Origin of the sequence: Pragia fontium (assembly GCF_900638655.1) — a bacterium.
In the GTDB taxonomy this organism is placed as follows: Bacteria; Pseudomonadota; Gammaproteobacteria; order Enterobacterales; family Enterobacteriaceae; genus Pragia; species Pragia fontium.
Map to the genome: position 1 here is coordinate 1,499,459 of NZ_LR134531.1, position 461,373 is coordinate 1,960,831.

The 461,373-nt window shown below is 44.8% G+C and carries 388 protein-coding genes, 6 tRNA genes, 3 other RNA genes, 4 pseudogenes, 1 CRISPR repeat array, 1 riboswitch and 3 other annotated features (2 of these 406 only partly in view); of the genes and pseudogenes, 259 read left to right on the forward strand and 142 right to left on the reverse strand.

Annotated features, from left to right (window positions below):
* From cydB to EL341_RS06610, 15 genes are all read left to right on the forward strand, one after another.
* Positions 1-846 carry the 3' portion of a cytochrome d ubiquinol oxidase subunit II gene (gene cydB / locus EL341_RS06540; protein ID WP_126467384.1) on the forward strand. Its footprint begins 294 nt before the window's first position, so the window shows 846 of its 1,140 coding nt (coding positions 295-1,140); its start codon lies off the left edge, out of view; its stop codon occupies positions 844-846.
* A gap of 20 nt (positions 847-866) precedes the next feature.
* Complete coding sequence (cydX, locus tag EL341_RS06545; RefSeq protein ID WP_053007558.1) at positions 867-971, forward strand: cytochrome bd-I oxidase subunit CydX; 105 nt, start codon at positions 867-869, stop codon at positions 969-971.
* A complete protein-coding gene (gene ybgE, locus EL341_RS06550) occupies positions 971-1,264 on the forward strand; it encodes a cyd operon protein YbgE (protein WP_047780662.1) in 294 nt (97 codons plus the stop codon). The genes cydX and ybgE overlap by 1 nt, the downstream gene beginning before the upstream one ends.
* Before the next feature lie 143 nt (positions 1,265-1,407).
* On the forward strand, positions 1,408-1,812 hold the full coding sequence (gene ybgC / locus EL341_RS06555) for a tol-pal system-associated acyl-CoA thioesterase (protein ID WP_047780663.1): 405 nt from the start codon (positions 1,408-1,410) through the stop codon (positions 1,810-1,812).
* A complete protein-coding gene (tolQ, locus tag EL341_RS06560) occupies positions 1,809-2,492 on the forward strand; it encodes a Tol-Pal system protein TolQ (protein WP_047780664.1) in 684 nt (227 codons plus the stop codon). The genes ybgC and tolQ overlap by 4 nt, the downstream gene beginning before the upstream one ends.
* Before the next feature lie 14 nt (positions 2,493-2,506).
* The gene (gene tolR / locus EL341_RS06565) at positions 2,507-2,941 is read left to right on the forward strand and encodes a colicin uptake protein TolR (protein WP_047780665.1); all 435 of its coding nucleotides are present in this window, start codon (positions 2,507-2,509) and stop codon (positions 2,939-2,941) included.
* Between the two features lie 65 nt (positions 2,942-3,006).
* Positions 3,007-4,074 (forward strand): cell envelope integrity protein TolA, encoded by a 1,068-nt coding sequence (gene tolA / locus EL341_RS06570; RefSeq protein WP_126467386.1) that lies wholly within the window; start codon positions 3,007-3,009, stop codon positions 4,072-4,074.
* 140 nt (positions 4,075-4,214) lie between these two features.
* Positions 4,215-5,507 carry a Tol-Pal system beta propeller repeat protein TolB gene (tolB, locus tag EL341_RS06575; protein WP_126467388.1) on the forward strand — a complete coding sequence of 431 codons (1,293 nt, stop codon included), beginning with the start codon at positions 4,215-4,217 and terminating at the stop codon, positions 5,505-5,507.
* 47 nt (positions 5,508-5,554) lie between these two features.
* A complete protein-coding gene (pal, locus tag EL341_RS06580; protein WP_074821015.1) occupies positions 5,555-6,064 on the forward strand; it encodes a peptidoglycan-associated lipoprotein Pal in 510 nt (169 codons plus the stop codon).
* A gap of 9 nt (positions 6,065-6,073) precedes the next feature.
* The gene (gene cpoB, locus EL341_RS06585) at positions 6,074-6,823 is read left to right on the forward strand and encodes a cell division protein CpoB (RefSeq protein WP_047780669.1); all 750 of its coding nucleotides are present in this window, start codon (positions 6,074-6,076) and stop codon (positions 6,821-6,823) included.
* Between the two features lie 171 nt (positions 6,824-6,994).
* Positions 6,995-7,070: transfer RNA gene (locus EL341_RS06590), tRNA-Lys, on the forward strand.
* A 92-nt stretch (positions 7,071-7,162) separates the two neighbouring features.
* A tRNA-Lys gene (locus EL341_RS06595) sits at positions 7,163-7,238 on the forward strand.
* 29 nt (positions 7,239-7,267) lie between these two features.
* Positions 7,268-7,390: non-coding RNA, RtT sRNA (locus tag EL341_RS06600), on the forward strand.
* A gap of 30 nt (positions 7,391-7,420) precedes the next feature.
* Positions 7,421-7,543: non-coding RNA, RtT sRNA (locus EL341_RS06605), on the forward strand.
* Positions 7,544-7,572: 29 nt separating this feature from the next.
* Positions 7,573-7,695: non-coding RNA, RtT sRNA (locus EL341_RS06610), on the forward strand.
* 300 nt (positions 7,696-7,995) lie between these two features.
* On the opposite strand, the gene EL341_RS06620 is transcribed toward EL341_RS06610, so the two are convergent.
* Entirely contained in the window at positions 7,996-8,388 is a 393-nt protein-coding gene (locus EL341_RS06620) for a RidA family protein (RefSeq protein ID WP_047780671.1), read from the reverse strand.
* 463 nt (positions 8,389-8,851) lie between these two features.
* Between EL341_RS06620 and aroG the strand changes: the two genes are divergently transcribed.
* Entirely contained in the window at positions 8,852-9,904 is a 1,053-nt protein-coding gene (gene aroG, locus EL341_RS06625; protein WP_047780672.1) for a 3-deoxy-7-phosphoheptulonate synthase AroG, read from the forward strand.
* 76 nt (positions 9,905-9,980) lie between these two features.
* Here aroG and gpmA read toward each other — a convergent pair whose 3' ends face one another.
* The 8 genes from gpmA to EL341_RS06665 all read right to left on the reverse strand — a co-directional run bounded on the left by gpmA (position 9,981) and on the right by EL341_RS06665 (position 19,032).
* On the reverse strand, positions 9,981-10,733 hold the full coding sequence (gene gpmA, locus EL341_RS06630) for a 2,3-diphosphoglycerate-dependent phosphoglycerate mutase (RefSeq protein WP_047780673.1): 753 nt from the start codon (positions 10,731-10,733) through the stop codon (positions 9,981-9,983).
* A gap of 296 nt (positions 10,734-11,029) precedes the next feature.
* Entirely contained in the window at positions 11,030-12,100 is a 1,071-nt protein-coding gene (galT, locus tag EL341_RS06635) for a galactose-1-phosphate uridylyltransferase (protein ID WP_126467391.1), read from the reverse strand.
* Complete coding sequence (gene galE / locus EL341_RS06640) at positions 12,081-13,112, reverse strand: UDP-glucose 4-epimerase GalE (protein WP_074821020.1); 1,032 nt, start codon at positions 13,110-13,112, stop codon at positions 12,081-12,083. The genes galT and galE overlap by 20 nt, the downstream gene beginning before the upstream one ends.
* A gap of 192 nt (positions 13,113-13,304) precedes the next feature.
* Positions 13,305-13,787: a hypothetical protein gene (locus tag EL341_RS06645; RefSeq protein WP_047780676.1), complete on the reverse strand. Its 483-nt coding sequence runs from the start codon at positions 13,785-13,787 to the stop codon at positions 13,305-13,307.
* A gap of 186 nt (positions 13,788-13,973) precedes the next feature.
* Entirely contained in the window at positions 13,974-14,543 is a 570-nt protein-coding gene (locus tag EL341_RS06650; RefSeq protein ID WP_047780677.1) for a cysteine hydrolase family protein, read from the reverse strand.
* Between the two features lie 45 nt (positions 14,544-14,588).
* Complete coding sequence (modF, locus tag EL341_RS06655) at positions 14,589-16,058, reverse strand: molybdate ABC transporter ATP-binding protein ModF (protein ID WP_126467393.1); 1,470 nt, start codon at positions 16,056-16,058, stop codon at positions 14,589-14,591.
* Positions 16,059-16,275: 217 nt separating this feature from the next.
* Complete coding sequence (locus EL341_RS06660) at positions 16,276-17,040, reverse strand: nucleoside-specific channel-forming Tsx family protein (RefSeq protein ID WP_126467395.1); 765 nt, start codon at positions 17,038-17,040, stop codon at positions 16,276-16,278.
* A 765-nt stretch (positions 17,041-17,805) separates the two neighbouring features.
* Positions 17,806-19,032, reverse strand: coding sequence for a phosphopentomutase (locus tag EL341_RS06665; RefSeq protein ID WP_074821032.1), 1,227 nt, complete (start codon positions 19,030-19,032; stop codon positions 17,806-17,808).
* Positions 19,033-19,247: 215 nt separating this feature from the next.
* Here EL341_RS06665 and xapA point away from each other — a divergent pair, with 215 nt between their 5' ends.
* The 5 genes from xapA (at position 19,248) to EL341_RS06690 (ending at position 23,490) form a co-directional block, all read left to right on the forward strand.
* Positions 19,248-20,081, forward strand: a complete 834-nt coding sequence (gene xapA / locus EL341_RS06670; RefSeq protein ID WP_047780682.1) for a xanthosine phosphorylase — start codon at positions 19,248-19,250, stop codon at positions 20,079-20,081.
* 98 nt (positions 20,082-20,179) lie between these two features.
* Positions 20,180-21,436: a nucleoside permease gene (locus EL341_RS06675; protein WP_126467397.1), complete on the forward strand. Its 1,257-nt coding sequence runs from the start codon at positions 20,180-20,182 to the stop codon at positions 21,434-21,436.
* A gap of 107 nt (positions 21,437-21,543) precedes the next feature.
* Positions 21,544-21,702, forward strand: a complete 159-nt coding sequence (locus tag EL341_RS06680; protein WP_126467399.1) for a XapX domain-containing protein — start codon at positions 21,544-21,546, stop codon at positions 21,700-21,702.
* 20 nt (positions 21,703-21,722) lie between these two features.
* Positions 21,723-22,493, forward strand: coding sequence for a deoxyribose-phosphate aldolase (gene deoC / locus EL341_RS06685; RefSeq protein WP_126467401.1), 771 nt, complete (start codon positions 21,723-21,725; stop codon positions 22,491-22,493).
* 88 nt (positions 22,494-22,581) lie between these two features.
* Complete coding sequence (locus EL341_RS06690; protein WP_126467403.1) at positions 22,582-23,490, forward strand: LysR family transcriptional regulator; 909 nt, start codon at positions 22,582-22,584, stop codon at positions 23,488-23,490.
* Positions 23,491-23,537: 47 nt separating this feature from the next.
* Here EL341_RS06690 and modE read toward each other — a convergent pair whose 3' ends face one another.
* Positions 23,538-24,323 carry a molybdenum-dependent transcriptional regulator gene (gene modE, locus EL341_RS06695; RefSeq protein ID WP_047780687.1) on the reverse strand — a complete coding sequence of 262 codons (786 nt, stop codon included), beginning with the start codon at positions 24,321-24,323 and terminating at the stop codon, positions 23,538-23,540.
* 201 nt (positions 24,324-24,524) lie between these two features.
* Here modE and EL341_RS06700 point away from each other — a divergent pair, with 201 nt between their 5' ends.
* The 4 genes from EL341_RS06700 to modC all read left to right on the forward strand — a co-directional run bounded on the left by EL341_RS06700 (position 24,525) and on the right by modC (position 27,412).
* Complete coding sequence (locus EL341_RS06700) at positions 24,525-24,680, forward strand: AcrZ family multidrug efflux pump-associated protein (protein WP_126468249.1); 156 nt, start codon at positions 24,525-24,527, stop codon at positions 24,678-24,680.
* A gap of 202 nt (positions 24,681-24,882) precedes the next feature.
* Positions 24,883-25,659, forward strand: coding sequence for a molybdate ABC transporter substrate-binding protein (gene modA / locus EL341_RS06705; protein WP_074821046.1), 777 nt, complete (start codon positions 24,883-24,885; stop codon positions 25,657-25,659).
* The gene (gene modB / locus EL341_RS06710) at positions 25,656-26,345 is read left to right on the forward strand and encodes a molybdate ABC transporter permease subunit (RefSeq protein ID WP_071845449.1); all 690 of its coding nucleotides are present in this window, start codon (positions 25,656-25,658) and stop codon (positions 26,343-26,345) included. The genes modA and modB overlap by 4 nt, the downstream gene beginning before the upstream one ends.
* A complete protein-coding gene (gene modC / locus EL341_RS06715) occupies positions 26,345-27,412 on the forward strand; it encodes a molybdenum ABC transporter ATP-binding protein ModC (protein ID WP_126468250.1) in 1,068 nt (355 codons plus the stop codon). The genes modB and modC overlap by 1 nt, the downstream gene beginning before the upstream one ends.
* Before the next feature lie 45 nt (positions 27,413-27,457).
* On the opposite strand, the gene EL341_RS06720 is transcribed toward modC, so the two are convergent.
* A complete protein-coding gene (locus EL341_RS06720) occupies positions 27,458-28,276 on the reverse strand; it encodes a pyridoxal phosphatase (protein ID WP_047780690.1) in 819 nt (272 codons plus the stop codon).
* Between the two features lie 895 nt (positions 28,277-29,171).
* Here EL341_RS06720 and uvrB point away from each other — a divergent pair.
* Positions 29,172-31,193, forward strand: coding sequence for an excinuclease ABC subunit UvrB (gene uvrB / locus EL341_RS06725; protein WP_047780691.1), 2,022 nt, complete (start codon positions 29,172-29,174; stop codon positions 31,191-31,193).
* A gap of 57 nt (positions 31,194-31,250) precedes the next feature.
* On the opposite strand, the gene EL341_RS06730 is transcribed toward uvrB, so the two are convergent.
* Entirely contained in the window at positions 31,251-32,222 is a 972-nt protein-coding gene (locus EL341_RS06730) for a hypothetical protein (protein ID WP_126467405.1), read from the reverse strand.
* A 242-nt stretch (positions 32,223-32,464) separates the two neighbouring features.
* On the opposite strand from EL341_RS06730, the gene EL341_RS06735 reads away from it, so the two are divergent.
* The 7 genes from EL341_RS06735 to EL341_RS06765 all read left to right on the forward strand — a co-directional run bounded on the left by EL341_RS06735 (position 32,465) and on the right by EL341_RS06765 (position 41,445).
* Positions 32,465-32,737 (forward strand): VF530 family protein, encoded by a 273-nt coding sequence (locus tag EL341_RS06735; RefSeq protein ID WP_047780693.1) that lies wholly within the window; start codon positions 32,465-32,467, stop codon positions 32,735-32,737.
* Between the two features lie 73 nt (positions 32,738-32,810).
* Positions 32,811-35,966: a type I-F CRISPR-associated helicase Cas3f gene (cas3f, locus tag EL341_RS06740; protein WP_126467407.1), complete on the forward strand. Its 3,156-nt coding sequence runs from the start codon at positions 32,811-32,813 to the stop codon at positions 35,964-35,966.
* 331 nt (positions 35,967-36,297) lie between these two features.
* The gene (gene csy1, locus EL341_RS06745) at positions 36,298-37,599 is read left to right on the forward strand and encodes a type I-F CRISPR-associated protein Csy1 (protein ID WP_126467409.1); all 1,302 of its coding nucleotides are present in this window, start codon (positions 36,298-36,300) and stop codon (positions 37,597-37,599) included.
* Positions 37,596-38,567, forward strand: coding sequence for a type I-F CRISPR-associated protein Csy2 (gene csy2, locus EL341_RS06750; RefSeq protein WP_126467411.1), 972 nt, complete (start codon positions 37,596-37,598; stop codon positions 38,565-38,567). Before csy1 ends, csy2 begins: the two co-directional genes overlap by 4 nt.
* A gap of 38 nt (positions 38,568-38,605) precedes the next feature.
* Entirely contained in the window at positions 38,606-39,601 is a 996-nt protein-coding gene (gene csy3 / locus EL341_RS06755) for a type I-F CRISPR-associated protein Csy3 (protein ID WP_126467413.1), read from the forward strand.
* Positions 39,602-39,604: 3 nt separating this feature from the next.
* On the forward strand, positions 39,605-40,219 hold the full coding sequence (gene cas6f, locus EL341_RS06760) for a type I-F CRISPR-associated endoribonuclease Cas6/Csy4 (RefSeq protein ID WP_126467415.1): 615 nt from the start codon (positions 39,605-39,607) through the stop codon (positions 40,217-40,219).
* Positions 40,220-40,406: 187 nt separating this feature from the next.
* Positions 40,407-40,674: a CRISPR direct-repeat array (repeat unit 28 nt; unit sequence CTGAACCGCCGTATAGGCGGCTTAGAAA).
* A 303-nt stretch (positions 40,675-40,977) separates the two neighbouring features.
* On the forward strand, positions 40,978-41,445 hold the full coding sequence (locus EL341_RS06765; protein ID WP_074821076.1) for an outer membrane lipoprotein: 468 nt from the start codon (positions 40,978-40,980) through the stop codon (positions 41,443-41,445).
* 58 nt (positions 41,446-41,503) lie between these two features.
* On the opposite strand, the gene EL341_RS06770 is transcribed toward EL341_RS06765, so the two are convergent.
* Positions 41,504-42,415, reverse strand: coding sequence for a gluconeogenesis factor YvcK family protein (locus tag EL341_RS06770; RefSeq protein ID WP_047780698.1), 912 nt, complete (start codon positions 42,413-42,415; stop codon positions 41,504-41,506).
* Between the two features lie 274 nt (positions 42,416-42,689).
* Positions 42,690-42,826: riboswitch (molybdenum cofactor riboswitch) on the forward strand.
* Between EL341_RS06770 and moaA the strand changes: the two genes are divergently transcribed.
* From moaA to EL341_RS06805, 7 genes are all read left to right on the forward strand, one after another.
* Positions 42,815-43,798, forward strand: a complete 984-nt coding sequence (gene moaA, locus EL341_RS06775; RefSeq protein WP_074821083.1) for a GTP 3',8-cyclase MoaA — start codon at positions 42,815-42,817, stop codon at positions 43,796-43,798. Its footprint overlaps the riboswitch before it by 12 nt.
* 50 nt (positions 43,799-43,848) lie before the next feature.
* On the forward strand, positions 43,849-44,364 hold the full coding sequence (gene moaB / locus EL341_RS06780; protein ID WP_047780700.1) for a molybdenum cofactor biosynthesis protein B: 516 nt from the start codon (positions 43,849-43,851) through the stop codon (positions 44,362-44,364).
* Between the two features lie 14 nt (positions 44,365-44,378).
* Positions 44,379-44,858 (forward strand): cyclic pyranopterin monophosphate synthase MoaC, encoded by a 480-nt coding sequence (gene moaC / locus EL341_RS06785; RefSeq protein ID WP_047780701.1) that lies wholly within the window; start codon positions 44,379-44,381, stop codon positions 44,856-44,858.
* On the forward strand, positions 44,858-45,103 hold the full coding sequence (gene moaD / locus EL341_RS06790) for a molybdopterin synthase sulfur carrier subunit (RefSeq protein ID WP_047780702.1): 246 nt from the start codon (positions 44,858-44,860) through the stop codon (positions 45,101-45,103). Before moaC ends, moaD begins: the two co-directional genes overlap by 1 nt.
* A 1-nt stretch (position 45,104) precedes the next feature.
* Entirely contained in the window at positions 45,105-45,566 is a 462-nt protein-coding gene (moaE, locus tag EL341_RS06795) for a molybdopterin synthase catalytic subunit MoaE (protein WP_047780703.1), read from the forward strand.
* Positions 45,567-45,774: 208 nt separating this feature from the next.
* Positions 45,775-46,350 carry a flavodoxin family protein gene (locus tag EL341_RS06800; RefSeq protein ID WP_074821095.1) on the forward strand — a complete coding sequence of 192 codons (576 nt, stop codon included), beginning with the start codon at positions 45,775-45,777 and terminating at the stop codon, positions 46,348-46,350.
* A 167-nt stretch (positions 46,351-46,517) separates the two neighbouring features.
* Positions 46,518-47,219, forward strand: coding sequence for a Bax inhibitor-1/YccA family protein (locus EL341_RS06805; RefSeq protein ID WP_074821097.1), 702 nt, complete (start codon positions 46,518-46,520; stop codon positions 47,217-47,219).
* Between the two features lie 140 nt (positions 47,220-47,359).
* Here the strand turns inward: EL341_RS06805 and EL341_RS06810 are convergent, their stop codons facing one another.
* Entirely contained in the window at positions 47,360-48,751 is a 1,392-nt protein-coding gene (locus EL341_RS06810) for an NAD-dependent succinate-semialdehyde dehydrogenase (protein WP_126467417.1), read from the reverse strand.
* A gap of 557 nt (positions 48,752-49,308) precedes the next feature.
* On the opposite strand from EL341_RS06810, the gene rhlE reads away from it, so the two are divergent.
* Positions 49,309-50,712 carry an ATP-dependent RNA helicase RhlE gene (rhlE, locus tag EL341_RS06815; RefSeq protein WP_047780707.1) on the forward strand — a complete coding sequence of 468 codons (1,404 nt, stop codon included), beginning with the start codon at positions 49,309-49,311 and terminating at the stop codon, positions 50,710-50,712.
* A 162-nt stretch (positions 50,713-50,874) separates the two neighbouring features.
* Here rhlE and EL341_RS06820 read toward each other — a convergent pair whose 3' ends face one another.
* Entirely contained in the window at positions 50,875-52,473 is a 1,599-nt protein-coding gene (locus tag EL341_RS06820) for an ABC-F family ATPase (protein WP_126467419.1), read from the reverse strand.
* Between the two features lie 269 nt (positions 52,474-52,742).
* Here EL341_RS06820 and EL341_RS06825 point away from each other — a divergent pair, with 269 nt between their 5' ends.
* A complete protein-coding gene (locus EL341_RS06825) occupies positions 52,743-53,483 on the forward strand; it encodes a hypothetical protein (protein ID WP_197723519.1) in 741 nt (246 codons plus the stop codon).
* Positions 53,484-53,591: 108 nt separating this feature from the next.
* Here EL341_RS06825 and putA read toward each other — a convergent pair whose 3' ends face one another.
* Positions 53,592-57,566 (reverse strand): trifunctional transcriptional regulator/proline dehydrogenase/L-glutamate gamma-semialdehyde dehydrogenase, encoded by a 3,975-nt coding sequence (putA, locus tag EL341_RS06830; protein ID WP_074821101.1) that lies wholly within the window; start codon positions 57,564-57,566, stop codon positions 53,592-53,594.
* A gap of 618 nt (positions 57,567-58,184) precedes the next feature.
* Between putA and putP the strand changes: the two genes are divergently transcribed.
* Positions 58,185-59,675, forward strand: a complete 1,491-nt coding sequence (putP, locus tag EL341_RS06835) for a sodium/proline symporter PutP (protein WP_074821105.1) — start codon at positions 58,185-58,187, stop codon at positions 59,673-59,675.
* Positions 59,676-60,077: 402 nt separating this feature from the next.
* Here the strand turns inward: putP and EL341_RS06840 are convergent, their stop codons facing one another.
* From EL341_RS06840 to glgB, 8 genes are all read right to left on the reverse strand, one after another.
* On the reverse strand, positions 60,078-60,956 hold the full coding sequence (locus EL341_RS06840; protein ID WP_047780711.1) for an AraC family transcriptional regulator: 879 nt from the start codon (positions 60,954-60,956) through the stop codon (positions 60,078-60,080).
* A 194-nt stretch (positions 60,957-61,150) separates the two neighbouring features.
* Positions 61,151-61,627, reverse strand: a complete 477-nt coding sequence (locus tag EL341_RS06845; RefSeq protein ID WP_074821109.1) for an AraC family transcriptional regulator — start codon at positions 61,625-61,627, stop codon at positions 61,151-61,153.
* Between the two features lie 41 nt (positions 61,628-61,668).
* The gene (gene malQ, locus EL341_RS06850; RefSeq protein ID WP_126467421.1) at positions 61,669-63,792 is read right to left on the reverse strand and encodes a 4-alpha-glucanotransferase; all 2,124 of its coding nucleotides are present in this window, start codon (positions 63,790-63,792) and stop codon (positions 61,669-61,671) included.
* Positions 63,793-63,868: 76 nt separating this feature from the next.
* Positions 63,869-66,316 (reverse strand): glycogen phosphorylase, encoded by a 2,448-nt coding sequence (glgP, locus tag EL341_RS06855; protein ID WP_047780714.1) that lies wholly within the window; start codon positions 66,314-66,316, stop codon positions 63,869-63,871.
* Positions 66,317-66,498: 182 nt separating this feature from the next.
* Positions 66,499-67,932, reverse strand: a complete 1,434-nt coding sequence (glgA, locus tag EL341_RS06860) for a glycogen synthase GlgA (RefSeq protein WP_074821117.1) — start codon at positions 67,930-67,932, stop codon at positions 66,499-66,501.
* A gap of 126 nt (positions 67,933-68,058) precedes the next feature.
* Positions 68,059-69,336 (reverse strand): glucose-1-phosphate adenylyltransferase, encoded by a 1,278-nt coding sequence (gene glgC / locus EL341_RS06865; RefSeq protein WP_047782577.1) that lies wholly within the window; start codon positions 69,334-69,336, stop codon positions 68,059-68,061.
* Between the two features lie 65 nt (positions 69,337-69,401).
* Positions 69,402-71,429, reverse strand: coding sequence for a glycogen debranching protein GlgX (glgX, locus tag EL341_RS06870; protein WP_074821120.1), 2,028 nt, complete (start codon positions 71,427-71,429; stop codon positions 69,402-69,404).
* Complete coding sequence (gene glgB, locus EL341_RS06875) at positions 71,429-73,615, reverse strand: 1,4-alpha-glucan branching protein GlgB (RefSeq protein ID WP_074821123.1); 2,187 nt, start codon at positions 73,613-73,615, stop codon at positions 71,429-71,431. Before glgB ends, glgX begins: the two co-directional genes overlap by 1 nt.
* A gap of 822 nt (positions 73,616-74,437) precedes the next feature.
* Here glgB and EL341_RS06880 point away from each other — a divergent pair.
* Genes EL341_RS06880 through EL341_RS06895 form a run of 4 tightly spaced genes read left to right on the forward strand, consistent with a single transcriptional unit; the run spans position 74,438 to position 78,404 of the window.
* On the forward strand, positions 74,438-75,394 hold the full coding sequence (locus EL341_RS06880) for a 2-keto-3-deoxygluconate permease 1 (protein ID WP_047782578.1): 957 nt from the start codon (positions 74,438-74,440) through the stop codon (positions 75,392-75,394).
* 1 nt (position 75,395) lies between these two features.
* Positions 75,396-76,655, forward strand: a complete 1,260-nt coding sequence (dtnK, locus tag EL341_RS06885; RefSeq protein ID WP_074821126.1) for a D-threonate kinase — start codon at positions 75,396-75,398, stop codon at positions 76,653-76,655.
* Positions 76,648-77,631 (forward strand): D-threonate 4-phosphate dehydrogenase, encoded by a 984-nt coding sequence (locus EL341_RS06890; RefSeq protein ID WP_074821130.1) that lies wholly within the window; start codon positions 76,648-76,650, stop codon positions 77,629-77,631. Before dtnK ends, EL341_RS06890 begins: the two co-directional genes overlap by 8 nt.
* Before the next feature lie 14 nt (positions 77,632-77,645).
* Complete coding sequence (locus EL341_RS06895; protein WP_074821133.1) at positions 77,646-78,404, forward strand: DeoR/GlpR family DNA-binding transcription regulator; 759 nt, start codon at positions 77,646-77,648, stop codon at positions 78,402-78,404.
* 24 nt (positions 78,405-78,428) lie between these two features.
* Here EL341_RS06895 and EL341_RS06900 read toward each other — a convergent pair whose 3' ends face one another.
* From EL341_RS06900 to pbpG (EL341_RS06925), 6 genes are all read right to left on the reverse strand, one after another.
* Positions 78,429-78,701: a GNAT family N-acetyltransferase gene (locus EL341_RS06900; protein WP_047782579.1), complete on the reverse strand. Its 273-nt coding sequence runs from the start codon at positions 78,699-78,701 to the stop codon at positions 78,429-78,431.
* A gap of 7 nt (positions 78,702-78,708) precedes the next feature.
* A complete protein-coding gene (locus EL341_RS06905; RefSeq protein WP_047780721.1) occupies positions 78,709-78,939 on the reverse strand; it encodes a (4Fe-4S)-binding protein in 231 nt (76 codons plus the stop codon).
* Positions 78,940-79,101: 162 nt separating this feature from the next.
* Positions 79,102-79,692 (reverse strand): Yip1 family protein, encoded by a 591-nt coding sequence (locus EL341_RS06910; protein WP_047782580.1) that lies wholly within the window; start codon positions 79,690-79,692, stop codon positions 79,102-79,104.
* Positions 79,693-79,873: 181 nt separating this feature from the next.
* Entirely contained in the window at positions 79,874-80,818 is a 945-nt protein-coding gene (locus tag EL341_RS06915) for a DUF808 domain-containing protein (RefSeq protein ID WP_047780722.1), read from the reverse strand.
* A gap of 141 nt (positions 80,819-80,959) precedes the next feature.
* Entirely contained in the window at positions 80,960-81,886 is a 927-nt protein-coding gene (gene pbpG, locus EL341_RS06920) for a D-alanyl-D-alanine endopeptidase (protein ID WP_074821135.1), read from the reverse strand.
* Positions 81,887-82,099: 213 nt separating this feature from the next.
* Positions 82,100-83,029 (reverse strand): D-alanyl-D-alanine endopeptidase, encoded by a 930-nt coding sequence (gene pbpG, locus EL341_RS06925; RefSeq protein ID WP_074821138.1) that lies wholly within the window; start codon positions 83,027-83,029, stop codon positions 82,100-82,102.
* Positions 83,030-83,304: 275 nt separating this feature from the next.
* Between pbpG (EL341_RS06925) and EL341_RS06930 the strand changes: the two genes are divergently transcribed.
* Complete coding sequence (locus tag EL341_RS06930; RefSeq protein ID WP_074821141.1) at positions 83,305-84,009, forward strand: Dph6-related ATP pyrophosphatase; 705 nt, start codon at positions 83,305-83,307, stop codon at positions 84,007-84,009.
* 16 nt (positions 84,010-84,025) lie between these two features.
* Here the strand turns inward: EL341_RS06930 and EL341_RS06935 are convergent, their stop codons facing one another.
* Positions 84,026-85,012, reverse strand: coding sequence for a glycosyltransferase family 9 protein (locus EL341_RS06935; protein WP_074821144.1), 987 nt, complete (start codon positions 85,010-85,012; stop codon positions 84,026-84,028).
* Positions 85,013-85,975: 963 nt separating this feature from the next.
* Between EL341_RS06935 and EL341_RS06940 the strand changes: the two genes are divergently transcribed.
* The 3 genes from EL341_RS06940 (at position 85,976) to EL341_RS06950 (ending at position 91,103) form a co-directional block, all read left to right on the forward strand.
* Entirely contained in the window at positions 85,976-88,342 is a 2,367-nt protein-coding gene (locus tag EL341_RS06940) for an autotransporter outer membrane beta-barrel domain-containing protein (RefSeq protein ID WP_114986506.1), read from the forward strand.
* A 461-nt stretch (positions 88,343-88,803) separates the two neighbouring features.
* The gene (locus EL341_RS06945; RefSeq protein WP_126467423.1) at positions 88,804-90,180 is read left to right on the forward strand and encodes an AAA family ATPase; all 1,377 of its coding nucleotides are present in this window, start codon (positions 88,804-88,806) and stop codon (positions 90,178-90,180) included.
* A 2-nt stretch (positions 90,181-90,182) separates the two neighbouring features.
* A complete protein-coding gene (locus tag EL341_RS06950; protein ID WP_126467425.1) occupies positions 90,183-91,103 on the forward strand; it encodes a DUF4435 domain-containing protein in 921 nt (306 codons plus the stop codon).
* 61 nt (positions 91,104-91,164) lie between these two features.
* On the opposite strand, the gene dusC is transcribed toward EL341_RS06950, so the two are convergent.
* Both dusC and EL341_RS06960 read right to left on the reverse strand, forming a co-directional pair.
* Positions 91,165-92,112 (reverse strand): tRNA dihydrouridine(16) synthase DusC, encoded by a 948-nt coding sequence (gene dusC / locus EL341_RS06955; protein ID WP_126467427.1) that lies wholly within the window; start codon positions 92,110-92,112, stop codon positions 91,165-91,167.
* A 123-nt stretch (positions 92,113-92,235) separates the two neighbouring features.
* Positions 92,236-92,526 (reverse strand): annotated as a pseudogene (locus EL341_RS06960) (tRNA-dihydrouridine synthase); the annotation flags it as partial.
* A 761-nt stretch (positions 92,527-93,287) separates the two neighbouring features.
* Between EL341_RS06960 and EL341_RS06965 the strand changes: the two are divergent.
* Positions 93,288-95,666 carry an autotransporter outer membrane beta-barrel domain-containing protein gene (locus EL341_RS06965; protein WP_126467431.1) on the forward strand — a complete coding sequence of 793 codons (2,379 nt, stop codon included), beginning with the start codon at positions 93,288-93,290 and terminating at the stop codon, positions 95,664-95,666.
* A 244-nt stretch (positions 95,667-95,910) separates the two neighbouring features.
* Here EL341_RS06965 and EL341_RS06970 read toward each other — a convergent pair.
* A pseudogene (locus EL341_RS06970) lies at positions 95,911-96,204 on the reverse strand (tRNA-dihydrouridine synthase); the annotation flags it as partial.
* A 662-nt stretch (positions 96,205-96,866) separates the two neighbouring features.
* On the opposite strand from EL341_RS06970, the gene EL341_RS06975 reads away from it, so the two are divergent.
* Both EL341_RS06975 and EL341_RS06980 read left to right on the forward strand, forming a co-directional pair.
* Positions 96,867-99,239, forward strand: a complete 2,373-nt coding sequence (locus EL341_RS06975) for an autotransporter outer membrane beta-barrel domain-containing protein (protein ID WP_126467433.1) — start codon at positions 96,867-96,869, stop codon at positions 99,237-99,239.
* 317 nt (positions 99,240-99,556) lie between these two features.
* Positions 99,557-100,117, forward strand: a complete 561-nt coding sequence (locus EL341_RS06980) for a hypothetical protein (protein WP_074821154.1) — start codon at positions 99,557-99,559, stop codon at positions 100,115-100,117.
* A 61-nt stretch (positions 100,118-100,178) separates the two neighbouring features.
* Here the strand turns inward: EL341_RS06980 and moeB are convergent, their stop codons facing one another.
* On the reverse strand, positions 100,179-100,937 hold the full coding sequence (gene moeB, locus EL341_RS06985; RefSeq protein ID WP_074821157.1) for a molybdopterin-synthase adenylyltransferase MoeB: 759 nt from the start codon (positions 100,935-100,937) through the stop codon (positions 100,179-100,181).
* Positions 100,938-100,939: 2 nt separating this feature from the next.
* Positions 100,940-102,181, reverse strand: coding sequence for a molybdopterin molybdotransferase MoeA (gene moeA, locus EL341_RS06990; RefSeq protein ID WP_074821160.1), 1,242 nt, complete (start codon positions 102,179-102,181; stop codon positions 100,940-100,942).
* Between the two features lie 297 nt (positions 102,182-102,478).
* On the opposite strand from moeA, the gene EL341_RS06995 reads away from it, so the two are divergent.
* Positions 102,479-102,886, forward strand: a complete 408-nt coding sequence (locus EL341_RS06995; RefSeq protein ID WP_074821166.1) for a membrane lipoprotein lipid attachment site-containing protein — start codon at positions 102,479-102,481, stop codon at positions 102,884-102,886.
* Between the two features lie 120 nt (positions 102,887-103,006).
* Here the strand turns inward: EL341_RS06995 and EL341_RS07000 are convergent.
* Positions 103,007-103,094: transfer RNA gene (locus EL341_RS07000), tRNA-Ser, on the reverse strand.
* Positions 103,095-103,309: 215 nt separating this feature from the next.
* Here EL341_RS07000 and tusE point away from each other — a divergent pair.
* The 3 genes from tusE (at position 103,310) to EL341_RS07015 (ending at position 106,190) form a co-directional block, all read left to right on the forward strand.
* Positions 103,310-103,639, forward strand: coding sequence for a sulfurtransferase TusE (gene tusE, locus EL341_RS07005; RefSeq protein WP_074821170.1), 330 nt, complete (start codon positions 103,310-103,312; stop codon positions 103,637-103,639).
* Between the two features lie 119 nt (positions 103,640-103,758).
* Entirely contained in the window at positions 103,759-104,076 is a 318-nt protein-coding gene (gene hspQ / locus EL341_RS07010; protein WP_047780737.1) for a heat shock protein HspQ, read from the forward strand.
* 1,451 nt (positions 104,077-105,527) lie between these two features.
* A complete protein-coding gene (locus EL341_RS07015; RefSeq protein WP_074821172.1) occupies positions 105,528-106,190 on the forward strand; it encodes a phage N-6-adenine-methyltransferase in 663 nt (220 codons plus the stop codon).
* 46 nt (positions 106,191-106,236) lie between these two features.
* On the opposite strand, the gene EL341_RS07020 is transcribed toward EL341_RS07015, so the two are convergent.
* The gene (locus EL341_RS07020; RefSeq protein ID WP_047780739.1) at positions 106,237-106,545 is read right to left on the reverse strand and encodes a monooxygenase; all 309 of its coding nucleotides are present in this window, start codon (positions 106,543-106,545) and stop codon (positions 106,237-106,239) included.
* A gap of 882 nt (positions 106,546-107,427) precedes the next feature.
* On the opposite strand from EL341_RS07020, the gene uvrY reads away from it, so the two are divergent.
* From uvrY to EL341_RS07050, 6 genes are all read left to right on the forward strand, one after another.
* A complete protein-coding gene (gene uvrY, locus EL341_RS07025) occupies positions 107,428-108,084 on the forward strand; it encodes a UvrY/SirA/GacA family response regulator transcription factor (protein WP_047780740.1) in 657 nt (218 codons plus the stop codon).
* On the forward strand, positions 108,077-109,909 hold the full coding sequence (uvrC, locus tag EL341_RS07030; RefSeq protein ID WP_126467435.1) for an excinuclease ABC subunit UvrC: 1,833 nt from the start codon (positions 108,077-108,079) through the stop codon (positions 109,907-109,909). Before uvrY ends, uvrC begins: the two co-directional genes overlap by 8 nt.
* 62 nt (positions 109,910-109,971) lie before the next feature.
* Positions 109,972-110,520, forward strand: a complete 549-nt coding sequence (gene pgsA, locus EL341_RS07035) for a CDP-diacylglycerol--glycerol-3-phosphate 3-phosphatidyltransferase (RefSeq protein WP_047780742.1) — start codon at positions 109,972-109,974, stop codon at positions 110,518-110,520.
* Positions 110,521-110,688: 168 nt separating this feature from the next.
* Positions 110,689-110,764: transfer RNA gene (locus EL341_RS07040), tRNA-Gly, on the forward strand.
* A 34-nt stretch (positions 110,765-110,798) separates the two neighbouring features.
* Positions 110,799-110,872 (forward strand) — tRNA-Cys (locus EL341_RS07045).
* Positions 110,873-110,884: 12 nt separating this feature from the next.
* A tRNA-Leu gene (locus EL341_RS07050) sits at positions 110,885-110,971 on the forward strand.
* 215 nt (positions 110,972-111,186) lie between these two features.
* Here EL341_RS07050 and EL341_RS07055 read toward each other — a convergent pair.
* The 7 genes from EL341_RS07055 to EL341_RS07085 form a co-directional block, all read right to left on the reverse strand.
* Positions 111,187-112,173 (reverse strand): hypothetical protein, encoded by a 987-nt coding sequence (locus EL341_RS07055; RefSeq protein WP_047780743.1) that lies wholly within the window; start codon positions 112,171-112,173, stop codon positions 111,187-111,189.
* 184 nt (positions 112,174-112,357) lie between these two features.
* Complete coding sequence (locus EL341_RS07060; protein ID WP_047780744.1) at positions 112,358-113,032, reverse strand: fimbrial biogenesis chaperone; 675 nt, start codon at positions 113,030-113,032, stop codon at positions 112,358-112,360.
* A complete protein-coding gene (locus EL341_RS07065; protein ID WP_074821180.1) occupies positions 113,029-113,592 on the reverse strand; it encodes a hypothetical protein in 564 nt (187 codons plus the stop codon). The genes EL341_RS07060 and EL341_RS07065 overlap by 4 nt, the downstream gene beginning before the upstream one ends.
* The gene (locus EL341_RS07070; protein WP_047780746.1) at positions 113,589-114,062 is read right to left on the reverse strand and encodes a hypothetical protein; all 474 of its coding nucleotides are present in this window, start codon (positions 114,060-114,062) and stop codon (positions 113,589-113,591) included. The genes EL341_RS07065 and EL341_RS07070 overlap by 4 nt, the downstream gene beginning before the upstream one ends.
* A complete protein-coding gene (locus EL341_RS07075; protein ID WP_047780747.1) occupies positions 114,053-114,739 on the reverse strand; it encodes a hypothetical protein in 687 nt (228 codons plus the stop codon). The genes EL341_RS07070 and EL341_RS07075 overlap by 10 nt, the downstream gene beginning before the upstream one ends.
* A gap of 28 nt (positions 114,740-114,767) precedes the next feature.
* Positions 114,768-117,062 (reverse strand): TcfC E-set like domain-containing protein, encoded by a 2,295-nt coding sequence (locus EL341_RS07080; RefSeq protein WP_197723520.1) that lies wholly within the window; start codon positions 117,060-117,062, stop codon positions 114,768-114,770.
* A gap of 82 nt (positions 117,063-117,144) precedes the next feature.
* Positions 117,145-117,672, reverse strand: a complete 528-nt coding sequence (locus EL341_RS07085; RefSeq protein WP_047780748.1) for a CS1 type fimbrial major subunit — start codon at positions 117,670-117,672, stop codon at positions 117,145-117,147.
* Positions 117,673-118,241: 569 nt separating this feature from the next.
* Between EL341_RS07085 and EL341_RS07090 the strand changes: the two genes are divergently transcribed.
* Positions 118,242-119,093 (forward strand): winged helix-turn-helix domain-containing protein, encoded by an 852-nt coding sequence (locus EL341_RS07090; protein ID WP_126467437.1) that lies wholly within the window; start codon positions 118,242-118,244, stop codon positions 119,091-119,093.
* A 173-nt stretch (positions 119,094-119,266) separates the two neighbouring features.
* On the forward strand, positions 119,267-119,587 hold the full coding sequence (locus EL341_RS17600; RefSeq protein WP_164720445.1) for a FidL-like protein: 321 nt from the start codon (positions 119,267-119,269) through the stop codon (positions 119,585-119,587).
* A gap of 129 nt (positions 119,588-119,716) precedes the next feature.
* Here the strand turns inward: EL341_RS17600 and EL341_RS07100 are convergent, their stop codons facing one another.
* Positions 119,717-119,932, reverse strand: a complete 216-nt coding sequence (locus EL341_RS07100) for a hypothetical protein (RefSeq protein WP_047780751.1) — start codon at positions 119,930-119,932, stop codon at positions 119,717-119,719.
* 156 nt (positions 119,933-120,088) lie between these two features.
* Between EL341_RS07100 and EL341_RS07105 the strand changes: the two genes are divergently transcribed.
* A complete protein-coding gene (locus EL341_RS07105; protein ID WP_126467441.1) occupies positions 120,089-120,301 on the forward strand; it encodes a hypothetical protein in 213 nt (70 codons plus the stop codon).
* A gap of 137 nt (positions 120,302-120,438) precedes the next feature.
* Here the strand turns inward: EL341_RS07105 and EL341_RS07110 are convergent, their stop codons facing one another.
* Positions 120,439-121,098: a DedA family protein gene (locus tag EL341_RS07110; RefSeq protein WP_047780753.1), complete on the reverse strand. Its 660-nt coding sequence runs from the start codon at positions 121,096-121,098 to the stop codon at positions 120,439-120,441.
* Positions 121,099-121,525: 427 nt separating this feature from the next.
* Between EL341_RS07110 and pepT (EL341_RS07115) the strand changes: the two genes are divergently transcribed.
* Together pepT (EL341_RS07115) and dcuC (EL341_RS07120) are read left to right on the forward strand one after the other, a co-directional pair.
* Entirely contained in the window at positions 121,526-122,779 is a 1,254-nt protein-coding gene (gene pepT, locus EL341_RS07115) for a peptidase T (RefSeq protein ID WP_114986510.1), read from the forward strand.
* The gene (gene dcuC, locus EL341_RS07120) at positions 122,776-124,164 is read left to right on the forward strand and encodes a C4-dicarboxylate transporter DcuC (RefSeq protein ID WP_126467443.1); all 1,389 of its coding nucleotides are present in this window, start codon (positions 122,776-122,778) and stop codon (positions 124,162-124,164) included. Before pepT (EL341_RS07115) ends, dcuC (EL341_RS07120) begins: the two co-directional genes overlap by 4 nt.
* A gap of 316 nt (positions 124,165-124,480) precedes the next feature.
* Here the strand turns inward: dcuC (EL341_RS07120) and purB are convergent, their stop codons facing one another.
* From purB to rluE, 5 genes are all read right to left on the reverse strand, one after another.
* Positions 124,481-125,851 (reverse strand): adenylosuccinate lyase, encoded by a 1,371-nt coding sequence (gene purB, locus EL341_RS07125; RefSeq protein WP_047780756.1) that lies wholly within the window; start codon positions 125,849-125,851, stop codon positions 124,481-124,483.
* Between the two features lie 27 nt (positions 125,852-125,878).
* Positions 125,879-126,502 (reverse strand): high frequency lysogenization protein HflD, encoded by a 624-nt coding sequence (gene hflD, locus EL341_RS07130; protein WP_047780757.1) that lies wholly within the window; start codon positions 126,500-126,502, stop codon positions 125,879-125,881.
* Between the two features lie 3 nt (positions 126,503-126,505).
* Positions 126,506-127,609 (reverse strand): tRNA 2-thiouridine(34) synthase MnmA, encoded by a 1,104-nt coding sequence (mnmA, locus tag EL341_RS07135; protein ID WP_074821214.1) that lies wholly within the window; start codon positions 127,607-127,609, stop codon positions 126,506-126,508.
* Positions 127,610-127,706: 97 nt separating this feature from the next.
* A complete protein-coding gene (locus EL341_RS07140) occupies positions 127,707-128,177 on the reverse strand; it encodes an NUDIX hydrolase (protein ID WP_126467444.1) in 471 nt (156 codons plus the stop codon).
* Positions 128,170-128,790 carry a 23S rRNA pseudouridine(2457) synthase RluE gene (gene rluE, locus EL341_RS07145; protein ID WP_126467446.1) on the reverse strand — a complete coding sequence of 207 codons (621 nt, stop codon included), beginning with the start codon at positions 128,788-128,790 and terminating at the stop codon, positions 128,170-128,172. The genes EL341_RS07140 and rluE overlap by 8 nt, the downstream gene beginning before the upstream one ends.
* A 131-nt stretch (positions 128,791-128,921) precedes the next feature.
* Here rluE and icd point away from each other — a divergent pair, with 131 nt between their 5' ends.
* From icd to EL341_RS07160, 3 genes are all read left to right on the forward strand, one after another.
* Positions 128,922-130,175 (forward strand): NADP-dependent isocitrate dehydrogenase, encoded by a 1,254-nt coding sequence (gene icd / locus EL341_RS07150; protein ID WP_047780761.1) that lies wholly within the window; start codon positions 128,922-128,924, stop codon positions 130,173-130,175.
* A 220-nt stretch (positions 130,176-130,395) separates the two neighbouring features.
* On the forward strand, positions 130,396-131,202 hold the full coding sequence (locus tag EL341_RS07155) for a sulfite exporter TauE/SafE family protein (RefSeq protein ID WP_074821223.1): 807 nt from the start codon (positions 130,396-130,398) through the stop codon (positions 131,200-131,202).
* Positions 131,203-132,870: 1,668 nt separating this feature from the next.
* Positions 132,871-133,299: a universal stress protein gene (locus tag EL341_RS07160; protein WP_074821227.1), complete on the forward strand. Its 429-nt coding sequence runs from the start codon at positions 132,871-132,873 to the stop codon at positions 133,297-133,299.
* A 116-nt stretch (positions 133,300-133,415) separates the two neighbouring features.
* Here the strand turns inward: EL341_RS07160 and uriT are convergent, their stop codons facing one another.
* From uriT to EL341_RS07175, 3 genes are all read right to left on the reverse strand, one after another.
* Positions 133,416-134,828: a uridine transporter UriT gene (uriT, locus tag EL341_RS07165; protein WP_074821230.1), complete on the reverse strand. Its 1,413-nt coding sequence runs from the start codon at positions 134,826-134,828 to the stop codon at positions 133,416-133,418.
* Positions 134,825-135,772: a uridine-preferring nucleoside hydrolase UriH gene (gene uriH / locus EL341_RS07170; RefSeq protein ID WP_047780766.1), complete on the reverse strand. Its 948-nt coding sequence runs from the start codon at positions 135,770-135,772 to the stop codon at positions 134,825-134,827. Before uriH ends, uriT begins: the two co-directional genes overlap by 4 nt.
* A gap of 349 nt (positions 135,773-136,121) precedes the next feature.
* A complete protein-coding gene (locus EL341_RS07175) occupies positions 136,122-136,352 on the reverse strand; it encodes a DNA polymerase III subunit theta (RefSeq protein WP_074821232.1) in 231 nt (76 codons plus the stop codon).
* 989 nt (positions 136,353-137,341) lie between these two features.
* On the opposite strand from EL341_RS07175, the gene EL341_RS07180 reads away from it, so the two are divergent.
* The 8 genes from EL341_RS07180 to EL341_RS07210 all read left to right on the forward strand — a co-directional run bounded on the left by EL341_RS07180 (position 137,342) and on the right by EL341_RS07210 (position 145,878).
* Entirely contained in the window at positions 137,342-140,071 is a 2,730-nt protein-coding gene (locus EL341_RS07180) for an autotransporter family protein (RefSeq protein WP_164720446.1), read from the forward strand.
* 164 nt (positions 140,072-140,235) lie between these two features.
* On the forward strand, positions 140,236-140,382 hold the full coding sequence (locus EL341_RS17605) for a hypothetical protein (RefSeq protein ID WP_158487428.1): 147 nt from the start codon (positions 140,236-140,238) through the stop codon (positions 140,380-140,382).
* Positions 140,383-140,506: 124 nt separating this feature from the next.
* Positions 140,507-140,857 (forward strand): purine nucleoside phosphoramidase, encoded by a 351-nt coding sequence (gene hinT / locus EL341_RS07185; protein ID WP_074821237.1) that lies wholly within the window; start codon positions 140,507-140,509, stop codon positions 140,855-140,857.
* Positions 140,858-140,910: 53 nt separating this feature from the next.
* A complete protein-coding gene (lpoB, locus tag EL341_RS07190; protein WP_074821240.1) occupies positions 140,911-141,492 on the forward strand; it encodes a penicillin-binding protein activator LpoB in 582 nt (193 codons plus the stop codon).
* Positions 141,479-142,330, forward strand: coding sequence for a phosphotransferase (locus EL341_RS07195; protein ID WP_074821243.1), 852 nt, complete (start codon positions 141,479-141,481; stop codon positions 142,328-142,330). The genes lpoB and EL341_RS07195 overlap by 14 nt, the downstream gene beginning before the upstream one ends.
* Before the next feature lie 139 nt (positions 142,331-142,469).
* Positions 142,470-143,507, forward strand: a complete 1,038-nt coding sequence (gene nagZ, locus EL341_RS07200) for a beta-N-acetylhexosaminidase (RefSeq protein WP_175474931.1) — start codon at positions 142,470-142,472, stop codon at positions 143,505-143,507.
* Positions 143,508-143,596: 89 nt separating this feature from the next.
* Entirely contained in the window at positions 143,597-144,136 is a 540-nt protein-coding gene (gene ycfP, locus EL341_RS07205) for an alpha/beta hydrolase YcfP (RefSeq protein WP_074821250.1), read from the forward strand.
* 437 nt (positions 144,137-144,573) lie between these two features.
* Positions 144,574-145,878, forward strand: coding sequence for an NAD(P)/FAD-dependent oxidoreductase (locus tag EL341_RS07210; protein ID WP_047780773.1), 1,305 nt, complete (start codon positions 144,574-144,576; stop codon positions 145,876-145,878).
* A 164-nt stretch (positions 145,879-146,042) separates the two neighbouring features.
* Here EL341_RS07210 and mfd read toward each other — a convergent pair whose 3' ends face one another.
* Entirely contained in the window at positions 146,043-149,492 is a 3,450-nt protein-coding gene (gene mfd / locus EL341_RS07215) for a transcription-repair coupling factor (RefSeq protein WP_126467451.1), read from the reverse strand.
* 444 nt (positions 149,493-149,936) lie between these two features.
* Here mfd and lolC point away from each other — a divergent pair, with 444 nt between their 5' ends.
* The 11 genes from lolC (at position 149,937) to EL341_RS07270 (ending at position 163,509) form a co-directional block, all read left to right on the forward strand.
* A complete protein-coding gene (lolC, locus tag EL341_RS07220) occupies positions 149,937-151,139 on the forward strand; it encodes a lipoprotein-releasing ABC transporter permease subunit LolC (RefSeq protein WP_047780775.1) in 1,203 nt (400 codons plus the stop codon).
* Positions 151,132-151,836: a lipoprotein-releasing ABC transporter ATP-binding protein LolD gene (lolD, locus tag EL341_RS07225; RefSeq protein WP_126467453.1), complete on the forward strand. Its 705-nt coding sequence runs from the start codon at positions 151,132-151,134 to the stop codon at positions 151,834-151,836. The genes lolC and lolD overlap by 8 nt, the downstream gene beginning before the upstream one ends.
* The gene (gene lolE / locus EL341_RS07230) at positions 151,836-153,089 is read left to right on the forward strand and encodes a lipoprotein-releasing ABC transporter permease subunit LolE (RefSeq protein WP_047780777.1); all 1,254 of its coding nucleotides are present in this window, start codon (positions 151,836-151,838) and stop codon (positions 153,087-153,089) included. Before lolD ends, lolE begins: the two co-directional genes overlap by 1 nt.
* Positions 153,090-153,136: 47 nt before the next feature.
* Positions 153,137-154,048, forward strand: coding sequence for an N-acetylglucosamine kinase (gene nagK / locus EL341_RS07235; protein WP_074821258.1), 912 nt, complete (start codon positions 153,137-153,139; stop codon positions 154,046-154,048).
* 29 nt (positions 154,049-154,077) lie between these two features.
* Complete coding sequence (gene cobB, locus EL341_RS07240) at positions 154,078-154,929, forward strand: Sir2 family NAD+-dependent deacetylase (protein ID WP_047780779.1); 852 nt, start codon at positions 154,078-154,080, stop codon at positions 154,927-154,929.
* 255 nt (positions 154,930-155,184) lie between these two features.
* Positions 155,185-158,205 (forward strand): autotransporter outer membrane beta-barrel domain-containing protein, encoded by a 3,021-nt coding sequence (locus EL341_RS07245; protein ID WP_083399635.1) that lies wholly within the window; start codon positions 155,185-155,187, stop codon positions 158,203-158,205.
* A 424-nt stretch (positions 158,206-158,629) separates the two neighbouring features.
* Positions 158,630-161,659 carry an autotransporter outer membrane beta-barrel domain-containing protein gene (locus EL341_RS07250; RefSeq protein ID WP_083399636.1) on the forward strand — a complete coding sequence of 1,010 codons (3,030 nt, stop codon included), beginning with the start codon at positions 158,630-158,632 and terminating at the stop codon, positions 161,657-161,659.
* A gap of 242 nt (positions 161,660-161,901) precedes the next feature.
* Complete coding sequence (locus EL341_RS07255) at positions 161,902-162,336, forward strand: GNAT family N-acetyltransferase (RefSeq protein WP_373994788.1); 435 nt, start codon at positions 161,902-161,904, stop codon at positions 162,334-162,336.
* Between the two features lie 23 nt (positions 162,337-162,359).
* Positions 162,360-162,758, forward strand: coding sequence for a hypothetical protein (locus EL341_RS07260; protein WP_126467456.1), 399 nt, complete (start codon positions 162,360-162,362; stop codon positions 162,756-162,758).
* The gene (locus tag EL341_RS17800) at positions 162,701-162,934 is read left to right on the forward strand and encodes a transglycosylase domain-containing protein (protein ID WP_074821262.1); all 234 of its coding nucleotides are present in this window, start codon (positions 162,701-162,703) and stop codon (positions 162,932-162,934) included. The genes EL341_RS07260 and EL341_RS17800 overlap by 58 nt, the downstream gene beginning before the upstream one ends.
* Before the next feature lie 347 nt (positions 162,935-163,281).
* On the forward strand, positions 163,282-163,509 hold the full coding sequence (locus EL341_RS07270) for a hypothetical protein (RefSeq protein WP_074821265.1): 228 nt from the start codon (positions 163,282-163,284) through the stop codon (positions 163,507-163,509).
* Between the two features lie 162 nt (positions 163,510-163,671).
* Here EL341_RS07270 and EL341_RS07275 read toward each other — a convergent pair whose 3' ends face one another.
* The 5 genes from EL341_RS07275 to potA all read right to left on the reverse strand — a co-directional run bounded on the left by EL341_RS07275 (position 163,672) and on the right by potA (position 169,318).
* Positions 163,672-164,913 (reverse strand): Zn-dependent hydrolase, encoded by a 1,242-nt coding sequence (locus EL341_RS07275; RefSeq protein WP_047780784.1) that lies wholly within the window; start codon positions 164,911-164,913, stop codon positions 163,672-163,674.
* Between the two features lie 546 nt (positions 164,914-165,459).
* A complete protein-coding gene (potD, locus tag EL341_RS07280) occupies positions 165,460-166,500 on the reverse strand; it encodes a spermidine/putrescine ABC transporter substrate-binding protein PotD (RefSeq protein WP_074821267.1) in 1,041 nt (346 codons plus the stop codon).
* Between the two features lie 70 nt (positions 166,501-166,570).
* On the reverse strand, positions 166,571-167,347 hold the full coding sequence (gene potC, locus EL341_RS07285) for a spermidine/putrescine ABC transporter permease PotC (RefSeq protein ID WP_047780786.1): 777 nt from the start codon (positions 167,345-167,347) through the stop codon (positions 166,571-166,573).
* Positions 167,344-168,219 carry a spermidine/putrescine ABC transporter permease PotB gene (gene potB / locus EL341_RS07290; protein WP_047780787.1) on the reverse strand — a complete coding sequence of 292 codons (876 nt, stop codon included), beginning with the start codon at positions 168,217-168,219 and terminating at the stop codon, positions 167,344-167,346. The genes potC and potB overlap by 4 nt, the downstream gene beginning before the upstream one ends.
* On the reverse strand, positions 168,203-169,318 hold the full coding sequence (potA, locus tag EL341_RS07295; RefSeq protein WP_047780788.1) for a spermidine/putrescine ABC transporter ATP-binding protein PotA: 1,116 nt from the start codon (positions 169,316-169,318) through the stop codon (positions 168,203-168,205). The genes potB and potA overlap by 17 nt, the downstream gene beginning before the upstream one ends.
* Before the next feature lie 394 nt (positions 169,319-169,712).
* Here potA and pepT (EL341_RS07300) point away from each other — a divergent pair, with 394 nt between their 5' ends.
* The 6 genes from pepT (EL341_RS07300) (at position 169,713) to dppF (ending at position 177,090) form a co-directional block, all read left to right on the forward strand.
* On the forward strand, positions 169,713-170,954 hold the full coding sequence (gene pepT, locus EL341_RS07300) for a peptidase T (RefSeq protein ID WP_074821274.1): 1,242 nt from the start codon (positions 169,713-169,715) through the stop codon (positions 170,952-170,954).
* Between the two features lie 424 nt (positions 170,955-171,378).
* Positions 171,379-172,971, forward strand: coding sequence for a dipeptide ABC transporter periplasmic-binding protein DppA (gene dppA, locus EL341_RS07305; protein ID WP_074821278.1), 1,593 nt, complete (start codon positions 171,379-171,381; stop codon positions 172,969-172,971).
* Between the two features lie 196 nt (positions 172,972-173,167).
* Positions 173,168-174,187: a dipeptide ABC transporter permease DppB gene (dppB, locus tag EL341_RS07310; RefSeq protein ID WP_047780791.1), complete on the forward strand. Its 1,020-nt coding sequence runs from the start codon at positions 173,168-173,170 to the stop codon at positions 174,185-174,187.
* Positions 174,188-174,197: 10 nt separating this feature from the next.
* Positions 174,198-175,088 (forward strand): dipeptide ABC transporter permease DppC, encoded by an 891-nt coding sequence (gene dppC, locus EL341_RS07315; RefSeq protein ID WP_047780792.1) that lies wholly within the window; start codon positions 174,198-174,200, stop codon positions 175,086-175,088.
* A gap of 11 nt (positions 175,089-175,099) precedes the next feature.
* Positions 175,100-176,080 (forward strand): dipeptide ABC transporter ATP-binding protein, encoded by a 981-nt coding sequence (gene dppD / locus EL341_RS07320; RefSeq protein ID WP_047780793.1) that lies wholly within the window; start codon positions 175,100-175,102, stop codon positions 176,078-176,080.
* A complete protein-coding gene (gene dppF / locus EL341_RS07325; protein WP_074821281.1) occupies positions 176,077-177,090 on the forward strand; it encodes a dipeptide ABC transporter ATP-binding subunit DppF in 1,014 nt (337 codons plus the stop codon). The genes dppD and dppF overlap by 4 nt, the downstream gene beginning before the upstream one ends.
* A 123-nt stretch (positions 177,091-177,213) precedes the next feature.
* Here dppF and EL341_RS07330 read toward each other — a convergent pair whose 3' ends face one another.
* A complete protein-coding gene (locus tag EL341_RS07330) occupies positions 177,214-178,335 on the reverse strand; it encodes a ribosomal protein uL16 3-hydroxylase (RefSeq protein ID WP_047780795.1) in 1,122 nt (373 codons plus the stop codon).
* Positions 178,336-178,657: 322 nt separating this feature from the next.
* Here EL341_RS07330 and rnm point away from each other — a divergent pair, with 322 nt between their 5' ends.
* From rnm to EL341_RS07400, 14 genes are all read left to right on the forward strand, one after another.
* Positions 178,658-179,593, forward strand: a complete 936-nt coding sequence (gene rnm, locus EL341_RS07335; protein WP_083399637.1) for an RNase RNM — start codon at positions 178,658-178,660, stop codon at positions 179,591-179,593.
* A gap of 103 nt (positions 179,594-179,696) precedes the next feature.
* Positions 179,697-180,317, forward strand: a complete 621-nt coding sequence (locus EL341_RS07340; protein ID WP_074821283.1) for an L-threonylcarbamoyladenylate synthase — start codon at positions 179,697-179,699, stop codon at positions 180,315-180,317.
* A 105-nt stretch (positions 180,318-180,422) separates the two neighbouring features.
* Positions 180,423-181,307, forward strand: coding sequence for a 23S rRNA pseudouridine(2605) synthase RluB (gene rluB / locus EL341_RS07345; RefSeq protein WP_047780797.1), 885 nt, complete (start codon positions 180,423-180,425; stop codon positions 181,305-181,307).
* Positions 181,308-181,819: 512 nt separating this feature from the next.
* On the forward strand, positions 181,820-182,083 hold the full coding sequence (locus EL341_RS07350) for a hypothetical protein (protein ID WP_232036609.1): 264 nt from the start codon (positions 181,820-181,822) through the stop codon (positions 182,081-182,083).
* 20 nt (positions 182,084-182,103) lie between these two features.
* Positions 182,104-182,469, forward strand: coding sequence for an SFCGS family glycine-rich protein (locus tag EL341_RS07355; RefSeq protein ID WP_126467458.1), 366 nt, complete (start codon positions 182,104-182,106; stop codon positions 182,467-182,469).
* Positions 182,469-182,765, forward strand: coding sequence for a DUF4312 family protein (locus EL341_RS07360; protein ID WP_074821289.1), 297 nt, complete (start codon positions 182,469-182,471; stop codon positions 182,763-182,765). The genes EL341_RS07355 and EL341_RS07360 overlap by 1 nt, the downstream gene beginning before the upstream one ends.
* 33 nt (positions 182,766-182,798) lie before the next feature.
* On the forward strand, positions 182,799-183,596 hold the full coding sequence (locus EL341_RS07365; RefSeq protein WP_126467460.1) for a DUF4311 domain-containing protein: 798 nt from the start codon (positions 182,799-182,801) through the stop codon (positions 183,594-183,596).
* A gap of 99 nt (positions 183,597-183,695) precedes the next feature.
* Positions 183,696-184,343, forward strand: coding sequence for a DUF4310 family protein (locus EL341_RS07370; protein WP_047780802.1), 648 nt, complete (start codon positions 183,696-183,698; stop codon positions 184,341-184,343).
* 35 nt (positions 184,344-184,378) lie between these two features.
* Entirely contained in the window at positions 184,379-185,518 is a 1,140-nt protein-coding gene (locus tag EL341_RS07375) for an amidohydrolase/deacetylase family metallohydrolase (protein WP_074821292.1), read from the forward strand.
* Positions 185,502-186,614 (forward strand): DgaE family pyridoxal phosphate-dependent ammonia lyase, encoded by a 1,113-nt coding sequence (locus EL341_RS07380; RefSeq protein ID WP_126467462.1) that lies wholly within the window; start codon positions 185,502-185,504, stop codon positions 186,612-186,614. The genes EL341_RS07375 and EL341_RS07380 overlap by 17 nt, the downstream gene beginning before the upstream one ends.
* Positions 186,615-186,617: 3 nt before the next feature.
* On the forward strand, positions 186,618-187,358 hold the full coding sequence (gene dagF / locus EL341_RS07385) for a 2-dehydro-3-deoxy-phosphogluconate aldolase (protein ID WP_047780805.1): 741 nt from the start codon (positions 186,618-186,620) through the stop codon (positions 187,356-187,358).
* 273 nt (positions 187,359-187,631) lie between these two features.
* Positions 187,632-189,563, forward strand: a complete 1,932-nt coding sequence (locus tag EL341_RS07390) for a BglG family transcription antiterminator (RefSeq protein ID WP_126467464.1) — start codon at positions 187,632-187,634, stop codon at positions 189,561-189,563.
* Positions 189,564-190,208: 645 nt separating this feature from the next.
* Entirely contained in the window at positions 190,209-191,513 is a 1,305-nt protein-coding gene (dcuC, locus tag EL341_RS07395) for a C4-dicarboxylate transporter DcuC (RefSeq protein WP_047780807.1), read from the forward strand.
* Between the two features lie 22 nt (positions 191,514-191,535).
* Positions 191,536-192,807 carry an amidohydrolase gene (locus EL341_RS07400; RefSeq protein WP_074821299.1) on the forward strand — a complete coding sequence of 424 codons (1,272 nt, stop codon included), beginning with the start codon at positions 191,536-191,538 and terminating at the stop codon, positions 192,805-192,807.
* A 66-nt stretch (positions 192,808-192,873) separates the two neighbouring features.
* Here the strand turns inward: EL341_RS07400 and EL341_RS07405 are convergent, their stop codons facing one another.
* Positions 192,874-193,635, reverse strand: a complete 762-nt coding sequence (locus EL341_RS07405; RefSeq protein ID WP_126467466.1) for a YciK family oxidoreductase — start codon at positions 193,633-193,635, stop codon at positions 192,874-192,876.
* Positions 193,636-193,815: 180 nt separating this feature from the next.
* On the opposite strand from EL341_RS07405, the gene sohB reads away from it, so the two are divergent.
* On the forward strand, positions 193,816-194,862 hold the full coding sequence (gene sohB / locus EL341_RS07410; RefSeq protein WP_074821302.1) for a protease SohB: 1,047 nt from the start codon (positions 193,816-193,818) through the stop codon (positions 194,860-194,862).
* 181 nt (positions 194,863-195,043) lie between these two features.
* Here sohB and EL341_RS07415 read toward each other — a convergent pair whose 3' ends face one another.
* Positions 195,044-196,177, reverse strand: a complete 1,134-nt coding sequence (locus tag EL341_RS07415; protein ID WP_126466704.1) for an IS481 family transposase — start codon at positions 196,175-196,177, stop codon at positions 195,044-195,046.
* A gap of 430 nt (positions 196,178-196,607) precedes the next feature.
* Positions 196,608-196,859, reverse strand: coding sequence for a YciN family protein (locus tag EL341_RS07420; protein ID WP_126467468.1), 252 nt, complete (start codon positions 196,857-196,859; stop codon positions 196,608-196,610).
* Between the two features lie 380 nt (positions 196,860-197,239).
* On the opposite strand from EL341_RS07420, the gene topA reads away from it, so the two are divergent.
* Both topA and cysB read left to right on the forward strand, forming a co-directional pair.
* Entirely contained in the window at positions 197,240-199,822 is a 2,583-nt protein-coding gene (gene topA / locus EL341_RS07425) for a type I DNA topoisomerase (RefSeq protein WP_074821306.1), read from the forward strand.
* Positions 199,823-200,070: 248 nt separating this feature from the next.
* On the forward strand, positions 200,071-201,045 hold the full coding sequence (cysB, locus tag EL341_RS07430; protein ID WP_047780813.1) for an HTH-type transcriptional regulator CysB: 975 nt from the start codon (positions 200,071-200,073) through the stop codon (positions 201,043-201,045).
* Positions 201,046-201,110: 65 nt separating this feature from the next.
* On the opposite strand, the gene ribA is transcribed toward cysB, so the two are convergent.
* The gene (gene ribA / locus EL341_RS07435; protein WP_047780814.1) at positions 201,111-201,701 is read right to left on the reverse strand and encodes a GTP cyclohydrolase II; all 591 of its coding nucleotides are present in this window, start codon (positions 201,699-201,701) and stop codon (positions 201,111-201,113) included.
* Between the two features lie 254 nt (positions 201,702-201,955).
* Between ribA and pgpB the strand changes: the two genes are divergently transcribed.
* From pgpB to htpX, 9 genes are all read left to right on the forward strand, one after another.
* Positions 201,956-202,714: a phosphatidylglycerophosphatase B gene (gene pgpB, locus EL341_RS07440; protein ID WP_047780815.1), complete on the forward strand. Its 759-nt coding sequence runs from the start codon at positions 201,956-201,958 to the stop codon at positions 202,712-202,714.
* Positions 202,715-202,898: 184 nt separating this feature from the next.
* A complete protein-coding gene (locus EL341_RS07445) occupies positions 202,899-203,216 on the forward strand; it encodes a LapA family protein (RefSeq protein ID WP_074821309.1) in 318 nt (105 codons plus the stop codon).
* 6 nt (positions 203,217-203,222) lie between these two features.
* On the forward strand, positions 203,223-204,392 hold the full coding sequence (gene lapB / locus EL341_RS07450; RefSeq protein WP_047780817.1) for a lipopolysaccharide assembly protein LapB: 1,170 nt from the start codon (positions 203,223-203,225) through the stop codon (positions 204,390-204,392).
* Between the two features lie 67 nt (positions 204,393-204,459).
* Positions 204,460-205,155 (forward strand): orotidine-5'-phosphate decarboxylase, encoded by a 696-nt coding sequence (gene pyrF, locus EL341_RS07455; protein WP_047780818.1) that lies wholly within the window; start codon positions 204,460-204,462, stop codon positions 205,153-205,155.
* Positions 205,156-205,160: 5 nt separating this feature from the next.
* Entirely contained in the window at positions 205,161-205,487 is a 327-nt protein-coding gene (gene yciH, locus EL341_RS07460; RefSeq protein ID WP_047780819.1) for a stress response translation initiation inhibitor YciH, read from the forward strand.
* A gap of 79 nt (positions 205,488-205,566) precedes the next feature.
* On the forward strand, positions 205,567-206,031 hold the full coding sequence (locus tag EL341_RS07465; RefSeq protein WP_047780820.1) for a GAF domain-containing protein: 465 nt from the start codon (positions 205,567-205,569) through the stop codon (positions 206,029-206,031).
* A 128-nt stretch (positions 206,032-206,159) separates the two neighbouring features.
* Positions 206,160-206,858, forward strand: coding sequence for an RNA chaperone ProQ (proQ, locus tag EL341_RS07470; RefSeq protein WP_047780821.1), 699 nt, complete (start codon positions 206,160-206,162; stop codon positions 206,856-206,858).
* A 19-nt stretch (positions 206,859-206,877) separates the two neighbouring features.
* On the forward strand, positions 206,878-208,917 hold the full coding sequence (gene prc / locus EL341_RS07475; RefSeq protein ID WP_126467470.1) for a carboxy terminal-processing peptidase: 2,040 nt from the start codon (positions 206,878-206,880) through the stop codon (positions 208,915-208,917).
* A 230-nt stretch (positions 208,918-209,147) separates the two neighbouring features.
* On the forward strand, positions 209,148-210,020 hold the full coding sequence (gene htpX, locus EL341_RS07480) for a protease HtpX (protein ID WP_047780823.1): 873 nt from the start codon (positions 209,148-209,150) through the stop codon (positions 210,018-210,020).
* Positions 210,021-210,100: 80 nt separating this feature from the next.
* Here the strand turns inward: htpX and EL341_RS07485 are convergent, their stop codons facing one another.
* Both EL341_RS07485 and purR read right to left on the reverse strand, forming a co-directional pair.
* Entirely contained in the window at positions 210,101-210,586 is a 486-nt protein-coding gene (locus EL341_RS07485) for a hypothetical protein (protein ID WP_074821323.1), read from the reverse strand.
* A 259-nt stretch (positions 210,587-210,845) separates the two neighbouring features.
* Complete coding sequence (purR, locus tag EL341_RS07490) at positions 210,846-211,862, reverse strand: HTH-type transcriptional repressor PurR (protein ID WP_074821325.1); 1,017 nt, start codon at positions 211,860-211,862, stop codon at positions 210,846-210,848.
* A gap of 299 nt (positions 211,863-212,161) precedes the next feature.
* On the opposite strand from purR, the gene cydH reads away from it, so the two are divergent.
* The 46 genes from cydH to EL341_RS07715 all read left to right on the forward strand — a co-directional run bounded on the left by cydH (position 212,162) and on the right by EL341_RS07715 (position 270,657).
* Positions 212,162-212,251, forward strand: coding sequence for a cytochrome bd-I oxidase subunit CydH (gene cydH, locus EL341_RS17805; protein ID WP_114986525.1), 90 nt, complete (start codon positions 212,162-212,164; stop codon positions 212,249-212,251).
* A gap of 175 nt (positions 212,252-212,426) precedes the next feature.
* Positions 212,427-212,972, forward strand: a complete 546-nt coding sequence (locus EL341_RS07500; RefSeq protein WP_047780826.1) for a YniB family protein — start codon at positions 212,427-212,429, stop codon at positions 212,970-212,972.
* Between the two features lie 204 nt (positions 212,973-213,176).
* Complete coding sequence (locus tag EL341_RS07505) at positions 213,177-214,049, forward strand: fructosamine kinase family protein (RefSeq protein WP_047780827.1); 873 nt, start codon at positions 213,177-213,179, stop codon at positions 214,047-214,049.
* Between the two features lie 73 nt (positions 214,050-214,122).
* A complete protein-coding gene (locus tag EL341_RS07510) occupies positions 214,123-214,911 on the forward strand; it encodes a DUF2071 domain-containing protein (protein WP_074821329.1) in 789 nt (262 codons plus the stop codon).
* A 262-nt stretch (positions 214,912-215,173) separates the two neighbouring features.
* Positions 215,174-217,102, forward strand: coding sequence for a threonine--tRNA ligase (gene thrS / locus EL341_RS07515; RefSeq protein ID WP_074821332.1), 1,929 nt, complete (start codon positions 215,174-215,176; stop codon positions 217,100-217,102).
* 3 nt (positions 217,103-217,105) lie between these two features.
* On the forward strand, positions 217,106-217,648 hold the full coding sequence (infC, locus tag EL341_RS07520; RefSeq protein WP_071845455.1) for a translation initiation factor IF-3: 543 nt from the start codon (positions 217,106-217,108) through the stop codon (positions 217,646-217,648).
* Between the two features lie 96 nt (positions 217,649-217,744).
* Entirely contained in the window at positions 217,745-217,942 is a 198-nt protein-coding gene (gene rpmI / locus EL341_RS07525; RefSeq protein WP_029095034.1) for a 50S ribosomal protein L35, read from the forward strand.
* A gap of 36 nt (positions 217,943-217,978) precedes the next feature.
* Positions 217,979-218,335, forward strand: coding sequence for a 50S ribosomal protein L20 (rplT, locus tag EL341_RS07530; protein WP_027273088.1), 357 nt, complete (start codon positions 217,979-217,981; stop codon positions 218,333-218,335).
* Between the two features lie 150 nt (positions 218,336-218,485).
* Positions 218,486-218,607: a sequence feature (Phe leader region), on the forward strand.
* A complete protein-coding gene (pheM, locus tag EL341_RS17810) occupies positions 218,491-218,535 on the forward strand; it encodes a pheST operon leader peptide PheM (protein WP_373876065.1) in 45 nt (14 codons plus the stop codon). Its footprint overlaps the feature before it by 45 nt.
* 97 nt (positions 218,608-218,704) lie before the next feature.
* Positions 218,705-219,688 (forward strand): phenylalanine--tRNA ligase subunit alpha, encoded by a 984-nt coding sequence (gene pheS, locus EL341_RS07535; protein WP_047780831.1) that lies wholly within the window; start codon positions 218,705-218,707, stop codon positions 219,686-219,688.
* Between the two features lie 16 nt (positions 219,689-219,704).
* Positions 219,705-222,092, forward strand: a complete 2,388-nt coding sequence (gene pheT, locus EL341_RS07540; protein ID WP_074821336.1) for a phenylalanine--tRNA ligase subunit beta — start codon at positions 219,705-219,707, stop codon at positions 222,090-222,092.
* A 4-nt stretch (positions 222,093-222,096) separates the two neighbouring features.
* Positions 222,097-222,393 (forward strand): integration host factor subunit alpha, encoded by a 297-nt coding sequence (gene ihfA, locus EL341_RS07545; RefSeq protein ID WP_029095030.1) that lies wholly within the window; start codon positions 222,097-222,099, stop codon positions 222,391-222,393.
* A gap of 93 nt (positions 222,394-222,486) precedes the next feature.
* On the forward strand, positions 222,487-223,488 hold the full coding sequence (gene btuC, locus EL341_RS07550) for a vitamin B12 ABC transporter permease BtuC (RefSeq protein ID WP_074821459.1): 1,002 nt from the start codon (positions 222,487-222,489) through the stop codon (positions 223,486-223,488).
* Positions 223,472-224,239 (forward strand): vitamin B12 ABC transporter ATP-binding protein BtuD, encoded by a 768-nt coding sequence (gene btuD, locus EL341_RS07555; protein ID WP_074821462.1) that lies wholly within the window; start codon positions 223,472-223,474, stop codon positions 224,237-224,239. Before btuC ends, btuD begins: the two co-directional genes overlap by 17 nt.
* Positions 224,240-224,851: 612 nt before the next feature.
* On the forward strand, positions 224,852-225,364 hold the full coding sequence (tssB, locus tag EL341_RS07560) for a type VI secretion system contractile sheath small subunit (RefSeq protein ID WP_047780835.1): 513 nt from the start codon (positions 224,852-224,854) through the stop codon (positions 225,362-225,364).
* 39 nt (positions 225,365-225,403) lie between these two features.
* Entirely contained in the window at positions 225,404-226,939 is a 1,536-nt protein-coding gene (gene tssC, locus EL341_RS07565; RefSeq protein ID WP_047780836.1) for a type VI secretion system contractile sheath large subunit, read from the forward strand.
* Positions 226,940-226,960: 21 nt separating this feature from the next.
* Positions 226,961-228,313: a type VI secretion system baseplate subunit TssK gene (gene tssK / locus EL341_RS07570; protein ID WP_114986526.1), complete on the forward strand. Its 1,353-nt coding sequence runs from the start codon at positions 226,961-226,963 to the stop codon at positions 228,311-228,313.
* Positions 228,310-228,957: a type VI secretion system protein TssL, short form gene (gene tssL, locus EL341_RS07575; protein ID WP_047781918.1), complete on the forward strand. Its 648-nt coding sequence runs from the start codon at positions 228,310-228,312 to the stop codon at positions 228,955-228,957. Before tssK ends, tssL begins: the two co-directional genes overlap by 4 nt.
* A 253-nt stretch (positions 228,958-229,210) precedes the next feature.
* Positions 229,211-230,926 carry an OmpA family protein gene (locus tag EL341_RS07580; protein ID WP_126467472.1) on the forward strand — a complete coding sequence of 572 codons (1,716 nt, stop codon included), beginning with the start codon at positions 229,211-229,213 and terminating at the stop codon, positions 230,924-230,926.
* A gap of 10 nt (positions 230,927-230,936) precedes the next feature.
* On the forward strand, positions 230,937-231,425 hold the full coding sequence (locus EL341_RS07585; protein ID WP_047780839.1) for an Hcp family type VI secretion system effector: 489 nt from the start codon (positions 230,937-230,939) through the stop codon (positions 231,423-231,425).
* 161 nt (positions 231,426-231,586) lie between these two features.
* Entirely contained in the window at positions 231,587-234,370 is a 2,784-nt protein-coding gene (gene tssH / locus EL341_RS07590; protein ID WP_114986528.1) for a type VI secretion system ATPase TssH, read from the forward strand.
* Positions 234,371-234,374: 4 nt separating this feature from the next.
* Entirely contained in the window at positions 234,375-237,476 is a 3,102-nt protein-coding gene (locus EL341_RS07595; protein WP_126467474.1) for a DUF2345 domain-containing protein, read from the forward strand.
* Between the two features lie 30 nt (positions 237,477-237,506).
* Positions 237,507-238,514: a DUF4123 domain-containing protein gene (locus EL341_RS07600; protein ID WP_083399715.1), complete on the forward strand. Its 1,008-nt coding sequence runs from the start codon at positions 237,507-237,509 to the stop codon at positions 238,512-238,514.
* A 16-nt stretch (positions 238,515-238,530) separates the two neighbouring features.
* The gene (locus EL341_RS07605; RefSeq protein WP_126467476.1) at positions 238,531-241,533 is read left to right on the forward strand and encodes a T6SS effector BTH_I2691 family protein; all 3,003 of its coding nucleotides are present in this window, start codon (positions 238,531-238,533) and stop codon (positions 241,531-241,533) included.
* Between the two features lie 31 nt (positions 241,534-241,564).
* Positions 241,565-242,395, forward strand: a complete 831-nt coding sequence (locus tag EL341_RS07610) for a putative type VI secretion system effector (protein ID WP_126467478.1) — start codon at positions 241,565-241,567, stop codon at positions 242,393-242,395.
* 78 nt (positions 242,396-242,473) lie between these two features.
* Complete coding sequence (locus tag EL341_RS07615) at positions 242,474-243,283, forward strand: putative type VI secretion system effector (protein ID WP_126467480.1); 810 nt, start codon at positions 242,474-242,476, stop codon at positions 243,281-243,283.
* A gap of 78 nt (positions 243,284-243,361) precedes the next feature.
* The gene (locus EL341_RS07620) at positions 243,362-244,177 is read left to right on the forward strand and encodes a putative type VI secretion system effector (RefSeq protein WP_126467482.1); all 816 of its coding nucleotides are present in this window, start codon (positions 243,362-243,364) and stop codon (positions 244,175-244,177) included.
* 78 nt (positions 244,178-244,255) lie between these two features.
* The gene (locus EL341_RS07625) at positions 244,256-245,071 is read left to right on the forward strand and encodes a putative type VI secretion system effector (RefSeq protein ID WP_126467484.1); all 816 of its coding nucleotides are present in this window, start codon (positions 244,256-244,258) and stop codon (positions 245,069-245,071) included.
* A 77-nt stretch (positions 245,072-245,148) separates the two neighbouring features.
* Complete coding sequence (locus EL341_RS07630) at positions 245,149-245,970, forward strand: putative type VI secretion system effector (protein WP_114986534.1); 822 nt, start codon at positions 245,149-245,151, stop codon at positions 245,968-245,970.
* A gap of 78 nt (positions 245,971-246,048) precedes the next feature.
* Complete coding sequence (locus tag EL341_RS07635; protein WP_126467485.1) at positions 246,049-246,870, forward strand: putative type VI secretion system effector; 822 nt, start codon at positions 246,049-246,051, stop codon at positions 246,868-246,870.
* 78 nt (positions 246,871-246,948) lie between these two features.
* Entirely contained in the window at positions 246,949-247,782 is an 834-nt protein-coding gene (locus tag EL341_RS07640) for a putative type VI secretion system effector (protein WP_126467487.1), read from the forward strand.
* A 154-nt stretch (positions 247,783-247,936) separates the two neighbouring features.
* Complete coding sequence (locus EL341_RS07645; protein WP_047780843.1) at positions 247,937-248,203, forward strand: PAAR domain-containing protein; 267 nt, start codon at positions 247,937-247,939, stop codon at positions 248,201-248,203.
* An 8-nt stretch (positions 248,204-248,211) separates the two neighbouring features.
* A complete protein-coding gene (locus EL341_RS07650) occupies positions 248,212-249,411 on the forward strand; it encodes a hypothetical protein (protein WP_047780844.1) in 1,200 nt (399 codons plus the stop codon).
* Positions 249,408-253,016 (forward strand): ImcF-related family protein, encoded by a 3,609-nt coding sequence (locus EL341_RS07655; protein ID WP_126467489.1) that lies wholly within the window; start codon positions 249,408-249,410, stop codon positions 253,014-253,016. Before EL341_RS07650 ends, EL341_RS07655 begins: the two co-directional genes overlap by 4 nt.
* The gene (gene tssA / locus EL341_RS07660; RefSeq protein WP_126467491.1) at positions 253,006-254,586 is read left to right on the forward strand and encodes a type VI secretion system protein TssA; all 1,581 of its coding nucleotides are present in this window, start codon (positions 253,006-253,008) and stop codon (positions 254,584-254,586) included. The genes EL341_RS07655 and tssA overlap by 11 nt, the downstream gene beginning before the upstream one ends.
* 392 nt (positions 254,587-254,978) lie before the next feature.
* Entirely contained in the window at positions 254,979-256,745 is a 1,767-nt protein-coding gene (tssF, locus tag EL341_RS07665; protein ID WP_114986538.1) for a type VI secretion system baseplate subunit TssF, read from the forward strand.
* Entirely contained in the window at positions 256,709-257,749 is a 1,041-nt protein-coding gene (tssG, locus tag EL341_RS07670) for a type VI secretion system baseplate subunit TssG (protein WP_047780847.1), read from the forward strand. Before tssF ends, tssG begins: the two co-directional genes overlap by 37 nt.
* Before the next feature lie 12 nt (positions 257,750-257,761).
* A complete protein-coding gene (gene tssJ / locus EL341_RS07675; protein WP_053007570.1) occupies positions 257,762-258,304 on the forward strand; it encodes a type VI secretion system lipoprotein TssJ in 543 nt (180 codons plus the stop codon).
* Between the two features lie 11 nt (positions 258,305-258,315).
* Positions 258,316-258,729, forward strand: a complete 414-nt coding sequence (gene tssE / locus EL341_RS07680; protein WP_047780848.1) for a type VI secretion system baseplate subunit TssE — start codon at positions 258,316-258,318, stop codon at positions 258,727-258,729.
* 41 nt (positions 258,730-258,770) lie between these two features.
* Entirely contained in the window at positions 258,771-261,884 is a 3,114-nt protein-coding gene (locus tag EL341_RS07685) for a type VI secretion system Vgr family protein (RefSeq protein ID WP_126467493.1), read from the forward strand.
* A 3-nt stretch (positions 261,885-261,887) separates the two neighbouring features.
* Positions 261,888-262,763, forward strand: a complete 876-nt coding sequence (locus EL341_RS07690; RefSeq protein ID WP_114986542.1) for a DUF4123 domain-containing protein — start codon at positions 261,888-261,890, stop codon at positions 262,761-262,763.
* A gap of 12 nt (positions 262,764-262,775) precedes the next feature.
* Positions 262,776-265,586 carry a T6SS effector BTH_I2691 family protein gene (locus EL341_RS07695; RefSeq protein ID WP_126467495.1) on the forward strand — a complete coding sequence of 937 codons (2,811 nt, stop codon included), beginning with the start codon at positions 262,776-262,778 and terminating at the stop codon, positions 265,584-265,586.
* Positions 265,587-266,714, forward strand: a complete 1,128-nt coding sequence (locus tag EL341_RS07700) for a DUF6708 domain-containing protein (RefSeq protein WP_126467497.1) — start codon at positions 265,587-265,589, stop codon at positions 266,712-266,714. It begins immediately after the preceding gene.
* A gap of 193 nt (positions 266,715-266,907) precedes the next feature.
* Positions 266,908-268,035, forward strand: a complete 1,128-nt coding sequence (locus tag EL341_RS07705) for a DUF6708 domain-containing protein (protein ID WP_126467500.1) — start codon at positions 266,908-266,910, stop codon at positions 268,033-268,035.
* A gap of 241 nt (positions 268,036-268,276) precedes the next feature.
* Complete coding sequence (locus tag EL341_RS07710; RefSeq protein ID WP_126467502.1) at positions 268,277-269,413, forward strand: DUF6708 domain-containing protein; 1,137 nt, start codon at positions 268,277-268,279, stop codon at positions 269,411-269,413.
* Between the two features lie 110 nt (positions 269,414-269,523).
* The gene (locus EL341_RS07715; RefSeq protein ID WP_126467504.1) at positions 269,524-270,657 is read left to right on the forward strand and encodes a DUF6708 domain-containing protein; all 1,134 of its coding nucleotides are present in this window, start codon (positions 269,524-269,526) and stop codon (positions 270,655-270,657) included.
* Positions 270,658-270,814: 157 nt separating this feature from the next.
* Here the strand turns inward: EL341_RS07715 and ltaE are convergent, their stop codons facing one another.
* The gene (ltaE, locus tag EL341_RS07720; protein ID WP_126467506.1) at positions 270,815-271,870 is read right to left on the reverse strand and encodes a low-specificity L-threonine aldolase; all 1,056 of its coding nucleotides are present in this window, start codon (positions 271,868-271,870) and stop codon (positions 270,815-270,817) included.
* A 319-nt stretch (positions 271,871-272,189) separates the two neighbouring features.
* Between ltaE and EL341_RS07725 the strand changes: the two genes are divergently transcribed.
* From EL341_RS07725 to lplA, 4 genes are all read left to right on the forward strand, one after another.
* The gene (locus tag EL341_RS07725; RefSeq protein ID WP_047780855.1) at positions 272,190-272,654 is read left to right on the forward strand and encodes a C40 family peptidase; all 465 of its coding nucleotides are present in this window, start codon (positions 272,190-272,192) and stop codon (positions 272,652-272,654) included.
* 29 nt (positions 272,655-272,683) lie between these two features.
* Positions 272,684-273,373 carry a helix-turn-helix transcriptional regulator gene (locus EL341_RS07730; RefSeq protein ID WP_074823133.1) on the forward strand — a complete coding sequence of 230 codons (690 nt, stop codon included), beginning with the start codon at positions 272,684-272,686 and terminating at the stop codon, positions 273,371-273,373.
* A gap of 108 nt (positions 273,374-273,481) precedes the next feature.
* Positions 273,482-273,847 carry a VOC family protein gene (locus tag EL341_RS07735; protein WP_047780857.1) on the forward strand — a complete coding sequence of 122 codons (366 nt, stop codon included), beginning with the start codon at positions 273,482-273,484 and terminating at the stop codon, positions 273,845-273,847.
* 214 nt (positions 273,848-274,061) lie between these two features.
* Positions 274,062-275,078 (forward strand): lipoate--protein ligase LplA, encoded by a 1,017-nt coding sequence (gene lplA / locus EL341_RS07740; protein WP_126467508.1) that lies wholly within the window; start codon positions 274,062-274,064, stop codon positions 275,076-275,078.
* Positions 275,079-275,161: 83 nt separating this feature from the next.
* Here lplA and EL341_RS07745 read toward each other — a convergent pair whose 3' ends face one another.
* The gene (locus tag EL341_RS07745; RefSeq protein WP_047780859.1) at positions 275,162-276,208 is read right to left on the reverse strand and encodes a 3-deoxy-7-phosphoheptulonate synthase; all 1,047 of its coding nucleotides are present in this window, start codon (positions 276,206-276,208) and stop codon (positions 275,162-275,164) included.
* Positions 276,209-276,579: 371 nt separating this feature from the next.
* The gene (ppsR, locus tag EL341_RS07750) at positions 276,580-277,401 is read right to left on the reverse strand and encodes a posphoenolpyruvate synthetase regulatory kinase/phosphorylase PpsR (protein WP_074823119.1); all 822 of its coding nucleotides are present in this window, start codon (positions 277,399-277,401) and stop codon (positions 276,580-276,582) included.
* Positions 277,402-277,694: 293 nt separating this feature from the next.
* Between ppsR and ppsA the strand changes: the two genes are divergently transcribed.
* A complete protein-coding gene (ppsA, locus tag EL341_RS07755; RefSeq protein WP_126467510.1) occupies positions 277,695-280,085 on the forward strand; it encodes a phosphoenolpyruvate synthase in 2,391 nt (796 codons plus the stop codon).
* 79 nt (positions 280,086-280,164) lie between these two features.
* Here the strand turns inward: ppsA and ydiK are convergent, their stop codons facing one another.
* Positions 280,165-281,265, reverse strand: coding sequence for an AI-2E family transporter YdiK (gene ydiK / locus EL341_RS07760; protein ID WP_126467512.1), 1,101 nt, complete (start codon positions 281,263-281,265; stop codon positions 280,165-280,167).
* A gap of 324 nt (positions 281,266-281,589) precedes the next feature.
* Between ydiK and ydiJ the strand changes: the two genes are divergently transcribed.
* Genes ydiJ through zntB form a run of 3 tightly spaced genes read left to right on the forward strand, consistent with a single transcriptional unit; the run spans position 281,590 to position 286,143 of the window.
* Positions 281,590-284,643, forward strand: coding sequence for a D-2-hydroxyglutarate dehydrogenase YdiJ (gene ydiJ, locus EL341_RS07765; protein ID WP_126467514.1), 3,054 nt, complete (start codon positions 281,590-281,592; stop codon positions 284,641-284,643).
* 34 nt (positions 284,644-284,677) lie between these two features.
* Positions 284,678-285,100 (forward strand): hotdog fold thioesterase, encoded by a 423-nt coding sequence (locus EL341_RS07770; protein WP_126467516.1) that lies wholly within the window; start codon positions 284,678-284,680, stop codon positions 285,098-285,100.
* 59 nt (positions 285,101-285,159) lie between these two features.
* The gene (gene zntB / locus EL341_RS07775) at positions 285,160-286,143 is read left to right on the forward strand and encodes a zinc transporter ZntB (protein WP_047780865.1); all 984 of its coding nucleotides are present in this window, start codon (positions 285,160-285,162) and stop codon (positions 286,141-286,143) included.
* Positions 286,144-286,192: 49 nt separating this feature from the next.
* Here the strand turns inward: zntB and ttcA are convergent, their stop codons facing one another.
* Positions 286,193-287,116 (reverse strand): tRNA 2-thiocytidine(32) synthetase TtcA, encoded by a 924-nt coding sequence (gene ttcA / locus EL341_RS07780; protein ID WP_047780866.1) that lies wholly within the window; start codon positions 287,114-287,116, stop codon positions 286,193-286,195.
* A gap of 539 nt (positions 287,117-287,655) precedes the next feature.
* Between ttcA and EL341_RS07785 the strand changes: the two genes are divergently transcribed.
* Entirely contained in the window at positions 287,656-287,931 is a 276-nt protein-coding gene (locus tag EL341_RS07785) for an IS1-like element transposase (protein WP_047780867.1), read from the forward strand.
* Between the two features lie 189 nt (positions 287,932-288,120).
* Here the strand turns inward: EL341_RS07785 and nifJ are convergent, their stop codons facing one another.
* Complete coding sequence (nifJ, locus tag EL341_RS07790) at positions 288,121-291,660, reverse strand: pyruvate:ferredoxin (flavodoxin) oxidoreductase (protein ID WP_126467518.1); 3,540 nt, start codon at positions 291,658-291,660, stop codon at positions 288,121-288,123.
* Between the two features lie 424 nt (positions 291,661-292,084).
* Here nifJ and EL341_RS07795 point away from each other — a divergent pair, with 424 nt between their 5' ends.
* Positions 292,085-292,333 carry a DUF333 domain-containing protein gene (locus EL341_RS07795; RefSeq protein ID WP_047780869.1) on the forward strand — a complete coding sequence of 83 codons (249 nt, stop codon included), beginning with the start codon at positions 292,085-292,087 and terminating at the stop codon, positions 292,331-292,333.
* 183 nt (positions 292,334-292,516) lie between these two features.
* On the opposite strand, the gene hslJ is transcribed toward EL341_RS07795, so the two are convergent.
* Together hslJ and EL341_RS07805 are read right to left on the reverse strand one after the other, a co-directional pair.
* The gene (gene hslJ / locus EL341_RS07800; RefSeq protein ID WP_126467520.1) at positions 292,517-292,948 is read right to left on the reverse strand and encodes a heat shock protein HslJ; all 432 of its coding nucleotides are present in this window, start codon (positions 292,946-292,948) and stop codon (positions 292,517-292,519) included.
* 182 nt (positions 292,949-293,130) lie between these two features.
* Positions 293,131-294,117, reverse strand: a complete 987-nt coding sequence (locus tag EL341_RS07805) for a 2-hydroxyacid dehydrogenase (protein WP_074823101.1) — start codon at positions 294,115-294,117, stop codon at positions 293,131-293,133.
* 208 nt (positions 294,118-294,325) lie between these two features.
* On the opposite strand from EL341_RS07805, the gene EL341_RS07810 reads away from it, so the two are divergent.
* From EL341_RS07810 to EL341_RS07820, 3 genes are read left to right on the forward strand one after another with little or no spacing between them, the layout of a single operon-like run.
* On the forward strand, positions 294,326-296,899 hold the full coding sequence (locus EL341_RS07810; protein WP_126468252.1) for a YdbH family protein: 2,574 nt from the start codon (positions 294,326-294,328) through the stop codon (positions 296,897-296,899).
* A 23-nt stretch (positions 296,900-296,922) separates the two neighbouring features.
* A complete protein-coding gene (locus tag EL341_RS07815) occupies positions 296,923-297,084 on the forward strand; it encodes a YnbE family lipoprotein (protein ID WP_047782597.1) in 162 nt (53 codons plus the stop codon).
* 9 nt (positions 297,085-297,093) lie between these two features.
* A complete protein-coding gene (locus tag EL341_RS07820; RefSeq protein WP_047780872.1) occupies positions 297,094-297,417 on the forward strand; it encodes a YdbL family protein in 324 nt (107 codons plus the stop codon).
* Positions 297,418-297,891: 474 nt separating this feature from the next.
* Here the strand turns inward: EL341_RS07820 and EL341_RS07825 are convergent, their stop codons facing one another.
* Complete coding sequence (locus EL341_RS07825; RefSeq protein ID WP_074823098.1) at positions 297,892-298,497, reverse strand: FMN-dependent NADH-azoreductase; 606 nt, start codon at positions 298,495-298,497, stop codon at positions 297,892-297,894.
* A gap of 217 nt (positions 298,498-298,714) precedes the next feature.
* Between EL341_RS07825 and hrpA the strand changes: the two genes are divergently transcribed.
* Together hrpA and EL341_RS07835 are read left to right on the forward strand one after the other, a co-directional pair.
* Positions 298,715-302,602 carry an ATP-dependent RNA helicase HrpA gene (gene hrpA, locus EL341_RS07830; protein ID WP_074823095.1) on the forward strand — a complete coding sequence of 1,296 codons (3,888 nt, stop codon included), beginning with the start codon at positions 298,715-298,717 and terminating at the stop codon, positions 302,600-302,602.
* 65 nt (positions 302,603-302,667) lie between these two features.
* Positions 302,668-303,312 (forward strand): Qnr family pentapeptide repeat protein, encoded by a 645-nt coding sequence (locus EL341_RS07835; protein ID WP_126467522.1) that lies wholly within the window; start codon positions 302,668-302,670, stop codon positions 303,310-303,312.
* Positions 303,313-303,340: 28 nt separating this feature from the next.
* On the opposite strand, the gene EL341_RS07840 is transcribed toward EL341_RS07835, so the two are convergent.
* Together EL341_RS07840 and ydgH are read right to left on the reverse strand one after the other, a co-directional pair.
* Positions 303,341-304,735 carry an amino acid permease gene (locus EL341_RS07840; RefSeq protein WP_126467524.1) on the reverse strand — a complete coding sequence of 465 codons (1,395 nt, stop codon included), beginning with the start codon at positions 304,733-304,735 and terminating at the stop codon, positions 303,341-303,343.
* 323 nt (positions 304,736-305,058) lie between these two features.
* A complete protein-coding gene (ydgH, locus tag EL341_RS07845) occupies positions 305,059-306,015 on the reverse strand; it encodes a DUF1471 family protein YdgH (RefSeq protein WP_126467526.1) in 957 nt (318 codons plus the stop codon).
* Between the two features lie 358 nt (positions 306,016-306,373).
* On the opposite strand from ydgH, the gene pntA reads away from it, so the two are divergent.
* Together pntA and pntB are read left to right on the forward strand one after the other, a co-directional pair.
* On the forward strand, positions 306,374-307,906 hold the full coding sequence (gene pntA, locus EL341_RS07850; RefSeq protein ID WP_047780878.1) for a Re/Si-specific NAD(P)(+) transhydrogenase subunit alpha: 1,533 nt from the start codon (positions 306,374-306,376) through the stop codon (positions 307,904-307,906).
* Between the two features lie 9 nt (positions 307,907-307,915).
* A complete protein-coding gene (gene pntB, locus EL341_RS07855; protein ID WP_074823085.1) occupies positions 307,916-309,322 on the forward strand; it encodes a Re/Si-specific NAD(P)(+) transhydrogenase subunit beta in 1,407 nt (468 codons plus the stop codon).
* A gap of 80 nt (positions 309,323-309,402) precedes the next feature.
* On the opposite strand, the gene uspE is transcribed toward pntB, so the two are convergent.
* Positions 309,403-310,347: a universal stress protein UspE gene (gene uspE / locus EL341_RS07860; RefSeq protein WP_126467528.1), complete on the reverse strand. Its 945-nt coding sequence runs from the start codon at positions 310,345-310,347 to the stop codon at positions 309,403-309,405.
* A 120-nt stretch (positions 310,348-310,467) separates the two neighbouring features.
* On the reverse strand, positions 310,468-311,217 hold the full coding sequence (locus tag EL341_RS07865; protein WP_047780881.1) for an FNR family transcription factor: 750 nt from the start codon (positions 311,215-311,217) through the stop codon (positions 310,468-310,470).
* A gap of 615 nt (positions 311,218-311,832) precedes the next feature.
* On the opposite strand from EL341_RS07865, the gene EL341_RS07870 reads away from it, so the two are divergent.
* From EL341_RS07870 to EL341_RS07910, 9 genes are all read left to right on the forward strand, one after another.
* Positions 311,833-312,123 (forward strand): putative periplasmic lipoprotein, encoded by a 291-nt coding sequence (locus EL341_RS07870; protein WP_074823079.1) that lies wholly within the window; start codon positions 311,833-311,835, stop codon positions 312,121-312,123.
* Positions 312,124-312,382: 259 nt separating this feature from the next.
* Positions 312,383-314,320, forward strand: a complete 1,938-nt coding sequence (locus tag EL341_RS07875; RefSeq protein WP_126467530.1) for an FTR1 family iron permease — start codon at positions 312,383-312,385, stop codon at positions 314,318-314,320.
* Positions 314,321-314,380: 60 nt separating this feature from the next.
* Positions 314,381-314,908, forward strand: a complete 528-nt coding sequence (locus EL341_RS07880) for an iron transporter (RefSeq protein WP_047780883.1) — start codon at positions 314,381-314,383, stop codon at positions 314,906-314,908.
* Between the two features lie 176 nt (positions 314,909-315,084).
* Entirely contained in the window at positions 315,085-316,455 is a 1,371-nt protein-coding gene (locus EL341_RS07885; RefSeq protein ID WP_126468253.1) for a Fe-S-containing protein, read from the forward strand.
* Between the two features lie 2 nt (positions 316,456-316,457).
* Complete coding sequence (locus EL341_RS07890) at positions 316,458-317,738, forward strand: ABC transporter permease (protein ID WP_074823077.1); 1,281 nt, start codon at positions 316,458-316,460, stop codon at positions 317,736-317,738.
* A 13-nt stretch (positions 317,739-317,751) separates the two neighbouring features.
* The gene (locus EL341_RS07895; protein WP_164720480.1) at positions 317,752-318,864 is read left to right on the forward strand and encodes an ABC transporter permease; all 1,113 of its coding nucleotides are present in this window, start codon (positions 317,752-317,754) and stop codon (positions 318,862-318,864) included.
* 6 nt (positions 318,865-318,870) lie between these two features.
* A complete protein-coding gene (locus EL341_RS07900) occupies positions 318,871-319,587 on the forward strand; it encodes an ABC transporter ATP-binding protein (RefSeq protein ID WP_047780886.1) in 717 nt (238 codons plus the stop codon).
* Positions 319,577-320,074, forward strand: coding sequence for a TlpA family protein disulfide reductase (locus tag EL341_RS07905; RefSeq protein ID WP_047780887.1), 498 nt, complete (start codon positions 319,577-319,579; stop codon positions 320,072-320,074). The genes EL341_RS07900 and EL341_RS07905 overlap by 11 nt, the downstream gene beginning before the upstream one ends.
* A 4-nt stretch (positions 320,075-320,078) precedes the next feature.
* Entirely contained in the window at positions 320,079-320,396 is a 318-nt protein-coding gene (locus EL341_RS07910) for a c-type cytochrome (protein ID WP_158487430.1), read from the forward strand.
* Between the two features lie 65 nt (positions 320,397-320,461).
* Here the strand turns inward: EL341_RS07910 and EL341_RS07915 are convergent, their stop codons facing one another.
* From EL341_RS07915 to EL341_RS07945, 7 genes are all read right to left on the reverse strand, one after another.
* Positions 320,462-320,725, reverse strand: a complete 264-nt coding sequence (locus EL341_RS07915) for a DUF3811 domain-containing protein (RefSeq protein ID WP_047780889.1) — start codon at positions 320,723-320,725, stop codon at positions 320,462-320,464.
* Positions 320,726-320,818: 93 nt separating this feature from the next.
* Positions 320,819-321,712, reverse strand: coding sequence for a manganese-dependent inorganic pyrophosphatase (locus EL341_RS07920; protein ID WP_074823070.1), 894 nt, complete (start codon positions 321,710-321,712; stop codon positions 320,819-320,821).
* 949 nt (positions 321,713-322,661) lie between these two features.
* Positions 322,662-323,267 carry a response regulator transcription factor gene (locus EL341_RS07925; RefSeq protein WP_053007575.1) on the reverse strand — a complete coding sequence of 202 codons (606 nt, stop codon included), beginning with the start codon at positions 323,265-323,267 and terminating at the stop codon, positions 322,662-322,664.
* 837 nt (positions 323,268-324,104) lie between these two features.
* Positions 324,105-325,736, reverse strand: a complete 1,632-nt coding sequence (locus tag EL341_RS07930; protein ID WP_082118956.1) for a TolC family outer membrane protein — start codon at positions 325,734-325,736, stop codon at positions 324,105-324,107.
* On the reverse strand, positions 325,737-326,927 hold the full coding sequence (locus tag EL341_RS07935) for an HlyD family type I secretion periplasmic adaptor subunit (RefSeq protein ID WP_373994789.1): 1,191 nt from the start codon (positions 326,925-326,927) through the stop codon (positions 325,737-325,739).
* A gap of 64 nt (positions 326,928-326,991) precedes the next feature.
* A complete protein-coding gene (locus tag EL341_RS07940; protein WP_053007576.1) occupies positions 326,992-329,085 on the reverse strand; it encodes a type I secretion system permease/ATPase in 2,094 nt (697 codons plus the stop codon).
* A gap of 112 nt (positions 329,086-329,197) precedes the next feature.
* On the reverse strand, positions 329,198-332,839 hold the full coding sequence (locus EL341_RS07945; protein WP_047780894.1) for a hypothetical protein: 3,642 nt from the start codon (positions 332,837-332,839) through the stop codon (positions 329,198-329,200).
* Positions 332,840-333,875: 1,036 nt separating this feature from the next.
* On the opposite strand from EL341_RS07945, the gene EL341_RS07950 reads away from it, so the two are divergent.
* The 10 genes from EL341_RS07950 (at position 333,876) to EL341_RS07990 (ending at position 348,226) form a co-directional block, all read left to right on the forward strand.
* On the forward strand, positions 333,876-335,129 hold the full coding sequence (locus EL341_RS07950; protein WP_047780895.1) for an HlyD family secretion protein: 1,254 nt from the start codon (positions 333,876-333,878) through the stop codon (positions 335,127-335,129).
* 25 nt (positions 335,130-335,154) lie between these two features.
* A complete protein-coding gene (locus tag EL341_RS07955) occupies positions 335,155-337,314 on the forward strand; it encodes a peptidase domain-containing ABC transporter (protein WP_047780896.1) in 2,160 nt (719 codons plus the stop codon).
* A complete protein-coding gene (locus EL341_RS07960) occupies positions 337,315-339,015 on the forward strand; it encodes a TolC family protein (protein ID WP_047780897.1) in 1,701 nt (566 codons plus the stop codon).
* A gap of 195 nt (positions 339,016-339,210) precedes the next feature.
* Complete coding sequence (locus EL341_RS17840; protein WP_428480394.1) at positions 339,211-339,495, forward strand: transposase; 285 nt, start codon at positions 339,211-339,213, stop codon at positions 339,493-339,495.
* Between the two features lie 417 nt (positions 339,496-339,912).
* Entirely contained in the window at positions 339,913-341,868 is a 1,956-nt protein-coding gene (locus EL341_RS07965; protein ID WP_126467536.1) for a peptidase U32 family protein, read from the forward strand.
* A gap of 51 nt (positions 341,869-341,919) precedes the next feature.
* Positions 341,920-344,385 (forward strand): DUF3772 domain-containing protein, encoded by a 2,466-nt coding sequence (locus EL341_RS07970; RefSeq protein ID WP_074823057.1) that lies wholly within the window; start codon positions 341,920-341,922, stop codon positions 344,383-344,385.
* Positions 344,386-344,928: 543 nt separating this feature from the next.
* Positions 344,929-345,705 (forward strand): SDR family NAD(P)-dependent oxidoreductase, encoded by a 777-nt coding sequence (locus EL341_RS07975; RefSeq protein WP_074823052.1) that lies wholly within the window; start codon positions 344,929-344,931, stop codon positions 345,703-345,705.
* Positions 345,706-345,781: 76 nt separating this feature from the next.
* Entirely contained in the window at positions 345,782-347,182 is a 1,401-nt protein-coding gene (locus EL341_RS07980; RefSeq protein WP_074823050.1) for a GntP family permease, read from the forward strand.
* A gap of 10 nt (positions 347,183-347,192) precedes the next feature.
* Positions 347,193-347,780 (forward strand): cupin domain-containing protein, encoded by a 588-nt coding sequence (locus EL341_RS07985; RefSeq protein WP_083399680.1) that lies wholly within the window; start codon positions 347,193-347,195, stop codon positions 347,778-347,780.
* Positions 347,781-347,908: 128 nt separating this feature from the next.
* The gene (locus EL341_RS07990; RefSeq protein ID WP_074823046.1) at positions 347,909-348,226 is read left to right on the forward strand and encodes a DUF1330 domain-containing protein; all 318 of its coding nucleotides are present in this window, start codon (positions 347,909-347,911) and stop codon (positions 348,224-348,226) included.
* A gap of 44 nt (positions 348,227-348,270) precedes the next feature.
* On the opposite strand, the gene EL341_RS07995 is transcribed toward EL341_RS07990, so the two are convergent.
* Positions 348,271-348,885, reverse strand: coding sequence for a PAS and helix-turn-helix domain-containing protein (locus EL341_RS07995; protein WP_083399679.1), 615 nt, complete (start codon positions 348,883-348,885; stop codon positions 348,271-348,273).
* A gap of 582 nt (positions 348,886-349,467) precedes the next feature.
* Here EL341_RS07995 and EL341_RS08000 point away from each other — a divergent pair.
* A complete protein-coding gene (locus tag EL341_RS08000; RefSeq protein ID WP_047780902.1) occupies positions 349,468-349,857 on the forward strand; it encodes a RidA family protein in 390 nt (129 codons plus the stop codon).
* A 246-nt stretch (positions 349,858-350,103) separates the two neighbouring features.
* Here the strand turns inward: EL341_RS08000 and minE are convergent, their stop codons facing one another.
* The 3 genes from minE to minC are packed head-to-tail and all read right to left on the reverse strand — an operon-like array spanning position 350,104 to position 351,902.
* Complete coding sequence (minE, locus tag EL341_RS08005) at positions 350,104-350,376, reverse strand: cell division topological specificity factor MinE (RefSeq protein ID WP_074823043.1); 273 nt, start codon at positions 350,374-350,376, stop codon at positions 350,104-350,106.
* 6 nt (positions 350,377-350,382) lie between these two features.
* The gene (gene minD / locus EL341_RS08010; protein WP_047780904.1) at positions 350,383-351,195 is read right to left on the reverse strand and encodes a septum site-determining protein MinD; all 813 of its coding nucleotides are present in this window, start codon (positions 351,193-351,195) and stop codon (positions 350,383-350,385) included.
* 23 nt (positions 351,196-351,218) lie between these two features.
* Entirely contained in the window at positions 351,219-351,902 is a 684-nt protein-coding gene (minC, locus tag EL341_RS08015) for a septum site-determining protein MinC (RefSeq protein ID WP_047780905.1), read from the reverse strand.
* Positions 351,903-352,049: 147 nt separating this feature from the next.
* Here minC and EL341_RS08020 point away from each other — a divergent pair, with 147 nt between their 5' ends.
* From EL341_RS08020 to EL341_RS08040, 5 genes are all read left to right on the forward strand, one after another.
* Positions 352,050-352,331, forward strand: coding sequence for a YcgL domain-containing protein (locus EL341_RS08020; protein ID WP_074823040.1), 282 nt, complete (start codon positions 352,050-352,052; stop codon positions 352,329-352,331).
* Positions 352,332-352,397: 66 nt separating this feature from the next.
* Entirely contained in the window at positions 352,398-353,435 is a 1,038-nt protein-coding gene (locus tag EL341_RS08025) for a lytic murein transglycosylase (protein ID WP_074823037.1), read from the forward strand.
* Positions 353,436-353,591: 156 nt separating this feature from the next.
* Positions 353,592-354,248 carry a fumarylacetoacetate hydrolase family protein gene (locus tag EL341_RS08030; protein WP_047780907.1) on the forward strand — a complete coding sequence of 219 codons (657 nt, stop codon included), beginning with the start codon at positions 353,592-353,594 and terminating at the stop codon, positions 354,246-354,248.
* A 103-nt stretch (positions 354,249-354,351) separates the two neighbouring features.
* Positions 354,352-354,798 (forward strand): YcgN family cysteine cluster protein, encoded by a 447-nt coding sequence (locus tag EL341_RS08035; protein ID WP_047780908.1) that lies wholly within the window; start codon positions 354,352-354,354, stop codon positions 354,796-354,798.
* A 197-nt stretch (positions 354,799-354,995) separates the two neighbouring features.
* On the forward strand, positions 354,996-355,442 hold the full coding sequence (locus tag EL341_RS08040; protein WP_074823031.1) for a hypothetical protein: 447 nt from the start codon (positions 354,996-354,998) through the stop codon (positions 355,440-355,442).
* Positions 355,443-355,808: 366 nt separating this feature from the next.
* On the opposite strand, the gene EL341_RS08045 is transcribed toward EL341_RS08040, so the two are convergent.
* Together EL341_RS08045 and dsbB are read right to left on the reverse strand one after the other, a co-directional pair.
* Positions 355,809-356,546, reverse strand: coding sequence for an ankyrin repeat domain-containing protein (locus EL341_RS08045; RefSeq protein WP_074823148.1), 738 nt, complete (start codon positions 356,544-356,546; stop codon positions 355,809-355,811).
* Between the two features lie 551 nt (positions 356,547-357,097).
* Positions 357,098-357,625, reverse strand: coding sequence for a disulfide bond formation protein DsbB (gene dsbB / locus EL341_RS08050; RefSeq protein WP_074823027.1), 528 nt, complete (start codon positions 357,623-357,625; stop codon positions 357,098-357,100).
* 304 nt (positions 357,626-357,929) lie between these two features.
* On the opposite strand from dsbB, the gene fadR reads away from it, so the two are divergent.
* Positions 357,930-358,646, forward strand: a complete 717-nt coding sequence (gene fadR / locus EL341_RS08055) for a fatty acid metabolism transcriptional regulator FadR (protein WP_047780910.1) — start codon at positions 357,930-357,932, stop codon at positions 358,644-358,646.
* A 56-nt stretch (positions 358,647-358,702) separates the two neighbouring features.
* Here fadR and EL341_RS08060 read toward each other — a convergent pair whose 3' ends face one another.
* Together EL341_RS08060 and EL341_RS08065 are read right to left on the reverse strand one after the other, a co-directional pair.
* Positions 358,703-360,031 carry an NCS2 family permease gene (locus EL341_RS08060; protein ID WP_047780911.1) on the reverse strand — a complete coding sequence of 443 codons (1,329 nt, stop codon included), beginning with the start codon at positions 360,029-360,031 and terminating at the stop codon, positions 358,703-358,705.
* Between the two features lie 72 nt (positions 360,032-360,103).
* Entirely contained in the window at positions 360,104-361,900 is a 1,797-nt protein-coding gene (locus EL341_RS08065) for an adenine deaminase (protein ID WP_074823024.1), read from the reverse strand.
* Between the two features lie 165 nt (positions 361,901-362,065).
* Between EL341_RS08065 and EL341_RS08070 the strand changes: the two genes are divergently transcribed.
* Positions 362,066-362,995 (forward strand): LysR family transcriptional regulator, encoded by a 930-nt coding sequence (locus EL341_RS08070; protein WP_074823019.1) that lies wholly within the window; start codon positions 362,066-362,068, stop codon positions 362,993-362,995.
* A 2-nt stretch (positions 362,996-362,997) separates the two neighbouring features.
* Here the strand turns inward: EL341_RS08070 and yegS are convergent, their stop codons facing one another.
* Complete coding sequence (gene yegS, locus EL341_RS08075) at positions 362,998-363,900, reverse strand: lipid kinase YegS (protein ID WP_047780914.1); 903 nt, start codon at positions 363,898-363,900, stop codon at positions 362,998-363,000.
* Between the two features lie 253 nt (positions 363,901-364,153).
* Between yegS and EL341_RS08080 the strand changes: the two genes are divergently transcribed.
* The 4 genes from EL341_RS08080 to EL341_RS08095 all read left to right on the forward strand — a co-directional run bounded on the left by EL341_RS08080 (position 364,154) and on the right by EL341_RS08095 (position 367,244).
* Complete coding sequence (locus tag EL341_RS08080) at positions 364,154-365,467, forward strand: sensor histidine kinase (protein WP_126467538.1); 1,314 nt, start codon at positions 364,154-364,156, stop codon at positions 365,465-365,467.
* 3 nt (positions 365,468-365,470) lie between these two features.
* On the forward strand, positions 365,471-366,094 hold the full coding sequence (locus tag EL341_RS08085) for a response regulator transcription factor (RefSeq protein ID WP_126467540.1): 624 nt from the start codon (positions 365,471-365,473) through the stop codon (positions 366,092-366,094).
* A 108-nt stretch (positions 366,095-366,202) separates the two neighbouring features.
* A complete protein-coding gene (locus tag EL341_RS08090) occupies positions 366,203-366,703 on the forward strand; it encodes a GlcG/HbpS family heme-binding protein (RefSeq protein ID WP_126467542.1) in 501 nt (166 codons plus the stop codon).
* 196 nt (positions 366,704-366,899) lie between these two features.
* Positions 366,900-367,244, forward strand: a complete 345-nt coding sequence (locus EL341_RS08095) for an antibiotic biosynthesis monooxygenase family protein (RefSeq protein ID WP_126467544.1) — start codon at positions 366,900-366,902, stop codon at positions 367,242-367,244.
* A 289-nt stretch (positions 367,245-367,533) separates the two neighbouring features.
* On the opposite strand, the gene trhP is transcribed toward EL341_RS08095, so the two are convergent.
* The 13 genes from trhP to sbcD all read right to left on the reverse strand — a co-directional run bounded on the left by trhP (position 367,534) and on the right by sbcD (position 388,632).
* Positions 367,534-368,898 carry a prephenate-dependent tRNA uridine(34) hydroxylase TrhP gene (gene trhP / locus EL341_RS08100; protein WP_047780919.1) on the reverse strand — a complete coding sequence of 455 codons (1,365 nt, stop codon included), beginning with the start codon at positions 368,896-368,898 and terminating at the stop codon, positions 367,534-367,536.
* A 159-nt stretch (positions 368,899-369,057) separates the two neighbouring features.
* The gene (locus tag EL341_RS08105) at positions 369,058-369,894 is read right to left on the reverse strand and encodes a hypothetical protein (protein WP_126467545.1); all 837 of its coding nucleotides are present in this window, start codon (positions 369,892-369,894) and stop codon (positions 369,058-369,060) included.
* A gap of 56 nt (positions 369,895-369,950) precedes the next feature.
* Entirely contained in the window at positions 369,951-370,658 is a 708-nt protein-coding gene (gene baeR / locus EL341_RS08110) for an envelope stress response regulator BaeR (RefSeq protein WP_408634892.1), read from the reverse strand.
* A 2-nt stretch (positions 370,659-370,660) separates the two neighbouring features.
* Positions 370,661-372,064, reverse strand: coding sequence for an envelope stress sensor histidine kinase BaeS (baeS, locus tag EL341_RS08115; RefSeq protein WP_126467549.1), 1,404 nt, complete (start codon positions 372,062-372,064; stop codon positions 370,661-370,663).
* A gap of 21 nt (positions 372,065-372,085) precedes the next feature.
* On the reverse strand, positions 372,086-373,507 hold the full coding sequence (mdtD, locus tag EL341_RS08120; RefSeq protein WP_126467551.1) for a multidrug transporter subunit MdtD: 1,422 nt from the start codon (positions 373,505-373,507) through the stop codon (positions 372,086-372,088).
* 54 nt (positions 373,508-373,561) lie between these two features.
* Positions 373,562-376,657: a multidrug efflux RND transporter permease subunit MdtC gene (gene mdtC / locus EL341_RS08125; RefSeq protein ID WP_126467553.1), complete on the reverse strand. Its 3,096-nt coding sequence runs from the start codon at positions 376,655-376,657 to the stop codon at positions 373,562-373,564.
* A 1-nt stretch (position 376,658) separates the two neighbouring features.
* Complete coding sequence (locus tag EL341_RS08130) at positions 376,659-379,793, reverse strand: MdtB/MuxB family multidrug efflux RND transporter permease subunit (protein WP_114986583.1); 3,135 nt, start codon at positions 379,791-379,793, stop codon at positions 376,659-376,661.
* On the reverse strand, positions 379,790-381,007 hold the full coding sequence (locus EL341_RS08135; protein ID WP_114986584.1) for an MdtA/MuxA family multidrug efflux RND transporter periplasmic adaptor subunit: 1,218 nt from the start codon (positions 381,005-381,007) through the stop codon (positions 379,790-379,792). The genes EL341_RS08130 and EL341_RS08135 overlap by 4 nt, the downstream gene beginning before the upstream one ends.
* Positions 381,008-381,208: 201 nt before the next feature.
* Positions 381,209-381,691: a FidL-like protein gene (locus tag EL341_RS08140; RefSeq protein WP_114986585.1), complete on the reverse strand. Its 483-nt coding sequence runs from the start codon at positions 381,689-381,691 to the stop codon at positions 381,209-381,211.
* On the reverse strand, positions 381,688-382,485 hold the full coding sequence (locus EL341_RS08145; RefSeq protein ID WP_114986586.1) for a hypothetical protein: 798 nt from the start codon (positions 382,483-382,485) through the stop codon (positions 381,688-381,690). Before EL341_RS08145 ends, EL341_RS08140 begins: the two co-directional genes overlap by 4 nt.
* Before the next feature lie 185 nt (positions 382,486-382,670).
* Complete coding sequence (rdgC, locus tag EL341_RS08150; protein WP_047780929.1) at positions 382,671-383,582, reverse strand: recombination-associated protein RdgC; 912 nt, start codon at positions 383,580-383,582, stop codon at positions 382,671-382,673.
* A 119-nt stretch (positions 383,583-383,701) separates the two neighbouring features.
* Positions 383,702-387,382: an AAA family ATPase gene (locus EL341_RS08155; RefSeq protein WP_114986587.1), complete on the reverse strand. Its 3,681-nt coding sequence runs from the start codon at positions 387,380-387,382 to the stop codon at positions 383,702-383,704.
* Complete coding sequence (gene sbcD, locus EL341_RS08160; RefSeq protein WP_047780931.1) at positions 387,379-388,632, reverse strand: exonuclease subunit SbcD; 1,254 nt, start codon at positions 388,630-388,632, stop codon at positions 387,379-387,381. Before sbcD ends, EL341_RS08155 begins: the two co-directional genes overlap by 4 nt.
* Positions 388,633-388,826: 194 nt before the next feature.
* Here sbcD and phoB point away from each other — a divergent pair, with 194 nt between their 5' ends.
* The 3 genes from phoB (at position 388,827) to EL341_RS08175 (ending at position 391,538) form a co-directional block, all read left to right on the forward strand.
* Positions 388,827-389,516: a phosphate regulon transcriptional regulator PhoB gene (phoB, locus tag EL341_RS08165; protein WP_047780932.1), complete on the forward strand. Its 690-nt coding sequence runs from the start codon at positions 388,827-388,829 to the stop codon at positions 389,514-389,516.
* Between the two features lie 23 nt (positions 389,517-389,539).
* Positions 389,540-390,826, forward strand: a complete 1,287-nt coding sequence (phoR, locus tag EL341_RS08170; RefSeq protein ID WP_047780933.1) for a phosphate regulon sensor histidine kinase PhoR — start codon at positions 389,540-389,542, stop codon at positions 390,824-390,826.
* A 136-nt stretch (positions 390,827-390,962) separates the two neighbouring features.
* On the forward strand, positions 390,963-391,538 hold the full coding sequence (locus tag EL341_RS08175; protein WP_114986588.1) for a type 1 glutamine amidotransferase family protein: 576 nt from the start codon (positions 390,963-390,965) through the stop codon (positions 391,536-391,538).
* Positions 391,539-391,544: 6 nt separating this feature from the next.
* Here the strand turns inward: EL341_RS08175 and EL341_RS08180 are convergent, their stop codons facing one another.
* From EL341_RS08180 to EL341_RS08210, 7 genes and pseudogenes are all read right to left on the reverse strand, one after another.
* On the reverse strand, positions 391,545-392,465 hold the full coding sequence (locus tag EL341_RS08180) for an alpha/beta hydrolase family protein (protein WP_197723521.1): 921 nt from the start codon (positions 392,463-392,465) through the stop codon (positions 391,545-391,547).
* Between the two features lie 196 nt (positions 392,466-392,661).
* Positions 392,662-393,471, reverse strand: coding sequence for a tryptophan synthase subunit alpha (gene trpA / locus EL341_RS08185; RefSeq protein WP_114986590.1), 810 nt, complete (start codon positions 393,469-393,471; stop codon positions 392,662-392,664).
* Entirely contained in the window at positions 393,471-394,661 is a 1,191-nt protein-coding gene (gene trpB / locus EL341_RS08190; protein WP_047780936.1) for a tryptophan synthase subunit beta, read from the reverse strand. Before trpB ends, trpA begins: the two co-directional genes overlap by 1 nt.
* A 32-nt stretch (positions 394,662-394,693) precedes the next feature.
* A complete protein-coding gene (trpCF, locus tag EL341_RS08195) occupies positions 394,694-396,055 on the reverse strand; it encodes a bifunctional indole-3-glycerol-phosphate synthase TrpC/phosphoribosylanthranilate isomerase TrpF (RefSeq protein WP_114986591.1) in 1,362 nt (453 codons plus the stop codon).
* Positions 396,056-396,058: 3 nt separating this feature from the next.
* Positions 396,059-397,063, reverse strand: a pseudogene (trpD, locus tag EL341_RS08200) (anthranilate phosphoribosyltransferase); the annotation flags it as partial.
* A gap of 65 nt (positions 397,064-397,128) precedes the next feature.
* Positions 397,129-397,231 (reverse strand) — a sequence feature (Trp leader region).
* A gap of 161 nt (positions 397,232-397,392) precedes the next feature.
* A pseudogene (locus tag EL341_RS08205) lies at positions 397,393-397,962 on the reverse strand (glutamine amidotransferase-related protein); the annotation flags it as partial.
* Positions 397,962-399,524: an anthranilate synthase component 1 gene (locus tag EL341_RS08210; protein ID WP_047780939.1), complete on the reverse strand. Its 1,563-nt coding sequence runs from the start codon at positions 399,522-399,524 to the stop codon at positions 397,962-397,964. The gene EL341_RS08210 and the pseudogene EL341_RS08205, both read right to left, overlap by 1 nt.
* A gap of 55 nt (positions 399,525-399,579) precedes the next feature.
* Positions 399,580-399,682: a sequence feature (Trp leader region), on the reverse strand.
* Positions 399,683-399,929: 247 nt separating this feature from the next.
* Between EL341_RS08210 and dbpA the strand changes: the two genes are divergently transcribed.
* Positions 399,930-401,315: an ATP-dependent RNA helicase DbpA gene (gene dbpA / locus EL341_RS08215; RefSeq protein ID WP_074822964.1), complete on the forward strand. Its 1,386-nt coding sequence runs from the start codon at positions 399,930-399,932 to the stop codon at positions 401,313-401,315.
* Positions 401,316-401,358: 43 nt separating this feature from the next.
* Positions 401,359-401,649 (forward strand): putative quinol monooxygenase, encoded by a 291-nt coding sequence (locus tag EL341_RS08220; protein WP_047780941.1) that lies wholly within the window; start codon positions 401,359-401,361, stop codon positions 401,647-401,649.
* Positions 401,650-401,718: 69 nt separating this feature from the next.
* Here the strand turns inward: EL341_RS08220 and rne are convergent, their stop codons facing one another.
* Positions 401,719-405,006 carry a ribonuclease E gene (rne, locus tag EL341_RS08225; protein WP_074822961.1) on the reverse strand — a complete coding sequence of 1,096 codons (3,288 nt, stop codon included), beginning with the start codon at positions 405,004-405,006 and terminating at the stop codon, positions 401,719-401,721.
* Positions 405,007-405,610: 604 nt separating this feature from the next.
* On the opposite strand from rne, the gene rluC reads away from it, so the two are divergent.
* A complete protein-coding gene (rluC, locus tag EL341_RS08230) occupies positions 405,611-406,567 on the forward strand; it encodes a 23S rRNA pseudouridine(955/2504/2580) synthase RluC (RefSeq protein ID WP_074823145.1) in 957 nt (318 codons plus the stop codon).
* 73 nt (positions 406,568-406,640) lie between these two features.
* Here rluC and EL341_RS08235 read toward each other — a convergent pair whose 3' ends face one another.
* Entirely contained in the window at positions 406,641-407,228 is a 588-nt protein-coding gene (locus EL341_RS08235; protein WP_074822958.1) for a Maf family protein, read from the reverse strand.
* 32 nt (positions 407,229-407,260) lie between these two features.
* Complete coding sequence (locus tag EL341_RS08240) at positions 407,261-408,031, reverse strand: hypothetical protein (RefSeq protein WP_074822953.1); 771 nt, start codon at positions 408,029-408,031, stop codon at positions 407,261-407,263.
* Positions 408,032-408,275: 244 nt separating this feature from the next.
* On the opposite strand from EL341_RS08240, the gene yceD reads away from it, so the two are divergent.
* The 19 genes from yceD to nagK (EL341_RS08335) all read left to right on the forward strand — a co-directional run bounded on the left by yceD (position 408,276) and on the right by nagK (EL341_RS08335) (position 427,608).
* A complete protein-coding gene (gene yceD, locus EL341_RS08245) occupies positions 408,276-408,797 on the forward strand; it encodes a 23S rRNA accumulation protein YceD (RefSeq protein WP_047780944.1) in 522 nt (173 codons plus the stop codon).
* Between the two features lie 16 nt (positions 408,798-408,813).
* Complete coding sequence (gene rpmF / locus EL341_RS08250) at positions 408,814-408,984, forward strand: 50S ribosomal protein L32 (protein WP_029095369.1); 171 nt, start codon at positions 408,814-408,816, stop codon at positions 408,982-408,984.
* Between the two features lie 14 nt (positions 408,985-408,998).
* Positions 408,999-410,027 carry a phosphate acyltransferase PlsX gene (plsX, locus tag EL341_RS08255; RefSeq protein WP_114986596.1) on the forward strand — a complete coding sequence of 343 codons (1,029 nt, stop codon included), beginning with the start codon at positions 408,999-409,001 and terminating at the stop codon, positions 410,025-410,027.
* Between the two features lie 6 nt (positions 410,028-410,033).
* Positions 410,034-410,987 (forward strand): beta-ketoacyl-ACP synthase III, encoded by a 954-nt coding sequence (locus tag EL341_RS08260; RefSeq protein WP_047780946.1) that lies wholly within the window; start codon positions 410,034-410,036, stop codon positions 410,985-410,987.
* A gap of 21 nt (positions 410,988-411,008) precedes the next feature.
* Positions 411,009-411,938, forward strand: coding sequence for an ACP S-malonyltransferase (gene fabD / locus EL341_RS08265; RefSeq protein ID WP_047780947.1), 930 nt, complete (start codon positions 411,009-411,011; stop codon positions 411,936-411,938).
* Between the two features lie 33 nt (positions 411,939-411,971).
* Positions 411,972-412,706: a 3-oxoacyl-ACP reductase FabG gene (gene fabG / locus EL341_RS08270; RefSeq protein ID WP_047780948.1), complete on the forward strand. Its 735-nt coding sequence runs from the start codon at positions 411,972-411,974 to the stop codon at positions 412,704-412,706.
* A 152-nt stretch (positions 412,707-412,858) separates the two neighbouring features.
* Complete coding sequence (gene acpP / locus EL341_RS08275) at positions 412,859-413,092, forward strand: acyl carrier protein (RefSeq protein ID WP_047780949.1); 234 nt, start codon at positions 412,859-412,861, stop codon at positions 413,090-413,092.
* Positions 413,093-413,173: 81 nt separating this feature from the next.
* Entirely contained in the window at positions 413,174-414,415 is a 1,242-nt protein-coding gene (fabF, locus tag EL341_RS08280; protein ID WP_074822947.1) for a beta-ketoacyl-ACP synthase II, read from the forward strand.
* A 127-nt stretch (positions 414,416-414,542) separates the two neighbouring features.
* Positions 414,543-415,562 carry an endolytic transglycosylase MltG gene (gene mltG / locus EL341_RS08285; RefSeq protein WP_047782610.1) on the forward strand — a complete coding sequence of 340 codons (1,020 nt, stop codon included), beginning with the start codon at positions 414,543-414,545 and terminating at the stop codon, positions 415,560-415,562.
* A gap of 2 nt (positions 415,563-415,564) precedes the next feature.
* Complete coding sequence (gene tmk, locus EL341_RS08290; RefSeq protein WP_047780951.1) at positions 415,565-416,203, forward strand: dTMP kinase; 639 nt, start codon at positions 415,565-415,567, stop codon at positions 416,201-416,203.
* Positions 416,200-417,177 (forward strand): DNA polymerase III subunit delta', encoded by a 978-nt coding sequence (holB, locus tag EL341_RS08295; protein ID WP_074822943.1) that lies wholly within the window; start codon positions 416,200-416,202, stop codon positions 417,175-417,177. The genes tmk and holB overlap by 4 nt, the downstream gene beginning before the upstream one ends.
* A gap of 28 nt (positions 417,178-417,205) precedes the next feature.
* Positions 417,206-417,982, forward strand: coding sequence for a metal-dependent hydrolase (locus EL341_RS08300; RefSeq protein ID WP_047780953.1), 777 nt, complete (start codon positions 417,206-417,208; stop codon positions 417,980-417,982).
* 294 nt (positions 417,983-418,276) lie between these two features.
* Entirely contained in the window at positions 418,277-418,996 is a 720-nt protein-coding gene (locus tag EL341_RS08305) for an RNA ligase family protein (RefSeq protein WP_074822940.1), read from the forward strand.
* Positions 418,980-420,092 (forward strand): AAA family ATPase, encoded by a 1,113-nt coding sequence (locus EL341_RS08310; protein WP_074822937.1) that lies wholly within the window; start codon positions 418,980-418,982, stop codon positions 420,090-420,092. Before EL341_RS08305 ends, EL341_RS08310 begins: the two co-directional genes overlap by 17 nt.
* A gap of 331 nt (positions 420,093-420,423) precedes the next feature.
* Positions 420,424-421,560, forward strand: coding sequence for a tyrosine-protein phosphatase (locus EL341_RS08315; protein WP_074822934.1), 1,137 nt, complete (start codon positions 420,424-420,426; stop codon positions 421,558-421,560).
* A gap of 234 nt (positions 421,561-421,794) precedes the next feature.
* Positions 421,795-423,159: an MFS transporter gene (locus EL341_RS08320; RefSeq protein ID WP_047780957.1), complete on the forward strand. Its 1,365-nt coding sequence runs from the start codon at positions 421,795-421,797 to the stop codon at positions 423,157-423,159.
* A 17-nt stretch (positions 423,160-423,176) separates the two neighbouring features.
* Positions 423,177-425,534, forward strand: a complete 2,358-nt coding sequence (locus EL341_RS08325) for a glycoside hydrolase family 3 C-terminal domain-containing protein (protein ID WP_126467555.1) — start codon at positions 423,177-423,179, stop codon at positions 425,532-425,534.
* 81 nt (positions 425,535-425,615) lie between these two features.
* Entirely contained in the window at positions 425,616-426,587 is a 972-nt protein-coding gene (locus EL341_RS08330) for an AraC family transcriptional regulator (RefSeq protein ID WP_074822925.1), read from the forward strand.
* A 109-nt stretch (positions 426,588-426,696) separates the two neighbouring features.
* Positions 426,697-427,608 carry an N-acetylglucosamine kinase gene (nagK, locus tag EL341_RS08335; RefSeq protein ID WP_047780960.1) on the forward strand — a complete coding sequence of 304 codons (912 nt, stop codon included), beginning with the start codon at positions 426,697-426,699 and terminating at the stop codon, positions 427,606-427,608.
* Positions 427,609-427,677: 69 nt separating this feature from the next.
* Here nagK (EL341_RS08335) and sodB read toward each other — a convergent pair whose 3' ends face one another.
* Positions 427,678-428,256: a superoxide dismutase [Fe] gene (gene sodB, locus EL341_RS08340; protein ID WP_047780961.1), complete on the reverse strand. Its 579-nt coding sequence runs from the start codon at positions 428,254-428,256 to the stop codon at positions 427,678-427,680.
* Between the two features lie 412 nt (positions 428,257-428,668).
* Here sodB and EL341_RS08345 point away from each other — a divergent pair, with 412 nt between their 5' ends.
* The gene (locus EL341_RS08345) at positions 428,669-429,001 is read left to right on the forward strand and encodes a Grx4 family monothiol glutaredoxin (RefSeq protein ID WP_047780962.1); all 333 of its coding nucleotides are present in this window, start codon (positions 428,669-428,671) and stop codon (positions 428,999-429,001) included.
* A gap of 53 nt (positions 429,002-429,054) precedes the next feature.
* On the opposite strand, the gene rnt is transcribed toward EL341_RS08345, so the two are convergent.
* Positions 429,055-429,708 (reverse strand): ribonuclease T, encoded by a 654-nt coding sequence (rnt, locus tag EL341_RS08350; RefSeq protein WP_074822922.1) that lies wholly within the window; start codon positions 429,706-429,708, stop codon positions 429,055-429,057.
* 154 nt (positions 429,709-429,862) lie between these two features.
* Complete coding sequence (gene gloA, locus EL341_RS08355; protein ID WP_074822919.1) at positions 429,863-430,270, reverse strand: lactoylglutathione lyase; 408 nt, start codon at positions 430,268-430,270, stop codon at positions 429,863-429,865.
* A gap of 221 nt (positions 430,271-430,491) precedes the next feature.
* Between gloA and EL341_RS08360 the strand changes: the two genes are divergently transcribed.
* The 8 genes from EL341_RS08360 to pdxY all read left to right on the forward strand — a co-directional run bounded on the left by EL341_RS08360 (position 430,492) and on the right by pdxY (position 437,025).
* Entirely contained in the window at positions 430,492-430,731 is a 240-nt protein-coding gene (locus EL341_RS08360) for a DUF1289 domain-containing protein (protein WP_047780965.1), read from the forward strand.
* A 166-nt stretch (positions 430,732-430,897) separates the two neighbouring features.
* A complete protein-coding gene (gene sodC / locus EL341_RS08365; protein WP_047780966.1) occupies positions 430,898-431,419 on the forward strand; it encodes a superoxide dismutase family protein in 522 nt (173 codons plus the stop codon).
* A gap of 363 nt (positions 431,420-431,782) precedes the next feature.
* Positions 431,783-432,214 (forward strand): transcriptional regulator SlyA, encoded by a 432-nt coding sequence (gene slyA, locus EL341_RS08370; protein WP_047782611.1) that lies wholly within the window; start codon positions 431,783-431,785, stop codon positions 432,212-432,214.
* A 197-nt stretch (positions 432,215-432,411) separates the two neighbouring features.
* Complete coding sequence (anmK, locus tag EL341_RS08375) at positions 432,412-433,515, forward strand: anhydro-N-acetylmuramic acid kinase (protein ID WP_047782612.1); 1,104 nt, start codon at positions 432,412-432,414, stop codon at positions 433,513-433,515.
* A gap of 68 nt (positions 433,516-433,583) precedes the next feature.
* Positions 433,584-433,898, forward strand: a complete 315-nt coding sequence (locus EL341_RS08380) for an MliC family protein (RefSeq protein WP_047780967.1) — start codon at positions 433,584-433,586, stop codon at positions 433,896-433,898.
* Between the two features lie 97 nt (positions 433,899-433,995).
* Positions 433,996-434,646, forward strand: a complete 651-nt coding sequence (gene pdxH / locus EL341_RS08385) for a pyridoxamine 5'-phosphate oxidase (RefSeq protein WP_074822917.1) — start codon at positions 433,996-433,998, stop codon at positions 434,644-434,646.
* Between the two features lie 115 nt (positions 434,647-434,761).
* A complete protein-coding gene (gene tyrS / locus EL341_RS08390; protein ID WP_047780969.1) occupies positions 434,762-436,033 on the forward strand; it encodes a tyrosine--tRNA ligase in 1,272 nt (423 codons plus the stop codon).
* 131 nt (positions 436,034-436,164) lie between these two features.
* On the forward strand, positions 436,165-437,025 hold the full coding sequence (pdxY, locus tag EL341_RS08395) for a pyridoxal kinase PdxY (RefSeq protein WP_047780970.1): 861 nt from the start codon (positions 436,165-436,167) through the stop codon (positions 437,023-437,025).
* 74 nt (positions 437,026-437,099) lie between these two features.
* Here the strand turns inward: pdxY and gstA are convergent, their stop codons facing one another.
* The 9 genes from gstA to EL341_RS08440 form a co-directional block, all read right to left on the reverse strand.
* The gene (gene gstA, locus EL341_RS08400) at positions 437,100-437,705 is read right to left on the reverse strand and encodes a glutathione transferase GstA (protein ID WP_047780972.1); all 606 of its coding nucleotides are present in this window, start codon (positions 437,703-437,705) and stop codon (positions 437,100-437,102) included.
* A 105-nt stretch (positions 437,706-437,810) separates the two neighbouring features.
* Positions 437,811-438,446: an endonuclease III gene (gene nth, locus EL341_RS08405; protein WP_074822914.1), complete on the reverse strand. Its 636-nt coding sequence runs from the start codon at positions 438,444-438,446 to the stop codon at positions 437,811-437,813.
* Positions 438,443-439,162, reverse strand: coding sequence for an electron transport complex subunit E (locus tag EL341_RS08410; protein ID WP_047780974.1), 720 nt, complete (start codon positions 439,160-439,162; stop codon positions 438,443-438,445). Before EL341_RS08410 ends, nth begins: the two co-directional genes overlap by 4 nt.
* A complete protein-coding gene (gene rsxG / locus EL341_RS08415) occupies positions 439,163-439,789 on the reverse strand; it encodes an electron transport complex subunit RsxG (RefSeq protein ID WP_074822910.1) in 627 nt (208 codons plus the stop codon).
* A 9-nt stretch (positions 439,790-439,798) separates the two neighbouring features.
* A complete protein-coding gene (rsxD, locus tag EL341_RS08420) occupies positions 439,799-440,848 on the reverse strand; it encodes an electron transport complex subunit RsxD (protein ID WP_047780976.1) in 1,050 nt (349 codons plus the stop codon).
* A complete protein-coding gene (gene rsxC, locus EL341_RS08425) occupies positions 440,849-443,005 on the reverse strand; it encodes an electron transport complex subunit RsxC (protein WP_074822908.1) in 2,157 nt (718 codons plus the stop codon).
* On the reverse strand, positions 442,998-443,576 hold the full coding sequence (gene rsxB / locus EL341_RS08430) for an electron transport complex subunit RsxB (protein WP_047780978.1): 579 nt from the start codon (positions 443,574-443,576) through the stop codon (positions 442,998-443,000). The genes rsxC and rsxB overlap by 8 nt, the downstream gene beginning before the upstream one ends.
* Positions 443,576-444,157: an electron transport complex subunit RsxA gene (gene rsxA, locus EL341_RS08435; protein WP_047782613.1), complete on the reverse strand. Its 582-nt coding sequence runs from the start codon at positions 444,155-444,157 to the stop codon at positions 443,576-443,578. The genes rsxB and rsxA overlap by 1 nt, the downstream gene beginning before the upstream one ends.
* 112 nt (positions 444,158-444,269) lie before the next feature.
* The gene (locus EL341_RS08440) at positions 444,270-445,973 is read right to left on the reverse strand and encodes a formate--tetrahydrofolate ligase (protein WP_074822905.1); all 1,704 of its coding nucleotides are present in this window, start codon (positions 445,971-445,973) and stop codon (positions 444,270-444,272) included.
* Positions 445,974-446,258: 285 nt separating this feature from the next.
* Here EL341_RS08440 and EL341_RS08445 point away from each other — a divergent pair, with 285 nt between their 5' ends.
* The 5 genes from EL341_RS08445 to rlmA all read left to right on the forward strand — a co-directional run bounded on the left by EL341_RS08445 (position 446,259) and on the right by rlmA (position 449,543).
* Positions 446,259-446,435: a bile acid:sodium symporter gene (locus tag EL341_RS08445; protein WP_408634894.1), complete on the forward strand. Its 177-nt coding sequence runs from the start codon at positions 446,259-446,261 to the stop codon at positions 446,433-446,435.
* A 280-nt stretch (positions 446,436-446,715) separates the two neighbouring features.
* Entirely contained in the window at positions 446,716-447,642 is a 927-nt protein-coding gene (locus EL341_RS08450) for a Kdo(2)-lipid IV(A) acyltransferase (RefSeq protein WP_047780980.1), read from the forward strand.
* 291 nt (positions 447,643-447,933) lie between these two features.
* Positions 447,934-448,143: a transcription antiterminator/RNA stability regulator CspE gene (gene cspE / locus EL341_RS08455; protein ID WP_047780981.1), complete on the forward strand. Its 210-nt coding sequence runs from the start codon at positions 447,934-447,936 to the stop codon at positions 448,141-448,143.
* 201 nt (positions 448,144-448,344) lie between these two features.
* Positions 448,345-448,551 carry a cold-shock protein gene (locus tag EL341_RS08460; RefSeq protein WP_047780982.1) on the forward strand — a complete coding sequence of 69 codons (207 nt, stop codon included), beginning with the start codon at positions 448,345-448,347 and terminating at the stop codon, positions 448,549-448,551.
* Between the two features lie 173 nt (positions 448,552-448,724).
* Positions 448,725-449,543 (forward strand): 23S rRNA (guanine(745)-N(1))-methyltransferase, encoded by an 819-nt coding sequence (gene rlmA, locus EL341_RS08465; RefSeq protein ID WP_047780983.1) that lies wholly within the window; start codon positions 448,725-448,727, stop codon positions 449,541-449,543.
* Between the two features lie 58 nt (positions 449,544-449,601).
* Here rlmA and EL341_RS08470 read toward each other — a convergent pair whose 3' ends face one another.
* From EL341_RS08470 to EL341_RS08480, 3 genes are all read right to left on the reverse strand, one after another.
* Positions 449,602-450,849, reverse strand: coding sequence for a mechanosensitive ion channel family protein (locus EL341_RS08470; protein ID WP_047780984.1), 1,248 nt, complete (start codon positions 450,847-450,849; stop codon positions 449,602-449,604).
* Positions 450,850-451,067: 218 nt separating this feature from the next.
* Complete coding sequence (locus tag EL341_RS08475; RefSeq protein WP_126467557.1) at positions 451,068-452,435, reverse strand: L-serine ammonia-lyase; 1,368 nt, start codon at positions 452,433-452,435, stop codon at positions 451,068-451,070.
* A 286-nt stretch (positions 452,436-452,721) separates the two neighbouring features.
* Entirely contained in the window at positions 452,722-453,252 is a 531-nt protein-coding gene (locus tag EL341_RS08480) for a CoA pyrophosphatase (protein ID WP_232036593.1), read from the reverse strand.
* A gap of 214 nt (positions 453,253-453,466) precedes the next feature.
* On the opposite strand from EL341_RS08480, the gene EL341_RS08485 reads away from it, so the two are divergent.
* Positions 453,467-453,649: a YoaH family protein gene (locus EL341_RS08485; protein WP_047780987.1), complete on the forward strand. Its 183-nt coding sequence runs from the start codon at positions 453,467-453,469 to the stop codon at positions 453,647-453,649.
* Positions 453,650-453,657: 8 nt separating this feature from the next.
* Here the strand turns inward: EL341_RS08485 and EL341_RS08490 are convergent, their stop codons facing one another.
* The gene (locus EL341_RS08490; RefSeq protein WP_114986608.1) at positions 453,658-454,167 is read right to left on the reverse strand and encodes a M48 metallopeptidase family protein; all 510 of its coding nucleotides are present in this window, start codon (positions 454,165-454,167) and stop codon (positions 453,658-453,660) included.
* 464 nt (positions 454,168-454,631) lie between these two features.
* Between EL341_RS08490 and cspE (EL341_RS08495) the strand changes: the two genes are divergently transcribed.
* Positions 454,632-454,841, forward strand: coding sequence for a transcription antiterminator/RNA stability regulator CspE (gene cspE / locus EL341_RS08495; RefSeq protein ID WP_047780989.1), 210 nt, complete (start codon positions 454,632-454,634; stop codon positions 454,839-454,841).
* A 277-nt stretch (positions 454,842-455,118) separates the two neighbouring features.
* Here cspE (EL341_RS08495) and EL341_RS08500 read toward each other — a convergent pair whose 3' ends face one another.
* Positions 455,119-455,370, reverse strand: coding sequence for an Arc family DNA-binding protein (locus EL341_RS08500; RefSeq protein WP_047780990.1), 252 nt, complete (start codon positions 455,368-455,370; stop codon positions 455,119-455,121).
* Between the two features lie 134 nt (positions 455,371-455,504).
* A complete protein-coding gene (locus tag EL341_RS08505; protein ID WP_126467559.1) occupies positions 455,505-457,448 on the reverse strand; it encodes an exoribonuclease II in 1,944 nt (647 codons plus the stop codon).
* Positions 457,449-457,695: 247 nt separating this feature from the next.
* Between EL341_RS08505 and ppnP the strand changes: the two genes are divergently transcribed.
* Positions 457,696-457,980: a pyrimidine/purine nucleoside phosphorylase gene (ppnP, locus tag EL341_RS08510; RefSeq protein ID WP_047780992.1), complete on the forward strand. Its 285-nt coding sequence runs from the start codon at positions 457,696-457,698 to the stop codon at positions 457,978-457,980.
* 67 nt (positions 457,981-458,047) lie between these two features.
* Here ppnP and fabI read toward each other — a convergent pair whose 3' ends face one another.
* The 4 genes from fabI to sapC all read right to left on the reverse strand — a co-directional run.
* Positions 458,048-458,836, reverse strand: a complete 789-nt coding sequence (fabI, locus tag EL341_RS08515; RefSeq protein ID WP_047780993.1) for an enoyl-ACP reductase FabI — start codon at positions 458,834-458,836, stop codon at positions 458,048-458,050.
* A gap of 191 nt (positions 458,837-459,027) precedes the next feature.
* The gene (sapF, locus tag EL341_RS08520) at positions 459,028-459,843 is read right to left on the reverse strand and encodes a putrescine export ABC transporter ATP-binding protein SapF (protein WP_126467561.1); all 816 of its coding nucleotides are present in this window, start codon (positions 459,841-459,843) and stop codon (positions 459,028-459,030) included.
* On the reverse strand, positions 459,840-460,835 hold the full coding sequence (sapD, locus tag EL341_RS08525; protein ID WP_074822890.1) for a putrescine export ABC transporter ATP-binding protein SapD: 996 nt from the start codon (positions 460,833-460,835) through the stop codon (positions 459,840-459,842). The genes sapF and sapD overlap by 4 nt, the downstream gene beginning before the upstream one ends.
* A protein-coding gene (sapC, locus tag EL341_RS08530) for a putrescine export ABC transporter permease SapC (protein ID WP_047780996.1) crosses the window boundary here: on the reverse strand, positions 460,835-461,373 show its 3' portion. 352 nt of this gene lie beyond the right edge of the window; the window shows 539 of its 891 coding nt (coding positions 353-891); its start codon lies off the right edge, out of view; its stop codon occupies positions 460,835-460,837. The genes sapD and sapC overlap by 1 nt, the downstream gene beginning before the upstream one ends.

The window sequence follows — 461,373 nt, forward strand, 5'->3', positions numbered from 1 at the left end:
TTCCGTCCGGTGGGCTTTGACTATCGCGGAAAAATCGAAGACCAACGCTGGCGTAGCATGTGGGATGCAGGCATCTTTATTGGTAGCTTCGTTCCAGCATTAGTCTTCGGTGTTGCATTTGGTAACCTGTTGCAGGGTGTACCTTTCACCGTTGATAACTTACTGCGTCTGAGCTATACCGGCGGTTTCTTTGAGCTGTTGAATCCGTTTGCGCTGATTGCGGGTGTTGTTAGCCTGATGATGTTAGTGACTCAGGGTGCAGCATGGTTACAGATGAAGACCACGGCTGAACTACGTCTGCGTGCTCGTGCAGCAACGCAAATCTGTGCATTAATTGTATTGATTGCTTTCGCTGCTGCAGGTGTGTGGGTGGTGTACTATATGGATGGTTATCTTGTTACCTCCGTTATGGATTACACTGGGCCGTCAAGTCCGCTGCATAAAGAAGTGGCTCATCAGGCCGGAGCATGGTTGGTTAACTACAACAACTATCCAATTTTGTGGGCGGTGCCTGCATTAGGTGTTGCATTACCATTACTGACCATCATTGCCTCTCGCTGTAATAGCGGTGGTCTGTCGTTCCTGTTTTCATCATTAACGATTGTATGTGTCATCTTTACTGCGGGTATCACCATGTTCCCGTTCCTGATGCCATCAAGCATTAATCCGAACGTAAGTCTGACAATGTGGGATGCGACGTCAAGTCATCTGACATTAACCGTGATGACATTTGTTGCGTTGATTTTCGTTCCACTGATGCTGATTTATACAATTTGGTGTTACGTGAAAATGTTTGGTCGTCTTGATAAGAAACATATCGAAGACAACCACGCTTCACTGTACTGATAAACATAAGGAGCGAAATCATGTGGTATTTTGCCTGGAGTCTTGGAACATTACTGGCTTGCGCCTGCGGCATAATTGGTGCAGTCTGGTATGAGACCAATAACGGGAATAAAGACGAACAATAATGGGTACTGTGTTTAATAAACTGTACGCTATTATGGATAAGGGCCCGTTTCGGGCCCTTTCTTTAATATTAGCGTTATCGCTGGCGTTCTGCGTGTTCTGGGATCCTGCGCGTTTTGCAGCTAAAACCAGCACTGTTGTGGTATGGCAGAGCTTTTTAGTCATGTGGGCTATTTGTACCGGAATGGTTCATGGGGTTGGATTTCGACCGCATAAAACGCGATGGAAAGCCTTTTTTACGCCACTTCCTGCAATGGCAATTATGATTGCCGGCTTGGCCTATTTTTTAGCATAAGCGCATTTCATTCATGGCAAAAATAATCGTCAGTTTTCTTAACTGAGAATTATTTTTGCTCTCACCCATTCTCCCCATTCCCAAGTGGTTTTCTCTTGCGTATAGTATCAGTCGGTTAGTTATCAGTTTGGCTGGAAATATTTGTGAGTAACTTGCTGTTCAAATGGCCCGTTCGGGTCTACTTTGAAGACACTGATGCGGGTGGTGTGGTTTACCATGCCCGCTATGTGGCCTTTTATGAAAGAGCGCGCACGGAGATGTTGCGCCAATACAATTATAATCAGCAACAATTGCTGAGTGAGCATGTCGCTTTCGCTGTCCGTCGCATGGCCGTTGAGTATATTTTTCCCGCTCGTCTTGATGACCTGCTGGAGATTGAAACTGAAATTGTGGCTATGGGTGGGGCATCCCTTACGTTTGCACAACGCATTTTTGATCAGCATGGTAAATTATTGAGCCAGGCAGATGTGTTAGTAGCATGTGTTGATTCACACTTGATGAAGCCAATGAAGCTTCCCAAGTCTATTGTCGCGGAGTTAAAGAAGTGACTGACATGAATATCATGAGCCTGTTTCTTGAGGCTAGTTTACTCGTAAAATTTGTCATGCTGATTTTGGTCGGATTCTCGATCGCATCATGGGCAATCATTATTCAGCGTACCCGTATTTTAAGTACGGCAAGACGTGAAGCTGAAGCATTTGAAGATAAATTTTGGTCTGGAATCGATTTGTCTCGCTTGTACCAAGAAAGCAACGCACGTCGTGACGAATTAGTCGGTTCAGAGCAAATCTTCTATTCCGGCTTTAAAGAGTTTGCCAGACTGCATCGTGCTAATAATCATGCCCCGGAAGCGGCGATTGAAGGTGCGACTCGCGCTATGCGTATTTCGATGAATCGCGAACTTGAGAATTTGGAGAATCATATTCCATTCCTCGGGGTAGTCGGTTCAATTAGTCCTTATATCGGTCTGTTTGGTACCGTATGGGGCATCATGCACTCATTTATTGCCTTGGGTGCGGTAAAGCAGGCAACGCTACAGATGGTTGCTCCGGGAATCGCTGAAGCCTTGATCGCGACTGCGATAGGTCTATTTGCCGCGATTCCAGCCGTTATGGCGCATAACCGCCTTAGCCTGCGGGTATTTAAGCTCGAGCAGAATTACGACAACTTTATGGAAGAATTTACCACTATTCTCCATCGTCAGGCATTCTCCACAGAGACTAAATAAGTAAGGGGGCTAGCGTGGCGTATAAGCGTACTTCTCGGCGTAGTAGTACCGGTAAAACAGCCGAAATCAACATTGTTCCACTTTTAGACGTCTTATTAGTGTTGTTGTTGATTTTTATGGCAACGGCACCCATTATCAGTCAAAGCGTTAATGTGGATTTACCGGAAGCGTCTGATTCTAAAGCAGTCTCTACCGATAATAAGCCACCGGTGATTGTTGAGGTATCCGGCATTGGTCAATATGCTCTGAAGGTTGGGGATGAAACCATTGAACAAATTCCTGAACAACAGGTCATAGCTGAGGCACAGGCTCGGTTAAAAGAAGACCCTAAAACGGTATTTTTAATCGGCGGAGCAAAAGATGTGCCATATGATGAAGTTATCAAAGCGTTAAATATGCTTCATCGCGCTGGTGTGACTTCGGTTGGATTAATGACTCAGCCTATTTAGTGGTTGAGCGATCATCCCGCAAATCATATGGTCTTGTTAGTTAATTGTTTTTTTGGAAGCTGCGCGTGGGAAAGGCTACAGAGCACGAAGATAAGTTAAACCGTTCCGTAATGGTTTCGATTATTTTGCATATATTGGTGATTGGCTTGTTGGCGATCGGTGCCTTTATGCAAAAAGATGTCCTAACCGGCGGTGGAGGCGGTGGTGCTGTTATTGATGCTGTTATGGTTGACCCTAATGCAATGGCGCAGCAGGCTGAACGCCAGCAGCAGCAAAAATCTGACGCCAAACGCGCTGAAAAACTCAGGCAGCAAGAGTCTGACCGCCAAGCTGAAGAACTTAAACAGCAACAGGCTGCAGAGCAACAGCGTTTAAAACAGATAGAGAAAGATCGTTTACAGGCGCAGGAAGTGACGAAAAAGCAGGCTGAGCAGCAAAAACAAGCTGAACAGGCGGCGAAGAAAGCGCAGGAAGCCCAGAAGCAGGCCGAGGCTGAAGCAGCTAAAGCGAAAGCCGATGCGGAAGTTCAGAAGCAAGCGGCTGCCGCAGCTGAGCAAACTAAAAAACAGGCTGAGGCCGATGCGAAGAAAGCTGCTGCTGAAGCCAAGAAACAGGCGGAAGCGGTAACTAAACAGCAGGCCGCTGACGAGGCTAAGAAGAAAGCGGATGCTGAGTCTAAAAAGGCCGCGGATGACGCTAAGAAGAAAGCTGACGCAGACGCTAAAAAGGCGGCAGATGCCAAGAAAAAAGCCGATGCGGAAGCGGCTAAGCAGGTTGATGATTTGTTCGGTGGTTTAGCTTCAGATAAGAATGCACCATCAGCAAATGGCGCATCCGGTGGTGGTAATAAAGCAGGGGCAAGTGGCCCTGAAATTGATGGTTATAAATCGCAAATTCAGTCTGCGATTATGCGAAATTTCTATGATGCGCAGCTGTATAAGGGGAAAACCTGTACGCTGCGTATTAAATTGGCACCGGACGGTACACTATTTAGCGTTCAGGCCGAAGGTGGCGATCCGGCACTTTGTCAGGTAGCTCTGGTTGCTGCCCGTCAGGCAAAAATACCGAAACCGCCATCAACAGCTGTGTATGAGAAGTTTAAGAACTCATTACTCGATTTCAAACCCGAGTAATTGGACGATAAATAAAGAGAATTAGCGTTTAAACTTGATTTACGGTTAGTAATGACCAATATTTGTTGGGTTTAAAGGTTATCGCTTTGTTACAAATGAGCAATTTATCGCAGCCATAAGGCTTAGATAAGGGAGAAAACATGAAGCATGCATTTCGATTAGCAATGGGGCTGCTGATTTTATGGGCATCCGTATTACACGCTGAAGTTAGAATCGAGATTACCCAAGGTGTCGATTCTGCACGTCCTATCGGCGTTGTGCCGTTTAAGTGGACTGGCACTGGCGCAGCACCTGAAAATATTAGTGATATTATTGCTGCCGACCTGAGAAACAGCGGTAAATTTAATCCTCTTGCGGCATCGCGTAACCCACAATCACCGACCACGGTTTCTGAAGTGACACCAGCGGCTTGGACTGCTTTAGGCATTGATGCGGTAGTGGTTGGTCAGATTCAGCCAAGTGCAGACGGTGGTTTCATGGTGTCGTATCAATTAGTTGATACTTCATCTGGTTCACCAACGGTTTTATCTCAGAATCAATACAAAGTAACCAAACAGTGGTTACGCTATGCGGCGCATACCGCAAGTGATGAAACCTTTGAAAAACTGACCGGCATTAAAGGTGCTTTCCGTACCCGTATTGCCTACGTTGTACGTAAAGCGGGTGGTCAATATCCTCATGAGCTGCGCGTTGCCGACTACGATGGTTTTAACCAGTTTGTGGTGCATCGCTCTCCTGAGCCTCTGATGTCACCAGCATGGTCACCAGACGGTAGTAAAATTGCCTATGTGACCTTTGAAAGCGGTCGCTCTGAGTTAGTGATCCAAACGCTGGCTAACGGCGCAATTAAACGTGTGGCTTCTTTCCCACGGCATAACGGCGCTCCAGCATTTTCACCGGATGGTTCAAAATTAGCTTTTGCCTTATCTAAAGATGGCAGCTTGAATTTGTACGTCATGAATCTGGCGACTAGCCAAATTACTCAAATAACCCGTAGCCGCAGTAATGATACTGAGCCATCGTGGTATCCTGACAATCAAACTTTGGCCTATACTTCAGACCAAGGTGGCAGACCTCAAATTTATAAAGTCAATATTAACGGCGGTACGCCGGTTCGCGTTTCCTGGGAAGGTGCTCAAAATCAAGATACGGACGTTTCACCGGATGGCAAGTTTATGGCCATGGTGAGTTCAGCGAGCGGTAAACAGCATATCGCCAAATTGGATCTGGATACAGGAGCGGTGCAAGTATTGACCGATACCTTCCTGGATGAAACGCCTAGCATCGCACCTAACGGTACTATGATTATCTACAGCGCCACAGAAGGGCTGGGTAGCGTATTACGTTTAGTTTCGACCGACGGGCGTTTTAAAGCGCGTCTTCCGGCAACTGAAGGTCAGGTTAAATTCCCTGCCTGGTCGCCGTACCTGTGATGCATGTTAAGTATGTATGGTAATTTTATTATTAAAGGATCGACAAAATGCAATTGAATAAAGTGCTGAAAGGGTTATTGATCGCTTTACCTATTATGGCTCTGGCCGCATGTAGTAGCAGTGATAAAGACTCTAATGGCAGTGGTTCTGGTCTGGGCGGTAACGGCAGCAATGGTAACGGTGGTTATTCATCTGCTGATGAACAAGCTCGTCTGACTATGCAACAGCTGCAAAGCAATAACATCGTATACTTTGATTACGACCGTTATGACGTGCGTTCTGACTTCGCTCAAATGCTGGATGCACATGCTGCATTCCTGCGTTCAAACCCATCTTATAAAGTGACTGTTGAAGGTCATGCGGATGAGCGTGGTACGCCAGAATACAACATCGCATTGGGCGAACGTCGTGCTAGTGCAGTGAAAATGTATCTGCAAGGTAAAGGTGTATCTGGTGAGCAAATCGCTATCGTATCTTACGGTAAAGAGAAGCCTGCCGTGTTAGGCCATGACGAAGCTGCTTATTCTAAAAACCGTCGTGCCGTACTAGTTTACTAAGAGAAACTCATGAACCGTAATTTCAGATATCATGTATTAAGTCTGTCGTTACTGGTTGGCATAGCAGCCCCCGTGGCTGCTATTGCTGCTTCAACTGACGATCGTATTACTCAGCTTGAACGCATTTCTGACGCACATGGACAGTTGCTAACGCAATTGCAGCAGCAATTGTCCGATTCGCAGAGAGATATTGATACTCTGCGTGGTCAAATCCAAACCAATCAGTATCAGTTAGATCAGATCGTCGAACGACAAAAAATTATTTTGCAGCAGATTGATGAACTGGGAAGTAAAGGTTCTTCTGCCGCAACGCCAGCTAACAATACCTCTGCAAGTGCAACAACCTCTCCGGCAGGTACAACAGCAACCGCTGCCGCCTCGACCGGAAATGAGAAGCAAGATTACGACAATGCCGTGACGTTGGCACTTGAGAAAAAACAATATGATAATGCGATAACTGCTTTCCAAAGTTTTGTGAAACAGTATCCAAAGTCTAGTTATCAGCCGAATGCCAATTACTGGCTGGGGCAACTGTATTACAACAAAAACAAAAAAGATGATGCATCTTATTATTTTGCTTCTGTGGTAAAAGATTATCCAAAATCGCCGAAGGCTGCTGAATCAATGTTGAAAGTTGGCATTATCATGCAGGAGAAAGGCGAAAAAGATAAAGCTAAGGCAGTTTATCAACGTATTATTTCTCTGTATGCCAATAGCGCAAGTGCAAAACAGGCAGAGAAACGTTTAGCCGGTTTATAGTGCCTCTGTGACTATAAACAGCCTGTTCTTTACCCAGAATGGCTATTTTATTAGGCAATATGGGTAAAGAACAGGCAGTTAGACACTAAATATAAAAATTTTTGTTGCACAGTTTTGAGAAGTCAGTAATATAAGCCGCCGTTGCCGGGGATAACTGGAAACAGCAAAAATGGGTCGTTAGCTCAGTCGGTAGAGCAGTTGACTTTTAATCAATTGGTCGCAGGTTCGAATCCTGCACGACCCACCATTTAAAGCGTGATTTAGAGTAATGAATCATGTTGGTGAGAGCCTAAAGATTTTGTTGTTAAGTTAGATTTTCGGTAAGTAAATATCAGAGATGGGTCGTTAGCTCAGTCGGTAGAGCAGTTGACTTTTAATCAATTGGTCGCAGGTTCGAATCCTGCACGACCCACCATTCTGAACAAGCGCCTAAGGCGCTTTTTTTATGTCTGAAAATCGTGGGGATGAAGAACCCACGGTTCGAGTCGAACGAAGAGAGACAACGTTGCCAGCGGCAACGGCCCGAAGGGCGAGGCCAAAGGCCGAGTCATCCTGCACGACCCACCATTCTGAACAAGCGCCTAAGGCGCTTTTTTTTATGTCTGCAAATCGTGGGGATGAAGAACCCAAGGTTCGAGTCGAACGCAGAGAGACAACGTTGCCAGCGGCAACGGCCCGAAGGGCGAGGCCAAAGGCCGAGTCATCCTGCACGACCCACTATTCTGAATAAGCGCCTAAGGCGCTTTTTTTATGTCTGAAAATCGTGGGGATGAAGAACCCAAGGTTCGAGTCGAACGCTGAGAGACAACGTTGCCAGCGGCAACGGCCCGAAGGGCGAGGCCAAAAGCCGAGTCATCCTGCACGACCCACCATTCTGAATAAGCGCCTAAGGCGCTTTTTTTATGTCTGAAAATCGTGGGGATGAAGAACCCAAGGTTCGAGTCGAACGCAGAGAGACAACGTTGCCAGCGGCAACGGCCCGGAGGGCAATCACTCCTGTCATTTGACGTATAGATACCGTTATTAAGGGCGATGCTGATCAGTTAAGTATTTTTCATTCCATTCACCCTGTCATTCCGGCGAAAGCCGGAATCTAGGTTTTAGCTTAATGACAATGTTTGACCTAAAAGCGAAGTCTCTGCTTTTAACAATGTCAGGAGACTAATGTTTAATTAAACGCGTTCAGCGTTATAGCAGGTAATATCTACCTCGACTTTGCAATCAACAACTAAGTCCGCAACAGCACAAATTCGTGCCGGTGGGTGTTCGGCGAAGAATTCACTGAAGACTTTATTAAATGACTGAAAATAACGAGCATCGGTTAATATCACTTTGACGTGCACAACGTCTTTCAGCTGATATCCGGCATTGGTCATAATATCCAGACAGTTTTGAATGGCGAGTCGCGATTGTTCAATAATACCGCCTTCGACAATTTCACCCTCTTTCATTGGTGTTTGTCCTGAAACATAAAGCCAACCGCCAGCCTCTACTGCTTTAGCGAAGGGAAGGTGCTGTCCACCGGTTCCGGTACTACCGCTAACACCATAACGTTTAATTGACATGATTTTCTCCTGTAGATTAACGAGTCAGAAAACGTCTCGCTCTAGGTTTATTGACTGTTTTGTCCTGATAGCTGGAAGGTTGATATATCGGTCATGTGATCGATGGCAACCTTTCTCTATAACGGAATCAGGGAGCATGGGGTATCGCATCCCGTTCATCATATTATAATAAATCGCTACAACGAGCATTAGGTAAGCCGAATGGCTAAGGCAATCACGGCCGCTTTTTGCAGACCGTTCTTTCTCCTCCTGTGCTAAATTGGATTATTAATGATTATATAATCCTCTATTGTTAGTACATTTGTCCGCGTGTTCCGGAGTTTCTTGAACATATGCTTAATATGGGCGGTATTTACCACGTAAAGCACTGTAATTAACAATGTTTGGTTACCCGGTTGTTTGATGGTAGGGGATTGTTGTAGGCTGTAGGCTTATATATTGGGCAAGACACCGGACGGATAAAATGAATTACCAAAATGATGATATAAGAATAAAAGAGATTAATGAGCTATTACCTCCGGTCGCACTGCTGGAAAAATTTCCTGCGACAGAAAAGGCGGCGGTCACCGTGGCCAGTTCTCGTGAATCTATTCACAATATTCTTGCAGGTGAAGATGACCGTTTGTTAGTGGTGATTGGACCATGTTCCATTCATGATACTGAAGCGGCTCTGGAATATGCTCGTCGCCTGAGTGATATACGTAAGCGTCTGGATAAAGATCTGGAAATCGTGATGCGAGTTTATTTTGAAAAGCCGCGCACCACCGTAGGCTGGAAAGGGCTGATTAACGATCCTCACTTAAACCACAGTTATCAAATTAATGATGGTTTACGTATTGCTCGTAAACTGCTGCTGGATATTAACGACAGTGGTTTACCAACCGCCGGTGAGTTTCTGGATATGATTACGCCACAGTATCTGGCTGACTTGATGAGCTGGGGGGCTATTGGCGCTCGAACTACCGAGTCTCAGGTTCATCGTGAGCTGGCTTCAGGTTTATCATGTCCGGTTGGCTTTAAAAATGGTACTGACGGTACCATTAAGGTTGCGATTGATGCGATCAACGCTGCTGGAGCACCGCACTGCTTTTTGTCCGTAACCAAATATGGACATTCTGCGATAGTGAATACTCGTGGTAACCACGACTGTCATATTATTTTACGCGGTGGGAAAGAACCAAATTACAGCGCTGAGCATGTTCAGGCCGTAAAAGAGGGTCTGAATAAGGCTAAGCTACCGCTTAACGTGATGATTGATTTCAGCCACGCTAATAGCAGCAAGCAGTATAAGAAACAGATGGAAGTTTGTGATGATGTCTGTCAGCAGATTTCTGGCGGCGATACAGCGATTACCGGTGTAATGGTGGAAAGCCACTTGGTTGAAGGGGCTCAAAATCTGGAAAGTGGCGATCCGTTAATTTACGGTCAAAGCGTTACCGATGCTTGTATTGGTTGGGATGATACTGAACTGCTGCTGCAAAACTTGGCGTACGCTGTGCGGGCGCGTCGTGGTTAGTTGATGATGGTTTCGTGTTATTAAGAACGGGCCATTATTGGCCCGTTTTATTTTTGATTTGTGGGTAGTTGAGAAATTACTTTGCTTTACCCTGATTGGCTACCGCCGCCGCTTTGGCCGCAATTTCATCCGCATTACCTAAGTAGTAGTGTTTTATCGGATTCATATTTTCATCAAATTCGTAAACTAACGGTACGCCGGTAGGAATATTGAGTTCAAGAACCTCATCTTCATCCATATTGTCCAGATATTTGACCAGTGCCCGAATCGAGTTACCGTGTGCGGCAATAATGACTCGCTCGCCGCTGGCAATACGCGGTTTGATGATATCGCTCCAGTAAGGGATAACCCGCTCGATGGTGGTTGCCAGGCTTTCGGTTACCGGTAGTTCTGATGGTTTCAGATTGGCATAGCGGCGATCATGTCCAGGATAGCGTTCATCTTCTTTTGTTAGTTCTGGGGGCGTAATAGCAAAACCGCGTCGCCAGAGTTTAACCTGCTCATCACCATATTTTTTTGCTGTTTCAGCTTTGTTCAAGCCCTGCAAGGCACCATAGTGGCGCTCATTCAGTTTCCATGATTTTTCTACCGGTAACCACTGACAATCCATGGTATCCAGAATATTCCAAAGGGTATGAATAGCGCGTTTTAAAACGGAGGTATAGGCAAAGTCAAAGACAAAACCTTCGGCTTTTAACAACTCCCCGGCCTGCGCAGCTTCAGCTCTGCCTTTATCGGAAAGTTCAACGTCAGTCCAACCGGTAAAACGGTTTTCTTTATTCCATTCACTTTCACCGTGTCTAACGAGAACTAATTTTGTTATAGCCATTGTTTTCTCCTTACAGCAGGAATGATTTAATGATAACGATTCTTATTATACTCTCATTATTAAGAATTCAAAGATAAGACTAATACTTAATAATAGGTGAAAATGTGAAGGTCAGCGCCATTGTCAGAAAAATAACAAAATCTCTTTAGTATCAGTTTGTTGATAGGTAAAAGGGATGGGGTATCGGGGCGATAGCGGGGATAATCCAGCGAGCCGTAAGCAGAGTGGATTAGGCGATAACCATTATTGGAGTCGCCATAAAATAGGGAGTCACTTAACTCAATTGCCGATCAATCTTATTCCGTGATGCTTTCTGATTGGCTGTAGTGGATGTCACTCACCGCGCGCAGGCGCTCGGCGGCCTGTTCAGCAGTAAGATCGCGTTGGGCTTCCGCTAACATCTCATAACCAACCATAAATTTACGGACGGTGGCAGAACGCAACAGGGGAGGATAGAAGTGAGCATGTAGCTGCCAGTGTGCATTCTCCCGTTGATTAAACGGCGCACCGTGCCAGCCCATAGAGTAAGGAAAGGCGCATTGAAACAGGTTGTCATAGCGGCTGGTCAGCTTTTTTAGCGCGAGTGCCAGATCGGCCCGTTGTTCAATATTCAGTTCGGTTAATTGGCGAATAGGGGTTTTGGGTAACAGTAGCGTTTCAAACGGCCACGATGCCCAGTAAGGAACAACAGCCAGCCAGTGCTTTGTTTCAACGACGGTACGCTGACCATCAGCCAGTTCGCGCTGCACATAATCCACTAACATTGGTGAATGATATTGGTCAAAATAGGCTTTTTGTCGTTGGTCTTCTTGCTCAGCTTCATTAGGGAGAAAGCTGTTAGCCCAAATTTGACCGTGGGGATGAGGATTGGAGCACCCCATGACTGCACCTTTGTTTTCAAATATCTGAACCCAAGGATAGTGCTCTCCCAGCTCTCGCATTTGTTGCTGCCAGGTAGTGATAATCTGTTCCAGAGCAGCAAGGGGAAGCTCTGGTAATGTTTTGCCGTGGTCAGGAGAGAAGCAAACAACCCGGCTGGTACCACGAGCACTCTGACAACGCATTAATGGATCGGTCGATATTTCTGCATTGGGGGTATCGGGCATCAGAGCGGCGAAGTCATTGGTGAATACATAGCAGCCTTGGTAGTCTGGATTGATATCACCGGTTATGCGGGTATTGCCCGCGCAGAGAAAACAGTCGGGATCGTGCGCTGGGCGTTTATCCTGCGCGATGGATTCCTGCTGGCCCAACCACGGGCGTTTAGCCCGATGAGGGGAAACTAAAATCCATTCGCCGGACAGTGGATTAAGCCGGCGATGGGGATGATCGATGGGGTTGAAATCTTCAGTGGTTGGATGATTCATCGGGATACCCTTGCGGATTTGCCTGTTGCCAGCGCCAAGTATCGGCACACATATCATCCAGGTTCAGTTTTACTCGCCAGTTTAATTCATTGGCGGCTTTATTTGGATCGGCCCAGTAACTGGCTAAATCACCATCACGTCTTGGTGCAAATTGGTAAGTAACCGGTTTACCACAGGCTTTACTAAAAGAATTAACCACGTCCAGTACGCTATAGCCAAAACCCGCACCGAGATTGTAGATATGGATACCGGCATGGTGGGTTAATTTATTCAGGGCAGCAATATGGCCATCGGCTACATCGACAACGTGAATATAGTCACGCACGCAGGTACCGTCAGGTGTCGGGTAGTCATTGCCAAAGATGGACAGATGATCGCGACGACCTACGGCGACCTGAGCGATAAACGGCATGAGATTATTCGGAATTCCCTGAGGATCTTCACCCATTAAGCCAGAAGGATGCGCGCCAACCGGATTGAAGTAGCGTAGCAGGGAGATACTCCATTCCGGCTCCGCTTTTTGTAGATCCTGTAAGCACTGTTCAATCATCAGCTTACTATTGCCATAGGGGCTGGAAGGGCGACCAGTTGGCATAGTTTCAGCATAAGGTGTAATCGGTTGTTCGCCGTACACGGTGGCGGAGGAGCTAAAAATAAAGTTTTTAACGCCCGCACGACGCATGGCCTCCACCAGAACCAGAGAACCATGGATATTATTATCATAATATTCCAGGGGCTTATTGACGGATTCACCAACGGCTTTAAGCGCTGCAAAATGGATCACTGCATCTATTTTGTGTTGATTAAAAATCTTATCCAGCAAGGCAGCATCGCGAACATCTCCCGAATAAAATACCGGTTGGTGTCCGGTGATCTGTTCAATTCGCTTTAATACACTCGCCTTGCTGTTGCATAGATTATCAATAATAACGGGAGTATGTCCGGCTTCAATTAACTGTACACAGGTATGACTGCCAATGTAACCGGTACCGCCTGTGATAAGTACGTTCATTGATGCTTCTTCCTTAAGATATATTTTAGATAGGTTAACACAGCCCATTAATTCAAAAGCTGATAGCGATCGAATTATGAAAACGTTTACATCTGAGGGGCTTTCTAAAGCGAGAGAATAGGGGAATTGATAATAAAAAGGAAATACTTATAGCATGCCCCGCACTGATAATTGCAGGGCATGTTTGGATGATTAACGGTGTAACCAACCTTTAGTGGCAGATTTGCTCTTAATTTTGATGCTGTTTGGTGGGGTAACAAACAGATAATCAATCGCGTTATCCAACCCTATAGACTTATAACCGCCTAGCTCAAATTCGTATGGATTTTCGTTGGCATTACCATAGATAACGGTTTCAAATTTTAATGGGCGAGTCCCATTATTGATTAACCAAGATTTATCCATTTTAGTCTCTGGCACTAAACGCACAGTGGTGCCGTTAACCAGATCAAAATCGCTGGTTTTAATCAGAGCATATTCCGTAACCTGATTATCATCAGTCACAATATAAACATGGTTCACAAAGAAGAAATAGACGCCAGCAATAGCAAACAGGGCGAGTGCGGGTACGCCTTTTTTCAGTTTGTCGTGTTTACGAAATACAATGAACAACGCGAGCGCAATGATTGCCGCAGTAACACCAAAAATGATGTATATAGTATTGATTGGAAACATGAAGTGTTAATCCTTAAACATAGCCAATGTGTAATTTATATTTATTTTGAACGGCTGGTATCAACCTATTTTATGCACAAAGCGTGGTCTTCCCTAACCAGTTCATGGTGGAGTCTAGCACTATAGCTAACAGTATCCAATAATTGACGAGTTTAAAAACACGCTTTAGATGTTTGGTTTGATGGTTCAGGCTTGCCAGGATTCACTGGTGATAACCTGAGCAAGGGGGATAAGGGCATTCATGCTTTGCTGATGAAGTTCTAACGTTGCTGCGGCACAAAGATCCTCCAGAATAGTAACTCGAAAACCTAAATCATGAGCCTGACGAGCGGTGCTCTGAATCGCCATGATGGAGCTGACGCCTGCCAACAGCAGATGTTGGTAACCCCGACCGGTTAACCAATCAGACAGATGATTACCGGCAAAAGCAGACACCGCTTTTTTCACCACCACTTCATCTTCGGGCTGAACATCCAATCCTTTTACCCAGTGACATCCAGCATCGCTCAAGCGTAGAGCTCCATTTTGTTTTGCCGTATTAAACAGCGGTGAATAAGGGGGAATGTCGTGATAATCATCGGCAAATCCCACTTTTACCCAAATGACAGGAATATGTTTGATGCGAGCATAAGCAACGGCCTGATTGGTTCGAGAGACGATTTGACGCAGCTGAACCTGTTGATAGCTGCCGTTAGATTTTCCGTGTTCACCAACAATGTCTTCGATTAAATCAATAATAATGAGTGCGCTGGACATACAATGGCCCCTATTTATTTATCCATATTCCCTTGTCATTCCGTCTCAGGATGACAGCTGTTCAATACCATAAGCATAGCTGCTTGCCATCGGAATAAAGCTCAGGCGGTGAGTGATACATTCTGGTGCATCTTCCGCATGATGAGAAACAAACAATAGCTGGCTTTTTCCTTCCTTGATCAGCACGTCTATCCAACGTTTGACCAATTGACGGTTTAATGGGTCCAGCCCCTGAAGGGGTTCATCAAGAATAAGCAAGGCCGGATGTTTAACCAGCGCTCGGGCGATCAGGGTTAAACGCTGTTGTCCCCAGGATAAAGCCTGAAATGGCGTATTAGCGAGATCGGCCAGACCTAATAAATCCAGCCACTGTTGGGTCAGGCTATCTTGGGTATCGGATGTTGCCTGATAAATACCAATAGAATCTAAATAACCAGAGAGAATCACATTACGCACGCTGACGCTTACTCGGTAATCCTGATGCAGACTGCTGCTGACGTAACCGATGTGTTTTTTGATATCCCAGATTGTCTCTCCGCTGCCACGACGACGGCCAAACAGCGTCAGGTCATTGCTATAACCTTGAGGATGGTCACCGGTAATTAAACTTAATAGGGTGGATTTACCTGCGCCGTTAGGCCCGATAATTTGCCAGTGCTCGTTGGGCTTTACTTGCCAGTTGAGCCCATCAATGATTGGACGATCGTTATACGAGATATAGCAATGGTTTAAGGTGATCAGGGGCAAATCTGCCGGCAGCGGCGTATCAATTGTGAATTCAGGTGGAGGTAATGACATGCCTGATATGCGTTCGGTTTGAGCCAGTTGAGCGATCAACACTTCAGACATAATCTCTTGGCGTAAACCGGTGCGGGAGAGATGGCAGTCTGCCAGAATGCCGGTGTGGCTAATAAAATCCGGTATTTCATCAAAGCGATTTAATACCAATACCAGCGTTAACCCTTTATTTGACAACTCGGCCAACAGAATCGCCAGTTGTTCTCGTGAAGCGATATCAAGACCGTCAAAAGGTTCATCCAAAATCAGTAAATCAGGTGAGGAGAGTAAGGCCTGACACAGCAGCGTTTTACGCGTTTCACCGGTGGACAGGTATTTAAAACGACGGCTTAATAAATGAGATATACCGAACATGTTAGCCAAACGCAGACATTTTGCTTCATCGTGATGGTTCATCTGGATAATTTCAGCGGTTGTTCGGCCGGTATCATTTTCCCCTTCACTATGCAGGTCGGTATTATTACGCAGCCACTCTTCCTCTATGAGTTTTTGTAATTGTTCGAAAGAGAGCCTGACAATATGCTGAAAATGGTTTTCACGTTTACCGCTTAACAGGATTAATTCATCTGAGAGTGCGCGGGCAAGGGCTGACTTACCACTACCGTTGGCACCGACGAATGCCCAACTTTCTCCTTCATTCAGGCATAAGTCCGGCAGAGAGAGAGTTTTAGTATCGCTCAGGCGAAAGCAACCCTCTGAAATAGTTAACTGTTTCATATCCTAACCCCTTCACTTGCCATATTGGTAAATTATTATTTATTTTTTATAGTGTTTGCGGTTTAGCATGACAAAATAAATATTAAAAGACAGCAACATAATGTGCGGGTTTTAAAAAGTTATGCTGAATATGTATTGAATAGGATGAGCCGTGGCGAAAATCGACAGCCCAATGACTTGGGCTGTAAGCGGCATATTTATCAGGGCATGATGATGACTAAAAATTATATTTTACTGAATAGATAATTCCGTCCTGTAAGAAGCTTTCACCGAGCTTATTATCCGCATAGCGATATTGGATACCGGTAGTGATTTTGCTATTGGGTTTCCACCAGAGAGCTTGAGCACCATTAATACCATCGCGCCCACCATTGCCTTTAGCGTACTTATCAGCCCGATCAAATTCATATTCGGACCAGTTGGTTAGTGCGAATTTCTCTCCCCATAGCGTAAAGTCATATCCGGCAACCCAGCCAAAGACATAACCATTATTGCCACTGTAATAGGTTTGATCGGTGTAGCGCTTGGCAATAAACGGTTTATACCAGAAGTTATCGAGTTTGAAGTTATAGCCGATACCGTATAGTCCCATCACATCATGAAAATTGCGTCCATTGGGTGAACCGTAAGTCCCATAGAGATGGGTATATAAGTTAAAACCGCTGTCCCATAAATAGATGCGGTTAGTATTTTTAAAGGTATATCGCTGTTCGCTGCCGGGCTTATCGTGTCGGTTATTGAATGGGTTTTCCCAATCGAAGAAACCGTATAGTTCACCCCAGCTAAAACCAGCACCACCTTCTAGTTCCAGATAGGCAAAGTCATCTTTATGGGATTGTTTCGACGTTCGATGGGTGGTGTGTGAAGTCCAGTCAAGATAATGCAGCCCGATATCGGCAAAACTCCATAAATATTCAGCTTGAGCGGTAGGGGGAACGGTGAGAGAGGTCATCACAATCAGAGCGGAAAGATGTTTTTTCATTGATGTTATATCCTTTATGTCAGAAGTCTATTCAGAGAAAAATTCTCTGATAAAGTGAAATATTATTGTTATGGGATGCCGATAAAGAATGGCGCTTTATTATTAGATAGTGAGTGGAGGTAATACCAATACTCTATTTTTAATTATCGATATAAATTTAATATTAATCTTCTGGTGTTTTTTAATGGCCATTTAAAGGGTAATAACAACAATTCGTTATTTATATTTTGTGATGTAACGCATAAATAAATGCTTATTATTTTTTGGAATAGATAATCTTAAGGAATGAAAAGAGAGCTGTCGCGAAATAATAAATTTATTTGAAGTTTAATCCGAAAAGTTGATTTAGGCCTTAGCGGTTATTGTAGGCGTAAATGGTTGATAGAGCATAGTGTTGGTCAATTAAGAAAATGTGAGGCGTTTATTCTTTGGTTTTTTCTATTGAGCGCTGGAATTCAGCCGACAACTGAGAGAGGGAGCACGGCCAGCATGGAAGCTGGGCGAGGCGCTGCTTTGCCGGGAGCAAATCAGCGCCGGTGCGTTAACCCGAATGAAGGCGGAGGGGAGTCGCGAAGCGACCTGAATTCGGGGGCGAAGGCGCGGGGTGCAGGGGCGTTCGCCATAACGCCCTCTGCTCGGCCACGTATACTGATGTTGATTTATTCTCTGTACTGATAGTGGACGAAACTTTCGCTGTTATTAAGCTTAATTAACAAACATTACCAATAAGGCATGTTTTTCTCACAACAACACCTGACTCAACACTCATGACTTAACCTTGGTTAAAAAACTTTTTCCTTCACTAAACGACGGTAAATTAAACCAACTCGCCAGGCTTTGGCCAATATCAATAAAGGTTTCTCTGACGCCCAGATTTTCAGCCGGGATTTGTTTGCCATAGACCAGTACCGGAATATGTTCTCGAGTATGATCGGTACCGGGCCAACTGGGATCACAACCGTGATCGGCGGTAATAATCACGACATCATCGTCGCGCAGTCGTGAATACAGTTCCGGCAGTCGGCGATCGAACAGTTCCAGTGCGGCGGCGTAGCCAGCAATGTCACGGCGATGGCCGTAGTTTTGGTCGAAATCAACAAAGTTGGTCATAATAATGCTGAAATCGTTATCTTCAGATGTCGCTTTTAACGTGGCGTCCCATAAGTTATCCAGCCCATTAGCCTTTATTTTTTGCGTAATGCCAACGCCGGCATAGATATCGGAAATTTTACCGATGGCGATAACGTTACCGCCAGCATCAGCCAGCTTTTTCAATACGGTATCCGCCGGTGGTGGTACTGCCAAATCCTGACGATTACCAGTTCGATTAAAGCCGCTGGTGGCATCACCGACAAAGGGACGGGCGATGACCCGACAGATATTATAGGCATCAACCTCTTCACGCGCGATTTCACACAGCTGATACAGTTTCTCCAGACCGAAGGTTTGCTCATGACAGGCAATTTGAAACACTGAATCGGCAGAGGTGTAAAAGATGGGTTTGCCGGTTCTCATATGTTCCTCGCCATACTGTTCCAGAATAACGGTGCCGGATGAATGGCAGTTTCCCAGATAGCCGGGCAAATTGGCTCGCTTGACTAGATTATCCAGCAGAGATTGAGGAAACGAATTAATGGGTTGACTGAAATATCCCCAGTCAAAGCGTACTGGCACCCCAGCCAGCTCCCAGTGACCAGACGGCGTATCTTTACCGGAAGACGCCTCTTTGGCTGCACCATAAGAACCTATCAGCGAAGGGTTGGCTGAAAAACCCGCCGGCAGGCTACCACTAGCCATTTGTCCCGCTAGCCCTAACCCCAGACGTTCCAGATTAGGCAGGTGTAATGTGCTGTGAGCATCGGATTTAGTGCGTTTGGTCGCACAATATTCAGCAATATGCCCCAAGGTATTTGAACCGACATCGCCAAAACGATCGGCGTCGGGAGTGGCTCCGAGACCAAAAGAATCCATAATTAAAATAATTGCGCGCATCTTATTTCCCAATAATTAAACGTCAGTCAATTGAACACATCTTTTATATATAACAGGAATTCCACTTCGATAGGTAAATTTAATCGATATTAAATTCATATCGATCCTGTGGCTAAACAATATTGGTAAAGCTCTTTTATATATCGGTATAAATAAAAAGGATTAAAAAAGAATGGCTCAATATGTTGATTAACATTTTTAATAAGGGATGCATTATGTCAAAAATAGAATTATCTCAGAATCCATTTTACGCGGCCGATATTATTCGTGCATACAAACCTGACTTTACTCCCCGCGTTGCCTTTATTTTAGGTTCGGGCTTGGGGGCTTTAGCGGAACAAATAGAAGATGCCGTTGCTATTTCCTACCAGAAGTTGCCGGGATTTCCGGTCAGCACGGTACACGGCCATGCCGGCGAACTGGTATTAGGAACGCTGGCGGGAGTGCCAGTTGCCTGTATGAAAGGGCGAGGTCACTTCTACGAAGGGCGAGGTATGTCGGTGCTAACGGATGCCATCCGCACCTTTAAGCTCTTGGGCTGCGAACTGCTGTTTTCAACCAATGCAGCGGGTTCACTGCGTCCGGAAGTAGAACCGGGCAGTCTGGTTGCTCTGTATGACCACATCAACACCATGCCGGGCACACCGATGGTGGGGCCAAATGATGACCGCTTTGGTGAACGCTTCTTCACGCTGGCTAATGCCTATGATGCGGATTACCGGGCACAGTTACAACAGGTGGCTAAAGCGTCCGGATTCCCGCTTTCCGAAGGGGTATTTGTTTCTTATCCCGGGCCGAATTTTGAAACCGCCGCTGAGATCCGCATGATGCAGATGATCGGAGGAGACGTGGTCGGCATGTCGGTGGTGCCTGAAGTGATTTCCGCCCGTCACTGTGGGTTGAAAGTGGTCGCGGTGTCGGCAATTACTAACCTGGCAGAAGGTCTGGGGAACGTGAAGCTCTCCCATGAACAGACCCTCGCGGCAGCTAAATTATCCAGTGCCAACTTCATTACGCTGATTTGTGGTTTCTTACGCCAGTTGGCTTGAGACAGAAAACAACGTTGAGGAGACAGCGATGTCAGCATTGATGGGGTTATCTGTTAATTCGAACGCAGTATGGATAAATAACGCGAAGGGAAAACAGCATGGGCATTAAAAGTCGATTAAAAATCATGTCGTTTTTACAGTATTTCATCTGGGGAAGCTGGCTGGTCACGCTGGGTTCTTACATGATGAATACGCTTCATTTTAACGGCTCATCCGTCGGCATGGTCTATAGCACCAAAGGGCTGGCTGCGGTGCTGATGCCGAGTCTGGTTGGTATTATTGCCGATAAATGGATGTCTGCGAACCGGGTTTATACCTTGTGCCACTTCCTCTGTGCTGGCGCGCTGTTCTATTCGGCAACGGTTAACGACCCTAACCTGATGTTTTGGGTGATGCTGGTGAATGCGATGGCATTTATGCCGACTATCGCTTTGTCTAATACCATCTCTTATAGCTGTCTGGAAAAAGAGGGGTTGGATACGGTAGTGAACTTTCCCCCGATTCGAGTATTTGGCACGCTTGGTTTTATCGTGGCGATGTGGGCCATCAGCCTGATGCGCCTTGAGCTGAGTAATATACAGCTCTATATCGCTTCTGGTGCTTCTCTGCTGCTGGCCCTGTACTCATTAACCTTACCGGCTATACCCACTGCCGGGAAAAAGCGCAATCAGGGTTGGGTCAGTTCGCTGGGTTTAGATGCCTTTGTCCTGTTTAAAAAGCCCAGAATGGCGGTGTTCTTTCTCTTCGCCATGTTATTAGGAGCGGTTCTGCAAATCACCAATACTTTTGGTAGCCCATTCTTGCATGACTTTGCTTTAAATCCTGAGTTTAAAGACAGTTTTGTGGTGCAGTATCCGTCTATTCTGCTGTCCGTTTCACAGATGGCGGAAGTGCTGTTTATCTTAGCTATTCCGTTTTTCCTGAAACGTTTTGGCATTAAAACCGTGATGTTATTAAGCATGGTGGCATGGACGCTACGTTTCGGACTATTCGCTTATGGTGATCCCTCCGCCAGTGGTTTTGTGCTGTTAATGCTATCGATGATTGTTTATGGCTGCGCCTTTGACTTCTTCAATATCTCTGGTTCGGTTTTTGTTGAGCAGGAGGTCAGTTCTGATATTCGCGCCAGTGCACAAGGGCTGTTTATGACCATGGTTAACGGCGTTGGCGCCTATGTCGGTGCGATTCTGAGTGGTCGAGTTGTTGACTATTTTTCAGTGGATGGCATCAAGGATTGGCACACCATCTGGTTGGTTTTTGCTGCTTATGCTCTGATTCTGGCGGTGATATTCCATTTCACTTTTCAATATCAGCATCGGCCAGAGAAGTTAGCAAAAGCCAGTGTTGCTCAATAGTTGAACTGAGGGGCCCATTCAGGCTCCTCAATAACGCAATCTTTAAGAAAGCATGACGTAGCAACAGATATTGCTGCGTTGATTACCGTATTTTAATGGAGTAATGAATGAAAGAAATCTTTATGTCTTCCGGGGTTGGTTTTGCCGTCGGTGCGCTGTGTACTTTTCTCAGATTGCCGATTCCTGCCCCTAATGTGTTATCTGGGGTATTGACGATAGTTTTTATGTACTTCGGTTATCTGACGATTAAATGGTTCATACAGTAATAATGAAAGGAAAAGACAGCATGCACAACTTGAAAGCAACGGCACAACAGGCTTTGAATTTGATGGATTTGACGTCGTTAAACGCTAACGATACCCGCACGGTGATTAATCAACTTTGTCACAACGCTAACACGGCTTATGGTCATCCGGCGGCAGTTTGCGTTTACCCGGCGTTTATTGCTGACGCCCGACAGGCTTTGGCACAGCAGGGGATATCGGCGGTTAAGATTGCCACGGTAACTAACTTCCCTCATGGGGCAGATAATATTGAACTTGCCGAGCAAGAAACCAGAGCCGCGATTGCGGCGGGTGCCGATGAAGTCGATGTGGTATTTCCGTGGCGTGCATTACAGACCGGCAATGGGCAGATCGGTTACGATTTGGTGGTTGCATGTAAGGCGGTTTGCGGCGATAAACTGCTGAAAGTCATTATTGAAAGTGGTGAGCTGAAAACCCCTGAATTGATTCGTCAGGCTTCGGAGATTGCCATTGATGCCGGAGCGGATTTTATTAAAACCTCTACTGGTAAAGTGACAGTGAATGCAACGCCGCAGGCCGCGCAAATTATGCTGAGCGTTATTGCTGAAAAAGGCGGTCGCTGTGGCTTTAAAGCGGCTGGTGGGGTGCGTTCTGCCGAAGAAGCTCGGGTTTATCTCTCTATCGCCGCTGATTTACTGGGGGAGGCATGGATTACGCCGGCGCATTTCCGCTTCGGTGCCTCCAGTTTGTTAACTAGCCTGCTGGCAACATTGGATGGTCAGCGATCTACGGTTTCAACGGCGGCTTATTGATTAAACCTGCAATCTTGCTTACCGAGTGAAGTTCTGACCAACGACTTTTTATAATAAAAAGATAGGCATTGCCTAAACAGGAGTCTTTGTGAATCAGACTGAGCGGGTATATCGCACTGACCTGAAATTATTACGTTATTTTCTGGCCGTTGCGGAAGAACTCCACTTTGGTAAGGCGGCAGCTCGGTTGAATATGTCACAACCACCGCTGAGCATTCATATTAAGGAGCTGGAATCTCAACTGGGTACCGTGCTGTTTTTACGTCACTCCCGCAGCGTAGCCTTGACCCATGCCGGGAAGGTATTGATGGAAGAAACTCGTAATCTGTTGTCTACCGCGAATCAGGCATTGGCTCGGGTGGAGCAAATTGGTCGTGGCGAGCGGGGTAGAATTGAACTGGGCATTGTGGGTACTGCGCTGTGGGGATCATTAAGGCCAGCGCTGTATCGTTTTATCAAGGATAATCCTACCGTAGATATTATCTTCCGCGAGAAATCTCCCGGTGTGCAAATGACATTGCTGGAGCGACATGAGATTGATGCTGGTATTTGGCGCATGGCGGATACACCGCCCCTTGGTTTAAACAGTCTGCGTTTGCAGCAGGCCTCTTTTTTAGTCGCGTTACCCACTGAACATCGTTTAACTCGATATTCATCCATTCCATTACATGAGTTGAGAAACGAACCGTTTGTCGCTTTACCCGCGGTACATTCTGACTGGTCTTTTTTACAAAAGGTATGTTTTCGAGCCGGTTTTTCGCCCCATATTGTTCGGGAAGCGATTGAACCACAAACCGTATTGGCGCTGATCAGTATGGGGCTGGGGATTACCTTCATGGCGGATAGCTATGCGCAGATGAACTGGCCCGGTGTGGTATTCCGTCCTTTGGACGAGCGTATCCCCGCAGATTTATATGTGGTTTACGATGAACTACAGGTGACTTCAACTACACTGCGGCTGATTGAAGAGATGAAACAGATTTCTGAGGTGGTATAAATCTATTTACCGTTATCTGTGGGGGCAGATAACGGTACGTTATGGATTTAGCAAAGCGTAGCGATAATCACACTTTCAGCGCTAAAGGTCGCCCAAAGTTGCTGTCCAGCTACCGGAGATATACGGTCGGCTTGCTGATTACTGATGGTGGAACACAGGGTTTCTCCATCGTCCAGTTTAAGCAGAATCTCACTGCGATGTTCACTGCGCGTGACTGAAATGACCACACCTGACAGGCAGTTATCGCTTTCAACGACCGGTTTGGTATGCAGGTCAATCAGCGGTGCTTTGATCAGCGCCAATATCTCTTTGCCATCCGTTAGTTGCAGCCGCTCAATACTTTGTTGGGTGAGGGAAGCGTTAATTCGCGTTTTACCATCAGCCATCAATAGCGTAATGCACTCAGGCAGCGTCGTTTTATGTTGAGTATCGATGGTGCCGAAAAACTGATTACGGGCGCTGGTTTGTAGTGAAAAGCGAGCAATAGCCCCCAACAGGCTATCAAGCGGCATGGTGTCATCTTGTAGAACGTCGAAGGCTTTTTGCTGTATTTTTTCCAATAGATCGTAAAGCTGAATCAGACGCTGACCGTAAGTGGTCAAATGTGCACCGCCGCCGCCTTTACCGCCGGTAGCTCGCTCAACTAATAGATGCTCGGTTAGCTGATTCATTTCATTAACGGCATCCCAAGCGCTTTTGTAGCTGATACCCGCGAGTTTGGCGCCTTGACTGATTGAACCCGTATGGGCTATCTGTTTTAATAGTGCGATACGACGCGGATCGGCAAACAGATTTCCCTGTAGTTTTAGGGTAAGCAGAATTTCAGCATTCATGGCGAATAGGTCCGTTTAATCAAGGCGTGATACATTGTCACTCATTTTAGACATTCTGCCAAACGGGCACGCCGCACATTTAGCTGAAATTTAGCGGCAGATTGCTGTTAGACTCTGTGCTAATATTTATCTATCCGTCAGATATTGAACAACAGGAAGTGCTGAAGCGCTTTGTACTGAATTGAGGAACTTATGTCTGAGTTGTTTTCACTATTAAAAAGTTTGCTTTTTGCGGCCTGCATGGTTCCCGTGGTAATGGCACTGATTCTGGGAGCTATTTACGGATTGGGTGAAGTCTTTAATATGATTTCCAGATTCGGTCGTAACGATCACCGTCAAACTGAACATAAAAACTGATTTTTATCAGCTAATGATTTTAAATACCGGCCCTGTTTATCAGGGCCGGTATTTTTTTGCCTCAGGATACCTCCCTCGGCTTATTCTGGCATAAAGCCAATTTGAAGCGGTGACAAGCCAATAACAAAGCGTTATATTATTCTCTATATATCGATAGGTGTATTGATCGTCCTGACAATAGAATAATAATGAGGCTAGATAGATGAAGACAAAATTGCAGTTTACCGCCGTTGTGGCGTTATTAGCCGCCAGCCTGTTTCAAACGGCGGCCGCGGCTGAGAAAGTTACCGTATTTGCAGCGGCTTCGTTAACCAATGCATTGGGTGAGATTGCTACGGAATATCAGAAAAAAACCGGCGTAGAAATCAAATCTTCTTTTGCTTCATCTTCAACTCTGGCTCGTCAGATTGAGCAGGGCGCTCCGGCAGATCTGTTTATTTCTGCTGATCAGCAGTGGATGGACTATGTGATAGACAAAAAACTGATGGATGATAAAACCCGCGTTACGCTATTAGGCAATGATCTGGTGCTGGTTGCCCCGCTGAATAGCCCGCTTAAGCATGTTAATGTGAATAAAGTGACTGACTGGTCATCGCTGTTAAAAGACAGTCGTTTGGCGGTTGGCGATCCCGATCATGTACCGGCAGGTATTTACACCAAGCAGGCTCTGACCTATTTAGGCACATGGGATCAGTTGGCACCAAAAATGGCTCGTGCGAATAACGTTCGTGCTGCATTGGCATTGGTTGAACGAGAGGAAGCGCCGTTGGGCATTGTATATGGTTCCGATGCGGTGGCCAGCAAGAAGGTGAAAGTAGTGGGTATCTTCCCGGAAGAGAGCCACTTACCGGTAGAGTATCCAATGGCCACCGTGAAAGATCATTCAACGCCGGTGGTTGAGGCATTCTTCAAATATCTGGCAACGCCTGAAGCGTCTGCGGTATTTGAGCGTTATGGTTTTAGCCCACGTCATCAATGATGTTATCTCAATATGAATTAGAAGCCCTGCTACTCAGCCTGAAAGTAGCCGGAGTGGCAGTGGCCTTTAGCCTGCCAATAGGGATTTTTGTTGCATGGATTCTGGCACGCTGCAACTTTCCCGGTAAAGCGCTGGTTGATAGCGTCATTCATCTACCGCTGGTATTGCCGCCGGTGGTTATCGGCTATTTGCTGCTGATTGGGATGGGGCGTAAGGGAATTATTGGTGAATGGTTGTATAACTGGTTTGGTTTTAGTTTTACCTTTAGTTGGCGAGGGGCGGCACTGGCCTCGGCAATTATTGCTTTTCCGCTGATGGTGAGAGCGATTCGCTTGGCATTAGAGGCGGTCGATACCAAACTGGAGCAGGCTGCCCGAACCTTAGGGGCGGGTTTCTGGCGGGTACTGTTTACCGTGACGTTACCGTTATCGTTTCCCGGGCTGCTGGCTGGCGTGGTGCTGGCTTTTGCTCGTTCACTGGGGGAGTTTGGTGCCACTATTACCTTCGTGTCCAACATTCCCGGTGAAACTCGCACCATTCCATTAGCCATGTATACGCTGATTGAAACCCCCGGCGCGGAAGGGGATGCCGCCAGACTGTGCATTATTGCTATTTTATTGTCGCTGCTATCGCTACTGATGTCGGAATGGCTATCGCGTTGGAGCCAACGGAGGTTGAAAGGCTAATGCTAACCTTGAACTTTAAACAGCGTTTGGGTGACTTAGGGCTGGATGTGTCCGTTCAGGTGCCCGGCAACGGTATTACCGCCGTTTTTGGTTTATCCGGAGCGGGTAAAACTTCGCTGATTAATGCCGTTAGTGGATTAACGCATCCTGACAGCGGGGAAATCATCTTAAACCAGCGAGTTTTGGTTGATTGCGCCAAAGGTTATTTTTTACCCCCTGAAAAGCGACATATTGGCTATGTGTTTCAAGAAGCCCGTCTGTTTCCCCATTACAGTACCAAAGGCAATCTACAGTATGGAATGAAGCCCAGTATGGCTGCTCAATTCGATACCATTGTTGAGCTGTTGGGTATTGGTCATTTACTTAAGCGCTTTCCGATGACCTTATCCGGTGGTGAAAAACAGCGGGTAGCAATAGGCAGAGCTTTGCTGACTGCACCAGAGCTACTACTGATGGATGAGCCTCTGGCCTCGCTGGATGTACCGCGCAAACGGGAATTGATCCCTTATTTGGAGCGTTTGGCGCACGATGTGAATATTCCTATTCTGTACGTGACTCACAGTCTGGAAGAGATTTTACGCTTGGCTAAACAGGTTATCATTCTGGATGCGGGGAAAGTCAGGGCCTCTGGAGAACTGGAAACCGTTTGGGCTAGTGAAGCGATGAGCCCATGGTTACATCAGGAAGAGCGCAGCAGCATTCTTAATCTAACGCTACTTAAACAGCATGATAACTATCCAATGACTGGTTTGGCGTTAGGGGATGATTGCTTATGGGTCAGTAAGGTTGATGCTCGAGCCGGGGAAAAACTACGCGTGCGTATTAACGCTGCGGATGTATCTTTGGTATTAGCGCTGCCGCAACAAAGCAGCATTCGTAATATTCTGGCCGCTGAGGTCGTAGACGTGTATACATCGGAAGATAAGGTAGACGTCAAGTTATCCGTTGGTCAGCACTACCTCTGGGCTCGGATCACGCCATGGGCTCGAGATGAGTTGAATATTGTCGTAGGGCAGCGGCTGTACGCTCAAATTAAGAGTGTATCGATGAGTCGTGAAGCCTGGTAAAACAGCCGGTTATTCAGGGGAACCTGAATAACCAGTTTGGTTCAGCTACAGCACATATTGCCGAATAGTATTGGCAATTGCAGGTGTTTCATTCTCGCCAATAACCATATCGGCGTGGACTTTGACATCTTGGTTACTATTCCCCATCGCGACGCCTAATCCTACCTGCGTGAGCATACTCACATCGTTGAGGTTATCACCAAAGGCGATAACCTTATCCATACTGATACCCTGAGATTCAACCCATTCACGTAGCCGGTTACCTTTGCTGTTACCCTGTTGAGCAAGATCGATCTGGTTATGCCAGGATCGCTCACAGGAAAGCCCCAGTTCATCTTCTATCAGTGCGCTGAAGTGGTTTAAGGCATCGGTATCTTCGCTGGACGTGGCAAACTTCCACACGTTCTCTGCATTGTTAATGGCTGTTTCAAACGTATCGACATGCAGTATGTTTGGCCGTTGGTTCTCGGGCAGACGCTCTGACCAGGCATACCAGCGGGTAATATTGTCATCACGCTGTTCAAAGGTCATGGCATTATCAATATACATCAGGCTCTGAATAGGGTAATCACGTAACAGTTGTGCTACGCGTATTGCCTGTGTCTTGGTTAGCGGTGTTCCCGAGAGGACCTGCTGTTTTTGATAATCGTAGCTATAGGTGCCATTACAGCAGATGGCAGGGGTATCAAGTTGCAAGGCCTGATAAAAAGGGTGAATGGCCACATGGTGACGACCGGTCACAATGATCACCTTCACGCCTTGCTTACGCGCCTGAGTGAGCGCTTCGAGCGACTCTGGCAAGATCTGTTTCTGTGAGTTAAGCAAGGTTCCGTCTAGATCAAGTGCAATAATTTGATATTTCATAACCTGTATGTCATCTGTTTTTTATGAGTGGAAGAAGAATATCGGCATTAATTCGAGCATAAAACCCCCCGATTATCAAAGTTTAATTGTCAGCCTGAGCGGATAAGCATGATTAGTAACATATCTGTAATATTGCTGGAATATTCTATGCAAACGAATAACGCGGCTTACTGTATTTCTTGTGTGGTAAGTAAAGGCTTATTGACGGGTAAGTTATACATGTTATTGGAAATCAGGCGGATAAGCGTATTTATTCTATTGATGGGATAAAGCCTGTGTAATGTAGCGTTGTTAGAATGTCATAAAGATTTTTTTCAGACTTTTTTAAGCATAAATCTCTAGTAAACCAGTGTAAAAAAAATTTCTTAAAGCAGAATTTCGACACGAATTGAAGTTACCCGCCTTACGCAATGTAGCAGTATTAGTAGGAATTTTTTACTTATCCACTATTCCTGTGGATAACCTTGTGCATTAACGTTAGAAAAGCGGTTTTGGCCTAGGTATCATGCGGCTTGTTCGGATTTTGCCTGCATTCTCGACGATGATTAAAAATCATTTATTATCATGCAGTTAATTAAAATCAAGAGGCCTAAAACCAACGCATTTCCGTTTAGTATTATTCACCTATAGAATAAGTCGAAATATAAAATGTCAACTTTTTTCTGGGGATAAATTACATTTCTATAGCTTGACTATTCACCTTTATGGTTATACCTAGCAACTGACATTTTTGTTGTTTTAAAATTAAGCAGTTAGCTAAAGTTATTTTATACTGGATTAATATACAGTATAATGCAAGTAGCAAAAACCTGTCTAGCTCCACATAATAGATTTTGCGATCTTCACCGAACTTTGTTTTTAGGTCACTGGTTTTTCAATTCAGGTAGCATGAGCGATGAGTAAAACATTCAAATTAAATTCAGCCTTTCAACCCGCAGGGGATCAACCTGAGGCCATCAGACGGTTGAGTGAAGGATTAGAAGATGGATTAGCCCATCAAACGCTGCTTGGCGTAACGGGCTCCGGTAAGACCTTTACCATTGCCAATGTCATTGCTCAACTTGATCGACCAACAATGATACTTGCACCAAACAAAACGTTGGCGGCACAGTTGTACGGTGAAATGAAGGCTTTCTTTCCTGAGAATGCGGTAGAGTATTTCGTTTCTTACTATGACTACTATCAACCCGAAGCGTATGTACCCAGCTCTGATACGTTTATCGAGAAAGATGCCTCTATTAACGAACATATAGAGCAAATGCGCTTGTCTGCGACTAAAGCGTTATTGGAACGCCGCGATGTGGTGTTGGTTGCGTCGGTGTCTGCCATCTATGGTCTGGGCGATCCTGATGCCTATTTAAAAATGATGCTGCATTTGACCCGCGGCATGATTATCGATCAGCGTTCCATTCTTAAGCGGCTATCGGAATTGCAATATACCCGCAACGATCAGGTTTTTCAGCGCAGTACTTTCCGGGTACGTGGCGAAGTGATTGACGTTTTCCCGGCGGAATCCGATGAGTATGCACTGCGTATTGAACTATTTGATGATGAGGTTGAGCGGTTATCGGTATTTGATCCGTTAACCGGTCAGGTTCAACAAGTGGTACCACGTTTTACCATCTACCCTAAAACCCACTATGTCACGCCGCGCGAACGTATTCTGGAAGCGATTGAAGGCATTAAAGTGGAGTTGGCGGATCGCCGTAGAGTGTTGCTGGCAAATGATAAGCTGGTAGAAGAACAACGTCTGACCCAACGTACTCAGTTTGACATTGAGATGATGAATGAGCTGGGTTACTGCTCAGGAATAGAAAACTATTCGCGCTACCTGTCCGGACGTGGTGAGGGCTATCCGCCGCCAACCCTGTTTGACTATCTGCCGGCAGACGGTTTATTGGTGATTGATGAGTCCCACGTCACTGTGCCACAGATTGGGGGGATGTATCGCGGCGACCGTTCCCGTAAAGAGACGCTGGTAGAGTACGGTTTCCGCTTGCCTTCGGCACTGGATAACCGACCGCTGCGCTTTGAAGAGTTTGAACAACTGGCACCACAGACCATTTATGTCTCCGCTACGCCGGGCAATTACGAGCTGGAAAAATCAGGCGGAGAGATCATCGAGCAGGTGGTGCGTCCGACAGGGCTTCTGGATCCGGAGATTGAAGTCAGGCCGGTGGGCACTCAGGTTGACGACCTGTTATCCGAAATTCGTATTCGGGTAGAGAAGAATGAACGGGTACTGGTTACCACGCTAACCAAACGTATGGCGGAAGATCTGACGGAATATCTGGAAGAGCACGGCGAGCGAGTACGCTATTTGCACTCAGATATTGATACCGTTGAACGGGTGGAGATTATCCGCGATTTGCGCCTAGGCGAGTTCGACGTTCTGGTAGGAATCAACCTCTTGCGAGAAGGTCTGGATATGCCGGAAGTGTCGCTGGTTGCCATTTTGGATGCCGATAAAGAAGGCTTCCTGCGTTCAGAACGCTCGCTGATTCAGACCATTGGTCGCGCGGCGCGAAATCTGAACGGTAAAGCGATTCTCTACGGTGATAGAGTGACTAACTCGATGGCCAAGGCGATAGGGGAAACAGAACGGCGTAGAGCGCGGCAAATAGCGTATAACGCCGAGAATGGCATTGTGCCGCAGGGACTGAATAAGTCCGTTGAGGATATTCTGGAGTTAGGCCAGGGTCTGGGTACGCTGAAAAATAATAAAGGTCGCGGCAAGAAGAAAGCCGCAGAGCCAGCGGCAGACTACACTGCACTCACACCGCAGGCGTTGGATAAGAAAATCCGCGAGCTGGAAGGCAAGATGTATGAACATGCGCAAAATCTGGAGTTTGAAGAGGCTGCTCATCTCAGGGATCAATTACAGAAACTGAGGGAACAGTTTATTGCCCTGTCATAACCCTCGTTAAAATATTAGCGACTGCGGCCAGCTTGTTAAATACATGACTGGCCGTTTTTATTGGCGATGATTGCGGATTAACCGATCTTGCTCCACGCCGGAATTCGCGGTTGGCTCGATGTTTTTGAGTTGACCGTTTGACTGTATCAACTGCCAGCCCTGACTTTTATCATAGTAATAAACGTTGCCGTCTTTACCTGCGTAGACACGTTGTGCTGGAAGAACTGAATTGCTGTCGATGCTTTGGGGAGGGGGTGCATTACGGTAAACGCCAGAATCCAGGTCATTTTGAGCATGGCTGCTGCTGTAGCTAACTGTTCCCCGCTGTTTATTTCCGGTGATTTTATGATAGCCACTGCTGCCGATATGGTCATGATTGATGGCCGAGTCCGACCAGACTATTCGGGTGGTCTGATCCAAGGTGTTTCCCTGACCCGTATCAAGATTGTTAAGCATCACAACAGGGCCATTGCCCCAGAGATTGCCAAAAGGTCGGTACCAGATGGAAACGTCGCTTTGGTTGGAAATCAACTGATGTACGCCTTCTGGCATAGTATTGGCAAACTGATTGAGATTTGCCATTAGCGTTTTCTGCTGAAGGGCGGTATTGATCTGTGCTAAATAGTTAGCTCGATCGGATGCGCTGCCGGGAAGGTTGGTTTGTTGAATAATCATGTCGTATAGCCGGGTGGTACCAGCCAGCATATTGCTTTCAATCAAGGCCGAGAACCAGATAACGCCATATAACCTCTGGCTTGCGCTATTTTCATGCTTATTTGTCGCCATGCCTCGATTAAATGAAACGGCCAAACGTCCGGTAACTTGATGACCTTGCAGACTATCTAGCTGGGGTGGATAAAAGGTTACCGGAGCGCGGCTAATTACCGTGTAATGACGAGATGGCTGAGTATGTTCTGAATAGGTAATTTGACCCGAAGATGAAATGGTTTTAGCTGCCAGTACCGGTTGGGTAGAGGTAAGGACGAGACTTAGCAATGCTATAGACAGGGGCACAGCTTTATTTAACATGGCAATGTTTCTCCGGTATAGACCGCTAATATTGAATAATATAGGATTTGCAACTCAGTCATCTTTAAATGCAAAAGCGACATAAATCGGTCTTATCTTTAATGATACGTTAGACGATCAAGACGTTGTCAGTTGCAAAAGATTATCTTCCAACCCGGTAAATTGGTGAGTGTAGGGCCGTGACCAGACAGCGGCATCTTGCTATACTTTACCCTCTTTATAACAGTATAAGTGGTTATTTAATGCAACATCAGTCAAAAGATCCCCTTCACGGCATTACGCTGGAACGTTTATTAACGACGTTAGTAGAAAAATACGGTTGGGAGTCGCTGGCTCGTGAAGTAAGTATCAACTGTTTCAAAAATGACCCCAGCATTAAATCCAGCCTGAAATTTCTGCGCCGTACTCCATGGGCCCGTAAACAGGTAGAAGATCTGTATATCCATAGCCTCAACGATAATCTTGATAATAAACGTGATGAAGTTAACAATCCGTGGGGAAAGTGGGTTAAGTAACTAATTGATGGTTAAATGAATTTTTCTATTATGCTATGTTATTCATACCCTTATGTTTGCATAGCGATAGGTTATGGATGACTTTTCTCCCTCCGATCTCAAAATCATTCTACATTCCCAAAAAGCTAATCTTTACGGCCTTGAATACCTTTTAAGGAAAACTGGCGAAGACAGTTGGCAGTTCGCCCAAAGTTTGCAAATTTTGACGGTTTTGGCTGCGTTATTTCATGATGTAGGTAAGTCGTCCGTTGGTTTTCAAAACAAACTTAAAGGTATCGATAGCGGACTGAAAGGTGATCCATTTCGCCATGAATGGGTCTCTATGCGAATTTTTCAGGCGATTGTTGGTAAGGCTGAAACCGATGAGCAATGGTTAACTTTCCTGAAAGATTTTAACCAGTTTGAACAGGATTATCCCCAGTGGCAGCAGGATATTTTTAAAGATGGCATTGATAATGACGATAAACAAGATGCCAGATATTACGCCTGGCAATTGTTGCCTCCACTGGCCCGTGCCGTTGGTTGGCTAATTACCTCCCATCATCGGATGCCGTTTTATGCTGATGGGGAAGAAAATAGCGAACGTTCAATTGATGAGGCATTTTTCAAACATCTGAGTCCGGTTAATGGCTGGGTACAGAATCGATATGAGCCTGTGGCCAAGAAATATATTCAGCCGTTCTGGACGTTTGAGAGCATGGTTACCGAGAGTCACTCATGGCAGAAAAGTATCGCTCGTTGGGCAGATAAAGCCCTGAGTGACAGATATTTAGCCCAGCAGAACAATTTTAGCTTTTTTGACCCGCTCTTGATGCACTTATCCCGCATGAGCCTGATGGTGGGGGATCACACTTATTCCGGCTTACCTCGCCATCGTCAGTACGGCGATAAAGATTTTTCTCTATATGCCAATACCGAGAAAAGGGATGAAAAAGCATCTCAGGTCAAGATGCGTCAGCGATTGGATGAACACCTGTTAGGCGTTGCCCGTCAGTCTGAAAAGTTTAGTCAACTGCTGCCAAAGATTGCCGATAATCTGCCATCCATTGCCGATCATAAAGCGTTCAAGAAACACACTGCCGAGCCACGTTTTAGTTGGCAAAATCAGGCTTATGAGTTGGCCTGTCGGTTAAGAACTAAAAGTGAACGTGGTGGGTTCTTTGGCATCAATATCGCCTCTACCGGATGTGGTAAGACTCTGGGTAACGGCCGGATTATGTACGGATTAAGCGATCCGGATAAAGGTGCGCGTTTTACCATGGCGCTGGGCTTACGCGTGCTGACGTTACAAACCGGTCGGGAATACCGACAGCGCATGAGCTTAACCAAAGAGGATTTAGCTATTCTGGTTGGTGGGCAGGCGGTTATCGATGTGTTTAACCTGCGTCATGATGATAAAGAGAAGCGGATGGTGCTCAATGATGAAACGGAGTCTCATCAAGCCCAGATAAATCATTATGGGATTGGTAGTGAGTCAGCGCAGGATTTTCAAGATGATTACGTTCACTTTGACAGTCCGATAGAAGATCACCATTTAGGTTCGGTTCTGCGCGACGAGAAAGCTAAAAAGTTACTGTATGCGCCCATTGTCACCTGCACCATTGATCACTTGGTTGGAGCGACAGAAATCGCCAGAGGCGGTAAGTTTATCGTGCCTATGCTGCGGCTGTTGTCATCGGATTTGATTCTGGATGAACCGGATGATTTTAATCTGGAAGACTTACCGGCCCTGACACGATTGGTGAATATGGCTGGGATGCTCGGTAGCCGAATATTACTCTCTTCAGCAACCTTGCCACCGGATATGCTGGCTGGACTATTTGAGGCCTATCAGGCCGGGCGGATGATTTGGAATCGTCATCATGCTATTCAGGCATCGCCGGTTGTCTGCGCCTGGTTTGACGAAACCGAGGTGAAATCGGTGGATTGCGTCGATAAGGCGCAGTTTACTCAGGAAAATACTCAGTTTGTTGCTAATCGCGTTATCAGGCTGAATCAATCTCCAATACTGCGGCAGGGGGCTATCTTGCCTTTGTCGGTTAAGCCAAAGAAAAGCCTTCAATTTAATCAGTTGGCGCAGGATCTGTTGCAGGGTATTCAACGGTTACATAGCGATCATCAGCAAACCTGCCTGCAAACCGGTAAGCGAGTGAGCTTTGGCTTAATTCGATTAAGTAACATTAGTCCATTGGTTGAACTGGCTCAGGCCCTTTATCAAAGCGATGGTTTGGCCGATGCTGACATCCGGTTATGCGTTTATCATGCCAGACAACTTTTTGCCCTGCGTTCTGATTTAGAAAATCAGTTGGATCAGATTCTTCATCGTAAAGAACAACAGAATATATTTCGCCATCCGGCGGTGGCGTCTGTATTAGCTGAATCGGCGTCACCGAATGTGATATTTATCGTACTGGCTACACCGGTGGCGGAAGTTGGGCGCGATCATGATTATGATTGGGCGATTGTTGAGCCTTCCAGTATGCGTTCGATTATTCAATTAGCCGGGCGGATACGGCGGCATCGGCAGGAGCCGGTCTCGACGCCGAATATGCTGATGATGAGTACGAATATTCGGGCGTTGCAGCAGGGGAAAGACTTGGGAGCGGGTCATACACCGGTGTTTTGTCTGCCGGGGTTTGAATCTACCTCGAATAAACTAAGCGGGCCAGAACTCATATTACGTTCACATAACTCGGCGGATATCTTACTGACTGCGTTAGACAATATTAATTCAGTTTCGCGTATCAGTAAGCCTAAACCGCAGATTCCATTAATTGCTTTGGAACATGCGGCGATTGCCCGAGTCATGAATAAGCCTGATGGAAAGCTGAATTTAGTGAATGCATGGTGGCGTCCTTCGCCCAATTCGGCGGTTCAATCAGCGAATCCTTATTTATTTCATTTACAAAAGCAAACACCATTTAGGAAAAGTGTTCGGCAGACGCATTATATTTGTTTAATTAACGATGAGGAAAAGTTTGAATTCAGGGATATGAAGTATATCACTCAGACGGAACAAGCTAAATTTGAGGTGGATATCAATATTGTGCATAACCATAAGGTAACTCCATGGTTGAATCAGCAGTATAAAACAGTATTGGAAGGGCTGGCGGATGACATTGGGGAAAAAGACTTAAATAAGCTGGGGATTAAATTTGGCTTTGTTGATTTAGATGAACGTCAATTATCATGGAAATTTCATCCATTGCTGGGTTTTTGGCCTAAATAAAATAGGAAAAGTTTTATGTTGCCTTTGGTTTGTCAACTTTTTTATTTAAATGACCCGTCTATAAACGCTAATATTTTGCAAGATTTAGGTTTTAAATAGTCACCAATATATAGATAAATGAGAAAGGGATGTTTATTTGTTGTACTACTGAATAGTTTTTTTAATATTAATGTTGATATTAATCATCTTAATATACGGTTGACTGCTACGATGATGTTTTTTATGCGTAACATCTAATATTTCAATATTCATTATTGAATTGGTTTTCTCTAAAATTAATTATAACTCATCGACTTTATTCATATTTGTATTGTATTGAAAGGAGATAGGCATGCCGGTTCAACGGGCAGTTCATGCTTTTATCAATGAGCGCTTGCAGGCTAAACTTGATAAAGCAAAGTCGCCGCAGGAGATTAATGACTTAAAGTTAAAATATCACCCTCACGAATGGATCGCGGATGCTGCACGAAGAGCATCACAAATACAGTTCGCGACTCATACGGTTAAAGGTATTCATCCTGATAGTAAAGGGACGAATATAAATGCTCAGTTAATTAAAATAACTGATGGATTAGTGAGTTCAGCAGATTTAAATACACACGCTTTAGATATTGTTGGTAATGCTGCCGCACTTGATGTTTATAAATTCTTAAGCGTTAGCGTTGATGAAAATAGCACCATATTAGATTTAGTATTAAAGGAAGATTCCCAACTGTTATCGGTTTTTTCCGAGAGTCCACAGCAGGCAAAACAATATTTAGCGGCATTTAAAAGCATTACTCAAAGCTCAATGGAAAATGCGAAAGTCTATGAGCTAATGAAACAGCTCTTATGGCCCGTTAATATTGATGCCCAACAGCAAGATAATTATCTTAATATTGTTCCTTTATATCCCACCAGTTTTGTTCATCAGGTGTATCAAAACCTGCAAGAAATTCGATTTAGCGATGAAGTTAAATTAGCCAAAGACGCGCGCAAAAATGAAAAAGGTCATGAGGTCGGATATACCATTGTGCCTGATATTGCCTATGTAAAATTAGGGGGAACCAAGCCACAAAATATCTCTCAGCTTAATTCAGAACGCGGCGGGCGTAATTATCTCCTGCCATCTCTCCCGCCGACTAATCAACCAGAAGATACCTCTGCATGGCGGGTTAAACCTCCGGTATTGGAAAGTTCAATTTTTGACCGGGTATTCAATTATTTTGCCAAAAAACATATCAAGCGTTTCTGCCAGAACGTTATTGATGAATCTCGCAACAATGCATCCGTTCGTGAAAAGCGGCAATTGATTATTAAAGATATTCTTGAAGTTTTGATGAGGTATGGTGAACAAGTCCGTGGTTTTGACGGTGGTTGGTCTAAACATGGTGGCTTAAAGGCTTCTCAGGCGTTTTGGTTAGATCCTAAACGTGCGGATATTGATGCCGAATGGGCTGAACTAAGGGAGACAAGCGATTGGAAAATGGAGCTGGCTCATGATTTTGGCGTATGGCTTAACCACCGCTTAAATGATGCCTACCGGGATAATAAATACATACATCTGGCGGATACTGAGCAGAAAGAATGGAAATACGACATGGCGGATCTGATCAAACAAAGTATCCGGGAAGGATGGGGAATATTTGAATGAAATACTATTTAGTGATTCCTCATATTAAAATTCAGAATGCCAACTGCATTTCCAGCCCGTTGACCTATGGTTTTCCAGCAATCACTGCGTTTACCGGTGCTGTACATGCGCTGAGTCGCAAGTTAACTGAAACATTTGATGTCAAATTAGAGGGGGTTGCCATTGCCGCCCATCGTTGTGACGTTCAACGTTCCAGACCTAATAATTACGCTTCAGACTGGAGCTTTATTCAGTCACGCCATCCGATTAAAAAAGATGGCAATTCACCTTCAATTATTGAGGAAGGGTATGCACATCTGGATGTAAGTTTAGTGATTGAAGTTATTGGCGACATTGATTGGAATCCGCAAGAGAAACAGCTTTTTTGTGACGCGGTATATCTGCAATTAATGCAACAACGTTTGGCGGGTGGAAGCGTTTTAAGTATCGGAACGGTTCTGCGTCGAATTCACCTACATAACGATCCTAAAGGCGATAACGAGGCCATTAAAGCGATCAAAATTCAAATTAGTCCATCGTTTCTATTGATGGATAGCCAACAGGCTTTGATTAAACATACCAAGAAGCTACAGGCTAAACATCCTGATAAAACAGCGCTGGATGCCTTAATTGACCTGTGTAGTATCCATGTGCATCCAGAGAGCGTTGGTGATGCCAGAGATGATATTAGCAAGGGGAACGTCACCTGGACGATGTCATCAGAGAAAAATGGCTGGTTAGTTCCCATCCCCGTTGGCTATAAAGGGATTGCGCCTGAATTGGGCGCTAATCAGGTAGCAGATATTCGAGCACCTCAATATCCGACTCACTTTGTTGAAACGGTCTATTCAGTCGGCGAATGGCGTTTTACCTATAAGGTTAACGATTTCAATACCATTTTCTGGCGCCATCACACCGATCTCGATAATCAATTATTTCTTGTCAGTCAGTCCTCAGCGAATGATGAAAACTTACAAACTTTATTTTAATTAAATAGTTAATCAGAATTTTTTCAAGGAGAGTCTCCATGTCTAAAACCACATTAAAAACAGCCTCGGTATTAGCTTTTGAACGTAATTTTGATGTATCTGACGGGGTGTTTTTTCAGACCAACTGGCAACAGCGTGATGGTTTTAACAAAGTTAAAATTAGTGAAAAGTCAGTACGCGGCACTATTTCAAATCGGTTAAAAAATGCGATTGCCAGCGATCCAACCAAACTAGATTCAGAGATCCAGAAAGCCAATTTGCAAACCGTTGATATGGCAGCCCTGAGTCAGGAAAACGACACTCTGGTCGTGAAATGGAGCCTGAAAGTATTACCGTTTACCGGCAAGCCCTGCGTTTGTAATGACGCCAACTACCAAAACAAACTGGAGCAAACGTTAAAAACTTATATTGATAAGGTCGGTTTTGATGAACTGGCTAAACGCTATGCCAGCAATATTGCTAATGGGCGTTTCTTATGGCGTAACCGTATGGGTGCTGAGTTTATTGATGTGGTGGTTAAGGCGGAAGGGGAGAAGCCGATGACGTTTAAAGCCAAAGATTACTCGCTGATGAGCTTTGATAAACCCGATGGTGAATTGGAGAAATTGGCAAATTGGATCAAGCAGGGCTTAAGCGGTGAAAAATTTGTTCTGTTGCATATTGAAGCTTATGCCAAAGTCGGCAGCGGGCAAGAGGTTTATCCTTCTCAGGAACTGATTCTGGATAAGGGGAGAAAGAGCAAAACGCTGTATCAGATTGATGAAGCCGCAGCGATGCATTCACAAAAAATCAGTAATGCGTTGAGAACCATTGATACATGGTATCCGGATGCTCAATTCCCTATAGCGGTTGAGCCTTATGGCTCAGTAACGTCAATGGGTACCGCTTTTCGTCAGCCAAAAGCGAAGGCAGATTTTTATACGCTGTTTGATGCATGGGTATTAAAAGATCAGGAATTGACGTTGGAGCAGCGGCACTATGTGGCGGCTATTCTGATTCGTGGTGGCGTATTTGGTGAAAGCGGTAAGGAGTAACTGATGGATAGTTATATTGATATCCAGATTTTGCACAATCCTGAAATTGCGTCGGCGTTGGTGATGAATCAACTTTTTTACCAACTGCACCTAACGCTGGTGGAGAATGAGAGTCCAGTAGCCGTTAGTTTTCCTGATTATCACGTGGATGCCGATAATCACCGGAATAATACGCTGGGGAATCGGTTAAGGCTGCATGGTTCGGCGACGGCTTTGAATTCACTGAATATTCAGCAATATCTTGTCGACATATCGAATTATGCTTTGCTGGGAGAAATTAAACCGGTTCCAGACGTGGTGCAAGGGTATGCGGCATTTGTGCGTAAACATAGCAAAAGCCCCAGAGATATTGATAGAAAACGTCAATATTTGCTTAAAAAAGCCGGTGGTGAATGGAATGATATGGCCGAGAAAAGCCTGAGTCGTTTTATTGAGAAGTTACGCTGTCAATTGCCGTTTATCCATCTGGTTAGCCATAGTTCTAAACCGGCAGAAGACGGGGGAAAAAATTATTTCCACCTGTTTATCAACAAAGAGACTGGCGAAGTGCAGCAAGGAAAGTTGACGAAATATGGGTTAAGCGATGTGCAACATCGGACAACGGTTCCTATTTTTTGACCGAATAAATTGATGTTCTTTAAAAAAATAGCGTTAACTTAAATAACCCCTTTTTTTAGCGATGTATTTTCGTCTTATATAAAACAATAAGTTACGATGACCGCTGAAAAAAGGGTATTTTGGCTTAATTTCGGATAGATGTCTGATATTATCAGGGTTGTAGAGGGATTTATTGGTGAAATTTCTACTGAACCGCCGTATAGGCGGCTTAGAAAGCAAATAGCTCAAATCGGCGAGGATGGGGAAGCTGAACCGCCGTATAGGCGGCTTAGAAAAACAAGTCGCTCAAATATTCCGATGTGACCAGCTGAACCGCCGTATAGGCGGCTTAGAAAAAGCCCAGCCCGCTTAACTGCGTTCCTCCATCCTGAACCGCCGTATAGGCGGCTTAGAAATCTTAATTTTGAATATAAAAATCCCTGCCAATCTGAACCGCCGTATAGGCGGCTTAGAAATCAGCTACTCGTCACTGGCAACATTATCGATACTGAACCGCCGCATAGGCAGCCCAACCCATAGTCATAAAACCAGCAACTCTTTTTATCTTTTCTTTATGTAAATCACTGGGTTTTTCGCTACATTGACGACGGCTTTTGGCTTTAATCCCTTATTTATCGTCACCTCAGCATCAGATCGCACCTTGATCCACCGCATTTATTTTTCGTGCTGTTATACTTAATTCATTCACCTGACAGGAAAGTCAGTGTCGGTGTATCAGGATAGATATCAGACTATTTGATTTATTGAGGGAGAGAAAAATGAAGTCGTTCATTCTTAAAAGTATTGGTGCCGCCTGCATTGCGTTAAGTATGGCAGGATGTGCCTCTAATATTTCTTCAGATTCTTATTCTGATCAGCAGGTTGGCCAGGCTAGTCGTACCTTTGCCGGAACTATTGTTAGTTCCCGAGTGGTTAACGTGGAAGGTAACAACGAGGTTGGTGGGCTGGTGGGGTCTGTTGCTGGTGGTGTTGCCGGTTCTGCCATTGGTGGTGGTTTCCGAGCGAATGCGCTAGGGGCCATTGGTGGAGCATTACTTGGTGGTGTGTTGGGTTCTTCTGTTGAAAAGGGTGTGTCCCAACAGAAGGCGATTGAGTATGTGATTCAGACTGAACGTGACGGACTGATTACCGTTGCTCAGGGTATAGACAATCCTTTGGGTAACGGTCAGAAGGTATTAGTGATTCAAGGGAAAACAACCCGAGTCATAGCGGATACCCGCCCATAGTCAGGCGTTCGATAATAAAAAAGCGCGTTAAGTACGCGCTTTTTTATTGACTGAAATATTATTCGCCAAACTTCCGTAGTGCACATTCCAGCGCTTTATGTAGCATATCGCGATCGTGGCGATAGGGAATATCCTCCGCTTCCAGCGGCTGCTGGACAATCACCTTATCTTGAATGCCTTCAATGCTGGTATGCGGGCCAATAATAATGCCATCAATTTTTCGCCCGCCAATGGCTTGCTCAATGATGCCCATTTTAATCTGTAGAGTGAGTGATGCTGCTGCGGGGCTAAGCTCTTTAGCCAAATTACCAATATAGATAATACGTGCTTTGCTGCGCTGCATCGCCTCAGCGATTTCTTTTAACAGCAGCGGTGGCATCAGACTGGTCATAAAGCTACCGGGACCGACCAGAATCAGTTCAGCTCGATCAATTGCTTCAACCGCTTCATAGGTCGCAGCCACGTGAGGCTCCAGCATCAATTGCTGCGGCATCTGTTTCAGGCTATCAACGTTAACTTCACCGTGTATTAGATTTCCCTCAACGTCAATCGCCGCCAGATCGACCGGATGTTCCGACATGGGAATTAAATAGGCTCGTACTTTTAGCATATTGCGAATAAGATTAATCGCGTCTAATGGGCGAACGCTCAGATTATCCAGCGCTTTTAACATTAAATTGCCCAAATTATGACCGGCCAGTTCACCATTGCCACTAAAGCGGTATTCAAACATGGTGGAGGCAATGCTAGGCTCAGTGATTAATTGATTCAGGCAGTTGCGCAGATCGCCCCAGGCTATTCCGCCTTCAGATTGACGAATACGCCCGGTTGAACCGCCGTTGTCGGTGGTGGTAACAATACCCGTAAGGCGAGAATCAAGAGAGGAAAGTGCTGACATAACGCGGCCTAAACCGTGTCCTCCGCCGAGGGCCACCACGTGTTCCAAATCACTTAACGTGCGATTACGCATGCGATTCCTTCATATAGGGATTGATTTTGCGGCATAAGTTACCCGATTTTGTTACAAAAGGCGAAGGTTGCGTTATTTAACATGACATTTATTAATATTGACTTATATCAAGCTGGCCGCTGCGTTTTTTCAGTATGGTCACAGCCACTAAAATAAAGAACAAACGTTATGTAATTATTTACATAGCGATTATTAATGCTGGTAGTCGTCGTTATTAAACATTAATATCTATATATTGCACGGTCAACTGCCCAATTACGGGTAGTAAAACCGGCAAACAATGAAACTCTGAGCTGCTTCAACCTAAGTCAGTGAATGATATGGTGCTGCAGCCGTGACATTAAGTCACCAGGGTGTAAGGTAGAAATGCCTGCACCTCCCGAATTGGAAAGGTGTTTTATGGTATCGCAATTAACCGATGCTTTTGATCGCAAGTTTTATTATTTGCGCCTATCGATTACAGACGTCTGCAACTTTCGTTGCAACTACTGTCTTCCTGATGGTTATAAACCAAACGCCAATAAGCGTTTTTTAACGCTGGATGAAATTAAGCGCGTGGGTAGAGGCTTTGCTGAACTGGGTACAGAGAAAGTGCGTCTGACCGGGGGAGAGCCTACACTACGTCGTGATTTCGTCGATATTGTGGCGGCTATCCGTGAGAACTCAGCGATTAGAACGTTGGCGGTAACTACCAACGGCTATCGCATGGCGCGAGATGTCCAGAGTTGGAAAGATGCCGGTTTAACCTCAATTAACGTCAGCGTAGATAGCCTAGACGCGCGTCAGTTTCATACTATTACCGGTCAGGATAAATTCCGTCAGGTGATGGACGGGATTGATGCTGGCTTTGCCGCTGGCTTCAACACGATTAAAGTGAATACCGTGCTGATGCGCGACGTTAACGATCGCAGTCTGGCCACCTTCCTCAACTGGATTAAAGATCGCCCCATCCAATTGCGCTTCATTGAACTGATGGAAACCGGAGAGGGTACCGATCTATTCCGTAAGCATCACGTATCTGGTGACGTCATTCGCCGCCAACTGCTGGAGCAGGGATGGCAGCAAAGGGTTAGAGATCGCAGCGACGGTCCAGCGCAGGTGTTTACCCATCCTGATTATCAGGGCCAAATTGGCCTGATTATGCCTTATGAAAAAGATTTTTGCCTGAGCTGTAACCGCCTGCGGGTTTCCGCCGTGGGTAACCTTCATCTGTGTTTGTTTGGTGAGCAAGGTATTTCTCTACGGGATCTACTCACCGACGACAATCAGTTAGAAGCATTGAAAGCACGCATTCAGGATAAGCTGTTGACGAAAAAGCAGACGCACTTTCTGCATCAGGGCAACAGCGGTATTACGCAAAATCTGTCATTTATTGGCGGCTGATATCCGCTCAAGTGGATATCGCCGTACATCATGATGTTAAGGAGCTAAGCATGGGACATGCAGCCAGTGAATTTATTCCCGTTTCTCTTGCGGTATTAACCGTTTCTGATTCTCGCGGTGAAGCGGAAGATACCTCAGGTCATTATCTGGTTGAAGCGGCGGCAGCGGTTGGCCATCAGGTCGTCGATAAACGCATTATTAAAGACAATATTTATCAAATTCGAGCGGTGGTGTCGGGCTGGATTGCCGATCCATCGGTGCAGGCGATAGTGATTACCGGCGGTACCGGTTTTACTGCCCGTGATAATACACCGGAAGCGATACAACCGTTATTTGACCGTCAGGTAGAAGGCTTTGGTGAGCTGTTCCGCATGTTGTCTTATGAGGATATCGGCACCTCGACCATTCAGTCTCGTGCTCTTGCCGGTATAGCTAACCAGACCATTATTTTTGCCGTGCCGGGTTCAACCAATGCCTGCAAAATGGCTTGGGAACGCATTATCGTTGAGCAACTGGATGCCCGTCATCGTCCGTGTAACTTTCTTCCTCATTTGAGCAAAAAATAGAGATAGATTTAACCATGTCACAGTTAACCCATATTAATGCTTCCGGTGAAGCACACATGGTCGATGTTTCTGCTAAAAGCGAAACCGTGCGCGAAGCGCGTGCCGAAGCCTACGTTGAAATGAGTGAGCAAACGCTAGCTATGATTATGCAGGGTAGCCATCATAAAGGTGATGTGTTTGCTACCGCGCGCATTGCCGGTATTCAGGCGGCAAAACGTACTTGGGAACTGATCCCTCTCTGTCATCCGCTACTGTTAAGCAAGGTCGAAGTTTCTCTTGAGGCGCAGCCAGAGAATAATCGAGTGCGCATTGAGTCCTGCTGTCGATTAACCGGTAAAACCGGCGTAGAGATGGAAGCGCTGACTGCCGCATCCGTGGCGGCGCTGACCATTTATGATATGTGTAAAGCGGTGCAGAAGGATATGGTGATCGGCCCGGTGAGACTATTAACCAAGAGCGGCGGTAAATCCGGTGATTTTCAGGCGGAGGCATAATGATTAAGGTGATCTTTTTTGCTCAGGTCAGAGAACTGGTGGGTACCGACCAACTGGCGTTACCGGCAGAGTATCCGACGGTAGAGGCATTACGTCAGGCATTGTGTAGCCGCGGTAACAAATGGCCTTTGGCACTGGAGCCGGGCAAGTTGCTGATGGCGGTAAACCAGACGCTGGTGACTGCCGAGCACCCGATCGCAGATGGTGATGAAGTGGCATTTTTCCCACCGGTCACAGGGGGTTAAGATGTCTGAAGATAAGAATACGCGTATAACTGTCAGTCCGGCGGCGTTTAATGTCGGTGATGAATATCAATGGCTGTCCCAATGTGATGATGATGGTGCGGTAGTGACCTTTACCGGCAAGGTGCGCAATCATAATCTGGGGGATAGCGTAAGCGCTTTGACGCTGGAACACTATCCAGGCATGACCGAGAAGTCTTTGGCCGAGATTATTATCGCCGCTCGCCAACGCTGGCCTTTACAGCGGGTGAACGTTATTCACCGCATCGGTGAACTGTTCCCCGGTGATGAAATCGTGTTTGTCGGTGTGACCAGCGCCCATCGTAGTTCAGCCTTTGAAGCGGCTGAATTTATTATGGATTACCTGAAAACCAAAGCCCCATTCTGGAAACGCGAAGCGACTCAGGAAGGGGACCGCTGGGTGGATTCTCGGGAGAGTGATAAGCAGGCGGCAGAGCGCTGGTAAAGGTTATTTTGTTATAAAGAGCGGTAGCCTTTACCGCTCCTTAACCTATTTTTTATCATGAAACTTAAGCTAATCCATTAAGTTATAGGTTAATCATTCCAGTATAAAATCACGTCATTTTCCAACAGTTACTCAAGAAATGATATAATCCCCCAGTTCCAGAGCCTGTTTTGCGGGCTTTCTTTTTTTCAGTTTCACAGAGGCTTTAATGACACGCGTTGCAATTGTATATCACAGCGGATATGGACATACGGCAAAAGTCGCAGAGGCGGTAGCGAAAGGATTGATGGAAGTCAGTGATACACTGGTTGATATGGTGCCTATTGATGCGGAAGGTAATTTACCCGAGCAGGCATGGGATGCGTTAGCCGTTGCAGATGGAATTATTTTTGGTAGTCCTACCTATATGAGCGGTCCATCGTGGCAGTTTAAGAAATTCGCTGATGGGTCATCGGCTCCTTGGGTGGCTCAGCAGTGGAAGGATAAGTTGTTTGCTGGGTTTACCAACTCGGCCAGTATGAACGGCGATAAGCTCAGCACCTTGGATTATATGTTTCATTTGTCCCAGCAACACGGCGGCATTTGGGTAGGAATGGGAATGCTGCCTTCCAATACCAAAGCGGCAACCCGCAATGATGTTAACTATATTGCCGGTGTTTCTGGTTTGATGACCGTATCACCGGCAGATGCCTCAGTTGAGGAAGCACCGCTGCCGGGTGAGTTAGAAACGGCACGTTTATTTGGTCAGAGAATTGCACAGTTAACCTGTCGCTGGGTCAGATAATTCTTTAACCAGAAGTGAGATGGTTATCGCGCGATTTGTCACGTTTCTTTACCAGACATGACGAAATTATTTTTACCATCAGATGTCATAATATGTGGTAACCTTAATCTAAGTTCGTTCGTTTTTATAACACTATGTTTGACTCTTAAGATAGAAGGACAAATTTAATGGATCCACGTCACAACGGTACTATCGTAGAACACGCCAATACCGGTCTTCAGGCGTTTATGGCTCAGGTCTACGGATGGATGACCTGTGGTCTGTTATTGACCGCATTTACTGCCTGGTTTGTTACCGGAACAGCGTTGCAGAGCTTCATTTTCTCCAGCAACATTACCTTTTTCGGGCTGATTATCGTACAGCTTGGTGTGGTGTTTTTCCTATCCGGCATGCTGAACCGCATTAGTGGTTCCTTAGCCACAACGTTGTTTATGCTTTACTCCGTGCTGACTGGCTTGACCATGTCCAGCATCTTTGTGGCTTATACCAGCAGTTCTATTGCCAGCACGTTCTTTGTTACGGCAGGAACTTTCGGTGCCATGAGCCTGTATGGTTATACCACCAAGCGTGATTTAAGCGGTTTGGGCAGCATGATGATTATGGGCCTGATCGGTATTCTTCTGGCTTCTCTGGTGAATATCTTCCTGAAGAGCCCGGCGCTAACTTGGGCGATCACCTATATCGGTGTGATTGTGTTTGTGGGCTTAACCGCTTATGACACCCAAAAGCTGAAGCAAATTGGTGAGCAGGTGTCTCTTGATGACCGCGAAGGTTATCGCAAGTCTTCTATTATGGGCGCGTTAACCCTGTATTTAGACTTCATCAACCTGTTCTTAATGCTGCTGCGTATTTTAGGCGATCGTCGCTAATATCGGCATCTGATTGAATGTAAAAGGGCGCGATATATTCGCGCCCTTTGTTTATTTAACGCCTACCATATCATTTCTTCTGTGGTTTCCGGACATAAAAAAGGCCCTCAATGAGGGCCTTTTACGATCAACGATAAAAATCAGAACGGTGCATTAATATCAACGATATCGATCAGTTTATGGTTAGCAAACTCTTTAAGTCCTAAACCAATCAGTTCACGGCCAAAGCCTGAACGACGCACGCCACCGAATGGTAAGTCAGCTTTTACCATGGTTGGGTGGTTAACGAAGATCATACCGGTAGAAATGCGCTTAGCAACTTCAGCACCGTGTTCCGGACGAGCGGTAAAGACTGAACCACCTAGTCCAAAAGGCGTATCGTTGGCGATACGTACTGCATCATCTTCGTCTTTGGCTTTAAACAACATAGAAACTGGACCAAAGAATTCCCAGTAATAGGCTGGGTTATCAGGTGTCACATTGGTGAGGATAGTTGGCTGTACAAAAGCACCTTGAGAAGGAACTTTAGGGCCAACTTCGATTGCTGTCGCACCGTGAGCCACCGCCTGACGAACTTTATCCTTCACTTCATCCGCAGCTTGCTGGGAAGAGAGTGGTGCCAGCGTGGTTGTTTCATCAAACGGGTCGCCTGCTTTTAATGCAGCAACGCCTTCCTGATATTGGCTAAGGAAGTCATCATAGATTTTTGCATCGATAATCATACGCTTAGATGATACGCAGACTTGACCACCATTCCAGTGACGGCCAAATACCGCCCAGCGTACGGTTTCTTTCAATGGCGCATCGGCTAAAACCACAAAGGCATCAGCGCCACCTAATTCCATAGTACATTTTTTCAGAGCTTTACCAGCCTGAGAGGCGATAACTGAACCCGCGCCTTCAGAGCCGGTTAATGCCACACCGTGTACACGAGGATCGTTGATAATGGTTTCTACCTGATTGCGGGTGGCATACAGGTTTTGCAGTAAGCCTTCCGGCAAGCCTGCTTCAAGAACAACGCGCTCAAATGCCGCGGCGCTTTGTGGTACGTTGGACGCATGTTTCAGCAGCAGGGTATTACCTACCGCCAATTGAGGTGCCAGGATGCGTGCAATTTGGTAATAAGGGAAGTTCCATGGCTCAATCGCCAATAAGACACCCAGCGGATCGCAGACCAGAATTGCCTGACCTTCCGCCGGATCGGCTACTGGCAGCTTCTCTGGCTTCAGCAGTTCTTCCGCATTTTTAACATAGTATTCAAATATTTGAGCGGATAGCTCTACTTCTCCCTGAGCTTCGCTGTAGAGTTTGCCCATTTCAATGGTCAGTAATTTGGCAATCTCTTTCTTTTCCTTGCGCAGGCCATCGGCAACGCGCTGTAGCAGAGCAAGACGCTCGGCAATTGGTTTTTCTTTCCAACTCAGAAAAGCATTGTGTGCTTTATCAATGGCGCCGGCCACTTCAGCATCGGTTGCATCAGGGAAAGTTTTAAGGGTTTCACCGGTGTAGGGGTTTACGGTTTTGTAACTCATAGTGGGTATCCTTATTATTGTTGACGTCGCACACGCAGAGACGTGTGGTGATATCTAACAGATGGGGAAGCATGATCCTTATTGTGTCAGAGGTATCTGACGACTGGACGGTATAATGACTCATCCAGAAAAGAAATTATAAACTAGTTACATATTTGTAGCATGTCTATTATCTGATTGATGCTATAAACAAAATCTATGATAGGCGTTAATTTGTGCTAACTCTTCGTATTAGAAGGTTTATCTGATCTATTAATGAACAGAGTGGCTTGGTATTTTATTCAATTACCTGTAACAAAAAATATACAATGTAACGGATAGCATTTAAGTTTGTTAAGGTTGGCAACTGGCATGGTTAGCGTTATATTTTGAATTGTTGCACTAAGTCTGGGAAGTTCTGCTATACTTACTCTAATCGGCGTACTTTCGGTCTACGCCATATTCCTCGCGGTCATGTCACAATGTCATACCTCGTATTAATAATCTCGTCAGGACCGTAGCAAATAGTTATTCCTGCTTAGGATAATTTGCCGGGCGAGTCTGGAGTTTTTCCTTTTATGTCTTTTGATTCTCTCGGCTTAAATGCCGAAATTTTGCGCGCGGTTGAAGAACAAGGCTACCGTGAGCCAACCCCTATTCAGCAACAGGCTATTCCGGTGGTGTTATCCGGCCGTGATTTAATGGCCTGTGCTCAAACCGGGACGGGTAAAACCGCCGGTTTCACGCTGCCACTATTACAGCTGTTAACGGCAAACAATGACTCGCCTCGCGGCCGTCGTCCAGTACGTGCCTTGATTCTGACGCCGACCCGTGAGCTGGCTGCGCAGGTTGGTGAGAATGTGCAGGAATATAGCCGTCATTTAAATATTCGTTCGCTGGTGGTGTTTGGCGGCGTTAGCATTAATCCACAGATGATGAAACTGCGTGGTGGTGTTGATGTACTGGTAGCGACTCCTGGTCGTTTACTGGATCTGGAACATCAGAATGCGGTAGACCTTTCTAAGGTTGAAATTTTAGTCCTGGATGAAGCGGATCGCATGTTGGATATGGGCTTTATCCATGATATCCGTCGGGTTCTGGCTAAACTGCCGGTGAAGCGTCAGAACTTGCTGTTCTCAGCGACGTTCTCTGATGAAATTAAAGGCTTGGCATCGAAGCTGCTGCATAATCCGGCTTCAGTCGAAGTCGCCAAGCGTAATACCCCATCAGAACTGGTAGATCAGAAAGTCCACTTGGTTGATAAAAAACGCAAGCGTGAACTGCTATCTCAGATGATTGGTCAGGGCCAGTGGCAACAGGTGTTGGTCTTTACCCGCACCAAGCACGGCGCTAACCATTTGGCGGAGCAGCTTAATAAAGATGGTATTACTGCTTCGGCTATCCACGGTAATAAAAGTCAGGGTGCCCGTACCCGAGCGCTGGATGAGTTTAAGAATGGTAAAATCCGCGTTCTGGTAGCAACAGATATCGCCGCTCGCGGTTTGGATATCGACCATCTGCCGCACGTGGTGAACTATGAGCTACCAAACGTACCGGAAGATTACGTTCACCGTATCGGTCGTACTGGCCGTGCTGAATGTACCGGTGAAGCGGTTTCTCTGGTTTGTGTCGATGAGCATAAGCTATTGCGTGATATTGAGCGCCTGTTGAAGTTAGAGATTCCACGTATCGCTTTTGAAGGTTACGATCCTGATCCAACTATCAAAGCTGAGCCGATTATCAATGGGCGTCAGGGAAGAGGTCAGGGACAAGGACCTCGTCAAAATTCAGGTCGCGGACGTTCTTCCTCTCAGGGGAATGGTCATAAAGATGGCGGCCCATGGGGTAACAGAAATGGTCAGGCGGCTGAAGGCCGTGCTGATAGTAAGCCTCGTAGCCAGAAGCCGCGCTCAGATAAGCCAGCGCAGCAGAAACGTGCATCGTTCTCTGGCGCACGTCGTTCAGGTTCTGGCGGCGAATAAGCGGTAGCTAACGATTTTTAAATTAAAAAGCCTTCCTTGATGGAAGGCTTTTTTTTGCTATTTGGTTTGATTCTGAAAGGTGTTGTACATGAAGGACGGGCGACGGGTAATAAAAAGCCCGCTAAAATATATAGCGGGCTTGTTGCCATCTCTAGATAAGCTTTAGTTAGCGATACCCTGACTGCGCAGGTAATCATCATAGTTGCCGCTGAAGTCTGTGACTTTCTCTGGCGTAATTTCGATGATGCGTGTTGCCAATGAGTTAACGAACTCTCGGTCATGGGAAACGAAAATCAAGGTGCCCTGATAGAGTTCCAGCGCCATATTCAGTGATTCGATAGATTCCATATCCAAGTGGTTGGTTGGTTCATCCATAATCAGAATATTTGGGCGGGTCATCATCAGTTTGCCGAACAGCATGCGTCCTTTTTCACCACCGGACAGCACTTTAATGGATTTCTTGATGTCATCCTGAGAGAACAGCAGTCGACCCAGCACGCTGCGTACAGACTGTTCGTCATCGTTTGGCTGCATCCATAGGCTCATCCAGTCAAATACGGTCATATCCACTTCAAAATCGGTGGCATGATCCTGAGCATAATAGCCAATGCTGGCATTTTCAGACCACTTCAGACGACCAGCATCCGGGGTTAATTCTTCGATCAGGGTTTTCAGCAGGGTAGTTTTACCCACGCCGTTTGTACCCAGAACCGCCACTTTTTCGCCGACTTCCAGCATTAGATTCAGGTTTTTAAACAGCGGTGGATTGCCATCATAACCTTTGGACAGGTTTTCCACTTCCAGTGCATTACGGAACAGTTTCTTATCTTGTTCAAAACGGATAAATGGATTCTGACGGCTGGAGGCTTTCACTTCTTCCAGTTGGATTTTATCAATCTGACGGGCGCGAGATGTTGCCTGACGAGATTTAGAGGCATTGGCGCTAAAGCGGCTAACGAAAGATTGCAGTTCGTTGATCTGCGCTTTTTTCTTGGCATTGTCCGATAATAGACGCTCGCGAGCCTGAGTCGAGGCAGTCATATAATCATCATAGTTACCCGGATAAACCCGTAGCTCACCGTAATCCAGATCGGCCATATGGGTACAGACCATATTCAGGAAGTGACGGTCATGGGAAATGATGATCATGGTACTGTTACGATCGTTCAGGGTTTGTTCCAACCAACGGATAGTATCGATATCCAGGTTGTTGGTTGGTTCGTCCAGCAGCAGAATATCTGGATCGGCAAACAGTGCCTGAGCCAGCAATACCCGAAGTTTCCAGCCGGGTGCAACTTCGCTCATTGGGCCATAGTGCTGTTCGACCGGGATACCGACGCCCAGCAGCAGTTCGCCCGCGCGGGACTCCGCAGTGTAACCGTCCATTTCGCCGTACAGCACTTCAAGATCGGCCACTTTTAGCCCATCTTCTTCGCTCATTTCCGGCAGGTTATAGATGCGGTCGCGTTCTTCTTTGACTTCCCACAGCTCACCGTGACCCATAATTACGGTATCCAGTACGCTGAACTCTTCATAGGCAAACTGATCCTGCTTTAGTTTACCCAGACGTTCGTTAGGATCGAGGAATACGTTACCGCCACTCGGCGCAAGATCGCCGCCGAGGATTTTCATAAAGGTTGATTTACCGCTACCGTTGGCACCGATTAAACCGTAGCGGTTTCCACCGCCAAATTTGACAGAGATGTTCTCAAACAGCGGCTTGGAGCCAAACTGCATAGTAATATTATTGCTGATTAACAAGGCGCATACTCATAGGTTGAAAATGTGATATTAGGCACATTATGCCACAGTTTTATAGCATTTAGGCAGTGATGTCAGCGGATAGTTTGTAAATCGGTTACCGATGGAAGATGGGCGATTAAATTCTGAAGAATGAGGAGAGAACATTAAATAATTTCATATTTTTTTTATTGCCATCTTTATACGCTTAAATCGTTGTAAGAGTGTTATCTCGCCACTAGTATAGCCGTGTTGATATTTATTCTATTTTTTAGCAAGGAGTGCTAAACGTGCCGGTTATCTTAGTTGTTCTTATTCAAATTATGTGCGGCGTGCACGTGGTGAAAACCGGTCAGGAGCGCTATTGGCTCTATCTGATTATTGGTTTACCGGGTATCGGTTGTGCAGTTTATGCATTAGCCATTTTAGTGCCGGATTTATTGGGTAGCCGTGATGGTAAACGCCTGATTCGCCAAGCTCATGACAAGATGGATCCTGAACGTCATGTACGCATGCTGCGTGATGAATTGGTGATCTCCGAAACCAGCCAAAACCATGTGCGTTTGGCCGATGAGTTAGCGCGAATCGGCCAGATGGAAGAGGCGGTGGTTCATTATCAGAAAGCCTTAACCGGTATTTTTACCCACGATCCCGATATTATGGTTAAGCTGGCTAAGGCTCAATTTGATAGCCATGATGTCGTTTCCTGCAAGAAAACCCTGGAAACCTTGATTCAGATGAATCCTGATTATCAGTCTCAGGACGGTCATTTACTGTATGCCCGAACGCTACAGGAATTGGGTGATCTGCATAAAGCCGACGAAGAGTTTCGGGTGTTGGTTGAGTACTATACCGGTCCGGAAGCGCGCTTTCGCTATTACCTGATGCTGCGTGAAAAAGGTGAGCTGATTGGGGCAAAACATCAGCTAGAGACGATTACCGTTATGGCGCGTCGGGCGAAGCCACACTACCGTAAACTGCATAAAGAATGGCTGGTCAAAGCGAATCAGGAATTGAAGACATTTGCTTAATTTGTGTTTGAGTGTGATAAAAATAAAATGGCCGACAGAATTCTGCGGCCATTTTTTATTGAACAGTGGAATAATGCTGTCAGTGATATTTATCCCACTTCGGATACGTTAGCCAATTGTCATCAAGCTGGCGTTTCCTCCTGCGGCGGCAGTATTGATACTTAATGCCCGTTCCAGTAACAATCTCTCCAGCAGAATGTTGGTGTCACCGCTGGCAAAACCTTGTACAGACACGATTGGACCGTTACGCTGGGCAATCTGCTTGCTAACCTGTTGTAATTTATCGCTGTCGCCATGATAAATCACTGCGTCAAACAAGACATCGGTTTTGCTCCAGTCGGCAACCAAGCCAATTTGTTGACGAACTTCATCCGGAAGCGATTGGCACAGTTCCTGTCCTAAAGCGTTGTCCACTAATAGGGCTTTACAACCGCTGGCCAGAACGGCCGCCAATTGGTTCAGCGCATCGATATCGTTGTTATTCAGACAAAGTACCCGATGGCGTGGTAGCAGGGCGTAGCTGTTGCGTTCACCGGTTGGGCCGTTTAGCAGACGAACGGTTCCAGCCTGTGAATAGTCAGCATAGTTGTCACAGAGTGCGGCCAACTGGTTTTTGCCCTGTGACTGCGCCCATTGTTTAAATTGCTGTAGTGGTTGAAGCAATATTTCTTTAGTCTGGCTATCGACTTGCCGCAGCTTATCACTGCGTAATAAAGCGGTGGACAGGGCATCTTCCGGGCGCTGTGATAGCAGGCGATAGAGATACAGCGGACCACCGGCTTTAGGTCCTGTGCCGGACAGACCTTCACCACCAAACGGTTGCACGCCGACGATCGCACCGACAACGTTGCGGTTTACGTAGAGGTTACCCACCGCTGCACGCTCGGTAATTTGCGTGATGGTTTCGTCAATGCGCGTATGGATACCCATGGTTAAGCCATAACCGGCGGCATTAATTTGTTCAACAAGTTGACCAAGGTTTTCCCGACGATAGCGAATAACGTGTAGCACCGGGCCGAATACTTCTTTGGTTAGTTCATCGAAACTTTTTAGCTCAATTAAGGTTGGTTTAACAAAAGTTCCTTTTGACCAGAGCGTCTGATCGGCATCGTTGCCAAAAGCAGCCTGATAAACCGGGCGTCCTTTAGCGCGCATGGTTTCTATATGTTTTTCAATATTGGTTTTGGCCTGTTCATCGATAACTGGCCCAATATCGGTAGACAGACAGTCTGGATTAGCCATGCGACATTCACTCATAGCGCCTTTCAACATGGTGATAGTACGATCGGCGATATCTTCCTGTAGACACAGCATACGCAGGGCGGAACAGCGTTGGCCTGCGCTGTCGAAGGCAGAGGCAACCACATCGGTCACCACTTGTTCGGTTAAGGCCGAGGAGTCGACAATCATGGCGTTTAGTCCGCCAGTTTCTGCAATCAACGGTGTGGTATGACCAAAAGCGTCTAATCGTCCGGCTATGTTACGTTGTAACGTCATCGCAACTTCAGTGGAACCGGTGAACATCACGCCGCGGATACGACTGTCATTGACCAGTTTGGCTCCGATGGTTTCGCCTTTACCTGGCAGCAGTTGCACAGCGCCAAGTGGGATTCCAGCCTGATGCATCAGTTGAATAGCCTGAATCGCAATCAACGGTGTTTGCTCCGCGGGTTTAGCCAATACGGTATTACCGGCAGCGAGGGCTGCGGCGACCTGACCGGTAAATATTGCCAGCGGGAAGTTCCATGGACTGATACAGACCACCGGGCCTAATGGGCGGTGAGTATCATTACTGAAGTCATGCTGTACCAGTTCAGCGTAATAGCGTAAGAAGTCGATGGCTTCCCGAACTTCCGATATCGCATTACTGAAGGTTTTACCGGCTTCTCTCACCAGTAGGCCAATTAATGGCTGTAGCTGGTTTTCCATCAGTGAAGCGGTGCGGTTAAGCAATTCTGCGCGTTGTTCCGGTGGAGTAGCAAACCAGATAGGGGCAAAATTGACCGCGCTATTTATCGCTTGTTCTGTTTCTTGCTCGGTTGCTTCTCTAACCTCACCAACGCAGTCACGACGATCGGCAGGGTTATAGACCTTAATCGGGCTAACGTCAGCGGAGAGTTCACCGTCAATTAACGGTTGAGCCATACAAACGTTGGATACCCCCGACAGCAGCGCCGAAGAGAGTGAGGCCAGCCGATGTTCATTAGAGAGATCGAGGCCGTTAGCATTGAGGCGTACGCTGCCGTACAGGTTTCTCGGTAATGGAATTTTCGAGTGCGGCTTGCCCATTCCTCCTTCAGACAGGGATTGAGATTCAATCACTTTGACCGGATCGGCCACCAGTTCTTCCAGAGAGATGGTACTGTCAGCGATGCGGTTAACGAATGAGGTGTTTGCGCCATTTTCCAGTAAGCGACGAACCAGATAGGCCAGTAAGGTTTCATGGGTGCCTACTGGTGCGTAGATACGGCAAGGACGCTGTAGCTTACCATCTGTGTGTTTTCCCACTACGTGGTAATACAGTGGTTCACCCATACCGTGCAGGCACTGGAATTCATACTGCCCTGGGTAGTAGTTCTGACCCGCCAGATAATAGATAGCGGCCAGAGTATGGGCATTATGGGTGGCGAACTGTGGATAGATAGCTTCCGGCACCGCCAGTAATTTACGGGCGCAAGCCAGATAGGAAACATCGGTGTAAACTTTACGGGTATAGACCGGATAACCTTCCAGCCCATCAACCTGAGCGCGTTTGATTTCGCTATCCCAGTAAGCGCCTTTAACCAGACGGATCATCAAGCGGTGCTGGCTGCGGTGAGCCAGATCGATCAAATAGTCAATCACGTATGGGCAGCGTTTCTGATAGGCCTGAACCACAAAGCCAATACCGTTCCAGTTAGCCAGTTTGGGTTCAAAGCAGAGTTTTTCCAGCAGATCTAACGATATTTCTAAACGGTCGGCTTCTTCCGCATCAATATTCAAACCAATATCGTATTGGCGAGCCAGTAGGGTTAGTTCTAACAGGCGAGGATACAGCTCATTCATGACCCGGTCATATTGTGCTCGGCTATAGCGCGGGTGTAGCGCTGATAGCTTGATGGAGATACCGGGACCTTCATAAATACCGCGCCCGTTGGCGGCTTTACCAATTGCGTGGATGGCTTGCTGATAGGAGAACAGATAACGTTGAGCGTCGTCTTCGGTTAATGCCGCCTCTCCCAACATATCGTAAGAGTAGCGGAAGCCTTTATCTTCTTGCTTATGGGCATTAGCCAGTGCTTCAGAAATGGTTTCGCCGGTAACAAACTGTTCGCCCATCAGACGCATGGCCATATCAACCCCTTTACGAATCAGGGGTTCGCCACTTTTACCAATGATTCGGTTAAGGGAGGATGATAGCTGAGATTCATTATGGGTAGAGACCAGCTTACCGGTGAGTAACAGACCCCAAGTCGCGGCATTAACAAACATCGAAGGGCTTTGACCGAGATGGGCGTTCCAATTGCCGCTGCTAATTTTGTCTCGAATTAACGCATCGCGGGTGGCTTTATCAGGAATACGCAATAAGGCCTCAGCTAAGCACATTAACGCGACGCCTTCAGAGGAGGACAGGGAGAATTCCTGTAAGAGCCCCTGAACCATACCGGCTCGACCGATGCCCGTTTTCTGATTCCGCAATTTTTCTGCCAGCTTATAAGCCAATTGATGTGCGGATTCACTTTGCTCCGGTGTCAGGCGAGCCTGTTCCAGCAGGCGAGGGATCACTTCTGTTTCAGGCGGACGATAGGCGGCGGTAATCGCCGCCCGGTTAACCGATTGTGGTTGCACATTTTCGGCAAACTCGAGGAATGGTTGGTACGCCTGTTCAGGCATAACCTCCAGTGAGGCGTCATTATCCTGTGGATTGCCTCTCTCGTTGGCTGAAAGTTCAAGAGGAATATTGCCATTTTCCAACTGTTCCAAATAGTTGAAAATAGATTGTTTAATTAGCCAGTGGGGAGTGCGATCCAATGATTGGGCCGCTTTTTTTATTCTATCGCGCGTTGCTTCATCCAGCTTCACGCCCATCGTGGTCATTCCCATTCTGCTTCCTCTACGCCTGTTGTATTAAACAGGTGGTTATTATTTGTGGTTCACTCTCTTTGCTATCGATTCATGGTAAGGCGGGCAAAAGAGAGACAGAGAAAAATTGAAAATCCAATAAATGGTTATGCTGATATCAATGCATATTGCCCATTGAGAATAGGCGGTAACACCTTAATGTTGCAACTTTGTTTTAATATGGTTGCACCTGTTATGTGATCTTGATCCATATCGGTGAATAATTCTATAGAAAAGGCTTTTTTTGGAACATCTATCGTAAACTTGTAATCTATTGATAAGATATGGATAATTCCAAGCTTTTGTTCAGCGTAGTCTTAGGCAGTAATTTTTTGGTCTCGGGATAATAATGCCAAAATTGTGATCCAGTGTAATATTTTTGTAATTAGTTTGTTAAATATGTTGTTGGTTTTTTGTTTTGTTGTCTAGGATGAATGGGACCGACCAGTAGAAAGGTAGCACCTGAAGCAAGGATGAAGTGATCCATCTTCAATGGATGAAGTAATACTGAGTTAACCCAAATTTACAGAAGTGCTACCCGTAGCAGCGATATAAAAACGTTAACTTAATAATAGAAAATACGTGAATGTGGAGAGCTGCATGAACGCAAGCATACCGATGTTAGTGACCTTTGTGGTCTATATAGTGGGAATGATCGTGATTGGATTGGCTGCTTATCGGGCAACCAACAATTTTGGCGATTATATTTTAGGTGGCCGTCGTTTAGGCAGTTTTGTTACCGCATTATCAGCTGGCGCATCGGATATGAGCGGTTGGCTGCTGATGGGGCTACCCGGCGCAATATTCCTGTCGGGCATTTCGGAAAGCTGGATTGCCATCGGTTTAACCATCGGGGCTTATTTAAACTGGCGTATTGTTGCCGGTCGTCTGCGAGTACATACCGAAGTTAACCATAATGCTTTAACGTTACCGGATTATTTTACCACCCGTTTTGAAGATAAAAGCCGCGTTCTGCGTATTTTCTCTGCCGTCGTTATCCTTATTTTCTTCACCATTTATTGTGCGTCTGGCGTAGTAGCCGGTGCGCGTTTGTTTGAAAGTACCTTTGGTATGGATTACAGCACCGCCCTGTGGGTTGGCGCTGCGGCAACTATTGCCTATACCTTTATCGGTGGTTTCCTGGCGGTAAGCTGGACGGATACGGTTCAGGCTTCCCTGATGATTTTTGCCCTGATTTTAACGCCGGTGATGGTGATCATTGCCGTTGGTGGTATTGATAGCTCAATGCTGGTGATTGCGGCGAAGAATCCGGAATATCTGGATATGTTTAAAGGCTTAAACTTTGTGGCGATCATTTCGTTAATGGGTTGGGGCTTGGGCTACTTTGGTCAGCCACATATTCTGGCACGTTTTATGGCGGCAGACTCTCACCATGTGATTCATAATGCGCGTCGCATTAGTATGACCTGGATGATTTTCTGTTTGGCTGGTGCAGTGGCGGTGGGTTTCTTCGGCATTGCATTCTTCTCTAATAATCCATCGTTAGCCGGTAACGTTAGCCAAAACGGTGAGCGGGTGTTTATCGAACTGGCGAAAATTCTGTTTAATCCATGGATTGCCGGTATTTTACTGTCGGCTATTCTGGCTGCGGTAATGAGTACCCTAAGTTGTCAGTTATTGGTTTGTTCAAGTGCTTTAACCGAAGACTTTTACAAAGCATTCCTGCGTAAGAATGCCAGCCAGCGTGAGTTGGTATGGGTTGGTCGATTGATGGTGCTGTTAGTGGCGGTAATTGCCATTGTGTTGGCGTCTAATCCTGAAAACCGCGTATTGGGTCTGGTAGCTTATGCTTGGGCCGGTTTTGGGGCTGCTTTTGGTCCGGTTATTCTATTGTCGGTGATGTGGTCTGGTATGTCCCGTAATGGAGCGTTGGCAGGGATGGTTGTCGGTGCAGCAACAGTGCTTATCTGGAAACAATATGGTTGGTTTAATCTGTATGAGATTATCCCTGGCTTTATTTTCGCCGCCATTGCGATTGTTGTTTTTAGCAAGATAGGTAAAGGCCCGTCAGAGAATATGTTGAACCGTTTTAATGAAGCTGAAAAAGAGTTTCAGAGCGTAAAAGAGTAATTTATTGCGGTTGTCTTATGGCGCCGAATGGCGCCATTCTTGTTAGTTAAGTTTTATAATAGCGAAAGTTTCGTCCACTATTAGTACAGAGAATAAATAAAAATAGGAGCACGTGGCCGAGCAAAGGCGCTAAGGCGAGCGCCTCTGCACTCCGCGCCTTCGCCCCCGAATTCAGGTCGCTGTGCGACTTCCCTCCGCCCTCATTTGGGTTAACGCACCGGGGCTGATTCGTTCCAGACGAAGCAGCCCCTCGTCCCGCATCCTTGCTGGACGTGCTCCCTCATTCAGTTGTCGGCTGAATTCCAGCGCTCAATAAAAAAGACAAAAGATAAAATTCACTTATGGCACTTTTTTAACTGATTTTTATTATGTCCAATGGCGTCATTTTTACTAATATTTCATTTACCCTTTAATCGGCAAATAGATATCGGTTATCAGCTCGGCCTCTGGCGTGTCGTGAGGGTTATTCATATAGATTTCAAACGCGGGGTGGTCGGCACACTCGTAGCCGCTGGTTGGTAGCCATTGGCCATAAAAAGTTTGGTAGGCCTGATGTAGCGTGGAGTAGGGGCCAATATGACGATATTTGGCATAGCGACCGGCAGCCAGCTTTATCGGTTGAATCTGTTTGTCCGATGGTTCGCTTTCTAGCGGTTGGTTGAACTGGATACAAGCGTCGGAGCGGCATTTTTCCGGCGCGGTACCTAAAGGGTCATCATAATAGATACCCAGTCCATAACGTACTTGAGGGGCTAGCCCGCTGGCGATAGTCCAGTCCCAAAGCTGGTTAAAGGCCTGATAAATTTCCATGTAGGGGCCGTTATGTCGGATGCCATAAACCGTTTCTTCCTGACGAGTTTCAATGGTGATGTTCACGTTAATAATCTCCGTATGTATTGGTGGATAGATAAAATTAGGGCGAGAGTCGTCCGCGTTGTTACCGGCCTTGCGATACTGTGCCGGTGACAGGGAAAACTGGGTTTTGAAGGCTTTGGAAAATGACTGCGGGGTTTCATATCCTGCCTCCATAGCGATATGGGTAATCGGCAGTGAACCTCGTGCAATATGAGCCGCCGCGCGGTCTAACCGTAAGCGACGGTGGGTGTCGGCGACGGTTTCTCCAGTGAGCGCCGTATAAATACGGTGAAAATGGTAGAGTGAAAAAGCAGACTCTTTGGCCAGAAAACCAATATCTAACGGATTATCCAGATTACGGGCAATAAATGCATAGGCATGACGGATACGTTTTTGATAATCCTGTTCGGTTTTGGGCTTTTTCATTATGCTCTATTCCATTTTAAGCTTTTATTGATGATTGCGGTTTAGTGGGAATTATAGCGGCACTTTGCCACGATACTTATCCGTGGTTGCGGAAAATGCGATAGGCCGTAGTGAATAGCAAAATCAAACGCGCATCCGGCTGATAGCGGGATGCGCGTTGGCAATCTAACAATAGTCAGGGATAAAAGGCGGAATTATTTTTCGGTAATTGGAAAGTAGATATCGGTGAGCAATTGGTCTTCTGGTGTGTTCATCGGGTTATTCAAATACACCTCAAATGAGGGTTGGTCTGTTTTTTTATAATTACTTTGGGGCAGCCACTGATTATAAAATTGGTCATAGACCGTTTCCAGTGCGGCATAAGAGCCAGTATGGTGATACTTGGCATAGCAGCCACCGGTAATCTCTACCGGACGGACAATTTCAGACAACTGCTCATCTTGTAACGGTTGGTCAAGCTGCATGCAGGCATCGGAGCGGCATTGTTCTGGTGCTTTGGTTTTGGGGTTATCAAGAAAAATGGCAACCCCGTATTTAATATGGGTGGTAATTCCTTCAGCCTGAGCCCAATCCCATATTGCCTGAAAGGCTCTGTGAATTTGTGGATAGGGGCCACAATGCCTTATGCCATACACAGTAATGGTTTCGCGGGTTTCAATGGTGATATTCATGTTAGATCTCTCCATATTATTGGTGTTAGGTCACTATGGGTTTAAGCGATCTCCCGGCCTGAATGAACGGCTTTCAGTAATTCATTAACTTCCGGATGTTCAAACATCTCTTGCAGTTCACAAGAAAGCTTCCTGCGCCAGTTTGGATATTGATCGGTGGTGCCCGGAACATTAACTGGCATCACGATACCTAGCCAATCCTCCGGTTGTAACCCCACCAACAGACTGGCGGATAAAGCGATAAACTGATGAATCGCATAGCTTAACTCAGCGGTCATCATTGACATATCTTGGGGTTTTTCTGTCAATAAACCGCATTCTATTAGTGTTGCTATCAGCGCCCGTTTATTTTCTTCCCGGCTTAGCCTTAAGGCGTTATAAGTGGCTTTATCCGGGTATAAGCCAAGAGATTCTCCCAGTTCCAAATCGCCAGCGTGCCAATAGCTACGCAGGGTTGGCAGGTCGTGAGTGGTAATGGTGGCCATCGATTGAGCTGGATAGTCTTGCGGTAGCTTAAAGTGGTTAATGCCGGCCTGTTCAAAATAGAGGACTTTATAAGAGTATACACCGTACTGTTGCAGCTTATGGACGATCTCCGGTGGCACGATGCCTAAGTCTTCACCAATCACCATACATTTTTGCCGCTGACTCTCCAAGGCTAAAATAGCCAATAGGTCATCAACCGGATAAGTCACATAACCGCCCATATCTGCGGTTTCACCATAAGGTATCCACCATAAGCGTAGCAGAGACATCACATGATCGATGCGCAGCGCACCGCAATGAGTCATATTATCCCGCAGCAGATCGATAAAGGGCTGGTAGGCTCGTTGTTGGAGAATCAAAGGGTCCATTGGTGGTAATCCCCAATTTTGCCCTAAAGGCCCCAACGGGTCCGGTGGTGCACCGATGCTGGCTTTCATACGATAAAGGGTTTTATCACACCAGGTATCGGAACCGCCTTCGGCTACTCCGACCGCTAAATCTCGGTAAAGGCCAATGGCCATTCCTTGACGTTGACTCAGCGCAAAGCATTCTCCTAGCTGAGTATGTGCCAACCACTGGAGCCAAGCGTAAAAGCGAACCTCATCCGGATGTCGCTGAACAAACTGCCGCACAGCTGGATTAGCGGCGTCATGATACTCCACAGGCCAAGCCGGCCAGCCCCACATCTGCTTATTCTCTGCCGTTAGCCAGCCATGTAGGGCATCGAACTCGGCCTGTTGTTGTAGCGCTTGAGCGCAATTCTGCTGAAAATAGGCGAAGGCCTGTACCCGTTCATGGCGTTCATCTAACAGTTTAAACTGTTGGTAGGCAAGGTCTAATCCTTCCAGCTTTAACGCCATTACCTGAGGATAGTCAACCAATACGGTTTCGCGTGCTTCCCGCAGGCGTTGCTGGATGGGCTCGTTATGCAACCAATGCTGTGCCGCTTCATTTTGCTGAAACTCGGGCACCGCCATCACATCAATATAGATAATGTTCAGCCAATTGCGGGAGGAAGGGCTATAAGGACTGGCGCTTTGTGGGTTAGCCGGATATAACGCATGGATTGGGTTCAGACCGATAAAAGCCCCACCGCGTTGGGCTATTTCCCGTAGAGCGTGTTTTAAATCGCTAAAATCACCAATTCCCCAGTTAGTTTCTGAACGCAGGCTATACAGTTGAATACAGCTTCCCCATAACCGCTCGCCGTTGAGTAGGGAAGAGGGTTCAAAGCAGCGCTCAGGTGTAATAATCACTTTGCACTGCCAGTTACCTGTGGGGGAATTGAGGATTAATTGATGGTAGCCCAGCGGTAGAGATGATGGCAGGGTGATGGCGATATCGGTACTCTGAGTTTCACCGTGATAGGGCTGTTCATAAGGTAGCGCGACGAGTGATAAATCCTCTAATTGCAGATGCCATTGATATTCACCGGGCTGATTGAGGATCAGTTGATATTCACTACCATAGCAAAAAACCTTAACCGGACTAATCACGCTGTGATCAACCTGCGTCTCTGATGCCGCCATGGCAGAAAATAGCCGTTCCCGAATATCGGGATGGATAACTTCATGTTGCCCTTTGGCGTTAATATAGCTGGTGGCAATACCGGCAAGATCGAGCTTTCGGTTAGTTGCTGGAATATCACTCACTATCGGGCTGGGAGGAAGCTTGTCCATGAATCTACCTATAATGACGTCCCCTGCTGGTTTGAGCAGGGGACGTTAAGCGTTGGGGTATTCAATAATCAACCGACTACAGTCTGGTTGGTTCAATTTCCCAAATCTCTTCTGCATACTCTAAAATAGTGCGGTCAGAGGAGAAATAGCCCATATTGGCGATGTTGAGCGCTGCTTTACGTGCCCATAGGTCAGGTTTTCGGTAAAGCTTATCTACTTCATCCTGAGTGTTCACATAAGAACGATAGTCCGCCAGCAGTTGGTAATAGTCACCAAAGTTAACCAATGAGTCATACAACGCACCGTAGCGATGTGGTTCTTCAGGATTAAACACCCCGGTGGCGATTTGACTTAATACTTGATTAAGTTCGACGTCTTTTTCATAAATTTTACGCGGGTCATAGCCGTTCGCTCGTAGCGCTTCAACCTGTTCCGCGGTATTGCCGAAAATAAAGATATTGTCATCACCAACGTGCTCTTTGATTTCGATATTGGCACCGTCTAGCGTACCAATCGTCAGTGCGCCGTTCATGGCAAACTTCATGTTGCTGGTGCCTGATGCCTCGGTACCCGCCAGCGAAATTTGTTCGGACAGATCGGCAGCCGGAATAATCAACTGTGCCAAGCTAACGCTGTAGTTAGGGATAAACACCACTTTAAGTTTGTTTTTGATCCTTTCATCGTTGTTAATGACTTTGGCAACGTCATTAATTAGTTGAATAATCAGCTTGGCATTCACGTAAGAAGAGGCGGCTTTACCGGCAAAAATCACTGCCCGTGGTACCCAGTCTTCATCTGGTGCTTGCAGAATACGATTATAGCGGGCGATGACCTGTAGCAGATTAAGCAGTTGACGTTTATATTCATGAATCCGTTTAACCTGAACATCAAACAAGGCATTCGGATTAAGAATCACGTTGAGGTTTTCGGCTACATAGGTAGCCAGCTCTTTTTTATTCTGTAGTTTGACTCGTTTGATTTGATCGATAAACGCAGGGTAATCCACCATCTCATTCAAATAAGAGAGCTTACTTAAGTCGGTGCGCCAGGTTTTATCAATGGACTCATCCAGTAGGGCTGATAAGGGGCGATTAGCCAGCCCCAACCAGCGTCTGGGTGTAACGCCGTTAGTTTTATTACAGAAGTGATGAGGGAAGACTTTGGCAAAATCGGCAAATAGCGATTGAACCATTAATTCAGAATGTAGCGCTGACACGCCATTCACTTTATGACTGCCAACCACCGCTAACCAAGCCATTCGTACCCGACGACCGTTACTTTCATCGATCAGTGAAACACGGCTAAGGAGCTCCGGATCGCCAGGATAGTTTTCCTGCACGACCCGCAGGAAGTAATCATTAATTTCGAAAATAATCTGTAAATGGCGCGGCAGGATTTTACCCATCATATCCACCGGCCAGGTTTCCAGCGCTTCGCTCATCAATGTATGGTTGGTATAAGAGAAGATACGAATGGTCATTTCCCAGGCATCTTCCCAGTTAAAATTATGATGATCGATTAATAAACGCATCAATTCAGGAATAGCCAACACCGGATGGGTGTCATTTAAATGAATGGCAACTTTGTCTGCCAAATTGTCATAGGTTTCATACAGGAGCCAATGGCTGCGTAGAATATCCTGTAGTGTGGCGGAAACCAGAAAGTATTCCTGACACAGACGTAGTTCGCGGCCTGAGGAAGTTGAATCATTAGGATAGAGAACGCGGGAAACGTTTTCAGAGTTGTTTTTATTTTTTACTGCGGCAAAGTAATCGCCCTGATTAAACTTACCCAGATTAATTTCGTCACTGGCCCGTGCCGACCACAGGCGTAAGGTGTTGGTGGCGTCGGTATCATAACCGGGAATGATTTGGTCATAGGCACAGGCCAGAATTTCCTCGGTTTCAACCCAGTGGGAAATTTTTCCCTCAGTCTGAACTCGACCACCGAAGAACACCCGATAGCGTATGTCATGGCGTGGAAATTCCCAGGCATTACCGTATTCCAGCCAGTTATCCGGTGATTCTGCCTGTTGTCCGTTAACGATATTTTGTTTGAACATGCCGTATTCGTAACGGATACCATACCCGCGTGCCGGTAGACCCAGCGTAGCCAAAGAATCAAGGAAGCAGGCGGCTAAACGCCCCAAACCACCGTTACCCAGACCGGGGTCGTTTTCTTCATTGATTAATTGCTCCAGATTGAACCCCATACTATCGAGGGCCTGAGCTAAGTCATCATAAATGCCCAAATTCAATAAAGAGTTGGAGAGGGTTCTGCCGATTAAAAACTCCATGGATAAGTAGGACACCCGACGACCTGACTGTGAAAAGTGCGCGCGGGTTGAACGTAGCCAGCGCTCAACCATCAGGTCGCGTACCGAAAAAGAGATGGCGTTTAGCCAGTCGTGTTCTGTGGCTAGGGCAGGTTCTTTACCAATAACAAACTTCAATTTTTCCTGAATGCTATTTTTCAGATTTCTGATGCGTTCTTCTGGTGTTTCAAAGTTAAATTGTGAAGACATGTTTTTTATCCATATTTAATGTAGTTAGTGTTAAGGGTAAATCCATGATTTGCCTCGGAGGCCTACCGTTGTTTTTTCCAGCGGTAGGCTTGATTCCCGATGCCCTTATCCTTGTCGATAACAACAGGTCATGTCAGTTCATCGTTAAGTTACTGTTCAATGTTTCAACACAATAAGAAAAATTAACCTAATTGTTGGTACATGGCTAAATATTGTTGCGCGGCAATGTGCCAGCTAAAGTCTTTCTCCATGCCCTGACGCTGCACCCGGCGCCACTTCACCGGTTCTGACCACAGGGCAAATACCCGACGGATGGCATCGTGTAATTCATCAACTTGACTGTCGCGGAAGACAAAACCGGTGGCGGTTTTATCCGCCAGATTTTCCAGAGAGCAGTCAACAACCGTGTCGGCTAATCCGCCGGTGTGTCGCACCAAAGGAAGGGTGCCGTATTTCAAACCATAAAGTTGCGTCAGGCCGCAGGGTTCGAAACGGCTGGGGACCAAAATGACATCGGCGGCGGCAATAATTTGGTGGGCGAAGGATTCGTCATAGCCAATTTTAACCGCAACCTGTTTCGGGTACTGTTTAGCCAGCTTCTGATAAGCGTTCTGTAAATCAGCATCGCCGCTGCCCAGCAACATCAACTGACCACCAAACTCCAGTAGTTTAGGTAGCGCAGCCAGCAGTAAGTCCAGACCTTTCTGACCGCTGAGCCGACTAATGACGGCAAATAGGGGAAATTCTGACGTGATGGTTAAGCCTGCCTGAGTTTGCAGTGTGGCTTTGCATTCAGCTTTACCGGCCATTTTTCTGGGGCTGTAGTCAGCGGGTAGCAGTTGGTCTTTTTGTGGGCTCCAGATGTTGTAGTCAACGCCATTGAGGATTCCCATCAGCTTGCCATGTTGTTTACGCTGGTTAAGCAGGTTTTCCATACCAAAGCCAAATTCCGGGCGTGTGATCTCTTGCGCGTAGGTAGGACTAACGGCGGTAATCATATCAGCGTAATACAGACCCGCTTTTAGATAGGAGATTTGGCCATAAAACTCCAACCCTTCCGGCTGCATAAAGTGGGATGGTAATTCAAGCTCATGTAGATGACGGGCAGAGAAATTGCCCTGATAGGCCAGATTATGCACGGTAAATACCGAGCGAGCCGGGTAACCTCGGGCGGCAAGATAGGCACCGGCGAGTCCGGCGTGCCAGTCGTGGGCATGTACCACATCCGGTTGCCAATAGAAATCGATACCGCAGGCCAGTTCACAGGCGACCCAACCAAGCAGAGCAAAGCGTTTATAGTTATCGGCATATTCGAGTTGATCGCCGTCGTGATAAGGGCTACCTGGGCGTTGGTAAAGGTCGGGGGCATCGATGAGATAGATGCCAACGTGATTATAAACCCCGTAGCGTAGGGTTATTTTGCCAGCAAAAGTATTTTGCTCACTGACTATCGAGGTTTTGCCAATTCCTTGCAACAGTGCTGGAAAGCCGGGCATCAGCAGCCGAACTTCGGCACCTGCGGCTATCTGCGCGTTGGGGAGGGCGCCAAGCACATCGGCCAAACCTCCGGTTTTCAATAAGGGAAATAGTTCGGAACATGCGTGTAAAACTCGCATCATAACTCCTGTTTGAATATGTCTTCATAACCCTGATTGATGCTCTGTTGTTGATTAAAGCATAGCTGATAAACGTTAATGATTATCAGAGGTTGGGGGCATCAACCCAACCTCGGTTTTATTTAACTATAGCCTTGACAGCATATCTTTAGTAATCAGCACAATACCGCCTTCTGAGCGGCAGAAACGGCGCTCATCTTCTTCCACATTTTCTCCCACCACTAATCCTTCAGGCAAAATGCAGCCGCGGTCGATAATACAGCGGCGTATCCGGCAGGAGCGGCCAATGTACACGTCCGGTAGCAATACGGCGGAATCAACGGTACAGAATGAATTCACCCGAACTCGGGGAAACAGCACCGAGTTGACAATCACTGAGCCAGACACGATGCAGCCGGCACCAATCAGTGAGTTCATGGTCATACCGTGGCTACCAGAACGATCCTGCACAAATTTCGCCGGTGGTAAGGGTTCCATATAGGTACGGATTGGCCAGGTTTTATTGTACATATCCAGCTCAGGTGTGATGGAGGCCAGATCGAGGTTGGCGCTCCAGTAGGCGTCAATGGTTCCGACATCACGCCAGTAAGGTTCCGCATTGACGTCTGATGTGACGCAAGAGAGATTAAATGGATGAGCCCAAGCCACGCCCTGAGATACCGCCTTAGGAATCAGATCCTTACCAAAATCATGGTGGGTTTCCATGTTAAGGCTCTCTTCTTCCAACAGCTTATACAGATATTGAACGTTGAAAACATAGATCCCCATACTGGCTAATGACATGTCGGGATTATCGGGCATAGCGGGTGGGTCAGCCGGTTTTTCCAGAAAATTGAGGATACGCTCATCTTCGGTGATCGCCATGATGCCGAATTCGGAGGCGACAGTGCGGGGAACGGCGATACAGGCCACGGTACACTGGCTGCCTTTCTCCACGTGGTCTAGCAGCATGCGCGAGTAGTCCATCTTATAGATGTGATCGCCGGCCAGAATAACAATATATTCCGCTTTGTAGCGGCGGATAATATCCAGATTTTGATAAATTGCGTCGGCGGTGCCCCGATACCATCCGTCATGGTCTTCACGCTGTTGAGCGGGGAGTAAATCCACAAATTCATTCATCTCTTCATTTAGAAATGACCAGCCCCGTTGAATATGCTGTACCAGAGAATGGGAGTGGTATTGGGTCAGTACACCAATACGACGGATACCCGAGTTCATACAGTTGGATAAGGCGAAATCAATAATGCGGAATTTACCGCCAAAATGTACCGCTGGCTTTGCTCGTTTGGAGGTTAAATCTCTGAGTCGTGAACCGCGCCCTCCGGCCAGAATTAATGCCACGGACTGCTTAGGTAGCTGCCTTGCCAACATCAATTGATGATTTGTATCAGGTTTAACCATTTTTCCTCCAGACATCTTCACTTCCTATACGATAAATTGAGCCAATAAGCCGCCAAACGGCGTGATTAAATGTGTTTCTTATCTTGATGTAATACGCTGATGCTACGGGGTTCAGCAGTACACTGGTTTTCTGTAACAGATACTTCTCGCAGTGAGAACGGCGCTGTTACGCGCCAGTTTACTGATGGTAACGTCAGGGTTTGTTGACTGTCGCAGTGGTTAACTATCACCAGCCACTCACCGGACAACAAAATTTGTAGCGGTTGGTGTTCTCCACGCTGCCACTCTTCCGGCGACATGGGGGCACCTTGCTGATTAAGCCAATCGACGTCTTTACTTTGGGTTTCTGCTGTAACTTCGCCAGACCACCAGCTTTCAGTAGTTAACGCAGGAATTTTTTTCCGCAGGGCGATCAGGCCAGCGGTGAATGCGATGAGTTCTTCATCGGCCTGAATCCAGTTAAGCCAACTGAGCGGGGAGTTCTGACAGTAGGCATTGTTATTACCTTGCTGACTATTTCCTTGTTCATCGCCGGCCAACAACATGGGCGTTCCTTGAGAAAGCAACAATGTGCTGAGCAGAGCCCGTGCGCTGGTGGAGCGACGTGACAGGGTTGACTCATCAGCGTGCAAGCCTTCAATACCGTGGTTGTTACTGTAGTTACTGTTACTACCATCCCGGTTATCTTCCCCATTGGCTTCATTGTGCTTATGGTTAAAGCTGACCAGATCCCGCAGGGTGAAGCCATCATGAGAGGTGATTTTATTCACCGAGGCGGAGGGCAAACGTTCGCTATGGTGAAAGATATCGCTGGAAGCCGCATAGCGGCAGGCAAATGTACCCAGCGACATTGAGCCTTCCAGCCAGAAACGACGCATATCATCGCGGAAGCGATCGTTCCATTCAGCAAAGGGTTGTGGAAAGTGACCAAGCTGGTAGCCACCGATGCCAATATCCCAGGGTTCAGCAATCAACTTTAGTTTAGATAAGATTGGGTCTTGAACGATTTTAGTCAGCAATGGTGAGCCAGAGGAAAACGCCGGGGTTCGTCCTAATACGCTGGCTAAATCAAAGCGGAAACCGTCAATATGGCATTCACTGGCCCAAAAATGCAGACAGTCCAGCACCCATTGCATGGCGGCAGGGTGAGTCAGACGAGTGGTATTGCCGCATCCGGTCCAGTTATGATAATCGCCATCTTCTTTCTGCCAGTAATAGCTACTGTTATCAATTCCCCGTAACGATAGCGTTGGGCCAGAAAGATCAAGTTCCGCGGTGTGGTTAAACACCACGTCGAGAATCACTTCAATACCGGCCTGATGCAGGGTTTTAACCATATCGCGAAATTCGGACAGTGGCGTGCTACCTGCGCGCTCAGACCAATAGTCCGGCTCAATCGCAAAAGGTGCCAGGACGTTATAGCCCCAGTAGTTAGTTAACCGGTGCTTTTGCAGTCGCGGTTCATCGAGATGCATTTGAACCGGCAGCAGTTCCAGCGTGGTAACCCCCAGTTTCTGCAAGTACTGAATCATCACCGGATGCGCTATTGCGGCGTAAGTGCCGCGCAAAATAGCCGGAATATCCGGGTGGGTTTTGGTCAGTCCGCGGACGTGGGCTTCATATAGCACGGTTTTTGCCCAAGGAATGTCAGGCAGGGTATCGTTCTGCCAGTCATAGGGTTCATGAGTCACAATGCTCTTTGGGGCAATCTCGGCGCTGTCCTGCGGGTCAGGCTCTGCGCCACCGTCACTTAACCACGGGCTATCAATAGCTTTACTGCTTAACGCCAAGCTATAGGGATCAATCAGTAGCTTTTGCGGATTGAAGCGCCAGCCCTGCTGTGGATCCCATGGCCCATAAACCCGATAGCCATAGTGCAAACCGGGTTGCCGTCCGGGCAGATAACCGTGCCAAACGTGATGAGTGCATTCGGGCAGCAGGAGTCTTAACTCTTCGCCTTTATCATCAAACAAACAGAGCTCGACCCGTTCTGCGTGCTCAGAATAGAGAGCAAAATTAACCCCTTTACCATCAAAGTGACTACCGAGAGGATAAGGGACGCCAGCGAGTATTTGAGTATGACTCTGCTCCATTAGCCCTCCCGCTGTAGGTAGAGGGTGGCAAGAGGGGGAAGAACCAAATTCAGCGAATGTTCTTTATGATGCGATGGCAGCGGCTCGCTGTGAACGCCACCCAGATTGCCGGCATTACTGCCGCGATAAAATGCAGAATCGGTATTCAGTATCTCTTGGTAGTGCCCCGGCTGGTTGATGCCGATGCGGTAGTTTTCTCGCAGTACCGGTGTGAAATTGCTGATGACGATGATTTCATTGCCTGCGGCATCACGGCGTACAAAGGCAAAAACTGAGTTTTCATGGTCATTTACCACCAACCACTCAAAGCCTTCTGGCGCGTAGTCCAACTGATATAGCGCAGGCTGTTGCTGATAGCAGTGATTAAGGTCGCGTACTAAATCTTGTATGCCGTTATGCCAACCGCCTTGAATGGGGTCAAGCAGGTGCCAGTCAAGGCTGGCATCATGGTTCCATTCCCGTCCCTGAGCAAATTCATTACCCATAAACAGCAGCTTTTTGCCGGGATGACCCCACATAAAGCCATAATAGGCGCGCAGATTGGCAAACTGTTGCCAGGTATCTCCCGGCATTTTGCCTAGCAGAGAACGTTTACCGTGCACGACTTCATCATGGGATAGCGGCAGAATAAAGTTTTCGGTATGGGCATAGAACATACCGAAGGTCATAAGATTATGGTGGTATTGGCGATACACCGGATCCAGCGACATATAGTCCAGCGTGTCGTGCATCCAGCCCAGATCCCACTTGTAATGAAAGCCGAGGCCGTCTGCTTCTGGTGGTAGCGTCACGCCGGGATAATCGGTTGATTCTTCCGCAATAGTGATGGCCCCAGGGCACTCGGTACCAATAATTTTATTGGTGTGGCGTAGAAACTCGATGGCTTCAAGGTTTTCTTTACCACCGTACTGATTGGGAATCCACTCCCCGTCGGCGCGGCTATAGTTGCGGTAAATCATGGATGCGACGGCATCAACTCGTAGTCCATCAAGGCCAAAGCGTTCAATCCAGTAAAGGGCATTACCGGCCAGATAGTTACAAACCTCATGACGGCTGTAGTTATAAATCAGGGTGTTCCAGTCTTGATGAAAGCCTTCACGCGGATCCGCATATTCGAACAGAGCGGTACCGTCAAATTGAACTAATCCATGGGCATCATCGGGGAAGTGGGCGGTAACCCAGTCAAGCAATACGTTAATACCGGCTTTATGGGCGGTAGTAATCAAATAGCGAAAATCTTCCAGAGTGCCAAATCGGCGGGTTGGGGCATACATACCAATTGGTTGATATCCCCATGACCCATCAAACGGATGTTCGTTAATCGGTAATAGTTCAATATGGGTAAATCCCATATATTTAACGTAAGGGATGAGCTGGTCGGCCAATTCCCGATAGCTAAGCCAGCTATTATCATCAGTATGGCGTCGCCAGGAACCGAGGTGTACTTCGTAGATGGAGATGGGCGATGAGAAATCATTAGCCTTGCGACGTTGGTCCGACATCACGACGCGCGTTGGCAATTGAGCGATGCGTGATGCGGTATCCGGGCGCATTTCTGCGGCAAAAGCATAGGGATCGGCTTTCAGTATGGTCTGGCCGTGACAGTCAATGATTTCATACTTATACAGCTGTCCAACTTGCACATGAGGGAGAAACAGTTCCCAAATACCGTTCTCTTTACGCAGACGCATCGGATGGCGGCGACCATCCCAGAAGTTAAATTCACCAACCACCGATACTCGCCGGGCATTAGGTGCCCATACGGTAAAAGTGACACCGTCGACATTATCCATTCGGGTTGGGTGTGCGCCAAGTCGTTCATAAGGGCGCAGGTGGGTACCTTCAGCCAGCAACCAAGTGTCGAGTTCTTGAAGTAGAGGGCCAAAACGGTAGGGATCTTCTATGACTTGTTGGGTTTCTCCCCAATCAATTAAGAGTTGATAGCGATAGGGGGTATTCCGCGGAGATAGGGTGGCGGAAAAGAAACCCGTTTGCTCCGTTTGCTCCAATACCGCGAGTATTGTTTGACTCTCTTTATCTAATACCTTGATCTGCTGGGCATTAGGGGCAAAGGCTCGGATAGCAAATCCATGGTGGGTTTTATGGATACCCAATATGGAAAAAGGGTCGGCATAATGGCCTGAAGTTAGCTGTTGGATAACAGCCCTGTCGATAAGATCTGACATCCATATTCCCCAAATTTATTTTTAGCTGGCGGTAAATTTAAATAGCCTAAAAAATATAATATCGTTAAATAATAGTACGATATTAATAAATTACTCATTTAACCTTACTTAACTACCAGATTAAAACTGTGAGTTAGTTCTGGTATTTATATAATAGACGCTATATAGCTCAACATGCTAAAAAATTGATATTTTTATTACGGGAAAGGATAAAAAAACAGAGTTGGAAAATATGGGTGATTAAATAAAAACATGGGAGATGAGTCTCATAATTTGATTTGTAAAGCCAGTGTTTATCAGTACGTTAGTTGAAAAGGTAATCGTTGGGTTAGTGTGGTTAATTGCGACTTCTATCTTATTTTTTAATATTTTATAGCTGTGTCATTGTATCATATTTCATGCGCCCATTAGTGTGATGCCGGTGGGGTGGTATATTATTATTTAAAGTTATTTCTTGGTTATTTATATTGCTCTTTTACGTCATTACAGAGAGGTTGTTGATGTGAATATTATTTAATATTTTTTATTGTTATATAGCACAACAACATACGAACAAAGAGAGACGGAAATACCGTTTAGTTTATTGTTTTGTCATTCCTGGTGATGTTCCTTCCTTAAGAGAATTCCGCGGTGAGTCGTTTATTAAAGCTATGGTCAATCCATTGTGGAGGACTGGGCTGTCTTACGGTATGTGTGATTTTTATTAATCATTCTGATTTTAAATAATCAAAAATATGTAAAGTGCAGTAGAGATCACAGTTTAATGTCAATGATTAAATATAATCATTTATGAATAATAAAAATCATTTTGCTGAGGGTACTATGAATATTAAAAAAACGATTGAGAAGATCCCTGGCGGTATGATGGTGGTTCCACTGGTACTGGGAGCCATGATCAATACGTTTGCGCCGGAAGCGCTCAATATTGGTGGCTTTACCACTGCGTTGTTTAAAGGTGGTGCAGCGCCGTTAATCGGGGCATTTCTATTGTGTATGGGGGCGGGTATCAGCGTTAAAGCGGCACCTCACGCCATATTGCAGGGCGGTACCATTACCTTGACCAAGCTGTTGGTAGCGGTGGTGATTGGACTCGCAGTTGAACGTTTTTTTGGCGCTGATGGTCTGTTTGGCTTAACCGGTTTGGCGATTATCGCCGCGATGAGTAACTCCAATGGTGGATTATACGCCGCGCTGGTAGGTGAATTTGGCAATGAGCGTGATGTCGGCGCAATCTCGATTCTTTCCCTGAATGATGGTCCATTCTTTACCATGATTGCCCTAGGGGCCGCGGGTATGGCAAACATTCCTATTATGGCATTGGTGGCGGTACTGGTGCCTTTAGTTGTGGGCATGATTCTCGGTAACTTGGATCCACAGATGCGTGATTTCCTGACCAAAGGTGGCCCTCTGTTGATCCCATTCTTTGCTTTTGCCCTGGGGGCCGGTATTGACCTGCATATGCTGGTGAAAGGTGGACTGGCGGGTATCGCGTTGGGTGTGTTAACCACATTGGTTGGTGGCTTCTTTAATATTAAAGCGGATCGCTTAGTGGGTGGCACCGGGGTCGCTGGTGCGGCAGCATCAAGTACTGCTGGTAATGCGGTTGCAACGCCGTTAGCCATCGCAACTGCCGATCCGTCACTTGCCGAAGTCGCCAATGCTGCTGCGCCATTGATTGCCGCTTCGGTGATTACGACGGCCATTTTGGTACCGATATTGACTTCCTGGGTAGTGAAACGCAATGCCCTACGTGAAGCAAAACTGGCCGGAGAAAACTAAGATGAGAATGCTGGTGATTGCCGATGATTTTACTGGCGCCAATGATACCGGTGTTCAGTTGGCCAAAAAAGGTGCCCGAACCGATGTCCTGCTAGAGGAAAAACCGTTACGTCACCATAAGTCGGATGTATTGGTGATCAACACCGAAAGTCGAGCTGATACAGCTCATCAGGCTGCCGAAAAGGTCACTCGGGCGATAAATACCCAAGGTTCATCACTACAGGTCTATAAGAAGATTGACTCGACTTTCCGCGGCAATGTAGGCGCGGAAATTGAGGCGGCGATGAAAGCCTGTGGGGCGAAGATTGCGTTGGTCGCTGCCGCTATCCCGGCTGCGGGACGCGTCACCCTCGGTGGAATGTGTCTGGTTAATCGGATTCCGCTCGTAGAGACTGAGTTTGCCAGCGATCCGAAAACACCGATTAACTCATCACGCATCAAAGATATTATCGGCCAGCAAAGTTGCTTACCGATTCATGAAGTTTTTATGTCTCAGGTTCGTTCCCCTGCGCTGGTGGATACACTTATTCGTTTAGCTGAAGGGCCGGAAAGCATTGTGGTACTGGATGCTGAAGTAGAAAGCGATCTTTCTGCAATAGCGGATACGTTGGTGCATCTTCCCCAGCCTTATTTGCTGGTGGGAGCCGCAGGACTTGCTGGCGCTTTACCTTCCTCTCTGTATCTGGAAGACCGGCAGAAGCTGCCGGTGCTGGTTGTCGCTGGCTCAATGAGTGAGGCGACCCGTAAACAGATTCTCTACGCTCAGCGAGAAAAAGCACTGGGTATCATTGATGTTGATGTCGAACAACTGCTGCAAGCGGATAACCGCAGCGTAATGAAGCAGATTATTGAACAAGCGGCAGAAGTATTACATGAACGCAGACATTGTGTATTGCGTACCTGCCGGGATGAAGCCGCTCGCCAAATGATCGACCAACTGTGTGAGCGCTATCAGCTTAATCGACAACAATTGGGCGACAAGATCAGCGCAACGCTGGGTTCGATTACTCTGGAATTACTGGCGTTATCGCAAATTGGTGGCCTGTTTTTGACCGGTGGCGATATTGCCATTGCCGTGGCCCGTTCACTGAATGCCGAAGGATATCGAATTTCCGGTGAAGTCTCTCCCTGTATTCCTTGTGGCGCATTTGTTAACAGCGACATTGATGACCTGCCGGTCATTACTAAGGCCGGGGGATTTGGTGCAGACAGCGCACTGAGCGACGCTATTTATTATATTGAGGAGATGTACCATGGGTAGTAAAACAATTGCCGTTACAATGGGTGATCCTGCCGGTATCAGTCCGGAAATCATTATTAAAGCCATGGCAGAAGGTTCGTTGTCTGGTGCACCGGCGGTGGTAATTGGCTGTCTGTATACGCTACGTCGGGTACAGGCTTTGGGTATTGTGCCGAAGGTTGAACTCAGAGAAATTCAACGCGTGTCAGAGGCGAAATTTACGCCGGGGGTGATTCACGTTCTGGATGAGCCGTTAGCTAATCCGCAAGAGTTAGTGCCGGGTAAGGTTCAGGCACAGGCGGGGGATCTGGCTTATCGTTGCGTTAAACGTGCGACAGAACTGGCGTTGGCAGGGGAAGTTCAGGCGATTGCTACAGCACCATTAAATAAAGAGGCGTTGCATTCTGCCGGACATCTATACCCGGGACATACAGAGTTGTTAGCGAAGCTGACCGATACCCGTGATTATGCCATGGTGCTGTATACCGATACCTTAAAGGTGATTCATGTCACCACGCATATTTCGTTGCGTAAATTCCTTGATACATTGAACCGAAATCGGGTTGAAACGGTGATTGGCATGGCGGATACCTTCCTGAAGCGCGTGGGCTTCCCGAATCCGCGTATTGCCGTCGCCGGAGTAAACCCTCATGCTGGAGAGAATGGCCTGTTTGGTGATGAAGAAATTAACATACTCACGCCATCCATTGACGCCATGAAGGCCAAAGGAATAGACGTTTATGGGCCGTGTGCGCCGGATACGGTATTCCTGCAAGCCAATGAAGGGCGTTATGACATGGTGGTGGCGATGTATCACGATCAGGGGCATATTCCACTAAAACTACTGGGTTTCCATGACGGCGTAAATATTACAGCCGGATTACCGTTCATCCGTACCTCGGCGGATCACGGTACCGCCTTTGATATTGCATGGACAGGCAAAGCCAAATCTGAGAGCATGGCGATATCTATGGAGCTAGCTCTGAAACTTGCCTGATTTATACGAGTGCTATGAAAGGACAAAGTCGCCTTGACCAGATTATGGACTTCCTGAAAAGCCATAATCTGGTTACCGTTGAACAGTTAGTTGCTGCTATTGATGCCTCTCCGGCGACGATTCGCCGCGATTTAATTAAGTTGGATAAACAGGGTGTGATTATTCGCAGTCATGGCGGCGTCACACTCGATCGTTTTATTTCCAACCAGCCCACTACCAATGAAAAAATTCACCGTAGCCAACATGAAAAGCAGGCTATTGCCCAACATGCGGCCAGCATGGTAAAAGCCGGTGATTCTGTGGTGTTGGATGCCGGCACCACCATGATGGAATTGGCACGTAATTTAACTCATTTACCGCTAAGGGTGATTACCGCAGATTTACATATTGCCCTGTTTCTGTCGGGGTTTAAGCAAATCGAAGTCACCATCATCGGTGGGCGGATTGATGATAGCAGTCAGTCCTGCATTGGCGATCACGGTCGTCGTTTATTACGTCATATCTATCCTGATATTGCTTTTATTAGCTGTAACTCCTGGAGTTTGGAGCGGGGGATTACCACACCAACGGAAGAGAAAGCCGGATTGAAGCAGGACTTAGCCGCCAACGCGCGTAAGCGCGTGTTGTTGGCTGACAGCAGTAAATATGGTGCTTACTCACTGTTTTGCGTGACACCGCTGAATACATTGACGAATATTGTTACCGACAAAGGATTGTCGGCAGAGGTTCAGAGTCAGCTTAAACAGCAGCCGTTTATCTTGAAGTTGGTGTAATGCTGGCCTGATAAATCGCCGGTATCAGGCTCTGATATCCTGATATTCCGGCGTGACATCAAATTCGTGCTTGGCAAACGGGCAGAGTGGAATAATTTTTCGTTGTTCATTACGCATTTTCTCCACCACTTTTAACACCAGATTTTTGCCTACCCCCTGACCTTTAAGGCGCGCATCTACATAGGTGTGGTCAATAATAGCCAGCTTTTCTCCGGTGGGGACAAAAGCGATTTCTGCCAGCATATTACCGTCTGGATCATTCACATAAAAACGGTTTTCACCCTCAAGAATATTGATACTCATTTTATTTCTCCTGGTATTGTAGTGCGCCGCTGGGACAGGTATCGATTACCCGTTTTACTTCTTCAAGGGTCGCGTTATCAGGCACAATCCAGGGTTTACGTGACAGGTTAAAAATGGCGTGATTACCGCGTACGCAGTTGCCAGAATGCTGACAAATGTTGGTGTTAAAATAAACATCTATTTTATTCCCGACGTAGCGACGATAACCTTTTTCGATTAATTCATTATTCATCGACAGGGCTCTCTGTGAGGATGGTGTGGTTAAATCATTGGCTTTAAGTATAGATAACCACAAAAAAACGGGCTGACGAGTGGCAGATAATTAATCGATATGGGAAAGATAAAAGGGCACAGTCGTTGAAGATTGCGCCCTTTTAGCGATTAAGAAATGGTATTACCAGAAATGAGCCCCGTAGCCCCAAAGCAATACGGTAATGGCTAACAGCGCTTCCAGAACTAACACACCGATGGCCAACGTTGAACTGGAGAAGATAAATCCTTCACTGCGGTCAATATTCATAAACGTTGGAATACCAGAATAGAGCAGATAGGCGCAATAACATAGACCGATAATGCCGGCCAATAGGCACAGCCAAACCAACGGATATAGCGCGACCAGACCGCTTAAAAACATGGGGGTAGCGGTATAACCAGCAAAAATAATACAACGTTCAAGGCTAGGGCGTTGTTCATAACGTCGGGCTAGCCGATAGATCACTTGACCCACCAGAACGACTGCCGCCAGTAACATGGCATAAAAAATAATGGCGATATAGCCTGCGGTAAACATCGATACTTTCATTGGCGGTATATCGTTGAGCATCCAACCAAATTGAGTGGTACCGATAAATGAGCTGACAACGGGAATCGCCGCCAGAACTAACAGATTGCGGGTATAGAGATGGGAAAGCGTCTCTTTTTCCTGACTGATTTGTTGGAATTCCCGGCCCGGATGAGTCAGAAGTCCCCATACATGATTAAACATCATAAGACACCCCATGTTTGCCAATGGCCGCACCGGGAAAAAACTAAACCTGTAGATCAGGCCTATTTTGCGGTCTCAGATCCAGTATAGATAACGGGGGATGCTTTGTTGTAAAGGGGAGCGGAAATGTATTTCAAAACGTGTAAGCCTGTCGATAATTAGCGACAGGCTTCAGAGAGAATTAGTTTGATTTATTTGCTGATTTTTTAGGTATGACCTTGCTGATAACAGACACACCAAGTAACACCATAGCACCGGCAATAACACCAAATAGCATGTTGAGCAAAGTCGGTGACAACGCTTGTAACAGGCTACCGATGGCAGGAACTGAAGCGGTGGCGGCAGACCAGTTAGTAATGAGCTGGCTGATGGGGGCGAGCCCATGAGTCAAAATGCCGCCACCTACCATAAACATGGCGGCGGTACCGACAACTGATAAGGTACGCATCAGATAAGGCGTTGTGTTTACCAGCCCGTTACCCACGGCTTTCGCCAAACGGGCTTTTTTATCACGCAGGTAAAAACCAACATCATCCAACCTAACGATGCCGGCTACCAGACCATAAACACCTATGGTCATTGTAATCGCAATACCCGACATCACCAGCACCTGCTGGAGAAAGCCGGTGTGGGCGACGGTACCTAGGGTAATCGCGATAATCTCCGCTGATAAAATAAAGTCAGTGCGGATAGCACCTTTGACTTTTTGTTTTTCATAAGCGGCGATTTCTTCTTGAGATAAGGCGGGCGTATTAGCTTGTGGATCATTATCGTTGTGGGGCGCTTTAGGGTGCAGATATTTATGCGCCAGCTTTTCAAACCCTTCATAGCAAAGGAATGCGCCGCCGAGCATCAGTAATGGTGTGACCGCCCAGGGAATAAATGCGCTGATCGCTAATGCCAGCGGTACCAAAATCAGCTTATTGATAAACGAGCCTTTCGCAACGGCCCAGACCACCGGAAGTTCCCGATCGGCTCTGACCCCGCTGACCTGTTGAGCGTTAAGCGCCAGATCGTCACCTAATACCCCCGAAGTTTTTTTAGCGGCAACTTTGGTCATTAGGGCGACATCGTCAAGGACGGCGGCAATATCATCAAGTAATGCGAGTAAACTGCTTCCTGCCAATTTGGTAGGCTCCTAAAATTAAAAATAGTTAAGGGAGACGGAATGTTAACAGAGGAAATAGTATATTAAGGCTGATTCATCTGCTATAGAAATATAGCAGATGAATAGAGGGTTCATACCACAGAGCTCATCTCAGAATTGCTAATTAAGCGTGGTTTGTAACGCTTTTTGCTTGCGGTAATTTTTAGCCGCTTGAGGCACGGGTGGCGCTTCTCCGGTTTCCATCCATTTCCGTAGGCGGTTGGCATCGGCAAAGTGGGTGTATTTGCCGAAGGCGTCGAGTACCACTAACGTCACTTCGCGATGATTTATGGTGGTGCGCATGGCTAGGCAATGGCCGGCCTGATTGGTGAAACCGGTTTTGGTTAACTGAATATTCCAGTCGTCTTTTTTAACCAGATAGTTGGTATTGCGGAATTCTAAAGTGTAGTTAGGCTTCTGGAAGCTGATAGTTTTTTCCTGAGTGGTACTTAATTGACTGAGCAGAGGGTATTGTTTACTGGCAAACAGCAGACGGGTTAAATCGTTGGCCGTTGATACGTTCTGCTCGGACAGACCAGTAGGCTCGACATAGTGCGTGTGAGTCATGCCCAGCGCTTTGGCTTTATCATTCATTGCCTTAATAAAGGCGTTATAGCCACCGGGATAGCTATGGGCCAGCGCCGCCGCGGCTCGGTTTTCTGATGACATTAGCGCCAGCAACATAATATCTCCCCGAGAAACCTCACTGCCCACTTTAACGCGAGAATATACCCCTTCCAGTTCTTTGGTTTGATTGATGGTTACCGGGATGATTTCAGTCAGCGATAGCTTTTTATCCAGCACCACCATAGCGGTCATTAATTTAGTAATAGAGGCAATCGGTACCACTTTATCCGGATTGGTAGAGTAAATAACCTTGTTATTTTTCATATCAATGACCAGCGCACTGCCGGAAGCAATCTCTGGCTGTGCTGCGGACTTGGAGGCTATTGTTGGCGCTCCGGTGGCCTGAACAGTGGAAACAGAAAAGGTACCGGCAGAGAGAATGAACAGACTTAGCAGAGAGTAACGAATTTTTGTGCGCATAGTGACTAACTTTTGGCTTCTTTTGGTAGTGAAAGGGGGTGTTAATTGGCAAGAAGTATAAGTGAGAATGCGGATTTTCGCCTATGGCAGGATTTGTAATTAATTGTGTTATTGAGATTAGCAAATCGTTATCGGGGATGAAGTGGGAGTCGTCTTCAAGATCAGACCCCGGTTTTCACCGGGGTGACGAAGGGCAGATACCGCGTGTAGACATTATCCTTGGCGTAAGGATTTAGCTTTCTGTTTCTTAGTATTTTTATTACTGACTTCGGCAATTGATAGACTTTGACCGGATTCCATCCAATTACGTAAGCGATTCGCATCGGCAAAATGGGTGTACTTACCATAAGCATCAAGCATGACCAGCGCGACTTCTCGGTTGCCAATGGTGGTACGCATGGTTAAACAACGGCCAGCTTCATCGGTGTAGCCCGTTTTAGTCAGTTGAATTTTCCAATCATGATTGCGGATGAGGTGATTGGTATTGTGAAATTCAAGGGTATATCGTGGATTCTCAAACGAAACGGTTTTCCCCTCAGTGGTACTGAGCTGGCTGAGCATGGGATATTTCTTGGTTGCGATGACCAAGCGACTTAAGTCTCTGGCCGTGGAGACATTCTTCTCTGATAAGCCGGTAGGCTCAACATAGCGAGTATTCTTCATACCAAGAGATTTAGCTTTGGCATTCATCGCCTTAATAAAAGCGCGATAGCCACCGGGGTAGTTGTGAGCCAGACTAGCTGCCGCTCGGTTTTCTGAAGACATTAAAGCTAACAGCAGCATTTCCTTACGGGTTATTTCACTACCCACTTTTACGCGGGAGAAAACCCCTCTTAATTCTTTGGTTTCATTAATTTTTACCGGAATGACCTGGGTTAATGGTTGCTTGGCGTCCAGTACCACCATCGCAGTCATCAGTTTAGTTAGGGAAGCGATAGGAACCACTTTATCCGGATTACTGGAATAGAGCACCTTGCGGCTTTGTATATCCACCACTAACGCACTTTTTGACGAAAGCTCAGGCTTAGCCGGTGAGCTTTGGGAAACCCCGTGCGTATTCTTAGCCGATACTGTGGTAGCCGCCAGAAATCCCGAAGTGAAAATCGCCAGACTTAATAAAGTAAAACGAATTTGTGTGCGCATATGATGATGACTTCAATAAATTATTAATGAATGAACAGAATGTTCGACCAGTGAAATTATAATTTATGCTTTAACTCTACGAACAGTAAAACAACGACTTATTCAGCTTAATATGGGGTGATTATTTGTAAGTAATTGTATTTTTCTGCTGATTTATAGATAGTTATAGTTCTAGCTAAGGAATTAAGCCATTTTTTGATATGATTTTTTATTCAGTTAATCATTAAGATCCCACTACATGGATTTACTTAGCATAATAATCAGGTGAGTTTCAGGTGAAAAACGTCCGTCTTCAACCGCAAAAACAGCCGGTAATGGTCGCCACTTCCGGTGGTAAAGATGCCACTCTGGCGCTGCATCGTCTGCGCCATGATGCAAGGTTTGCTGAATATCAGCCGATTGGTTTAATGACAATGTTTGATGCGAATACCGGTCGATCAACCGCCCACCATATCCGCCAGAACGTTTTACAGGCTCAGGCTGATGCCTTGGGGCTTGAGCTGCATATATTAACGCTGGAAGATAAACGCGGTCATGCCTATGCGGATTACGATGATAAGGTTGGGCAGTTTTATCAGGAGCTTGTTCAGCAGGGAATTAATCATGTGATGTACGGCGATATTCATCTGGAGGATGTTAAAGCCTATCGGGATAACCTCAACCAACGCCACGGTGTGCAGGGAGTTTATCCGTTATGGGGGGCAACGACGCAACAGGTGACGGACGAGTTTCTGGATTTGGGCTATAAAACCACTATTGTTGCCGTTGATGGCACTCGACTGAGTTCAGACTATCTGGGACAAATAATTGATACGCAACTATTGGATAATTTGCCGGAAGGGATCGATCGCTGTGCGGAATATGGTGAATATCATACTTTTTGCCTTGATGGCCCGATGTTTACTAAGGCTGTAGAAATCCGCCAAGGTGAACTGTGGACGGATGGACGCAATAACTATGTTGATTTGCTGTTGAGATGAATGTTTGTGAGCTTCTTTAAGGTAAAACAGCCTTGTTTGAAGGGGATGAGATAAGAAAGGTTTCAACGGCCTTTTTAATTTCAATTTCAGGAATGTTATTAACATTGTTGGTATCAAAGAGACAGATTGCCTGTTCCGATAGCGGCCCCCATTTCTCTAATGATGTTCCCGCGTACAGAGCTACCAGATTCTTGTTCATGCAAGCAGCAAAGTGACATATCCCGCCATCACCAACCAGAACGATATCGGCCAGATTGAGTACTGATAAGAAGCTGTTTAAATCAGGGGTAATAAATATCTGTGATGGCATATTGAGGGCATGTTGTAGTTCCTTTGCTTGCTTTTTATCTTTCTTATGGCAGGAAATGATCAAGCTAATATCATGTTTTTTATAAATATCATTGGCGATACTTGCTAATGATGTTGATGAGAGTGTACTGCTGATTCGGTTATTGGATACTGAAACTAACAGATAGGGGGAAGGTAATGATACAGAGAGCGGAGTCAGTCTATTGAGACTAATTTTGGGGTAAAGATCAGAAGAAATATGTTGGATCGCCGGATCAAAAATTCGCAGACATTGTAGTGCCTGATGGCCTATTTTATACAAATCTGCGTTTCGTGGATGATTGATAAATTTTGAATGCCAGCTTTTCTCATCAACAATCGCCAGATTATGTTTACCGCCAAGAACAGCCAGAAATAGGTTATTTAACTTCATGGGTGATGATTTCACCGAAATCACCAGATCAAATTTTTCAGCACGGTATGTTAAACCAGCTCTTAGTAACGAAAGATATTTGTTTCCGGCAGGGATAACGACCGTTTTAAGATGAGTAAAAAAGTAGGGGACGATGCTGTGATTACGTTCATCAACGAATAACGTAATCACAGCATCTGGATAGGTTTTCTCCAGATGCATGATGAGTGGAACTGCGCAGATAAAATCTCCAAATCCATTTCGGCGAACGATGGCAATTTTTCTAATATCCTGTTGGTACATGTTCTTGTTCGTTCCCTCAAATCATTGGCTAAATTGATACGATCTTTTCTATTAATTGATGCTTACTTATTGATCGTTCTGGATAGACTCCATCGTTTGTGAAAACGATAATATATTAAATTGATCTGTTTTGACTATCAATAAGTTAATTGTAATCGGTTTTAACGATTAAATCTATTGATAATGGATTATCGATCGTTAGTATCGATCGATTGAGTGGGATAAGGATGGTTTAGTATTTAGGGGTAATTAATCTACTATTCGTTTCAACATTACACGCTTCAGATTCACTGGACAGATAGAATTGATAAAAAGCATCGGTATCTTGCATAGAAAAGATATATTCGTCACTCTGAATATAATCGGCAATATTGACTTAATGGGGTAAGAATGTGCGAATGGTTATACTTTATATAAAAAAACCATATAAATTCAATATAACAATCTGCAATCCTTATCATGTGTGAGTTTTAGTTTTGCTGTTTTTTGCTTATTTTGTTTTTTATATTAATTTAAAATGAAGCTCTTTTGTTTTTGTTTTTCAATTTTTTTATTCTTTTTTATTACTTTTTATTTTTTTAACTATTTCATTCGGTTTTTTATATTTCTATTTTAAATCAATTGGTTGTTTGTTTTTCTTTCATTTTATAGCATGATTTTTATTGAGAGATAAGCTGTGGCTGAGATTGGGCTCTCTATTTTAGGTGGTTATTCTTCGTGGTATGATTTAAATGGTTGGCTTATGCCAGTTTATTAATTTAATTTGTTTTTATTTGTAATTTCAATTACAGATTTATTATTCTGATTCATTAACTAAATAACTCATGTATATCTGTTGTATATAATATAAATACTCATGTGATTTTTTGGCATTCTAAATTTAAATAAGTTTAGTTTAGGCCACGATTTAGTATTTTTTATAAAAGTGCACGGTAAATAACAAGGAAAGAAGGAACTATCGTTATGGAATATGGTTTACGTAAAACGTATTTAAGCTTGGTTATTTCATCTATTTTCACTGCATCTCTATCCGTGTCCGCTTATGCCGCCCCTTGTGGTGGATATAGTGTTAAAAACGTTTGCGAGCAAGATAAATTTGGACCAGATGAGTTCTATAGTATTAGCCCCGGAGATGGTGTTTCCATCGGTAGTGAAGATCATCATTTTATTCTGAACGGTGATGGTTATGAACTTTATAATCCACAGGCTCATTTTCGCGCGCAGATAACTTCAGGTACCGTTAAATATACTGAAATGAATAATAGCCGGCTGAATGTTAGCTTGACCAGTTTTAGCGGTAATTCAACGAGTTATTATGGCCGGGCAGAAAATACCACATTAAATGATAGTTTAATGTGGGTAACAACGACGGCAGATCAAACGGTAGCCAAAGGAAAATCAAAGATTGTCGTATCTACTCAGTTTAGCAACAGAGGGGAGGCTTTTGTTAGTGTCGATAATGATGGTTTAATTTCGTATGCGCCGTTAGTAACGAATAGCCGTTATTATGACACTTCAGGTGAGATGCTTTGGGGTATAAGGGATGAGTCAAAAAATTGGGATACTCAAGCGACAACACAAAATTCGGTTTTTTTTGATCACAGCGAGCAAGTTATTGAGTCAAGTGGCCACAGTATTGATGCCGAGTTTAACGATAGCTCGAATCAATGGGTGAAGGTCGAAGGAGTATCTAGCGGAGCGCGCTTTTATGGTTCTGCAATGCAGTTAATATCCGCAGGCGGTGAGGCGAAAGATACTTCATTAAATGACCATGCTTCCTCCCGAGTAGGGATGGGGGGCTTGCTGAGTGGAACCACGCAGCTAAATGATGCTGCGACCCTTTATATGGATACCGCCGGTCGCGATGGTGCCGTGGCGGACAAGGTGGTACTCAACGGCGAAAATAGCGCCTTGGTGGTCAATTATAGTGATGAAAATGATGCTTTTGCTACGGTGAATGACCTGAATATGATCGGTGGTACGGTAAGTTTTGAGAACGGTGGTGCTGATAACTACGTTAATCTGCATTTAGGCTCGCTTTCTGGCTCCGGCGTATTTAGCTTCAATACCACGATTAATCAGGGCAAGGGAAATACGTTGTTTGTTGATAATGCCAGCGGAAGCCATAAAGTGATGATTACCGATTCGGGGGAAGAGATAACTTCCGCCGAGAATCTGACGCTGAATATCATTAATGATAAAAGTAGCGGCGCTGATTTTTCTTTAGCCTCTATTTCCGGTGAGAATATTGCCGGTGTTGACGGTGGTACATACATGTATAGCCTTAAACAGCAAAGTGGCAAAGATGGTTTAGCCGGTAGCGTGTGGTATTTAGGAGCCGACTGGCAACCCGCTCAAGAAATAGAACCAGAAATAATGTCTCCGCTAACCCCGCCAAACGGCTCTAAAAAAACCACACCATCAACCGATGCAGTGCTCAGTTTAGCCTCAGCCAGCCAGTTTATTTTTGATGGTGAATTACAAACTCTACGTCAGAGAAAGGGAGATTTAAAGACTGGTGTTGGTCATGATTATGGGACATGGGGGCGTTATTTAACCAATAACACTCGGGTTGAAACTTCATCGGGTGCGGCCTATAAGCTACAGCAGAATGGCGTTGAGATTGGTGTAGATAAGGCAATAAGCTTAGACTCAGGAAAAGTGCTGATTGGCGGATTAACCGCCTACAGTAACAATAAGTTGAAACATGCGCGCGGCGGTAACAGTGAGATAGATAGCTATAGCCTGGGTATTTATGCCACTTATTTGGATAACCTTGGTTATTATCTTGACGGTGTCATAAAAGCCAACCGCTTTAATCATTCTCTCAATGCCCGGATGACCAGCGGTAATACCGTCAAGAGCGATTATCATCAGAACGCTATCGGGGCGGCGATTGAAACGGGTTATAACTATCAGGCCGGTTTGGGGATGTCTATTGAACCTTACTTGCGAGCCAGCTACTTTAGTGCTGAAAGCAAAAGTATCACCTTGAATAATGGTATGAAGGCTGATATTGATCAAAATCATTCAGCGAAAGGGGAAGTGGGTATCACCGTTGGCAAAGCATTTGACTTAAACAATGGCACCAAGCTTAGCCCTTATGTGCGAGCGGCGATTGAACATGAGTTTATCCGTTCGAACAAAGTACGAATAAACCAACGCTATGATTTCAATAACGATTTTTCAGGTGATATTGGCAAATATGGTGTGGGTCTGAGTGCTCAAATTACCGCTCAAACCTCACTATATATGGAGATGGATTACCGTAAAGGCAGTCAGGTTGAAACGCCGATTGAAGGAAATCTGGGCTTCCGGTTTAATTTTTAATTAATCGTAGCTTCAGAAGGTGGTTTCTGTGCATTCTTCATAGTGGCCGGAAATTGCATAGCGTAACTAAATGAACAGTAGACTAACGAAAGCAGAATTAAACATTTTTTTAACATGGTAAATCCTCTAGGTTGTGTTGGTACGATTTTTGACTAATTGGCACTTACTCATTGATCGTTATGGATAGATGCCATGATTTAGGAAAAGATCATATACCATTTTGATCCGTTATAACTATCAATAAATGAATTAAGATCGATTTTAACGATTAAACCTATCAATAGAAGATTACCGATCGTTTCTAACGATCGATCATCAACTATTAATAAATGTTGATTTGGAAACAGTGACATAGATAGATATGATGTTGTTTTTGAGTTAATCTGTTTTTAGATGGTCTAAAGATAATTTTTAGTACTTTATGAATTTATATAAATTCTGTGTTAGCAAAGGAGATTTTTATGAGTGATATTTTTTTGAAGAAAATAATTTTAGAAAAAATTCATAATAGATATAATTTGTCAATAGAATTTAATGAAACGCTCAATATACTGCATGGAAGAAATGGAGCAGGGAAATCGACATTAATTCATGTAATTGCTAATGTCGTGAATTGCGATTTTGTGAGGTTTGCATTTCTCAACTTTGAAAAAATTGAGATTTATTATAATAACGGAAAAAAGATAATTATAAGTCAGTCAAAGGATGAAAAGGGAAGGCATATAACGATAACATTAGGAAGCGAAGAGTTTTTTACTTTCAGTGTGGCGGATGCATATTCTGCTGTTAAAGAAGTAAAAGACGAAAAATATCATATTAATGAACCACCACCTTTTTTACTAAGAAGAATAAGTGAATTTTCTAAAAAACATGAATTAAAAATGACAAATTCATCATACTTCCCTGCATTCAGAACGATGTTAGAGGCTTGGGGAGCTTATCCAGAATCATCTTATGAAAGGCGATATTATAAAAACGGAGTATCTAGTAAGAGATTTAATTCATTTGCAAGAGAATTATTCGGTCAGTTCATGCCAGATATAAATTATCCAGCTCCCGTTGATATAGAGGACGGTGTGAAGGAGGAAATTAGACGAGCACAGATGGGAATTGCTCGTTTTGAAAGTAGAATATTTTCTGACTCTTTTGTTAAGGTGTTCTCTGCGTTAATTAGAGGTAATTCTAAAGAAGAAATAGTACCTGATACGATACTTCAAGATATTGAGAAGTTGACAATATCACAAGAAAATACTGTGAAAATAAATTATTATGAAGAGTATTCTAAAATTTATTCTGAGATTAGAACATTAATTAATAATAACATTAACAATGGAATAGAAACATCAGTGTCGGGCGCTTTGGCGGTATATCGGGATGCATTAAAAGAAAGGTTAGAGTATCAAGAACGGGCTTATTCGGAAATAGATAGTTATTTTAATTCTGTAAACTCATTTCTAGATGAAAAAGAAATAGCTTATGAGTTCGACATTGAGAAAAGAAATCCAAAGGTGGGGTTAAAATTTCCTGATAATACTTGGAGCAGTATTAAGGTGATGTCTTCAGGTGAGCGGCAATTGCTTACAATGCTTTATGCTGCTTCGAGAATGAGTAAAGATGCTATAGTGCTAATCGATGAACCTGAAATATCACTACATATAGATTGGCAAGAGGAACTTTTAGAAAATATGCTATCACAGCTTAGTGGTCGCCAAATCATTATTTGTACCCATTCACCGTCAATTGCAACTGGATATGAAGATAAAATGATACCTATTTCTCCTCAATTCGTTTCATCACTTAATGGCAAAGTTAGTAGTGAATTTGAAGAGGAAGAATAATTTTGAATAATTTATCATATGATGTGAATAGTTATATAACCATGCTTCAAATGAGTTCTAAACAGAGAGTTTTAGTTGAGGGTAGAAGCGACCGAATACACTTAAAAAATTTGCTTTCACATTTTAAAATGTCAAGAAAAACACAAATAGATACAGCTCAAGATATTCGTGGAAACTCTGATAAAAATAAAAAATGTAATCGTCAGAAAATTGAAGATATACACGCACTATGTCATGAAATAAAAAGCACTTACTTCTTGTGTGATAGGGAATTTCGTGAGTTTAACATAACGGATAAGATTGATGATAATTTGAAAACGCATTTTCAAAGAAATCAATTATTTTGGACTTTAGGACATTCATTAGAAAATTATTTTTTTGAAATTGATATATTATCCGATGCATATTCATATCTATCTTTTTCTGAATACAAATCTGAAGCAATAAGTAAGTTTGAGCAGATATTACCTTCTGCATTTTTAATTATTGCTGCAATATCATTGTCAGCTATGGAGTGTAAGTCTGCGAGTTATCCGATGGGCATCATAAAATGGAATAATTTTATTTTAAAGGAAAATACAGTAAGCTTGGATGAAAAAATTATTTATGATAATGATATAAATAGAAGTTTTATATCTTCATTAAATAAATTTTTACCTATAATGATAAAATCTAATCCTATTGATTGCTCTAGATTGTGTCGAGGACATACTGGTATTATTATGCTTCAACGATTATTTAGTGCTTGTCTTTATGAAACCGCTAGAGAACATAACGAAGACATTGCTTTAGAATATGCAACTAGATTTAATAATCTTTCTGAGGAAAATGTATCATGTGCCCTGTCAGAAAGTTGGTCAAGACAAGTTAAAGCCCAACAAGCTCAATACCCTGAACCATTAATAAACCGCCTTATTAGTTAATGGGTATCAAAATTCAGCCTAATCAATGTAAGTGAATTGGGCTGAATTGATAGAGTTAATTCTATTTATAGTTTATAAAACTTTTATTTATTAATTTATGGAGACTTTTCCTGTCATTAGTCGATCTAACGATGGAAAATAGCTCATGAGCTTCGCTATATTCTTTTTTCAAGTATCCTAACCATTGTTTAGTTCTAGCTATATTGTAATACCCAGTATCATACGGATTTTCGGTCTGCACGTATATTTGAAGTAGTGCCAGCACGCGTTCCCAAGGCATTTTATCCTGCTGATGCTTAACTACTGCCCCAAGATTCGGTACATTCAACGCGCCTCGACCAATCATTATCCCATCACAGCCAGTAATATCTAAACAGCGTTGACCATCTTCATAGTTCCAGATCTCACCATTAGCAATCACTGGAATAGATAACCGCTGGCGTATTTCACCAATGGCCTGCCAGTTAATTTTATCTGCTTTATAGCCATCTTCTTTGGTTCGGCCATGAATGGTAATTTCACTAGCTCCGCCTTGCTGAACAGCATCGGCAATTTCAAAGCGATGGTCGATTGAGTCCCAACCTAAACGGATTTTAACCGATACGTTTTGTTCGGATGAAACTGCATTACGGATAGCTTTAGTTACCTGATAAATAGTTTCTGGACTACGTAATAAGCTGGCACCACCATCACCGCCTGTAACTCTTTTAGCCGGACAACCACAATTCACATCAATTCCATGTGAACCCATTTCAGTTGCTCTAAAGGCATTTTCAGCCATCCACTCAGGAGAGTTGCCTAATAGTTGAACTCGAATTGGCGTGCCAGATTTAGTTCTTCCACCATTATGCAGTTCAGGGCAAAGACGGTAGAAAGATTTTTGTGGAAGTAGGGTATTAACCACACGGACGAACTCAGTGACGCAAAGATCGTAATCATTAACTTCTGTGAGAAGTTCACGAACAAAGGCATCCAATACACCTTCCATTGGAGCAAGCATTACACGCATGGGATCACCGAGTAGATAGAATTAATAGAAATACCGAGCTATTTTCGCATGATAAAGCAATGTACACCATCTTAGGAACTGTATAGAGTCTCTTATCTGTATACATTCAGTAAAGTTTGCTCAACCGCAGTTGAGATCGATACCATGTGAACCCATCTCAACCGCTCTGGCGGCGTTTTCTGCCATCCACTGCGGTGAGTTACCCAGTAATTGCACGCGAACCGGTGTACCGGACTTGGTACGTCCACCGTTATGTAGCTCAGGGCAGAGGCGATAGAAGGCCTTCGTTGATAGCAGGGTATGCACCACGCGTACAAACTCCGTTACGCAGAGATCGTAGTCGTTAATTTCCGTGAGTAATTCACGAACATAAGCATCCAATACGCCTTCCATTGGCGCCAACATTACACGCATCAGGTTCACCGAGTAGATAAAATTGTTCAAAAGCGGCGGCATTCTCGCATGGAAAAGAGAGATCTGCCATCTTGAGATAGTTGGCAAGATTGATTTGATGGGTAAGTGTGGGTAACTGGTTCTATTTTATATAAAATAAATAGAATTCATGTATTAAGGTGTTATTTTTGTGGGTGTTTTGTTTTCTTGGTTTTGATTTTTTATTGGAGTGCCCTGTTTTTTATATGTTTTTTTGTTTTTTATTTTAGTTTTGTTTTTTATTTGTTTTTTTTGTTATTTTGTTTTTTTCATTTTTAATTAAATTTTATGCATATTATTTTTGTTTTTTTTCAATGTTGTTTTTTTATCGTTATTACTTTTGTTTTAACTCACGCATTTAAAATATATGATTTTGTATTTTTCATTTAAAATCATATGGTTGAGTTTATTTTTTTATTTTAAGTATTTATTTAAATAAATAAAGTACGTATTTGTCTTTGTTATTTTTATTAATTTTTTTGTTTTTGATGATTATTTTATATGTTAGGATATAAAAATCAGGTCTGTAATTTTGTTATTGTAATAGGTTCTGATTGCTATATTGATTTTTAGACTTAACATTTCAATTGATTAAATTTAAAGTGCATTATGCTTTTGTTTTTCATGGCAAAAATATGCTCTATAACTTTTTCATTCTAAATTTAAATAAATTTAGTTTAGGCCGAAATTTGGTTTTTTATAAACATGTACGGCGAACGACAAGGAAACAAGGAACTGTCATTATGGAATATGGTTTACGTAAAACGTATTTAAGCTTGGTTATTTCATCTATTTTCACGGCATCTCTATCCGTGTCCGCTTATGCTGCCCCTTGTGGTGATGATAGCATTACGCAAATTTGCGAACAGGATAAGTTTGCAGCGGGAGAGTTCTATACCATTTCACCTGGTGATGGTGTTTCCATTGGTAGTGAAGATAATCATTTTGTCCTGAACGGTGATGGATATGAGAGGTATGATCCATTAGCTCACTTTTACGCTGAGATAGTTTCTGGCACCGTTAAATATACTGAAATGAATAACAGTCGGTTGATTGTTAGCGGAATGACTGCGGATGATGCGACTTCGACGCGTTATGATGGCCGGGCAGAAAATACCACATTAAATGATAGTTTAATGTGGGTAACAACGACGGCAGATCAAACGGTAGCCAAAGGAAAATCAGAGGTTATTGTATCTACCCAGTTTGCGAAGGAGGGAAGTACCTGGGTTCAGTGGAATGATGATGGTTCAGTTTTTTGGTCTGCGCCGTTAGTGACAAATAGCCGCTATTATGACACTTCAGGTGAGAGGATTCGGGGTATAAAGCGTGAGGATAAAAATTGGGATACTCTGGCGGTATCACAAAACTCGGTTTTCTTTGATAGCAGCCATCAAACTGTTTTGTTAAATGGCCATAGTATTGATGCCGAGTTTAACGATAATTCAGCTCAGCAGGTTGAAGAACAGGGATTATCGAGTGGCGCGCGCTTTTATGGTTCAGCCAGTCAACTGATATCTGAATATGGAGAGGCAAAGGACACCTCATTAAATGACCATGCATACTCCCGAGTGAATGTTAGGGGGTTGCTGAGTGGAACCACACAGGTTAATGACGCAGCGATCCTTTATATGGATACTGCCGGTCGCGATGGTGCCGTGGCGGATAAGGTGGTGCTCAACGGCGAAAATAGTGCCTTGGTGGTCAATTATAGTGATGAAAATGATGCTTTTGCTACGGTGAATGAGCTGAATATGATCGGTGGTACGGTGAGCTTTGAGAACGGTGGTGCTGATAACTACGTTAATCTGCATTTGGGATCGCTCTCTGGCTCCGGCGTGTTTAACTTTAATACCACGCTTAATCAGGGCAAGGGAAATACGTTGTTTGTTGATAATGCCAGTGGAAGCCATAAGGTAATGATTACCGATTCAGGTGAAGAGATAACTTCCGCTGAAAATCTGACGCTGAATATCATTAATGATAAAAGTAGCGGCGCTGATTTTTCTTTAGCCTCTATTTCCGGGGAGAATATTGCTGCTGTTGATGGTGGTACATATATGTATAGCCTTAAACAACAAAGTGGCAAAGATGGTTTAGCCGGTAACGTGTGGTATTTAGGGGCTGACTGGCAAGCCGATCAAGAACCAGAACCAGAACCAGAAATAACAACTCCGCTGACCCCGCCAATCGTGTCTAAAAAAACTACGCCGTCAACTGATGCGGTACTCAACATGGCGTCAGCCAGCCAGTTTATTTTTGATGGCGAATTACAAACGCTACGTCAGAGAAAGGGAGATTTAAAGACTGGTGTTGGTCATGATTATGGGACATGGGGGCGTTATTTAACCAATAACACTCGTGTTGAAACTTCATCCGGTGCGGCCTATAAGTTACAGCAGGATGGCCTTGAGATTGGTGTAGATAAGGCCATAAGTTTAGCTGCCGGAAAGTTAGTACTCGGTGGTTTCACTGCCTACAGTAATAATAAATTGAAAAATGCGCGCGGTGGTAACAGTGATATAGATAGCTATAGTCTGGGTGTTTATGCCACTTATTTGGATAACCTTGGTTATTACCTTGATGGTGTCATAAAAGCCAACCGTTTTAATCATTCTCTTAATGCCCGGATGACCAGCGGTAATACCGCCAAGAGCGAGTATCATCAGAACGCTATCGGGGCGGCGATTGAAACGGGTTATAACTACCAGGCTGGTTGGGGAATGTTTATTGAGCCTTACTTGCGTGCCAGCTACTTTAGCGCTGAAAGCAAAAGTATCACCTTGAATAATGGTATGAAGGCCGATATTGATCAAAGTCGTTCTGCGAAAGGGGAAGCGGGTGTCACCGTTGGTAAAGCGTTTGACCTAAACAATGGTGCCAAGCTGAGCCCTTATGTGCGAGCGGCGATTGAACGTGAGTTTATTCGTTCGAATAAAGTGCGAATTAACCAACGCAATGACTTCAATAACGATTTTTCAGGTGATATTGGCAAATATGGTGTGGGTCTGAGTGCTCAAATTACCGCTCAAACCTCACTATATATGGAGATGGATTACCGTAAAGGCAGTCAGGTTGAAACGCCGATTGAAGGTAATCTGGGCTTCCGCATTAATTTTTAATTAATAACGCAATTTGCCTATTATGAACCGAAGAGGTGTGAATCTCTTCGGTTTTCGTGTATTTAATGATACTGAAGGGTAATGGGGTGCTTTCTTTTTTGTCTTAAGCTGTTTTAACTAAGCTAACCTCGGCTGTAAATGCCTGAATTTGCCAAGCCAGATATTTAGCATTATTACTTGCTCGAATAACAGTCAATAGCTCTGAAGCTTGTTGGTATTCCTTCTTTTAATACCCCAGTCACTGCTTAGTCGGGCAACCGCCGTTGAGAACGATACCATGGGAACCCATCTCAACCGTTCTGGCGGCGTTTTCTACCATCCACTGCGGTGAGTTACCCAGTAATTGCACGCGAACCGGTGTACTTGATTTGGTGCGTCCTCCATTATGTAGCTCAGGACAGAGGCGATAGAAGGCCTTCGGTAATAGGAGGGTATACAGCACACGTACAAACTCCGTTACGCAGAGATCGTAGATGAGTAGTCGTTCACGAATATAAGCATCCAATACGCCTTCCATTGGCGCCAGCATTACACGCATCAGGTTCACCGAATAGATAGAATTGATAAAAGCAGCGGCATTCTCGCGTGGAAAAGAGAGATTCGCTATTTTGAGTAGGGGGTGAGGTGTAGCGGGTAAGAACTATTTAGTGGGTAATAATTTAAATAATGATTATTTTTATATGGATCAAATATAAAAATGTTATTTAAATATGGTTTTATCTTTATCTATATGATTTTGGTTTGAGTTGTTTTATTTTTATTTTTAATTTTATTTAAAACTCTTTTATTTTTTAATTTTTCAATATTGTTGCTTTATTTTTAAAATATTTTCATTAAAAGTGGTTTTTATTTTTTCCTTTAAAAACAATTGATTGCCATTTAATCCCTTACGAGTAGTATTGTCATGACGATCGATTTATTGCTTTTAATAGTTACCACCTATCAAATGATTTGTATCGAACGTTTATATCAATTTGTTAATAAAGCTGGGTTTAATTATTATTTTAGAGGTTGAATGTTCGATTTTGAATCTTATAGAATCGGATTTAAAACTCATTTGCATTTTAATTTTTATAGAAGTTAACATACTTTTGTAATTTCCTGGCCAAAGATAAATTTAAATAAATTTAGTTTTGGCCACGATTTAGTGTTTTTTATAAAAGAGCATGATAAACAACAAGGAAACAAGGAACTGTCGTTATGGAATATAGTTTACGTAAAACGTATTTAAGCTTGGTTATTTCATCTATTTTCACTGCATCTCTATCTGTATCCGCGTATGCCGCACCTTGTGGTGGGTATGTCGTTACGGATGTTTGTGAACAGGATAAATTTGGACCAGATGAGTTCTATAGTATTAGAGCTGGAGATGGTGTTTCCATCGGTAGTGAAGCTAATCATTTTGTCCTGAATGGTGATGGCTATGAGCTGTATGATCCACAGGCTCATTTTCGCGTGCAGATAGCTTCAGGCACCGCTAAATATACTGAAATGAATAATAGTCGGCTGATTGTTAGTGGAACCAGTTTCAATGGTGATCAAGGGAGTTATTACGGCCGAGCAGAAAATACCACATTAAATGATAGTTTAATGTGGGTTCTAACGACGGCTGATCAAACGGTAGCCAAAGGTGAATCAGTGGTTTTCGTATCTACTCAGTTTGCTGACAATGGGGATGTCGCTGTTCAAATCAGTAGCGATGGCTCAATTTGGTACGCGCCGTTAGTAACAAATAGTCGCTATTATGACAATTCAATTGAGATGCTTTGGGGCATGAAGGATAAGTCGAAAAATTGGGATACGCAGGCAACATCAAAAGACGCTGTTTTCTTTGATGCCAGCAAACAGATTGTTGAGTCAAATGGTCACAGTATTGATGCTCAGTTTAACGATAATTCAATTCAATGGGTGAAGGCTCAGGGACTATCTAGCGGATCACTCTTTTATGGTTCTACCAGACAGTTGATATCCGCTGGCGGTGAAGCGAAAGATACCTCATTAAATGACCATGCTTATTCTCAAGTGAAGGCTGGGGGCATGCTCAGTGGAACCACACAGGTCAATGACGCTGCGATCCTTTATATGGATACGGCCGGTAGTAATGGCTCTGTGGCGGATAAGGTGATTCTGAACGGTGAAAGCAGCGCGTTGGTGGTCAATTACAGTGATGAAAGTAATGCTTTTGCTACGGTGAAGGATCTGAATATGCTCGGTGGCACGGTAAGCTTTGAGAACGGTGGTGCTGATAACTACGTTAATCTGCATTTGGGATCGCTCTCTGGCTCCGGCGTGTTTAACTTTAATACCACGCTTAATCAGGGCAAGGGAAATACGTTGTTTGTTGATAATGCCAGTGGAAGCCATAAGGTAATGATTACCGATTCAGGTGAAGAGATAACTTCCGCTGAAAATCTGACGCTGAATATCATTAATGATAAAAGTAGCGGCGCTGATTTTTCTTTAGCCTCTATTTCCGGGGAGAATATTGCTGCTGTTGATGGTGGTACATATATGTATAGCCTTAAACAACAAAGTGGCAAAGATGGTTTAGCCGGTAACGTGTGGTATTTAGGGGCTGACTGGCAAGCCGATCAAGAACCAGAACCAGAACCAGAAATAACAACTCCGCTGACCCCGCCAATCGTATCTAAAAAAACTACACCGTCAACTGATGCGGTACTCAACATGGCGTCAGCCAGCCAGTTTATTTTTGATGGCGAATTACAAACGCTACGTCAGAGGAAGGGAGATTTAAAGACTAGTGTTGGTCATGATTATGGGACATGGGGGCGTTATTTAACCAATAATACTCGTGTTGAAACTTCATCGGGTGCGGCCTATAAGTTACAGCAGGATGGCCTTGAGATTGGTGTAGATAAGGCCATAAGTTTAGCTGCCGGAAAGTTAGTACTCGGTGGTTTCACTGCCTACAGTAATAATAAATTGAAAAATGCGCGCGGTGGTAACAGTGATATAGATAGCTATAGCCTGGGTGTTTATGCAACTTACTTTGATAATCTTGGTTATTACCTTGATGGTGTCATAAAAGCTAACCGCTTTAGTCATTCTTTGAATGCCCGGATGACCAGCGGTAATACCGCCAAGAGCGATTATCATCAGAATGCTATCGGTGCTGCAATTGAAACGGGTTATAACTACCAGGCCGGTTTGGGAATGTTTATTGAGCCTTATCTGCGCGCCAGTTATTTTAGTGCTGAAAGTAAAAATATCACTTTGAATAATGGTATGAAGGCCGATATTGATCAAAATCGTTCAGCGAAAGGGGAAGTGGGTGTCACCGTTGGCAAAGCATTTGACTTAAACAATGGCACCAAGCTGAGCCCTTATGTGCGAGCGGCGATTGAACGTGAGTTTATTCGTTCGAATAAAGTGCGAATTAACCAACGCAATGACTTCAATAACGATTTTTCAGGTGATATTGGCAAATATGGTGTGGGTCTGAGTGCTCAAATTACCGCTCAAACCTCACTATATATGGAGATGGATTACCGTAAAGGTAGTCAGATTGAAACGCCGATTGAAGGAAATTTGGGCTTCCGTTTTAATTTTTAATTAATAACGCAATTTGCTTATCATGAACCGAAGAGGTGTGAATCTCTTCGGTTTTTTGTATATGGGGGATGACAAGATATTAAACAACATAATGATATTGAAGGGCGATGGGGCATCTTATCCAGATGACAAAATTGCTTAGGCAGAAACACCGGTTGGCTTCCAGAACAGCAAGTGATTTGAAAATTTAATCAATTGCGCAGTCATTTAGCCTGCTTATTTAAGGGTATTATCATCCAAACTATCAACTTTGCTGACTTCGCCAGATACCAGCTATAGTTATTATTATCATCCTGAGATCACAGAGGAAATACTCAGTGGCTAAAAAGCATAGCAGTTCAAATAGATCTATTTATCGTGATATACAACGGCTGTTATGGATAGGGATCGTCAGTCTGGTATTTGTTGGCTATGCCAATGCTGCAACGGATGAAATATCGTTTGCCGGGAAATATCAGGCAGTAAACCCGGAGAGTGGTGATGTATCTGAACCGTTATTGCTGGTCGTACCGTATGAGAAAGGCATGGAAGATCAAAAGAATCTTACGGAAAAGCAGCTAAGCATGAGAGCCTGGGTGGTTGAAAACTTAAAGACGAAAGAAAAGTTTTTTCTCGATCGTCTGGGCGAGCAGGATAACGAATTATCACAGAGGTTAGCTGCGAATGGTTGGTCTTGCGCGGCCTCTTCCCGTTTGATGTTGTGCGGTGGTGAATCTGGCGTTCAACCGTTTGATGGCGAAGATTTTACCAGTCAAACTGGGTGGTTATTGATTATTTTGCATCAGGGTCCAATAGAATTAGTGAAGTGTGAATCAGACGATTGTCAGGCTGAACCTGAAGATCAGAATGTGCAGAGTAATGACGATAATACGTTGTAATCGTGGGATGAATGCCGATACGGTTATCAAGCCGTATCGGTTATCGCAGTCGTGATTGGCATTAATCCTGATGCCTGCATACCGGGCAGGCGGGATCGCGCAGTAGCTTCATTTCCCTAAACTGCATGGTCATGGCATCAATCATTAGTAATCGACCGGTTAGTGGGGAGCCAAATCCAGTAAGTACTTTAATGGCTTCCATAGCCTGCATCGAACCTATCATGCCAACTAATGGCGACATTACCCCAGCTTCTACACAGGTAAGTGCTTCGCTGCCAAACAGGCGACTCAGGCAGCGGTAGCAGGGCTCATTATTCTGATAGGTAAATACGCTGACTTGACCTTCCATACGAATGGCTGCACCGGATATTAGCGGTTTAGTTAAGCTAAAGCAGTGCTGGTTGAGTCGATTACGAATTTCTACGTTATCCGTGCAGTCTAATACCACATCAACCTGTTGAATTAGTTTGAGCAGTTCCGGATCGTCGAGATTAGCATCAACCGTATGCAGAGCAACATGGGGGTTGATTTCTGATAGTGTCATCCGAGCAGACTCAACTTTCGGCATGCCGATACGATCGTCTCGATGCAGGATTTGACGCTGTAGATTAGATAAAGAAACCGTATCAAAATCCAATAGCGTCAGTGAACCGATGCCAGCCGCGGCAAGATATTGTGCAGCCGGGCTTCCAAGTCCACCTAAACCAACTATCAGCGCCGAAGACGCTTTTAACTTCTCTTGTCCATCAAAGTCAAAACCGCGCAGAATAATTTGGCGGTTATAGCGCAGGGCTTCGCTATCGCTTAATTCCGGTAGCATGCTTAACTCTCCAGTAATCCATTGAAGGGTTCAACGGTTACCCATTCTCCGGCGGCGACAGAACCACGCTCTTGCTCTAAGACGATAAAGCAGTTGGCCTGACTAAAGGAGCTAAATACATGAGATCCCTGATGGCCGGTCGTTTGGACTTCTAACTCGCCCTGAGCATTGCTGGATAAAATCCCACGTTGGAAATCCATACGTCCCGGCGTTTTTTTCAGAGGTGTGGTGGTTTTAACTTTAATCTGGCGGGGCTTCTGCCATTGGCTGTAGCCATTAAGCTTCATCAGTAAAGGTTGCACCAACTGATAGAAGGTCAGTGCGGCAGAAACAGGATTACCCGGTAAGCCACAGAATAGTGAATGGCTTAGTTTGCCGAAGGCAAATGGTTTACCCGGTTTGATAGCCAGCTTCCAAAAGCTGATTTGCCCCAGCTCATCTAAAATTTGTTTGGTATAGTCGGCTTCACCCACGGAAACGCCACCGCTGCTGATCACCACATCAGCCAGACTATCGGCTCTAGCAAAAGCGTCACGAATCGCGCTTTCATCATCACGGATAATACCCAGATCGATAACTTCGCAATCCATCTGTTCTAACATCAGGCGAACCGCAAAACGGTTAGTATCGTAAATTTGCCCGTCCTGTAACGGTTGGCCGATGGTTTGTAGCTCATCACCGGTGGAGAACAGGGCAACTTTCAATCGGCGATACACATTGACCTCAGCTACGCCTAATGAGGCCAGTAAAGGTAATTCAGCCACACCCAGTTTTGCTCCAGCGGGTAAAACTTCCGCCCCTTGGCGAATATCTTCACCGGCTAAGCGAATATTTTGACCGGCTTTAGGCATAGTGCTGAAACGAATACCATTTTCCAGTACTTCAGCCTGCTCTTGCATGATGACCGCTTCGGCTCCCGAGGGTACCGGTGCACCGGTCATAATGCGAAGACAGGTGCCAACCGGCCATTCACCATGAAATGGCTGACCAGCAAACGCTTTGCCTGCAATGGGTAGAATGGCAGATGCAGTCACATCACTCAGACGCACCGCATATCCATCCATCGCTGAATTAGCGAAAGGGGGAACGTTAATCGGTGAAGTGATGGCCTGAGCGGTAATACGTCTGGCAGCCTGAGTGAGGGCTATTTGTTCCGTTTGGCAAACGGTAACGGCCTGAGACAGTAATTTTTCTAACGCTTGATTAAGGGTTAGAAGGGATGAAGAAGTAGAACAACAGTCCATCTGACGGCTCCATTACAAACCATAGCGATCTGGGGTGATGAAAATCATAAGGCTATTATGCCTGAACTGTTGTTTGGCCTCAAAACTCGTTTGGGGTATTTGTTTGGGGGAAGGGGCAGTGTGATGAAGGGAAAGATTATAGTGGTTAAGAAACACTGGTCTGTTCTTTTTCTGTTTATTATAGAAAATAAGTTTGTAGGGATTTTTCTCGTACAGAGATGTGCTGTTAGCTTCATTGTATAATCTTCTTAGATCGTGATAATGAGGTAATTACTAATTTAACGTCTGAGAAGCGACATGAAAAAAATAATTTTAGCGGTAGCTGTTTTGATTCTCGCAGGATGCGCACGACCTTATGGGCCAGCTGAAATAGTATTAAATCAGCAATTAGTCACTCCAAATCCTACAGAACAACAAACTAAGATAACGGTGACGCGTTTAAAGCAGTTTAGTGGCAATACATCGGGGGGGAATTGTAAGTTTCTCATAAACATTGATAAAACTGACGTTGCCTTACTTCGACAGAATCAGTTTATTACCGTCTATCTAAAAAATGGGCCTCATAAATTGAGAGTCAGTAATGAGTGCAGTACTTTCGATTTAGGAATGAGAAAAACGTTAGATATCAGTGCCGACGGAACTCCGCAGGAATATGTCACAGAGGTTGGCGTCTGGAGACAATATAGGATGTGGCGAACGAAATAGTTCTATTTGTTTAAATAACTAAACCTCCTTCAGGAGGTTTTTTGTTGCATTAATATACTAACAATATACTAATTCACCAAAACGAAAACGGGCTAGCCTAAGCTAACCCGTTGAATTTGATGGCGGAGGAGGAGAGATTCGAACTCTCGGATGGTTGCCCATCGGCGGTTTTCAAGACCGCTGCCTTCAGCCACTCGGCCACCCCTCCGCAATGGCGTGCAATATAGAACAGCTTGAGGGACCTTGTAAAGAGGATAATTCATTTAATTCAATCGTTCGGCTGAAAAAACATCAAAAACGCTATTTTTTGACTGAATTTCCATCATCCATGCCTTTTATCGACTGTTTGATTTTATTACAGGGGAACCTCTGAGGAATTTTTTCGGTTACAATAAGCCAAATTATTTCTAGTACTGAGGTTGTATGTTCGAGTTTGAAGGGCGTCCTATAGAAACCGATGCTCAAGGGTATCTGATGAATAGCAATGACTGGTGTGAGCCGATGGCGGTTATTTTGGCTCAGCAGGAAGGTATCGAGTTGACGGAGGAACACTGGCAGGTTATTCGTTTTGTTCGTGAGTTTTATCAGGAGTTCAACACCTCTCCGGCGATACGTATGCTGGTAAAGGCCATGACGCAAAAATATGGTGAGGAAAAGGGGAACAGCCGCTATTTGTATCGTCTTTTTGTTAAGGGGCCAGCAAAGCAGGCAACAAAGATTGCAGGCTTACCTAAGCCGGTAAAATGCATTTAAAGTGTAAAGTTAAGTCAGATTGAGTAATAAACCGCACGAATAGCACAATTTGTCTTGAAAAATAGCGAGTCCCCCTCATATTTAAGGAGAAGGCAGAGCCTGAATATGAGGAGGATATGATGATTACCAGTAAATTTACTATTGGTCAGCAAGTTAGACATAGGTTATTGGGTAATTTAGGCGTGATTATTGATATTGATGCTGAATATTCCCTTGATCAACCAGTTTCTGATGAGATGGCTGCTGACGATACCCTAAAAAATGCGCCCTGGTATCATGTTGTAATGGAAGATGCCGAGGGTCAGCCTGTTCACACTTATTTAGCTGAGATACAGTTGGCTCAGGAAGAAGATGATACTCATCCTGAACAGCCATCCCTTGATGAGCTTGCCGCTTCAATCAGGCATCAATTGCAAGCGCCCAGACTTAGAAATTGATCTCATTGACAGGCCATTTTTGTTTAAGGTGGCCTGCCTAATTTTTTAAATAATTTGTTGCGTATTGAGTAATTCAGAAATACCGATAGGTAGTTTGGCTGTAAAAAGGCAAAAAAATAGCCGTGAAACCCAAATATGTGTGGAGTCGGTTTCACGGCAAACCAAAAACAATTAAGTTATAACTGATAAAACGCTTAGGTAATTATCACCGAGATTTGTCACCTAAAACAAGCTGGTAATATCACTAGTTTTTTATAGGGGATTTCGTACAGAAATAAACCAGAATCCAGATGGTTTCTGTACGAAATCGATCTGTTATTTTTTGTTTTCACTTATTATACAATGTGTTATCCATTCTCAAGAAACTTCCCTTTAAAATAACAGAACGACTGTTTATTTTTTTACTATCTTTCCATAAGAGAGTTGTTCTGTAATTTTACCCTCTAGTTATTTGTGTTGGTATTGTTCTTATATAACTTATCTTCTAAGTCAATCTTGTTTAAGAGACTCTGATGTTTTTATTTGGCGATCACCGATAGCTTATGAATTTAAGGCTATGGTCTAAAACCTATTCGACTAAAACCAGCTGTTTTTATGTCGATATAGATTGGAATATACGCAATCCATAAGCTTACATGATAATGATAGCTACCAGGAGTGGGAGTTATCGTTACCTATCTATGAAAGTAATATCAAATTCTCATATTAAACGCTTTTTCTGTTATTTAGCTAATAGTGGGGGAGGGGTTTTATTAACGTTTTTCTTTAAGAGAATTGACCTTGCTAGATGCAGAACTATCTATTTCTATGGCGTGTTTTTTGAATTTTTTAATTCATAAATCCAAAAATAGGCAGAATAACATCATGCAAATTATTATAATTACATTATTAATTTTGTTAATTATGCTGCGATTTAGCTTTTTTTTAACAATAAACATATGTTTTGTATCTATATGATTCTAAGTAATTAAAGTCTGAACGGCATAAGTATCTTTACAAAAAAAACTTTAAAAAAATATTAATCAATTGATTTTTAAAGTGTTTTTTTGTTAAGAAACTGGTTGTTAATGATGTAATTCTAACTTATTGATATATTTAATTAATATCTTTGCTTTTGTAAAATCAAGCAAAATTAAATCCATCTTATTACATGTAATTAATATTTAATGAATTATTTATCATTTGATTGTGTGTTTTTTTTATTCTTTTTAGGTGAAAATATGTCTGCAAACTTATATTGTTCATTTTAGATTTAAAATTCAATTTAATATCTTTTAACGGAGTTGGGACGATATATCTATATTATTAATAGGAGTGGCTAGTTCTATATTGACCGAATATATCTATTTACGAAGGTGTGTTTTATTAAGCATTCCGCCGTATGTGGTTAGGCGATAACTTTCAATCGGTCTGATATTAGCGTCTGGTACTCAATAGTTTAGAGAATTACCATGATTGATTTTTCAAACACAGAATATTTACAGCAGATAAATGTTCTGCGTTCAAAACCTAAACATTTTTTAAAAGATATTGGTGATCAGTGGCGTACACCTGATGCGCTGTTTTGGGGGATTAACGAGCTATATGGCCCGTTGGTTCTTGACTTGTTTAGCGATGGCGAAAACAGCAAGTGCCCGAATTTTTACACGGCAGCAGAAAATGCATTAACCAAAAGCTGGTCTGAGCGGCTATCGGAACTTAAAGGGGCGGCATTTGCTAATCCTCCTTATTCCAGAGCTAAAAAACATAACGGTCATTATCTTACTGGTATGGCGCATATTATGCGTCATACTATCGCGCAACGAGAGTTGGGAGGGCGTTATGTTTATTTGGTTAAGGTTGCTACCGCTGAAGAATGGTGGCCAGAAGAGAATGCGGATCACATTGCGTTTATTCGCGGCCGGATCCCTTTTCATGTTCCTAAATGGTTTGTCGCTGCCAATAAACAGCAGGAAGTCACAACGGCCTCTTTTGGCGTTGCAATTTTGATTTTTGACAAAACATGGAAAGGTTCACAGATTAGTTATATTGGTCGCGATGAATTATTAAATCTGGGGAATCGGGTAATGGATAGGATGAAGACTGGCGCTAAAAATATCATCATTGCAGCCTGAAAGCGGGATGACATAACTGAGTAATATATTATGTCATCCTGGCGGGCTAGCTGATGTGTCCGCGGGTAATTTTAGTTAATGGCAGATTGATATCAAAGATTTTACCGTTTGCATTTTTAACACCAAATGACGCTATACGTTTTTGATGCATTTCCCAGTAACGTTCAGCCGATGCGCGATCGGTAAACAGATAAATACCACCGGCTTCTTCTGTTTGTAGATTTTCGGTCCAGATTTTTGAAATAAAACCGGGTTCTTGAGTAATGCTTTCAGCAAGACCGATTGCACTTTTGGATAAGTTTTCACCTAGCATTTCAGCGGGCATACTGAAATCGACCTGAAGTAAAACAGCCATGAATATCTCCTGATTATTTAGTAGGTAGTTAAATATTAGTAGATATATAAAGTTGTTATGAATCAATAAGATTTTCCCTATCTATAAAATAGTTAAATATTTTCAATTAGTTGGGTTTATTTGGTCGATGCTGGTCTGAGAAGTAGCAAATCAATTGAAACCAGCAAAGCTAGTGTCCTTAATGCGTTGACTTATCATTTGTGGATTAAGAGGGGGATCAGAGTGAACGCGATAAAATCATCAGGGATGATTTTTACCTGAGTACTTTGCCGTTAACTTTGATTCGATGGTTTTTTAAATCTGTTCACAGATTGGCAGTGGGTATTTTTTTATGATTGATGGTTTATTGATCGCTTTTTAAATAATAATTAATAAATCAATATGATATGGTGTAGGTGATAAAACGTAGTATTTAAACATTTGGTCGGTGCTCTCTTTTCTAAAATGTGAATATTTATTTCATTAACAGGCTATTTATTTCCCTGCTAATTAATAAGACGTCAATGTTATTTTTTTGGGGATTTTAGAGGTGCGAATAAGATTTTAAACCGGCAATGGAACCACCTGATATCATAGAGTATTAGTTTGATTAATTTAGATATTACACAATCATTACAGACGGATAATTGTATTTTTGATATTATCAGGAAGGTAATAACTGGGTACGACATCTTTTCATTGAGTTTAAAAGAAAGATATGTAAACCTAAGCCGCATTGCGTACATTTGAATTATGTTTAAAGGATGATTTGTTGCCAAAAAAATCCTTAAAGTATAAGAGTATTTTTTTGATTATTGTCAATGAGTTAAACTTTTTTTATGATGGATCGAACTACGATTAAAAGTATCGCGATCAAATTCTTTTTTGTTTGGAGACTTTCTGTTGATAAGCGTTCTTCTTGTTGATGACCACGAATTGGTGCGCGCAGGGATTCGACGCATTTTGGAAGATATTAAAGGAATAAAAGTTGTTGGTGAGGCCCAAACGGGTGAGGATGCCGTAAAGTGGTGCCGTTCTAATAGTGTTGATATCGTGTTAATGGATATGAATATGCCAGGTATCGGTGGTCTGGAAGCGACACGTAAAATTTTACGTTATTCTCCAGATATTAAAGTGATTATCCTGACCATTCATACCGAAAACCCTTTGCCGGCAAAGGTTATGCAAGCAGGGGCATCAGGTTATCTGAGTAAAGGTGCAACACCTCAGGAAGTGATTAGTGCGATCCGTGCTATTGCTTCTGGTCAACGTTATATTGGCGCTGAGATTGCTCGCCAAATGGCGCTTAGCCAATTAGAACCAGAGGCAGATACGCCATTATCCAGCTTATCTGAGCGTGAGCTTCAGATTATGATGATGATTACTAAAGGCTTAAAGGTTAATGAAATTGCGGAGACGCTGAATCTTAGCCCGAAAACGGTGAATAGCTATCGCTATAGGATGTTTAGCAAATTGAATATTAGTGGAGATGTTGAACTGACGCATCTTGCTATACGTCATGGTATTGTGACTTCAGAGAAATTGTTAAATAGTGACTGACGGTTTTGATAGTAAAGCTTTTTTAAAATATGTAACTAATGAGCCAGGGGTTTATCGTATGTACGATATCTCTGGCGTTGTTATTTATGTAGGGAAGGCAAAAGATCTCAAAAAAAGATTATCCAGCTACTTCCGCATAAACGTAAGCAGCCGCAAAACGGAAGCGTTGGTTAAAAGTATTGCCAACATTGATGTCACCGTTACCCATACCGAAACAGAAGCTTTATTGCTTGAGCATAACTACATCAAACTGTATCAGCCTCGATACAACGTTCTGTTACGTGATGACAAATCTTACCCACTCATCTTTCTTAGTTCTGATAAACATCCGCGATTGAAAATACACCGGGGAGCAAAGCACGCGAAAGGGGAGTATTTTGGGCCATTTCCTAATTCAGGTGCCGTTCGTGAAACGTTAGCACTGCTACAAAAACTTTTCCCTATCCGCCAATGTGAAGATAGCGTCTACCGCAATCGCTCACGTCCTTGTTTGCAATATCAAATTGGACGTTGTTTAGGCCCTTGTGTTGCCGGACTGGTGAGTGACGAAGAGTATCAAAAGCAGGTTAACTACGTTCGCTTATTCCTTGAAGGTAAAGATCAGCAGGTACTTAACCAATTAATTACCAGTATGGAACAAGCCAGCCAATCCCTTAACTTTGAAGAGGCGGCTCGCATTCGCGATCAGATTCAGGCTATTCGACGCGTGACTGAAAAGCAGTTTGTCTCAGGGGACAGTGATGATTTAGATGTTATCGGTGTTTCTTATGAGTCGGGTATGGCTTGCATGCACGTGCTGTTTCTCCGTCAAGGAAAGGTGTTGGGCAGCCGTAGTTATTATCCAAAAATTCCTAAAGGTACTGAACTGGATGAACTGGTCCAAACCTTTGTTGGACAGTTTTATTTACAGGGTAGTCAGTCAAGGTCATTACCCGGAGAAATTTTGCTCGACTTTTCTTTACCGGATAAAAGCGCACTTGAAGACACGCTATCTGAAGTTGCCGGGCGTAGAATCCAAATACAAAGTAAACCTCGAGGGGATCGTGCTCGCTACTTGAAACTGGCACGTACCAATGCCCAGATTGCGTTGAAAACCAAAATTTCACAACAGTCCACGATTCATCAGCGTATGGCATCGTTGGCCGAAGTGTTAGGTTTGCCGCAGATCAATCGCATGGAATGCTTTGATATTAGCCATACCATGGGGGAAGAGACCGTTGCTTCTTGTGTGGTGTTCGATAGCAACGGCCCTCTGCGTTCTGAGTACCGCCGCTATAATATTACCGGTATTACCCCCGGCGATGACTATGCCGCCATGGCACAGGTGTTGAAACGTCGTTACGGTAAGGCATTGTCGGATGAAAAAATTCCCGACATCATTTTTATTGACGGTGGTAAAGGGCAGTTAGGTCAGGCATTTGATGTTTTTGAGCAACTTGACGTGAGTTGGGATAAAACAAAACCATTGCTGATTGGTATTGCCAAGGGCAGCGATCGAAAAGCTGGCTTGGAAACGCTGTTTTTTGTGGCGGAAGGCGAGGGGACCTCTTTGCCTCCTGACTCACCTGCATTACACGTGATTCAGCATATTCGTGATGATTCACATAATCATGCGATATCAGGCCACCGTCAGCGTCGAGCAAAAGTAAGAAATACCAGTGCCTTGGAACATATTGAAGGCGTTGGCCCTAAACGTCGTCAGATGTTGCTAAAATATATGGGCGGATTACAACCATTATTGAATGCGACTGTCGATGAGATCGCAAAAATACCGGGAATTTCACAATCTTTAGCAGAAAAGATACACAATGCATTGAAACACTGAGGACTATGTAGCAACATATACATAAGCCACCCTTTATTTGAGCAATAGAGCACCCGAGTACTATGCAATTTAACATACCCACTCTGCTTACGCTTTTCCGTATTATTTTGATTCCATTCTTTGTTGTGGCTTTCTATCTACCCTATCAATGGGCTCCGATGGTTTGCGCGGCTATTTTTGTGATTGCAGCGGTAACCGACTGGTTTGATGGTTTTCTGGCCAGACGATGGAAGCAAACTACCCGCTTTGGGGCTTTTTTAGACCCAGTAGCTGATAAGGTCATGGTAGCGACGGCGCTAGTGCTGGTTTCCGAGTATTATCACGTTTGGTGGATCTCTCTACCGGCCGCGACCATGATAGCGCGTGAAATCATTATCTCTGCCCTGAGAGAATGGATGGCGGAAATTGGTAAGAGAAGTAGCGTTGCCGTTTCCTGGATAGGTAAAGTCAAAACGTCGGCTCAAATGCTTTCGTTGGTGGGTTTACTTTGGCATCCCAATGCGATTATTGAGATCCTGGGCTTTGTTTTACTTTATATTGCGGCGATATTAACCTTCTGGTCGATGTTCCAGTATTTGAAGGCTTCGCGCAATGATTTGCTGGAACCATAGACGATACGTCGGAAAAAGCAGCAAACGAACCAAATGTTGTAATAATTCTATTGACTCACCTCGTCAGGTAAGTAGAATGCTCAGCATCTGATGACGGACAGACTAGTCAAAAGATAATACAGTTAAATCAGCAGGTTCTAAAATGAGCCATGATATGATTGTTTAGGCGCGGGAATAGCTCAGTTGGTAGAGCACGACCTTGCCAAGGTCGGGGTCGCGAGTTCGAGTCTCGTTTCCCGCTCCAATTTAATGTTCTGATTGAATGTTAATGTTAGTTAGGCGCGTTGGCAGAGTGGCCATGCTGCGGATTGCAAATCCGCCTACCTCGGTTCGACTCCGGGACGCGCCTCCAGTTATTTGTTATGCCCGGGTGGTGGAATCGGTAGACACAAGGGATTTAAAATCCCTCGGCGGCAACGCCGTGCGAGTTCAAGTCTCGCCCCGGGCACCATTATTATCTTTAGCTGTTTAAGTAATTCATGACTGCCAAAAGGCAGTTTTTTTTCGTCTAAAATTCGGCTGTTGCGGTAAATGGTCTCGATATCCATATGACCAAACAGCGCTGGCCCACAGGGTTAGCAGGCCAGTTTTAAACGTTGTTATTTATGTCTGGTGAACGGCTTTCTTTTCTATAGTCACCTTGCCTGAGCCGTGAAGAAGGGGAAATTAACTCTTCGTCACGATCTCGTAATTGATCACATCGCTATAGTCACCTAATTCCTGATCCTCATTCCCATACAAATCAAAAGTAGGGGTAAAGCAGGTTTGATTGCCGCTGTCTTCAAATCTTATGCTGGAATTGTTGATGTTCGGTAACAGAATCTGTTTGCCCATATTATCCAGCGTTAAAGTATAAGGAAGTAGGCTAGTGGGGTTCAGATTGTGTTTGAGGACAAAGCGATTGTTAACAATTCCATTAGCATTGGTTGCAGTCACAATAAAATCCTTACCGGCACTTTCTGTAGACAGATAGCTGATACAGAGACGATCGGCGGCATTGGTCATCACTTTTTGTTGTTTCCCTGCGGCAATTTCACCTAAGTCCCAGTCAGGGGCATTCATCGTAAGGTTAACGATTGCCGGTGGCTTATTAGGGTTATCCATCAGTTGACAAGTTTGTGTTGCTTGTGAAGCAGCAAAATATACCGCGCCAACCTGATCGTAGATGATGCCACTGGAATAGACGTTAGTGGGATACAGAGCCACTATCGCGACGTTAGCATCCTTTACGTTAATAACAACGTCAGCCGTATAGGGATCATAGATGTTCCATTCAGGAGAGTAATTGTATCCATAGGTTAAATACCCATTGCCGTTGGTGTAAGTACCATAGTTACTCCCTATGGGGGCATGACCATTCATTTTGATATTATCAGGAGGAAAATAAGCCTTAATGGGGGTACCATTTTTGTCATATTGGAAAATCAAAAAGCCTCGTCCGGTACGGACACCCCAATCGCGATCCGGTGGAATACTACCCATAAGCGCCCAGTTTGCTGTAAAGCTGGCTTGCCAAGTATCGCTGCCGGTGTTGGTCATTAGGCAATTACTGACACCAGAAATGACGTTGTGAGGCATGCCCGCAAGTTGAATGCTATAAGCTGAGTTGGGGCTAATCAGTAATAAGGCGAAAAAAGAATAAAGGTACTTCATGATGCTCCCTTTCAGATTAGATAAATTAAAACTATCGTTTTAAGCGGCGAATAAAATTTGATGTCACGATAAAAATATTTTTTATGTCACTCGTTATGATTGCAGCGATGAAGCTGCTTATCAGGTCATGGCCGAGGAGAGATATGCTGCGGCTGGTGATGATTGAGAATAATGATATTCATAATTATTTTTCCATACGTTGACCGGCGAGACAGCCGCCATAGCCGGGTAGCGAAATATGTTTACCCGATAAGCGTTGAGGGGTTCCTGGGTAGATATTGATATCTTCAGGGGTGCTGCCATCGGTCTGGATTCCTTTTAGAGCAACGTGGACATTTCCCGTTGCCGTAAGGAGAACGCCTTTTTGTTCGCATTGGACATCAAGCTGTACTTTCTCTCTTTCTGGTCGCTGGCGTATTATCGCGCTGAAACTTAGGTTCACAGCGATACTGGCTGTTGCTCGGTCTGCCGATGTGCCATGAAGTTGTACTATTGGGCGAACATTGAGGCGATAGACCGTTTCTTTATCCACACTTTTTAATGGCCGCAGTGTGATCAGTTTATGCTGTCGTGGATTGAGCTGTAGTTTAAACGGCGAGGCATAGAGCGTAGGCTGGTAGATCAACCCCATAGGAATTCGTTGTTCTTTGGAAAAGTGAACGCCGGGATTGGTGACTAACGACGTTGAGATCGTGACATATTCAATTCTATCGCCATTATTACTCACCTTGATAGTTTGAGGTGTGTTACCCCTCAATTCAATACGCTTTGGCGAAATGTCGATTGCCGCTTTTACGGTACCAATGGAAAGATATATGCTGCTCAGGCAAGTGAGCCACAGTAAAAAATGGCTCTTCATGGCACGGCCTTAGCAACAGGTTCAAAAGTGAGTCTTAATTCTCCCTGATAAATACCGGCATTGGTTTTGAAATCCCCTTCAGGCGGTAGAGCGCTAATGGCGAGGCTATAATCCCCAATGGTATCCTGTAAGGGGTCTGCTGACGGGGTATTATAGAATACTGTCGGTGCTCCTACGGATAATATTTTTGCTGCGCTGTCTACATTTGCCATGCTGACTTCGGCCACCTGAAATTGCAGGGTAGGCGTTTGTGCATGGCGGAGTATTAATGCCTGATCCAAGCTGACCTGAAAGATACCTGTGCTGGAGGTAATGCGGAGTGGTAACTCAATTTGATAGGGAGAATTTGCACCACCTTGCTGGAACATCTCCATTTCCTGCGTATACCAGCCACCGTTTATGTCATTAACAAAGAGGCGATTGGGCTTAATGATGGTAGCACTAACACGGCTCGACGTTTTTCCTTTTACCATGATGATAGCGGCATTGGCTACCGAGGCAAAGGTGGATGCTACTAACGCCAATAGTAATATGTAGGTTGCTGAGCAAGTTATTTTCATGATTGGCTCCCTATTTGATAAATCACCACGCCATAGCCAATACTGATAAATAAAGGCGTTCGGATCGGGGTTGTCCCTGTCGTGATAACATTCAGATTTTGCTGGGGGCGAAATGTAATACGCCATACCTGAGTTTTTTCTGGCTGTGAAAGCACGCGTAGCTGCATCGTTCTTTTTTGACCGGGGCCAAGAGCCAGCCTTGATGGTGTGACCAACAAGGATGGAGACTCGACATGACCAACGCCAATTAACGTCTCCGGCTGAAGGCCTGGATTTGTTAGCAGTTGCTGCTGGATATCCAGATACAGCGTGGCATCACCACTATTTTCCACCACCAATTCTGGCAAATGACCCTGCTGTGGGATCGTCAACTCAGCCTGAGAGAGGGTCAACAAACCACCGGCATAGCTATGTTGTGCTAACAGGAGGGCGGCTAATACGCCAAAACAACGTGAAAAGATCAGGGACATACTATTTCAATCCGTTTACCGTCCAAGTCGGCACTCAATTTTCTTGTTTTCAGGGTTTGTGGCGTACCCGGAAATAGTGCTATGACGTCGGTAGCGTTACTGTTGGCAGAAGCCATTTTTACCTGTTCAAGAAGCAGACGAACATTGCCATTGTTAAGCAGGGTAATCTTATTGGCTTCACAACGATGACCTAACTTAGGACGCTGATTAGCCGGGGCAGGGAGATGACGTATTAATACGCCATACCCTACGGATAGCGTCATCGGGGCAGTAATCTTATCGTCAGGCGCTCCGCTGACCTCAAAGGATTTAACCGGGACAACATAAAGCCGATACACTGTTTCATTCGCTGGTTCTTTCAACGAGGTAAGTAAAATATCCCGCGATTGGTTTGGTCCAAGCGTCAATTTATTTGGCGTGGCCATAAGTTCCGGATGAGGTAACTGTTGAATTGGCGTCTTATGTTCCTGTGCATCACCAGGGTTATCCACTTTTGCCAGAGAGATAGTGAGGTAAAGTGGGGCATCGCCGGTATTCCGCACAGAGATGCGCTGTTCATGCTGGTTAAAAACTTTAATGCTGATTGGTGTCACCATCAACTGTGGTCCGGCATTGACGTTAAGCGGGAAACCGTTGAGGCTGGCTAGTAGGATAAGCAGTGAAAGTGTTTTTTTCATAATGACTCCGATTAGGCCCTGCTCGGTACTACAGTGCCGAGCAGGTGTAAAAGTTGTTATGGGATTGGCTCAGATCGCAGCGGAAGCGCCGGTTTTTATTTTCGACATCGATAGTCGGTAACAGCTGTTTGCTGGCGATGGAAAATAAGCCGTTGGGGTAGGCGACATCACCAGTTTCCCGGATGGTGCCACTGACCGGATTTCCCTGAGTATCTTGCAGAAATCCGTTATAAAGGAGGTTGATATCCACGCTGGCTTTAGCGGCGTAAACTTGACCAGGATGCGCCCGAGGGATATTGGCCGGTACTTCGACGTTGATATCTTGATCGTTATCCTGACTATTGACGCGGGCAAAAGTGATATCGTTGTAACTCTTGATGGGAATAGCATAAACACTATTGCTACCAACGGGTGCTCCTTCAACTTCAAAACCGTAGTCAATACCTTGCAACATGGGAGTAGAAAGCAGCATGGCTGAACCGCTGCTACTGTAGCGACCCAGAGCGACACCTTGAGTATTGGCGGCAATCATGCCACGGTAATTCAAGTCGGCATTATTGCTGTTCGCACTACGGCCCAGATTAAGTGACACATCGCCACGGCTACCTTCTCGAGTGGCATACAAGTTAACGTTATTCAGGCCATTAATACGGCTGACGGTGGTACCCAATGTGGTGGTGCCAAATGTATCAGTGCTAATATGCCGATAGTTACCGCTAAGTTGAGTTTGTCCCCCTGAACGGGCGGCAGAAAAACTGCCCTGTATGCGATCAAGCGTCCAGGTGGTATTGAAAAAAATACCGTAGTTGTTACCTGACTGCTGGAAGCCACCTTTTTGTACCCCCAACGAGAATGTTGACCATAGTCCATTAGGACGATAGTTCCAACGCAATTCGATTTGATGTGATTCGCTGCTGGAAAATTGACTGTAGTTATAGGAAATAAGCGAGTTTCCCAGTCCACGGCTGTAAGATAAAGCGCTGCTTGATGTACCGTAGCTATAATAGGACACATCACTATGCTGATAGCGGCTGTAGGAAAGGTTACCCAGTTCGCTACCATATAATGACAGGTTGAGATAACCGCCGTTGCCTTTTTCACCGCTCATCACACCCAGGGTTGGTGCGACTTGAATCCCCCCCAATGTACTGGGGCGGCTGATATTTCCTTCGGTAGCCCATTTACCTTCGGAGCCACTAATAGCGGTACCATTGAAGAAAAACCATAATAAATCTCGGCTCAGTCCGCCTTCTAATAAATTGCCATCATTGCTGATATCTTTTCCTGCCGTCAGATGCCAGGCCATATAGCCGGGATAACCGCTATAATTAACATTACTGATGGCATGGTTTTCACGGCTAATGGTATTGCCGTTACGGTCAACCAGACGAACCTCGGTTGAGTAGTAACCGCCGGGTAAATCGTTAAAACTGATGGTATTCCGTCCCAGTACTGCGGGGCGTTTTAGAATCATTCGACCATCGCGATAAAACTCGTAGTTACCTTCAGCGGTGGAGAACAAAACCAATTCTCCTTTACCGTCGCCAATTCGAAGGTTTGATTGACTCCCAATGGTAACAAATTGGTCAAAACTGGGAGATAGCGTGGTACTGATGCTATCAGAGGCAAAGTCGATACTGTTCTGTCGGCCTGCGCGTAAATAGGTCGACGAGAAGTTTTTTTGTATATAGTAGGTTGAAATGCCTTGATTGTGCGTATTCTTTTCACCCATGCTGGCGTAGTTGCTATACCAGTTAAGATAGCCAAAACTTTGCCATGGCATACCCAGCCAGGCATTGCTGTTGAGGTTAATGGCACGATAATTCTCGCTGGAAGCTCGGATATCTACGTTTTGGTTGTGTACTAATCCCAGAGAGGTTTCAGGCAAAATGTAGTCGTTTTCACTGCTACGTAATGTAATAGCGCGTCGTGTTTTATCCACGGTCACGTGCTTTCCCTCAATAGTGAGATCGCAGCCGTTCAAACACTGTTTATAATCTAGTTGATCGAATATTTTTTGCAGGTTGGCAATGATTTTTGGATCAACTGCGTTACGGCGATATTTTTCCCGATCAAAATCCAATTTATTCAGCTGTGGTGAATAACTGATAAAATCCGGTAAGGTAATACCATCAATGGTCGCAACATATTTAGCCGTATCATCTATTTCAGATTCACTAAAACCGTCGGGTACGCCATAGACGAATGTGATCCGATCATCAGCTTGAGCCTGAATAGTCAGCATAAACGTCAGGAGTGTCGACTGAAATAGTGTCAGGTAGACACTTTCTTTTACAGAAAGCCTTTTTTCCTTGATGATCATTAATTATGCATTCCCTGCGAATTGAATGTAAAACAGGTCATAAAGGCCACTTCATTAATATAAAGTGGCCTGAGGGGATTATTTATTTTGCTGTTACAACGGGTTCAAATACCATGACCAGGTCGCCGTTATAGCTGCCATTGGTACTCAGACCATTTACAGCAACAGGTGCGTCAAGTTTAACGTTCAGGTTATAAACTTGATCAAACTCAGTACCAGATTTTTCAGTTTGTTTGATTTCCACTGTTGTGCCTGTAGCTAATGGCTTAGAACCGGCACTTGTATCCATTGTGATGCTGGCATTTGACATTTCATAATTACCGTTACTCATTTTCAACGGCTGTGCCAAAGTCACCTTAAAGGATTCATTTTTACTCCATACGCGAATTGGCAACGTTGTAGAAAACTTCTGCTGTTTATAATCCAGCGCTCTAACTTCTTCTACGTCATACCAACTTGAACCATCAGGCTTAGATACAAATAACGCATCGTTAATTTGCGCCGTAAGGTGAATGGTCTTAGGGAGCTGATTGCTTGGTTCGGCATTAGCAACACCGGCGCCAAAAAACATGCTCATACCTAAAATCAGTGCGTATTGATTAAATTTCATTATATTTCTCCATGTGGAAGTCACTCATCCATAACGATGATATCGCGCTATATTTCCGATCGAGGGAGATGACATAAGATAGCTATAGATGAATAAATATTATTTTCTGTAACTAACTTATAACGTTATCTCACCAAGATTGGATTTAATACGCAGTCATTTTTTTATCCAGTTAGTCCACATTTCTAGACTTTCCAGATGGGGGGCATTTTAGTCGTGTTAATGTTTTTTTGGAATATAAGATCATTTAACTTGCCAAATACAAAATTTAATATCGATTTGCATTATTTTGAAGATTTACGTATCGATATGTTAGGTGGTGCAAATTAAACAGCGGTAAATCAAGTTAAGTAGTATATAGTTTACATTAATTGTTTATTTTGAAGTTTTGATTATTGGTACATTTTTAACAACTCATTAATATTAATAAATTGCAACTTATTTAAATATGTGTAATAAGCTCGGGCTAGAATTTCATTGCGATGAATTTTCAGGATGGTTCGGCAGCATAAGTAATATTTTATTTGAGGTGAAGCTAGGCGTAATAATAGAGCCTATTGTAAAAAATTATGGAATATATCTTTAATGACAGCGTAATCTTCAATGAGTCTGGGGGATTACGTTTTAAGCATAAAACTCAGCCTGCTATCTCTATGACTGTAATACAGGCAGGCATATTGATAGAGCTTATTAAGGCACAAAGTAAACCAGTACATCGTAATGATTTGCTTGATAAAGTGTGGGAAGATAATGGATATCCTGCTTCCAATAATAGTCTAAACCATAATATTGGATTTTTACGTAAGACATTAAAAGATTACGGAATTAATGATGCCATTATTACCGTACACCGCGTTGGTTTTAAATTAAATAAAGCGGTTGATGTGAATGTCTATCATTCCGATGCAACATTATTCGTAGCAGAAGGCGGTAATGAGCATGGTGTACTTTCTTCTATTGATGATGCGACCGAGATCGAGAGTAAAGCACGCACTTTATTACGGCCTAAGCGGTGGTTGGGGCTAGGTTTATGGCAAACGGGGCAACAAAAAAAATGGGGCCTCTTGATCGCTATGCTATTACCGTTACTTTTATTCGTTATGGTTATCTTTTATCAGGCTAAACCGGTTACGAAAACCCAACATTACTTAGCAACAATTATGGGGTGTAAAACCTACACGGTTGAGCCCGTTGATGAGAGCCAGCAAGATAAATATCGTTTTTATAGTGAGTACTTTTTGAAGTCGCAAAATAAGCATTGCGGACCTAATGATATTTTATTGGCATATGTCCAAGATGCCCATGATTTTCAGAAGTCTCTTAGAAGTAATGATAGGACGTTCTTTGCTATATGTAACTTCGACCAAAAAAAGACCGATTCTTGTGACAGCTTTTATTCTTATTCTATGGTGCCTCAATGAAAATACGCTGGGTTGTAGTAGGTCTGCTGTGTGGTGTCGCCGCTATAACGACGACGTGGTATTGGAAGAATAAGATGAAGGAACCAACAATATCATTGAATTGCCAATCCCAAGGGAAATTTATTTTTAATGAGAGGCCTGATTCACCGATTTTCCAGGGTACTTACACATTGATGTTTGATAATAATGGTTCTGGTACCATCAGTTTAGCGGGGATGTTGACGATGGGGACATCTCATTATCGAGTATTGCGTACCGCCATTATGCAGTATCAAACTATTGATGTAGAGAATGGTTTGTTTAATCTGAGTCACACTGGTGATGCCATTCAGGACTATGATAATGCACCAAAAGATGTGATTGATACCTACCTGTTAAGAGGGACGGACGGGAAAACTAAGCGTGTCTTTCGCGCTATGCCATTAAATGACCATGCATATTTGGTTGGCAATGCATATTCCCCGGTTATGGTCTGTTCTAAGGTGAACGGCTAAGAATAGCTTATCGCCAGCAATCTGATTTATCGTGCCAATTTTAAGATGGCCCATCTTTTGGAGTCGGCCATCTTAAATGGTATTGGTGTTTATAAAAATCGGTGATGGATACGGGAGAGATAAACTGGCTTAGTTAAACTTGCCATTAGTGGTAATAAACATATTGATTGCCTCCTGAATTTCCCGCTGTTTCTTGGTATCATCCGTTTCGTTAATTAAATCTTCTAAAGTACTAATAATGGCCTCACGGGAGATATTAGCCCCTTGAGTGTTCAACCGACATACGGCTTTACCAATAAGGCGACGGATTTCATCCTGCATAAACTGCAGTGTTTCAATGCTCATGATATTCATTTTTCCTGATGTTGGCATAATTGGGTTGAGATGTTTTCAATAATATCATTATGTTAATTACGAGATGTTACCGTTTGAGGGATATCTGCGATTGTTAGCTTCAGCGATTAACCCTATTCATTCATGACTGCTTTGCATAGAGACTTTATGGAAATTAGCGATTTTATTTTTGGTGCTCAGCAGGTAAAACCTGATGCTTTGGTGACATTGCAAATAGATCCTGTGAAAAGTTCATTACTGGTTCAGTGGTGCTGGGGAAGCGATAAAGATTTTAGCCGCTCTATTTTGCTTAAGGAGCTTAATTATGATGAAGCCATTAACGTTTTCTTTGCACATTGTAAAGCAGCGATGACGAGGTAGGTTGTTACTTAGTCACGGTATATCGCACCACTTCCCCAAGGTTTGCTAATAAAGGAAAATGGATGGACAGGGCAGAGAGGCTGATGGTTCATTTGATACCAGAAAGTGATGATCTGATATCAAATGATTTAGCGTTGCTATTTCTTATCTGATTTCTTTTTGAGCACCACGATTAAAGACCCCGCTAATCCGATGACCAGCAAGGCGACGGGTAAAATCATTAATCCATTCATTACCGCGGTTTGATTGTGTTTAAAGAATGGGGTCAGACTGATCAGGTATCCCAGACCGGTGACCACACTGACCCATAACACGGCACTTAACCAGTTGAATATTTGAAAGCGTTTGGCATCGAGTGCTGATAACCCGGCAATGGTTGGCAATAGCGTTCTGACAAAGGCCAGAAAGCGGCCGATCAATAAGGCAAAGAAACCATGCCGATAAAACAGCTGATGGGCTCGTTGATGATAATGGGCAGGGATCTTGGCCATCCAACCTTGTACTATTTTGGTTTTTCCCAACCATCGACCTTGAAGGTAACTAAACCAGCAGCCTAATGCCGCGGCAACGGAAAGGACGACTACCGTTAAGGCAAAATGTAGTGAACCTTGCGCAACCAGTGCACCAGCCAGCAGCAGCAGGCTATCTCCTGGGAGAAATGCTGCGGGTAACAAACCATTTTCAAGAAATATGATGATAAACAGAATGCCGTAAATCGACCAAAGAAACTCAGGATTTGCTAATGTCTTAAAGTCCTGATGGATCAGGGCCTGAAATAAATCTGTTATCGAACCCATTTTCTTTCCTGTGCATAACATTAATGAGGTATCTGTTTTGAGATAGCGTTAATGCAATAGAAGGTGAGATGAAAGTCAAAGAGTGACCGCTATGAGCTAGTTTAACACTATAAGAATTAACTATACAGGTTGAGCGGTTTTATCATTGAAAAATTGCTCTGATATATCAAGGTATTCAATTCACGACTAAATACAAAGGATAAGTACTTTATTGCGCCTATCCGAAAGTCTGCTTTATATCTTGTCAATAGCCTTAAGCCGCTGTTTATATACTTTAATATCATATTAATTCGATGAAATATAAATAAAAACAATTAATAAAGTTAATTGTAGACTTCCATCTCAATAAGAAATAAAACCGGTTCACCCGATAATCGCCCTATGATACCGTAAATCAAAATAGGTCAATTCATTAAAGGTAAATATCATGGATATTGTTGAGCGTTTTATCTCTTATACCAAAATTAATACCACAACAGACCGAGATAAAGGGGCCGCAGGCATTATGCCGTCATCCGAAGGTCAACGAGTGTTGGCCAATAAAGTGGCTGATGAGCTCCGGGCATTGGGATTGCAGGATGTTCAGGTGAGCGAACGATCAATTTTGACGGCAACGTTACCGTCTAATGTTGATTATCCTTTACCGACGGTAGCATTCTTTGGTCATCTGGATACCAGTGCTGAACAAACAACAGATACACACGCTCAGATATTACCTTATCAGGGGGGAGATTTATGCCTTAATCAAGAGCAGCAAATTTTCTTACGCCAAAGCGAATTCCCCGAGCTTAGTGAATATATTGGTGATGATATTATTGCCACCGATGGAACCAGCCTGTTAGGGGCAGATGATAAAGCGGCCATCGCCTCTATCGTGAATATGATTCAATATTTACAACAGCATCCTGAGATTAAACATGGTGCCGTTAAGGTGGGGTTGGTACCGGATGAAGAACAGGGTTTGCGCGGCGCAAAAGTCTTTGATGTGAAGAGCTTCGGCGCTGATTTTGCCTATACCCTCGACTGTTGCGGTATTGGTGAACTGGTGTATGAAAACTGGAATGCCGGTGATGCTGAAATTATTTTTACCGGCCAGTCGGCTCACCCTATGTCAGCAAAGGGCAAACTGAAAAACTCATTGCTGATGGCCCATAAGTTTATTGCCATGTTACCGGGTGGTGAAGCACCGGAATATACCGATGGTAGGGAAGGTTATTACTGGGTCAAGCAAATGCAGGGTAACAGTGCTAAAACGGTGCTGAAAATGGACGTTCGTGACTTTACCGAACAGGGTTATCAGCATCGAATGGCATTTCTGGCTAAGCTGGCTGAAAACTGCGCCAGTCTATGGGGAACTGAAAGCGTAAAATGTCATCTGGCGGATCGCTATGCTAACGTATTTAATAGTTTGCAGGGGGAGTCAGCTTACCCGATCGATATTGCTGAGCAGGCTTATCGTAATCGTGGTATTGAACCTAAAGTCATTCCTATGCGCGGTGGATATGATGGTGCGGCGCTGTCGCAAAATGGCCTACCTTGTCCGAATATCTTTACCGGAGCGCATAATTTCCACTCGATTTACGAATATCTGCCGGTTAAATCTCTCAGAGCTGCCAGTGATGTATTAGTTGAGGTGGTAAAACTCACTCACGATCGTTTCAGGGATGGTACTAAAGCATGATTCAGGTCATCATCGCACTGGTGATCATTGTGATTGTCGCCCGCTTAATTCTAAGGGGCTACAAAGCTGAACCAGTGCTGTTTGCCGCAGGTTTGATTTTGATGATCTGCACTATGGCATTTGATTGGGGGAGCGTTTTACCCAAGGGGCTCCAGTCGACGGGGATTTCGTTTTTTGATCCTTTTGAAGTAATGCGTAATTTATTCAGCACTCGCGCTGCCGATCTTGGCTTAATGATTATGGCTTTAATGGGATTTGCCCATTATATGGATCATATCGGTGCCAATAAGGCGGTAGTACGCGTAGCGACCCGACCGCTGAAAAAGCTACGTTCCCCTTATATCTTACTTTTTTTCTCTTTCTTATTAGCTAGCATATTACAACTGGCGATTCCATCCGCTACCGGTCTTGCGGTTCTGTTAATGGGAACCATGTTTCCAATTATGATCGGACTGGGGCTTTCTCCTGCTTCGGCTGCTGGTGTTATCGCAACATCATTGGGCGTCGCCTATACGCCGATGGCGGTAGACGCTATTCGGGCAACAGATGCGGTCGGAATGGGCAAGGATGTGGTTGGTTACGTTATCGGTTATCAAGGGCCGGCGGCAGTAGCAACGGTATTGGTAGTGGGTATTGCGCATATATTTTGGCAGCGGCACTGTGATCGAAAGATCGGTTTTGTCGCGGAAATAGCGACTGAAGAAGCCGTGGGAGATGAAAAGGGGATTCCCGGTTTCTATGCCTTGTTACCCATGTTGCCGATAGTGATGGCGATCGTTTTCTCTAAGTTATTTGTCAAAGATATTAATCTGGATGTGGTCACCATTGTTCTGATTTGTATGTTTGTTTGTATGGTGATTGAGACATTACGTTTGCGTAACTTTAAGCAGGTTTGTGAAGGGTTCAGTCAGTTTCTAAAGGGAATGGGAAGCGCTTTTACTGGTGTGGTAGGCCTGTTAGTTGCTGCTGGTGTATTTGCTCACGGTATTAAAGTGATTGGTGCTATCGACCAGCTGATTATTATGGCTGAACACGTTGGGTTACCACCATTCGCCATGGCGATTGTATTTGCGATTGTCACTTTGGCAGCGGCGGTGATTATGGGATCGGGTAATGCACCATTTCTGGCCTTCGTTGAGCTTATCCCTCAGATTGCCCATAGTATGGGGGTCAATCCGACGGGGATGATTTTGCCAATGCAGCAGGCATCTCATATGGGACGGGCAATGTCACCGGTATCTGGTGTGGTTATCGCCGTTTCAAGCGGGGCAAAACTATCGCCTTTTGATGTGGTGAAGAGAACGTCGATTCCACTCTTGATTGGTTTGGTATTCCATACGCTGATTATCGGTATGTTTTATATGAGTATACCGGCATTTGGGTGAGGGTTGTTTTGGCATTAGATGAAATAAAAAACGCGCCTTGGCGCGTTTGAGACTGTTGATAACTCTTTTTTAAATTGGGTACGGTGGATATTCCGGCTGTAAAAGATTTACCACAATATTACCTAAGTAGCACAGCCGGGAGAGTAGTAAATTTCAGCGGCGGAGTGCGTCGGGCCTAGCTGGGCTAGAGGCACTTCGTTGGCTTACGCCAAGTCGACCCCCACGCCCATCTCTCCCTCTAATTGGCTGTGAGGGTACTATGTCATCAATAAAAAAACGCGCCTTGGCGCGTTTTTTTATTGATTCACGGATGAGCTTATTTTAATTTACTCACCATCTGAACGGCGTAACCAATATAGTTGGCCGGGGTCATGGTTTTCAGGCGCTGTTTTTCTGCTTCTGGTAGTTCAAGTCCATCAATAAAGACTTTCATATCTTCCGCGGTAACGCGCTTGCCACGAGTGAGTTCTTTCAGTTTCTCATAAGGTTTTTCGATGCCATAACGGCGCATAACCGTTTGGATCGGTTCGGCCAGCACTTCCCAGTTATGGTCTAACTCATTAAGCAGATTGCTTTCGTTCACTTCCAGCTTGTTGATGCCTTTCATGGTGGATTGATAAGCGATCAGAGCATAACCAATGCCCACACCCAAATTACGCAGTACGGTAGAGTCGGTTAGATCGCGCTGCCAGCGGGACACCGGAAGCTTGGCGGCTAAATGATTTAAGAGCGCATTGGACAGACCCAGATTGCCTTCGGAGTTTTCGAAATCGATAGGGTTAACTTTATGCGGCATGGTTGAGGAGCCAATTTCACCGGCAATGGTTTTTTGCTTAAAGTGATTGAGAGAAATATAACCCCAAACGTCACGGTCAAAATCCAGCAAAATGGTATTGAAACGCGCTACGCAATCAAACAGCTCAGCAATATAGTCATGCGGCTCGATTTGGGTGGTGTACGGATTCCAGGTAATGCCTAAGGAGCTAACAAAGCTTTCGCTGAACTGATGCCAGTCTACTTCCGGATAAGCCACAATATGGGCGTTATAGTTACCTACTGCACCGTTGATTTTACCCAGAATTTCAACTTGGGTTAGTTGCTTATATTGACGTTCCATACGATAAGCGACGTTGGCAAATTCTTTACCTACCGTGCTTGGCGTAGCGGGTTGACCATGAGTGCGCGACAGCAGAGGGATGTCACGATATTGCGCAGCCAGCGCCTTAATGGCATCAATCATATTACGCCATTCAGGTAACAACACTTCAGTACGAGCGGTGGATAACATCAGGGCATGGGACAGATTATTGATATCTTCTGAAGTACAGGCGAAGTGAATAAACTCTGAAATAGCATGCAATTCGGGAATCGCTGCGACTTTTTCTTTTAGAAAATACTCAACCGCTTTGACATCATGGTTGGTTGTTCTTTCAATTGTTTTAATGCGTTGAGCATCGGTTTCGTTAAATTCAGCGACAATTTTATTGAGGAAATCGTTTGCTTCTTGGCTAAAAGCAGGAACTTCTTTAATTTGTGCACAATCGGCCAATTTCTGTAACCAACGAACTTCCACAGTAACGCGGAACTTCAGCAAACCAAATTCGCTGAAAATAGCGCGTAGGGCGCTGACTTTATCGCCGTAACGTCCATCAATAGGGGAGACGGCGGTCAGTGAAGATAATTCCATCAGTAAGACTCCTGAAGTCTGAAAAATTTAACGATTAGCAAGAATTTCTCTCACCTGGTTTAACAGGCGATTACGTGAAAACATAAATTGCAGTCGGCTACCACCAACCTGTTGCCAGAGTACCGCTGCGCGGATACCGGCCAGTAACGCGGCTCTAACTTTCGCTTGAACCAAGGGTTTTTGCAGCGCATCCGGAGAGCCGGTTACCTGAATCCGCGGACCAAGAGGGCTGACAATATCCACATAGAGACTGGCCAGCGAGCTGTAAATAGTTTCGGATTCAATATCAAAATGAGCTAACTGGCGCTCAACCTGACTAATGCGTGTAGCAAGCTCATTCAATGCTTGATGATTAGCGGATAGCTTACGTTCCAGCACCATAATACTCAACACGTAGCGAGTGAGTTCTGCACTGAGCTCTTGACGATTATTGGTCAACACGCTGGGCAGGGTTTCCAGACCCATGGTTAAATCCTTCTCCAGTCCAAAGACGGCCAGCGTAGAAGGGGAGTCGGTCACCATAATACTTTTTAATGAAACCGATAGCGCATCGGTGTCACATTGACCATTGTGGGCCAACTGTTGAACCAAGCGGGCTGACTGAGCGATGCCCGCCAGCGCAAGGGTAATGTCGTAATAATTTTTGGCCACGGGTTAATCCTGTAAACGTTCTTCAATAACACCGCCACCAAGGCAAACGTCACCCTGATAGAAAACGGCTGATTGTCCGGGCGTGACTGCCGCGACCGGTTCATCAAAACGAACTTCGATACGATCTGCACCGTGAGGAATCACAGTACAAGGGATATCCTGTTGGCGATAACGGGTTTTTACCGTACAGCGGAAGGTTTCCGTTACCGTGTTGCGATCAACCCAATGCAGTTGTTGAGCTATCAGGCCATTGGAGAACAGGCTTGGGTGATCGTGGCCCTGAGCAACAATAAGACGATTATTGACCAGATCTTTATCTACGACGTACCACGGATCTTCGCCGCCATCTTTCAGGCCTCCGATGCCTAATCCTTTACGCTGTCCCAAGGTGTGATACATCAGCCCCTGATGCTGACCAATGGTTTCACCATCAACAGTGACGATATGGCCTGGTTGAGCCGGTAAATAACGGGCTAAAAAATCTTTGAATTTACGTTCGCCAATAAAGCAGATACCCGTAGAGTCTTTTTTCTTGGCGGTAACTAAATCTAACTGTTCAGCAATACGGCGTACTTCGGGCTTTTCCAGTTCACCAACCGGAAACAGGCTTTGAGCGACCTGTTCGTGGCTTAAGGTATACAGAAAATAGCTTTGGTCTTTATTATTATCGACGCCCCGTAGCAGACGGCTTTTACCATCAACATCCTGACGGCGGACATAGTGACCAGTCGCGATATAGTCTGCCCCCAGATCTTCTGCGGCAAACTCAAGAAACGCTTTAAACTTAATTTCTTTATTGCACAGAATATCCGGGTTTGGCGTGCGTCCTGCTTTATATTCAGCCAAGAAATGCTCAAAGACATTGTCCCAGTATTCAGCAGAAAAGTTGATGGTATGCAGTTCGATACCCAACTTATCACAAACGGCTTGAGCATCGGCGAGATCCGTGGCAGCGGAACAGTACTCGTCTGAATCATCCTCTTCCCAGTTCTTCATAAATAAGCCGGCCACCTGATAGCCTTGCTGCTGAAGCAAATAGGCTGAAACGGAGGAATCGACACCACCGGACATTCCGACAATGACTTTTTTCTGACTGTTATCTGACATGGGGCTCTCGCGTACTTGTTGTGACTTAAAATTGATATAAAGTGTGCTGTAATTCTTAACGCAGGATTTTAGCACGTTGGTGCGGTTGGTGCATCGCCTAAGACAAACGCTTTTTCGTCCAGTTATAGCTTTCTATAATGGATAGCGGATAGCGTTCTGGTTGCTGATAGCGCAACAAGCTTTCTCTCACCAATGGGGAACGTAGATTAGCAGCATTGAGAATCTCTTCAGCGCTGAGCCAGTGACAGCATTCGATATCGCTATCATGCGGGTGCGTTGCCAGCATTTCAGGCAAATCAATGGCAAAAGTAAAACGAATAAACGGTGTACCATCACGCGCAATCCATTGATAGATTTGTAGCAGCGATTGAGGGGCGGCCTGAATGCCGGTTTCTTCCCACAGTTCTCGCTGTGCGCCCTCGAATAGTGTCTCGTCGGCTTCTAAATGACCGGCTGGTTGATTTAATGTCGGTGATCCGTTTATCAGTTCTTCAACCATTAAAAATTTATTTTCGGCTTGCACAACGCAGGCCAACGTGACGTGTGGTTTAAATTGGCTGTCAGACATCGTTAATTTCTCTCCATTCACCGGGTTGCAGATTATCGAGGTTCCAATGATGTAAACTGTAGCGGATTAAGCGCAAAGTAGGAAAACCAACGTGGGCGGTCATTCTGCGAACCTGTCGGTTTCTCCCTTCATATAAGGTGATTTTTAGCCAGCTGGTTGGAATGGCTTTTCGTTCACGAATGGGCGGATTTCTCGGCCATAGCCACTCTGGCTCGGGTACAATTTCTGCGCCGGCGGGAAGAGTAGGGCCATCGTTTAATATTATCCCCTGACGCAATTTTTCTAACGCCTCGGTGTCAGGAATTCCTTCCACTTGCACCAAATAGATTTTCCCTGTTTTATGTTGCGGCTGTGTTAATTCAGCCTGTAATTTACCGTCATTTGTTAGAACAAGTAGTCCTTCACTGTCGCGATCTAATCTTCCGGCAGCATAAACATCGGTTAAGGGAATGAAGTCTTTTAAGGTTGTTCTACCCGCCTGATCGGTAAATTGCGGTAACACATCATAGGGTTTATTAAATAGAATAACGCGCCGCGGACCTTTTGGACCACGGGGTTTGCTTTTTTGCCGATGACGATTGGCAGGATTTCTTTTAGTTGCTAGTTTAAACATGATATTTCGCGTGGTGAATCGTTAAATCATTATACTTGAAAAAGTTTTTGATTGGCGGACAGAAAGTTATCAAGTAGTATCAGAGTGCATCTTACAAAAAATTAACAAACATGTCCTTAGAGGAGAGTTTGATGGAAAGCAAAGTAGTTGTTCCTGCCACGGGTAAAAAAATTACGGTTGACGCTAAAGGCAAACTCGCGGTTCCGCACGATCCTATTATTCCCTACATTGAGGGTGATGGCATTGGTGTTGATGTTACACCAGTAATGATTGATGTTGTTGATGCTGCAGTACAGAAAGCTTACGGCGGCGAACGCAAAATCTCCTGGATGGAGATTTATACTGGCGAAAAATCAACTCATGTCTATGGAAAAGATGTCTGGTTACCAGATGAAACATTAGACCTGATTCGTGAATATAAAGTGGCGATCAAAGGCCCACTTACTACACCGGTCGGCGGTGGTATTCGTTCTTTGAACGTTGCGTTACGCCAACAGTTAGATCTGTATATCTGCTTACGCCCTGTGCGTTACTATGAAGGTACGCCAAGCCCGGTTAAACGCCCAGATTTGACCGATATGGTTATTTTCCGCGAAAACGCAGAAGATATTTATGCTGGTGTCGAGTGGAAGGCGGGAACGCCGGAAGCGGATAAAGTGATTAAGTTCCTGCGTGAAGAGATGGGCGTAACTAAAATTCGCTTCCCTGAACAGTGCGGTATCGGCGTTAAGCCGTGTTCAGAGCAGGGCACTAAGCGTTTAATTCGTGCTGCAATTGAATATGCGATTGATAACGATCGTGATTCCGTTACGCTGGTGCACAAAGGTAACATCATGAAGTTTACTGAAGGCGCTTTCAAAGACTGGGGCTACCAGTTGGCAAAAGAAGAATTCGGTGGCGAACTGCTTGATGGCGGCCCATGGTTGAAGGTGAAAAATCCGAAGACTGGCAAAGACATTATTATCAATGATGTTATCGCGGATGCATTCCTGCAACAAATTCTGCTGCGTCCGGAAGAGTATGACGTAATTGCCACCATGAACCTGAACGGTGACTATATTTCTGATGCGCTGGCGGCACAGGTTGGCGGTATCGGTATCGCACCGGGTGCCAACATTGGTGACGATTGTGCACTGTTTGAAGCCACGCACGGTACTGCTCCGAAGTATGCAGGTCAGAATAAAGTGAATCCAGGTTCAGTTATTTTGTCTGCTGAAATGATGTTGCGTCATATGGGCTGGTTCGAAGCTGCTGACCTGATTGTCAAAGGTGTAGCAGGGGCGATTAAAAATAAAACTGTTACCTATGACTTCGCTCGTATGATGGATGACGCTAAAGAGCGCTCCTGTAGCGAGTTTGGTCAAGATGTAATATCTAATATGTAATTGTCTAAATGACTTAAAATTATTCGGGGGCTTTGGCCTCCGATTTTTTAATTGCAAAGCTTGAAATCTCTTTGTGGCCATCTTTAATTACTCCTGCTGTTTGATAACCAATATATTTCCTATCGTTAACCTATTTCATAAATCATCACCGAACTATCGATCATCTTAACGCAGCCTGATAATCTACTCCTCCCCATAGACAATTTTAATAAGGTATTCAGTGAGTATTGAATGGATTATCGCCTACTTGATGTTAGGTGCTGTGGTTGGTTTTATGGCAGGGCTATTAGGCATTGGTGGCGGTGGTATTATGGTGCCTATTTTAACCACATTGTTTGCTGCACAAGGTATTGGACAAGAGCATTTAGTGCATATGGCTCTGGGAACGTCGATGGCCTCGATTGTTATTACTGCGTTTTCCAGTGTACGGGCTCATCATCGTTATCAGGCGGTATTATGGCCGGTAGTCAGAAAAATAACGCCCGCTATATTGATTGGTACTTTATCGGCAACCTGGTTGGCAGCCATATTACCTGCGAAAGCGTTAGCTATCTTTTTCTCCTGTTTCATGGGGTACGTGGCTTTACAGATGATATTAAATATTAAGCCAAAGCCCAGCCGTCAGTTGCCCGGTACGTTAGGGATCTCTTTGGCAGGATTATCTATTGGTGGAATATCTGCACTGGTCGCGATTGGGGGCGGTTCGTTAACGGTAGCTTTTCTGACGTGGTGTAACGTTCGTATTCAGAATGCTATTGGTACGTCGGCTGCGGTTGGCATGCCAATTGCCTTAGCCGGTACCGTTGGTTATATGATCAACGGTTGGCATGCTTCAAATACCCCTGATTATAGCGTTGGCTATGTTTACCTGCCTGCAGTAGTCCTTATTTCTATTGTCAGCTATTTTACTGCACCAATAGGCGCTAGGTTAGCGCATAAGCTGCCAGTTGCGCTGCTTAAAAAGATATTTGCCGGATTATTAGTACTGCTAAGTCTTAAAATGCTACAGACGATTTTTAGTGGTTAGTGGGAAGCATAAAGACACAGATTAATCTGTGTCTTTATTACATCCTAGCGGTAGGAATTAGTGGTATTTTGTCAGGTATAAAGAGTGTGTTATCTATTTAACCGATCTTGGCAGGCACGGTTGTTGAGAACTATCAATTTTTCTGATGAAATAATCATCAGATGAGAGGCGTTTGTTATTTTTATTTTCAGCATTTGGCGATACATACGGTAGGGCTGGTGAGTGATAGCATTCCTGCAGATTATAATCTTTTGATGATTTTAAAAATTGGGGCGCCAGCCATCCCATTACTCCAGCAATGACCACAATGAAACCAATAACCGTACAATCGAGACACTTTATTCTCATCTGATGTTCTTCATGTCATGAAATGAAATCAATTAATTTCTAATTATTTCAAATAGTAATAATAACCTATCACAATGCCCATAAGGTTTTACCTATAGCTGAAATAGGTAAGGTCTATCAATTTTCCATTGGCCGTATTGCCTAACCATCTGATTAATTAACTTTTAATTTCAATTAGTTAAGTGATATGGGTAAGTGACAATTTTTAATAAATTAACCGCAAATTTCATTCTTAAATCTGTCAGATAATAAATAGAGTGTACAAAGAGACAGGTTAACGAGTCATTGGCCACACAATGAAGAAAAATAAACTACCATTTGATTACCCACTGTTTAAATCAGGTAAATCAACCGTATATGAATACAAAATGTAAAGTATGTGATTCAGTCTATTTTGAGCTTAAGATTTCAACGGAAATGAATGGATTCGGACATATTATTTACACTATTCAATGTACCCGCTGTGGGTTCATTATGGCGACAATCAACAAAACACGGATTGTTGAAGGGATCGCGAAAACAGTAGGTATTAACTTATCTGATGAGAGTATGCTTTAACGGTGCTCTGTAATAGTCAGAATGTTTTGATGTGATAGGCGGTAGCGTATTATTTTATAGGTTATCGCCTGTTTTTGTATTGGACATAGAGGGTTAACCAATCTCCTTGGTTTTCAGTTAGTGTAATTTTGTGTGCGTGGGGTAATAAGATGATATTACTCAATATAGAGTAATTGGGATAGCATGATTATTTCTATATGGGATAGAGGGTTATTTTGGTTAAATTTTTTACTTCTTATTATGTTACTTGGAATAACACCTCTATAGATAGATAAAATGTAGGGGAATTAAAAAATTATTTAATAATACACTCTTTAATCGTAAAAAAAGTCCGTTCTTTTGATATCTCAGATACCATCCATCCAGTGAGCCCCGCCGTTATTGTTATACAAAGAACAAGAGTGAGTTCAATAAATGATATTTTCATTTGATGAATAACCTTTTGGACAATAGATAAGTAACAAGACTTGTTAACAAAACCCTGTCAATCTACCATGTAAGACCAAGGCCGTCACTCGCTTTTTGTGCTGCGAATGAAAATTAATCTGAATGAGTTGATATTAATCAGGACCTAATATTGAATTATATTGGTCTTATTATATTCAACTATAATAAGTAATATCTTTTTAACATCAATTTAATATTTTCATTTTTAATATATTATTTTGATCTTAATGGGTTAGGTAACTTAAAAAATCATATAGTTAAATATAATGATAGGTGGCGATTCTTTTCAGTAGCTGAAATATAGGAGAGGTGCATATGTACAAATCCATTTTAGTCCCTGTGGATATTTTGGAAGAAGAACTCACCCGTAATGCGTTAAAGCATGCGGTATATTTGGCCAAACTGGCTGATGCGAAAGTGTACTTGCTTCATGTACTACCCATTTCATCTGCAATTATTAACTCTTATGCCCTTGGATATCCTGAGCTAAAAGATCGCGCTTCGATTAAAGCGGAGGAGGATTTAAAGACGCTGGTTGATTCATTGGATCTTCCAAAAGAACGCGTTTCCTATTCAATCGCTTTTGGTTCCCCAAGGGATGAGATCGCTATTAGTGCCGAAAGTATTGAGGCCGATCTGATTGTCATTGGTTCCAGACGCCCTGGTATTACTACCCATTTATTAGGTTCTAATGCATCAGGTATTGTCCGGTATGCCAACACATCAGTTTTAGTGGTGAGATAATAATCTATAAATATAATTTCACCAGCTATCGCTGATATGAAAAACGCCACAAGTCAGTGGCGTTTTTGTTCTTTTAGCTAAAGAAAAATGTGCCCATAATTATTTTGTGCGACTACCTATTGTCTGACTTCTGCATCTACTGGCCGTGGAATAAAAAATGACACCAACAATGCCAAAACGGTAATGGCTAATCCCATCATGATACCGTTGAAATACCCCTCAGTAGAGTAAGTCCCCGCAGGAGTTGAAATTATTTGGACGGCTGGTAAGAGGGCAAAACTCAACCCAGCGCCAAGATTAAAGGCTCCGGCATTCATTCCTGGGAGAAAACCGGGATTGTCTTTGGGGGATAAGACAATGCCTAAACCATTAAGGATGATATTGGTGATACCGGCATAGGTCACGCCAATCAGCAATATAGCCGTGATAAGCATAGGTAGTGAGTTTAGCCCAACAAATAACATCATTAGAATAGCGATGATGCTACCTAACAGCCCAATACGTAGCACATTGGTATAGCCTAGTGTCGGTGCCAGCCGTCCGGAAAACGGACCAACCAGCCAGCCTATCAGAGCATAAGGAGTTAAGAAGGCGAGAGCAGCCTTATCGGCACTCATGGCGAAACCGACGGTATGATTTTGGGCAAATGACATGACTAGCCCATTCACGATGGCAAAAATACCCGTCATTGTCAGCGTTGTGGTGAGTAATAAGGCCCAGGTACTTCGCTGTTTTAGGTAGAATGTGGTGACTAGTGGGTGCTGGCTGTTTTTTTCTACCAGCCAGAAGGCAATAAACATCAGGATAGAAAAGATAGCCAGAGCAATAACGAGCGGCCAGTTAGCGGCCGAAAGGTTGCTGGCTTGACCTAAAGCGATAAGCATTGCGGCCAGAGAAATAACCAGCAGGGTTACACCTATCCAGTCCATACGAATACCGGAAGAGGGTTTAGATTCTGGCGCATATTTAATCAGCAGTAATGTCGAGACGGCGGCAACGGCGGTAATGACCCAGAATACCGAGCGGAATCCAAAGTGAGTAGCCAATAAACCACCGGCAATGGCATCTATTCCTGCGATACCACCATTTACTGCGGTGACTACCCCCATCAACGTGCAATACAGTTTCTTATCCGCTATTTCATGATGCAGCATCAGTAAGCATAGCGGAACGACGGGGCCTGAGACGCCTTGAATAATTCGTGCAACATAAAGTACGCCAATATTGGGTGCCAGTGCAGCAAGCACGGTACCTGCGGTCATGATAGCGAGCATCCAGGTCAATACTTTTTTGCGTCCTTTAATATCGCTAAGGCGCGGAAGGAACAGCGAAAATAGAGCAGCGGCAGTAAAGAAAGCAGTTTGTGATAGTGAAACAGCTGCTTCATCGGTATGTAATTCTTGCGCGATAGTCACCAGAACAGGGCCTAACATGCTGGCATTTAACTGAAATGCTATGCAGGCTGCCAGTAACGTGAAGAGCAATGTGCCAACGTTACTCCGGGTATTTTGTAAAGGCGAATCGGTCATATATGTACCTCACCGATCCGTTTTAAGGCATCAACGATGAGATCCCAAAAGTATGGGTGATTGAGTTTAACGCCTACCTGAGTGTGACAGTCTGCTGGCGGCGGCGCTCGGAAATCGGCAACGGTCATGCCTAGGGTAAGTGTACCTGTTAGCTCAATATCGATTGGCACTTTTTGTACGCTCATGACTGCTGGATCGATAACGTAGGCTACGGCACAGGGGTCGTGCACCGGAGGGGCGTCAAAACCCTGTGCGCTTTTGTACATGGTGCCGAAAAACTCCAGCATTTCCAGAACAAATGTGGCTGGTTTGGTACCCACAGCACGTATTTGTTCAATCACATCTGGTGTCGCGAGTGCCTGATGAGTCAAATCTAACCCCACCATGGTAATGGGCCATTTTTCATTGAATACAATATGGGCAGCTTCTGGATCAATTTTGATATTAAATTCAGCGACCGGGCTCCAGTTACCGACGTGATAGCCTCCTCCCATTAAGACCACTTCTTTAACGCGTTCTACAATACGTGGCTCCAGTCGAGCAGCAAGGGCGATATTGGTTAATCCTGCCGTAGGAACCAAGGTGATGGTTTTTGGTGGGTGAGACATAATGGTTTCGATAATTAAGTCGACGGCATGACGAGAATCAACACTGATTGTCGGCTCGGGTAAAACCGGGCCATCAAGGCCGGAATCCCCGTGAATATCTGGAGCGGTTTCCACCTGACGAATTAGTGGGCGAGCCGCTCCGGCAGCAAAAGGAATACCGGTGATATTCGCAATGCGTGCAACGGCGAGTGCATTACGGGTCACTTTTTCTAACGTTTGATTACCAACAACGGTAGTGACCGCCAGCAATTCAATATCAGGATTACCATGAGCCAATAGAATAGCAATAGCATCATCATGGCCAGGATCGCAGTCGAGAATTATTTTTTTTGCCATATCTTATCTGTTCCTTAAAGTGAATTTTTCGTTGATATTCATTGCTAAGTATTGGGTTTGCAGTCAGTCGTATCGCAGTCGGATAGATAGATATACCCCATGTGAAGGTGAGAATAGTCAATTAATCAAGGATAAAGAGTGACACGGGTCATAGGATTGGGGTATTGATTAAAAACAACAGCGCGCGTAAGCAAAAAATATTTTCCAATAACTTATGGATTACAGCAGGTTAGAAATGGTCTTTATAGGATAGTTGAATATTTTGAAAACAGAAGTACAGGTAGCACTAAGAGGCTACCTGTATGAATTGGTCATTGGCGTAGGATGGTAGAAGGTATTAAGAGAACGATTATTTTTCTTTGGCCACGTAAGGCATTTTACCTAAGTGGTAGGGATTACCGCGAAAAAACTCCACGCGCTGTTTAAAGTAATCTTGAAGGCCCGCTGGGATCAATACTTCTATATCACGGTAGTTAAAGGGCATGCCATAACGCTCTTTATAGGCAATACCGGACGCATGCAAGTCAACATCGACTTTTTCACGCTCTTCTTTTGGAAGGTCAGCCAGATTGTAACTCATCGTATACTCCTCTTGTTCCGCCGTGATTATACAGGGTTATTCTGGTGATTCCATTGTGTTGTATGTAAAGCGTATAGATCGCCCACTTGGCATCATGAATTTATCCTTGGGGAGAGGGGGACAGACAGTAAGCATAGTATGAAGAGATACTCTGTTGACCAAATTTGGTATTGGATGGGAGCGATTGCCTGCCATTTAGGATAAAAAATGAGCAGGGGATAACTATTTGAAAATAAATAATGCGGTAAGCCAAAAAACGCAATAAGTAGGTAACATGAACGCTGGCTAATTTTTTATCATATTATTTTAATATATTATTCTAAAAATAATTTAAATGACGATCTTTATCTCTAATACAATCTGATTATTTATATTTTTTATATATGAATGCTGTGTTTTATATTGATTTTTACTTCTCTTTAAATACAACTCTTTTTGTTTTTTATGCAGGGTTCTTTCATTTTTTTTGTTATGTTTGAACTTTTGCCTATAAATTTTTCAATTGTTTTTCTTCATTTTTTTTATATAAATTACATAAGATTAATATGTGATTTTTGTTTTTTAATTTTATTTTTATTCTTCTTATTTTATTGAATTTATTAACTTTGTTTGTATTTTTTGATTTTATCAATTTGTTGCTTTTTGTTTTTGTTGTTCGTGGTTTTTCATTGTGATACTTAATGTTTTTAATTCTTAAGTCTTAAAATGAAATAACTTTTTAACTTTATTTTTTTATAAGAGAAGCTATAGTTCAATTGGGTTGTTTATAGATGATTTTTTTACCTTAATTATCCTAAGGTGTTATTTATTTTTGCTATGATACATGGTTGTTTTTATCTTATTAATTAAAGGTTTTAATTTATTTCATTCTGAGTATTAACTTATTCAGGGTAAGTAATTATTGTATAAAAGTTAATATTATCATTCTATTTTTTTGAATTTTAATGCCGACAAAATGGAAGATAATATGTCTCAATAGGGAAGTTTATATGTCGTTCGTTAATATGAAATTGAATCCGTTGTCCATTATGATAGCCAAAGCAATACCGGCTATAACTTTTGTGACTGCTGTAGGCTATAACTCAATAGCTCAAGCCTTTGTTTTGCCTTCAACTGCCGAAACGATATCGACCAACATCGATTTGAATATGTACAATGCAATAATACCATCAGGGGAAACTTTGATTATTGCTGTAGGGGCTAACCATAATGCTTTAACTGCGAATAACGGTTATCGCATTTATGAGACTACTCCAGGTACATTGTCTGGAATTTATACAAATAGCGGTTATGGTATTAATGCCAATACCGGTGGTAACGTTACTTTTAATGGTGATTTGATTATTACGTCTGGCGTTACCACAACAAACAGTAATGGTTTAATTACTTCAGCTTCTCCATCGGGGGACAGTGGGTCAGCCATTCTGGCTGATGGCTTGAATAGCTCCGTTCTTTTAGGAAAAGGAGCAACGATTACCTCTTACGGTTCATCAAGCTCTGCCGTTATCGCAAGCAATGGCGGTGATGTGGCATTGAAAGGTAATGCAACTATTCAAAGTGACGGTATTAGCCTTTGGGCCCACGATACAGGTAAAATTACGCTTGATAATAACGTCTCTACTGTTTCAACCTCCGGTTCTGTCATCGATGTACAAACTGGCGCTATAGTGAGTGTGACCGGCGGGAGTATGTCAACTCAGGGGATTGATGCCAATGCCGTTAACGTTGATGGTACCAATAGCCATGTTAAGTTGACCGGCGTGAGTTTGGAAACCCAAGGGCAAGGTAGCAAGGCTTTGGTCATCAGTAATAACGGCACAATTGACGTTATCAATGGTAGTGTTAACACCAAAGTCGGCGATCTCACTTCAACTGTAGCGCTATTTAATGATAGTGGTGCGGTAAAAAGCGGTACCCTGAACGTTAGTCAGTCTAATCTGAATACGAGCGGCACTCATGGTATTTATGCTGAGGAGGGGAGTTGGACCGTTAATCTGGATAATTCATCTACCTTATCGGCAGCACAGAATGCCATTTATTTATCTGGCGCAACTGGCCCTTCAGTCGTTAATTTTAGCGCGACCAACCAATCTGTTATTAATGGCAATCTGATGGTTGATCCAGCCAATGCGGCCTCCCGTCTACAGATGACCATGGATCAGTCCATGCTGACCGGTATGGCTGAGGGGAATATCGATCTTACTGCCAATAACGCCAGCCGTTGGAATATGACGGAGTCATCTCAAATCAATCAACTGGCATTGTTAAACAGCTCGGTTCATTTCGCGGCTCCGGTGGCCAATCGCTATAAGGTATTGACCATTAATAACTTGTCAGGCAACGGTACCTTCTATATCAATACTGAGTTGAATGAAGGTGGAGCCAATACCCACTCCGATCTGATCCATGTGACTGGTAATGCCAGCGGTAACCATTTGTTAAATATCAATATTACCGCTAATAATCGTACGCAAACGGTTGATGATGGGATTAAAGTTGTTCAAATAGATGGTTCATCATTAAATACTAAGCTGTTTGCGCTGGACAATGAAGTCAGCATTGGTGCTTTTGACTACTATCTGTTTGAAGGTAGTAAAGATGGCGCGGATACAAATGACTGGTATCTGCGTAATGAGGCACCGCCGGTAGTAACTCCACCCGTAACACCGCCAGTTACGCCGGATCCACCAACCGGGACAACCCCTGAATCGGATGGTTCGTCTGGATCGGGCTCTAACGTCACTAATCCGCTGCCGAAACCAGCGCCAGCTCCTACGCCGTATCGTAAGGAAGTTCCGGGCTATATTGCCGGACCATACGTCAATATGCTGTATGGTTATCAAACGGTGGGAACGCTACATGAAAGAATGGGCGATACCCAACAGTTTGCCCGTGGTTATGATGATAAAATCTGGGGTCGTTACGGCGGTCAGCATCTGGAGTCGAAGGCGGGGCGTTTTAACTATGATATCGATATCATGTTTGCCCAGTTTGGTCGTGATTTATACCAGAGCGAAACCGCTGCCGGAACACTGATTACTAGCGGTGCCACGGTAACCTTGGGTCGAACTCAAACCGATACCCGTGATAAAGGCCGGGCCTATGTGGGTGACAGTATTCATACTGGGGGAATCACCACAAACGCTTATAGTCTGGGTGGTTATTATACGCGCTATGCGCAAGATGGCGGTTATATCGATGCGGTGACGCAGTTCACCTACTACGATAATCATTATAACAGTCGTTATGATGCCGACCAGAAGAGCTATGGTTTAATTTTATCTCTGGAAGGCGGGAAACCTTACGGTGTAACGGATAACTGGAAAATCGAGCCGCAGGGGCAAATTGTCTATCAGCTTCTGAAGGCTGAGGATTTCAGCGATAAGATATCTAATATCTATGGCGATAGTCATAACACTGGGTTAGCGCGTGCCGGTGTTCGCTTCTTCCGTGATCAGGTTGAGGATAAAGACAATGAAATCTTTAAGCCTTATTTAACATTAGATGCGGTGAGCTCTTTAACTAAAGCGCCATCGGTTAATGTTGGCGGCACTAATGTACGGGCTGATTTTGACTCTAGTTGGTGGCAGGGGGGCGCAGGTATCACGGCAAATGCCGCTAAAAATACCTCGTTCTATCTGGATGTAAAATATCTGAAAAGCTTTGAAGGTGATTTAGATGGTTACTCTGCTCATCTAGGTGTCCAAGGGCGTTTCTGATTATTCTTTTCTTGTTATAAATTCCCTTTGTCTGGCTTTATCTGGAGCCAGACTTTTTTGTTGTTTAAACAACATAGTACTGTGCAGCCGACTCGGGCTATAATCTATTCATATTTTATTGGATTGTGATCGATGTTTAACCGATCAATTTATGGGTAGCATTCATGGATTCAGAGTCTCTTTTCCGCATCGCTATTTTAGTTGGGTGTTTGGTGTTAGCCGCCAGAGGAACCCGCTTTCACCTCCGTTATTTCCTGATTGCCATCGCTGCAATTGCTGGCCTGACATTAATTATTGATGCTTTCAGCTAATGATATTGCACGCTTATCGCACCATAGAATCAATGAATTAACCCGCTGGCGCTTGAAAGCATGGGATTATCTACTCATACTGAACGGATATTGAATTTTCTTATAGAGAGCAAAGGAGTAAAACATGGCTGAAGAGACTATTTTTAGTAAAATTATTCGTCGTGAAATTCCATCGGATATCGTTTATCAGGATGAACTGGTTACGGCATTTCGCGACATTTCTCCGCAGGCTCCAACACATATTCTGATTATTCCTAATATCTTGATCCCAACGGTTAATGACGTTAAGCCTGAGCACGAACAAGCTTTAGGGCGAATGATGGTTGTTGCCGCCAAAATTGCTGAGCAGGAAGGGATTGCTGAGGATGGCTACCGTTTGATTGTTAACTGTAATCGCCACGGTGGTCAGGAAGTTTATCATATTCATATGCATCTGGTGGGTGGCAAGGCGTTAGGACCAATGTTATCCCGCTAGTGAGTATTGCAAAATATTTGTCTGGCACAGTAAGCATTATTGTGGAGTAGGGAATGAAAAAAGTTCTGTTTTTAGGGCTGGGTTTGGCCGTATTGGCACTGAGTGGATGTCAGGTAACGAATAATAAGCAACCGACCAAGCCGCCGGTAACCGTTACGCCTCCGCCACCTCCGCCGTATCAGCCACCACCGACACCGCCAACGCTTCCTCCGGCAGAGCAGGCCATTAACTGGATGGCCAGCGTAGAACCGCTGGTGTCTAAAATGGTGAGTTCATCAGCAGAAGCGACGGATAACGGTATTTTATTGCTGGATCAGGTGAAAAATAATACCTCCGGTCGGGTGGAAACGGCTGCTGCAACAAAAGCGCTAAAAGAGTCATTAATATCGACCCGACATTTTGAGCTGGTACCGGACAGTAAGTTGGATGAAGGCCGTCAGGCTCTGGGATTACAGGGTGACGATAGTTTAATTTCCCGATCAAAAGCCATCAGTCTGGCGCGCTATCTCGGGGCTAAATACATTATTTATGCATCGGCTAACGGTAATCCGGGAATGCCAGAAATTATGCTGCAGCTGATTCAGGCTTCAACCGGTGAAATTATCTGGTCCGGTAAGGGTAATGTTCAGCGTTAATTCTCAGTTAACACAACTAATATCCCGGCATCTACCGGGATATTCGGCAGAAGAATTAAGCATAACCTCGGTTTCCGGCTTAACCGGAACATCATGGCAAATTGCCAATCATCATCCATGCTGGTTGGCGAAACCGCTGGCAAGAACGGATGCTGTATTAGGCATTAACCGTTGGCGTGAATATCACTTTTTAAAGCGATTGTCAGCCGTCGGGCTGGCAGCAGCGCCTTTATTGATAACCAATCAATGGCTGATATCTGGCTGGATAGACGGTCAGTTAATGGATAAGGCAACATGGATATCCGCTGACGGTCGTAGCATGTTAGCGGATAGTCTGGTTAAACTACATCGGCAGCCAACCGTTGGATTTTCTCTTGATTTACATCAGCGCTTTATTCGTTATTGGCAATCCATCGATCGGCATAGAATCACGCCTAACTGGTTGCGATTGCATCAGTCTATGCTGCGCTCACCTTGCCCCAGACCGCTAAAGCTAGCGCCAACCCACCTTGATTTGCATCCAGATAATATAGTGCTGACGGCAAACGGCCCGGTTTTAATCGATTGGGAATATGCGATTGATGCTGATATTGCTTTTGAATTAGCCGCGCTGTTTGATGGTAACCGTTGGGATCAAGCCGCAGAAGCCGATTTTTTACAGCATTATATTCGAGCCGGGGGCTATGAGGATCTGGAAACGTTAGCCCGACAGGTAGCGCTCTGGAAACCGTATACCCATTATCTGATGTTGATGTGGTATGAAACACGTTGGCAGCAGACGAGAAATTCGCTGTATCTTGAGGCGAGTGATTTGCTCAGAAGTGATTATGCTATTTAGTTATTGTCTCACACTGATTAGAATGGTTGCTGTTTTTCGCCTTGGGTAAAAGGCTGGTGGTTTTTTTCCGGGCATTTGGTGTGAGCCAATCAGCCTGTCTCTATTTTTACGCTAAAGAATGTAGCAAAGTGAGGTTAATGTGGGACCAGTGATGTTAGATGTCGTCGGCTATGAGCTGGACGCGGAAGAGCGTGAAATATTAAAGCATCCATCGGTGGGTGGTTTGATATTTTTTGCCCGTAACTTTCACGATCCTGCACAGCTAACGGAGCTGGTGCGTCAGGTACGGGAAGCATCACGTCATCGTTTATTGATTGCTGTCGATCAGGAAGGTGGCCGAGTACAGCGTTTTCGCACAGGCTTTACACAATTGCCTGCCCCGCAATCATTTGCTGCCTTACTGGAAGAGCGTGAAGCGGAAAAAATGGCACAGGAAGCCGGGTGGCTAATGGCAGCTGAGTTGGTCACGCTGGATATCGATATTAGTTTTGCACCGGTGCTGGATGTTGGTCACAACAGCGCAGCCATTGGCGATCGCTCTTTTCATCACGATCCTGAAGTGGTCACCCTGATGGCCAGTCAGTTTATCCAGGGAATGAACAGTGCGGGTATGCGCGCTACCGGTAAACATTTTCCCGGCCACGGTGCGGTATCTGCCGATTCCCATAAAGAAACGCCGGTGGATAACCGTAGCTATCAACAGCTCTATGATAACGATATGGCGGTGTTTCGCCGCCTGTTTAGCGCAGGACTATTGGACGGCGTGATGCCAGCGCATGTGATTTACAGTGAAGTGGATCCTCGCCCGGCCAGCTGTTCAGCACATTGGCTGAAAAGCGTCTTACGCCAGCAGTTAGGATTCAGTGGCGTCATTTTTTCCGATGATATGTCAATGGAAGGGGCGGCTATCATGGGTAGCTACGCTGAACGTAGTCAGGCCGCTCTGGATGCCGGTTGTGATATGGTTTTAGTTTGTAATAATCGTGAAGGTGCGGTTAGCGTTCTGGATAATATACCGTCCGATATTCGTGCTGAACGGGTTAGTCAGTTGTTTCATAAAAATAAATTAACGCGTCGCGATTTACTGGCGTCTTCTCGTTGGCAACAGGCAAATAAGCAACTGACGCTATTAAGTGAACGCTGGGAACAGTACAAGCAACAAAACCTGAAAGCATAATGTATATCAGAGAAAAAGATTGAAGATAGTGATACTTTTTCGGCAAGATAGGTTGATTGGCCAGTACAGAGCAGGCAGTGAGGCTAAATATGATTATTTATTTACACGGTTTTGATTCAACCAGCCCCGGGAATCATGAGAAGGTTTTACAACTACAGTTTATCGATCCCGACGTGCGTTTTATCAGTTACAGCACGCTGCATCCGCGCCATGATATGCAACATCTGCTAAAAGAGACGGATAAAGCCGTTCAGCAGGGCAAAGACACGCAGCCGTTGATTTGTGGTGTCGGTTTAGGCGGTTTTTGGGCTGAACGCATTGGATTCTTGTGTGGGATTCGTCAGGCGATTTTTAATCCTAATTTATTCCCTCATGAGAATATGCCGGGGAAAATTGATCGTCCTGAAGAGTATCTGGATATTGCCACCAAATGTGTGAGTGAGTTTCGCACCAAGAACAAAGATAACTGCTTGGTGATTCTTTCCCGCAATGATGAGGCGCTGGACAGTCAGAGAAGTGCTGATGTGCTCAATCCTTATTACAATATTATCTGGGATGAGAATCAGGCGCATAAGTTTAAACAGATCTCTCCTCATCTGCAGACGATTAAAGCCTTTAAACAAGGTTAAACTTAAGTCAGTTCCAGTGAGTTAACGCTAGTTTGAGCCGTAATGCCGTTAGTTTAAGAATTTTCACGTAAGTATGTCATGACTCAACAACTTCACCAGCAACTACCGTCATCCCGGTGAAAACCGGGATCTCGGTGTTAACTAACAAATGAATACTTGGCCTAAACACTGAGCCTCATTGTATTTCTATAATCTTTAACTGGCCCGTATGGGCTAATGCTATACCTTCAAATTTCCCCGGCAGTTTTCCTGCTAATACTGACAAAATCACCCAAAATAGGTAAAAATTGATTTATATCAATTTTGGTATGACCAAATGCCCAGTTATGTTATTCTGCCGATAATTTTATAATGAGAATCGCCCGGTACCAAGGTCTGTAGGCGATTTCGCGTATTCATTACCCTAATTTTTGGTTTATTTTTAGTGGGATATCAAAGTGAAAACAGAAACTAAAAAAATTGTTATTGTCGGTGGTGGAGCCGGCGGGTTAGAACTTGCAACCAGTTTGGGTAAAAAACTAGGGCGTAAAGGTAAGGCAGAAATTACGTTGGTGGATCGTAATCAAAGCCATTTATGGAAACCGTTACTGCACGAAGTGGCAACCGGAGCGCTGGATGATGGCGTTGATGCCTTAAGCTATTTGGCTCATGCGCGTAACAATGCTTTTCATTTCCAGCTCGGTACGCTGATTGATATTAACCGGGAAGAGCAGAGTATTCGTTTGGCGCGCATTGAGGGCGAACAAGGCGAAGAATTAGTGCCTGAACGCAATATGTCTTACGATATTTTGGTGATGGCATTAGGTAGCGTTTCTAACGATTTCGGCACGCCTGGCGTCAAAGAGAATTGTATCTATCTGGATAATCCACAGCAGGCTCAACTATTTCATAACAAAATGTTGAACCTGTTCTTGAAATTCTCCTCGCATCCTCATGAAAAAGAGCGGGTGAATATTGCCATCGTGGGTGGCGGTGCGACTGGGGTAGAGTTATCTGCTGAATTACATAATGCAGTTAAACAGCTGCACAGCTACGGTTATCGTGGATTAGATAATAAAGCGCTAAACGTCACTTTGGTGGAAGCCGGAGAGCGTATTCTGCCAGCCTTACCAACCCGAATTTCATCTTCCGCCCATCAAGAATTGACTAACCTGGGTGTGAATGTTCTGACGCAAACCATGGTAACCAGCGCCGATGCCGATGGCCTGCATACCAAGAGCGGTGATTTTATTAAGGCCGATTTGCTGGTTTGGGCGGCGGGTATCAAAGCGCCTGACTTTATGAAAGATCTGGGCGGACTGGAAACCAACCGAATTAACCAGTTAGTGGTTAAACCAACCCTACAGACAACGCAAGATCCTGCGATTTTCGCCATTGGTGACTGTGCTAACTGCATGCAGGAAAACGGCACGCCAGTTCCGCCACGCGCTCAAGCAGCACATCAAATGGCCAGCCTGTGTTATAGCAATATTTTGGCACTGCTGAATGGCGGGACGCTGAAAAATTATCGCTATACTGACCGTGGCTCTTTGGTTTCACTGTCGAAATACAGCACCGTTGGTAGCCTGATGGGGAACTTGACCAAGGGTTCTATGATGATTGAAGGCCGACTGGCTCGATTGGCGTATATCTCCTTGTATCGTATGCATCAGGTGGCGTTATTTGGCTATATCAAAACCGGATTGATTATGTTGGTGGGAAGTATTAACCGGATTATTAGACCGAGATTAAAACTCCATTAATTCTACATAGTATTGGTGTTGAGCTTTGGCCTTCAATATATGCATCAGAATGTTGCCGAAGGAAGGCCAAAGGTAGCATGCGTAGCAAGGATGTTGCAGAAAATTGCGGAAAAAATAGGTTTATAAGGGGCTTTGGCTATAAAGCCCCTTACTCGAGCGCAATACTAACGCTCTAATCGATGTTCCTCGAACTGACCCAACAACGAACTAATAAACTCTAACCGCTTTAGCCTATCGCTTAAATCAACGTTGAACTTCAACTTCGTCGGGCCATCAAGGCGATAGCGTTGTGGTTGCTTTTGCAGCAGGCCAATCAAATAACTTGGATTAACGTTATTATTTTCGCTGAACTCAATAAATCCGCCTTTCTTATTCCCCTCAATACGCTTAATGCCTAGTTTCTTGGCGCGTTGGCGCATTAAAGCGGACTGAAGCAGATTGCGGGTTGCATCCGGTAGCAAACCGAAGCGATCGATCAGTTCGATTTTCAGTTCGTCCAACTCATCTTCCGTTGAGGCGCTGGCAATACGTTTATAGAATGACAGGCGGGTATTGACGTCTGGCATATAGTCATCAGGTAGCAGGGCAGGAACGCGTAGTTCCACCTCAGTTTGGTTGACGGTGAGATCTTCCAGCGATGGCTCCCGACCTTCTTTTAAAGCATCGACGGCACTTTCCAGCATCTCCATATACAGAGAGAAACCGATGGTGGTGATTTGACCACTTTGATCTTCACCCAATAGCTCCCCGGCACCGCGAATTTCCAGATCGTGAGTTGCTAACGCAAAACCAGCACCCAAATCCTCTAGTGAGGCAACGGCTTCCAGACGCTTAACGGCATCGGTGGTCATGGCCTTCGGATGAGGGGTAAGCAAATAGGCATAGGCTTGGTGATGAGAGCGCCCAACCCGCCCACGTAACTGATGCAATTGCGCTAAACCGAAACGGTCAGCACGTTCCATAATGATGGTATTGGCATTGGGAATATCAATACCGGTTTCGATAATGGTGGTACAGACCAGCACGTTGAAACGCTGATGGTGGAAGTCAGACATCACCCGCTCAAGATCGCGTTCATGCATCTGACCATGACCAATAGTAATCCGTGCTTCCGGTACCAAATTAGTGAGATGCTCCGCGGCCTTATTGATATTGGCAACGTCGTTATAAAGATAATAAACCTGCCCACCGCGCAACACTTCACGCAAAATAGCCTCGCGAATAATCAGATCGTCATACTCGCGTACAAAGGTTTTTACCGCTAAACGGCGCGCGGGTGGCGTAGCAATAATCGATAAATCACGCATGCCGCTCATCGCCATATTCAGCGTACGCGGAATCGGTGTGGCGGTTAAGGTCAGAATATCGACGTTGGCACGCATGGCTTTGATTCGCTCTTTCTGGCGAACGCCAAATCGGTGCTCTTCATCAACAATCAGCAGACCCAAGTCTTTCCAATGGAGATCGCTTTGCAATAGCTTATGGGTACCAATCAGAATATCGATTTTGCCTTCTACTGCGGCTTGCAGAATCTGTTGCTGTTCTTTAGCGGTACGGAAGCGCGACATCACTTCAATACGGATTGGCCAATTGGCAAAACGATCGCGGAAGTTATCATAGTGCTGTTGTGCAAGTAGGGTGGTGGGTACCAGAATGGCAACTTGCTTGGCGTTGATCACCGCTAAAAATGCCGCTCGCATAGCCACTTCCGTTTTACCAAAGCCCACATCGCCACACACCAGTCGGTCCATGGCATTGGGGCGGCACATATCACCGAGAACCGCACCAATGGCGTTAGTTTGATCGAATGTCGGCTCATAAGGGAAGGCTTCGCAGAACTGTTGGTACTGTTCTTTATCCTGCTTAAAGGCAAATCCCGGCTTGGCTTCGCGGCGGGCATAAATATCCAGCAGTTCTGCCGCCACATCGCGCACTTTTTCTGCCGCTTTTTGACGGGCCTTGCTCCAGGCTTCACCACCCAATTTATGTAATGGGGCGTTCTCTTCGGCACCGCCGGAATAACGGCTGATCAGGTGCAAAGAAGAAACCGGAACATACAGCTTATCTTCACCGGCATAGGTCAGGATCAGATATTCAGCTTTGATACCACCGGCTTCTAAAGTAGTTAAACCAACGTAGCGGCCTACGCCGTGTTCCAGATGGACCACCGGTTGACCGGGGCGAAGCTCCGCCAGATTGCGAATCAAGGTATCGGTATTGATCGCGCGCCGATTATCCTGTCGACGAGTAACGACACGTTCTCCTAGCAGGTCGCTCTCACAAATAACCGCTGTCTGGTTTTCATTGTCCAAAAAACCATGTTCGCAGGCGCCAACCATCAAGTATGAGCCAGGTTCTTGCGCCTGATCCAACTCGTCAATCAATGATGGTTTTAATTTGATGCGTGTCAGCAATTCTTGCAGGGTTTCACGACGGCCTTCACTTTCCACCGAGAAAACCACGCGACCGCTGAAGCTTTCTAAAAAGCGTCGTAGATTATCCAGCGGCGATTTGTGCTGATGCTGTACTGAAACATCTGGTAGTGGTTGATAATCCAGATTCAGACTACCGCCTTTCTTGGCGACGCTATCGCTGCTTAATTGAATGCGAGGCCACTGCTTTAATTCAGCAAATAACTGATCGACGCGTAGCCACAGGCTTTCTGGCAGCAGCAGCGGACGCATGGGATCAACGCGGCGATTTTCAAAACGCTGGGAGGCATCGAGCCAAAAACGATCTGCGGCACTTTCAATATTGCCCAGACTGACCAGTAGCGTATTTTGCGGCAAATAGCTAAATAGCGCGGGAAGAGGCTGACTGAAAAACAGCGGTTGCCAATATTCAATACCTGCAGGCCAGATTTCCTTAGAAACCTGCTGATAGATGTGTTCCGCGTCACGGCGAACCTCAAACTGCTCGCGCCACTGGCTACGGAATAGTTCAATGGCGTTTTTATCCGTTGGAAACTCATGGGCTGGCAACAGATTAATATGGTCAACTTCGTTTAGGGTTCGTTGGCTGTCAACGTCAAACAGACGAATACTGTCAATTTCATCATCGAAGAAATCCAGACGATAAGGTTCATTGCTCCCCATCGGGAACAGATCCAGCAGGGCACCTCGGGTAGCAAACTCCCCGTGCTCCAACACTTGATCGACGGAACGATATCCAGCCTGTTCTAACTGTGCTCGCAGGTTATCCCGCGATAAGCGATCGCCTTTTTTAGCTACCAGCGCATGGCCCATCAGGAAAGCGTGGGGACAGACTTTCTGCATCAGGGTATTGACCGGCAGAATCATCACCCCATCCTGCATCTGCGGTAGTTGATACAGGCTTGATAAACGCGAGGAAACAATCTCCTGATGAGGTGAGAAACTGTCATAAGGCAGCGTTTCCCAGTCCGGTAAAGCGGTCACGGTTTTGTGGGTAAACTGGCGTAGCTCATCGTTGATGCGCAAGGCTTGCTGCATATCAGAAGCAATAAGCAAGACGGGCCCATTGTGCCGATTAATAATCTCAGCGCTGATAACCGTAATCGATGAACCATATAAATGACCTATCTGGCGTAGATCACCCGGGCGTTCTGGTAAGGTAAAACGATGTTGAAGGGACATGCTGTATATAAAGTCTCTTTAAATTAGACGAGTCATAAAACCCGCTGAGATCCGCTGGCTGGCGCAATCCCATTCCAATCTGAATCAAATTGTGTAACGCTACGCGCCTAACGCGCAGGCTAGATTGCTATATATTAATCTAATCTGCGGGTGGTTGTCCGGTGAAATAGATTTAAATCTGCGTTATCTGTCCGATAACGGGGATTTTTCCGTCATACTATCAGTGATAAAATGCAGCCCGGAAAAAATATGGTGGGATAAGCGTTTAGTGGTTCCATAAAGTAGAACCAGCCTTTATCATTCCCGGGCAATTTGGTTGTCATTGTAGAGAGTTAGGGTTATCCGATGATGATAGTCTGGCAACGACAAGACGATTTTCTTACTGGCCGAGTCACTTACTGTCTGTTGGCAGCAAGCGTCCATAAAAAGAGTAAACAGAGCTAAATGTATCAGCCCGTTGCGTTATATATTGGCCTGCGCTACATGCGTGGGCGAGCATCAGACCGGTTTAGCCAGTTTGTTTCATGGCTGTCGACGATTGGTATTATTCTCGGTGTCATGGCATTAGTGACCGTTTTATCGGTGATGAATGGCTTTGAACAAGAGCAAGAAAAAAATACGCTTGGGTTAATGCCTCATGCGTTGGTGACAACCAAGCAAGGCAATCTCAATCCGCAGGAACATCCTGCCTCCCAACTTAAATCCTTGTCCGGCGTTAGTCGTATTGAACCGCTCACTACCGGCGATGTGATTTTGCAAAGCGTCAAAGGGTTGTCCGTTGGCGTTATGCTGGGGATTAATCAAGAAGATAACGAACCGCTAGCCGGTGATGTTTATGGTGCCAGCGTTGCTCAGCTAGAGCCCGGCAGCTATCGGGTTATTTTGGGCGAAAAACTGGCTGAGAAGCTGGGTATCCGATTAGGTGAACAGGTTCGTTTGATGGTGACCGGAGCAAGTCAATTTACGCCGATGGGACGAATTCCCAGTCAGCGACTGTTTACGGTTATTGGCACCTTTGCTGCCGGTAGCGAAGTGGATGCCACTCAGCTGTTGGTAAACCAGCAAGATGCCTCACGTTTAATGCGTTATCCCATCGGAAATATCAGCGGCTGGCGTCTGTATCTACAAAAACCGTTAAATATCGTCTCGGTAAGCGAACAAGCGCTACCGGATGGGCTGGTGATGAAAGACTGGCGTGAACGTAAAGGTGAATTGTTTCAGGCCGTTCGGATGGAGAAAAATATGATGGGGCTGTTGATTGGCCTGATCATTGCCGTTGCGGCGTTTAATATCGTCACCTCTTTGAGCCTGTTGGTGATGGAGAAACAGGGGGAAGTGGCGATTTTAAAAACCCTGGGTCTGAAGCGTCACCAGATTATGTACATATTTATCGTTCAGGGAGCCAGTGCCGGAATTATTGGCGCTTTGCTGGGCTCGGGGCTGGGTATTGCTCTATCAAGTAATTTGAATGCTCTGATGCCGTTTATTGGTCAATCGCTGTCCGGTGTTGCTTTGCCGGTGGTGATTGATTATTCCCAGGTGATGACGATTGCGCTGTTCTCGATGGGACTGGCGCTGCTTTCTACGCTTTATCCTTCCTGGCGGGCCGCCGCCGTTCAACCCGCAGAGGCGTTACGCTATGAATAATTCTTTGTTACTGCAATGTGTAGATCTTTGCAAAACCTATCAGGAAGGTAAGTTAAAAACTGAAGTCTTGAAAAATGTGTCTTTTTCGATGATGCCGGGTGAGTTAATGGCGATTGTTGGTAGCTCTGGCTCAGGTAAAAGTACCTTACTGCATTTGTTGGGTGGACTGGATGCACCTACTTCCGGCGATGTCATTTTTAAACAACGTTCTCTTAGCTCGATGACTTCCTCTGCCAAAGCTGAGCTGCGTAATACTCAGCTGGGATTTATCTATCAGTTTCACCATTTGCTACCGGATTTTACCGCGCTAGAGAATGTCGCTATGCCGCTAATGATTGGTCATATTAAACCGTCAGAGGCTGAAGATAGAGCCCGTGCCATGCTTGCTGCGGTTGGCTTGGAGAAAAGGGCGGTTCATCGTCCGTCAGAGCTGTCCGGTGGTGAGCGTCAGCGTGTGGCTATCGCCAGAGCGTTGGTGAATAATCCGGCCTTGGTGTTGGCGGATGAACCAACAGGAAACTTGGATCAGCGTACCGCTGACAGTATTTTCGAACTTTTAGGTGATTTAAACCGCAAGCAAGGAACCGCATTTCTGGTGGTTACCCATGACTTGAAATTGGCTCGTCGTCTCGATCGTCAGCTTGAAATGCGCGATGGCCATTTGAATCAGCAGTCGATGATGCTGGAGGCTGAATAATGTCTGCTGTGCCACTGTCATTAAAGATAGCGCTACGCTTTAGCCGCGGGCGCCGCCGTAGTGGTATGGTTTCACTGATCTCCATTCTTTCTACTATTGGTATCGCCTTAGGCGTGGCGGTATTGATTATTGGTTTGAGTGCAATGAATGGGTTTGAGCGTGAGTTAAAAAATCGCATTCTGGCCGTGGTACCACACGGTGAAGTGGAGCCTGTTGATCAGCCCTTTAATGATTGGCCCATTGCCCAAAAACGCATTGAACAGGCTGAGGGGGTTGCCGCTGCCGCACCCTATATTCTCTTTACCGGCTTAGTGGAAAGCGGTACCCAGTTACGGGCCATTCAGGTCAGAGGCGTTCAACCTCAGGATGAAGAAAAGCTCAGCGCCTTACCCCAGTTTGTATTGGATAACGCTTGGCAGCAATTTAAAGCCGGTGAACAGCAGCTGATTTTAGGTAAAGGCATTGCCGACGAGCTAAATGTGAAGCAGGGTGATTGGGTCACGGTGATGATTCCTAACAATGACCCAAGCGGTGAGATGAAGATCGGCCAGCCTTTGCGCATCCGACTGCACGTTACCGGTATTTTACAGCTCAGCGGTATGCTCGATCATAGCTATGGTATGGTGCCTCTAAGCGATGCTCAACAATATTTGGATATGGGTGATAGCGTCACTGGTATTGCGTTTAAAGCAAAAGACCCCTTTGTTGCCAATATTGTCTCGAAGAATGCCGTTGAGGCCAGTGGTAAATACTCGTACTACCGCAGTTGGATTTCCTCCTATGGCTATATGTACCGTGATATTCAGTTAGTGCGCAGTATCATGTATCTGGCCATGATTCTGGTGATTGGTGTAGCCTGTTTTAATATCGTTTCCACTCTGGTGATGGCGGTTAAAGATAAGAGCGCTGATATCGCAGTGCTGAGAACGTTAGGCGCTAAAGACCGATTAATTCGTTCAGTATTTATCTGGTATGGTCTGATGGCCGGCTTGGTGGGCAGTATTTGCGGTGTTGTGGTCGGTGTGGTTGTCTCTTTACAGCTGACTCATATTATCAAAATGATTGAGAATTTGATTGGACACCATTTCCTTTCCGGTGGGGTCTATTTTATTGATTTTCTACCGTCAGAGCTTCATGCATTAGATGTGATCATTGTGCTAGTAACATCCATTATATTGAGCCTGGTAGCCAGTTGGTATCCGGCAAGGCGCGCCAGCCGCATTGATCCTGCTCGAGTACTTAGCGGCCAATAATGGTCACTCCAGCCGTAGCAGGCTAGTCGTTCTGAAAAGGAAGGGGTATGTACTACGGTTTTGATATGGGAGGCACCAAGATTGAGTTTGGTGCTTTCGATGCGCAACATCGCCGTTTGATGCAAAAACGGGTACCTACGCCGCGTGATGATTATCAGGCTTTGCTAAAGGTACTCACGCAACTGACGCTCGAGGCGGATATCGCATTAGGGTGTGAAGGCAAAGTGGGTATCGGTATTCCCGGTATGCCAGATAGAAACACCGGCGAATTATTTACCGCAAACGTTCCTGCATCGATGGGGAAGCCCTTAGCTGCCGATCTTGAGCGCTGCATTGCTCGCCCGGTGCGTATTGATAATGATGCGAATTGCTTTGCCCTTTCAGAAGCCTGGGATGGTGAGTTCCGGCAGTATTCCAACGTGCTGGGCATTATTCTGGGAACCGGTGTGGGAGGGGGAATTGTTATCGATGGTAAAATATTTTCCGGAAATAACTACATTGCCGGTGAGTTTGGTCACCTGAGATTACCGGTAGACGCACTGGAAGTACTGGGCAGGGATATTCCACGGGTTCACTGTGGGTGCGGCCATAATGGCTGTATGGAGAACTATATTTCCGGTCGCGGATTTGAGTGGCTATATCAGCAATTTTTCGGTGACAGATTAGAAGCTCAACGAATTATTGAACATTATCGTAGCGGTGAGTCAAAAGCGGTAACCCATGTGACGCGTTTTATTGATTTGTTGGCGATTTGTCTGGCCAATATTTTTACCGTTCTCGATCCTCATTTAGTGGTATTTGGCGGTGGATTATCTAACTTTGATGAGATGTATCCGCTATTACCTGAACGTATTAAACCCCATTTGCTGAATGTCGCAAAAGTTCCACGTATCGAAAAAGCCCGTTGGGGTGATTCCGGTGGTGTTCGTGGTGCTGCATTTCTCAATTTAGTGGATTAGATTCTGGACCATAAAAGGAGCTTCCAGTTATGCGAGTTCATCGCCGCTTGTTTCGTACCAAAGTGAAGCATGTACGCCACCAACGTCAACGTATGCGATATTTACACAGTATTTTATCTTCAGCCTGCGATGAAGTGAAAGCCAGCCATAATCCATCGGTGGTGGTATTAACCGGGGCCGGTATTTCTGCTGAATCCGGTATTCGTACTTTCCGCGCCTCTGATGGGCTATGGGAAGATCATCGAATTGAAGATGTGGCTACTCCGGAAGGCTTTGAGGCTAATCCTGAGCTGGTACAGGCGTTCTATAATGCCCGCCGCCGTCAGTTAATCAGCCCGGAGATTTTGCCAAATGATGCCCATAAAGCATTGGCGAAACTGGAGGATTTGTTAGGAAACAAGTTCTTATTGGTGACCCAGAATGTGGATAATTTGCATGAGCGAGCAGGCAATATGCGGGTTATTCATATGCACGGGGAACTGTTGAAGATTCGCTGTACGCGCTCCGGTAAAGTGGCCGAATGGAAAGGGGATCTCTCGGTTAACGAGCGTTGCTATTGTTGTGAACCTCCTCAGCCAATGCGTCCTCATATCGTTTGGTTTGGTGAAATGCCGCTTGAGATGGATAAAATTAGTCAGGCTATTGCTGAAGCCGATTATTTTATTGCCATTGGCACATCCGGGCATGTTTATCCCGCTGCGGGTTTTGTACGTAGTGCTCGCTTGTATGGTGCTCATACTGTGGAACTTAACCTTGAACCTAGTCAGGTAGCCAACAGCTTTGAAGAAAAACACTGTGGTTTGGCCAGTCAGGTGGTGCCTGAATATATCCAGCAAACTTTTTTAGATGTTATTTCGAAGGACTGCTGTAAAAAAGCGTAAGTAAGGCAATCCGTTACCTGAGGTTATTGTGATTAGGTAACGGATTCAAATTAATAGTATCAAACAATATTATTACCGTAATAACTATTTCAAATTTTCTTAACTAGATGATTGCTAGTGAGCTTTTATTGATTTAAACGCAGATGTTATGATATTTTTATTCTATAAGGTAACTTTTTGAAGTTATTTTACTTATAATTAAACACGCTTTCGTTGTTTTTTTGTATTTCAGGGACAATATATTAGGGATATTCAATGCTGCTATCTTCACGGAGCTTGCTGGCTTTTTCTGTCAGTAGTGCTCTCATATCTGGTACATGTCTTTATTCTCATCAAGTCCAGTCGGCTGACAATTTACTCATTATAAATAGCAACATAGAAGAATGGATTAAGGATCTTTCCTATTTATCCAGCATAGATAATCAGTCCGCAGTTGTTGTTGATGGTAATGGAACTTATGCAAATCTGGCTCAGGTCAATGCATCAACCACTGGCTCTAATGCATCTGCTATTTTGATTTCTAATAATGCTTATCTGACGAATAAAGGCGCTAATACTAAAATATTAACCAGCGGCGTAAACAGTCATGGCATTTCTGCAATAGACTCTGGTTATTTTAACGTTGTTGAATTAACGATTAAAACCACGGGTTCAGGTTCTGATGCACTAAGAATTCAGGCGAGTAAGGGTAATTTCGTTCAAAATCTAAAGGTCCGCACGGATAATATTAATTCAAACGGTGCTTATCTGATTGGTCATGATAGCGCGGAAACTTCGCTATATATTAACCAGAGCCAAATCGATACCTTGGGAGACGGCAGTGCTGGCGTTCGTATGAGGTCGCTTAACGCCAGTGAAAAAGTTTTCCTGTATATGGATGGGCAAACGAACATCACTACCGCTGGTGAGAAGAGCGAAGGGATTAATGCAGTTGGCGCTGGAACCTCAGGTTGGATTGCCGGTGGTGATAACGATCGCTTAACCATTCAGACTTCCGGTAATACTTCTAGTGGAGTTTTTGTTGGTTCTGGGGCCAATCTGACCATTCATAATATGAATGTGTTGACAACAGGAACCTTGTCTAACGGCATTCAGGTCAGTGGTAGCGGTTCGAGTCTAAATATCAAGGACAGTGAAGTTAAAGCTAAAGGCAGTCGCTCGTTTGGTATTATTGCTCATGATGGCGGTAAGCTTGTTGGTGATAACTTATCGATTACCGCTGACGATACCCACGGGGTTAAGTCTTGGAATAGTGGTGATATCTCAATCAAAAACAGCACCATCAAGGCAGCCAATAAAGGCTTATTCTCTGAAGTGACTCTGGATAATAAAACTTCCCTACTTGATGCCCAAGATATGGTCATTGATGCGGATTCCCATGGTGTGATGGCATCTGCTTCATCGACGTTGTCCCAGGCCCATAATACGCGGGCAACGGTCACGCTCAGCGGAACAAATCAAATTCGTTCACAAGACAGCACATTGTTTGCGCGTTTGGGCGGTAATATTTTGGCTGATATTCAAGGTGGCTTGCTAAATACGGGCTCGATTAGCGGTGCGTCAACATTACATGCACAAGGCGGCGTCATTGATGCATTGTTGGATGGAACAACGGTGATGAATCAGGGGATGCTGATAACATCGGTTGTTGACCAATACGCTAACGCTGGTGAAGTTTCCCTAACGGCGAAAAATCTGGCTATGAGTGGGGATGTGCTGGCTGATGTTCAGAGTATCGCTAATTTATCGCTGGAAAATGCTAGTTGGACTGGCCGAGTGACGAATGGAACGACATTTTCAGTTGATGCCAGCAGCCAGTGGAATGTCTCCGGGAATTCTGATGTTGCTTCATTGGCTCATAGCGGTAACATTCGCTTTATTTCACCGACGGTAAATGACTTTAAGACTTTGACAGTGCAGGGTGACTATCAGGGAAATGACGGTACTTTGACCATTAACACCATTATCAATGATGACCTTTCTCCAACGGATAAGTTAATTGTTGAAGGCAATACTCAGGGAATGACCAACTTACACGTCAATTCTGTCGCGGGTTCTGGCGGCCTAACCAGCAATGGTATTGAAGTGGTTCGTGTTGCTGGTTCATCAGATGGCCGATTTGTTCTGGTTAATCGGGTCAGTGCCGGCGGCTATGAATATTTACTGCATCAGGGCGGTGCGGTTAGCGGAAATGATGGTAACTGGTATTTACGTTCAGAATTACCTAAAGAGCTAAATCCAGATCCTAAGCCAACCCCCACACCAAACCCAGACGCTAATTCTGGAGCAGGCGCGAAGCCTGAACTTATATCCCCAGAAGTAGGTGCTTATGCCACTAACGTCGCTTTAAGCAATACTCTATTTATGCATAGCTTGCACGATCGTTTGGGCGAGCCTCAGTTTACCGAACGTCTGAAGGGGCAGATGGCTAACCCAACCTCCATGTGGTTACGTGTGGTTGGGGCGCGTGAAAAAGGGCGGGTGGCTGATTCACTGCGAACCCATACCAAGAGTGCCTTGGTACATTTGGGGGGAGATATCGCCCAGTGGAGCGCTAATGGTCAGGACCGTTTACATTTAGGCGTGATGGGCGGCTATGCGGATGCGAAAACTAAGGTGCGTTCCGGGCGGCTTGGTTATCTGGCGGAAGGTAACGTTCACGGCTATAGCGCCGGTATGTATGCCACCTGGTATGCAAATGAACAGGATGGAACCGGTTTATATACCGATAGTTGGATTACCTATAGCTGGTTTGATAATCAGGTCAAAGGCGAGAAAATGCGTGATGAAAATTACGATTCATCGGGTATTTCAGCTTCACTGGAATCCGGATATACCTATAAAACCTATCAGGGGAAAAATAAGAGCGTATTTATTCAACCTAAAGCTCAATTGGTATGGTTGGGCGTCAAAGCAGATGACCATAGCGATGCATCAGGCAATCGTATTGTTCAGGATAATAATGGTAACCTGATGAGTAAGTTAGGGATGAGAGTGTTTATGCAGGGGATTTCGCCGGCAAATCGTCAACAAACATTCCAGCCGTTTGCCGAAGTTAGTTGGATCCACAATACCCATCCTTACGGGATAAACTATCAGGGAAATCAGGGACCCTCATTCTCCCAACAGGGAACGCGTAACCTGGGAGAGGTGAAACTAGGATTACAAGGGAGCTTAACCGACAACTTCTCTATTTGGGGGCAGGTTAGCGACCAGATCGGTACGCGTGGTTATCATCGTACTGAAGGTGTGATTGGCGCGAAATACAGCTTCTGATGAATAATCACAGACGGTAAATTAGACCGGGTCGTTTATGGTGAACGACCCGGTTTTTTTATTGATGTAGAACGGCTGTATTTTAATAATGTAAATTCAGTTAGAGCGTAATTTAGGCACGTTTTATGAAACTATTTTTACGTAGGTTTCAGTCCTTTTCTATTCACTGTGCCATTATATCTGCTACAGACATATTCTCATTAGACTCGGTCTATTTATAATTTATTAACTATACTAAATAAATCCAGCATATTTTTGGTTTTATTTGGAAAATGTGTTGTGGAAAATTTTAAATAAAAAACTTCATTGTCCTAGGTTATTTTTATTAGGTGATGAATAAGGGTTAACAAAGAAAGTGTCTAATGATTATAGGGTTATTTGTTTCTTGTGACGCCTGTAATTAGATAATGTGCAGGAATGTTTAATGAAACTATTTTCACGTAACTTGCAGGCTTTTTCTATTGGTAGTGCTCTTATATCTGGTGCATGTATATATTCTTATCCGGTTCAGGCGGATGAGAATGTATTAATTATAAATAGCAATATTGAAGAGTGGATAAATGATGCTGATTATTCATCTAGCACAGCTAACCAGCCGGCAATTTTGGCTGATGGTAATGGTACTACTGCCAACCTCTCTAATGTCAACGCATCAACAACGAGCAACCGAGCATCTGCTATTTTAGTTTCCAATAATTCTTATCTGAAACATAACGGCGAAAATACATTAATATCAACCAGTGGTATCAGGAGTCACGGTATTTATGCCACCAGCGGTGGCTATTTCAATATATCAAACTTGACTATTACAACCACGGGTTCAAGTTCTGACGGATTAAGGTTAGAAGGAAGTGAAGAGAACGTTATTCAATCTGTAATAGTGAAAACGGATGATAATAATTCACAAGGTGTTTACTTATTAGGTAACGGCAGTGGGAGAACTTCGTTAACGATTACAAATAGTGTTATTGATACGGAAGGCCTTAATAGCATTGGTGTTCATCTGCATTCTGCAAGTACCGATGAGAACGTTGATCTGAAGATAGATGGAAAAACGACGATTATTACCGCTAATGAGAAAAGTCATGGTGTCTATGCTTTTGGCGCAGGGATTTTAGGCTCGATCGCAGGTACCGAGAATAATCGTATAGCCATCAATACTGCTGGTTTAGACTCTCGCGGTATGTTTATTACCTCAGGCGCTAATTTTACCATCAATAATCTGGATTTGCTGACCACCGGGCGAGCATCCAACGGAATACAGGTTGGTGATGTGGATTCGAGTGTGGATATTGATAACAGCAGCATTACAGTCAAAGGTAATACTTCAATTGGTATTGTTGCTCACGATGGCGGAAAGTTGGTTGGTAGTAAGCTGTCAGTGAGCTCTGATGATACTCATGGAGTAAAGTCTTGGAATGGTGGTGATATTTCAATCAAAGACAGTATGGTTGAGGCTAGGTTCCACGGCTTATTATCCGAGTCTACTGCGGAGAATACGGTTTCGCATTTTAAGGCTGAAAATATCATTATTAACTCAGGTTTGGAGAGTGTAAGAGCGTCAGTGACCAATGAGGCTTTGATTTTAGGGCAAGAAGCCAATATTACGCTTAGCGGTGAGAATACGATAGTTTCAAGAGAAAGAAGTACTCTGTATGCGACTGGGGGTAAGATTACTGCTGATATGAAAGCCGGTTCGTTGGCTGCCGGTTCGGCGGCAGGGGCATCGGTATTTTATGCTCAAGGGGGCGTCATTGACGCATCGCTGGACGGTACAAACATTGTTAATCAAGGGATGCTGGTCACATCGACTATTGATAACGATGGCAGGGCAGGTGACGTTTCCCTAACGGCGAAAAACCTTGCTATGAGCGGAGATATTTTGGCAGATGACCAGAGTACCGTTAATTTATCATTGCAAAATGCTAACTGGACCGGTCAGGCGACTAGCGGCACGCAGTTTTCAGTTGATGCTTCTAGCCAGTGGAATGTTTCCGGTAGTTCAGATGTTGTTTCATTGACCAACAACGGTAATATTCTCTTTAGTTCCCCGACAGCCGATGGCTTTAGAACCTTAACAGCTTATAGCGTTAAGACTTTAACAGTCCATGGTGACTATCAAGGCAATGACGGTACATTAACCATTAACACCATACTTAACGATGATGCTTCTCCAACCGATATGCTGATTGTTGAAGGCAATACTCAGGGTAAGACAAATTTGTACGTCAATCAGATTGCTGGTTCTGGCGCCTTAACCCGTAATGGTATCGAAGTGGTTCGCGTTGGTGGGCTTTCAAATGGTCAATTTATGCTGGTTAATCGGGTCAGTTCTGGTGGTTATGAATATTTACTGCATCAGGGCGGTGCGGTTACCGGAGATGATGGTAACTGGTATTTACGTTCAGAACTGCTAAACCCAAAAAAACCAGAAAGTCCAGATCCAGAAAACCCAGATCCAGAAATAGATTCCAAGCTTAAGCTCATATCGCCAGAAACGGGGGCATACGCCACTAACGTTGCTTTAAGCAATACCTTATTTATGCACAGTTTACATGACCGTCTGGGAGAGCCGCAGTTTACTGAACGCCTGCAAGGAAAAATGAGCACGCCAACCTCCATGTGGCTACGTGTGGTTGGGGCGCGTGAACAAGGGCGAGTGGCGGATTCACTGAGAACTTCTACCAATAGTGCATTGGTGCATTTAGGGGGAGATATCGCTCAGTGGAGCACCAATGGACAGGACCGTTTACATTTAGGCGTGATGGGCGGTTATGCGGATGCAAAAACGAAAGTGCGTTCCGGGCTGCTTGGTTATCAGGCGGAAGGTAATGTTCACGGCTACAGCGTCGGCCTGTATGGCACCTGGTATGCGAATGAACAGGATGGAAGCGGTTTATATACCGACAGTTGGGTAACCTACAGCTGGTTTGATAATCAGGTAAAAGGCGACAAAATGCGTGATGAAAATTACCATTCATCGGGTATTTCAGCCTCACTGGAGTCCGGATATACCTATAAAACCTATCAGGGTAAAAATCACAGTGCGTTTATTCAGCCTAAAGCCCAACTGGCATGGTTGGGCGTCAAAGCAGATGACCATCGTGATGCGCTAGGAAACCGTATCGTTCAGGATCATGATGGTAATCTGATGAGTAAGTTAGGGATGAGAGTGTTTATGCAAGGGACCTCGCCGGCAAATCGTCAACAAACGTTCCAGCCGTTTGTCGAAGCCAGTTGGCTCCACAATACCCATTCCTATGGAATCGGTTACCAAGGAGGCCAAGGGGCAACCTTTTCCCAACAGGGGACGCGTAATCTTGGAGAGCTGAAGCTTGGACTGCAAGGAAGCTTAACCGACAATTTCTCTATATGGAGTCAGGTTAGCGAACAGGTCGGTACTCGCGGTTATCATCGTACTGAGGGTGTGATTGGTATGAAATACAGTTTCTGATAAACAATCACAGACAATAAATCAGGCCGGGTCGTTTATGGAGAATGACTCGGTTTTTTTATTGCCGCTGTTTAGGCCGCTAAAATTTTTCCCAATCTGTATCATGTTTCAGAATAGGATAATGCCAATAATTTTATCATGTTATGCTGAGTATGATAAAAAGAGGTGATAACGTTTTATCGCGTTTTTAATACTCATAGTTAGCAACATCATAAATTCGATGGTTAATAATAATGAATAAGATAGAGATACATGCGGTTAAAGAGAAGGATTACCCCGAACTTACCGCTTTATGGGAACGCTCCGTCAGGGCGACTCATGATTTTTTACCGGAAGCGGATATTCTGTTCTTTCGACCATTAATTTTAAATGAATTTTTGCCAATGGTGCATTTAATGTGTACTAAAAATTCTCAAGGAATCATTAGTGGCTTTATCGGTGTAGCAGATAACAAGGTTGAGATGCTATTTATCGATCCGGCTTATCGAGGACAGGGCCTAGGTAAGGCACTGCTTAATTACGGGATAGAGCAATTAGCGATTACTGAAGTGGATGTGAATGAACAAAATCCGCAGGCGCTGAATTTTTATTTAAAGTGCGGCTTTAACGTAGCTGGTCGTTCTGAAGTTGATGGTATGGGAAAACCTTACCCGCTACTGCATCTGATTTTGCAGTAAATGGAAGATAATAAGGGAATACAGTGAAGCGCTTTATGGCTTGGTCGATGACGATCTTTTTCTCAATATTACTGATTGCTGTGCTGAGTTTTATTGGTTACTACGTCGTAGAGATCTATCCGGCCAGAGATGAATTAAATGCTTCTGCCGCCAAGTACGTTGATGATAAATCTCAGACGGTTTTGTTAAATCGTTTAATGTCCGCGAATTACCCAGACAATCATTATTATCATCACGTCACGCGGGTCATGTCGTATAAATATTTGTCTGGAGAGCGGCAAACAACGCTTCGCCGCATTACCAGAGAAGGACTTTGGTCTTTATGGTTGAAGATGCTGTATAGCAGGGAAGAGATGGGGTCAATTTGGCTATCGCTATTTATCTGGGGCGTACTGATGATAACCACGCTATTTATGGTATAGAGAATGGCGCGGGTAGCCTGTTTTCTACAGCGTTGTCTGACCTGAGCTGCGAACAGTTGGCTGAGCTAATAATTATTCCTCAATCACCGTCATACTATAAGCTTGGTTCGGAGAGGTTGTCAGCAAGAACTAAACGCTTATTACCGGTGTGCGCTGAATATGAGCAGTCAAAATAGCAAATCAGAAACAAAAAAATAAAGCAGAGGGGGATTTTCTCTCTGCCTTTAGAAAATTCTAAAAATCATAGGATGCTTGAGTTAACTATTTGTCATTATGAGCTGAATAATATCGATGATATCTGGATAAGTCCTCTAATTTTTCTTATATAATTTCAAAAGTATAATAATATAATCAACTAAGTGTTTTTGTTATTTAATTGAGATGTAAAAACATAAGTTTCAGTAATTTAAAGAGACTATCAAAGGTGTGTGCTTGTTGTTGCGATATAATTATTAATGGATTATAGAGTGTTAGCTCTATTTGCCGATATATAAAATATTCTCAATTAATAAGGAAAGAGATCATGCGTGAATTAAATACTCAAGAAACCAAAATGGTTTCAGGTTCCGGCGTTTCTTCTGATTTTGGTAATGCCCTTAACGGTGCAAATAGCACGAATACGGCTGCTGGCGATGTTACAGGCAGTTTTGATGATTTTCTGAAGGCGATTAGCGAAGCTTTCAATAAAATCAGCAGTATTTTAAATTATTATACTAATTTATTTCCACTGCCGGGCTCCAGCAAAAAGTAATGATGAGTTCGATTAATTAATTATTGTTTATGGCTTTATTTATTTTTAATAAAGCCATTGTGAATGTATTTATTATTTGGTTAACTTGATTTAACCTCGTCATTCCGGCGGATGCCAGAATGACGTAGAGTAATATAACTTATTTATTCAGTTTGTCAGGTATCAGGCGTCAGCCAGTTCCCCCATCGCCTGCTGTAAAATTTCAGCCGCCAGAATAACATCATCAAATTCGCTATATTCATCCGGATGGTGACTGACACCGTCTCGGGATGGGATAAACAGCATACCGGCAGGGAAGTCTTGTGCCATATACATGGTATCGTGGCCTGCACCGCTCATCATGGTAGTAAATGGAACGCCTTTTTCCTGACAGATACGTTCCAGACGATGAACGATATCATCTTTCATCAATACCGGCATATCGTTAGCCAGTTCACTCACGTTAATAACCACATCTTGTGCCGCTTTAGCATGTTCAACGGAAGCCTGGAACTTGGCAACTACGCGGTTTACGCTGGCTTTGTCTACGCCACGAATATCAACGTAGAAGGTCACATCACCGGGGATAACGTTGATAGCGTTAGGTGAAACGTCTAAGCGACCGACGGTACCCACCGTACCATAAGCAGACTCATAGCCAGCTGCCGCGTTGATATCGGTAATAATAGCTGCGCTGGCGACTAAGGCATCGTGACGTTGGCACATAGGCGTTGCGCCTGAATGGTCAGCATGGCCGTGTACTTCGACGCGATAGCGGCATGGAGCGGCGATACCGTTGACGACACCGATACGTTTATGCTGATGTTCCAGCACTTTGCCTTGCTCGATATGGGTTTCAATAAAGCCATCAAAGTAGTGAGTTGGCAGGCGACATTCATCCAGCTTTTGGCTTTGATAACCACAGTTATCCAAGACCTGGAAAATATTGTTACCTTCACTATCGGTATTTTTGGCCCACTTATCAAAGTCGGCTTGTCCTGCCATCACCTTACTGGCCATACAGGCGAAGCCGAAACGGCTGGACTCTTCAGCGCGGAAGATGACCAGCTCAAGAGAACGCTTTAACTGCTGCGGTTTAAACTGAGAAATGGCATATAAGCCGGCAATCACGCCGATCACACCATCGTAAGCACCACCTTGAGGAACGGAGTCAATATGGGAACCGGTACCAATGGCAGGGAGTTCAGGATTTTTCCCCGGCAGGCGAGCAAAAATATTGCCCATCATATCCTGACGTACCTGTAGACCCATTTCTTTCATCTTTTCGATCATCAACTGATGCGCTAGCTCATCTTCTTTGGAGTAAGCTAAGCGGGTGATACCCGGCGTGGCGTCATTGACGCTAAAGGCGGTAATTTGTTCGAAAAGGTTGAGTGCCGATTGCTTGGTTAGTGCTTGAACCATTTCAGTTTTCCTCTTGTCATCCCATTATCAACAGGATATTTGGTAGTGCGATAAGGTGCCGGTTACTCTTTATATCAGGAAAGGGAACCGTAAATAAACCAACGCATAAGAAACAATCTTATCAATGCGAGCAACTATACTTAGTCATCATATCAGGGCAGGTGAGAGACTTCAGTCTAATTTAAGCGGTGGTTTGATATACATCAACAGGGAGCCATTTCTGTTATATGGGAATGTTAAAGACCGTGCTCTTGTGTAATGTAAAATGTGAGGGGGATTTTTGGCCCTTTTTATTGAGCGCTGGAATTCAGCCGACAACTGAGTGAGGGAGCACGTCCAGCATGAAGGCCGGTGCGTTAACCCGAACGCCTTCTGCTCGGCCACGTATACTGATGTTGATTTATTCTTTGTACTGATAGTGGACGAAACTTTCGCAGTCATTAAGCTTAACCGACAAGCATCTCGTTATCGTGTGAGAAAAAAATACCGAGAAAAACCACGTTGGTTGTTCCCGGTATCTTTGTCATAAAGCGTTGGTATAAGGTATTAACCGCCGGCTTTCAGGTTCTGGAAGAGCGTCTCATAGAGTAGACCTGCTTCACCCACGGAACCTTGCCATTGGCCTTGCTCCAGAGTTTCGGCATCTGGATAAAGCGATTTATCTTCCGTCAATGATTTTGGCAGCAGTTTTCTGGCCTCAATATTTGGCGTCGGATAGCCAATTTCGTTCGCGATTTTCGCCGCCACTTCCGGGCGTAGTAGATAATCAATCAGCTTCAGCGCGCCTTCGACGTTTTTAGCATTGGAGGGAATGGCCATGCTATCCATCCAGAATACCGCCCCTTCTTTAGGCCAAATATATTGCAGATGAACACCTTCCTGACGGGCCATATATGAAGAACCGTTCCAGAGCATGCCGATATCAATATCGCCTTCAATGTAAGGATTCGCGGGAGCATCAGAGTTAAACACCACCACATTCGGCATCAGCTTACGCAGTTCTTCATAAGCTTGCTGAATTTGCTTGGGATCGGTGGTATTAATCGAGTAACCCAGCTTGGCCAAAGCGATAGGGAAAACTTCCCGCGCATCATCAAGAATTAAGATACGATCGCGAAAGCGCTGATCCCAAAGATCTGCCCAACTGTTGACGGTTTTCGGGTCAATCACATCGGTATTTACCGCGATTCCCGTGGCACCCCAAGTATAGGGGATAGACCATTCATTGGTTGGATCAAAGGGTTTAGATTGCAATGCCGGGTCAATATTTTTAAAGTTTTTCAGCTTGCTGGTATCAATCTTTTGAATCATACCTTCATCACGCATCCGCGCCACGAAGTAGGCTGAAGGTACCACCAGATCGTAAGCCCCATCTTTGTAGGTTTTCAGCTTGGTGTACATGGTATCAATCGACTCAAAGGAAGAGTTGATAACCTTAATACCGGTCTCTTTGGTGAAATCATCCATTAATCCCGGTGGAACATATTCAGACCAGTTATAAAAATAGACCACTTTATCATCGGCCTGAGCTACGGCGCTGGAAAGTAGCATTGCTCCTGCAGCAAGCAGGTGAGACCACTTTTTCATTCAGCGTATCTCCTTAAAAAGAGAACAAGGGGAGATTCAACGCCGACACTTCATCATGCCGGCGTTGCATCTATTTGGTACTGCGATCGCGCAAAACCAGCTGACTGGCTAAAACCATGACCAGTGATAACATCAGCATAATCGTGGCTAACGCGTTCACTTCCGGCGACATACCTACTTTTACCATTGAATAAATTTTCAACGGCAGGATTTCGTAGGATGGCCCGGTGACAAAGGAAGATACCACCACATCATCCATCGACAGCGTAAAGCTCAGTAACCAACCGGCGACCACGGCAGGCATGGCAATCGGCAGTATGATCTTACGCATAATGGTGAACTCGGTGGCACCGAGATCTCGTGCTGCTTCCAGCATTCTGACGTCAAATCCTTTCATACGGGAATAAACGGTAATCACCACGAAAGGCAGACAGAAAGTAATATGTGCCAGCATCAGTGACCAAAATCCTAATGACAGCCCCAGCAGCATATATAACGCCAGCAGGGAGATGGCCATCACGATATCCGGCGACATCATCACCACAAACAGCATACCGCTGACAAAATGTTTGCCGCGGAACTGATAACGGTATAAGGCTACCGCGGTCAGTGAACCGATTAGGGTGGCAAACGTCGCTGAAAGCGTAGCGATAACGATGGAATGCCCGGCAGCCTGTAACAGGCTGTCGTTGTTCATCAGGATTTCATACCATTGGGTAGTAAAGCCTTTCCATGTCACGCCATACTTTGCGGAGTTAAAGGAGTTAACGATCAGAATAACGATCGGAATATATAAAAAGGCATAAACGGCGGTCATAAAGCCGCCACGGAAAAGGCGTCCAATCATTCCAGTTCATCCTTCCGATTAAGTAGCTTACCCACACGATAGTAGATATACAGCATAAAGCCCATCATGATAGTCAGACTAATACTGGTTGCTGCACCAAATGGCCAATCGCGTAATCTCAGGAACTGGTTCTTGATGACGTTACCGACTAATAGGTTTTTGGCTCCGCCCAACAGGTCGGAAATATAGAACATGCCCATTGCCGGCAGCAGAACCAGTAAACAACCCGCGATAATACCCGGCATAGTGAGAGGAATAATCACTCGGGTAAAAGTCTGTAGTTTACGCGCACCTAAGTCACGAGCCGCTTCAAGATAAGTCTTATCCAGTTTTTCAATGCTGGAATAGAGAGGCAATACCATAAACGGCAGCAGGATGTACACCAGACCAATAATCACCGCCTGTTGCGAATACATGATACGCAGCGGTTCATCAATCAGGCCAATACCTAACAGAATCTGATTCAGAACGCCTTTAGTACTGATAAAAATCTTCAGACCATAGGTACGAATCAGCGAGTTAGTCCAAAATGGAATAATCAGCAGGAATAACATAATGGGTTGGATGCGTTTCGGCATATTGGCGATGCAGTAAGCAAACGGGTAGCCAATCACCAAGCAGAAAAACGTGGCGATCAGTGCCATATTGAGCGAATGCAACAGCACTTGCGCATACATCGGGTCAAACAGTCGAGTATAGTTATCCAGACTGAATACCAGCGAGATGAGATTTGCATCGTCCCGGGTCAGGAAGCTGGTTCCAATAATCATCAGGTTGGGTAAGAACACAAACAGAACCAACCAAGATACGATGATGGTGATGGAAACCTGCTGAAACAGCTTACGCTGTGATGGTTTATTGTGCGCCTTCATCTGCCAGTACCACCTCCCAGCGTTCAACCCAGGTCACTGCGACTTTATGGTCCAGTGAGTGATCGACATCAGGATCGTCTTCGTTGAAGAACTCACTGATCATCACCATCTTGCCGTTTTCCAATTCGACTACCGTGTCTAGCATCATGCCTTTATAGTTATGTTCACGGATATAGCCCACCAGGCCATCCACTTTTTCCCCTTCTTTAACGGCCACAACCGCCAGATCTTCAGGGCGCAGTAGAACTTTAACTTTATCCCCTGGATTAACATCCAGATCGGTCAAAATGCCACATTCGCGGCCTTCAACATTAGCCCATACTCGTTTTTCATCAATACGATTGATAATTTGGGCGTCGAACACGTTAATTTCGCCGATAAAGCGGGCAACGAACATGTTCTTCGGTTCTTCGTAAATCTCACGCGGTGTGCCATCCTGCTCAATACGCCCATTACGCATAACGACAATGCGGTCGGACATGGTCAGGGCTTCTTCCTGATCGTGAGTAACAAAAATAAAGGTGATACCTAATTGACGTTGTAGCGCCTGTAGCTCACTTTGCATCTGCTTACGCAGTTTGTAGTCCAGCGCAGACAATGATTCATCAAGCAACAGGACTTTCGGTTTATTGACTACCGCACGGGCGATAGCTACACGCTGTTGTTGACCGCCAGAAAGCTGGTGCGGTTTACGCTGGGCGAAGGCATCTAGCTGTACCATCTTCAGCGCTTCCATCACGCGCGGAGTAATTTGATCTGCCGGTGTTTTCTGCATACGCAGACCAAAGGCAACGTTCTCAAAAATACTCATATGCGGGAATAGTGCATAACTTTGGAACACCGTATTAACATGACGTTGTTCAGCGGGTTGATGCGTGATGTCCTGATTGGTCAGCAAAATTTGGCCTTCATCAACGGTTTCTAAACCGGCGATTAAGCGAAGTACCGTAGTTTTGCCACAACCAGAAGGGCCGAGAATAGTCAGAAATTCACCATCATTAATGGTTAAATTAAACTGGCTTATGATGTCACGACCGTCGAAACCTTTGCGTATATTTTTAAGTTCGACAACCGGTAAAAGAGAGGAGTTATCAGTCATTTAATTTAATACTCTATCCCGTAAACTAAGGCAGATAGAACCATCACTGGAAAAGACTGCAATGAATAAGTATCAAGGTAACGAAATAAATTTATTTCGTCTGTTTCCACTTATTCAAAACCAGTGACCCCATTCGATTTTTCGAGCGCGGATAATAGACCCTGACGGTAATAAATGAAAGCCTATTTAAACATTTTAAGGGTGTTTTTTTACTAATAATATTTTTTATGTATAACAACGAGTTGTTATACAGAATCAATTAAGACGGCAGTATTATTTAATATTGGTTAATTTCCTTTAATTATCATGTGAAAACGTGTCTAAAACTGACTTGACGCAATATTTAGAATGGGGGGATACGCATAATAAGAAAGTTAATTTGGGGGGTATAAAAATGGATAGATTATTGGATCGCTTTTTTCATTATGTTTCTTTTGACACACAATCAAGACCGAATGCTCGTCAGACGCCAAGCACCGAAGGGCAAATGGTATTGGCTAAAGCATTACAGAGTGAACTTATTGAGATAGGAATGACAGACATTGTTTTAAGCGACAATGGGTGTTTAATGGCAACATTACCGTCAAATGTGGGCTGGCGTACACCGGTTATCGGATTTTTGGCCCATATGGACACCTCTCCGGAAGTTATTGGTAAAGGTGTCAAACCTCAAATTGTTGATAATTATCGTGGTGGTGATATTGCATTAGGCATCGGTGATGAAGTTCTTTCTCCGGTGATGTTTCCGGTATTGCATCAACTCAATGGACAAACGTTGATTACTACCGATGGTAAAACGCTATTAGGTGCTGATGATAAAGCCGGCATTGCTGAAATTCTGACGGCCATGGTGCGTCTTAAAGCCAGTGATATCCCGCACGGCGATATTAGAATCGCTTTTACCCCAGATGAAGAGGTGGGTAAGGGCATGAAGTATTTCGATATTCATCAGTTTGGTGCCAAGTGGGCCTATACCGTTGATGGCGGTGGTGTGGGTGAACTGGAATGTGAAAACTTTAATGCCGCTCAGGCGACGATAAAAATTGTCGGTAATGGCGGACATATTGGCCGAGCAAAAGGCGTGATGGTTAGCGCATTAGGGCTAGCGGCTCGTTTTCAACAGGCATTACCGGCGGCGGAATCACCGGAATATACGGAAGGCTATGAAGGGTTCTATCATTTAAGTGCCGTACGCGGCAGTGTGGACTACGCTGAAATGAACTATCTTATTCGTGATTTTGAGCGTGATGGTTTTGAAAAGCGCAAAAAGATGATATTCGATGTGGCTAAACAGGTGGGAGAAGGATTACACCGCGACTGTCATATTGAAGTCACCATTAAAGACAGCTACTACAATATGCGCGATGACGTTGCCCGCCACCCACACGTGGTTGATATTGCCCGTCAGGCTATGTTGGATAATGGTATTGAACCACAAGTGGTGCCCATTCGTGGTGGTACCGACGGAGCCATCCTGTCACATATGGGTTTACCGTGCCCGAATATCTTTACCGGGGGTTATAATCCGCACAGTAAGCATGAGTTCGTTACCGTTGAAGGGATGGAAAAGGCGGTTTCAGTGATTATGCGGATTGCCGAAATTACGGCGGAAAGGGCCAAAGAAGGCAGTCTGTAATCGCTATTTCCCAATAAGCTGTATAAATGAGACGTTGTCACTTTTTATACAGCTTGTTTTTGTTTGTTTTGTGACCAGTCTCAACTGCGAAACTGTGATGAATTTCAGAGTTTTAAAAGTAATTTTTTTCACATCGAGTAATCCTGCTTTTTTTCACCGGGTAAAAATTATTGATAGCGAATTTTTATATGGTGCCATTTCATTTTTTTTAATTTCATAAGAATTTTGCGTTGAATTTGTTTTTTTATTTGGTTAATTACTCCGGTTTTGTTTCTGAAGTCCTTGTTGAAATTTTGTGACTATACTTCGTTGGCATAAATGTTAATGAAATGTTTTTTCATATTAGTAATGGGGGTAAACCCAGATGCTAGTTGATTTGCCAACAAAATCAGCAAACAACATCCTATGACTGTGGGAGTGAATAATGAAAAAGAAGTTACTTAATTTGAGTATTGGATTGGCCACATTAGCGATGGTTGCTGGCGTTCAGGCCAATACCTTGGTGTATTGTTCTGAGGGTTCCCCAGAAGGATTCAGTCCTCAGTTGTATACTAGCGGAACTTCATTTGATGCCAGTTCTGTGCCTATTTATAATCGCCTTGTGGAGTTTAAAATTGGTGGCACAGAGACGACTCCTGGCCTGGCAGAGAAGTGGGATGTCAGTGCAGATGGAAAAACTTACACCTTTCATTTGCGTAAGGGAGTGAAGTTCCAGAGTAATAAAGAGTTTACCCCAACGCGTGATTTTAATGCGGATGACGTGGTTTTCTCTTTTATGCGGCAGAAAGATCCTAATCATCCATTCCATAAAGTTTCTGGTGGAAACTATGCCTATTTTGGCGATATGGGCATGCAAGATTTGATTCAGAGCGTAGAGAAAGTGGACGATCATACGGTCAAGATTGTGCTAACTCGTCCTGAAGCCCCGTTTATTGCTGATATTGCCATGGACTTCGCCTCTATTTTCTCTGCGGAATATGCCGATGCCATGATGAAGGCCGGTAAACCTGAGCAAATCGATTTATCGCCCATCGGTACCGGGCCTTTCCAACTGATGCAATACCAGAAAGATGCGCGCATTCTGTATAAATCATTCGATAATTATTGGGGCACTAAACCCAAAATAGATCGTTTGGTCTTCTCCATTACGCCTGATGCTTCAGTGCGCTATGCCAAAATTCAGAAAAATGAATGTCAGGTGATGCCATACCCAAATCCGGCGGATTTGCAAAAAATGAAGCAGGATAAAGATATCGTGTTGCAACAGAAGGCGGGGCTCAATATCGGTTATCTGTCATTCAATATGCTTAAGCCACCGTTGGATAACCTGAAGGTTCGTCAGGCGCTAACCATGGCGGTCAATAAGAAATCAATTATCGATGCAGTGTTCCAGGGCGCCGGTCAACCGGCTAAGAACCTGATCCCACCAACAATGTGGTCTTATAACGATCAGGTGAAAGACTACGAATATAATCCAGAAAAAGCCAAGGCCTTGTTGAAAGAAGCGGGATTGGCAGATGGTTTTAGCATCGACTTGTGGGCAATGCCGGTACAGCGCCCTTATAACCCGAACGCTCGCCGTATGGCCGAAATGATTCAGGCTGACTGGGCCGCTATTGGGGTAAAAGCCAAGATCGTGACTTATGAGTGGGGCGAGTATCTGAAGCGCACCAAGAATGGTGAGCATCAGGCGATGTTAATTGGTTGGACCGGTGATAATGGGGATCCAGATAACTTCTTTGCCACGCTATTTAGCTGTGCTGCCGCCAAAGATGGTTCTAACTATTCTCGCTGGTGCTATAAGCCATTTGAAGATTTGATTCAGGCTGCCCGAGTTGAATCTAACCATGACAAACGTATTGCACTGTATAAGCAGGCTCAGGTGGTCATGCACGAGCAGGTTCCGGCGGTAATGATTGCACATTCCACCGTGTCAGAACCGGTGCGTAAAGAGGTGAAAGGCTATGTGATTGACGGTCGTCGTCACTCTTTTGCTACTTCATCGGTTGAAAAATAAAAGTAGTTAATTGGCTCCGTCCCGAAACTTGAAGTCGGGCGGAGTCAATCAATAAATGGACAATAGCTACCCGTAACAGAGAAACCTGAATAGGTTTTGTTTTTGCCACGACCGTTTCTCCAGGTGAAGTCACACGGGCCTGTGAGCAGCGTTCGAACAGCTGTCGTTATTATAATAACTACTGAGATCTGCAATTATGCTGCAATTTATCCTTCGACGTTTCGGACTAATCATCCCGACCTTCATTGGAATTACCCTGCTAAGTTTTGCCTTTGTCCATGTGATACCCGGCGATCCGGTTATGATTATGGCCGGTGAGCGGGGAATTTCTGCTGAGCGCCATGCCCAAATGATGACGCAATTGGGGTTGGATAAACCGCTTTATGAGCAATATATAACCTATGTAGTTAACGTATTACATGGCAACTTGGGTATCTCTATCAATACCAAGATTCCTATCTGGGATGAGTTTGTCCCTCGCTTTATGGCCACTTTTGAACTGGGCTTTTGTGCCATGCTGTTTGCCATTGCCGTTGGCATTCCGGTTGGTGTTTTAGCGGCGGTTAAACGTGGTTCGGTCTTTGACCATGCCTCTGTTGGTCTTTCTCTGACGGGCTATTCAATGCCAATTTTCTGGTGGGGGATGATGCTGATTATGCTGGTTTCAGTACATCTCAATCTCACCCCGGTATCCGGAAGAATCAGTGATTCCATTTTTCTTGATGACAGCCAGCCGCTGACCGGCCTGATGCTGGTGGATACCCTATTGTTTGGCGAGCCGGGTGATTTTTGGGACGCGGTACATCACCTTATTTTACCTGCATTGGTATTGGGAACTATTCCTCTGGCGGTGATTGTGCGCATGACCCGTTCTTCAATGCTGGAAGTCTTGGGAGAGGATTATATCCGTACGGCACGAGCCAAGGGGCTGAGCCGTATCCGGGTTATTGTGGTACACGCCTTGCGTAATGCGATGTTGCCGGTAGTGACCATCATTGGTTTACAGATAGGCACATTATTGGCCGGAGCGATCCTGACTGAAACCATCTTCTCATGGCCGGGGCTGGGTCGCTGGTTAATTGATGGCTTACAACGCCGCGATTATCCGGTGGTGCAGGGTGGCGTCTTGCTGGTGGCGATTATGATTATTTTGGTCAATCTACTGGTTGATATTCTGTATGGCGTGGTGAATCCGCGCATTCGGCATAGAAAATAAGGGGCGCACTATGAGTGAAGTAACGATATCGGCGCCAAAACCCATGACCCCGTTACAGGAGTTTTGGCACTATTTTCGACGTAATAAAGGTGCCGTCGTCGGCATGATTTATATTGCCATTATGTTGGTGATTGCCGTCGGGGCTAACTGGTTAGCGCCATATTCACCGGCGGAACAGTTTCGTGATGCACTGCTTACGCCGCCGGCATGGCAGGATGGCGGCAGTATGCAGCATATTTTGGGCACCGATGACGTAGGGCGGGATATGCTCTCTCGCTTAATGTACGGTACTCGGCTATCCATCTTGGTTGGTTGTCTGGTGGTCAGTTTATCGCTGGTACTTGGGGTTGTACTGGGGGTTACCGCGGGCTATGTTGGCGGTATTATCGATATCGCGATTATGCGTATTGCCGATATTATGCTGGCGTTACCGAGCCTGCTGCTGGCATTGGTGCTGGTGGCTATTTTTGGCCCATCAATTCTTAATGCCTCTCTGGCATTAACCTTTGTTTCTTTACCCCACTATGTACGTTTAACCCGCGCTGCGGTGCTGTCAGAGGTGAATCGAGACTATGTTATCGCCTCGAAAGTGGCGGGAGCCGGTCCATTACGCCAGATGTTTATTAATATTCTCCCTAACTGTTTAGCGCCGTTAATTGTTCAGGCCTCCCTCGGTTTTTCCAATGCCATTTTGGATATGGCCGCATTAGGCTTTTTGGGTATGGGAGCGCAACCGCCAACCCCAGAATGGGGAACGATGCTCTCCTCAGTATTGCAGTTTGCCCAGAGCGCCTGGTGGGTAGTGACTTTCCCAGGTCTGGCGATTCTATTTACGGTGCTGGCATTCAACTTAATGGGAGACGGCTTACGTGATGCGCTGGATCCTAAACTTAAACAGTAACCGGAGGCGACATGGCGTTATTAGAGATTGAACAGTTGTCGGTTCACTTCGGTGATGAGAGTGCTCCATTCAAAGCCGTCGATCGCGTGAGTTATCGGGTTGAAAGAGGAGAAGTGGTTGGTATTGTCGGTGAATCAGGTTCCGGTAAGTCAGTCAGTTCATTAGCCATTATGGGATTGATTGATTTTCCGGGAAAAGTGAGCGCGAAAGATTTGCATTTTGACGGTCGGGATCTGCGGACTATTTCCGAAAAAGAACGTCGGCAGATTGTGGGTGATGAAATCGCCATGATTTTCCAAGACCCCATGACCAGCTTGAACCCTTGCTATACCGTGGGGTATCAGATTATGGAAGCGCTGAAAATTCATCAGGGCGGAAACCGTAAAACGCGTCGTCAAAGAGCCATCGATTTACTCACTCAGGTGGGGATACCTGCTCCAGAATCACGTTTAGACTGTTACCCGCATCAGTTATCCGGTGGAATGAGCCAGCGCGTGATGATTGCGATGGCTATTGCCTGTCGTCCCCAACTGCTGATTGCTGATGAACCGACCACGGCGCTGGATGTCACCATTCAGGCACAGATTATCGAACTGCTATTGGAACTGCAGCAGCGTGAAAATATGGCGCTGATTTTAATTACTCACGATTTGGCACTGGTTGCTGAAGCCGCACAATACATTATTGTGATGTATGCCGGTCAGGTGATGGAAAGTGGTAAAGCTAAAGAGATCTTCAGTACTCCGCGGCATCCTTATACTCAGGCGCTATTGAGAGCGTTGCCCGAGTTCTCCAGTGAGAAGGCGCGTTTAACCTCGTTGCCCGGTGTGGTACCCGGTAAATACGATCGGCCATTAGGTTGCTTACTCAGTCCGCGCTGCCCGTATGCGACAGAGGTGTGTCGTCAGCAGGAACCGGAACTCAGGGGGGAAGACCGTAGACAGGTTAAATGCCATACACCACTCGACGATCAGGGGAGGCCGACGCTATGAGTCAGCATCAACCATTGTTACAGGCCATTGAGCTGAAAAAATATTATTCGGTAAAGAGTGGGATATTCTCGCCACAGCAGCAGGTGAAATCGCTGGACGGTGTCTCCTTTTCTCTGGAGAAGGGCAAAACGCTGGCGGTAGTTGGTGAGTCAGGGTGTGGTAAATCCACGCTGGGGCGATTATTAACCATGATTGAGTTGCCTACTGCCGGTGAGCTTTATTATCAGGGGGAGAATTTATTAAAACACGATCCGGCAGCGCAGAAGTTGCGTCGCCAGAAAATTCAGATTGTGTTTCAGAACCCTTATGGCTCGTTAAATCCGCGCAAAAAAGTCGGCGATATTCTGGAAGAACCTTTGCTGATAAATACCACATTATCTAAAGCGGAGCGGCGAGAAAAAGCCTTAGCTATTATGGCGAAAGTGGGTTTAAGAACCGAACATTATGATCGCTATCCGCACATGTTTTCCGGTGGTCAGCGTCAGCGTATTGCCATTGCTCGTGGCTTAATGCTCAATCCAGATATTGTGGTTGCGGATGAGCCGGTTTCTGCTCTGGATGTCTCCGTTCGGGCTCAAGTATTGAATTTGATGATGGACTTACAGCAGGAAATGGGACTGTCCTATGTATTTATCTCTCACGATTTGTCGGTGGTTGAGCATATTGCCGATGAGGTTATGGTGATGTATTTGGGTCGTTGTGTGGAGCAGGGTAGCAAGACACAGATTTTTAATCATCCGCAACATCCTTATACGCAGGCCTTACTCTCTGCAACACCGAGGTTAAATCCGGACGCGCGTCGTGAACGGATCAAGTTGACCGGTGAATTACCGAGCCCGCTGAATCCGCCACAAGGTTGTGCATTTAATGCCCGCTGCCCGCGCGCATTTGATACCTGCTTTGAAGTCAAACCCAGCTTAAAGGATTATAACGGTCAGTTGATTGCCTGTTTTGCGGTGGATAGGGATAGGGAAAATGGTGTTGGCGCTCAGTTAGAGGGAACCATATAAGGTTTTTGTTATTTTGGTTTGATAATGTTTGGCTTAAGGGCGAGATCCCCGCTTTCGCGGGGATGACGAGAATAAAAATGGGATGACGATACAAGTCAGGTTATTGGGAAATCTCAATAACCTTTAGTCATTAAAATACCAATATCCATTATTCACCAACTGCGCCAACACAGCGACGAATGCCGGATCTTCCAACGCCTCACCCAGTTCTTTTTGCCCAATTAACGGGTAACGACATAAGGCATCTGCCGCTTCCAGATAAGGGGTATCGATCAGTTCACCGTTGGCAAAACAAAGATCGCCAACGCGCAGTACGCGTAAACCACTCAGGCGAATCAGGCTTTCACCCTGCACCAGCGAGTCATAGATTTCATCAGAACGGTAAGGTGGTTCTGCCGGGGCGATATCCAGCTCATGGCGTGATGTGGTGACAAAACCGCCAAACCATTGATTGAACTCTTCCGGCTGATTGATGAGGTCGGTCATCATCTTACGCAGGCGTTCCAATTCATAGTCTTCCACTATAGCGGGATGAGCTCTCAACTTTAGGTCAGGATCGCTATAGTGTTCACCACCCAAGTCGTGTTCCAGAACATAGTCGGCAAAGTTGCTGAGCAGATCACGGCCATTAGGCCCACGATAACCAATGGAATAGTTCATAGCGGTTTCGTGCGTGAAGCCATCGTGTGGGAATCCTGGTGGAATATAAAGAATATCGCCGGGCTCCAGATCTTCATCAATAATGGGGTCAAAAGGTTCAACGTGTAATAAAGCCGGATGCGGGCAGTATTGTTTAAGGGGCTGTTTATCACCTACGCGCCAACGACGGCTGCCCATTCCCTGAATAATAAACACATCATATTGGTCGATATGCGGGCCTACGCCACCACCGGGAACGGAGAAGGAGATCATCAGATCGTCAAAACGCCAGTCGGGCATTTTACGGAACGGACGAACCAAGGCAGCGGAAGGAGCATGCCAGTGGTTTACTGCCTGAACTAACAGTGACCAGCCTTTTTCACCCAAATGGTCATAGCTTTCAAATGGACCATTGCTGGCCTGCCAGTGACCGTTCGGTTGACTCACCAGACGGCTATCAACCTCATTTTCCATTGCCAGTCCTGCTAACTCATCAGGAGAGATTGGATCAATAAAGTTTTTAATAACATTTTTTAGTACCACCGGACGTTTTTGCCAGTAGCGTTCTAAAAAGTCATCCCAGTCTAAATCAAGTTGATAATCCATCGTTTCAGTTACCATTCAGCAGGAAATTGCGGTTGATTATAGCGAAGGTTGGTTAAGAATACCGGATTGGTTTCGCAGTTTTTTCATTTGTTCTGGGGGATTGATTTATTCCTCGGATATTAAGGCGTGTTGTTGGAGGGTGTGACCGGAGAAAACAGTAGAAATCGGGCTAAAAACAAATAAATCCCATTATCCGTTAGAAGGTGTTGGCTTTCGGAGGTATTATATCCAGCAAGGATATTAATATTATCTTAAAAGATTTTATGCAGAGCTGACCTTTGGCGTTTGTTTGCCTTTTCTAATCGGAATATATTGAGTTTTCATGTCTTGTGATACCTCCCCACAACAGAGTGATAAACGGCAGTGTGCTGAAGCATCAGAGCGTTATCTGGCTGAGCTACCCCGTTTCCCGCTGTACGATCTACACAGTCATACCGTAGCCTCTGACGGTATGTTGACGCCTGCCCAATTAGTACAGCGAGCGGTGGAGATGCGCGTGAGCGTATTGGCGATTACTGACCATGACTCTACCGCCGGTCTGGCTGAGGCACAGCAAGCGATTGTTGAGCAAGCACTGCCGATACGCTTGATTAACGGCGTGGAAATATCCACCGGTTGGGAAAGTTTTGATATTCATATTGTTGGGTTGAATATTAATCCGCAGGCTCCGGCGATGTTAGAACTATTAGCCGCTCAATGCCTGAAACGCAGCGAGCGAGCGCAGGAAATTGCCCGCCGACTGGAAAAGAGTCAGATTCCTGATGCCTTAGCTGGGGCGCAGCGCTTTGCCGGTGACGCAGGCATCACCCGTGCACATTTTGCCCGCTATTTAATTGAGTTGGGTAAAGCCACGGATATGGCGCAAGTATTTAAAAGCTATCTGGCGCGTGGGAAAACCGGCTATGTTCCTCCAGTCTGGTGTACAATAAACGAAGCGGTAGAGGCGATTCATCTTTCCGGTGGTCAGGCGGTTTTAGCCCATCCGGGGCGTTATGATTTATCTGCAAAATGGTTACGCCGTCTGATTATCGATTTTAAGCAGGCGGGCGGTGACGCGATGGAAGTATCTCAATGCCAACAAGCCCCTCAGGAGCGAGCGCAGCTAGCGCTGTATGCTCAAGAGTATCAACTGTTGGCTTCTCAGGGATCTGATTTTCACTATCCTTGTGCATGGGTTGAATTGGGGCGGCGTTTATCGCTGCCGGATAAAGTGATCCCCGTGTGGCAGCACTGGTTTGCAGAACCGGTTGTTAACTGATATTTATTTTTGACCCTGTAGTATTTTTTGTTGCAGCAATGAACCGATATGTACCCGCGTTTTTCTCTGCTGCCAATGACAGGAAGAGTTAAAGGAGTTTTCCATGAGTCAGTTTTTTTATATCCATCAGGATAACCCACAGTCGAGACTGATTAGCCAGTCGGTTGATTTTTTGCGTAAGGGTGGGGTTATCGTTTATCCGACTGACTCCGGATACGCGTTAGGTTGTATGCTGGAAGATAAGCATGCCATGGAGCGCATTTGCCGTATCCGCCAGTTAGATAGCCACCATAATTTTACATTGATGTGTCGCGATTTGTCTGAGCTCTCCACTTATGCTCATGTAGATAACGCGGCATTTCGTTTAATTAAAAATAATACCCCAGGTAACTACACCTTCATTCTGAAAGCCACGAAAGAAGTTCCGCGTCGCTTGATGAATGAAAAGCGTAAGACCATTGGTTTACGTGTGCCGTCGAACCCGATTGCCTTGGCATTGCTGGCGGAGCTTAATGAACCTTTGATGTCGACCACGCTGATGTTACCGGGGAATGATTTTGCCGAGTCCGATCCGGAAGAAATTCGCGATACCTTATCCAAGCAGGTTGATTTAATTATCAACGGCGGTTATTTGGGGCAACAGCCGACGACAGTAGTGGATCTGACGGAAGATGCGCCAGTCGTTGTGCGTGAAGGTGCTGGCGATCCCACACCGTTTCGTTGATGGCGACGTCCGCATAAGGTATGATTTACGTTCACTGATTAATCCATGGTGACATGGATTAATCACTATTATGACGCCTGTGAAGGCGACAACAGAGGTTGCTCAATGAGCGAGAAGTTACAAAAAGTTTTGGCTAATTCAGGCCATGGTTCACGTCGTGAAATTGAATCGATGATTCAGGCCGGGCGAATTAGCGTTAACGGAAAAATCGCCACATTAGGCGATCGTGTTGAAGTTACTGCTTCCATCCGAGTACGTATTGATGGGCACGTTGTTGCTCTGCGTGAGCCGGAAGAAGATGTTTGTCGAGTGCTTGCCTATTACAAGCCTGAAGGTGAGCTCTGTACCCGTAAAGATCCAGAAGGGCGGCCAACGGTGTTTGACCGTTTGCCTAAAATGCGCGGGTCTCGCTGGATTGCCGTTGGTCGTCTAGATGTGAATACCTCCGGTTTACTGCTGTTTACCACCGATGGTGAACTGGCCAACCGCTTAATGCACCCAAGCCGTGAAGTTGAACGTGAATATGCCGTTAGAGTCTTCGGCCAAGTGGATGAAGAAAAGCTAAAACAGCTGCGTAAAGGTGTTCAACTGGAAGATGGTATGGCCGCGTTTCGCACCATTAGTTTTCAGGGTGGCGAAGGCATTAACCAGTGGTATAACGTTACGCTAACAGAAGGTCGTAACCGTGAGGTTCGTCGCTTATGGGAAGCAGTAGATGTGCAGGTTAGCCGTCTTATTCGTGTACGTTACGGTGCTTTAGGACTTCCTAAAGGATTGCCGCGCGGAGGATGGACTGAACTCGATCTTAATGCCATCAATTACTTGCGTGAAATGGTTGGATTGTCGCCAGAAACCAAAAGTAAGATGCCAGTAGAACGTGATCGTCGTCGCACGAAAGCAAATCAAATTCGTCGAGCGGTGCAGAAGCATAGCCAAAGACCTGCTTCCAGAAGTGGTTCCAGAAGGGCAAATCCGACCAAGCGCGGATAGCTGAAATTGTTGAAAATAGCGCCTGTTTAGGCGCTATTTTTTTAGCTGAAAACTGACATTAAATATCCTTATTTTTTGTTTTTAGATTTAATTATCAATTAGTTATTTGTTTTTATTGCCATCGTTATTTTTCAGCGCTGCGTTGACCTAACCTCTTTAGATACGATTCCACTTATTTCCACTTCACTTTGCTTTTGGTCTAACCACATCCATTTTATTTCCACTTTGAACCGGAAAAAGTCGGGATCCTACCGGCGAAATAAAATGTGTAGTGTGAACTCATCGGAAAAGAATGGGATGACCGATAAGTACCAGCGGCTATTTAAGCTGCAAGTTACCCAACTCGGGTTCGTCGTGCTGACATTAGCAGCCTCCACGGAGGGATAAACGACAGAATTCATTAATTTATTCAAATTTACCATTTAGAGATCGGTTAAATGAGTGAAAGTCATATTCGTTTCAATATGGTGGAAGATGGTCTGGACCCAACCGCAGTGACCAAGGAACTTTTGATGGTTATCGATGGTTGGCTAAAGGAAGAAGGAGCCTATACCACTGAGGTGCAGCAGCAAATGCTGGAGTCACACGTTAAGGCGATGGTTCTGCGGGCTAAAACCGGCGAACCGCTACCGGAAGTCGATAGATCTCTGTTTGAAGAGATCTCATCTGAATCTATGCAGTTAGCTGAACGTGCCGTTAACGCATTACCGGGCTTACCCATCGAAGAAGCCTATTTATTGTCCGTACATTTTGAAATTGCGCGTTCGAACGCTTAATTCCATTGGAGATAGAACCTATGAAACAAATCGTTGTTGTTATCGGAGACCGTTTAGGTAAAGGCCAGAAAGTTGCTGCCGGCGTTGAAGCTGCGGGTGGCAAGGCCATTGTTATTCCTGGTGTGGCTGCGGATATGAAGCTGGGCGACATTATGAATGCTGAGCAAGGTGATATCGGTATTTCCTTCTGCGGAAGCGGTGGGGCCGGAGCCATTACTGCTCAAAATAAATACGGCTATAAAGTTCGCCATGGCATGCGCTCAATTGAGGAAGGGGAAACCGCGATTAACGATGGTTGTACCGTACTGGGCTTTGGTTTTATGGATAAAGAAGAGCTGGGTGAGCGTTTAGTTAAGGCATTTAATAAAAAATACGGCAACGCATAATGAAAGAGCATCTTAAAACATCGGTGCGCGTCAGTGGACGGGGCGATACAAAACAAAAAGCGATCGCTGACGCATTGAACTCCGTGCAACGCACGGTATTGAAGGAAAGCAGCAACATCATTCTACGTATTGAACCTCTCGACGTTGAAGTGATTAACGCCACGGTAAAAGTGACGAAAGAAAAGTTTCTGTTTGTCTTTTTTCCACGGGATCGTGAGTTCTACTCGGTTGTTTTAGATGTGGCTTTAGATGTGACCCTGCTGAATGTTCAAGAGATACGTTTCGAGTCGGTGTAATACACCGACCGGGATGTTTTAGAGGAAAGACAAATGGATGCAACTACAACCGTTTCTGTGTTTGAAATCCTGATAAAGTCGTTAATTATCGGGGGGCTGTGCGGTGTTGGTCTTGGTGCCGGTGCTGCGCGTATGTTCCATGCCCCGACGATTCAGGGGATGGGCGCATTTCGTACTTTAGGTGAGCTGAACTCTTGTGAAGGAGATCCGGCTTCTCACTTCTCGTTTGGTTTAGGCTTCTTCTTCAACGCCTGGGCATCATCCGTTGCTGCTGGTGCGTTTACGCAGGACGTCGATCACCGCATTATCCCTAACTGGGGTGCGGCGGCGCTAATGATCAAAAACCGCAATATATCGGAAACTCTGCATAATCCTAAAAAAATGGCGATTGCCTGCGGCATTATTGGTGCTGTGGTGGTGGCTTTCCTGAATACCACTGCTTCCGCGGTTCCTGCTTCATTACAAACTACGGCAACTAACGTACTGGTGCCTGCGGCTAACCTGCTGGTTAACACCGTGATGCCGGTTATTTTCTGGTTAGCGGCCATGGATGCGGGTCGTCGTTCTGGTTTCTGGGCAACCCTGTTTGGTGGCTGTGCACAGTTAATTATGGGTAACGCTATCCCGGGTTTAGTGCTGGGTATCTTGATCGGTAAAGGCGTTGAGGATAACGGCTGGAACAAAGTCACAAAGATCATGATGTTTGCTGTGATCCTGCTGTTTGTGCTGAGTGGATTCTTCCGTGGTTTCGATGTGAAGCTGCTGCAGTCTTTCGCGTTAGATGTACCGAACTGGTTAGAACACGTTCATAACGTAATGACTGGTAAATAATTTCATTGGTAGAGCCTTCATCAATGTTTAGTGAAGTATCACGGCTCTGCTGATAAGCGATTAATCAATGACAGTAAACACAATTACCAGGACTTGATAATGAATACAGAATTAAAAAGCGATTTTTGGTATGCGGAGTGGACCTTTCCCCTCTTCGTTGGCCTGCTATCGGCCGGGGTATTTGCCGGTACGCATATGTATGTAGTGTATGGTTTCGGTGCATTTAACGAAGTGGCATTTGTGGCGATGTTACGCTCCGGTATTGATACCGGTGTGTATGGTGCGGTAGCCGCGTTTGGTGCCAGCTTCCTGTTTGCACGGATTATCGAAGGTTCTCTGGTTGGTATTCTGGATATCGGTGGGGCGATTCAAACCGGTCTCGGTTTAGGCGTACCGGCACTCTTACTTGCCGGTGGTTTTGACTTCTTGGTGATGAACTTCTATGCGGCGTTAGCGACTGGCATGGTGTTAGGTATCGCGGTAGGTGTGATTATTATTCTGGCGCGCATTTTTACCGTTAATCAGGGTAACTCCACCTATGGTGCTGACGTCATGATGGGAGCCGGTAATACTTCCGGTCGTTTTTTGGGGCCGTTGATTATTCTGGCGGCAATGGCGGCTTCTATTCCTATCGGTATTGGTTCATTAATTGGCTCTCTGCTGTTCTACGTGTGGAAAAAACCGGTAGCAGGCGGGGCAATTTTAGGGGCCATGGTTTTGGGTTATTTCTTCCCGATTGCCGCATAAACAGTTGTATTCAGTGTAACAAGTGAGCAGATATCATGAATGATTTAATCATTAAGCAAGCAAAACTGGTTAATGGCGACGTCGTGGACGTGGTGATTAACGAAGGGAAAATCCGTGAAATTGGTCCGTTAGTCGGCGATGGTCTGACGGCAAAAAAGCAGATCGATCTCGACGGAAAGTACTATATCAGTGCTGGCTGGATTGATGCTCACACCCATTGTTACCCGGCATCACCCATTTATTTTGATGAGCCGGATTTAGCCGGCGCGGCCTGCGGCGTTACGACGGTAATCGATGCAGGTAGCGTTGGCGCTGACGATGTTGATCATTTCTATTCGCTGGTGAAGAAGGCGAAAACCAATGTGTATTCATTTTTAAATATTGCACGCATTGGCATTATTGCGCAGAACGAACTGTCAGATATGAGCAAAATTGATGACGCCAGTTTGCAGCAGGCAATAAAACGCCATCCTGATTTTGTGGTGGGCATCAAAGCGCGAATGAGTAAGAGCGTGGTGGGTGAAAATGGTATCGCGCCGCTGATTCGTGCCAAAGAGATGCAAAAAGAGAGTGGCTTACCATTAATGGTGCACATTGGTAATAATCCGCCAAATTTGGACGAAATTGCCGATCTACTCACCAAAGGGGACATCATTACCCACTGTTTTAACGGTAAACCCAATAAGATTTTAGATGTGGACGGTAATTTAAAACCGGCCATTCAACGCGCTTTAGCACGTGGCGTGATTCTGGACGTTGGTCACGGCGGTGAAAGCTTTAGTTTCTCAGTCGCCGAACAGGCGATGAAGATCGGAACCTATCCTGACCTTATCAGCTCGGATATTTATCATCGTAACCGCATTAATGGCCCGGTCTATAGTTTGGCTGCGGTCATGACCAAGTTTTTATGTATGGGATTCTCACCAAAACAGATTCTCGACTGCGTGACGGTGAAAGCAGCCGATTTATTGCACCTTAAAGGTAAGGGGCATTTGGACGTCGGCTACGATGGCGATGTGACTATTTTCGATATTAAAGATGAAAAAATCGAACTGTCCGATGCAGAAGGTCAAGTAAGAATCGGTACGCAAAAATTCGTTCCTATCGCAGCCATCGTTGCGGGGGAAAGTCTTATAACTAAAGAAGGTGAGTCAGACTATGCCATCGATTTATGAAAAATATAATTTAAGAAAAGTGATTAACGCCTCAGGACGTATGACCATACTCGGCGTCTCAACGCCTAAGCCAGAAGTGGCGGATGAAGTTCTTTTTGGTCTTAATCATTATTTTGAAATCAAAGATCTGGTGAATAAAACTGGTGCTTATATCGCCAAATTATTAGGCGTAGAGAATGCCGTGGTGGTTTCTTGTGCCTCGGCGGGGATTGCCCAATCAGTAGCGGCCGTTATCGTTAAAGATGACCAAGATCTGTTATTGAATCTCCACAGTTCGGATAAAGCTGTACCGCGTGAAATTGTGATGCCGAAAGGGCATAACGTTAACTTTGGCGCCCCGGTTGACACCATGGTGTCGCTGGGGGGCGGTAAAGTGGTTGAGGCCGGCTTTGCTAATGAATGTAGTGCCGAGCAATTAGCGGCGAAAGTTACGCCGCAAACGGCGGCCATTCTGTATATCAAGTCTCACCATACGGTACAGAAAAGTATGCTGACGGTGGCTGAAGCTGCCGCAGTTGCCAGAAAATATGCTTTACCACTGATTGTTGATGCGGCGGCAGAAGAAGAGCTGACGGCTTATTATCAGATGGGCGCCGATCTGGTTATCTATAGCGGCGCTAAAGCCATTGAAGGGCCAACCAGCGGTCTGGTTATCGGTAAAAATCAGTATGTTGAATGGGTGAAGTTGCAGAGTAATGGCATTGGTCGAGCCATGAAGGTGGGCAAAGAAGGCATCCTCGGTTTGACATTGGCCATCGAACTTTATCTGACCACTAAAAAAGAAACCGGTCAGGAAATGGTGGAGAAAATGACACCGTTTATTAACGATCTGAATGCTATTCCCGGTATTACTGCCAAAGTGGTGTGGGATGCTGCCGGGCGCGATATTGCCCGCACCGAAATCTCGTTTGATGAAAAGGCCATTGGCAAAAATACTTTCGACATTATGAAACAGCTTAAGCTGGGGGAGACGGCGATTTATTTCCGCGAATACAAAGCGAATGAAGGCAAAGTAGAAGCTGATGTCCGTAGCGTTACTGCACCTCAGCTTGATGTTATCTCTTCTTCTATTCGTCAATTAGTTACCGGAGTATAAATTATGAAATTAAGTCCTAATTATTATAAAGATCGCGTTTGTCTTAACGTATTAGCGGGCTCAAGAGAAAATGCCCGTGATATCTATGCGGCTGCTGAAAAACATGTGGTGGTGGGGGTGCTATCCAAAAACTACCCTGATTTAGCCAGCGCGATTGAAGATATGACTCAATATGCCAACGATATCGAAAATGCGCTTTCTGTTGGTTTGGGCGCAGGGGATCCAAACCAGTCAGAAATGGTTTCCCAAATTTCTAAAGTGGTTCAGCCACAGCATGTGAATCAGGTATTTACCGGGGCGCCGATCAGCCGTGCGCTATTAGGGCAGAATGAAACCATCGTTAATGCGTTGGTTTCGCCAACCGGTAAAGTGGGTCTGGTTAAAATATCCACCGGTCCGCTAAGCTCCACCTTCCCGGACGCTATCGTTCCGGTTGAAACCGCGATTGCCATGTTAAAGGATATGGGCGCCAGCTCAATTAAATTCTTCAATATGAATGGATTAGCCCATAAAGAAGAGTTTGCTTATGTGGCGAAAGCCTGTGCAGAACATGATTTTTATCTGGAACCTACTGGCGGTATTGATTTAGACAATTTTGAAGAAATTCTCAAAATTGCGCTGGATGCCGGTGTAGAAAAAGTGATTCCGCATATCTATAGCTCAATTATTGATTCAAAAACCGGCAATACTCGTCCCGAAGATGTGAAAACGCTTTTAGCCATGGTTAAAAAATTAGTGGGTTAATGAACTCGAGCTTTCATGCTATCTATTGGAAGCTTTATCACTAAACGGCAGGTTGATGACAGGTGTTTTAGCCTGCCGAGTGTTGATGGTCTTCCGGCTTAACGCGTAACGATGAGTGCATTACGGTTACTGCCGGAATATCAATAGTCATTAATTTGAAAGGTTTATTAGTCGTCTCCTGCTTTTTTGTCAAAAGACTTCTATCTTTAATTATTCCTACTGGTTTATTGCCGACTGGCTTTTCATTTTTCTAATTGGGTTAAGGGTATATTTGTGGCGCTGTTTCCTTATCAACGTCTTGCTTATTTATTTAATGCCATTCAGTCCGAAACACTGCCGCAGGAAGAGCTGGCTAAACGTTTCGATGTATCAACTCGGACTATTCGTACCGATGTAACGGCACTAAATGATGTCTTAATCAGCTATGGCGCAAATATCGTGTATGACAGAGGGTTAGGGTATCGTCTGAAGATCACGGACTCCCAAAGCTTTGCCACCTTGCCGATGCAGAAATACCAAAGTAAAAGTATCCCACGTACCGCAAAAGAGCGAGTGGATGCGTTGTTGTTGAAGTTTTTAATGGCATCACTTCCCATCAAACTGGATGATATTGCCGAAGAGTGGTTTGTCAGTCGTGGTACGTTACAGCACGATATGACGGCCGTCCGAGAACAACTGACCAAATATCAGCTCACATTAGACACCATTCCTCGACAAGGGATTAAGCTGTCTGGGGTTGAACAGGCGATTAGAGCCTGTATTACCGATGTGCTGTGGCAGCAGTTTTCTACAGAACCAGAGCGTTCCCTGAACAGCTTTAAACAGGATATTTTAACCAATATTGATCTCACCTATATTGGAAAAATTCTGCAAAACAGCGTTAACCGCTTTGATATTCGTCTGACCAATGAAGGTCGCCAGTATCTGATTTTTAATGGAGCGGTGTCTATTCTACGTATTACCCGCGGTCACGAAATTGTTAATTTTGATGTAGAAGATATTGATAGCGTGATTAAAAGTGCTGCTAGTGAGATTTCTAAAGGCTTTGTGTACTTTCTTGGCAGTGAGATTTCATCGGTGGAAGAGGAGTATTTGGGGGTTCAAATCTCAGCCCAACGAATACCTTATAATCAAGGTTCGGTGGTGGCTGAAAGTAATAGCGACGAACTGGTTGATTATATTCTCAGCTATATTAATGATTCCTATAATTATGATTTACGCGGTGACGTGAAGTTAAAGACTGACTTATCTACGCATTTAGCCGCTATGTTGACCCGCGTTCGCTACCAGATCAATACCAAGAATCCTCTGTTATCGGATATTAAACAATATTATCCATTTGCCTATGACGTGACGCTTAGTGCCATGGCCAACGTAGAAGATAAACTGCCTTACACTATTAGCGAAGATGAGCTGGGGTATTTAGCGGTACATATCGGCGTTGGCCTGGAGCGTAATTATAATGTGGGCTACACCCGTCATCCGCATGTGCTGGTAGTAACCGACTCCGGTAACTCCACGATTCGTATGATCGAAGCTAAAATTGTGCGCGAGTTTCCACAGCTTAAACTGCATCGGGTGATTGCACTGCATGAGTATGAAGAGCTGGATTCGGTGGAAGAAGACTTTGTGATTACCACCGTTCGGCTAACAGAGAAAAATAAGCCAATCGTTAAAATCGCACCGTTCCCGACGCCTTATCAGTTAGAGCAGGTGGGGCGTTTAGCGATGGTGGACAGAACTAAGCCTTATATTCTTGAGCGTTTCTTTGATGAACGGCATTTTATGATCGTCAAAGGTAAAATGACGCAAGAAACCTTGTTTAAGCGAGTATGTAAAAAATTAGAAGCCGATGGTTATATTACTAAGGACTTCTACCCGTCATTGGTGGAGCGAGAATCTATCGTTTCAACGTTGTTAGGAGAGGGGATTGCTCTACCTCACTCACTGGGACTATTGGCGAATAAAACCGTCGTTGTGACCATATTGGCACCAAACGGTATTGAGTGGAATAAAGAGAAGAAAGAGACGGCAAACGTTATTTTCCTGTTGGCTATCAGTAAAGCGGAGTATGAAGAAGCGATGGCAATCTATGATTTGTTTGTCACCTTTGTACGAGAAAAAGCCACTAAACGTTTATTGAATAGTAAGAGTTTTAATGACTTTCAGGTGATAGCCAAAGATAGTCTTGGTCGTAGCGCATAAGATAATGAAGGGAAAGCTAAGCGGTGTCACAACCTTAGCCCCTTTTATTAGCTTAACCACAGGTTATGATTTGGCTAATTAGCTAAATAACGTGCAACACCATGAATGAAATTCAATCTTTGTCTGTTTTATTCAATTAAAAATAAACCATGTTAATAGCATGGTTTATTTTTTTATTTTTAATTTATTATTTCTTGATATAGCTTTAGCCGCGTTGAATAAAAAACATTAACATGATCGTGTGTTTATTAATCACTCTGTGCTTTTTTTATTCGGCCTCAATAACAGGTGTTATTAAATTGTTGCTGGGTGTGGGTCGTGACTCGATAAGGGGAAGCAATTTTTTAATATTAGATTACATGTAGTTAATTCTATTTTTTGCGGCATCCATTATTCATAATGGGATAGATTAGTTTACATTTTATATACACTAACTCTTTTTGCTTACTGAGTATGTTGTTTTTTTGATATCCATCAACGATATCAATGGGGCAGTTGCCTATAGTGCAGTGGTGCAAAAATATAATTTTAAGATTATAGTTTCTTAGTGTGGAAACCTGAATAATTATAGGTTGATGATATAGGTAATATTGTGTGGAAGCAGTCTATGGATTGCCATTTTAATTAGCAAACAGTGAGTATAATATGCTTCAAATAATTGCTCTGGTGGTTGTTGCAATCACTATTTTTTTACTGATAAAACAATATGAAACGCGGATGGTGTTAATTGGCTCAGGTTTGATTATGTGCCTGTTAGCGCTGAGTCCAATGGCCGGTCTGGATGCTTTTAGCGAGCGAATGACTTCCGGCAGCCTTATTCAGGCGATTTGTGCCAGTATGGGTTTTGCTTATGTGATGAAGTATACCCAGTGTGATATGCATCTGGTGCGTACGTTGGCTGGCATGATGAACCGTCTGGGTTTCTTCCTGATCCCCGCGACGGTTATTGTTACTTATATCATTAATACCGCAATTCCTTCTGCTGCTGGCTGTGCTGCGGCAGTAGGCGCGACATTAATCCCATTGTTGATTGGTGCGCGTATTCACCCGGCTATCGCTGCGGCAGCGGTATTGAGTGGAACCATTGGTTCCTTCTTAAGCCCGGGCATGTCCCATAATGCTTTCGTTTCTAACCTGTTTAATGAAGTCATGCAAAATACGGCCGATTTTAAAGAAATGTCGGTTATGGACTTAATTGGACTGCATGCTCCGTACAGCGTTGCCGTTGGTCTAATCGGTGCGGTATCCCTGTCTGTTGTGGCTTTGGTTCGTAAAGAATATCGGATTACGCCAAGTGAAGATGCAGTGGTTGCTCAGGGTAGCGAAGAAAAAGAACAGGTTAAAGCTAACTATCTGTACGCTACCGCGCCATTTATTCCTTTAATTCTACTGCTGATTGCTGGCCTGACTGATTGGTTTGGTGCAGTTAAAATGAGCGTACCGGCCGCCATGGTTATCGGTGCTATCTATGCACTGTTGATTACTCGTTGTAACCCAACCACCATGACGAAGCAGTTCTTCAACGGTATGGGTAATGCCTACGGTGATGTTCTGGGTATCATCATTGCTGCTGCGGTGTTTGCCGCAGGTTTGAAAACGTCTGGATTAATCGACAGCTTTATTTACTTCCTGACTCATAATCCGGAGCTGGCTCGTTGGGGCGGTACTATCGGTCCATTCTTAATGGGTATTATTACCGGTTCTGGTGATGCTGCGGCATTAGCCTTTAACGAAACGGTGACGCGTAGCGCTGCTGCTTTAGGCTACACCATTCCTGATATGGGTATGGCTGCGGCGATTTCTGGTGCTTTAGGTCGTACCATGTCACCGATTGCCGGTGTAACGATTGTTTGTGCTGGCTTAGCCGCTGCCAACCCGGTAGAGGTTATTAAGCGTACCGCACCCGGTATGATTATCGGTGTCATTTTTATCGCCCTGTTTATGTTATAAGAACTAAAATAAGGAAAGTGTAATGTCGACTATTGATTTAAACCAATTAGTAACATGGCGTCGTGAACTTCACCGTTTTCCAGAAATCGGCTGGTCCGAATTTACGACAACGGCGCGTTTAATCACTGAACTACGTAATATGGGCCTTGAGGTTATCGCTGGACCAAAAGTGATTAATCGTGAATTTGTTCGTGGTCGCAAAGCTGACGTTGTGGAGCGTGGGCTGGCACTGGCGAGAGAAAGAGGCGTTGATGAAGCGCTGTTGGCTGAGATGGATGAACTAACCGGCTGTATGGCAACTTATGACACCGGTAAACCAGGTCCAACTATCGCTTTGCGTTTTGACATTGACTGCGTGAACGTACAGGAATGTGCGATCGGTGAGCATGTGCCTAACAATGAAGGTTTTGCCTCTAAAAGTGCGGGTTTAATGCATGCCTGCGGTCACGATGGACATATGTCTATTGGTTTAGGTATTGCAAAATGGTTAGTAGAAAACGGTAGTTCACTGAGCGGAAAAGTGAAGTTGCTTTTCCAACCGGCTGAAGAGGGCGTTCGTGGCGCAAGACCGATGGCAGAAAGCGGCATTGTTGATGATGCTGATTACTTCTTAGGTATGCACCTTGGCTTTATTGCTAAAACCGGTGAAATTGTGGTTAATCCTAACAGTTTCCTGTGTACCACCAAATATGACTTCCGTTTCTACGGTGCGCCAGCTCACGCCGGCGCTGAACCACATTTAGGTCGTAATGCGCTGGCGGGTGCCTGCCATGCTGCGACACAAATGCTGGGTATTTCCCGTCATGGTAAAGGTATGTCCCGTATTAACGTTGGCGTTATCCGTGCGGGTGAAGGTCGTAACGTGGTACCTGCTTATGGTGAACTGCAGGTTGAAGTTCGCGGTGAAGATGAGACTATCAATAGCTTTATGGCTGAACAGGTTGAGCGTATGGCTGCGGGTGCCGCACATAGCTTTGACTTGCGCCTGGAAAGTGAAGTGATGGGTGAAGCGGTTGATTTGCAAAACGACAAAGAGCTGATCGATCTGTTGACTCAGGTTGTGGGTCAGTATCCAGAGCTAACTGCAGTACCTGAGCGAGTGTTCGGCGGTAGTGAAGATGCAACCATTCTGGCTAAGCGTGTTCAGCGCCACGGCGGAAAATCACTGTACTTTATCGTCGGTGCGGATCTGAAAGCGGGTCACCATCAGGCAGAGTTTGATTTTGATGAAAAGCAGCTGGCAACGGCGGCTAATCTATTCATCGGATGTCTGCAAAAGCTAATGACTAAATAATTAGTTTATTGCGTTAAAAAGCCGCCTTTTTAGGCGGCTTTTTTATGATATGGCGATCATAACCGATTATTGGGCTGGGCCAGCGACTCTTCCCGGCTGTGCATCAAAACTGACGCCTGATTCGTGGCGACTATCATTACCCATCACATAGAGATAGGTCGGCATGATATCCGCAGGGGTTTTTAGCAGTGCTGAATTCTCATCGGGAAAGGCCGAAGCCCTCATTGAGGTACGAGTACCGCCAGGATTAATACAGTTAATCCTCAGGTGGCTTCCTTGATATTCATCCGCCAGTACCTGCATTAGACCCTCGGTCGCGAATTTAGACACCGAATAGGCTCCCCAACCACGACGTCCCTTACGTCCCACGCTTGAACTACTAAAAATCAAAGAGGGGTAAGAGGCTTTAAGCAACAGCGGTAATAGCGCCTGCGTCAGCATAAACCCAGCATTAACGTTAACCTGCATTACCTGTTGCCACTGAATGGGGTTTTGTTCTGCAATCGGGGTAATTTCTCCAAGAAGGCCGGCGCTGTGAAGCAAACCGTCTAAACGATCGGTTAGATGAGCAATTTTCTCAGCCAGCGTTTGATACTCTTCTGGGGTCGCCGTTAGTAAATCAAAAGCAAACAGCGTGGCCGGTTGACCTCCCTGTTGACTAATTTCTTGTGCAACTTGCTTAAGCTTGCTTTCACTTCGACCGAGCAGGATGAGCTGCGCACCGTGGCGTGCATAGGTGAGTGCGGCTTCTTTACCGATTCCATCACTGGCGCCAGTGACCATAATTATCTTCTGGTTAAGTAAATCGCGCGGTGCCTGGTAGTGCATAATCTCTCCTTACGGTATATTTGTCCGGTTAACGGACTGCGTTGCTGTATAACGGAATGATAAATGATAGCGCCTAAATTGAATTCTGCGCCAGTAGTCTCAATATAAAGTTCTATACTTCATCCATTGTTGTTTAGGCAACGTTCGCTTATTGCCAGCTTAATTTATAGGAAAATACTTGTGGAGTGGATTTATCAGTACGGCCTGTTTTTGGCAAAAATTGCCACCTTTGCTATCGCTATTGCTGCTATCGCACTATTGATTATCAGCGCTACTCAGCGTAAATCAGGGCGTCGTGGTGAGCTGACATTAACTGATTTAAGCGAACAATATCGCAATATGCAGGAAGAAATGGCGTTTGCGCGTTTACCTCCGGCAGAACAGAAACTGTGGAATAAAGAGCAGAAGAAAAAGGATAAGGCCGAAGCCAAAAAAGCCAAGTTAGAGGCTAAAAACGGCGAGAAGAAAACTGAAAAGTCCTGCGTATACGTCCTTGGGTTTAAGGGCAGTATCGATGCACATGAGGTTGAAGCATTGCGGGAAGAAGTGACAGCGATTCTGGCAATAGCGAAAGCCGGAGATGAGGTACTGCTGAAGCTGGAAAGCCCTGGTGGTATGGTGCATGGTTATGGATTAGCGGCATCTCAATTAGATCGTTTACGTAAGAAGGGCATTCGCTTGACGGCGGTCGTGGATAAAGTGGCGGCCAGCGGTGGTTATATGATGGCCTGTGTCGCGGATCGCATCGTGGCGGCACCTTTTGCAGTGATTGGTTCTATCGGCGTGGTGGCTCAGCTGCCTAACTTCCATCGTTTACTGAAGAAAAACGATATTGACGTAGAACTGCATACCGCCGGTGAGTTTAAACGTACGCTGACGCTGTTTGGTGAAAATACCGATCAAGGGCGAGAAAAATTCCGTGAAGAGTTGAATAAAACCCATCAGCTATTTAAAGATTTTGTGCGGGAACAGCGTCCATCGTTGGATATTGATCAAGTGGCAACCGGTGAACACTGGTTCGGTATTCAGGCCAAAGAAAAAGGGCTGATTGATGATATCGGCACCAGTGACGATCTGGTCATTGACTATATTCAGCACAGTGATGTGATTAGTGTGTGTTATGCACAGCGTAAACGCTTGGTTGACCGAGTGACTGGCAGCGTTGCGGAAAGTACCGATCGATTGTTATTACGCTGGTGGCAGCGTGGGCAGAAACCGTTGGTTTAAAAATGGATTAAGCGGAATGCTAGTCTGTTAAGTTTAAAGACAGCGACAGTTTCGTCCACTATTGCTACAGAGAATGAATTAACATCGGTGCATGTGGCCGAGCAGAGGGCGTTAGGGCGAACGCTGTATGGATTATAGACATAGGTAACAGGTGTTCGGAGACATGGGTTACACATTATTTCTAATCCAATGGCCTACGTAAGTCAATTTTGGCAATACGCTGGTGAGTAAAATAGATATCTCTTTCATACTCATCAGCGGTTTCTTTTACCAGGACCGGATATCCCCAGAATGCATTGCTGACCAAATATCTCTTACCATAGAGACAGATGTGTCCATTCATTTGAACCTTTCTCACCACCAGCCCTTCATCATATTCTATTGCAGGCAATGTCTCAGGATAAGCACGCTGACTGATTTGATAACGCGAGATTGGTACCTCCAGTGATAAGGCATCGTGAGGCCGTTTGCAGTTATAAATTCGTCGCCAGCTATCAAAAGCCGTCTGGCATTGTCTCATTTCACTAAATGCCCGATTATTTAATACTTCCGCTTTTAAAGAACGATGAAAACGTTCGTCTTTACCTTGTGTCTGAGGATGATGAGGGCGTGAATGGGACACTCGTATTCCAAGATGAATTAACCAGGCACTTAAACGTGTAAAGCGGTAATGTGCTCGGGAAACTCCCCACGGTGCCCCATTATCCATTGTCATAGCAACGGGCAAGCCGTAATGGCGGAATACATCAATCAGAACGGGTTTAACATCGTCATGTGACTCGCCCTGACAACCTCGTAAACACAGTGAAAAACGAGAGTGGTCATCAAGAATAGTCAGTGGAAAGCAGCGCTGATTGCTGACATAGAACCACCCCTTAAAATCCATTTGCCACAAGTCATTGGGGTGAGGATGTTCAAAGCGCTGCCAGTGTTGAGCCTGTAGGGAAGCCTGAGGCTCAATGAGGTGATGACGCTTCAATATAGCGGCAACGGTGGCAACGGCAGGGACGCTTTCTCCTTTATTTTCCAGATATCGTTTGAGCTTTCTGGGTCCCCAGGCGGGATAACGTTGACGTAGCGTTATCAGCTTGAGTTCAACATCATCGGCGGTTTTGGAGGGTGAAGACAAGGGCTTACGTGAACGTTCAGCTAATCCCGGGAGACCTTGTTGCTGGTAACGAGAGAGCCATTTATAAGCCGTCTTCCGACTAATAGAGAATCGCCGTGCCAACTCAGAGATATTCGCCCCGGGTAAAGTGGCCAGAGTAACAAACTCTTCTTTTAAAGACATGATGGTAACCTCATTCCACGGCATATAACTCTCCTTAGTATGGAATAGTGATATGCCGATAATGGAACAACAAAACGTAAAAGCACCAGCGATTACGTTCTAAAAAGTGTTACCTATGTCCCTGAACACCTGTTACCTATGTCCCCAGTCCATACAGAACGCCCTCTGCACACCCGCGCCTTCGCCCCCGAATTCAGGCCGCCTACGGCGACTTCCCTCCGCCTTCGTTCGGGTTAACGCACCGGCGCTGATTCGTTCCCGACGAAGCAGCGCCTCGCCCAGCTTCCATGCTGGACGTGCTCCCTCACTCAGTTGTCGGCTGAATTCCAGCGCTCCATGAAAAGGGCGAAAGAGAGAACTTACCCATGGTACTTTCTTAACCGACTGATATGAGAACTTGCTTCTTCTTTATACTTATTACCCCACACCAAACAACGCTTCTGCGTGTGAGTAACTAATCCTGCAAATAATATTTAGCGGATAGCACATGGGCAAGATGCTTAAACATATTAAATACCGCGGTGGTTTTAGCGGTCGGTAAATCGTTTTCATCGAGAAAGTAATCACCGCGAAAAACCAGAACACTGCCTTTTTGCTCTACGTCAGTGGCTTCCATACCGTGAATATAATCTTCATGGTGACGAATTATCTGATTGGCTTCATCCAATAATGCCTGACGGCCGATCGGGGTTGTTTCATTACACATTTATAGCTCCAATAGAAGAGGACAGATAGATTATTTTAATCATCGGTGCTCAGCAGAGCAATGCGTTAAGTTATCCGTCAGAAAACGATTTTTCCAATAGAAGTGTTGAGTATTGCCGCGATAAAAAATCGTTTGTTGAGCTAATTTTGTTGCGTAGCGCTTTTTATCAGGTAGAGTTATGGGCTTTCGGATGAAGAGTCAGCGTGATTGTTTGTGGGTCTTGACTGACCTCTATTGATTTTAACATCTTGGTTTTTATAGCACATTCAGTTTTACAGGTTGACATCCTGTATTTTGCTACAATATAACAGTCATGCTTCTTTATCAGCGGCTGAATGTCGAATTTCCTTCAAGAAGGACTAATTTAGGTAAACAACATTATGGGTAAAGCGCTCGTTATTGTGGAGTCCCCGGCCAAGGCCAAAACAATCAATAAATATTTAGGAAGTGACTACGTAGTTAAGTCCAGCGTTGGTCATATCCGGGATTTACCAACGAGTGGTTCGGCAACTAAAAGCACTGCTGCCAAAGGCAGTAAAGTTAAAAAAGATGCCAAACAGGCTCTGGTTAACCGTATGGGAATCGATCCCTATCATGACTGGGCCGCTCACTATGAAATTCTTCCCGGCAAAGAGAAAGTTGTCGCGGAACTAAAAGCGTTAGCCGAAAAAGCTGACACTATCTATCTGGCAACCGACCTTGACCGCGAAGGGGAGGCCATTGCATGGCACCTGCGGGAAGTGATTGGTGGTGACGACGACCGTTATCGTCGTGTGGTATTTAATGAAATTACCAAAAATGCCATCCAGGAAGCGTTTAAAGAACCGGGAGAGTTAAACCTCGATCGTGTTAACGCCCAGCAGGCGCGTCGCTTTATGGACCGAGTAGTGGGCTATATGGTTTCCCCTCTGCTTTGGAAAAAAATTGCCCGTGGTTTATCCGCTGGCCGGGTACAGTCTGTGGCTGTGCGTCTGGTGGTGGAGCGCGAGCGTGAAATTAAAGCATTTGTGCCAGTAGAGTATTGGGAACTGCATGCCGATTTAAACTACGGTAGTGATGCTCCATTACAAATGCAGGTTACTCATCGCAACGATAAAGCATTTAAGCCGGTTAATCGTGATGAAACTCATGCGGCTGTTGCTCTGCTGGAAAAAGCGCAGTATCAGGTTTTAGAACGCGAAGATAAACCGACTAGCAGCAAACCCAGCGCACCTTTTATTACCTCAACCCTGCAACAGGCGGCGAGTACTCGTCTGGGCTTTGGGGTAAAGAAAACCATGATGATGGCCCAACGCTTGTATGAAGCGGGTCATATTACCTATATGCGTACTGACTCAACCAACCTGAGTCAAGATGCGTTGAACATGGTACGTGGTTATATCAACGATAATTTTGGTGAAAAATATTTACCATCCCAGCCGAATCAGTACAGCAGTAAAGAAAACTCACAGGAAGCGCACGAAGCGATTCGACCTTCTGATGTGAATGTGCTGTCTGAACAACTGAAGGATATGGAGTCGGATGCTCAGCGTCTTTATCAGCTGATTTGGCGCCAGTTTGTTTCTTGCCAAATGACGCCAGCAAAATATGATTCAACCACGCTAACGGTTAAAGCGGGCGATTTCCTGCTGAAAGCCAAAGGGCGTACGCTGCGTTTTGACGGTTGGACTAAAGTATTACCAGCCTTGCGTAAGAATGATGAAGATAAGACCTTACCGGTTGTGGATGTAGGTAGCCAATTGACCTTAGAACAGCTACTGCCAAGCCAGCATTTTACCAAGCCACCGGCGCGTTTTAGTGAAGCATCGTTGGTTAAAGAGTTGGAAAAACGCGGTATTGGCCGTCCGTCAACTTATGCGTCAATCATTTCGACTATTCAGGATCGAGGCTATGTCCACACTGAGAATCGTCGCTTCTACGCAGAAAAAATGGGTGAAATTGTAACCGACCGTCTGGAAGAGAATTTCCGTGACTTAATGGATTACGACTTTACCGCACGGATGGAAAACGATCTGGATAGCGTGGCAACCAATAAAGCACCGTGGAAAGGGGTATTGAATAATTTCTTTACCCACTTTAGCCAGCAGCTTGAACAGGCAGAGCAAGATCCTGAAGTCGGCGGAATGCGCCCGAATCAGGTGATCCTCACCTCGATTGATTGTCCAACCTGTAACCGTAAGATGGGCATACGTACTGCCAGCACCGGGGTATTCTTAGGGTGTTCAGGTTATGCTTTACCGCCAAAAGAGCGCTGTAAGCAGACTATCAACCTGATTCCTGAATCAGAAGTGCTCAACGTACTGGAAGGGGATGATGCTGAAACTAACGCATTGCGTTCACGTCACCGCTGTAAGAAGTGCGGTACAGCAATGGATAGTTACCTGATTGATAATCAGCGTAAGCTTCACGTTTGTGGTAATAACCCGGAATGTGATGGTTACGAGATTGAAGAGGGTGAATTCCGCATTAAGGGCTACGACGGCCCGGTGATTGAGTGCGAGAAGTGTAGCTTTGAAATGCATCTGAAAGTCGGCCGCTTTGGTAAATACATGGGCTGTACCAATCCAGACTGTAAGAATACCCGTAAAATTTTACGCAATGGTGATATTGCGCCGCCAAAAGAAGATCCTATTCCTTTGCCGGAGTTGCCATGTGAAAAATCAGACGCCTACTTTGTGTTACGCGATGGTGCGGCAGGTCTGTTTTTAGCGGCGAACACTTTCCCTAAATCTCGTGAAACCAGAGCGCCAAGAGTAGAAGAATTGATCCGCTTTAAAGATCGCTTACCGGAAAAACTGCGCTATTTGGCAGAGGCTCCGGCGGCCGATCCTGAAGGCAATAAAACGATTGTTCGCTTTAGCCGTAAAACAAAGCAGCAATATGTGTCCTCTGAAAAAGACGGGAAAGCGACCGGTTGGTCGGCATTTTATATTGATGGCAAGTGGTCTGAAACGAAGAAGTAACGAAAGTGACTGATTAAGTAGATACTGCTTGATATAAAACGCCCTGTATGTAACTTAGCTACAGGGCGTTTTATTTTGTGAGCCTGATATGGGAGCAATAAGAGTGGTGTATCATTTTATTGCCTTGTGACGTTTGATCTCGATTTGATGAGACTCACTTTTAGTCTTTCTGAGCCTTCACCGAATGACAGAATAAAGCATAAGTTTCTTTTTAGAATCGTGATACTTGTTAAGTGGTGGTGTAAAGCATGAAATTACAACAACTTCGCTATATTGTTGAAGTGGTAAATCACAATCTGAATGTCTCTTCTACGGCGGAACGCCTGTATACTTCACAGCCAGGCATCAGTAAACAGGTGCGAATGCTGGAAGATGAGTTAGGCATTCAGATATTTACCCGTAGCGGTAAGCATTTGACGGAAGTGACGCCTGCTGGACAGGAAGTGGTGCGTATCGCACGTGAGGTGCTGTCTAAAGTTGAAGCCATTAAGTCTGTTGCCGGTGAGCATACTTATCCGGATCAGGGCTCACTCTATGTTGCAACCACCCATACCCAGGCGCGTTACGCCTTACCAAAAGCTATCAAAGCCTTTATTGAACGTTATCCTAAGGTATCTTTGCATATGCATCAGGGCTCGCCAACGCAGATTGCAGAGGCGGTATCCAAGGGGAATGCGGATTTTGCCATTGCCACCGAAGCCCTCCATTTATACGACGATTTGATTATGTTGCCTTGTTATCACTGGAATCGGGCAATCGTTGTGAAGTCCGATCATCCATTAGCCAGCAAAAAACATATCAGCATTGAGGAATTAGCTGAATATCAGCTAGTTACCTATACCTTCGGCTTTACCGGCCGTTCGGAGTTGGATATGGCTTTTGGACGGGCAGGGCTGACGCCTAAGATTGTGTTTACCGCCACGGATGCTGATGTGATTAAAACCTACGTGCGCTTGGGGTTAGGCGTAGGTGTATTAGCCAGCATGGCCGTCGACCCACAAGAAGACTCAGATCTGGTGGTTTTAGACGCCAGCCATATCTTTTCCCACAGCACCACCAAGATTGGCTTTCGCCGTACTATTTTCTTACGTAGTTATATGTACAGCTTTATTGAGGGTTTCGCGCCACATTTAACGCGCGATATCGTTGATAAGGCCATAGCACTGAGAGATGCCGACGCTATCGAAGCATTGTTCAAGAATATTGAGCTGCCGGTAAAATAAGATAGGGTTGGTACGTAGGATAGAAGACGTATAGCCCGCGTTAATGGCGGGCTAATGCATAACGGTTATTTGGACAGTAAATGGCCCATCTTGGCGGCTTTAGTATCAAGATATTTTTCGTTTTTCGGGTTACGTCCAACCAGCAGCGGTACTCGTTCAACAATATTGATGCCCGCTTCAGTCAAGATCTCTACTTTCTTCGGATTATTGGTTAACAGACGTACTGCGCTCACATCCAAAAGCTTGAACATATCGGCACAGAGAGTAAAGTCCCGTTCATCAGCAGCAAAGCCCAATTGGTGATTAGCTTCAACGGTATCCGCGCCGAGATCTTGTAGTGCGTAAGCACGAATCTTATTCAGCAAGCCAATATTGCGACCTTCCTGACGGTGATAAAGTAAAATACCACGGCCTTCTTCCGCTATGTGTTGTAATGCGGCTTCCAGCTGAAAACCACAGTCACAACGTAAACTAAATAACGCATCACCAGTCAGACATTCTGAGTGAATACGAGCCAACACTGGCTTATCGTCGCTAATATCGCCAAATATCAAGGCGACATGGTCATGCCCCGTGGCAAGCTCTTCAAACCCCACCATCAGAAAATCGCCCCATGGTGTTGGTAATTTTGCTTCCGCCACTCTTTTTAACTGCATGATACTCTCCAATAACCAATTTTTACGTTGTGTATCTAAAATCAGGTACAAGGACTGCCTGTAATAATCAGGATTATACTGCTTATGACTATGTCAGTCAGTTAAAGCCAATCATTATAATCTAATTGAGGGCGTTTTGTTGCTAAAAAGTTAAGAAAAAATCAGCATTTCAGTCACGGTATTTTTATTCATTTTGCCATTTTTATGGGATTATAGGCGGCCACAAGCAATATTAATCAGAGTTGAGAAGTAATATGTTGTCGAATAGCTTTACCAAGTGGATAGTTTATGGTGCCTTGATTCTACTGACGATGCCGTTAGTGGTGTGGTTTTGTGACTGGTTATGGACGCCAAACGAAGATAATCCTTTGCTCATTGTTCTATTCTGGGCAACGGAAACCGCCAGTTCACCTTGGGGAGCAATAACCAGCGCTATTTTGGCGTTGTGGTTTGTTTGGCGCATGCAGCTACCGGTGAAACGCGGTATTGCTCTGATAGCTATTCTGGCTGTGGCCATCGTTGGTGGCCAAGTGGTGAAATCTATTGTCAAAGAAACCGTTGAAGAACCTCGTCCTTTTGTTTTGTGGCTAGAGGATGAGTATCAGGTTGATGACCAGTTTTTTTATTCATTACCGCGTAAAGAACGGGCTAAAATCGTTGAGCAGCATTTAAAAGGACAGAAGCGGGTACCTGCATGGCTTTCCAAACATTGGGAGCAGGAAACCGGCTATTCATTCCCTTCAGGCCATACGCTATTTACTGCGACTTGGGCGCTGTTAGGGATGGGCATGCTGGTGCCGCGCCGTCGCTATATTAGCGCAGCGGTATTGATGATATGGGCGGTTACCGTGGCGGGAAGCCGATTACTCTTGGGTATGCACTGGCCTGAAGATTTAATCGTTTCTATATTATTAAGTGTAATATGTGCATTTTGGGCCTGCTGGAGTGCAGAGCGCTGGATTTTTTCTTCACCGGAGATTTCGCCGATTTTGTTGAAAAAATGTGAAGAGTAATCAAGAGAATGACCGAGGATAAATTGAATTATGTGGTAGTATTGCTTACTTATATCAGCAATAAACATAATGATATAGAGAAAGACAGATTTTCTATCTGTGAAGATAAATGCTAAGTTAGATAGATGGTTATTGAAGTATTCTTGGTACAATTCATTCGTTTATCTCTATTTTGGATAGCACTGTGAAATATTTACTGATTGGACTCGTCGTCATCGTTATTCTGGTTATTTCCGTAACGCTGGGCGCACATAATGAACAGGTTGTTACCTTTAACTTTTTAATTGCAAAAGGTGACTATGCATTATCAACGCTGCTGGCGGTACTTTTCGGCAGTGGCTTCATTTTTGGTTGGCTGCTGAGTGGGCTGTTTTATATACGTCTGCGCCTGCGTTTAGGCCGTGCAGAACGTCAGATTAAACGCTTACAGCAAACTGAATCTCCATTATCAGAGGTGAACGCTATACCTTCGGTAATGTCGCAGCAATCCACTAAGGAATAATGCTGTATGCTTGAACTGCTGTTTCTGTTACTGCCCGTTGCTGCTGCATACGGTTGGTATATGGGCCGAAGAGGTGTACAGCAGGAGCGTCAACAGGAAGCGAATAAACTTTCCCGTGGTTACGTGGATGGGGTTAACTTCCTGCTGGCTAACCAACAAGATAAAGCCGTCGATCTTTTTGTCGATATGTTGAAAGAAGACGGTGGTGCCTTTGAGGCACATCTAACGTTAGGTAACTTATTCCGTTCTCGCGGTGAAGTTGATCGCGCCATTCGAATTCACCAGTCTTTGGTGGAAAGCGCCTCTCTTTCTTTTGAACAACGCTTGTTAGCAACGCAACAGCTAGGCTGGGATTATATGGCCGCCGGTTTGTACGACCGCGCCGAGCATATGTTTAACCAATTGGTGAATGAAGCCGATTTCCGTATTTCCGCCTTAAAACAGCTGCTGATTATTTATCAGGCGACCAGCGATTGGCAACAGGCCATTGAAGTGGCTGAAAAATTAGTCAAAGCAGGCAAAGACGGTTTCCGTGTAGAAATCGCACATTTTTACTGTGAGTTGGCGCTGCAAGCTATGGGCTCTGATGATTTGGACAAAGCCATGGGCTTGCTGAAAAAGGCCGCAGTAGCAGATAAAAATTGCGCTCGGGTATCCATTATGACCGGCAGAATCTGGATTGCGCTTAGTGATGATGAGAAAGCAATAGAAGCTCTTGAGCGCGTTATTGAGCAGGATAAAGATTTTGTCAGTGAAACCATCCCAATGCTGCATGAGTGCTATCAGCGTTTAGAACGACCAGAACAGTGGATGAACTATTTAAAACGTTGTGTCGCGGAAAACACCGGCTCTGCCGCTGAACTGATGTTAGCCGATATGCTGGAGCGGTTGGAAAGTCGAGACGTCGCCCAAACATATATTAATCGCCAGCTACAATATCACCCGTCAATGAGAGGGTTTTACCGCTTAATGGATTATCAATTAGCCGAGGCTGAAGAAGGTCGAGCGAAAGAGAGTCTGATAGTGCTGAGAGAAATGGTAGGGGAACAGATTCGCACCAAGCCACGCTACCGTTGTGAAAAGTGTGGATTGACGGCGAATTCATTATATTGGCATTGTCCATCTTGTAAGGCGTGGTCAACGGTGAAACCGATCCGTGGCTTAGATGGTCAATAACACGATGACTGCTCGACGATAGACGGGTCGAGCGTGAACATGAAAAATAGTATTACAGGAAAACAGTATGTCGACTTCACCTATCATTGTCGCTTTGGACTATGATAATCAGCGCTCAGCCCTTGAACTGGCCGATAAAATAGCACCTAAAGATTGCCGGTTAAAAATAGGTAAAGAGATGTTCTCTCTTTGCGGTCCGGAGCTGGTACGTGAATTACACCAGCGTGGATTTGATGTTTTTCTGGATTTGAAGTTTCACGATATTCCTAATACCGTGGCTAAAAGCGTGGCGGCGGCGGCGGAATTAGGCGTTTGGATGGTCGATGTTCATGCCAGCGGTGGCGCCCGTATGCTGGAAGCGGCAAAAACTGCGTTATTACCTTATGGGAAAGATGCACCTAAGCTGATTGCCGTAACGGTACTCACCAGTATGGATGAGAGCGATTTGCGCGGTATCGGTATTCAGTCCTCTTTAACCGAGCATGCTGAAAGACTAGCGAGACTGGCTAAAGACAATGGTCTGGATGGTGTGGTATGTTCTGCACATGAAGCTAACCATCTGAAATCGCTGTTTGGTGCCGAATTCCAATTGGTGACACCGGGTATCCGTCCTGTTGGCAGTGAACTGGGCGATCAGCGCCGAGTGATGACACCGCCACAAGCATTAGCAGCAGGTGTTGATTATATGGTGATAGGCCGACCTATCACTCAGTCGGTGAATCCTGCCCAGGCTTTGCAGGATATTTTAGCCAGTCTGAGGTAAGCGCCATGGCGGATAACAATAGTCGTTTAGTATACTCCACGGATGCCGGGCGAATTAAACCGGAAGAGGTTGAAGCAACCCGTCCAAAAGGCGATGGCATTGTCAGAATTCAACGGCAAACCAGTGGACGAAAAGGGAAAGGGGTCTGTATTATTTCGGGCCTTGATCTGGATGACACTGAATTACAGAAGCTGTCTGCAGAACTGAAGAAAAAATGTGGCTGCGGTGGCGCAACGAAAGACGGTATGATTGAAATTCAAGGCGATAAGCGCGATGAATTGAAAGTGCTGCTAGAATGTAAAGGCTTTAAAGTTAAGCTGGCGGGTGGTTAATCTTAACCGCCGCTATTTTTCCGTTATGATGTGATAAATCCATTGTGAGCTATCATATTTTACTGTTGATATTGATAAAATGAATAAAAAAGCGTTTTATACTGAGCTGCAAAGAGATTTGGCCGCATTGATTGAGGGCGAAAGCGATTTAATTGCTTTATTAGCTAATACCAGTGCACTGCTATTTGAACGGCTTGAAAACGTCAACTGGGCGGGATTTTATTTATTGCGTGACGATGTTTTGGTATTAGGCCCATTTCAGGGAAAAATTGCTTGTACACGCATTCCGGTTGGGAGAGGTGTGTGTGGTACTGCCGTAGCGGAAAAGCGTATCCAGCGTATTGATGATGTTCATCAGTTTGATGGGCATATTGCTTGTGATGGTGCGAGTAATGCCGAGATCGTGTTGCCCATTTATTGTGGTAGCACGATTATCGGGGTATTAGATATAGATAGTGTAGTATTTAACCGTTTTGATAGTGAAGATGAACAAGGGCTAAAAGGTATTGCTGAACTGCTTTCCGGGCAGATTAAGCATTATTGAACCGTTGTTTACGATCATTAGTTTAAACTTGAAGTGCGGATAACGTAGCTTTTACTGAAAGCGTGATTATAATGGCGCGTAATCTACGCCTGCGCTTTTGGGTTAGTTCGTTGTAATCAGGAAATTTCATGGAAAATCAACCTAAGTTGAACAGTAGTAAAGAAGTCATCGCCTATTTGGCGGAAAAGTTCCCGCTGTGTTTTACCCTTGAGGGTGAAGCTCGGCCGCTGAAGATCGGTATTTTTCAGGATGTTGTTACACGACTGCCTGAAGAAACCTTATTCAGTAAAACCCAATTAAGGACTGCTTTACGTTTATATACCTCCAGTTGGCGTTATTTGCATGGGTTGAAATCCAATGCGCAGCGTGTTGATCTGGATGGTGCTGATTGTGGCATGCTGGAAGAGCAGCATGTTGAACATGCCCGCAAACAGCTGGAAGAGGCCAAGGCTCGCGTTCAGGCTCAGCGTGCGGCACAACGTAAAGAAGCGGGTGAGAGTGCGCCAAAACGTCGTCCTCGTCCGGCGGCTAAAAAATCGGCTCAGGGTACCAATCCAACTCAGCCATCCTCTCGTACACAGCCTCAGGCTAAAGCCAATGCTAAATCAGCTCCTGTGCGTGCTGAAGCTCAGGCTAAACCGGTGGAGAAATCTCGTCCGGCTTCTGCCGCAGATATTGCTGCGTTGAAAGCAGGGCAGAATGTTCGTGTTCGTGCTGGTCAAAGCGCAATGGATGCAACGGTTCTCGAAATCGCAAAAGATGGTGTGCGGGTACAGCTGGCTTCAGGTTTAGCAATGCTTGTGCGTGCAGAACATCTACAGTTCTAAGTTGGAGGTCAGCCAGAGCATGAATAACTTAGTCCGGTTAACGGCCATTGCAAGCTTATTTCTCGCAGGATTAAGTTATGCTAAAGAGACGACATACCGTATCGATCAACTTCCCGATTTAAAACAGGAAGCTCAACATGCCACGGTGAGTGAGCGTGTAACTGCACGGTTCACGCGTTCACATTATCGTCAGTTTGAACTTGATGATGCATTTTCAGAGAAAATTTTTAATCGTTATCTGAATATGTTGGATTTTAGCCATAATGTGTTGCTGGCGTCTGATGTTGCGGCATTTGCCGATAAAAAAACGGCATTGGACGATGAGTTAAAGTCTGGGCAATTGGATACCGCTTATGCGTTATATAACTATGCCCAAAAGCGCCGCTTTGAACGTTTGAATTACGCATTAACGTTGTTGGATAAGCCAATGACGTTTGATGGTGATGACTCCATTGAAGTTGACCGCAGTAAATCACCTTGGCCGACCAGTACTGAAGAGTTGGATAAACTCTGGTACGAAAAAGTTAAGTATGATGAGTTAAACCTGAAGTTGGCAGGTAAACAGTGGCCAGAAATCAAAGAGATTTTGACCAAACGTTACCAGTCAGCGATTAAGCGTTTAACCCAAGCCAAGAGTGAAGACGTATTCCAGACCTTTATGAATGCGTTTGCCCGTGAGATTGATCCGCATACTAGCTATTTGTCCCCGCGTAATACTGAACAGTTTAATACTGAAATGAGTTTATCTCTGGAAGGTATTGGTGCGGTATTACAGATGGAAGATGATTATACCCAAATCAACTCATTAGTTGCCGGTGGTCCGGCGGCGAAAAGTAAGTCGATTGCCATTGGGGATAAGATTATCGGGGTCGGACAGCAAGATAAGCCAATGGTTGATGTGATCGGCTGGCGTCTTGATGATGTGGTGGCCTTAATTAAAGGTCCTAAAGGAAGTAAAGTCCGTTTGGAAATCCTTCCTGCAGGCAAAGGTGCCAAGTCCAAAACGGTAGTTCTGACTCGCGAACGTATTCGCTTGGAAGATCGTGCCGTTAAGATGACGCTAAAAACGATTGGCAAGAAAAAGGTCGGCGTGCTGGATATCCCTGGCTTCTATGTCGGGTTAACTGAAGATGTCAAAACCCAGTTGCAGAAGCTGACCAAGCAGAATGTTGACAGTATTATTATCGATTTAAGAACCAACGGAGGCGGGGCGTTAACTGAAGCCGTTTCTTTATCTGGTCTGTTTATTCCTAGCGGCCCAGTGGTTCAAGTTCGAGATAATAATGGCAAGGTGCGTGAAGATAGCGACACCGATAGTATTGTTTACTATAAAGGCCCGCTGGTTGTCTTGGTCGATCGCTTTAGTGCCTCGGCATCAGAAATTTTTGCCGCCGCTATGCAGGATTATGGTCGGGCATTGATTGTTGGCGAACCTACCTTTGGTAAAGGTACCGTTCAACAGCACCGTGCATTGAACCGTATTTACGATCAGATGCTGCGTCCTGACTGGCCAGATTTGGGGTCTGTTCAATACACTATTCAGAAGTTTTATCGCATTAACGGTGGAAGTACTCAGCGTAAGGGTGTGACACCAGATATCGTTATGCCAACGGGTGTTGATCCAGTTGAAACTGGGGAAAGCTTTGAAGATAACGCTTTACCATGGGATAGTATTGATAAAGCCACGTATACGTTATTGGGTGATGAATCGCGCTATATTCCTACGCTGAAGAAAGAACATGATGAACGGATTGCTAAAGATCCGGAATTCCAGTTTATTATGCAGGATATTGCACGTTATAAAGCTAATAAGGATAAACGTAGCAGAATTTCGTTAAACTATGCCCAGCGCGAGAAAGAGAGCAATGAGGACGATGCCATTCGTCTGAAACGCATCAATGACCGTTTGACTCGCGAAGGTAAGAAGCCGCTGAAGACTTTAGAAGATCTACCGAAAGATTATAAAGAAGCCGATCCTTATCTGGATGAAACCGTATTGATTTCACTGGATTTGGCCACACAAGAAAAGAGTGATGCGGCAGCCGTTCAGAAAAAGTAATGGCTAAATAGATAGCAGAAAATAGGGCGCTTATTGAGCGCCTTATTTTTTTGCTACTGTTTATCATTGGCGCTTTAATAAGAAAGAATTGTGATTTTAATCACTCACCAATGTAAAGTTATGATCTATTTGTTATAGGACTGTTGTTTACCCTTGAATTTTGCAGATTAGCCCATAAGATCGGGATGGTAAGAAACAACATTTTATTTCTCTAAGGAAACTATCTTTTTATGATGCGTATAGCGTTATTTTTATTAACAAACCTCGCAGTTATGCTGGTTTTTGGTATTGTTCTGAGCCTAACGGGTATTCAGGGGCGTAGCGTGCAGGGCCTGATGATCATGGCAGGTCTGTTTGGTTTTGGTGGCGCATTCGTTTCTTTATTAATGTCAAAATGGATGGCATTACGTTCTGTTGGTGGTCAAGTGATTGAACAACCGGCCAATGACGTTGAGCGTTGGTTAGTTGAAACCGTTAGACGTCAGGCACAGCAGGCGGGTATTGCCATGCCACAGGTAGCAATCTATCACGCGCCTGATATTAACGCATTTGCCACTGGAGCAAGGCGCGATGCCTCACTGGTTGCGGTAAGTTCCGGGTTATTGCAGAACATGAGCCGTGATGAGGCGGAAGCGGTACTGGCCCATGAGATTAGCCACGTCGCAAATGGTGATATGGTGACGATGACGCTGGTACAGGGCGTAGTGAATACTTTCGTTATCTTTGCTTCTCGACTGATTGCGCAGGTAGCCGCCGGTTTTCTTAACCGTGACAATGAAAGTTCATCGGGTAATACCATGGTTTATTTTGTTGTCTCGATGGTATTGGAATTGGTGTTCGGTATTTTGGCCAGCATCATTACCATGTGGTTCTCTCGTCATCGCGAATTTAAAGCGGATGCTGGTTCAGCCAATTTAGTGGGTCGTGAGAAGATGATTGCAGCATTGCAACGTCTAAAAACCAGTTACGAACCGCAGGAAGAGTCAACCATGATGGCATTTTGTATTAACGGTAAGCCAAAGACATTTAGTGAGCTGTTTATGTCTCACCCTCCGTTAGATAAGCGCATTGAAGCATTACGCGCGGGTACTTATCTCAAGTAATAATCAAACCGCGTTAATTGATAATCGGGAGGCCTTAGGGCTTCCCGATTTTTTATGCCATTCAATTAGCAGATATATATTTATTCAAAAAGATAGGCATCATCATTACGGAATTCTAACTTAGGGTTACGCAGGGTATGATCTAACTCTAGTCGGTGTGCGCCTTTACTCTGGTAATCTGCAAAAATAATTACTTTACTGGCAGGGCGACCATAAAGTGGTATGTCTTTTATGGTGGTATGTGAATCTGCAACAATGTTAACCGGCCAGATAAATAGTTTTCCAGGATTTTGTTTTAGCCAGCGTTGTTTATCCGCGAACCATTGTGCAGACGTCAGGTTCTCTAACTGTTTTGTTAAATGATCACCGTTAACGGCAACAAAATCTACGTTAAGTGGGCGGCCTTCGTTGACCTTATCGGTCACGCTTAATTCAATGGAACGAAGTTGAACACGGGATGCGCTAAAGATTGGTAGATTAACGGAAGAGCAGGCCATCAGAGTCATACTTGCGGTGATGACCAGCAGGTTACGTAGCACATTACGATAGAGATAGAGTGATGTCATAGCTTCACCACTTGATAATGAGTGTAGCAAACGGGTTTATCGAGATTAGAGCCTTTATTGAAGAACAATAGATTCCGAATAAGACCAGTGTATCTCTTTAACTATAGGTAACCAATAGCGTTGAATCAATCAACTCATGTTTCCTTGACTACATTGATGATGGATTGGATTGTAATTTATTGATCTAAATGATTTTAAGTGAAGGAATACTGGAAGTAATACCCCACCATCAATGAATAGTGGGGTAAAGTAAAGCAGATTACTTGTTTAAATAAGGGCCGTCAGCGACAGAGTTACGCTCCACTAATTCAGGGTGTAGCTCAATTGAATGATAGGTTTCACGCTTATTGATGATTCTGTCTAACAACATATCTAGCGCCATTTCAGCCAGACTCTCTTTAGGTTGCTGAATAGTGGTTAACGGCGGATTGTAGTAACGGGTATTGCGAATATTATCATACCCGATCACCGATATATCGTCCGGCACTCTTAAACCCATTTCACCTGCTGCACAAAGTGCTCCCATGGCAATAACATCCCCACCACAAAATAGGGCAGTAGGACGTTGTTTGGTATTGAGGATTTTCATCATACCGTCATAGCCTTCTTGCGGCTGGAAGTCGGCTTCAATAATCCACTCATCAGGAATAGTGATCCCTGCCTCTTTGAGTGCATGCAGAAAACCTTTGTGGCGTTCACGCCCGGTGAATTCATTTAACTGACCGGTGATAGTAGCAATTTCCCGGTGACCGCGGTCAATCAGATAACGGGTTGCCAGATATCCCCCCTGGAAACCATTATCTTCAATGTTATCGGTAAAATCGCTGTGTTTGCCCCAGTCCATAACCATCATCGGAATATGCGGATATTCCTGTAGCAGACTCAATAGTGGGGGATGATACTCTGAACACATCACCAATAGTCCGTCGACGCGTTTTTGTGCCAGCATCGCCAGATAAGCCTGTTGTTTTTCTAAATCATTCTGGGTATTGCAAAGGATCAGCGTATAGCCTTTTTGATAGCATGCCGCTTCGACCGCCTGAATGACTTCAGCGTAATAGGGGGAACCGCTAGATGTGGCGAGTAGACCAATGGTTTTGGTGTTATTGACTTTTAGGCTACGGGCAACGGCGCTGGGTGAATAGCTTAATTCTTTTATCGCGGCCCAAACGGCGGCTTTGGTATCGTCAGCGACGAAACGTGTTTTATTAATAACGTGGGAGACGGTTGTCGTTGAGACGCCGGCATGTTTTGCCACATCTTTTATTGTTGCCATAAGACAGAGTTCTCCTAAACTTACACAGTATCCGTTACAGTGTAAGCAGATAAGTTAACGTTTGCTTTTTCTTTTGATAAACAAATTACACATTAAAAGCAAAACGGTATAGAATTTGTTATATATCACTGATTTTAACTTAAGTTGGTTGGTTCAGTGATAATAAGCGGTGAATTTTGGCGCATTTAATACAAATGTCAAAGAGATATCATGGAGATTCTGGCTGATATGGGTATTTTTTGTATGCAGACCAAAAACATCTGAGTGCTAGACAGTTTTTTGAGGAAGGAAAATAAGAGATGTCAGCTGAATTAAAATGGTCCCTGAGCACTGTTGTATTTGCATTAGCTGTTATTGTTACTTATAGCTTAATTGCTGTAACACACTAAAAATAATTAACTTTATGGCCTGATATCACGTCCAGAATGTTAGCTTGTGGGCTAATATCTATCGGCGCGTGTCCGGCCATTATGATTTTTTATTAAATTATGTTCCCTTCAGCGTGGAACATAATTTTTTTGTTATCAAATTGATGAAAAATCGGTGTTTCAACATGGAGGCAGAATGACTCACCATCAGGCCAGTGCGGTTGCGTTACTGAAACGTATTGCAGGGATTGTAATTTTTATACCAGCACTGATATCGACGGTTATTTCAGTATTAAAATATCTGATTGAACCGAAGACCAATATGCAGGAAATGACCGCAACCATTATGGATTTCCTGCAGGTTATTATTAAGATGGTTCGCCAGTACACCTCATTTTTTGAGTCATTCTGGGTGAGCTCACCGGTACCGGATATTAGTAATTGGTCATCAAGTAACAGTCTTTGGTTTATGGTGATCTTTCTGTTGATGTTTGTCGGCTTGGCTTTGAGTGCGTCCGGCATCCGTTTGTTTAAACGGATACATAACGTGCGTGAAGGCGTGACAGAAAGAGCCATTTTAGAGGCGATGAACGGCGATCAGGCTCGTTCCCGTGAAGAACTGCAAAAACTGATTTCGATACCGAATACCTCAATTTTTGCTCAGTTTGGTCTGTTATATGTTGCTCCGGTTTTTTGGGGTATTTTTATCTATATCATCCTGTACTTCATCAATCTGCTTTAATAATCCACCAATAGCTTCTACGCTTAATAGACATAGTCGGCATGCGCGCCGGCTATGTTGATAAATTCGTTAATATCAGCGCCAGCAAGATGCATATCGAAATTAAACGTCATGTTTAACCTAAAGCTGTGCATTGGATCGAAGTTTCTCTGGAATCAAACGGTTAACCTGAGAATATCTTGATCATAACCTTGGGGTGATGTCATGTGGCAATCCGTCAGTCGTTTATTGAGTGAACATTTGGGTGAAACTTATACAATTACTGAAAAGGAGGAGTTGTCTGGAGGAGATATTCATCGGGCACGTCGAGTCACTAACGGAAAAACCGACGTTTTTGTTAAGTACGATACCCGGGATCTTTTGCCCATCTTCACCGCTGAGTCCGATCAACTTAGTGCCTTAGCCAAGAGCGGAACCGTCCGCGTTCCGCAAGTTTATGGGGTAGGGTATGACCGGGATTACAGTTTTCTACTGCTTGAGTATCTTCCTTTAAAACCATTGGATGCCCATCATGCCTACTGTCTGGGGCAGCAATTGGCCAGATTACATCAGTGGAGCGATCAGCCGCAGTTTGGATTGGATTTTGACAGTGATTTAGCGACCACTCCCCAGCCGAATCGCTGGCAGCGCTACTGGAATGTGTTTTTTGCCGAACAACGTATCGGTTGGCAGCTTCAGTTAGCTAATGAAAAAGGGCTGCATTATGGTGATATTGAGCAGATTATTGCGATAGTTAGCCATCGTTTGAAAAGCCATCATCCACAACCATCATTACTTCACGGGGATCTGTGGCCAGCAAACTGTGGGGTTAGTGCCGCAGGGGCATTCATTTTTGACCCGGCTTGTTACTGGGGCGATCGTGAATGTGATTTGGCCATGTTACCGCTTTATCCTGATTTGCCAGCACAAATTTATGATGGCTATCAGAGTATTTGGCCGTTGCCCGCCAGCTTTATAGATCGACAGCCGTTATATCAACTCTACTATTTATTAAATCGGGCTAACCTGTTTGGTGGAGAATATATCGAAACGGCTCGGCAGGCGGTGGAGTGTTTGTTTGGTGATGAACTAAAATAGTTAATTATTGTGTCTGCCGGAGTGATATTCTGGCAGACATGGTTATTCAGCAGCACAGCTTTAGGGAGAGAGTGTGCAGGCGCCTCAATTATTTCGGGATTTTTTACATCCTCGGCCTCAGCCAGCGGGTATCGATGTTATATGTAGCCTGCAACATTTTTCAATTATTACCTATGCCATTACGCCCAATCGTTTTGAAGGGCTGATACCCGAGCGTTTTAAGTTAGATACGGTGGTGATTGACGGGCAAGAGAAAGGATTATTGTCCGTCGTTCCTTTTGTCGATATTGATTTTACTTCCGCCGTTTATCCATTCCCTAAATTTACTATGGGACAAACCAACTATCGTATTTATGTTGTTGATACGCTAACGGAAGAAAAATGCGTTTGGTTTTTAGGGACGACGCTGGATTCCTGGGCACTGTTTGTTCCTCGACTATTATGGAACTTGCCGTGGTATAGCGGAGATGTCAGTTTTGATTGTGAATATAGCCATCAACAAGCTCGCTATCTGAAATATCGCATGGAAACACGTGCCGAGTGGGCACCGGCTCGTTTGGAACTCACTCAGGATGTGGATGATGTGATTTCACTTCCTGGCTTTCCTGACTTGGAGAGCGGCATGGTTTACCTAACTCATCCATTAACGGGATTTTACTATCGCCGGGATGGTAAGTTAGGGAGTTATCGCGTTTGGCATCAACGGCTAAATGTGAAACCCGGCAGGTTAGGTTATGCGTGTTTTGGTTTGTTGACTCGACTTGGACTGGTGACTGAGGCTGAACAGCAAACGCCTTATAGCGTATTGATGGAACCTCTCAATGAATTTACCGTCTATCTTCCTCCGCGAACGATAGATTAATGCTACTCGGTATGAAATGTGTCGCTATCCCTTTTTCTGTCAAGGTTTTTTTCAATTTGTACTATTAACTCACTAATCTCAGTGCTAAAATCTGTCGTTCGTTTGGATAAAGCATAGGCCATCGAATCAATGTGTCTGCACCATTGGAGAGCCGTTCGATAACCGTGAGTCGAAAAATGGCACCAATCCATTGATTTTATTTAAAATTATTATTTTACACGTGATCTTTCGTGTGGGTCACCACTGTAACTAAGGACTTATCATGCCAGTTATTACTCTTCCTGATGGAAGTCAACGTCAATACAATCATGCTGTTTCCGTGATGGATATCGCTAGCGATATCGGCCCGGGTTTAGCAAAAGCCTGTATTGCCGGTCGTGTTGATGGTGTTCGTGTTGACGCCTGTGATTTAATTGAGAACGACGCTAAATTAGAAATCATTACCGCGAAAGATGAAGATGGCTTAGAGATTATTCGCCACTCTTGCGCTCATTTGTTAGGACATGCCATCAAACAACTATGGCCTGATACTAAAATGGCGATTGGTCCAACCATCGATAATGGTTTTTACTATGACGTTGATATCGACAGAACGTTAAATCAGGAAGATCTGGACCTGCTTGAACAGCGGATGATGGAACTGGTTAAGAAAGACTATAACGTCGTTAAGCAGCCGGTTAGCTGGCAGGAAGCTCGGGATACCTTTGAAGCCCGAGGTGAAATTTATAAATTACGTATTCTTGATGAAAACATTAGCCGTGATGCTCGCCCGGCGTTGTATCATCATGAAGAATATATCGATATGTGCCGTGGTCCACACGTGCCAAGTATGCGCTTCTGCCATCACTTTAAACTGCAAAAAGTGTCAGGTGCTTACTGGCGCGGCGACAGCAATAATAAGATGCTACAGCGCATTTACGGCACAGCTTGGGCAGATAAAAAGCAACTAAGCGCTTATTTGCTGCGCTTGGAAGAAGCGGCTAAACGCGACCACCGTCGAATCGGTAAACAGCTTGACCTGTATCATATGCAGGAAGAAGCACCGGGAATGGTATTCTGGCACAATGATGGCTGGACTATTTTCCGTGAGCTGGAAGCGTTTGTACGAATGAAGCTGCGGGAATACGATTATCAGGAAGTGAAAGGGCCATTTATGATGGACCGTGTGCTGTGGGAAAAAACCGGGCACTGGGAAAACTATAAAGAAGCCATGTTTACCACTTCTTCAGAGAACCGTGAGTATTGCATTAAGCCAATGAACTGCCCTGGTCACGTGCAGATTTTTAATCAGGGGCTAAAATCATACCGCGACCTGCCGTTAAGAATGGCTGAGTTTGGTAGCTGCCATCGTAATGAACCATCGGGTTCACTGCATGGTTTAATGCGCGTACGTGGTTTTACTCAGGATGATGCACATATCTTCTGTACTGAAGATCAGGTTCGGGCAGAAGTAACCAGCTGTATAAAGATGGTGTATGATCTATACAGTACTTTTGGTTTTGAAAATATTAGCGTTAAGTTATCAACTCGTCCTGAAAAGCGCATTGGTAGTGATGAAGTGTGGGACAGAGCCGAGCATGATTTGGCCGAAGCATTGACCGCAAACGGCCTTGAGTTTGATTATCAGCCGGGTGAAGGGGCTTTCTACGGTCCTAAAATTGAATTTACTTTGCATGATAGTTTGGATCGCGCATGGCAGTGTGGTACTGTGCAACTCGACTTTTCATTGCCAGAGCGTTTAAGCGCATCTTTCGTCGGTGAAGATAACGAGCGTCATGTACCGGTGATGATTCACCGTGCTATTTTAGGTTCATTAGAACGCTTTATCGGTATCTTGACTGAAGAGTGTGCAGGTTTCTTCCCGACATGGTTGGCACCGCAGCAGGTAGTGGTAATGAATATTACCGACGGTCAGGCCGATTATGTCAACGAATTAACAAAAAAACTGCAGGCTGCGGGCATTCGTGCTAAAGCAGACTTGAGAAATGAGAAAATAGGCTTTAAAATCCGTGAACATACTCTAAGACGTGTACCCTATATGTTAGTCTGCGGCGATAAAGAGGTCGAGGCTGGTAAAGTAGCCGTTCGTACCCGCCGTGGTAAAGACTTAGGTAGTCTTGACGTGAGTTACGTGATTGAAAAACTGCAACAAGAAATTCGCAGTCGTAGTCTAAATCAACTGGAGGAATAAGGTATTAAAGGCGGAAAAAGAGTTCAAACAGCGCGTCCTAATCGCATAAACAACGAGATTCGCGCCCGTGAAGTTCGTCTAACAGGCATCGATGGCGAGCAATTGGGTATTGTTAGTCTGAATGAAGCGCTGCAAAAAGCAGAAGAAGCTGGTATTGATCTGGTTGAGATCAGCCCAAATGCTGAGCCGCCAGTTTGCCGTGTGATGGATTACGGCAAATTCCTCTATGAAAAGAGCAAGGCTACGAAAGAGCAGAAGAAAAAACAAAAAGTTGTCCAGATCAAGGAAATTAAATTCCGACCTGGTACAGATGATGGCGACTATCAGGTAAAACTCCGCAGCCTGATTCGCTTTCTGGAAGAGGGTGATAAAGCTAAGATCACACTGCGTTTTCGCGGTCGTGAGATGGCTCACCAGCAGATCGGTATGGAAGTGCTTAACCGCGTCCGTGACGATCTGGTCGATTTGGCAGTGGTTGAATCCTTCCCAAGTAGGATTGAAGGCCGCCAGATGGTGATGGTGCTCGCCCCTAAGAAGAAACAGTAAGGCATACAAGTAGTAAACCCGAATGGTTTAGGCCGTTCGGGCTTTATTCGCCCAACTGGTTCGTTTTATTAACAATGCGAAGTGGATATATTTAAAATGCCAAAGATCAAAACTGTGCGTGGCGCAGCTAAGCGCTTTAAAAAAACTGCCTCTGGTGGTTTTAAGCGTAAGCATGCGAACCTACGTCATATTCTGACTAAAAAAGCAACTAAGCGTAAGCGTCATTTACGTCCGAAAGGTCTGGTCTCTAAAGGAGATTTAGGCTTGGTCGTGGCATGTCTGCCGTACGCATAACTTTTAACTCAGATATAAGTCGATAGGAGAGAGCATATGGCTCGCGTAAAACGTGGTGTAATTGCACGTGCACGTCACAAGAAAATAATGAAGCAAGCGAAAGGTTACTACGGTGCCCGTTCGCGCGTATATCGTGTTGCCTTCCAGGCAGTAATCAAAGCAGGACAATATGCTTACCGTGACCGTCGTCAACGTAAGCGTCAGTTCCGTCAGCTGTGGATTGCACGTATTAACGCTGCTGCACGCCAAAATGGCTTATCTTACAGCCGTTTCATCAATGGTCTGAAAAAGGCTTCTGTTGAAATCGACCGTAAGATTCTGGCTGATATCGCAGTATTCGACAAAGTGGCTTTTGCTGCTTTAGTTGAAAAAGCAAAATCAGTTCTGGCGTAAGTCAGATAAAAGAGGGAGTGAAAGCTCCCTCTTTTACTTTTTATTATTTTATTTAAACGCGTGAAATTAGAGAGAATTCATAGTATTGTCGGTAGCAATATTATTTATCCGCTTAATTTTAAAACCAATTTTAGTCAGTACAAGGTAACGCAAGTATGAATTCTGCTATTTTCCGTTTCTTCTTTTTCTTTAGCTCCTGAATCAGGAGGCTTGCGCGTAAGAGAAGAAACGAAAACTAGCGCCTAAAGCCTCCTAAAGGAGGCTTTTTTATTGCCTGAAGATTTCGTTAGTTAATATCGATCGTTTTATACATATAACCGGGTTTCATATCTGATATCGGAACTCCAGAGCCGGAAGAAGAGGAAAATAATGCCACATCTCGCTGAACTGGTTGCCAATGCAAAGGCCGCTATAGAAGAAGCCCATGATGTTGCCGCGTTAGATTTAGTTCGCGTGGAATATTTAGGCAAAAAAGGTCACCTGACGCTGCAAATGACATCGTTACGCGATGTCCCCGCTGAAGACCGTCCTGCCGCAGGACAAGTTATCAATCAGGCCAAACAACAGGTGCAGGATGCGCTAAATGCGCGTAAACACATGCTGGAATCAGCGGCGCTGAATGCCCGCTTGGCTGAAGAAACTATCGATGTCTCTCTACCGGGGCGTCGCATGGAAAACGGCGGGTTACATCCAGTTACGCGTACTATTGACCGTATTGCTGACTTCTTTGGTGAACTGGGCTTTGCGGTAGCGAATGGCCCGGAAATTGAAGATGATTATCATAACTTTGATGCCTTGAATATTCCTGGTCATCATCCGGCACGTGCCGATCACGATACCTTCTGGTTTGATGCTAAGCGTCTGCTGCGTACTCAGACATCTGGCGTGCAAATTCGCACCATGAATAATCAACAGCCACCAATCCGCATTATTGCGCCAGGGCGAGTTTATCGTAACGACTACGATCAAACTCACACCCCAATGTTCCATCAGATGGAAGGGCTGATTGTTGATAAAGATATTAGCTTCACTAACCTGAAGGGCACTATCCATGACTTCCTGCAAAACTTCTTTGAAGAAGACCTGCAGGTTCGCTTCCGTCCATCTTACTTCCCATTCACTGAGCCTTCCGCGGAAGTTGACGTCATGGGTAAGAATGGCAAATGGCTGGAAGTATTAGGTTGCGGTATGGTTCATCCAAACGTTTTACGTAGCGTAGGAATCGATCCGGAAATCTATTCTGGCTTTGCTTTTGGTATGGGAATGGAACGTTTAACCATGCTGCGTTACGGCGTCACTGATTTACGCGCCTTCTTTGAAAACGATCTTCGTTTCCTGAAACAATTTAAATAATAGCGGGAGCCAAAACATGAAATTCAGTGAATCCTGGTTGCGTGAATGGGTAAACCCTGCAATTAGTCGTGACCAACTGTCAGAACAAATTACCATGGCCGGTTTAGAGGTCGATGGTGTTGAGCCAGTAGCCGGTGAGTTTACTGGCGTAGTGATTGGCCGAGTGGTGGAATGTGGTCAGCACCCAAATGCGGATAAATTACGCGTTACTAAGGTCGATGTCGGTGCCGATAAACTGCTGGATATCGTCTGTGGTGCACCAAACTGTCGTAAAGGTTTGACCGTCGCCTGCGCCACCGTTGGTGCGGTATTACCCGGCGATTTTAAAATTAAGGCGGCTAAATTACGTGGTGAGCCATCGGAAGGTATGCTGTGCTCTTTTTCTGAGCTTGGTATCAGCGATGATCATGACGGTATTATTGAGTTACCAGAAGATGCGCCAATTGGTCAGGATGTACGTGAATATCTTAAACTCAACGACGCAACTATCGAAATTAGCATTACGCCAAATCGCGCTGACTGTCTGGGCATTATCGGTATTGCCCGTGATGTTGCGGTAATCAATGCGCTGCCGTTGAATCAGCCAGATATGTCTCCAGTGGCACCGACGATTGAGGATGTTATTTCGATCAAGGTTGAGGCTCTGGATGCTTGCCCACGCTATTTAGGTCGTGTGGTGAAAGGTATCAACGTTAAAGCCGCTACGCCGCTATGGATGAAAGAGAAACTGCGCCGTTGCGGTATTCGTTCTATCGATCCGGTGGTTGATGTCACCAACTATGTGTTGTTGGAGCTGGGCCACCCGATGCATGCTTTCGATCTGGATCGCATTGATAACGGCATCGTGGTTCGTATGGCGAAAGCCAATGAAGAATTGGTCCTGCTGGATGGCAATAGCGTTAAGCTGAATGACGATATCGTGGTGATTGCCGATGGTCAAAAAGCGCTGGCAATGGGCGGTATTTTTGGTGGTGAACACTCTGGTGTGAATCAAGAAACCAAAGATGTCTTCCTGGAAAGCGCCTATTTCAATCCATTGGCGATTGCCGGCCGTGCACGCCGTTTTGGTTTGCATACGGATGCTTCCCATCGTTATGAGCGTGGTGTTGATCCTGCGCTTCAGGAGCGCGCACTAGAACGTGCAACGCGCTTGCTGCTGGATATTTGCGGTGGTCAAGCGGGACCGGTTATTGATGCGACTAATCAGGATAAGCTACCAAAACCAGCCACTATCCAATTACGCCGCGATAAACTGGATCGATTAATCGGCCATGTGATTTCTGATGAGCAAGTTAGCGATATTCTGACTCGTTTAGGCTGTGACGTTACTTTTAACGGCGATAGCTGGACTGCAATAGCACCAAGTTGGCGTTTCGATATGCAGATCGAAGAAGATCTGATTGAAGAGGTTGCTCGCGTATACGGCTATAACAGTATCCCGAATGTACCATTACGCGCTGATTTAGTCATGACCTCACATCGTGAAGCTGAGCTGTCGTTACGCCGCGTGAAGACGTTGTTGGTCGATCGTGGCTATCAGGAAGCGATTACCTATAGTTTTGTTGATCCAAAAATCCAAAACTTCCTGCATCCTCAACAGGAAGCGTTAATTCTGCCGAGTCCTATTTCCGTTGAGATGTCAGCAATGCGCCTCTCGTTATGGACCGGATTACTGACATCGGTGGTCTACAATCAGAACCGTCAACAGGGACGTGTGCGCCTGTTTGAAAGCGGATTACGTTTTGTTCCTGATGAAAAAGCAGAATTAGGCGTCAGACAGGAATTAATGTTAGCCGGGGTGATTGCAGGAAATCGATATGAAGAACACTGGAACCTTGCGCGGGAAGCAGTTGACTTCTATGATTTAAAAGGCGATCTTGAGGCGGTATTAGAATTAACGGGTAAATTGTCTGAGATTGAATTTAGAGTCGAAGCAAACCCAGCACTGCATCCGGGACAAAGCGCCGCCATTTATTTAGATGGTGAACGCATTGGTTACATCGGTGTAGTGCATCCTGAGCTGGAGCGTAAGCTCGATCTCAATGGTCGTACAGTGGTGTTCGAGCTGTTATGGGATAAAGTCTCAAACCGCCGTGTGCCGCTGGCTACAGAGGTTTCCCGCTTCCCGGCGAACCGTCGTGACATCGCAATTGTAGTGGCTGAAAGCGTACCTGCTGCCAATGTATTAGAATTATGCAAAAAAGTTGGCGTAAATCAGATGGTTGGCGTAAACTTATTTGACGTATACCGTGGTAAGGGCGTAGCAGAGGGTTACAAGAGTCTAGCCATCAGTCTTACGCTGCAAGATACCACGCGTACGTTAGAAGAAGAGGAAATTGCCGCTACGGTTGCAGAATGCGTAGAGGCATTGAAACAGCGATTCCAAGCATCCTTGAGAGATTGAACCTATGGCGCTTACTAAAGCTGAAATGTCTGAACACTTATGCGAGAAACTTAACTTAAGCAAACGAGATGCTAAAGACCTCGTAGAATTATTCTTTGAGGAAGTTCGCAAAGCTTTGGAAAATGGTGAACAAGTCAAACTTTCCGGATTCGGTAATTTTGACCTGCGTGATAAGAGTCAACGTCCGGGTCGTAACCCGAAAACAGGCGAAGACATCCCAATCACTGCACGCCGGGTAGTGACTTTCCGTCCGGGGCAGAAGTTGAAGAGCCGGGTTGAAAACGCCACACCTAAAGAGTAAAGAGATCAGACCTAAAAAGGCCGCGCATGCGGCCTTTTTCTTTTGTATCATCAGTTATTCAATATTTTTATTATCAGAGAATGTCATCGCACTATGGGACAGCGCTTCACACAGCTTCAACAAAAACAACGTCAACGGGATAAATTAAAGCTTTATCTGTTTGGTTTATTGCTGGCCGTTGTTTCAGTGATTAGCTTATCCGTTGGGGATATTTGGCTTCCGCCAAACCAATGGTTAAGTGAAGAAGCGCGGCTGTTTGTCTGGCAATTACGGCTTCCACGCACGCTGGCGGTAATGGTGGTTGGTGCTGGCTTGGCGATGTCGGGTGCGGTAATGCAGTCACTTTTTGATAATCCGCTCTCAGAACCGGGTTTACTTGGCGTGGCTAACGGTGCTGGCGTTGCTTTGGTGCTGACTATCCTGCTAGGCGGCAGTTTAATGCCGGTCTGGCTATTAAGCATGAATGCGATTATTGGTGCGTTAGTATTAACGCTGATTCTGTTGGGCCTGTCCCGTCGCCGATTATTACCTGGCGCTCGCCTGCTATTAATCGGTTTTGCGCTGGGCATTGTGTGTAGCGCCATTATGACCTGGGCGGTTTATTTCAGTTCCAGTATGGATTTACGTCAGCTGTTGTATTGGCTCATGGGCAGCTTTGGCGGCATTGGCTGGCAGCAAAAATGGTTAATATTGGCTCTGGTGCCGGCCATTGTCTGGCTATCTTATCAGGGCAATAAACTGAACCTATTATCACTGGGGGAGACTCAATCGCGCCAATTAGGTATTCCGCTGGTTATCTGGCGCAATATATTTGTGCTGATTATCGCCTGGGCGGTTGGCGTTAGCGTAGCGCTGGCGGGCATTATTGGCTTTATCGGGCTGATTATCCCACATATGCTTAGACTGATTGGGATTACCGACCATCGATATTTATTAACCGGCTGTGCGTTAGCGGGGTCTGGCTTGCTCTTGCTTGCCGATTTAGTCTCGCGTATTGCGCTTTCTTCTGCAGAATTACCGATCGGGGTGATTACCTCAACCATTGGTGCACCGCTTTTTATCTGGATGTTATTACGAAATGCTAAAACTTACTGATATCAGTCTGTCATCACGGCTGTCGGGGATCAATGTTTCTGCCAGCAAGGGAAAGCTTATCCACCTTATAGGGCCAAATGGCGCGGGTAAAAGTACCTTATTGGCCGTGATGGCCGGTCTATTAACGTATCAGGGAAAAGCTGAATTAGCGGGGCGTGATATTGCTCGCTGCTCGGGTCTGCAACTTGCCCGTTTACGCGGGTATTTGAGCCAGCAGCAGGAAAATGCCTCGATGATGCAGGTTTTTCAGTATATTGCCCTACATCAGCCGCAGAATGCCTCAGTGGAAGCCACTGAACAGACTGTGGCTTTTTTAGCTGAACGCTTAGATTTAGCTGATAAGCTTAGCCGCCCATTAACCAAACTTTCCGGTGGAGAATGGCAGCGGGTTCGTCTGGCGGCTATTTTTCTACAGGTCTGGCCAACGCTCAATTCTGAGTCGCAATTGTTATTGCTTGATGAGCCGATGAACAATCTGGATGTGGCACAGCAGGCGGCACTCGACGGGCTACTTATGCAGTTTTGTGCCGAGGGGAGAACGGCCATTGTCAGTGCCCATAATCTTAATCATACCTTGCATCATGCAGATGAGGCTTGGTTACTACATGACGGAAGTTTAATGACTGCTGGGGTTACTGCAGAGGTTATGAAGCCAAAAACTCTGGAAAATGTATTTAATATCGGTTTCGAGCTTTTTCAGACGAATTCTCTGAGTTGGTTGATACCGGTGGAGAAAAACAGCATTGATTAGTAAAAAATATTGATCAATACGCTGGTAAATAATAAAAAAGTAAGATATTGAATTTATAATCTTTATTAGAATGAAATCGTTTGAATTTTCATATTATTAAATCCATTATTGTTAATAAATAAATTTATTAATCTCGCCAAGCTATTTTAATTAACTTCTCACATATGTTTTTTATGATTTTTTTCTATATTAAACAATGGTTTTATTGGTCTGCTTGTTGTTGTTTTGAATTAATCTTATCTATCTTATTCCTTTGATTTGTTATTTTGTTGTTTTTTTAAGAAATTAAAAAAATATCATATTTGAGTCTCTTATAATTATACCTGTCAATGTTGACAGGTATCCAACGCATTGCTATTTTGATATAAACACCACCAAATCTTAATGCGAGTAAGGTTATCTCTTATTTATTTTTATGATTAGGGGATATTTAAATAAGCGTCATAAGTAGTTTCTAAAAATTTAGATTATTAACCAATAAGCGGAGCCACTGTTATTGACCATGAGGAATGACCTCATCCGCAGCGTCGGATATTTCAGATAGTGATACATAGGGAATAGGGAAGGTAGTTGTGGTGTATTTTACCTACTAAAGGGATCGGGAATAGAATTATGGCTGATAGTTTTCAAAATGAAGTTCCAGCAGCACGCGTTAATATTAAACTGGATCTTCACACCGGTGGTGCACAGAAGAAAGTTGAATTACCTCTGAAAATATTAGTAATGGGAGACTACAGCCACGGTCAGGAAAACCGACCTATTGCTGAACGAGAAAAGATTTCCATTAATAAAAATAATTTCAATGCGGTACTCGCCGATTTAAATCCTAAGGCTAAGTTAACCATCAAAAATACTTTAGCTGGGGATGATTCTGAAACTAATGTCTCATTAAACTTTAAAGACATGAAAGATTTTGAACCGGAGCAGGTTGCGAAACAAATACCGGCACTGCGTTCATTACTCGCTATGCGTAATTTATTACGCGACCTCAAATCTAATTTATTAGATAACGCGACATTCCGTTTGGAACTGGAACGTATCTTGAAAGATGAACAATTATCGGACGAATTACGTGCGGAATTAGCCGCAATTGGTTCTTTGCCTAATGGCAATGAACCTCAGTAATTGATGTTTTTCTGATACGTATTTAATAAGGATCGTTTTATGTCTACTCAAAATACCAGTTCTGCAAAGTCAGGAAGTACCGTAGTAAAAGATGCCAGCAGCGTTTATCAATCGCTGTTTGATAAAATTAACCTGACGCCGGTTAACCAGTTTGACGACATCAATAAATTTCAGGATAACGACGCGTTAGCTGAAGCTTCAGCGGATGAGCGCGTAACGATGGCGGTAAACGTATTTCTGAACATGGTTCAGCAATCAGCGCAGAAAGTGGATAAGTTAGATAAAAGCCTGCTGGATTTCCACATTAGTCAGATCGATAAACAGCTCAGCGAGCAGTTGGATGCGGTCATGCACCATCCAGAATTCCAAGCGATTGAATCCGCATGGCGTGGCTTGAAGTTCTTGGTCGATCGTACTGACTTCCGTCGTAACGTCAGAGTTGAAGTACTGGATGCTTCCAAAGAGGCTTTACAGCAAGATTTCGAAGATGCACCAGAAACCATTCAGACCGGTTTCTATCGCCATACTTACATTCAGGAATACGACACCCCAGGTGGTGAGCCGATTGGCGTAACGATTTCCAACTATGAGTTTGGCCGTGGCCCACAAGACGTTGCCTTACTGCGTAATATTTCCAAAGTTGCTGCTGCTGCACACATGCCGTTTATTGCTTCGGTTGGCCCTGCATTTTTCGGCAAAGAAAATATGGAAGAAGTGGCAGCGATTAAAGATATTGCTAACTACTTCGATCGTGCTGAATACACCAAGTGGAAGAGCTTCCGCGATACCGATGATGCGCGCTATGTCGGCTTAACGTTGCCTCGCGTATTGGCACGCTTGCCTTATGGTCCGGATACGGTACCAGTGCGTAACTTTAACTATATCGAGCAGGTGAAAGGTCCAGATCACGAGCGTTATCTGTGGACCAATGCGTCTTTTGCTTTTGCGGCCAATATGGTGAAAAGCTTTGTGCGTAACGGTTGGTGTGTGCAGGTTCGTGGCCCTCAGGCCGGTGGTTTGGTAGACGATCTGCCAATTCACTTATATGACCTAGGCACGGGTAATCAGGTTAAGATTCCAACGGAAGTTCTGATTCCAGAAACTCGCGAGTTTGAATTTGCTAATCTGGGCTTTATTCCCCTGTCGTTTTACAAAAACCGTGACTACGCTTGCTTTTTCTCTGCTAACTCGGCTCAGAAACCTGCGCTGTATGACACAAAAGAAGCCACGGCCAATAGCCGCATTAACTCACGCTTACCGTATATTTTCCTGTTATCGCGTATTGCCCATTACCTGAAAGTAATTCAGCGTGAAAACATCGGTGCAACTAAAGACCGTCGTGTGCTTGAGCTGGAGCTGAATGCCTGGATCAATAATCTGGTGACAGAAATGACCGATCCAAGCGATGAAGTTCAGGCGTCGCATCCGTTGCGTCAGGCAAAAGTTATCGTTGAAGATATCGACGACAACCCAGGCTTCTTCCGCGTGAAGACCTTCCTTATCCCTCACTTCCAGATTGAAGGCATGGATATAAACCTATCAATGGTTTCCCAAATGCCAAAGGCCAAGGCTTAATTTTATCTGGAGTTTGAAATAATGAAGATCCACCGCCCGCTATGGAGTGAAGGTGCGTTTCTGTCGCCGGAGCAGTTCCAGCAACAGAGTCGATGGGAAGCGTTTAGTAACGATCAGATTGCCAGACTTTGTCTGGCAAATCCTTGGGGTGTCCAGCGCGTTGCGTTCGACACTCAAGCCCTGTCGTTAAATCGGTTGAATGCCGACAGCTTAAGTGTACGTTTTCCTGACGGTAGCTGGATTGATACGGATGTATCCGATGCTTTACCACCGGCTCGGGATCTGACTCAGAGCATTCCTGCTAACCGTAACGAGGTTACGGTTTTGCTAGGCCTACCGTTGTTGCACGCCAACGGCGGTAACTGCCATCAGGAAGGTAGCTATTCTGAACGGCCATTGCGTTATCGGCAGGAATGGATAGAGGTTCAGGATCTGTTTGGACAGGGCAATGAACCCATTGCAGTTGAGCGTTATGCGCTAACGTTGCTATTTGATTTTGAAGAGCAGGGGGATTATCTCACCTGTCCGATACTGCGTTTAAAGCGTGATGCCAATGGTCAATTCATCATTGATTCAGCGTTCTTACCACCAATGTTAAGCCTAACGGCCAGCAACGGGATACTCACGCAATCATTGGATATGCTGTGTACTCAGGTGCAGGCTAAACGCCAACGTCTGATGGGCATGCGGCGGGAGCGCAATCAGCAAATGGCCGAGTTTGCCGTTGCTGATGTTTCTCTGTTCTGGCTGCTGAATGCCTTAAACAGCCACGAACCTTTACTTAAGTTCCTGCAACAGTTTCCGGTGAGTCATCCGGAACAGCTTTATCAACAGTTGGTTTCTCTGGCTGGGGCTTTGCTGACGTTTTCGTTGGAACATGATGTAGAGGCGATCCCGGCTTATCAACATCAACAGTTGAATCAGGTATTTCCACCACTGTTTAAGTTAATCGGTCAACTGCTGGAAGCCAGCCTGCCATCGCGGGTGATTGCAATTGAACTGCTTCAGGATCGCGGTACTCGCTGGTCAGGCCGTTTACAGGATAATCGTTTAACGGAAGACGCAGATTTCTATCTGTCAGTTCGTTCATCGTTACCGGCTCATCAACTGTTGGAACTATTCCCGGTACTGTGCAAAGTCGGTTCGCCTGATGATGTCAGTCAGATTATCAACTCAGCACTCTCTGGCATTCCATTGAAAGCGTTAAGTCACGTTCCGGCGGCGATCCCGCTGCGTCTTGATAACCAATATTTTGCGCTGGATCTCAGTCATTCTTCGGCAGAGAGCATGTTGGCCGCGCGCTGCTGTGAGTTTTATGTGCCGCGTTCGCTGCCTGATGTTTCACTGGAACTATTTGCGGTACTTAAATCATGAACCAGAGCCTCAACACCGTATCAATTGACGAACTGCTGCGCGATATCGCCCTGACCGTAGTACATCTTCGGGCAGGATCCGTCGTTGAACAAGGGGAAGCGCTATACAAACGCTGCGTAGCGCAGATTACTACGCTACGTCAGCGTTTGTCAGAGCAGCAGTACAGTGAAGATGTGATCGACGATATCAGCTATGCCGCCTGTGCGTTATTGGATGAAACCGTTCTGTTGCGCAATAGCGATGAAGGTTATGAAGTGTGGCAGGGCGTGCCATTGCAGGTCACGTTTTTCAATACCTATCAGGCGGGGGATGAACTGTTTGAACGCATTCGTCAGCGCATTCGCCATCCGGAAGGCGGGCAGCTGGTACTGGCCTGTTATGACCGCGTTTTAGGCCTGGGATTTCAGGGGCGTTATCTGTCTCAGCCGCAGCAAGAAAGGGAGCAGCTGGTAATAGAGGTTCGTGATCTGTTGCCTAAAGAACCGATCGGTAATGGCGATCTGATGTTGAACACCTTTATGGGGCCTAAACGCTTTTGGCGTAACTCGTCTTTGTTGTTTTGGACCGGCGTGGCGCTGATGGTTGCGGTACTGCTGTTTATGCTACTGCGTCAACACTTGGAAAGCATTCTGGCTCAGCTGTAACAGAACGCATAACGCTAGGTGGTTTTGTTGCTGCACGAGTCGGTATAAAAACAAATGCAATTATTCAGCCGTCTTACAGAGGATAAAAAACTTACTCAGAAATAGGGAAAAGCCGCCGTTACCAGGGTTAAAGGAGAAATAAAGTCTTAAACCGGTATCAAGGTAACAATCTTATCAATGAGATAAGGGATCCTGCATCAGCGATACGGCCTGCGTTGCAAATCGAAGTGGGATTGAAATTAAGGATGTGAATGTGGGTGATTACCCTTGGCGAGTTCAACTGCTGTACGCCACCTGTCTATGTCTGGCGTTGCTGTTGTTCTTTCTACCTTTGCCGACTGGCTGGGTAGTTATAGGTTGTGTGCTGACACTGTTGGTCAGCGGATATAAAGGGTGGCGCACCTTAAGGTATACGAAGCAAATCAGGCATGTTTCACCTTATCTGGATGCGCTGGAACAACAATTAGAAACATTACCGGAACGCCTACGACGTCGGCTACCGGTGATATTGGTCACCGGTAATGCAACGGCAGGTTATTTCGCTGAACAACAGAACCAGCATGTTGTCGTGACCGGAAAGAGTATCTGGATTGCCGTACCGGATGTGTCTGAACTCTCTCTGACCGCAGATGCTTTAAGCGGACGTTGGCCAGAGATGGCAGGAAGAATAGGGGTGCTGTTTACCCTAATGCCAGAACACTTTGATAGCCAAGCCTCCCTGACGGGATACTTGCAAACCTTCCGTCAATCATGGGCGGATGCCAGTAAAACGTGTGGATATACATTACCGGGTTATTTAGCGGTAAACGCCAAACTGGGAGAGCAAACTAACGTCCCACAGTGGTTCTGGTGGAATGAGCAGGGCTCAGGCATACGTCTACTGGACGATTGCCAAACCTCATTGATGTCGTGGAGCCATCAGGGGGACGAGAAACAACGTTGCCAGCGCCAGCATTTAACCGTGGTATTGGAAACATTACAGCAGTGGCTGGATAAGCATGTTCTTCAGGTACTTAGCGATACTCAACAACCGGTTCCCCAGTGGATACCGGGGGCGGTAGCGTGCCTGAACGTGAATCATTCAGGGGTAAGTGATAACTGCTGGCGTAGTTATCTGCGGGATATTACAACGTTATCTTTACCCGTCACGTTAGCGTCAGCGCAAACCATGAGTTTACCGGAAAGACTGGTGGAACAGATGCCCGTCTATTGCCCGATGTCCGGCAAAAAGCGCGCGATCTGCCATGCACTGATATTCAGCGCTCTGTTTGCCGCGATAGCGATGGCTGCTTCGGCGTATAACAACTCGCGGTTATTGCAAAATATTAGTGGCGATCTGCAAGCCTATCACCGCATTCCGATGAATAGCTATGATGACAAATTAGACAGTCTGAATGTGCTGAAAGTCGATCGGGCACTGTTGGATAAATATTACCGGCAAGGTGAACCCGCAAGGTTGGGCGTCGGATTATATATAGGGTCAAGGCTGATCGCCCCATTAGATATCGCGATTAAAAGTTATCAACCGCCGCCGCCTCCACCACCGCCGCCACCGCCGGTTGAAGAGGCACCGAAAGTGGTGCGTCTGGACAGTATGTCACTGTTTGATACCGGTAAGTCGGCGTTGAAAACCGGTTCGACCAAAGTATTGGTGGACGCGTTAATCAATATTAAAGCTAAACCGGGATGGTTGATTTTAGTTTCGGGTCATACCGATATCACCGGAGATCCGCAACGTAATCAATTACTGTCATTGGCCAGAGCAGAGTCGGTACGCGACTGGATGATCGAAACCAGTGACATTGATAAAACCTGTTTCGCCATTCAGGGGTATGGGGCGACTCAACCTATTGCTGATAATACAACAGCAGAAGGAAGAGCCGCTAACCGCCGGGTGGAAATCAGTTTGGTGCCGGAAGCATCGGCCTGTCAGTCGGTGCAACAGCAGCAAACATTACAACAAAACTAAGGAGAGAATAATGGCAATTCCTGCATATCTGTTTATTAAAGATGATGGCGGTGCAGACATCAAGGGATCGGTAACGGTTCAGAATCGTGAAGGTAGTATTGAACTCGTTGAATTTGATCATAAAATTCACATTCCAACGGATGGTAATACCGGCAAGTTAACCGGTACTCGCGTACATGCTCCTTTGACATTTGTTAAAGAAGTGGATGCATCATCACCGTACTTATACAAAGCGGTGACCACGGGGCAAACGCTGAAATCAGCGGAAATTAAGTGGTACACCATTGATGATGCTGGTCAGGAAGTTGAATATTTCAACACGATGATGGATACCGTCAAAGTGGTTTCTATTAAGCCAGTGATGCACAACATCAAAGATCCAACAAAAGAGCGTTATAACCACTTGGAAGAAGTGGAAGTGCGCTACGAAAAAATCACGTGGACTTACAAAGATGGCAACATCATCCACGCTGACAGCTGGAACGAAGGCCGCGGTTAAATCCCCGTCGTCTTTGAAATAGTAGCGGCGTTTATTTACCTGAATCACTGACTGCCTTGCTACTGTCCCAATGACTTTTGGGATTACCACTATGCACCGGTGGATTTCTACCGGTGCATCCATCTCGAATACCGATATCATGTTGTGCCAGGGAGCAGCCAATGATTACCGACCCTTCCGTATTATTACGCCGCCTCAATCCATACTGTGCCAAAGCACTAGAAGCTGCCGCCAGTTTATGTCAGACGAGAGCCCACCCGGAAATCACCTTAGAACACTGGCTGCTGAAATTATTAGAGCAAGGCTGTGGCGATGTTACCGTTATTGCCCGCCGTTATGAGTTGGATCTGGACGCAGTCTGGCAAGCGTTACTTAATCAGTTAGAATCGCTTCCTCATACGGTGCAGCAAAAACCAATATTATCCGGTGTGATTCAGGAACTGTTAAAGTCAGCCTGGCTTATTGCATCGTTAGAAAATCAAGCGGATTCCGTGCGCTCAGCCCATATTTTACAGGCGCTGATCGATAATCCTCAATGGCTAAAAGCCCGTGATGCTTGGCCATTGCTCAGCGTTTCACAGGTTCAACTGCAACGCTTATTGCCGATTCTTGATGAATTGTCTGATGAGAGCCCGGAGCGGGTTCATGTACCGCAGTATGAAAGTGCGGCACAGTCAACGGCGGATATTACATCGTCGATTAATCCGACAGCGTCATCTGATAATAGTACTAATCAATTGCCAACGGCGGCGACCCAGCCAACCGCCTTAGATCGCTTTACCGTCAATCTGACCGAACGGGCAAAACAACAAAAAATCGACCCGGTATTTGGCCGTGATGTAGAGATTCGTCAGATGGTGGATATTCTATCCCGCCGTCGTAAAAATAACCCGATTCTGGTTGGCGAGCCAGGCGTGGGTAAAACCGCGCTGGTGGAAGGCCTGGCGTTACGCATTGCTGAAGGCAATGTACCGGATAGCCTCAAAACGGTAAATATTCATACGCTGGATCTCGGCTTATTACAGGCCGGTGCCGGCGTTAAAGGCGAGTTTGAACAGCGGTTAAAAAATGTGATTGATGCGGTACAGCAATCCCCAACGCCCATTCTGCTGTTTATTGATGAAGCCCATACCATTATTGGTGCGGGAAATCAGGCGGGCGGTGCCGATGCAGCTAACCTACTGAAACCTGCGCTGGCACGCGGGGAACTGCGCACCATCGCCGCAACAACCTGGTCTGAATACAAACAGTATTTTGAGCGTGATGCGGCACTGGAGCGTCGCTTCCAGATGGTTAAAGTCGATGAGCCGGATGATGATACCGCCGCATTGATGCTGCGCGGTTTGAAATCCCGCTATGCTGAACATCACGGCGTGCATATTCTTGATGAGGCAGTGCGTACCGCGGTGGCGCTATCCCGACGCTATATCACTGGTCGTCAGCTACCGGACAAAGCGGTTGATTTGCTGGATACTGCTTCAGCGCGGGTTCGCATGGGATTAGATACTGTTCCGGAAGCCATCACTCTGCTGGAAGCTCAGTTAGCCGCGTTGGAATATGAATATATTGCCCTGAATGAAGACCGCGAGCTTGGCGAAGAGATTTTACAGTCCAGCTTGGATGATATTAAGGTAAAACAGCAGACGCTGCTAGAGCAGGTTGATCGACTGGCTGAACAGTTTAGAAATGAAAAACAGATTGTTCAGCAGTTAATCAATTTACGGGCGCAGCTTAATCAACCAGAAGCCAGCCAAGACCACCACGTTTTGACTGAACTGATTAATCAGTTACAGCAACAGCTACACGCGTCACAGAATGGCGCGCCGCTGCTTTCGCTGGATGTCGACAGCCGCACCGTTGCCAGCGTGATTGCCGACTGGACTGGCGTACCGCTGGAAAGCCTGATGAAAGATGAGCAAAGCGGCCTGCTAACGTTGGAGAATGAGCTGGCGCAGCGGGTTATCGGTCAGGATGAAGCGTTGATTTCTCTGGCTCAGCGTTTACGGGCGGCTAAAACCGGCTTAACTCCGGAGCAAGGGCCATTAGGGGTATTTTTGCTGGTTGGCCCATCAGGTATTGGTAAAACCGAAAGTGCGTTGGCGCTGGCGGATATTTTGTTTGGCGGCGAGCGTTCGCTGGTCACCATCAATATGTCGGAATATCAAGAAGCCCATACGGTTTCTCAATTGAAAGGTTCACCGCCGGGCTATGTAGGTTATGGCCAAGGTGGGGTATTAACGGAAGCGGTACGTCGTCGACCTTACAGCGTGGTGTTGTTGGACGAAGTAGAAAAAGCCCATCGTGATGTGATTAACCTGTTCTATCAGGTATTTGACCGCGGCTTTATGCGCGATGGCGAAGGACGAGAAATTGACTTCCGCAATACGGTGATTTTGATGACCGCCAATCTGGGCAGCGACTACATGATGGCACTGTTGGAAGAGCAACCTCAAGCTACCACCGCCATGTTGCATGAAGTTATTCATCCAATCCTGCGCGATCATTTCCAACCGGCGCTGTTAGCCCGTTTCCAGACTGTGATCTATCGTCCGCTGGGGGCTGAAGCATTACGTAAGATCGTCGCCATTAAAATGGGTAAAGTTGCCGAGCGCCTACAACGCCACTATGGCATTGAATTCCGGGTGCAAGAAAGCCTGTTTGATGAGCTGGTGAGCGCCTGTCTGCTGCCGGATAGCGGTGCAAGGAATATCGATAGTCTGTTGAATCAGCAGATTTTACCAGTACTGTCGCAAACCCTATTGCAGCTTCAGGCCCAGCAGCGTAAACCGAAGGCATTGGCTTTAGGTTATGGGGAAGAAGAAGGGATTACGCTGGATATTATCGAATACGGCGTAACTGAAGAGGCCGCTGAAGAGAGCAAAGCGACAGAAAATCATACAGCACCGGAAGCTGACATTGTTATGGGCGTTTCAGAAAAGGAATAACTGAATGAAAGACCAACTGATTAAAAAAGGCAAAGATCTACTGGATGAGCAGCTTCAGGCTTTCGGCCTGGGCGGTCTATCAGGCGAGCAGGGCGCCGCCGGTAGTTTCTCTTCGCTGAATGATGGCTTAAACCGTTATCAGTTGGCTATTGATGGGTTGTCAACTTCACTGTCGGTATTAAGCGTTCAGGGGCGCGAGCACCTGAGCGAACCGTGGCAGTATGTGATCCAGTTTACCGCTCAGCATGGATTGTCCATGGAGCAGGTACTGAGTGAGAAAGCGGTATTTGCGCTGGCGCCGGGTGGTGTCAGTAGCCTCGGTGGTGCGGCCGGTCAGTTGAGCAATCAGCTGATGTCGGCCTTTAATGCCTTTGGTGGCATGTTCAGCGATAAAATTGGTAGTGCTTTTAATGCGCCAGCCGGTGGTTTTTCCATTAATCGCGTTAGTCAGATAGCCAATAAAGGGCTGGGAATTGCCAATCAGGTGAGTTCGGCGGCGGGTAAGTTGGGCAGTATGGCCAATTCCGTTGGCGTTATGGCCAGTAAAGCCTCCGGTTTGCTGGGCGGAGCCGGGGGAGCGTTAGACAAAGTTGGTTCTGGCCTATCCTCTCTCTCTTCTGTCGGCGGCATGGTCAGTTCACTAACCGGAGGCGAGGGCGAATCCCGGGTATTGTATGGTGTAGTGACCGCTTTTAGTCAATTGTCCACTTCTGCCGATGAAGCCCGCTATGAAATCACCTTATCCCCACGACTGGCGCTGCTGGATAACACCCTGAACAGTGCCATCTACCAGAACCAAACCATCCCTCAGGTGGTAGAAGCGGTACTGCGCAATCATGAACTAACCGGCGTCGACTTTCGCTTTGAGCTCAATGAGAGCTATCCGACTAAAGAGTACATTACTCAGTGGCAGGAGAGCGATTTAGCCTTTATTCGCCGCCTGCTGGCGGACAGCGGTATTTGGTTTCGTTTTGAAAGTCATGCTAAACACAGTTGCGATGTGGTGGTGTTTGGCGATTCAGAACAGCAATATCAGGACGGCCCGACCGCCAGCTATCGTCAGCCATCGGGTAATAACGATAACGGTATCGAGTCGGTATGGGAGATGTCGATTTCTCGCAAGACCGTGCCGCAAAGCGTATTAACACAAGATTATAACTACCGTAATGCCCAGACCGGAATGAAGTCTGAGGTTAACGGTGCCCAGAAAGATAACACCACCCGCGGTCGTCAGTATCTTTATGGCGAGCACTACCGGGATAAAGGCGAGGTTGTTACCAGCGGTAATGCTCAGGATGACCTGTTAAGCCAGTTTAGTAATATGCTACCGGGCGGTCTGGGGGATCTTCCCGGCGTCAGCCAGCTCAGTGGCGTTGCAGGTTCCGTGGGGGGCGCGGTAGGCGGTGTGACTGGTGCTGTTGGTTCAACGGTCAGTTCTGCTGCCAGTTCCGTGGGTTCAGCGGTTACCGGTGCGGCACAACAGGTTGCGGGTCAGGCTAAAGGGGCGATAGATAGCGTCAGTGGTTCGCTGGGAGGATTAGCGGATAAAGGTGGTGAACTGCTTAATAGTTTAACCGGTGCGGGTGAAAACGGTAGCGGAACCGGTGCCGCAGAACCCGATGGGGTGGGTCAAGGGGCCTGGTATGCTCGCTTGCGCCATCAGCGTTTTATGACCGAGCAAATCACCATTCGCGGTAAAACCACTTTATCTCATCTGGCACCAGGCCAGATATTAACCGTGACCGGTTCACCGATAAATGAAGCGGGCAGCGGTATTCTGATTGTTTCGGTGGAAAGTGCCGGTGACCGTCAGCAGGCCTATGTCATTAGCTTTACCGGTATTCCTTACGATGTATTACGTCCTTATCGCCCGGAACGTTTAGCCTGGCCAACCATTAGCGGTACTTTACCGGCTCGGGTGACCAGCCCGGATAATGACACCTACGGCTATCTGGATGTGCAGGGGCGTTATCGGGTGAAGATGGACTTCGACCTGAACGACTCATGGCGTAAAGGGGAAGAAAGCCTGTGGATGCGGCTGGCTAAGCCGTACGCCGGTGAAACCTACGGTATGCACTTTCCGTTAATCGACGGTACTGAAGTGGCCATCGCCTTTACTGAAGGTAATCCGGATCGGCCGTATATCGCCCATGGTATGCACGATTCACGTCACCCAGACTTAGTCACTGCTGCTAACCATAAACGCAACGTTATCCGCACCCCGGCCAATAACAAGCTGCGGATGGATGATGAACGCGGCAAAGAACATATCAAAGTCGCCACCGAATACGGTAAAACCCAGCTTAATCTCGGTCATCTGGTGGATGGCGAGCGTAAGCAGCGTGGGGAAGGATTTGAGCTACGCAGTGATGAGTGGGGCGCAATTCGGGCGGATAAAGGGCTGTTCATCAGTGCTGACGGGCAACCTACGGCGCAGGGTGAGGTGCGCGAGATGGCACCGGCGATGGAACAACTGGCCGCCGCCCACGCCCGAATGCAGGGGTTGAGCCATGCGGCAGAGCAGGCTCAAGCGCTGGTGGCCGAAATCGAGGCGCAGAAAACGTTGATAGAGCAGCGGCTAAAGGATTTAACCGCCAGCGTCATTTTGGCCAGCGCGCCGGACGGCATCGGTATTGCCAGCGGTGAGGATATGCAGTTGGCGGCATCGCGTAATGTCTATCTTACCGCCGGTAGCAACGCCGATATCGGCGTGGGTAAAAAGCTGACGATAGCGGCAGGGGATGCCATTAGTCTGTTTGCCCACCAGTCAGGGATGAAGCTGTTTGCGAATCAGGGCAAAGTCGAAGTGCAGGCGCAGAATGATGCCATGCAGCTGGCGGCCAAGCAGGATCTGGAGATTACCAGCGTGGATGGCAAGGTGATTATCAGTGCTAAAAATGAGCTGGTGCTGAACTGCGGTGGGGGGTATATCAAGTTAAAAGAGGGTGGGATTGAATTGGGTTGTCCGAAGAATGTGGTGGTGAAGTCGGTTGCGTTGCAGAAGATGGGAGCGGCAAGTTTAGATACGGTTGTTGAGCTACCTGAAGGGTGTCAACCATCGCAGGAAAGTTCTTCTCAGGGGCAAAGTGCTGCTGTTGAGCTTTGATTTAAACTTATACAATTTTGAAACTCGCAGATGAAAACAACAACAATAATTAAAACTAAATTCCAACAACCAGGAATCAATGATCAAGCTTTAGTCATAACGAAGGCATTGAAAGCGCATTTTGCCAGACATTCTAACCAGTGCTATCTCTTGTTGGACCCTTTTTTACGTAATTTTATTGATGATGATTTGATTTATGAACGTATAGAGAATAAGGCTATCACTGATGTATTAATACCCCATGCATCAGTGGATAAAACAAGAGTACCTTTTATTATATCGCTGGATTTAAATAAGCCAGAGGATAACGAGCTTCTTTTCCATTCAGTTTATGAATCATTATTTGAAACACACCCTAAACGTATCGCAATGGGGGAAGGTCGGCGATTTTGTGGTTGGCTATCAGCATCCACAGCAACTAAATTAACAGATTTATCCTTATATATGGGACGTGTAGCGATTCAACGTTTATCTGAGGATAAAACGATTTTATTACGTTTATATGATCCTGCGGTAATGATACAACTTTGGTTCTTGTTATCAGAGGTTCAAAGACGAATTTTATTTGGCTTGGTGGATGATTGGTCAATCATTACTGGTGAGGGTGAGCTTTATACTTTTCCTGCATCGGAAGCCACTTTATTTGGTGCGCATTCTTTAGGTTTATCGCCGGAACAATATAAAAAAATTAGTTGGATAGGGGCGATTAACCGAGGTCTATGTTTTTATCGTCAGTTAGATAATCGTCCATGGATTAGCGATCTTCAGGTTCAAAAAATATTATTTCCACTGTTTGAAAGAACACAGCATTACTCTTTCAATTCATATGATGACATTAATGATTTAGCGATTAAGGCATTAACGGTTCATCCTTATTTTGATAAACATCCGTTATTGGCGTTGCGCGTTACGGGAATGCCTTCGCCAGTACGTTATCGTGACTTGATACATGGCATAACGCAGCCAGAATGGACGATGATTCAAAATGATTGTATTGCCAGCTATGGCTCGCTGTCAGACTTATTGATGAAGAATTGATTAAAGGGATATTAAGATGAGTCAAGATAAAGGTTTTGTATGTGATTGCCAGACGAGTGGATTGGCGATTTTACCCGTTCGCTATGCGGTAGTGCCTAAGTCAGTTAAACAAAAGCTGCCAAGTTGGGCCGATCATGGTTGGGCAAACAGCAAAGGTTTTCAGGCGCAATTAGATGAAGAGCAATATCATTATGCCTTAAGGGTTTTAAGACAGGGCTTTATTTATCTGTATTTACCTAATCTTGAAGAGCAGGAAAGATGGCGTGTTTTCAGTGTTGCTAAAGATGGCACATTATGGAAGCAACCTAGTGCTCTGGCGGCAAAATTAAAGGATCAGTCAGATTGTAGTTCACCCGGTCATCAGTCAACCAGAACGGAATTTTTTTGTATTAGTGAGCCGGAAAAATGTGGACAGATTTGGATCGCTTATAGTGAACATAAGTGGTCGGAAAATACGTTAAATAAATATGCGGCCGATCCAGGGTTGCGTATGAAAGAGATCAAATCGAGTGAATGGACGGCGCCATCAGATAAGGATGATATTGCTAAGGCAACGGCAGAGAGTTTGAATTCAGTATTGGATTATTGTTCGGATTTTGATTATGGCAGTTTTCCAGATATTGATTATGGACTTTCCGAACCGTATGCCAAGGTACTAACCAGAGATAATAAAAAAGAGATTTTGGCTTCTCGGGATAAATTGTTCAACTTGACAACTGGTCAGCCTGACGACTTTAGTTTTATTAGTGAAAAGGTCGAAACAATAACCTCTCATCACCTGTTTGTTAAAGCCCGTCATGGTAATGCTGCGAATACGCTCGAAATAATAGAGCGATGTACATCAGGGGATAATGCACCACTTCTGATAGCGTTAGATGATCCTATCGGTATTATTCATGACTTAAATGATTCCTATAATGAACTCTCGGGAAAACTGACTCAGTATACGGAAGAGCTAGCTTATTATTATAACGCCTATAGCCTCGTTGGAAGTTTGAAAGATCTCATGGAAAACTACGACGCTATTATGGACGAGGGAAAAGCAGCGGAAATAGATGAACCTTATAAAACTCGTCGATTAAATAGAGTTCAATTAAGAAAGATTTGGATGAAAGAGCCTGTAGAACCACTCTTTTTTAAAGAGCTAGACAGGATTACGTTTGAGTCATCTTTTAATGATAACGAGGCAACTTATAATAAAAGTTTGAATGAGCTGAAATTATCGGTTGATAACAGTGTTGTTAGAAAGAAGGCTCAGGGAATGACTTCAGCAGAGTTCATATTAATGGATCGCTGGAAGAAATATCAAAATAGATTAGATAAGAGCGGACTATATAATACCTTTAATCAGAACTATGACAGCTTACAGGCAAAGATTGCTCAATTAGGGGAGCTACGCTGTGGGGAAATAGTCAAATGGTTAAAAGATAACTGTTTTGAACAGGTCTTAAATGACTATGACGATAATATTGATGAACAGACCGGCGATCTTGCTGATGCCGTTGAGTTTAAAGAAGTTATATCGGCAGCCATTAGTGGGATTAATGCAACTCAATCGGGAATGGCGTTAATTGATGAGTGGATGGATAGTACTGAATCAGGCAATGGTAAAAACTACCTCAGGCGAGTATTGGCATTTAATCAGTTAGATGTCGTTGCTGAAATAGATTCTATAATGAGTGAAAGAAATAAAGCCGATGGGGAAAATGACGTCATGGAAGGAGAGGTAGATTCCATTCTATCTCAAGTTAAATGGAGCAAGATTGCCGATCTCTACAAAAAGGCTCAGGGATATGCTAACACCCAGTTAAGATTGGTTGATCAGGATCCAAGCTTTAAACAACTTCCCGCCAGCTGGCGGCCGATAAGATATGTTAATGATGTTTTGTTGGTTAACTTTGGCTTTCGCTTTTTATTTGCCAGCTATGGGCCGATATCTAAATCGGGAGAGTTAATGCTGCTGAAGCTTCTTCATGTCGGCTCACTGATTACAGTGGGAACCTCTCATAAAGTGGTAAAACAGCTTTGGGGTATGCGTAAAAATGGTCGGGCAGCCTATATCAAAAAACTGAAGGGAATCAGTCAGGTTGTGGATAAGCGCATTAAGACAGAATCTGCAGAAATAAAAAAAGCCTTTGCAGAATTGGAGGCCAGCACTAAAGCCAGTACCTCGAGATCGGGCGTCGCTGTTAGAGCGAACAATCACAACATTCCTGCACGTAATGGAGTGATTGACGTTCGCCTGGCATTTTTAGTGGCCGTGCTGGAAGTATGGAATCTGATGCATATTTCTGAGATGCTAAAAAACGACCCATATAATCAACAGCTTCAGGATAAATTAACCATCGCCAAATTTGCTGTGGTTGGAACGACGATTGAAACATTGGCACAGACCACTAAGCTGATTGCAACGGATAAATCGTCGTTGTTTCAAGTGTTGAAGGTGAGTGGCGCGGTGGTGAGTGCCGGGGCTGGGGTGTTGAATATGTATAGTGATTTTGGACAGACAATAAAGAATACAGATAAAGGCAATTATGATATTGCAACATTATATTTTTTTAGAACAGTAATAAATTTAGGCTCATCAGCCAGCGGGATATTAGCTGCTTTAACCTATTCTACGCCAGCAATGGAGGTATTTGTTAATACCAAATTGGCGGATTTATTAGTTGAGAAATTGATACAGCGAGAGGTGGTTGGTCTCGCAGCCAGAACGATGCTGTTTAGGGCCATTGCGATGGGGGCCGGGATCTATATTTCTTTGGCAATATTGGCTATTAGCGCACTGATCTATTTTCTGGAAGATGATGAAATGGAGGAGTGGATTGATAAAAGTGCCTTTGGCCTTAAGCGGGTTGCGGATTATAAAGATCGTCCGCAGCTTCAGCAGGAAGCATTTGAAAAAGCGCTGAAGAAAATATTGGGTATTGAAGAGCCACCGGTGCCGGTTGATGTTCCCGTGATGGTGATTCCTATGAATCAGGAAATTCCTGGCCTTACCGGTTGGCCGCGAATGTAGTCAGAGTTAGTTAATGATAAATGGAAAAATAATGGACAGTAAAAAATTGGAATCTTCATTTGTGGTCTTTTCCGGCATGATATCCAATTTGCAAGTGATATCCAGCGAAAGTAACCTGTTTCTAAATCAGGAAAACCGCCGATTAGGGGTATTAGCTACGCTGGGACTAGCGGCGATAGGGGAAAGTGGTTCGGCGGCGACCTCATTACAACATGCAAGCGGCGGTGATATTAAACTTCAGCTATTTCGCTGTGAAGTCGATGGAAAAATAGTATACGGCTGCTTCTCTCGCGTATTTTTTGCCGATGGTGAGCAGGTTGATATTGTTGCTGAACCACAGGAAGACGGCGGCTTTTATGCTTATTCAGTACGGCGGCCTATAGATCATCGACTGTGGCTACCATTTTATTGTGAAAGGGGAACCAAAGCGCATAGGAAATCTAATATAATTATGGCAACTTGGTTTCCTTCTATAATTTTATTTATAGTTTTTCTAATGATGGTATATGAAATATCATTTGGCGATCATAGCATGGATTTTATATTAAAATTCATTGGCATTTTTTTAGTAAGTGGCACATCTTCATTTTTATTTTTATTTTTATGTATCTATAGTCTCTTAAAAGGTTTAACTGGCCATAGTCAATTAGCAGAAAAAGTTTTTATAACGTTAGGTTATAAAAACCCTGAATTACTTGATATGAATAAAGAAAATACCCAATTTATTAAAGACTGTAAAGAGCACGGTGAATTTTATTATGTGCCGGACACTAAACAGTACCAACAAATATTAGTTGCCCCTTGCGTTTATCATTATCGAATCGCGCCAGAAGTTCCGGAAAAATTTAAATTAAAAGAGTGATATCAACGAGTAACTTTTAGCGGTGAGTAGAGTTCACGATGTAATAACAATAAGAAAGACGGAAGGGAGAATAAGGTTATGGATAATGCGTTTATTATTTTTTCCGGCACCGTATCAAACTTAGTGGTAATAGAGCATGAGAGTAACGTTTTTAGCGATGAGAAAAACCGCCGGCTAGGGGCTTTAGCCACGTTGGGACTAGCGGCGATAGGGGAAAGTGGTTCGGCGGCGACCTCATTACAACATGCAAGCGGTGGTGATATTAAACTTCAGCTATTTCGCTGTGAAGTCGATGGAAAAATAGTATACGGCTGCTTCTCTCGCGTATTTTTTGCCGATGGTGAACAGGTTGATATTGTTGCTGAACCACAGGAAGACGGCGGCTTTTATGCTTATTCAGTACGACGACCGATAGATCATCGGCTATGGTTGCCATTTTACTGTGAGAGGGGGGCTAAAGCTCATAAAAGGGCTAATGTCTCGATGGCAATAAATTTTTCTTTTCTAGTTATGTTTATTACAACTATTATTCTTGTCATTGCAATATCATTAAATGATGAAGAATACCCAATAGAGTTGATTGGTATATTTATTTTATGTGGGATATTTTTATTTTTATTTCTATTTCTCATAGTTTTTAGTCTGTTAAAAGGTTTTACTGGCCATAGTCAATTGGCCGAAAAAATTTTTATAACGTTAGGTTATAAAAATCCAGCATTGTTGGATATGAATAAAGAAAACGCTCAATTTATTAAAGACTGTAAAGAGCACGGTGAGTTTTATTATGTGCCGGACACTAAACAGTACCAACAAATATTAGTTGCCCCCTGCGTTTATCATTACCGAATCGCGCCAGAAGTTCCGGAAAAATTTAAATTAAAAGAGTGATATCAACGAGTAACTTTTAGCGATGAGTAGAGCTCACCATGTAATAACAATAAGAAAGATGGAAGGGAGAATAAGGTTATGGATAACGCGTTTATTGTTTTTTCCGGTACCGTATCAAACTTAGTGGTAATAGAGCATGAGAGTAACGTTTTTAGCGATGAGAAAAACCGCCGATTAGGGGCATTAGCCACGCTGGGACTAGCGGCGATAGGGGAAAGTGGTTCGGCGGCGACCTCATTACAACATGCAAGCGCTGGTGATATTAAACTTCAGCTATTTCGCTGTGAAATAGCGGGAAAAACAGTATATGGCTGTTTCTCTCGCATATTTTTTGCCGATGGTGAGCAGGTTGATATTGTTGCTGAGCCACAGGAAGACGGCGGTTTTTATGCTTATTCAGTACGGCGGCCTATAGATCATCGACTATGGCTACCTTTTTATTGTGAAAGGGGGACCAAAGCGCATAGAAAATCCAATATAATGATGGCTAATATACTTCCTTCTATAACAATATTTATGGGGGTTATAATGATGATGTATGAAGTATTGTTTGGTGGTAATGATATCGATTTTTTATTAAAATTTATTGGGTTGTTTTTAGTGTGTGCTGCAATTTCATATCTGTTTCTATTTCTCGTTTGTTATAGTCTTTTAAAAGGTTTTACTGGCCATAGTCAATTGGCCGAAAAAATTTTTATAACGTTAGGTTATAAAAATCCAGCCTTGTTGGATATGAATAAAGAAAATGCCCAATTTATTAAAGACTGTAAAGAGCACGGTGAGTTTTATTATGTGCCGGATACTAAACAGTACCAACAAATATTAGTTGCCCCCTGCGTTTATCATTACCGAATCGCGCCAGAAGTTCCGGAAAAATTTAAATTAAAAGAGTGAGATCAACGAGTAACTTTTAGCGGTGAGTAGAGTTCACGATGTAATAACAATAAGAAAGACGGAAGGGAGAATAAGGTTATGGATAATGCGTTTATTGTTTTTTCCGGCACCGTATCAAACTTAGTGGTAATAGAGCATGAGAGTAACGTTTTTAGCGATGAGAAAAACCGCCGATTAGGGGCTTTAGCTACGCTGGGACTAGCGGCGATAGGGGAAAGTGGTTCGGCGGCGACCTCATTACAACATACAAGCGGCGGTGATATTAAGCTTCAGCTATTTCGCTGTGAAATAGCGGGAAAAACAGTATACGGCTGCTTCTCTCGCGTATTTTTTGCCGATGGTGAGCAGGTTGATATTGTTGCCGAGCCACAGGAAGACGGCGGTTTTTATGCTTATTCAGTACGACGACCGATAGATCATAGACTATGGCTACCTTTTTATTGTGAAAGGGGGACTAAAGCTCATAAAAAATCCAATATGATTATGGCATCCTGGCTTCCTGCGATAACAATATTTATTGGATTTTTTATGATAATATATAAGCTGATTTCAGCTGATCGTAGTATGGATATTATATTCAAAGTTATTGGTATTTTTTTTGTGGTTAGTATAATTTTGTTCTTATTTTTATTTTGTGTTTTGTATAGTCTTTTAAACGGTTTTACGAGGCATAGTCAATTAGCAGAAAAAATTTTTATAACATTAGGTTATAAAAATTCCGAATTACTTGATATGAATAAAGAAAACGCTAAATTTATTAAAGACTGTAAAGAGTACGGTGAATTTTATTATGTGCCGGATACTAAACAGTACCAACAAATATTAGTTGCCCCCTGCGTTTATCATTACCGAATCGCGCCAGAAGTTCCGGAAAAATTTAAATTAAAAGAGTGATATCAACGAGTAACTTTTAGCGGTGAGTAGAGTTCACCATGTAATAACAATAAGAGGACGGAAGGGAGAATAAGGTTATGGATAACGCGTTTATTGTTTTTTCCGGTACCGTATCAAACTTAGTGGTAATAGAGCATGAGAGTAACGTTTTTAGCGATGAGAAAAACCGCCGATTAGGGGCATTAGCCACGTTGGGACTAGCGGCGATAGGGGAAAGTGGTTCGGCGGCGACCTCATTACAACATGCAAGCGGCGGTGATATTAAGCTTCAACTATTTCGCTGTGAAATAGCGGAAAAAACAGTATATGGCTGCTTCTCTCGCGTATTCTTTGCCGATGGTGAGCAGGTTGATATTGTTGCCGAGCCACAGGACGACGGCGGTTTTTATGCTTATTCAGTACGACGGCCAATAGATCATCGACTATGGCTACCTTTTTATTGTGAGAGGGGAACTAGAGCGTGTAAAAAGGCGAATATGTCTATCGCTATATGGGGAGCATCTATAGTATCTCTTTTAAGTTTATTCATTGCAATATATGGTGTTCTCTCTGTAGAAATAGAAAAAGATTTATATTTTTCATTAAAGTATATTGCAGCTGTAATTATAGGTAATATATTTTTATTTTTATTTTTATTTGGTGTTTTGTATAGTCTTTTAAACGGTTTTACGAGGTATAGTCAATTAGCAGAAAAAATTTTTATAACATTAGGTTATAAAAACCCCGAATTACTTGATATGAATAAAGAAAATGCTCAATTTATCAAAGACTGTAAAGAGCACGGTGAATTTTATTATGTGCGGGATACTAAACAGTACCAACAAATATTAGTTGCCCCCTGTGTTTATCATTATCGAATCGCGCCAGAAGTTCCGGAAAAATTTAAATTAAAGCAGTGATACTAATGAGTAAATTTTAGCGGTGAGTAGAGTTCACGATGTTATAACAATAAGAAAGACGGAAGGGAAAATAAGGTTATGGATAACGCGTTTATTGTTTTTTCCGGCACCGTATCAAACTTAGTGGTAATAGAGCATGAGAGTAACGTTTTTAGCGATGAGAAAAACCGCCGATTAGGGGCTTTAGGCACATTGGGACTAGCGGCGATAGGGGAAAGTGGTTCGGCGGCGACCTCATTACAACATGCAAGCGGCGGTGATATTAAGCTTCAGCTATTTCGCTGTGAAATAGCGGGAAAAACAGTATACGGCTGCTTCTCTCGCGTATTTTTTGCCGATGGTGAACAGGTTGATATTGTTGCCGAGCCACAGGACGACGGCGGTTTTTATGCTTATTCAGTACGACGGCCAATAGATCATCGACTATGGCTACCTTTTTATTGTGAGAGGGGAACTAGAGCGTGTAAAAAGGCGAATATGTCTATCGCTATATGGGGAGCATCTATAGTATCTCTTTTAAGTTTATTCATTGCAATATATGGTGTTCTCTCTGTAGAAATAGAAAAAGATTTATATTTTTCATTAAAGTATATTGCAGCTGTAATTATAGGTAATATATTTTTATTTTTATTTTTATTTGGTGTTTTGTATAGTCTTTTAAACGGTTTTACGAGGTATAGTCAATTAGCAGAAAAAATTTTTATAACATTAGGTTATAAAAACCCCGAATTACTTGATATGAATAAAGAAAATGCTCAATTTATCAAAGACTGTAAAGAGCACGGTGAATTTTATTATGTGCGGGATACTAAACAGTACCAACAAATATTAGTTGCCCCCTGTGTTTATCATTATCGAATCGCGCCAGAAGTTCCGGAAAAATTTAAATTAAAGCAGTGATACTAATGAGTAAATTTTAGCGGTGAGTAGAGTTCACGATGTTATAACAATAAGAAAGACGGAAGGGAAAATAAGGTTATGGATAACGCGTTTATTGTTTTTTCCGGCACCGTATCAAACTTAGTGGTAATAGAGCATGAGAGTAACGTTTTTAGCGATGAGAAAAACCGCCGATTAGGGGCTTTAGGCACATTGGGACTAGCGGCGATAGGGGAAAGTGGTTCGGCGGCGACCTCATTACAACATGCAAGCGGCGGTGATATTAAGCTTCAGCTATTTCGCTGTGAAATAGCGGGAAAAACAGTATACGGCTGCTTCTCTCGCGTATTTTTTGCCGATGGTGAACAGGTTGATATTGTTGCCGAGCTACAGGAAGACGGCAGTTTTTATGCTTATTCAATACGACGTCCGATAGATCATCGACTATGGTTACCTTTTTATTGTGAACGAGGAAGTAAGGCGCATAAAAAAGCAAATATATCTATCGCAACTAAAATATCTTTAGGGGCTATCATACTTATATCTATTTTTTTTATTATTATAATGTTATTGGATAACAATGGGGACTCTATAAAAGTAGAAGACTTAATAAGTATGATCTTTTTTGCTTTTATTCCTAGTTTATTGTTTTTATTTTTATTTTTGTTTTGTGTTTTATACAGTCTTTTAAAAGGCTTGGCAGGTTATAGTCAACTGGCAGAGAAAATATTTCTCACCCTAGGTTATAAAAACCCTGAATTACTTGATATGAATAAAGAAAATGCCCAATTTATCAAAGACTGTAAAGAGCACGGTGAGTTTTATTATGTGCCGGATACTAAACAGTACCAACAAATATTAGTTGCCCCCTGTGTTTATCATTATCGAATCGCGCCAGAAGTTCCGGAAAAATTCAAACTAAAAGAAAGATAGAAACCATCCTTGTTAATTGATAAAACGATATTATTTATTTTTATTAAAACCAAAATAAAACCTTATATATTTTATTAAATAATAAACAATCACACGGCTTTAAAAATAAACCGACTCAATACTTAAATTCTTATTTAAATAAAGGGAATTCCAAATGTCTAAAGGCGTTATTCGTTTAGGCGATCGTACTTCGCATGGCGGTACGGTTATTACTGCGACATCAACCGCGGTCATGGATGGGAAGAAAATTGCGCTGGTTGGCGATTTAGTTGATTGCCCGCAAACCGGACATGGGGTGAATCCTATTATTGAAGGTTCTTCAGGTTGGGTTTCTGACGGTAAACAAGTTGCCGTCGACGGCTGCCGTACCGCCTGTGGATGTACTTTGATTACCAGCTTACCAACGGTTTCAATAGGGTAATAATTATTATGTCCTGGCCTAAGCCCATTATTATATCGGAAGATAAATTAAAGACGCCTAATTTAAAGCGCTGGTTTATTGTTTTGATGGCTATTTTGGTTATTTCAGCCTTGCTGATTTTTTTATTAAAACCGAAACAGTCAACATCGGAGGAGATTATTTCTTATCTGGCGATTTTAATCGTCGAGATTGTTATTTGGGCATTGCTGTTTAGCTGGCGAATGTATAGCCATGGTCTGGAAGTTGACCGTTTTGAGTCATGGGAACAAGAAAAGCAACTGATCGACTTAAGGTGGAATAACTGGGCAAGCCGTCATTTGGTTGTTTTAAGTAGCCATACCATGATGCCGGAAGGGAAATCGGCCAAAGCTTTTTTAGCCCAATCACAAGATATGGCGGTTAATTCGCATCAGGCTATTGCGCTGGAGTTTTATCAAGATGAGCGACTGGGAAACCGGCAGCAGCAGGCCATTTCTGAAATGCTGTTTGCACAGTTTTCCGCCTTATCGGCTTTACCTGTCGATCGCAAGATCAAAGTAGAAATCTTCAATGCCAATAATGTATTTAATCCGGTAAAAGACGATTTTCAGGCCGCCTGGAAGCAATTGGGGATCCCTCATAAAACTGAAGTAGAGGTCAGGCGAGCCGCTGATTTATCCGCCATTGAACACTGGATTGATAATCCGGATAGCCAGATTAAATTACTGATTATTTTACAACTGGAAGATTTACACAGTAATACGGCTTTTACCGCATCAGAGTTTGCCTGTGCTTTTTTATTGGCCAGTGAACAACAGGTTGAAGCCCTTGAACTAACGCCTAGAGCTCAAGTACTCAGACCGATGTTATCTGATAGTGACTCCGCCCATGACGATCTCAAGCAAATGCATGAGGTACAGCGTGAAATGGAGAGTACCCATCATCTGTGGCTGACCGGATTTCAGGGGAAATCTGAATCGAATATTGTGGCCTGCTTATCTGAATTAAAACTCGATTTACGTCATGAACAAGAGAAAAGCGGAACCTACTATATCGATCTATACCACGGATTACCGGGAAAACTGAATGGCTGGCTCGGTCTGTCTTTAGCCGTTGCGGCAGTGCAGCAAACCGGTGAAACGCAGTTGGCCGCGTCGAATATAAATAATCAAATCGCCTTTAATCTGATACAGCCCATACAGGACAAGCAACAAAAGGAACAAGCATGAAGAATAAATGGAGGACCTGGGGGTTAATTATCGGCACCCTGATCGTCGCAGTGGCGATTTTTGCCGTACTGTATTTCTTTGGCGATCGGTTGGGTTGGGAGACCTGGGGAGAAAAAGGCACTATCTGGTTGCTGTCGATGTTGGTTATTTTCGGATTTTCGATGATACCGATGATCGTCACTAGTCTGAATAATGCTTATTCAAACCTCAAGGCGAACAATAAAAAACTTAATCCCGCCGAACCGAAAAAAGAGATCGAACTGAAAGTGGTTACCGGACTTGACGCCATGCGCGATCAACTCCGCCACCGCTACGGCTTTTTCTGGCGGCGTAAACTGCGCTGGCTACTAGTGACCGGCGAAACGGCGGAAGTAGAGCAGGTCGCCCCCGGGTTAATCACTCAGGGTTGGCAGTTGGGTAACGATGCGCTGTTGATTTGGGGCGGTTCGACCAAGGCAGCGTTGGATGAGAACTGGCTTAAACAGCTGAAAAAGCTACGCTGGCGTAAACCGATCGACGCACAGGTGTGGGTCGTGGCCGCCGATTATTATGCCCCCACCAAAGAGCAAAAAGCGCTACAGGATAAGACGCTGTGGCAGATGCACTCCCGCAATAAGCTGATGGGTTGGGCTGCGCCGCTCTATTTATTAGATATACGCAGAACTCAGTGGCAGCAGTCCGAACAGGAAGAGCAGCCGGTGGGCACGTTATTTCCGGGTAAACCGCATTCAGACACGTTAATTAATCTGCTGTCTTCGGTTGTGAAGCAAACCACTGATTTGGGGATGACGCAGGTGATGATTAATCATCAGCATGCGTTCCTGCTTCAATTGGCGCAGGATCTGGAACAGCGCGACATTCCTCGTTTGCGCGGCTGGTTACCGACATTCCTGACGGCGCAGGGGGGTAATCAACTGCGTGGTTTGTTGTTTACCCCGCAAGTTAATCGGGCTGAAACGCTGGCCGATCACGCCTTTCAACCCACATCGACCTGGCAGGCGATTATTGATGATAGTCGCGTAGCCAAAGGGCATGGCGTGGGAATGCAGTGGTTGAACAGTGCTACGCTGGCTGCGTTAAGCGTGATTATTCTGTTTAGTCTGGGTTGTATTATTTCTTATATCGGCAACCGTGGGCTGATCGCATCGGCGGAAAATTTAGCTCGGCAGAGCAATGATTTTAGCGTCAGTATGACCGAACGCTTGACCCGCCAGCAGGCGTTTAAGCAGCAGTTATCTCAGTTGCAGTATCGCACTGAATACGGCAGCCCATGGTATTTACGCTTTGGCTTGAACCAGAACGATCGCTTACTGACCTCGTTATGGCCCTATTATCATCAGGCTAACCAACAAAATATTCAGCTACCGCTGGTCAATAATCTAACTAATGAACTGGAGCAGTTGGTTCAGATGTCGCCGAATAATCCAGAGCGGGCGACGTTGGCAAAGCAGGGCTACGATCGCCTGAAAGCCTATCTGATGATGTCACGTCCCGATCGGGTGGATGCCCCATTACTGGGGAATATACTGATTGAGAATACTAAGCAGGCACCGGACACGGTATCCGCTGGCGTATGGCAGAGTATCGGTCCGGAACTGATGCAGTTTTACGCCAATAACCTGTCACGTCACCCTGACTGGGCGATTAAATCAGATAAAAGTCTGGTTACCGATGCCCGTCAGGTGCTGATCAATCAGGTTGGTATGCAGAATGCTGAAACCGCGATCTATCAGGGCATTTTGAAGCGTGTTGCACAGAACTACGGCAGTCTTTCACTCGAGCAGGTACTGAATGGTATCGATAGTCGAACCTTGTTTAATACCACCGAAGAAGTGCCTGGTATTTTTACCCGTGCAGCCTGGGAAGGCATGGTGGAGAAAGAGATTGAGCGCGCCGCTAAAAATCGTCGCGAAGAGATCGACTGGGTACTGACCGATAGCGGTAAGCAGTTGAACAGTGAAATTTCACCGGAGAAGCTGAAACAGCGCTTAACCGAACGCTACTTTACCGATTACAGCGCCGCCTGGTTAAATTTCTTAAACAGCATCAGTTGGCAGCGGGCAGAGTCTATTTCTGACGTGATTGACCAGCTCACGCTAGTCTCTGACGTTCGTCAGTCACCGCTGATTGCCCTGATGAATACCGTGAAATATCAGGGACAGACGGCGCAAAAAGGCCGAGCGCTTTCGGATACCTTGGTTAAATCGGCTCAGGAAGTGTTTGGCAGCAAAGCGAAAAAACTGGAGGCTATTCCGGTTGATGACAGTATTCCCGTTGGCCCATTAGACGGCACCTTTGGCCCGCTGCTGCGTCTGGTTCAGGGCGGTGCTCAGGAGAACGGCGATTCGCTGAATTTACAAACCTACTTAACCCGGGTTACTCGAGTTCGCCTTAAGCTCCAGCAGGTGACCAGTGCCCCGGATCCGCAGGCGATGACGCAGGCATTGGCTAAAACGGTGTTTGAAGGTAAAGCCATCGATCTGACGGATACCCGCGACTATGGCAGCCTGATTGCGGCCAGTATGGGGGAAGAGTGGTCTGGCTTTGGTAATAACCTATTTGTCCAGCCATTGGAGCAGGCGTGGCAGGCGGTATTGGAGCCTGCGGCGATGAGCTTCAACAGCGCATGGCGTGAAAGCATTGCCGACCCATGGAATCGGGCGTTTAACGGTCGATATCCGTTTAGAGCGACCGGCAATGATGCTTCTTTACCGGAGCTTGGCCGTTTTTTACGTCCGGATAGCGGCATGATTGAGCGTTTTGTTACCACCCAACTGGCCGGTATCCTGCATAAACAGGGGGATATTTGGGTAGCGGATCCGATGAACTCTCAGGGACTGACGTTTAACCCGCAGTTTATCCATGCCCTTAATCAGTTAAGTAAAGTGTCAGGCATGCTGTATGCCAATGGTGATGCGGCGATGAGCTTTGAGCTGATGGCTCGCCCAAGCCGGGATGTGGTTAAAACCGAACTGCTGTTGGATGGTGAAAGCTTGGTTTACTTTAACCAAATGGAAATCTGGAAAACCATGAACTGGCCGGGAGAAACCTACTCCCCCGGTGCACAGCTTAGCTGGAGCACCGCTGAAACCGGACTGCGTCTTTATGATAGTGCTAAGGGCAGTTGGGGCTGGGTGCGTTTATTGGATCAGGCCAGCGTAACTCAACTGGACAGCAGTCGTTATCGACTTGAGTGGAAAGCGGAAGATGGTAAAAGCCTGAACTATATTTTGCGCGCACAGACTTATGCCGGGCCGCTGGAACTATTAAAGCTAAGAGGCTTTGTTTTACCTTCTAACGTGTTTGTTACCAGCCGGAGTCCGGCATCGGCGAAGCCAGAGCCGGTTATTTCGCAATATCAAACCGAACAAGGGAACACGTCAAATAAGCCAAAGAAAGCACAACCGCAAAAAATTATCGGTAATCCGGTTTCTACCGAAGATGCCTCAACCGTACCGCCGGTCAGAAAGAAGAGCAAAGCTGAAACGCCAGCGGAAACGGCTAACGCGGAAGTTGTAGAACAAGGGAGCGCCGATAGCGCCGAGGCACAAGCCAGTAGTAAGCCCATTACACGAATGAGAAGAATTGAACACGATGCTAACTAATTTACTACAAACGCTGTTCGGTCAGCGCAACCCGCAGGAAGGGGTTAACAAGCGCATTAAGCAACACTGGCAGGCTTGGCTGGAGCCGATTGATGGCGATAGCCCGACGGGAGAAGATCCGGGGTATGACGATGACTTTCTGCTTATCAAGGAAGAAATCGCCAAGCTATCGGGCATTGATGCCGCTCTGATTATTGAACTGAGTGAAGGGCTGCTGTATGAGCGCAGTAAGGATCTGCGAGTGGCTTCCTATTACGCTTGGGCTCGCCTCAGAGGGGAGGGAATTAGAGGCTTAGCGGATGGTTTGGAGCTGATGGCGGGTTTGGTTGCTCGTTACGATTTGGATCTGTTTCCGAAACGTGCCGAAAGCAAAAAACTGGCCATAGAATGGCTGGCCAGCGCAAAATTTACCGACCTGTTAGAAACGCAAACCACGTTTCAACATGATGAGCTGGAGCGAGCCATTTCAGCGCTGGCGCTGATGATGAAATACACCGGGCAGTGGCCAGAGGCGCTTCAGCCAGATTTACGGGCGCTTATTCGTCTGTTTGAAACTCGGCTGGAAAATCCGCATCCGGCACCTTTGCCGTCGGCGCCGGCTGCGCCAATATCCGCAAATCAAGCGCCGTCGGCGCTGAAAGTTAAAAATGAGCCAGTGAATTCGCTGAGAGAAGTGTTGGATCAGGCGCGCCAGATGGCGACTTTTCTGCGTGAAAAGCCCGATGGCTATTTAGCGGCAGCGCGAATGCTGCGTAGCGTGAGATGGGATACGGTTAACGCTTTGCCTCCTCACGATGTGCAATATGCTACCCGGTTGGTGGCGCCGCGGGTCGAGCTGAAACAACATTTAAACCGGCTGTGGCTACAGCAAAACTGGCTGGAATTATTAGAACAGGTTGAGCGAGCGTTTTCCGAAGCGGCTAATCATTTCTGGTTTGATCTCCAGCGTTATGCCTGCGATGCCATGCTTAACGCCGGTTCGCCCTACAGTGAATGGCAGGAAATTTGTCTGACTGACGTGGCGCTGATGTTAGATCGTCTGAAAGGGATTGAGCGACTGACCTACAGTGACGGTACACCGTTTGCCGATGATGATACGCTGGCTTGGATCGCCTCGTCTGCCACCATGCGTCATTTGGATGAAGGTGAAGCGCTGGCACCGCTTCCGGTTGACGGGGGGAATAATTGGGGCGAAATAGAGCAGCAGTCAATGGAAATCGCCGGGCGTGATGGTCTGGAAGCAGCCTTTAACTGGATATACAGCTTGCCGGATATGCAGACCGATCGTCAGCGTTATTTACAGCGTATGTTGTTGGCGCGAGTGGCAGAACATCAGGGGCAGCGTGATGTGGCGATTCGGCTACTGAAGGCGCTGAATGAGCGCGTTGAGGGGTATCGGTTATTGGGCTGGGAACCGGATTTGGTGTTTGAAGTAAAAGCCCGATTATTGAAACTGATTCAACATAAGAGCCAGCTAAAAGACGCGGATAAAGACGGATTAGGCAAAGAGGCAGAGGCGCTGCTTAGCGAGCTGACGGCACTGCATCCCGCCAGGGCGTTGACGTTTTAGAGGTAGGAAAGGACGACAGAACTTAGCGATGGAGGGCGACAGGCCTAGATCTCCTACGGGCAATTATGAGACACCTCCATGTGTCTCACCCTCTGGGCTAGCGCTAGCGCTGTTCAAATTTGTTCCTGACAAATTTGTCGGCAGCTTTTGCTGCTAAGACCCCCACGGAGATCTCTCCTGTCGTTTGGCAATTTAGAGGCCTTTGTCAGCAGGATATTAATCAGAGGGGGAGGGTTATATTGGGCCTGCCCCCACCTAAGCTAAATACTCATGCTCTTTTGGCTGAACACCATGACTAACTTAAACCCGTTACTCCAATTCATCATAATCACATTGAATCGATATTCAGTGAATAATAACGCTCGTTAAAACGGGCTACGGACATCTTAATAATGGACGATTTGATTAAACGCTATTACGAAGCAGAAATGCGCTATTTGCGTGAGGCGGGCAAAGAATTTGCTCAGGTTCACCCCGATCGCGCAGGCATGCTAAATCTTGACCGAGTAGGGGATCGCGATCCCTACGTTGAACGTTTGTTTGAAGGCTTTGCTTTTTTGATGGGGCGATTACGCCAGAAGCTGGATGATGATCTGCCGGAACTGACCGAAGGTGTGGTGAGTTTACTGTGGCCGCATTATCTGCGGATTATTCCATCGTTATCCATTGTTGAGCTGTTTCCTGACCATAATATTCTGGCGCGTAAAGAAGTGGTCGAGGCGGGATTTGGCGTACAAACTGGGCCGGTGGGGCCATCGCAGACCCGTTGTAAATATCAAACTACGCAAACTGTAGAGTTGCAGCCGCTGAAGGTGAGTAAAGCCGGTGTGCGCAGCCATCAGGATGGGCGTTCGGTTATCTATATTCGCTTTGATTTTGGTCCGATGGCAGACTGGAAGCAGATGGATATCTCAAACTTGCGTCTGTATCTCAATGCCGATACGCCAGTGGCGTCAGCGTTGTATCGGTCAATGGTGCATCAAGTCGCCTCAATGAACATTCGTTTTCCCGGTTATCAAGACGGTGCGACTCAACCGTTTAACGGCAAGATTACCCCTGCGGGGTTTGCTGATGATGAACGACTGTGGTTAAAGCCGGACAATGCATTTGGCGGTTATCAGCTACTGCTGGAATATTTCACCTTTCGTGAAAAATTTATGTTTCTCGATCTGGCCGGGTTAGACCTTAACCGTATGCCGGAAGGGAGTAGTGCCTTTGAGCTTGAGTTGATCCTTAATGAGGTTTGGGCTGACGATCTGCCGTTTAGCGCGGAAAATATCCGTTTGCACTGTTCTCCGGTGATCAACCTGTTCCCGTTGGAAGCGGACCCGGTTCGGGTCAATCAACTCGACAGCGAATACTTGCTGCGGCCATTGCTGCAACAGGATGGACATATTGAAATCTATTCGGTCGATGCAGTGCAGTCCATTAGCCGACAGGGGCGCGCGGTCTATGTTCCCTTTACCAGTTTCCGCCATCGCGGTGGCATGCTGCGCCACGACACACCAGAGCGTTATTATCATACGCGGGTCAGACGTGGTGCTTCCGGTTTACATGATACCTGGTTGATTCTCGGTGGTCAGGTATGGGAACGGGCGGAAGAAGTCTACGACGAAACCCTGTCTTTACGCATCACTGGCACCAATGGGATGCTGCCGCGTAAGGCATTACGTAACGCGTCGATTAATCAAATTAGCGATAGCCAAACTGGAGTGATTGCGGTGCGTAACTTGTGTGCGCCGACGCTGCCGTGCTATCCACCGGTGAACGACCGTTTTCATTGGCGGGTGTTGTCCCATTTAGCACCAAACTATCTGTCGTTGATGAATGCCGAAGTATTGCGCGGTACGTTGGCGCTGTATGACTGGACTGATAACGAACTAAATCGCCGTCGTTTGGAAGGTATTGTCGATGTGAAACACAAACCCATACGGCGGATGGCGAAAGGCATGCTGGAGCGCGGGGTTGAAATTGAAATAACCCTGAATGCTCATCAATTCCCCGGTGAAGGGGATATCTCATTGTTTGGTGAGCTGCTGCATCAGTTCTTTGCGCTGTATGCCGATCTGAATCTTTTTACCCGCCTGACGCTGGTGCTTTTACCTACAGGGAAACGTTTAACATGGAACGACAGCAAGACAGCTCGCTCTCCCCTTTGATGGAAGGACTGTTCCGGCAGGTTCCGCAGATGAACTTTTATCGGTTTTGTCAGTATCTGGAACAGCAATATCCGCACTTGCCGCCGCTGGGGAAAAGCGAAACCCCGGCTACCGATCCGGTGCGTTTTCGTCCGGTGCCGGAAATGGGTTTTCCTTCCAGCGAAATTAAGCGTGTGGAGTGGGATGATGAATATCCTGAACGTCCACCGACGGTACGCACCACGTTTCTGGGGCTGTATGGCGTGGATGCGGTGCTGCCCTATGCCTGGCTGGATGATATTGTTCAGCGTCAGGAAGGGCATGATGCGCTGGAAGCGTTTCTGGATATCTTTAACCACCGGGTGATGACTCAGTACTATCGAATCTGGTTAAAGTATTACTATCCGGCGGGTTTCCGTGCCGGGGGAACCGATCTGGTGTCCCAGTGTCTGTTAGGGCTGGCTGGATTTGGTATTGATGGTGCCAGCGAACAGATAGCTGCGCCGCCGTCACGCTTTTTGGCGCTTATGGGATTGATTACCCAGCGCACCCGTACCGGCGACGGATTACGCTGTGTGGTTAATCTATTGCTGCCGGGGGCAAAGGTCGATATTCAAGAGTTTTATCCTCAATGGGTCAATCTGGAATCACCGGCCAAACTGGATCGTTCGGACCCCATCAGCCTACAGCGCTGTGCGGTATTAGGCCGACGTCTTAAAGACAGCAACAGTACCGTCCATATCACTATCACGCCAACGGATCTTCAGCAGGCAACAGGGCTTTTACCGGGCGAGTCAATTCACACCGATTTGATGGCCTTATTGCGCGCCTATTTAGGTTATCGCTTTGATGCCAGCATGAATATGAAAGTGAAACGTTCGTTATTACCGAAAGCTCAGTTGGGCGAGTCCAGAGTACGCTTAGGGCTGACCGCGGTACTGGCAATGAAAAATACACAAAAACAACAGCAGGAAATCACCGTTAATCTTGGCCGCTATATGGGCTTAACGGGGCAACAGGGATAAGAAGGAATAATAATGAATAAACATAAAAACAGCCAGTTAACGCGAATGTTGAAAGGGATCGTCTTATTACTGGCGGGTGTAGTCCTTTCCGGCTGTGGTGCGATTCAATCCGCCAAGGAAGGAACGGTCAGCGTTGCCAAAGCAATTTTTGTTAAACAAATTCATATATTGCATTTGGATTTTGCCGCTCGCGCCCAGCTAAATCCCGGAGATGAAGAAGCGCCAGCCTCGTTGATGATCCGGGTATATCAATTAGGCAAAGTGGAGAACTTTGATAAGGCCACCTATCAGGAACTGCTGGAAGATGATTATAAAACGCTAAGTGTTGATCTGTTAGCCAGAAATGAAGTGGTGTTATATCCGGCGTCGGCGGTGTCGCTTGATGTACCCATGAATCAAGAAGCGGATTATGTCGGTATTGTGGCGCTGTTTCGTAAACCAGACCTGACTGAAGGCAGTTGGAAGGTCGTGATTAAGCGTAGTGAATTGGACGCTGATAAACCAAGGTTACTGATTGCCAACTATGATGCAATTGGTTTGGTTCCGCTGAAATAGGAACGGAAATTATGGGACCGTCACTGTATGAAACCCTGATGGGGAGCTTTAAGTCTGGTATTGATGTCGATGAAGTGAATGAACAGACGCAAACGATTTTAAGCGTCATGGATAATATCCAGCGCATTCTCAATAGCCGGGCGGGGGCGATTAAATATCTCCCCGATTACGGCTTACCTGACCTCAGCCTGATTTATCAGGAGCTACCTTCATCGGCCCACAGCCTGATGCGCGCTATTCAGCATACGCTGTTGAAGTATGAACCGCGCTTATATGCCGTCGAGCTCAGCCTTGAACCGGGTGATAAAGATATGATCCTCAGCTATCTGCTGACCTGCCACTTAAAAGAGATTGGGCTGGTGCGTTTTGGCACCTATTTTATGCCGGAAGGGCGGGCGGTTTTACGGCGGTTAACGGTAAGGTAATTAGCCGATATATAAGAATCAATGATCTATAAGGATATAAGATGAAAGATCAACTGATAAAAAAAGGTAAAGATCTACTGGATGAGCAGCTTCAGGCTTTCGGCCTGGGCGGCCTGGGCGGCCTATCAGGCGAGCAAGGTGCCGCCAGTAGTTTCTCTTCGCTGAATGATGGCTTAAACCGTTATCAGTTGGCTATTGATGGGTTGTCAACTTCACTGTCGGTATTAAGCGTTCAGGGGCGCGAGCACCTGAGCGAACCGTGGCAGTATGTGATCCAGTTTACCGCTCAGCACGGATTGACCATGGAGCAGGTACTGAGTGAGAAAGCGGTATTTGCGCTGGCGCCGGGTGGTGTCAGTAGCCTCGGTGGTGCGGCCGGTCAGTTGAGCAATCAGCTGATGTCGGCCTTTAATGCCTTTGGTGGCATGTTCAGCGATAAAATTGGTAGCGCTTTTAATGCGCCAGCCGGTGGTTTTTCCATTAATCGCGTTAGTCAGATAGCCAATAAAGGGCTGGGCATTGCCAATCAGGTGAGTTCGGCGGCGGGTAAGCTGGGCAGTATGGCCAATTCTGTTGGCGGTATGGCCAGTAAAGCCTCCGGTTTGCTGGGCGGAGTCGGGGGAGCGTTAGACAAAGTTGGTTCTGGTCTATCCTCTCTCTCTTCTGTCGGTGGCATGGTCAGTTCACTAACCGGTGGTGAAGGCGAATCCCGGGTATTGTATGGTGTAGTGACGGCTTTTAGTCAATTGTCCACTTCTGCCGATGAAGCCCGCTATGAAATCACCTTATCCCCACGACTGGCGCTGCTGGATAACACCCTGAACAGTGCCATCTACCAGAACCAAACCATCCCTCAGGTGGTAGAAGCAGTACTGCGCAATCATGAACTAACGGGCGTAGACTTTCGCTTTGAGCTCAATGAGAGCTATCCAACTAAAGAGTACATTACTCAGTGGCAGGAGAGCGATTTAGCCTTTATTCGCCGTCTGCTGGCGGACAGCGGTATCTGGTTTCGTTTTGAAAGCCATGCCAAACACAGTTGCGATGTGGTGGTGTTTGGCGATTCAGAACAGCAATATCAGGACGGCCCGACCGCCAGCTATCGTCAGCCATCGGGCAATAACGATAACGGTATCGAGTCGGTCTGGGAGATGTCGATTTCCCGCAAGACCGTGCCACAAAGCGTATTAACTCAAGATTATAACTACCGTAACGCCCAGACCGGAATGAAGTCTGAGGTCAACGGTGCCCAGAAAGATAACACCACCCGCGGTCGTCAGTATCTTTACGGCGAGCACTACCGGGATAAAGGCGAGGTTGTTGGCAGCGGCAATGCTCAGGATGACCTGTTAAGCCAGTTTAGTAATATGCTACCGGGCGGTCTGGGGGATATTCCCGGCGTCAGCCAGCTCAGTGGCGTTGCCGGTTCCGTGGGGGGCGCGGTCGGTGGTGTGACTGGTGCTGTTGGTTCAACGGTCAGTTCTGCTGCCAGTTCCGTGGGTTCAGCGGTTAGCGGTGCGGCACAACAGGTTGCAGGTCAGGCTAAAGGGGCGATAGATAGCGTCAGTGGTTCGCTGGGAGGATTAGCGGATAAAGGTGGCGAACTGCTTAATAGTTTGACTGGCGCAGGTGAAAACGGTAGCGGATCTGGTGCCGCAGAACCCGATGGGGTTGGTCAAGGGGCTTGGTATGCCCGCCTGCGTCATCAGCGTTTTATGACCGAGCAAATCACTATTCGCGGTAAAACCACTTTATCTCATCTGGCGCCAGGCCAGATATTAACCGTGACCGGCTCACCGATTAATGAAGCGGGCAGCGGTATTCTGATTGTTTCGGTGGAAAGTGCCGGTGACCGTCAGCAGGCCTATGTCATTAGCTTTACCGGTATACCTTACGATGTATTACGTCCTTATCGCCCGGAACGTTTAGCCTGGCCAACCATTAGCGGTACTTTACCGGCTCGGGTGACCAGCCCGGATAATGACACCTATGGCTATCTGGATGTGCAGGGACGTTATCGGGTGAAGATGGACTTCGACCTGAACGACTCATGGCGTAAAGGGGAAGAAAGCCTGTGGATGCGGCTGGCTAAGCCGTACGCCGGTGAAACTTATGGTATGCACTTTCCGTTAATCGATGGGACTGAAGTGGCCATCGCCTTTACTGAAGGGAATCCGGATCGGCCGTATATCGCCCATGGTATGCACGACTCACGTCATCCGGATTTAGTCACTGCCGCCAACCATAAACGCAACGTTATCCGCACCCCGGCCAATAACAAGCTACGGATGGATGACGAACGCGGCAAAGAACATATCAAAGTCGCCACCGAATACGGTAAAACCCAGCTTAATCTTGGTCATCTGGTGGATGGCGAGCGTAAGCAGCGTGGGGAAGGATTTGAACTACGCAGCGATGAATGGGGCGCAATTCGGGCGGATAAAGGGCTGTTTATCAGTGCTGACGGGCAACCTACGGCGCAGGGTGAGGTGCGCGAGATGGCTGCGGCGATGCAGTTGTTGGCAGAGGCTTACGCCCAGATGCAGGGATTAAATCATGCAGCGGAGCAGGCACAAGCGCTGGTGGCCGAAATCGAGGGGCAGAAAGCCCTGATAGAGCAACAGCTAAAGGATTTAACCGCCAGCGCGATACTGGTTAGTGCGCCGGACGGCATCGGTATTGTTAGCGGTGAGGATATGCAGTTGGCGGCATCGCGTAATGTCTATCTTACCGCCGGTAGCAACGCTGATATCGGCGTGGGCAAAAAGCTGACGATAGCGGCGGAAGATGCCATTAGTCTGTTTGCCCACCAGTCAGGGATGAAGCTGTTTGCGAATCAGGGCAAGGTCGAAATGCAGGCGCAGAATGATGCCATGCAACTGGCGGCCAAGCAGGATATGGAGATCGCCAGTGTGGATGGTAAGGTGATTATCAGCGCCAAAGATGAGCTGGTGCTGAACTGCGGTGGAGGGTATATCAAGTTAAAAGCGGGAGGGATTGAGTTGGGTTGTCCGAAGAATGTGGTGGTGAAGTCGATTGCGTTGCAGAAGATGGGAGCGTCGTCGTTATCCAGTGATAAAACATTAGCCGCTATATGTGGCTCAAAGCAGCAGCAGGCGGCAAACAAGGGTTCTGCTGTTGTTAAAAGGACTTAATGTATGTCTGATGTACTGATGTATTCCAATATCAATAAAAATATATTGAGTTCAATAACAAACTATGCTGATGCTAAAGGCTATAGAAAAGTGTTTTTTTTGATTGATACGATGGCTGGTTCTGTTCCTATTGGCAATTGGAAATTGGAGGCAGGCAATGACGGCTATTGGAATATCTCTGATTCCGCCAATCATGATGACAGCCCTTTGCAGTTACTTTGTTTTAATTTAGAGCAGCAAGATATTATTAAAAACCTTATTGTTACCGCAGAAGATGATAAACAGTGTAACGCAATTTGTGGTTGGTTGTTTAGCCATAAACATGGTGACGATCTTCAACGGCATTTATCAAATATATTATTGCTTAAGCATGATTCAGACGACTGGTTGTTTCGTTATTATGACCCAAGAGTTATGAGCCGACTTATTTCTATTTTATCTAATCATCAGATAGATAGTTTGTTAGGGGTTATTGATAGTTGGCATTTTTTAAATCGTTACAAGAATGAAGTCGTTATAGAGCACAGTGCAAGATATACCGTAGGGGATGATCTGATTAAGTTAAATCGAATGCAATGGATGAAAATCTCTAATATAGAATGGTTTAATTTGGTGCTGGATGCTTACAGTCAATTTAATCCAGCTCCGTTGACCTCTGCTCAGGAAAGTTTTCTGGATGCTGCATTAATTTATACTAATCAATTTAATATAACCGAAGGGCAGGATATTTTAGTTTTTGCCCAGTTTGGTTTGATTTATGGTCAAGGCATACTCGCTAATTTTGAAATTAAGAAAATGGTTAAACAAGCGGTAGAGAATAATAAGCCATTAATCGAATTTTTTTCAGAAAAGTCGGATGAATTTTGGATGACGATATAAAGGGACAATATCATGACACAAAAAACCAATAATGCAGCTTTACCGTCGGTGAGTAGTGTAAGTGCTCAGATATCGAGTAATTCATCCATCGCGCTTAATTCAGGGTGTAAGTCTTCCAAATACGATGCCGGAGGATGCCCGGCCTGTCAGAAAGAGGGCGATCTTTTCCTGTTGCCATTGCGCTATGCGGTGACCTGTAAAGAAGAGGGCTTTCCGGTATTACCTTTACCAAGCGGGGCTGAAGGGAAATTTAGCCCAATGCCGTTAAACTCATCTCATTATTGTACTCAAATGCTGAGGGAAGGTTATCTGTACGTTTTGGAGGAGAGAGAATCATTAACTCGGTGGCGAGGTTTTACGGTTAGTGCCGAGGGCTGCCTGTCTGAAGCCGAACCAGAATGTTTACCTGATACACCACCAAAATTTAATTGCGATGTGACAACTCATGGTGTTAACGCGGCCTGCATTAATTTCCAACATTCTGACCAGATTAATCTAATATCAATCGTTTTTAGCCCAGATAAAATAACCAAGTCGCGTTTGGATTACTATCAGGGTGAGGGAAAAACGGAATTACAATCGATAACGCCTGAACAGATAAAATTATCGGTGAATACATCGGATGAAAATCGATTAGATGTGATTAAGCCAGAAGATTTATTAGCATATGTTTTAGAGTTTTATTTGGCTGATTTCTCTAAAAAGAAATATGATCGGGGCGGACACATAGCAAAAAAATTTTATAACGCACAATTACTCATCGAAGAAGTCGAGAATATATCAGGAAAGCCCGTACCAAAGTTAGATAAGGAAAGTATTAATAAACCTTATAGCGATATGTTATTTAGCGTTCCGACCATTGATATGACAACTAGCCGCTATCCTAAATTAATTGAAGTGCTTAGTCAGCATAATGGTGCAGGCATTGTTATCAATGATGCTATTGGCATTACTCAGTCATTATCTGATTGGCGCAATAAAGTTTATGATGAGCAATTTAAAGACTGGTTTCAGGAAGTGGATAGCGAAGGCTATACCAATGAAGAAAAATATATTATTTTCCAGAAGTTACAAGACTTGAAAAATAGTTATCGGGAAAAGCGAATAGCGACAGCCACGAAAAGAAGTATCGAGCAAGCGAACCAGTCGATTGATGCCATGAGGGACGAAAATTATTTATTTACTGAAGAGATGGAAAAGCAGTATAGGGAAAAAGTAATTGCTTTTATACAGTCCGATACCCAACGAGTTTTATCTGGCGCTGAGAAAACGGCGGAGTTTAAGGCGGAGTTTGAAAATAAGTACTGGAGTCAGTTAAATAAACAGAAATTGGCCGAATTTGAAAGCGAACTGAATAAACGGACTGAAATGGCTAATCAGTATACGGTCTCAAGAGATAAAGACGTACTGTTATGGTTGCAATCCCAGCGTTTAATCAAACACTTAGATGTTTATGATCAGCAAGATATCAAACAAGGAATTCTGTTTTCTGAACAGGTCGGGCGCTGTTTTTTTGGTATTTCATCGAGTCCGCTATTAAGTGAAGCCTTAGATCGTTGGTGGACGGCGGATTTTTCAGATAACAGTAATTTATGCTGGCGAGCCTACTTATTTAATCAGAAAAAGGCAGAAAAATATCTCAACAATTATATCGCCTCTGCCTCTGCCTCTGCCTCTGCATCTGCATCCGAATCCGCATCCGAATCCTCCTCCGTAGACGATGATATTTCCGTGATTGCACTATTTAGAGGCGCAAGCCCGCATTTAGACTCCTTATTAACGCTTTTCGGTCAAGTCGATGACATGATTGAGCGGGGATATATTAGAAATCACCGTGTTGCGATGCTGGCCGTTATATTTGCCGATTTAGGCCGTGCATTCTTAAGAGGGGTTGCGACTAATCGCTTGGATAGACTGCTGGTTGGGAGGTTTACCAATATGATTATCGCTTCAATTGGCCAGAGGGCAATACAGCTTAATATTTTGGAGCAACTGGGACAGGGGGTTAATCAGGTAAATATCAATTTAGCAGAAAGAAAAGGAACCTATGCCCGAGGCTATGTTGAAACCAATTTAAGACGTGCGTTGGAGAATCCGGCAATAGGCAATTTTTACAAGGTTAGGTTGAATGGCGGATTAGCCATATTAGAAAGCGTAGTTTTGCTGAATTTGGTGGCATCGTTTAAGGCGGAAGGTAAAGATTATTTAGCCTTAACCGCAGGGGTGACTACTTTAAGCGCCACTGCTTTTAGCGTATATGCCAGCTATATTGAGCTGGCGTACGCTGAGAATTCGGTTATGGTCAGAAATAGCACCTGCTCTTATCTTGGGCGCTTCTCTTTTTGGGGGGGCACGCTGAATTTTATTGCCGGTGGGGCGTTGGCGATATCGGATTTTATTGATGCAAAAGATGCGATAAATAATGGTAATAATATATTATTCATTGGTTATTTAACCAGAGCTGTGGCTTTAGTTGCCTATACGGCTTTGCGCTATACCATCGCGATAGAGGCTTCAGCTGTTTGGTTAGAGTATATTAGCCAAACAGCACAAAGAAATATCAACAGGTTTCTATCCAGAGCATTGTTTAACTTTGCTACATCGAGCGTTATTCGGGCTAGCATACCTCGCATGTTAGTCTGGGTGCCTTATCTGGGAATTATTATTATCGTTGCTACTATTGGTATCTATATTTTTGAGCCTAACCAGTTGGAAAATTGGTTTAAGCGCTGTTGTTTTGGGCAGCGAGAGCTAAAAGATAAATACGCAGATATTGAGGAAGAAATGAGGACCTTATCCTTAGCCGTTGAGGAGTGTATTTAAATGTATTTAGTTGAATGGATACTGTGGCGTGAGTCGCTGGCGGATGAAGCCCGGCGCAAAGAGATTAATGAATTTGATAAACGCATGGGAAGTCTGGGGGGACGTTTACCCGCCCGGGTCATTAAAGCGGAATATACTCAGCCCTCGGTTAGTAACCACCCTCGGCCCTTTGGTCCCTATTATGCCTATAACGATCGTTTTATGGAAATTAGAGCGGGATTTATGGAGAATTATCGGGGGGTGATTACCGCATTTACTCTGCTTATATTAATTGGTTGTATAGGGCTAATGGTATATGGGCTATTTAATTTTTTCGATGAATTAATAAATAAGGAGCCTGATAAAACAGGTGAGTTATATTTTGTTATTGGCTATACATTATTATTATTTGGGGGCAGTAGCTATTTTTGTATCCGTTATGGACGCTATCTGAGTCGACTGGAAGTATTTACCTTAAGGCATATGCGTGTGCGTTTTAACCGAGTTACTCGTCAGGTATATATTCAACGGCCGGCCTATTGTGGTGGTAACCTGACTTTACGCTGGGACGATATTATTTGTGATGTCGCGGATGGGGGGCAGCCTGTATCTGGGGAGGAGGATACGGGAGGGATGGGATTACCCAATATTATCGTCTGGCATCCTTACCGTACTGGTTTACCGTTTGGAGTTATGATTTCCATCGGTAAAAAAATGATGAGTCAACAAGATTTATTGGACGAATGGGAATTTATTCGTCGCTATATGGAAGAAGGGCCGGCGAATCTACCAGTACCGCGCAAGGCGTCACTGCTGCCGCTGCCCTGGCATGGCTTTTCCGCCCATATGGAAACCGTCGGCAGCCTGTATCGTTTGACGCCGGGGATAATGAAGCTGCCGTTGGTGCTATTTCTTACGCCAGTGATGATCTTTTTGGGTATGGCCTACTGGGCGTCGGAACTGCTGTGCTGGCAGCCGCGCTGGCCTAAAGTGATCCGTCAGGCGGGATTACCCGGTATGCCGCTACCACCGTTAACTCAATTAACTGACTATCCGCCCGATATTCAGCAAAAGTTGCGGGATAACGCCAGCTACTGGGATATTGATAAAGAGAGTTCAGTGAGTACGGATGTAGAACCAGCAAAATAAAGAGACGCGGTGGCCGCTCTATTTTTGAATCAGGCTTATTGTGATAACGAGCAGTATCTATATTTTTGAGCCAAACCAGTTAGAAAGTTGGTTTAAGCGCTGTTGTTTTGGGCGGCGAGAGCTAAAAGATAAATACGCAGATATTGAGGAAGAAATGAGGACCTTATCCTTAGCCGTTGAGGAGTGTATTTAAATGTATTTGGTAGAATGGTTGTTTTGGCGCGATGCAACAGGCGATGAAAATATGCGTAAGGATACTCGGGCCTTTGATAAAAAAATGGGAGATAGAGGTGGAGGGTATCCGGCAAGCTTGGTTAAAGCTGACTATACGCGGTCAACGGTGAGTCATAACCCGCGACCCTTTGGCCCCTACTATGCCTATAACGATCGCTTTATGGAAATTAGAGCAGGATTTATGGAGAATTATCGTGGGGTGATTACCGCATTTACACTGCTTATATTAATTGGTTGTATAGGTTTTGCAATATATAGCGTATTTGATATTGCGGATAGTTTGTTAAATAAAAATCCATATAATTATGTTGAAGAATGTGTTGCTCTTGTTCTGTTTTTATTAACGGGAGGGGGGGTAACTTATTTGACTATCCGCTATGGACGCTATCTGAGTCGACTGGAAGTATTTACCTTAAGGCATATGCGTGTGCGTTTTAACCGAGTTACTCGTCAGGTATATATTCAACGGCCGGCCTATTGTGGTGGCAATGTTACTTTGCGTTGGGACGATATTATTTGTGCCGTTGCGGAAGGTGGGGAAGCGGCAGCAAATAAAAATGATTTAGATGGTATGGGCATGCCGAATCTACTGATTTGGCACCCTTATAAAACAAACCTGCCATACTGCGTTCAAATCGCAATTGGTAGAAAAATGGCGACTCATCAAGATTTATTGGACGAATGGGAATTTATTCGTCGCTATATGGAAGAAGGGCCGGCGAATCTACCAGTACCGCGCAAGGCGTCACTATTGCCGCTGCCCTGGCATGGCTTTTCCGCCCATATGGAAACCGTCGGCAGCCTGTATCGTTTGACGCCGGGGATAATGAAGCTGCCGTTGGTGCTATTTCTTACGCCAGTGATGATCTTTTTGGGTATGGCCTATTGGGCGTCGGAACTGCTGTGCTGGCAGCCGCGCTGGCCTAAAGTGATCCGTCAGGCGGGATTACCCGGTATGCCGCTACCGCCGTTAACTCAATTAACTGACTATCCGCCCGATATTCAGCAAAAGTTGCGGGATAACGCCAGCTATTGGGATATTGATAAAGAGAGTTCAGCGAGTACGGATGTAGAACCAGCAAAATAAAGGGACGCGGTGGCCGCTCTATTTTTGAATCAGGCTTATTGTGATAACGAGCAGTATCTATATTTTTGAGCCAAACCAGTTGGAAAGCACGCAAAAAGCGCGTAGTTAAAGATAAACCCGATAATATTGATTAGCAGGATGTATTCTCTGTTCATTGCGCCTGAGTTTTACCAAGCGATAAATTGAAAATAGGTTATTGAGGATTATCAGGCAGCAATGACGGTGTTAGTCACAGGAGGTGATGATGTACTTTATTGAATGGGAATTCTGGAAGCGGGCAGTACAAAGCCAAGAAGAGCGGCAGGAAACGGAAAGGCTGGTTGCAGAATTTGATAAGGGTAAAAGAAAATATAAAATTGACCCGGAGAAAGCAAATCAAGAATTGGGGCAGGATCATACTCAATATCAGTTTAGTGATACTCCTTATTCCGAGGGGCCATTTTATGCCTTTAATGAGCGTTATTTAGAGATAAGAGGTGGTTTTTTAGAGGAAAGACGAGGATTAATTACCTTGATTTCTTTATTCTATATATCATTAACCGCTGTTTTTATCGGTTTTGTTTTTGCTTTTATATTAGAGTTCATAAGAAAGCCTGAATTACTATTCTACAACTTGGGATTTGTTTTTGCTTTTATTGGCTTTATTGGTATGAGTTCTGGATTAGTTTACTACTTTTTTAAAAGAATCTGGAAGTTTACCCGTCTGGAGTTATTCACTCTACGCCATATTCGCGTCCGCTTTAATCGCATTACTCGTCAGGTTTATATTCAGCGCCCAGACTACTGCGGTGGCTTATTAGTCTTAGAATGGCAGCAAATGCAGTGGCCACTGGCTTATGGTAAAGAAGATCCTAAGGCTATTGGTATTCGTAATATGATCTCCTGGCATCCTTATGTTACGGGATTACCTTATCTGGTTACTCAGGCAATCGGTAAACGCTCTGAAAAACTGGGTGATTTACCCAATGAAGCAGAGTTTATTCGCCGCTATATGGAATATGGTCCGGACAGCGTACCGGAGCCGAAGGTGAGTTCGCTATTTCCCTGGCCGCTGCCCTGTTTTTACCCGATGTTTGAAGCTACCGGTAAGAATTGGGGTAAATGGATGACGATACTGGCCTTTCCTGCGGTGGCGTCGATAGGCGTGGGTTATTGGTTATCACAACTGCTGTGCTGGCAGCCACGCTGGCCGCAAGATATCGAGGACGCCGGACTTGCCGACAAACCCAGACCAAAAACCACCACGCTGGATGACTATTCACCGGAGATCCAGGAACGCCTGTTAGCTAATGCCGATCGTTGGGAAATCAAACTGGCGGATAAACCCAAAGTACGCAAAAAGCGCGTAGTTAAAGATAAACCCGATAATATCGATTAGCAGGATGTATTCTCTGTTCATTGAGCCTGAGTTTTACCAAGCGATAAATTGAAAATAGGTTATTGAGGAATATCAGGTAGCAATGATGATATTAGTCACGGGAGACGAGTATGTATTATATTGAATGGCAGTTTTGGGAAGACAGTGTTGCTTCTGAAGAACGAAGAAAAAAAAATGAAGAAATAGATAATATTATCGATAAAGGGAAGAAGAAATATAAAATTGATCCGGAAAAGGCCAAGAAGGAGTTAGCTCAGGATCATACTCAATATCAGTTTAGCGATACCCCTTATTCCGAAGGCCCGTTTTATGCCTTTAATGAGCGTTATTTAGAGATAAGAGGTGGTTTTTTAGAGGAAAGACGGGGGCTAATTACCTTGATTTCTTTATTCTATATATCATTAACCATTGTTTTTATTGGTTTTGTTTTTGCTTTTATATTAGAGTTCATACAAGATCCTGAGTTGTTATTTTACAACGGAGGGTTTGTTTTTGCTTTTATTGGCTTTATTGGTATGAGTTCTGGATTAGTGTACTATTTTTTTAAAAAAATCTGGAAGTTTACTCGTCTGGAGTTATTCACTCTACGCCATATTCGCGTCCGTTTTAACCGTATTACTCGTCAGGTTTATATTCAGCGCCCAGGCTACTGCGGTGGCTTATTAGCCTTAGAATGGCAGCAAATGCAGTGGCCACTGGCTTATGGTAAAGAAGATCCTAAAGCTATTGGTATTCGTAATATGATCTCCTGGCATCCTTATGTTACGGGATTGCCATATATGGTAATGCAGTTTATTGGTAAGCGTTCTGAAAAATTGGGTGATTTACCCAATGAAGCGGAATTTATTCGCCGCTATATGGAATATGGCCCGGACAGCGTAGTGGAGCCGAAGGTGAGTTCGCTATTTCCCTGGCCGCTGCCCTGTTTTTACCCGATGTTTGAAGCCACCGGTAAGAATTGGGCCAAATGGATGACGATACTGGCCTTTCCTGCGGTGGCGGCGATAGGCGTGGGTTATTGGTTATCACAATTGTTGTGCTGGCAGCCGCGCTGGCCGCAAGATATCGAAGACGCCGGACTTGCCGGTAAACCCAGACCGAAAACCACCACGTTGGATGACTATTCACCGGAGATCCAGGAACGCCTGTTAGCTAATGCCGATCGTTGGGAAATCAAACTGGCGGATAAACCCAAAGTGCGCAAAAAGCGCGTAGTTAAAGATAAACCCGATAATATCGATTAGCAGGATGTATTCTCTGTTCATTGCGCCTGAGTTTTACCAAGCGATAAATTGAAAATAGGTTATTGAGGATTATCAGGCATCAATAACAGCCTTAATCACAACAGACTAGATCTGCGGTATTTACCGCAGATACTATTTATTTCTTATTTCAATCCCATCAACCATAAATCGTTCTGGTACCACCATCGCCGCTACCTGGTGTCGCAATCCGTCCCTTAAATTCCCGCCACAAGTCCACCAGTCGTATTAAATCTTCTCGTGAGATATCCAAATGCGTCACTAAACGGGTTACTGGCCCGGCGTTCATCAGAATGCCGCGCTGTTTCATCCACGGGCCTAGCTGGCTGGCCTCATTGGCCGGTAGTCGCAGAAACAGCATATTGGTTTGAGCACCCGGCGCCATCACTTCAACACCCAATCCGCTTAGCTGTTCTGCCAGCCATTGCGCATTATCGTGATCTTCCCGCAGACGTTCGACGTTGTGATGTAGCGCATAGATCGCCCCCTGAGCCAAAATACCGGCCTGACGCATACCGCCACCGACCATTTTCCGCCAGCGGCGAGCTTGTTTGATAAATTCGCTGCTGCCGCACAACAGGGAGCCCACCGGCGCACCGAGACCTTTTGACAGACAGATGGTTAAGGTGTCGCAATACTGGGTTAGGGTAGATAATGGCACCTTCATGGCTACCGCAGCATTAAATATGCGTGCGCCATCAATGTGCAAGGCCAGTTTCTTTTTGCGGGTGAAAGCCCATGCCTGATGGAGATAATCCAGCGGTAGCACTTTACCGTTATGGGTGTTTTCCAGACATAACAGACGGGTGCGGGCGAAATGAACATCATCTGGTTTAATCACGCTGGCGACGATATCCAACGGCAGCGTGCCATCTTCAGCGGCATCAATAGGCTGAGGTTGAATGCTGCCCAATACCGCAGCACCACCGGCTTCATACATATAGTTATGGGCTTTTTGCCCGACAATGTACTCTTCTCCGCGCTGGCAGTGGGTTAATAAAGCCACCAGATTAGCCTGAGTGCCCGTTGGCAGAAACAGTGCGGCTTCTTTACCTGAAAGGGTTGCGGCTTCACGCTCTAATTGGTTGACGCTAGGGTCATCACCATAAACGTCGTCGCCGACGGCGGCATCGGCCATTGCCTGACGCATGGCTTTACTCGGCTGGGTAACGGTATCACTTCGAAGATCGATCATATTGGGTACCTTATCATTCGGCGTTTATATTGTAGGAATAATAACCATTTTTGTATCACATCAGACTGTCGGGTAAAAAGATAAAAGTGTTGGAAAATAATGCTGATTGATAATGTGTTGTAACACGACACCTTTAATCTTGGTTATTTATCGAGGTGTTATTATTCGATGAGATAGGGGGGAAATAGTTCGCTCAGAGGGGGAAATTGGCAAAAGATGTTGCGTAATACCGCTAATTTATCGTGAAATCTTGTGTTTTGCGTAGTTTTAGGCTAATTATGAGCATGTTATGTGCATAAAGCGTGGAGAAAAGAGGCCGATGCATTTACGTTACTTATTGCTTCTGGTATTGCTGGTGTTAGCAGGCTGTTCCAGTAATACCCCACCGCCAAGTGGAAAACTGTCCGATCCTATATACGTTCTTGCCCAGCTAAAAGAACAGCATCGTCAATGGCACGGGGCACCTTACCGCTATGGCGGTTTATCCCGTAGTGGCATTGATTGTTCTGGCTTTGTGTATAAAACGTTTCAGGATAAATTCAATATCAACCTACCTCGTACCACCAAGCTTCAGGCAGAAGTGGGGGCTAAAATTTCTCGTGATGAGCTGAAGCCCGGCGATTTGGTTTTCTTTAAAACCGGGCGGGGAGAAAACGGCTTGCACGTCGGTATTTATGATGCCGGTGGCGCCTTCCTGCACGCCTCTACCAGTAAAGGGGTGATGACCTCATCGCTGGATAACCCATACTGGAAAAATGCCTATTGGCAATCACGCCGACTGTAGTATTTGCTCAATGATGTTATGAGGTCATATTGTCCCGTTCAGAACGCCTGCTACAGCTTCTACAACTGCTTCGTGGTCACCGCTATCCGATTAGCGGTGCCGAGCTGGCCAATCAACTGAATATCAGCCTGCGCACCCTATATCGGGATATTCGCAGCCTACAAGCACAAGGTGCCATTATTGAAGGTGAGGCCGGTCTGGGTTATGTATTACGGGAAGGATTTGTTCTACCGCCGTTGATGTTTTCTGCGCAAGAGATTGAAGCCTTAGTGTTAGGCGCTCGTTGGGTGGCTGAACGCGCTGATGCACAGTTAGCGGAAGCGGCCACACAAGCGATGAGCAAAATATCCGCGGTGGTAACGCCTGAGCTACGCTATAGATTAGATGAGTCTCCGCTATTGGTTGGCCCCTCGGATAATCATAGTTTCTGTCAACCGCAAGTATTGGATATTCGTCGCGCCATTGAGGTCGAATGCAAGTTAGTTATTCAATATCAAGATCAACAGGGTCAGCAAACGGAACGGACTATCTGGCCTTTTGCGATTGGTTTTTTTGATAATGTCAGACTGGTGGTCGGTTGGTGCGAACTAAGAAATGATTCCCGTAACTTTAGAGTCGATCGCATTGCTTCACTAAAGGTGACCGATATTCGCTATCCCCGCCGTCGTCAGACCTTGTTAAATGACTGGTATCGGCAAAAAAATATCCCGCGTAAATAAGTTAACTACTGACAAAAACTGTCACTCGATTCTCCTAAGATACCGATATCAGCACTGAGCCCGTTCAGGCTCGATTGATATTTCATTTATCTTAAGGAATAGAGAATCATGTTAAACGCCAATATGTTTATTTTTTATGTGGATAATCCAACTGCCAGCAAAGATTTTTATCAGCATATTCTTGGTCAATCGCCGGTTGAGGCGTCAGATACCTTTGCCATGTTCCACTTTTCATCCGATGTTCTGTTAGGGTTATGGTCTAAACATACCGTTGAGCCTAAAGCGGGGGCAATTACTGCCAGTGGCGAACTGGGGTTTGCCGTAGAGTCCGCCGAAGCGGTGGATAATTATTACCGTGAATGGCAGCAGAAAGGGGTGAGCATTATTCAGTCGCCGCAGCATATGGATTTTGGTTATACCTTTACCGCACTGGATCCAGATGGACACCGGCTGCGCGTTTTTGCGGTGGCGTAAATGACGCGTTATTGGGGTAATGTCTGCCAGTTAACAGTTAAGTTTATTAGCAGCGAAAGTTTCGTCCACTATCAGTACAGAGAATAAATCAACAATTGCACGTTCTTGGTTTTTACCTTTTTGATTAAGCGGTGGAAACGCCGCTTAATCAACGCCAGTTCGAGATTATCCATGTTAATATAGCGTTTCTTGTTTCGCTGGATGGATTTTCATCATGTCTCGTTTACGTCTGCTTATTTCTGATTCTTATGACCCTTGGTTTAATCTTGCCGTTGAAGAGTGCATTTTTCGCCAGATGCCAGCCACTCAAAGGGTGCTGTTCCTGTGGCGTAATGCAGATACGGTGGTTATCGGACGGGCACAGAATCCATGGAAAGAGTGTAATACTCGCCGGATGGAAGAGGACAAAGTGAAACTGGCCAGACGTAGCAGCGGCGGTGGTGCAGTATTTCATGATTTGGGTAATACCTGTTTTACGTTTATGGCCGGGAAACCGGAATATGATAAAACCATTTCGACAGCGATTGTGGTTAATGCCCTTAATTCATTAGGAATTAGTGCCAGCGCTTCTGGGCGTAACGATCTGGTGGTGGCGACGCCGGAAGGGGAACGAAAGGTATCCGGATCGGCCTATCGGGAAACCATGGATCGCGGATTTCACCATGGAACCCTGTTATTGGATGCGGACTTAAGCCGATTAGCCAACTATTTAAATCCGGATGTCAAAAAGCTACAGGCCAAAGGAATTACCTCCGTGAGAGGGCGGGTAACAAACTTAAGTGAACTGTTACCGAATATCAGCCATCAACAAGTGTGTGAGGCAGTGATAAGGTCGTTCTTTGAGCATTATGGCGAGCAGGTTGAAGCGGAACATATCTCTCCGGATGCGCTACCTGATTTACCCAACTTTGTTGATACCTTTGCCCGTCAAAGCAGTTGGGAATGGAATTTCGGTCAGGCGCCGGCATTTACCCATCTGTTGGATCAGCGTTTTGTGTGGGGCGGAGTTGAACTGCATTTTGATGTGGAAAAAGGCCAGCTTACCCGCAGCCAAATCTTTACCGATAGCTTAAATCCAGCACCGTTAGAAGCCTTGGCAGACAGTTTAGTCGGCTGCCTTTATCAGAGTGATGCTCTACAAAAACGCTGTGAGGAATTGATTGTCCGGTTTCCTGAACAGAAAAAAGAGTTAACCGAGTTAGGGCATTGGATTGCGGAGATTGTCCGCTAGGGATTACTCGCGAAAGTACATCTTTTCGGCTTAAAGATTAGACCCCGGTGTGCACCGGGGTCGCCAATCTACACTATCATCGCCTAGAAGCGGCTATCTACCGCTGTTGCCAGATTAAATAGCATTCTTTCGGTATCGCTCCAGCTCAGACATGAATCAGTGATGGATTGACCGTAGGTCAACGGCTGTCCAGGCTGTAGTTTTTGCGTGCCTTCTACCAGAAAACTTTCGGCCATAATGCCAGCAATCGCCATTGAACCGGCTTTAATTTGTTCACAAACGTTTTCACACACGTCTAACTGACGGCGATGCAGTTTTTGGCAGTTGCCGTGGCTAAAATCTACCACCAAGTGTTCAGGAAGATCGAACTGACGCAGGTTATCGCAGGCAACGGCAATATCGGCAGCATGATAGTTAGGGGTCTTACCACCGCGTAAAATGATGTGGGCATAAGGATTACCGCTGGTGCGATAAATGCTCATTTGACCACGTTTATCCGGCGACAAAAACATGTGGCTGGAACGTGCTGCGCGAATGGCATCAATGGCGATTTTTGTGCTGCCGTCAGTACCATTTTTAAATCCTACCGGGCAGGAGAGAGCCGAGGCCATTTCACGGTGAATCTGGCTTTCGGTAGTGCGGGCACCAATCGCGCCCCAGCTAATCAAGTCAGCAATATACTGACCGATCACCATATCCAGAAATTCAGTGGCAGTCGGTAAACCCAGCTTATTGATTTTCAATAGCAGGTCACGCGCCAATTCTAACCCCTGATTAACCTGATAAGAGCCATCAAGGCCAGGATCAGAAATCATACCTTTCCAACCGACAACGGTACGGGGTTTCTCAAAATAGGTACGCATAACGATTTCCAGCCGGTCCTGATAGCGGTTACGTAAGGCGTTTAATTGTTCGGCATAATCCATGGCGGCATCCACATCATGGATGGAGCAAGGGCCGATAATCACCAATAAACGGCGGTCTTCACCGTGAATAATCTTTTCAATACGTTTACGGGATTGGGTGATATTGGCACTGATTTCGGCGGTAAGCGGAAATTGCTGTGCCAATCGCTCAGGCGTCACCAGGCTATCAATCAGCGCGGTGCGGAGCTCGTCAGTTTTATTCATTGATCGTTATTCTCTAAATCTTGTCTTCGCAGCGGCGAGATACCGGGAAGTGATGTATATCACAATAACGGAAACAACAATCGATGCAAATAGCGGATGAAATTAATTTGTCGCTATTTATTAAAATTTGCAGGTTAGGGTAATTGGTAGCGAGATTCTGTGGCAGAAAAAATGCTGTTATTTAATGCCGCTCGGTTAAGGAAATGGGTTCGGTGAGTTTTATCTTTGGTCTTTTATATTGAGCGCTGGAATTCAGCCGATAACTGAGTGAGGGAGCACGCCCTAACGCCCTTTGCTCGGCCACGTGCGCCAACGTTAATTTATTCTCTGTACTGATAGTGGACGAAACTTTCGCTGTTTCAGCTTCAACCTTAATACATCCTTCGACTCATGCCCAAAATATCCAGTAGCTTGGTGGAGATTTCCTCGACGGAGTAGTTGGTACTGTTAATAAAGCGGATATTGTTTTTACGATACAGCGCTTCAACTTCGGCAATTTCCATTCGGCATTGGCGCAGTGAAGCATAGCGGCTATTTTCTCGACGTTCCTGACGAATCGCCGACAGGCGTTCCGGATCGATGGTCAGGCCGAACAATTTATGATGAAACGGTTTTAGTGCCTGAGGGAGCTGAATATTATCCATATCGTCGGCGGTAAACGGATAGTTAGCGGCTCGAATACCAAACTGCATGGCCAGATAGAGGCTGGTCGGGGTTTTGCCACAGCGAGAGACGCCCAACAGAATAACCTGAGCGTCTTCTAGATTGCGTAGCGAAATACCATCATCGTGTGCCAGCGTGTAATCAATCGCGGCAATACGGGCATCATATTTGATAAGGTTACTTTCAGTTAAACCATGGGTTCGATGCGCGGAGGGAAGCGGTTCAATGTTTAACTCCTGCTGTAGCGGTGCCACTAAGGCCTGAACAATGTTCTGACAGTAACCTTTACTTTGCTCAATAATGGCGCGGATATCTGACGAGACAATAGAGTAAAACACCAAGGGTTTTAGCTGGGTTTGTTCAAACAGCTCGTCAATCTGCTGGCGAACTTCGTTGGCTTTTGCCACATCCTCCACAAAAGGAATGGTGTACTGGTTTAGGCTGATAGGAAACTGGGATAACACCGCATGCCCTAGGACTTCGGCGGTAATTGCCGTGCCGTCAGAAATGAAAAAAACCGTACGTTCCATTGCTTTCCCCTGTGAATGAAATAGTGCCATTAATTAAAAAGCATTATCCGATCTTATTCAGCAATATAAATAAAATAATTGCCAATTCATTGTTGAAAATGAACATAAAAAGCGCGTTTACGAACAAGGTGCGCTATTTATAAGTGTAAGAAAACTAAGTTTAAATGCGGAAACGATTAACCATTTCATAAGTTGTTTATTGCTGTGTAAGCTGCCATGTGTATCTGGAATATTTACCCGTCCAATACAATACTTATTTTGTGTGTTATTGACTCAATAATGGAACATCTCTAATGCCTGATATCAATAGTAATCAACGTAACGTTGTTTGGTATAACCAACTGGGAATGCATGATGTTGATCGTGTCGGAGGCAAAAATGCCTCTTTAGGGGAAATGATCACTAATCTGAGCGATCTGGGCGTGTCGGTTCCTAATGGTTTTGCTACGACGGCTCAGGCGTTTAATGACTTTCTTGAGCAAAGTGGGGTAAATCAGCGCATCTATCAATTGCTCGATCAGATTGATGTGGATGATGTCAATGCGCTGGCTGTGGCCGGGACGCAAATTCGCAGCTGGATTATTGATACTCCATTCCAGCCGGAACTGGAGCAGGCGATTGCTCAAGCCTATCAGACGCTGTCTGAAGGGAATGCCGGTGCTTCCTTTGCCGTTCGTTCTTCCGCCACCGCCGAAGATATGCCTGATGCTTCATTTGCCGGTCAGCAAGAGACGTTTTTAAACGTGCAGGGTATTGATGCCGTCATGGTGGCGATTAAGCATGTGTTTGCTTCGTTGTTTAACGACCGGGCCATTTCTTACCGTGTACATCAGGGATACGATCATCGTGGCGTTGCGCTTTCTGCGGGCGTTCAACGTATGGTGCGTTCCGATCTGGCTTCGGCTGGGGTGATGTTTACCATTGATACTGAATCTGGTTTTGACCAGGTGGTATTTATTACTTCAGCCTATGGGCTGGGTGAGATGGTGGTTCAAGGGGCGGTTAACCCCGATGAGTTTTACGTTCATAAGCCAACATTATTAAATAATAAACCGGCTATTGTGCGTCGTACGATCGGTTCTAAAAAAATTCGCATGGTTTATGCTGACAGTCAGGAACATGGCAAACAGGTTTGTATTGAAGATGTACCGGAGCAGGATCGGGTACAGTACAGCTTAAGAGACGATGAAATTGAGCAGTTGGCTCATCAGGCGTTGTTAATTGAAAAGCACTATGGCCGGCCAATGGATATCGAATGGGCTAAAGATGGTCATAGCGGCAAGCTGTATATTGTACAGGCGCGTCCAGAAACCGTGCGTTCTAATGAACAGGTTATGGAGCGTTATCAGTTAAATAAACGTGGTGAGGTCTTGGTAGAAGGGCGTGCTATCGGAAATCGCATTGGTGCAGGCCCGGTGAAGGTGATTACCGATCTTAGTCAGATGGATCGCATTCAACCGGGTGATGTATTGGTAACCGATATGACTGACCCGGACTGGGAACCGATCATGAAACGAGCGGCGGCGATTGTCACTAACCGCGGTGGCCGCACCTGCCATGCGGCCATTATCGCCCGAGAGTTAGGGATTCCGGCGGTGGTAGGCTGTGGGAATGCCACTGAATTGTTGCATGAAGGTCAATACGTGACGGTGTCCTGTGCCGAGGGCGACACTGGGTTTATCTATCAGGATATTCTGGACTTTAAAGTGCAGAGCTCTCAACTGGATAAACTGCCGGAAATTCCGTTGAAGATTATGATGAACGTGGGTAACCCGGATCGCGCGTTTGACTTTGCCCGTTTACCGAATGAAGGCGTAGGGCTAGCTCGTCTGGAATTTATTATTAATCGTATGATCGGTGTGCATCCGAGAGCGTTGCTGGAGTTTGACCAGCAGGAAGAGTCGGTGAAGCAGGAAATTCGCGAACTGATGATCGGTTATGATGACCCGGTGGAGTTCTACGTTGGTCGTCTGTCGGAAGGTATCGCAACTCTGGCCGCCGCTTTCTGGCCGAAGCGGGTGATTGTGAGACTCTCCGACTTTAAGTCGAATGAATACGCTAACTTGGTTGGCGGTAGCCGCTATGAACCGCATGAGGAAAACCCAATGTTGGGGTTCCGTGGTGCCGGTCGCTATATTTCCGACGACTTTAAAGACTGTTTTGCGCTGGAGTGCGAAGCGGTAAAACGCGTGCGTAATAAGATGGGGCTAACCAACGTTGAAATCATGATTCCGTTTGTGCGAACCGTTGAGCAAGCGAAAGCGGTCGTTGACCGTTTAGCTGATGAAGGGTTGAAGCGCGGACAGAATGGCCTCAAAGTAATTATGATGTGTGAAATCCCATCTAACGCACTGTTGGCCGAGCAATTTCTTGCTCACTTCGATGGTTTCTCCATTGGTTCCAACGATATGACTCAGCTTACGCTGGGGCTGGATCGCGACTCAGGTGTGGTATCAACGCTGTTTGATGAGCGTAACGAGGCGGTGAAAGCGCTGTTATCGATGGCCATTAAAGCGGCCAAAAAGCAGGGTAAATACGTTGGTATCTGCGGTCAAGGGCCTTCAGATCATGAAGATTTTGCCGCATGGCTGATGGAGCAGGGAATCGATAGTATTTCGCTAAATCCTGATACGGTGATTAAAACCTGGGTTGCCTTGGCGGAGCAAAGCGCCGCGACGGTATAGGGTGAGTTTTGATGGTAAAAAAGCCACGCATATTGCGTGGCTTTTTTTATGGAAAGAGCGAGTTCTAAATAACGAAGCGTTATTCTTTGTTGATGCTTGATGGTAAATCCGGCAGTTGCTCTGTAGGTTCAGGAACTTCGTCCATCCAGGCTGAAATGAGACGATAAGAAACCGCCAGTACCACCGGGCCGATAAACAGACCAATCATGCCGAAGGCCAGTAATCCACCAATAACGCCGGACAGAATCAGCAGTAGTGGCAAGTCGGCACCCATACGAATTAATGCTGGGCGCAGTACATTGTCCAAAGAGACGACGATACAGCTCCAGACCAGCAAGACGGTAGCCCAAGTGTTATCGCCAGTCCAGTAGAGCCAGATAACCGAAGGGAACAGAATCAGAGAAGGGCCAATTTGTGCCAAACAGCAGATAAACATTAATACGGTTAACAGCGTGGCATAGGAAATTCCCGCTACCGCCAGACCAATGCCACCCAGCAGCGCCTGCACTAAGGCCGTAACAACTACCCCAAGAGCAACGGCGCGAATGGCTTGTGCACCGAGGATCACCGCTGACTCACCGCGTGATGCCGCTAGCCGTAAAGCAAAATGGCGAATGCCTTTGGCGACCGCTTCGCCTTTGTAATATAGAATGGCGCTAAACACTACCATCAATGTACCGTGCAGCATAAAGCGCCCAACGTGGGCGACCTGAGAGACAAACCAGGTGGTGGTTGCTCCGGCATACGGCTGTACGCTGGCAACCAGTGCTTTGCCGCTGTCAGCAGTGAGGGATTGCCAGCCTTTATATAATCGTTCACCAACCATTGGAATATCTTCCAGCCAAACCAGTTTAGGAATGTGCCAATTGTCCGGCTTGGAGACCCAATCAACCAACTGACCGCTGTTATCAACAATACTGTTGATCACCAGGCCAAACGGTAAGACAAACACCAGTATCAACAAGAGTGTCATAATGATAACGGCAGGCATCCGCTTACCCCAGGTCATTGTCTGTACTTTTAGCAACAGTGGCCAAGTGGCAATAACCACCATGCCAGCCCAGGTAAAGCCAAGAATAAACGGCTGAACAACCCAGAAACAGGCAAGAATCAGAATAACAATAAACAGTATTCCGAATATTAGACGGGCAAGATCGTAACGCTTATGGGGTTCGGTCATGGGCTGAGCTCATTATGAAATAAAAAGGCGAATAACTGAGTTATATTATCGGGTATGAATGGTTATTACGCCATTAGAATTAATAAACTGATAAATATCGTTTAATTGCTGGAATAAAGCGCCATTCGAGAGCTAAATACTGAGTTTTTTTATTCTGAAGAGTGCGATGGCCGGTAGGTTGTGATTAATTTTATCAATGGGCTACGCAAACGATAACTCTGTATGCTAGTTTAGTCCGTTGGACTGGCAGATAAGTAGCCGATCGTAAGATTGGTGAGTAATGTTTAAAATATAATAAAAAAATAGCAAAAGAGATTAATCACTATGATTCCACAGCTAAAGCAGGCACCGGGCGTTGATGCATTGGTTCAAGCGTATTTAGACGCATTGAAACAATCAGGGTTTAGTGGCGATGTGGCAACGCACTATGCCGATCGTCTGACGATGGCGACGGATAACAGTATTTATCAGTTATTACCGCAGGCTATTGTGTTTCCTCGTTCTACCGCCGATGTGGTGCTGATTACTCGTACCGCTAACGAAGCGCGCTTTTCCACCATTACCTTTGCGCCAAGAGGTGGCGGAACCGGTACCAACGGCCAGTCTCTGAATGACGGTATTGTGGTCGATATGTCGCGCTATATGAACCGTATTCTGGAGCTGAATCTGGAACAGGGATGGGTGCGGGTTGAAGCCGGGGTAGTGAAAGATCAGCTTAATCAGTATCTCAAACCTCATGGCTATTTTTTCTCGCCGGAGTTATCAACCAGCAACCGGGCGACGTTAGGCGGTATGATTAATACCGATGCGTCCGGTCAGGGATCGTTAGTTTACGGTAAAACGTCCGATCACGTTTTGGGTTTGAGAAACGTACTGCTTAATGGCGAATTATTGGATACATATCCTATGCCGGTGGCGATGGCTGAACAGCTTGCCGCTCAGCAAACTCAGGCCGGAAAAATCTATCAAACCGTGTTAGAGCGCTGTCGTCAGCAGCGTCAATTAATTCTCGATAAGTTTCCTAAACTGAACCGCTTTTTAACCGGCTACGATTTGAAGCACGTTTTTAGCGATGACTTACAGACTTTCGATCTAACGCGCATTTTAACCGGCTCAGAAGGGTCATTGGCGCTGATTACTGAAGCTCGCTTAAATATTACGCCATTACCGGCGGTGCGCCGTTTAGTGAATATCAAATATGATAGTTTTGATTCTGCATTGAGAAATGCCCCGTTGATGGTTGAAGCGCAGGCGCTGTCGGTGGAAACCGTTGACTCCAAAGTGTTTAATCTGGCGCGGGAAGATATTGTCTGGGAATCGGTTAAAAATCTGATTACCGATATCCCCGGTAAAGATATGCAGGGATTGAACATTGTTGAATTTGCCGGCGATGATCTGGCATTAATCACTCAGCAGGTTGAATCGCTTTGCGCCAGACTAGATCAGCTGATGGCGAATGATGAAGCCGGGATTATTGGCTATCAGCTATGCAACGATCTGGCAGATATTGAACGTATTTATGGCATGCGTAAAAAGGCCGTAGGGTTATTGGGTAATGCCAAAGGATTAGCCAAACCGATACCGTTTGCAGAAGATACCTGTGTGCCTCCTGAGCATCTGGCGGATTATATTGTCGAATTCCGTGCGCTGTTGGATAGCCACAATTTAGCTTACGGCATGTTCGGTCACGTTGATGCGGGTGTGCTGCACGTCAGACCGGCCTTAGATATGTGCGATCCGCAGCAAGAGATGCTGATGAAGCAGCTTTCTGACCAGATTGTCGAACTTACGGCTAAATATGGTGGGTTACTGTGGGGAGAACACGGTAAAGGCTTTCGTGCTGAATACAGTCCGGCGTTTTTTGGCGCGGAGCTGTATGACGAATTACGTCGAATCAAAGGGGCCTTTGACCCGAATAATCGTTTGAATCCGGGTAAAATTTGTCCGCCAATGGGGCGTGACGATGCGGTATTTAAAGTTGATGCAGTAAAACGCGGCACTTACGATCGTCTGATTCCATTAGCGGTTCGTACCTCATTTAAAGGGGCGATGGAGTGTAATGGTAACGGTCTGTGTTTTAACTTTGACGCTAACAGCCCAATGTGCCCATCAATGAAGGTCAGCGCTAATCGAGTTCATTCACCGAAGGGGCGAGCGACGCTGGTGCGTGAATGGCTGCGCTTATTGACCGAACAAGGCATTGACCCATTAGAGATTGAAAAACAGCTAACGGAAAAACGCTTGAGTTGGCGCAGCCTGTTGGATAAAACGAAAAATGGCTGGCGTAAACGTCAGGGGGAATATGATTTCTCCCATGAGGTGAAGCAGTCAATGGCGGGCTGTCTGGCCTGTAAAGCCTGCTCGACGCAGTGCCCAATTAAAATTGATGTACCGACTTTCCGCTCACGTTTTTTACAGCTTTACCATACTCGCTATTTTCGTCCCGTCAGAGACTATATGGTGGCCTCGGTGGAAAATTATGCACCATTGATGGCAAAAGCCCCCGGCGTGTTTAACTTCTTTATCCGTCAGCCGTGGGTACAAACGCTGGGGGAGAAAAGCATCGGTATGGTTAATCTACCGTTGCTGTCTACACCAACGTTGAAGCAGCAGCTACAGGGGCATACCGCCTGCCAAATGACGTTGGAACAGCTGGAAGGTTTGAATGCACAGGCTAAACAAGACTATGTTTTAGTGGTGCAGGATCCTTTTACCAGCTATTACGATGCCAAAGTGGTGGCCGACTTTATTCACTTGGTTGAAAAATTAGGGATGAAGCCAGTCCTGCTGCCGTTTAGCCCTAACGGTAAGGCTCAGCATATCAAAGGATTTTTGCATCAGTTTGCCAAAACCGCTAAACGCACCGCTGATATGCTTAATCGAGTGGCCAAACTGGACATTCCTATGGTTGGGGTCGATCCCGCTTTGGTACTGTGCTACCGCGATGAGTACAATCAAATACTGGGCGCGGAAAGAGGGGATTTTCAGGTTCAACTGGTCCATGAGTGGATGCTGACTCAGCTTACGCGTTTTCCGTCAAAGAGCGTCGCTCAGGAAACATGGTATCTATTTAGCCATTGTACCGAGAGTACCGCATTGCCTGCCAGCGGTAAGCAGTGGCAAACCGTATTTAGCCATTTTGGCGCTCAGCTGGATAATGTGAGTCTCGGTTGTTGTGGTATGGCCGGAACTTATGGGCATGAAGCGGATAACCAGCAAAACTCTGCCGGTATTTACGCTTTATCCTGGCAAAAAGCGTTGAACAGTAAAAATGCCAGCCGCTGTTTGGCTACCGGATATTCGTGCCGCAGTCAGGTGAAGCGATTTGATAACGTAGTACTGAAGCATCCTCTTCAGGCGCTGCTTGAACTGGTATAACATTTTATCGATATAAAATAGGATGAATTAGGCTATGTGGAAACGTCAAAAATCACTAAGCGAACTGAACCAAATATCTCAAGGTACCATGATGGAGCATCTTGGTATTGTGTATACCAAATGTACCGAAAATACGTTGGAAGCGACGATGCCCGTGGATCATCGAACCATTCAAGCCTTTGGTTTGCTGCATGGCGGTGCTTCGGTCGTTCTGGCCGAAACCTTGGGTTCCGTCGCCGGTTGGTTATGCTGTGAAGGGGATGCGCAAGTGGTGGGGATTGATATTAATGCCAATCATGTTCGCGCCGCTAAACAGGGTTCGGTGCGCGGCGTGTGTACCGCCATCCATGTCGGTCGCAGCCATCAGGTTTGGGAAATTAAAATTTATGATGAAGCAGACAAGCTCTGCTGCATCTCCCGTTTGACCACTGCGGTTCTGGATAAAAAGCGCGCTTAGGTCTATATTTTATTAATAATGAAAGATTATCAGGTAGTTAAGAATAAAAGGTGATAAATGTGGATAAAGTTACCGGTAAGCAATTAGCGGTTACTCAGACAATACATGCTTATCAGTTAGACGGAAAAGGCGGGATTTTACCGATAACTGATAAGACGGAAGGGACGGCAGCACAACCTTGTTGGCTGCATCTGGATTATGAACAGCCAGAAAGTATGGCGTGGTTGAATAATACAGAATTGCTGCCCGATAGCTTTAAAGAGGCATTGTCTGGTGAAAGCTGTCGTCCGCGGGTGTCCCGCCAGGGAGATGGCACATTGATTATTTTACGCAGTATTAATCTTAACAGTGAATCCATTCCCGATCCTCTGGTTACTCTGCGTGTCTTTATTACTGATAATCTGATTGTGTCGACCCGACATCGTCCCGTGCAGGCAATTGATGATGTGGTGGCTGAGTTAGGAAAGAATGCGGGGCCGACCCATAGCGGCGACTGGCTGGTGGATATTTTGGACTCATTAACCGATCAGGTCAGTGATTTTATCGATGATATTCACGGTCAGGTTATTGAACTGGAAGATGGTTTACTGGATAGAGCGGTACCTGGCAGAGGCGTCATTGCTTTAATCCGTAAACAATTAATTGTGTTACGCCGTCACTTAATGCCACAGCGGGATGTTTTCTCTCGCTTAGCTAGTGAGCGTTTACCGTGGATGAGTAATGACGATCGGCATCGAATGCAGGATATTGCTGAGCGTTTAGGGCGTGGCTTAGATGATTTAGATGCGACTATTGCCCGTACTGCGGTAATTGTGGATGAAATTAACGCATTGCTGGCGGATGCGATGAACCGCCGAACTTACACCATGTCGTTAATGGCGATGCTTTTCCTGCCGGCAACCTTCTTGACCGGATTGTTTGGCGTCAACCTTGGTGGTATTCCGGGTGGTGATAAACACGGCGCATTTACTATTTTTTGTATTTGTCTGGTGTCGGTAGTAGCGGGAATTCTGTGGTGGTTTAAACGCCGAAAGTGGCTCTAGGTATGATTATCGCTGGCCGAATTTTCAGCGAATTCGGCCAGCTTCACGATTATTTCACTTCAACGACGTCAATACCCAGCTCGTCATTATCCTCAGGGGTAAACCCGACCGGCTGCATTGGTAATTCTTCTCTATCGAAGGCTAAATCACCGCCGTGAACTACCGGCATACCTTGTTGTATGGCAGCAAAATCAAATAATTCGCGGTCGCACAGGTGGGATGGAACCACATTTTGCATGGCGCTAAACATGGTTTCTATTCTGCCGGGATAACGGCGATCCCAATCTCTGAGCATATCCTTAATTACTTGACGCTGTAAGTTTGGCTGAGAACCACACAGGTTACATGGAATGATAGGGAAGGCTTTTGCCTCGGCATAGCGTTCGATGTCTTTTTCCCGACAGTAGGCTAATGGGCGAATCACAATGTGCTTGCCGTCATCGCTCATCAATTTAGGTGGCATACCTTTCAGCTTGCCACCATAGAACATATTCAGGAATAAGGTTTGTAGGATATCGTCGCGGTGATGACCCAACGCGATTTTGGTCGCCCCAAGTTCACTGGCGGTGCGGTAGAGAATGCCACGGCGCAGACGCGAACACAGTGAACAGGTGGTTTTACCTTCAGGAATCTTTTCCTTTACGATACCGTAAGTATTCTCTTCAACAATTTTATATTCAATACCCAGAGATTTCAGATATTCAGGCAAAACATGTTCAGGAAACCCAGGTTGTTTTTGATCTAGGTTCACTGCGATCAGCTCAAAACTGATCGGCGCACTTCGCTGTAGATTTTGTAGGATATCCAGCATGGTGTAACTGTCTTTTCCACCAGACAGGCACACCATGATGCGATCGCCATCTTCGATCATTGAAAAATCAGCAATCGCTTCACCAACATTGCGACGTAATCGCTTATGAAGCTTATTGAGGTTGTATTGTTCTTTCTGGCTTGGCGATGCAGTTGTGCTCATTGCTGTGACTCTGTTTACCGGTTGATTTTACATTGGCGGGCTTGCTTGCCCGCTGAAAAAATTCAGGAGGAGTATGGTACGGATTATTGTTGATGTTGTCAGTAGAATAATACGCATCGGATCGCTGACAGAACGGCCATTTGGTCTAGGTACCTGAGCAGAACTAAATAAAGAAGGGGGTAAAACAGGATAATAATATTGTTTAACCGGTGTTATTAATGCGTAATAACATGAGGTTAAATGAAAACTGATAAATTGCCCTCCGTTATTATTGATGTGTTTTATGCAGAACTGTCAATTATACCAGTGATACTGGGAATAAATATATATTAGAATCGGGTAAATGACATGAGCAGTTGGATTTTGTTGTTTAAGTAATTTCATGGTTTATTGAATAATGTTGAAACTATTATCTTATTTTAGAGGTATGGCCCATATACTTCTAAAATAAAGAGTTACTTATATAGCGTCTCAATAATATTCCGAAGTATTCAGACCTTGATTACTTTTTCTTATGTTTGTCCAAAAGGAGATGGAAGATGGTCACTATTGAAGTTGCATGTCGTCACTGTAATGAAACAAAACCGGTAAGAAAACATGGCAAGGGACGTGGTGGATACCCTCGTTATTACTGTAATGATTGTAAGCGTACATTCCAGCTATCTTATTTATATCGAGCCCATCAGCCAGGGATGAAAGAGAAAATTATCGAGATGGCCTCTCAGGGAGCCGGTATTCGACATACGAGTAGAACGTTAAAAGTGGGTCTTAATACCGTAATGAGATATTTAAAGACGGCTGAAGGTATTAATTAATTTAATAGTTTATATTTATAATAAAGAATATAAATATAATACACCGCCTAAATTAAATTAATTTTACCTTTAAATAGAGAAAGTCTTAATTCTCCTTAATATTATAAAATAAAGCACCAGATAGATTCTGGTGCTTTGTGTGAAATTCCTAATGATTATTAAGATGTCTCTCTTCAATATTAAAAATTATCACTCCTCATTATTTCTTTTCTCAACAGGCTTACCGGCTAATAAACTCAGTAAATTATAGCGTTCAAGAATATCTTGTTCAGCTTGAGCGTAAAGGGAGGCTGCAACTTCAGGCTCTTGGACATCCAAGCGGCGGAAACGCTGCTCTTTTAAGAGCGTAGTGGCTAATCCTTCTGCTGGTGGGCGAGAGTCCAGCGTTAAGCCCGGTTTATTCTCGGATAAACGACGAGGATCGAAGCGGTACAGCGGCCAGAATCCAGACGTTGTTAACTGTCGCATTTGGTCATGGCTGAAGGCTAAATCGTAACCATGCTCTTCACATGGGCTATAAGCAATGATCAGTGATGGTCCCGGATAGGCTTCCGCTTCCTGAATGGCTTTTACGGTTTGGTTCAACTGTGCACCTAACGAAATTTGAGCAACATAAACATGGCCATACATCATAATGCTGACGCCCAAATCTTTACGGCCCTTACGCTTACCCCGTTCAGCAAATTTGGTGACTGCGCCCATCGGCGTTGCTTTAGACTGCTGGCCGCCGGTATTCGAATAGCATTGAGTATCCAGCACTAAGACATTAACGTTCTCAGTGAGGCTCATGACATGATCCAGACCACCAAAGCCAATATCATAAGCCCAGCCATCACCACCAATTAACCATATTGATTTCTCAACCAGATAGTCGGCACTTTCAGCTAATTCTCTGGCTGTTGAAGAGTCGATATCGGTTAATAAAGTGCGTAATTGAGATATTAACTCACGACAGCTTTCTACTGAGATATCGCAGTCTTTCAATGACTGAACCAGCTCGGCTGGTAGTTTAGGCGTTAGCTCGTCCAGTAAGCGTAGTACCCGAGCTCGGTGCTGATCGACCGTTAGGCGGAAACCTAAGCCAAATTCGGCGTTATCCTCAAACAAAGAGTTAGCCCAGGCAGGGCCTCGGCCTTCTGAATTGGTGGTATAAGGTGTGCTTGGCAGATTGCCACCATAGATGGAGGAACAGCCGGTCGCATTAGCAATGAGCAGGCGGTCACCATATAGCTGCGTGAGTAGCTTTATATAAGGCGTCTCGCCACAGCCTGAACAGGCACCGGAATACTCAAACAGCGGAGTAATCAGCTGAGAGGTTCGAATATCAATGCGTTCTAGCTTACTCTTATCAATCTCAGGCAGTTGCAGGAAGAATTGATAATGTCGTTTTTCAACCTCAAGATTGTCCAAACGTGAACGCATATTGATCGCTTTAATCTCAGGATTTTGGCGATCTTTAGCCGGGCAAATCTCCACACATAAATTACAGCCGGTACAGTCTTCCGGCGCAACCTGAAGTACGTATTTTTGTCCACGCATATCTTTAGATTTTACATCCAGAGACTGGAGGTCGTCAGGCGCATCCATTAAGTCTTCAGGAGCAACGACTTTTGCTCTGATGGCAGAATGAGGGCAGGCGGCGACACAATGATTACACTGGGTACAGAGAGGCGCTTGCCAAATAGGAATGTCTTCGGCGATATTACGTTTTTCCCAGCGAGTGGTGCCTACCGGCCAAGTGCCATCAGGAGGAAATGCCGATACCGGTAAACTGTCGCCGAGGCCCGCCAGCATCGTCGCTGTCACGGTTTTAACGAAATCCGGTGCGCTATCAGAAACCACCGGAGGACGCATTGGACTGGATGGATTAATCGGAGACAAAATAATCTCTTCCAATGCATCGATAGTTGCCTCCAACGCTTGCCAGTTATTGTGAACGATATCCTGACCTTTACTGCTGTAGCTTTTAGCGATGGCATCCTTCAATTGTTGTAACGCGGTATCGCCAGGGATAATCTGCGTCAGGTGGAAGAATGCCATTTGCATGACGGTATTAATACGCGCGCCCAGATGACATTCTCGGGCAATTTTCGCCGCATTAATAATAAAGAAACGCGCTTTATGCTGATGCAATAACGCCTGAATATCCTGCGGTAAACGTTGCCAGATCTCTTCTTTCCCATATGGGGTATTTAGCAGGAAGGTGCCACCGGTTTTCAGTTTTTCGATCATCTGATACTTATCGATAAACTGATTTTGATGGCAGCCAATAAAATCAGCTTGAGTAATCAAGTAGGCTGAACTGATAGGGTATTGGCTGACGCGCAAATGAGAGACGGTTAATCCACCGGCTTTCTTGGAGTCATAAACAAAATACCCTTGAGCATGAAGAGGCGTGCCATTACCGATAATTTTTATATTGTTTTTAGTGGCAGAAACTGTGCCATCGCTACCGAGGCCAAAGAATAAGGCTTCCAGCGAGGCTTTTTGAGGAATGGTTTCATCGCTCAATGTCAGGGATAGACCGCTGATATCATCAAAAATACCCACGGTAAAACGAGGCCGAGGTTTGTCTTGAGTGAGCTCTTTGAAAATGGCCAATACGCAGTCTGGACCAAACTCTTTGGAAGAAAGGCCATATCGACCGCCAATAACCATCGGTAAGGTTTGTCGTTTACCGTGGGAACAGGCTTCCGCTAAGGCGGTCATCACATCAAGGTAAAGGGGCTCAGCGAGCGCACCGGGTTCTTTGGTGCGATCGAGTACGGCGATTTTAGTGGCGCTGGTTGGCAATTGTGCTAACAAATGTTCGGCGGAGAATGGACGGTAAAGCCGAACCTTGATCATACCGACTTTTTCGCCACGACTGAGTAACGTATCGATGGTTTCTTCCGTCGTTCCACAGGCCGAGCCCATCAGAATAATGACACGCTCAGCTTGTGGATGACCGTAATACTCAAAAGGCTGATAGCGACGCCCGGTTTGCTCAGCAAAGGCGTCCATAGCTTCAACAACATGACGATAGGTCTGGTCATACCAAGGGTTGGTTGCTTCGCGGCACTGGAAATAAGTATCCGGATTAGCAGATGTACCACGAATCACTGGATGATCCGGCGTTAAAGCGCGGCTGCGGTGAGCCTGAATCGCCTCATCAGGCAGGAGTTGGCGGATAGTATCATCGCTGATAGGGGCAATTTTATTGATTTCGTGAGAGGTTCGGAAACCATCGAAAAAATGAATAAACGGAATTCGGCTGTTCAGCGTTGCAATCTGTGAAATTAACGCGAAATCTTGCGCTTCTTGCACCGAGCTGGCGCACAACATCGCACAGCCAGTTTGGCGAACGGCCATCACATCTGAATGATCGCCAAAAATGGATAAAGCATGGGTAGCGACCGTTCTGGCTGCAACGTGCAGAACAAATGGCGTTAATTCCCCTGCGACTTTATATAGCGTTGGGATCATCAGTAATAATCCCTGAGAAGAGGTAAATGAAGTCGCCAAGGCACCGGTTTGCAGTGCGCCGTGCACCGTGGCGATAGCCCCGGCTTCCGACTGCATTTCCATTACCCGGGGAACATCACCCCAAATATTCTTATTCCCATATTCAGACCAGTCATTGGCTTGTTCAGCCATGGTAGAACTGGGGGTAATGGGGTAGATAGCGATAACTTCATTAGAGCGATATGCAACGGAGGCAACCGCACTGTTACCATCGGTAGTTATCATAGATTTAGTACCTTTGTTGACATTTGCTTGCTGACCAAAATAAAAGCGCAATAGACACAGCGGACAGATTATTCGAGTTCTGTTTAAAGCTGCCAGATTGCAGATGATCATACCAGATAGCGAAATACGGCCAGCGGGCGTTTTGTGTGTTGTTACAGTCTGTGACAGAAAATAGTGATGATATTTATTATGACTATCTTAATAGTAACCAACACATTGGAAAAGGGATCTGTAAGAGGCGTCATTGGCAGAGAAACCGTTTGCTGCTGGACTAATCAATATTAATAGGCTAAATATAGCTTATCGCCAACGAGATGCGGTTGGCATTGCTGTGTGTTAAATATAGTGAAGAGCCGGTTTAGAGTATTGAACACGGGCGGTTTTTATATCGACAGCGAACAAGAATAATCATCAGAGGTTAATTATGAAGGGAAAGATTTGTTTAGCCGTTTTATTTGGCACATTTTTGTTAGCGGGATGCAGTAGTGAACCGGACCAATTGCGATTATTACCTAATCAGGCAATGATGATGGAAGAGACGGCATCAGCGATACCGATGGATGATGTAGCACTGGCAAACTGTAATAATATGGGCGGAATGCCGACCACCTTGCATAATCTGGATGGCAGCGCAGTCAGTAAATGTCAGCTTTCCAATGGTAAACGGTTTTAGTTAATGGATTAAATTCGGGGGGGATACCATAACGTCAGTGGTGATATTCCACCGGATAGTAAATGATGATTAATGATTCCATTTTGGCATCGTATGTCTGAACCAACGTAAATGTCGGTTTGGCATAAAAAAGCGGAGCAGGCCACCAAGCCGTTTCCGCTTTTTTATTGGGAGAAAGGGGGATTAATTAACCCTATCGCGCAGTGTATAGGTCAGAACATGTTCCGGTGTGGTCAAGGTCAGTGTACGGTTATCCAGATTAACGTTAGCGCCTTTGGCTAACATATCCGCAATCACCTGATCTAGTTTACTAATTTGCTCATCAAAGCAGGCCATACGGGTTGATGCTAACTGTTTAGCCGTAAGTACACCGTTTTCCAGCGTGCCTTTACCCATGAAGTTATTACACATGGCACCGCTAATATGCATATTTTCACCGAACTCAATATTCAATGGGCGTCGTTGTTTACCGCTGTCAGCAATCGTTGAGCCGTCAACGCTGGTTAGAATAAAGTTGTGGTGTAACAGATCGCTTTCTTTCACTGCATGATTATCGGTGCTGGTACAGCCAGCAATCAGGGCAGCGGAAATAATAAAAGGTAAGGCAAATCTCATTATCTACTCCAGAGCATGTTTATTTAAAACGAATGCAGAATATTTATCACGACAGCAAGCGTTATCTCTTGCTCAATAATCGGCGTTGTACCATATAAAAGTAGCTAATAAATTCTTATTTACAATGATTTACCGGTAGTTAATACAATGATTACACTACCGGTTAAAAAACGTTCAATACCTTAAAGCAGATTAGGGCACGGTTCGCCACGTTCTAATTGTAGAACGTTTTGCAGGGTAGTTTCTGAAATACTCAGCAGAGCTTCTTCCGTTAAAAATGCTTGATGGCCAGTAAACAACACGTTGTGACAGGAGGAGAGACGGCGGAAAACATCATCCTGAATGACGTCATTAGACTTATCTTCAAAGAAAAGATCTCTTTCATTTTCATAAACGTCCATACCCAGAGAGCCTATTTTTTGTTGCTTTAAGGCATCAATCGCCGCCGGGGAATCAATTAACCCGCCGCGGCTGGTGTTGATAATCATCACGCCATTTTTCATTTGGTTGAAAGCTTCGGCATTAAGTAAATGATGATTTTCCGGCGTTAGTGGGCAATGTAGAGAGATAACGTCAGATTCAGCGTAGAGAGTCGGCAGATCGACATACTCGGCACCTAGCTCAAGCGCTTGAGCGGACGGATAGGGGTCAAAAGCCAACAGACGCATGCCAAAACCTTTTAAAATACGCATGGTAGCAACGCCAATTTTACCGGTACCGATAATGCCGGCAGTACGGTTATGCATATTAAAACCAATCAGGCCTTCGAGAGAGAAATTGGCATCGCGGGTTCTTTGGTAGGCACGATGAATACGGCGATTCAGGCTCATCATCAGGCCAATAGCATGTTCAGCAACCGCTTCCGGTGAATAAGCAGGTACCCGAACGACCTGTAGGCCCAGCTCATGGGCGGCATCTAAATCGACATTATTAAAACCGGCGCAGCGTAACGCTAAGATTTTGACACCCAACTTTGCTAGTTCCTCAAGAACCGGGCGGCTACCATCATCATTAACAAAAATACAGACAGCTTCACAACCCTCGGCGGTTTTGGCCGTTTGTGGGCTGAGTTTAAAATCAAAAAACTCAAGGTTGAGACCAAATCGTTTATTGGCAATATCAATGTACTTACGGTCATACTGTTTTGTGCTGTAAATCGCTAATTTCATTACGTCTCTCCACCAGAGTTTATGATATTAATTTATCAGATATCAGGAGTGGGAACAATTTCACGATATAGTGCATAAGCCGATAGAGATTCAGTTTAGCCACTATCATTAATATGCTATATTTCGAACTTCATTCGCACGCTGGGGTAAGTAAGTCGTGGTTAAAGGTAAGTGTGTCAAAACCGCTTTGCTTGTTGTTGCCATCATCATGTTGTTACTGATGGTATTGTGGTCAACGATTGCAACGTGGTTACCGAAGCTGGTGGGTTTATGGCTGCCGGAAGGAACACAATTAGTCTTAACCCAGCGACCGGAGTTGATTAAGCGCGGCATTTCTCTTCAAGGTATTCAGTTTTTAGCCGAAGACTGTTTTTTAGCCGATGCCGGGCCGATGACGCTAACCTATCAGAATCGCCAGTGGAACTTACTGGCTGAGTCTTTGGATATTGATACCCACTGTCTGGAAAAACTTAGGACACAGCAAACTGAGGAACAAACGACCTCACCGTTTTCTATTGGCGATATTCAGCAACAATTACCTTTATTTAATATCACTCTCAATCGCCTCAGTGTGACGCCATGGGAAGCCTATAGCGGTAAAGTAGAGCTGACGAATAGTGCTCAGGGGCAGAAAATAACGTTTAACGGCAATTTACTCTCCGGTGTAGCGAGCTTAAACAATCAACAGCAGCTTACCCTTGAGTCATTTTCTTTGCATATTCCAGACAGCGATGATGTTATTCAGCTTAACGGTGAAATTCAGGTTCCGGTTAGCCTGGATGCGATACCAGAGCAGGGAAATATCTATGGTGAGTTTGTTACCTCATACATCGATAAACCGCTGATGCTTGAACTGGGGTGGCAACAACGCGATGGGCATCTGTTTGTGACTCCGCAGGGAGAGAAAGAAAAACTGCTGGATTTACCCTGGGTCTTATCCGGTAAACGCTTAACGGTGCAGCAGGGAAAATGGCAGTGGCCTTATGGTTCCCAGCCTTTTTCCGGCGGCGTCGATATGACGTTATCAGACTGGAACAGCGACTACAGTGAAGCGAATATCGAAGCCCGTTTAAATATGGTGACGCAGGGCAGTGCCGGTAAGGGTAACGCCGTGCTGACCTTTGCTCCCGGTAAAGTGAGTTTGACCAACAGCGATTTAAATTTTCAGCTTACCGGTAAAGTAAATGAACAACAGATGTCTCTGTATATCTCAACGCCAGGGATATTAACCGGACCCATCGTTAATCCGACACTACGTATGCTTTCCGGTTCATTGTTACGAGCTGTTGGGCCAGTTACGCCGGATATTTATTTACAGGAAGCCCGATTACCGCTGGCAGGAATTAAAATAACAGATAAAGGCGTTAGCGGACGGCTACAAACCATTATTAGCGCCAGTCATCGTTATTGGGGAAAATACAAACTGCATCTGGATGGGCGGGCGCAAGAATTCTGGCTGGATCAGGGGCATTGGGAATGGAATTTCTGGGGCAACGGCGATATGCCTCCGCTGAAAGCAAAATGGGATATGTCAGGGCGTGGTGAATGGAATGAAAGCCTGATTAATCTACAAAGTCTGTCAACCGGATTTAATCATTTGGTCTATGGGCAAGTGACGGTGGATAAACCAAGGTTAACTTTGTCATCGCCGCTAAATTGGCAGCGTTCACAAGGGATGTATGAGGCAGGTTGGCAGTTACATGCGGACAAAGTGTCTTTTGATAACGGGGCTTATTTACCCCCATCAACGCTGAACATTAACTTTTTAGGCCGCGATCCGGCTAATTTTCAGTGGAAGGGCGATCTCAGCACCGATAAAATTGGACCGATTAACCTGAGCGGACGCTGGGACGGTGAACGCATTCGTGGTGAAGCATGGTGGCCAGAACAGTCTCTGCAGGTATTCCAGACGCTATTGCCGCCGGATCTCGGTTTCAAAATTCGTGGCGGTAAACTTTATGCGCAGGCGGCTTTCTCTATCTCTGAGGAACAGGGCGTTGAGGCTGGAGGTCACTGGGTAGTCAAAGATGGCGGCATGTGGCTAAAAGATGGTGAACTCAGCGGCTTAGACTTTGTTATGTCGTATCGTCTGAAGGATCATATCTGGCAATTGGGGCCTAAAAGCCCGGTTAAGCTGAGAGTGAAAAAGCTGAATAACCTGTTTGATATGAGCAATATTACGGCGGATTTGCAGGGATATTACCCGCACAGCGATCGCTATCCTTTACGTTTGACTAACGTCGGTGTGGATATGCTGAAAGGCCATGTTGGCATGCAGGAGCTTCGTATACCGCAAAAAAATCCGGCAATGTTAACCCTGAAAGCTATCGATCTCAGTGAACTATTTACCATTCTGAAACCTAAACAATTTACCATGTCAGGTCGAGTAGATGGAGAGTTACCTTTGTTCCTTAATCATCCTGAATGGTTGATACGTAACGGTTGGATAGAAAACAGTAACTCTCTTACGCTGCGTCTGGATAAAGATATGGTACAAGCAATAAGTGATGACAATATGGCGACAGGCGATATTATGGACTGGCTGCGCTATATGGAGATTAGTCGTTCACGAGCAGATGTTAACTTGAGTAACTTGGGTTTATTAACCATGGATGCTCAGATAAAAGGTTTTAACCCAACCAAGAACGCAGAACGGCTGGTGGAGCTGAACTATCATCATGAAGAGGATATCTTCCAGTTATGGCGTAGCTTACGGTTTGGTGACAATTTGCAGGATAATTTGCAGCAACTCTTTTCATTACCGGTGGAGAATAATCAGTGAATAAATTTAGATGGTTGTTGGTGATGGCTGTTTTCTCTCTGGGTGGTTGCGTTCCGCGTATCGAAGTCGCACCCTCGAAAGAGCCAATCGTGATTAATATGAACGTCAAAATTGAACATGAAATTCATATAAAAGTGGATAAAGATGTCGAAAAAATGATGAAATCCCAGTCAGATATCTTTTAAGGACGCACAATGAAAAGAATGAATGTTGGATTAATCGTCGCGGCACTGTTGTTCAGTTCAGTAGCAGGGGCGCTAACGTTGAAAGAGGCTAAACAACAAGGATTGGTGGGTGAAACCCTCAATGGCTATATCGCAGCAGTACAGCCAACCACCGAGGCTCAGGATCTGGTTAAACGAATTAATCAGGCACGTCTGGAACAATATAAATCAGTTGCGGCGCAAAATAGCGTTAGCGTCGGTGATGTGGCGAGTATGACTGGTCAGAAGCTGATTAACCGTGCTGAATCCGGTGAATATGTCAAAGGCATTAATGGTCAGTGGTTGAGAAAGTAGGATAGGTTGAGGATTATTATCTGCGATAACCACCATTTCTATGATCGCGGTTATTCTAATTATTTTCTGTGATTCTCTGCATTTTTAACCATCTGCATCATTCCCACCATCTCTGTAATTCTCACCATCCCCGTCATTCCGGCGAAAGCCGGAATCTAGAGGCCTATATAGCAACGCCAGGCTTCAGGGCGAGATCCCCGCTTTTGCGGGGATGACGCTCTAGATACAGTCATTCCGGCGAAAGCCGGAATCTAGAGGCCGGTATAGCAACGCTAGGCTTCAGGGCGAGATCCCCGCTTTTGCGGGGATGACGATCTAGATACAGTCATTCCGGCGAAAGCCGGAATCTAGAGGCCGATATAGTAACGCTAGGCTTCAGGGCGAGATCCCCGCTTTTGCGGGGATGACACTCTAGATACACTAAAAGGCAAAATCCCAGCAAAAGCTGGGATAATAACCGGAATAAAACAAATATCAGGCGCTAACGTGCTGCTGAATGAATGATTTAGCATCTTCCAGTGCTTTGGTCGCAACTTCCGGGCCGTATGCCACACCTTCCTGATACACAAACTCAACGTCAGTGATACCGATAAAGCCCAGGAAGAGTTTCAGGTAAGGGGCAACCAGATCGGTTGGTGAATCTTTATGGATACCACCACGGCTGGTCAGAATATACACTTTCTTACCGGTCACTAAGCCTACAGGACCATTTTCGGTATAGCGGAAGGTCACGCCAGCACGAGCGATAAGATCAAAGTAGTTCTTTAATTGGGTGGAGATATTGAAGTTATACATTGGCACACCCATAACGATAATGTCGTTACTCTGTAGCTCTTCAATTAAGGTGTCGGACAGGGCTAAAGCTTCCTGTTGACGTGCAGTCAGCGTCTGATCTGATGGACGTAGTGCACCGACTAATTCACCATCTAAAACCGGTATTGGATTAGCGGCTAAGTCACGAACGGTAATAACGTCTGACGGATGTTCTTGTCTCCATTGCTCAACGAAAAAATCGGCTAAAATATTAGATTGAGAAAAGTTAGACAGGATGCTTGATTTGATGACTAAAACGTTACTCATGATAATTCCTTATTTATGCTAATCGATAGACGGATTAACCGGCGATGGATAGCATATTATTTTTATCTGTCGGATATTGATAGCGTAATAATTAGATAAAGTCGTTCTATTTTTTTGAATAAGAGAATGATTTGACCATTCAACCTTGAAATCGGCTTTGTGATAACATAGCCGCCAATGGTAGTAAATGAGTCTATTCAGCACAGGATTGTAGAACGTGAAATCCCCATTTGCCGCACTTTCCGGTCAACTTAATGCGTTAATGCTACGTGACCAGAAGCGGTTACGCCGTCGATTGGACGGTGCTCGTAAAATCACCAACGGTGAAAAATTAGCTGCGATTACAGCAGAGATAGAATCCGATATCCAGAGCGGGTTACAGCGCATTGCGAATCGTAAAGCGGCGTGTCCGGCTATCTCTTATCCAGAAAATTTGCCGGTTAGTCAGAAAAAAGATGAATTATTAGCGGCTATTCGCGATAACCAAGTGGTGATTATTGCCGGTGAAACCGGATCGGGAAAAACCACTCAGATTCCTAAACTTTGTCTGGAGTTAGGGCGTGGTATCCAAGGCACAATTGGTCATACACAGCCCAGACGTTTAGCGGCGCGCACGGTAGCCGGGCGAATTGCCGAAGAGCTAAATGTTACCTTGGGTGGCGCCATTGGTTATAAGGTGCGCTTCAACGATCGTATTGGTGACAATACCTTAGTCAAACTGATGACGGACGGTATTCTGCTGGCGGAGATACAGCAAGATCGTTTACTGACTCAGTACGATACCATTATTATCGATGAGGCTCATGAACGCAGCCTGAATATCGATTTTATTCTGGGTTATCTACGCCAATTACTGCCAAGACGTCCCGATCTGAAAGTGATTATTACCTCGGCTACCATTGATCCACAGCGTTTTTCACGTCATTTCAATCATGCGCCCATTATTGAAGTCTCAGGGCGAACCTATCCGGTTGAAGTGCGTTATCGGCCAATAGTCGATGATGGCAACGATAGCGATCGCGATCAGCAGCAGGCGATTCTTGATGCGGTTGATGAACTGATGCATGAAGCATCGGGCGATATTCTGGTATTTATGAGCGGAGAGCGGGAAATTCGTGATACCGCGGATATGCTGAATAAACAAAATTTGCCTCATACCGAAGTGTTACCGCTCTATGCTCGACTATCCAACAGCGAACAGAACAAAGTTTTCCAGTCCCATATTGGTCGTCGGATTGTGCTGGCTACTAACGTGGCGGAAACTTCATTAACCGTACCGGGGATTAAATACGTTATCGATCCCGGTACCGCGCGTATCAGTCGCTACAGCGCCAGAACTAAAGTTCAGCGTTTACCGATAGAGCCGATCTCTCAGGCCTCGGCTAATCAGCGTAAAGGGCGCTGTGGACGGGTATCCGACGGTATTTGTATTCGACTCTATGCCGAGCAGGATTTTCTGTCGCGTCCGGAATTTACCGACCCGGAAATTTTACGTACCAATCTGGCATCGGTGATTTTGCAGATGACGGCGATCGGGCTGGGAGATATCGCCGCTTTCCCATTTGTTGAGGCTCCGGATAAGCGCAATATTCAAGATGGTATGCGCCTGCTGGAAGAGCTGGGGGCCATTAATCAACTAGGTGAGAGCCAGAGTCAACTTACGCCGATAGGCCGTCAACTGGCGCAGTTGCCGATTGACCCTCGCTTAGCCAGAATGGTGATCGAAGGACAGAAAAGTGGCTGTGTGCGTGAAGTGATGATTATTACTGCCGCACTGTCTATTCAGGATCCTCGTGAACGCCCGTTGGAGAAACAACAAGCGTCGGATGAAAAGCACCGTCGCTTTAGCGATAAAGAGTCGGACTTTATTGCTTTTGTGAATCTGTGGAATTATCTGGCAGAACAGCAAACTGAACTGTCTACCGCTCAGTTTCGTAAGTTGTGCAAGAGTGATTATCTCAACTATCTTCGGGTACGTGAGTGGCAGGATGTCTATACCCAACTCCGGCAGGTCGTTAAAGAACTCGGTTTTCCGGTGAACAGTATTCCTGCGGATTACCGTTCAATTCATACGGCACTGCTTTCTGGCTTGTTATCCCATATCGGTCAAAAAGATGTTGAGAAACATGAGTTCTCTGGTGCGCGTAATGCCAGGTTCTCAATTTTCCCCGGCTCCGGACTGTTTAAAAAACCGCCTAAATGGGTGATGGTGGCCGAACTGGTGGAAACGACCCGTTTATGGGGGCGAATTGCTGCCCGTTTAGATCCTGAATGGATTGAGCCGTTAGCACAGCATTTGATTAAGCGTTCTTATAGCGAGCCGCATTGGTCGAAATCGCAAGGTGCGGTGATGGCCAGCGAAAAAGTCACGCTGTTTGGTTTACCGATTGTCACCGAGCGCAAAGTAAATTACGGTGCTATCGATCCGCTGGTCAGCCGGGAACTGTTTATTCGCCATGCCTTGGTGGAAGGGGATTGGCAAACGCGTCACCCATTCTTTAAAGCCAATCTGCGTTTATTGTCAGAAGTGGAAGAGCTGGAGAATAAGTCCCGTAGGCGAGATATTCTGGTTGATGATGAAACCTTGTTCGAATTTTATGAACGACGTATTGGGCAGGATGTAGTCTCCAGTCGGCACTTTGATGCATGGTGGAAGAAAGCGGGACGGGAACAACCCGATCTGCTCAATTTTGAAAAATCCATGCTCATCAAAGAAGGCGCGGGGGAAATTAGTGCGCTGGACTATCCAAACAGTTGGCATCAGGGAAATCTAAAGCTGCGGGTAACCTACCAGTTTGAACCCGGCGCTAACGCAGATGGCGTCACCGTTTATATTCCTTTACCGATTCTTAATCAGATACAAGAAGAGGGCTTTGACTGGCAGATTCCAGGATTACGTAGAGAACTGGTGATTGCGCTAATTAAATCGTTGCCTAAACCGGTGCGTCGTAATTTTGTTCCGGCACCTAACTACGCTGACGCTTTTTTGCAACGAGCTAAACCATTTACCATGAGTTTGTTGGATGCATTAGAGCGCGAACTACGCTTAATGACTGGCGTTACCGTCGAGCGTGACAGTTGGCAATTAGATCAGGTGCCCGATCATCTTAAAGTTACCTTCAGGGTGGTTAACGACCAGAATAAGATGCTGGCAGAAGGGAAAGACCTGTCTTTATTGAAACAGAAGCTAAAAGGCGAAGTTCAACAAACGCTGTCTGCCGTCGCAGATGATGGTATTGAACAGAGCGGGCTTCACGTGTGGTCTTTTGGTGAGTTGCCAACCCGTTTTGAACAGAAACGGGGCAGCTATTCGGTGAAGGCTTATCCGGCGTTGACCGATGAGAAAGATAGCGTTGGTATTAAACTGTTTGAAACTGAGCAGGAACAGCAACAGGTGATGTGGCAAGGCATCCGACGATTACTGCTGCTGAATATCCCTTCACCGGTGAAGTACCTGCATGAAAAGCTGCCGAATAAAGCCAAACTGGGGCTCTATTTTAATCCGTTTGGTAAAATATTAGAGCTGATCGATGACTGCATTGCCTGCGGTGTCGATAAACTGATCGCCGAACATGGTGGGCCGGTATGGCATGAGGAAGCCTTTAACGTTCTGAAAGAGCATATTCGCGCAGAGTTAAATGAGAGTGTGGTTGAGGTTGCTCAACAGGTGGAGCAAATTTTGACCACGGCACACAATATTAATAAGCGTCTGAAAGGGCGTGTCGATATGGCGCAAGCCCTGTCTCTGGCTGATATTAAATCTCAGGTTAACGGGCTCATTTATCGGGGCTTTGTTTGCCAAAGCGGTTGGAAAAGATTGCCGGATATTCTGCGCTATTTGCAGGCAATTGAACGACGTATGGATAAATTGCCGTTAGACCCGCATCGCGATCGAGCTCAGATGTTGAAAGTAGAGCAGGTACAAAACAACTACAAACAGCTGTTAAACAAGCTGCCAGCGCATAAACCAGTAAGTGACGAAATCACCGATATTCGTTGGATGATAGAGGAACTGCGGGTTAGCTACTTTGCTCAACAGTTGGGAACGCCATTCCCCATCTCTGATAAGCGTATTTTACAGGCAATAGATCAAGTTACACTGTAACTTAAATCCCGTTTTGTTGGTGGTGATGCTGATAAAACGGGATTTTTACTAAAGGTAAGCTATTTATGAAACATCGGGAATTTTACGACCAACATTTTTCTCGCGATGATTTTCCTGATGACACCATTGAACACTGTCATTTTTATCGCTGTGGTTTTGATCGCGCCGATCTCAGCGAATTGCGCTTTTTACACTGTAAATTCTATGATGAACAACATGATGCCGGTTGCTCTTTTTATCGAGCCACGCTGAAAGACACACTGTTTAGCCATTGCGATTTGAGCATGTCGGATTTCCGACATACTGATGCAATAGGGCTGGAAATCAGCGACTGTAAAGCACAAGGTACTGATTTTCGCGGTGCCAGCTTCAGAAATATGATTGGGCAGAATAGCTATTTCTGTACCGCCACATTGCTGCGTAATAATTTCTGTTATGCCAGTTTTGAAGATGTGATTTTGGAACTGTGTGACTTAAGGGAAAACCGTTGGTCTGAGGCCAACTTGTTGGCTGCAAAATTTAGCGGCTCCGATCTCTCCGGCGGCGAATTTCATCATATTGATTGGCAGTCGGCCGATTTTACCTGTTGCGATTTAACTGGCTGTGACTTAAGCCAATTGGATGTGCGCCGCGTCGATTTAACCGGGGTAAAGATAACGCAGGAGCAACAGAGTCAGTTATTAGAACCTTTGGGAATTATCGTTATTTGACGGCCGCTAAGGACCGTCAGAGAACGCTTTACTTTAAGGTCATCCACAGCGCAGGTGCCAACAGAATAAAGAGCATAATGATAATGGTGCGCTCGGTGGTATTCAGCGGCTTTTTCTTATGTGTGGCAACTCGGCGGGCATAAAAGAATACCAGTATTCCCGGCACATATAAGACAATCGACATAAACAGGTTTTCTAGTCCGGAAGCATAAATCAACCACAGCCCATAAAGACTCGCTCCCGCAGCGACTAAGCCCAATTTAATATTTTTACGTCGAATCGCTTCTTTAAGCAGAAATGCCCCCACCAGAAAATAGGGGATAAGAATCATCTCAGAGGCGATGATCAGTAAGGTGCTGTAGTTACTACCGGTGAGCCAGATTAACAGCAGGCTAAGCTGTATAGTGCCATTGGTAAACCATAACGAAGATGACGGTGCGCCTTTATGGTTCTGGTAAATAAAAGCATGTGGGAAAGCGCCGTGTTGTGCCGCCAAAAAAGGCACTTCAGCGGCCATGATTGTCCAACTCAAATAGGCTGCGCAGACTGAAATAATCAGACCGGCAGCAATGATGATTTCTCCCAATGGCCCCATCATTAATACCATGATGCCGGACATAGAGGGATTACGCATTTCAGCTAGTTCAGCGCGTGGCACTACACCTAACGACAGCAGCGTAACCAGCAGGTATACGCTAAGCGCCATAAGAACGGCCAGCACTGTGGCTCTTCCTACATCGGCCTTACGTTTTGCTCGACCGGAAACGACCACTGCGCCCTCAATACCGATAAATACCCATAAGGTAATCAGCATGGTACTTTTTACCTGTTCCCATACAGGCTTACCCAGATTAATCCCGGTAAAATCGATTTTAAAGGTATCGAGATTAAACAGCATTATCGCCAGAATAATAAACAGCGCCAGAGGGATCAGTTTGGCTAGCGTCGCGATTAGATTAATCAGAGCGGCGGTTTGTACACCACGCAGTATCAGGCCATGAACAATCCACAGCAGGGCTGATGCACCGAGTATTGCCTGCCAGGTATTACCTTCACCAAAAATGATGCGGTCTGGTGTGTCAGTAAAAAAGCTTAAGGCAGCGAAGACAATCACCAGATAGGATAAGTTGGCAACAACCGCACAAACCCAGTATCCCCAGGCAGAGCAGAAGCCCATTAGCTCACCAAATCCTTCTTTGGCATAAGTGAATATACCACCGTCCAAATCAGGGCGAATACGCGTAAGAATCAGTAGGGCAAAAGCCAGAAACAGAATACCGGTACCGGTAATTCCCCAGCCAATAAGCAGTGCCGCGGGACTTGCTACTTCAGCCATATTTTGCGGGAGACTGAAGATACCAGCCCCTAACATAGAGCTTAATACCAACGCAGTCAGCGTGGTGAGGCCGAGTTTTTTTTCCAACGTAAAATTCCTGCTACGGGTAGTTAAAGGGAAATAGATTGCACCGGTAGAGGCCGGTAAAAAATTGTTGCTGATTCTACGGAGCCCCCGGCGGGGTTGCAATGGATAATTGTGTTATAAAAACACTTTCGGCATCAGGAGAGTGGATATGGCCTAATCCGTGCTCTTTTTCGTCATTCCGGTGAAAATCGGGACTGGGGCTTTAATCTAATGACCACTCTTGGCTTAAGGGAGAGATCCCCGCGAAAGCGGGGATAACGAGAGTAAAGCTAGGATGATAAGAGTAAATCTGGAATCAAGATAGTCGATATGCTTGTCAGAAATTACTTAAAGATATCTGCCGTTACCGTAATATTCCCACCGTTCTTCTCCCATTGACGGGTAATGTGGTAATACTTGCCGCCTTTAGCTGCGGTACGTTTGGCAATTTGCTCAGACATATCGGTAGAGTTGCTAAAGTTGTCGGTAAAGGTAATTGAATCAAACGGCGTCATTTTCATTGCCGTCGCGTTGTTCAGTTCTTCAATTTTGGTACCGTCTTTTAATGTGACGGTATAGCGAGAACCTTCACTGCTGGTTTGGGTTTCAAAGAAACGGCCAACGTCAGCGCTGATAGAGGTGGAAGAGGCAACGTTTGGAATTTCAACTTCAGCGGCGGCAGCGCCACCGGCAGCCAGAGCCTTTTTACCGGCTTCAGAGTCAGCAGGGATCGGGTTGTCCTGAGCTTGAACTTTACGCTTTGGTGCATCTTTTTTGTAGATATAGGCCGTGATGAACTGGTTTGCTCCACGGTTTGCGTCAATCTGTCTTACGATGAAGAAGGCATCGGCACCTTTCGCTTTAGCCTGTTCAGCTACCGCATTATTAACATCATTCTGAACCGGATAGAAACCGCGGATAGATACCGTATCAAAGGGTTCTAATTGACTGGCTTCAGTTCTTGGTAATTCACGAACTCCGTTGAAAACACGGTACTGGGTTTCTGTCGAGGCCGCTTTGGCATCAGCATGGTAAAGATCCGCGATAACGCGTGAATTACCACCATTGCCACTTTGCTCGCTGATGTCGCGGACAAAAAACGCCGCTGCACCTTGTTTATCCGCTCGCTTTGATGCTGCTCGGTTAGCATCATAAATACTGTCATAACGACCAGAAAAGGTAATTCTATCGAAAGGCACGAGTTCATCGGCCTTTTCAGGCGTCAATTCTTGAGCGGCAAATATTGAAAAACTCATTGCGGAGAGCAGGGCTGTGGTGATTAGCGTTGTCTTCAGCTTCATAAAGGATCCTTTACGCCTTAATTATTAACATTTGTTAACGTATGCATAAATCAGTACCGATAAGGTTAGGTGATTATGTCATGGATTTACAGGGGATGCTTTAGCATTTTTTAGCTTTTCAAGTTATAACTAGGGACGTGATAGCACCACATTATAACGAGCGGATAAAAAAATTTGTGATAAAAGCAGAGAACGGTGGATCACCGGTTACATTTTCAGTAGGTTATAGGGCAGCTGAATTAACCAAAGGTAACTGTTCGTTCACAGTTATTTTTATCCAGTGTTCTCGGCTCGAAGAAGTAATAATAAATCAGGTTAACAATACACTTATCATCCACGACAGATGAAAGGGAATAATATGCATATTGGTGTACCAAGAGAGCGGTTGGCCAATGAAGCCCGAGTTGCTGCAACGCCGAAAACGGTAGAGCAGTTAATCAAGTTGGGTTTCACTGTTGCCATAGAACAAGGAGCCGGCAAGCTTGCCAGCTTTGAGGACTCAGCTTATGAAGCTGCCGCCGCAACGATTGTCTCAAAGGATGATGTTTGGCAGTCAGACATTATTCTTAAAGTTAATGCGCCAGAAGAGAGTGAAATTGAATTACTGCGTGAAGGTACAACGCTGATCAGTTTTATTTGGCCTGCTCAGAATCCTGAACTGATGCAAAAGCTGGCAGACAAAAACGTGACCGTGATGGCGATGGATTCAGTTCCACGTATATCACGAGCACAGTCAATGGACGCATTGAGCTCAATGGCTAACATTGCCGGTTATCGTGCAATTGTTGAAGCTGCCCATGAGTTCGGTCGTTTCTTCACCGGTCAAATTACTGCGGCAGGTAAAGTACCGCCGGCGAAAGTGATGGTGATTGGTGCAGGCGTGGCCGGTTTAGCCGCCATCGGTGCCGCAGGCAGCTTGGGTGCGATTGTCCGTGCGTTTGATACCCGTCCTGAAGTGAAAGAACAGGTTCAGAGTATGGGTGCTGAATTCCTTGAGTTAGACTTTGAGGAAGAAGCAGGTAGCGGCGACGGATATGCAAAAGTGATGTCAGAAGCCTTTATTAAGGCGGAAATGGAACTGTTTGCTGCTCAGGCAAAAGATGTCGATATCATCGTGACAACGGCGTTGATTCCAGGAAAACCGGCACCTAAGCTTATTCTTGCCGAAATGGTTGAGTCAATGAAGCCGGGTAGCGTGATTGTTGACCTAGCGGCGCAGAACGGGGGTAACTGCGACCTGACCGTAGCCGATAAAATTGTTGAGACACCAAACGGCGTGAAGATTATTGGCTATACTGACCTGCCAAGCCGTTTACCGACGCAATCTTCTCAATTGTATGGCACCAACCTGCTAAACCTATTAAAACTGCTGTGCAAAGAGAAAAATGGTGAGCTGGATATCAACTTCGAAGATGATGTTATCCGTGGCGTCACCGTGGTGAAGACGGGTGAAATCACCTGGCCTGCGCCTCCAATCAAAGTTTCCGCTCAACCGCAGAAACCGAAAGTAGCCGACGTGATGGCAGCGAAAGCTGCTGAAGCACCGACTTCTCCGGTTAAGAAATATGCGCTGTTGGCGTTGTTTATTATTCTGTTCGGTTGGTTAGCCAGCGTTGCGCCGGCGTCATTCCTCTCTCACTTTACCGTATTCGCACTGTCTTGTGTGGTGGGGTATTACGTGGTCTGGAACGTGAGTCATGCGTTGCATACACCGCTGATGTCGGTAACAAACGCCATTTCAGGCATTATCGTTGTTGGGGCATTACTGCAAATTGGTCATGGTGGATGGGTTACATTCTTCTCATTTATCGCCGTACTGATTGCCAGTATTAATATCTTCGGTGGATTCACCGTCACCCAGCGCATGCTGAAAATGTTCCGGAAGAATTAAGGAGTTACTATGTCTGGAGGATTAGTGACAGCCGCATATATTGTTGCCGCTGTTCTATTTATTTTCAGCCTTGCTGGTTTATCCAAGCATGAAACGTCAAAACAGGGTAACACCTTCGGCGTGCTGGGAATGGCAATCGCTCTGATTGCAACAATTTTCGGGCCATATTCCAGCAACGTTGGCTGGATTATTATGGCAATGATTATCGGTGGCGCTATCGGTATTTATCTGGCCAGAAAAGTCGAGATGACTGAAATGCCGGAACTGGTGGCAGTCTTACACAGCTTCGTTGGTCTGGCCGCAGTATTGGTTGGTTTCAATAGCTATATTGTTGGCCCACACGTGGAAGGTGTGCCGGTTGAAGAACTACAGGTTGTGCTGAATATTCACAACGTTGAAGTCTTCCTCGGTATCTTTATCGGTGCGGTGACCTTTACCGGTTCAATCGTGGCGTTTGGTAAACTACGCGGCATTATTTCGTCTAAGCCACTGATGTTGCCACAGCGTCATAAGCTGAATCTGGCGGCAATCGTCGTTTCCTTCCTGTTAATGATTATGTTTGTTAGCAGCGATAGCGTTGGCGTGCACGTGTTTGCTTTACTGATTATGACCATCATTGCTTTGGCTTTTGGCTGGCATCTGGTGGCCTCTATCGGTGGTGCAGATATGCCGGTAGTGGTTTCTATGCTGAACTCCTATTCAGGTTGGGCAGCAGCGGCTGCGGGCTTTATGCTCAGCAATGACCTGTTGATCGTGACCGGTGCGCTGGTCGGTTCTTCTGGTGCGATTCTGTCCTATATCATGTGTAAAGCGATGAACCGCTCATTTATCAGCGTTATTGCCGGCGGTTTTGGTACCGATGGTTCTTCAACCGGTGAAGATGAAGAAGTGGGTGAGTATCGTGAAACAACGGCAGAGGAAGTGGCTGAACTACTGAAGAACTCCACTTCAGTGGTTATCACTCCAGGGTATGGTATGGCCGTTGCCCAGGCTCAGTATCCTGTGGCAGATATTACCGCTAAACTGCGTGAGAAGGGCATTAAGGTACGTTTTGGTATTCACCCGGTTGCGGGTCGTTTGCCTGGTCATATGAACGTATTACTGGCTGAAGCCAAGGTACCTTACGATATCGTACTCGAAATGGATGAGATCAACGACGATTTCACCGATACCGATACGGTACTGGTTATCGGCGCTAACGATACGGTGAACCCGGCGGCGTTGGAAGATCCACGCAGCCCAATTGCAGGCATGCCTGTTCTTGAAGTCTGGAAAGCGCAGAACGTGATTGTCTTTAAACGTTCAATGAATACCGGTTATGCTGGTGTACAGAACCCGCTATTCTTTAAAGAGAATACCCAGATGTTGTTTGGCGATGCGAAAGAGAGCGTAGATAAGATCCTGCGTGCGCTGTAAGTAAAGCAAACACTAAGTAAACGAAAAGGGCTGCACATTATTGTGCGGCCCTTTTCATTCAGGATAACCAATATTAACCGTTAGTCTTCGTCATCATGATCGTCGTCTTCTGAGGTATCATCTGGCTTAATGACTAACAGGTCGCATTTTATATGACCGATCACCCGTTCCGCGGTATTACCAATAAAGGCAGCTGAAAGCCCGGTACGTCCTACGGTGCCGAGAACGACAATACCCGCTTCAATCTCTTCGGCAACGGCTGGAATAACGTCTTCCGGCATTCCTTTCTCAACGTGGGTTAATTCTTCAGGAATACTAAATTGCTGTCTTAGGGATTTCATTGCGATAAGAAATTGGCCGCGAATAGCATTGTTGTAAACCGTAGGATCAAATTCCGGCAGTTCTATGGCAATGTTAATCGAGGTTGAAAGATAGGCACTGACCAAATGAACTTCAGTACTGTCGGTAAACGCCGCCAGCTCAAGGGATTCTTTAACCAGCTTTTTATTTAGCTCATCATGAAAGTCTTCATCGCTGGACAGATTAACGGAAACCAACGCCTTGCCGTGTTCAGGCCAAGGTTGATCCTTAACCATCCATACCGGGCACGGACATTTTCTTAATAGATGCCAGTCTATGGGGGTAAAAATAACTGCTTCTAAACGATCTTGTTGATGAGCCGCTTTCAATAATAAATCATGGTTAAAAGATGCGACCTCGTCAATCACTGCTTCATGATAACGCTTATGCCATACCACTTTGATTTCGATATTAACGCCTGATTCAAGGTAGTGATGGCTTAGGTGGCGTATCCACGCCACGCGTTGATCGATAGCACTCTGACGCATCGCCATGCGCTCATCTTGTGACAGCAGGCTGGTGACTTCATAAGAAAAGTCAAAAATAGGTAGGAATGCTTTAATTTTTCCGCCGTTGCGACGAACAAGATAAACGGCGCGGCGCAGTGCTGCTTGATCTTCTTTCTCGGGTTCAAGAGCAACAATGATATTTTGATAGTGAGCCATATAGCACTCCCGACAGTAGTTAACGAAACATACCTAAAGAGTAAACTATATATCAGCAACAGAACAGGAGAGGAAAGGGACTCGGATCAAGATTTTGTTAAAATGTTGATCCGAAAGTGATTATTCGCTTTGATTTTGACCGGCCAGTGTGGCCAATGTGTCGTTGTCTTGAATGGTAATATACTTGCCTTTAACGCTGAGGATTTCACTTTTTTGAAAGCGGCCCAGCAGACGGCTGATAGTTTCGACGGTTAAACCCAGGTAATTACCGATATCACCTCGTGTCATAGTCAGACGGAACTCTCTCGGTGAGAAACCGCGTTGAGCAAAACGGCGGGATAAGTTATAGATGAAGGCCGCCAAGCGTTCTTCAGCATTTTTCTTCGACAATAACAGGATCATATCCTGATCGCCTTTAATTTCACCGCTCATCAGGCGCATAATTTGCTGACGCAGGCTAGGCATTTTACCGGATAAGTCATCCAGTACTTCATAAGGAATTTCGCACACCATGGACGTTTCTAAAGCTTGAGCGAAACTTGGATGCATATGCGTTCCTATTGCATCAAAACCGACTAAGTCACCGGCCAGATGGAAACCGGTAATCTGTTCATCGCCTTGTTCAGTGATGGTATAGCTTTTGATGGTGCCAGAACGGATTGCATAGAGTGATTTCAGGTCGTCGCCGGCTTTAAACAGAGCCTGACCTTTTTGAATGGGCTTTTTACGCTCAATAATATTATCAAGCTGATTCAGTTCATGCTCATTCAGCGTAAAAGGGATGCATAGCGGGCTGATGCAGCAATCCTGACAATGAATTGCACATCCGCCTGATTGTATACGCCGAATTGTTCGCTTTTCCGGAATCATAAATATAAGCCTAATTTATTTGATATGAGTCAATTTTAACAGTTTTTGCCGCAATAGGTAAGGTCTGTACTCAAGTCTCTATTGCCGTCGTTAAAGTGTATGGAAAAAATATTAATCCATTGTTTTATAATGACTTTATCCTTTTCTTAAGATGTTGGTAATGAGGCAATAATATCCTGCGGTTTATTTTTTGAGCGAAAAGCTAAAGTAATCGTTAAAAAAATAGAATATAAAGATGTTTGCGCTAAAAGATGGTCATATTTAGTACTAGATACCAAATGCGACGATTATTTTGATTAAATTTTATCTTTTATTTAACAACCTGTTCATTTACCTGTGTAAAAATGATGAATTATCACAAAATGGGGTAAAACTAGTAGATATGACAGGTATTGAAGCGATGCTAAATCCACTCAAAGGACATTATGGATGCGCCTTGAATTTTACGCTAATCGGTAATAATTTTACAAATAGGAAGATGGGGATGGACGATTTATTCTGATCTTGGCGACGTCATTTATTCTGCTAAGCTAAGATCAGGGACAGACGATATTTCAAGCGATTTATTTTATGCCTGACTCAGGATTAAATGAATCCACTTACGGGAGAGGAAAAATGAAACGACTAATCCTTTTAGCGATAGCGGTGTTGAGCCTTAACGGCTGTGCTAGCTGGAATTTGACGTCAGAGTCAGTTAAAGCCCTCAGTAATGATGAGCTTTGCTCTCGGTTAGGTTCTGATGTGCAAATCGGTAATGTCTCTGCAGTCGCGCTATTATTGGATGAATATAAACTGAGGGCTGACAATATCGACTTTGAACGTTGCGTTATTCTGGAACGAACCGGTAAACAAAGCGTTATGCCGATACCTTATTATTATGGTTACTCAGGTTATTATCGTTACTAGTCACTCTATTCCGGGTCGATGCTTACCGTGGCCCGGATCAACCATCCTGTCTGATATGTTCCGTTTTTGCATCAACGAGATTTAATATACCGATGAAAATCACTGGATAATTCGGCGATGTAACATTTTCATTCGGTCTTTTCCGCGATTAAGAGATCGATTCTTCCATTTTTAATAATTTGATAAAGATCAGGTTAATTGTTGCCTTAAATCCCCTATAATGAGAATCACTATCAATCAGATAATGGTTATCAAAACCATGTATATCATTAAACGACTTCTCGCATTATGCATTGGATGGCTTCTGATTAACGCGGTAGCAACCGCGGCGACGGACTATCAACAACTGACCAATGATATCCAACAACGTTTAGATAAAACCGCTCAACTCTATCAGCAACAGCAGACCGCTGAAGCTCGAACAGAAGTGCAAATGGCTTATTTTGAAGTTTTTGAGAATTTAGAAGGGCCGATACGCATCAATATCTCTGCGCAAAAAAGCTATCAGATGGAAGCCGCTTTTGGTGAAATTCGTAAAATGATTGGTGATGGCAAGCCGCCGTCTGAAGTCGGTGAGAAAATTAACTGGCTGAAAAGCGAACTGAATAGTGTATTACCGGTGCTGGTTGATGGCCATAAGTTGACGGCAGAGCAGCAGCACGCTACCTATGATAACGATCAGATCGCACCTTATTGGCAGCAGAGCTTTAAGGTGATTGATGATTCGCTGGCGGAAGCCATTACGCTATACCAAAAGCACGACTATGCTGAAGCTCGCCGACGTGTCCAACAGGCTCAATATGATGGATATAAGAATTCCGAAATGGAAATGTCGGTTCGTCAAAATCGCTCATCTCAACAGGCAGGAAATATCAATCAGCAATTTTCTCAACTGATTGCTATTAGCGGTGAGCCAGACCAGATCAACGAAGTTAGCTACCGTATCACCACACTATTACAGGATTTGGAAGAGCTATTGCCAGGTCTGCCGACAACCCGTGAAGATCAACAGGTGGTATCGGTACTGGAATATAACGATGACACCACCCCAGATACTGACTGGCAAAAAGTGGTAAAAGATATTGATACTGCAGTGAATGCTTCCCTTGAACAATATCGTTCAGGTCAGATTAAAGAGGCAATGATGGCAATTCAGAATGCCTATTTTGACCTGTTTGAAGCCAGCGGTATGGAAAATAAAATCGGTTCCCGCGATTCGGCATTTAAAACCAAAATTGAAGGTTACTTCACTCGCATGGTTAGCCAGATAAAAGCGCAGCAACCAATAGAGTCTATTCAGGCTCAAGCTCAAGCACTACAGCAGGATTTGAATACCGCCGTTGAAATGCTTGGCAGCGGTGAGCAAACCAGTTGGAGCCTGCTGTTATATAGTCTGTTGATTATTGTTCGCGAAGGGCTGGAAGCATTATTAATTGTGGCGGCAATCGTGGCTTATCTGGTGAAAAATAATCATCAGGATAAACTACCGTTGATTCGTCAGTCGATTTATGTCGCACTGGCCGCCAGTGCAGTGACCGCCGTTATCTTCCAATCATTGTTCTCTAATTCTGGAGCCAGCCGTGAACTGCTGGAAGGTATTACTATGCTGATCGCAGTAGTGATGCTGTTCTCCATGAGCTATTGGCTGTTGTCGAAAGTGGAAGCTCAGCACTGGAAAGCCTATTTGGAAGGTAAACTTTCTCATTCTCTCAGTACCGGTTCGGTTGTTGGCTTATGGTTAACCAGCTTTTTGGCGGTTTACCGTGAAGGGGCTGAAACCGTACTGTTCTATTTTGCCCTAATGGGGGACTCCTCTTCGATTAGCGGCCATCTCTCTATTCTGGCTGGTTTCTTAATTGGTTGTGTGATTTTACTCATTGCTTATCTGGTGATGCGATTAAGCGTCGTCAAACTGCCATTGAAACCGTTCTTTATGTTTACCGGCTGTTTTATGTACCTAATGGCATTCGTTTTCGCTGGCAAAGGTGTCCTGGAATTAATAGAAGGGAAATTATTTGAGCCAACGCTATTGTCTGAAGTGCCTGAGATAGCTTGGTTGGGTATTTATCCTTATGTCGAAACGTTAATACCGCAAATGGCGTTGGTTATTGCTGCGCTGATTGCACTATGGGTAATGAAAAAAAGTTCGGCTGTACGAAACAGCCAACGCATAACAGGAAGCGAAAGCAGTGTTTAGAGTTAGGCTCGCCGGTAGCGGTGATTATTTGGCTAATCAACATTAAATAGGATCGAAAAGATGGCAATGAATAAAATGTTTGTAACGGGTGCTTTTATCGCCGGAATGATAACAGCGCCAGCAGCGTTTGCATTCAAAGAATATCCTGCCGGTGAACCGGTAAAAATGAATGAGTTGGAAATCGCGGCTGTTTATCTACAGCCAATTGATATGGAACCGCGAGGAATGGGGCTACCTGCCGCTAAAGCGGATATTCATCTGGAAGCAGATATCCATGCGGTTGAAGGGAATAAAAATGGTTTCGGTGCCGGAGAGTGGATGCCATACCTGACGATTTCCTACACCCTGACCAACACCGATACCGGTGAGAAGCAAGAGGGAACCTTTATGCCGATGGTAGCCGGTGACGGACCACACTACGGTGCCAATATTAAAATGATGGGTGTGGGTAACTATAAAGTGGTTTATCACATTGAGCCCCCATCAAAGGCTGGTTTACATCGCCATACCGATAGCGAAACTGGTGTTGGCCGTTGGTGGAAAGCGTTTGATGTGAGTTTTGATTTTAAATATGTCGGTCTGAACTGATAACGATGAATAACATCGGACGAATACATCAAAATGCTCGTCCGATGACTGTTTTGTCCATATTCCTACCGGGGTTGTTCGTTTATTGTGACACCGTAACGAATAGCAGCAAGTAAAAACATTGCCGCTTTAATGATGCTTATTTGACTAATTGAAAAGCGGGGTACACATTAATGATGAGTTATTTTCTGGTTTCGGTTCTGCAATCATTTTTACCGATTTCTCTGCTGTTGGGATTGAATTGGGTGGGGCGAAAAACACCGGAAGTCCGCCCGGTCGTGCTATTAAGCTTGTTAGGTTTTTTCGTCGGCGCTGTAGCAGGGATGAATCTACCTCATTCTCAGCAATGGACATTGTTGATCACCATCCTGCAAATCGTTTTTGTCGTGTTATTCCTGTTTAGTCAGGCAACTTCCTCTTTACGTATAGGCTATTTTTGGCAGCTACTGCTAATTTTTGTGGCCGCCTTACGCTGGGGACAAACCCCAAATATGAGCGCTATTACTGCAACCAGCGTGATTAATACCGAACTGCTATTAAACGTGACTGCCGTGGTCATTGGCTTGATGCTCGTTGCTTTTTCCGCTGCATTAATGGCAATTTGTGTGCGTCAGCTGCGTTATTTACGCTGGCCGCTGCTGATTATTCTTTCATTGGTATTACTGGCACCGCTATCGGGAGAATTGATGCTGGTACTGATGAAGCTGCAGGTGGTTGAGCTGACCAAGTCATTACTCAGCTATGTAGCAAAAGTCACTAATGCCAACAGCCTGATTAATTATATCGGCGCGACCTTATTGCTGTTGGTGGCGCTGGTTTATCTGTTTAGCGTGGTGCTGCCCCGTAGCGCAGCCAGAGTAGAATCGCGTCCGACAGAACATCGTAAAGCCATTGCTTATTATCGCAATGCACGTAGAACGCTACTTGTCATCATCGTACTCGCAGTATTTATCGGTCTAGCTCAGTTTTACTGGGACAAAGTCGCCTCTCAACCGCCGCGCTTGTCAGAAGCCTTACCTGTCACTCTGGCTGCTGATGGTTTGGTACATATTCCTCTGGAGCAGGTGAAGGATGGCAAACTGCATCGTTTTGTCTGGATTGCTGATGACGGTAAAGCCGTACGTTTCTTTGTGATTAACCGCTATCCGGACAAATTGCGTTTAGGCGTGGTATTTGATGCGTGTCTGTTATGTGGCGATCAGGGCTATGTAATGGAAGGTAATCAGGTTATCTGCGTGGCCTGCGATGTGCGAATCTTTATTCCGTCAATTGGTAAGCCCGGCGGTTGTAATCCGGTTCCTATTGATGAATGGAATATGACCGAAACGGAGTTGACGATCGGTAAAAAGTCACTGGAAACCGGGCTTAATTATTTCAGTACTATTATTGAACTGCAGGTAAGCGATCCGGTTGATGGCAGTAAGGTCACCAATACCAAAGCTGAACATCGCTATAATTTTGCCGGCAAAACCTATTTCTTCGCTAATGCGGCTAATTATGAAGCTTTCCGGGACAATCCTGAAAAGTATGTGAAGGAGGCGCAGTAATCATGTTATGGATCATGTTACGGCAGTCTTGGGCACGCAATATCCGCAAGAAATCGTTGGCAGTGATCACCATTTTTCTGGCGGCTGGATTGGTCTCTGCGCTGTTGGCGGTATCCATTGATATCGGCGATAAAATGGCGCGGGAGATGAAGTCCTACGGCGCGAATATCCTGATAGAACCCGCCGGGCAAGCTACGCTTCCATCACTGTTTGGTGAGAAAAATAACCCATTGGCCGGGCAAGATTTTCTTGATGAAGCGGAGCTCCCGAATATCAAGGATATCTTTTGGCGTAATAATATTATGGGCTTTGCACCGTTGCTCAGCGGTGAAGTCAACGTTAAGGGACGCGTTATTCCAGTGTTAGGCACTTTTTTTGAGCAAAAAGTAAACGTGCCTGATGAAGAAAATTATCACACCGGTCAGAAAATCATCAGTACCTATTGGCAGGTGACGGGAGAGTGGCCGGATGAAACTGGCAAATATCATCAAGCCTTGTTAGGTCAACAACTGGCACAGCAAACCGGCTGGAAAATTGGCGATACCATTCATTTGAAAGGGGCAAAAGCCAGTTTGGACGTCACGATTAGCGGTATTTTAGCCAGCGGTGGTGATGAAGAACAGCAGTTGGTTATGCCGCTGGTACAGGTACAAACGCTGCTTGGTTTACCGGCAAAAGTACAGGCTATTCGGGTATCCGCGCTAACCGTACCTGAAAATGAACTATCGCGTAAGGCCAGAGCCGATCTGGAATCTCTCGATGCGGAAGAATATGACCTGTGGTATTGCACGGCGTATGTGTCTTCCATCGCGCACCAATTAGAAGAAGCCATCTCTGGCTCCGGCGTTCGACCTATCTGGCAGGTTGCAGCATCCGAAGGTATTGTGATTGAGAAAATTCAATTATTGCTGGCGGTAGTGACATTGGCTGCGTTGCTAGCCTCTGCGATGGGGATAGCCTCACTGATGACCAGCAATATCATGGAGCGTAGTAAAGAGATTGGTCTGATGAAAGCCCTTGGCGCAAGACAGTGGCAAATCATGCTGTTGTTTTATCTGGAAGCGGCAATTAGCGGCATTATTGGCGGTTTACTCGGTTGTCTGGCTGGTTGGGGCTTAGCCAAGGGTATTGGTTTTATGCTCTTTGGCGCACCGCTAAGTTTTGCCTGGATTGTTGTGCCTTGTGTATTGGTGCTCTCAGTATTGATTGCGTTGATCGGCACTTGGTTCCCGGCGCGACGCATTGCCTATCTGTATCCGGTAGAGGTGCTATATGGCCGCTAATCCCACCTTTAGTATGTTTTGGCGTTTGGTGTTCCGCGCATTACGTTTACGGATGCAGCGAGTGGTCGTGGTTTTTGCCGCACTGGCGGTTGGGGCGGCAATCGTTACCGCGATGTCAGCGGTTTATTTTGATATCAACGCCAAAATGAGTCAGGAATTACGCACTTTTGGCGCTAACTTTTATATTGGTCCTGGCCATGGAAATACCATACCGTTGGCTGACTATCAGCAAATTATTGATGATGCGCCCAAGGGGGTGATTAATGCTGGCAGCCCCTATTTGTATGGCATGGCTCGTACCGAGTTGGAAAAAGTTGTGGTGATGGGCGTTTGGTTTGAATCGCTGAAACAAATTGTTCCTTATTGGCAAGTAACCGGCAACTGGATTGGTGTCAGTTTCGACGACCGTAATGCCATGATGGGCTATAAGCTGGCAAACCGTCTGGAGTTAAAAGTGGGGGATTCAGTGGTTCTGGTTAATGGTGACCAGAAAAAATCCCTACAGATTAAAGGCATTGTTGAGGCTGGGGATGCCACAGATAACTTATTGATTGTCAACCTACCGTTAGCGCAGAGTTGGTTAAATCAATCGGACGTTATTAGTTATGCATTATTCAGCGTTAATAATGAGAACGGGCAAGTCGATCGCTTTGCTCAACAATTACAGAAAATTTATCCGGACTTAGAGATTCGCCCAATACGTAAAGTATCGGCGTCAGAAGGTCAGGTATTAGACAAGATTAAAGGGTTGATGGGGCTGGTTTCTTTGGTGATTTTGGTACTTTCAACCTTATGCGTTAATACCACTCTGATGGCTATTGTTAGCGAACGTTCGCGCGAGTTTGCCCTACAAAAAGCGTTGGGAGCTAAGGGCAGCGATATCGTGCGCCAAATCATAGCGGAAACCCTGATTATCTCCCTGTTTGCGACGGTGGTTGGCATTATTGCGGGTTACATACTGGCGCAGATTTTAGGACACACGGTTTTCTCTGCATCGATTGGTTTGCGTATACAAGTCATACCGTTGACGTTGGTTTTATCATTGTTGGTGGCGCTGATTGCAGCCGTTCTGCCAACCTATCGGGCGGTGAAGATTGAACCCGCTAAAGTTCTGAAAGGAGAATAAAAGGTGATGCAGCAACAGACAGAGCAAGAGCAACCATCACCTTGGGTGATTGAAACTCGTCATTTATACAAGCGCTTCGATCAGGTCATCGCACTGGATGATATTAACTTGCAGATAAAGCGCGGTGAATTTATTGCCATCATGGGGGCATCAGGTTCGGGTAAAACTACCTTAATGAATATCTTGACCTGTCTGGATACCGCCAGTGAAGGACAGGTCATTCTTGATGGAACGGATGCCGCCGTATTAGATGAGGAAGGGCGTCGGGCTTTCCGCGCCGACAAGATTGGTCTGGTGTTTCAACAGTTTCACCTGATACCGTTCCTGACGGCGTTGGAAAACGTGATGCTGGCTCAGCATTATCATAGTGTGGTGGATGAAGCGGCGGCACGTAAGGTACTTGAGCAAGTTGGGCTAGCGCATCGTGTTGATCACTTACCTAGCCAGCTTTCCGGCGGTGAACAGCAGAGGGTTTGTATTGCCCGAGCGTTGGTTAATGAACCCCCGGTGATTTTTGCCGATGAGCCAACGGGTAATTTAGATGAACAAAATGAACAGTTGGTTCTGGGGTTGTTGGAAGACTTGCATAAGCAGGGACGAACCATTGTTATGGTGACGCATAATCCTGAATTGGGAAAGTTTGCCGATCGAATTGTACGTTTGCAACATGGGAAATATTTGAGTGAAGAAATTAATCATCATGAGGTAGAACATGTTAATTGATGGCAGAAAATTAAGCACAGTTCTCCTGCTGGCCGCGACGCTGTTGCTTAGCGCCTGTAAAGAAGAAAAAGCCAGCGTGGGAGCACCGGCTCCGACATTAGCGGCTTATGATTTGCAGGGAAATCAAGTGTCATTAACCCAGTGGAAAGGGAAGTATGTCTACCTTAATTTTTGGGCATCTAACTGTGGTGGCTGTCTGGTCGAGATGCCAACGCTAGAAAAGTTGAGCCAGTCTCACCGTGATAACATCGTCGTTGTCGGGATAAATACCGACCGGGAAGAGGCTAATATTCAGACACTGCTGCAAGATAGACAAGTCACTTTCCCAAATGTTCGCGATCAGATGGCGATTACGCAGGAACGCTATCAGGTTATCGGTACGCCAACATCATTCTTGATTGACCCTGAAGGAAAGTTACTGGCTCAGTATGTCGGCATGATGAATGAACCGCAGCTTAAAGCTATTTTTGATAAATCAAAAGGGTAAGCCGGTGACCGATTTGATGAGAACCCTAAGGGTTAGTTTGCTGCTAAGTGGATTGTTATATAGTGTTTCGCTTAGCGCTCAAACGACAGCGGGATTTTACTCTCAGAGCTGTGCTTCCTGTCACGGCAGAAACGGTGAAAAGACCGCATTGAATAAAGCCAGAGCATTATCCACTCTCGATGAGGCACAAGTTATTGAGGCCTTAACCGTAAGGCGAGATGGAAAAATTAAAGGTGCAGGCAATAAGGTGAAGATGCGTCTTAGTGATGATGAGATTAAACATTTGGCCGAATATATCCAGACCCTTAAAGTAGCAAAATGAAAACAGTAGAATTTTTATTTCTTATTGGTAGGGGCTGAATCAGCCCCTGTTCTATGCGGGAATACTCAGCGAACACCACGGGAGTGATTTTTCTTACTCCAGTCGAATGTTTCATCACTTGGTTTATATTTCTGCTTTTTCTTTTCGGCGCGAGCTTTTTTATCTTCTTTTTCCTGTTCCTTCATGATTAAAGCAATAATCTCATCTTTAATCTTACCTTTCTCACCGTTGGTCAGATCCCTACCTAGTTCGCGTTTAGCTTGTGCATGCTGCATGTGGATTCGCTGTAGCTGGCTTTCAGTTAAATCTTTTAAGGTCAGTTTCTTCATTGTTACTCCGTCAGTGAAGGTTATCGGAAATAGTGTAGTCTAAATTCTAGTAAAGTGGTGGGGCTGATATCAGAACTGCAATGACAACGTAGCTTATGTGTTTAATACCTCATTTAGCCAGGGAACCAACTGTTTTTTCCTGCTTAACATGTTATCGAACGTTACAGGCGTCTGACTGATAGGATTGTCAGCAGAAAAGTAAATCTGGCTCTGCGACGTGGATAACGAGGTCACCATCAGAACGTAGAAGTCTAAGCCTTCATGTTTAGCGCGTTTTTCCATTTCTTCTGCGATCGCCGAAATTTTATCTTCAATAGCGGCAAAACTACTGATTTCAATTTGCGCCAGAATCAGCTTTTTGTCGTTAATGACGTAATTTTTCTCGTCCTTTTGCAGTAGTCGAGGAATACTGAGCCCGCTAATATCAGTTTTAGCATTGAGTAAGCGCAAGGTGAATTCATGCAGATCGACATGGGATAGCTCTGCTAATTTTTGGGCGGCTAACCGGTCTTGAGCTGTTGTCGTGGGTGATTGGAAACCAAGGGTATCACTCAGAATAGCCCCTAATAGCAACAACGAGTGAGCTGGGGTTAATTGGTATCCATCGGTCTGTGACACAATGTCATAGACTAACGTTGCACAGCATCCCACTTTTCTTATCCAAGCATCCAATGGTTCAGCGGTGATTAATGAACCTAAGCGATGGTGGTCGATAAGGCCAATAACGTTGCTTTTACTTAATCCAGTTGGGCCTTGTTCCAGGTCACTAAAGTCAACCAGCCAGACGTCTTCTTCGGCCACATTTTTTTCCAGTAAATCGGGTGCAATGCATTGGGCTTCGGCAAGTAAAAAATTCGTTTCAGGGTTAAGTTCACCCAGTCGGTAGGCTGTTGCCGCTCTGCCTGTTGCGTTTAACCAATCACTCACAACGATGCTACAACAGATAGAATCACTATCTGGATTAAGGTGGCCAAAAACAGAAATCATAGGGGATATCCTGAAAAGCGGTGATTTGAGATAGACGGGGAGAGACCGCCGCTTAAATTGCGTAAAGATAGTCAGTCAAAATGATGGCTATAGCCTACCATAAACAAAGGGGAATACGTTATCGCTACTGAGCGTATCCGTTGATGTAGATATGCTTTAAATATCATTTATTTTAAAGCGTAGTAGTGTCAGTTTGTCAGGAGAGAACGCTGCATATTTGCTGCATTTTTTATTATTAAGCCTGCTATTTATTATCTTCATGGCATTAAATTGTGCGATTGAAAGGTATTATCAATCGCACTAATAGGTGAAAATGTTGTTTAATGTTTAAAGGCAATCACTTTAGGTTTTATACCTATTAAGTTTCGATTATTGTTTTTATTTTGAAGTTAAATGCTGATTATTGTTTATTTACATTGTAATTTAACATTATAACTTAACATTTCCATCACAACTCAGTGGTAAAATACCGGATGATAGCTAAGCTATTTAATATGATTTATCACGTTTTAAATGAATATTTTTAATGTGATACCTGCTATATGATGTTTTTCAAGCGGTGAGGTACTTACAATGAAAGTCTTACTGTTCGTAACCGGTTTTGTGCTATTGGTATTTTATTCAACATTGTTCATTATCAGTATGCCGTAATTAAATTTTTCATAGGTTATCAGAAGATTGGCAATATAGTGGAGTTAAATGCTGACAATACGATTATACTTTTTTAATATAATAATCGTCACTATATTACATTAAAGATATATTAAATTGCGTTGTGCTGAACGGTTGATGGAATACCTTGATTTTCATATTATATGAAAAGGATGGGAATATTATTGGCAACATATTAATAAACATGGTTGATAATCTATTTTCGCCCAAAGATGAGTTATTCAAACAATCCATTGAAGCTTTCAGGGGAATGTGGACGTATTCCCCTGAAGGTGTGTTAAACCGAAAAATGACCTAGCTTAAACAGATCAAGAGAGTTCTTGATTTCTAGTTTAAACATAATGTTATAGCGATGAACGCTAACTGTCTTGCTACTGATATTTAATTTTTCAGCAATATCTTTGTTAGACAGACCTTGAGTGATGAATTGCAAAATTTCGCGTTCACGGTTTGTCAATGTTGCGGTTTTGCTGACTTTATCGTTACAAAGCTTATTTTTAGGAATGCATTGGAAACCATTCATAACCAGCTTTGATACTAGCGTAAGTGATTCAATATCATGTGTTTTATCAATGATACCATCGATGGATACATCCAGAGAGTTGATGATATTAGAATTAGAATTTTCTGATGTCAGCCCGATAATTTTAGTCGATGCATTTTCACCATGAATTTCTTTGACCAGTTTATCTTTATTGATTAAGTCAATATTGATAAGGACAAGCTGTATATCCTGATTTTTTATCATATCCACTACACCAGATGTTGAGTGAATGGCGCCTACGATATCTAGAAAATCAGTGTTTTTTAATATTTCACTGATAGCGAAACATACGAATTGATTATTATCGACGATCAACGTCTTTATTTTGCCTTTGTCCATTTTAAGTGCCTATCGTTTGTTTAATACCGCATTCATGATTCTTATGTTGAATGCAATGAAATCTCATAACCATGATAAATCCATCATAAAAAATGATGATTGAGTGATTTATATATAGCTAATTGAGACTGCGCTATTGCTAAAATAGTATGCTGAAGCATTTTAATGACTTATATTTCCTAATCTCATTTAATTAACAAACATAAAAGCTATCAATTAGATAATTTTTCATTATCCACTCCCCAATTATTGGAACAGTAAGTCATTAGAGTTTTTCAGGTGTTTTCTTTGGCATATTTCTATGCTTTTGGGTGCTTTTTCATCGTTATAGTCATGTTGCCAAAATCAGACCATTTCACGGTTCTGACTTAATAAATTAAACAAGTACACATTTAAAAACTTACGATGAAAAAAAACCATTAAAACGCTCAATAAATCCGCTCTGTCAGTAATGACGTATTAATCTTAATCGTTATACATTCTCGAGTGTCCTTATCAGAAAATTCAGTGTACGAAAGCGTTTTCTGTAATACAACGCATCATCTATAAAATTCAATGTCCACAGGATATTCGCCACCTTAGCGACTAACAGGGGACAGCTTTCTCGTTTAGGCGGTAACTTTTAATCCAAAGCTTTAAGTTCAGTCCTAAACGACAGTAAACACAATCGACTCCGTTATAATTAAAGTGCTCTCCCTGACAACGAAGTCGAAAGTGTCTGATTTCCAAAATCCTGCCTGTGGCGCTTTAGTTAGAACAGACTGTTTAGCGGCCATCGCACGATCATCATTCATATTGATATTTAATGAAATGTATTTAATATCATTAAAATCAATATCATTTGCTTCTAACTCCAATCAGGAGCAATGGATCCTCTATTTCTTTAACCGGTTGTTGATTATCAAGGTCGTTGATCTTATTTTCATGAATAATGTTTTTAGTTTCGTATTTTAAACTCGCGTCATTCGATGGGGTGCTTACTGCACTTTTATCTATGATCGAGGTGCCTAGAATGGTTCTTTTTTCGATATTTTTTTCCTGAACCAGTGGCGCCTTAGCACTTAACGTTTCAATTAATTCAATTTTTCTTTGATTTTCAGGGTGTTGTACCTGCGCCTGATTTTCAGTGATGTTTATAGGTTTTTCGGTTTGGCTATTATTAAATCCAAGCATGTCAGTGACAAAATTTCCATCATTTTGTTTATCAAAATTGACCTTGATATTGAATGCATTATTTATTTCACCGAGCTCAGAGAATACCCGAATTAAAAGAATTCTAAAGTTAAATTCAGCATTTACTTTATTACTCATGGTTTGAAAAAATTCTTGCTCTGAGTTGAGTACGTCTAAGACCGAACGGCGATTTACCTTGTATTGCTCGTGATACAGTTCTTTTACTTCCTGAGAGTGAATAATACGTTGAGCATAGATATTCGCCTGATTTTCCTGGCTGAGTGCATCCTGATACATTTGTGAAACTTTGGTCGATAGGTCTTCAATTGATTTCTCAATGTTCCAGCGGGCACTTTCTACCCGTTGTGCAGCCCCGCGGCTACGATAAATCGCACCACCACCGTCAAAAACGTTACTGTTAATATTTAGCATCACTAAGGTGTCATTCTCACCATAAGTTGTCGTTTTTCCCTGTGATAGTGACACGCTTAATGCCGGCATCCAACTTTTACTGGTGTAAGCATACTCAGAAGCTGCGGCTTCTTTGTTGGCTTTTATTGCTTTTACGCGTGGAGAATTAGCGATTCGCTGTTTCATTCGACCGCTAAGCTTATTTTTCAGCTGTTTTACATCAGGCACGCTTAGACCAGAAGGGCGCTTGCCAACAAGAATTAAATAGTCTTCTTGAGCGGCTTTCAGTTGAGCTTCGTAGTTGGATAACTCAGCATCAAGACCTTTTATGCGGACTTCTACTTGTTCTACGTCTCCACGACTATCCACACCACCGCTGGCTCTGGCTTCCGCCAGCGTTAAGATATTTCGGTGTTCAATACTATTTTTCTTGTTTATATCAATAAGATCTTGGTATTTAAGGATGTTTAAATATATTTCGGCTACCTTAGACGAAAGCACTTCCGCCTCATCGAAGGCGGTGTAAACTTCTGACGTCCGGTTATGCTCAGCGTAATCAACGCGATCGCCGGTACGACCAAAGTCGAAAATATTTTGTTCAACTTTTAGTGAGTAGGTATTACCGTCGTCATTGTTATTATTATCTTTATTGGTTTTGGTTAGTTCATTACCTGCGTTGAGTGAAACATTGGGTAACCAGCCGCTTCTGGCCTCACCAATAGAACTTTCCGCTGAAGCAATTCTCCCGGTATGATATTTAATGGTCGGAGAGCGGTTAATGGCCATCTGTAATGTTTCCTTGATGGTTTCAGCACTTAGCTCCGTGGTTGTCATTGTGCAATACGTTAACGCAATTGTGAGCATTATTTTATTGTAATTAGTCACTTATCTTTCCCTCAGTGCTTCTTTGGCTTTATTTAGCGGCTTGATTAAGTAATCGAAGACCGTCTTTTTCCCTGTTTTAATATCTACCGTGGCCAACATCCCTGGAACAATTTCGTGGAGCTTTCCGTCTGGTGTTTCAAGCGCTGAACGCTCTGTTCGTACGAAAACTTTGTAGTAATATTGTTCACGGCGTACCTGATCCTGAATGGTATCTGGAGAGATACGCTCTACTGTGGCATCCATGGTGCCGTAGATAGATGATTCATAAGCACTAACCTTCACGATAGCTTTTTGGTTCGGATGGATAAAAGCGATATCGCGTGGATTGATTTTTACTTCGATTAATAGCTGATCTTCTGAAGGAACGACTTCCATCAATTTACCGCCAGGCTCAAGTACGCCACCAACGGTCGTTACCTGAACGTCTTTTACAATTCCTTTTACCGGAGAGACAATAATGGTACTAGCAAGCTGATCTTTTCGTTGCAGCAGTTGGAAATAGATAGAGTCCAGTTCATTTTTCTTTTTCACCAATTCTTCTTTGGCTTGTTCAAAATAGTGATTTCGTGCTTCCGTGACCTTATTTTTCAGTTCGTTTTCTTCACGTCTTAAACGTAGCTCTTCCACTTGGCTTACTGCACCTTTGGTAACCAGTGGTCGGATAAGGTTTAATTCGTTTTGCGTGAGCTTAAGGCTACGCTGTAAACCCGAGACATTTTCATCCAGACTTCTGCGGCGAGAAAGCAGCAGGGACATTTCATGATCGATAAGCACTTTATTCTCATCCATCAGTTCTTTATCACTGAGGTTTTTATCTTCAATGCCGCTGTTATATTCACGTAACAGTAAGACAAAATCGGGTCTACCTTTTTCATCTTTAATTTCAGCGGTTAAGCGAGCTATGCTGACCGCTAAGGCTTTTACTTTAGCTCCAATTTCGTTATAACCCGCCTGAAAGCGTGTGGCATCCAGGATCGCCAGTTGTTGACCAGCAGTAACGATATCGCCTTCACGCACCATCAATTCACGGATCACACCGCCATCGCGGGTCTGAATAACCTGCGAGCGGTTCCAGGTAACAACGGTTCCCTGACCGTTGGTCACTTCATCTAATTCGGCAAAGTTAGCCCAAACAATCAGGACAAAACAGGTGATTAATATCAACCAAATAATGGTGGTGTTTTTACCCATCTCTTGTTCACCAATATTGGCGATTCTTTTCTTTTTATTAAAAAAACTCATTTTGTCATCCCTGTTAATTTGATGATTTCAGTCTTTGTAAGACTTGATCTCGTGGCCCATCAAGAACAATGCTTCCCTGGCTCATCACGATGATCCTATCGACCAGTTTGAGCGGTGCCTGACGGTGAGTGACAATAATGAAAGTTTTATCTTTTATATGACTGCCTAAAGCATTCACTACGTGGTTTTCCAATTTTTCATCCATATTGGCAGTCGGTTCATCGAGAAATAGAATGGGGGAGTTGCGTAATAGCGTTCTGGCCAACAGGAGCGTTTGCTTTTGCCCACCGGATAATCCTCGACCACCTTCCGCAATCGATAAATCCAACCCTTTACCGGTTTTTAATAAACTGGCGGCGCCAGCAATATTGAGTACTTCAACAATCTGCTCTATTGAGGTCTGAGGTTTACCCAAGATCAGATTTTCGCGAATGGTGCCGTGGAACAACTGTGCGCCTTGAGGAAGGTAAGCAACATCTCGGCGGATATCGTTATTGGATATATCCTTCATCACCAGCCCATCCAGCAGCAATTCACCTTCAGTTGCTTCGGCAATACCGGATACCAGACGGAGTAAAGTTGATTTACCTGCACCAATAGAGCCTAAAATGGCGATTTTTTCTCCCGGGGTAATCTTGAGGCTGTTAATGTTTAACACCATAGGAGACTCTTGATTAAAGCGGTATTTCACATCTCTTAAGCTGAAGTTACCTTTGATCGAATCCGTATGAAGTGTTTCATCAAAAGGTTTTTGATCTAATGGTTTTTTCAGGAATTCATCTAGTCCAGTTTTTGCCATTTTGGCATGCTGCCAGCGGGTTAATACCTGCGCTAATTGGCCTAATGGCGCTACGGTTCTACTGGAGAGAATGGAACAGGCAATTAACGTACCGGTAGTGATATCGTTATTAATGACCAGATAAACCCCAATCGCGATAACGCTGATATAAACCAGCTGTTGAACAAACTGACACCAGTTAGTAATCAGGCTTGCCCAATGACGCTGTTCAAGAGAAATCTGGGCGGTGGTGGTATTACATTCATTCCAGGTGCGAAGAAAACGGTCTTCTGCCTGCATAATTTTTATATCTTCGAGACCTTCTACGGTTTCAACCAGCATAGAGTTGCGAATGGCGCTTTCACGAATACCTTGTTGAGAAAGGCGTGATAGAGGCCATTGGGCAATCAATCCCGGAATAACAATCAGTGGAATAGCCAGTAGTGGGGCAAAAGCTAACTCGCCACCGATAAAGGCGATAACTCCAATGAAGAGAATAATAAAAGGCATATCAACCATAGCAATAACGGTTGTTGAGGTTAATAGTTCACGAATATGCTCGATTTCTCTTAACTGAGCCACGAAAGCGCCAGTGGAGTTGGGTCTGGCATCATTTTTAATTCTTAATGCGCGAGAGAAAAACATGCCCGACATAAACATATCGGTTTTTTTACCGATGGCATCGGCTAAGTGGCTACGGGCCAGGCGTAATCCCATATCCATCAGAAGAGCAACGGTTACACCGATAAACAGTACCCATAATGTTGAGTATGACTGAGCTGGAATAACCCGGTCATAAACCTGCATAGAAAAGAGGGCGCTGGACAGGGCAAGAATATTACCAAACAAAGCGCCAAGAGCGATTTGACCATAAAATCTGGCATCTTTGGAGATCAACTGTAATAGCCAGTTCTCTTTATACGGCTTAAGAAAATCATCAATTCGTTTATCTTTAGCTCGCTCTTTGTTATAGACGAGCCAAAGTTCACCGTCTCTTAAAGATTCTAGTTTTTCTAAATCTATCTGGGTTTTAATATCCGGAGAGATATTAAATGAAACGGTTGCAGTTTTATTTTCATTAATACTGAAAACCACAACAGCCTGATTATCTTTCAACGGTACAAATACCGGAAAGAGTAGTGATGGTATACGCTCCAGTTTTTCGTCTAACTTCTTACATTTCAAGCCAATATGGTCAACCAGGCGAGTCATTAATTCATCATGACTACCGCCATTTTGAATAATGTGCTGTAAGTTATTTACCGTAACATTGACGCCCAACTCACGAGCGATAATTGTTACGCATTCATTCCATGGAGAGAATTCCATAACCAATCCTTTGCCTTCATATTTATATAAAACAACTAATTATTAATTAATAACTATCAAGTAATAATGATTAATTAATAAAGGGGCGAGAATCCGCCCCTTTGGGGGGTAATTACATTACAGAAATACCGTTTTGAACCCAGATCTGTGCATCTTCGTCTTTATCGTAGACATACAGATTGTATTCAACGCCATTTTTGTTAGCGACAGCAACGTTAGTCCAACTGGTTAAATCCAGATCAACTTTGTCTTCAGAATCACCATTAACAAACAGTTTCTTCTCATCGTTTAGCTTAACCAGATCGTCATACTTAACATCCAGCGTCAGGGCGGAAGTGGTATTTAAATCGATTTGCTCGATGTTGCTCAGTTTGTTTAAGGTTGTTGAATCGATGGTTTTCGCTTCGGTATCACCAAAGAACACGGTATCAAAGCCTTTGCCGCCATCAATTGAAGTGAACTTGTCAGACATAACCATAATGTGATCGTTACCGTCTCCGGCATTCACTTTAGTTACACCTTTCAGTCCGTCAATAACATCGTGACCTTCGGTACCGACAGCCGATTCATAGTTACCTTCAACATATTCGCCAGGCTTAGTGACATCACCATGCTCACCCGTTCCACGGATAGAACCATCGTTGTTGTAAGTACGGCTATACAGGTTGCCACCGGTATCTGATACTTCAGACCAGGTAACCGCAAAGCCACCGTCAGCCAAAGCAACAACTGAAGGCAGTGAACACGTACCTGGATCGTCAACACCTTTATCAACAATGATTTCTGGCGTGATTGCTTGACCATAAATATCAAAAACACGAGAAACAACGTGAGACTCGCCTTCGGTAGTCATAGAGGCCCAAGTGACAACATAGTTTCCGTTTTCCAGAACAGTGATGTCGTGTGCGCCAACCAAAGTGTTCATCAGAACGCCTTGAGCACCATCGGTTGTAGTATTGACTACGGTAGGCTCTGCATCAATCGGTACTAACTTATTATTTACGATTTGGAAGCGTTGTAACAGTAAGTCACCTTTGTCGCCGCCAGAAATGCGTGCCCATGAAACAGCGAAAGTACCGTCATCCAGAGCAACAATCTTAGGTGCAACGTCAGCGGAACCTTTAGGTGCATTGGTATTTAGGGTAACGCCATCCAGAACGATCTTGCCAGTTTTGAAGTCAACAACAGACAGTTTCAGATCGATTGGATTCTTCAGGAATTGATCCAGAGACCAGTCTTTACATCCCTGCTGCCATACGACCGCGTATTGACCGCCACCGATATCTGAACCGGCTAAGCCTTGGCTGTCACTACCTGGGTTAGTTCCAAACAGGAAGTTACAAACTTTGTCGAATACGCCATTGTTGGTGGTGATATAGCCATTTTCAGACAGGAAGCCACCTAACAAGATGTCATGTGGGGTTTCCAGATTGTCACTTACCTTGACCAGATTACCGTTAGCATCTTCAGCATAGCGCATGCTATACAGGTTGGTACCCGCTTCTAACAGGTTGAAATCGAAGAAGCTCAGTACTTTATCAACGATAGACTCGATCGGTTCAACAGCCAGCTTCAGAATACCTTCAACGATGGTATCGATCAGAGAACCGACGATTGGAATGCCTTTTAAACCTAAAGCACTACAGAATTCTCTCACCAGGCCAGAAACATCTAGGTTATCGACGATATTTTCTAAATCAAGAGGTTCACGGTTGTTGCTGCCGGTAAAGACAACGCTACCATCTTCCATTTGAATAATAGAGGTGCTATGTGCACCTTGACCGATAAGTGCGGTAGCAATGTGGTTGGTCAGGGTATTCACGAAGCCATCAACCATTGCTTTGAAGTCTGTATCCGGAAGGATATGCAGGAAATCAATGGTTTTCAGAGCGCTGGTCAGGAAGTCAGCAATTGGGTTAACGATGCCTGATAAAGTATTGGTAATGAAGTCAGCAACGTTGTCCGGCAGCCATTCTTTCAGGAAGCCATTCATTCCGCCGATATCATTATGTGCTTTAACCATCTGTGGGCCGTTGGTAATTGGCGTACCTTCAGCGGTGAAACGCTCAAATACCACATCATGACCGGTATAGCTGGTTGCGTCACCATTCTTGGCGTAAAGCACGGTAATTGCGCCATCAACAGGTGATACAGCAACATCAAAGTTACTCAGGAATTGTTGGGCAGTTGCTCTGCTGTAACCATCGGCAACATTTTTGTCACCCAGAGTCATTTCATTAACCAGCGCACCCTGAGCATCAAAGATTTTAACTTTAATATCATAGAACTTAGAACCCGGTGCTTCGGTTTCTGGATAAGCTACCAGATAGCCGCCGTTAGGCAGGGCACGGGTGATAGAAATTGGTGCGTCAACCTCGTTATCAGTTTCGACTCCACGAATGTCAGCCGTAATGACAGACATATTGTAAGGTTTTTGTTCGAAAGTGATATCAGCGGTTTTGGTTGAATCAGTAACTGGTGCCGTAATCACAGTACTAACGTCAAAATCATGCTTACCAACAGGTAAATTTTCAACTTTAACTGACCAATTACCATCTTTGCCTACGGTGGTGGTGCCAACAACTTTATCACCATCCATCACGTTTACCACAGAACCTGGGGTTCCCAGACCATGGATAGTTGGTGAGGTAATCTCAGTGGTAGCAGAGATATCGATGGCGTTTTCACCGTCACTCATACCAATAATGGTGGCTTTGGTTGTGACAGGAACAGTGATTTTTGCTGTGTTACCTAAGTCATCCGCCATGCTGATGACGCTGGTGCCAGGAATTAATGCGGTGCCATCGGCCAGAGTGATTTTGTAGTTGCCTTTATCATCGGCTTTCACTTCATAATCAGTTTTACCGTCACCATCTACGTCTAACTTGATTACTGCACCAGGCTCGGTTTTACCAGTAATAACGTTGAGATCCTGAGAAACGACCATGGATTCAGAATCAGGTGCAGTTGCGTCAATAATGGTTTTAACCAGTACTTTTTCGCCTGATTTGTTTAGAACCCAAACAGTAACCGTTGCCCCATCAGGAATAGTGATTGGTGCAGGGAAAGTCCAGTTGCCATTTGCATCTGTTGTCGCGGTAAAGTCATGCTGACCATCGCTGTTTACATCAATATAAACCGTGGTATTTTTCGCATCACTTGCGCCAGACAGGCTCGAACCATTTGAACGATTAATCGTCAGAGTCGTTGCATCACCCGCGTCGCTTGGATTTGGACCGCGAGAGCCAGAGGATGAATCTTTGTTGTGGTCAACGGCTAAAGCGATAAGACCTGCGACGCCTGCAGCACCTAAACCTAATGCAACAAATAAACCGGTATTATCATCACCATCTTCAGCGACTGCGCCTTCTTCGCCACGTAGTTCATAGTAATCCCAACCGGAGATAACGTCTTTTAATTGCTCTGGGGTATAGGCAATAACTTCGCTACCATCAGCATAAAGACGCTCATCACCCAGAACAATTTGTTTTTCCGGTAAGCCTGATTGAGGATCGTTATCGATAGTGATAGAACTCATTGCCTGATCGGCTGGGCCGAAAAAGTTATCAACATTAATGACTTTGCCGTCTGTGGTATGAATCACTAATTGTGATCCAGAACGAGACATGTTGGCGATGTTGCCATTATTGCCTTCAACAAATAAACGAGTGCCTGGGTTTGCGCTAATGCTTGTTGATAGATCCAACGGCATTTCTTGTACAGCTTGCCCTGCTTTTTGTACGTATAGTTTCATATCCATAACCTATATTTGAGGTGTAAAATTAGCTTTAAAGATAAATATTTAATTTAAGGGGATTACCAGCTAATAGTTTCCATTAACAGTGTAACTTTCTATATTTTGTTTAAATGCATTAATGTCAAATTTTTCAATCTAACAAATCCACTCCCTCCTCATTCGGCTTCATATGCTTATTTATGTGCGAGTCAAATTTAACAAAAAAAATATATAATGCAAATTTAAAGAAAAGATATGTTGCTGTTTTTATATGAAAATAAGTACTGATTTATAATAATTTAGATTTCATTTATAAAAACAAAGTTATACTTATGTGGTGGTGTGGTGTTGTTAATTTTTTTTTAGAACTCCTTTGATACCTGTGTCTTCTTGGTTTTTTGTTTTTTATTTTAAAGTAAAATCAATGAGTTAATTTTAAACATTGTTTTTATCGATTAAAAATGAATGCGTTTTAATTAATTTCATGGCGCGACTATTATGTAAGTGAAAATAACTTATATAGGGTTGATGGTAACTTTTGAAGGATTGAGATTGACATATTTCTCTAAGTTATTAAGAGTCACTTTATAATAAGATTGCTTGTCAGGTAAAATGTTTTTAAGTTAGTAATTGTCATTGCATTTATTTACACTGTTGTTATACACTCAAAAAAATATAGCGTCTATTTTAATAAAGGGTGATGTTTTGGTATCCACTTCAAATAAGTAATTAGGTTTTTATTAATTTCTTATGAGTAACTTCTTATATGAAGTAAGTTATATTTTTCGTTGTACATAAAACGCTATTAATTCTGTCTATGCAAAATTCAGTGTTATGTAATAGATAATGATTTAGATGTTAGTGAGATTACACCGTCAAATACCGGGGGGTAATTAATAACCGGATGATAGCGTGTGATTTTTTTATTTTAAATTTGAGAAAAACTGAGGGTAGTTGAGTTAGTAAAGACAGGCTAATCCCTGTTGGTTTACTGGAACAATCATCTCACTCAGTAGCATATGCAATACCATAAATATTAAGGATAAGAGGGATTATGGGGCTATTTCGCCAGGAGGCTCTTCAGGCTGAAAAGCAAAAGTGGCTTGGCAGCGTGATGCTAAGTACACCTTTAACGCTGAAGTTTTTTACTTTTTTTGTTTGTACCACTACCGTTTTTATCGTGGTGTTCTGCGTACTATTTTCCTATACCCGAAAACAAACCGTTACGGGACAATTGGTGCCAGATAAAGGCGTTATTAAGGTTTACAGCCAGCAGTATGGTGTTGTTACGGATAAAAAGATCAAAGAAGGCGAGTTGGTTAATAAAGGTGACGTTCTTTATATTATTTCCAGCGAAAGGGAAGCGTCGAACAATCGTGGAACACAGCAGGCCATCAGTACACAAATACAGTCTCGCTTGGCTTCTCTAAATGAAGATCTGGATAAAAACCGCGAACAGTTTACTGCGGAGAAATCACTGCTCGAGAACTATATTCACCAGCTCAATAATCAAGTGAATACATTAGACAAACAAATTGTTAATCAGAGAAAAATATTACAGTTAGTGCAGCGACGTCAGCAGCAGTATCAGGATATTTATAAAAAAGAGTATATTTCTCTGGAACAATTTGAGCGGGTTAAAGAAGAGGTACTCCAACAACAGAGTGCGCTGAGTAGCTATGAGCGAGAAAAGATTAATGCTCAAAAAGAGCTGGCTGGGCGACAGTCAGAGTTAGACGGTTTATTACTGAAGTTTGATAAACAACAGTCTCAGATAGAACGAAATATCTCTTCAACAAAACAAGAACTGGCTGAAAGTGAAGCTAAGCGTGAAATCATTATTCAGGCTCCTCAGTCGGGAACGATCACAGCGGCTGTGGCTCAAACGGGGCAGTTTGTCGACAACAGCAAACCTATGGTCAGTATTATTCCAGAAGGATCCAGACTACTGGTTCATCTTTATGCGCCAAGTAATGCGGTTGGGTTTATTCAGGAAGGTGCGGAAGTTTGGTTACGCTATCAACCTTATCCCTATCAAAAATTTGGCCAGTATCGCGGTAAAGTTATCTCTATCTCTAAAACGGCATTGTTACAGCATGAGCTGAAAAGTACAGCCAGTATCAGCAATGAAGCTTCTCTTTATCAAATCACCGTTCAGCCGGAACAACAATTTGTCAAGGTATATGGAAAAGATAAGCCATTGCAACCAGGGATGGAGCTCGAGGCGGATATTACGCTGGATAAGAGAAGGCTTTATGAATGGGTATTGGAACCCTTGTTAAGCATTACAAAAAGAACAGCTGACTGACAGCCAGAGGAATAGGGAATAAAGGATGAGTTTTGTTAAGAAAATTAACTTTGGATTAACCAGTCAGCGCTTACCAGTTCTGATACAGACAGAGTCTGCTGAATGTGGACTGGCCTGTTTAGCCATGATAGCTGGCTATTATAATTACAATATCGATTTGGCGACCTTACGGGGAAAATACAGTATTTCCCAAAAAGGTGCCAACCTTAGCCAATTATTGAATATTTCAAAGCAGCTAAATTTGAACAGTCGTTCGTTGAGACTGGAGCTTGACGAACTTCCTAAGCTTAAGCTGCCATGCATACTGCATTGGGAATTTTCTCACTTCGTTGTCTTGAAAGCGATTAAAGGTAATAAATGCATTATTCACGATCCGGCATTTGGCGTTCGCCAACTGACATTTTCTGAAGTATCAAAGTCGTTTACTGGTGTAGCGGTAGAATTATGGCCAGATGAGGGATTTAAAGCCAAAGAGGAGCGTCGTCACGTTCGATTCAGGGATCTTATCGGCAAAATCACCGGTCTGAAAGGCAGTTTTATTCAGGTATTGATACTGGCGTTAGGGATTGAGCTATTTAGTATTGTCTCCCCGCTATTTACTCAATGGACTATTGACTATGTCATTGTCTCAAATGATAAAAATCTGTTGCTAACCTTGATCGTCGGTTTTGGTTTTATGATGCTGGTTCAGCAGTTGACTTCCGCCGTACGTGCGTGGGTGATGATGTATATTTCAACATCAATCAGTGTGCAATGGCGTGATAGCGTATTTCGGCATTTGATGCGTCTTCCCATTAGTTATTTTGAAAAGCGTCACTTGGGCGATATTGTCTCCCGTTTTGGTTCGGTTGATGCGATTCAATCTACGCTATCGTCATCGTTCTTTGTGGCTATTCTCGATGGTCTGATGACGATTGTGACGTTGGTCATGATGTATATCTATAGCCCAATGTTGGCAACCATCTGTCTGATCACCATGCTGTTTTATGTTATTGGCCGGATCCTTTGGTATCGGCCATTACGTATGGCAACCGAGGAGCAAATTATCCATGGCGCCAAACAGCAAAGTCACTTTTTAGAGACGGTACGCGGCGTCAGAACCATCAAATTATTCCAACGTCAGGCGGAACGTACTGCAGATTGGATGGCTTTGTTGGTCCGGCAGGTTAACTCCGGCGTTCGAGTACAAAAACTACAGATTTATTATCAGCAATTGAACGGATTACTGTTCGGGATTGAAAACTTAGTGGTCTTAGGATTGGGGGCGGTGATGGTCATGGACCAAACATTTACCGTTGGGGTTTTGATGGCTTTTACGTCGTATAAAGGGCAGTTCAGTAGCCGTATTAGTAGCCTGATCGATAAATATTTTGAATTGAAGATGTTGAGTATTCAAACCGAACGTTTGGCTGATATTGTACTCACTGAACCTGAAGATGCCATTGAACAAAAGCAGGTTGCCCCACAAACCAAACCGCCGAGAATTGAGTTTAAAAACGTCAGTTTCCGCTATTCAGAACATGAACCATTGGTGATTAATGATGTGTCATTCACCATTGAACCTGGGGAATGTGTAGCACTAGCCGGCGCTTCCGGCTGCGGTAAGACAACGTTAAGCCAACTGCTAATCGGTAGTCTGGAGCCAAACTCCGGCGAAATACTGATTGACGGCGTTAGCATTAGAAACCTGACGGTTGCGAACCTCAGACGTTTTAGTGCCACCGTATTGCAGGATGACGTGTTGTTCGCTGGATCGATTCTGGACAATATCACCTTCTTTGATCACAACATTAATCATGAATTGGCGGTTAAATGTGCTTGTATGGCGGCGATTCATCATGATATCGAACAAATGCCTATGCAATACAACACGTTAGTTGGTGATATGGGGATTGCCTTATCCGGTGGTCAGAAACAGCGAATCTTATTAGCCCGAGCGTTGTATAAGCAACCTCAGCTCATCATTCTTGATGAGGCGACCAGTCATCTCGACGTTCAACTTGAACAGTTGGTTAACCAGTCCGTTAGTCAATTAGCCATTACCCGTTTAGTTATTGCTCATCGTCCACAAACCTTGGCTATGGTCGATCGAATTATTGTGATTGAAAATGGAACCGTAGGACAGGAGCTGACACCGGCTGAGCTTTTCCAAACCGCCGAGCCGGTAGCAGAGGAGGGTAATTAATTGAAAAAGATACTTCTTGCCAGCCTGATTTATTCAGTCCTGTTTCCGGTTGGAACTGCCAGTAGCGCAGTAAACAATGTACACAATTTCATTGATGATATTGCAACATCAAGACCGGTATCAACCGGGGAGAGTCGAGCTGTATCCATACCGCAAAGCGAAACCTCCCTTAAGGAATTGCCGGATGCAACACAATATCTGAGAGAAGTTAAAGCCAATCCGAATAGGGTTGCTCAGCAATCCGAGGGGAAAACATGGACCAAGGTTTCATCGACCTATCAAGGTTCAAATGAGATCTCAACGGAGTCACCATTATCGCAACCCGAGCAGTCATTATCTCAGTCAACCTCATTGACGCCGCCGCCGGCTCAAAATCAGGTGGTAGTACAAGATTTCTCCGTGAAGAAGGGAATGGAACCGGATATTTGCCTGACGAACGCGGCGAGTAAGAACAAGCTGAGCTTTTATGAGGTCGTTGTGTTAGCGATGTGTAACGACCCTAAAGCTAAGGCGACCTGGCTGAATTTACGCCATTATCAAATTGCCAAAGACGGTAGTTATGCCGGTTATATGCCGACGGTAGATCTGACTTCATCTTTTAATCATACCGACAACACGACTAAGGTTGAAGGGCAAGATATTGATATTAAAAAGGAGTCCTGGGCACACACCTTGGAGCTGAGTTGGCTTTTATTCGATTTTGGCCAGCGAGAAGCTAGCGTAGACCGCGCGAAAAGTGAATTAATAGCCGTAGAGTTTTTATCGCTATCTGATTTACAGGATGTGGTTCTGGATTCTGCTCAGAAATACTTTTCCGTTATCGCTGCTGAAGCTTATTTGGACGCTGCCCGAGATATCGAACTGATCGCTTATAAGAGCCTACAGGTTACCAAGGCTAAGCGTGAAGCGGGAATTGGTGTATTAGCGGATGAATTACAGGCTAAAAACGCCGCCTTATCAGCCACAAACTATCGTATTAAAGCGGAAGGTGATGTGCGCAATGCGATGGGTGCTCTGGCCTCAGTGTTGGGGAAAAATATTACTAAAGACATTAGTTTCCAACGTGGTTTAACGGTGCCTTCTCAGCGCTCTCTTAATGATATTAATCAACTGATTGAGAAGGCGTTGAATCAACATCCACAGTTGTTGTCGGCGAAAGAACAGATAAGGGTTTCAGAGAAAGAGCTTGATGTGGCAAAGAGGGGCTTTCTACCCTCGGTCTATTTTACCTCCCGTTGGGGCAACGATCGCCTTAAATACGGTCCTGGCTATGATACCGAAGAGCTGTATATGGGGGTTAACGTCAAAGTTCCTCTATTTAGCGGTTTTAGCCAGTATAACGCAGTAAGGACAGCGCAAAATAAAGTTGAGCTGACAAAGAATCAGTTAGCTCAAACTCGGCAAGATATTGCGCTACAGGTATGGCAAACCTATCAACGATTAACAACCGCGCAAAATAATCTAACAAATATGAGTGAATTAGTCGCGTCATCACGTAAAGCGTATGACATTGCTCGTGGTCGTTATCAATCTGGCGTCGGTAGCATCTTAGAATTACTCAATACGCAAAACGACCTGTCAGAAGCGCAAATGAATAATGTAAATACCATGGTGGACTGGCACTTGGCCCGGCTTGCGTTAGCTTCAAGTTTAGGTCAGCTGAACGTGTCTACCATCAAAAACAGTCCACTTAATCAATAAAAAGTGAAGTTTTGAAAAATAATGAAGTTTTGTTTTGTGACAGGAAAAGGAATTGATTTATCAACAGATTTATCCTGTCTGAAACAAATTGGCACAATCGGTTAATCGTTGTGTTCCAAAATGCCACTTAAGGCAGAAAATGCGTACAGCCGTTGCTATCGCTTTTCAGGGCGTGAGATATATGGAGGTATTGAAATGAAAAGTCGTCTGATTATATGTCATCATTGTAGCGAGAGAAACTGTGTTCGTAGACACGGAAAAGCTCGTTCTGGGTTACAAAGGTATTTTTGTTCAAACTGTAAACGAACATTTCAGATTAACTATATTTATCAGGGGCACGAAGGGAAGATTCTACGTCAGGTCGAGTCCATGTACGATGAGGGAAAAACCAGGGCAGAAATTTGTCGAAATCTGGGAGTTAATCCAGTGGTCGTTGATCGCTATCTTTATCTGATTTCAATGGAAAGTGACGCATATTAAGCATTATCATTTTGCCTGAATATCATTTATCAGGAACGTTTATTTGTATATTTATGCGATGTCGTATTTTGGGGAGGAGCTGAAGAGGATAGCTGGATAGGTGTTTTTCTTCAGCTATTTCTCTTGAGCATGATTTGGTGTATCAGTGTGGTTATTTTAATCAATTAAACATATGGCGTTTTCCCTCTCTGGGCAGTATCCCCTTCAATAGGAAATGATTCCTGACAAAATATTCCGCTATCAATCTGACAATGCGAGAATAATCAAATCTAAGGTACAATACGCAATCGTGAATCATGGTCTATTCACCAGTTAAAAATTGGTTGAATATTAATGGTTTAGTTTTAGCCATGTTTAGACCGGTATCCATTGCAAACGTGTAGCAATTCCGATTAACAATAATATAAATCAGTGAATATGAGACTTTTAGACAATCAAATTGAATTACTTAGCCCGGCTCGTGATGTAGAAATTGCTCGTGAGGCTATTTTGCACGGTGCGGACGCTGTTTATATTGGTGGCCCCAGTTTTGGCGCCAGGCATAACGCGGGGAACAGTCTCAGAGATATTGCTGATTTAGTCACGTTTGCCCATCATTACTACGTTAAAGTATTTGTTACTCTGAATACCATTTTGCATGATGATGAACTTGAACCAGCGAGGAAGTTGATCAGCCAGCTCTATGAGGCCGGTGTTGATGCGCTGATTGTACAAGATATGGGCATTCTACAGCTGGATATTCCGCCCATCGATCTCCATGCCAGTACTCAGACAGACATCCGGACGGTAGAGAAAGCTAAATTCCTGTCGGAGGTTGGTTTTTCCCAGTTGGTTTTAGCCAGAGAACTGAGTCTGGAGCAGATAGGACAAATCAAACAAAATGTGGATGCATCTATTGAATTCTTTATTCATGGGGCTTTGTGTGTCGCATTTTCTGGTCAATGCTATATTTCTCATGCGCAAACTGGTCGAAGTGCTAACCGTGGTGACTGTTCCCAAGCTTGCCGTCTGCCTTATACCTTAAAGGATGATAAAGGGGGCGTGGTTGCCTATGACAAGCATTTGTTATCGATGAAAGATAACGATCAGTCGGCTAATTTGTCTGCCTTAATTGATGTTGGCGTACGTTCATTCAAAATTGAAGGGCGTTACAAAGATATGGGCTATGTGAAAAACATTACCGCCTATTATCGCCAGCAGCTCGATCTTATTTTAGAGCAGCGCCCGGATTTATCTCGCGCTGCCAGCGGTAAAACAACACACTATTTTACTCCCGATCCGCAAAAAACGTTCCATCGCGGCAGTACCGACTATTTTGTTAATCAACGAAAAATAGATATTGGTGCTTTTGATTCTCCAAAATTTGTCGGATTACCGATAGGAGAAGTGCTGAAAGTGGCGGATAAATATCTCGATGTTCAGGTTACTGAATCGCTAAGTAACGGTGATGGGTTGAACGTTTTGATTAAGCGTGAAATTGTTGGCTTTCGCGCCAGTAAAGTGGAGAAGGTTGATAGCCTGCGTTATCGCGTTTACCCGAATGAAATGTTAAGTGAGTTTAGTAAATTAAGGCCGAACCATCCGCTAAGCCGCAATTTAGATCATGTTTGGCAACAAGCATTATTGAAGTCATCCAGCGAACGCCGTATTGATGTTGAATTATATTTAACCGAAGGGGCCTCAGGCCTGGAGCTTCAGGCAACATGCGAAGAAGGTGTCATGGTTACAGTGTCACTTAATGAGCGGTTTGAAGTGGCCAATCAGATCGAAAAGGCGCGGAAAAGTCTGCAGGACGGGCTTGCTAAGCTTGGGCAGACAGTCTACCGCGCTAGTAAGGTGACTATCGATTTACCGACGGTTTATTTTATTCCCAGCGCTCAGTTAAATCAGTTAAGACGTAATGCCATTGATGCATTAACCATTGCTCGTTTAGAAAATTATCAGCGTGCCGAGCGTCGACCTGTTTCCGTTCCGGCGCCGGTTTATCCTGAGACGCATCTAACGTTTTTGGCTAACGTTTATAATCATAAAGCTCGTGAATTTTATCAGCAGTTTGGCGTAGAGTTGATTGATGCCGCTTATGAAGCTCATCAGGAAAAATCCGATGTTCCGGTGATGATTACCAAACACTGCTTACGCTTTGCTTTTAATTTGTGCCCGAAACAGGCAAAAGGCGTTCAAGGGGTTAAAGGTCGAGCGACGCCGATGCAATTGGTGCATAACGATGAAGTATTAACGTTAAAGTTTGACTGTAAGCCTTGTGAGATGCAGGTGTGGGGTAAGATAAAACCTCATGTCCTGAAAACGCCGCTAGCCGGTAGTATTGTGGCGTCAATTAGCGTTGATGATTTGAAGAAGACCATTAAATCATAAAGAAAATAACTTAGCGATGGAATGTGATTAGGCTTTGAGGTTGTACTTATTATGCGCAAATTTTCACGGACCTTACTACTTTGTTTTTCCATGTTGCTTATTGGTTGGTCATCCGCAAGCATGGCGGTCAATAAATCTAATACTGTTGGGAAGAACAGTGACACCACAACGGCCGTTGAAGAGAACAAAACGGTTAAGACGGCCGATTTGGAAGACCTACAGCAGCAGTTGAATGAGATAAAGCAGCAGGTTTCTGCTGCTTCTAAAGATAGTCAGCTTAGCGCATTAAATAATCAGGCAGCGGAGTTAGCTAATAAGGCGGATGAATATACCACCATTTTATTACCTAATTTGGCGCAGATAAAAACTCAGTTAGAGGTAGTTGGCCCAGCGCCCGAACCGGGAGCGCTGGACGAATCTGCTGAAGTGAGCAAAAAACGTAACAGCCTTAATAATGAGAAAGCGAAGATTGAGAAGAATCTGGACTATGCTCAAACGCTAAAGAGTAATGCGGCTAACCTTTCCAAACAGATCATTGAGTTACGCCGGAATGCCTTGAAGACTCAACTGGCATTGGATGCGGGTAGCATATTAAGTTCTCGCTTTTGGTCGCCTATTTTTAGTCCTCTGCCGGAGGATCAGCTTAAATTTGACGATTTTTGGCAACAACTGAAAGATACCTGGTCTGCCGCTTGGGAATCGGATGTTTTTTGGGGTTCCTTAAGTCTGGCGCTACTTTCTATTGCTATCTGGCTCTGTAGTCGACGGTTAATGGAAAATGTATTGGTGTGGATCAGTGCCCGGGTATTTCCCGATGGCAGGCTACGCCGCAGTTTTCTGGCTTGTGCCATGGTAGTGGGAACGGTGGTGACCATCTATGGTGGCGCTAACCTGATGTATTTGGTGTTTGCCCGTAACTATCAGCTTACGCCGTTGATGCAAGGGTTTGTTGATGCGCTACTGGGATTGACCATTTTCTCAGCCTTGATTGTGGGTTTGGGCAGGGCGCTATTATCAATTCAACGACCATCATGGCGCCTGATGCACCTGCCGGATCCTTTAGCTCATGCACTTCGTCGCTATCCAGCGGCAATGGCTATTTTATTGATGCTTTTTGGTACCATTGAGCAGATGAATTCCGTAGTCGGTAGCAGCGTCTCTACGGCGATTTTCGGCAACGGTATTGCCTCGTTGTTAATTGGACTATTGCTTGGCTCAGCCACATTACGGGTTAATAAAGCACGTAAAAAACTGAGGGCTCAGGACGAGACCGTGGAATCTCGTTCTACCATTGTGGGTTTGATTTATCTCTCTGCTACAGTGGTTTCGGTGGTGATATTACTGGCATTAATGATCGGTTATATTCCATTAGCCCGCTTTCTTACCTATGAAGTGGTGTGGTTCAGCATTGTATTATCCTGCCTGTATTTAACGACTAAGCTAACCGGCGATCTGTGTGAGAGCTTGTTTTCTGAACACCACGCCAGCGGTAAATGGATTAAACAAGCGTTTAATCTGGATGGTCGCTATTTAGAACAGGCCAGTATCCTGTTTTCTGCTATTGGCAGAACCATCCTGGTACTGTTGGCAATTATTGCCTTGTTTAACGGTACCTATGGCTCAACGACGCCGATGACGATTGTCGATAAAGTTATCGAAATTATGGGCAGCGATAGTCTCGGCAAGATTAATATCGTACCGGCTAATTTGATGAATGCCGTTATTTGTTTAGTGGTTGGCCTATACATTCTGCGTACGGCACGACGCTGGTTGAATACCAAGTTCCTGCCGAAAACTGCCATGGACTCCGGCATGCGAATGTCGTTGGTAACGCTATTCAGTAATATCGGTTATGTGTTAGTTATTCTGGTTACCTTGTCCGTATTGGGCATAGAGTGGAATAAATTGGCCTGGATTGTCAGTGCATTATCCGTCGGTATTGGTTTTGGCCTACAAGAAATCGTGAAGAACTTTATTTCTGGCCTGATCTTATTAACAGAACGACCGGTAAAAGTTGGTGATTTAGTCAGTATAAGTGGCGTTGAAGGGGATATTCGCCGTATTAACGTCAGGGCGACTGAAATTCAGCTCAGCGATAAATCAACGGTGATTGTACCTAACTCTCAACTGATTTCTCAGAATGTGCGTAACGTTACGATGGGCAATGCCCAAGGGGTTGCAACCATTCCGTTGATCTTTCCGTTGGATATCGATCCTGAGCAGGTCAGGGATATTCTCCTGGAGGCGTATACCCAGCATGAATCCATTCAAGATATGCCCGCACCGTCAGTTTCGTTTAGTCAGCTCACGCCTGATGGTATCACGCTAAGCGTAACGGGATACGTCAGCAGTCCGCGTATTGTTAGCCGTACCAAAAGTGATTTGTTGTTTGATATTCTTAAGCGTTTGCGGGTTGCCGGGGTGCAACTCTCCAGTCCACAGAATCTGGTGGTGCAAAATCTTCCTGCGGAGATTGCGGCGAATTATACGGATAACGCGAAGAAAGATGATGCCTAGATAAGCGTGATTCTGAAGTGGTGAACGTTATCTAGGTGTCAATAATGCAGGGGTTATTTGTTTTCTTTTCTTTCACCAAATAGTTAGCGCGTTGAGATTGATGCTAACTATTTGGTGGTCATGTTCAAAGCGGCTGAATTTAATGGCTCACTTTTATTGTTTATAAGCTTCGTGTTAATCCTCTCGTAAAACTCAAATCGTCTAATAAGAACGTTTCATCTCAACTTGTTACTTCAGCTTGAAATTTTCCGTTTTTAACGACCATCACCTCCGATTGGAGGCATTCATTCCATATCGGCATTTTATATATCAATAGGCGGGATTTTTATCACACGCTGAAACTCAATTTGATTAGGTAATTTTACGACTAGAAACGGCATGATTTCTGACTGATATTAGCGAAGCATTGTTAATGAAAAGAAAATTAATTGTTAATTATTTCCTTGTTACATCTCGGCCGTTAAATGCTCACTGGGTGCCACTTTCATCATTTGATAAGTACTGCGGCCTGCTAATTCATTAAATTTATAAAAGGATTACGGTATGCGATTTCCCGATAAAACGGTCTTTGTAACTGGCGGCGGATCCGGTATCGGTGGGGCAGTTAGTCAAGCATTTGCGATTGAAGGGGCACGTGTTGCTATCGCCGATCTTAATTTTACCCATGCTAAAAAGGTCGCGGATGAAATTACGAGCAAAGGTGGTAAAGCCATCGCTATTTCACTTGATGTATCGAGTGCTGAGTCGGTAGATGCTGCATTTTCACAGGCTGAAGCTTGGTACGGTGAAACAACGAACGTCTTGGTAAACAGTGCTGGCATCATTGGTATCAATGCTTTTCTTGATTATACATTGGCACAATTTCAGCAAGTGATGGCGGTGAATGTCACAGGGGCATTTATATGCGCTCAGCGGGCGGCAAGAAGTATGGTTAAGGCAAACGCTGGACACATTGTGAATGTAGCTTCCGTTAGTGCGGAGCGGGCTGGGGTTGGCCGGATTGCTTATGGGACATCCAAGGCGGCGATGGTGGGTTTAACCAGACAACTGGCCATGGAATTAGGTCCATATGGCGTGACGGCCAATTCGATAGCTCCAGGCCCGGTATTAACCCCGATGACCGCAGCAAGTTATACCACAGAAACCATCGATGCTTACACTTCGATGATTCCAGCCAGACGGTTAGGTACGTTGGATGAAATGACCAATGCCATTCTTTTTCTGGCATCCGATCATGCTCGTTATATCAATGGCATCTTTATGCCGGTTGATGGCGGTTATCTTGCTGGGGGCGTCAATAAAACCGGAAAAATAAGCTAGACGTGCTGAGTAGGATATCGATTTCTTGCCCAAAACCGGGAGGAGAAAAAATGTCTGTTATAGAGATGATAATAAAATGCCTATATTCATAGTGTTGTCAGCATTAGCATTTCTCATGGTTATGGCCTATCGAGGGTATAGCGTGATACTTTTCGCGCCCATTGCGGCACTCGGGGCTGTGTTATTAACGGATGCATCCGCTGTCGTGCCGGTCTTCTCTGGCGTTTTTATGGAGAAGATGATGACTTTTATGAAGTTATATCTTCCGGTATTCGTTTTGGGGGCGCTGTTTGGCAAGGTTATTGAAATATCGGGTTTTTCGTCGGCGATTGTCGCTGCGGTTATTCGATCTTTTGGACTATCAAGAGCCAATATCATTATCGTCGCTGCGTGTGCGCTGATGACTTACGGTGGTGTTTCGGTCTTTGTTGTCGTTTTTACGGTCTATCCATTTGCCGCAGAACTTTATCGGCAAAGTAATATCCCAAAGCGACTCATGCCGGGCGCACTCGCTCTGGGGTCGTTCTCTTTTACCATGGATGCATTGCCTGGTACGCCACAAATCCAAAATATCATTCCCACCACCTTTTTTAATACGACATCGTTAGCCGCGCCAGTACTGGGCATAGCGGGCTCTCTTTTCGTTTTAACCACAGGATTGGTTTATCTTGAAATACGACGACGCACGGCAATAAAAACCGGCGAAGGTTATGGCAAGAATAACGACAATGAACCAGAGAAAGTTGAGGTTTCTAAATTACCCCATCCGTTGTTAGCAATAGCACCGCTGTTATTAGTTGGTGTGGTGAATTATTTATTAACGGTTTTCATACCGCAATGGTATGGCAACTCTTATAACGTTACCAATGAGGTTTTACGGGGTATTCATACGCCAATAACGGGGTCAATCGCCAGCGTCTCAGCCATCTGGGCCGTCGAGGGGGCGCTGCTGTGCGGGATTCTGTTTGTCATTCTGACGGCTTATAAACCAGTGAGTAAACGTTTTACTGCCGGTTCTAAAACAGCGATTTCAGGCGCATCGATGGCGGCATTGAATACTGCATCTGAATATGGTTTCGGCAGTGTGATTGCCGTGTTGCCAGGATTTCTGATGGTGGGCAGTGCATTACAATACATTCCCGATCCGTTGGTGAATGCGGCAGTATCGGTGACTACGCTGGCGGCGGTGACCGGTTCCGCTTCCGGGGGACTCAGCATTGCATTAGCGGCAATGGGCGACCAATTTATTCTTGCTACGCAAGCAGCGCAGATACCACTAGACGTTTTGCACCGGGTTGTTGCTATGGCAAGTGGTGGAATGGATACGCTTCCTCACAATGGTGGCGTTATTACCATGCTGGCTGTCACAGGACTTACTCACCGACAGTCATATAAAGAGATCTTTGGTATCACGATAATTAAAACGATTGCGGTGTTTGTTGTCATCGCGGTTTATTACATAACTGGATGGGTATGAGGTTATAGCCATGCCATTTAATCAAGAACGCTTTATAAATCATAAAAGCGAGTTGTACCGAGGTGTTGATCATCGTCCGATGATGGGGGGATTTACACGCCATCAACCAGATAGTCATATTTATGTAAACCGGAGGAATACAATGAAAAGTAGTCTAGATTCTTCGAATTCATCACTGCAACCGAAGTCCCCAGCGGAACTACTCAAAAAACTGACTTATGCTACACCTGAGACAGCACCTTTCGTACCTGGGCGCCGGGCATTTTTTAAGTATCGAGAGCTTGGTCTGACAGATGCTACGGAGGGGCAGGTAAGAGCTCAAGTGACAATGGCAACAGGCGTCATGCAGCAAACGGGATGGCATTACCACATCTGCGATGTTCATTTTATCTATACCCTGCGAGGCTGGATTGATCTTCAGTTCGAAGACGGAAGGACTATTCGAGTGGGTGCTGGCGAGTCGCTCTTTATTCCACCCGGTCTAAAACATAACGAAACGGCCATCTCTGAGGATCTGGAGTTATTTGAAATGTCGGTACCCGCGAAAATGGAAACCGTTCCCTGTAATCCGCCGGAGGGTATCGGCAAATTTGCATAATCCTGTCGGATGTACGCCTTCTGTAATCAATAGCTGATGAGGCAGAAGGCTTTCTTCATTTAATAATGCGATCGGTATTTGAAGGTTGACTACATATTTTTGCATCATATCTATGCATAGGGAGAGTTATGATTAAACGAGGATATCTTTTTGCTGAGTTGAGGGTGCTTGATTCTGAGGTTTTTTATAAAGATTACATGAGCCGAGTTGAGCCAATTTTGAAAAAGTATGAGGCACGATTTTTAGTTTCCACTAATGTGCCAGAGGTTCTTGAGGGCGGAAGAAATGTGCCGCGCGTTATTATACTGGAGTTTAGCTCTGTTAACGTCGCTAAAGATTTTTATTACTCACAAGAATATCAAGAAATCATAACGTATAGATTTCGTTCTGCGTATACACATCTCTATATTCTGGATGGTTTACCGGTACAAAATGACTTGGAATAGGCGTATTCCAGCTCTGATTGTGATATGTGGGGGATATCACGGCGTTAAAGATATCGACCAATAAGCTTGGCGACAAGTTCGCCCGTAGATTTCGCGGACAGCTTCTGCATTAACCTTTCTTTATGCGCTTCTACCGTGCGTTGACTGATACCAAGTTGCCTGCCAATTTCTTTGCTGGATTGACCCAGCACGAGAAATTGAGCAACTTCACGTTCACGTACAGTCAATTCTCTGGACACTGGCCGACGTAATGATATGTCTTGAAAAACCCAAGTGGCAGATTGGAGTGGATCGGCTTTGTCGATTGCCTGCCCTGAGGCATAACACCAAAATAAACGTCCTGTTTTATGGCGCATGATGCGCTCATCACTGTACAAACCTGTTTCACGCATAACTGCTGCGGCTCGATTGCCGGTATGCTCGAATTCCGTAAGAGAAGGGTATAAGCAATCTAATGATCGATCGATAAGTTCATCAGACTCATAGCCAAACATATCAGCGAAGGCTTTATTGTAAAAACTGATTGTTCTTATTTTAGCAACGACGAGTAAGCCGACAGGAGAAAAATGAAAAGCAACATTTAGCAATTGTTCATTATTGCTAGTATTGTTGATATGAATATTATTTTCTAATGGTGGCTGAAAATTTTTATTGAGCATTTAAACATCCCTGATTCATTTAATTTGCTGATTACGTAAAGGTTTAAAATATTTATCAGTCGACTATTCGTATTAAAAATCAATCATATTAAATCGCTGGTAGTTAGAGGTCAGTCATTCTCCTGGGGCTAGAAGCCACGCTGACTTAGCGACAGCAAACCATTGCCCCTGACCCGATGGTAAAAGGGGCTAAGGTATGGCAATGAGGAGAAAAGTTTTCCTTGTTTTTACTTTGATGAGTCTCTTTTATTTATAAATAAACAAATAAAAATATACGAGGAATTAATATCACTTTTTTGAACAGCATCAAAAAAACGAAAATAATTTTTTAACAAAAAAATGTTTTTATATTATTAAGCTGAATGATGTCTCATTCATTTAATTGCCTAACATTTTATAGTTATGTGAAGTGGAAGATTTAATGATAAATAATCTAAGAAGTAACGTTTAAGATACATTGGTATTACATATTTATGCTTGATTAGTAAAATAATACTAATAGTCTTGCTACGGCCCTTATGCCACTATCGGTTAGACTGAAGTTTACCATTGATCAAGTTAATCCGATAAGGAGTATAGAGTATGCCAAGAATTGTCTACGATTCGCCAGAAATTGTTGCCTCGGGGCCTTATTCCAATGCTGTTGACGCTGGAGAGTTGGTCTATTTTGCCGGGCAAACGGCCATGAATTCTGAAGCAGGCGTTGCTTATGCAGATGACATTCAAAAGCAAACGGCTCAATGTTTTAAAAATTTATTGGCGTTGCTTAAAGCGGCTGGCTTGAGTGAGAGCGATGTTGTAAAGGTTAACGTTTATCTGACGGATATGGAAAATTTCTCAGAAATGAATGAAGAATATAAAAAATATTTTTCTGCGCCTTATCCAGCTCGAACCTGCATCGCAGTACTGGGCTTGCCTTTGGGGGCCGAAGTAGAAATTGAAATGATAGCCAGAAAAGCCAAATCAAATTGATTGTTGAATAATTTTTAATATCGCCAACGATAAAAAATACTGTTTCCCACGCGTTATATTCTGCCTGCTGATATTTATCGGCAGGTTTCTGTGCGTGTTATTTATAGGTATGGGGGGTATTTGTCGGACGAGGTTGGTGGATTCTGATTTGTTATTGTTCTGTTTTATCCCGATTTCCGGTAACAGTAAAAATATTTACTGTTACCGGGGACCAGACTGCCGTTACTTTTACCAGGAAGCGGTTATTTAGCGCTTCGGCGGCTCTTCATTTTCCGGCAGGGTAACGTTAAGTTCTAACACGGAGATATCATCTCCTTTTTGCTCCAACTGAACGCTGACCATTTCAGGATCGATTTGTACATATTTGCAGATAACTTCAAGAATATCTCTTTTCAGTTGTGGCAAATAGTGAGGTTCGCTGTCTCCGCGACGGCGTTCGGCAACGATAATTTGCAGCCGCTCCTTGGCAATATTGGCTGTTGCCTTTTTGCGGGACAGAAAGAAATCTAACAGTGCCATGATGCGTTATCCCCCGAACAGTCGCTTTAATAAACCTTTCTTTTCTTCCGTTAGGAAGCGGAATGGTTTCTCTTCGCCAAGAAGGCGATCGATGGTATCGGAATAGGCTACGCCTGCATCGGATTCGGTATCAAGAATGACCGGTTCACCTTGGTTAGATGCCCGTAAAACCGATGGACTTTCAGGAATCACACCAACCAATGGAATACGTAGAATCTCGACCACGTCTTCTACGCTTAACATATCACCACGAGTTACGCGGCCAGGGTTATAACGCGTTACCAACAGATGTTCTCTGATCGGATCTTCGCCATTTTCTGCGCGTCTGGACTTGGAAGCCAGAATGCCAAGAATACGGTCAGAGTCGCGAACCGATGAAACTTCAGGGTTAGTGGTAATAATGGCTTCATCAGCAAAGTAAAGCGCCATCAGGGCGCCACTCTCAATACCAGCAGGAGAGTCACAGACAACAAAGTCGTATCCCATCTCGTTTAAATCTTCGAGTACTTTGGCGACGCCTTCTTTGGTTAGCGCATCTTTGTCACGGGTTTGAGACGCAGGCAGAATATAGAGGTTATCTGTACGTTTATCTTTGATCAGTGCTTGATTTAGCGTGGCATCACCTTGAATAACGTTTACAAAATCATAAACGACACGGCGCTCACAGCCCATGATCAGATCAAGATTACGTAAACCGATATCGAAATCGATAACAACGGTCTTTTTACCTCTTTGTGCTAAACCAGTAGCAATGGCAGCGCTGGAGGTAGTCTTACCAACGCCTCCCTTACCGGAAGTAACAACAATAATACGTGCCATAGCGTGTTCCTTGTAAAAAAGGCTTAATTTAATGATTCAATGGTTAAAATATTATCTTTCAAAAACAGACGGGCGCTGTGCTCATAAAATGTAGCTGGTATCCGGTCACTTAACCAATATTGACCGGCAATTGATACCAATTCAGCTGCAAGCTGGGTACAAAATACCTGACAACTAGCGTCACCGCTGGCTCCAGCAAGGGCACGACCGCGCATCATGCCATAGACATGAATATTACCGTCGGCAATCAGCTCGGCACCGGCACTAACATGGCTGGTGACGATGAGGTCGCAATCGCGGGCATAAATCTGCTGACCGGTACGGATAGGCGTACTGATAATTCGTGTTTTCACGACTGGCGGCGGTGCCACAATAGGCGCAGATTTTGGTGATTTCGGCGCTTTTCCTTCCGTCAATAACGGTAAGCCAGCCAATTGAATGGAAAGCTTTTGCTCGTCATTCTGAAAACCACTTACGCCAACCACACGTAAACCTGCATCCGATACGGCGCGTTGGATTTGTAACCAATCAGCATCGGAAGGTAGAGTAGCAACGTTCAGAACCACTGGGGCGTTTTGTAAAAACGCCGGTGCCTGCTTTACTTTTTCGGTTAAAGCTTCACGAATAACTTCAGGTTCTGAATGATTTAAATGAACAACTGACAGAGTAAAACTACTGCCTTTTAATTCAATTGGCGATTGTGACATCTATCCTGACTCAATTTTGGCTCTAACTAACGTCAAAGCACTGCTTTAAAGTTCAATATTGTAAAATACACGAACGGATACTGCATGTTATAGTTAGCGGCATATCTAGGCAAGTCAATGAATAAATTAATTAGAGCGTAATGACATATGTTGTGTGCAATTTATCGAAGTAATAAGCGCGATCAGACCTATATTTATATAGAAAAGCAGGATGATTTCTCCAAAGTACCAGAAGAGTTAATGGCTAATTTTGGTAAACCGATTTTTGTGATGACGCTGTCGCTCGATAGCCGAGAGCGTCTGGCATCAGCGGATATCGTACGGGTGAAGCAGGATTTAACCGAGAAGGGCTTTTATTTACAGGTGCCACCGCCGATAGAGAGTTTGCTGCAACAACCTGAAGAATATGGTTGGTCAACAGAAGATTAATGCGTGGGGTAAATATAGATATTGCCGTTTAACTTTTTAAAGTAAATATGCTTCAGGATGGACGTAGTGAAATTATCAATAATGGCTTGGTTAATGGGCGCAGCGGTGTTGGTTGGGGGTTCTGGTAACGTTATCGGAGCTGAAACTGTTTTGACCGAATTGCCGGTAGCGCCAGTTCCGGTGATAGACGTTGTGCCTAATGACGAATCCCAGTTTCCTGCTTATATCGAAAAATTAAAAGCTAAAGCTCTGGCGCAAGGTATTGACCAGCAAACAATTGATCAGGCGTTTGCCAATGTTTATTTTCTCAATCGGGTGATCCAGTCCGATCAGAATCAGTTAGAGAAAAAGATAACGTTGGACGATTACCTACGACGGGTTCTCCCTCATAAAAAGGTGCAAAGAGCTCGTCAGATGTACCATGCTAACCAGGATAAGCTAAGTCGAGCCAGTGAACGATCCGGGGTTCCGGCTAACTATATTGTTGCTCTATGGGGAATGGAAAGTAACTTCGGCAAGATGCAGGGGAAAGAGGATATTATTTCAGCCATGTCAACGTTGGCTTTTGAGGGACGTAGAGAAGCGTTCTTCACAAAACAACTGATGGCTGCCCTACAAATTTTGCAGCAGAAGCATATCACCGCCGATCAACTTAAAGGCTCGTGGGCTGGCGCTATGGGGCAATGCCAGTTTATGCCAACATCCTTTATTACCTATGGCATGGACGGTGATGGCGATGGTCGGATTGATATCTGGAATAATTTGGATGATGTGTTTGCTTCAACGGCCAACTATTTAGCCACTGAAGGGTGGAATAATAAAGAGAGTTGGGGTCAGGAAGTTCGCATTTCGAAAAAGTTTAATCGTGAGTGGATTGGGTTGGAAGATGAAAAATCCAAGACGGTTGGGGAATGGAAGACGTTAGGGATTAAACTATCGAAGAAAGTTCCTACCGGTCAGCGAGCATGGATTATTCAGCCTGATGACGCTGAGGGCAGAACCTTTTTGGTGTTTAATAACTTCCGCACCATCATGCATTGGAATCGTTCTACCTATTTTGCCATTAGTATTGGCACATTAGCGGATAAAGTTATACAAAACTAAGCGGTGAATCTAAGTTTTCATTATTGGTACAGTGATATGATGTTGAGATCATAGTTGGACGATAATATCAGGTTAGCGTTGCATCGCTGCCGGGTAAATAATAAGTCCGTAAACCGACTGAACCAGATCATGGTTATGTGAAGGAGTAGTAAACATATGTATCAACATCGGGACTGGCAGGGTGACTTATTAGAGTTACCGGTAAGTAAAGTTGTCTGCGTAGGTAAGAATTATTCTGATCATATTAAAGAGATGGGGGATAATGCGCCAAAACAGCCGTTATTATTCATCAAACCTGAAACTTCGCTTTGTGATATTACTCAGCCAATCGCCATTCCTGACGGGTTTGGCTCAGTTCACTATGAGGTTGAACTGGCGGTTTTGATCGGTCTGCCGTTAAAGAATGCGGATGAAGGCCGAGTGGCAAACGCCATTGTAGGCTACGGTATTGCCATCGATTTAACGCTGCGTGATTTACAAGCCGAATGCAAAAAAGCGGGCGAACCATGGGAAAAAGCCAAGGCATTTGATGGCGCTTGCCCGATATCGGGTTTTATTCCGGTAGGGCAGTTTGGGGATGCTCAACAGGCCACTTTATCGCTAACCATTAACGATGAAATCCGTCAAAGCGGCAATACGAAAGAGATGATCACGCCAATTTTACCGTTGATCGCCTATATGAGTCGGTTCTTTACGTTGCGGCCGGGAGATATCATTTTAACTGGTACACCATCCGGCGTAGGGCCGATAGAACATGGCGATCGTTTCACCGTTTCCCTTAATGGTAAAGAAATTAGCAGTCGCGTGTTATAATCAATTTATATCATCTATTATCGTTGACGCCTGTAACCTCACTGTTACAGGCGTTTGATTTTAGATAGGCCTTGTTTTTTATAGTAATGAGTGGAATAGCGTAATGAGTCAGACCCCTTTTTGGCAGCAAAAAACTTTATCTGAAATGACCGATGATGAATGGGAGTCGCTGTGTGATGGGTGTGGTCAGTGTTGTCTGAATAAGCTGATGGATGAAGATACCGATGAAATCTATTTCACTAACGTTGCCTGCGATCAGCTGAATATTAAAAGCTGTCAGTGCCGTAATTACGATCGCCGCTTCGAACTGGAAGAGGATTGTATAAAGCTGACCAGAGATAATTTACCGACCTTTAGCTGGCTACCACCAACCTGTGCTTATCGTTTGATAGCAGAAGGTCAGTCATTACCTGAATGGCATCCGTTGCTGGTGGGTTCTAAATCAGCGATGCATGCTGCCAGAATCACGGTTCGCCATATAGCGGTACCGGAAAGCGAAGTGGTTGACTGGCAGGACCATATATTGAATAAGCCCGGTTGGGCTAGATAATTAATTGAGTTTATAAACCTATTAATTATCCATTTATTGTCGGGGTATCGGGGGCATTCCCTCATCTATTTTTCATAAATGCGGTAGATTGTTTGGATTGATGTATGCTCTATTCGTGTCAGTGAAAATTAGTACTATTTTGCTAAATCTCATTCTACGTTTCATATACTGCTCTATAGATATGTGTAAAAGAAATCATGGATAAATATGTTGAGAAAATAAACGGATACTTACATCTACTTGAGTTAATCAATCATGACTGCGATCGAGTTTCCGATTATTACATAGTCAAGCTAGAAGATGGTAAGTCGCTACTTGATTCAATTAATAAATATCACAAATCATTAACGGAATCATTCCCGCCTGAGTATTGGCATCCAAATCTTGAAATAGTGAACTTTGATGACGTAGAAGTAACTGCGGGACGTTGGTTTTTTGAGCATGAGGATCTTGACAGTCTACATAAGAATACCCGAATGTCCATAATGAACGGCTTTTATGACATGCTCTTTGAGATAATGGATAATTTTAAAGTTTATAGGCTCATTACGGCTCCACCAATCTGGTACGGTTCTTTATATGATGAGTATATTTTTGAATCTAGCTATGGGAATTATCTTCTACATTTTAGCTGTACTGATTGATTTAAGTGGGTTGATAGCAAGAGTATCCGAGTATGAATACTATAAAAGGATAATGTTCTAACATATCTAGAGAGTAGTATGAAACTTGCGTTCAATTAACCATGATATAGGTATGTATTTCCTTTCCATTACTTTTTCAGGCACAAAAAAGCCCCACAGAGGCAGGGCAAAAGAACTAATACATAATAGAACGCAACAATTTATAGCGAGTTAATATTAACGAAATAGCTAAAGCGTTGTAACTGTCATATTTACTAGTTAGCCTAACTATTGTATCTCATGAGTTAAATTATTGAGTGATAGCTGCACACAGTGAATAAAAAATCAAATAAATGTAACTCGAGTCTCTATCTTGTTCACTTCATATTAGTCACAGGCCGCTAATTTAGTTCGATGGTTAACAGCACCATGAGCAATTAATAGCTGCTGCATCTCTTTTAAATCACGCTTACAAGCATAAGTTAATGGGCTTTGGTCATAAGAATTTAAGCTTTTATCTTGTGTGGTGGTTGAGATATTCACGTTAGCGCCGATACCGATCAGGTATTTTACCGTTTCAATGCGGTTATTGCTGGCAGCAACCATAACCAGCGTTTCACCATCGTCTTCTAACGTTTGATCGTTAATATTAACTTGGTCTTTTAGCAGGGTATAAATCTTTTCTACCACTTTGGTATTTTTCCCCAATACAGCAGATTTTAACGTGTTATAGACGTCACCTTTATCGGTGGCCCATAGGTTGGCTTTCTGAGCAATCAGATAGTCCACCATATCGTCATAACCGATAAAGGCGGCCCAGCCCAACGCAGTTTGATCGAGGCTGCCGGTATCTTTTGCTTCGATATCTTGTCCGGCCGCCAGCATCGCTTTAACTGTGTCTAAATCCCCTTGTTTCACCGCATCAAACCATAGGTGATCTTTACCGGTAGAGGGTTTATCGTAAAAAACACGCCATGCTAGTTTATTGGGATTAGCAATATCGGTCATTTCAGCGTAGTCCATTTTGAATGCTTTAAATCCTTCAGGATTATTGTTATTCACAATTTTGGCGTGTGAAGCAAAAGAGAGAGAAAGCAGGGCGCATATAGCAATGATATGTTTCAAGAAAAACTCCTTTTCAATGGTACTCATCAATAGAGACCTCAATGTAATTGTTCTGATAACGAAAGGTAAGTCATATAATTTGATAAACAATATCAAAATTATTGTTTGAGCAAGTTTAGCGTTGGCAGGGGAAAGTCATCAGAACTAAAGTGGTTATGTAGCACTAATAAGATGAGGGAGTGAATAACAGGATAAAAAATACCCCCGACTGGCGGGGGATAACATCTTGGTATAACGAGTTTTTATTATATTAATGGATGCAGAGAAGTTATGGACGCTGCACAAGCCACAATTACATATGATTGGTGTATCAACAAATTAATAATAATAATGAAAATTTTTTTTTGTTAAGTCGCGCTTAACCCCATACCCCACCAGTAAAGACGATGAGCTACCAATCCCTGATATAAGGGGAAGACACCAATAACCATGGATTCTTTATTTACCGCACTGAACAGTAAAAAGCGTGTGAATAAAATAGTGGTGGGTAAATTCGGCAAATAAAAACGGCATCTTAAAGATGCCGTTTTTATTTAGGTAATCATCTCTTATTAAGAGAAGAAGCGTCTTTTAGGTTTTACAAACTGAGCAATAATAACCAGTAAAACCAGCACCAGATTGATGGCGAAAATAATCAGCAACCACTGCGGCATTTCTAATGATAAAAACGCCCACTGTTTTTCTGAGCAGTCACCATTGGCCATAAACACCGCCGGCATCCACTTATCAAGGGGTAGCCAGGTTGGAAAGTTTACGAAAATATCGCAAATATTCGCTGGAGAAGGGTAAAGCTGGATCATGGTATGTTTCCACGTCAGCATCAGACCTTCAATGGTGCTGTATAACCAGAGCCCTAAAGCGGCATAACGAAGCAGCGTTGAAGATGGAGAGATAAGGCCAATTAATGCAGCGCCAAGAATACCAAACAACGCACAGCGTTCATAAATGCAGAGTACGCAGGGTTTTAGTAGCATGACGTGCTGGAAATAAAGGGCAATAGATTCTAATACAATGACGCTCAGAGCGAGTAGCAGCCAAGCACTTCTTCCTTTTGAACAGCTATTTAAAAAACGTAACATGATTCATTCACTTTAATATGTATCAGCGATCGCCAGTGTTGATTAGTTTAAACTAGTTTTATCGCTATGCCATCTTTGAAATGCATTTTCTGAGCCAGATTTGACCTATTTGCGCTAAAATTCTTGTTCTACTGTTTATTAATTTGATTAAGAAAAACTTTTAACGCTAGAAATTCGTTATTTTTGCAACATAAACCACAGTTTCCTCTAATCAATATGGCTTGATGCTATAACCAACCAGACGCATCTGATATGATGCGCGCAATGAATAATTATTTATGTACCCTAATGGAATAACACTTTTATGGTGATCAAGGCGCAGAGTCCGGCAGGATTTGCGGAAGAGTATTTGATAGAGAGTATTTGGAATAATCGTTTTCCTCCTGGCTCTATCCTTCCTGCAGAACGGGAACTATCTGAATTAATTGGGGTAACCCGTACAACTTTACGCGAAGTATTACAACGTTTAGCTCGTGATGGCTGGTTAACCATTCAGCACGGCAAGCCTACTAAAGTGAATAACTTTTGGGAAACTTCCAGCCTAAGCCTGCTAGAAACGTTGGCTCGATTGGATCACGATAGCGTGCCGCAGCTTATTGATAACCTGTTGGCCGTTAGAACGAATATCGCTTCGATCTTTATTCGTGCGGCAGTTCGTCAAAATCCAGAAAAAGCGCAGGAAGTGTTAGCTCAGGCTGAAAAGTTTGATGAGGGTTCAGAAACCTTTACTGAGCTCGACTATAATATTTTTCGCGGTTTGGCGTTTGCTTCCGGAAACCCGATTTATGGTTTGATTCTCAATGGGATTAGAGGGTTGTACATGCGCGTTGGACGCTATTATTTCTCTAATCCAGAAGCCCGTCAGTTGGCGATTAATTTCTATCGCAAGCTTTCTGATATTTGTCAGGATAAGCTGCACGATCAGGTGATGGATTGTGTTCGCCACTATGGTAAAGCCAGCGGCGCAATTTGGCAGAATATGCAGGGTGGAATGCCGAAGGATTTGGCTGACGCGAAATAATCAGCTTTATTGAATCAGATAAAACGGGCGCTAATTTAGCGCCCGTTTTTTTATCGTTAGTGTTTTACCAACGTGGTGAAGTAATAAGCTAATGGAACCGCCAAAATATACAGGCTGAATGGAATTTCCCGCCATTTACCAGCAACCAACTTAATCACGATATAGAACAGTAGGCCGCCGGCAATACCTGTACCAAAACTGTTGGCAATCAGCGTGATCATCACCATCATCAACACCGGTAACCCTTCGGTGAAATTATCCAGATCGACTTTACGTAAGCCGCTGAACATACTCAGGCCGATAAGAATCAATGCCGGAGCGGTGGCTTCTTTAGGAATCATCAGTGCAATAGGGGTAAACAGTAACATCAGTAAAAACATGACCGCGGCAGCCAGTGCGGTAAGACCAGTTTTACCACCGGCTTCGGCACTGGCGGATGACTCAATTAACGCAGTCGCCGCGGGAATACCAACCACGGGACCCAGTGCTGCAGCAATGGAGTCAACGATAAACGGACGGTTTATATGTTTCATATTGCCGTGTTCATCTAATAATCCAGCTTTACCGCCTACTGCCAGCGTGGTTCCCATGGTGGAGAAAAACTCAGAAGCGAAAAACACAAACAGATAGGGCAGGAAAGCAATATTTAACGCACCGATTAAATCAACGTGGCCTAATACCGGCTCCAGAGAATGTGGCATCGCAAAGATGTTTTCGGGTACTTTGGTGACGCCAAATGGAATACCCACAAGGGTCGCAATCAGAATCGCCCATAATATAGCGCCGGGAAAACGACGAGCCTGTAGACCAATAGCAATCATCAAGCCGAGTAGGGCAATCAAAGCACCAGGAGAGGTAAAATCACCCAGCATGAAGGAATTGTTCTTGGCATTAGCCAGAACCAAACCCGCATTACGGAAGCCAAGCACGGCGACAAACAGGCCGATTGAAGCGGTTAGTCCCAGCTTGATTGACTGTGGAACCGAGCGGGTTACCACCTCCCGCAAGCCAAAAACCGTGAGCACAAAGAATAATACGCCTGACCAGCAGGCTATTCCCAGACCAATTTGCCAGCCAATCCCGTCATTACTGGCTAAGGTAATGCCGACTAATACCGAACCACCGATACCAGGTCCGACGATAAACGGTAGGTTACCGTAAAAAGCCATTAATAATGAACTGAAAACAAAAACCAAGATGGTACCAGTGGTGACCGCACCTTTATCCATACCACCGGCAGCCAGTAAGCCAGGAATAACCACTAATAAATAAGCGGCGGCCAGAAATCCGGTGATCCCTGCCAGCGTTTCAGTTTTAACATTGGTATTGCGCTCGTTGAGTTTAAAAACGCGCTGCAATATTCCATCCTTTGTTGTGTGTGACATGCTTTACCTATGATTCAAAGAGTTTGTTATGTCAGCATTAATTCATGCTGTTATCGTTATTTCAGTACAGGATTAATCAGTTTCCGTTGACCATGCCTCAATCAGTGGTTCAACAATTTCGCGAGTTGAACCATCGGTTAAGCCAAGATCGGTCAAATGAGGTCCGGCGTTGCAGGCCAAACAGGTACCTTCAATCGCTTTAAATACCCGATAAGGTGGTTGCCATTCAGCTACCTGAGCACTGAGATCGCGCAGGGCTTTAAAGTCTCTGGCTAAGATGGCCGGTTCGGCATCCGAGAGCATACCGGCGATAGGCATGGCAACATGGGACAGAATGCTGCCGTTTTGCGTCAGCACCATACCACCGCCGCTGGCAATTAAGGTATTGGCCGCTAACATCATATCGTCTGGGGTACGACCGATAACCACTAAATTGTGGGAGTCGTGAGAATAGGTAGTCGCAATCGCGCCTTTCATTTCTCCCCAATCTTCCAGAATGGCAAGTTGTCCCGCTAACTGGTGTTTACCATGACGATGCTGAACATAGATCATGCTATAGCCTGCGGGCAGAACGGCGATACCGTTTCTGACATCAACGGTGATTTCGCTCCATTGAGTAAAACGGGCACCTTTAATGATTCTTAAGCGGGCTTTACCATGAGTTACATTAGGAATGCTTAACTCAAAGTCCTGCTGGCAACGAGGCGTTAAACGGATAGTATCTCGCGGTGCTGATACGCTCGCATTGGCCTTTACCGGTACCAACATGCGTCGTTCTGCTGCAACGTGTTTACCTTGCACATAGACGGCCTTGGGTTCCAGCGTCTCTAAACTGTCAAAAACCACTAAATCAGCGGTTCTTCCGGCAGCAATTAAGCCTAAATCAGGACGCTGTAGTCGAATTGCACCGTTGAGCGTCGCCATCCTTAATGTATCGGTAACCGGCAAGCCATGGCTGACCAGTAGGCGAACTAACTGAAGGATGCCACCATTTTCTAATAGCATGTCTGGTGAAACATCATCGGTACACAGAACTATTTGTGAAGATAAATGAGGCAGGCTTTTTAGGGCTTCAACAATTTCTGGTAGCAGGTAAGGGTGGGAACCCCGAATTTCTAACGTTAAACCGGCTCTGAGTTTTTCCAGTGCGTCAGCGGCGGAAGTTAACTCATGATCGGAGGTGACCCCGGCGGCCAGATAGGCCTGTAATCGTTCACCGCTGAGTCCGCGGGCATGGCCTTCAATAATTTTACCGCTGGCTAAACCGGCTTCCAGAATCTCGATCATTCGATCGCTGCCGTGCAGAACGCCGTGCATATCCATTACTTCGGCCACACCAGCGACTTCAGGCCAGCTCAGCATGGTGTTCATTTCGTCACCGCGAAAATCAGCCCCAGACATTTCCAGTCCTGGCGTAGACGGAACGCTGGATGGTGCTGCACAGATGACACGTAACGGCAGATCTCGGCTGGACTCAATAGCATAACGCACACCGTCGAGGCCGAGTACATTGGCTAATTCATGGGGATCCCAAAATACGGTGGTGGTACCTTGAGCAACTACGATTTCAGCGTAGCGATCGGCTGGAAGGTGAGAGCTTTCCAGATGAACATGGGTATCAATCAGTCCGGGGCTGAGAAATTGATTGTTCAGATCGTGAATCTGCTCAGCCTGAGAAAACTGTCCGCGCGGATGAACGCTGGCAATCAGATGGTCGACGATTCCCACATCGACCTGACGGATTTCTCCGGTTACCATATCGACAATTTGACCGTTAATCAGTAGTAGATCAAAAGGAGCCTGTCCCAGTGCTGCATTGACCGCTCGGCGGCGAACTGGTGTTTGTTTAGGGGTGTTTGAAGTACACATAAAGCATCCTGTAATCGCAGTATTCTGGTAATGTAGGGGGGTTGGCAGCGTTTGCACAGGTGAATAAATTTATAGGGCTATAACTAAAAATTATAGTAAAGCAAACGTTTTCCTTTTTCTAAACCATGATTATCTTTTATCGGCTTATTATCCGAGGTTGTTACTATGGCTGAACCCTGGCGTCGTTTGCCGGCTTTATCACTAAAACAAATTCAATATTTCGTTACGCTGGCTTCGCTGCGCCATTTTACCGATACGGCTAATCAGTTGGCGATTAGCCAACCGGCGTTAAGCAGCGCCATTCGTCATATTGAAACTGTGCTGGGTGGGAAGGTGGTTCACCGTACGGCTCAGGCGCTTACATTAACGGAATTAGGGGTGGCGATACTTCCCCATGCAGAGCGACTGCTGAATATTGCCCATAGCGCATTTGATGATATTCAGCGTATTGTGGTCGAGGGTGGTGATGGAACGGTCAAGATAGGGTTGGTACCTTCAGTGAGTTCATTAATTTTCCCCTCGATTCCGGAGCTGATTGCCGAGCAGTTTCCAACGTTGCGGGTTGAGTTCCACGATCGGACCAATGATGGGTTGTTAACCGGGCTGGAATCTGGGGCATTGGATTTTGGTATCGGGGCCTTGGATAGTAGCGTTCCCGGCACGCTTGAAATTTATCCGTTATTGGAAGATGAATTTGTGGCGATTACTCGTAAGGACGATCCGTTAGCTGAGTCACAGCATATTCCCTGGCGTATGCTGGTAGCGCGTCATATTGCCTTATTTTCCAAAGGAAACATCAGCAGAATGGTTGCCTCTATGGCGGAAACCCATCGCTTGCCGCTAAAGGCTTACTACCACGTGGATTTTTTGGAGACGCTATACGGGTTAGTGCGTTCTAAGCTGGCGGTGGCGATTTTACCCCGACTGTATACCACCACGCTGTGCGATCCTGAATTGGTGGTTTTAACGTTGCAACAGCCTCAGATGAATCGGTCAATTGCTCTAATGCGGGCCACACAAAGCTCATCAACGCCTTTGGTTGATGAGTGCTTTAAGTTAGTGTTGGCTCGATTACGTGACGATGTCACCAAATAATCTTATTGTGTCAATAACGGGCAGTTTTCAGGTAGATGGCAGAGAATCGCTGAGGGAAGGATTTTAATGGCAAAGCTGTTGCCCTTTAGTGGTTCGCCATCCAGATTGAGTATCATCTCCTGTGAAGATGAAATATTCAGATGAGAGAGTGATTTTTCAATAATGTGGTTACTGTTCTTACCGTCAATCAGGCTGGATAGCAGGGCTGGTAAAGATTCATCATTCATTAAGATGGTTAGCTGTAATCGACCATCGTTAATTTTTGCTTCGGGGCAGATAGCGTGACCGCCTCCAGCCTGGCGGCCATTGCCAATACCAATTACCAGCGCTTCGCCGCTCCAGTTGAAATCATCTGACGTGATTGTACAACTCTCCGGTTTTAATGTGTTTGCTTGAGCAATACCGTGTAGCAGATAGGAAAAACCACCCAGAGCCGCTTTTAGCTTTGCTGGCGTCTCCGTGGTGATTTTAGTGCCAAATCCACCGGTGGCCATATTAATAAAGAAATGTCGTTCATTCACCACCGCGATATCAATGGGGATTGCGGTCGTCGTTAGTGCCAGTTCTAATGCGGATATTGGCTTCAGCGGAATATGACAGGAGGTGGCGAAGTCATTTGCAGTTCCCAAGGGTAAAATAGCCAGACGGGGTTTTATCGCTTGTTTTAGGCTAGCGATCGCGCTGGCAACCTCATTCACTGTGCCATCGCCGCCTCCGGCAATAATCAGCGATGAGCCACAATTGCAAGCTTCATTAACGTAGCGGGCAACATCACCATATTCCCAGGTCACTCTGACTTCCAGCGGGTATCCCTTTTTTCTATAGTGTTTGATAGCCATACGAACATCGGGGTGATTAGCCCCTTTACCATTTAGAATGACAAAGGCAGAGGATAAATTGGCCATAAACTTTCCTTAACGTCGTGAGATAAGAAAAAATAAGAAGCAGTATAGCGCTTAATATTGCCGGATCGGATTTTTAGCTTTAGTCTGATACTGAATTATTTTTCCTTTTTCTGACATGAGAAACTCGGTTAGCTGAGTTTTCTACTGCTATAGTGGCGGCTTTAAAAGAGGGGCGTCGTACGGTTTAGTACCAAGAATAGCGGGAACGTTAGGCGATATATTCACATCAATTCAATGATTACATGGAATCATTATGCAGAAGATCGTCATCTGGCTAGTTTTATCAATTATCTCAGGCTGCGGATGGGGTATCTATGCTTTGCAACAACAGTATGAAGAACAAAGCGCGGAATTCCGCATTCTTTATCGTGATATCGCGGTAAAACTCTCTCAGCATGATGCTATTCTTTCTCTGATGTCAGCCTCCAGCAGTTTTGAATGGATCCAGCAGCAGTTTCCACAGATTTTACGCTGGCAGCAACATTCAGACATTCGGCCGGAGAAGACGCTGGCACCTGCTGGTCATGGCACTTATTGGCTGAACGCACCGCGTTTTTCGTTACTCATTGATATTAATACGCTCATCGCCGACTTGCCACAAACTCAGTATTTTCAGCAGGTCAGTTTAAGCTGGGATGGCGTTCCCCTGATCGAAAAGGGCGCTGACAAATCAAATGCTTATTGGCAATGGAATAAAACGTTAGTCAGTCAATCACAACCGTTTAATTTATCCGTCGGGAATAACCCTAATTGGGGGGACTTACCTTGGCTAATGATCTTGATATCCTCATTGTTTTGGGCGGTTATGGTTTATTTTATTAATAAATATCGAGCCAATAAACATCAGCATGATATTGCCAACTTACGTGCTCATTTTTCTGAATTAACCCGTTTAAATGCCATGGGAGAAATTACAGCCGGGATTATCCATGAGCTTAATCAACCGTTAACGGCAGCGTTAAGCTATAACGAGGCCGCTGTACGCTTAATTCAGCAACAGCAGACTCAGGGCGTACCGCCATTACTTGATGCCAGCGTGGTACAGATCAAACGGATTAACGCCTTATTGCAACAGCTGCGGCAAAAGTTGACCCATGATGAGGCGGCGTTACAGCCGGTTCAGCTTCATCAGATTTGGTTACGGGTAGTTATGCTGTTGGAGAAAGAGCTGCGGAGTGGAAAAATCACGGTTGTGAATCGGATGTCCGAAACGTTACCTGAGTTACTGGCTGACCCTATCGGGGTTGAGCAAATTCTGCATAATATCTTAACCAATGCTATTCAAGCTCAACTATCAATGGCTTCCGGCTGGGTAGAGGTCAATGCCTGGCAATCAGGTACAGGCATTACGCTAACGATAACAGATGGAGGCTCGGGACTCTCCGAACAGGCACTACAGGAAGTATTTATGCCTTTTTATACCACCCGAGTGGATGGGTTAGGCTTGGGAATGACGCTAACGGAGACCTTAGTACAGCGTCTCAATGGTCATATCAAAGTAGAGAATATTGAGGGGCAGGGAGCGCGCTTTACCGTATGGCTTCCTCTTAATCCGCATGAGGTTTGATTAATGGAACAGCGTATTTATCTAATTGACGACGATGAGGCCATTCGTTGCTCGCTTAGCGCATTATTAGGTACCGTTGGCTGGCAAACTGAAACGTATAGCAGCGTACTGGATTTCCAACAGCAAATGGGGGAATTAAGCACTTTAGCGGGCTGCCTGTTACTGGATATCCGAATGCCAGGAAAAACCGGGATGACCTTGTTGGAAGAGTGCCAACAGTATGGGCTGGAAATACCGGTGATTATTATGACCGGGCATGGCAACATCGACTTGTGTCGTCGAGCTTTTAAAAATGGGGCATTTGAATTTCTCACCAAACCCATCGATGCAGATTTGTTGATTGAGACAGTGGGGGCGGCTATGGAACAGCAGCGTATTTTAGGGGAGCATCGGGAAAAAAATGCTGATTTAACCGCCAAGCTCAATACGCTTTCAATCCGTGAAAATGACGTTCTTCGCTTGATTATGGGAGGACAGTCGAACAAAGAAATCGCTAAATATTTGGATCTTTCTCCCCGAACGGTTGAAGCTCACCGTGCCAATATATTCACTAAGTTAGAGATTAATTCATTGGCAAAATTGATAAAAGCCTATGGTACGCTGCCGCTTTCTTTGATAACTAAGTAAAAATACCTAGGCTAATAGGTAATTAAGCGAATTGCTTAATGTCAGTACTCTGCCTATTTTATAGATATGAACTAATCCATTGTATTGTCTATGAGAAGGTACAAATCTATGAAGAAACGTTTGCTATTCGCTGCGGTATTGATGAGCAGCAGTATTGCTTCCGCCAGCTTTGCCAGTGGTGTATTGAATGAGAAAAACCTCTCTCTTGAATTGGCCGATCAACTGGCGCAACACGCCATTCAATCTTGTAGCGCCAATAATTACAATATTACCGTGACTGTCGTGGATCGGGCTGGGGTGGTGAAAATCACAAAACGTATGGACAATGCCGGCCCACATACGGTTGAAGCCAGCCGGATGAAAGCGTTTACCGCACTCTCGACTAAGACCGCGACGGATGATGTGACTAAAAATTCACAGGCTAATGCCGGTGCTCAAAACTTACGTGATATTCCGGGCTTCTTGTTAGTCGCTGGCGGTGTACCGATAAAAGTGGGTACACAAACGATTGGCGCTATTGGTATTGGTGGTGCACCAGGCGGTCATCTTGATCAACAGTGCGCGCTTGATGCCATCAGCAAAGTTCAAGATCAGCTTAAAGATAGCTAAATTTCATCATTTTTAATTCTCCCTCATTTTTGAATTATCCATTCCTTTATTTCGGGATGACTTTAGGGTCATCCCATTTTTAGTTCTGATCCGATAATGACCCTTCTTCGCTTTTCATTTAAGATGATTTTCATTCAATGACTCAAGTTTAGTGTATTACCGCATTTTATGGCGTTAACAATAAAGGGCATTATTTATGATCGCAGTTATCTTTGAAGTACAGGTTAAAGAGGGGCTGAAATCGACATACCTCGATCTTGCCGCTGGATTAAAACCGTTACTGAGTGAGGTTGACGGGTTTATTTCAATTGAGCGATTCGAAAGTCTTTCTGAACCGGGCAAGCTGCTTTCTCTTTCATTTTGGCGTGATGAAGAGGCAGTAGCACAATGGCGCGATCTGGAGTTGCACCGACAGGCTCAGATAGCCGGTAGAAAATCAATTTTTAACGATTATCGATTAAGGATCGCTGGCGTGGTACGCGACTATGGCATGCTTGAACGGGAGCAGGCGCCGCAGGATAGCCGTGAAACTCACGGTTAAGCTAAGTCTGAGAATTATTTCTGAAACCGGCTATCAAATAAAAAGAAAAGGATTGTTGTAAATATTGAGCGGGAAGTAGGTTTACAAGGGCTAAAAAAAAGAAACCAGCCCAAGGGAGATTGGACTGGTAAGGAGGTGGTTTCTATTAAATGAATAATAGGAACACAACTAGTTATTAATCTTTAGGACTGAGATAGTAGTCCATTTTTTTGCTAATAGATGTGATCTGTTTCTAATAATTGACAATTAAAGCCGATTTTTTATCAACTTTGATGGTAAAAATTAGATCTTATGCACTATGCGGGTTACGCGTATTACTATTAGCGCCCAGATTGCGCATTAACAGAGCATATTCCAGATTCATATCATCTGGCACCGGTAGATAAACAACATGTCCATTTCCTGGTGCAACGTCGGTTGGCTGACCTTTCACGGTTTCCATAGTTTCAATCGTGAAGTGGACATTGCCCTGAGGCGTCATCATTTCTACGCTGTCACCAACGGAAAATTTATTTTTTACATCAACCGCAGCTAAACCATTCCGGCGTTCACCGGTAAATTCCCCAACGAACTGTTGGCTATCGGAAATAGAGTAACCGTAATCATAATTCTGGTGTTCATCATGCACATGGCGGCGTAGGAAGCCTTCGGTATAGCCACGGTGGGCTAAGGATTCCAGTGTGCTCATCAGTGATTCATCAAAGGGTTTACCGGCAACCGCATCGTCAATAGCTCGGCGATAGACTTGCGCGGTACGGGCACAGTAATAGAAGGATTTAGTTCGGCCTTCAATTTTTAATGAATGTACGCCTAATTGAGTCAGGCGCTCTACGTGCTGGACTGCGCGTAGATCTTTGGAGTTCATAATGTAGGTGCCGTGCTCATCTTCAAAGGCGCTCATATACTCGCCCGGACGCATGGCTTCTTCAATCATAAACACTTTATCCGTTGGCGCGCCAGCACCTAGCGTAGGTTCAACGTTTTTGACTTGAATCGGTTCGTGAATATGCACGATATTACCGGTGTCATCTTCTTTACCTTCTTCAACCTTATACTCCCAACGACAGGCGTTGGTGCAGGTTCCCTGATTAGGGTCGCGTTTATTGATATAGCCGGAAAGCAGGCAACGGCCGGAATAGGCCATACACAGAGCACCATGAACGAAGGTTTCCAGTTCCATCTCTGGTACATGTTGGCGAATTTCTTCAATCTCTTCTAAAGAGAGCTCGCGAGACAGGATCACCCGAGTCAGCCCCATCTGTTTCCAGAATTTCACCGTGGCCCAGTTGACGGCATTCGCCTGAACAGAAAGGTGAATATCCATATCAGGGAAGGCTTCACGCACCATCATAATCAGTCCAGGATCGGACATAATCAGGGCATCAGGCCCCATTTCCACTACCGGTGTCAGGTCGCGAATAAAGGTTTTAAGCTTGGAGTTATGCGGGGCAATATTTACCACCACATAGAATTTTTTACCCAACGCATGGGCCTCATTAATACCGAGTTCCAGATTCTGATGGTTAAATTCGTTATTGCGTACCCGCAGGCTGTAGCGAGGCTGACCGGCATAAACTGCATCTGCGCCATAAGCAAAGGCGTAACGCATGTTTTTCAGCGTACCGGCCGGAGAAAGTAATTCCGGTTTGAACATATTGATTTCTCTTTGTCTGATCACAAGTCAGTGTCGTCCCCAAGGGGGACAACGTTGGGGTAATTCCCAGGGCGGGAATTGTAGACTTGGTCAGGGCGAATGGCAATGGTGGAAACGTTATTCATCCCAAGAGCAATAGCGTATTGGCGTCGTTATCCTTTAATCTGACCAATAGCTATAGGTTGAACGCAGTGTCGTTTGGCGGTCAATAGCATAGGTGGGGAACAACTCTATTTCACGGGAAACTGAACGGGTACAGTCATTCTGGCTATTCCACTCAGTACAGTCGGTCAGCTTATTGCCAAGATAGTAGGGAGACACCGTTGTTTCTATCATTCTATTATTGCGATTTTGGGCATCATACAAGTAAGAGATGTTAACGGAAGGGGTCGTCAGAAAAGAGGGCATATTATTGGCGTTATAGAAGAATCGGTATTCACCGTTGACGGTTTCATCACTGCCGGTAAGTTGACTGTAGGCCATGCGATTAAGGTCATCAATTGTATAGCTGCCATTGGTAACGCCTTGCTCCACTTTCCCTTCACCACCGGAAATAAAGCTATCGGTAGAGTGGGTAATCAACCCCTGTTGATTGACGCCATAAAGGATATTGCCTTCCCGGGCATACAACAGTTTATTTAGACCAATTAACGTGACGTTGTAACTATTTTTCCAGCCATCGGCGGTTTTGCGGACATCATAGACTGAATCAATTCTAAAGCGTTGCTCATTTTTGGAGATTTGAGCATACATAGATTGCAACTGTCCGCAGCGATCATAGTTAAACTTAAAATAGTAAAATGACCCGGTATTATCCCGTTCAGTAACGGTTTCAATTTCACGAGCATGATTGAAGGAAGGGATGCTGAGCAGAGCCAGATGATTATTGTCATTGGTTTCTTTGGTGATGGGGCAGCTTTCTGAAGCATTCGCAGCAGGAAAATATAAGGCACCAATAGCCAAAGTCAGTAAGGATATTCGGATTGCTGAACTCATTAAACCAATAACTCCTGTTATATTGCTCCATTAAATGACCCCCAGATAATATCTATTTACCCCTCCCAGCGATAGCCTAAACCATAAACTGAGCGAATAAATGTTTTTTCTGGGGCAAATACTTCCAGTTTACGGCGCAGGTTTTTGATATGACTGTCGACGGTTCGGTCGGTGACGACGCGATAGTCATTATAGAGATTATCCAGCAATGACTCCCGGGTTAATACTTGCCCGGCATGGGAGAAGAGCGTTTTCAATAAGCGGAATTCGGCTGAGGTGAGATCCAAGGTCATATTGTTATAACGCACCTGAAATTGTGATTCATCCAACTGCATCTCTTGAGCAGTTTGGGGAATAAGTCGTGGTGCCTGATAGCAGCGCTTAATAATCGTTTTCACTCGGGCAACCACTTCCCGAGGACTATAAGGTTTACAGATATAGTCATCTGCTCCGATTTCCAGACCTGAAAGCCGGTCTATCTCTTCCGTTTTAGCGGTAACCATCACAATGGGAACATCAGAAAAGGTACGAATTTCCCGGCATAGGCTAATACCGTCAATGCCGGGCAACATCAAGTCCAGTAAAATCAGCGATGGTGGAAATTGGCGAACATAGTCAACCACTTCAAGCCCATTGGCGATTAAGTAGGTTTGATATCCGGCGGCCTGAAGATAATCAACCAACAATAAGCCGAGTTTGGGTTCATCTTCGACAATTAATATCGGCGGTAGATCTGTGCCGGATAATGATAAACTTTCAACCATAGTCATAGCGTGCTGGTATCTGAGGCTAAAGGTAAGAATAGTTTAATTTCCAGTCCCCCTAAAGGCGAATGTGTTGCGCTGATCTGGCCATCGTGAGCATCGACTATATTCCAACAAATAGATAACCCTAAGCCAGAGCCGCCGCTGGCCCGATTACGTGAGGTTTCGGTGCGATAAAAGCGCTCAAAAATTTGCTCCAATTGCTCATCGGTTACGCCGGGAGCGGAGTCTTGCCAGAGTAATAAGAGCTGGTCTTTCGTCTGGCTAGCGGAGATTTTGAGTTTTCCACTGGTGTGGTTATTCATCGCATCGGTATAACGCAGGCTATTTTCCAGTAGATTATTAAATAGCTGAGATAAGCGATCCGGATCGCCAAATAGCATCGCGCTCGGCGGTAGCTCTACCTCAATTGACAGGCCTTTATTTTCAAAGCGCCCACGATAGGCCGCAATAGCCAGATTGAGTAGTGCAATAACGTCAAGATTGCTCTTTCTATAGGTCAGGGCACCGAGATCGGAAAGGGAGAGCTGGTGCAGATCGTTAACCAACTTAGTCAGGGAGCGCACCTCAGCCTGTAGCGAATGCAGAGATGTTGGGGTGAGCTGCCTGACACCATCTTCCAGTGCCTCCAACTCACCCTGTAATACTGCCAGCGGAGTTCTGAGCTCATGGGAGACGTCGGCAATAAACGCTCGGCGCATTCGCTCATTTTTTTCCAGCGTTTTGGCGAGTTGGTTAAAATCATTAGCCAAAGTGCCCAATTCATCTCGACTGGTTACCGGAACGCGGGCTGAGAAATCCCCGGCGGCCAAATGGTGAGTGGCGGCCATCAAATGTTTCACTCGCGAGAGTAAACTGCGGGAAACCAATAGGGTAACAATAGCCGCCAATAGCGTGGAGAGGCCAATCAGAATCCAACTGGTACGATTTTGCTGTTTGGCGAAATTAATATCGGTACTGCGGGTTAATTTTTCGCTGGGCATTCCAACTATCCAGCCAATAGCTTCACCATCCAGCATAATGGCTTTACGGTTAGCCTGTTGCGGAACGGGATGAGATGAACCGGCCAACATGCGTCCCTGGGTATCAAATATCCAGAACGGGGCACGCCATCCCTGAGGGGGAAGCGGTGGTTCATCACGTTGGTCGTCATTTTGCTCAAATGAACGTAATAACTGATAGATCACCTTTTCATTGCGCTGTATAAAGCGCCAGTTTCCTTCATGGCGATAACGTTCTGCTAAGGCATGGCTCAACAGGTTCAGACGCTGTTCATTACTGGAACGAATATAATCGGTAAATCCTCGTTCAAAGCTGATACGTGCACCCCAGTTCATGGTGATGAGTATCAGCATGCAGGTTGCCAGAATGGCAAAAAATAGTTTACCGGTGATCCCTATTTTCATCAGGTGCGGTTTCCGTGGTGGTTAGGCATTTTTATCCTTTTTTCGTCGAGACCCCAGCGTCAGGTTTTTGGCTTCATCTTTCGGAACCCGAGCAAACACCAAGGTCGGTATCAGCATAAGCAGGCCAATACATAAGTAGGTATACAGGAACGCCATTTGGATATCTGTGCTACCGACATTAATCTGGTGCACGGAGAAAACGCCCAGCAAAATACCAGCAATGCTGACACCAAGGCTCATAGATAATTGCATGACCATAGATAACAGACTGTTACCACCGCTGGCTAACTCATCGGGTAAGTCTTTCAGGGTTAGCGTATTCATGGTGGAAAAACGTACTGCATTGGTCACGCCTAAAAAGAATAAAATAAACGGCAGCAGCCAGTACCAGCCCAATATACCTGCGATAGGAATCAACAAGGTAATCACCGGTAAGACCAGCGTAGCAATACTGAGAACGGCGCGATAGCCAAAACGATTCACAATTTGCACCACCAGCCGTTTAATACACATACTGCCAATAATCATCGGAATCATCATGAGTCCGGCGTTCAATGGAGTAAATCCCAGACCGACCTGCAGAAACAACGGGGTCATAAATGGCATCATTCCGCTACCAATTCTAGCCAGTAAACTTCCGCTTAAACCCAAAGAGAAGGTGGGGATCTTGAACATCGCTAGGTTAAACAGCGGCGCTTTTGCTCGCCGGGCATATAACCAATAAATTCCCAGCGCACTAATGCCACAGGCGCATAGCAGCAAAATAGTAGCAGGCGTCAGGCCTAAGCCGGCGTGTCCATCCAGAGATAGGGTGATGGTTGCCATACCAATGGCCAGTAAGCCGAATCCGATAAGATCAAACGGGCGCGGCGGCATTTTGTAATTAGGCATAAAATAGAGCGTTGCCAGCACCCCGATAATACCGACGGGAATATTAATCAGAAAAATCCAGTGCCAACTGGCGTATTCCACCAGAAAACCACCCAGAGCGGGGCCCATTAATGGACCCACCTGACCGGGCAGGGTAACAAAGGTCATGGCGGCCATATACTGCTCACGAGGAACAATTTTCATTACCGTCAGCCTACCGACGGGAACCATCATCGCTCCACCAATTCCCTGAATTACGCGGGAACGAACCAGTTCGGCCAGCGTTTCCGACTGGGCGCAGAGCAACGAGCCTAGCGTGAACAGCACGATGGCCGACAGAAATACCCATTTTACCCCAATACGATCGGCCAGCCAGCCACTGGCCGGTAAACCCACCGCAACGGTTAAAATATAGGCAACAATAACTGACTGCATTTGCAATGGACTTTCATTCAAACTCTGGGCCATTGACGGTAGTGCGGTGTTAAGGATAGTAGTATCTAAAGATTGCATAAAGAATCCCAGTGCCACAATCCACAGTTGCCAGCGCACACCCGTTGTTGAATTCTTCATTTTATTCTGCCCCTGCTGATATTCTCACCATTCTAATCGGAATCATTATTATTATCAGTTGGAAAATGTGCGGTGAACCAAGCTCTTTGATACACGGCGACGTTTAAACCATTGGCTCAAACGGTCAAAATAGAGATAAATCACCGGTGTGGTATACAAGGTTAGTAATTGGCTCATCACCAGACCACCAACAATGGTGATCCCTAACGGTTGACGGAGTTCAGCACCGTCGCCGCTGCCTAATACCAAAGGTATCGCGCCAAAAATAGCTGCCAAAGTTGTCATCATAATAGGGCGAAAACGTAACAGACAGGCCTGAAAAATCGCCTCACGCGGCGTTAACTGCCCCTCTCGTTCAGCCGACAGGGCGAAATCGACCATCATAATGGCATTTTTCTTTACCAGACCGATTAACAACATAATGCCGATTAAGGCGATCAGACTAAATGGCGTCTTGAAAAGCTCCAGCGCAAGTATTGCTCCGATGCCCGCAGACGGGAGCGTAGAGAGGATGGTTAATGGATGGATATAACTTTCATAAAGAATACCCAAAACAATATACACGGTGGCGATAGCGGCAATAATCAGGAAAATTTGAGCGCTTAGCATCTCCTGAAACACCTGCGCGGTACCGGCAAACGATCCTCTGATGGTGTTCGGTACGCCTAATGCCGTCATGGTACGTTCAATGGCGTTGGTTGCTTCTGAAAGTGAGTAACCGTCAGCCAGATTAAACGAAACGGTGGAGGCGGCAGAAAGTCCCTGATGGTTAACCGAAAGCGGGGCATTGGACGGCATCCATTGGGCAAAATAGGACAGGGGAATGGATTTACCTTCCTTGTTAATCACAAACATTTTCTCTAATGCACTCTGATCCTGAGCATATTGCGGCGCCACCTCCATCACCACTTTATATTGGTTTAGCGGTTGATAGATGGTTGAAATTTGTCGTTGTCCAAAGGCATTATTCAGCAGCGCATTGGCATCCGATACATCAATACCTAATCGCGCCATGCTTTCTCTATTGTAGATAATGGCAATTTCAGCGCCCTTATCTTGTTGATCAGAGTTAACATCGGCCAATTCCGGTAGGGCTGCGAAAGCGGTGCGTATCTTCGGTTCCCACTGGCGTAAGGTGCTCAAATCATCAGACAGTAGCGTATATTGATAACCGGCATTGGACTGCCGACCTCCGGCTCGTACATCTTGTACCGCCATTAGAAATAGGCTGGCGCCAGGCTCTTGGGATAATTTGCCGCGCAGTCGGTTAATCACTTGCTGAGCCGTATCTTTTCGCTCAGTGAGTGGTTTGAGAGAGATAAACATCGAGCCGCTGTTAGTGCGTGAACCTCCGGTGAATCCGGTGACATTATCAACATCCGGATCGCTGCTGACGATTTTCATCAGGGTTTCCATCTTTTTCTTCATCGACTGGAAGGAAATACTTTGATCAGCCTGAACAAACCCCATTAATCGACCGGTATCCTGCTCAGGAAAAAAGGTTTTTGGGACGTTCATATACAGCCAGATATTGAGTATCACGGTGCTGATAAATACCACAAGCACTAAACGCGCATGATTCAGTATCCAATTGAGGGAACGAGCATAGCTTTGCTGTAGGGCTAGAATAACCCGGCCGAAACCCACCGATGGCCGTGGATGCTGCGGATTGCGTGCTTTTAGTAATCGGGCACACATCATTGGCGTTAAGGTCAGGGAAACCACCAGAGAGATAGCGATAGCTACCGTAAGGGAAATTGCGAACTCACTAAACAGTCGTCCTGGCAGGCCGCTCATAAAGAGCAACGGAATAAATACCGCCACTAATGACAGGCTCATGGAGAGTACGGTAAAACCAACCTCGCTCACGCCTTTTAGTGCGGCATCAAAGGGTTTCATCCCAGCCTCAATATGGCGGGAAATATTCTCCAGTACCACAATGGCATCATCAACCACAAAACCTGTCGCGATGGTTAAAGCCATTAATGACAGATTATTCAGACTGAATCCCAGCATATACATGGCGGCACAGGTACCGATTAATGAAACTGGCACTGCAACGGCGGGAATCAGGGTAGCGCGACCAGAACGTAAGAACAGGAACACCACCAGAATTACCAGTGCGACAGCGATGGCTAACGCGCGTTCTACTTCAGATAACGAAGCGCGGATGGTTGGCGAGCGGTCTTGAGCAATCGCCAGATTAATCGATGCGGGAATATAGGATTGCAGCTCGGGCATCTCGGCTCGAATGCGGTCAACGGTATCAATAATATTCGCATCGGCAGAGCGCCGAATCATAATCAGAATGGCCGGGATACCGTTGGCCATACCGGCATTGCGTACGTCCTGTACCGAGTCGGTTACGGTTGCCACATCACTTAATCTAACCGGGGTATTATTATTGTAGTGAACAATAATAGGGCGATAATCATCAGCCGCTTTAATTTCATCATTAGTCTGAACTTGCCAGTTTTGGCTATCCAGTTTGAGATAACCTTGAGGTTTACGTACGTTGGCTTGGCTAATGGCGTTTCGTACCGCATCCAGTGATACGCCCTGATTAAATAAGGCTTGAGGATTGAGTTGAACGCGAACTGCCGGTAAGGAGCTACCGCCGACGGATACATCGCCAACGCCTTCCAACTGAGAAATCTTTTGTGCTAACTGGGTCGATGCATAGTCGTACAATTCTCCCTGACTATAGACGTCTGAGGTTAATGTCAGAATCATAATCGGCGCATCGGAAGGATTGGCCTTGCGATAAGTCGGCCTTGACGGCATTCCGCTGGGTAACAAGTTTTGCGCGGCGTTAATAGCGGCTTGTACATCACGAGCGGCACCGTTGATGTCACGATCCATATCAAACTGCAAAATGATGCGAGTACTGCCCAGCGAGCTGCTGGAGGTCATTTCGTTAACGCCAGCAATGGTGCCAAGGGAGCGCTCTAAAGGCGTGGCAATGGAGGAAGCCATGGTTTCCGGTGATGCACCGGGTAGCGATGCGCTAACGGAGATAACCGGGAAATCAATTTGAGGCAACGGTGAAACCGGCAGCAGTTTAAAACCAATAAGACCACTGAGAATAATGCCTAACGTCAGTAGGATTGTGGCTACCGGGCGGTTGATAAACAGGGCATAAAATTTCATGTTATACGCCTGCCTCGGTGGTTTCAGCGCGTGGCGCTACCGGCTTATTATTGCGGCTAAAGCGATCGAACATCAGATAGATCACTGGGGTGGTAAACAGGGTTAATACCTGACTTACCAGTAAACCGCCAACCATACAAATTCCCAGCGGCTGACGTAATTCAGCGCCCATTCCGGTACTTAACATTAAGGGCAATGCACCAAGCAGTGCGGCCATGGTGGTCATCAGAATAGGGCGGAAGCGCAGCAGACAGGCTTGATAAATCGCATCGTAAGGGCTTTTGCCTTGTTCCCGTTCGGCAGCAAGAGCAAAGTCGATCATCATGATGGCGTTCTTTTTCACAATGCCGATCAGCAGGATGATGCCAATAATCGCGATGATATCCAGTTCCTGTCCTGACAGGATCAGTGCCAGTAAAGCACCGACACCGGCACTTGGCAGAGTAGATAAAATGGTGACCGGATGGATAAAGCTTTCATACAGTACTCCCAACACAATATACATGGTGACAATGGCGGCAAGAATCAGCCAAAGGGTGCTGCTGAGAGAGGCCTGAAATGCCAGTGTAGCTCCCTGAAACTGTGTCGTGATATCCGCTGGGAAGTTCAGATCTTTTTCTGCCTGAGTAATGGCTTTGGTTGCCTCACCCAGAGACGCGCCCTTTGGCAGGTTAAAAGAGATAGTCGCGGATGGGAACTGGGATATCCGGTTAACCGAAAGCGGGCCCAAACGCTCTTCAATCTTGGCAATACTGGTTAAACGGATGGATTGCCCAGCACTATTCTTCAGATAAATGTTATCAAAAGCGTCATATAACCGTTCTTTATCAATAGTTTGTTCCAGAACAACGCGATATTGGTTGGCCTGAGTATAAATTGTTGAGATCAGTCGCTGACCAAAAGCATTATATAAGGCGTTATCAATGCTGGTCATATTGATGCCTAAGCGGCTGGCATCATCTCGATTGACATTCACATAGGCAACTAAACCCTGATCTTGCCAATCGCTGGTGACATCGGTTAACTCCGGCAGTTGCTTGAGTCGTTCCAGTAATTTAGGCACCCAGAGGCTTAATTGCTCAAGCGACATGGTTTGTAGTGTGAACTGATATTGGGTGCGACTGATACGGTCTTCAATGGTTAAATCCTGCACTGGTTGCAGATACAGGGTGATACCGGGAACGGCCTGCACATTATGCTGTAAACGCTCGATAATTTCAGGTGCTCGAGCACTACGCTGGCTCAATGGTTTCAGGTTGATTTGCAAACGGCCGTTATTCAAGGTGGCATTGCTACCGTCTACGCCGATAAAGGAAGAGAGGCTTTCAACATCCGGGTCTTGCAGAATAATGGCGGAGACTTCTTGCTGGCGTTTAGCCATGGCTGAAAATGAAATCGATTGAGGCGCTTCAAGGGAGCCCTGAATCAAGCCATTATCCTGTAAAGGAAAGAAGCCTTTAGGGATAAACAGATACAGTAAAATGGTTAAGGCCAGTGTTCCGCCAGCCACGGAAAGGGTGAGCCATTGATGTCTCAATACTACGGTCAGATAACGACCATAGCCGTTAATAATACGTTCAAAAAAACGTTCGCAGGCTAATGAGAAACGATTTTGTTGACGTAGAGATTCATGACTTAACAGACGTGCACACATCATTGGCGTTAAGGTGAGGGACACAATACCTGAAATCAGAATGGCCACCGTCAAGGTTAGGGCAAATTCATGGAATAAACGACCGACGACATCCCCCATAAACAGCAGTGGAATAAGAACTGCTACCAGCGAAACGGTGAGGGAGATAATCGTAAAGCCAATTTCGCCAGCACCTTTCAACGCAGCATTCAGCGGCTTTTCTCCCTGCTCGATATAGCGGGAAATATTCTCAATCACTACAATCGCGTCATCAACCACAAAACCGGCGGCGATAATCATCGCCATAAGCGTCAGGTTATTAATGGAGAAGCCGAGAAAGTACATCACGGCAAAAGTACCTATTAATGACAACGGCACTGAGACGCTGGGAATTATCGTGGCGGGTAGATTACGCAAGAACAGATAAATTACCATCACGACTAAAATCACCGCCAGTAAGAGTTCGAACTGTACATCGCTAATCGAGGTACGAATGGTGACGGTACGATCGGTTAATACTTGAACGTTGACAGAGTGGGGCAAGCTATCGGTGAGCTGAGGTAAAATATTGCGGATGCCATCTGCGGCGGTAATCACGTTTGCACCGGGTTGGCGCTGAATATTCAGGATAATCGCCTGTTTTTGGTTAGCCCAAGCAGCCAGTTGGGTGTTTTCCGCACCTTCCTCAACGCTGGCAATGTCTTTCAGGCGAATAGGTGCGCCGTTCTGATAAAAAATAATCAGTTGTCGATAGTCTTCCGGCGATTTCATTTGGTCGTTAGCCGAGAGCGTAGCCGAGCGAGTTGGTCCATCAAAACTCCCTTTGGCGGTATTCACGTTAGCGCTGGTAATGGCAGCGCGGACGGTTTCGCTATCCAGCCCATAAGCGGCCATAGCCTGAGGATTCAGGCTGACTCTGACTGCGGGGCGTTCCCCCCCTGACAGACTAACCAGACCAACCCCGGAAACCTGAGATATTTTCTGGGCAATGCGGGTTTCGACCATATCCCGCACCTGACTCATTGGTAGGGCATCCGATGTAACGGCAAGGGTTAATATTGGTGCATCGGCAGGGTTAACCTTGCTGTAGATCGGCGGATAGGGTAAATCGTTGGGTAGAAGGTTGGTGGCCGCATTTATGGCCGCTTGAACTTCTTGTTCAGCAACATCTAAAGGCAGTTCAAGCTGGAATTGCAGGGTTATCACGGAAGCGCCACCAGAGCTCTGTGATGACATCTGTTTCAATCCTGACATCTGCCCCAATTGTTGCTCTAATGGCGCAGTAATGGCCGATGTGGTGACATCCGGGCTGGCGCCTGGATAAAGGGTCACGACCTGAATTGTTGGATAGTCAACTTCAGGTAAGGCTGAGACTGGCAGCGTTTTATACCCAAGAATCCCAGCCAGCAAGATGGCAATCATGAGTAGCGTGGTCGCAACAGGCCTTAAGATAAAGAGTCGGGAAGGACCTCCGCCTGAAGGAGGAATATCTTGAGTACTCATTTGGTTGCGGCCTGTTGCTGGCGTGGATTGGCAGGTTTGGATGATTTCAGGGACTCAGGCGTAACCACTTCAACCTGCACGCCTTGTTTCAAACGGTCTACCCCGTCAGTGACCACCCGTTGTCCCGTCTCAATGCCTTTATCGATAACGGTCAATTCACCAGAACGGAAACCGACAATAACCGGTTGTTTACTGACTTTATTCTGTTGATCGATCAACCAGACAAAGTTTTCATTATTACCGGTCTGAATCGCAGCGGTGGGTACCACCACGGCATTTTTTAACGTATCGACTTTTATTTGAGTATTCACAAACTGATTAGGAAACAGCATGTTATCGTCGTTACTAAAGCGAGCCTTTAATTTTATCGTCCCTGTGGTGGGATCGATCTGATTATCCATACTGAGCAGGCTACCGCGGGTAATCAGCCGTTTATTTTCTCTATCCCAGGCTTCAACCTCTAATGCAGTACCGCTGTTATAAGCGGGTAAGATATTACTAATGGTGGTTTCCGGTAGATTAAACACCACATCGATGGGATGAGTTTGAGTGATGACCACTAAACCGGTACTGTCACCGCTCGTTACATAGTTGCCAACATCAGCTAACTTTAGACCCACTCGTCCGGAAATTGGGGCCGTAACTTTACTGTATGTTAGCTGTAAATTAGCACTATCAACGGCACCCTGAGCAGCCTTTAGGCTTCCTTCCGTTTGTTTGACCAGGGCAATTTGGGTATCTAACTGTTGTTGTGACACCATATTGGTACGAATCAGTTTTTGATAGCGGCTGAGATCGCGTTTGGCATTACTCAAGGTTGCCTGCATATTCGCGAGTTGCCCTTCGGCCTGCGTCAGTTGAACCTGAAAAGGACGGGGATCGATTTCAACCAGTAAATCGCCAGCTTTAACTTCTTGCCCTTCATTAAAATGAATCGCCATAATTTGCCCATCAACCCGATTGCGGACGGTCACTGTATTGGCCGCGGTAACGGTGCCCAATCCACTGAGATAGCGGGGAATATTCTGTTGAAGTGCAGTGGCAACCTGAACTGGCGGTTGGGGCATATTACGACGTCCGTTATTGACGGACGTTTGAGGTTTGCCGTTATCGGTAGATGAATAATGATAATAAAGTATCGCTCCACCAACAGCGATAACCGCTATCGTAATCAGCGGTAACGGGCGTAATAATCGCTTGAGTTCGAATACCATTTTTATGCTCACTTGAAGCAGCCTATATAGTTGAGCTATAACGCTGAATTAATTGAAAATGCTGAGATATAGACAAGTATAACCGGTTATAACAGAAAGAAAATGAAGGAAATATGAAGGTTAGGTAATGAAAAGTCAGCGTTGCGTTAGCTTTTAGTTTAGCGTCAGGGTATTTATCCGGCCATGTAATGGCCAGATAACTTATTCACAGATGAAATACGGCAGGGTGCCGCTGCTGAATAATTTTTTTCCGCTATTCATATTAATAATGGTTAGATGAGTCGCGCGGTGCTTCTCTACGCTAAAACGATAAAGATAACGCTCAGCTAAATCTTTAGGTAAATTATCCGTTTTTTCCATAATAACGTCGGTATTGACCAGCGAATAACTGTGATTTTTGTTGGTGGTATAGTCAAACATGACTTTACGATTAATCACGTATTCACGCCCGCTAAATTGTAAGTATCCGGTTATCAGATTAATGCCTTTACCGTTGTTAAAACGAAATTGCATATGGGAAACCATCTGCGCTTCACTTTCTTGCTTATTGGTTTCGAATAAAAACGTGGCATTAGTTGAGCAACTAAAGTTGTTTTGATGGCTAAAGTAAAACAGATAAATACCACTAAAAAACAGGGCAGTAACAATAAGTGTAGTAATGACGGTTAACTTTATATTTCTCATTTAACTTTCACCACATAATAGCTTACACAAGGGGCTTGCTCTTGATCTGGATTACCGCCACAAACTTGATACGATTCTCGTCTATCGTCAGCCGGTATACTCACGTAGATATTATGGGGAGTATCACAGGCAACGTTAAACTCTTCCAGACGGAGTTTCAGATGCACCAGATCGGTGGGCTTTTGATTATGAATAAATACGCTGCATTGCTGATATTTGCCTTGATAGTGATAATCGGCAAAATAATCAGGTTTGGAGGAAAATAAATTCAGCGCAAAATAAAGTAGAAAAATAGACAGCGAGATGACCAAAACAATACGAGTGTAATACCAAATAAAGCGGTTGTTTTTTGATTTAACTGAAATCGTTGGTTCATCGAGAGTAACGGTAGAATCAATCACTGATTCTTTGGCAATATAGGGTTTTTCTCGTTCATTTTCATTAAAGGAGCGGTAACTGGAGATAACCTTAAGTTCGACGTCAGTAGAGAGCTGAACGCCGTATGAATAGACAATCATCATTGGCTCATATTCGCCAATTTGTTGAAAAGATTTAACGATGTTATCTAATTCAGCCGTAATTTGGGCGTTAACATTGGGTAAGTCTGACCGTTCTTTAACGTCAACAGACAGCTGTTCAAAAGGGATTATTTGGTAACCACTATCAATCAGGTGCAGAAATAACTGTTTAGCATGACTACTTAGCGTACTTAATTGCTTGGGATCATCAAGACGACTCAGGACTCCAGTATAAGTGTTAAATAACACTCGGTCATTAATGATATAGTTATGCAAACGTTCCCTCCGGTAATCCATTCGTACGTGGTGTTTTTAACTGTAAGTTAGCTTATTTTACACGTTACTGCACCAAGTTGCAGGTTAAAATTAGGGTTACGTAATGTAATTATTGCTGTGTTAATAGTATCAATGGAAATAGTCTAGCATCTCCATCAGTACTATTAACACGTATTAGGTATAAATTATTCTTTATGTTCTCCGCCCAATGCGTCGATTAACTGTTTAATTAATAAGGAAACCTCACCGGTCATTAACGCAAAGTCGGCATCGAAACGGGCCGCGTAATCCTCTTTATCAATATCCTGATTCTGGTCACGTAACGTTTCTGTAAATTTAAGGCGCTTCAAGCTACCGTCATCGGATAGGACAAATTGAATTCGCTCACTCCACTCCAGAGCCAGCTTAGTCACTAATTTTCCAGCTTCGATATGAACAGCAATTTCATCACTCACCAATTCCTGAGCTTTACAGCGAATAACGCCACCACCTTCCAAAATAGCTTTTAATTCAGCCTCATCCTGCAAAATAAAGCCGGCAGGGACATTACCTGAGCGGACCCATTCAGTCAGCGTTAATTCGATAGGGCTTTCCAACGTTAGTGGGACTACGGGTAATGAGCCCAGGCTTTTACGCAATAGTGCTAAGGTGTCTTCAGCGCGTTTGGCGCTGGCGGCATCAACAATAATCAGGCCATTTACCGTATCAATCCACAGGCTGGTTTGGTTGAAACGACTGAAGGCGCGAGGAAGCAGGGAATGTAGCACTTCATCTTTTAGTGCATCTTTCTCAGTCTTTTTTAGCTTACGGTGTTGTTCGGCTTCCAACTTTTCGATTTTGGCCTGTAGTGCCTGTTTAATTACCGGTGCCGGTAATATTTTCTCTTCTTTACGCGCGGTAATCAGAATCTGATTGCCGGAGGCATGAGTTAAGGCGTCGCTGTGAGATCCCAGCGGAGAAACCCAGCCGGTTTTAGCCATATCCTGACTGCCACAAGGGCTAAAGGTTAACGGTTTTAGCTGTTTTTCCATTTCATCAGCAGAAAGATGAATATCACGGCTAAGGCGGTAAACCATTAAATTTTTAAACCACAACATAATTATTTCCATTAAGAAGAGCGATGCTCTGTATAAACATAGTCACCATCATAACCAATCATCATGCTTCTTGCGCTAATTTTGGTCAATGATGCTGACTAAACAAATAGATAAAGTGATTAATGTCTGAACTGCTCATCTAACCTGCTGATGCCCAAGCCATTCACCTTTTTAACCCTGATTTGCACCGGAATGCGTTCTTTCATGGCATCAATATGGCTGATTACCCCGATAATTTTACCACTGGCGTTCAGGTTATCCAGTGCATCAAGTGCCACATCCAGCGTTTCTGCGTCCAGCGTACCAAATCCTTCATCCAGGAACAGTGAGTCAATACTGGTTTTATGGCTCACTAAATCTGATAGCGCCAGCGCCAAAGCCAGACTCACCAGAAAACTTTCGCCACCGGAAAGGGTGCGGGTATCGCGTATATTATCAGCTTGCCAGGTATCAACCACCTGTAACTCCAGCGAGCTATTCTCTTTACGCTGTAACAAATAGCGACCATGCAGCCGGTTAAGCTGTTGGTTAGCCAGATAGACCAGATGATCAAGAGTGAGACCTTGGGCAAACTTACGAAATTTTGCCCCATCACTGGAACCGATGAGATTATTCAAATAAGACCAATCATCAAGCTGCTGCTGATATTGCTCAATTTGTGTAACCAAAGATTGTTGATTTTGCTGATTTTTCTGGTCATTGTCTAACTGTTGGCGAATTTCACCCTGGCGTATGCTGTTGGCTTTGCTTTCCTGCGACAGATTGGCTAACTGCTGCTCGAGCTCATCAATGGGGATGTTGATATCCAGATGTGAAGGTTGAGTTGCCACATGCGACTGTAGCCGTTTCTCTGCTTCATTCAATAAGGTATGCGCCTGATTTAAACCCGTCAGCAATCGTTCTTTTTCGCTGGTAAGCTGTTGGCGTTCATCTTCAGACAGTAAAGCCGTCAGGAAGGCGGTTTCATGGCTAAATTCACTGTCTTGTAATGCCAGCGTAAATTGGTTTTCTACATCAGTCACCGACGCTATTTTCAACTGTTGCTGTTGATGGAGAGTTGATAGCTGCCCATTCAGAGCAACCCACCGATTATGAGACTGTTGCCAGCAATTTCTGGTTTGATTCAGCGTTTGTTCAAGGGTCTGCTGCTCCAGCTGAAGCTGCTGGTTAATATGTTCAGTCTGTTGATCACCAAAGAGTTCAAACCGCTGCTGTTTTAGCCGCTGGAGTTCATTGTTATGAGCATTTAACTGAGCACTACTTTGTTCAATCTGTAGAGTAAGATTTTCCAGCCGGGTTTTTCCCGCAGTAATATCGGTATTAAGTACGGACAGCTGTTGGTCAATCTCTTTTTGATGAATGACATAGGTTTGCCACTGCTGCCATTCGGATTTCCGGTCAGTTAACCACTGTTGATACTGTTCGGCTTCAGGCATGGGGAGTTGGTATGCAGCAAGATTGGTTTGCAGCAGGGCTAGCAGCTCCTGATAGTTATTCTGCAAGTTTTGCAGCGTTTGCTCTAATTGCTGACTGTTCTGACTTTGATAAGCAATATCTTGTGTCAGTAAGGTCACGCGCTGTAGGGCTTCTTTAACCACTATTTGCTGCTTATTAAGTCGTTCTTTTTGCTGTAACCAATGCTGTTCAGCCTGTTCCAGCAGATTAATTTGCTGATAAAGCTGCTGTTCCTGAACACGAAAACCTTCCAGATAAGCTTCAAACTGTATATTGTCGCTAATGGCAAAACTTAGGGATAGCCGTTGACAGGATTGAGACCATTGCTCTGCTATTCGCTGTTGATTTTGTTGTAATACATCCGATTCTGGTTGAAGTCGATTGTGCTGCTCTGTTTGCAGGGTGATCCGGCTTTTTATCTCAATACCTGCATCATGCAGTACCTGTAGTTCAGTGTTTAACTGATTTAACCGCTGTTCAGTATCCGTTGGTTGATTGGATTGATGTTGGTTAAGCAAGGGGTGCTGCACTGAACCACATAGCGGGCAAGGGGAGCCGGGTTTTAACTGGGCTCTTTCTTGTTCAAAACGGATAATTAATTTTTCCTGTTCTGATAATTTTTCCAGATCCGCCAGATGGATTTTCTTATCGGCATATTGCTGGCGTTTAATCAGTAAATCTGCATTAAGCTGCTGTATATTAAGTGTAATTTCAGCCAGCTGCTGCTGTGCGTTTTGATACTGTTTATGGGTTTCCTGATAACGTTGATTCAATTGAATTAACGTTTGTTGAATATCTCGAGTTTGGCTGAAACTATCGCGCTGTTGCTTCAGAGTGGTTAAATCTTGCTGTGATAGCATGCGCTGGTACTCAGCGTCGGTCTTGTCAAAAGTTTGCTGTAAGTGATGTAGTTCGGTTTGGCTCTGGGCTTGTGACAATGTCACTTCTTTCAGCTGCTGATTAAGCTGTGCAATCTCAGCATGTTTATGCGCTATTTGCTGTTTTACAACGTTTAACTCGGGATATTGTCGGCTAAGCTGACCAAGTTGTTGCTGCCATAGGGATAAATTTTCTCCCCAATACTGATGAGGGGAGTGAAGCGAAAAATATTGGCTAATCGTGTCTTGTTGGGTAAGTAATACTCGCTGCTGCTCAATACCGTTATTGACCGCCGTTTGCTGGATCGTTTGCTGTTGTTTTAAACTTTCCCACTGTGTATTGAGCTGAATCTGTTCACGAGTTTTGCTCTCGATCTGTACATCGAGGGGGGTAATTTGATTATTTATCAGATCGCGGGTTTGTTGATGCTGTTTTAATTGCGTAGCACGTTGTTGTTCTATTTGTTCCAGATTGGCTTGAGCCAGACTGGTTTCTTGCTTGAGAGATGACGCTAACTGGGCGGTTTTATCCAGTTCACTGGTCATCTGCTTTAATTCTTGCTGTAACCGTTGTCGCTCGTTGTAAAGTGGGCGAAGTTTCTCTGCTGGTTCATTTTGTTGCAACTTATCCAGTAACGGTTGTTGCTGTTGTAATTGTTGTTGAGCGTGGGTTAATTGAGCCCGGCATTCAGTTTCAATACGCTGGTAGTCTTGTTGCTTCTCCAGCCATTGTTTGTGACTAAGTTGCTGTTGAGATTGTTGATTGAGCTGTTTTTCCTGTATCAATAGCTGGGTAACCTGTTGCTCCAACGTTTGACGGTCGTTTTCTGATAAGATTTGAACTCCGCCCAGCAATGCTTGCAGAGTATCTAACTGGTTTCTGGCCTCTTTATGGCGCAGGAAGACCTGTTCTGAAATCTGACCGTAAATTTCTGTGCCGGTGAGCTCTTCCAGTAATTCAGCTCGCTCATTAGGATCGGCATTGAGAAAAGCTGCAAATTCGCCCTGCGATAGCAACATGGATTTTGTGAACCGGCTAAAGTCCAGACCGGTAATCTGAGAGGTTAGCTCAAGCTTATCGCGAATTTTATCGGTAATAATCTTACCATCGCTTAAATAGGCCAGTTCCACCTTCGGCGTTTGTAAGTTACCTTCGGCGCTGCCTTTGGCTCGACGTTGACTCCAAAACGCACGATAGCCAATCCCTTGGACTTCAAATTCTACTTCCGCCAGTGATTCGGCAGTATGGTGGGTCATTAATTCATTTTGGGTCGGGCTGGGGCTAAGGCGCGGCGTTTTATGATACAGCGCCAGACAAATGGCATCCAACAGGGTGGTTTTCCCTGCACCGGTGGCGCCGGTAATAGCAAACAGGGCATTGTCGCAGAACGGCGCTTGGGTAAAGTCGATTTTCCATTCATCTTTCAGCGAGTTAATGTTTTTTAGGCGCAGGCTGAGAATTCTCATAATGTATCATCCTTTGCCGTTGATTGATTTTCCTCGGCCATCTCATTTACCACCGTGCGGAAGAGCTGCTGTATTCGGCATTCTCGCTGTTGGTCGCTATCATTTTCGTCTTTATCCAAAGCCAAACGGCGTTCAAAAACGTCGTTTACCGTTAATTCTGACAGGGTTTCTTTTTCTTGACGTTGAATAGCCTGTTGAGTCAGCGCTTTACTGCGGCGTAGCAATACCACATCAACGGGTAACGTTTCGGCTAACTGCTGAATTTGTCGCTGTAAATCGTTCAGATAGAGGCGAGAGTTAACTTCAATATCCAACCAAACCGTTTTTTCTCCCTGATAATCATGAAAAGCGTTCAGGGCACTTTTGATTTCATCAATATCGCCTTTAATTAAGCGCATAGGTTGAAATTCCGGAATGGGCAGCAGGGTTATCTGCGGTTGAAGCCCCTGATTAAAATCTACCAGTACCACACTTTTTTCCTGATTGGCTTCATCAAAGCTCAGGGGGATGGGGGAGCCGGAATAACGGATATAGTCTGATTTAGCGACGATTTGCGGCCGATGAATGTGACCAAGGGCAATGTAGTCTGCCGGCGGAAATAGTTGAGCCGGAAAGGCGTCCAGCGTTCCAATATAGATCTCACGTACCGAGTCAGTGGTTGAGGCGCCAACGGTGGTGAGATGTCCGGTAACAATAATTGGCAAAGGTGTAGGATATTGGTGTTGTTTATCCTGTGCCAATTGATAAATTTGTCGGTAATGTTCAGCAATCGCCTCTAACAGCGACTGCTGTTTCTCCTGAGCGGACTGGCCAGCCTGACTGATAACAATATCCCGAGGGCGAACAAAAGGAATGGCACATACCAGTGCAGCGGGTTTTCCCTGAGCATCATGTAGCTCAATCACCTGTTGTTCAGGCTGCGGCGTAACGCCAGCGATAACTTGGGTATTGAGGTAGGTTAACAGCTGTCGGGATTCATTAAGCATGGCGACAGAGTCATGGTTTCCGCCCAGAACCACTAATTGACAGTGGGTTTGCTGCAACTCAACGATAAATTGATTGTACAGTTCACGGGCATAGCTGGGTGGCGAGGTGGTATCGAAGATATCCCCGGCAACGATAATGGCATCAACCTGATGTTGTTTAACCTGTTCTGTTAACCAGCGCAAAAATGCCGCGTGTTCTGGAGCCCGGCTTTTGGTAAAAAAATATTGGCCAAGATGCCAGTCAGACGTGTGAATAATGCGCATGAATCCTCTCTAGCAACGGTTATCAGCAAAGATTATACGCAGCGGGAAGCTTAAGAACCACTTAACATCGAGATTGATTAAGATTAAAAGATGGTTAACGTCATAAAAATGTCATATATCTGTAGCATAATGCAAATGCACTATAATTATTCAACTTGCATTGTGTTGATAAAACAACAAAGAGCAGAGCCCGCATGATAAAACGCATACTGGTGGTTGAGGATGAAGCACCAATTCGGGAAATGATTTCTCTGGTTCTTGAACAGCATGGCTACCAATCTATTGAGGCAGCCGATATTTCTATTGCTCAAACGTTATTGACTGAACCATTTCCCGATCTGGTGTTATTGGATTGGATGTTGCCCGGTGGTTCAGGTATTCAACTGATTAAGTCTATGAAGCGGGAGGCCTTGACCCGCGATATCCCCATTGTGATGTTGACTGCCCGCGGCGAAGAAGAAGACCGAGTGCTGGGGCTGGAATCTGGCGCCGATGACTATGTTACCAAACCGTTTTCGCCAAAAGAATTATTGGCGCGTATTAAAGCGGTTATGCGCCGTAGTTCTCCGATGCCGGAACATGAATCTATTTCCTTTAACGGATTAATCCTTGACCCCTCATCGCACCGAGTGATGGCAAACGATGTGCCGCTGGAGATGGGGCCTACCGAGTATAAGTTATTACACTTCTTTATGAGCCATCCTGAGCGGGTATATAGCCGTGAGCAGTTGTTAAACCAAGTATGGGGAACCAACGTTTATGTTGAGGATCGTACGGTTGATGTATTTATGCGTCGTTTACGTAAAACGTTAGAGTCCAGCGGCTATGATAAAATGCTGCAAACCGTACGCGGTTCGGGCTACCGTTTTTCAACGCGCTTTTAACCTATCAAATTAGGGACGCCTTTGTGCTAGAACGTTTGTCGTGGAAGAAAATTGTTGTTGAATTATTGCTGTTTTGTCTTCCGGCGCTGTTACTTAGCCTGTTTATCGGTCATTTGACGCTGCTGTTATTGATCTCGGTATCTTGTGCGCTGCTGTGGCATTTTTATAACTTGCTCAAACTCTCTCGTTGGCTATGGCTGGATCGCAGCATTATGCCACCGCCGGGTAGAGGTAGCTGGGAGCCGTTATTTTATGGCTTATATCAGATGCAACATCGCAATCGACAGCGGCGTCGCGAATTGACCTCATTGATTAAGCGTTTTCGCAGTGGGGCCGAATCTTTACCGGATGCGGTCGTGCTGAGCACTGAGAGCGGGCATATCTTTTGGTGTAATCGGCTGGCACAGCAAATGTTGGGATTTCGCTGGCCGGAAGATAATGGTCAACATATTCTTAATTTAATTCGCTATCCGCAGTTTGCTGATTTTATTAATCATAAAGTTTTTGATGAGCCATTAACGCTGGGGTTTAACAATGGTAGTTATATTGAATTTCGAGTCATGTCCTATGATGAAGGCAATTTACTGATTTCTGCGCGAGATGTGTCGCAAGTACGCCAGTTGGAAGAGGTGCGACGTAAGTTTTTCACCAACGTTAGCCATGAACTGAAAACGCCATTAACTGTGCTGCAGGGGTATCTGGAGATGCTTGATGATGAAACCCGAGCGGATATACGCCAGAAAGCTTTAGCCAGTATGAAAGGGCAGACTGAACGAATGAGCAGTTTGGTCAATCAGCTCTTGACCCTATCACGTATTGAAGCCGCTCCTCGTTATCAGTTCAATGAAACAATCAACGTTCCGGTATTGCTGGATACCTTATTCCGTGAAGCTGAGATATTAAGCAATCAACGCCAGCAAATTCATTTTGATATTGAGCCACAGCTACAGGTTGCCGGTAATCAAGAACAGCTTTATAGCGCGATGTCTAATCTGGTGTATAACGCCATTAATCATACTCCCGAGGGAACAGAAATCCGCGTGAGTTGGTCATTAACGCCTCGCGGTGCAAAATTTAGCGTTAGAGATAATGGTTCCGGTATTAGTCGGGAGCATATTGCTCATCTGACGGAGCGTTTCTATCGGGTCGATCCATCACGTTCCAGCCAAACCGGCGGTAGCGGTTTGGGATTGGCGATTGTTAAACACGCTTTAAATCATCATGACTCACAGCTAAATATTGAAAGCCAGCCGGGTCAGGGCAGTGAGTTTAGTTTTGTTCTGCCATTGGGGCGAGTGATAGAAAAGTAAGAGGGTATACGTGTTTTTAAGGTGTAAACCTTTTGGTCAAGGTTGACTACTGACAGAAACTGACAGTCATGTTGATTATTCTATGTATTGCCGCAGGAATGAGAATTCCGCAAACCAATACCATCAAGGACACTCAATGAAACGCATTATTACTATTCTTACTGAGAATTTTTCTGATTGGGAAATTGCCTTAACCAATTCCGTCGGCCGTGGTTATTACGGTTTTGAGACGCGTTTTGCTACGCCTGGCGGTGTGCCGGTGACCTCTTCCAGCGGGATGCTGGTTACTCCACATTTAGCGATTGAAGACATTGCCCTCGATAGTTTTGATTTGCTAATTGTCTGTGGCGGGACTATTTGGCAAACCAATAAGGCGCCAGATATCAGCGAACTGCTTCTTGCCGCCCATAAGAAAAATATTGTGGTTGCCGGCATTTGCGATGGTACCCGAGTATTGGCACAAGCAGGATTGCTTGATCATCTTCGTCATACCTCCAATTCAGCAGAAAACTTATCTCAACTCAATTATGCCGGGGCGGCCTATTACCAAAATGTCCCTTATGCCGTTGCCGATCGTTATGTTGTCACGGCACCCGGTACCGCTCCAGTCAGCTTTATGGTGGAAGTTTTTGGCGCGTTGGGCATTGAGAGGGATGAAAATTTTAATTATTACCTGTCGATGTATGCTGCCGAACATAATAAAACAGCGTAGATAGCGTTAATTTTTTGTCGCTTGGCTAAGGGTTTTCGTCAAAAAACTCGCAATTTCCATGTTGATTTGTTGATGAATTGCCAGGCGATTTACATCTGGATTATCCAGGCATAAGGCGGATATCTCTCGCGCCATTTGCGGTGAGCAGGGTGCGAGAAAAGTGAAATGGCCAGCGTTTGGAATAATGTTTAATTGATTATCAGACTGTATATCGCGCGCAAGTGCTATCGCATTTTCATCAGGTGATAACTCCCGATCTTTTTCTCCAACGTATATCAGCATTGGAGCAGCGATCGATTTCAATTCTGTTGGCGGGAATACCACACTGAGCGGGGCAAGCAGCACAAACGAGCGAATACGTGGATCGGCAGTAGGGATAAGTTCGGGGCGATCGTGGTTTATTCGTCCCTGTGCTTCGCAAACGTGACGATCGTCAGGACGTCGGGAACAATAATCTTCGAGGCGAGAAAGAATAGGTTTTGCGCCAGCAAGGATAAGCCCAGTTGTTCCTCCTGCGGAAAAACCAATGAAGCCAATTCGTTTTGGGTCAATGTGTTGACTAAGCTCAAGGTCTTTCAGCGCGGCGGTCAAGGCGGCAGAAATTTGCAGAGGGCGGCCATAGATAGCACTGGTGGTGCCAACTCTGCGGGTATCTTGAAAGTTGTCACCAGGATGAGTCACGCTGACTACAATGTATCCTTGCCGCGTGAGAGATGACGCTAGGTCATGGTGACCCCACATGCTCCCCATATTCCCATGGGATATCAGGATCAAGGGATAGCGATTTTCTTCAATGGGTACTGAGCGAGAGGCTTCAATTTGATAAGGGCCAATCTGGGTCATTGCCGTTGAATTAGGGCTGGGGAAAAATGCTACGGCGGCCATCGGACGTTGATCTATCGGGTCATTCACTTCAAGTTTTTTCATTCCTACGCCATTGATGCTTCCGGCATTCACATTTGCAATGTAGAAAAAACATAGAAATAACATAGGTAATTTTTTTAACATATTGCGTAAACCCCATGAAGAGAAACTGAGTGCAACACCTATTTATCAACGGACTAGAATAAAAAATCGGAGAATAGTTACCCATTCTCCGATCGTTTTACTGAAATGAGAAAGATTAATTGCCGCGCGTGGCCGCTTTCATATTACGCACAAATTCAGCCAGCGTTTCCAATAGCACTTTTGGCTGTTGCTGATTCTGCTCAATAATTTTTACGATTGCCGAGCCAGAAATAGCTCCAGCAGCACCGCTATCCAGCGCATCTTTAACCTGTGCCGGTTCTGAAATGCCGAACCCTTGAATAGATGGCGCCGCATTATATTCCTTCAGTTTACTCACCAGATGTTCTAGTGGCTGATGGGCTTTATTCTCCGCACCGGTTACGCCTGCGCGCGAGAGTAGGTAGGTATATCCGCGGCCGTGAGAAGCGATCTGACGCAGTAAATCATCATCGGCATTCGGTGGGCAAATAAAGATAGGTAAAATGCCGTGACGTTGAGCGGATAGACGGAATGGTGTTGATTCCTCCATCGGCGCATCAGCTACCAGTACCGAATCAACTCCAACATCGGCACAGCGCTGATAGAAATCGTCAATTCCACGGGTAAATACCAGATTGGCATACATCAGTAAACCAATAGGAATCTCTGGATATTTCGCCCGAATTTTCGCCAGCAGGTCAAAGCAAAGTGACGGCGTCACTCCAGCGTCAAAGGCGCGTAGGGTCGCGCTTTGGATGGTTGGACCATCTGCCAGTGGGTCGGAGAAAGGGATACCCAGCTCCAGAGCATCGGCACCGGCGGCAACTAAGGTATCGATAATCTGTAGTGAAAGCTCAGGGTTAGGATCGCCTAAGGTAACAAAGGGAATGAATGCACCTTCATTTTTAGTCGCCAGACGATTAAAAAGCTGTTGATAACGATTCATTAGATTTCTCCCCGCGCTTGCAAAATATCATGGACGGTAAAAATGTCTTTATCTCCACGTCCTGATAGGTTAACCACCAAAATCTGTTCTTTTTCAGGTTCGGCAGCAATCATTTTTAAGGCATAGGCCAGAGCGTGAGAAGACTCCAGTGCAGGAATAATACCTTCGCGGCGAGAGAGCAGTTTAAAGGCTTCTAAGGCTTCGTCATCAGTAATGGAAACGTATTCCGCACGGCCAATACTGTCCAGATAAGCATGCTGTGGCCCAACGGATGGGAAGTCCAGACCTGCGGAGATAGAGTAAGACTCTTCAATCTGACCTTCATTGGTTTGCATCATTGGGGATTTCATACCGAAATAGATGCCCACACGACCGTGTTTCAACGTAGCGCCGTGCTGACCGGTTTCGATACCGAGTCCTGCCGGTTCAACACCAATCAATCTCACGCTGCTTTCATCAATGAAATCAGCAAACATACCGATAGCGTTAGAGCCACCGCCAATACAGGCTAAAACCGCATCTGGCAGGCAATCTTCACGCTCTTTCATCTGTGCTTTGGTTTCTTCACCAATCATGCGTTGGAACTCGCGAACCATCGTAGGGTACGGATGTGGGCCAGCGGCGGTACCGAGTAGGTAGTGTGCTTTTTCATAGCTACCAGACCAGTCGCGTAATGCTTCATTACAGGCATCTTTCAGGGTTGCTGAACCACTGTGAACTGGAATCACTTCGGCACCCATCAGGCGCATTCTGAAGACGTTAGGTGACTGACGCTGTACGTCTTTAGCCCCCATATAGATACGACATTTCAAGTCCAGTAACGCACAAGCCAGTGCGGTGGCTACGCCGTGCTGACCGGCACCGGTCTCGGCAATAATTTCGGTTTTACCCATGCGTTTGGCCAGCAAAGCCTGACCTAATACCTGATTGGTCTTATGTGCGCCGCCATGCAATAAATCTTCACGCTTGAGGTAAAGTTTAGTTTTGGTGCCTGCGGTTAAATTACGACACAGGGTGAGGGGCGTTGGCCGACCGGCATAGTTGGTTAATAGTTCTTGAAACTCACTGTGAAAGGCCGGATCGCGTTGTGCGCTGACAAAGGCTTCTTCCAATTGCTGTAAAGCCGGCATAAGAATTTGTGGTACATACATCCCACCAAATTCGCCGAAATAGGGGTTAAGTAATGTCATTTGATATCCCTTGTCTTCTACTTTTATCGTTATTAATACTGACGTAGTATGCTGAATACTGCGTTAATTTTCGCTATATCTTTATGGCCCGGCTGACTTTCCAAACCGGAGTTGAAATCCAAGCCACAACAACCCAGCTCAACTGCATCAGTGACGTTGGTCGGGTTTAAACCACCGGCCAAAACAATATTGTGCAGTTGCTGGTCTTTAAGCAGTTGCCAATCAAATGCCTGCCCCGTTCCACCTGCGCCGTTATCCAGCAGATAGTGGTCAATATCGGGATTGTTTAATTCTGGCAGTGTGTCGGTTACGCTTTGTGCTTTCCAGATCTGGCAGTGTTGCGGAAGGCGGGCACGTAGATCAGCAATATATTGAGCATCTTCATTACCATGCAACTGAATCACCGAAAGGTTCAGTCGTTCAGTCGCCAGAGTGATGGCTTCCAGTTGTGCATTGCTGAAAACGCCTACCCATTTTAGCGGTGCTGCCGCGACGACTTTTTCCGCTTGAACTAAGTCGATATAGCGTGGTGATTTACCGACAAAGATTAAACCGCCATAAACTGCACCCGCATTGTAAGCGGCGGTGGCATCTTCCTCACGGGTCAGACCACATACTTTATTCGCACCAAAAATAATACGACGAATAGCCAAGTCTAGTTCAGGTTCTGACATCAGCGCGCTACCGATCAGGAACCCATTGGCATATTGGCTCAGTTCGCGAATTTGCTGATAATTATGGATACCTGACTCACTGATCACAATTGTTGATGCCGATAGCCGTGGCGCCATGGTGCGCGTGCGGTTAAGGTCAATGGACAGGTCGCGTAAATCCCGATTATTAATACCGACAACTCGGGCTTGTAAATCAATGGCGCGCTGTAGTTCCTCTTCATTGCTGACCTCAGTCAGCACGCCCATATTGAGGGAGTGGGCAACGGCAGCCAGAGCGGTGTATTGTTCATCATCCAGTACTGAAAGCATCAACAGTATGGCATCAGCCTGATAGAAGCGTGCCAGATAGATCTGATAAGCATCAATAATAAAGTCTTTACATAAGACTGGCTGATGGACTTGATTGCTAACCATCGTCAGGTAATCAAAACTACCTTGAAAATATTTTTCATCGGTCAGTACTGAAATGACGGAAGCAAAGTTGCGGTAACTTTCAGCGATGGCTCGCGGATCAAAGTTCTGACGAATCAGTCCCTTTGATGGCGATGCCTTTTTGCATTCCAGGATAAATACCGCGTTATCGCTGGTTAAGGCCTGATAGAAGTTCCGTTCACTGGCAACAATCTTATGACGAAAATTCTCAAGAGGCTGTTGTTGACGTCGCTCAGCTAACCATAGTTGTTTGTCACGTACAATGCGTGTTAAAACCGTTTCCTGCATCATTTATCCTCTCGCTGCCAGGGCTTGAACGCGTTCAAAAGCAGCGCCACTATTAATTATATCCATTGCCCGTTGTGTGTTAATACGCAGATCGTCCTGTCCGAAAAGTCTCATTAATACTGCCACATTGGCCGCAACCGCAGAAGCGTGAGCTAATTCGCCTTTACCTTGTAGTAAGCGGGACAAAATGTCACGGTTTTCTTCAGGTGTTCCACCTTCCAGGTCGGATAGGGTGAACTGATTAAGGCCAAAATCCCGATGGGTTAATTCATAGCATTCAATCTCGCCATTGCGTAATTCTGCAACTTGAGTGGGTGCATGAATTGCGACTTCATCCATACCCCCACCGTGTACCACTGCGGCCTGCTGATAGCCTAATACTTTTAACGTTTCGGCAATCGGGCGAACCAACTCAGGGCTGTAAACACCAATCAGCGCCTTTTGTGGACGAGCGGGATTGATTAGCGGCCCCAGAACATTAAATAACGTCCGGGTTTTTAACTGTTGACGTACCGGTATCGCGTGGCGAAAACCGGTGTGATATTGAGGTGCAAACAGAAAACAAACGCCTAAATCGTCCAGCGCCTGACGAGAAGCCTCAGCGGGTAAATCCAGTTTAATCCCCAAAGCAGCCAGTAAGTCAGACGATCCTGAGCGGCTGGAAACGCTGCGGTTACCGTGTTTGGCAATTTTGATGCCGCATGCGGCGGCGACAAAGGCACTGGCGGTTGAAATATTAATGCTGTTGGTACCGTCTCCACCGGTGCCGACGATGTCGGCAAAATCATATTCCGGGCGAGGGAATGGTTGAGCATCGGCTAAGAAGGCTGTCGCGGCACCGGCAATTTCATCTGGTGTTTCACCACGAATTTTCATGCTGATTAAAGCCGCAGCCAACTGAGAAGACTCTAGCTCCCCACGCGCAATACCACGGAAAAGAGCCTGACTTTCCTGCTGAGTTAAAGATTCGGCTCGGAATAATTTGTTGAGGATAGGTTGCATATTGTTTTGTGTTTGCATGTTATTTCCGCCGATGTCATTCATTATTTTTCTTTTATGGAAAGTCGTATTCAATAAAAAAGCCCGCATATTGCGGGCTTCTGGCTAATTGCTTTATCTGATGACAAATTGCTGCAAGTAGGCCGCCCGCTAAAGGAGAGGTCGCCACCAACGATTTAAAACGATTTGAACTGTCATCATGATTTTGCCTGTATTAAATGATTCACTGAACTTGTGTACTAGTAAACTAGTTTGATGGGTTATTGTCAACTAATTTAGCCATAAAAAAATAAAAATATTGCTCATCGTGCTTAGCAAGACTTTTCGACTTACGACAGCGCCCACTCAAGAGTTTGATCCAGCAAACGGGCTCCTTGAGTGGTTAAGATTGACTCTGGGTGAAATTGAAAACCACAAACTTTATCCTCGTCGTTTCGTACTGCCATCACCATCTGGTTAACGTGCGCATTAACCGTTAACCCCGTAGGAATATGGCTGCCAACCAAAGAATGATAGCGGGCCACGGGCAATGGTGAAGGTAGGCCAGTAAACATTGCTAAACCATCATGGGTAATGAGAGAGGATTTGCCATGCAGTATTTCACCAGCTTGGCTGACGATACCACCATAAGCCTCAACAATGGCTTGGTGGCCAAGACAAATTCCGATGATGGGTAATTTTCCCCGCAGCTGCTGCAACAATTGTGGCATACATCCGGCTTCTGATGGTTTTCCCGGACCGGGAGACAGCATCAGGATCGGTTTATTCATCTGACCAAGACGCTCAATAATCAGTTCAGCGGGCACCACATTACGATAAATAGTGACCTTATGACCGCCGGATCGCAGTTGATCCACCAAGTTATAGGTAAAGGAATCAATATTATCGAGTAATAAAATATCAGCCATCAGAAAATCTCCTTAGCCTGATGAGCTGTGGCAATCGCTCTCAATACGGCTCGGGCTTTGCTGCGGGTTTCATCCGCCTCAGCCTGTGGGTTAGAGTCAAGCACAACGCCTGCGCCAGCCTGAATGGTTGCGATGCCATCTTCAACATAGGCAGAACGAATAACGATACAGGTATCAAGATCGCCATGGGCAGTAATATAGCCAACCGCGCCACCATAGCTGCCGCGGCGCACCCCTTCATATTGGGCAATAAGCTGCATGGCTCTAACTTTTGGCGCACCACTGAGCGTGCCCATATTCATACAGGCTTGATAGGCGTGTAAGGCATCAAGATCGTTTCTGAGCGTGCCGACCACCCTTGAAACCAGATGCATGACAAAAGAGTAGCGATCAACTTTGGTCAAATCGGCTACATATCGACTACCGGCCTCACAAATTCTGGCTAAATCATTACGGGCTAAGTCAACGAGCATGATGTGTTCAGCCAGTTCTTTATGATCGGTACGCATATCTAGCTCGAAGCGGCTGTCTAAATCTTTATCCAGAGAACCATCGGCACGTCGGCCACGAGGACGCGTACCCGCAATCGGATAAATTTCTATCTGACGGTTCTCGGAAGAATACTTAAGGGCGCTCTCAGGAGATGCGCCAAATAGGGAGAAGTCTTCATCCTGCATAAAGAACATATAAGGACTTGGATTACTCTCTTTTAATGTCTGATAAGCGGCCAGTGGAGAAGGGCAAGGCAGCATAAAGCGGCGAGAAGGGACGACCTGAAAAATATCACCGTGACGAATAGATTGTTGTAACTGACGAACGATATCGCCATATTCCTCATCGCTGCGGTCGCAAGTTAACGTCATATCAGCAATGGTTGGTGCGGCGATCGTTGAGGCTGGGTGACTTAGCTGTTCTTTTAATTGAGCTAAACGTATTTCCAGTCGTTTCTGTTCATTCGCATCCTGATTAAACAGGCTAGCTTGCAAACGGGATACACCGTTCTGATGATCGAGAATCAATAACGTTTCGGCTAAATAAAAGCAGAAGTCTGGACAGCGCCGGTCGCTGTGTAATGCGGGTAAATTCTCAAATTCTGCAACCAAATCGTAAGCAAATAGCCCACCTAAGAGCATCGCTTCGCGCTGATCTTGCGGGACATTGACCAGCACCAACAGTTGACGTAATGCATCAAATACCGAAACCGATTTTAAACGTGCATCCTCATCCAGAAGGTCGTTATTGGTGGGATAAACCAGTTCTCGCCTGTGATGACTTATGTGATTTTCCACACCTGCTGGCAACTGGTTATCGAGTAACATCAGTAGGGCGTTACCATTGTCGGTTAAAGCACGTAATGTTACACGGTTGCCTTCCGCAGTAATGCGTAACGCGCTGTCAATCACTAACAGACTCTTTAAATTTTGTTTACTGTCTACTTCGGCTGACTCAAGTAGCAACGTCGCTGGGCGGTTATTGCATAACTGGGTAAAGATTGCCGTAGGATCGCTCCGATAAGGCGTCTCTGCGGTGAGTAATTGCAAGGTCGGTTTATGTGTTTGCATGGTTATACGCCGATTTAAATGTTTCTGTTGAGCATGTGCATGTCATTTTCAGGCAATAAAAAAGCCCACATTTTGCGGGCTCTGGCTATGTTGCTTTATCTGATGACAAATTGATGCAAGCAGGCCACCCGCTAAGGGATGAATCGCCACCAATCAATCATTGTTGCAGTGCATGTCATCATGATAATTACCTGATTATTGTGTTTGATAATTTGTACTAGTAAACTAGTTTTATGGATTAGTGTCAACTGTTTTTAGTCACCCTTGGTTATTTGTCATAATCAAACGAACGGCAGGAAAATAAGCGCAGAGGAATTGGCATCAATAGCAAGGAAAGTCTGTTAATATTTACCCTTCGTCTGGTATTTAATCCAGCCTATTTATTTTGTGTAAAAAGAGCTTATCGTGAGTACAACATTATCTTTTTCCGATCTATCACTGCCCGAAGAACAAGTTACTAATTTAAATGAATTAGGGTATGCGCAAATGACGCCCATTCAGGCGGCCTCGTTACCCGCTATTCTACAGGGGAAGGATGTTGTCGCTCAGGCGAAAACCGGCAGTGGTAAAACGGCCGCCTTTGGTATTGGCTTGCTTAACGCTATTCAGGTAGGGGAGTTTCGTACTCAAGCTCTGGTACTTTGTCCTACCCGAGAGTTGGCGGATCAGGTCAGTAAAGAGTTAAGGCGTTTGGCCAGATATCTTGCCAATATTAAAGTGCTGACTTTATGTGGTGGTCAACCGATGGGTCAGCAGATCGATTCATTAGCTCATCCGGCCCATATCATTGTAGGAACGCCAGGGCGGATTCAGGACCATTTGCGCAAGGGAAACTTAACGCTGAATGACTTGAAGGTGCTGGTCTTGGATGAAGCGGATAGAATGCTGGATATGGGTTTTTCTGATGAAGTGAATAATATCATCAGTCAGACGCCAACACAGCGTCAAACGTTGCTTTTCTCTGCCACGTATCCCGTGGATATCGAAAAGATGAGCGCCAATGTTCAGCGTTCTCCGCAACGTATTATTATCGAGTCGGCGGACGATCGCATTCACATTGAGCAGCAGTTTTTTGAGGTTAGTTCATCGCAGCGTATCAGCTTGCTACAAAAAATATTGTCACACTATCAGCCGCAATCTTGCGTCATCTTCTCTAATACGAAAAGAGACTGTCAGGAAATCGCTGACGCGTTAAGCACCTCTGGCAATAGCGTATTAGCGCTACATGGTGATTTGGAACAGCGGGACCGGGAAAGGGTTTTAGTGCAGTTCGCTAATTTAAGCTGCCGAGTACTGGTCGCAACGGATGTGGCGGCTCGTGGCCTGGATATCAAAGAATTACCGTTAGTAATAAATTTCGAGCTGCCTTACGATCCAGAAGTCTATGTTCATCGTATCGGTCGAACTGGCCGAGCGGGTGCAGAAGGAATGGCTTTTAGTTTCTGTACGGTAAATGAGTTACAACGGGCTCACGCGATTGAAGATTATTTATCTGAGTCGTTGGAGTGGAGAGATTCGGCAACACTAAACCATGCGGATATTCAGCCGGTGGTTGCGGATATGATGACCTTAAATATTGACGGTGGGCGTAAAGCGAAAATGCGTCCGGGGGATATTTTAGGGGCATTAACCGGCGATGCGGGATTAACAGCGGCAGAAGTCGGTAAGATTGCCATATTTGATACTCAAGCTTATGTTGCTATCCGACGTAAAAGTGCTAAAAATGCATTGGAACGTTTACGTAATGGAAAAATTAAAGGTAAAAACTACCGGGTATGGTTAATTAAGTAATTTGATTTTTAGGCATTCAATAAACATATGTTAAGGAATTTAAATGAGTGAAATAACCATTGTTGCTACATTGACGATTAAGAGTGATTTTCAGGCACCGTTAATGGAACAGTTAAAGAAACTGGTTGATAGCAGCCGTGCTGAAGAAGGGTGCCTTCAGTATGATTTACACCAGGATAAAGAGAATCCTTTAGTGTATGTATTTATTGAACGTTGGGCCTCACAACCTATTCTCGATGCACATAACCAGTCTGAGCACTTTACTTCATTTGCTCAGTTCACCAAGGGTAAAATTGAATCGCTGAATATTAACCTGATGAGCAAAGTCTACTAATTTCTCTTCGGTTTCTGGCAATAAAAAACCCGCATTATGCGGGTTTTTTGTTTTCATTGATTAATGAGATTAATCATCAATCGGGGCAGGTCTTGCCGCTGGCGCAGCCGCGTGATTAGTGGCTGCATGGCCGCCAGCAGAACCTTTACCCGCGAATGCTTCAGTAGGTAAAGTAGCAGGGGTTTCAACAACGGCTACCGTTTCAGATACCACAGTTACTGGTTGTTCTGCCAATACTTCAGCTTCAGGCATGACAGGTCTGGAGACTGGAGAACTGGCAACCTGAACGGGGTTAATGGTATTCACTTCAGCATCCGCGACCGGTGATTTAACGTCTTCAACGATTGGGGTTGGCTGTTGTACAACGGCTTCAACCACAGGCTCTGCGTGATATGAAGGTGATGCAGCCGGCGCCGAAGACGTACCTGCATGAATAGAAGGCGTAGCAACGACTGATGTTGTTGGTTCCGTGATCGTGTTGACAACCTGTGGTTCAGGGTTGCTGACGGTAACACTTTCTTCAACAACAGCGGATTCTTGTGGTGCTTCAACCACTGGAGAAACCACTTCATCAGATTGAGTTTCAACATGAGCGACTGCTGCCGGTGTTTCAACTATTGTTGAAGCTTCATTAACTACCACTTCAACTTTTTCTGCTGCATTGACGACAGAGGATTCCACTGTTTCAGCGACGACGCTGGTAACAACGATTTCCGGCTGTGTAATACGCTTCTCGGCGTTATTTGCTGCTTCCAAGGCTTCAATAGGTTCGAACGCTTTCGGTTGTTCAACGGCTAACGCTGCGTAATTGATAAACACTTTACCCGATGCCAGTTCAGGTGATGCCGCTGCTGTAGCTAATGGCATCGGTGAAACGGTTGGATAACGTTCGTCACGATAACGACGACGACGTTGGCCGCTAACGCGAAGGTGACGCGGCGAACGGCGAGAACGGCGCGGCATACCATTAGCATCATTGGTATTATTGCCGTTATTATAACCATTCTTATCGCTGTCAGACTCGGTAGTGAGTCCTGCTTCTTCAGGTTTGTTCACTGCAGCAGGTTGCGGTAGCAATTTAACCTCTTCAACCATTGCAATCATGGTTTCAGGTTTAACTGCGTCGCTATTGCTTTCTGTTTGCTCAGTTTGTGCCGCAACACGAACTTTCTGGTTTACTTGGCGGCGTTGACGACGTTGAGCTGGAACCGATGCAGGCTTCTCTTCTTCAACTACAACTACGTTCTCAACAATGCTGGCTTCTACCTGCTCATTTTGTTGAGTTTGCGTTTGCTGTTGACGTTTATCTTCGTTACGACGACGCTGGCGTTCTGCTCGAGTTTCACGACGGTTCTCATCGCGAGGGGCGGTGGCTGTCGCATTCTGAGCGGTATCGGTCGTTGCTTGTTGAGGCTGACGATTGTTACGACGTGAATCTTGGTTGTTATCACGATTCTGACGGTCGTTATTACGATCGCTATTACGGTCGTTGTTACGTTCACCGTTACGGTCATTGCGGTCGTTATTACGATCGCGACGATTATTGTTGCGACGGTTGTTGTTACGACGATCTTGCTGGTTATAGCTAGATTTTTCCGACGCAGCCTTTTCAGGTTGGGCTGGAGCTGTTTCGGCCGGTGCTAAGATACTTTTCAGACCGCTAACCAAACGAGAGAACAGGCCAGGCGCAGCAGGTGCGGTTACCGCAGGTGCTGTGGTGACCACTTTTTTCTCTTCAACCGGAGCTGACTCTGTCGGCAGTGAGAAACTGGCCAGTGCAGGTTGCTCTGGGATTTTGCGCTCGTGTACGGTTTCTTCTTCCGACTCGGTTTCCGCTTCATGCAATTGTGGCAACATGTAGCTTAATACATGGCTTTCTTCGCCTGGTTTCTTACGGATAACTTCGTAATGTGGTGTATCCATACGTTCATTAGGCACAACCACCACGCGAACTTTACCACCGGAACGACGTTCAATGGCATTCACTGATTCACGCTTTTCGTTCAACAGATAAGACGCAACTTGAACCGGAACGATAGCATCAACTTCTTTGGTGTTATCTTTTAACGCTTCTTCTTCGATTAAACGCAGAATCGAGAGCGCCAGAGATTCGTTATCGCGAACGGTACCGGTACCGCTACAGCGAGGGCACACATGATGGCTCGACTCTCCCAAAGATGGGCTTAGACGCTGGCGTGACATTTCCAGTAGGCCAAAACGTGAAATACGGCCGATTTGAATGCGCGCACGATCCTGACGAACCGCATCACGTAAACGGTTTTCAACTTCGCGCTGATGGCGAATTGGCGTCATATCGATAAAGTCGATGACGATTAAACCACCCAAGTCACGAAGACGTAATTGGCGAGCAATCTCATCTGCGGCTTCCAGGTTGGTATTAAAGGCAGTTTCTTCAATATCGCCACCGCGTGTAGAACGGGCGGAGTTAATATCAATGGCCGTTAAGGCTTCAGTGGTATCGATAACGATAGAGCCACCGGAAGGCAAACGAACTTCACGTTGGAAGGCAGATTCGATTTGCGATTCGATTTGATAGTGGCTAAACAGCGGGATTTCACCGGTGTAAGACTTGATTTTGCTGCTGAAGTCAGGACGACCAAGAGCGGCGATATGTTCTTTGGCCAGGTCGAGAACTTTAATATTATCGATCAGGATTTCGCCGATATCCGGGCGTAAATAGTCACGGAAGGCGCGAACGATAACGTTACTTTCTTGATGGATCAGGAATGGAGCAGGGCGACTCTCTGCGGCTTTCTTGATTGCTTCCCAGTGTTTTAAACGGAAAGAAAGATCCCACTGTAATGCTTCAGCGGATTTACCAACGCCAGCAGTACGGACGATAAGGCCCATACCGTTAGGAATTTCTAGTGAATCTAATGCTTCTTTCAGTTCCTGACGATCGTCACCTTCAATACGACGGGAAATACCACCGGCGCGAGGGTTGTTGGGCATCAGAACTAAATAACTGCCGGCCAGACTAATAAAGGTTGTTAGTGCTGCGCCTTTATTTCCACGCTCTTCTTTATCAACTTGAACAATAACTTCCTGACCGACGTGCAGAACATCTTTAATGTTCGGACGACCAGAGCTTGAATTGGAGGAGAAATATTCGCGGGAAATTTCTTTAAATGGGAGGAAACCGTGTCGTTCAGCGCCGTAATCAACAAATGCTGCTTCCAGACTTTGTTCAACACGGGTAATTTTACCTTTATAAATATTGGCTTTCTTTTGCTCGTGCCCTGGACTTTCAATATCTAAATCGTACAGACGTTGCCCGTCAACTAAGGCTACACGCAACTCTTCCTGCTGAGTTGCGTTAATCAACATTCTTTTCATCAAAAAATACTCATTCTTTTATATTGTCAATTGAGTCTACGCATAGGGGAACTAATGGACAGAGTTAACCGACGGCCCCGAGTCTTATCGCAAAATCGTCAACCTCACGGTTGTCGCCTGCACAGGGGCGCATATCTCGGTAAGCCTGCATTTCTTTGTGAAAGCAGCGCTTTTTATCCAGGAAAACCGTTTCTAAATTTAGCTGTAGAAATCGGACCCTTTTACCATCCAAGCCACTACCCGTAGCTCGCTAATTGCCTGATACTCATTGTGTCTTACGCCATTGCTGCACTATCTGAGCGATCTGCAAATCTTATTTTTTGCCTGTTACCTCACGTTAGGGGGGATGCAAGGCAGAAAATCAGCCACATTATCAACTGCCAACAGCATTATGGCAAGGTGACTTTTACTCTTCTGCATAATAATGTAAAAAGCGTGTTAAAATCATGTCGCACACAAGCCCATATACTGGAACTGTGGCGAAAATTTGCTACACGTATCTCACTTATTTTATTGCTCAAATAGTGTTATTTATAAGTGTAGTCATTAAAACAATTTAATAAGGACATATTTAGCAAAAATTGATCGTGCTAGAATGACCGCCATGAAAACAAGTCATCCAACCGTACAAATAGTGACCATCACTGCCGATACCGCCGGACAGCGTATTGATAACTTTTTGAGAAGCATGCTAAAAGGTGTGCCAAAAAGTATGATTTACCGGGTTCTGCGTAAAGGTGAAGTGCGCGTCAATAAAAAACGTATCAAGCCTGAATATAAACTGGAAGATGGCGATATTATTCGCATTCCGCCAGTTAGAGTTGCTGAACGTGAAGAATCGCCTGTTTCAGCCAAATTAGATAAAGTCGCTGTACTGGAAAGCTGCATCCTGTATGAAGACGATCATATTTTGGTGCTGAATAAACCATCCGGTACTGCGGTGCACGGCGGCAGCGGTTTAAGCTTTGGTGTGATTGAAGGATTACGAGCATTAAGACCAGATGCCAAATTTCTGGAGCTGGTTCATCGCTTGGATCGGGAAACCTCTGGGGTTTTACTGGTCGCGAAAAAACGTTCTGCGCTGAGATCGTTACATGAACAGCTACGTTTAAAAACCATGCAGAAAGATTATCTGGCACTGGTTCGTGGTCAGTGGCAGTCCCATTGTAAGGTCGTTCAGGCGCCGCTGTTGAAAAACGTTTTACAGAGCGGTGAACGTATCGTCAGAGTTAATGTGGAAGGTAAACCTTCTGAAACCCGTTTTAAAGTAGAAGAGCGTTTTGAACATGCCTCGCTGGTCAAAGCCAGCCCTGTTACTGGGCGCACCCATCAAATTCGGGTTCATACGCTGCATGCCGGGCATCCCATTGCCTTCGATGATCGCTATGGAGATAGGGAGTTTGACGGTCAGCTAGCGGATACTGGGCTGAACCGGCTATTTTTGCATGCCTCATCACTGCGATTTGAACATCCTGCTACGGGTGAAACTCAGCGAGTGGAAGCGCCGCTAGATAAAGTATTGAACCGTTGTCTGACGGTTTTACGTGCTAAAAAGCAATAATTGAAAAACTTAACCACCCTTAATTTCCTTGAAATCACTCTCGGGGATTAAGGGCTTTTTACTGCTGTACGTTTTATCCTACCGTTAATGGATTGATTCCATGCTGGATCAACATCTGATTTAAGGCAATTAACGGTAATCCTATTAAAGTATTGGGATCGCGGCCCTCTAAACGCTCGAAGAGTGTGATACCCAGACCTTCCGACTTAAAGCTTCCTGCACAGTACCAAGGCTGTTCTTTATCGACATAAGCGGCTATTTCAACGGATGTCAGCTGGCGAAAATGAACCTTGAACAGTTCGCAAATCGTATCTATTTGTCCGTTATTACCATTATATAAGCACAGGCCAGTATAGAAGGTAATACAGTGGCCGCTGGCTTCCGTTAGTTGGGCTATGGCATTTTCTCGGTTAAGCGGTTTTCCGGTAATTTTATGGTTAAGCACACACACTTGATCGGAACCAATCACCAGACTTTGTGGGTTTTTCGCTGCAACGGCTTTGGCTTTCTCGCTAGCCAGTCGCATGACCAGTTCCTGTGCTGATTCTTGTTGAAGTGGGGTTTCATCAATTTCAGGCGCCATACAACTAAACGGTAATCCCAGCTTTTCTAATAAAGCCTGACGATAAGGTGAGGTAGAGGCAAGGATTAAGGCTGGCATATAGGGCTCCTGAATATTGATAACTTAACCGATTATTTACCAAAGAACCGGGAAAAAAATCCCTTTTTCTTTGGTTCAGTCGCAGCCGCTTCTGCCGCTTCAAACTGACTAATATACTGATTAATTTGCTCCATGGCTGCTTCGGCATACAACACCAAGCCATCAGGATCACAGTTAAGTAAATTTGAATAACATGAGCTCTCATTTAAATCTGTCGGGTTCGGCGTAATAACTTCCGTTGCCTCTAGTAACCCTAGTTTATGCTGCTGACAGTAGTTGAGCGCTTTTAGAAAAACCTGAATTCTTTGCTCGGAAAAAAAGTTGTCGAGTATCTGTTTGTTGGTCGGGTCGTTGTAATCATTTAAGAGTTCGATGACCTGTTCATAGGGAATAAAGACCCCAGAACAATAGTTTTCAGTAATATTGTTAGAGAGGGGATTGGTGATTTCAAATGGAACGACTTTTTGCCATGGCTTAGTGTATTTAATAAACTCTGGGTGGTCTTCTATCAGGAAAGAGAAGGCGGAACCTCGGGTATAGAAGTAAGTCCTGAAAAAACCTTGAACAACGGCAACATACAGGCCGTGCGTTCTGTTAAAAGGATCTGTTGGGTCGGTTTTTGCGCCGACATTGAGTGTATCAAGGTATTTATTAATATAAAAATCTTCAATGTTATGCGCTTCAGCCAACGTTTTAGCGGTTGATGGGCAATCTTGACCCTGTTTTATTTCCTCTATCTGATCGAAGTACCATTCATTAATTTCTTGTTCACTAATAGGGTGGTAGCTAACATCAAATCCCATAATCTGATTCCTTTCTTAATATTATTAATAAATCGTAGTACGGTTAATCACTGAAGCTAACATAAGCGAATCTGGTTTTACATGCATTGGCTATTATTTGATTGAATTTTTATGAAAAACGTAGCGAAATAGCAAAGCCTATTTTAAACTATGGGCATTCTTAAAGGCTGAGATCGTCAAAAGCACGTAAATTACGCGCTTTTCCTTTGACTATCAGCGATGACAACGTTAATATGCGCGCCCTATGCAAAAGGTAAAATTACCCTTAACCATTGATCCGCTTCGTACGGCTCAGAAAAGTCTGGATTACTCAGGTATCTATTCAGGCGCTCAGGCCCTGCGTTTAGCCGAGTCAGTGGTGAGTGTGGATAGTGATATTGACGCTGAATTATCATTTAAAATTGATAATCAGCGGTTGGTGGTGATTACAGGGCAGGCTAAGGTTCCAGTAACCTTGATGTGTCAGCGTTGTAATAACAACTTTCCTTACACTATTCACGCAACGTATTGTTTCAGCCCGATCAAAAATGATGAGCAGGCAGAAGCATTACCGGCAGGCTATGAGCCGATTGAAGTCGATGAGTTTGGCGAAATCAATCTGTTGGCTCTGATTGAAGATGAACTTATTCTTTCATTGCCTATAGCGCCGGTTCATGAATATGAACACTGTGAAGTGTCCGAAGCGGACATGATTTTTGGTGAGTTACCGCCTGAGGCGGAAAAGCCAAATCCATTTGCCGTATTAGCCAGTTTAAAGCAAAAGTAACCGAGGAGTAAGGTCGATGGCCGTACAACAGAACAAAAGTACCCGTTCAAGACGTGGCATGCGTCGTTCACATGATGCATTGACTACCGCTGCAGTATCCGTGGATAAAGTCTCAGGTGAAACTCACCTGCGTCACCACATCACCGCTGACGGTTACTACCGTGGCCGCAAGGTAATCGCTAAGTAATTAGCGGTGATACCTTGGCTCGTCTAACCATTGCGTTAGATGCTATGGGCGGGGACTTCGGTCCCTGCGTCACAGTGCCTGCAGCTTTGCAGGCATTGGCTTCTAATCCTGCGCTTAATATTCAGTTGGTCGGCAACCCAGCCGCGATTCAGCCTCTTCTCAATTCAAATTCACCTGACATCCTCGAACGTATTAACATTGTTCCTGCGGAATTTATGGTCGCCAATGATGCCAAGCCATCACAAGCAATCAGAAATAGTCGCGGTACATCTATGCGTATTGCTCTTGATTTAGTGAAGAGTGGTGAGGCTCAGGCCTGTGTTAGCGCTGGTAATACCGGTGTATTGATGGGCTTGGCGAAACTGATGCTGAAACCGCTGGAGGGGATTGAACGTCCGGCCTTGGTGTCAGCATTACCCAATCAGAAAGGGGGGAAAACCCTGTTACTGGATTTGGGCGCCAATGTTGAATGCGACAGTGATATGTTGGTTCAGTTTGCCGTTATGGGGGCAGTGATGGCAGAAGAGATTCTGCAGATCCCTAATCCCCGTGTTGCGCTGCTGAATATTGGAGAAGAAGAGAGTAAAGGCCTCGATAATATTCAAGCTGCGGCGGCTATACTCCGCAATGTGCAACAGATAAACTATATTGGTTATCTTGAAGGTAATGATCTTCTTACTGGCGAAACGGATGTGTTAGTATGCGACGGTTTTGTCGGTAATGTTACGTTAAAAACACTGGAAGGTGTTGTAAGAGTATTTCTTTCATTATTATCATCAGGGAAGAAAAAGCGTTTGTGGTGGATGAAGATCATCAGCTACTGGCTGAAAAAGAGTCTGTCAAAACGTTTCGGGCATTTAAATCCCGATCGATATAATGGAGCCTGTCTGTTAGGATTACGTAGTTCCGTGATTAAAAGTCATGGGGCAGCAAACCAACAGGCTTTCACCGTAGCCATTGAGCAGGCCGTGCAGGCTGTGGAACGCGAAGTTCCTACACAAATAGCTGCTCGTCTTCAGGCCGTATTACCTAAGAGTGAATGATCGTCCATGTATACAAAAATTCTAGGTACGGGTAGTTATCTGCCCGTACAAGTGCGTACCAATGCCGATCTAGAGCAGATGGTAGAAACCACTGATGAGTGGATTGTGTCCCGTACCGGGATCCGCCAGCGTCATATCGCAGCAGCGGATGAAACTGTGGCTTCAATGGGATGCCATGCGGCCGACAGAGCCATTGAAATGGCTGGAATTGATAAAGATGAAATTGGGTTGATTATTGTTGCAACCACGTCATCAAGTAACGCGTTTCCTAGTGCTGCCTGTGAAGTCCAAAAATATTTAGGCATTAAAGATGCCGCCGCTTTTGATATTGCAGCGGCCTGTGCCGGATTTGCTTACGCCCTCAGCATAGCCGATCAATATGTCAAAACCGGTTTTGTAAAAAAAGCATTGATTATCGGTTCTGATGCATTAAGTCGTACCCTCGATCCACAAGATCGCGGTACCATTATTTTGTTTGGTGATGGTGCTGGCGCTGTGGTGGTTGGAGCTTCCGAAGAGCAAGGCATTATTTCAACCCATCTCCATGCAGATGGCCGTTATGGTGAACTCCTCACGTTACCTAATCATGATCGGGTGGATCCAAGTAAACCTGACTATCTAACGATGAAAGGTAATGATGTTTTTAAGGTTGCCGTCACCGAGTTAGCTCATATTGTTGATGAAACATTGGCTGCTAACAATATTGATAAATCAGAACTCGATTGGTTGGTTCCTCATCAGGCTAACTTACGTATTATTTCTGCCACGGCTAAAAAGCTGGGTATGGATCTGGATAAGGTGGTTATTACGCTCGATCGCCACGGTAATACCTCGGCTGCCTCTGTTCCTTCAGCCTTGGATGAAGCCGTCAGAGACGGGCGTATTCAGCGCGGCCAACTTATTTTGCTTGAAGCTTTTGGTGGTGGATTCACCTGGGGCTCGGCATTAATCCGCTTCTAATCGCATCTGGAAAAAATATTTATGAGTCAATTTGCAATCGTATTTCCGGGACAGGGTTCTCAAACTGTCGGTATGTTATCCGGATTAGCTGCAGAATTTCCTGTAGTACAAGAAACGTTCGCCGAAGCTTCTGAGGCGTTGGGTTATGACCTTTGGAATCTGGTTCAGCAAGGACCGGATACCGAATTAAATAAAACGTGGCAAACTCAACCGGCTTTATTAGCCGCCTCTGTCGCTATTTGGCGCGTATGGCAACAGCAGGATGGTAAGGTACCAGCAGTGTTAGCCGGACATAGTCTCGGTGAGTATTCGGCATTGGTTTGTGCTGGAGTACTGGATTTTAAAGACGCTATTCGTCTGGTAGAGCTTCGCGGTAAGCTGATGCAGGACGCGGTTCCGGAAGGTACTGGTGCAATGTATGCCATTATTGGTCTGGACAATGATTCTATTGCTAAGGCCTGTGAAGAAGCCGCTCAAGGGCAGGTTGTTTCTCCGGTTAATTTTAATTCGCCAGGCCAAGTTGTTATTGCGGGCAATAAAGAGGCCGTTGAGCGTGCTGGAGCAGCCTGTAAAGCGGCGGGCGCCAAGCGTGCATTACCGTTGCCTGTTAGCGTACCGTCCCACTGTGCGTTAATGAAGCCAGCGGCAGAAAAATTAGCGGAAGCGCTGAAATCGGTTACCTTTAATACACCACAGATTAGCGTGATTAATAACGTTGATGTCAAAGCTGAAACCGATGGCGATGCGATTCGCAACGCACTCGTTCGTCAGTTATACAGTCCGGTACGTTGGACTGAAACAGTTGAACATATTGCCGCGGCCAATGCCTCTTATTTGTTAGAGATAGGGCCGGGTAAAGTGTTAACTGGATTAACTAAACGCATTGTTGATTCTTTATCCGCTGCGGCGGTAAACGATCCTGCTAGCTTGCAAAGTGCACTTGAACTGTAAGTTAGAGCTGAATTTATCCTAAAGGGGAAATGCATGAAGTTAGAAGGAAAAATTGCTCTGGTCACTGGCGCAAGCCGGGGAATAGGCCGAGCGATCGCGGAAAAACTAGTTTCTGAAGGGGCTCGTGTTATTGGCACGGCAACAACAGAGAATGGGGCGAAAGCGATTAGCGAATATTTGGGTACGCATGGCAAAGGAATGGCACTAAATGTGACAGATTCCGCATCTATTGAAGCTGTGCTTGAGACTATTCGTGCAGAGTTTGGCGAAATTGATATTTTGATCAATAATGCAGGTATTACCCGTGATAATCTGCTTATGCGTATGAAGGATGATGAGTGGCAAGATATTCTTGACACCAATCTGACATCCGTTTTCAGGTTATCTAAGGCAGTTATGCGTGCCATGATGAAAAAACGTTGTGGTCGGATAATTACTATTGGCTCAGTTGTTGGTACAATGGGTAATGCAGGGCAGACTAACTACGCCGCAGCTAAGGCTGGCCTTATTGGCTTTAGTAAATCGTTGGCGCGTGAAGTTGCCTCAAGAGGTATTACTGTTAATGTGATTGCACCAGGTTTCATTGAAACTGATATGACGCGCGCATTGACAGATGAACAACGGTCAGGCATTTTGTCACAAGTCCCAGCTAACCGCTTGGGCGAAGCAAAAGAGATAGCCAGCGCTGCTGCATTTTTAGCCTCTGATGAAGCTGGATATATTACGGGTGAAACCTTACATGTGAATGGTGGCATGTATATGCTTTAAGAATCGCTGAAATTTTAAGCTATTTGCGTTAAATTTAGCAAAATAACTTAAAATTGTGGTTCGACCAGCCTATATTTGGTTGCATCTTTTTCAACATTGAATAAACTACGAAAACCATCGCGTTAGCGAGTTTTGATAGGAAATTTAAGAGTATGAGCACTATCGAAGAACGTGTTAAGAAAATCATTATTGAACAACTGGGTGTTAAAGAAGAAGAAGTCAAAAACGCAGCTTCTTTCGTAGAAGACCTGGGTGCTGATTCTCTTGACACTGTTGAGCTGGTTATGGCTCTGGAAGAAGAGTTTGATACTGAGATTCCAGACGAAGAAGCAGAGAAGATTACTACAGTTCAAGCAGCGATTGATTATATCACTGCTCACGCGTAATCAGACATATCTAGGCGGTCATTCGACCGCCTAAGTTTTCTCATTTCCATATACAAATCATTCCCCTCTGGAGGATTCAACGTGTCTAAGCGTCGAGTTGTAGTGACTGGAATGGGCATGTTATCCCCTGTCGGCAATAATGTAGAGACTACGTGGAAAGCTCTTCTTGCTGGGCAGAGTGGTATCAGCCTAATAGACCATTTCGATACTAGCGCCTACGCAACGCGTTTTGCTGGTTTAGTTAAAGGTTTTGACTGTGAAGAGTACATTTCTCGCAAAGATGCCAGAAAAATGGACTCATTTATTCAATACGGTATTGCTGCTGGTATACAGGCAATGAAAGATTCCGGTATTGAAGTCACAGCAGAAAATGCACCGCGTTTTGGTGCCGCTATCGGTTCAGGAATCGGTGGCTTGGGTTTAATTGAAGAGAACCACAGCGCCTTAATGGCCGGTGGCCCTCGTAAAGTAAGCCCATTCTTTGTACCTTCAACCATTGTTAATATGATCGCGGGCCACTTATCCATTATTTATGGATTAAGAGGGCCAAGCATTTCTATTGCAACGGCCTGTACTTCAGGCGTGCATAATATCGGTCATGCTGCGAGAATTATTGCTCACAATGACGCTGATATCATGTTAGCGGGTGGGGCAGAGAAAGCCAGTACGCCTTTGGGCGTTGGTGGCTTCGGTGCTGCACGTGCACTTTCAACCCGTAATGATAATCCTCAGGCAGCAAGTCGCCCGTGGGACAAAGACCGTGATGGTTTTGTTCTGGGAGATGGTGCCGGCATCATGGTGTTGGAAGAATACGAACACGCTAAAAAACGTGGCGCAAAAATTTATGCTGAAATCGTTGGTTTCGGTATGAGCAGCGATGCTTACCATATGACATCTCCTCCGGAAGATGGTGCTGGCGCTGCGCTGGCCATGGAAAATGCGTTACGTGATGCCAATGTGGATCCTTCACAGGTTAGCTACGTTAATGCCCACGGGACTTCAACTCACGCAGGTGATAAAGCTGAAACCCAGGCAGTGAAGAGTATCTTTAAAGAGGATGCTCAACGTGTGATGGTGAGCTCTACTAAATCAATGACAGGCCATTTACTTGGTGCTGCCGGCGCAGTAGAGTCAATTTTTTCAATCCTTGCGCTACGGGATCAGGCGATTCCACCAACCATCAATCTGGATAACCCAGATGAAGGCTGTGATTTGGACTTCGTTCCGCATGAAGCTCGTCAGGTTAAAGGAATGGAATACACATTATGTAACTCATTTGGTTTTGGCGGAACTAACGGTTCAGTCCTGTTCCGTAAAGTGTAAGTTCAAAACGAATACGTTCGATAATGCGTAAATAAACGGCCTGGTATATTCACCGGGCCGTTTTGCTTATAAAATCAGGATAAATTTAATACGCTTCTGATATGCGCTAACGAGAATGACCAAGGCAATGAAGAAAAAAATTATAGGGATCTTTGCAATTTTGATTCTGGCTGGAGCGGCTGGAGTATTTGCCGGATATCAATGGCTGGAGAAGTATGCAGAGACGCCACTCAATATTACTGAAGAGACATACTTTACTCTGCCTGCCGGCACTGGACGAGTGGGATTAGCGCAGTTGCTGGTTGATAAGAAACTGGTAACGGATATTAAGCCTTTTCCATGGTTGCTGCGGGTGAAGCCTGAATTAGGCGGTTTTAAAGCAGGGACCTACCAAATTAAGTCCGGTATGAGCGTCAAAGATTTGCTTTTGCTGCTGCGTTCAGGACGCGAGGCTCAGTTTTCTATTCGTTTTATTGAAGGTACACGAATGAAAGACTGGCTGCCGCTGCTGGAACAGGCTAATTACTTGGAACATAGTTTAAAAGGGCTTAACGAGCGGCAAATTGCCGAGCGTCTGGATATCAACGATCCGCAACACCCGGAAGGTTGGCTGTATCCGGATACCTATAATTATACTGCGGGTACCACCGATATTGCGTTGCTTAAACGGGCACACAATCGAATGAAGGTCGCTATAGATGAAATCTGGGCGGGGCGGGAAGAGAATCTGCCGTATAAAACACCTTACGAAATGATGATAATGGCCTCGATTATTGAAAAAGAAACAGCCCTTGATTCGGAGCGGGATAAGGTCGCCTCGGTGTTTATCAATCGTATGCGCATTGGGATGAAATTGCAGACCGATCCAACCGTGATTTATGGAATGGGCGAACTGTATAACGGAAATATCACCCGTAAAGATTTAACCACACCAACGGCATATAATACCTATGTCATTGACAGGTTACCCCCAACGCCGATCGCTATGCCGGGTATCGCATCATTGAAGGCCGCGGCGCATCCGGCGAAAACGCCATATTTATATTTTGTCGCAGATGGTAAAGGTGGGCATACGTTCACCACTAATTTACAGAGCCATAATCAGGCCGTTCGCACATATCTTCAGACTCTGAGGGCAGGAAAATAGACATGAGTAAAGGTAAATTTATTGTCATTGAAGGGCTTGAAGGCGCAGGCAAAACTACGGCGCGTGATACGATCGTAGCAGAATTAAACGCCAAAGGAATTACCGATATTGTCTTCACCCGAGAACCAGGGGGAACACCATTAGCGGAGAAATTACGTGAATTGGTAAAACAGGGAATCGGAGATGAAGTTCTGACCGATAAGGCTGAATTGTTGATGATGTACACATCGCGAGTTCAGTTGGTTGAGAATGTGATGAAACCTGCTTTAGCTCGCGGTGCCTGGGTTATCGGCGATCGTCATGACTTATCCTCTCAGGCTTATCAGGGCGGCGGCCGAGGAATCGATAATCAGTTAATGACCGCCTTGCGTGATACGGTACTGGGGGATTTTCACCCTGATTTAACGCTGTATCTTGATGTGTTACCAGAGAAAGGGTTAGAACGAGCCAGAGCCCGTGGTGAGCTTGATCGCATTGAAAAAGAGTCTTTGGCCTTTTTTGAGCGAACTCGTCAGCGTTATCTGGAATTAGCACAAAGCGATAATTCCATTATCACTATCGATGCCTCGCAATCCCTGGCAAAGGTCACTGCTGATATTCAGACAACCATGCGTCAATGGCTGCTGGAGAATGTGAAGTGATTTGGTATCCATGGTTGACACCGATCTATCGGCAATTGGTTAGCCAATATGCTTCCGATCGCAAACACCATGCGTTGCTATTGCAATCAATCCCCGGAAGTGGCGATCGACAGCTGATCCAGGCGCTCGGGCGCTGGTTAATGTGCCGTAATCCACAGGGTGAAAAAACTTGTGGGATATGCCATAGCTGTAATTTGATGAAAGCAGGAACCCATCCCGACTGGCACGTTATCGAGCCTGAAAAAGGTAAAAGTGCTATTGGTGTTGATCGGGTTCGTGAATTAACTGAGACGCTATATAACCACGCGCAGCAAAGTGGTTATAAGGTTGCTTGGTTTCCTGAATCGGAGCTCCTCAGTGAGGCTGCCGCCAATGCACTATTGAAAACGTTGGAAGAACCGCCAGCCGATACTTATTTCTTGTTGGGCTGTCATGAACCGGCGAAATTACCCGCAACGGTGCGTAGCCGTTGCTTGTTTTGGGTTATGGATTGTCCTGAGGAAACGTTCAGCATTGAATGGCTAAGACGCCAGAACGCTGGCCAACCGGACAGTTTGAAAACGGCATTACGCCTGAGTCACGGGGCACCGGTGGCGGCGCAGCAATTGTTAACCTCGGAAACTTGGAAAAACCGGGAAGGGGTTTGTCAGTCATTATCGTCGGCATTTTTCCAGCGTGATTTACTTTCATTCCTACCGGCATTAAATCATGATAATGCCGATGAACGGATTCACTGGGCCGTTTCTCTATTGCTCGATGTGGTGAAAGACCAACAAGGAGCGTTTGATTTTGTAGTCAATCAAGACTGCCAATCTGTCATTCGTAACCTAGCTGGACTGGGTTCACCTCAGCTGTTTAACCGTATTGCGCAGGATTGGCTGAAGTGTCGCCATGAATTACTTAGCGTTGCGGGCGTTAACCGCGAGTTACTGTTGACCAATATGCTAAATCAGGCCGATATTTTATTGGCGTGATCACTTTTTCTGTTATGAGCTTATTTTTATGTATTTAGTCGATTCACATTGTCATCTTGATGCTTTGGATTATACCGAGCAGCATACTGATTTAAACAGCGTGCTCACTGCTGCGAAACAGCGGGATGTCAAATCTTGTCTGGCGGTTTCAACCACGCTACCTGGGTTTCAAGCTTTAAAAAAGATGGTAGCCGGACATCAAAACATTTTTCTTTCCTGCGGCGTTCATCCTCTTAATCTGGATGAGGTTTACCAGCCGGAGACGCTATTGGCGTTGGCTGCTGATAGCCAAGTCGTTGCGTTAGGCGAAACCGGGCTGGATTATTATTATCAACAGGACAATATTCCCTTACAGCAGGAATGTTTTCGACAGCATATTCAGGTTGGCCGCCAATTAAATAAACCGGTCATTGTTCATACGCGTGATGCGCGAGCCGATACCTTGAGTATTCTGAAAGAAGAGAGAGCCGAAGAGTGCCGAGGTGTGCTGCATTGCTTTACTGAAGATATCGATACTGCTCAGCAACTGTTGGATATTGGCTTTTATATTTCATTTTCCGGTATCGTGACGTTTCGTAATGCCGAAGCGCTACGTGAAGTGGCTCGTTACGTTCCGTTAGATAGAATGTTAATTGAGACTGATTCACCTTATTTAGCGCCAGTTCCTCACCGCGGCAAAGAGAATCAGCCCGCCTATGTACGTGATGTGGCCGAGTATTTGGCGGTATTGAAGGGCGTTGAACTGGAAACATTGGCAGAAGTAACCACCAATAATTTCAGTCAGTTATTTAAAGTTACCCTGTAACTTATCTTCAATTAAGTGAGTCAAAGTAGGTTTGATTCACTTAATTTTGCCGCACATTTTATTAGCAATTCTATTTTTATGTTGTTAGTATGCGCGCGCCTTCGAAATATCACCGCGTTAAATTCCCTCCGTTTACGCTATTACATCTGCTCATTTGGGTAAGATGAATTTGCACTATTGTTTCAAAGAATAAGTTTCAGAGAATGGATTGTTTTTGCGCCTTACTGCGCCGGGATTGAAACGTTTAATAACTTGGTCATGAAATAATGTGCATCAGTAGAGTGAAGCAGCATTATGAACATGCAATCGAGAAAATATGGCAGAACCTATCATTACCCGTTTTCTCCGGGTACCACCAGTGACGATCGTATCAATCATCATTGGTGGCGCGATATATCAAATATTACACAGTTGGTTCATACCGAAAAGCTGGATGGTGAAAATAACTGTCTGAATAAATATGGCGTATTTGCCCGTTCCCATGGGGCTGTAACTCAGTCTGCCTGGACTCAGCAAATTCGCCAACGCTGGCAATTGATTAAGGATGATTTAGGCGATATCGAGATTTTTGGCGAAAATCTGTATGCCATTCACTCCATTGAATATCGCCGGTTGGAAGATTACTTTTTTGTATTTGCGATACGTCACCATGATATGTGGTTGAGTTGGGAAGAGGTCAGGTTTTATGCCGCCTTATTTGATTTTCCATTGATACCCGAAGTAAACATAGCTACGAAAGGGGTCGGGCAGTTCGAATTCAGCCAGCTGATTATTGCTCATGCTCAACGCGATAGTCATTTTGAGTCATGGGATTCACAACAACGTTGTTCAATGGAAGGTATTGTCAGTCGTAACCTTAATGCTTATCCCGTGGCAGACTTTTCACATAACGTGTTTAAGTATGTGCGTAAAAATCATGTTAAAACGGATATTCATTGGAAACGAAATTGGCAGCGAGCCCCGTTGGTTTACGAAAGAAATACGGCAGGAGGTCAAAATGAGCTGGATGTTTAGTGCTGATAAATCATGGTCATTTTTGGCAGAACGCTATTCTTGGGTGACTGATATGGCTGGGGTTTTGCAAGATCCTCTGCATCACGCTGAAGGGGATGTTGCAGTACATACTCAAAGTGTATTGGCTGCCTTAGTCTCTATGGCGGAATATGAGCAATTAACCCCGCAGGAACAAGAAATTCTGTGGATGGCGGCACTGTTGCATGATGTGGAAAAACGCAGCACGACTCGCGTCGATCATGATGGCCGGATAGTGTCTCCAGGCCATGCTCGTAAAGGCGAATTCACGGCAAGGCAGATTTTGTTTAAAGATTCTCCCGCGCCGTTTGCCGTTCGTGAACAAATAGCCGCATTAGTGCGTTACCATGGCTTACCGCTTTGGGTGATGGAGAAGCCTGACCCACAAAAAGCGCTGTTTTCTGCGTCGCTGCGGGTTGATACCCATTTGCTATCACTATTAGCTAAGGCTGATGTTTTGGGGCGACAATGCTCCGATGTGGATGAGCTGCTGGGGCGCATTGAATTGTTTAACCTATACTGCCATGAGCAACAGTGTTGGCGGCAGGCGCGGCAATTTTCATCTGATGAAGCGCGTTACCGCTATTTTGCCACAGACGGTGCGCCTGTTAACTATCAGCCTTATGATGATTATCAAAGTCAGGTCACATTATTATGCGGCCTACCGGGTATGGGCAAAGACCGATATATACAACAGGCCTGTGGTGGAGCAGCGATTATCAGTCTGGATGATATTCGTCGTCAGCATAGGATCAATCCTGATGATAGTGCAGCCAATGGTTGGGTAGTTCAGCAGGCAAAGCAACAGGCGCGGGAAAAGCTGCGTCGTGGTGATGATTTTGTCTGGAATGCCACCAATATTACTCATCAAATGCGCCAACAGCTGATCAATTTATTTGTCAGTTATAAAGCACGGGTTAGGGTCGTCTATATTGAAGTCCCTTATGCTAAATGGCGACAGCAGAATCGTGAACGCGAGTATATGGTGCCAGATAAAGTCATGGATCGCATGCTGGCAAAGTTAGAGTTACCATCGCCGGAAGAAGCACATCAGGTTATTTATCAGATAACTGATTGATATTAATCAGTAGACTTATATAAACACCGTATTAATATATACGGTGTTTTTGTTTTAAATTAATTCGCTAATTTTAAAAAAATTGCTTTTTACTATTTTAGGTTTCTTTTCTCAAAAGAGATTATTTATTTTGTTAAATGTTGAGCTTATTCACAGTATTGGCAATAAGTGAGGATATGACAAAAAATCGGACATGGAATCACAATTAGCGGGAAGCTGTACCCCTATCTTTAATGCTTTAATCATCCTACATCAGCAGAGATGTACGATTGCGCTGTTAAGCGTAACTCACATAATAATAAATCCATGACATAGATGGAGTGTATGCATAATGAGTAATATTAAATCATCGCTATTATTTACCGCTGTCCTTCTTGCTCCGTTAACTATTAGTTATCCCGCCTATGCAGCCCAAACGGAATCATCTGCAATTGCGATTAACCAGCAACTTATTAATCAAAATGGTAACGTAACGCGTGATGGCAATCAGCTCACTGTTCGTTGGGCGGATATGCCCACACAAGGCAAAGTCACCATTCATTGGGTTGATGTGGCTTCCGGTAAGTCAACGGCATTAGAGGTAATCGCCAAAGAGGGTGCGGTAACCTTTGACGATCCAAATCCGCAACATCGCACGCTATTCAAACTGCCTACCAATAAAAATACCGTCATTACCTTGGCGGAACGCAAAGTTCCGGCTAAGGGGCTGGATAATCTGCGCGATCTTGGTGGGTTTAAAACTGTCGATGGTCGTTATACCAAGTGGGGCATGATGTATCGTGCGGATACCCCTTATAAGCTAAAATCTGAAGGGTATAACTATGTCGCCTATAACATGAATATGGGTTACGTATTCGATCTGCGCAATGATAATGAGGTCGCTAAAAAACCAGACCCGGCTATGAATGGCATCACTTATTTCCATACCCAGATCCCCGATATTCCTCCGGCATATAAAGACGTTTCTTGGGATACCACAGAAACGATCTATAACTTTGTCAGTACGCCAAGAGCCGAAAGCTTTTATGTTGATACCAACGCTTATATGGTTGAAGCACCAAAAAGCCATGACTCTATGAAGCAAATACTGTCGACGGCGTTAACGGCGGAAGGAAAAGGTTTGGTATGGCACTGTGCCGGCGGTAAAGATCGTACCGGTTATGTGTCGGCGGTCTTCCTGGCTGCATTAGGCGTACCGGAAGAAACCATCGTTAATGAATATTTATTGACCAATGAGTATCGCAAAGAGTTTGATAAAAAAGAACTTGAGGACATGAGTAAAGAGTTTAATCAAGATCCTAAAGCGATTAAGGGTTTTCTGGCTATTCAGCAGTCCAGACCGGAGTATATTAAGGCGGCCTTGGATCTGATTAAACAAAAGTACGGTTCAGTGGATAATTATTTGCTTAAAGAGATGGGTATCACTAAGCAACAAATTGAAGCTTTAAAAGCGATGTATACCGAGTAATCCACTGCGTCATATCCAGAGCCGTGATGCCTATCCGGTTCTGGATGTTTTTCTATTATCAATTTGAATATATTGATTATTTTATCTTTGCTTATCCATGATCATGATTAAATTCATGGTGATATTTGTCTCGCTGATTAAATGATGGCAAACAAAGCGCTCAGTTGGAAATAACGAGTTCAAAGTAATAGAAATAAGCCGGTTATATCATTCACACAGATAAGGATCGTTGGGATGAAGGATGTACAGTCTGTTAACTCAACAAGCTATGTTGTACTCGGAATTAAAGAAAAAATAGGTTACGGATTTGGCGATTTAGCCTCGAACCTCTCTTTTGGTTTTGTTTCTCTGTTTTTGCTCTATTTTTATACCGATATTTACGGTATTTCTGCGGCACAGGCCAGCCTGATTTTTGTTATTGCCCGAGTTATTGATGCGGTATTTAACATTCTTATCGGTTATATCGTCGATAAAACCAATACTCGATACGGCAAGTTAAGGCCTTATTTATTATTTGGGTCGATTCCTTTAGGGTTTTTAACCGTATTGTGTTTTACCTCAATTGAGTCCGATCAGAAGTTCTATTACGCCTTAATCACCTATACCATCTATTGCATGGCCTATACCGCCGTTAACACCCCTTATTCAGCCATGACTAATATGATGACCCAACACGAAGGCTCTCGAGCATCGTTATCGGTTTATCGCTTTATATTGGCTATTGTGGGTTATTTGATCGTTTCGACTAACGCTGAGTATCTTATTGGGCTTTTTACCGAGCCACGAGAAGGCTATGTCTTTGCCGTAAGCTGTTTCTCTTTATTGGCGACATTCTTATTTCTTGCCTGTTTTGGTATGACGAAAGAACGGGTATTGATTGAGAAAGATATCGCACCGCCGACCTTAAAAGAGATGGCTAAGGCTATTTATTGTAATTCCCCGTTAATGCATTTATCGATGTTTACCGTAGCGATCTACATTGCGTACACGGTATGGATGGCCATTGCGATTTACTTTATTAAATACGTTTTACAGGACGAAGCCTTTACCGCCAAATTCTTTGCCATTCAGACTGCGGCCTATATTGTTGGCACCATTTTCTGTGAAAAATTGGTGTCTCTGTTAGGTAAGAAAGTGCTGACGCTGTTTGCCACCGCATTTGTCGCCGTTGCGCTGATTTTTCAATACTGGTTTGTGCAGGATAATCTTTATTTAACCATGGCCTGTATTTGTATCTATAGCATGGGCCTGGGGATGGCGTTTGTCACTATGTGGTCGATGATTGCCGACACCGTTGAGTTTGCTGAGTGGAAAACCGAGGTTCGTGCCGAAGGTGCTATCTATGGTTTCTTCAATTTTATCACCAAAATTGCCATGGCTATTGGCGGTGGTTTGGCCGGGTTGTTGTTAGATTACTCCGATTACTCTGCGGATAAGATCACTGATTCCGCCTTAAATGGCATCAATATTATGATGACGCTGGTACCTGCAGCGATGTTCATTCTTGGCTTCATTTTTATTTTGTTCTACAAACTCGATGAAAAGACCTATGTCAACATTGTGAAAAAAATCGAATTACGTAAACAAAATGCGCTTTAACCCTGAGATAACCGATTATGCAAAAAAGAATTCGCCACATTATTGAGCAAATGACTGCTGAAGAGAAAGTTGATTTGTTAAGCGGGAAAGGTTTATGGCGTACGACGGCGTTTCCGCAATATGGTATTAGCGATTTTATTATGACGGATGGTACTTATGGCGTTCGCTACAGTTCCAGTCAGATAGATCAGGGTGAAAACTGGAACATTAAAGATTTTATCTCCGTGGTGAATCTCAATGCGGATGACGCTAAAGATGAAGCCGCAACTGATAAGAAGGGCGGTTCGGAAGCGATGTTTAGCAAATCCAAACCGGCAACCTGTTTCCCTAATGGTGCAAGTATGGCCTGTTCCTGGGATTTGTCGCTGGCTTATCAGATGGGGCAGGCTTTAGCTAAAGAATGTCAGTCGATGGGGGTGAGCTTATTGTTGGGGCCAGGCATTAATATTCGCCGAACGCCGTTAGCCGGTCGGGGCTATGAGTATTATGCTGAAGATCCTATTGTCAGCGGTGAAACCGCTGGGGCATTGATCCGCGGATTACAGGATCAAGGCGTCGGTTCCAGCCTAAAACATTTTGCCTGTAACAACTCTGAATATCGCCGTACCGAAATGGATTCAGTGGTTGATGAAAGAGCCCTAAGGGAGATCTATCTGGCCGGTTTTAAGCGAGCCATTGATCGCTCGAATCCATGGACGGTGATGTCATCTTATAATTTATTGAATGGTGTACAAACCTCCCATAATTCTTGGCTACTTAATCAGGTCTTACGCGATGAATGGCATTATGATGGGTTAGTGATGTCCGATTGGTACGGCATCAAGGATCGCCCTGCGTCTCTGTTAGCCGGTAATGACCTGGCAATGCCCGAGTGTAAACGCGATAAAAGTGAACTTCTGGCAGCCATCAAACAAGGGCGGGTTTCCGATGAAGCATTGAACACTGCTTGTGAACGCATGTTAAATTTATTGGCGAAGTTCGAGCACCATAAGAAAACTGGTGTGAAGGTTGATTTCAAAGAACACCATCAGTTAGCCCAAAAAATTGCCGCTGAATCCATCGTATTATTAAAGAACGACGATGAAACATTGCCCATATTGCCGCAAAAGGTAAAAAGCATTGCTGTGCTGGGAAAACCGGCTCAAGAGCCGGTAATTCAAGGTTCCGGCTGTGCTACCACCGTTCCTTATGTTTTGGATCGGCCACTGGATGAAATTTTTGATGTGGCTGGGGAACAATTTGATATTCACTACGCGATCGGAACGCCGGGCGATATCGAAGTTAATAGAGAAGCGATGCAGAAAGCTGTTCAAATCGCTGAGCAGGCCGATATTGCCATTTTGTTTGTCAGTACCGCGGTAGGGGAAGATGGTGAGAATGGTGACCGTAAAGATTTAGCTATTTTGCCTAGCCATGAGGTACTGATTAAAGAAGTTGCCCGGGTACAGAAAAAACTGGTGGTGGTATTAGCCAACAGCGATTCGGTGGTGATGCCATGGTTGGATAATGCCGCAGCAGTATTAGAAACGTTCTTTGCGGGTCAGGGAATGGGACGTGCGGTTGCCGATATTCTGTTTGGTAAGGTTAATCCCAGCGGTAAGCTAACGGTTACGGTGCCGAACAGTTTGCAGGAAACACCAGCCTATTTGGGTTATCCGGGGGATAACCTACAACATCATTATAGAGAAGGTATTTATGTTGGATACCGTTACTACGATAAACGTCAAATAACACCACGCTTTCCGTTTGGTTTTGGCTTGAGCTACACCCAATTTGATTATCGTAATATGCATCTTTCTTCCTCAAATTTAAGTGATGGTGGGCAATTAACCATCAATGTGGACATCAGCAATAGCGGAAAATATGCGGGGAAAGAAGTGGTTCAACTGTATGTTATACCGCCAATTTCTCGCTTAAGTCGAGAGGTGCAGGCACTAAAGGCTTTTGCAAAAATCGCCTTATTGCCGGGGGAAACAAAAACGGTAGAACTGATATTAAATTGGGATGATTTAGCCTATTACGATCCGGCTTACGCTGAATGGGTCGTTGAGAGCGGTGAATATCAATTGTGCATAGGAAAATCCTCAAGGCAGATTGAGCTGAGCAATGTTTTACAGGTTCAGGCTCCAGTGCGTTTACCACATATTAAGCCTGATTCATCGCTGGTACAGCTCATTCAGAATCCACCGGTATTTGAGCGCGTAGCACAGCTGATTGCGAGTAAAAGCCAATTGGATACCGAACTTGCCAAGCAAAGGTTAATAGAGATAGCACCAGAGATGTTTTGTGGGTTATTTATTACATTGACCGAGATGTTAGAGTTGGAGATTTCCCGTACAGAGTTGGCACAAGCATTAGAGATTGAGGTCGGGTAAATCTTTGATGTTGTTATGAGTATCATTGGCTGTTTTATGATACTCATAATACGCCAATCAATGTTAACTCAGGATAAGATTATGTTCCCGTTTTCTGTTACCAGAAAGTTGAATCAGCAGCAGGAAATTGTAGCGTCAGACAATGAGGTTTCTGGCTACGAGCTGGTAACGTTTGATAAGGAAAAAATCAATATTTTTGCCGCCCAGTTTCGCAATTGTGAGCCTCACTGGCACAACGCTTCCGAATTTATCTATGTACTGCAAGGGGGCTTTGCAATAACGGTTAATCGCAATGTTATGAAATTAACTGCCGGCGGAATGCTATACATTAACCATGATGAAATACATTCTTTGGAAGCCTCGGAACCAGGTAGTTTACTGCTGACTATTCAGTTTTCACCAAACTTATTTGACGATCTGAGTCATGGTCTGCTCATTAACTATTATGTTAACGGCACCGCTGATTACCGTGCAAAAGATAGTCAAGTTCGCGACGCTTTTATTGCGTTAGTACAGGACTGTTTACATGTTTCAGACTCGGTGTCATTTCATAAAATGTCATTGATTTATATGCTATTGGCTAATTTGGAGCAGGCCGGCGAGCATCTTGACGATCTTCAGGTATCTACGAGTAAAAAAGATGAGCAGCTAATCAAAACCTGCATTGAATACATCAATAATAATTATAGCCGTGAATTGAATCTAACCCAGTTAGCCGATAGGGCTGGTATCAGCTATCACTACTTTTCTCGGTTATTTAAAAAAATTAGTGGTTATAACTTTAAAGAGTATTTGTCTTTTGTACGTATTAACCGTGCCAAATTTTTATTAAAAAATACGCAGGTTCCTATTACCGATATTAGCCATAGCTGCGGTTTCAGTGAACATAAGCATTTGATTTCGGTGTTTAAAAAATACTACCTGATGACACCGACAGAATTCAGAAAAAATTATGTTTCAGAAACGCATGAGGAGCTTAGTGAAATGGTGACTGACGTTAGATATATTGAATTATCACCCGAGATTTTAAATAAGATTATTCATCCCTGCTGATTGTATTTTATCAGTCAGTTGGGGTTACCTATTGATGGCACAACAAAGTAAAGCTGACGGATAACAACGATAAATTCGATGGTCAGCCAAACATAATGCGGAGATTAAGATGTTTTATGGTTTTGATATGGGCGGTACAAAAATTGAATTGGCCGTATTTGATGAGCATCTAAAACAGCTGTGGCAAAAACGAGTACCAACCCCAAAAGATGATTATCAGGCACTATTACAGACGTTTACCGAGCTTACCCTTGAAGCGGATCAACGGTTTAATAGTAAAGGAAAGGTTGGCGTTGGTATTCCGGGAATTGTTAATGCTAAGCAGGGCACGGTTTTTACCACCAATGTTCCGGCAGCAAAACATAAACCGCTGGTTGCCGATTTAACCCATTGCTTACAACGTCCGGTCAGAATTGATAATGATGCCAATTGCTTTGCATTGTCGGAAGCTTGGGATACGGAGTTTCGCCAATATCCAACCGTTTTAGGCATGATCCTAGGGACTGGTGTGGGCGGTGGTTTTGTGGTCGATGGCAAAGTTATTTCCGGTAAAAACGGCATTGCTGGTGAAATAGGCCACCTAAATTTAACGACTGCGGCAGCTAATGTGCTGACCAATAAAGTGCCCGAAATCGTGTGTGGTTGCGGTAAGACTGGGTGTTTTGAAGGGTACCTTTCCGGTCCGGGATTTGAGAGAATTTATAGCTGCTTTTATCATGAAAAACTGAGCGCAGTAAAAATTATTGAAAACTATTATGCTGGCGATGACGCAGCAAAAGTTCATGTGGAACGCTATGTTACCGTATTGTCGATGTACCTAGGGAACATTCTGACGTTATTTGACCCGCACCTGTTAGTGATTGGCGGCGGTTTATCGCAGTTTGATGAAATTTATCGACTACTTCCTGAATATTTGCCGCAATACTTGTACGGTATTGCAACGTTACCCCAAATAGAAAAAGCTCGCTATGGTGATGCTGGAGGCGCGAGAGGGGCCGCCTGTTTAAATTTATTAGATTAGGAAGTTTAGCGAATAAAAAACGCCGCACATTAGTGCGGCGTTTTAGGATGACACCTTTGGGTAAAAAAATTAGCCCAAGTTTTTAGCAACAAACGCCCAGTTTACCAGTGCCCAGAAGTTTTCCAGATACTTAGGACGCGCGTTACGGTAATCGATGTAATAAGCATGTTCCCAAACGTCTACGGTCAACAGTGGTTTATCACCATTGGTCATTGGGTTTGCTGCGTTAGAGGTGTTAACGATAGCTAATTTACCGTCAGCTTTTTTCACCAGCCAAGTCCAGCCCGAACCAAAGTTTTTCACGGCAGAATCGGTTAATTGTTCTTTAAATGCAGCGAAAGAACCAAAGTTTTGGTTAATAGCATCAGCTAATGCGCCAGTAGGTTCGCCACCGGCTTTTGGTGCCAGACAGTTCCAGTAGAACGTATGGTTCCAAACTTGAGCAGCATTATTGAAAATGCCACCAGATGATTTTAAAACAACCTCTTCTAAAGATTTACCTTCAAACTCAGTGCCTTTTACTAAGTTGTTCAGGTTAACCACGTAGGTGTTGTGATGCTTACCATAATGGTACTCCAGCGTTTCAGCTGAGATATGTGGTTCCAGGGCATCTTTAGCATAAGGTAGGGCTGGTAATTCAAACGACATTATATTGCTCCTCAATAAAAACATGGCGCTCATTAATTTTATTAACCAAATAAATTTTGGTTAGATAAATCATGAGTCATTTGCAAAAAAACTGTTGTTACTTTGTTATAACAAATGATTTTATCAACTTTTTGTTATATTAAAAGAGGTAGATAGCAAAAGGCAGGAAGACTAAAGCCGATTTTTGTTCAGAAAGGCCGGGACAAGCGGCTTTCAGAGTGTTGTAAACCTGTAGCAGAAAAGCAGGGCAACCAGACAAAATTAATAGAGTATTTTGATTACAGGCTATGTCAGGTAAGATCCCATCCATCTGCTACAATAAGACCCTGTAGAACGTGGTGTTTTTTCCTGTTCATATAGCAGTTACAATAGTCATATAATAAGCGTAATGTCTGCTTGAGGAAGCAAAATAATGACGACACTAGAAAAAATTCAGCGTCAAATCGCTGAAAACCCAATCATACTGTATATGAAAGGTTCACCAAAGCTACCAAGTTGTGGCTTCAGTGCCCAGGCGGTACAGGCTCTATCTGCTTGTGGTGCACGTTTTGCTTATGTGGATATCCTGCAAAATCCAGACATTCGTGCGGAATTACCTAAGTATGCTAACTGGCCAACGTTCCCTCAGCTGTGGGTTAACGGCGAGCTCATTGGCGGCTGTGACATTATTCTGGAAATGTATCAGCGTGGTGAATTACAGCCTTTGCTGAAGGAAGCGGCTGACGATTCTCAAGACGCAGAATAGTTTACCGATTAGTGTTGATAAAAAAGCCCCTATGATATGGGGCTTTTTTACGATTAGTCTCTAACCTGCTGATCGGGCGTCAGTGGCCAGCCACCGAGTTTTTTCCAACGATTCACCAGTTCACAAAATAGTTCGGTTGTTCTTTCGGTATCGTACAACGCAGAATGAGCTTGAGAACTATCGAAAGGAATTCCTGCGGTAATACACGCTTTCGCCAGTACCGTTTGGCCAAGAACCAATCCACTTAATGCTGCGGTATCAAATGTAGCAAAAGGATGAAATGGATTGCGTTTCAAGCCTGCGCGCTCCGCTGCCGCCATCAAAAAGCTATGATCGAAGGTAGCATTATGGGCAACAACAATGGCTCGATTACAGTTTTGGTCTTTGAGACCTTTACGAACCATCTTAAAAATAGCGTGTAATGCTTCATACTCACTCACCGCACCACGCAGTGGGTTAGTGGGGTCTATACCATTAAACGCCAGCGCTTCAGGGGATAAAATGGCACCCTCAAATGGCTCGACATGAAAATGGAGTGATTGATCGCGAATCAACCAACCCTGGTCGGTCATTTTTAAGGTAAATGCGGCTATTTCTAATAAAGCATTTTTACGTGCGTCAAAACCTGCAGTTTCTACATCAATAACGACCGGATAGAAGCCACGAAAACGCTCGCTTAAACTGTTTTTGGAATGATTATCAGCCATGTCTACCTATTCTTTAATATTTACAAGCCGCCATTATGCCAAATTTTGTTGACTGATGCTCTGCATAATCATGGAACATAAAAACTGCGGTCCGAATGGGCTGATAATAACCTCATTGAACATACAGGGATATTCAATGAGGAAGTGAAATGGCTTAGTTTCCTAGGGCATGACTGGCTTGCTTATTTTCGATCAATTCAATTTTATAGCCATCGGGATCTTCAACGAAGGCAATAATCGTTGAACCACCTTTTACCGGGCCAGCTTCGCGGGTAACGTTACCACCGGCTTTACGAATTTGCTCACAGGTGGCAGCAACGTTATCAACGCCTAAAGCAATATGACCGAATGCGCTGCCCATATCATAGCTTTCAACGCCCCAATTATAGGTTAATTCAATAACTGCACCTTGGCTTTCATCACCGTAGCCGACAAAGGCCAGTGAGTATTTATATTCAGTATTTTCGCTGCTGCGCAGTAAACGCATATCGAGCACTTGAGTATAAAAGTCGATAGAACGCTGTAAATTACCGACTCGTAGCATGGTATGAAGTAAACGCATATTGTTATCCCCTTGAGCATGAAAGCTTAAATTGATTTTTTAGTTAAATAGTACAAAACCAGTATACCGGACTGACACTTTTATTGTTTGTTATCAGAGGAGTGACGGAACCAACCATTAATCCGTAGTACAACAAACTTCTTGCTTTTTATCATAGTTCAATCTATTACCTATTAATAACAATTATTTTGCTAAACAAAGACAGCTAATTGAGCCTCATTATGTTACAGCAACTGGAATTTTTTGAGATCCCTTCACCTTGCCGCGGCGTTTGTCAAAGCGATAGTAGAGGGTATTGTCTTGGGTGTTTCAGAAGCCGGGATGAACGCTTTAAATGGATGTCTATGGATGACGCACAAAAAAGAGAAGTGTTGCGCTTATGCTATCGGCGCAAAATGTTACGTAATAAAAAAGCGCAGGAAAACGAGGATACGCCTCCCGAACAACCTTCCTTATTCTAAAGTAATTCAACTCGTTACGGTTATCTTCTTTACCGTAGCAACCAGCTTTTGCCTATTCAACGTGATTCCGATCACTCCGTGCCATGATATGACTGCATTTTTTTTGTGGTATCAATCATACTATTAGCGCTTAGATAAATAAGCGATCATCATAAAAGGATAAACAATGAAACGTTATTTAACCGCTTTAGCTGCTCTGGTGGCATGTGCTGGCGTTCAGGCTGCTAGCGTTGAGGTTCCCGTTAATAGTGTTTCCGCTGAAGGAATCGGACAGTCAATTGGAACGGTAACTATCAGTGAAACTGATTATGGTTTACTTTTCACCCCCAATCTCAAATCACTACCTGCGGGCATCCATGGATTTCACGTACATGAAAAGGGAAGCTGTGAGCCAGGAACCAAAGATGGCAAAGCCGTGGCAGCATTAGCCGCTGGTGGGCATTTGGACCCGCAAAAAACGGGGCAACATTTAGGCCCATATGCAAACGGGCATTTGGGTGATTTACCAGCAATTTATGTTAATGCTGAGGGTATCGCAACCGATCCAGTGTTAGCACCACGCTTAAAGACTATCGATCAAATTAAAGGTCTTGCCTTAATGGTTCATGCTGGTGGCGATAATCATTCAGATAATCCACAGCCTTTAGGTGGTGGTGGGGCAAGAACGGCTTGTGGTGTAATCAAGTAACTTGTCATATATATTTTAAAATGCATTAACATTAATAACATTCGTTACTATATAACGCCAACATTTTCAGTTGGCGTTTATTTTCATACGTTATTATTTAACATTAATATAATAATGAGCCTTATTTAAATCGATGATTTTTTATTTCTATTTATCATTTTGAAATTAAATGATTTTTTTATATATTCAAAATATTGCTGTCGATTTGAAACGCATTAATTGTCGACGAAATCATATTTGTGAAAATTAATTCTCATTTAATGCTTTATTTGTTAGGCATTTTGCATTGAAAAAAGTCATAATTAGCAATCATACAATATCATTCACTTTTACTGATTAACGGACTACATTATGAATTCTAAGATTGAATATACGTTGGGTGCAGATATTGCACGATTAGTACGTAGTTGGCGTAGTATTATTGATTTGCAACTCAAGCCAATAGGTTTAACTCAAACTCATTGGATTACGCTTTACTATTTAAATTGCTTACCATTGAATCAGTCACAAATACAATTAGCTAAAGCCATAGGGATTGAACAACCTTCTTTAGTGCGTACACTAGACCAATTAGAAAGTATGGGATATGTAAGAAGAGACCCATGTCCATGCGATCGTCGTGCAAAACAAATTAATTTAACAGAAGAAGCTAAGCCAATCATAAATCAGGTAAATGGTGTAGTTGACGGGGTTCGCAGTGGCATCTTGCGCGATGTGAAAGACGAAGAGTTAGCTATATTTGTTAATCTGATCAATAAATTTGAGAAGAATATTGCTGATCTATCAGGTAAGTAGTTTAGTTAACGGCATATTCAATTAAAATATCAATATGATATTTAACGGTAAAGCACCTCTTTGCGGAGGTGTGCATCAGATCCCCTGAAACTCTTTTCAATATTCTTCTTCTTTTTAGATGGCAATCGTCAATGTTTTTGTTCTAATGCTAGTCTGATTATTTAGGTTATTTCAGAAATAACGGAAACGTATTAATGATAAAAACAGGTAACTATATTGGGGTAATGTCAGGAACTAGTCTGGATGGTGTTGATGTTGCTCTGGTCAATATTAGTGAGAGTAGCGTTACGCAAAGAGTCAGTTATTTTCATCCCATGCCTGATGATATCAAAGCAGATGTTTTATCTGTTTGTCAGGGGCAGACAACAACGCTGTCTGAAGTCGGTCAGTTAGATCTTCGTTTAGGGCTCCTGTTTGCTGAAGCCGTACTCGGTTTATTAAGCAATAATCACATTGCCGCATCAGAGGTTATTGCCATTGGCTGCCATGGTCAAACTGTTTGGCATCAGCCGAAAAGTCCTTATCCATTTACTATGCAACTGGGTGACAATAATCGCATTGCCGCAATGACTGGTATTGTTACGGTAGGCGACTTTCGCCGTAAAGATATGGCATTTGGTGGGCAGGGGGCGCCATTAGTCCCTGCTTTTCATCAGGCATTATTGGCCGTTCCTTATGAGCGTAGAATTGTATTGAATATCGGTGGTATTGCTAATTTATCCGTATTGGCACCAGATGCAGCAGTGACCGGTTTTGATTCTGGCCCGGGAAATATGTTGATGGATGCATGGATCCAACAACAGAAAGGCAAGCCATACGATAAAGATGCCCAATGGGCTCGTCAGGGCCATATTCACAATGGCTTATTATCTTTAATGTTGTCTGACCCTTACTTTAATTTACCCGCGCCGAAAAGTACCGGTAGAGAACATTTTAATCTGCAGTGGTTGCATCAGCTATTGACAACATTTTCGGACGTATCACCACAGGATATACAGGCAACATTAGCTGAATTAACGGTACAGACCATTATTCGTCACGTTAAAGCGGTGGGGGGATGTGATAGGTTATTAGTTTGTGGTGGTGGCGCTCGAAATCCTCTATTAATAGCACGAATGGCGGAAGAGTTACCGAATACAAGAGTCGATATAACCGATAATTATGGTATTAGTGGTGATGATATGGAGGCTATTGCTTTCGCTTGGTTAGCTGCTCGTACCGTATCTGGTTTACCGGGTAATTTACCTGCGGTAACCGGAGCCAGTAAACCAACAGTGCTGGGTGCAATTTATACACCATAACCTGCATTTTTATGTTATAAAATATAAAGGTTACGTTGATTATCGATATTTAATATTGAGGGAGTTGGATGAAAAAGTTAATGCTTGGATTAGCGGCAGTGGTATTAATGGGTTGTCATAGTTCGACAACTGAGTCACAGGCAGTAGAAACAACCTTGACCTATCAATGTGAAAAACAACACTTGTTAACTGTTATCCTGGATAATGAAAAGCAACATCTTCAACTAACTATTGATGGTAAGTTACGCTTATTGAATCAGGTTATCTCCGCTTCCGGAGCCAAATACAGTGATAGTGAGTATACATTCTGGTCGAAAGGGAATAGTGCGATGGTGATGCATAATGATGACATCATCATTAATGACTGTAATCTGCTCCCTTAATTGATTGGTTTTTTATTGTTTTCTTTTTTTGAATGTTTGAAATCCTGTGGTTGTAAGTGCAAGATAAAGCAACGTAGAGTCCAACAGGTTTTCTGGTATGCCTAATCAATCCAATAATATTGCAGATTTGCGGCGGGAATACATTCAGGGTGGTTTACGCCGTAAAGATTTGCCTGAAAATCCGCTCACGCTTTTTGAGCTCTGGTTAAAACAAGCCTGTGAGGCGAAGCTGCCCGATCCCACGGCAATGTGTGTTGCAACTGTTGATGAACACGGGCGCCCCTCTCAGCGGATAGTTTTACTTAAACATTACGATGATCAAGGATTTGTCTTTTATACCAATTTGGGAAGTCGTAAAGCGCAGCAAATTGCACAAAATAATCAGGTTAGCCTCTTATTTCCATGGCATGCGTTTGATCGACAGGTCATCGTTTCTGGTCAGGCGGAGCGCCTGTCATCTCTGGAAGTATTAAAATATTTTCATTCCCGTCCAAAAGATAGCCAAATTGCAGCTTGGGTCTCCCAGCAGTCTTCTCGTATCTCGGCCCGGGGCGTACTGGAAAGTAAATTTATTGAACTGAAACAAAAATTTCTTCAGGGAGAAGTGCCACTGCCCAGCTTTTGGGGGGGATTTCGTATCAGTATTGATGAAATTGAGTTTTGGCAAGGTGGCGTTAACCGTCTGCACGATCGTTTCGTTTATCAACGAACAGAAAATCACTGGAATATTGACCGTTTAGCGCCTTAAGCACTGGTCAATATGTTAAGTGAGGTTTATGCTATCCAGTTCCTTTAAACTATTTTATTCAGCGATAAGTAAACAGATAAATTATCGCAATCTATAACAACGGAGTTATGTACCAATGGCGAACAATTTGATTAAACAATTGCAAGAGCGTGGGCTGGTAGCCCAGGTCACGGATGAAGAGGCGTTATCAGAACGATTGGCACAGGGGCCTATCGCTCTGTATTGTGGCTTCGATCCTACCGCTGATAGCTTGCATTTGGGTCATTTGGTTCCGTTGTTGTGTTTAAAACGTTTTCAATTAGCGGGCCATCAACCCGTAGCATTAGTAGGTGGCGCCACCGGGCTGATCGGCGACCCTAGCTTTAAAGCGGCAGAGCGTAAACTGAATACTGAAGATACCGTTGGGGATTGGGTGAACAAGATCCGTCAGCAAGTTTCTCCATTCCTGGATTTTGACTGCGGTACTAACAGCGCCAAAATGGCCAATAACTACGATTGGTTTGGTGGCATGAAAGTACTGACCTTTCTACGGGATATTGGTAAACATTTCTCTGTCAATGCCATGATTAATAAAGAAGCGGTTAAGCAGCGTCTGAATCGCGATGACAGCGGTATTTCTTTTACCGAGTTTTCTTATAACCTGTTACAAGCTTATGACTTTGCCAGTCTGAATAAAGAACATGGCGTTGAACTGCAAATTGGTGGTTCAGACCAGTGGGGTAACATCACCTCAGGGATTGATCTGACACGTCGCATGAATCAGCAACAGGTGTATGGTTTTACCGTTCCTTTAATCACTAAGTCTGACGGCACTAAATTTGGTAAAACTGAAGGGGGCGCAATTTGGCTCGACCCGAAGAAAACCAGTCCATATAAATTCTATCAATTCTGGATCAATACTGCGGATGCTGACGTTTATCGTTTCTTGAAGTTCTTCACTTTTATGAGCATTGAAGAGATCAATGCACTGGAAGAAGAGGATAAAAACAGCGGTAAAGCTCCTCGTGCACAGTATGTTTTAGCTGAACAAGTGACGCGTTTAGTTCATGGCGAACAAGGACTGGAAGCGGCCCAGCGTATTACTCAGAGCTTATTCTCAGGTAATTTGTCTGATATTACTGAGGATGACTTCGCGCAATTGGCGCAGGATGGTATGCCAGCGATTGAACTGGAGAATGATGCTGATTTACAACAGGCGTTGGTAACGGCTGAATTAGTCCCTTCACGTGGTCAGGCAAGAACCATGATTAGCTCAAATGCGGTAACGATTAATGGTGAAAAACAGTCGAGCCCAGAGTATACCTTTACCGACGGCGATCGCTTGTTTAATCGTTATACTTTATTACGTCGTGGTAAAAAACATTATTGTTTGATTCTGTGGAAATAGTCAGGAAATAATTTTATTTCATAATATCGGCCGCTAAGCGGCCGAATTTTTTGGATTATACATAGCGTAAACCGCCTGATATCTGACACAATAACCATAATATACCTTTCTTGTTTAGGGACATTTCCAAAATGAAAAATATCTTATCCATTCAATCCCATGTGGTTTATGGGCATGCCGGGAACAGTGCGGCAGAGTTTCCAATGCGTAGAATGGGTGTGAATGTATGGCCGCTCAATACGGTACAGTTTTCTAACCATACGCAATATCGGCAATGGGAAGGCTGTGTGATGCCAGCGAGCCATTTAACAGATATCGTGCGGGGAATTAGCGAGATTAATCAATTATCTCGCTGTGATGTTGTTCTGAGTGGATATATTGGCTCTCCAGAGCAAGGTAAAAGCATTCTTGAGGTTGTGGCTGAAGTGAAGGCGGCTAATCCGAAAGCCTTGTATTTCTGCGATCCTGTGATGGGGCATCCGGAAAAGGGATGTATTGTTGCGCCAGGTGTTTCGGAGTTCTTCTGTAATGAAGCGTTGCCGGTTAGCGATATGATGGCACCTAATTTGCTGGAATTGGAGATTCTGAGTGGAAAAACAATTACCACGGTAGATGAAGTTGTCAGTGCCGCACGTGAACTATGCAAAAAAGGGCCGAAGGTGATTTTGGTTAAGCATCTGAGTCGAGCTGGTTACCGGGCGGATTGCTTTGAGATGGCTTTAGTCACTCCTGATGAGGCTTGGCATATTAATCGTCCATTGGTCGATTTTGGCCCACGCCAACCGGTTGGTGTCGGGGATATCACCAGTGGACTTTTACTAGTTAATCTCCTGTTGGAAAAGTCTTTACCTGAAGCACTGGAACACGTGACGGCTGCGGTTTACGAAGTGATGCTGGAAACCCAGAGAAGAGGTGAGTATGAACTGCAATTGGTGGCTGCTCAGGAAAAAATGGTTAACCCAGAACATCATTTCCCGGCGATTAAACTTTAAGTTAGTTAACAGCTTTTCCATGTAAAACGGGCCATAAGGCCCGTTTTTTACTTTACTCTTAATCAGACTAAATATTATTTCAAACCTTCCGCTTTTAAGGTGGCGTTGACGGCAGGTCTATCCGCAATGCGCTTCATATAAGCAGCTAACGCACTCAGATGGCTTAAATCAAGTTTAACCACGGCGGCCCAGTTAGTGACGGTAAACAGGTACGCATCTGCTACGCTGAAGGTAGAGCCCAAAATAAATTGGTGCTTCTGTAGTACGCTGTCGACATAGGTAAACTGTTTTAACAATCTCTCTTTCGCTATTTTTTTATACTCTTCTGGCGTTTGAGGAGTAAACAGCGGACTAAAACCTTTGTGTAGCTCAGTTGAGATATAGTTTAACCACTCAATGGCGTGATAATACTCAGGTGTACCTACCGCAGGGATTAAGTGCTTAGCCGGTACTTTATGGGCAAGATACTGAACAATAGCCACACCTTCGGTCAGAATGCTGCCATCATCTAATTGTAGCGTTGGCACTTGACCTTTAGGGTTAATTTGCAGAAAGTCGTCACCGTGTTCGGTCTTTTTGGTCGCCAAATCGACTTTTTCTACTGAATAGTTCAGTCCGGCTTCGTTGAGAATGATATGTGGAGATAACGAGCAAGCTCCAGGCTTATAAAATAATTTCATCAAGACTTCTCCGCTGTTGATTAAACAAGTTAATGAACGAACCTGAGCATTCTAGCGCGTCTATAGTATGTTTGATATATGTTATGAAACTGAAAACTAAATGCACTATTCTTCGGTTTTTTCCTTGAACTCACATAAATCTTCGATCAGGCAAGAGCCACAGCGGGGTTTACGGGCAATACAGGTATAGCGACCATGTAAAATCAGCCAATGGTGGCAATCCACTTTAAATTCTGCCGGAACGACTTTAATCAGCTTTTCCTCTACCTGTTCAACGGTTTTTCCTGGGGCAAATCGAGTACGATTACAAACGCGGAAAATATGAGTGTCGACAGCAATGGTTGGCCAGCCAAATGCGGTATTCAGCACCACGTTGGCCGTTTTACGTCCAACGCCAGGTAAGGCTTCCAGCGCGGCGCGATCTTCCGGAACCTGACTATGGTGTTGTTCAATAAGGATTCGGCAGGTCTTAATGACATTCTCTGCTTTACTATTAAACAGGCCAATCGTTTTAATGTAATCTTTTAATCGATCAACGCCTAATGCCAGAATGGTTTCTGGTGTATTGGCGACCGGATACAGTTTAGCCGTGGCTTTATTCACGCTAACATCAGTCGCCTGAGCAGAGAGTAGCACCGAAATAAGCAGTTCAAAAGGTGAGGAAAAAGCTAACTCTGTAGTCGGCGTTGGATTGTTATCACGTAATCGAGTTAAAATTTCAATGCGTTTTGCCTGATTCAAACTGAGATATCCCTATTCATAATTTCTTTTTTTTCGCTATTCAGCGGTTCATTTTTTAGTTCGGCGGTACGACGTTTATAGGCCTTTAACTTTTCATCGATAACATATTTAAACGCCAGCAAAAAACCGAGTCCTAAAAATGCGCCAGGGGGAAGCATCGCCAGTAAGAAGGCGTTATCCAAATGAATGACTTCAATACGTAATACCTTGGCCCATTCACCCAATAACGTATCGGCGCCATCAAATAATGTCCCATTCCCCAGAATTTCACGCATGGCCCCTAAAATAAACAGCACAAAGGTTGCACCCATTCCCATGGCAAAACCGTCGATTGCAGACAGGGATAGCGGATTCTGCGAAGCATAGGCCTCAGCTCGGCCGATCACAATGCAGTTGGTGGTAATTAATGGGATAAAGATCCCTAACGACTGATATAAACCGTAGGCGTAGGCATTAATTAATAATTGAACCACCGTAACGACCGAGGCAATAATCATCACGTAGATGGGAATCCGAATTTCTTGCGGAACCCAGCGACGTAAAGCAGAAACGGCAATATTGGTACAAATTAACACTAAGGTGGTTGCCAGCCCAAGTCCCAAAGCATTTGTTGCTGTAGATGAGACGGCCAACAGGGGGCATAGCCCTAAAAGTTGAACCAAGGCTGAGTTGTTTTTCCATAGGCCTTGATTGAGTAAATTCTTTATTTCGTTCATTTACTGCGCCTCACAGCGTGGGAGTGATTCAAATTGTTGATGGTATTGCTGAATATACAAAGTAGTTTGCTTAACCGCTTTTACCACGGCTCTTGGCGTAATGGTTGCACCGGTAAATTGATCAAACATACCACCATCTTTGCGTACCGCCCAGCGAGGATCGTTATCACTCTCTACTGTTTGATTAGCGAACTTAGTCATCCAATCAGAAATCCTTAGCTCTATTTTATCACCTAGACCCGGTGTTTCATGATGTTCCAGCGTTCGCACCCCAAGAACATGACCATTAAAATCGGCCGCTACCATCAGTTGAATTGCCCCAGAATAACCATCAGGTGCCGTGGTTTCCAATATGGCGGCCACCGGCATATAACCTTTACGGGCGATAAATAATCGATGTGGTTTAGTTGATCCTAATGCCAAATCCGTGACAACGTAACATTCATTCTGCAATTGATTATCGTACATTGATGGAGGAAGCACCTGATCAAACAGGGCTTTTTGTTGTAAGCTTGCCTGCTGCGCAATGGTCGGCTGAGTTAATAGATAAACCGCAGAAGTTATGCCTGTCGCTAGCGCTGCATACAACGCTAATGTTAATCCGTGTTTTTTCATCGTATTCAGCATAATGGCTCCTTAACGATGTCCGTAAACGCGAGGTTGAGTATAGTGATCGATTAACGGTACGGTAATATTCGCTAACAGGATAGCAAAGGCCACGCCGTCAGGATAACCGCCATAACTACGAATAAGCCAGACTAATACCGCGACCAATGCGCCAAAAATAATTCGTCCTTTTGCCGTGGTAGAAGCAGTAACCGGATCGGTAATAATAAAAAAGGCACAAAGCATGGTGGCCCCAGAAAACAGGTGGAACCAAGGGGCGGTATTATGTGTCGGGTCCAGCAGCCAACCGAGGGTAGAGATAATGGTCAGCGTTAACAAAAAGCTCAGCGAAAGGTGCCACTGGATAACCTTTTTCCATAGCAAATATAGCCCACCAAGCAGAAAGCCTGCATTGACCCATTGCCAACCGATCCCAGCCAAGCTGTCATAAATAGGTTGGCTGAGTATTTCCGCCATCGTATGCCCGCTACGTAATCCAGTTTTCAGCGTATCAAGTGGAGTGGCCTGACTGACACCGTCGATACCCAGCATCAATTTAAAGACATCATCACCACTTTGGCTGTGTCCAGTAAATATGATGCTCAGCGTATCAATAAAACCAATATGGGTTGCCTGAAGCGGCTCCGGTGGTAGCCAACTGCTCATTTGGATCGGAAAAGAGATCAAAAGAATAACGTAACCAACCATGGCTGGATTAAATGGGTTTTGACCCAGACCGCCATAGAGCTGTTTAGCGATAACAATGGCAGAGAAAGTGCCAATAACGATAATCCACCAAGGCGCCAGAGGAGGAATACTGATTCCTAATAGCAGGGCGGTTAATAGTGCTGAGTTGTCAGCTAGTCTTGGTATTACAGGAATATGGCGTAGCTTGAGGACCAGACCTTCTGACAGAAGCGCGACAATTATCGCTAACGCTATCTGAATCAAATTACCATAACCAAAAAAGTACCATTGAGCCGCGATCCCCGGCAGACAAGCCAGAACAACAAGCAACATTAGCCTTTGGGTAGATTGCTGGCTATGAGAAAAGGGCGAGCTGGTTATGCGAAATGACATTTATTCTTTACCTGATGTAGTTAACAGCGCTTTTTGCTGTGCTTTACGGGCTTTCACTCTGGCAATAGCTTCAGCAACGGCAGCTTTGCGTTCATCATCATCCGTCTGGTTTTGTGTTTCAACAGTGGTAACCGTTTTTTGTGGCTCTGGAGATTGTCGTTGTTGTTTACGTGCCTGAGCACGAGCAATCGCCTCTGCAACAGCGGCTTTACGACGATCATCGCTGGGTGCAGTCGACTGCGGTGTTGTATCCGGTGCCTGTTTTTGCTGCTCTTTACGCGCTTTAGCTCGGGCAATGGCGGCGGCAACGGCAGACTTACGATCGTCAATGATTTCGGCTGAGGCTTCCTGACTATCTGTGGATATTGCCGTATCAGTGTTGCTTTGACTTTCCCGCTTTTGCTGTTCTTTTTTAGCTTTGGCTCTGGCAATCGCGGCTGCCAGAGCGGCTTTGCGCGGATCGGATTCTGTAGACGATGGCGTTTCAGACGTTACCGATAGATTGCTTTGTTCTACTTGATTTTGGCGCTGAGCTTTTCTGGCTTGTCGGGCGGCAATTGCTGCACGGTTATCAGGTAAAACTTCCCCATTGATTGATTTAATCGTTGGTTGTAGAGCTTCTTCGGATTTATCCGCCGCTTTTTTACTTTTAACGCGCTCAAGCGCCGATTGAATCATTTGGTTATCGTCAGCGTCCAGCTTGGTTTCTGCTCGCTTATGGCGTTGCATGCGCGCCTGCTTTTCTCTTTCCATCCGCGCTTGTTTCGCGTCAAAACGTATTTTTGCGATACGGGCCAGTTCCGCCTGTTCGTCCTGCTCCCTAATTTCGGCTTTTTCTTGACGGTAATACTGCACCAGTGGAATATTGCTTGGGCAAACATAAGCGCAAGCGCCGCATTCAATACAGTCAAACAGATTGTAGTTACGCGCTTTTTCATGTTCTTTACCGCGGCTAAACCAGTAGAGTTGTTGAGGTAACAGTCCGGCAGGGCACGCATCAGCACACTGAGTACAGCGGATACATGACTGTTCTGGTTCCGGCGGCGCAATTTCTGTCTCTGAAGGCGCAATGAGGCAGTTACTCATCTTGATGACTGGAACATTGAGGTCCGGCAGGGCAAATCCCATTAACGGGCCGCCCATAATAACCATTGGTTGTGGTTGGGGCTGATAACCTGCCTGATAAAGTAATTCGGAAATCGGTGTGCCCAGTAAAGCCCAAACATTACCTTTATCTGCAATAGCATCGCCAGTTAATGTCACAATACGTTCAATTAGCGGTTCACCGTCAATCACCGCGCGTTTAATAGCTAAAACCGTGCCTACATTTTGCATTAAAACGCCAATGTCTGACGACCGACCACCGTGCGGGACTTCCCGGCCGGTTAAAATCTTAGTTAGCTGTTTGGCACCACCAGACGGGTATTTAGTTGGAATCACCCGGACTGAGATATTGTGGTTTTCGTTACGTTGTAACGCTTTATTTAAGCTAGCGATAGCTTCTGGTTTATTGTCTTCAATACCAATCAGGATTTCGCTGGGCTTCAGGATATGACGTAAAATTTCACATCCGGTAAGCAACTCGTCAGCGTACTCTTGCATCAGACGATCATCGGCAGTGATGTAGGGTTCGCATTCTGCGCCATTGATAATCAGGGTATGAATGCGACTAAGCGCGCCGTTAATTTTGCTGGCGGTAGGGAATACCGCACCACCTAATCCCGCTATGCCGGCCTGATGAATATGGGCAATTAACTGTTCTGGCGAATAATTCTGGTAGTCAGCTAATGGACAGCGATCAAACCACGTGTCCAGACCATCTGGCTTTAGGGAAATGCAACGTTCGGGTATGGCGGATGGATGAGTACTGGGATAAGCACCAATATCAGTAATCACGCCAGACGTAGAGGCATGTACCGGAAGTGTTCTGTTTTTACCAACGGTTAACGGCTGCCCTTTAAGGACATAGTCGCCTTTTTTTACTAATAGCTCGCCTGATGGTCCAAGATGTTGCTGCAGTGGAATAATCAGCTGGCTCGGTAAACCAAAGCGTTTAATGGGTATCAGACGTGTTTGATCCTTCATCTCTGGAGGATGAATGCCGCCATTGAAATCCCAAACTTTGGTTTTTCTAAATTTAGCAAACAGATCAAACATGTGAATTTGTCTCAATATTTTTTACTGGAATAGACTGTAAGTCCCATTTCCAGTTAGCCGTAGTAGGTTCAATGGGGCGCATTTCTATACAATCGGTTGGGCAGGGAGCAACGCAAAGATCGCATCCGGTACAGAGATCGATAATGACCGTATGCATGGCTCGGGTTGAACCGACAATCGCATCAACCGGGCACGCCTGAATACACTTGGTACAGCCAATACAGTTGCTTTCATCGATAAAGGCGATTTTGCGAGGTGGATTGGTTTCCATGGTGGTTACGTCAAGAGGCTGAGGCTCAATACCCAACGTATCCGCCAGCTTTAACATCACGTTTTCGCCACCGGGCGCACATTTATTGATCATTTCACCGTCATTCGCCACGGCTTCGGCATAAGGACGACAACCAGGATAGCCGCACTGCCCACATTGGCTTTGTGGCAATAGCGCTTCGACTTTATCCACGATCGGATCGGCATCTACCTGAAAACGGCGCGCGGCAAAACCCAAAATAGCGCCGCACACTAAGGCAAGTAGCGTCAGAACAATAATACTGGACCACAGAGAAAACATTAGAACCTTACCAATCCGGTGAAACCCATAAATGCCAGCGACATTAATCCTGCCGTAATCAGAGCTATAGATGAGCCCTTAAACGGTGCGGGCACGTCAGCGGAAGCTAAACGTTCACGGATAGCGGCAAATAAAACCATCACAAATGAAAAACCTACCGCAGCACTAAAACCATAAATAGTCGATTGCATAAAATTATGTGACTGGTTCACGTTCAACAAAGCGACACCCAATACCGCACAGTTGGTGGTAATTAGTGGTAAGAAAATACCCAGTAAACGATAGAGAACCGGGCTGGTTTTACGCACGACTAACTCTGTGAACTGAACCACAACAGCAATAACAAAAATAAACGCCAGCGTGCGCAGATAGCTCAGCCCTAGCGGTTGTAAAATATAATTTTCAACTAACCACGCGCAGATTGACGCGAGGGTCAGCACAAATGTTGTTGCTAATCCCATTCCGATAGCGGTTTCAAGTTTTTTAGATACCCCCATAAAAGGGCACAAACCTAAAAACTTAACCAAGACGAAATTATTAACAAAAACCGTGCCGACAAAAAGCAATAAATAATCGCTCATCGTTTTGCCTAAAAGAAAAGAAGCCGCCATATTATCAATAATTGGCGGCTTAATCACAACACTGTAAATGTAGGGTTATTGGTATTTACCTCAATAGAGTTAAATCACCTACCTAACTCAGACCGACAATATTGCCAGCATCATCAATATCAATATGACGATAAGCCGGTAAGGTTCCCAGTCCTGGCATGGTCATAATGTTACCTGCATAGGCTCGAATAAAACCAGCACCGGCAGAAACCTTGAATGATGAAATCGTGACGGTGAAATCTTTTGGTACATTTTTTAATGCCGGATCGGCACTAATCGAGAGCGGAGTTTTGGCAATACACAGGGGTAAATGGCCAAATCCGGCTTTTTCCAGAGCGGATAACTGCTCAGTTGCTTGTTTCGTCAAAATAGCTTGCTTGGCACCATAGGTATTGACTAGTGCCTCAACTTTTTCGATCAGGGATACTTCATCAGGATAGAGCAGGTTAACATCACTTGGTTTTTCACAAGCCGCCATAACAGCTTGCGCCAGTTTAGCGGTACCCGCTCCACCTGCGCTGAACGCGTCGCTGATCTCTACGCCTTCAGCTCCACAGGACAAGGCATACTGGCGTAAATAGTCCAACTCTTCAGTTGAATCAGTAGGGAAACGGTTAATGGCCACAATTACCGGTAAGCCATAACGTTTGGCATTGGCTATGTGCCAGCTTAAGTTCTGGCAGCCTAACGCCAGCAATTCAACGTTGCTCTCGGCAATTTCTGGCGGTAAAGGCTGACCTGGTTTGATATCAAATTTACCGCTATTGGTTTTCAAGCTGCGTAAGGTAGCGACTAAAACTACGCAGGAAGGTTTAATACCAGACTGGCGGTATTTGATATTGAAGAATTTCTCCATCCCCATATCAGAGCCAAAACCCGCTTCGGTAATCACATAATCAGCCTGTTGCAGAGCTATTCTGTCAGCAATAACGGAAGAGTTACCGTGTGCAATGTTAGCAAATGGACCAGCATGAATCAGAACAGGCGTGTTCTCACTGGTTTGCATTAGGGTAGGTTGAATAGCATCTTTCATCAATACTGTCATGGCCCCGGCAACTTCAAGCTGCTCTGCGGTAATAGGGGCGCCATGAATATCATGAGCTAAAATAATATGGCTGATGCGTTGACGCATATCTTTGAGATCGTCAGATAACGCCAGAATGGCCATCAGTTCTGATGCGGCAGTGATATCATAGCCATCAGCACGTTCGACACCGTTAACGCCACCACCAACACCCACAGTAATATGACGCAGAGCACGATCGTTATGGTCAACCACTCTTTTCCATAAAATATGGTTGATATCGATATTTAATCTTGGCAAACCCGTCTGTGGCGTGAATTGATCACCTAAACGTTGTTCATGGTATAAACGCGCATCTAAAGCCGCGGCGGCTAGATTATGTGCCGCGGTAATCGCATGAATATCACCGGTCAGATGCAGGTTGAGTTTTTCCATAGGTAAAACTTGAGCTTTACCGCCACCGGCTGCGCCGCCTTTTACACCGAATACCGGCCCTAAGCTCGGTTGACGGATACAGGCGATACAGGGTTTACCAATAAAGTTAAACCCCTGACTCAAACCAATAGTGGTTACCGTTTTACCTTCTCCCAACGGCGTTGGGGTAATACTGGAAACCAGTACCAATTTACCTTTGGCAGCATCAGGATTAATCAGTATCGGGTCGATTTTCGCTATACTGGAGCCATATGGAATAAGATATTGCTGCGCGATGCCGTACTGCTGGGCAATTTCATTAATTGGTTTTAATGCTATCGATGCCATTCTCTACAAAATCCTATGTATTATATATAGTCAATATACGCTATGAGGATCGGGCGTAAGCAAGAGCTTGATTATGTCATAAAGCAAAGTAGAAAAGGGTGGCAACGATCATTTTATTTATATTTTGTTATGGCAAATCATTAGCTAACATTGTTCAAAAAATATGCTATTACTTAATTTGAGCTTAAATCGTCAGGGGTTCGTTGAAGGGATCTGGAATCAGGTAAATGGTTGTGCATTGTTAAGTATTATTATCTTTTATCATTATTGTTAACGATGGCACTAATGATTAATACTGCAGTGGCGCCTTTACTGGGTTTCAATATTCGAGATGAAATACCCCTTGTTTTTGGTGGTGCTAAAAAGAGTTTGGTAAGCGGTATTCCCATGGCTAACGTATTGTTTCCAGCTGCGTCAATAGGTATCATGGTGTTATCGTTAATGATATTTCATCAGATATAATTAATGGTGCGTACATTTTTAACACAACGCCATGCGCAAAAAATAGCCAACATTGTAAATGAAAATAATTCGCAGGATAAGTTTATTTTTTATCCAATCTATTTTTTGTATAAATAATTATACCTCTAAAACTTGATCATTAACTTGTTGTCTTAATTAAGTCTGACATTGTCTCAACTATTTTTTTAATTTTCGGTTTTTTCTGTAAATTAATGTCTGTTTGAACAATGAGTTATCTTGTCCATTAATGCTGCTTTGCAGCTAGAGAAGCAATACCTGAATGTCAAAATTTAAACAGCCTGAGTTTCATTATTCTTTTTTGAAACCTAAATACTGGCTAACCTGGTTTGGGATAATATCTCTTTATCTTTTAGTTCAGCTACCTTACCCAGCAATTCACTTTATTGGCTCTCGAACAGGGCGATTGTCTATGCGTTTTTTAAAACGCCGGCAGCACATTGCTCGTCGTAATCTGGAACTCTGCTTTCCCAACTTAAGTAAAGAGGAGAGGGAGAAGCTGTTAGTTGAGAATTTTGAATCATTAGGCATGGGATTGCTGGAAACAGGCATGGCTTGGTTCTGGTCTGATAACCGAATTAAAAAATGGTGTAAGGTCGATAATCTTGAAATCATGTCGCGTATTCGAGCCAATGGTAAAGGCGTATTGTTGGTCGGCGTTCATTTTCTGACGTTAGAACTGGGGGGGCGCATTTATGGTATGTACAACCCTGGAGTGGGTGTTTATCGACCACACAACAATAAATTAATGGATTGGGTTCAGGTTCGGGGCCGTAGTCGTTCTAATAAATACTTTATCGACCGTAATGATATCAAAGGCATGATTAGGGAACTGCGTAAAGGCGAAATCCTTTGGTATGCCCCCGATCACGATTACGGTCCACGTAACAGCGTATTTGCGCCATTCTTTGCCGTACCACAAGCAGCAACGACGATTGGAACCAGTATTCTGATGCGTCAGGCCGATCCTGTTATTTTGCCATTTACGCCAAAACGACACGCGGATGGTAGCGGATATACCGTGTTAGTCACTGAACCACCAACCGGGTTTCCGATGGACGATTCAACGGCTGCTGCTACCTTTATGAATAAAGTCGTTGAGAAGGAAATCCTGAAAGCGCCGGAATTATATATGTGGCTACATCGTCGATTTAAGACGCGTCCGGCGGGTGAAATATCTCTTTATTAATCAAATTATAACCAGTTAAAAGAACCAGTTTGGTTCTTTTATCCAAAAGAGAGAGAAAAGGCTTGCGTTATCTGGTTCATTATGAGTAAATGTAAACCGGCCTGTGCTACAGACCTATTTATGTACGACATTAGAGTAAAGCAGTTCCTTCTTAAAAGCCGTTATCTTTTGATTTCGCTTACTAGACGAACATCTTCTTAGTGCCTCCATAAGTATTGATTCTGAAAATCTGGCCATAATGCCTATACCCTATGATGTATGGCAGGTTAACTAATTTAAAGGTAAGTAAAGATGTCCAAGAAAACTGGCAAAGTTAAATGGTTCAATGAGAGCAAAGGTTTTGGTTTTATTGAGCAAGATGATGGTGGTAAAGACGTATTCGTTCACTTCTCTGCTATCGCTAGTGAAGGTTTCAAAACTCTGGCTGAAGGTCAGAAAGTAGAATATACCATTCAAGACAGCCCACGCGGTCCAGCAGCTGCAAACGTTGTTGCTCTGTAATTAGCAGCAAACGTTTATAGAGATAAATAAGATAAGCCTTTGGCTTTCTTAACTCTAGTGACAGAAAACCCGCATCGCTGATGCGGGTTTTTTTGTGGACCACAGGCATTTTTACGCACACCTGATATTCCAGGTACAGATGTTCTAACCAACTAACTGTAAAGGAAAATGATATATAACTAAATTTAAGAGGTACAAATTATGACCCTAAGAATGGGAATGGTAAAATGGTTTGATAGAAACCATGGTGTTGGCTTAATCGCACCGCTGGATGGTAGTTCTGATGTCTTCGTTGACCGCACTTCCATCGCTAATTCAACTAAATTATTGACCGAAGGGCAAAACGTAGAATTTTCTACTTATAGAACCTCCAGAGGTCCATTTGCAACGGACGTTATTGCTTTTTAGTTTTTAAGCAACCACATGGAGGAAAGGATTAATTAAAGTTTCTGCATAAAATTATGTGTTAAATCACAATTAACACACCTCTCAAAAATTGCTGCTTTAATGTTATACTTTCCTTCATAAAATTTTCTTCGCTGGTTTCCCCGGTAGTCACTATTTTTCATCAGGATCCTCCCATGCTATATCAATGTCCTATTTGTCATCATTCATTGCAATTGGACGATCGGGTATGGTGTTGTAGTAATCATCATCAGTTCGACCGTGCGAAAGAGGGGTATGTGAACCTCATGCCGGTCCAACATAAGAAATCAAAAAATCCTGGCGATAATCAAATGATGATGCAGGCCAGACGCCAGTTTCTTGATGCTGGATATTATCAGCCCCTGCGCGATGCGATTTATTCACTATTGGATAAATCTCTGTCCGATCATCAGAATACTAAGAGGCTGTTGGATATTGGCTGTGGTGAAGGGTATTACACCGGATTTTTGGCTGAGAATTTGTCAAGTCATCACACCGTTCAGGTGCATGGCCTGGATATCGCCAAAGGTGCCATCCGAGCAGCCGCTAAACGCTATCCTGCCGCTTCTTTCTGTGTTGCATCCAGTCATCGTTTACCATTTGCTGATGACTCAATGGACGGCGTATTACGCATTTATGCCCCCTGTAAAGCACAAGAGCTCAGCCGTGTGATTAAATCTGGTGGATTTATTGTAGCAGTGACCCCGGCACCGAGACATTTGATCCAGTTAAAAGGGTTGATTTACCAAACGCCCCAGCCTCATGAAGACATTGAAGAGCAGATCGAGGGCTTTCACTGTATTCAACAACAACGTTTAAGTTACAACCTTACTCTCTCTGGGGAGCAGGCCGTCAATCTCCTACAGATGACCCCTTTTGCCTGGAAAGCATCAGAACAGTTGATCCAGCAACTGGCAGAAATGTCAGAATTTCACTGTGAGGCGGATTTTTATATTCGTCTCTATCAGAAGTAATATTTCCTGATGCAAAATAAAACGGGGCACTTTAGATGCCCCGTTTTTTCTCTTATTGTTAAGCTAATCGATCAACCATTGCTCGCATATCGCTACCGGTCGGAGTTTGATGCAGGCGCAATCCAAACTGTGGAATGATCGAGTAGATATGATCAAAAATATCTGATTGGATACCTTCATACTCAACCCAAGCTACAGTATTAGTAAAGGCATAAATTTCCAGTGGAATACCTTCTGAGCCGGCTTCTAATTGACGAACCATCAAAGTCATATTTTTATGGATACCTGAATGCGCTTTTAGGTATTCACCAATATATGCCCGTAATGTCCCTAGATTGGTTAATCTTCTCCCATTCATAGCAATAGATAAATCAACACGATGCTCATGATTAAATTGACTTATTTCATTTACTTTATGTTCAATATAGGATTCAAGTAAATGACTGCTTTGCAGGTTTTCTTGCTCTTCCAGAGAGAGGAAATGTACGCTGGTAGCGTCAATTTTAATGCTGCGCTTGATGCGGCGGCCACCTGATTCTGACATTGAACGCCAGTTTTTAAATGAATCAGAAATCAGTGAATAGGTCGGAATAGTTGTTACCGTATTATCCCAATTTCTGACTTTTACCGTGGTTAAACCAATATCTAATACTGCACCATCAGCACCGTATTTAGGCATTTCCAGCCAGTCGCCAATCTTTAGCATATTATTGGCGGATAACTGAATTCCAGCGACCAGTCCCAATATAGGATCTTTAAATACCAGCATTAGTACGGCGGTCATGGCTCCTAAACCGCTTAATAGCAGCGTTGGCGACTTACCGATTAAGGTAGAGATAATCAGAATACCAATAAAAATAGCGGCAATCAGTTTGATACTCTGGAAAATTCCTCGTAGCGGTAACTGACTGGCGACTTTGGTCATATGGGACAGGCTGAGCAAGGTATCCAGTAAGGCGAACAGGGAAAGCAAGCCATACAATAAAATCCATATCTGTGCGCAAAGTAGAATGATGTCCAGTACTTCAGGCTCTTGCACGACCCAGTGTGATGAAATAACGTGGACAATAATACCCTGTAGAACAAATGAGAGGCGGTCAAATAAATTATGATCGATTAAAATTTGTCGCCAGAATTTATGGTTTCTGGCTTCGCTTTTCTTCATGCTGCCGAGAATGACATGGTGAAGAAACAGATGAATAATCACGGACAACAATATAATCAGGGTGAGGGTAATAATTAAAATGATCAGTGGCGTTGCTTCAACACCCACCTTATTCAATATAAGCAATAAATATTCCTGCATTAACTTCTTCTCCGTGTAAAAAACTAAATTCAGTCGGCAAAACTAACGACTCCGATTGAAATAAGACTATTAACCTAATGATTTATCAGGCACTGTCAATGGATAAAGGGGATTTAATCGGTAAAACAGAGGATGATATGGATAAGTGGATAACAAAACCGGTAAATGAAGCAGAATATAAACTCCCTCCCCGTGATAGAGAGGGAGTAATTTAGGCATTAATCGCAGTGAACAACCTTGATGGCCAAGCCTCCACGAGAAGTTTCTCGATATTTTGAGTTCATATCTTTACCCGTTTCGTACATGGTCTCGATGACTTTATCCAATGAAACCCGTGGCTCACTGGTACGACGTAGAGCCATACGAGAGGAGTTAATAGCCTTAACGGAAGCAATCGCATTACGTTCAATACAAGGAACTTGTACCTGACCAGCAACCGGATCGCAGGTTAAGCCTAGGTTATGCTCCATACCAATCTCTGCCGCATCACAAACCTGTTGTGGACTACCGCCCAATAACTCAGTTAAGCCAGCAGCAGCCATAGAGCAAGCAACGCCAACTTCACCTTGACAACCCACTTCAGCACCAGAGATAGAGGCGTTCATCTTATAAAGCGTTCCGATAGCGCCTGAAGCCAGGAAATAGCGGATATATGCTTCCGGACTAACCGGTTGAATAAACTGATCATAGTAGGCCAGCACCGCAGGGATAATACCGCAGGCACCGTTAGTTGGTGCTGTAACTACACGGCCTCCGGCGGCATTTTCTTCATTGACGGCCAGAGCAAACATATTCACCCAATCAATAATGTGCATCGGATCGTTAGATAGCTTATCTGAAGATACCAACATACGGCGTAGCGGGGCGGCACGGCGTGGAACCTGCAATGGGCCGGGTAATACACCTTCAGTATTCATACCGCGATCGATACAGTCACGCATGGTTTGCCAAACGGCAGAGAAGTAATTTTCGATCTCTTTTTGGTTGTGCATGGCTAACTCGTTTTGCATCACCAAACCGGATATTGATAAACCATGGTGCTTACACAGCTCTAACAACGCTGTTGCTGATTTGAATGGATAGGGGACAGCAACCTCATTTGTCGATGCTTTGCCAAAATTTTCTTCATCAACGATAAAACCACCGCCAATCGAGTAATAGGTTTTGCTATAAATTACTTTATCGGCAGCAAAAGCGGTAATTTTCATACCATTTTCATGCAGTGACAGGTTGTCACTGTGGAAAACCATGCCACCATTGCGCGGGAAATCAACTTCGTGTTTTCCATTAACCAACGGCAAACGCTGAGTTTCTTCTACACTACGGATGAATGCAGGAATTGTATCGATATCGACAGTGGCGGGTAAGTTACCGGCTAATCCCATAATAATAGCGATATCTGTATGGTGGCCTTTGCCCGTTAAAGACAGTGAACCATAAACATCTACAGCAATACGATCAACGGAAGAGAGTAACTCGTTATGACAGAGATCATCGACAAACTCTTTGCCCGCTTTCATCGGACCGACGGTATGTGAACTGGATGGACCAATACCAATTTTGAACATGTCGAAAACGCTAATCACATGAAACTCCTCAATAGAATTAAATTTGCATCATTTCTGGCTTAAAAGATGAAGGCTCAGTGTGTTCGATAGCCTGACATTTTTTAGTCAATTGGCCTGCTTGATTTTACTTGAGCAAGATATCATCTTGGCCGATGGGGCAATTATAGTCTTTTTGTGCAGTGATAAGCTATGAATATGGTGTATTAGAATGTGTGATCTTTGATGAAGATCGTGAATTTTAAAGAGGCAAAAAAATTATTAAGATAAAACAGCCAGTTAATTTATATCGCTATATTTTAAAAGGTTATAGAAATCCGTGAACCTGAGTAGCCAGACGTTGAAGAATTGAGGCGGTGAGTCCCCAGATAAAGTTATCTGCATAATAGATAAAATAGATGCGTAATGGTTTATTACGGCGAATAATCTCTATTGAATGATAGTTATCTTTGTTGAGGACGTAACCAAGAGGAACTTCAAACAGTGTTTCAACTTCATTTTTATTCTGTTTAAACTGCAATCCATCAGGTAGCAAACCCACGATAGGCGTCACCTGAAATCCACTAATGCTATCCAATGGCGGAAGTTGGCCAATAATATCAACACGGTCTGGATTTAGACCAACTTCTTCATAGGCTTCTCTTAAAGCCGTTATATTGAGAGAACTATCGGTTTCATCCGCGGCTCCACCAGGAAAAGCAACTTGACCTGGATGCTTACGCAACTGAGATGAGCGACGCGTCAACAATAGCGACGGCTCATTACCGCAGATGACAGGAATCAAAACAGCCGCTTGTCTTTGATGTTGAGTCGCTGATGCCAATGGTGGCAATTGCATTTGAAATCGTTGGACAAATCGGTTAATAACATCGTTCATTGTTAGGTCAGTCAATAAGAGTTAGATTATCTGGCTAGTATAAGTATGCTACAGGTGAGATAATACAACGGTATTATTTTTGCGCTATGATTATTTAATCAATATGGGTGTGATTCAGCATTGTTTATTGACTCATGTCTGGTATGTTCCATTACCTTAAAAAAGTGAAATTTATATGACAATCGGATCGCCGGCACTTCGACACGAAGAGCAGCAAGATGCTGTAGAACGTATTCAACAATTGATGGCGGAAGGGATGAGCAGCGGAGAGGCTATCGCGTTAGTCGCTAAAGAAATTCGAGCTAACCATCAAGGTGAGCGTTCTGTTGTCTCATTTGATGATGAAGAAGAAGAATAACTTATCGACTAATTAGTATATAGCTGACCAAATTTATCCAGATAAGTCAGGTACAGGCGAGTATCAAACTCTAACTGATGGTAGTCAGGTTCCATATGACAACATAGGTTATAGAAATTCTTATTATGTTCCCTCTCTTTTAAATGTGCGAGTTCATGCACTACAATCATTTTTAATAGCGCTTCAGGGGATGATTTGAAAATGTTAGATATTCGAATTTCTGCTTTTGCCTTTAATTTATTCCCCTGAAGGCGAGATATTGCGGTATTCATTCCAAGAGCATGGTTAATGACATGAATTTTATTGTCATAGCAAACTTTGTTTACCAATTGAGCATTCTTCATATACTCGTTTTTTATTATTATCACATACTGATATAACATTTTATCCGTGACATAACCGTGAGGGGCTGGATAACGGGAGAGTAGAACATTCCCTAATGTCTTCTGCTCTATCAGCTTCATCACTTGTTGTTGAAGGTTTTCAGGGTATCCGGAAAGGTAAGGTAGTGTATTCACGTCGTTTTACTTAGAAAAATGAGTTTATATTATAAACAGATTATTCATTCTATCATCTAATAACATTTATTGCATAATGGACTGGCTAGATAAGCTTAGCTAATGGAATTAATGTCTCATTATGGTGGGTAATAAAATAGAATGTGATTATTTTATTTGCTTAACCGTTTCGATAAAGCGGCTGAACATTAAATAATGTGCACTTGATCTAACTTTTTATTGTGTTGCTGAAAACACCTTGCCTAAATTTATTGAATATGCGGTAATGACTTTGGTCGGTGAAATAGAGTTACTTCAGGTATGTCATTTTGAATATTCGTTTTGAATTTAGAGTTCCCCCAGTGAGTTATTATCCTCGGATTAACTTATTTTCGGTTCTTCTCTTAGTGTCTACCATGCTAGTAACCACAGATGCTGATCTTCCGTGCCTTTTGGCAGGTTAAACATCAATAGGAATTTTTGTAATGTCTAAGAAAACTGGTCACGTTAAGTGGTTCAACGAAAGTAAAGGTTTTGGCTTCATCACTCCAACTGATGGCAGTAAGGACGTTTTCGTTCACTTCTCTGCAATCGTTAATGATGGATTCAAAACTCTGGCAGAAGGCCAGCACGTTGAATTTTCTATTCAAGACAGCCCACGTGGCCCGTCTGCGGCGGACGTTGTTGCTCTGTAATCAGCAATAATCGATGTTGCTAAAAACCCGCATATTGCGGGTTTTTTTTATTATATTGCAACTTAATCAGCCTGACGTTTATTGAATTTTGCAGTAATTATCTATTTGTGAGGACTATTTCATTTCTTTAGATACCGGCTTATCAACTCAATGCACTATTCAAGAACAATTCCTATCGAAATAAGTGATGGTTATATTCTGCTCAAAAAGTGCATTGATAAATAGCAATGACGTTTATACGCCATAACCCGATACCAAGATAATATTCTTCTTAGTATTAAAGATTTTTTTTCTTCAGCTCTTTAACGGCCTTTTTTAATACTTTTTTGATTTTTGTTACTTCAGTAATGGGGAGCTCAATATTACCGGATAGAGGAGAAACTTTAGCTACGGGTGTAGCCTGGGCAAAGCTTTCTTCCAGCCGTTTAATAATTTCCGCATTCATTGAATGATTGTTGTGTTCAGCTTGAACTTTGAGTTTTGCTTTTAAGGCGGCGGGAATACGTACGCTCAGTGAAGTAATCGACATAATAATGTTCCTGTGGTCGTATGAAGTATTAGGGCTGAGTAATGTTATAACCTCTTTAATGGAATGGATAAAGAATAATCAGTCATGCGTTCTGAAATGATAGCAACAGAACGCATGATAAGACGGACTAATTGTCAGGCCAAGGACGGGACAGGCCGAGCAATAATGCTGCGTGTTTCAATACGAACTTCGGCAAGAACCACTTCCAGCGTATCGCCCTGACGATAAATAACCTCACCTTTAAGCTGAATAGTACCTGTTTCAGCACTGCATACCAACTCATCACGTACCGCATGAATAAATGGTGCAGGGATAAAAGCCACGGCGCCATTTTCTAACAGCTTAATACGCATACCACCGCGTGAGATATCCAAAATTTCAGCCAAATAACGCTGATCGGTACCGGCTTTATCCTGTAAGAATCGTGCATACAGCCAATCACTCACATCACGTTCAGCCATACGGTTAAAACGCCGGCGCTCGGTTAAAGGTTGCATCACGCCTTCATCCGGCATCGTTGATGGGGCACCATGGATAAGCGCTTTAAGTAAACGATGATTGATAATATCGCCGTATTTGCGGATTGGTGAAGTCCAGGTCGCATAAGCATCAAGACCCAAACCAAAATGAGGTCCTGGCGTTGTGCTGATTTCTGCATAGGTCTGATATTTTCGTACCCGACTATCCAGATAAGAGGTTGGCTGAGTGTCTAGGAAACGACGCAACTTACAGAAACCATCAAGGGTCAGAATCTCTTCTTTGTTGAACTCAGCGCCATTAAGTTGCAATACGTTAATGGCTTGTTCTACTAGTGTAGGATCAAAACCAGCATGGACGTTAAAAATGCCATAGCCTAAACGTTCTTTTAGCACCCGAGCAGCGCAAATATTGGCAACGATCATCGCTTCTTCAACGATACGATTAGCAATACGGCGGTGTTCGGTAATAATATCCAGCACTTCACCTTTTTCACCCAGAACAAAGCGATAATCCGGGCGTTCTTTAAACATCAAGGCATGCTCAGTACGCCATGCGATACGGTGTAATGCCATTTGATGTAATAGTTGAATCTGCTGTTTGGTTTGTTCGTTTTCCGGCTGCCATGTTCCGCTTTCCTCTAGCCAGTCAGATAACTTGTCATAATCCAATTTACCTTTCGACATAACCCATGCGCTGAAGAACTCTATTTCACCACAGATAGCACCGTCAGCGGCTAAAACAACTTCACAGACTAAGGCCGGACGACGCTCATTAGGCAGTAGGGAACAGAGATTATCTGATAACTCCCTTGGCAGCATGGGTACGTTAAAGCCGGGTAGGTAATTGGTAAATGCACGTTTTAATGCAATAACATCAAGCTCGCTACCAGGAGTAATATAAGCCGTTGGATCGGCTATCGCGATGAACAGTTTTAATTTATCGTTATCTAATTGTTCAGCGAATAGCGCATCATCCATATCTTCTGTTGATTCGCTATCAATAGTAATAAAGTTGAAAGCAGTTAAATCACGTCGTGTAATGCCCTCATCCTGTATTTCACTTGGTTGCCATTCGGGCGCTTTACGATCTAACTGATGACGTGACAATGTCACCCACCAAGGAGCCAGATGGTCATCACTAAAAGTAATATACTCAGTAACTAAGGCATTAAAACCACGATCGCCGGTTAGAGGATGGCTGCTCATTTCGGCGACTACCCAATCTCCTTGGTTAAGAGGCTGAGTGAGATGTTTGGCCGGTTTACAGGGAATAACATCTTTTATCAAAGGATGATCGGGAACGATAAATAAACGTCCGTTCTTTTGTTGAACCCGGCCAATAAAGCGAGTGAGAAAAGGCTCAATCAGCTCTTCAGGTTCCACTAATTCACGATCCTTTTCAGTATGAATGCTAGCGGAGATACGGTCACCATGCATGACCTTCTTCATTTGTGGCGGTGGGATGAAGTAGCTTTTCTGGCTATCAACCTCAAGAAAGCCAAACCCTTTCTCTGTACCTTTGACTGTGCCCTCAACCCGGGGAGTATTCGCGTGAAGTTGCTGTTTAAGCTGCGCTAGCAGCGGGTTATTTTGAAACATATATCTCGGAATGCTATGAGTGAATAAGTCATTTTATAATGGGTTGTTTTACACAAAAGGTTAGTGAGGAGCAAGGCTTATCCTGTTGTTTACCACAATTAATTGGTATGTCATGATGGTCATGAAGGTGTAAATAACAAATGATTATCAGCTTTAGCTCACAAACTTGGGTTTTCCTTGTGACAATAATACACTGATATTTCTAATATAAAGGTTCTATTTTATCACTCATATCAGGTGCCAAATTATGCTTAATGTAAATGAATACTTTGCAGGTAAAGTGAAATCTATTGGCTTCGAAAATGGAAGTATCGGTCTTTCCAGCATTGGGGTTATGGAGGCGGGAGAGTACAATTTTAGTACGGCGCAACCTGAAGAGATGACCGTGATTACCGGGTCTTTAAACGTATTATTACCGGGCTCAACAGAATGGACCATTTTTACGGCAGGTGAATCATTCCATGTTCCGGCCAAAAGTGAGTTTAACGTGCAGGTTTGTGAATGTACGGCGTATCTGTGCCGTTATTTGTAGTTTAGGAGGGTCTTGAGAAAAGCCCAGGCTTACGTGAATACCGATCGTAAGCCTGAGTTCAACAAACTTATTTCAGTTCAAGCTCGTTCATTGCGGCAATACTGAAACCACCATCAACGTGCAGAACTTCACCGCTAACGCCGGCAGCCAGATTTGAACACAGGAAGGCAGCAGAGTTACCGACATCTTCGATAGTCACGGTACGACGGATTGGCGTAACGGCTTCACAATGTGACAACATCTTTTTGAAGTCTTTGATGCCGGAAGCAGCTAATGTGCGGATAGGGCCGGCAGAAATGGCGTTAACACGAACACCTTCTGGTCCCATTGCATTTGCCATATAGCGTACGTTAGCTTCCAGAGAAGCTTTGGCTAATCCCATAACGTTATAGTTAGGAATAGCGCGCTCGGCACCTAAATAAGACAATGTCAGTAATGCTGAGTCAGGATTCAACATGCTACGACACGCTTTGGCCAAAGCAACAAAGCTGTAAGAGCTGATATCGTGAGCAATTTTAAAACCGTCACGGGTTACCGCATTAACGTAGTCACCGTCTAATTGATCGCCTGGCGCAAAACCAATTGAGTGAACCAGACCATCAAACTTAGGCCACACTTTGGCTAATTCAACGAATAGCTCAGTGATGCTTTCATCTTCAGCAACATCACAAGGTAATACGATATTGCTGCCTAATTCCGCGGCAAACTCTTCCACGCGGGATTTCAGTCTGTCGTTCTGATAAGTTAAAGCCAGCTCAGCCCCTTCGCGTTTCATTGCTTGCGCGATACCAAAGGCAATAGAACGGTTACTAGCAACGCCAGTAACCAGAATACGCTTACCGGTCAGAAAACCCATAGCTATAATCCTTGTAGTCAATTTGTGGTCGTCGGAACCAATCCGGAACGGCCATTGTTAAAAAAACGGAGCAATTCTAACATGCAATAAGCAAAGTTAGTGCACCTTTGTCATACTGCTCCGATCAGTGTTATTAAATAGGCAAATAATAAAATGATTTGCCGGTATTTTATTGGTTATATTTCATACCGCTAAATTTCAGAAATATCTTTCCGCCAATGATCCGCCGTTAGCGTTTCCGTAAAGTGGCTGTTAATCATTCGTCGAGTAATCTCATGTAGGGGAGAGGCAATAACTTCAGCGGTATTGCCTCGCTCAACCACTTCGCCATTTTGCATGACTAATAGCTGATCGCTAATGTGTTTCACCATGCCTAAATGCTGGCTCACATAAATATAGGATATGCCGTGTTTTTCCTGTAACTCCATCATCAAATTGATTAATTGAGAACGTAGCGACATATCCAATGAAGCCAAGGCCTCATCAGCGATAATAATTTTAGGTTGAAGTATCAACGCCCTGGCTAACGCTACACGTTGCTTTTGTCCAGAGGCCAGCATTTGTGGATAGTAATAAGCATGATCGGGTAGTAAACCAACCTGACGTAACGTCAAATTAATCTGTTTTTCTCGTTCGGAAGCTTCAAGGTCAGTATTAAGCCTCAGAGGAATATCCAGCAATTGGCCAATGCGCTGTCGGGGATTAAATGAAGTATTAGGATCTTGGAAAATCATCCGGATATGTTGGCTACGATAACCATAATCACCAAACTCCAGCTTATGGTCATCAATAATCATCTCTCCGGACGTTGGTTTAATCATACCGGAAATCATTTTGGCCAGCGTTGATTTACCTGAACCATTTTCACCGATGATGGCTAGCGTCTGCTTTTCCCTTAGTATGAAGCTAACGGGTTTTACGGCTTCCAGCTCATGAGGACGGAACAGCCCCGTCCTAAAATGAAAGGTTTTTGATAAATTACGTACTTCAAGTAAGGTGTTCATCAGGATGGCTCCTCCAGATTAAGAGGAAAATGGCAGGCAAACTTATGGCCTTTAATATCCCTGAGACGAGGCGTTTCTATGCATTTTTTCTGAGCATAGGGACATCGTGGACCTAAACGACAGCCAATTGGTAAATGTTCAAGGGACGGGATAACGCCTGACAGAGTATTTAATCGACTTTTATGGGGTAGTGCTCGACCAAAGTCGGGCATTGCACGAATTAAGGCCTGCGTATAAGGATGATGAGGGGCCGTCAGTAATTCATCACATAACGCACTTTCTACCGTTTGACCACAGTACATCACATTAATGCGGGTAGCCCATTTACTCATCATCTGTAAATCGTGGCTAATCAGCAAAATAGTCGTATTGTTATTTTGGTTCATCCGCGCCAGCAGGCGAAATATTTGCGCCTGAGTCGTTGCCTCCATGGCATTAGTTGGTTCATCGGCGATCAATAACCTAGGCTGATTAGCAAGGGCAATGGCAATCATTACCTTTTGACATTCACCTTCAGTTATTTCATAAGGGTAGCTACGCATAATATCTTTATGGTCTTTAATTCCCACGCGATGTAGTAGCTCAATAACCCGATGTTTACGCCAGTTAAAACGCTGCCACCAACGTCCTTTATAAGTCCAACCGGGAATGACCTGTATCAGTTGACGACCAATTTTTTCAGAAGGATCCAAACAAGATTGAGGCTCCTGAAAAATCATCGAAACATTATGACCGACGAGCTTTCTACGTTCGCGGGGTGTGAGTTTCAGTAAATCAATGTCGTCAAAACGGAAACGATCGGCAGTGATGCGCCAGTTGTCTTTACTGATGCCACAAATCGCTTTGGCGATTAAACTTTTTCCAGAACCTGATTCACCCACTAAACCACGAATTTCGCCTTCAGTCAGGGTTAAACTAACGCGATCAACCGCTTTAACCGGGCCTTCAGGGGTCATAAACTCAATGGTAAGGTTACGAATATCTAATAAAGGCATTATTCATCACCCGTAGAAATAGCGCGGTAAAGCCCGTCACCCAGGATATTAACCAGCAGAACGCAAATCATAATTGATGCGCCGGGTAGCATTACGCTCCACGGTGCGACGTAGATCAGCTCAAGGGAATCACCTAACATCGCTCCCCATTCAGGAGAGGGAAGTTGAGCCCCCAGATTAAGAAATCCCAGAGCAGCAATATCCATAATGGCCATAGAGAGTGAACGAGTGAATTCGGTGACTAACACCGGTGCGATATTCGGCAACAGGCCATTCCATAAGATATATGCTGTTGATGCACCATCCAGACGGGCTGCAATGACATATTCCTTTTCAAGCTCATCATGAACGGTTCGATATATGGTATGAACTATACGTGGTAACAGTGCCAGCCATATGGCAAACATCGCATGTTCTAAACGCGGGCCAATAAATGCCACCACAATAATTGCCAATAATAGGGATGGAATTGCCAGCAAAGCATCCAGAATATGGTTAAGTATTGCAGAGCGTAAGCCACGAGATACGCCCGCCAGAA

Bases quoted from the DNA above. Each gene is read 5' to 3' on its own strand.
- EL341_RS06770 (WP_047780698.1), bottom strand. From the start codon at position 42,415: ATGCGTAATCGCACGTTAAGTGATTTGGAACACGTGGTGGCCCTCGGC.
- moeB (WP_074821157.1), bottom strand. From the start codon at position 100,937: ATGCTACCGGAATTAAGCGATAGCGAAGCCCTGCGCTATAACCGCCAA.
- EL341_RS07925 (WP_053007575.1), bottom strand. From the start codon at position 323,267: ATGGACAAAGGCAAAATAAAGACGTTGATCGTCGATAATAATCAATTC.
- EL341_RS08140 (WP_114986585.1), bottom strand. From the start codon at position 381,691: ATGAGAAATATAAAGTTAACCGTCATTACTACACTTATTGTTACTGCC.
- EL341_RS06910 (WP_047782580.1), bottom strand. From the start codon at position 79,692: ATGTTTAATCATGTATGGGGACTTCTGACTCATCCGGGCCGGGAATTC.
- baeS (WP_126467549.1), bottom strand. From the start codon at position 372,064: ATGAAAATAGGGATCACCGGTAAACTATTTTTTGCCATTCTGGCAACC.
- EL341_RS07020 (WP_047780739.1), bottom strand. From the start codon at position 106,545: ATGGCTGTTTTACTTCAGGTCGATTTCAGTATGCCCGCTGAAATGCTA.
- EL341_RS07990 (WP_074823046.1), top strand. From the start codon at position 347,909: ATGATTAAACGAGGATATCTTTTTGCTGAGTTGAGGGTGCTTGATTCT.
- prc (WP_126467470.1), top strand. From the start codon at position 206,878: ATGAATAACTTAGTCCGGTTAACGGCCATTGCAAGCTTATTTCTCGCA.
- nagK (WP_074821258.1), top strand. From the start codon at position 153,137: ATGTACTACGGTTTTGATATGGGAGGCACCAAGATTGAGTTTGGTGCT.
- EL341_RS07100 (WP_047780751.1), bottom strand. From the start codon at position 119,932: ATGAGCATTGAAACACTGCAGTTTATGCAGGATGAAATCCGTCGCCTT.
- EL341_RS08305 (WP_074822940.1), top strand. From the start codon at position 418,277: ATGAACATGCAATCGAGAAAATATGGCAGAACCTATCATTACCCGTTT.
- EL341_RS08090 (WP_126467542.1), top strand. From the start codon at position 366,203: ATGAAGAAACGTTTGCTATTCGCTGCGGTATTGATGAGCAGCAGTATT.
- EL341_RS07795 (WP_047780869.1), top strand. From the start codon at position 292,085: ATGAAGGGAAAGATTTGTTTAGCCGTTTTATTTGGCACATTTTTGTTA.
- rnm (WP_083399637.1), top strand. From the start codon at position 178,658: ATGTCTTGTGATACCTCCCCACAACAGAGTGATAAACGGCAGTGTGCT.
- EL341_RS07615 (WP_126467480.1), top strand. From the start codon at position 242,474: ATGGATAATGCGTTTATTATTTTTTCCGGCACCGTATCAAACTTAGTG.
- EL341_RS08485 (WP_047780987.1), top strand. From the start codon at position 453,467: ATGACAATCGGATCGCCGGCACTTCGACACGAAGAGCAGCAAGATGCT.
- tssJ (WP_053007570.1), top strand. From the start codon at position 257,762: ATGAATAAACATAAAAACAGCCAGTTAACGCGAATGTTGAAAGGGATC.
- EL341_RS07595 (WP_126467474.1), top strand. From the start codon at position 234,375: ATGAAAGACCAACTGATTAAAAAAGGCAAAGATCTACTGGATGAGCAG.
- EL341_RS08085 (WP_126467540.1), top strand. From the start codon at position 365,471: ATGGAACAGCGTATTTATCTAATTGACGACGATGAGGCCATTCGTTGC.
- rne (WP_074822961.1), bottom strand. From the start codon at position 405,006: ATGAAAAGAATGTTGATTAACGCAACTCAGCAGGAAGAGTTGCGTGTA.
- EL341_RS07655 (WP_126467489.1), top strand. From the start codon at position 249,408: ATGAAGAATAAATGGAGGACCTGGGGGTTAATTATCGGCACCCTGATC.
- rsxD (WP_047780976.1), bottom strand. From the start codon at position 440,848: ATGTCATTTCGCATAACCAGCTCGCCCTTTTCTCATAGCCAGCAATCT.
- EL341_RS07015 (WP_074821172.1), top strand. From the start codon at position 105,528: ATGATTGATTTTTCAAACACAGAATATTTACAGCAGATAAATGTTCTG.
- tssB (WP_047780835.1), top strand. From the start codon at position 224,852: ATGGCTGATAGTTTTCAAAATGAAGTTCCAGCAGCACGCGTTAATATT.
- phoB (WP_047780932.1), top strand. From the start codon at position 388,827: ATGATAAAACGCATACTGGTGGTTGAGGATGAAGCACCAATTCGGGAA.
- dsbB (WP_074823027.1), bottom strand. From the start codon at position 357,625: ATGTTACGTTTTTTAAATAGCTGTTCAAAAGGAAGAAGTGCTTGGCTG.
- EL341_RS06890 (WP_074821130.1), top strand. From the start codon at position 76,648: ATGGGTAGTAAAACAATTGCCGTTACAATGGGTGATCCTGCCGGTATC.
- thrS (WP_074821332.1), top strand. From the start codon at position 215,174: ATGCCAGTTATTACTCTTCCTGATGGAAGTCAACGTCAATACAATCAT.
- EL341_RS06680 (WP_126467399.1), top strand. From the start codon at position 21,544: ATGAAAGAAATCTTTATGTCTTCCGGGGTTGGTTTTGCCGTCGGTGCG.
- EL341_RS06810 (WP_126467417.1), bottom strand. From the start codon at position 48,751: ATGAGTTACAAAACCGTAAACCCCTACACCGGTGAAACCCTTAAAACT.
- nifJ (WP_126467518.1), bottom strand. From the start codon at position 291,660: ATGATAACTACCGATGGTAACAGTGCGGTTGCCTCCGTTGCATATCGC.
- galT (WP_126467391.1), bottom strand. From the start codon at position 12,100: ATGAATCATCCAACCACTGAAGATTTCAACCCCATCGATCATCCCCAT.
- lolC (WP_047780775.1), top strand. From the start codon at position 149,937: ATGTATCAGCCCGTTGCGTTATATATTGGCCTGCGCTACATGCGTGGG.
- potC (WP_047780786.1), bottom strand. From the start codon at position 167,347: ATGATTGGACGCCTTTTCCGTGGCGGCTTTATGACCGCCGTTTATGCC.
- EL341_RS07485 (WP_074821323.1), bottom strand. From the start codon at position 210,586: ATGACATCACTCTATCTCTATCGTAATGTGCTACGTAACCTGCTGGTC.
- modE (WP_047780687.1), bottom strand. From the start codon at position 24,323: ATGAATGCTGAAATTCTGCTTACCCTAAAACTACAGGGAAATCTGTTT.
- rluC (WP_074823145.1), top strand. From the start codon at position 405,611: ATGAAAACAAGTCATCCAACCGTACAAATAGTGACCATCACTGCCGAT.
- cspE (WP_047780981.1), top strand. From the start codon at position 447,934: ATGTCCAAGAAAACTGGCAAAGTTAAATGGTTCAATGAGAGCAAAGGT.
- proQ (WP_047780821.1), top strand. From the start codon at position 206,160: ATGGAAAATCAACCTAAGTTGAACAGTAGTAAAGAAGTCATCGCCTAT.
- EL341_RS08440 (WP_074822905.1), bottom strand. From the start codon at position 445,973: ATGGCATCGATAGCATTAAAACCAATTAATGAAATTGCCCAGCAGTAC.
- uriT (WP_074821230.1), bottom strand. From the start codon at position 134,828: ATGACCGATTCGCCTTTACAAAATACCCGGAGTAACGTTGGCACATTG.
- EL341_RS17840 (WP_428480394.1), top strand. From the start codon at position 339,211: ATGAAAAGTCGTCTGATTATATGTCATCATTGTAGCGAGAGAAACTGT.
- EL341_RS07745 (WP_047780859.1), bottom strand. From the start codon at position 276,208: ATGAATAAAACTGACGAGCTCCGCACCGCGCTGATTGATAGCCTGGTG.
- EL341_RS06905 (WP_047780721.1), bottom strand. From the start codon at position 78,939: ATGAATAATGAATTAATCGAAAAAGGTTATCGTCGCTACGTCGGGAAT.
- pepT (WP_114986510.1), top strand. From the start codon at position 121,526: ATGGATATTGTTGAGCGTTTTATCTCTTATACCAAAATTAATACCACA.
- EL341_RS07805 (WP_074823101.1), bottom strand. From the start codon at position 294,117: ATGAAATTAGCGATTTACAGCACAAAACAGTATGACCGTAAGTACATT.
- EL341_RS07985 (WP_083399680.1), top strand. From the start codon at position 347,193: ATGCCATTTAATCAAGAACGCTTTATAAATCATAAAAGCGAGTTGTAC.
- EL341_RS07505 (WP_047780827.1), top strand. From the start codon at position 213,177: ATGTGGCAATCCGTCAGTCGTTTATTGAGTGAACATTTGGGTGAAACT.
- fabG (WP_047780948.1), top strand. From the start codon at position 411,972: ATGAAGTTAGAAGGAAAAATTGCTCTGGTCACTGGCGCAAGCCGGGGA.
- trpA (WP_114986590.1), bottom strand. From the start codon at position 393,471: ATGAATCGTTATCAACAGCTTTTTAATCGTCTGGCGACTAAAAATGAA.
- EL341_RS06800 (WP_074821095.1), top strand. From the start codon at position 45,775: ATGACACGCGTTGCAATTGTATATCACAGCGGATATGGACATACGGCA.
- EL341_RS08460 (WP_047780982.1), top strand. From the start codon at position 448,345: ATGACCCTAAGAATGGGAATGGTAAAATGGTTTGATAGAAACCATGGT.
- EL341_RS07620 (WP_126467482.1), top strand. From the start codon at position 243,362: ATGGATAACGCGTTTATTGTTTTTTCCGGTACCGTATCAAACTTAGTG.
- pheT (WP_074821336.1), top strand. From the start codon at position 219,705: ATGAAATTCAGTGAATCCTGGTTGCGTGAATGGGTAAACCCTGCAATT.
- potB (WP_047780787.1), bottom strand. From the start codon at position 168,219: ATGAAGGCGCACAATAAACCATCACAGCGTAAGCTGTTTCAGCAGGTT.
- EL341_RS07355 (WP_126467458.1), top strand. From the start codon at position 182,104: ATGAAACAAATCGTTGTTGTTATCGGAGACCGTTTAGGTAAAGGCCAG.
- EL341_RS08480 (WP_232036593.1), bottom strand. From the start codon at position 453,252: ATGCAATTGCCACCATTGGCATCAGCGACTCAACATCAAAGACAAGCG.
- modB (WP_071845449.1), top strand. From the start codon at position 25,656: ATGATGTTATCTCAATATGAATTAGAAGCCCTGCTACTCAGCCTGAAA.
- EL341_RS07195 (WP_074821243.1), top strand. From the start codon at position 141,479: ATGTTCAGCGTTAATTCTCAGTTAACACAACTAATATCCCGGCATCTA.
- EL341_RS07870 (WP_074823079.1), top strand. From the start codon at position 311,833: ATGAAACGACTAATCCTTTTAGCGATAGCGGTGTTGAGCCTTAACGGC.
- pdxH (WP_074822917.1), top strand. From the start codon at position 433,996: ATGCCTAATCAATCCAATAATATTGCAGATTTGCGGCGGGAATACATT.
- EL341_RS08240 (WP_074822953.1), bottom strand. From the start codon at position 408,031: ATGGGATTTGATGTTAGCTACCACCCTATTAGTGAACAAGAAATTAAT.
- gloA (WP_074822919.1), bottom strand. From the start codon at position 430,270: ATGCGTTTACTTCATACCATGCTACGAGTCGGTAATTTACAGCGTTCT.
- EL341_RS08020 (WP_074823040.1), top strand. From the start codon at position 352,050: ATGTTGTGTGCAATTTATCGAAGTAATAAGCGCGATCAGACCTATATT.
- EL341_RS08220 (WP_047780941.1), top strand. From the start codon at position 401,359: ATGAGTGAAATAACCATTGTTGCTACATTGACGATTAAGAGTGATTTT.
- EL341_RS07890 (WP_074823077.1), top strand. From the start codon at position 316,458: ATGTTATGGATCATGTTACGGCAGTCTTGGGCACGCAATATCCGCAAG.
- EL341_RS08065 (WP_074823024.1), bottom strand. From the start codon at position 361,900: ATGTGTACTTCAAACACCCCTAAACAAACACCAGTTCGCCGCCGAGCG.
- EL341_RS08105 (WP_126467545.1), bottom strand. From the start codon at position 369,894: ATGAGTTCAGCAATCCGAATATCCTTACTGACTTTGGCTATTGGTGCC.
- ydiJ (WP_126467514.1), top strand. From the start codon at position 281,590: ATGATTCCACAGCTAAAGCAGGCACCGGGCGTTGATGCATTGGTTCAA.
- EL341_RS07895 (WP_164720480.1), top strand. From the start codon at position 317,752: ATGTTTTGGCGTTTGGTGTTCCGCGCATTACGTTTACGGATGCAGCGA.
- EL341_RS08130 (WP_114986583.1), bottom strand. From the start codon at position 379,793: ATGAGTACTCAAGATATTCCTCCTTCAGGCGGAGGTCCTTCCCGACTC.
- glgX (WP_074821120.1), bottom strand. From the start codon at position 71,429: ATGGAGCAGAGTCATACTCAAATACTCGCTGGCGTCCCTTATCCTCTC.
- EL341_RS07180 (WP_164720446.1), top strand. From the start codon at position 137,342: ATGTCGTTCGTTAATATGAAATTGAATCCGTTGTCCATTATGATAGCC.
- trpB (WP_047780936.1), bottom strand. From the start codon at position 394,661: ATGACATTACTTAACCCCTATTTCGGCGAATTTGGTGGGATGTATGTA.
- EL341_RS08300 (WP_047780953.1), top strand. From the start codon at position 417,206: ATGTATTTAGTCGATTCACATTGTCATCTTGATGCTTTGGATTATACC.
- potD (WP_074821267.1), bottom strand. From the start codon at position 166,500: ATGAAAAAGTGGTCTCACCTGCTTGCTGCAGGAGCAATGCTACTTTCC.
- EL341_RS07965 (WP_126467536.1), top strand. From the start codon at position 339,913: ATGAGACTTTTAGACAATCAAATTGAATTACTTAGCCCGGCTCGTGAT.
- dppA (WP_074821278.1), top strand. From the start codon at position 171,379: ATGAAAAAGAAGTTACTTAATTTGAGTATTGGATTGGCCACATTAGCG.
- moaD (WP_047780702.1), top strand. From the start codon at position 44,858: ATGATTAAGGTGATCTTTTTTGCTCAGGTCAGAGAACTGGTGGGTACC.
- EL341_RS06720 (WP_047780690.1), bottom strand. From the start codon at position 28,276: ATGAAATATCAAATTATTGCACTTGATCTAGACGGAACCTTGCTTAAC.
- EL341_RS07175 (WP_074821232.1), bottom strand. From the start codon at position 136,352: ATGAGTTACAATCTGGCTGACCTTCCAAAAGAAGAGCGTGAAAAAGTC.
- fabI (WP_047780993.1), bottom strand. From the start codon at position 458,836: ATGGGTTTTCTGACCGGTAAGCGTATTCTGGTTACTGGCGTTGCTAGT.
- rplT (WP_027273088.1), top strand. From the start codon at position 217,979: ATGGCTCGCGTAAAACGTGGTGTAATTGCACGTGCACGTCACAAGAAA.
- EL341_RS08345 (WP_047780962.1), top strand. From the start codon at position 428,669: ATGACGACACTAGAAAAAATTCAGCGTCAAATCGCTGAAAACCCAATC.
- EL341_RS06965 (WP_126467431.1), top strand. From the start codon at position 93,288: ATGGAATATGGTTTACGTAAAACGTATTTAAGCTTGGTTATTTCATCT.
- yciH (WP_047780819.1), top strand. From the start codon at position 205,161: ATGGCGGATAACAATAGTCGTTTAGTATACTCCACGGATGCCGGGCGA.
- lolD (WP_126467453.1), top strand. From the start codon at position 151,132: ATGAATAATTCTTTGTTACTGCAATGTGTAGATCTTTGCAAAACCTAT.
- dppC (WP_047780792.1), top strand. From the start codon at position 174,198: ATGAGTGAAGTAACGATATCGGCGCCAAAACCCATGACCCCGTTACAG.
- EL341_RS08315 (WP_074822934.1), top strand. From the start codon at position 420,424: ATGAGTAATATTAAATCATCGCTATTATTTACCGCTGTCCTTCTTGCT.
- EL341_RS07500 (WP_047780826.1), top strand. From the start codon at position 212,427: ATGACTCACCATCAGGCCAGTGCGGTTGCGTTACTGAAACGTATTGCA.
- EL341_RS07075 (WP_047780747.1), bottom strand. From the start codon at position 114,739: ATGAAAAAAACACTTTCACTGCTTATCCTACTAGCCAGCCTCAACGGT.
- mfd (WP_126467451.1), bottom strand. From the start codon at position 149,492: ATGTCCCTTCAACATCGTTTTACCTTACCAGAACGCCCGGGTGATCTA.
- EL341_RS07350 (WP_232036609.1), top strand. From the start codon at position 181,820: ATGGTTATCGATGGTTGGCTAAAGGAAGAAGGAGCCTATACCACTGAG.
- EL341_RS07900 (WP_047780886.1), top strand. From the start codon at position 318,871: ATGCAGCAACAGACAGAGCAAGAGCAACCATCACCTTGGGTGATTGAA.
- EL341_RS06765 (WP_074821076.1), top strand. From the start codon at position 40,978: ATGAAGTCGTTCATTCTTAAAAGTATTGGTGCCGCCTGCATTGCGTTA.
- EL341_RS08095 (WP_126467544.1), top strand. From the start codon at position 366,900: ATGATCGCAGTTATCTTTGAAGTACAGGTTAAAGAGGGGCTGAAATCG.
- EL341_RS07880 (WP_047780883.1), top strand. From the start codon at position 314,381: ATGGCAATGAATAAAATGTTTGTAACGGGTGCTTTTATCGCCGGAATG.
- EL341_RS07690 (WP_114986542.1), top strand. From the start codon at position 261,888: ATGTCTGATGTACTGATGTATTCCAATATCAATAAAAATATATTGAGT.
- btuD (WP_074821462.1), top strand. From the start codon at position 223,472: ATGCTAAAACTTACTGATATCAGTCTGTCATCACGGCTGTCGGGGATC.
- EL341_RS08000 (WP_047780902.1), top strand. From the start codon at position 349,468: ATGCCAAGAATTGTCTACGATTCGCCAGAAATTGTTGCCTCGGGGCCT.
- lpoB (WP_074821240.1), top strand. From the start codon at position 140,911: ATGAAAAAAGTTCTGTTTTTAGGGCTGGGTTTGGCCGTATTGGCACTG.
- uspE (WP_126467528.1), bottom strand. From the start codon at position 310,347: ATGGCTCACTATCAAAATATCATTGTTGCTCTTGAACCCGAGAAAGAA.
- cydX (WP_053007558.1), top strand. From the start codon at position 867: ATGTGGTATTTTGCCTGGAGTCTTGGAACATTACTGGCTTGCGCCTGC.
- EL341_RS06665 (WP_074821032.1), bottom strand. From the start codon at position 19,032: ATGCGCGCAATTATTTTAATTATGGATTCTTTTGGTCTCGGAGCCACT.
- EL341_RS08380 (WP_047780967.1), top strand. From the start codon at position 433,584: ATGAAAAAGTTAATGCTTGGATTAGCGGCAGTGGTATTAATGGGTTGT.
- mdtC (WP_126467553.1), bottom strand. From the start codon at position 376,657: ATGAAATTTTATGCCCTGTTTATCAACCGCCCGGTAGCCACAATCCTA.
- pepT (WP_074821274.1), top strand. From the start codon at position 169,713: ATGGATAGATTATTGGATCGCTTTTTTCATTATGTTTCTTTTGACACA.
- uvrB (WP_047780691.1), top strand. From the start codon at position 29,172: ATGAGTAAAACATTCAAATTAAATTCAGCCTTTCAACCCGCAGGGGAT.
- EL341_RS08310 (WP_074822937.1), top strand. From the start codon at position 418,980: ATGAGCTGGATGTTTAGTGCTGATAAATCATGGTCATTTTTGGCAGAA.
- purB (WP_047780756.1), bottom strand. From the start codon at position 125,851: ATGGAATTATCTTCACTGACCGCCGTCTCCCCTATTGATGGACGTTAC.
- EL341_RS08175 (WP_114986588.1), top strand. From the start codon at position 390,963: ATGAAACGCATTATTACTATTCTTACTGAGAATTTTTCTGATTGGGAA.
- glgB (WP_074821123.1), bottom strand. From the start codon at position 73,615: ATGTCAGATCTTATCGACAGGGCTGTTATCCAACAGCTAACTTCAGGC.
- EL341_RS07995 (WP_083399679.1), bottom strand. From the start codon at position 348,885: ATGCTCAATAAAAATTTTCAGCCACCATTAGAAAATAATATTCATATC.
- EL341_RS07935 (WP_373994789.1), bottom strand. From the start codon at position 326,927: ATGGGTAAAAACACCACCATTATTTGGTTGATATTAATCACCTGTTTT.
- moaC (WP_047780701.1), top strand. From the start codon at position 44,379: ATGTCACAGTTAACCCATATTAATGCTTCCGGTGAAGCACACATGGTC.
- moeA (WP_074821160.1), bottom strand. From the start codon at position 102,181: ATGGACTGTTGTTCTACTTCTTCATCCCTTCTAACCCTTAATCAAGCG.
- cobB (WP_047780779.1), top strand. From the start codon at position 154,078: ATGCGAGTTCATCGCCGCTTGTTTCGTACCAAAGTGAAGCATGTACGC.
- EL341_RS08155 (WP_114986587.1), bottom strand. From the start codon at position 387,382: ATGAGAATTCTCAGCCTGCGCCTAAAAAACATTAACTCGCTGAAAGAT.
- sodC (WP_047780966.1), top strand. From the start codon at position 430,898: ATGAAACGTTATTTAACCGCTTTAGCTGCTCTGGTGGCATGTGCTGGC.
- pyrF (WP_047780818.1), top strand. From the start codon at position 204,460: ATGTCGACTTCACCTATCATTGTCGCTTTGGACTATGATAATCAGCGC.
- htpX (WP_047780823.1), top strand. From the start codon at position 209,148: ATGATGCGTATAGCGTTATTTTTATTAACAAACCTCGCAGTTATGCTG.
- EL341_RS06730 (WP_126467405.1), bottom strand. From the start codon at position 32,222: ATGTTAAATAAAGCTGTGCCCCTGTCTATAGCATTGCTAAGTCTCGTC.
- uriH (WP_047780766.1), bottom strand. From the start codon at position 135,772: ATGGCAAAAAAAATAATTCTCGACTGCGATCCTGGCCATGATGATGCT.
- EL341_RS08445 (WP_408634894.1), top strand. From the start codon at position 446,259: ATGATTAATACTGCAGTGGCGCCTTTACTGGGTTTCAATATTCGAGAT.
- tmk (WP_047780951.1), top strand. From the start codon at position 415,565: ATGAGTAAAGGTAAATTTATTGTCATTGAAGGGCTTGAAGGCGCAGGC.
- EL341_RS08040 (WP_074823031.1), top strand. From the start codon at position 354,996: ATGGATAAATATGTTGAGAAAATAAACGGATACTTACATCTACTTGAG.
- EL341_RS07060 (WP_047780744.1), bottom strand. From the start codon at position 113,032: ATGAAGAGCCATTTTTTACTGTGGCTCACTTGCCTGAGCAGCATATAT.
- pdxY (WP_047780970.1), top strand. From the start codon at position 436,165: ATGAAAAATATCTTATCCATTCAATCCCATGTGGTTTATGGGCATGCC.
- cydH (WP_114986525.1), top strand. From the start codon at position 212,162: ATGTCAGCTGAATTAAAATGGTCCCTGAGCACTGTTGTATTTGCATTA.
- EL341_RS07905 (WP_047780887.1), top strand. From the start codon at position 319,577: ATGTTAATTGATGGCAGAAAATTAAGCACAGTTCTCCTGCTGGCCGCG.
- EL341_RS07405 (WP_126467466.1), bottom strand. From the start codon at position 193,635: ATGCACTACCAGGCACCGCGCGATTTACTTAACCAGAAGATAATTATG.
- pbpG (WP_074821138.1), bottom strand. From the start codon at position 83,029: ATGCGCACACAAATTCGTTTTACTTTATTAAGTCTGGCGATTTTCACT.
- tssH (WP_114986528.1), top strand. From the start codon at position 231,587: ATGATTACCGACCCTTCCGTATTATTACGCCGCCTCAATCCATACTGT.
- EL341_RS07865 (WP_047780881.1), bottom strand. From the start codon at position 311,217: ATGATTCCGGAAAAGCGAACAATTCGGCGTATACAATCAGGCGGATGT.
- EL341_RS07275 (WP_047780784.1), bottom strand. From the start codon at position 164,913: ATGGTTCAAGCACTAACCAAGCAATCGGCACTCAACCTTTTCGAACAA.
- deoC (WP_126467401.1), top strand. From the start codon at position 21,723: ATGCACAACTTGAAAGCAACGGCACAACAGGCTTTGAATTTGATGGAT.
- modF (WP_126467393.1), bottom strand. From the start codon at position 16,058: ATGAAACAGTTAACTATTTCAGAGGGTTGCTTTCGCCTGAGCGATACT.
- rsxA (WP_047782613.1), bottom strand. From the start codon at position 444,157: ATGAGCGATTATTTATTGCTTTTTGTCGGCACGGTTTTTGTTAATAAT.
- EL341_RS07710 (WP_126467502.1), top strand. From the start codon at position 268,277: ATGATGTACTTTATTGAATGGGAATTCTGGAAGCGGGCAGTACAAAGC.
- modA (WP_074821046.1), top strand. From the start codon at position 24,883: ATGAAGACAAAATTGCAGTTTACCGCCGTTGTGGCGTTATTAGCCGCC.
- EL341_RS07705 (WP_126467500.1), top strand. From the start codon at position 266,908: ATGTATTTGGTAGAATGGTTGTTTTGGCGCGATGCAACAGGCGATGAA.
- malQ (WP_126467421.1), bottom strand. From the start codon at position 63,792: ATGGACAAGCTTCCTCCCAGCCCGATAGTGAGTGATATTCCAGCAACT.
- EL341_RS17600 (WP_164720445.1), top strand. From the start codon at position 119,267: ATGTTTGATAATAATGGTTCTGGTACCATCAGTTTAGCGGGGATGTTG.
- ltaE (WP_126467506.1), bottom strand. From the start codon at position 271,870: ATGATCGATCTTCGAAGTGATACCGTTACCCAGCCGAGTAAAGCCATG.
- pal (WP_074821015.1), top strand. From the start codon at position 5,555: ATGCAATTGAATAAAGTGCTGAAAGGGTTATTGATCGCTTTACCTATT.
- EL341_RS07585 (WP_047780839.1), top strand. From the start codon at position 230,937: ATGGCAATTCCTGCATATCTGTTTATTAAAGATGATGGCGGTGCAGAC.
- gstA (WP_047780972.1), bottom strand. From the start codon at position 437,705: ATGAAATTATTTTATAAGCCTGGAGCTTGCTCGTTATCTCCACATATC.
- ppnP (WP_047780992.1), top strand. From the start codon at position 457,696: ATGCTTAATGTAAATGAATACTTTGCAGGTAAAGTGAAATCTATTGGC.
- EL341_RS07140 (WP_126467444.1), bottom strand. From the start codon at position 128,177: ATGTCTGACAGCCAATTTAAACCACACGTCACGTTGGCCTGCGTTGTG.
- acpP (WP_047780949.1), top strand. From the start codon at position 412,859: ATGAGCACTATCGAAGAACGTGTTAAGAAAATCATTATTGAACAACTG.
- EL341_RS07885 (WP_126468253.1), top strand. From the start codon at position 315,085: ATGAGTTATTTTCTGGTTTCGGTTCTGCAATCATTTTTACCGATTTCT.
- EL341_RS07915 (WP_047780889.1), bottom strand. From the start codon at position 320,725: ATGAAGAAACTGACCTTAAAAGATTTAACTGAAAGCCAGCTACAGCGA.
- topA (WP_074821306.1), top strand. From the start codon at position 197,240: ATGGGTAAAGCGCTCGTTATTGTGGAGTCCCCGGCCAAGGCCAAAACA.
- minC (WP_047780905.1), bottom strand. From the start codon at position 351,902: ATGTCACAATCGCCAATTGAATTAAAAGGCAGTAGTTTTACTCTGTCA.
- EL341_RS06735 (WP_047780693.1), top strand. From the start codon at position 32,465: ATGCAACATCAGTCAAAAGATCCCCTTCACGGCATTACGCTGGAACGT.
- EL341_RS07715 (WP_126467504.1), top strand. From the start codon at position 269,524: ATGTATTATATTGAATGGCAGTTTTGGGAAGACAGTGTTGCTTCTGAA.
- fabD (WP_047780947.1), top strand. From the start codon at position 411,009: ATGAGTCAATTTGCAATCGTATTTCCGGGACAGGGTTCTCAAACTGTC.
- aroG (WP_047780672.1), top strand. From the start codon at position 8,852: ATGAATTACCAAAATGATGATATAAGAATAAAAGAGATTAATGAGCTA.
- EL341_RS07875 (WP_126467530.1), top strand. From the start codon at position 312,383: ATGTATATCATTAAACGACTTCTCGCATTATGCATTGGATGGCTTCTG.
- tyrS (WP_047780969.1), top strand. From the start codon at position 434,762: ATGGCGAACAATTTGATTAAACAATTGCAAGAGCGTGGGCTGGTAGCC.
- EL341_RS07700 (WP_126467497.1), top strand. From the start codon at position 265,587: ATGTATTTAGTTGAATGGATACTGTGGCGTGAGTCGCTGGCGGATGAA.
- EL341_RS07270 (WP_074821265.1), top strand. From the start codon at position 163,282: ATGCGTGAATTAAATACTCAAGAAACCAAAATGGTTTCAGGTTCCGGC.
- rsxC (WP_074822908.1), bottom strand. From the start codon at position 443,005: ATGTTTGATCTGTTTGCTAAATTTAGAAAAACCAAAGTTTGGGATTTC.
- tusE (WP_074821170.1), top strand. From the start codon at position 103,310: ATGTTCGAGTTTGAAGGGCGTCCTATAGAAACCGATGCTCAAGGGTAT.
- EL341_RS07415 (WP_126466704.1), bottom strand. From the start codon at position 196,177: ATGCCGTGGAATGAGGTTACCATCATGTCTTTAAAAGAAGAGTTTGTT.
- EL341_RS07970 (WP_074823057.1), top strand. From the start codon at position 341,920: ATGCGCAAATTTTCACGGACCTTACTACTTTGTTTTTCCATGTTGCTT.
- EL341_RS07365 (WP_126467460.1), top strand. From the start codon at position 182,799: ATGGATGCAACTACAACCGTTTCTGTGTTTGAAATCCTGATAAAGTCG.
- csy2 (WP_126467411.1), top strand. From the start codon at position 37,596: ATGAAATACTATTTAGTGATTCCTCATATTAAAATTCAGAATGCCAAC.
- EL341_RS06945 (WP_126467423.1), top strand. From the start codon at position 88,804: ATGAGTGATATTTTTTTGAAGAAAATAATTTTAGAAAAAATTCATAAT.
- tssA (WP_126467491.1), top strand. From the start codon at position 253,006: ATGCTAACTAATTTACTACAAACGCTGTTCGGTCAGCGCAACCCGCAG.
- cas6f (WP_126467415.1), top strand. From the start codon at position 39,605: ATGGATAGTTATATTGATATCCAGATTTTGCACAATCCTGAAATTGCG.
- EL341_RS07360 (WP_074821289.1), top strand. From the start codon at position 182,469: ATGAAAGAGCATCTTAAAACATCGGTGCGCGTCAGTGGACGGGGCGAT.
- tssG (WP_047780847.1), top strand. From the start codon at position 256,709: ATGGAACGACAGCAAGACAGCTCGCTCTCCCCTTTGATGGAAGGACTG.
- EL341_RS07975 (WP_074823052.1), top strand. From the start codon at position 344,929: ATGCGATTTCCCGATAAAACGGTCTTTGTAACTGGCGGCGGATCCGGT.
- fadR (WP_047780910.1), top strand. From the start codon at position 357,930: ATGGTGATCAAGGCGCAGAGTCCGGCAGGATTTGCGGAAGAGTATTTG.
- rsxB (WP_047780978.1), bottom strand. From the start codon at position 443,576: ATGTTTTCTCTGTGGTCCAGTATTATTGTTCTGACGCTACTTGCCTTA.
- potA (WP_047780788.1), bottom strand. From the start codon at position 169,318: ATGACTGATAACTCCTCTCTTTTACCGGTTGTCGAACTTAAAAATATA.
- galE (WP_074821020.1), bottom strand. From the start codon at position 13,112: ATGAACGTACTTATCACAGGCGGTACCGGTTACATTGGCAGTCATACC.
- EL341_RS07835 (WP_126467522.1), top strand. From the start codon at position 302,668: ATGAAACATCGGGAATTTTACGACCAACATTTTTCTCGCGATGATTTT.
- EL341_RS07630 (WP_114986534.1), top strand. From the start codon at position 245,149: ATGGATAACGCGTTTATTGTTTTTTCCGGTACCGTATCAAACTTAGTG.
- EL341_RS07920 (WP_074823070.1), bottom strand. From the start codon at position 321,712: ATGATTTCTGTTTTTGGCCACCTTAATCCAGATAGTGATTCTATCTGT.
- EL341_RS07940 (WP_053007576.1), bottom strand. From the start codon at position 329,085: ATGGAATTCTCTCCATGGAATGAATGCGTAACAATTATCGCTCGTGAG.
- EL341_RS07250 (WP_083399636.1), top strand. From the start codon at position 158,630: ATGAAACTATTTTCACGTAACTTGCAGGCTTTTTCTATTGGTAGTGCT.
- EL341_RS08470 (WP_047780984.1), bottom strand. From the start codon at position 450,849: ATGCAGGAATATTTATTGCTTATATTGAATAAGGTGGGTGTTGAAGCA.
- EL341_RS07825 (WP_074823098.1), bottom strand. From the start codon at position 298,497: ATGAGTAACGTTTTAGTCATCAAATCAAGCATCCTGTCTAACTTTTCT.
- EL341_RS08410 (WP_047780974.1), bottom strand. From the start codon at position 439,162: ATGAACGAAATAAAGAATTTACTCAATCAAGGCCTATGGAAAAACAAC.
- cspE (WP_047780989.1), top strand. From the start codon at position 454,632: ATGTCTAAGAAAACTGGTCACGTTAAGTGGTTCAACGAAAGTAAAGGT.
- EL341_RS07725 (WP_047780855.1), top strand. From the start codon at position 272,190: ATGCATTTACGTTACTTATTGCTTCTGGTATTGCTGGTGTTAGCAGGC.
- EL341_RS17605 (WP_158487428.1), top strand. From the start codon at position 140,236: ATGGATTCAGAGTCTCTTTTCCGCATCGCTATTTTAGTTGGGTGTTTG.
- baeR (WP_408634892.1), bottom strand. From the start codon at position 370,658: ATGGTTGAAAGTTTATCATTATCCGGCACAGATCTACCGCCGATATTA.
- ybgE (WP_047780662.1), top strand. From the start codon at position 971: ATGGGTACTGTGTTTAATAAACTGTACGCTATTATGGATAAGGGCCCG.
- EL341_RS06650 (WP_047780677.1), bottom strand. From the start codon at position 14,543: ATGTCCAGCGCACTCATTATTATTGATTTAATCGAAGACATTGTTGGT.
- hslJ (WP_126467520.1), bottom strand. From the start codon at position 292,948: ATGAGATTTGCCTTACCTTTTATTATTTCCGCTGCCCTGATTGCTGGC.
- purR (WP_074821325.1), bottom strand. From the start codon at position 211,862: ATGGCAACAATAAAAGATGTGGCAAAACATGCCGGCGTCTCAACGACA.
- EL341_RS07685 (WP_126467493.1), top strand. From the start codon at position 258,771: ATGAAAGATCAACTGATAAAAAAAGGTAAAGATCTACTGGATGAGCAG.
- EL341_RS08070 (WP_074823019.1), top strand. From the start codon at position 362,066: ATGGCTGAACCCTGGCGTCGTTTGCCGGCTTTATCACTAAAACAAATT.
- EL341_RS07785 (WP_047780867.1), top strand. From the start codon at position 287,656: ATGGTCACTATTGAAGTTGCATGTCGTCACTGTAATGAAACAAAACCG.
- sbcD (WP_047780931.1), bottom strand. From the start codon at position 388,632: ATGCGCATTATTCACACGTCTGACTGGCATCTTGGCCAATATTTTTTT.
- pntA (WP_047780878.1), top strand. From the start codon at position 306,374: ATGCATATTGGTGTACCAAGAGAGCGGTTGGCCAATGAAGCCCGAGTT.
- hspQ (WP_047780737.1), top strand. From the start codon at position 103,759: ATGATTACCAGTAAATTTACTATTGGTCAGCAAGTTAGACATAGGTTA.
- tolB (WP_126467388.1), top strand. From the start codon at position 4,215: ATGAAGCATGCATTTCGATTAGCAATGGGGCTGCTGATTTTATGGGCA.
- ppsR (WP_074823119.1), bottom strand. From the start codon at position 277,401: ATGGAACGTACGGTTTTTTTCATTTCTGACGGCACGGCAATTACCGCC.
- csy1 (WP_126467409.1), top strand. From the start codon at position 36,298: ATGCCGGTTCAACGGGCAGTTCATGCTTTTATCAATGAGCGCTTGCAG.
- EL341_RS07635 (WP_126467485.1), top strand. From the start codon at position 246,049: ATGGATAACGCGTTTATTGTTTTTTCCGGCACCGTATCAAACTTAGTG.
- csy3 (WP_126467413.1), top strand. From the start codon at position 38,606: ATGTCTAAAACCACATTAAAAACAGCCTCGGTATTAGCTTTTGAACGT.
- ydiK (WP_126467512.1), bottom strand. From the start codon at position 281,265: ATGACCGAACCCCATAAGCGTTACGATCTTGCCCGTCTAATATTCGGA.
- EL341_RS07605 (WP_126467476.1), top strand. From the start codon at position 238,531: ATGAGTCAAGATAAAGGTTTTGTATGTGATTGCCAGACGAGTGGATTG.
- rhlE (WP_047780707.1), top strand. From the start codon at position 49,309: ATGTCTTTTGATTCTCTCGGCTTAAATGCCGAAATTTTGCGCGCGGTT.
- EL341_RS06620 (WP_047780671.1), bottom strand. From the start codon at position 8,388: ATGTCAATTAAACGTTATGGTGTTAGCGGTAGTACCGGAACCGGTGGA.
- cysB (WP_047780813.1), top strand. From the start codon at position 200,071: ATGAAATTACAACAACTTCGCTATATTGTTGAAGTGGTAAATCACAAT.
- sodB (WP_047780961.1), bottom strand. From the start codon at position 428,256: ATGTCGTTTGAATTACCAGCCCTACCTTATGCTAAAGATGCCCTGGAA.
- ycfP (WP_074821250.1), top strand. From the start codon at position 143,597: ATGATTATTTATTTACACGGTTTTGATTCAACCAGCCCCGGGAATCAT.
- lplA (WP_126467508.1), top strand. From the start codon at position 274,062: ATGTCTCGTTTACGTCTGCTTATTTCTGATTCTTATGACCCTTGGTTT.
- rluE (WP_126467446.1), bottom strand. From the start codon at position 128,790: ATGTTTAAACTAGCAACTAAAAGAAATCCTGCCAATCGTCATCGGCAA.
- icd (WP_047780761.1), top strand. From the start codon at position 128,922: ATGGAAAGCAAAGTAGTTGTTCCTGCCACGGGTAAAAAAATTACGGTT.
- EL341_RS08325 (WP_126467555.1), top strand. From the start codon at position 423,177: ATGCAAAAAAGAATTCGCCACATTATTGAGCAAATGACTGCTGAAGAG.
- pheS (WP_047780831.1), top strand. From the start codon at position 218,705: ATGCCACATCTCGCTGAACTGGTTGCCAATGCAAAGGCCGCTATAGAA.
- EL341_RS07370 (WP_047780802.1), top strand. From the start codon at position 183,696: ATGAATACAGAATTAAAAAGCGATTTTTGGTATGCGGAGTGGACCTTT.
- dusC (WP_126467427.1), bottom strand. From the start codon at position 92,112: ATGCGTGTAATGCTTGCTCCAATGGAAGGTGTATTGGATGCCTTTGTT.
- EL341_RS08450 (WP_047780980.1), top strand. From the start codon at position 446,716: ATGTCAAAATTTAAACAGCCTGAGTTTCATTATTCTTTTTTGAAACCT.
- EL341_RS08320 (WP_047780957.1), top strand. From the start codon at position 421,795: ATGAAGGATGTACAGTCTGTTAACTCAACAAGCTATGTTGTACTCGGA.
- EL341_RS08030 (WP_047780907.1), top strand. From the start codon at position 353,592: ATGTATCAACATCGGGACTGGCAGGGTGACTTATTAGAGTTACCGGTA.
- ydgH (WP_126467526.1), bottom strand. From the start codon at position 306,015: ATGAAGCTGAAGACAACGCTAATCACCACAGCCCTGCTCTCCGCAATG.
- EL341_RS07330 (WP_047780795.1), bottom strand. From the start codon at position 178,335: ATGGATTATCAACTTGATTTAGACTGGGATGACTTTTTAGAACGCTAC.
- EL341_RS07245 (WP_083399635.1), top strand. From the start codon at position 155,185: ATGCTGCTATCTTCACGGAGCTTGCTGGCTTTTTCTGTCAGTAGTGCT.
- EL341_RS07110 (WP_047780753.1), bottom strand. From the start codon at position 121,098: ATGGGTTCGATAACAGATTTATTTCAGGCCCTGATCCATCAGGACTTT.
- EL341_RS07090 (WP_126467437.1), top strand. From the start codon at position 118,242: ATGGAATATATCTTTAATGACAGCGTAATCTTCAATGAGTCTGGGGGA.
- rlmA (WP_047780983.1), top strand. From the start codon at position 448,725: ATGCTATATCAATGTCCTATTTGTCATCATTCATTGCAATTGGACGAT.
- nagK (WP_047780960.1), top strand. From the start codon at position 426,697: ATGTTTTATGGTTTTGATATGGGCGGTACAAAAATTGAATTGGCCGTA.
- pbpG (WP_074821135.1), bottom strand. From the start codon at position 81,886: ATGCGCACAAAAATTCGTTACTCTCTGCTAAGTCTGTTCATTCTCTCT.
- dppD (WP_047780793.1), top strand. From the start codon at position 175,100: ATGGCGTTATTAGAGATTGAACAGTTGTCGGTTCACTTCGGTGATGAG.
- EL341_RS08235 (WP_074822958.1), bottom strand. From the start codon at position 407,228: ATGCCAGCCTTAATCCTTGCCTCTACCTCACCTTATCGTCAGGCTTTA.
- rluB (WP_047780797.1), top strand. From the start codon at position 180,423: ATGAGCGAGAAGTTACAAAAAGTTTTGGCTAATTCAGGCCATGGTTCA.
- EL341_RS06840 (WP_047780711.1), bottom strand. From the start codon at position 60,956: ATGAAAAAGCCCAAAACCGAACAGGATTATCAAAAACGTATCCGTCAT.
- rdgC (WP_047780929.1), bottom strand. From the start codon at position 383,582: ATGTTGTGGTTTAAAAATTTAATGGTTTACCGCCTTAGCCGTGATATT.
- EL341_RS06895 (WP_074821133.1), top strand. From the start codon at position 77,646: ATGAAAGGACAAAGTCGCCTTGACCAGATTATGGACTTCCTGAAAAGC.
- yegS (WP_047780914.1), bottom strand. From the start codon at position 363,900: ATGGCCAATTTATCCTCTGCCTTTGTCATTCTAAATGGTAAAGGGGCT.
- EL341_RS08330 (WP_074822925.1), top strand. From the start codon at position 425,616: ATGTTCCCGTTTTCTGTTACCAGAAAGTTGAATCAGCAGCAGGAAATT.
- EL341_RS08060 (WP_047780911.1), bottom strand. From the start codon at position 360,031: ATGTCACACACAACAAAGGATGGAATATTGCAGCGCGTTTTTAAACTC.
- moaE (WP_047780703.1), top strand. From the start codon at position 45,105: ATGTCTGAAGATAAGAATACGCGTATAACTGTCAGTCCGGCGGCGTTT.
- pntB (WP_074823085.1), top strand. From the start codon at position 307,916: ATGTCTGGAGGATTAGTGACAGCCGCATATATTGTTGCCGCTGTTCTA.
- EL341_RS06995 (WP_074821166.1), top strand. From the start codon at position 102,479: ATGAAAAAAATAATTTTAGCGGTAGCTGTTTTGATTCTCGCAGGATGC.
- rpmI (WP_029095034.1), top strand. From the start codon at position 217,745: ATGCCAAAGATCAAAACTGTGCGTGGCGCAGCTAAGCGCTTTAAAAAA.
- tssK (WP_114986526.1), top strand. From the start codon at position 226,961: ATGAAGATCCACCGCCCGCTATGGAGTGAAGGTGCGTTTCTGTCGCCG.
- EL341_RS07770 (WP_126467516.1), top strand. From the start codon at position 284,678: ATGTGGAAACGTCAAAAATCACTAAGCGAACTGAACCAAATATCTCAA.
- EL341_RS06940 (WP_114986506.1), top strand. From the start codon at position 85,976: ATGGAATATGGTTTACGTAAAACGTATTTAAGCTTGGTTATTTCATCT.
- EL341_RS06645 (WP_047780676.1), bottom strand. From the start codon at position 13,787: ATGTTTCCAATCAATACTATATACATCATTTTTGGTGTTACTGCGGCA.
- tssF (WP_114986538.1), top strand. From the start codon at position 254,979: ATGGACGATTTGATTAAACGCTATTACGAAGCAGAAATGCGCTATTTG.
- xapA (WP_047780682.1), top strand. From the start codon at position 19,248: ATGTCAAAAATAGAATTATCTCAGAATCCATTTTACGCGGCCGATATT.
- glgC (WP_047782577.1), bottom strand. From the start codon at position 69,336: ATGGTTAAACCTGATACAAATCATCAATTGATGTTGGCAAGGCAGCTA.
- EL341_RS08210 (WP_047780939.1), bottom strand. From the start codon at position 399,524: ATGCAAACACATAAACCGACCTTGCAATTACTCACCGCAGAGACGCCT.
- gpmA (WP_047780673.1), bottom strand. From the start codon at position 10,733: ATGGCTATAACAAAATTAGTTCTCGTTAGACACGGTGAAAGTGAATGG.
- EL341_RS08135 (WP_114986584.1), bottom strand. From the start codon at position 381,007: ATGGTATTCGAACTCAAGCGATTATTACGCCCGTTACCGCTGATTACG.
- putA (WP_074821101.1), bottom strand. From the start codon at position 57,566: ATGGGAATGACCACGATGGGCGTGAAGCTGGATGAAGCAACGCGCGAT.
- dppB (WP_047780791.1), top strand. From the start codon at position 173,168: ATGCTGCAATTTATCCTTCGACGTTTCGGACTAATCATCCCGACCTTC.
- EL341_RS06880 (WP_047782578.1), top strand. From the start codon at position 74,438: ATGAATATTAAAAAAACGATTGAGAAGATCCCTGGCGGTATGATGGTG.
- EL341_RS06845 (WP_074821109.1), bottom strand. From the start codon at position 61,627: ATGAATATCACCATTGAAACCCGCGAAACCATTACTGTGTATGGCATA.
- minD (WP_047780904.1), bottom strand. From the start codon at position 351,195: ATGGCACGTATTATTGTTGTTACTTCCGGTAAGGGAGGCGTTGGTAAG.
- EL341_RS07820 (WP_047780872.1), top strand. From the start codon at position 297,094: ATGAAAAGAATGAATGTTGGATTAATCGTCGCGGCACTGTTGTTCAGT.
- dagF (WP_047780805.1), top strand. From the start codon at position 186,618: ATGAAATTAAGTCCTAATTATTATAAAGATCGCGTTTGTCTTAACGTA.
- EL341_RS06805 (WP_074821097.1), top strand. From the start codon at position 46,518: ATGGATCCACGTCACAACGGTACTATCGTAGAACACGCCAATACCGGT.
- EL341_RS06975 (WP_126467433.1), top strand. From the start codon at position 96,867: ATGGAATATAGTTTACGTAAAACGTATTTAAGCTTGGTTATTTCATCT.
- ribA (WP_047780814.1), bottom strand. From the start codon at position 201,701: ATGCAGTTAAAAAGAGTGGCGGAAGCAAAATTACCAACACCATGGGGC.
- tssL (WP_047781918.1), top strand. From the start codon at position 228,310: ATGAACCAGAGCCTCAACACCGTATCAATTGACGAACTGCTGCGCGAT.
- EL341_RS07105 (WP_126467441.1), top strand. From the start codon at position 120,089: ATGGAAATTAGCGATTTTATTTTTGGTGCTCAGCAGGTAAAACCTGAT.
- yceD (WP_047780944.1), top strand. From the start codon at position 408,276: ATGCAAAAGGTAAAATTACCCTTAACCATTGATCCGCTTCGTACGGCT.
- EL341_RS07810 (WP_126468252.1), top strand. From the start codon at position 294,326: ATGTTGTTACTGATGGTATTGTGGTCAACGATTGCAACGTGGTTACCG.
- moaB (WP_047780700.1), top strand. From the start codon at position 43,849: ATGGGACATGCAGCCAGTGAATTTATTCCCGTTTCTCTTGCGGTATTA.
- dtnK (WP_074821126.1), top strand. From the start codon at position 75,396: ATGAGAATGCTGGTGATTGCCGATGATTTTACTGGCGCCAATGATACC.
- rpmF (WP_029095369.1), top strand. From the start codon at position 408,814: ATGGCCGTACAACAGAACAAAAGTACCCGTTCAAGACGTGGCATGCGT.
- dcuC (WP_047780807.1), top strand. From the start codon at position 190,209: ATGCTTCAAATAATTGCTCTGGTGGTTGTTGCAATCACTATTTTTTTA.
- EL341_RS07610 (WP_126467478.1), top strand. From the start codon at position 241,565: ATGGACAGTAAAAAATTGGAATCTTCATTTGTGGTCTTTTCCGGCATG.
- EL341_RS07465 (WP_047780820.1), top strand. From the start codon at position 205,567: ATGAATAAAAAAGCGTTTTATACTGAGCTGCAAAGAGATTTGGCCGCA.
- trpCF (WP_114986591.1), bottom strand. From the start codon at position 396,055: ATGCAGGAAACGGTTTTAACACGCATTGTACGTGACAAACAACTATGG.
- tssC (WP_047780836.1), top strand. From the start codon at position 225,404: ATGTCTACTCAAAATACCAGTTCTGCAAAGTCAGGAAGTACCGTAGTA.
- EL341_RS07380 (WP_126467462.1), top strand. From the start codon at position 185,502: ATGCCATCGATTTATGAAAAATATAATTTAAGAAAAGTGATTAACGCC.
- EL341_RS07065 (WP_074821180.1), bottom strand. From the start codon at position 113,592: ATGAAAATAACTTGCTCAGCAACCTACATATTACTATTGGCGTTAGTA.
- modC (WP_126468250.1), top strand. From the start codon at position 26,345: ATGCTAACCTTGAACTTTAAACAGCGTTTGGGTGACTTAGGGCTGGAT.
- tssE (WP_047780848.1), top strand. From the start codon at position 258,316: ATGGGACCGTCACTGTATGAAACCCTGATGGGGAGCTTTAAGTCTGGT.
- hinT (WP_074821237.1), top strand. From the start codon at position 140,507: ATGGCTGAAGAGACTATTTTTAGTAAAATTATTCGTCGTGAAATTCCA.
- cas3f (WP_126467407.1), top strand. From the start codon at position 32,811: ATGGATGACTTTTCTCCCTCCGATCTCAAAATCATTCTACATTCCCAA.
- EL341_RS07085 (WP_047780748.1), bottom strand. From the start codon at position 117,672: ATGAAATTTAATCAATACGCACTGATTTTAGGTATGAGCATGTTTTTT.
- sapD (WP_074822890.1), bottom strand. From the start codon at position 460,835: ATGCCTTTATTAGATATTCGTAACCTTACCATTGAGTTTATGACCCCT.
- EL341_RS07420 (WP_126467468.1), bottom strand. From the start codon at position 196,859: ATGTGTAATGAAACAACCCCGATCGGCCGTCAGGCATTATTGGATGAA.
- EL341_RS07645 (WP_047780843.1), top strand. From the start codon at position 247,937: ATGTCTAAAGGCGTTATTCGTTTAGGCGATCGTACTTCGCATGGCGGT.
- EL341_RS07695 (WP_126467495.1), top strand. From the start codon at position 262,776: ATGACACAAAAAACCAATAATGCAGCTTTACCGTCGGTGAGTAGTGTA.
- EL341_RS06675 (WP_126467397.1), top strand. From the start codon at position 20,180: ATGGGCATTAAAAGTCGATTAAAAATCATGTCGTTTTTACAGTATTTC.
- EL341_RS08080 (WP_126467538.1), top strand. From the start codon at position 364,154: ATGCAGAAGATCGTCATCTGGCTAGTTTTATCAATTATCTCAGGCTGC.
- ppsA (WP_126467510.1), top strand. From the start codon at position 277,695: ATGCCTGATATCAATAGTAATCAACGTAACGTTGTTTGGTATAACCAA.
- moaA (WP_074821083.1), top strand. From the start codon at position 42,815: ATGGTATCGCAATTAACCGATGCTTTTGATCGCAAGTTTTATTATTTG.
- trhP (WP_047780919.1), bottom strand. From the start codon at position 368,898: ATGTTCAAACCGGAATTACTTTCTCCGGCCGGTACGCTGAAAAACATG.
- EL341_RS07735 (WP_047780857.1), top strand. From the start codon at position 273,482: ATGTTAAACGCCAATATGTTTATTTTTTATGTGGATAATCCAACTGCC.
- putP (WP_074821105.1), top strand. From the start codon at position 58,185: ATGAACGCAAGCATACCGATGTTAGTGACCTTTGTGGTCTATATAGTG.
- EL341_RS08360 (WP_047780965.1), top strand. From the start codon at position 430,492: ATGTTACAGCAACTGGAATTTTTTGAGATCCCTTCACCTTGCCGCGGC.
- EL341_RS07950 (WP_047780895.1), top strand. From the start codon at position 333,876: ATGGGGCTATTTCGCCAGGAGGCTCTTCAGGCTGAAAAGCAAAAGTGG.
- EL341_RS07955 (WP_047780896.1), top strand. From the start codon at position 335,155: ATGAGTTTTGTTAAGAAAATTAACTTTGGATTAACCAGTCAGCGCTTA.
- lapB (WP_047780817.1), top strand. From the start codon at position 203,223: ATGCTTGAACTGCTGTTTCTGTTACTGCCCGTTGCTGCTGCATACGGT.
- EL341_RS08180 (WP_197723521.1), bottom strand. From the start codon at position 392,465: ATGAAAAAACTTGAAGTGAATGACCCGATAGATCAACGTCCGATGGCC.
- dcuC (WP_126467443.1), top strand. From the start codon at position 122,776: ATGATTCAGGTCATCATCGCACTGGTGATCATTGTGATTGTCGCCCGC.
- glgP (WP_047780714.1), bottom strand. From the start codon at position 66,316: ATGTCTTCACAATTTAACTTTGAAACACCAGAAGAACGCATCAGAAAT.
- ttcA (WP_047780866.1), bottom strand. From the start codon at position 287,116: ATGAGCACAACTGCATCGCCAAGCCAGAAAGAACAATACAACCTCAAT.
- EL341_RS07160 (WP_074821227.1), top strand. From the start codon at position 132,871: ATGTACAAATCCATTTTAGTCCCTGTGGATATTTTGGAAGAAGAACTC.
- mdtD (WP_126467551.1), bottom strand. From the start codon at position 373,507: ATGAAGAATTCAACAACGGGTGTGCGCTGGCAACTGTGGATTGTGGCA.
- EL341_RS07980 (WP_074823050.1), top strand. From the start codon at position 345,782: ATGCCTATATTCATAGTGTTGTCAGCATTAGCATTTCTCATGGTTATG.
- minE (WP_074823043.1), bottom strand. From the start codon at position 350,376: ATGGCACTGTTAGATTTCTTTCTGTCCCGCAAAAAGGCAACAGCCAAT.
- EL341_RS07055 (WP_047780743.1), bottom strand. From the start codon at position 112,173: ATGAAGTACCTTTATTCTTTTTTCGCCTTATTACTGATTAGCCCCAAC.
- pgpB (WP_047780815.1), top strand. From the start codon at position 201,956: ATGTTGTCGAATAGCTTTACCAAGTGGATAGTTTATGGTGCCTTGATT.
- pgsA (WP_047780742.1), top strand. From the start codon at position 109,972: ATGCAATTTAACATACCCACTCTGCTTACGCTTTTCCGTATTATTTTG.
- ihfA (WP_029095030.1), top strand. From the start codon at position 222,097: ATGGCGCTTACTAAAGCTGAAATGTCTGAACACTTATGCGAGAAACTT.
- EL341_RS07625 (WP_126467484.1), top strand. From the start codon at position 244,256: ATGGATAATGCGTTTATTGTTTTTTCCGGCACCGTATCAAACTTAGTG.
- lolE (WP_047780777.1), top strand. From the start codon at position 151,836: ATGTCTGCTGTGCCACTGTCATTAAAGATAGCGCTACGCTTTAGCCGC.
- rnt (WP_074822922.1), bottom strand. From the start codon at position 429,708: ATGGCTGATAATCATTCCAAAAACAGTTTAAGCGAGCGTTTTCGTGGC.
- EL341_RS07400 (WP_074821299.1), top strand. From the start codon at position 191,536: ATGTCGACTATTGATTTAAACCAATTAGTAACATGGCGTCGTGAACTT.
- EL341_RS07815 (WP_047782597.1), top strand. From the start codon at position 296,923: ATGGCTGTTTTCTCTCTGGGTGGTTGCGTTCCGCGTATCGAAGTCGCA.
- cpoB (WP_047780669.1), top strand. From the start codon at position 6,074: ATGAACCGTAATTTCAGATATCATGTATTAAGTCTGTCGTTACTGGTT.
- mltG (WP_047782610.1), top strand. From the start codon at position 414,543: ATGAAGAAAAAAATTATAGGGATCTTTGCAATTTTGATTCTGGCTGGA.
- EL341_RS08505 (WP_126467559.1), bottom strand. From the start codon at position 457,448: ATGTTTCAAAATAACCCGCTGCTAGCGCAGCTTAAACAGCAACTTCAC.
- btuC (WP_074821459.1), top strand. From the start codon at position 222,487: ATGGGACAGCGCTTCACACAGCTTCAACAAAAACAACGTCAACGGGAT.
- EL341_RS06935 (WP_074821144.1), bottom strand. From the start codon at position 85,012: ATGTACCAACAGGATATTAGAAAAATTGCCATCGTTCGCCGAAATGGA.
- EL341_RS07070 (WP_047780746.1), bottom strand. From the start codon at position 114,062: ATGTCCCTGATCTTTTCACGTTGTTTTGGCGTATTAGCCGCCCTCCTG.
- glgA (WP_074821117.1), bottom strand. From the start codon at position 67,932: ATGCGAGTTTTACACGCATGTTCCGAACTATTTCCCTTATTGAAAACC.
- EL341_RS07375 (WP_074821292.1), top strand. From the start codon at position 184,379: ATGAATGATTTAATCATTAAGCAAGCAAAACTGGTTAATGGCGACGTC.
- EL341_RS08035 (WP_047780908.1), top strand. From the start codon at position 354,352: ATGAGTCAGACCCCTTTTTGGCAGCAAAAAACTTTATCTGAAATGACC.
- mnmA (WP_074821214.1), bottom strand. From the start codon at position 127,609: ATGTCAGATAACAGTCAGAAAAAAGTCATTGTCGGAATGTCCGGTGGT.
- EL341_RS07080 (WP_197723520.1), bottom strand. From the start codon at position 117,062: ATGATCATCAAGGAAAAAAGGCTTTCTGTAAAAGAAAGTGTCTACCTG.
- rsxG (WP_074822910.1), bottom strand. From the start codon at position 439,789: ATGCTGAATACGATGAAAAAACACGGATTAACATTAGCGTTGTATGCA.
- EL341_RS08260 (WP_047780946.1), top strand. From the start codon at position 410,034: ATGTATACAAAAATTCTAGGTACGGGTAGTTATCTGCCCGTACAAGTG.
- EL341_RS07340 (WP_074821283.1), top strand. From the start codon at position 179,697: ATGAGTCAGTTTTTTTATATCCATCAGGATAACCCACAGTCGAGACTG.
- EL341_RS06660 (WP_126467395.1), bottom strand. From the start codon at position 17,040: ATGAAAAAACATCTTTCCGCTCTGATTGTGATGACCTCTCTCACCGTT.
- EL341_RS07650 (WP_047780844.1), top strand. From the start codon at position 248,212: ATGTCCTGGCCTAAGCCCATTATTATATCGGAAGATAAATTAAAGACG.
- EL341_RS07945 (WP_047780894.1), bottom strand. From the start codon at position 332,839: ATGAAACTATACGTACAAAAAGCAGGGCAAGCTGTACAAGAAATGCCG.
- EL341_RS07640 (WP_126467487.1), top strand. From the start codon at position 246,949: ATGGATAACGCGTTTATTGTTTTTTCCGGCACCGTATCAAACTTAGTG.
- EL341_RS07600 (WP_083399715.1), top strand. From the start codon at position 237,507: ATGAAAACAACAACAATAATTAAAACTAAATTCCAACAACCAGGAATC.
- EL341_RS08500 (WP_047780990.1), bottom strand. From the start codon at position 455,370: ATGTCGATTACTTCACTGAGCGTACGTATTCCCGCCGCCTTAAAAGCA.
- dppF (WP_074821281.1), top strand. From the start codon at position 176,077: ATGAGTCAGCATCAACCATTGTTACAGGCCATTGAGCTGAAAAAATAT.